The following is a 372,757-nucleotide window of genomic DNA, read 5'->3' as shown; positions in this document are numbered from 1 at the left end:
CGGTTAGGCGTCAAGCTTAAATTTAGTTTTATTTTAAATAAATTTGGATGACTAGGTTTATTTTCTATTTATCAATAACTTAAGGTCAACACTAAACCTCAATATTAGCATTTAATGGTGGGTTACGCTGCGCTAACCATACCCTACGCCATTATTCTTCTTATAACTTGCCCATCTTCTCAAAGAAGTCTTTATAAGCGGCTATCTTTTTATCCAAAGCTAACGGATAAGCGCGCGAGGTAGAAGGCAATCTATATAAAGTCAACTGGTTGACTTGCCTATCTGATGATTCTGCTTTATCGCTTTGCCACTCATACGGATAATCGATACTTTGATTGGTCTTAGGGTACTTTGACTTTATCGGCGGTTCTGCTAACAAGTTAAGCAATACCTCTGTCGCCTTACCACCAGTAGTAAATAGCGCTGCTACTTTTGGCACTTGCGGTAATATCAAATCTAAGTCCACAGGCGTCACTACGGTTAGGTTTTTGTCCGAGGCATTGCCAGTCTCGCGAATGGCCTGCTTAACGGTAGGGCATGAAGCAATTCCGCGCTCAAATAAAAAGCTCCGAATGCGCTCCGGATCAAAGCGCTTCTCTTCCCCTACTCTAAAATGATTGACATCATCAAAGAACACGCCGCCATAAATGCGCCACATATCATTATAGAAGTTAGGATAATGAAAGCTCATTGCCCACTTGTCGGAAGTTGGCGGAAAAGTGCCCATCATCATCACGGTGGCATCAGGAGGTAGTACGGGTGCAAAGGGGTGAGTTTCTATTTCTGCGGCAGTCATCTATTTATTGTCCTTCTTTAAGTTATCTAATTTTTTAACGGCTCTATTATTATTTTTAGTCGTAAAAGTTGCATCGGTCATAACATTGTACATAAGAAAAGCGCTTTTTTTGTTATCATAGTGCACCAGTAAAAAGCTAAAATCAAAACGCAGGCTAATAGCCAAATTCAAAAATGTTCAAAAGATAAGAGAGACCTTATGAGCGACTTAAACAACGATTTAAGTATCAACGTCATCGATCATCCATTAGTCCGTCATAAACTTAGTCTAATGCGTGAAAAAAATTGTAGTACCTATAAGTTTCGCACTTTAACTAAAGAGCTTGCGCGCTTGATGGCATATGAGGCCAGTCATGACTTTGAGATTGAAACCTTTCCTATGGACGGTTGGTGCGGTGAGATAACCGGTGAGCAAATTATCGGCAAGACGGCGACAGTAGTGCCTATCTTGCGCGCCGGTCTCGGTATGTTAGACGGTGTACTCGATCTTATTCCAACGGCAAAAATCTCGGTAGTCGGTCTGCAGCGTGATGAAGAGACTTTGCAGCCAGTGCCGTTCTTTGAAAAATTCGTCAGCCACATGGATAAACGCCCAGCGCTAATCGTCGATCCAATGCTTGCTACGGGCGGCTCGATGGTCGCTACTATTGATATGCTCAAGCGTCATGGTTGTAAAAATATCAAGGCTTTAGTATTAGTCGCCGCGCCAGAAGGCGTACGCTTGGTCAATGAAGCACATCCTGATGTCACTATCTATACCGCCGCGCTTGATAGTCATTTGGATGAGCACGGTTATATTATTCCGGGGCTTGGTGATGCTGGTGATAAGATATTTGGCAAGCAATTAGGTCAATAACAGTTTTACTTTCGATTGACTATAATTAGGATATAGTTATGATTGTTTTAATTACTGGTGCTAGTGCAGGATTTGGTAAAGCATTGGCTGAGAAATTAGTCGCTAAAGGTCACCGCGTGATTGGCTGTGCTCGGCGCTTAGAGAAGCTTGAAACCATGGCAAACGAGTTAGGCGAGTTGTTTTTGCCGGTGCAGATGGATGTCAGTGAGACGGCCTCGCTACCAAAGATAATCGCTGACTTGCCTGCTAACTTTGCGCAAATCGATGTGTTAGTAAATAACGCCGGACTCGCTCTCGGTACGGAACCTGCTTTTGACGCTAGTCTTGCCGATTGGCTACAAATGGTCGACACCAATATCAAAGGTACTATAGCCTTAACGCATACCATCTTACCTGAAATGGTAAAACGCAATAGCGGCTATATCATTAACGTTGGCTCTATCGCTGGCACTTGGCCTTATTATGGCGGCAATGTCTACGGTGCGACCAAAGCTTTTGTGAAGCAGTTTAGTCTTAACTTGCGTGCCGATTTATTGGGCACACAAGTGCGCGTGACCAATCTTGAGCCGGGCAATGTAGCGGGTACTGAATTTTCAAACGTGCGCTATCATGGCGATGATGAAAAGGCTGCCAAGGTTTATGATGGCTTCAAAACAATGAGCGGTGAAGATATCGGCGATATTTTGTTGTGGCTCATTGAGTCTCCTGCTCACATTAATGTCAATCGCATGGAGATCATGCCAGTGGCGCAAACTTTCAATGGTTTAACGATTGCTAAAGAAGATAGCTAAACTATCAAATCGAACTAATAGCTATCAACGTAATTCGTAAGAGCGAAGCAGTATCATCTCAGCTATAAGGCTTCGCTCTACACCTTTATTATCAATAAGCTCTTCATTTACTAAGCGTAACTCTTTAAAACTCATTATCAGTACCTCGTTACGAATGCGCTCGCTAGTGCGTTTGTTATGACGCAGCGGAAACGCTAGTACCTCATTGCCTTTTATCTTAATCTGATTAATTAGTAACTGCTGATTATTACTTGGTGTGACTTTGTGCGCGTTTTGCTTAAGCTTTTGTGCGCCTAATATGGCGGTTGCAGGATTTAGAGTCGTAGTAAAAAGCTTCTCACGGCGAGCGTTCTTCGGCATCTCTGCTGCTACAAACAATACTTGTTCTAATGGTAAGTATTGAGCATGACGCAGCAATTCATTGCGATACAGTGCTGGTATATCCATATTAAAGCTGTCTTCGGTTTGGCTATAAAGCGCCTCAAAACTACGCTGAATATAGCGCCCAAATATCGAAGTATTAATCCATTCTTGATAACTAGCATTGGCCTGTAACTGCTTAGTAAAAGCATAAGCATCAGGCTCAATCGTCCCTTCCAACATAGCTTTTAAAAGCGCTTGCGGACTATCATAAAGGCGTTGTTGCCATAGTTGCGGATAAAGGCTGTTATCAAGTTCTGGTAGCGTTGCATTACTCATAGCGCTTTATCCTTTTTAAAAAACTGCTCACATTTTTAAAAGAGACTTATAAAGATATATTTCATACTATGAATAAATTCATAGCTTTTTAACAAAGCCAGTTTTACTATAACAGCCTCACACCGATAATATAAGGAATTTTTGTGGCGAATACAGCACTGATATTGACGTTAGAGTGGTTTTTGAACCCTGATCATCTACCCTTTATTGCAGGGATTTATACCGGCGCTTATCAAGACGCTGGACTTGATATTACTATGATAGAACCAACTGAGCATTATGATGGTTTTGCTGCGTTGCAGACTGGTGAAATTGATTTGCACGTCAATGAGCCAATTCATCTGTTTGAACATCATTTTGAGGATCTAAAAGCGCTCGGCTGTTTTTTTGTCACTGATGGCGGAGTCATGATGAAGCAAAGCAGTATGGATAAGCTGCATCAAAATCAGCCGATTCGCATTACCACCCCATCAGCGAATGCTATTACTAATAAAATCGGTTTTGAGATACTACGTCGTTATGCGGCGCAAAAAGACTTGGTTTTAGAACACGATAAAGTTGAGTTTGTAGAGACTGATTTTCAGCATTTACATCATTTACAACACGGTGATGCACATGGAGACTTTGATGGCGCGTGGCTGTGTTTTTATAACTTTGAGGGCATTGAAGCCAATCATCTTGGGCTTAGTTATACGTTTATCGATCAAAACTTATCGCCTTATCCTAATTTTTCGGCTTTAGAGCTGATGACGACGCATAGCACTTTTGCCAAAAAACAAGAGGCTATACAGCAGTTTGTCAAAGTTAGCGAAAAGATGACGCAGCTTTGTGTTGATGACGCTGTAAGGGCGCGTGAGATTTATTATGGTTATACTAATGAGACGCCATCGGCACTGATGGATAATATTATTAATGATACTTTAAAACGTCTAATAGCAGCCATTGAGCCAAATAACGAGCGTTGGTCAGCGCTACGCGAGATGCTAACTGAATTAGATATCGCGGCTATTAGTGACGCCCATTATGAGAAATTATGGCAGTGATAGACGTAAGTTTAGCTCGTTAAAGCTTTAATCAACTCAAAGCGCGGTATCTGCTTACCGTCGCGAGTGATTGTCTCGCTAAACATAGCTAAAGGCCGTACCCAAACGCCATACTCACCATAAAGACAGCGATAAACCACTAGTGGCTCTTCGGTTTCGGAATGACGTGCAGTGTGCAAAACTTGGTAAAGATTGCCTTTATAGTGGCGGTAGATGCCTTGGGGGATGGTTTGAGAATCTGAGTTATTTTTCGTCATGAGCTTGGCCTAATAAAACGGTAATGATGAAAACATTCTGATAAAAATAAGGCCAACTATAATTGTCGGCCTTACGCATATTCATTTTAAAAAATATCTAAGCCACCGTCACTTTCGCATAAGCCTTTTTACCCGCTTGAATAACAACGGTTTGGCCTGAGGTTAAGCTAAAACCAGCATCGACCACTTCGCCATCGACTTTTACCGCGCCGCGCTTGACCATATCTTTGGCCGCTGAGTTGTTTTTGGCAAGCTCAGCTTGATTGAGGATTTGGGTGATAAATAATGCGTCCTGACCATCCAAATCTAAAGTGACTTCTGGCAAATCAACAGGCAACTCGCCATCGGCTAAAACGTTACCAGCAGATTTATGCGCATTGGCAGCTGCGTCGCTATCATGAAAACGTTCAATGAGCTCTTCGGCAAGGATACGTTTGATCTCTTGGGGATTGCGGCCTTTTTCCATCTCTACCATCAAGTCATCAATCTCTTCCATTGGCTTAAAGCTCAAAAACTCAAAGTAGCGACGGATCAGTGTGTCCGGCATAGAAAGGATTTTTTGGTACATGGTGCCCGGCGCATCATAAATACCGACGTAATTGTTCAAGGATTTAGACATTTTATTAACGCCGTCTAAACCTTCCAAAATTGGCACAGTAATGCACACTTGTGGCTCTTGCCCATAACGACCTTGCAAGGTGCGACCCATCAAAATATTAAAAGTCTGATCGGTACCGCCAAGCTCGACATCCGCTTCAAGCGCGATAGAATCGTAACCTTGCACTAGCGGATAGAGAAACTCATGAATGGCAATCGGCGTTTGCGCCGCATAACGTTTAGAGAAATCATCACGCTCAAGCATCCGCGATACTGTCAGCTGGCTTGACAACTGAATCATATCTGCCGCTGACATATCCTTGAACCATTCCGAGTTAAAGACAATCTTAGTTTTCTCTTTGTCCAAAATCTTAAATACTTGCTCGGCGTAAGTCTGCGCATTAACTTTGATTTGCTCATCAGTCAGTGGCGGGCGCGTGCTGTTCTTACCAGAAGGATCACCAATCTTAGCGGTATAATCACCGATCAAGAAGTAAATCTCATGACCTAAATCCTGAAAATGCTTGAGCTTATTGATCAAAACCGTATGACCTAGATGCAAATCCGGTGCAGTGGGATCAAAGCCGGCCTTGATACGTAGCGGACGATTCAGTTTAAGTTTTTTGACTAAATCGTCTTCTGATAAAATCTCTTGCGTACCGCGTTGAATAAGCGCTAATTGCTCTTCTATACTGTAGGAATGATCGGTCATAGTGTTCTCTGAGTTATAAAAATAGTGTCTTTATTAGCGAATAAACCTCTTACAGATTTTAGAATCTTGTAAGAGTCTAAATAATGTTAGAATTTGGCAGATATATTAGCGTTTTTTGAGGAAAATTGCCATGAGTAAGCCTGTCTCTACTTTTAATAGTGATAATAAGAACTTCTCTGAACCTAAAGAGAGCACCCAAGATGACCTAAATTACGCCGCCTTAACTGATGCTCTAGAGCAAACCGTCTTTGAAAACTTCGATGACGGCTTATATATAGGTATGATGTCGGGAACTAGCTTAGATGGTATGGATGTGGTGTTATGTCAGTTCAGTAGCGATAGTGCAGATTCGCAACAGCCTATGCAATTACTAGCCAGCTATAGTGAAGATTTCTCAGCGCGCCTACGTGAGGTATTATTAGCATTATGTGAGCCTAACGGTACCAATAAATTAACCCTACAGTTTGATGAGCCTGCTGAGCTAAATAGCGAGCTCGATTGGTTCGGCTGGGCCAGTACACAATACTCCAAGTTTGCCAGTAAAGTGGTCAATCGCTTATTGCAGCAAGCGGACGTGGATACAGAGTCAATACTAGCTATTGGCTGTCATGGTCAAACTGTTCGCCATCGTCCGCAAGCTGGCTTTAGCTTGCAACTTATCGATGCCAATATCATCGCGGAGCGTACCGGCATTAGTGTCGTTAATGACTTTCGCCGCCGTGATATGGCGGTTGGTGGTCAAGGAGCGCCATTAGTACCCGCTTTTAATCAAGCGTTATTTGCCAAGCCTGAGAGCACGCGAGTATTACTCAATTTAGGCGGTATCGCTAATATTACTGTGCTACCAGTAAACGATAATCCCGTCATCGGCTACGATACGGGCCCGGCCAATTTATTATTGGACGCTTGGGCCAAACAGCATATCGACAAAGACTATGATGCTGGCGGTACTTGGGCGCAATCAGGGCAAGTCGTCGAACCCCTGCTTAATCAGCTATTAGAGCATCCCTTTTTTGCTCAGCCTTATCCCAAAAGTACCGGCCGTGAGGACTTCAATTTAGACTGGCTACAGACCGAGCTACAAAAATTCGATCAAGCCTCTACGGCCATTCGCTATTCGGCGGCTGATGTGCAAGCTACCTTGACTGAGCTGACAGCGATTAGTGCCTGCGATCAGATCAATAGCTTTATTAAAGATGAGGATAATAGCAGCGTTTATGTTTGCGGCGGCGGCGCGTTAAATGGCTATCTGATGCAGCGCTTGCAAGCGCATCTGCCTCATTGCTCAGTAGCGACTACTGCTGATTTGGGACTTGAGCCGACTTGGGTAGAGGCGGTAGCTTTTGCTTGGTTAGCCCGTCAGACATTAATGGGAGAAACCGGTAACCTGCCAGCGGTAACGGGCGCTAATAAAGGCGTGGTATTAGGGCAAGTTTGTTTTGCGTGACCCATCAATCTAAGTTTACAAACGTACACTTATATGTTTTATAATGGCTGCTAAAATAATATTATTTTAGCATTTATAGTATAGGAAACAGGGTATGAGCCAACAGAAAAACTCTCGTCAAAAGCCGCCACATCATGAGCGCTCAGATGATAGCCGCGTCGTAGTCACCGGCCTGGGTGCTATTACTCCCTTGGGTTTGGACGTTGAGAGCACCTGGATGCGTCTATTGGCAGGCGAGAGTGGCATCACCCCTATTGAGCATTTTGACGCCAGCGAATATCGTACTCAATTTGCAGCCACCGTCAAAGACTTTGATGCCAAAAATTATATGAATGCTAAAGATGCGCGGCGTTATGATGAATTTATCCATTACGGTATCGCAGCATCGAACATGGCGCTAAAAGACGCGGGATTTATCGACGAAGTAAGTGCTGATGATGCTCCGGTGAATAATGTCGACCAACAGCGTTTTGGTATTATACTAGGATCAGGGATCGGCGGTATCCAAACTATCGAAAACAGCCGTGACACCTTGCGAGACAAAGGTGCCAAAAAAGTCTCGCCCTTTATCATTCCAGGCTCTATCGTCAATATGGCAGCAGGCTTAGTCGCCATTAAGCATAATCTGCAAGGGCCAAACTTAGCAACTTCGACAGCTTGTACCACCGCGACCCATGCTATTGGTCTAGCGGCGCGCCTGATCGCTTATGGTGATGCTGATGTTATGCTAGCCGGTGGTAGCGAAAAAGGCTCAAGTCCACTTGGTATCTCAGGCTTTGGTGCTATGCACGCGCTCTCTACGCGCAATGACGAACCGGCTAAAGCGTCACGACCCTTTGACAAAGATCGTGATGGTTTTGTGCTAGGTGATGGTTCAGGCGTGATAGTGTTAGAGAGCTTAGCTCACGCCAAAGCGCGCGGTGCAACTATTCTTGCCGAGCTAGTCGGCTTTGGTATGAGCGATGATGCCAGTCATATTACCGCGCCGCCTGAAGATGGTAGCGGTGCAGCGCGCGCCATGCAAAACGCTATTGATGATGCGGGTATTGATCCTGCATTGGTCGGTTATGTCAACGCTCATGGTACTAGTACGCCAGCAGGCGACGTTGCTGAATCACTCGCGATTGAGAGCGTATTTTCAGCGGTAAAAGATAGTATTTTGGTAAGCTCAACCAAGTCTATGACAGGGCACCTATTGGGCGCAGCAGGTGGCATTGAGGCTATCTTTGCTATTCTTGCATTGCAACATCAGCAAGTGCCGCCGACGATCAACTTAGAAAATGTCGAGGACAATTGTAATTTGGACTATGTGGCTAATAAAGCTAGAAAAGTCGATGATCTTAACTATGCTGTCTCTAATAGTTTTGGCTTCGGTGGTACTAACGGTTCGTTAATTTTTGCCCGTTGGTCTTAGCTTAATTATACTTAATTATTTTCACTACTTTTAACGCTATCCGTATTAGTGCAAGATTTATATGCTTTTTGCTACGTTTGTCCCCTTGCAGCCCCTTATTGTACTTGCGTATGATAAGGGGTAATTTTTAGCACTTTAGGAAAGTAATTATGTCGAGCTATTCTTTTTCTCCTCAGTTTTATCAGCATTGGACTAGTGCACCCCAAGCCGTACGTGCCGCTATCGTGCAAGAATTGACAGATATTACTACGCTACTGCAGACCGATACGCCATTTGAGGATTTCGTCTTTAGCAATCACGATCTCGACGCTCATCTCGATGATTTGTATAGCGCTCATGACAAGCAGCAGGCAGTAGCAAGAGAGCTTGCTGATAAAGAGGCGGCGCAAAAAGCTGAGGCCGAACAGCAACGCTTAGCAGAAGAGAGCTTGGAAAAAGAGCGTTTAGAGCAACAACGCTTGCAAGAAGAAAAGCTACAAGCTAAAAAAAATGCCCTTGAAGAAAAAGCATTAGCCGAAGCTGAGCAACAAGCATCACAAGAAACGCAAGTTGAGCAGCCGGCTGATAAAGAAGATTCGGTAACAGAGGTCACTAAGGTTGCAGAGAAAGCGGTTACAGACACAGTAAAAAATGAGATCGATAAAGACTCTAATAAGTCGCTCGCTGAGACAAAACCAAACCTTGCCAATGTCAACAATATCAATGCGGTTGGCGATACAGCCCATGCTCATTCAGCTATCGACTTATCTTTACAAGATACTGAGCTTAATGCCGCTCATCAACAGATGATTCAAGAACTAGAAGCTAATATCGATGATTATCTGACTGAGCAGATGATGCAGATGTCTGAAAACCTAAAGTCTTGGTTGCGAGCGGAGGTCACGCGTCAATTGAGCGAAAAGTAATAAGAGCTAATAATAAAGATCAGAAAAGAGCTTCATTCAATTCTGATAAATAAAGCGCCTAACGAATAATTCGTTAGGCGCTTTTATTTTAAACGACTATTTATCTTTGAGAAAGCATTTTATATCGCTTGGGTGCGCTCAGTCAACCAGTCAAGCGCGGCGCCATCGACACGATCTTTTAGCTCAGCATAGACTTGGCTATGGTAGTCGTTTAGCCAGTTTAGCTCTATGCTATCTAATAATGTCTTGTCAATTAGACGAGTATCAATAGGACAGTAAGTCACCGTCTCAAAGTGTAAAAACTTACCAAATTCGGTTTCATTAGGATTAGCCACCGCTCTATTGACGACTAAGTTTTCAATACGAATGCCCCATTTGCCTTCGCGATACAAACCTGGCTCATTGCTAGAGATCATATTTACTTTCATTGCGCGCTCTTTAGGCGTACTGGCGCTATAAGCGATGACTTGTGGCCCTTCGTGCACATTTAAGAAATAACCTACACCATGACCGGTGCCATGACCATAGTCCATTTGTGCTCGCCATAATGGCGCACGGCAAATCGCATCAATCAAAGGTGAGGCGATGCCATCAGGGAAATGCGCGCGAGCCAGCGCGATATGGGCTTTGAGTACGGTAGTAAAGTCGCGTTTATGCTCGTCTGTCACTTGACCAATACCGACAACTCGGGTGATATCGGTTGTGCCGTTTTGGTATTGAGCGCCTGAATCAATTAGCAATAAGCCACCCTCGCCCTCGCTTACGTCCAAATAATTGAATTTTTCTGGCGTTGCACGGTAATGCGGCAGTGCGCCATTTTCATTAAAACCAGCAATGGTAGGAAAGCTTGGCGACACGTAGTGCGGCTGCTGACTACGCACTTCAATCAGCATACTATCAACGTCCAGCTCACTAAGACGCTCACCAGCTGCTAAGCGCTGCTCAAAGGCGCTAAAAAACTCGCATAGCGCGGCGCCATCTTGACGCATGGCCTCGCGTACATGATCGACATCGGCATCTGATTTGACCGATTTTAGCTTAGTGCTAGGAGCCATTTGCTCGATAAAACCGACATTATCGACTATCTGTGACAAAGTACCGACCGCGACTTTACTAGGATCTAATAGTAATAAATCCTCAGGGGTAAGCTTGCCTAGCGCTGATTGTACTGCCTCGTAATCTGCCAACTCGATACCGCTCTCTTGTAGACTTTGCTTGATATCGCTACTGACTTTATTATTATCCACAAATAGCGTTGCCGTCTGCTCATCGATCAACATATGCGCTAAAAATACAGGGTTATAATCGACATCGCTACCGCGCAAGTTGGTCAGCCAAGCGATATCATCAAGGCTTGATAACAGATGATGCGTCGCTCCTGCCTCGCTCATACCCGCACGTACCGCATCAAGTTTTGAGCTAGCAGACTGCGCCACAAACTGCTCATCATGCTGATATAACTTAGCAGTCGGTAATGCCGGACGATCGCTCCAAATATCAGCCAACACGTCACGATCGGTAATCAAGGTAATGTCTTTGGCTTCAAAAGCGTCCAGTAAACGATCTTGTTCAGCAATAGATAAGACATCGCCATCGACTGCCACGCTATCGCCTTCAGCTAACTGCTCGCTTAACCAATCAATGTGATTAGGCTGACCGGGTGCGAGTTTCTCTAGAGTAATACCAGTGCCGCTTAACTCATGGGCAGCATGTACCCAGTAACGACTATCGGTCCATAGCCCAGCAAAATCAGCGGTGACTACCAACGTACCTACTGAACCGGTAAACCCTGTAAGCCATCGACGGCTTTGCCAATATTCAGGCAGGTACTCAGATAAATGCGGATCGGCTGTCGGCACGATAATAGCGGTTAAGTCCTGCTTAGTTAAAACGTCACGCAAACTATCGATACGGTCGTGAATGGCTTGTTTACTCATTGAATGTTCCTTGTGGATTCTGATTTTTTGATCATTTGGTATAGCTAGCGATTATCAATAATCGTCTCGTTGTGATAATAGTATTGAGGTTGAATAACCATAGTATTAGAGGTCTGGGCAGATGGCGCGCTTTCAATAGCTGGCATAAAATATCTTTTTGCTCAAAGTAAGCACGTGTCACCCACTAGGGTAACACGTCTATAAATTTACTACGCGCTTAGAGCTAGCTGAGCTGATCGGCCTGCTCGCTCTTTTTGAGCATGTTATTAATAGGTTTAGCCAGTAGTAATAAAATCACCGCTGTCACTACTAAAAACACTGTCATAGTCGTAAACAAGGTAGGCAGACTCTCGATTTTATCAGCAGAAACAAAGCCGCCAAAAAAGGCCGCTACCAAATTACCCATCGCAACAGAGGCAAAGAACAGCCCCATCATCTGGCCTTGCATCCCTTTTGGCGCAAGCTTAGTCATCGATGACAAGCCTACCGGACTGAGCGCTAGCTCGCCTAAAGTCAATAATAACAGACTGCCTACTAACCATAATGGCGAAGCAAGTCCGCCCTCATTAGTCAAAATGCTCTTAGACGCCAAAATCATCAAACCAAAACCAGCGGCGGCTAGTAACATTCCTAAAGCAAACTTTGCCATGCTACTAGGCTCACGACCTCTATTGCCAAGCTTGACCCAAATAATACTAACAATAGGCGCTAGCATTAAAATAAATAACGGGTTGAGCGACTGAAACCAAATACTAGGAATACTAAAGCCCATGACCTCCAAATCGGTGTAGCGATCGGCAAATAAGTTGAACGAGGTCGGTTGCTGCTCAAAGCTTGACCAAAAAAGAGTGGAGCCGATAATCAAAATAAAACAGGTCAATAAGCGCAGCTTATCGGTTTTATCGAGCCTTGGTGATACAAACATGACGGCAAAATATAACAGCACCACGCCAGCAATAATATAAGTCATATACTGCGCCACTAGCTGGGCATTAAAGGGCAAAATACCACTAGCTACTAAGACGACGATGGCGGCGAGCACTGCCAATAAGCCGCCGACCCACGCACCTATATTATGGTAGCGATCATTGGCTATCTCCCAATCCGCTTTGATGCCTTTTGCTTGCGCGAAACGTTTTAGCGTTTTTTGAGCAGAGAATCGATAGACCAGTAGTGATACCAGCATTCCTAAACCGCCAACGCCAAAACCTATATGCCATAGACCTTTTTCTTTAAAAACACCAACAATAAGAGCGGCTAATAATGCGCCAATATTGATACCCATATAAAACAGCGTAAAACCGCCATCGCGGCGGCTATCGCCTTTGGCATATAAAGCGCCTACCATCACTGAAATACAAGTCTTGAATAACCCAGACCCTAAAACGATGCAGATTAGCCCAACAAAAAATAGTGTCATACCAAAGAGGGCGGACAAGGCAATGGATAAGTGACCCAAAGCAATAATAATACTACCCCACCATAAGGCTCGCTCTTGTCCTAGCCAGTTATCGGCTAGCCAGCCACCCGGAACCGCGGCTAAATATAGTGAACCGGCAAAAATACCATAAATAGCTGACGCGGTAGTTTCATCAAAGCCAAAACCTCCACTACCAACGCTTGCAACCATAAACAGGACTAATAACGGCCGAATACTGTAGTAAGAAAAACGCTCCCACATTTCAGTGAAAAATAGCGGACGTAACGGTCTTGGATGTCCCATAAAGCCGTTTTCTAGCGCTGCTAATTCAGCGGCATCCCCTTCTTTTTTTAAAACTTTGCTCATACTTTTATTCCTTCAAAAAGTACTTTATTTACGATGAAGTATAGAGTTATTACGACTAAGGGTCGTATAAGCGCGATATTGTTTCACTTGCATAAAATCAAGTAAAGAAGCAAATGCTCAATAATTACACAAATACCCACAAAAAAACCCACTCTCAGCTAGTGAAAGTGGGTATTAAATAAGTATCAGACTTTTTGTTTTTAGCTAATAAAGCTATCAATAACAGCTAGTAAACCGCAATAATCAAAGCCGCAGCAAAGCATCACAATTAGATAAACAGTCGCAAAAACGACATCTCTTATCAAAGACTAGCAGTTATTAAGCCGTTACTGAGCCGCTTCTTCAGTAGTAGCGTCAGCGTCACCATCGGCTTGTTCAGCGGTCAAATCAGCATCAGCTACTGCCGCTTGATCAACGGTACCATCAGCCGTAGCGGTAGCTGAACCGGTAGCAACCACGGCATCACCACTACTAGGAGCAGGCGTCACTGTGGCATCGGCAGGCGTGGCAGTATCTGCAGCCGCGCTGTCCGTCTCAATAGCGGTATCGGCAGTTGCAGTGCCAGTCGTATCCACAACCTCTTCTGCCGCGATAGCTTCTGCTTCTTCAGCCGCTACTGATGCTTCGGTGGGTTCAGCGGTGATATGCTCACCCGCTGGGCGCAAAAATGCAGAAATACCAATAAGTAATACGAGACCTAAAAATAAGACAATGCCGCCTAGAGCAAATATCAGCTCTTTTTTTGGATTGTTTTCAACGATATCTGACATACTTTATCCACCTTGCACAAAAATATTTAGAGATTTACGCTATTATATCGTAATTTATAGCAATTTGTTAAAACCCTTAACTATTTAAAGGAATTATTATTAACCCGTCTGCTTATTTGCCTAATCGAGCCCTTTTGGTTGAGCGTTTGCTAAGGTAACTTAAGCCTAATAATAGCGCTATGATAAACAAAATAGGATAATGACCCATAATCATAAACGGCGTATTACCTACTCGCGCCTGTACATTACCACGCAGCACCGTACGCTCAAACTGCGGCGCACGTTTTATGATGCGGCCCTTATGATCAATAATAGCAGTGACGCCAGTATTAGTAGCGCGCATGAACCAGCGACCATTCTCAAGCGAGCGCATTTGTACCATTTGCAAATGTTGTAACGGACCTGCTGAGGTTCCAAACCACGCATCGTTGGAGATAGTCACCAAAAAGTCAGTATCAATAGCATTACGGCGAGTGGTATCCGGATAAGCGACCTCGTAGCAGACCGCTGAACCTAGATTATGTCCACGAACCTGTAGAGGCGATTGATTTTTGCCGCCGCGGCTATAGCTCAAAATATCTTGACTACCGGCTAGATTGGGTAATATATCAAGCATTCCTTGAAAAGGGATATACTCGCCAAAAGGCACTAAACGCTGCTTTTTGTACAACCCTTTTGCCTCAGCTCCTAGGGCAATCACGCTATTATAAAAGGGCGGATACTTATCAGTCGCCGGATCAAAATCGGCCTCATCTTTGTAAGGAATACCCGTGACCCAAGTGGTATTATTCTCCTTCGCCATTTTGGTCATTTCACTGATAAAGCCTATGGCTTCGGTCTGAAACATCGGAATAGAGGATTCAGGCCAAATGATTAGATCCCGCTGCCATTCCGTACGCGTCAAGTTGGCGTATATCTTTAACGTTTCCACTTGAAATTCAGTGAGCCATTTTAGATCTTGCGGAATATTGCCTTGGATCAACGATACCGATAAATCTGGCGTACCTTTGGGCTTTGTCCACTGCGGATCAAGCAGCCACAAACTAACACTTATCAACACCAATACGGCTGACACTACCAGATAGCCTGCGCGGCGACGCAGTAGCTCAACTAAACTTGCCCCCAGTAATACGGCAACAAAGGACACTGCAAACACCCCAGCGACAGGAGCTAAGGAGGATAGCCAGTACTGCTCAGTAAAAGCATAACCGACAAATAGCCAAGGAAAACCGGTAAATAACCAAGTTTTTAGCCACTCTTGTAAGATCCAAAGCGCAGCAAAAGAAAAAGGCTGGCGACCGAGCAAACGGTTAAAAATCAGGGCTAAAAAGCCATGAAATAGCCCCATGCCTAAGCCCATTAAACCAATCAAAATCAGCGCAAGCCAAGTTGGGGTATCACTATAATCATTGATTGAGGTAAATAACCAAAACGCTCCGACACACCATAGCCCCGTTCCGTAAGCCTCACCGATCATAAAAGCGCGCTTACCGCTCATCTTTGGCAATAATAAAGCATATAAAATAGCTGGCGATACAATCGCTACCGGCCAAAAGCCATAAGGCGCGAGCGCAAATATAAATATTGCTCCGGCTAATAGCGCTATCAACAAAGTAAGCCCAAAAGGTAGCTGCCTATTCTTTTTGGGATTTAGGTGCTTTTGTAAATCATCGGTAGACAAACGCATAGCAAATTATCCAAGTTTTAAATCTTTTAGTCTATTAGTAAAACTATCTTTAGTAGCGAAAAATTAAATCCGCCTATAATAACAGTCTGTTGCGGCAAAGGGGATAAATTGCGTAGCGTTCTCGCTGGAACTATCCTCTCACATAAACTCTTTATCTAGGGTTGTTAGCAATAACGGCGTTTTTAGAATACTGTATTTTTAGCAATTAGAAACAATAAAAACACGATCGCAATCGTGTTTTTATTAACCTTAAAGCGAGCTTGTCTAGCGCTATTAGTGACTGCCTATCAACAGATGACTACCGGCACCGGTCTTAGTCAGCTCCAAATTATTAATCGAGCGCCCCTCAACATCAGTGATAGTGATTTGCCAATCATCTATTATCACACTCTCACCCTCTAAATCACTGACGTAGCCAAGAGCTTGCATCACCAGGCCGCCCATGGTATCGACATCCGTATCATCAAAGTGACTCCCAAGCTCGTCATTACAGTCCTCTATCACTGTAGAGGCTTGTACGCGCCAAGTATTAGGTTTTTCGGGGTGTGCCACGATATTATTGATGTCGCTGTCTTCATCAAAATCGTCATGCTCATCGACGATATCACCGACGATCTCCTCAAGCAGATCCTCCATAGTGACTACGCCTGCAAAGTTACCAAACTCATCAACCACGATTGCCATATGTACTTGCGTACGCTGCAATGAGCGCAGCAAAGTATCAGAGCGTGACGTCTCGCTAATGTAGAGCGGCTGACGTACCAAATCTTTTAGGCGTTTGCTATCGATTTTATCCTCTTCATCGCGCACCATATGCACAAGGATAGGGATCAAATCTTTGGCTAATAAAATGCCGATAACGGCGTCATCATCTTGACTATCAAACACCGGATAACGCGAATGAGTGGTCTCAAGAATAATATCCATAACCTCTTTGAGGCTAGTGCTTTCGTGCAAGCCAACCACTTGCGGACGCGGGGTCATAATTTCGCGTACTTGTGTCGCCGGTAGATCTAATACGCCCTCTAACATATCAACGGTATCAGGCTCTAAAAACTGACGCGACTGCTGTACTAAGCTAATCAGTTCATCACGGGTTTCGGGGGCAGTCGATAGCCAGCGTTTTAAGCCACGCATCGACCAACTACTCGGACTGGGAGCATCATCAGACATAGTGATGTGAGTTAACCTCTTAAGTTTATTAATATATAAATAACCGCTATAAATCTTTTACTAAACTGAATTTTATAAACCTCAAACTACATGGGGTTAAAATAGCAAATAAAAACCGCTATTCAACAATAGCCCAAATTTACACCTTATTTAGCTTCACTTTATCCCAAGGCAAAGCGACATTCAACGAAAAATTTATTCAAATTGTACTGTCAGTGTGTTAGAAACTTTGCTATGGTCAAACTATTCATTTACGTAATTTACGCCTATGTCACGTCGCTCATTTTTATCCAAGCTATTGTCGCCTCGTAGCCACGCCCATGCTAGCTCTCACCCTGAAACAAAAGACCATCAGCCCCAGCGCTTACTCTATAAGCTAGTGCGTTTTTTTATTCTCATAGCGCTACTGCTATCGGCGCTTTGGTTAGTATTAGCGCTTTGGTATCAGTTCGGCGCGCTCAGTCCTATCACTTGGCTCGCTACTGTGTTGATTGCTGGTTTACTAGTCTCAATAACGCTGCTGCAATATGCACCAAAACTTGTCAATAAGATAACTCATGAGAGTCTTAAAACCAAAAAGCTAAGCAAATTTTTGACGGTTTTATATAGTGGGCTTTGGCTAATAGGCGTTGGCTGGTTTTTTTCTATTGAAGCTAAAGCACAGCGCGATTGGCAGCCGGAGGTCAGCGAAGTATTGTCCTATAGCCGCGACGCTAATAACCCCAATCTGATTACCTTTACTAACGTGCGTAACTTTGATTGGTACCTTGCTGAACAAACAGATAGCGCGGCTGAGGAGCCTTTAAAGATCCTAGCCAATGAGCGCTGGCAGACACGCACTGTTGATATGTCCAAATTGTCAGGCATTGATGTGACTAACTCTTATTGGATGGGGCCGCTGATTGCTCATACGCTAGTGAGTTTTCGCTTTGAGGACGATAGACCGCTAGCCTTTTCCTTTGAGATTCGTAAAGAGCAGCATGAGTCTTTCTCCGCCTTTGCTGGGTTTTTTCGGCGCTTTGAGCTTAGCCTTATTGCAGCAGAGGAGCGCGATATTCTCTACACTCGTAGCAATGCGCGCGGTGAGCAGGTTTACTTATTTCCAGTCAGTCATTTGCAAAAGCATGAGGTGACTGCCTTATTTGAGTCGTATCTACAAGCCGCTGATGAGCTGGTCGCTGCGCCTGCTTGGTACAATACTTTCACTAGCAACTGTACTAATATTATTTTTTATATGGCGCGCATTGTCAGCGGTGATAGGCTACCGTGGGATTACCGGATTTGGGTTTCGGGCTGGTTGCCTAATTATATGTTTGATATTGGCATGTTAGATGCTAATCCCACCGAGCAAGGGCAGCCATGGTCGATGGATAAGTGGTATGAGCGTACCCATATCAATCGCAAAGTTCGCGGCTTTGATAATCAATTTGACAAAAACAGCTCTGATGCGCAGCTTATTGATAATAGTCAAAAATTCTCCGAGCAAATTCGTCAAGGGTTACCGATACCGCCATTGGATGATTCGCAGTTAGAGGCGGAAGTACAAGCTAAATCAGCTGCTATCGTCTCAAATTAAACTTAAACAATGATCAGTTAAGGCGTGACCCAATTGACCACCCGCTCTTCCATCTCTTCATCTGCCATGCCAATCTCAGAGATACAGCGCCCTGCTACGCCAATATTGGCCGCGCGCATTTGCTGCTGAGTCGCTACGGCATCTTTTGTCAATAATAAATGCCAACTGGGTAGCGCTTGTCCTTTATACAGACGCTTATAGGCGCAGTGCGCTGGCAGCCACATCATAGTCGGCAGCTTATCAATAGTCAGTTGAATACAGTCGGGGACATACTGTTGGCGGGTATCGTAATGCTGGCAGTAGCCGGTCTCGCAGTTCATCAGCTGGCAGGCCACATCGGTATACTCCACCAATTGCTCATCTACATTGCCGTCTTCATCTTCATCAATATATTTGATCAAGCAGCAGCAGCCACAGCCATCACACAGCGCTTCCCATTCGCTATGATTCAGCTCATCAAGGTTATAGTTGGACCAAAACTGCGGACGCAAAGTGTCGGTAGACTCAATTTTATCTTCTGAGTCTACAGCTAGATTGGCTTGATATTCTGCTTTGGGTAGAGACAACAAATTTAACCTCATAGAGTAGCCATAGTTTCAGATCTTTGGGTTAGCAAGAACCATTTTGATAAACAGCGTTACAGTATTATAGCTGTTTTTATCCGTTATGGGCGTTAAGGTGGTTGAGTAATAAAGAGGCGGTGCTATAAGCTCTTCTATAAATAGAAATATAATACAAAAACTCATCACTTAAAAAGGACAATATTATGTCAATTAAGACGTTAGAATTAATAAGTACAACCGAAAATGGCGTTGAGCTAATCAGCTATATGGCCTTGCCAGAAAACGCTTCAGACGATAAGCCAGTAGCCGGTATCTTGGTGGCTCCAGAATGGTGGGGCGTGGTTGATTATCCCAAATCTGTCGTTGAGCGTCTAGCTAAAGCCGGCTACGCGGCGGTAGCGATGGATGTCTACGGCGAGGGCAAGCTCACTACCGATGCGGCTATGGCCAATATGTGGATGGAGCAAGTGCTAGCGGATCAAGACATGCTAATGGATCGCTGCCGCTTAATTCTCAATGATTTTGCCGATCAAATGGGCGTTAATGGCGACAACTTAGGCGCGATTGGTTATTGCTTCGGTGGCAAAATCGTCTTAGATATGGCGCGTGAAGGTATGCCGCTCAAAGCTGTCGCCACTTTCCATGGTAACTTATCTGCTAAGCAGCCAGCCGATGACAAGTTCAAAGCCAAAGTATTGGTCGCGCATGGCGGTGAGGATAGTATGGTGTCTATGGATGCGGTCGATGACTTCAAACAAGAGATGGATAAAGTCGGCGCTGATTATACCGTCGATGTCTATGAAGGCGCTAAACACGGCTTTAGTAATCCGCATGCTGATGAGCGCGCTGCCAATAACGATGTGGATCTGGGTTATAACGAAAAAGCCGCTAAAGACAGCTGGGATAAAATGATGGACTTAATGAAAACTAACTTAGGCTCATAAGCTGGTTTTAATCAATGAGTTCAAGCGCTTTATTTATCTACAACAGAGTATGCTAGTCATACTCTGTTTTTTTATGGGTTAAAAGTAAATTATAAACTCATATTTAAAAAACCTTAACCATAAACTCTGTTGTAATAAACACAAAATAGCGTCATCATCGCTTTATTATAAGATGAGTTGAGTGATAGCAATGCTAGGTTGGACAAGCTTTATTGTATTACTGATCATTGTTTTGGTGCTGCACAATAAGTTAAATAATCAGCTTATCGAGCTACGCAATGAAGTTTTACGCCTGCAAGATAAACTAGACAAACATCATAGCGATGATACATTAGCGTCTACTTCTGATACTGATTTTTATACTGAAGCTAGTATTAATACTGAAATCAAAAGCTATGATTTAGAGCGTGAAACTGGAATGACGCTACCGCCACCCTTACCTGCCTCATCCTCTAATAAAATACAACTAGCAAACACTACTAATGGTTTAAATACCGCTGCCTCTGAAACCTCAGCTAGCAATGCTACATCAACAGTAACAGCTTCCCCGCCTTCGACTATAGAACCCGACGAGCAATCCCTACCTATCGTCACCTCGATTTTTTATTCGCTCAAAAACTGGTTTTTTGGTGGTAATCTCGTGGTGCGCGTGGGCGTTATCGTGTTACTGGTCGGCGTAGTATTATTGCTACGTTTGCTCAGCGACTATATCGAGATGTCGATTACCTCTAAGCTAATAGCGATAGGCATTATTGGTTTAGCCTTAGCAGCATTGGGACTTAAACTCGCCAAAAAGCGCTTTGCCTATGGCATCACGCTACAAGGCGCAGGCCTAGCCATAGCTTACTTGACCACCTTTTTTGCCTATAGCGTCTATGAGGTGCTGCCAAGCCTGCCAAGCTTTATCGGTTTAGGAGTATTATCGGCCCTTACTATCGGCTTAGCGGTACGGCAAAACGCTTTTCCTTTAGCATTGTTAGCTTTATCTGGAGGGTTTTTTGCGCCGATATTGACCGCTGACGATACTGGCAGCTTGAGCGCATTATTTAGCTATTATCTACTGCTCAACGTCACTATCGCTATCATCGCCCATTATCGCACTTGGAAAGTGCTCAATTTATTCGGGGCGCTAGTGACCTTTATACTCGCTTACTATTGGGGTCTCAGCGAAAACCTAACCGCAGTCATCGAATCGCAGCGTTGGACCTTAGTAGGATTAGTGGCGCTACATTTGGCACTCTATCTGTTCGTGGTCATTCGTTATGCGCAGCAAATCATTGCTTATAATCAGCTTAGCGACAGGGATAGCGAAGCGGCTGCTAAGTTAATAAACGCTCAAACGCTCAAGACCTCTAAATCAGCAAATGGCTTGTATTTATTTCCTATCGATAGCGGCTTGCTGTTCTCCGTACCGCTACTCGCTTTTGGCTTATTTTCAGCGCTATTAAACGATATCCCTAACGCTTTGACGGTTACTAGCGCGATTTTGGCAGCGATTTATTTAGGGCTTGGCTTAGTATTTGTTAAGCGTAGTAAAAACTATGCCTTGATAACCGAAGGTATGCTAGCACTAGGCTTTGGCTTTTTGGCCTTAGTGATACCATTAGCTTTGGACGCTGAATGGATCGCTTTTGGCTGGTCGGTGCAGGGGCTGGCGTTAGTGTGGTTCGGTCGTCGCTCCTTGCGCGCTTGGTCGGTGCTATTTGGCTTATTGCTACAATTGGTTAGTATCGTTATGCTCATGATAACGCTATTTTTCTCTTATGATAATTATCCGACTTTAGCGATAAGTGTGTCTGCCATAGCGTTGTTGGCTGCCCTGTTTATTTTGCGAGCCAATAACTCGCCTACTATGCATCGTTTAGTAAAGTCTAACCCTACTGCGCAAAAAACCAGTACGGAGCAGCAGACCCGCGACTCTGTTACCCCTTATGCCAAAGATTTAGGCATTAGCGAGCAAGCGGCTCATCAGTGGTTGAGCAGTATCGATAAAGAAGGTAGCGCTTTTACTATTGTTTGGCGTAGTCCACTACTCATAAGCTTTTTGACTTTTATGGCTGTCGTTTGGGCATTGTATGTCGGAGTGGCGAGCTTTGAGCAGTGGTTAGACTCTCAGCGCGTAGCAACTACCAGTTTGATAGCTTTATCTTCGCTACTCAGTGTAAGTCTCTACTGGCTGGTCAATCGTTATCGCTCATGGCAAGAGATCAGACCTCTTAGCCAAGGCTTATTAGTGCTATTTTATGCCGCGCTTATTTTGCAATTGCCCCAAAAGTTTGAGTTTAACTATCAGTGGAACAGCGTCAACTGGACACTATTTTCCGTCTTTATAATCGCTTGGTTAGTCATTGCTCAATTATGGCAAAAAACTTGGTATCAAAACAACCAGCTAGCGCGTTTTGATAATGCCAGTTGGCTAGCTACTGGCGTTTTGGTACTAGCGGCAGCGGTGCATTATGGCTTGCCTGCCTCAAAAGGGGTGATGGCTATCCTTATTACTGTAGCGCTGATGCTCGCAGGGTTATATCTTAGCTATCGTTATAGTCAGTTTGCGACATCTTATGATATTAATTCTCAAAAACCGAAAGGATTAGTTTACTGGTTTGACTGGCAAGCCGCGCTGATTGACTGTGCCAAGCTATTCGTGCCTATTACCTTACTTTGGGTGGTCGTAACCAACTGGTCTTATGATGGCGTGATTTGGGATTTGCCATACTTTGCGCTGCTTAATCTCTATGATATTAGCTTATGGCTGGTGGTTATTTATGGACTAAGTGCGTTTTATCTTAGCTATAAAAACGAGGTAAATTCGCATGATTTAGCAAATAACAAGGACAATAAAAAAGCCTTTAATCCTAAGCCTATGCTGATCATTTTAGGATTAGTTAGCTTTTGGGTCGTCTCTAGTATGCTCGTTAGGACGTTACATGCCTTTATCAGCACACCGCTTTGGGAAGCAGGTGCTTGGCATAGCGAACAAGTACAGACAGGCCTAACCATTCTTTGGACGCTGATTGCCCTAGTTGCGACTATTATTGCTAGTCGTCAATTAAAGCGTACACCTTGGTTTATGGGTATCGGACTACTCGGCGTGGTGGTGCTCAAGCTGGTGCTAGTCGATCTGTCACAGACCGAAGCGATTTGGCGAGTGCTGTCTTTCTTAGTAGCAGGTAGCTTGATTTTACTTATCGGTTATCTAGCGCCACTGCCGCCTGAGGAAGCTGAGAAAATTGACGAGGCATAAGCGCTTCTGTAGTAAACTGATGCTAATGATATAAAATATTAATAGCACCCTTTATAAAAAAGGCCCCTACAAAATAAGGCAATAAAGTAATGGTTAAAGAGACGATTCAGTGGTTCCCCGGACACATGAATAAAGCCCGCAATGAAGTTAAAGAGATCATGCCAGAGATGGATATCGTCATCGAAGTCATCGATGCGCGTATTCCTTATAGCAGCGAAAACCCAATGGTCGCTGCCCTGCGCGGGCAAAAACCGGTCATTAAGATTCTTAATAAAGCCGACCTTGCCGATCCTGAGCGTACGCAAATATGGCTTGATCACCTAGAAGCACAAAACGGCGTCAAAGCACTAGCTTTCGATGATAATAAGGCCGATGACGTCCATAAAATTGTAGAGCTGTGCAAGCGTATTATGCCCAATAAAGCAGAGTCCGGTCGTCAGATTAAAGCGATGATTATGGGTATTCCCAACGTTGGCAAATCCACCTTAATCAATACTTTAGCCGGTCGCTCGGTGGCAAAGACGGGCAATGAGCCTGCGGTCACTAAATCGCAGCAGCTGATCAAACTTGAGGGCGGTATCATGCTCTATGACACGCCCGGTATGCTCTGGCCAAAAGTTGAGAACGAGCATTCAGGCTACCGATTGGCAGCGACGGGTGGCATCCGTGATACCGCTTTTGACTTTGCTGATGTGGCAGGCTATACCGCTGAGTATTTAATCAAAGACTATCCTAAATTGCTGAAAGAGCGCTATAAGATTGAGGATCTACCGCAGACCGATTGGGAGTTCTTTGAAGTAGCTGGACGCAATCGCGGGCTGCTAAAAAAAGGCGGTATCGTCGATACTTATCGGATGTCGGAGATTCTCATTAATGAGCTACGTAGTGGTACGCTTGGTCGTATTACTATGGAGACGCCTGAGATGATGGCGGCGGAAGAAGAAGTAGTCGCTCAGCAAAGAATAGCGGCTGAGGCCAAAAAAGAAGCCAAACTTGAAGAAAAAAGACTGCGGAAGAAACGGGCTCGGAAGAATCGGAAGTAGGATTGCAGTTTAAAGGTATTCGTTAATTAAAGAAGACAATGAGCGCCTTGATTAAACAGTACAAATACATTACATTGGATGTACATGCGTAATTTATAGGTGAGAAAATGCCGACGACTAACTATAACATTAGGCTTGATCGAGAATTAAAAGACAAGGCTTTTTCAGTATTTAAAAGCTATGGTTTAACGCCTTCTCAAGCTATAAAGTTGTTCCTCAATCAAGTAGCAGATACCAATACTGTACCCCTATCCTTTGATTATCAACCAGCACCTAGCAACAGTACGCTACAAGCGTTAGCAGAGCTTGAAAACGGCCACTATACCGAAAGCTCTTTAGATGAGATGCTGGAGCTAAAGCCACATGCGCAAAGTTAGACGAACACGTTCATTCGATAAGGATTTTAAAAAAGCAGAGTTATCAGAGGGCTTGATTGAAGTACTTTATTGTTTAGTAAAGAACAAGCCTTTGCCACCCAAGTATCGTGATCATGCGCTAACTGGCAATCTGAAGGGATTTCGTGATTGCCATGTGAAGCCAGATTTAGTTCTGATCTATCGTATTGAAGATGAGGTTGTAGAGCTTATTCGACTTAATAGCCATTCTGAAGTATTTCGCTGATATGTATGGTGATTCTTTATAAACTCGCGTAGGGTGCGCCTAGCGCACCTAAAAACTGTAAAACTGTAAAAACTAAGCATAATCTTTCAACAAAGAACTACTACGATGATTATTTGCGACCTCCTAATCGGTGCGCGCGGCGCATCCTACCTGCCAAGACCAAATCTATGACGCAAACAAACGCTAGCTCAAAAATTAATAATTCAGAAGAAAACCTCCCTCACTCTACCCAATCGCTCAACACCTTCGCACCGCGTCTTCTCGACTGGTTCGAAACCGACGGTCGCCATGATTTGCCTTGGCAGCAGCACCAAACCGACACGCCCAATCCTTATATCGTTTGGCTGTCTGAAGTTATGCTGCAACAAACGCAGGTCAAGACCGTGCTCCCTTACTTTGCCCGTTTTATGGAGTCTTTCCCAACGGTGCAGGATTTGGCGGCAGCGGATTGGGAGGTAATCGCTGAGCATTGGGCAGGTATGGGCTACTATGCACGCGCGCGTAATTTGCATAAAGGCGCGAAACAATTGGTAGAGGTCATAAATCAGACAAGTAACTTTCCGCAGACTTTAGCAGGTTGGGAGGCGATAGCAGGCGTGGGACCTTCCACCGCTGGCGCGATTATGGCGATGGGTTTACACAAATACGGCGTCATTTGTGATGGTAATGTCAAACGCGTCCTGACGCGCTGGGCAGCTATCGATGGCGATATCACCAAATCTGCGACCACAAAAGAGCTATGGGCGTTAGCAGTACGCTTAACGCCTACAGAGCATTCAGGACTCTTTGCACAAGCGATGATGGATATGGGTGCGACGCTTTGTGTGCGTCGTAATCCGAGCTGTCAGTTATGTCCGTTAAAAGCCGATTGTATCGCTCATGCTGAAGGGCGCGAGATGGACTATCCGGTTAAGGCAAAAAAGCAGCCCAAACCAAGTAAATTTAGCAATGCGCTTATCATCAAAAATGCTGAGGGTAAGACATTATGGCTGCAACGTCCGGATACTGGAATTTGGGGCGGTTTATGGAGTTTACCATTGCAGTTTGTCGAAAAGGTTGAGGCTAGTGAATTAACAAAACCCTCAGAATCTCAATCACAAAAACTAGCAGTACGTAGCAATGACAAAGTATATGAAGCCGAATTTACCGTTGCTGAGCAAATTATTAATGAGTGGCTGGCAGAGAATAAACTGGTAGCGGAATCCATTAGCGACACTTTATTAGACGACGCCCCTATCAAGCACTCGCTAACGCATTTTCATTGGTATTTGCAGCCGCAGAAGTTAGTTGTTGACGATGAAAAAATTGCCCAATTGGGTGAGAAACTTGCAGCAGCGGATATCGCTTTTAAATGGTTGGATAAACAAAAAGCGTGCGATAGTCTCGGACTGCCGCGCGCTATGATTAAGATTATTCAGGTTTAGGCCAAACTATTTACCAATAACGCTGGGCTAAAGCCGCAGCCGACACGACATCACCTATGTTTGTTATACCTTAAAATTAATTGGTATATTATCGGTTATTGCAAAAAATATTTTCTGCTAACAAGCTAAGTTATACCGTAGGCTGGCGCTTTAGCCCAGCATCTTAAACTTAAGAAATTAGCGTCGAATATTTCAATATTTTTTAGAATCCACACTACTAACCCACAACCACTGATATTAAGTCAATAGCTAGTAATTAAAACACATTTTACAAAGCTATTTTAGATTAAGACTTCGGCACTCTGAGGCGCATCAGACCTTCTTGTTGTACAGTAGCCACTAGATTACCATCTTGCCAAAACTGACCGTGATTGAGACCTTTTGAGCTTGAGGTGGTATCACTCCACATATCATAGAGCAGCCAATCATTGAGATCGAACGGACGGTGAAAATGCATTGAGTGATCGATACTCGCCGCTTGCAAACCGCTAGTCATAAAGCTGATACCATGCGACATCAAGCCTGTACCGACTAGATAAAAATCGGATGAAAAAGCCAATAGCGCCTGCTGGATTGCCACAGGCTGAATACCTAATTGATGAATACGCAGCCAATTAGCCTGCTTTGGTTTCATGGGAATGGGGTTAATAGGGTCACGCGGTTTGACCGGTTTTATCTCCACATGACGACGACGCATAAAACGTGCTTTTAGGGCATCTGGCACCTTACCGACATGCTCATCTTTTAGCTCTTGCTCTGAGGCCAAATCCTCTGGCGGCGGATAAGCCGGCATACTCTCTTGATACTCAAGCCCCTCTTCTATCGGCGAGAAGGAAGCAATCATCGAAAATATCACTTGCTCGATAGGCTCTTTGCCGCGCGCCTGCTTATATTGAATAGCGGTAACTTCACGAGCTGAGAGGCTGCGCCCATCACGCAATCGGCGTACTTGATAAATCACTGGCTGATTGATATCGCCACCACGCAAAAAATAACCGTGCAGCGAGTGACAAGGCTTGTCGTCATTTAGGGTGTGGGCGGCAGCCATAATGGCTTGCGCCAGTACTTGCCCGCCAAAGATACGTGAGCCGACATAATCGTGACTCTTCCCTTCAAATACATCAGGGCTGACTTCGATCAGCGTTACTGTCGCTAGTAGATCATCAATGAGTTGCAAGTTATCAGACATATCAGGCATGACGTTAAGTTTCCTTATGTTTTAACCACCTTTGCCAAGGAGTATTATTGTCATTTTGATGACTTTATAATGCTTTAAAGATTGAATATATTACTCAATATATACCTATTTGACCAGTTAGGTAATACTTGTCAGCTAGGATTATGCTGACTGTTTGGACAGAGTGCTATTATTTTTTAATTAATAACAAAAAATGCTAAGTCATTTTTATCTTCCTCTCATAAAAAAAGGCGCTGTTTAGCACCTCTTTTGTATTACCTCTACTGTTAGGGTTTTACCGCGACTAATATACGTATAGAGTCTGGCACTAGCGATAAGTTTGCTAGCGCTTGCTTACCTTGTGCTTGCAGCTGCTCTAAGCGCTCAATCTCCTCTAAGCGCACGTTAGGATTAATCGTTTGCAGATGCTTGAGACGCTTAATCTCACGCGACCACTGCTGACTAAAACGCTCACTTGCTTGCACGCCAATCTGTGTTAGCTGACTGCGAGCAATCTCTTCGGCTTCATAATAGCGCTGCTCAATGATATCGCCGCGCGCTTTAATCACTTGCCTTGCACGATTATTATCTAAGCGCTCAATATGCGGCATAATCATCTCTGAGCTAATACGGCTTGATAGATCGCTACCTTGCTCGCTCATAAACACGCGAATATTTTGCGTGGGTAGAGTCGCTGGTAGATTAAGCAATTTTGGCGCGATAGTCTCGACCCGAAAGTTAATCTCAAGCAGCACTGTGCCTTGTGGCATAGCGGCGCTTTTGAGCATACCAACCGTGGTATTACCAAAGGTGCTGGTACTCGCCAGCTCATAGATTGCGCGCATCAGCGGATGCTCATGGGTGATAAAGTCAATCTCTTCGCGCTGCAAAGCCAGCTTGCGCTCAAAGGTCAAAGTCATGCCATCTTCACCAAGAGGCAAGCTCTCGATATACTCGCTAATCTCAGTACTATCAATCGGGGTTATGACCCATGAGCCATCACGCTGTACGCTATGATCAATGTTAGCGGAGGCCAAAAAACGCTCAACGAACTTTGGCAGCAGGTTATGTTTGTCAAAATCTTGCATAGCGTCTTTGATGCGTCCGGCGACGCGCGGACGGCAAGAGTTGTACTCAAGCAGACGATCGCGTCCCGCTTGCAGCTGTGCCTCTAACCCTAAACGCGTTTGCTTAGCTTCAGCGATGACCGCTTGTAGCGCTTGCTGATTGTCCGCTGTATCAGCGCCTTCTAGCAGCGGCTTTAAGGTTTGGATATATTCTTCTTGCACGCTTTGAGCGGTTGGCGAGATTTGATTAAACATATTTAGCGCGCTGTTATACCAGTGGTATAGACGCTCCTGCGCTGTGCCTTCAACATAGGGCACGTGCAAGGTGATTTGCTGAGTCTGGCCAATACGATCTAGGCGACCAATACGCTGCTCTAAAGTATCAGGATTGGCTGGCAAGTCCCAAAGAATAAGCTGGCTTGCAAACTGAAAGTTACGACCCTCTGAACCAATCTCCGAGCATAGTAGTATCTGCGCGCCCTCCAAATCGGCAAAGAACGCTGAGGCTTGGTCGCGCTCAAGCAGCGTCATCTGCTCAGTAAAGATAGCGGTCTTAATACCAGCATGTAGACGCAGTACCGCCTCTAAGCTCTCAACGGTTGCGCCACTACGAGCGATAAGCAGTACCTTTTCGTGCTTGAGCTCGCCTTTTAGAATATCGATCAGCCAAGGTACGCGCGGGTCGTCCTCAAGCCAGCCGCCATCGGGCTGATTTTCCTCGCCCCATAGCTGCTCACGCAGTTTGCCATTGGTTTGATAGCTGTCGATCCAAGCTTCTGGCAGCGGCAGTGGGTGTGCTCGGCTTGTGCGACCATAGAAGCCTTTGACACTTTCGCGCGTATTACGGAATAATACGCGCCCAGTACCGTGACGATCTAGCAGCTCATTTAACGCATAAGTCCGCAGTTTGTCATCTTCATTGATAGCGGCAAGCTCATCAATACTGATATCGAGCAGATGACTCAAAGCGCCGATTTGACCCGTGCTTAGTGGCTTATCTTCTATTAGAATACTAGCGACAGCCGCCGTCTCAGCAAAAGCGTCTTGACTGTTAATAAATTCATCCAAATCATCGAAACGATCAGGATCAAGTAGACGCAAGCGGGCAAAGTGACTTTGCGCCCCTAATTGCTCAGGAGTGGCGGTCAATAGCATCACCCCTGGAGTCTCATTAGCAAAATCCGCTATTAGCTCATATTTATCATTACCGCCTTGCGCTTCATCCCAATGCAGATGATGGGCTTCATCAACCACTAATAGATCAAAGCCTGCTTCTATCGCTTGCTCATAAAGATCGTGATGATCGAGTAATAAATCCATACCAGCGATAATACACTGCTCAGTGGCAAAGACGTTTTGTTCAGGATCGTGCTCTTTTATCGCAGCGGTACGCACTAGATCAAATAAGGCAAAGTTCAGGTTAAAACGGCGGCGCAGCTCAATCATCCACTGATACTGCAAGCTATCAGGCACTAGTATCAATACGCGCTCCGCTTTACCTGTTAATAGCTGCTGATGGATAATCAAGCCAGCCTCAATGGTTTTGCCAAGGCCGACTTCATCAGCAAGCAAGACGCGCGGAGCGATACGCTTACCGACTTCGTGAGCAATATAAAGCTGATGTTCAATAATATCGACACGCGCGCCCATGAGACCTTTGAGCGGATGACCGGCTAGCGCTGATTGCATACGCAAAATATCTTGGCGCAAATCATACCAATCACTGCGCTCAATGCGGCCTGCTAGTAGACGCTCAAGAGGTTTAGCCAAAGTAATATTAGCCGCCAAGCGCGTTTCCATAATAGGTTTGACTTCGACGCCTTTTTCATCGTCCTCAACACTATATTTGAGCACGCCCATCACCTCAGTGACATCTGTGACAGTATAGCTCTGACCTTGTTGATCAGAGATACTATCACCCACTTTGAACACTACTCTTGATAGTGGCGCGGAGTTTTTGGCGTAAACGCGCGTCTCTTCACTTTGCGGAAACAAGATGTGCACACAGCGATCATCGACATCGACGACCACCCCCAAGCCCAATTCGGACTCCGTATCGGATAAAAAACGTTGACCAACAGCGAATTCGCTACTGAGTAATGAGGCGGTAGAAATAGTCATAGGGCGGTATCTTTTGACCTTAAATGATAAGAAAATAGAATGTGATAAAGGGGGTTATAAAATAATTACTACTATTTAGCTATCAAGCTTTTCATTAGCAAAGCCCCATAACTGAAATTGGCACTATTATATAACGTTAGCGGTTAGATGAGTGCGCTAAATGAGTTTTTCAAGAGCTTATTATCAAGCCATCGCTTAGCTTATTTATGTTCAGAGATTTGGTGTTTATATCTCAAAGGTCATGATACATTAGGGACTAATTAACAATAGATGCGTTTAATAGAGATTTAATAAAAGGGACTTACTATGAAAGCAGTATTTTTGGATATGGCGACTTTTTCTGATGATATTGAGCTACCAGCACCAAAGGGTATCAGCGATTATGTGACTTATGACGATACGCCGCAAGAAGACGCGCTTATTATTGAGCGCTGCCAAGATGCTGATATTATCTTTGTTAATAAAGTACAAATCAGCGCCGCCGTTATCGCAAAGCTGCCTAAGCTAAAACTCATTCAACTGACCGCTACTGGTATCAATAATGTCGATAAGCAGGCTTGCGATGAGCATAACGTCACTTTGTATAACGTGGCAGGCTACGCGGTAAAAAGTGTGCCAGAACACACCTTTATGCTGATGCTAAATGCAATGCGCGCGGGTATTTATTATCATCAAAAAGTCGTTGATGGCACATGGCGTGATGATGGCAGTTTTTGTCTATTAGATGTGTCGCTAATAGATTTGGAAGATAAAACGCTTGGTATTATCGGTGTCGGTACTATCGGTAAGCGCGTGACTGACATTGCTCGCGCTTTTGGTATGACTGTATTATGGGCGGAGCATCAAGGCAAAGAGCCCCGTAATAGTGACTATAGCGCTTTTGATGAGGTGCTTGCCAGCTGCGATGTTATCAGTCTACATTGTCCATTAAATGAGCAAACTCAGCACTTAATTAATAAAGAGACTCTAGCCAAAATGAATAAGCAGCCGTTACTAGTCAATGTCGCACGCGGCGGTATTGTCGATAGCCAAGCGCTTACTGAGGCGGTGAATAGCGAGCAAATTATCGGCTATGCTAGTGACGTTTTTGAAGTAGAGCCGATTACTAGTGATGATCCATTGCTCACTTTAAAAGATCATCCGCGCGTGATTTTTAGTCCGCATAACGCTTGGGGCAGTAAGAGCGCGCAGATAAAGCTGTGGCAAATACTGAGCAAACAAGTTAGCGAATTTGTAGCTATAGCCAGTTGAAAATAAAGCGGTTATATGAATTTAAAAGAGGTTAGCGTTTAAAGCGCAGCCACTTATCATCAATTTTGCGATATTTGAGCATAAGGCGATCTGTTAGATAGTTATTCATTACCTGCCATGGATAACGGTCGCCTTGCTTAGGTAGCACCTCTTTAGCCCGATAAACATATCCTGAGCTTAATGCGCCCATAACGGTATCCGCTTGGATTTGTACTGTCTCGTTACTGGTTTGCGCTTTTGGGATAGCGACCTGATAACCCTGCTTATTCATATAGCCGATAAGCCGTAGTAGATACTGACAAGCTAAATCTATCTTTAGCGTCCACGAAGCATTGGTATAACCGAACAGCACTGCCATATTCGGTACGCCCTCTATCAATACCGCCTTGTATGTCATGCGTTTGCCTATATCGACCTTTTGTCCATCGACAATCAGCTCAGCACCGCCCAATACTTGTAAATTAAGACCGGTTGCCGTGACGATAATATCCGCCTCAAGCGCTTTACCTGATTTTAATAAAACACCCGTCGGTGTAAATCGCTCTATCTCGTCAGTAACGACTTCTGCGCGACCGCTTTGTAGCGCCTTAAAAAAATCACTATCTGGCACCGCACAAACGCGCTGATCCCACGGATTATAATCAGGCGAGAAGTGTTTTATATCGATATCACTGCCTTTAAGCTCTTTTTTTACCCCTTGTTTCATAAGCGCTTTCATAATCTTTGGCGCATAAAGCGAAGCTCGATAAGTCGCTTGCTGCATTAGCACGTTACGAGCACGTACTAGCTTGTAGGCTTGCTGCTTTGATAAAGGCGAGCGCTTACCGGATAGTTTTTCCATAGCATAATCATCAGCTGGCACACTTGCGACATAAGTGGGCGAGCGCTGCAGCATAGTGACATGACTTGCCTGCTGCGAGGCACTGTCATCAACGAGAGCTGGTAGCAATGTCATTGCCGTGGCTCCGCTACCGATGATGAGCAGCTTTTTATTATCATAATCGATATCCTGCCATTGCTGCGGATGAACGATTTGACCCTTAAAATCTTTTTCAGCAGTGAAATGCGGTTTGTAGCCTTGCTCAAAGTTATAATAACCCGTAGCGCCGACGATAAAATTGGCGGTTAAAGTGAGCGTGTCATCCGTTGCCAGATTAGTAATAGTCGCTGTCCATTGTTTATCCTCACTTGACCATGACAACTGCTTTGCTTCATGACGATAGCGGATATGACGGGCGACATCGAATTCAGCAGCGGTATCGGCAATATAGCTTTTTATAGCTTTGCCATTGACGAGCATTTTGTGATCAAGCCAAGGCCGAAAGCTATAGCCAAAAGTCAGCGCATCAGAGTCAGAGCGAATACCTGGGTAGTTAAATAAATCCCAAGTACCGCCCAAGTCCGCACGCTTCTCTAATAGTATAAAACGCTCTGTAGCCTTCGCTTGGCTGTTGGCTGCGCTATCGGTTTTTTTATTATCAGCTTTGTCCTTAAATAGCGCTTTATTGTCATACTGTTGTAGACGGCTCGCCATACCAATACCAGCGATACCGGCCCCAATGATTAACAGCTCACAGTCTACCGCTTGAGGCTGGCTTGTAGTAGTACTGTGGTCAGCTGTAGACTTATTATGCGTAAGACGATCTTTGAGACTATCTTTAATGCTGCTCTTAGCTTTAGCAATGTTAATCATGAGACAATCCTTGTAAAAATACCTATAATTTAAAAAGGAGTGGGACTTTCCCAATCCATCCAAGCTTCTAATACCGGATGTTTCAGCCGTAATTGCTGAGCATGTAAGTTAAGACGCGGTACAATCGTTAGCGCCTCCCCTTCAGCATAAATCGGATCGCCAATGATTACATGAGCGATATGTACCATGTGCACGCGTAACTGATGGCTACGTCCGGTAATAGGCTTGAGCGCGACACGAGTGACGATTTGTGCCTGCTGGTCGTTTTTGTCCTCTAAGCTTTTTTTATCTGTGCTTTCATTTTTCTTTCTTTGATTGCTAAGGGTTTCGTGTGCCAATACTTCATAATGAGTCAAGGCGTTTTTTGGCCAATCAGGATCGACGATATGGCGCGGCTTTAGGCTTGGCTCATAACGCACTGGCGCTGATATCTTGCCAATCGCGCCAACATCTTGCCACTTGCCAAACACTCTAGCTTGATACATTTTTTGTGGTAAGCGCGCGATAAACTGTTTACTAATATGAGTTTGCGCAGCAGCGTTTTTGCCAAAAATAAGCAATCCTGAGGTATCCATATCTAAGCGATGAATCAACTTGACCGCTGGATTGACGCGCTCAAGCCGTGATAATAAGCTCACTTTTAGCGTTCTGCCATCGACACTAAGCAGGCCTGCCGGCTTATCAACTACCCAAATATCATCGTCCTCAAAGACAGTAATCGACTCAGCAAAGTGCTGAAAAAACTCAACAGGACGGTTCTTTTCTTCTTCATTAAGCGCTAAGGTTTCATCTTCGGTAAAGAGCATAAATAATCTAACTTATATAATTTATAGTGGAATAGGAGTAAGAGGGCTGGTCTGTATCCTTGTGTTTCGATTGATTGTATTAATATTAATAGTTAAACATTTTAACCGCCTAGGCTCTGTCAAGGGTCAGCAAATATGTTACTATGTCGGCATAAATTCATTCGCGCTTACTTATCTATAGCCTTTAATATAACAGCAATAAGCTTTGTTATTAAGCGCTATAAAGCTAATAAAAAGAGAGAAAAACTATGTCAGATTTAATCGTTAATACTACTGATACCGATTTTGATAAAGACGTTCTACAAGCCGATATGCCTGTATTAGTAGACTTTTGGGCAACGTGGTGTGGTCCTTGCAAATCTATCGCTCCTATCTTAGAAGATTTAGCCGCTGATTATGAGGGGAAAGTAAAAATCGTCAAAGTAGATGTCGATAATAACCCACAAGCCGCTAGCCGTTTTGGTATTCGTAACATCCCAACCTTATTTGTCTTTAAAGACGGCGAAAAAGTAGATTCGGTAATGGGTCTACAGCCAAAAGCAGAATTGGCGAAAGTATTAGATAAGCATCTATAACATTAAATAGCTAATCTTATTAAGACTAATAGGTGATAGCTATTAATCAAAAAGTCATTATTGATAACCAATAATGGCTTTTTGCTTCCTTTTTGAGCAAAAAAACTATTTTGCTGTGTTTTTGAACAAAAATAATTGACAACGACCTGTCGATAACCGTATAGTCTGCTCACAAGATAAATACAATTGTTTTATAAGCGTCTTGTCGCTAGTCTCCTCGTGTTTTTTAATGCAAAAAACAACTATCGTTATTGAACACAATTACCAAATACAATTACTGATACTGAGCTCTTAACCAAGACTCTTATGTCACCTTCTTTATACTCATTCTTAGCAACGCTGTTGTAAATCGCTATAATTAGTGCTGAGCTGATATAAAAAATCAAGGCAACATAAACTCAACTCTGTGCACACATCCTATCCTTATATTGTTTTAATCAATGTCTTAGGTTGTGCTGCTTACGGCCTCTCTCGCCTGATAACCTGCTAATGACTTTCCTATGAATTTGACTGAACTAAAGAAAAAATCAATCGCTGAGCTTTTGGCTATCGCCAAAGAAATGGGGCTTGATAATATGGCGCGTAGCCGTAAACAAGACATTATCTTTGCTATCTTAAAAACTCATGCTCGTAACGGCGAAGCTATCTACGGTGATGGCGTATTAGAAGTGCTTCCAGACGGTTTTGGCTTTTTGCGCTCCTCTGAAGGCTCTTACTTGGCAGGTCCTGATGACATCTATGTCAGCCCTAGCCAGATTAGACGTTTTAGCCTAAAAACGGGCGACAGTATCGCGGGTACTATTCGGCCGCCAAAAGATTCTGAGCGTTATTTTGCCCTACTAAAAGTAGGAGAGATTAACTTTGATACGCCAGATCGCTCGCGCCATAAGCTCATCTTTGAAAATTTAACACCGCTATTTCCTACTGAGCAGCTTAAGCTTGAGATTGGTAACGGGACTACCGAGGATTTGACGGGTCGTATTATCGATCTGATTGCGCCTATTGGTAAAGGTCAGCGCTCTATTATTGTAGCGCCGCCAAAAGCCGGTAAAACCATGCTACTACAGACCATCGCCCAGTCTATTACTCGTAACAATCCTGAATGTTATTTGATCGTGTTATTGATTGATGAGCGTCCAGAAGAAGTCACTGAGATGGAGCGTACGGTACGCGGTGAAGTGGTTGCCTCAACCTTCGATGAGCCGCCGCAGCGCCATGTACAAGTGGCTGAGATGGTTATCGAAAAAGCCAAGCGTCTCGTTGAGCATAAGCAAGATGTGGTTATTTTATTAGACTCTATCACTCGCCTTGCCCGCGCTTATAACACCGTGATACCTTCATCTGGCAAAGTATTAACCGGTGGCCTTGATGCCAATGCGCTTGAGCGTCCAAAACGCTTCTTTGGTGCCGCTCGTAATGTCGAAGAAGGGGGTAGCTTGACGATTATCGCTAGTGCCTTGATCGATACGGGTAGTAAAATGGATAGCGTTATCTTTGAAGAGTTCAAAGGTACCGGCAACCAAGAGATTACCCTTGAGCGCGACTTGGCCGAAAAGCGAGTATTCCCTGCTATTAATATCAAAAAATCAGGCACACGCCGTGAAGAGCGTCTACTCGATGAAGACAAACTTCGTAAGGTTTGGATTTTGCGTAAGCTATTACAACCTATGGACGGTGTGCAAGCGACTGAGTTCTTATTAGATCGTCTAAAAGAAGCTAAAACTAACGACGAGTTCTTTGAGCAGATGAAACGCAAATCTATGAATTAGCTTTAACTGTAGTTATTGAATAAAAGATCACTTAGTAGTGGTCTTTTTTTTGCTTTGAGCTAATCTAAGATAATGACAGAATCAATGTCGTCAGCCATTGATTCTGTCTACAAAACCGTTAGCTTATTTTATAGCTTTAAACCAGCAACTTTAGCCAAATAGCGACTAAGGACACAGTTGGGACACATAGCTTACAGAATATTTGCAAATGATAGCTTATTTAATACGACTGAGTTTTTGCAATACGGTTACTATGACTATTAATGCAAGTGGGTTTTTTCTTTATTGATAGCTAGCTGTAATAATAATAACAGTACGGTTGATTATTACAGATGCTCTTATTGGTAGTGAAAAGATCACTGATCAACTTTACAATTTAATAGGTGACGATATGAAATTTGCTAAAACTATTGCAATGACTGCTATTACAAGCTCAGCATTGATAATGACTGGTTGTAACTCTACGGGTGGCTACAATAGCGGTATGAGTAACACTGCTAAAGGCGCTACTGCTGGCGCGGTTGCTGGTGCTTTGATTAGAAGCGGCGGCGATAGTAAAGACATAGCTCGCGGCGCATTAGGCGGTGCTGCTCTAGGCGGCGCTGGTGGTTATATTTATGACAAAACTAAAGACTAACACTTATTAATGATAAGTTAATAAAAACCTACAATATAAATTGTAGGTTTTTTTATGGATTGATATTTATTTGAAATCGGGTTTATCTAAATCAACACTCTATCTATCACTTTTAGCCTATCTAACCTTTAGCCTATCTAACAAAACCACTCTATTACTACTATAACTACAATGCCCCGCTAAAAGTATCGCAAGCCTGTACCTTGCCGCTTTCTAACCCGCGGGTGAACCAGTTAATTCGTTGTTGACTCGTACCATGGGTAAAGCTATCTGGGGTTACTGTACGGCCACTTGCTTGAGCGAGACGATCATCGCCAATTTGTCCGGCCGCATTGATAGCTTCATCAATATCTCCAGCCTCCAAAAACTGAACTCGTTGTTGATTACGGTTAGCCCATACTCCAGCAAAGCAGTCTGCTTGTAGCTCTTGTAATACCGATAACTGGTTAGCTTGTGCTTGACTGACTTGACGACGAGCTTGATTGACCTGTTGGCTTATTCCTAATAGCGTTTGCACATGATGACCGACCTCATGAGCGATAACGTAAGCTTGCGCAAAATCGCCTGCCTTACCTTGGTTCTCTTGCTCACCTGAGCCTTGCTGATCGCCACTTATTCCCAAATTTTGGCGCATTTCTCGAAAAAAACTAGTATCAAGGTAAATAGTCTGATCGCCTGGACAATAAAAAGGACCACTTGCTGCAGTAGCACTACCACAAGCTGAGTTAATTTGACCACTGAAAAGTATAAGCTCTGGCTCCTTATATGTTTCGCCTCCTTCGCTAAAGATCTGTCCCCATACCTCTTCGGTATCTGCCAATACCACTTGCACAAACTGAGTATCGCGATCACTGCTAGTGGCGACTTCGGTAGAGTTACTACTACTGCCTTGTGTTACCATTTGCCCCGTTTGTAAGGCCGTCATTGGATTGACGCCAAACACTAGCCACAAAATACCCGCTATAATAATGCCACCAATACCGCCACCGATCATTTTACCACCGCCGCTGCTAGTACGTACGTTGGTGCTGCCTCTTCTACCTCGCCATTTCATAAGCTGTATCCTCTAACTGAAGCTATTTAGTTTTTATATCTATTAATACCAAAAACCTTAGCACGACTCAATTTACCTCATTGTAAAAATTCAGCACATTTTAATTATATTAGTAAAACTCACTTCGTATCATTATGAGTTACAAAATAGCTGATAGCTCACTGTTATTCTTTCAAAACTTTTGAGGGTATAAACAACTAGTTGATTTTCATTAAAATGTACAAAATCCTAATAATATATAGTATGTAAATATTATTTACATTTTTATTGCTAATTAATCACATAAACTCTTTTCATTATCAAAAAAAGAGTATAGAATGCGTGGAAGCTGAGTAGCTGTGACCATTGACGGTTGAATATCAAGATATTTAAAAATATCTATAATGTTCAGCCTTTTATTGTTGCTACCATACCCTTTCATTTTTTGGAGAAAACCTATGAACATCAAATTACTTGCACTAGCTGGTATCATGACTGCAACTTTCGGCCTAACTGCTTGTGATAGCAACACTGAAAACGCTGCTGAAGATTTATCTGATGCGCAAGAAGAAGTACAAGACGCGCAAGAAGAGCTAAATGAAGCTGCTGCTGACGGCGAAGTTGTAGATGCTGACGCTGCTGCTGCTGCACAAGCTGCTGAAGCTGATATCGCTGAAGCACAAGCTGCTACTGCTACTGACGAGATGGACGCTGAAGTTCCTGTCGACGGTACTACTACTAGCGTAGACGTAGCTAGCGAAACTCCAGCTGTTGACGCTGCTGACGACGTAGTTGTTGTTGAAGAGCCAGCTCAGTAATTTATTACCTAGTAATAAATACTTAACGATAAAAAAGAGAGCCTATGCTCTCTTTTTTTATGCCTGCTATATTTTTATCGCTTAAAAACAACTCAATAGTTCTAATAGTAGTTTTAATTAGCTACTCTTTTGGGTACTAAGCTCATGCATTAAGTTATTTGCCGCTTCAGCACTTAACAGGTATGGATTAAAATCAAGGGTCGTTGAATACTTAAGATAAATAGCAGCATTGGCAGGTGTTGGCGAGGCATAGTTCATCGACCACTTAGCCCAGTCTCTATGCTTTAATTCGCGAGTTTCAATGATTTGCAGATCATGATGACGCGTATCTGCTATCAAACTGTATAACAAGCGGTTAATCTGTGCTCTTGGCCCTTCGATAGTTTGCAAAAAGTAATTTTTATTGAAAATTAGCATCCCTGTAATGCCATTAGCCGCATTATTCTCATTAGCCTGCTGCAAAATCTCATTAAAGTCTTTAGCGGAGACATCTGGGTTTGCACGGCTAGCATAGGTCATACTAACTAAAATGTGCGCATCTGAAAGTGATTGTGCCATATCTCATCTCTTCTATAAATAGGAACGTCTGCCATTAACTGAATGAAAACCAAGATTTCTTTTTTGTAGGTACAGCTAATTCTCTTGTTTGAACCTGTTGTTGTTGCTGTTTTTTTCGCTCTTGTTCTTGCATAGCTGACAGTGAGTCAATAAACATCATGATCTGATTAGTACTCATCAAATATGGATTAAACTCCGTACCCGTTGAATACTTAAGAGCTTGATGCCTATTTTTATCAGTTGGCGTTAAATAATTCATCGACCACTTGTTCCAGCGGCGCGCTTCCACTTCACAGCACTCAACAATTTGTAGTGCAAAGTGACGTCTGTCTTCGACTAACTTTCGCAGTAAGGCATTAATAGTGGGTCTAGCACCTTCAATACTTTGCAAAAAGTAATTGTGATTAAATACCAAAGCGCCAGTGATACCATTACGCTCATTATTTTCTTGTGCTTGACTCAGAATACGGGTGACCTCACCGTTCTCATTATCATTATTATAACGACTAATATAAGTCAAACGCACAATGATATGCTCACCATGACGCATTTTTTGTTCATTTATTGCTGATAGGTCTGCGGCTTGCATTAAATACTCCAATTGACTAGAAAAAAAGGCTATGCTTAACAGTCAGATGATTAAATAAAAGCTCTTAAAGATAGATAGTTATTTTTTTTGAAAAGTCAGCCATACCATCTACTAGGGCACTGTTAGAAGTTTGTTGGATTTGTTGAACTAATGATAATAATTGTGCCGGATCATTGCATTGCTCTAGGCTCAGTAAGTAGCCCCAAGCTTCTTCGGGTAGGGCATTACTTTCGATATATGCAGCTAAATCTGATTTAGTGGACTCATAACTAGCTTGGGCTGTTTTGGAAACTGTTGTATTACCTATCGCACTGATGTCTGACTGTACACTATTAAAAGTTTTGTCAAATTCAGCTTCACTTGTCTCTTTGACAGTTTGAGATCTAAGCTCCATGCTCTCTTTTGTAGTCTGAGATGTATGTTGAGATTCATACTCACTACTCTCTTGACCAATGATTTCTATACAGCCAAGCTCCAAAAGCAGCTCAAACAAAGGAGCAACACCGCCAAATTCTACAAACATTTTGCCATTATCTAATGTGTCTAGGTAGTTTTGATAGGTTCTTTTTCCATCAATCATTATAAGTAACGTTCTAGCCTCGCGAGGCAGAATACCTAGAGTATGATACTTAACCTCTTTTCGACCTAAATCGCTTTTTTTAAAAACATCACTATATTTCATTGTTTTATCCAAAGCTTATATAAACATGATTACTACTATAACAAAGTGTTGATGAAATAAAACACTATACTTTGTTGGAATTAAGAGCGCGACAGTATTTATCTAAAGGTATTAACAACCATCAGATAAATACTATTGGATTTTTAAATTTGGCTAATTATAACTTAAATTTTTTTAAACCCGCTAAATGACTGCACTATAATCCGATAGACAGTCAATATAACATGATAGGCGGTTTTATATATTGAAGTAAAGCCATCTTATGGTTGACTACAACTTTATACTTCATATAAAGCAAAAAAATTCTACCAATCATTAGTAGTAATTTTATTATTACTGACGATTGATAGAATTTTGAAGTTGATAGCTAAATAGTTGTTATCAGCTGTTTTACCACTAATAGCAGATTTACTTAACAAATATGTTATTTATAAAACATTACTCATTAAATAAATGCTGATCCACTTTTTGACGGAATTTTTGTCCGGTTTTGAAAGTAACTACCCGCCTTGCCGTCACTGCAACTGGCTCCCCAGTTTTGGGATTACGGCCAGGACGGCTGCTCTTATCTTTAAGCTCAAAATTGCCAAAACCTGAGAGCTTGACCTCTTTACCGTCAATTAAGCTTTCTGATAGCTCATCAAAAAAATTCTCCACCAAACAGCGTCCTTCTTGGCGAGTTAGGTTCAGCTGATTCATTAGATGTTCGATCATATCAGACTTTGTTAGGGTACTCACAGTACAACTCCTGTTCTCTCTAGCAAAATTTCTTAAGTGCCAATTCTATCTATTTTCTATATATTGAATTAAGCAACAGTCACTGCCATAGGAAAAAATTGATTTATAACCCCTGATATTATAAAGGAATTTATAATAAATTAATGATTTCTTATCATAAAATTCTTTAATAATAACCAGTTAGCCAACATATTTATTTTAGCTATCGCGCAATTGAGCGTTATGCTGTTCATTTAAGGCGCTAACTACTCTATCGGTAGTAGCTTTAACGACTTCATCCGATAAGGTTTGATGCGCATCTTGCCAGACTAGAGCAAAGGCTAATGAGCGCTGACCCTCAGGAACGTTATTGCCTTGATAAACATCAAACAGCCACAAGTCAGTCAATAGCTCGCCTGCGGCGCTACGAATAGTGGCTTGTAGGGTTTGTAGGCTAATCTCACTGTCAACTAAAATGGCGATATCACGGCGTATTTGCGGGAATTTGCTTGGCGTAGTGATTGCCTGCTGAGCGCGAGCCAGCTCTAGTAGCGGCGCTAATGATAGCTGAGCAACCCAAGTCGCCGGCAGATCTAGCTGCTTGGCAGTATTAGGATGCAGCTGACCAAGCCAGCCGGCATACTGATCATCTATATAGAGCTTAGCGCTTTGACCGGGATGCAAAAAGTCAAGCTCACTGCGCTCATAACGTATACGCGCGCCTTCGATTAAGGCGGGTAGCAATTGCTCAACGTCGTGCTTGAGATCATAAAAGTCCATAGCACGGTTTTGATAAGCTTGCTCATCCCAGATATTGCCAACAGCCACCAGCGCAATACTAGGCGTCTGTACCAGCTCGCTAATGCTATGACCGACAAAGCTTAAACCGGTCTCAAAAAAGCGCACGCGCGACTGCTGGCGATTAAGATTGTACTGCACACAAGGCAATAAGCTTGATAGCAGAGTACGGCGCATCACTGCCAGATCACTCGATATTGGATTGGCAAGCGCTAGCACTTCGCCCAATGCTTTATCATTAAGCAAAGCTTCTAACTTAGCATCACTAAAGCTAAAGCTAATCGCTTCCATATAGCCGATATCGACTAAAGCTAGCTTCATCTCGTGCGTCAAATCAGCAGTATCATCATAATCCATGCTCACTTGTAGGTGCGGCAAGGTGCTTGGGATATTGTCATAACCGTAAATACGCGCAATCTCTTCAATCAAATCCTCAGCTATGCTCATATCAAAGCGATAGGACGGCGGCGTACAGCTGAGTACTTCATCTTGCTGCTCTACAAGAAAGCCAAGATCAGTTAAAATACGAGTCATGACCTCAGGCTCAATATCTATACCTATCACCTCGCCAACTTTGGCTATCGGCAGAGCAATCGGCGCACGTGCTGGCAACTGTTGGGCGTTTTCAACAGCAACGATTGCTCCTGCTTTACCGCCGGTAATTTCGGTTATCAGCTTACGCGCTCGTGCTAAAGCAAGAGCGGGTAATTCAAAATCAACGCCGCGCTCAAAACGCTGTGAGGCATCAGTATGTAGACCAAAGCGGCGCGCACGACCCGCGATAGCTAGCGGACTAAAAAAAGCACTCTCCAGCACAATATTAGTCGTGGTTTCAGTGACACTACTGCGTTTACCGCCCATGATACCAGCGAGAGCCAAGACACCTTCATCATCAGCAATAACCAGCTCATCACCAACTAAAGTTAAAGTCTGATCGTTGAGTAAAGTGATATTCTCTTGCGGCTTAGCTAAGCGAACTTGAATATCCCCTTTGATCGTATCGGCATCAAAAGCGTGTAGCGGCTGACCGAGCTCCATCAGCACATAGTTAGTGACATCAACCAAAAAATTATGACTGCGTAATCCTGATTGAATCAATGCATCCACTAGCCATTTTGGTGTATCGATACTACGATCGATAGCACTGATAGCTTGCAATAAATAACGCGGGCACTGCTCTACTGCTGTCACCTTAACGTCAGGCGTGTTAACAGTCTTATCTGTTATAAAGTCTAAATCAATCTTAGGCTCCTGCACTGCAAGCTCATTAATCACCGCTATTTCACGCGCGATACCGCGCACACTAAAGCAGTCGCCGCGATTAGGCGTGATAGAGATATCAAGTATTTTATTATCCAGCCCCAAGTACTCACGGATATCGACACCGATAGGCGCATCCTCTGGCAATTCAAGCAGACCATCAATACTATCGACTAGATCAATCTCGGATGCGCCGCAAAGCATACCGTTAGACTCAATACCGCGTAGCTTGCTTTTTTTGATCTTAAAGCCGGCTCCTTTATCACCAGCGTCCTCGCTTGGCAATACAGCACCAACGGTCGCAACAGGCGCTTTCATACCGACGCAGACATTAGGCGCGCCGCAGACAATTTGTATCGGCTCATCATTGCCAATATTGACTTGCGTGACACGTAGTTTATCGGCGTCAGGATGCGGCTCAACACTGACTACCTCGCCAACTACCACACCAGTAAACGGACGCGCGACCGCAAATTGATCATCAATCTCAAGCCCTGCCATCGTCAGCTGCTCGGCCAATTGTTCACTAGTGTTGGTAGGGTTCACCCATTGACGTAACCATTGTTCGCTAATTTTCATAAATATCTCGGATCTAAATTTTATAATAAAGAGTTTGCAGTAAAAGCGCGTATCAAAAGCTAAAGTCTTAAAAATAAGCGAATGACGGATAGCCCTTTCCCTTAAAGCGGTTTAGCTAAATTGCTGCAAAAAGCGTACGTCGTTTTGAAAAAACAGACGCAAGTCATCGATACCGTAGTACAGCATAGCAAAACGCTCGATACCCATGCCAAAAGCAAAGCCGGTATATTTATCGCTATCAATACCGCAATTGGTTAATACTTGCGGATGTACCATACCGCAGCCCATCACCTCAAGCCACTTGCCATTATCATCCAAGATATCGACTTCGGCTGAGGGCTCGGTGAAAGGGAAAAACGAGGGACGAAAGCGTACGGTTAGCTGTTTGCCAAAAAACGCTTCTAAGAACTCGCTAATCAAGCCTTTTAGCTCAGCAAAGGTGCTAGACTCAGTGACCATTAACCCTTCTAACTGATGAAACATCGGCGAATGGGTCTGATCTGAGTCATTGCGATAAACACGACCTGGACAAATAATACGTATCGGTGGCGCGCTTTGTTCCATGGTGCGAATTTGTACTGGGCTGGTATGGGTACGCAATAGATAGTGCGCATCAAAATAAAAAGTATCATGCATGGCGCGTGCTGGATGGTGCGAGGGAATATTTAGCGCCTCAAAGTTATAATAGTCGCTCTCAACTTCAGGGCCGGTCGCCACGTTGAAACCTGCTTGCACAAAGAACTGCTGCATTCGCTGAGTAATCATGGTGACCGGATGCAAGTGACCTTTTTGCGCGCCGCGAGCCGGCAAAGTGATATCGATACTCTCTTTTGCCAGCTTAGCATTTAATGCGGCAACCTCTAGCTGCTGCTGCTGCTCGGTTAACGCCTCTTGAATGCTGCTACGAACCCCGTGCAACCAGCCGCCATACCTTTTTTTATCATCAGCAGCAAGCTTACCCATTTGCTTCGACCAATTGGTAAGTGCGCTTTTTTTACCAGTGAGCTGTACGCGTAGCTCTTGTAACTGCGCTACGGTAGACACTTGGGCAATTAAGACAGTAGCCGCATTAGTGAAATCATTGAGCTGAGCTTCATTGAGCTCATTTAACTGCGAAGATAGGGTCGGTAGCGCCGACAAATCGGTGGCAACAGGGGTAGTCATAAGACGCATCATTCCTGAGATAAACAAAATATAGAGAGTAAGGGTTTGAACCCTTATACATAAAAGCATGAACAGCCTATAAAAAAAGCCACCGACTAGCGGTAGCTTTTATTTATATCGACCTGATAATGCCTATTAGTTTACTGCTAGCTACTCAATTATTCAGCAGCTAGCGCAAGACTAATACTTAGGCCAATTCAGCTTTCGCTTTTTCGACCAATACACTAAAAGTAGCCGCATCATGCATAGCGATGTCCGCTAGAACGCGGCGATCGATATCGATGTTCGCTTTTTTCATGCCGTTGATAAAGCGGCTGTAGCTCAAACCGTTTAAGCGTGCGCCAGCATTGATACGGGCGATCCACAGACGACGGAAAGAACGTTTTTTGTTACGGCGGTCACGATAAGCGTATTGACCCGCTTTGGTAACTGCCTGTACTGCTACACGATAAACACGTGAACGGGCACCGTAGTAGCCTTTTGCACGTTTTAAGATTTTTTTGTGACGGCGATTTGCCTGTACACCACGTTTTACACGGGCCATAATTTACTCCAAGATTTTTAGATATAGTAAGCGCTATTGAACGGCAAAGATCGATTAGATGTATGGGCACATACGACGAACTGCTGCTTCGTCAGACTTGTCCACCATCTTAAGACCACGCAGTTGGCGAATACGCTTAGCTGATTTCTTGGTCAAAATATGGCTCTTGAAGGCTTGCTTGCGCTTGAAGCCATTCGCGGTTTTTTTGAAGCGTTTTGCGGCGCCGCTTCTGGTTTTCATCTTAACTTTCATGATGACTTGCCTCTTTGTCTTTGATAGAACCTGGTCGTCAGATAATCGTTATCAGCGGTTATTAAAAAACAGCCAATCAATCAACTATTTGCCTCGAGGTGGGAGGCGCTATTTTAGCAGACTCGCTAACCATTTGCCAATCAAAGTTTTAACTTTAATAACAAACCAAGTAATAGGTGCTTATAGAGTTTTTATTTATTCTGCAAATGTTCTAATGGCTAACTGCTTGATAGCTTTTGCTATCCTAGCTTCCTAAATATATTGAAATTAACTTTAGGCTATGATTAACTATATATTCATTTAAATGAATGTACATAGTAATATCGATAGTGTTTTTATAACGTATGTGTCTTAAACACCTTACTTTTTATATCTCATGAGTAGGAGATTATAGTGATGATTTCAACTGATAGAGAATTGAGTTTCGATGATACTGTATTCGTATTTGAGACAGTTATGCGAGTAAGAACTAGTGAGGTTGGCATTGGTAACTACTTATCCTTAGAATGCCTTGCTCAGCTACTTTGTGAGACTCGCGATCGCTTCTTATATGCTAAAGGCATCCAGCGAATTCAGGCCGATCATCAAGGCTTAATAGTAGATGATATACAATTGACGCTTGTCAGCATGGTACGGGCACGTGAAGAGCTCCTATTTGAAGTAGGCGTACAGCAGCTATCTAACTCAGGATGCTATATCGATACCAAAGTCACCCGCCTACATGATGGCTCTTTAGTAGCAAAGTCCCGTCAGCATTTTGTTAATTATGATTATCGTTTAAATAAAATAACTACTTTTAATAAAAGCCTGCAATCAGCTCTTGATCAGAGTAAAAAAACGGGCGCTTGACCCCCACTATCTACCTTTTTTACTCAATTTTTATAGCATTGTGTGTCGCATTCAAGCGACCTGTATAGTATTATCTATTGCTGATTATCAAACCTCTTTATCCTCTTTTTTCTTCTTCTATAAAGTGACAGAGACGCTATGACTGTACCTGCTTGGCTCAGCGCTATAACATTTAATTCAGACGGCCTCATTCCTGCTATTGCGCAAGATCATCAGTCAGGACGTATTTTGATGATGGCATGGATGAATAGTGAGGCGCTACAATTGACAGCGCGAACGCAAACTGCAGTCTATTTTTCGCGCTCCAGAAATAAGCTTTGGCATAAAGGTGAAAGCTCAGGTCATACGCAGCAAGTACACGATATTCGCTTAGATTGCGATGCCGATGTGATCGTTTTGAGCGTCACACAAGTGGGCGGTATCGCTTGTCATACTGGACGTACGTCCTGCTTTTATCAGCGTTTGGATTTATCCGGCGCTGAGCCTAGCTGGCAAGCCGTTGATCCTATCTTAAAAGATCCCGCTGACATTTATAGCTCTAGCCATAAACAACCAGCGTTGCCACCGATGGATAATAAAGTAAGTACTAATACAGTAGATAGCTTTGCGTCTAGTACTTTAGCATCTAGCGCGATAACGGAGCGCTCTATCTTGCAGCAGCTTGATCAAGTATTAATTGAACGCAAAAATGCTGCCGCGGATAGCTCTTACGTAGCTAGCCTGTATACTAAAGGTCTTAATAAAATATTAGAAAAAATAGGCGAAGAAGCCACCGAGAGCATTATTGCGGCCAAAGACTTAGCCAATAGTAATGAGCAATTAAATAAAGCCGCTTATGATGCAGCGCGTAAAGAGCTTATTTATGAGGTAGCGGATGTTTGGTTTCATAGCCTAGTCGGCCTTGCTTGGTTCGATATAGAGTCTGAGGCAGTACTTGATGAGTTAGGTCGGCGTTTTGGTCTGTCGGGTATCGATGAAAAAAATGCTCGTTAACTGACACAAATTAGCGGTTACTACTCATTGCCTATATTTAGTTAGCGCGGCTTATAACTTTAGCCCGCGCTATTGTTTTTACCTTTTAAAATCCCATGCAGGTTATAATAGAGTATTATTATACTTAACATTGTTAGTTGGTTAATGCCTAAGTATACTCACAAAGGCAAAGGCTAATAAACTCAAAATACTAGGTTATAAGGATAACGTTATGGGTAGTTTTTCCATTACGCATTGGCTCATTCTTTTAGTGGTCGTGGTGGTAGTATTTGGTACCTCGAAGCTTAGAAATGCAGGTAAAGATTTAGGCGGCGCTGTCAAAGGCTTTAAAGAAGCGGTCAAAGATGAAGAGGCTGAAAACATCAAAAAGCATCGCGTACTTGATCATGATACTAGCGTCAACAGTGCCAATGCTGCCAGTGATAACCTGACGGGTACCAAAGTTGATGATATCAAAGTCAGCTCTACGGCCGATGATCAACACAAAGTTTAATACTATTAATTGTAAAATCGGTAGCGGCGTAGTGGCGTGCCGTTTATTAGCTACCTTGAGATAGTGATGTTTAACGCTTATGTTTGATATCGGATTTTCTGAATTATTATTGTTTGGCGTGATCGCCTTGATTGTCTTGGGGCCAGAGAAATTGCCACAGGCAGCGCGTACCGCTGGACAATGGTATAGCAAGATTCGCCGTACCGTTGCCACTTTGCAATCAGAGATAGAAGCGGAGCTAGATTTGGCTGAAACTCGCGAGCAGATGCAAAAAGAGCTTGCCAAAATTCGTCAAACTGAAGCCGATATGAAGCGTGAGATGGAGCAGCTGCGCGGTAGTATGCAAGAGTTTGAGTCCTCACAAAATAAAAGCTTGCAAGGACTGGATAAGACTCCTTCTGATACCACTCAATATACTACTGACGATAGTGATGCAGATAGGCAAGCGGTAGAGGACAAATATGCTTATAACAACCGCTTAGCTGCTGACGGTGAGCCTATCAGTGCTCAGTCGACCTCTCAAGATGAGCAAAAAAGTGTGATGATGACACGCCCTTGGGAGAGTATGTGGTTTCGCCTGGGTGCTTATGATAAAAACAGGCGTTTGCCTGCGCCGCCTTATTTGCCTAATTATAAAGCCGATACTTTGTTATACACTCAAGTAGACGAGCTCTCCTCAACCCATAAGGAGAGCGCTAAATGAAGCTACTTAAAAGAAAAAAGAGTCGGCAAGAAAAACTAGCGGTTGATGAATCAGCCGAGGCCTTAGATAATAAAGCTATTAATCAAAATAATAGTGATAAAACTGGGGATAATGAGTCTGAGGATTTACTAGGCTCTTTGGCTGATATGCCTATCACTGAACACCTAATTGAGCTACGCCGCCATTTAATTAAGATATGCGCCGCCATCTTGGTGATATTTTTGGCCTTAGTGGGTTTCTCGCGTGAGCTATATGATTTTTTATCCGATCCGCTAGTCGCCCAGCTGCCAGCTAACTCAACAATGATCGCCACCGACATTACCTCTAACTTTATGGCACCGATTCGGCTAACTATATTTGTCGCCGCCTTCTTTGCGATGCCTTATATTTTGTATCAAATCTGGTCCTTTGTAGCGCCCGGTCTTTATAAAAAAGAGAAAAAAGTCGCTATTCCTGTGCTGTTATCATCGATCGTATTGTTTTATGCCGGGGTAGCTTTTGCCTACTTTGTGGTGCTCAAAGGGGTGCTAAAGTTTTTCATTGTTTTTGCTCCGCAAAATGTGTTACCGATGACCGATATCGACAGTTATCTCAGCTTTGCACTAAAGCTATTTATGGTATTTGGACTCACCTTTGAGATTCCAGTAGTGACTTTGCTCTTGATATTAGTCGGCATCGTCTCGATTAAGAGTCTAGAAGAGAAGCGCCGCTATATTATAGTCGGCTGCTTTGCGATAGCAGCGGTAGTGACTCCGCCAGATGGCGTCTCCATGTTGATGTTAGCTTTTCCGATGTGGTTATTATTTGAGTTAGGCTTATTTCTAGCAAAGATTTTGATTAAAGAAAAGACAGCTGAAGAGCTTGCTGCCAATCCTCTAGAGCGTTAACAAAGCTGAGCGAATAAATCTCTCATAACAATGAGCGCCTCAATCTGCTAAAATTGTTTTTACTATGAATTATCTATTGCTAAAAAAACAACAAGCAAAATAGTCAGTTATTGCGTCCCTCTTCTTCTAATCAGCCATTGTCTACGCAGTGGCTTTTTTTAACCCCGCTGGTTTTACTCTTCATTCTATTTATCCACTTTAGGTAGCTATTTATGTCTGCATCGATGCCCGCTTATATGAGTGACCCGACCGAGGAGCAGCTGAGCGCGCTCAATATGGCGATGGATCACAAATCATTTAAAGTGGTTGCTTATGCTGGTGCGGGTAAGACGACGACGCTAAAACTTATTGGCGAGCGTTTGCGGGGTCGCGGCCTATACTTGGCCTTTAACAAAGCTATCGCTAATGATGCCCGTGCTAAGTTTCCCTCTCATGTCGAATGCCGCACTTTTCACTCGCTCGCCTACCGTCATGTGCCGCGTGACATTACCGCTAAGTTATCGCTACCGAGATTTTCGCCCAAACGCTTAGGAGATGATTTAGGTCTGCAGCCAGTACAAGTGCGCCGGCAGATAGAAGGCTCCAACAAATATATTACTTTGACCCCAGCGCGCTTGTCTCGCTTTGTCAGTGATGCGGTGAGTAACTTTTGTAGCACCCACGCCAGCTATCCTGCCCCGCGTCATATTGAATTCCCTAAATGGCTCGATGAGTCCGATAGCGAGCAGCTGCGTGAAATGCTCTATCCGGCGGTTGAGCAGCGTTGGCTCCAATCGATTGACGCCCGTCATCCTGCCGGTATCGGTCACGATATTTACCTTAAGCTTTGGGCGTTATCCAAACCTAGTATTCCGGCGGACTTTATCTTATTTGATGAAGCGCAAGATGCCGATCCGCTGATGATGGGTATTTTGACCCAACAATCCAAGCAAGTAATCTATGTTGGCGACGCGCATCAGCAGATTTATGAATGGCGCGGCGCGGTCAATGCCATGAAAAAACTACCGCTACCGCAAACCTTGTTAACCCAGTCGTTTCGCTTTGGCGAGCCTATCGCTGAGGTGGCCAATACTTTACTCAAAGCACTGCAAGAAGAGGTGCCACTCAAAGGCAATCCTAATAAACAGTCTTCAACAGTAAAGGGTCTAATCCATAGTAAAAAGGATGCCATTCTTTGCCGTACTAATGCCGCCGCTATGTCGCAATTATTAACGGGTCTAAAACTAGGTCATCGGGTAGCGCTACAAGCCGATACCGAGCGCATGCTAAAGTTTTGCCAAGCCGCTGAAAATCTAAAAAACGGGAAATCTGCTTATGGGGTGCCGGAGCTGGCTTACTTTTATAACTGGTCAGATGTGCAAGAATATTCAGAAACCTCTGAGGGCAGCGACCTTAAGACCTTAGTTAAGCTGGTCGATGATCATGGCACTAGCGTGTTAACCCGCGCAGTCAATAGCTTAACGCGTATCGAGAACGCGGATTATGTGATCTCCACCGCGCATAAAGCCAAAGGGCTTGAATGGGGTAAAGTACAGCTTGATGATGACTTTTATTATGATGTCACTACTAACGGTATTAAGATTAGTCCTGAGGAATTGCGCCTATTATATGTCGCTTGTACGCGCGCGCAAGTGAACTTGGATATTGCTAATATTCAACCGCTGATTTCAGGACTTCAGACGGGTAAGAAGGTTATTTTTGGGAGTTAAGTTTAAATTATCTCATTTCAAGTCTGAGACTCAGTTTTCCTGTTACCTTCCATCCCAATAGCGAATATATCTAAAATAGCAAAACAGTCCGATAATACCTGCAATACACCAACCAAGCTCTGCCCACCACATAAAGGGGTCTTGAATATAACGACTTTCAAAAATTCCCCAGCAAGTACGAGTCAAAAACCCATAGCCACCTGATAAAAGCGCTGAAATAGCAGCAAAAATATATATCAACTTTAGCGCTTGAGATAAAGAGGCTGTATTTTGCTCGTTGCATCCTTGCTTCATATTATCCTGACTTAAAAACTCGGCATGTACCCCGCTATAGCCAATAGCCATCAAAATCCAAGCGAGCTGTCTGCCCGTTGTATATAGATAAGAGGAGTTGCCACCAATACCTTTTGCATAGTTATTGGGGTCTATTATCAGACTGCTACTTGTCCATATGATCAGTAGCATGATAAAACCCATACCTATTTTATTGCCAATTCTACCTCTCCATATTGGTTGATGCTTATTTTTTAGATTATATAAAAAAACAAATAAATAAAGTGCAGCAGCGGGTAGTAGGGGAAGCCATATTTGAATGTTCATTCCTCCTCACCTTCCCAATAGCGAATATGTCTAAAATAAGCAAACAGTCCGATAATACCTGCAATACACCAACCAAGCTCTGCCCACCACATAAAAGGATCTTGAATGTAGCGACTTTCAAAAAGTCCCCAGCAATTACGAGTTATAAAACTATAGCCACCTGATAGTAGAGCTGTAGCACACATCAGTACGAATATAATTTTGTATCCAATCCATTGTAAATCTAGTTCATCTTCTAGCTTAGATTTTTCACAACATATTAAATTTTCTTTTTTCATAAATCTATGATGGATACCTGTATACATTAAAGCTAAAACCCACCAGCCCATTATCCTTGCTGTAGTATACAAATAACTAAAGTTTCCACTTCCTATCCCTCTAGCATAGCTATTAGGATCTAAAATGTGCGCAATACCTGCAAAAAAACCTAATGACAATATAAAAATTATAATAAAGTTATCGAGCACTTTACCTTTCCAAATAGTCCTACGTTTTCTTTTGCGGTTATATCGGAATATAAATAAATAGAATACTATTACAGGAGTTAAGGGTAGCCATATTTCCATCATGTGCTTATTACCTCCTTGTGAATGTAACTATATAAAAATTAAGGGGCTGTAGTAGATAAGGATTAAATATCACACCATTTTCTCAAGGTTTTCAGCTGATTAGATGGTGAGCCATAGTTAAATCTAAACTCGCACTCTTTTAAAAATAAATGGAAGTTCTTCTTATCGATCCCATTATACTTTCTTAGAGTTCGTTTAGACTGGTTCCAAAAGTTCTCAATGCCATTGATGTGATTGTTTTTACCGCAAGTAAACTCTTTAGAATGATTGACTCTGAAATGTTTAAACTCACTCACATCTAATGCGTTGTAACTTCGATAGCTATCCGTATAAACAAAGCTGTCAGGCTTGATTTTACGCTTAATAACAGGCATTAGAGTAGTCTGTTTGGTGTCTGCTACGACAATGGTATAAACCTTACCGTTTCGTTTTAGAATACCAAATACAGCGGTTTTACCAGCAGCCCCGCGACCTCTTTTACCTTTGCGTACACCGCCAAAGTAACTTTCATCTAATTCGACTTCACCATCAAAAAGCTCATCAGCTTCTAATGAGAGATGGTAATCTATCACAAGTCTTATTTTATGATAAAAAAGTGCAGCAGTATTAGGCTGAATATCAAGCAAATCTGCGGCTGTTCTAGCAGTCACTTCAGCTGTGAAAAACTCTAACAGCCTTCGCTGTACTTTTTTACTGAGTTTACAATGGGTTATCTTCATAAAAGTAGTCTAGCATAGTGCTTATCTACTACAGCCCCAAAATTAATAGCCTCTCAACTGAGAAGCTATTAACTTTAATCTACAATGAATACCTTACTCCTGCCAAATAATAGGAACCTCGGTGCTGTCTACTTCGTTAAAGTCTAACTTAAAGGTACGCATGACAGCTTTAGGTTTTGGCATAATTAATAGCTTCCACGTTTTACTGGCTCCTGCTGTTAAGTCAGAGCCTGTATAGCTATCTCCTTCAATACTATCAATATCATCACCTTTTATACGACTATTAACGAATAGATAAGTTATCATACAACACTTTTTACTTACTCTCATAAACACATGCTTCTTTTAAACACTTTATTTAAAACTCCCGTCCGCCTCCTCGCCCCAATGGAAGGCTTAACCGATCCCTTAATGCGGCAAATCTTAACGCAAATTGCTGTCGATTTGGGTCGTCCCTATGATTGGTCCGTTAGCGAATTTATTCGCGTCACTCAAACCGTTTTGCCGGCGCATGTGTTCTATAAATACGTGCCTGAGCTGCATCATGATGCCAAGACTGCCTCAGGGACACCTATTCATATCCAGTTGCTTGGTAGTAATGCGCAGTTGATGGCAGAAAATGCCACTTTTGCTGCTGAGCTTGGCGCGCCTGCTATCGATATTAACTTTGGTTGTCCGGCCAAGACCGTCAACAGTCATCGCGGCGGCTCAGTGCTACTCGAGGAGCCGGAAGTGATGTATCAGATTATCAGCGCGATACGTCAAGCGGTGCCTAGCAACATTCCAGTTTCTGCCAAGATACGTCTCGGCTATACCGACACCAGCCGTATGCAAGATATCAAAGGAGCCATTGCCGACAGCGGGGCCAATTGGCTAACCATTCATGCGCGTACCAAGACCCAAGGCTACAAACCGCCCGCTTATTGGGAGAAGATTCAAAGCTTTAATACGCTAGATATACCGGTGATCGCTAACGGCGAGATTTGGAATAGCCAGCAAGCACAGCAGTGTATGATGCAGTCGGGAACTGAGCATTTGATGCTAGGACGCGGTGCGGTAACGCGTCCTGATCTGATAGCGCAGGTCGATAAAGCAGGTTTAATGGATAATAAAGTATTACAGACCGCAACACTCGCTTGGCAGGACTTGATTACTCATCAGATTAAATTTTTAGAAGGCGCAGCCAAGAATGATGTCGTACTAGTGGGCCGCTACAAGCAGTGGCTTGGTATGCTAAGCAAAGGCTACATTGAGGCAAAAACGCTGTGGAATGATATCAAAAGAGAAAAAAGTAAAGCGGCTATCATCGCCGCTTTGCAAGCTAGTTATCGCTAATTAAATGAGTAATGGCTAGTGCTAAGTACTAATTTTAAGTACTAATACGAATAGCTAAATAAAATAGCATTAAGCTACATACCATGGATAGTACCCAGAGTATTGAGCGAAATATCGGTAGATTAATGATATAGGCCACGCAGTAACCAATGCGAATAACCACATAAAGCCACGCTAAAGTATTGATAATAGACTGCGGTACAAAGAATAGCATCGCGACTATCACCGCTGCCAAAAACACAGGCAAGGTCTCATAACTGTTTTGCTGCGCGGCGTTCGCTCTTGCAGAAGCGCCTGTAGTTTGCTGCAAAAAATCTCGTGGATGAGCATTGTCAGCAAGACTAAAACCACCAAACGCTTTTGCAGTCATCGCCATCGCTAGCGGCAACAAGCTTGCTACTAGCATAGCCCATATTGCCGCAGCGGCGGTATCAGGGATAAAGCCTAAAAGGTAATTCATCGGTATTTTTTCCCCTATCGTTGTCTCTAATAAAATGACTAACGGGCAACTACTTCAAAGTCATGAGTGACATTTACCCCACCTTGCATGAGCATGCGACTGGCTGAACAGTATTTCTCGCTTGAGAGTCTGATTGCGCGCTCTACTTGCTTATCGGCGATATCTTTACCAGTGACTACAAAATGCATGTGAATGTCCGTATAGACGGCAGGCACGGTTTCAGCACGCTGAGCAGTTAGCTCACATTTTACGTCTAACACTTCTTGACGCGATTTTTGTAGTATCGCTACTACGTCATAACTGGCACAGCCGCCAAGTCCGAGCAATATCAGCTCCATGGGACTAGCGCCTTTTTCTTTATCGGCATCGATCTGTACATTATGCCCTGATGGCGAGACGCCCATAAAAGCCTTGTTTTCTTGCCAAGTAACGCTTGCTTTGGTTTCAGCCATTATCAACTATCCTTACTTTGAAAGTATAAGTAACTTTATAATATTCTTTACTGACGATTATGCGCCGTGATTTACTAATGTAGAGCTGTAGTTTAGCACCAGTTTAGCATAGCGTCTGCTAGTAAGAATAAAACGCAAACATAACTTCAGCGTTTTTATTAGATGTTTTTTTAGGATTGAAATGACAACAAAAAATACCATAAATATAGCCATATAACCCTTTGATTTTAAAGCACTAAATCTGTGAAACATTTTATAGCAAAATATCGTTACACATTTTGGCTATTTCTTGCTTTAATGAAGATAATAAAACTCGTTTTGATATAGTAGTGATAACAATCACCTTATAATAATTAGATTTTGTCTAGTGCTGTATCGAGATAAGTTGTTTTTAAAACATTTAAAAGGTTAAGTCATGATAGATGCAGACGGCTTTCGCGCCAATGTCGGCATCATCTTGGCAAATACACAAGGGCAAGTACTGTGGGCAAAACGTATTGGTCACAACGCTTGGCAGTTTCCGCAAGGCGGTATCGACCGCGGGGAGACGCCAATGGATGCGATGTACCGCGAGCTCTGGGAAGAGGTCGGTCTGCATCCGCGTCACGTAGACTTATTGGCAGTCACCCAAGATTGGCTGCGTTATCGCCTGCCAAAACGCTACGTACGTCATGGTCAGTATCCTTTATGTATTGGGCAAAAACAAAAGTGGTTTTTGCTACGCTTAGATGAGCCGAACACGCAACACATCCGCTTTGACGAGGGGAAACCGGAATTTGACCATTGGCAATGGGTCAGCTACTGGTATCCACTTGGACAAGTGATCCACTTTAAACGCGGGGTTTATCGTCGTGCTTTACAAGAATTAGTACGCGAACTCCCTCTTAAACAAGAGCTGATTATTCCAGAACAAAATAACCATTTGTTAATAGAATAAACGCGGATTAAATTAAAAATGCTCGCAGTAATGTCTAGAAAATTAGATATTATAGTGAGCATTTTTTATGTCGATATGTTTTATAAGGTTGAATCTAATATCTTAGCTTTTGTAAGATGCTTCTTAAACACCGTTCACTATGTATGACCTCATCAATATTGTGGGGAATGCGCCCTTCCTAATTTTTAGCGTTATTAGTTTCACGGCTAATAAGCTGCGCTTTTATCTCTGCTGGATATTTACTATCACAACGCAAAGTCAAAATGCTTTGGGTACGCGTGCCATAACTTGGCATCTTTGTCTCAAGATTACTCAAAGCGACAGGCTCTATATACACTGACGATAACGCCTGCTCTATAATTTTCGGTACGCCTGTTTCTGGCAATTGCTCCTCAGTCGCTGGCGTCTTGTCAGACATCACATTTAGCGCAGCGTCTTGCCAATACTCAAGCGCACTATTCTCAGCTATTAGCGGTAGTACTTCTTGCCGCAAACGTCCGCGTAGTTTTTCGGTTTTGAACCAACTCTCCTCCGGCTGACCATTCGAGAAAACATGTAAACCTGAATGCAGCGCGGTTGGCGCATAGCCACGATTATTAACCACTACAGCTTGCCGGCTATCACCAACAATCAGATTAAAGCCAGCATACTCTTGCAAGTTAATCTGCCGCGCAAAAGCCATTGGCGATAAGTCGCTAATCAGAAAATTAGTGACTAACTCACCGCGCGAGCGCTCATCAGGCTTTGCTTGTACACCATCCCGAAAATTCAAAACGGCTGCCCAGCGCCCGTTTTGCTGAGCAGTAGATTGAGTGTTCTGAAAGGACTGTTGATGGATGCCTAACCAAGTGCCACCGCTCTGACTGTCACGACCGGCATAAATAGGCTGGTCTGACCATTGATGCAAAGGCTTAGTGGGGCGCGCTAAAAACTCATCACGATTAGACAATAATACTAATGGCAACTCATCAAATAACTGCCAAGCAATAGCGACAATACACATATCTCTCCTTAATTACTGAGCAGTTCTTTACCCGCAGGATAACTCACTTGCGATATCGACTGCAGCACTTGTGATTGCTGAGGCGCTAAATTAAACTCCCAAGCGACTACCCCTTGATTACTATTCCAATTACGCTCCGTCACAGGGGGCGTATGAGTCACGCTCACTTTTAGATTATCATCGCGGCTAATAGGCTCGCTGCCAAGCACTTGCAAACTAACCGTCTTATTATGCTTATTGGTGAACTGATAAGCCTCGGTTTTGGTCAAAGTCTGGGTGCGATTGAACGCGCCTTTATCGCCTTGCTTATCTTCATCAATCAGTTGTTTGACTAGCATATTAGAATCTATCCCAAAACCGATGCCTTGCTCTTTTAACAGCTGATAGTTATAACGTGTTTGTCCGATATAATTATCGTCGCGGTACAGTTGCAGCGAGCCATCGACCCAAGCCGGTGTCAAGAACGGCGCTGAGGCATACCAGTATCCTGCCAGCTCGCTACTTGGCGTACTGCGAATCCACAGCTTACTATTACCTGATTGCTGATCAATAACCGTACGCACGCGCCTACCATCACTAGGGATACTGACGCGCTGCGGCAGACGATATTCAGTAATGCCGTTTTTGTCTTGTTGGCTAACCGCAAAGCTCGGTAGCGGTGCCATATTTCCCATTGCTTCATCACTAGCATCTGCTGAAACCACGACCACTGGCGCGGCTTCCATCATCGGTTGCGCAAATCTAGCTACTTTTCCTTGTTTATTTTCATCATATAGAGACAGGCGCTGTACATAAGGTAGCTGACCAGTCGCGTTTTGATTAGGATTGACTGAGCTGAGCACAAGAGGAACGTTTAGCCAATTCTCACCTGTTTGCTGGGCGATAATAGCAGAGGCGGTGATACTAAGCTGCTTAGTATCAGTATTGAGTCTGGCTTGATAAGTCGGCTGCCAACTCGCACCGCGCACCTGATAATGCAATTTAAGCGTAGTTGGTGTACGACTAGCTGTGCGGACACTGACTTGGGTTACCGTATTACGGTTGGCGGTGGTACTGCTCCCTACCATCAACTGATTGAGCGCATCTTGAGCACGAGTTTGTCGCTGCTCAAGCTCAAGGATTCTTTTATTAATAATAGCGGCCTGCGATTCTAAATCGCGCGCGTTGCTTGCCAGCGTGCCATCAATAGTGAGCTGGGTGACTTTAGTAGTATTTTGCAAGTAGGCTTTAGCCAAACGCGCCGCTTCCAAGTCCGCTTTAATAGTCGCTAAGTTATCTTGCTGCGTTTGCACTTTGGCGTCGCCTTGGTTTTGACACAACGACGCTTGCTCACCGCTTAGCGTCTGGATACTGACCTCACCAACATTGACTCCTCCAAGCGCTTGTACACTCAAGCTGTCTTGATCGATATAAGGTGACAGGCAAGAGAACACCACAGTCTGCTCACCGCTGCCAGTAATAGGCAAGCTACGAGTGACGCTAGCTAGGCCTTGATAAATAGTGATTTGCTCAATGTTGCTAGCGGCTGCTTGTGCGCTGATTGGCATCAATAGACTCAAGATCGCAGCGCTTGACAGAACCAGCGATAGCCTTTTGTTTGCTAGGAACGCCGGTACAACTGACGTCAATATTATTCTAGTTTTCACAACAAATCCTTTTGATAATTGAGCCGACTAATAAACTTACGCTTTGGTGGCATATTTGCTATCTTAGCTGCTTTTTCATGTCTTTTCTATGTTGAACTTTGCTATCATATATAGCATTTTATTAATAAGTTTGTGTTGCCCTTATGATTATTCATCCTCAGTATGATCCTGTTGCGCTCGCGCTTGGCCCTGTCGAAGTGCATTGGTATGGTCTCATGTATTTGTTGGCATTTGCGGCCGCCTACGCTTTGGCTTGGTATCGGAGCAGCAAACGCGACGCTTGGTCTACCGATATGGTGTCGGACTTAGTATTTTTTGGCGCGCTCGGGGTAATATTGGGCGGACGTATCGGCTACGTGCTGTTTTATCAGTTCGGTGAATTACTACAAAACCCCGCTTATCTGTTCAAAGTTTGGGAAGGCGGCATGTCTTTTCATGGTGGCATGATTGGTGTTGGGCTTGGCATGCTCTATTTTGCTCGTAAATACAAAAAGACGCCGTTTCAAGTACTCGACTTTATCATTCCTTGCGTGCCGACTGGCTTATTGTTCGGGCGTATCGGTAACTACATCAATGGCGAGCTTTGGGGCCGCGTCTCAGAAGGCGGTTACAATTGGCTCACTTATTTCCCGCAAGCAGCAGCCTTCGATGCGCAGTTACTACAGACCAATCCCGCCCTGCAACAAGTAGCTACTGAGGTGGGTGGTCAGTACTTATTACCGCGTCATCCCTCACAGCTCTATCAAGCTTTGACCGAAGGGTTGTTGCTATTCTTGTTATTATGGTGGTACTCATCAAAGCCGCGTCCACGTATGGCGGTGACTGGCGTGTTTATGCTTGGTTATGGCTTTAGCCGCTTTATTGTCGAGTTTTTCCGTCAACCTGATGTCGATCAAGGCTTTATATTATTAGGCTGGGTAACTAAAGGACAGATACTTAGCGCGCCGATGATACTAATTGGTATTTTCTTAATATTTTATGCCTATAAGCGCGACATTTATGACTGGGGCAAACAAGCCGCTTATTAATAGACGGGCTTACCTACTTACACTTATCCAACAAATTTAGTTTTATTGAAGTTGAAGACCATGATTACTACAAAAAACGAGCACGCTTATCTTGATTTACTCCAGTACGTTTTGACTAACGGTACTGAAAAAGGCGATCGCACGGGCACCGGGACTTTAAGTCATTTTGGCGCGCAACTGCGTTTTGATTTGGCCGATGGTTTTCCGTTATTAACCACCAAAAAAGTGCACTTCAAATCTATCGTTTATGAGCTTTTGTGGTTTTTAAGCGGTAGTACCAAGGTTGATTATCTGCAAGCCAATGGCGTAAGAATTTGGAACGAGTGGGCGACCGCCGAGCAAACCGCGCGCTTTAATCGTCCGGCGGGTGATTTGGGCCCTATCTATGGTCATCAGTGGCGCAACTATGGCGCTAGTAAAAACGCTGATGAAAGCAATAACGATGCTTATAACAATGACGGCGTCGATCAGATCACGCAAGTGGTTGAACAAATAAAAACCAATCCCAACTCCAGACGTCTGATCGTCTCAGGTTGGAACCCAAGCGAGGCTGATCAAGTTGCTTTGCCACCTTGTCATACGCTATTTCAGTTCTTTGTCGCCGACAATAAGCTGTCTTGCCAGCTTTATCAGCGCTCAGCGGATTTATTCCTAGGCGTACCGTTTAATATTGCCAGTTACGCGCTGTTGACGCATATGATCGCGCAAGTTTGCGATTTAGAAGTTGGCGAATTTATTTGGACGGGCGGTGATTGTCATATTTATCAGAACCACCGCGAGCAAGCTGAATTACAATTATCGCGCTCGTTAATGACGCTACCTACTCTATCCCTAAACCCCAATGTAAAAGATATCTTTGCTTTTAATTATGAAGATATTAGCGTTGAGGGTTATGAGTCGCATCCGGCTATTAAGGCAAAGGTAGCGGTTTAAACTGAGTACCTTTATTGCTAAATTTTTATAAAAAATAAGGATAAATTATGAGCTATGCTAACACCGAAGTGGCGCAAATAGCGGCGATCAGTAGCAATCGTTGTATCGGTAAAGACAATGAGCTACCGTGGCATATCTCAGAGGATTTGCAACATTTTAAGAGTATGACCACCGCCGCCAATGATAGCGCTATAAAAGGTATTGTCATTATGGGGCGTAAGACTTTTGAGTCGATGGGTAGCAAGCCTCTACCGAAGCGCGTCAGCTTTATCATTACTAGCCAATTAGACTACGCAGAGCAAAAAGGGCTTGTCGGCAAAGACAATGCCCATGTCATGCATAATTTAGATGAGGCATTGACACAAGCGGCGAGCCTCGCGCACGGTGCACATTTAGAGACCATCTGGATCATTGGCGGCGAAAAAGTGTTTAAAGATGCGATGATGTATACCGATCGTATTGAGCTGACCCATGTCGATACTGAGATTAGTGGTGGCGATGCTTTTTTCCCAGAGTTGCCAAGCGACTTTGTGGCGACAGAAACATCCGAGAAGAAACACGATGAAAAAAGTGGCTTAGACTTTGAGTTTGTCAGTTATCGCAGAAAAGGCTAGTTAGCAAAAAAGGCTGTGTTAAAAGCACAGCCTTTAATTATTAAAGTAAACTATTCAGATAGTTATAAGTTTAGAAAAACCTTACTCATGCAAAACCTTATAAATAGTCTTGGCCAGCACTGGCCCAATACCAGTTACCCCTGCCAACTCCTGCTGAGAAGCTCCTAGCAACTGCTGCATACCACCAAAATGATTGAGCAAGTCGCGGCGACGCTTCTCGCCCAGTCCTGGTATCACTTCTAATACCGAGGATGAGCGGCGTTTATCGCGCTTTTTGCGATGGGCAGTAATCGCAAAACGGTGCGCCTCATCACGAATATGCATCAGCAAATGCAAGGCCTTGCTATCCATCGGCAAATCAAGCGGCTCATGATCTAAGAAATGCAGCACCTCTAACCCGGCTTTACGTCCCTCGCCTTTGGCCACGCCAATCAATAACGTATCGTTCAAAATACCCAATTCTGTCAGTACTTCTTTGGCCATACTCATCTGCCCTTTACCGCCATCTATCAGCAATAAATCCGGTAATGGCTGCTTTTTGTAGCGCCGCGTCAGTACTTGCTTCATCGCTGCATAATCGTCACCGCCAACGATATCGTGAATAGCATACTGACGATAGTCGCGCCGGCGCGAACCGCCTTGATCGAAGACCACGCAGCTGCCTATCGTTGCCTCGCCCATTGTGTGCGAGATATCGAAACACTCGATACGATCAATAGTACGATCGGTGACATCCGCCAGCACCTCTTTGAGTGCATTAAAGCGCGCATGTAGCTCAAGATAATCGCCAAGCTTAGTTTTTAACGCATTACTAGCGTTAAGATTGGCCAAGTCCAACCATTCAGCGCGGTGCTCACGCACATTGGTTTTTATAGTGACTTTACTACCGAAATGGGTCGCAAGTGCTTCTGCGACCGCTTGCTGATCTAGTAGCTCGTGACTGAGGATAATCTCACTTGGTAAGTCATCAGTTACTTGAAAATAAAACGACATAATAAAGGCGGAGAGATTATCAGCGATAGGCTCGCTACTATCGACATCAGGAAAGTAGTTCTTGCCGCCAAGCACACGGCCGCCGCGCACCGTGAGCACATTGACCGCACTCATACCCGCTTGACTAGAGATAACGATGACATCAGCTTCACCTTGCACGGTATAAACCGCTTGCCGCGCTTGCACTTCGCGTAACATCGATAACTGATCGCGGTAAAACACTGCTTTTTCAAAATCTAACTCTTCAGCCGCGCTTTCCATCTTATCAATCAAAGCGTTATGAATATCGCCTGAGTCGCCCTTTAAAAAGCGAATGGTATTATTCACGTCTTCATTATACTCTTCGGGTGATACTAGTCCCACGCAGGGCGCACGGCAGCGCTTAATCTGATACTCAAGGCAGGGACGCTTACGCTGCTTAAAAAAGGTATTAGTGCATTGACGCATTTGAAACATTTTTTGCATCAGCACCAAGGTTTCTTTGGCCGCATGCGCTGAGGGAAAAGGCCCAAAAAAGCGCCCTTTTTGATGATTGCCTTTGCCGCGCCCATAAGCCAAACGCGGATAAGGTTTGTCCGCTGAGATAAACACATAAAGATAAGATTTATCATCGCGTAGTAGCACGTTATAAGGCGGACGATATTCTTTGATAAGGTTTTGTTCGAGCAGCAGCGCCTCGGTTTCGCTACGAGTGATAATGGTCTCGATGTTATGGATACGCGCGACTAAGGCTCTTGTTTTTGGATGATCGATAGTCTTGGCAAAGTAGCTATTGACCCGGCTCTTTAATGATTTGGCCTTACCTACATAGAGAATATCGCCGTTTTTGCCAAGCATTTTATAGACCCCTGGCAAATTGGGCAGGCGTTTGATCAGGTGCTTAAGACGAATTTTTCTGTCGTCTTTATCCTCAATCTTATTTTCACTATTATCATTATCGCTCGCTGCTGAAACTTTAACCATAACAACTAAAACTCATAAAGGTAATGGAATACCGTTATTTATGGGGAGATGCTGACAGTATTGCAAGATGAATAACCACAAAAAAGCCAGCTCATGGCTGACTCTACAAGGTCTATATTTTTTATCCAAATTAAGCTACTTTAGCTGCGTCAAAATAGCCACTTCACGAATATAGCTCGCTAAGTCCTGCTCTGACTCCATCATTAGCTCATCGTCTTGAGTATGTTTGGCATATTCGATCCAAAGCAATAACTGATATAAGCTATTATGCTCAGCAGCTTTATATTGCTTTACGAACTGCTTCATCGTGCCTTCGTCATTGATATTGAGTCTACCGCGCCAGCTCTCGATTTTGGAGACTTGCTCTTTAGGGAAAAAGGCCTCAAATAGCGCTTTGACCAACTCGTGACGGTTCTCTTCACTGATCAGCTTACCCACACGTTTGGTTTGACGATTACGCGCATTAGCGCTAGTAATATCTGCCAAAGCCATTAATTCTGCCATAAAGTAATCACTAGCTGGCAGCTTCTTTAACTGTTTTTTGGATAAGTTCGCCAGCGGTATCGATAAAGCTTGCAAGCGCTCATGAGATTTTTTGAGTTCGGTACGCGAGACGCGCATGTCTTGTTCTGACCAATCAATCATAAAAACTCTCTGATAATAGGGATAATAAAATAAATAATAGGGCGACTAATAGAGTAATAATAACTCAAAAGTATTTTTATAAAATGGTAAGTCAGCCGCTATTTTGCACTGCCAGCTGCTAACTACCACCGACTTTTTTCACGGTGTTTAGCTACCACGGTTAAGGCTTCTGGCAAGTGCTCAGTGAGATGCTGTTGCAGTTTTTCAGTAATAAAAACTGAGCGATGCTTGCCACCGGTACAGCCGATACCCACGGTAACCGTATGGCGATTATTATGCAAAAAATCTGGTAACCAGCGCGTCAAAAAGGTAGCAATATCATCGCTCATCTCCCTAACTTCTGGATAATCAGCAAAAAACTCCTCCACCTCGCTATCTAATCCTGTGGCACTACGCAAATCTGCATTCCAATGCGGATTTGGCAGGATTCTGACATCAAATACAAAGTCAGCATCAATAGGACTGCCATACTTAAAGCCAAACGATAATAAATTAATCACAATCTTATTATCAGCTCCTACTTGATCGCGCAAACGCTCTTTTAGCTGGTGAATATTGAGCTTACTAGTATCAATAGTAATATCAGCACAGCTAGCTATAGGCTCTAATAATTCGATTTCTCTTTTTATCGCCGCAGGCAGGTTATATCTAGTGTTATTAATACCTTCAGCGTCTTGAGCCATTAGCGGGTGCACGCGGCGGGTAGCATTAAAGCGGGCAACTAAGGTATCTTCTTGCGCGGTAACATAAATAACCTGTACCTTTAGCTCACCATATCTCTCATGCAACTGTTTTTGAATCGCCGCAAAATTGGATAAGTCAGCACGCGGTGAGCGAATATCAACGCCTAAAGCTACGCGCTTGATATTACTCTCATTGACCAGCTTATGCGCCGCTTCAGGCACTAGCGCCAGCGGCAGATTATCAATCGAATAGTAACCCAAATCCTCTAAGGTATTGAGCACTGAGGTTTTGCCTGAGCCCGAACGTCCAGAAACAATGAGCACACTCAGCTTGTCATCATCTGAGATTAGAGGTTTAGAATTGATATCGACCTTATCTACATCCATGATACTACCCTAATCTATTACCTTATTGATTAAACCGCTTACGCTGCTCTAAATCGCCAAACTCTAACTCTTTATATACTACGCTATTTGTTTAAAACCTATGCTGTTATTTGACTATTACTAATTGATTATCTAATAATCTTGCTTTGCCTAGTTTTGCTGCTACTAAAATAATTAACTCTTTTGACACGCCTTTAGTAGTCTGCGCTGTGTAGTCTATAGGCTGTAGATCAGTGGTCTTTACTGCTAAATAATCTATCTCAAAACCAGCATCAGTAATACGTTGATAAGAGTGCTCTAGTAGTGAGTCCAATGCTAATTTAGTTAGATTATGCTCTTTTAGTTTTTGCGCTAATTGCTCTGCCAAATCCTGCAATACTTGATGTAATACAGGCGCTATTTGTCGTTCATTATCCGTTAGATACTGATTACGCGATGATAAAGCCAAACCATCACTAGCACGGACAATAGGCGCGCCGATAATCTCCACCGGATAGCTTAGATCTCTGACTAATTGTTTGATAATAGCCAATTGCTGATAGTCTTTTTGTCCAAATATAGCGATATTAGGCTGCACAATATTAAATAGTTTGGACACCACAATTCCAACCCCATCAAAATGCGTTGGACGCGATTGACCGCATAATTGCATGGCTATCGCGCCGGCAATGACTTTAGTCGGTGGCGGCAATATGGGATACATCTCATCAACACTAGGTGCAAACACATAATCGGCACCAACGCCCGCTAATTTGGCAACATCGGCATCAAGGGTGCGCGGGTAGCTCTCAAAATCCTCGCCAATGCCGAACTGAGTTGGATTGACAAAGATGCTAACCACAACGATATCGGCATGCTGTTTAGCGATTTTGACTAACTCTAAGTGGCCAGCATGCAGATTACCCATAGTCGGCACTAAGGCAAGACGTTGCTGACTACGCAGTGGATTTAAGTCGTCTTGTAAAGTAGCAATACGATGATGAATACTAGGCATCGAAATCTCTTTTATCTTTATATTAAATAGTATGGAGTAGCCAAATCATGACGCTAATCAAATTGATGCTGCGCCTGAGGAAAGCTGCCCTCACGTACTGACTGCTGATAAAGGGCAAATGCGCCTTCGATACTGTGCTCCTTATTGCGCTCATCAGTTAAGAAGTCATGTACAAACCGCGGGGGGCGGCCATGAACCATACCTAACATGTCATGCATCACTAATACTTGACCGTCCGTATCGGCCCCTGCACCAATGCCAATGACGGGTACTTCAACCGCTTCTGTCACTGCTTTGGCAAGCTCAGCTGGGACACATTCTAATACTAATAATGCTGCGCCCGCCTCGACGACCGCGGTGGCATCAGCCAATAATTTATCCGCCGCTTCATCGCTACGGCCTTGGATTTTATAACCGCCAAAGACGTTGACCGATTGCGGCGTTAGACCTAGATGTACGCAAGTTGGTGTACCGGCTTGCGCTAACATAGTCACTAGCTCACAAAGCTCACTACCGCCTTCTATCTTAATCACATGCGCCCCAGCTTGCATGAGCTGACGACTATTAGCAATCGCTTCAGAAGGTATGGCATAGCTCATAAAGGGCAAGTCAGCGAGAATTAATGCCTGCTTATTACTACGCGCGACATTGGCAGTATGATATGCCATATCATTTACCGTGACAGGTAAAGTCGAATCATGACCTTGTACCACCATGCCTAAGCTGTCGCCAATCAATATAGTATCTATCTGCGCTTTTTCCATCATTCGCGCAAACATAGCATCATAACAAGTCAAACAACTGAACTTGGTGCCGTCTTTTTTGAATTTTTTAAGCGTAGATAAAGTCGTCATATAGCCCTCAATGACTTAGTAAAAGGTATTTTTGTAGGAGTAATTGCAGATAATGAGCACAAGTTTTGATTATTTTAACACTCTAAGACCAGTCCAATCTTCGCTTTGTCGATAAGCGCTAATCGGCTGCGTATTAATTACAATATTAGGTGCCAGCTCTCTTAGTGGCACTAAGACAAAATTACGCTGGGTCAAGCCGACATGCGGCACCGTCAAGGTAGGCTCGTTAATCTGTAACTGACCATATAATAAAATATCGACATCGAGACTGCGCTCACCCCATCGGCGTAACCGCGCGCGCTGCGCCTGCGTCTCTAACTGCTGGCAAACAGCTAGTAACTGTAAAGGCGACAAAATCGTTTCGATAGCCACCACCGCATTAACAAAATCTGGCTGATCTTGCGGCCCCATTGGCGCAGAAGCGTAGTATGACGATACTTGTACTTGGCGAATAGCTTCATGCTGAGTCAAACTAGTAATAGCTTGCTGCAAATGCTCCATAGGCGAGCCAAGCTCATTGGCTAAGTTACTACCTAAACCCAGATAACAAGTGACCCAAACCTCAATATTCATACGGCACCTAACTCAATCAGCGCTAGTGTTAAACGACTACTATTCACCTTGAGCATTGTCCGTGCTAGGCTGACGGCGACGACGTTTGGCAGGTATCGCGCCTTTATTAGCCATAGCATTCGCTAGCTTTGGCGACTTAGTGGCTGTCATCTTAGCAGCGCTATTAGCTTGTGGTGCTACAGATTTTAGTGCTTTTTTCTCATACGTCTCAGACTTAGCCTGACTAACTGGCTTATCTTCGATTAATGGCGCTGTTACTAAAATAGCTGAAGTAGAGCTACTTGGCAGTTTACGACGACGTTTACTAGGAATCGGCTCGTTATTGAGCGTCACCATTTTGGGTGTCTGCGCTACTGAAGTAGTAACTTCTGTCTTAGTCCTCTTTGACTGTTTTGTTGGCTGTTGCACGTTAGTATCAGCACTGTCTTTGTTTTCTGGTTTAGTTGCTGCTTGATTATCAATAGCTGCTTTGTTATTAGCCGAAACCTTACGACCATTTGACTTAGTCACTTTATCAGCAGTCACTTTATTAACAGTCACTTTATCAGCAGTGGTTTTATTAGTAGTAGTTTTATCAATAGTGGCTTGACCAGTATCGCCATCTAGCTGTCTTTTGAGCGGTTGCACTACTTTTTCATGCTCAATAACAAATAAGGGCTTTGGCGCGGCTGGTTTTTTATGCGAGTGCTTAATAGCCGCTAAAGATAACTGCTGTAATTGCTCAAGCTCCTGACTATCCTGTAGCGATTGCTCAGTGCTAGTCGTTTGTTGATGACTAGACGAGCTAGCGGCCTTATCAGAGTTACGACGGCGGCGACGTGAAGGGATATTAGTCGCGTCATTAACCGCTTGATTAGTACTACTTTGACTGACTTTAACTTGGTCAGGTTGACTAGTTTGTTTCTGGTCTTTTGGCTGAGTATTATTAGTCTGGTTTTTTTGACGATTACGACCACGACCGCGCTGACCTTGCTTATAAGCGCCGCGGCGGATATTTTCATCAAAATCCGCTATCGCTTGCTGCTGCTGACTCTCAGATAAAGTCTGATAGGTCTGCCACCATTCGCCCATACCATTGGTTGATTCCGATAATGGATGATCACTATCACCGCATTGCTCGCGCAGTAATAAAAAGTCAAAGCCTGCACGAAAACGCGGATGCTCAGCCAATTGCTCAATCTGCTTATTACGCGGCGCGGATAATTTGGGCTGCAAAATCCAAATATCCCGAATAAACTGCTCGGCAAACTTAGGAATAGCGGTCTTGATACGTTGGCGATCAATCACTTTGCTCGCGGCATGTAACTGCGCCTCAGCAAAAGGCATATTACGATTTTTGGCCTTTTCTAGCTGATGCAGATAGTTCTCCCACAAGAGTGCCGCGTAGAAAAAGGCAGGATTAATACTCTTGCCCGCCGCGATACGCTTATCGGTATTGATAGCCACTTGCTGCACTAAAGGACTAGGCTCAGAAGGGGGATAAATCATTAGACTATCGATAGCGCCAGACTCAAAAAGTAAGGGCAATAGCGGTACTAAATAACCGCCAGTGAACATCTTTTGCGTCTCATCATACAAGCGATGCGGTGATATTTGATCCAGTAGCGCCCAATTATCATCATGAAACTGTTCTGAGAGCTCTGCATCAAACTCAAAGCCAAGCTTAGCTTTAAAGCGCAGGGCTCGCAGCAGACGTACCGGATCTTCTTCGATACGCACAGGCGCATTGCCTAACAGACGAATGGTCTTATTGCGGATGTCCTCCAAAGCGCCACAAAAGTCATGCACTATTCCTTTAAGCGGCTGATAATAAAGGGCATTGATAGAAAAATCACGACGCGCAAAGTCTTGTTTGATATCGCCCCAAACGTTGTCGCGCAGGATCATCCCGTCCTGATTAGTACTGGCATTATTGTTAGGCGGGCCACGAAAAGTAGCGACTTCGATAAGTTCACGACCAGAGTAGACATGCGCCAATTGAAAACGGCGACCGATAATACGGCAGCGCTTACCAAATACATCCTTAATCTCATGCGGCTTGGCATCAGTGACCGCATCGAAGTCTTTGGGCTGCAAACCCAATAAAGTATCACGCACCCCGCCACCAACGATATAGGCATCAAACCCAGCTCGGGATAAGGTGGCAATAACTTCAGTAATGGAATTGGGTAATTCGGATTTATTTAACTCTAACTGCTTGGCGGCACGCTCGGCCATGCATCTACTCCTCGCCGGTATTCTTAACCACCCCTGATAAACACAGCGTTTTTCAGGCGGATGTATCGGCTAGTTTAACAAATTTTGAGCCTGATTGCTGTATTATGACATCTACTTACCTGCTATTTGTTAAAAAACCTATAACCGATAATAAATGTAATAAACAAGCTATTTTAGGTTGAAGTAAAAACTCAATTCCCTACTCGCATTCTTGCTCTATTTTTCTCAATAGTTTTTGCGCCGATACCCTTTACTTTGGCTAACTCATCAACCTCTTTAAAGTCGCCAAACATCTCACGATAAAGAATAATCTCTTGCGCTTTACTACTGCCAATGCCATTTAGTGATACCAGCTCGCCCTCAGTGGCGCGATTGATATTTACCGTGGCCTGCACGCGCGCTTGGGTCTCGGATTTTTCTTGTGCTAATAGGTATTTATAAGCACTTTTTGGATTATCAAAACAAGGCGCGGCTTGCGCGCTGGACGCTATAACGGATATAAAAACAATTAGGCATGATAAAAGCCCTAAGTGTTTCTTAGCAAGTGACCCATTAGCAAGCGACCAATGATAATGATTAATAAAGTTATAAAGAGCGCTCATGCAGTTTGGCGGCCTCCCACAATACGTCCATCTGGGCAATATCACTATCTTCTAATGGCTTGCCAATAGCTTGCAGTTGATCTTCAATATAAGCAAAACGCGATTTGAATTTGTGTACACAAGTTAGCGCTGCTGTTTCGGCATCAAGATTGAGCTTACGCGCGACATTAACTACAGCAAATAAGCAATCGCCAAGCTCTTTTTCAATATCGCTGATATTAGCCTTTATCTCAGCTTTTGATTTATCGACAATCTCAGTTTTTAACTCCTCAATCTCCTCTTCTAACTTCTCAAAAGCGCCTGTTACGCCTTGCCAATCAAAACCTAATTTTGAGGCTTGCTTTTGTACCGACTGCGCTTGCATTAAGGCGCTACCAGCCCTACATGCATCCAAACGACGACGCGGTTTGCCGCGAGCCTCATCGGCTTGACGCTCCTCAGCCTTTATCTCATCCCAGCGCGCTTTTACCGCCGCCTCATCTTTGAGATGTTCAGTTTCAAATACGTGCGGATGGCGACGAATCAGCTTTTGTTGCAACGTAGTTATCACATCGCTTAGATCAAAACGCCCTTGCTCAGCATAGAGCTGACAATGAAAGATCACTTGCAATAATACATCGCCAAGCTCGCCTTTGATATCCTCCTCATCATCCGTCTGTACCGCTTCCGCTAACTCATAAGCTTCTTCGATAGCATAAGGAATCAAGCTATGATTGCTCTGCTTTTGATCCCAAGGACAGTCCGCCCGCAGGCGCGCCATTAGTGCTAATAAATCGCTTAATTCGCCAGTGGCTTTAGGTGTACCTGATACCGGCACAGGTGGCAAAACTTGGGTTCGATCTTGTAAGTTATTATCGTCGGTAGTCATAAAAATAGTTACTCTTATTTTTGCTCATTTAGCGCTAATAGCTGATAGCCGTTTATGAGTTAGTGTATCATTGAATAGTTATTTAATAATAATGCTCTCTACCTTTAAGCTTAGGAATATCCATTTTATGTCTATTGTGAATAATACCAGCTATCAGCCTGCCGATTCGTTCAGCCCTATCACTATAAACTCCTTTAAAGCCTACGATATTCGCGGTGAGCTTGGGGTAAATTTGGATGAAGCCATTGCCTATCGTATCGGTCGCGCCTTTGCTGAGATTCTTTATAAAAGATATCACGCCGCCGCTGACTCTAGCGATTTGAAAAAATTAAAATCGGCTATTGCCATTGGTTGCGACATTCGTCATTCAAGCGAGCAGCTCAAACAAGCGGCGATGGCAGGTATTTTAGATGCTGGCGTTGATGTTATTGATTTGGGCATGACTGGCACCGAAGAGGTATATTTTGCCACTAGCTACTATCAAGTATTAGGCGGTATCGAGGTTACTGCTAGTCATAACCCAATCAACTATAACGGCTTAAAGCTGGTCAAAGAGCACTCAAAGCCGATAAGCGCGGATGACGGTTTGGCTGAGATTCGAGCATTAGCTGAGTCAGGAGACTTCACTAATGCTGAGCAAAAAGGCGAGCTACGATTATTAGCTGATAAGAGCGCTTATATCAACCATATTATCGATTTTATTGATATAAGAAAACTCAAACCTTTAACTATTGTCATTAATTCAGGTAATGGTAGCGCCGGTCCCGTGGTTGATTTACTAATCGATAAACTAGTACAAGCTAACGCGCCCATTGAAGTCATTCGTCTGCATCATGACCCTGATGGTAGCTTTCCTAACGGTATTCCTAATCCAATGATTTTAGCAAACCGGGCGTCAACGCAGCAAGCGGTGCTAGATAATAAGGCTGATTTAGGTATTGCCTTTGATGGTGATTTTGATCGCTGTTTTTTATTTGATGAAACGGGCGAGTTTGTTGATGGCAGTTATATTGTCGGTATGCTCGCGCAAGCTTTTCTTAATAAGTATCCAAGCGAGTCCATTGTCTACGATCCTCGCGTCATCTATAACACCGAAGCGGTCATCAATGAGCATGGTGGCAAAGCGGTTATTAGTAAGTCAGGACACTCTTTTATCAAGCAAGTGATGCGCGAATCAGGCGCAGTTTATGGTGGCGAGATGTCAGCGCATCATTATTTCCGCGATTTCTTTTATTGCGATAGCGGCATGATTCCGTGGCTTTTGACCATTGAATTAGTATCCATTACTGGCAACCGCTTATCAGAGCTAGTTAATGGTTATATTAGCGCTTATCCGAGCTCAGGTGAGCTCAATTTTCGTTTAACTAGCAGTGATGCGCCGACTATCATTAATGATATAGAAAGTAAATTCGCTGACGAACAACCAAGCAAATCTATGCTTGATGGTCTCAGTCTCGATTTTGGCGAGTGGCGATTTAATCTGCGCGCTTCTAATACTGAACCCCTAATTCGACTCAATATTGAGAGTCGCGGAGATAAACAGTTATTACAGAGTAAAACCGTAGAAATTAAAGACTGGCTTGCGACTCAAGGCGCGGTTCCTGCTTAAGCTTAGAAGGTATTACGATTGTCACTCTAACGACTATTTAGCGCGGCCAATCCCTACATAACTTCCGACTAACGCCTTAATTTGAGCACGGGATAACGCATTTTGCGCATCAAAGATAGGCATAGCTTGCTGGTTGAGCTGTGCTATATCCAACTGATGCTGCGGTGATAAACTAATGATAAATAGTGCTTGCGCATCATCAAGCTGCTCATAAGGACTATCGAGCAGTTGTAATAACGGCTGCTCACTATAATGCTTGGCTAGTGAGTTTTTGGCTTTATCGCTATAAACCAGTGTTTTAATATTATAAGACCACAATAACGCTAACAGCGGATGAATAGCAGAACCTGTGGTGCGTCCAGAGCCTGATTTATAACTCCCGCCCCAAATGGTTACCGTTTTATTATCGATAAAGCCATCAAAGTGCTGCCAAAATTTACGGAAGATCAGCTCTTTTTGATCGTTATTGATGTGCAATACCGACTGTAGTAAAGGCATATTGACACTATTTCCTTGCCCAGATTGCTGTAATTTATTCAGCTCGGTCGGTAGGGTATTACCGCCAAACCCCCAACCCGCCTGCAAATAACTACTCCCTACTCTGGCATCAAGTCCCATAATACGGCTGACTTCACCGATATCTACCTGCTGACTATCAGCAAGTCTAGATAGCTCATTCATAAAGCTAACACGCGTGGCCAGCATCGCCATAATACTACTACGCGCAAACTCGATAGTAGCAATATCGGCATGATGATAAGCACGAGCCTGTTGTATTAATGGTTGTAGTACCGCTAAATGATGATTGCTATCAGGGGTTTTTTCGCCCAATAACCACAATGATGGCTTTAGCATTGAGCTATAAGCTTCACCGTCTTGCAAAAACACAAACGGCACGTAATAAACCCAAGCGCGTTGTAAACCCTCTGCTAATTTTGTCACGCGTCCTAGCTTTTCAATCCCGCTCATGACTATTGGAATCGTTTGTTGATGACTGTGATTAAAAGCCACAATCCAATTATCATCCGCCCAAACTGTGTTAATACTATCCAAAAATAGCCAATAACAACTGATATCGACACGCTTATTTTTATTAAGATTTTTATCTTGAGTTTGAGAAAGGCTTGATTCAGCTGTACTCTCGTAATGATTAATTAGCTTATCGGCACTATCTGGTAATGCTGAGCATACTATTTGCTGCTGCTGACAATACATCTGCCATAAAGCCTGCAGGTGATGCTCAAAGCCATATTGCTCAACCTGCTGTTCTAATACCGCTAAATCGGCGTATAGATGCACCGTATGATCTAAGCTTGCTAGCACAACGCTACTAGTGATGGCTTCTATACTGTGACCAATAATGATACAAACCTTAGAGGACTTAGTGCTAAGCGTACTGGTACTGACTGCGGCGTTAGAGCTCATAGCGCTACCTTAATTATAGTTTTATTAAAGACCGTATTATTCAGCTAGCTGCTTGATATGCTCTAGTAGCTGATTGGTAGAAGTATCAAAAGGAGCAGAAGTATTTTGCTGCATAGCTTGATAAACGGTTTCTGCCATTTGCTTACCCATCTCAACGCCCCACTGATCAAAAGGATTCACATCCCAAATGCTTGCCATGACATAGACTTTGTGCTCATATAAAGCAATCAGTTCACCCAAACTATGTGGTGTCAACTCATCGATAAGCAAAGTGGTGGAAGGCTGATTACCGCGATAATGCTTGTATTTATCCGCTTCACAAGCCGTAGCATTTACATCGGCGATAGCAGCATTTCCAAAAGCCAACACTCGGCTCTGTGCTAAGCAGTTCGATAGCGATAACTCATGCTGATGCTGTAATGAAGTGTTTTGTTCATTATCGTCATAATGACGGACGCAAGCGATAAAATCACAAGAAACATGCTGCGTGCCTTGATGCAGTAATTGATAAAAAGCGTGCTGCGCGTTTGAGCCAATCTCGCCCCAAAGTATCGGACAGGTATTGTAATCAATATGGCTACCATCATGAGTCACTGACTTGCCATTACTCTCCATCTCAAGCTGAGTTAGATAACTTGGTAAATAAGCCAAACGTCCATCATAAGGCAATACCGTATGCGCATGTATCTGCAAAAAGGTGCTATTCCACACCGCAAGCAGCCCTAATAGTACGGGTAAATTTTCTTTAAAATCTGCAGTAGCAAAATGCTCATCCATAGCATTTGCACCCGCAAGTAGCTCACGAAACTGTGACATACCAATACGAATAGCGATAGCCAAACCGATAGCTGACCATAAAGAAAAGCGCCCACCAACCCAATCCCAAAGCTGCAATTGATGCTCAGGATGGATACCCCAAGCACTCATTTTGCTTCTATTGGCTGAGATACCGATGAAATGTCGACGCAAGACACTTTTTTGTGAGCCTGAATTAAGCACAGCGGTTTCTAATAACCACGACAAAGCCGTCTTAGCATTCGATAAAGTATCAACAGTACCAAAAGACTTAGAGGAGATAATAAATAACGTAGTCTCAGCATTGAGGCGCTTGAGCAAATTATCCAGCTGCGTGCCATCCATATTGGAGACAAAATGCACTACGATGTCGGTATCCGCCCACTCATCGAGCGCAGCCGTTGCCATCAGCGGCCCTAAATCAGAGCCACCGACGCCGATATTGACCACATCGGTAATGGCTTTTCCTGAAAACCCGCGCCAAGTACCATTACGAATACGAGCCGATAAGCGCTCAACTTGCGTTAGACTATGATGTACATCTTTGACTACATTTTGCTCAGCGACCACTAACGCGGCACTCTCAGGCAAACGAAGAGCGGTATGCAGCGCAGCACGTTGCTCGCTAGTATTGACCATAGCGCCTTGCATCAAATCTTTAATGCGCGCTGATAACTCGCAGCTCTGCGCCAAATTCAATAGCCCCGTTAATACCGTCTCATCGATACACTGCTTGCTATAATCCATATAAATAGCATTGGCTTCTGCATAGAAGCGCTGAGCGCGCTTATCATCGTGAGCGAATAAGTCCACAATCGACCACGGCTGCTCAGCGAGCTGCTGTAACTGCGTCCAATACGAGGATTTGCGAGCACTAGGATAGGGATTATTTGACATAATACGACTCATCGACAGGGGTTTTTATGTGGCGGACTAATTAAATAATTGATTATTCATCAGTAAGCTGTTGCTGAGCGAAATAAATAAAGGCCTGCATATAAGAGCGCATGTCTCCTGCATCATAGCTAGCGCCGCGCATCGTAGTCACATTGACGCCATATTCGCTAATAAGTGCATCAATAGCATCGGTCAACTGAATCTCGCCACCGACTGAGGCGGTAGTATTGGCTAGATAAGCAAATATTTTATTACTAAAAACATAACGTCCTACCACTGCTAAGCGTGAAGGCGCTTGACTGAGCTTAGGTTTTTCAACGAAGCCTGCTACTCTAAAGCTTTGGTTGCCATTAGCGTCTTCTTTATATTCACTATCGTCATCATTGCTTAGCTTCGCGATACCGTATTTATGCACCTCACTATCAGCCACTTGTTCTACCAATATTTGCGAGTGACCCTCCTTAGCAAATGCATTAATCATAAAAGCTAAGTTATCACGCCGCAAATCAGTCTTGAAAGGATCTAATACCACATCCGGTAGCAATACTGCAAAGTCATTGTCACCGATGATAGGGCGCGCGGCTAAAACTGCATGACCTAACCCTAAAGCCTTACCTTGGCGTATCATCGACACGCTAACATCTTCAGGTAGCCAATTTAGGCTATCGGCAAGCTCATCTTTGCCTTTTTGACGAAGCTGATTATCAAGCTCAGCATTAATATCAAAGTAATTCTCAATTGCACTTTTTTGGCTATGGCCTACTAGAACAATGTGCTTGATACCAGCGGCAATTGCTTCTTCGACGACATAATGAATAGCCGGACGATTTCCTAAAGGCAGTAGCTCTTTGGGAACTGACTTCGATAACGGTAGCATGCGCGTACCAAAACCGGCTACGGGGATAACAGCATGGGTTATTTTTTTCATAATAGTTTTAGGCAATAAAAAAGACACCCCATTGTAAGAGTGTCTTAGTGTTTTATCAATATGACTTTAGTAGCTATAAGCTAAACTTATGTTGTTTTTAGCTATAAATTATTCCCAACCCGTGATTTCTTTTAACTTTTCACCAATCTTAGAAGGATCACGGGTATAAGCGATTCCTGCATCTTCAAACGCTTTGAATTTCTCTTCAGCAGTACCTTGACCACCAGAGATAATAGCACCAGCATGACCCATACGCTTACCAGCAGGAGCAGTCACGCCAGCGATATAGCCAACCACTGGCTTGGTGACATGATCTTTGATATAAGCAGCCGCTTCTTCTTCAGCGGTACCACCGATCTCGCCGATCAAGACAATAGCTTCGGTTTGTGGATCGTCTTGGAATAGTTTAAGCGCATCGATCTGATTCATACCAGGGATAGGATCGCCACCGATACCGATACAAGTTGATTGACCAAAGCCAAGTTTAGTGGTTTGGGCGACCGCTTCATAAGTTAGCGTACCAGAGCGTGAGATGATACCTACTTTACCTGGCATATGGATATGACCTGGCATGATACCGATTTTGCACTCGCCTGGAGTGATAACGCCTGGACAGTTAGGGCCAACCATACGTACCCCATCCGCTTCTTCGATATAGCGTTTGGCTTTTAGCATATCGATAGTTGGTACACCTTCGGTGATAACGATGATGAGCTTGACGCCTGCATCTACCGCTTCAACAATGGAGTCTAAAACAAATGGAGCTGGCACATAAATGACAGAAGCGTCAGCATGAGTTTGCGCCATCGCCTCGCTCATCGTATCAAATACTGGCAAGCCTAAATGCGTTTGACCGCCTTTACCTGGCGTTACACCGCCAACGATTTTGGTGCCATAAGCGATAGCTTGTTCAGAATGGAAGGTACCGTTTTTACCGGTGAACCCTTGCACTAATACTTTAGTGTCTTTATCAATTAATACACTCATTATTTTTTCCTACTTATCAGTATTTATTAGTTAACTATACCAGTGGTAATGGCAGAGACGATCTTCTGTGCAGCATCAGCAAGGCCTTGAGCAGGTGTCAATGTTAGACCAGATTCTGCTAATAGTTTTAGACCCAGCTCAGCGTTATTACCCTCTAGGCGTACGACAACTGGTACTTTGACATCAACTTCTTTTACCGCAGCGATGATAGCCTCAGCAATCATGTCACAGCGTACGATACCGCCGAAGATGTTGATTAATACTCCCTCAACACTGCTGTCTTCTAGGATAATTTTGAACGCTTCTACTACGCGATCTTTGGTTGCGCCGCCGCCAACGTCTAGGAAGTTAGCTGGCTTGCCGCCGTAGAGTTTGATGATGTCCATCGTTGCCATAGCTAGGCCGGCACCGTTAACCATACAGCCGATGTTACCTTCTAGAGCGACATAGTTTAGATCAAATTCAGCCGCTTTTAGCTCACGCTCGTTTTCTTGGGTTTTGTCCTGTAGCGCGGCAATTTTTGGCAAACGAAATAAAGCGTTTGAATCGATACCTATTTTGCCATCGACACAGACGATCTCGCCGTTTTCGCGTACTGCTAGTGGGTTTACCTCTAACAGCGCAAAATCATTCTCTACAAATGCTTTATAGGCACCTGACATAATTTTTACAAATTGATTGATTTGCTTGCCTTCCAAGCCTAACTTAAATGCTACATCACGCGCTTGGTAAGGCATAAGTCCTACTAGCGGATCAACGCTGACTTTGAAGATTTTCTCTGGTGTCTCGTTAGCGACCTCTTCAATATCAACGCCGCCTTCGGTTGAGGCCATAAAAGTTACGCGGCGCGTAGAGCGATCAACGACGGCGCCTAGATACAGCTCAGTTTGTACCGGATACATATCTTCTGCCACTAATACGAAGTTTACCGGCTGACCATCAGCATCTGTCTGAAAGGTGACTAGGTTAGTACCGATAAGCTCATCAGCGACTTGTTTAGCTTCTTCGCGAGTCTTAACAAGCTTTACACCGCCTGCTTTACCGCGGCCACCAGCATGAACCTGCGCTTTGATAACGGAGATATCGGTTGGGGTTTTATCAAAAGCGGCGGCCGCTTCAGCACCGCTATGCGCCACGATACCTTCTTGGATAGGTAATCCATAACTTTTTAACAGCTCTTTGGCTTGATACTCATGTAAATTCATTGATTGTATCCTTTATTTTTGTCATTAATAATAATGGTTAACCAGTAATGGTTAATAAGTGGTTATTAATAAATAGTAAGATAGGCACACTATTAACTGTCTGTAGCGTGGTAATAGACTTAGTAGCAGCATTTATTATAATAAACACTGCTATAATTTGAAGTTACCATTTATTGAATGATAGTAGCTGCTATTTAGCTCTGAGTTGCCAAGTTCTTGCGGTAAGTTATGACTGACTAGAGCTAAAGCTATTGCTACTATTTGCGCTTTTTGCGTTGAATGGCATGAATAGCACGGCCATCAGCTGATAACGCCGCTTCATGTACTGCTTCTGAGATAGTTGGATGCGCGAAAGTCATCAACTGTAAATCTTCGATACTAGAGACAAATTCCATGGCGATCATGCCTTGGTGAACGATATCGCCTGCGCCAGCAGAGATAGCATGCATACCTAATAGGCGATCGGTCTTAGCATCGGCAACCACTTTGATTGAACCTTGCGCTTCACTCTGCGCTAGAGCGCGACCGTTAGCGGCTAAGTTAAATGAGCCAGTTTTGACTTCATAGCCTGCATCCGTCGCTTCTTGCTCAGTCAGACCGACCCAAGCGATTTCTGGATGAGTATAAATAACATTGATAATAGTGTCATAATTGACCTGAGCTTTTTCGCCATGAATGCGCTCAACCGCCATCATGCCCTCTTCCATCGCCTTATGCGCAAGCATTGGACCCCGAACCAAATCACCGATAGCATAAACGCCATCAAGATTGGTTTTGCACTGATCATCAACGTCGATAAGACCGCGTTCGGTTAACTGAACACCGCTATCATCACCCAGCAGTTTTTCGGCATAAGCACGGCGACCGACACAAACAATCAGTTTATCAAAGCTCTCATCTGATGCTTCACCTTTACTTTCGCTAGTAACCACCACTTTGCCATCTTTGACTTCAGCGCCCGTCACTTTGGTATCGACACGGATATCAAGGCCCTGTTTTTTGAACATCTTACGCGCTTCTTTGGCGATATCTTTATCAGCCGCCGCTAAAAACTCAGGAAGGGCTTCATAAACGACCACTTCTGCCCCTAGACGACGCCATACTGAACCAAGCTCTAAACCAATAACGCCTGCACCAATAACCCCTAGACGCTTAGGCGTTTGGGTAAAATCAAGCGCGCCAGTAGAATCAACGATATGCTCATGATCCACTTTAGCGACTGGAATATCGATAGGCACTGAACCTGACGCTAAGATAACATTCTTAGCCGTGATAGTCGTTTCCGCTTCGTCTGCTAGCGCCACAAATTTGACTTTTTTGTCACTACCTTTACCATCAACTAGCGTGCCCCAGCCTTGTAACCAGTCAACGCCGTTACCTTTGAGTAACGCCGCAACACCGCCCGTTAACTGCTTAACGATGCCTTCTTTGCGCTCAATCATTTTTTCGACATTGATCTCAACATCACCGGTGCTGATACCATGCTCATCAAGATCATGCTTAGTCGCCTCATAGCGATGTGAAGTATCAAGTAAAGCTTTTGATGGGATACAGCCAACGTTCAAGCAAGTACCGCCAAGAGCCGGCTCGCCTTTATAAACGCGTTTTTCGATACAAGCCACGCTCATACCCAATTGTCCAGCGCGGATAGCCGCTTCGTAGCCACCAGGTCCGCCGCCGATAACGACTAGATCATAATTGTCTTTCATAGTAGTTCCCTATTATAAATGGAGATAATTTTGGTTTAGGTTTCATGCTTAAGTTTTATATTTGACTCTATTCTTAGCTTGTAAGCTTAAGATTTAGATCAAGGCTCAAATAAATCATAACTGATTTCATGATTCACCTAGCGAGTTAACTAGCTACCAAAGAGACAGTCAATACACTATTTTGATAGGTTGATTATAAAAAATTAAACTAGCGAGAGGCTTTTATCATGAGAGTTTATGATTAAGAGAATATGTTGTAATACTGATACTTAGACATGGTAATAAAAATCACAGACTATTTAACCGCGCTTAAGCATAGAAGTAAAAAGCTTGTACCAGCGGTTGCCGATACAAGCTTAAAAGCTTACAGGTCTAGTAGTAACATCGTTGGATCTTCGACGAGATCCTTAAGAGTAACTAAGAACTGTACTGCTTCTTTACCATCAATCATACGGTGATCATATGATAGCGCTAGATACATCATTGGTAGAATCTTGACTTCACCATTGACAGCCATAGGGCGATCATTGATAGCGTGCATACCTAAGATAGCGGTTTGTGGCGGATTTAAGATAGGCGTTGACATGAGTGAGCCAAAAACGCCGCCGTTAGAGATAGTGAAAGTACCACCAGTCATCTCATCTAAACCAAGCTTGCCTTCTTGCGCTTTGCTGCCGTATTCACGAATTTTTGCTTCGACATCCGCCATACTCATCTTATCGGTATCACGTAGTACTGGAACTACTAAGCCGCGATCGGACGATACCGCTACACCGATATCATAAAAACCATGATAAACGATATCATCGCCGTCAAGTGAGGCGTTAACGGCTGGGAAGCGTTTAAGAGCTTCGGTAGCTGCTTTGACAAATAGCGACATAAAGCCCAAACGAGTGCCATGACGCTTTTCAAACTGATCTTTGTACTTAGCGCGCATATCCATCAGCGGCTTCATGTTCACTTCGTTGAACGTTGTGAGCATAGCTGTTTCTTGGGTGGCTGACAATAGACGCTCAGCGACACGCTTACGCAAACGAGTCATAGGTACGCGTTTTTCGCTACGCTCGCCTACCGCTTCGGCTACTGGCGTGCCTTTATCAGTTTTGATACTGCTATCGGCTTTGAGTTTAGGGCTTGCCATATCTGCTTTGGTCACGCGGCCATCACGGCCACTGCCTTCAACGTTTTTAGGATCAACGCCAGACTCTTTTGCCGCTTTACGTACCGCTGGGCTTTGATCTTTATGATCCGCTTCTTTTTTATCGGTCACTTGTACCGGCTCGCCGCCATCAGCTGCTTGCTTTTTCTGTACCGGCGCTGCTGGCTGATTGGGATCTACTGCAGGAGCATCATTAGCACTCTCAGCGCTATCGGTACCGCTAGCACCCGCTTCAAATTCAGCAATCAGGTCATCTGATTCAACCGTATCATCAACTTGTTTGATAATCTTGGTCACTACGCCATCATCAGGCGCGACGACTTCTAATACCACTTTGTCGGTTTCGATCTCTGCCAAAATATCATCACGGTTAACTTGCTGACCTTCGGTAACGTGCCATTCAACAATCGTGCCATCGGCAACCGATTCTGGAAACACGGGGGCTTTAATCTCAGCCATCGATATACTCCTTAGATTTGGATACTGCTATTTATTATTGAATTGCGATAAACCGCTAGAGTGTTTAATAAATAACAAACTAACGGTTATCACCTGATTATTTAATTAATTAAAGCTCATACTTTTTAGATTAATCGCTTATAACATTGAGTTATTTAAGCTGTGAAACCTCAACGCCAAGACCACCTGCGACTAATGCTTGCTGCTGCTGAGCATGTAGTTTGGGTGACCCAGTAGCGGGCGCCGCACTTGCTGGACGCGCAACCGGCTCCATGACTTTGGCTTTAGTGGGATGCGGTACGACAATGCGGAACATATGCGGTGCTAAGTAGTACCAAGCGCCTTGGTTCAATGGCTCCTCCTGCGTCCAAACGATCTCTTTTAGATTACTGTATTTCTCCAGCTCAGCAATCAAGCGCTCCTCAGGTAGAGGATAGAGCTGCTCGATACGCACGATAGCCACATGATCTAAACCAAGGGCACGGCGCTGCTCGAGTAAGTCGTAATAAACCTTACCGCCACAAAGCACTAAACGGGTGATGTTATCAGCGTTTTGCTCATCAATCTCTGGCAATACCGTCTCAAACTTATGACCGGTAGATAACTCTTCTAAATCTGATGTGGCAAGCTTATGGCGTAATAAGCTCTTCGGTGACATTACAATCAACGGCTTACGAATAGGACGTACCGCTTGACGACGCAGCGCATGGAATATCTGAGCTGGAGTCGTTGGCGTAATCACTTGCATATTGTCTTCAGCACATAGCTGCAAGAAGCGCTCAAGACGGGCTGAAGAATGCTCAGGACCTTGACCTTCATAGCCATGCGGTAACAACATAGTCAGACCACAGACGCGCTGCCATTTGGTCTCGCCACTAGCGATAAACTGGTCAATAACCATTTGTGCGCCGTTAACGAAATCACCAAACTGTGCTTCCCAAACGACTAAGGCGTTTGGAACAGTAGTAGCATAACCATATTCAAAAGCTAGCACTGCTTCTTCTGACAACAGTGAGTTGAAGGTCATAAAGCGAGCTTGATCTTCACTGATATGAGCGAGTGGCACATACATGCTGCCATCAGTCATATTATAAATCTCACTATGACGATGCGAGAAAGTACCACGGCCGACATCTTCACCGGTAATACGCACAAGCGTTTTGTCATGATCCACTAAACTTGCATAAGCTAAGGTTTCAGCGGCACCCCAGTTCAAAGGCTCTTTACCGGTTTGCATCTCTAAACGCTGTTCAACCATTTTTTGTACTTGACGCTGTAGCTTATAGCCTTCAGGCATCTCAGCCATGCGCTTGCCATAACCTTTTAGAATGTCGATATCAACACCAGTATCCCAATCATCTTGAAGCTCATGACCTAGATAAGGCGTCCAATCGACAAATAAAGCTTCGTCAGGCTCACTCACTAAAGAGTTGGCAACATACTCACCGCGGTCTAACGACTCACGGTATTCGTCTTCATACTTAGCCGCTTCTTCTTTACTGATAACCCCAGCTTCGATAAGCTTATTGGTATAAATAGTGCGAGTGGTTGGCAGTTTTTTGATCACCGAGTACATCAATGGCTGAGTGGCTGATGGCTCGTCCGCTTCGTTATGACCATTACGGCGATAGCAGAATAGATCGATAACGATATCTTTATCGAATTCGTGACGATAATCTAGTGCCAGCTGGGCTGCAAAGACGACCGACTCAGGATCATCACCGTTTACGTGAATAATCGGTGCATGTACCATTTTTGCAATATCGGTACAGTATTCAGTCGAACGCGCATCTTCTTGGCGACTGGTGGTAAAGCCCACTTGGTTATTAATGACGATATGTACCGTGCCACCTGTACTATAAGCACGAGTTTGTGACATCTGAAAAGTCTCTTGTACTACGCCTTGCGCGGCAAAAGCGGCATCACCATGCACAACGATTGGTAATACTGAATTACCATCCTTGCCATTATCTTTTGGCTGGTCATTACGGCGTACTTGACGGGCACGTACTGAGCCTTGTAATACTGGACCGACGATCTCTAAATGCGAGGGGTTAAAGGCCAAAGCTAAATGCGCCTCTCCGCCTGGAGTCATAACGTTTGAAGAATAACCATTATGATATTTGACATCACCTGAGCCTTTTTCTGGCTGCACTTTACCATCGAACTCATCAAATAAATCAGCTGGGTTTTTACCCAAAATATTGACTAATAAATTTAGGCGTCCACGGTGTGCCATACCGATAACCATCTCTTTGGTGCCATAACCGCCCGCACGTTGGATGATCTCATTAACCGCCGGAATAAAGCTCTCGCCACCTTCTAGACCAAAACGTTTAACACCGGTGTATTTACGAGCTAAATATTTCTCTAGACCTTCAGCCGCGGTTAGGCGCTCAAGGATAGATAGACGCTTTTCTCTATCAAACTCGATATGGCCAAGATTGCTCTCCATATACTGTTCCATCCAGCGCTTTTCAACGCTAGTGGTCACGTGCATATATTCAAGACCAATATAACGGCAATAAACGCGCTCCATGATCTCAATAATCTCACGTAGCGACGCTTCAGACTTGCCGATTTTTAGATCATTAGTTGGAAATACGGTATCCAAATCTGCTTCTGATAAATTGTGATAAGCCAGCGTCAAATCTTCGACTTCATCACGCGGATGTAAGTTCAAGGGATCAAGCTGTGCTCGGCGATGACCGCGACGTCGATAGGCAGATATCAGCTGCTGTACACCCATTTGCTTAGGGTCAGCACAATTAGCTAAATTATCATTGGCAGCGGGTGCGCTACCTTTATTAGCAGTTTGATTGCGCGCTAATAACAAGAATTGATCTTGAATAGCGTTGTGCTTGGCATCGTTTGGCGATTGATATTGCTCAAAATATTGCTGCCAATCTTGATCAACACTATCAGGATCAGTCAAGTATTGCTCATAAAGGGCTTCAATATAATTAGCATTGTCAGCGGCAAGTTCTGTATATCCTACATCGGCTGTTCTTTTGGTTGTACTATTCATAATAATCGTCTATTTCATAGATAAATGAATGGAATTTGCTAGTGATACTTATAATTATTTAGGCAGTTAAATGTTTATCAACTATTTGTGAACGCTCAGTATTATTATCTTAGTCGTTTGATAACAACAATTTATATATACTGACTTTAGCCATAACCACATCCTTGTCATAAAACTAAATTTAATAACAGTAAAAATACTAATAAGTTAATAAATGATGTCAACGAGTGTTACTTTTTGCTCTCAACATGCATTGCTATCTAGGGTAACATGGCAAAATTACTCACCATAGTTTGTTTGTTCAATACTAGGTATTTATGTAATGAATATTCACTATTACTAGCTATGCTACTTTAACGCTTGCAACTTAGCTATTAGTATTAATAACAGCGCTAACTAGGTCAAATACACATATTAAACGACTGCTAATTAATAAAGTGCCTATAATAGCATTTTTGTCAGCAGATTTTTATGGCTAGTTTGTGATTATCTTTCTACTTTGCATCCAATACTAGTAAACGAAAAACACCGCCTTAACCTAAGACGGTGTTTTTTTGTGACTTATAAAAGCTATTGGCTTAGAGTTAACCTGCTTGATCAATCAACATATTACGTAAATGACCGATAGCTTTGGTTGGGTTCAGACCTTTTGGACAAACCGATACGCAGTTCATGATACCGCGGCAACGGAATAAACTAAACGGATCGTCCAAACGCGCCAAACGAGCTTGCGTATCATTATCACGGCTATCGGCTACAAAGCGATAAGCATGTAGTAATGCTGATGGACCTAAGAACTTATCAGGGTTCCACCAAAACGAAGGGCAGCTGGTTGAACAACAAGCACAAAGAATACATTCATACAGACCATTTAGCTGCTCACGCTGCTCAGGAGACTGCAAACGCTCCGTTGGCGGCGCTGGCTGATCATTGATCAGATAAGGATGTACTTTTTCGTACTGCTCGTAGAACTGATTCATATCTACTACTAAATCACGTACCACAGGCAAGCCAGGTAGCGGCCGGATAGTGATTTTTTCGGGTAGCGTATTCATGTTAATGAGACATGCTAAGCCGTTTTTACCATTGATATTCATACCGTCAGAGCCACAAATGCCTTCGCGGCATGAACGGCGGAAAGTGATGGTTTCATCTTCTTTCTTTAAACGTAATAGTAAGTCAAGCAACATACGATCAGACTCTAATAGCTCAATCGTATAAGTTTGCATGCGCGGCGCTGCGTCCTTGTCAGGATCGTAGCGATAGATTTCGATGGTGCGAGTACCTCGGCTCATATTGCTAAACTCCACACTTAGTGATGGCTGGCATACAAGCACTTCATTATCTTAGCGTAAGCCTTGATAGTAACTTGTAGCTGGCAGTAATCGGCATAAAACAACTAAAAATATAATTTTGCGGCACTAACGCTTTTATAGCTATTAGTGCCAGTAAAGTTCAACTAATAACGAATTAGTAAACGCGAACTTTTGGTTCGATATAATCAACCGTCAATGGAACTTTACGTACTGGCTTATAAATAATACGGTTATCATCAGAGTACCAAATGGTATGCTTCATCCAGTCATGGTCATTACGGCCGTTTGGCGCATAATCATCATCTTCAGGACGGTCATAATCCGCTACACTATGAGCACCGCGGCTCTCATGACGAGCAGCTGCTGAGATCATTGTTGCTTTGGCTACTTCGTATAAATTGATTACCTCAAAAGCTTCGATACGAGCAGTGTTAAAGACCTGCGACTTGTCGGCAAGATGAATATTGTCAATCTTCTCACCTAAAGCCAAAAGCTTCTCAACGCCTTCGTCCATCATCGCTTGCGTACGGAACACACTAGCGTGCTTTTGCATAATAGCGCGGATCTCATCAGCCACATCTTGAGCGTTATAACCTTCTGTTGACTGTTGAAGCTTATTCAAACGGCTAACGGTAAAGTCTAAGACGTGAGTATCAAGTGGCTTGTAGTTATGATCGTTATGATGATATTCATCAACGATATGCTTACCAGCAGCGCGGCCAAAGACAACCAAATCCAGTAACGAGTTGGTGCCTAAACGGTTAGCACCGTGGACACTAACGCAAGCACACTCACCGATAGCATACAAACCTTTGACGATGGTTCCTTCGGCATATAAGCCCTCTTCATTAGGACCCGCTTCAAGATTAGGAGTGATGACCTGACCATGAATAGTCGTCGGAATCCCGCCCATCATGTAGTGAATGGTTGGAATAACTGGGATAGGCTCTTTGGTGATATCGACGTTAGCAAAGTTTTTACCGATCTCAAATACCGATGGCAAACGCTTCATAATGGTATCAACACCTAAATGGGTCATATCCATAACGATATAATCGCCATTTGGTCCACAGCCGCGACCTTCTTTGATCTCTTGGTCCATTGAGCGAGAAACCAAATCACGCGGTGCCAAATCTTTAACCGTTGGGGCGTAACGCTCCATAAAGGCTTCGCCATCTTTATTACGCAAGATAGCACCTTCACCGCGGCACCCTTCGGTCAATAGTACGCCAGCTCCGGCGACACCGGTTGGGTGAAATTGCCAAAACTCCATATCTTGTAATGGGACACCTGCACGCACTGCCATACCGATACCGTCACCAGTATTGATATAAGCATTAGTGGAAGCTGCAAAGATACGACCCGCGCCGCCAGTAGCTAGTACTGTAATCGGCGATTGGAAAACAGCTACCGTGCCTGTTTCTTGTTCAAGAGCGACAACACCATTGATATTGCCGTCTTCGTCTTTAATCAAATCTAGCGCAATCCACTCAATAAAGAACTGAGTTCCTTGCTCTAGGTTTTTTTGATATAAAGTATGCAATAACGCGTGACCGGTTCTATCAGCCGCCGCACAAGCACGTTGTACTGCTTTTTCGCCATAGTTTGAAGTATGACCACCAAAAGGACGCTGATAAATAGTACCGTCTTCGTTACGGTCAAAAGGCATACCCATGTGCTCAAGCTCATAAACGACTTTTGGCGCTTCGCGGCACATATATTCAATAGCGTCTTGATCGCCTAACCAGTCTGAGCCTTTTACAGTGTCATAAAAGTGGAAATGCCAGTTATCATTACTCATATTACCAAGGCTTGCACCAATACCGCCCTGAGCGGCAACAGTATGAGAGCGTGTTGGGAATACTTTGGTGATGACCGCAACATTCATACCTGCTTCAGCTAATTGCAAAGAGGCACGCATACCTGAACCACCACCGCCAACGATAACCGCATCGTAATTAAGGGTTTTGATGTTGCTAATAGTATTATCTTGTCTTGTTGCCATTATGATTTTCCTAATGCCGGTTTATGCTCGCGCCTGTTTTATCTATACAGGGTGCCAGCGAAGTAACTACAAGGGCTATCTACTATCTGTTATAAGATTAAAATATAAGTATCCGTGTCAGTTATATGGTTATTAACCTACGGTTTTTAAAGCATTAAATCTGACCAAACGGTTTTTAGAGCGTGGGCGCTGCTGTCATAACTAAGTTATTTAGCAAAGTATCAAAAACCTTAAAACTATCCAGCTGACCCACCACTTTGTCTAAAAGTTGCCCAAAAAATTATACGGCGATAACTCCGAAGCCATTGCCCCAAAATATCATGATGCCCCAAAATACGTAAACCAAAATAGCGGCTACCATCAAGGCTTGTAATAATAAACGCAGTCCGCTTGATTTGACATAGTCGGTCAAAACCGTCCAAATACCTACCCAAGCATGTCCTGCTAGCGCAATAATGGCGACTAAACTGAATAAACGCATAGGTAAGCTAGTAATAAAGGCAGACCATTCCACATAGCCTACACCGCTATGAGTCAAAAAATATCCTAGTAATACTAAGCTATAAGTAGCTAGTACTACGGCACCAAAGCGCTGTACTACCCAATCGCGTGAGCCTGAACCGGTAAGACCAGTAGCGCTTTTTACTCCTGAATTATTTTTTATCATTAGAACATCACCCATACAAATGACGCGACAATTAGAATCGCTGCAATCACAAAGCTAACCACTGCCGCAGTGCGACCTGATTTTAGCTCTTCGTGCATTCCTACATCAGCAAGTAGATGCTTTACACCCATTACGAAGTGATAAGAGATGGCAGCTACAAAGATCCATGCTACAAAACGCACTAACACATTATCAAACACGGTTGCAAAGCTCTCAGGCGAAGCCAAAGAGGTCTGTAATAACCAAAGCATGACAGGGATAAGTAAAAACAGCACAATGCCAGAGATACGATGCATAATCGAAGCAATTGCAATCGGTGACTTAGCATTTATGGTAATCACTTGGCTTAAAGGCAGATCAATAGGTCGGTTGCTTTTCACAGCGGGCATCCTTTTACGGTTATATCTAGTAGCTGCTTATGGTTTGCTAATCGTCTAACAAACGCACTTAACACTACGTAGAACGAATAAAATAAGGAAGAGCTAGCTGACTTTGCTAAATGCACGTTACATTGTGATTGTTAAACATAATAGTCTGATTATGGTTGAGCTGCTCTTACGATTATTTAAAAACGTAAAAAAAGATAACACTTAAGGTCATCTTTATTAAGAACAACTTCACGATCACCATTCTAAAAATAGAATAAATAACAATAACATTCAAGTCTTAAACGCTTTTAAACCTTTAAATTAGCGTCTTAATCGTAACAAAACATTAGTAAACCTTATTACGGATAGCTAATCTCGATAAGCGTGCACCAACATTAACAAAGCTTATGCCAGTTAAATTGTGCCAATTATAAAATGCCTGACGACTAATTACAAATTTATCCCCTAAATAGTGACTATTGTTGTTATTTTCACAAAAACCTAACTCATAGCAATATCATAATGCTTAGATAAATGTCGATACTGAGAGGCTCTGCTCTGTAAAATAAATTTAGCCTTTTAGTCTACCGCTATAGAGGGTATGTTTTTGCCCGTTTATCTATCTTTGTTACGAGGCTCGACAACCTAACTGTTTTATGATGTTACTTATTTCTTAATGGCGTTTTTTTGCAGTTAGTCTGCATTATTCTAGTCTTAGCAAAACGCTAAATTTACCTCAAATTACAGATTGGACATATTTTGATACAACTTATAATCCTTGCAGCTGTCTTAAATGCCTATAAAATGGGCGCTTGCTGATAAAAGTCTTTTCAACTCTTACTAAATTACTGCTAATATAGCTCAAATAATGCAGTAGTTAATTTTAGAAACGTCTTTTTGGTCAACTCGTTTAGACTGAGGGTTTGCTTTGTATTTTTTGCTATGACGGCAAGTTTTTGGTCAGGAACGATTCAAAACGTTATGATGTCATCACTGGCGTCAATTTCACATTAACAAGCTAATACAATGGAGAGGAAATTATGGCTGACAACATTAAGTCAAATAATGAAGCCAAACTAACCGCAAATGGTAAGGAATACCAACTTCCTATTATTCAGGGCACTTTGGGTCGTCCTGTTATAGATATTGCCGAATTACAAGATTCAGGTTTTTGGTCTTATGATCCTGGCTTTAAAGTAACAGCCCCTGTTGAGTCAAAAATTACCTTTATCGATGGTGGTAAAGGCGAGCTACTATACCGCGGCTACCCTATCGATCAGTTAGCCAACAACGCTGAATACTTAGAAGTCGCATACGCGCTTATTCATGGCGAGCTACCAAACAGTGAACAAAAAGCGGATTTCTTTGATAAGATTCGTAAGCATACCGGCGTTCATGATCAGTTACGTAAATTCTTTGAAGGTTTCCGCCGCGACGCGCATCCAATGGCTATTATGGTCGGTGTGGTTGGCGCTTTATCGGCCTTTTATCATGATAAACTAGACGTTAGCGATGAAGATCATCGCGAGATCACCGCTATTCGTCTGATCGCAAAAATGCCAACGCTTGCGGCTATGAGCTATAAGTACTCACAGGGCGAACCGTTCATGTATCCGCGTAACGACTTTAGCTACGCTGAGAACTTCTTATACATGATGTTTGCCACTCCTGCTGATGTCGATTACAAAGTAAACCCAATCCTTGCTGATGCCATGGACAAAATCTTTACTTTGCATGCCGATCACGAACAAAACGCTTCGACCTCTACAGTACGCCTAGCCGGCTCTACTGGCGCAAACCCTTATGCTTGTATCGCTGCTGGTATCGCCGCCCTTTGGGGTCCATCTCATGGCGGCGCTAACGAAGCAGTACTTGAGATGCTAGATGAGATCGGTTCAGTTGAGAATGTTCCAGAGTTCATGGAAAAAGTGAAAAGCCGTGAAGTCAAACTAATGGGCTTTGGTCACCGTGTCTACAAAAACTTCGATCCACGTGCTCAAGTCCTCAAAAAAGCATGCGATGAAGTGTTAGAAGCGCTAGGTATTGATGATCCTAAGCTTGAGCTAGCTATGGAGCTTGAAAGAATCGCTTTAGAAGATCCGTTCTTCATCGAGCGTAATCTGTATCCAAACGTTGATTTTTACTCTGGCATTATCCTAAAAGCTATCGGTATTCCAACCTCAATGTTTACCGTTATCTTCTCATTGGCTCGTACCTCTGGTTGGATCAGTCATTGGATCGAGATGCATAGCGCACCGTTCAAAATCGGTCGCCCACGTCAGTTATACACAGGCCCTACGCATCGCGATTTTGTCAAAGTTGAAGACCGCAAATAAGCAGCAGTCGTTATAAGTTTCAAAAAATCCTGCCAATGTGCAGGATTTTTTATGCTCAAGCATTTATCAAATAAAGCTAATGACTGCTCATTGTTCAAACTCTTTTAGCGTCTGCTCATATTTTGCTATTTGTTCATCATAGTCTTTGATGGTTTCATTAAATTTGGCCATCAAGCTCTCAAATTCTTGCTGCTGAGCGATTTTCATCTCTTGCATATAACTGGCTTGACGCGCTTCGATTTGCTCCCAAATCTGGTGCTGCACAATAAGTCGAGCCAGCGCCGGACTTTTGGCGTTTAATCTATCGGCAAGCTCAGGATGCTCAAACAACTGCGGTATTAGCGCGGCGATATTGATTAAGGTATCCGTCTCTTCACTATTAAGAGGCTTTGAGGCTGGCTGATAAAGAGCGTCAATAGTGCGCTGATAACTATCGATGATTTGCTTTTCTGTCAAGATAGTGGTTTCTCGCGGTTCGGCACTAATACGTCTCAATACCGTCAAATCACGTGCGCCAACTTCTGTGCTAGCAGATAAGTCCGCTTCAGTACTTATGTCATTTAAAGTGCTTTTAGCGTTATCATTATCGACTCCATTATTAGCTTTGCTAGTAGAGTCCGTCTTAGTAAGGTTTGGCTCAGAGCTGCTAATAGCGGTTTTCGACTGATTGGCACCGGTAGTATTGATGGTTTCGGTAGCTTCAGTGCCATTCGTATCGTTAAGTAACAGATCAGTATCGCTAGTGGTCATATCAGCGGCCTGCAAGGACTCATACTCTGCTTGCAATCGGCGTTGTAGCCTTTGCATCTGCTCTACATATACTGGTTGTAGCTGCTTTATATGCGCGGCGGCTGAATCGCTTTTTACCACTGTTTCTGCCTCTTGCGCCAGTTGCTCTTCAGTTTGAGCCGCTTCATTTTCTGCCGAAGATGGGGGTTGACAGCCAGCTAGTAGCGAGGTTGCTAATATTAGAGCTACCGATACATTAAGCGACTGACGATAATAGGCTTTAGAGCGACTCGCCGCCTTGTTGCTTGTATCGCCAATAGAGTGGGTTTGTAATTTATGATTATTATCAGCGTTAGCCTCAAACTTAAAGAGTAATAAATTAAACATCAGAAAATATATCCTTAATTAACAGCGCAAATCTCATAGCTAAGTAGCGTCTAAAACCACTATTTTGCTTTACTAACTTGTTCCTTGTTAGCGCGGAGTGTATTTCTAATTATAAAAGACTTAATCGTCTTAATCATAGCGATTATCAATCGTAAGCTGAAGGCTAAAGCTTGAACGCACTATCGCTGTTGTTGCTGTTGCTATTGTTGTTGGCACTAAAATCTCTAGGAGTAGCCGCCAAAAAAGGAATACAAGCAGCCAAATCTTGACAAGGTTGTCCTAGCTGACGCCGTATAAAGTAATCTTGTACCATTCTTGCTTGTTGCTCGATACCATAATTAAAAAAGGGTTTATCGGCTTTTAAATGATAGCGATAACGGCGATTAAGGACCGCGCCGCGTACTACTTTTAGCCCTTGTTGCCATTGCCAAACATGAGTGAGCTCATGGATCAGCCAGCTTTTTTTGCCTAAAGGCGCTTGGCTAAAATCGCTTATCCAGTTGCTAGGATGAAAATAGATATGACCATTAGGGCTAACGGCATAATTTTTTAGCACCCACCACGCGGTTTTTAGACGTATATCTTGCAAGTGAAGACTATCGCCAAAAACTGAACGTGCCAGCACACATTCGCCCTTAGTCAAAACGCGCGACTGCTGCTCAAAGCGTGGTAAAGTCTGCTTTAATTTAAATAACAACTTAGACCGTTTTTGTTGAGAATAGCGAGACATAAGTATAAAAAGACCTTTGCTGAATTTGAAGCCATTATATTATCGATATTTTGTATCAGTCATTAGGACAGAAAAATTAAAATCAGTCCACTTGTGAATGGTTAATGTGCCCTAATATCTAATATAAACGCTATTTTTGAACCTTCACCTTTCATTTTTATTACTATAACTTTAATACTTACTATAGTAAGCGTTAGGAGTTTTATGTCTGCCTTTCATGCTGATACGCCTCTAGCCCAGCGGATGCGCCCTACTAGTTTAGATGACATCATCGGTCAGGAACATCTATTGGCAAAGGATGCACCGCTACGGCGTTTGGTTGAGCAAAACCATCTGTCCTCTATTATATTGCACGGAGAAGCAGGCATTGGCAAGACCACTATCGCTATGCTACTAGCTGAGGCAGTCGGTCGCCCCTTTCATGCACTCTCAGCGCTAAATACGGGCGTCAAACAGCTACGCGAAGTGTTAGAAACTAATGATTCGTTAAGCTTTGAGTCGCCAGTCGTGTTTATTGATGAGATTCATCGTTTTAATAAGGCGCAGCAAGATGCCTTGCTAGGGGCGGTAGAAGCGGGTGATATTACTTTAATTGGCGCGACTACCGAAAACCCTTCTTTTAGCGTCAATAATGCTTTGCTTTCGCGTTGCCAAGTTTATCGTCTACAGCCGCTTGATAGCGAGCAAATAACCGCAGTCTTGCAGCGGGCGATTAATCAAGATCAGTTACTAAAAACGCTAGATATTGAGATGCAAGCATCAGATTTTATCAGTGAACTTGCGCATGGTGATGCTAGAAAGGCGCTGAATTTATTAGAGCTTGCGGTACAGACCGCTGATCCGAAGCAGTCCCCTATTATCATTGATAATGAGATTGTCGGACGCGTAGCGCAAAGCGCTTTGGTGCGTTACGATAAAGATGGCGCGCAGCACTATGATATCGTCTCAGCGATGATAAAGTCGGTACGCGGCTCTGATCCTGACGCAGCTCTGTACTGGATGGCACGCATGCTCGTTGGCGGTGAGCCTGCTGATTTTATCGCGCGGCGTTTGGTGATTTTGGCGAGCGAAGATATTGGTAATGCCAATCCTAATGCGCTATTGCTCGCTGATGCGGCGCTGCGTAGCGTACAGTCTATCGGTATGCCTGAGGCGCGTATTATTCTAGGGCAGGTGGTGGTTTATTTAGCTACTAGCGCTAAGAGTAATAGCACTTACAAAGCCATCAATGCGGCAATGAGCTTGGCTGAAAAAGACGCCTCTCCTGTGCCGCTCCATCTGCGCAATGGCGTCACCAAGCTGATGCGCAACGAAGGCTACGGCGCAGGCTACGCTTATCCGCATAATTATCCTAATCACTATTACGCGCAAAGTTATTTACCGGATAATTTAGCGGATACTCGCTTTTATGAGTATGCTGATAACCAGCGCGAGCAGCATAGCAAGCAGTTTATGCAGTGGCTCAAGGATCAAGCCGCTAGCAATGATTACTAGTCAGTACAGCACTTATAAGCATCTACTGTTACAATGACGCACAGTATTTTTACCCCTTAATCCAATAAAAAATATAGAGACCTTTATGAGTTTAAATACAATTCCTGAGATTATCGAAGATATTCGCGCTGGCAAAATGGTCATTTTGATGGACGATGAAGATCGCGAAAATGAAGGCGATATTATTATGGCAGCAACCCATGTGCGCCCTGAAGATATCAACTTTATGATCACTCACGCTCGCGGCCTAGTTTGTTTGACTCTCTCGCAAGCGCGCTGCCAACAATTAGCCTTACCGCTGATGTCAGATCGTAATGAAGCCAAATTCAGTACCAACTTTACTGTCTCTATTGAGGCAGCTGAAGGCGTGACTACTGGTATCTCTGCTGCTGATCGTGCGCGCACCATTCAAGCGGCGGTATTCTCCTCAGCCAAACCTGAAGATATCGTTCAGCCTGGGCATATCTTTCCCATTATGGCGCAAAATGGCGGGGTGTTACATCGCGCCGGCCACACTGAAGCGGGCTGTGATTTGGCGCGTTTGGCAGGACTTGAGCCTGCCGCAGTTATCGTTGAGATTATAAACCCGGATGGCACGATGGCGCGCCGCGATGATCTAGAGATTTTTGCCAAAGAGCATAATCTAAAGATTGGTACTATTGCCGACCTTATTAATTATCGTATTGCTAATGAGCAAACGGTTGAAGAGATTGGCTCACAACCTTTCGAGACGGAACATGGCACTTTTACTTTATACCGTTTTCGCGAGTTTGGTGCCGACGAGACTCACTTAGCTTTAGTCAAAGGTGATGTTAGTGCGGGCGTCAGTACCGTACGCGTCCATGGTTTTCACCCTCTACGAGATTTATTTGCTGCTAAGAATGATACGACGGGCCGTAGCGGCTGGAGCATACAATCTGCTCTAGAAGAGATCAGCGCCTCAGAACGCGGAGTCATGGTATGGATTGGTAGTCATCAGCCTGTCGATCTTGGCGATGCTCTAGATAAAGCCGCTAGCAATGAGTCGCTCTCGACTATTACGCAGCAGCCTTATCGCAGTATTGGGGTTGGCGCGCAGATATTGCGTCATTTAGGGGTACGCGATATGCGCTTGCTTTCATCGCCAATGAAGTTTTATGCTTTGTCGGGTTTTGATTTGAACGTGGTCGATTTTGTCAATGCACCAAACAAAGACTAATTGACGCTTTTAAGATCAAATACTCCTTTCTCCCCTTTCTAAAAAAGGCACGCTAATTAAAGTTAGCGTGCCTTTTTAATTCAAGCATTTTTATACTAATCTGCTTTTTTATCTTAGCTATTATTTTTGACGCTGATCCAAAACTTGCGTTGTCAATAGCGGTATAGTGGTTGGCGTATCAGCTAGCAATTGATCTAGCCAAGCGATAACCTCAGTAATATTAGCTGGCGCTTTGGTAGTAGCTAGCTTATCGGTATTACTCAGATCCTGAGCTTTATCTCTTTTTGCTAATTGAGCATTTGAGGTACTATCGGCTTTAGCAGAATTGACAGGGCCTGCTACCGTTTGTAGCTGCATACGAGCTTGGCGCAAGTAGCTTTTTAGTTGATCAGGCTCACGCATATTACTAGCTTGTATGGCCAAATTCAGAGTCATAATGACTTCATGAATAGTAAGCTGCCGTTTAGTCAATGAGACGCTTTTATTAATGCCAGTTAACTTATTGCTCTGATCGTTGTTACTAGCGCTGTTATTGCTATTATTTATACTCTCATGGCTGTCATAACGGTGTAAAAATGCTTGGATATCTTGAATAGCTAAGCTCTGTAATTGCCATTGGCTCGGCTGAGCACTACGCGCTTGCAAGCGTTCAATATCTTCACTCAAGCTTTGTTTTATGACGATAGTTAATGCTGGTGCAATCTCATTACTACTTTGTGAGAGCTGCCACTGTAGACCTTTTAACAAGTCGATAGCCGCACTATAGTTATTGTCTGTCAATAACCTGTCGGCCGCTTGCATTTGAATACGCAATAAATCCAACTGGTTTTGTGCTTGATTGCCGATTGGCGCTACTGGCACAGGGACCGTTTGTTGACTGATGGCAAACAATCGATCGTCCATCTCGTTTAGGCGAGTGACGACTTGCTCGTTATTTTGTAAACGCTCTATGATACGATTTTCAAAGCGCTGCTGACTAATATAAAGCCAAGCTAAAGCTATGGCTAATAATAAAAGAAACAACCACTGCAACCGCAATAATAAGATATTGGCTTGCCGGCGCTGCTGCCCTACCGATAGCGAATCAGAGGATGGGTTGGGTTCAGTTGACATAAGGCTGCACCGTGTGTGATGAGATTAATAATTTTATTATATTAGTTAGTATAGGGCTGAGTGCTGATGGCAGCCGCAATCGTTTCAGGCGATAGATCTTCTACTTGCCAATACTCTAATTGCTGTAAGGCTACCATTTCAGCCAGTCTTACCCCTAATACCACATAACTGAAATCATCTAGTTTAAGGCCAGCGGGCTCAAAGGCGGCTTTATTCTCAATTTGAGCTTGCTGTATCACTGTCATCCAATGCTCAAAAGCCGTGCCGCTACTGATAATAACAATGGGTTTGGGATGCTTATTAGCAGAGCTTGGTTGCTGCAAATAGCTCTTTAACCACTGCTTATAATCGCGAGACGCAGAGTCTGGCATCATGCGCTCATACCAAGCGATACTCTCGATATGTACACCGCGGGCGCGCAGATTATCAACTAATAATCGCCGCCCGCCTAATCCTCGCCAGACCAGCAAGCTATCACCCGCTTTTAGCCGCGATATTTCTGGCATAGCTAACATGCCCTCGTTATTAGCGATCAATGGTTGTAGTACTGGTATATCAGCCGCTTGTAATACCGCAGCCGTCGCATCTCCAACCGCAACGATAGTGCTAGGAGGCTCCTTATAACTGATCTCTACTGCTTCACGTTGCTCTACTGACTGCGACTGTTGCTCACCTATCAACGCTTGCCAGACAGCAAGACCGGACTGGGCGGCGGTAGGGCTGACAACGACTAACGCTTGATAATGACCGGCCAACCATTGACGCATAATATCAATGTCCGCGTCCACCACCTGCCTCATTTGCAAAGTCAACATAGGCAGCTCGGCTACCTCAAAACCGATAGCTTGCAAATGCTTGGTCAATGGCGCGGCGCGCTCGGTAGGACGAGTATTAATGACCAGTGGTAAGTGATTAGACACCGAGTCAAAGGCTAAATTAGACATAAAAATACCACGACATAAAGCTCATTAATATTTTGTAAGCTCATATTTATCACTATAAATCAGCTTGGCTATACCCTAAGCTTGCGGATTATAGATAGCTGCCAAAATAGCACCAGCGCCTTTTTCGAGGAGCAGCTCAGCTACTTCAATGCCTAATTGATTGGCTTGCTGCTCTTTTTCGCCCTGACTGCCAGTGAGCTTCACGCGCTTTTCTGCTTTTAGTAGCTTACTGCCATCCTCTTCGCCGACTCGCCCGCGTAGCCATAAAGTATCACCACTATCATCATTACGGTTACTATTGATATCGGCTGCATCCGCCATTTGTAAAACAGCAAAAGCGGCAATCGGTACTTGACAGCCGCCTTGCAAATGACGGTTAAGCGCGCGTTCAGCAATTAGGCGAATTCGCGCTTTATCGTCATTTAACGGTGCTAACAGGGCTAGTACCTCGTTATCATTTTCACGACATTCAATAGCCAATGCGCCTTGTCCTACCGCTGGCAAGCAAGTATCGATATCAAGCTCACTACGAATACGCTCGTCCAATTCAATACGCTGCAAACCACTAGTCGCCAAAATAATGGCGTCATATTCGCCAGCATCAAGCTTACCCAAACGCGTACCGACGTTACCACGTAGCGTTTTGATCTGTAGGTCTGGACGATAAGCTTTTATCTGACATTGTCGACGCAAGCTTGCCGTCCCTACTATCGCACCTTGAGGCAACTCATCGATATTATTATAGGTATTGGACACAAAAGCATCAGTGGGCGAGGCGCGTTTACAATACACTCCAAGTGTTAAACCCTCAGGTAGCTGCATTGGCACGTCCTTTAACGAATGCACGGCAATATCAGCCTGCTTTTCATAAAGGGCTTGCTCAAGCTCTTTGACAAATAACCCTTTTCCGCCTATTTTTGCTAAAGGGGTGTCCAAAATTTTGTCACCCTTAGTGACAATTTTGAGCAGGTTAATGGTCAAATCAGGATACAAGGCTGATAATCGATCGCGAATATGCTCAGCTTGCCATAAGGCTAAAGGGCTTTGACGAGTAGCAATGTTCAAAGTAGACAAAGGGGATGACTGAGTATTACTCATAGATAGCCTCTAAATGATAGATATAAAAGTAGATACAAATATAAGTTTAATGATAGCGCAAAAAAATACCCCTATTTAAGCATAAATAGGGGTTTGATGATATGGGTGGTTGTTTAGACTATCAAACAGACCCTAAAAATAGTCCTCTCAATATTTGCTTTACATGCTTTGGATTTTTTCACGTAGAGCTGGAAGGTGACGCCGACTAACTGATAACGCCTCATCTGTACCTTTAAAACGTACCTGATAACGGCTACTATCGATGGTCTCTAAGTAATCTAAATAATCTAGATTGATAATGGCATTACGATGCACGCGAAATAGGCGATCATCAAACTCTTCTTCTAGCTCTTTTAGGGTCTCATCAATCAGTACTATGCCGTCTTTGTGACGAACTTTGACGTATTTTTGATCGGCGGTAAAGTAGTAAATATCTTTTATCTTGATAAGCTCAACGCCGCGGTGTGTACGCGCAGCAATATGCTCACGCGCCGGTCTTGCGCTAGGATCTTCAAGCTTACGAATCCCATCAAGCTGCGCGGCATTTAGGTTACTCGCTTTTCCTAAAGCTTCAAGTAGCTCGTTTTTATTGGCGGGTTTTAACAGATAACCGATAGCATTGGCCTTAAAAGCGGCGATAGCATAATGATCGTAAGCGGTTACAAATATAACGGCTGGCGGATGCTCAAGCTCGTTCAATATCTGTGCGCAGCGTACCCCATCCATCTCAGGCATTCGTATATCAAGTAGTATCAGCTCAGGCTGATGAATCTTTACGGCGGTAATAGCTTCAGCGCCAGTAGCGACTTGTGCTACCACTTCATGACCTGATTCCTTAACAATTCTAACCAAACGCTCGCGTGCAAGTGGCTCATCGTCACAAACTACAATCCGCATAAAAACCTCTCTTTCACTTTTTATTCACTCGATTTGCTAGCGTTATTATCTTTTTTATCTATCAATATATTATACAATTAATACAACATTTGCTCAGCAATAGTCGCATAAAACCATTGTAAATAATTTGCTTGCTGCCTATTGATACAAGCCTTAGACTCATAAAAATAGCCACATTCAAGTTCAGCTAAGTAAGCTAATGCTCGGCAGTCAATATAATAAATCTCAGTAGGTGACAAAAATAATAACCCTATACTATGTACATAAGTCTGCAATAACCATGCCATTATAAAAGAATTAAATTTAATGATACTCACTGAGAGGTCAAGGTATAAAGGATAGGGCTAAATAAAGATTTGAGGCTATAAGCTAGCGTCTTGTAGAGGATAATCAATGACCGTCATAATTTGAGTATTGGTGACTGTGCTAACGATAGTAGAGCTTGCGCCAAAGTAGGTTTGTAAACGTTTGGCCTGCACATAAAAATCAACATGCTGACGAAGGTCGTGAATAACCATCAAAGTTTTACTCGGTAATTGCACAGTGACAGTGATAACTACTCGATGATTTTGCCATTTCACCGCTATATCAATATAAATAGTCTCCGTTGTCATCTCCACCACATTGATGAGCATTTTTTCAATGACACTTTGCAGGGTGAGCGCAGTGATAACCATGTCATACATTATATCGTTATCAGGAAGGTGCCAATCGACAACAAGCTTATCGGTTAAGCGGTAAGATTCAATAGCTAAATAATGCTCGCAAAGTGCTACCTCTTCTTCAAAGTTAATCTCACGCGGACCATTGAAGCTGGCACGAAATAAGGCGGAGACGTGCTGCAGTAGTTTAGCAGCATGGGGAGGGTCAGATTCGATAAGCGATAAAAGACTATTAATAGTATTAAAGAAAAAGTGTGGGGCAAGTCGGGCTTTTATTAAGTCATTTTGAGCGGTAAGCTCATGTTCAAAAGAGTTTTTTAGCGCTATAAGCTCACGATGACGACGCATAAAGTAAAGTAAAAACACTAAGGTAAAGCCTGCGCTAAAAACCATCTTAAATAGTAGCTCTAACGCAAAGACTTGTTTGTCATAAACTAGCCAGCCGGCGTTAATCATCACTAACATGACTAAACTCATAGACACAGTAGAAGATAACATAAACATCAAAACGATATAGAAGCTTACTCTTATAGGGTCCATAGTCTTGAAGATAGGACGCAGATAATCTACTAAATATAGCGTTGGCAAAATAGCTAAAGTATAGTGAATACTAGTAATAAAATAGGCTATCAAAAACTGCTGCCAGGTCGCTAACTCATAACGGCCAACAATAGTAATAAATAAAGACCAAATAAGAATATATTGTAGCCATTGCCAAACGCTCATCATCTCCAGCAGTTTTGGCACAAAAAACTCTAAGCGCTCAGCTAGCAAGGCAACCTCATCCTTTGCTATACTTGAGCCCTTATTCTTATTATTAGTCTTATACCGATATGAACGCCAATTCTTCAAACTCTAGTAATCCTATGAAAGATAATTCTAAGCCGATGGCTGATTCTAGCACAAATGTGAGCGAGCAAAGCTCTACTAATAGCAGTCCCGCTCAGCAGATGTGGGGCGGCAGATTTAGTGAAGCTACCGATAACTTTGTCGCCGCTTTTACCGCCTCCGTTGGTTTTGATCAGCGCTTTGCTCGCCACGATATTGAGGGCTCGATTGCTCATGCTACCATGCTTGGCCGCTGTAATATTTTGACTCAAGATGAGGTGGCGACGATCATTGAGGGCCTCCAGCAAGTGTTAAGCGAGATTGAAGCCGGGGAGTTTAACTGGTCAATCGCTCTTGAAGATGTGCATATGAATGTCGAGTCGCGCCTGACCGATATCATCGGCGCGGTTGGTAAAAAGCTGCATACTGGTCGTAGCCGTAACGATCAAGTCGCTACCGACATCCGTCTATGGCTACGCGAAGAGACTGACAATATCATTGAGCTGTTGGTGCGTCTGCAAAGCGGATTACTTAATCTAGCTGAGCAGCATACTGATACGATTATGCCAGGTTTCACTCACCTGCAGACCGCGCAGCCAGTGAGCTTTGGTCATCACGTGATGGCTTGGTTTGAAATGCTCTACCGCGATACCGAGCGCTTAGTTGACGCCCGTCGCCGTATCAATCAGCTGCCACTTGGTAGCGCTGCTCTGGCTGGCACCACCTTCCCCATCGATCGGACTATCACCGCCGAATTGTTGGGGTTTGAGGGTATTTGCCAAAACTCATTGGATGCGGTATCTGATCGTGATTTCGCTATTGAGTTTACCTCATCAGCGTCCATCCTTATGATGCATCTATCACGCATGAGCGAGGAGATTATCCTATGGATGTCAGCGCAGTTTAACTTTGTACAAATCCCTGATCGTTTCTGCACGGGCTCATCCATTATGCCGCAAAAGAAAAACCCGGATGTACCAGAGCTGGTACGCGGTAAAACAGCGCGCGTTTATGGACAACTCATGACCTTGCTTAGCCTCATGAAAAACCAGCCACTGGCCTATAACAAAGACAACCAAGAAGACAAAGAGCCGCTATTTGATTGCGTTGATACTTTGACCGGCTCGCTACTTGCCTTCGCCGATATGCTACCTAATATTATCCCAAATAAAGACGCTATGCGCGAGGCGACGATGAAAGGCTATGCCACTGCCACCGACTTAGCCGATTATCTAGTGCGTCATGGCGTGGCGTTCCGTGATGCTCATGAAGTGGTCGGTAATGCGGTGGCTTTAGGGATTAAAGAGGGCGTGGATTTGAGTGATTTGTCGCTAGCGCAGTTGCAACAATTCAGCGATGCTATCGGCGATGATGTCTTTGACTATCTAACGCTAGAGGGCTCGCTTGCTGCGCGTGATCATCTTGGCGGCACTGCGCCCAATCAAGTCAAACAAGCTGTCGTTAATGGTCGTGCTCGTCTAAAAGCATTTGCTTAATTCATCAATACTAATTCATCAATACTAGGGAGCACTTTATGACTGAGACTTTTAATCCAAAAGCCAATACTGTTTTTTGCCGTAAATATAAGCAAGAGCTGCCAAAAATGCCGCATCCACCTTTTCCTAATAAAAAAGGGCAAGAGCTACAAGACACCGTCTCTGACAAAGCTTGGCAAGAGTGGCTTGAGCAGCAAACCATGCTGATTAACGAGAACCATTTAAGTATGCTCGACCCTGAGGCAAAGAAATTCTTAACTGAGCAGCGTGAGAAGTTTTTGGATAATGAAGACTACGAGCGCGCGCAAGGGTGGACGCCTGAGAAGTAGAGCAAATTTTGAATTTGGCGCTAAGTAAATGGTACAAATAGCTACTTATCCTCATAAAAGTTTGCTAGTATCAAGCTTGCTAGTATAAAACAAGACAACACTGACAGACTCGGGGTGCGGTGTCTTTGGCTCAAACAAGCCGATACATTCGCTGAGAGATCACCCGTTGAACCTGATGCGGTTAGTACCGACGCAGGGAAGTCTTAAGCAAAACCTTTATCTATAAAAGATGTGCAGAAATGCCTTTTTTTTATGCTGACTATAGAGCTATAAGCTTCGCTATAAAAACAGCTATAATTAAAAGCAGCATCTATTTATTGATTATAAGCGCTTCACTACTAGCTTTTAGTAGGCAAAGCGCTTTATCTCAATGAAGTTTATAGCTAAGTCTTTGCTACCTCCGCAGCTTCTGGCGGTGTTGATTTTATCAAACCAACACCCAAGGATAAGTCCATGAGCACTGCCACCGTAGTACCAAAAACCACTACCAAGCCGTCCGACAAAAAAGCTGACGCGCTAAAGACCCCAGCCCACCGCACTCAACAAGACGATCGCTTTGAAGAAGATGCGCGCGACTTACACCGTATCTTGCCTGCTTCCAAAAAAGTCTATATCCAAGGCTCAAGAGCTGACATTCAAGTACCGATGCGCGAAATCAGCCTTGATCCTACCCCTATTCAAGGCGTGCCCGAGAGCGATTGGGAGCACAATCCACCGTTTTATGTTTATGATACCTCTGGGGTCTATACCGACCCTAATGTCGATATCGACTTAACCCGTGGTTTGCCAAAGCTACGTGAAAACTGGATCAATGAGCGCGGAGATACCGAGCAATTAGATAGTCTATCTAGCTCATACGGTCAAGCGCGTGCCCGCGATATCAGTACCGCCAATCTCAGATTTGCCCATATCGATAAGCCGCGCCGCGCCAAAACCGTCAATGGTAAAGCGGGCAATGTCACGCAGATGCACTACGCGCGCCGCGGTATTATTACCCCTGAGATGGAATATATTGCCATTCGTGAGACGCAAAAGCAGCACGAGCTGACCGACACACGCCAGCACGATGGCGAGAGCTTTGGCGCTAATACACCGAAGATTATTACCCCTGAATTTGTGCGCTCTGAGGTCGCCGCTGGTCGCGCTATTATCCCAAGCAATATCAACCACCCTGAGTCTGAGCCGATGATTATCGGCCGCAACTTCCTCGTGAAAATCAATGCCAATATCGGTAACTCAGCGCTTGGCTCCTCGATTGATGAGGAAGTGTCAAAGATGACTTGGGCGACGCGCTGGGGCGCAGATACTATTATGGATCTATCCACGGGCAATCATATCCACGAGACCCGTGAATGGCTGATTCGTAACTCTCCTGTGCCCATCGGTACGGTGCCCATTTATCAAGCGTTAGAAAAAGTCGATGGCGTGGCAGAAGATCTCACTTGGGAGATCTTTCGCGATACGCTGATTGAGCAAGCGGAGCAAGGCGTCGATTACTTCACTATTCACGCAGGCGTACTACTACGTTATGTCCCTCTAACCGCCAAGCGCTTAACCGGTATCGTCTCCCGTGGTGGCTCTATTATGGCGCAGTGGTGCCTTGCTCATCATAAAGAGAGCTTTTTATACACGCATTTTGAAGAGATTTGCGAGATTATGAAGCAGTATGATGTGGCCTTTAGCTTAGGTGATGGCTTGCGTCCTGGCTGCTTGCAAGACGCTAATGATGAGGCGCAATTTGGCGAGCTGCGTACCTTGGGTGAGCTCACCCAAATCGCTTGGCAGCATGATGTACAGGTGATGATCGAGGGGCCAGGACATGTAGCCATGAACCGTATTAAGGAAAACATGGACTTGCAGCTTGAGCTCTGTAACGACGCGCCATTTTATACTTTAGGGCCACTGACGACCGATATCGCCCCTGGTTATGATCATATTACCAGTGCTATCGGTGCGGCGATGATTGGCTGGTTTGGCACCGCGATGCTCTGCTATGTCACGCCAAAAGAGCATTTAGGGCTGCCTAATAAAAAGGATGTCAAAGACGGCATTATCACTTACAAGATTGCCGCCCACGCCGCTGATCTGGCCAAAGGTCATCCGGGCGCGCAAGCCCGTGACAATGCCTTGTCCAAAGCGCGCTTTGAGTTTCGCTGGGATGATCAGTTCAATCTAGCGCTCGATCCGGATACCGCGCGCGAATATCATGACGAAACTTTGCCCAAAGACGCGCATAAGTCTGCGCACTTTTGCTCAATGTGTGGGCCGAAGTTCTGCTCGATGAAAATCACTCAAAACGTGCGCGAATATACTAAAGGCTTGGATGCAAGAGAAGCTAAGAGCTTGACTGATAGTATAACTGAGTCAGACATTGAGCAAGGTATGAAAGAGATGACGGAGAAATATCACCGCGAGGGTCGTCATCTGTATAAAGAGGTATAACGTTTGATTTGACTGGCTAATAGACCAAAAAGCTCGCCGCAAATCAAATTAGCGGCGAGCTTTTATAATATCTGTCAAAGAGTAAAAAAGGTCGAATTAAACCTTTGACGCCTCATAAATCTCTTCAATCGAGGTATTAATGGTATCAGCGAACTCTTTATCGCTTTGCTGCTTGCTCAGTCCTTCAGTAAAAGCACGCGAGAAGCTAGCAATCATCCCCGGGTTTTGTTTAAGTTTCTCGCAAGCCTTATGACGACTATAGCCACCAGACAAAGCCACCACCTTTAGCACCTTAGGATGATCGATAAGCTGTTGGTAAAAGCCGCTTTCTTCTGGCAAGGTCAGCTTGAGCATCACTTGATGACCTTCATCTAGATACTCTAAATGGCGCAGGATATCGGCCTTTAGCAGCAGCTCGCAATCATGTTTCTCAGCGCTATCGATATTGACCTCCGGCTCAACGATAGGCATCAAACCTTTAGAGAGGATCTGCTTGGCAACGTCGAATTGTTGTTGCACGACTAGCTCAATGCCATCGACATTTGGCTCATAAATAACCGAGCGCATCTTAGTGCCGAATACCGGATAGTTCTTGGCTTTATCGAGTAATAAGTCTAGATTTGGTATCGGACGCATCACTTGCACGCCGCTCATCTGCTCCGCTAAACCTTTATCAACCTTCAAAAAAGGCACAATGTTTTTATCTTCCCACAGATAGTTAGCGGTTGGTTTGCCATTGACCTCACGCTCCATGGTATCTTCGAATAAAATAGCGCCTAATACACGCTTATCATCGAAGCAGTCACAAGTCATAATACGCGCGCGCATCTCGTGTACCAGATCGAACATCTCTTCATCATTATTATAATCAGCGTCCGTGACGCCATAATTCTCTAGAGCCTTTGGCGTACTGCCACCGCTTTGATCTAAAGCGGCGATAAAGCCTGAGCCGTTTTTTATTTGCTCTAATTGTTTTTGATAGTCCATTGCAAGGGCATCCTATTGTTTTAATAAAATTATGCGAATTAAGGGGTAAAATCAGTTAATTGGCTTGTTAGTCGCTCATTATCAGTCATCAAAAATAGCGGTTAGATAATAAGCCAAAGCGGTTGCAAATTACCTTAGCATAGCACAAGCGATGTGCCTATTATTGCAATGTAAAACCACTACCAAAACAGCGCTAATAACCTATAGGCTTTTAATAAAAATCAGGCCAAAAACAGCACGGCTACGCAGCTAATAGCTAAGACTATCCCTAGCATATTAATACGATTTAAGTGCTCTTTAAACACCCCAACCCCTATCAACGTCGCCACCGTAATAACCCCAACATTCATGCCAGTGAAAACAATGCTTGGCGACTCCGATAACACTTGATGCGCGCGTACATAGGCATAAATGTTACCCATATTTAGCGCTCCAAGCAACAGCCCGGCTATTAAGGCATTACCCTGCCAGCGTACTCGAGTCATTAGCAAGTAGATGAATAGTAACAATCCTGCTAAGCCAAAACTGACAAATAGCGTCAAAGGAAAAGCCGCGCCTTGCTTAGCTACTTGTTTAAATAGAATATCGATAATACCGTAGCCTGCCCATACGCCAAATAGCCATAGCGGGGTTTTGAATAAGGTTTTCGGATGGTTATTAGTAGTAATCAAAGTAGCGTTAGAATCTTGATTTGCGCTAATAGTTGCCAGCTGCTGGGGACGATAAACTAGTGCCGCTAACGCCAAAAACCCAAGCGCTAAACCGAAGATACGTGTACCCGTTAGCACTTCACCGAATAATAAAAAGGCGGCGATAATCGGAATGATCAGTGATAAGCGCTGGGCGGCATCAGTTGCTACCATACCGACTGCAGCGATGGCTTGGCCTAAAATGACAAACACCAACGGTAATAAAACCCCAAGAGCAATGATAATCGCCCATGCACCGCCTAAGCTATCGATAGCACTGATATCCGGCTGTAATAAAAAATAAGTGAGTAAAAAAGCGACTGGGTAGCCTGCAACAATCGTTTGCCGAATATCGATATTTTTTTGCCGTAGCACCTTTAATAGTACTGAAACGGCGACACTACATAGCACAGCTATCGTTAAATAAATCATTAAACCTACCTTTTAATTTTTATTATTAAGCCACTGGCTTTGCTATGGCTTGGAATTTTAAAATAACCAGTAAATGTAACAATATATTTCTCAACTAGCAATCGCTATTTTTGACTAAGCTTAACGTATAGTAATAGCGTTATTTCCTGCGATAAGCCATCAGGTTCAAATTACAATTAGGCAGCAGGAGATAGAGATAAGTTTTGTTAAAATAAGGCTCATTTTATTCATATCCTCACAGCGTAAGCTAAAAACTTATTATTGTTTTACTGCGTTGCCTTTATTATTGTTATTACTTATGAACGCTCTGTTTCGCTTTTTTGAAAACCGCCTATCCGCCTTTCCTGAGACACCTATGCCACTGCCCTCACCTCGTGATGGGCTAATGAGATTTTTGTGGGCGTGTAGCAAAGGTCTACGCGGCTGGCTGCTGCTATTTATGTTTTTGTCAGCGGGTATCGGCGTTTATGAGGCGATGCTATTTGCTTGGATTGGTAATATCGTTGATTGGCTCGGTATCTACACCCCGCAAACATTGTGGAGCGAAAAAGGCGATGTGCTGCTGCTAATGCTGGCGGTGCTAATTATTAGCCCTTTCTGGATCGCGTTATCGTCCTTTATTCATTTTCAAACGCTGCAAGGGGTGTTTCCCATGCAGATGCGCTGGCGTTTTCATCAGCGGATGCTGGGTCAGTCCATGCAGTTTTATCAAGATGAATTTTCAGGACGCGTCTCTGCCAAAGTGATGCAAACCGCGCTTGCGGTGCGCGATACTATCTTAACCGTCACGGATATGTTCACTTACGTGGCGGTGTATTTTTTAACCACTGGTATTATCTTATTTAATTTAGATAGCTTACTGCTGATCCCTTTTGCCATTTGGCTGGTGCTAGTGGCCGTGACTATTCGCTATTTTATTCCTCGCCTTAAACGTACCGCTATCGTGCAAGCGGATGCTCGCGCTTTGATGGTTGGGCGCATCACTGATGCTTATGCCAATATTATGACGGTCAAATTATTTAGCCATTCTCGCCGAGAGCTGGGCTATGCCAAAAACGCTATGGGACAGTTTTTGGGTACCGTACACGCGCAGATGCGCTGGGTCAGCTATCTTGAAGTCTCAACACATCTCATCAGCGTGATTTTAGTCAGCAGTACCGCAGGTATTGGCTTGTATCTCTGGCAGCAAGGCGCGGTTGGGGTTGGCGCTATTGCCGCTGCGACCGCTATGGCGCTGCGTCTCAATGGCCTGACGCGCTGGATTATGTGGCAAACCGCTAGCTTATTTGAGAGTATCGGTACGGTGCAAGACGGTATGCGCACCTTATCCGCGCCGCAAACCATCGTAGATGTGCCAAACGCCCCGGATCTCAAAGTCACAGACGGCCATATCGTTTTTGATCATGTCGACTTTAGCTATGAGGGTGAAGAAGAAAATATTGAAGGCGAGCGTATTGATGAAGTTGATACGGCAGCCACAGCTTTGACTAAGACTGAGATCAAGCTGCTAGATAATTTTTATTTGGATATCAAAGCTGGCGAAAAAATTGGCTTAGTCGGGCGCTCAGGCGCTGGTAAATCGACGCTAGTTAATCTGCTATTGCGCTTCTTTGATGTTGATAAAGGTCAAATCTGTATTGACGGTCAAGCGATTGATCAAGTCACGCAAGAATCTTTGCGTCAGCAGATTGGGATGGTCACCCAAGATACCTCACTGCTCCATCGTACCGTACGCGAAAACATCGCTTATGGCCGTCCTGATGCTACCGATGAGGAGATCATTACCGCCGCTAAGCAAGCGCAGGCCTGGGACTTTATCAAAGACTTGTACGACGATAAAGGTAATACCGGGCTTGATACCCAAGTCGGTGAGCGCGGGGTCAAGCTCTCTGGCGGACAGCGTCAACGTATTGCTATCTCACGCGTCATGCTCAAAAACGCCCCTATTCTACTGTTAGATGAAGCAACCAGTGCGCTAGATTCTGAGATTGAGTTTGCTATTACCGAGAGCTTGAATGATATTATGCAGGGCAAAACCGTTATCGCTATCGCTCATCGTCTCTCAACTATCGCCGCGCTAGATAGACTGGTAGTGATGGATCAGGGCCATATCATTGAGCAAGGCAGCCACGAAGAGTTATTAGAGCTTGACGGCGTGTATGCAGGACTTTGGCAACGGCAAAGTGGTGGGTTTTTGGGTGAAGAGAGCTAGTTTTAGCCAGCATTACTATTCATTAACTAAGACTATTAATAAAATATATGCAAGGAACTCTGCTCGTCATGGAAGAATTTGCCAAAAGTATTACCCTTGATAACAAGCGAGCGCGCTATTACGATTTGAGCTCATTAAATAAGCCAAATATGAATAAAGCTAAGCGAGTCGCGCACTTTTATGGTGGTAATGGCTTTACCGTTGGCAACTACTTACCTTTGATAGGTGAGCTTGCTAAGGGTTTTGAGATGCACGCCTTAGCGATGCGCGGTTATTGGTTTGATAAGCCCAAAGAGCGCGTACTGACTCGCGAAAAAGACGCTGATATGCTGATTGAGTTTTTGGAGAAGACTCAAGACAAAGCTATCGTTGCTATTGGTCATTCACAAGGCGCGACTGCCACTGCAATGGCAGCGGCTAAGCGGCCCGAGCTATTTGCAGAATTATATCTGATTGAACCGGTTACTTTTACCAAGGCTCAATCTACTTTATATAATCTACTGCCTCGCGCTTTTTTGCAGACTCAGGAGCCTTTTAAAAGCACTTTAGCTAAGCAAAAAACTTGGCCCAGTATTGAGGCTTATTATGAGCACCTGCGTAGCAAAAATGCCTACCGCCGTATCAGCGATGAGCACTTACAACTCTTTGTAGAGCAGAGCCTAGTCGCTAATTCTAATAGTAATGGTGATGGTAGCTATGAGCTGTTATTTGCGCCCAAATACGAGCTGGCCAGCTATTTTGGCACGCCTTATATCGATCCTGCGCTAAAGCAATTACAGCACTCTAAAGTGCCGTATACTTTAATTACTGGTAAGCCGACTATTTTTATTAATGATAAAGTGCGTAAACAATGGCAAACGTTTGTGCCTAACGATCGTCTTATAACGCTGCCCGACTACGGACATTTGTTACCGATAGAAGCGCCTAAAATATGCGCTGATATTATTTTGCAGCACATGAAACAATAAAGCCTATAGCTTATGACTGATTTATTTGCGCCTACTCCTAATGATAACCTGTTACCTTTTGACGGTCAGGTTAATGAATTGGGCATTGTCATTGAAGATAGTCGTGAGCTGTATCAGACGCTACTAAGTGAGTTACCTTGGCAAGCGGATGTGGTGACCTTATTTGGCAAAACTCATATTACCACGCGGCAGATTGTATGGATGGGCGATGATTGTATAAATTATCGTTACTCTGGTCACTTGCGTCAAACCCTACCTTGGTCAGACACAGTGTTTCACGTGAAACAGCTCGTTGAGCAGCAGCTAGCTGATATCGGCATTGAGGTGGAGTTTAATAGCTGCTTGCTAAACTATTATCCCACAGGTAGCGATGGCATGGGCTATCATGCGGATGATGAAAAGGAGCTTGGCCATCAGCCGATTATTGCCGCGCTATCGCTAGGAGCTACGCGCAAATTCGTTTTTAAACACAAAACCATTAGATATCAAGATAAGCCTGTCAAAGTTGAGCGTTATCTAGAATCGGGCCAACTTATCGTTATGCATGGCGAGACCCAAACTTATTGGAAACATGCTATTACCAAGACCAAAACCGTCAATGAGGGACGGATTAGCCTTACCTTTCGGCGTATGCGTAATGATAACTGAGCTTAGTTTCTGACAACCTTATTAGTAATTTATCTCAGTCGATTCAGCTATTTTGACGATCTAAAAAGCGCTGACGATAACACTGATAAGCCGCCTCGCATACGCTTGAGGTATAGTTAGCATTGACGCCGCCAGCAACTACTGCCCCTACCGCTGGAATAATTTGTGCCGCTTTGGTCTTGACTAAATTGCTAGCGACTTTGGTAGCGGTCTGCCTTAATACGCGAGACATCAGCTCTTCATTGATTTGATTAAAGGTCATAGTCTCAGGATCCTTAATTAGCGCAAACGTCTCTGCTATTGCCGCTTGACGCTCATCGCTTGAAGTGGAGGTCGCTATACCCAGTAACGACAGGGCAAAAAGTTGCTCGCCCTCTGTACTCATATCAAAACCATAGTAACTAGCATACTCACTAATAGCGCGTAGATTGGCAGTAATTAGTCCGACAACATCAGCAGGAATACCAGCCCAGCCCGCTATGCCAGTAGTGACCCCTTGCGCGCTGGTTAGTGCTACATATTTGCTTTTGAGTAATTTAACCTGTTCATCAACGATAGCGATAGGGAGCTGCTCGATATCTGCTAATTTTTTTACTGATGACTTAGTAACCTCATCATTTTGATAAGCTTCAATAACGTCTTGAGTATCTAAGCTCCAATTAGCGGCATCGCTCAAAGTGATTATCGTTTTTTGGGTAGCTTGTTTTAGCGTATCGCCAAACTGCGGCGCATTCATTAAGGCCTCGCCAGCTTTTTCTATCGGGGCCGTGAGTACCGCTAAAGTTTTATTCAGCAAATTGCTATTCGGATTTTTCCAGTCTTCAATCTCTTTACGCACTTGAGCTGCATAAGTTTCATTGTCTACTGAGTTCTTGCTAGTGTCGTTGTTAATATCCATATTTATATCTCCAATATCTTATAAATAAAACCGTTACGCCGATAGCAACATGTTCCTATTGCCAGCTGTTTTGGAAATTGTGACGCCGCTATTTTGCGATAAGGTAACGATTCTAAAGTAAATGAGCTATCTTCTTGCTACCTATAAAACTATAACAGCCTACCAAAAGATTATTTGTAAGGAAACTTGAGAGCAGGTAGAGCTTTGGTAAGCAGATTATAAGCCTGAGACAAAAAACCAGATAAAGATTATCTTTATCTGGCCTTTTACAATACGGTAAATAAGCTTGATGATAAGGGTTTAAATTCAGACTTCTAAGACAATTTTACCGAAAGTATCGCCTTTTTGTAGCTCGGTATGAGCAGCAACTACCTCAGATAATGGATAGCTTTTTTGAATATGTAGCTTAAGTTTACCCTCAGCGATTTGCTCCAATACTTGCGCCATATCCTCACCATTAGGCTTGACGGCATAGCCTTCAATAGTCAATTTGTCACTACCAGCGGCTTTGAGCTTATCTACCCAAATTGAGGGCAGTACATAGACTCGGCCATCGGCTTTGAGAGTACTCAGCGCCTTTACTCCAGCGTCATCACCGACTAAATCTAGTAACACATCGGCTTGCAAGTCCGGGAACCTCTCATCTTTAGTGTAGTCAATCCAGCCACTCAGCTTGTCTTTGTCTATGAGCTGCTCAAGCTTGGCATATTTATCTGGCGAACAAATCACTGTGACTTTGACATTATCCTGCGCTACTTTGTCCATTAGTAATTGAATGACCAGCTGACCTACGCCGCCTGCGGGTGCGTTCATCACTACATGCTCGCCGGATTTTATATCAGCAAACTGTACAAACTGTAGCGCCGTCTGCCCCACACACGGCGATGCTCCCGCTTGCTCTAAGCTGACATTACTAGGTACTTTGGCCAGTAGTTTGGCATCGACAGCGACGTGCTGGGCATAGCAGTCACCATCGAAGCTAAGAGCCGCAACCTTATCGCCTACACTAAAATCAGCACTATCAGTCTTGATCACCTCTCCTGCGACATCAAACCCTAAGATAGCAGGCTCACCCTTATCAAATTTGTCTTTACGAATAGCATCAGCGCCCCAACCTTTACCTTGACGAGTCTTATAGTCGACCGGATTGATACCGGCATAAGCGACTTTAATCAAGACTTGTTCGGCCTTTAGCTCAGGAATTGCTACTCCGCTTTGGTAATGCATAAGCTCAGGCGCGCCAAATTCATGGATAATGACGGCGTTTTGACTAGTGGCTAATGGTTGATTAGACATCTGTTTCTTCCTTGTCGTTTTCATTTATATTAATTGTTTTCATACATAATAAATGGCTGCTGCTTTATTTTTAATAGTTATTAGGCAGATAAAGCTTTAGGGCAAACTAAACCTAGCACTAATAGGCAGATGATCAGACAAAGTTGACCATGGTTTGCCCGTATGCACCCAAGCCTCTTTGACTTTGAGATTACGGACATAAATTCTATCTAGGCTCAGCACTGGCATTTTTGCCGGAAAAGTCGGCGACAGTTTACCGTGACAGCGGCGAAAGGCTTCTACCATTCCTAGATCAGAGGCTAATTTATCACAAGACATTCGCTTCCAGTCATTGAAGTCGCCGGCCAAGATAAGCGGTTGATCATCAGCGATCTCATTACGCATATAGTTGCTGATGGCTTCGTACTGTTTGATCCGATCACGCTCAAAAAGATTAAGATGAGCGCATAAGATAACCACTGGCGTCTCCCAACCGATAGGCTGGACTTCACAATGTAGTACTCCACGCTGCTCCAGCTTATTAACAGTGATATTGACATTGTGTTTGGGATCCAAGGGAAAACGGCTTAGCACCGCATTACCATGATGGCCGTTTTCGTACTCTGAATTTTTGCCATAGCTGTTTTGTAGTTGCAAATACTCACCGAACCACTCATGCTGTGATTGATCCGGGTACTCGTTATATTGCATATTACGCTTTAGGTTTTGACCTTGCACTTCTTGCAAGCACAGCACATCAGAGCCGATAGCGTCCAATGCTTGGGCGATACCTTGCATTTTCACTTGTCGATTTAAGGGCGACATGCCTTTGTGAATGTTATAGCTGGTCAGGATAAAAGATTCTGTGGTCATAGAGTTGGTATTCTTGCTCTGTTAAAAGGGCGATATAATGTTAGGACATTCGCTTAGTTGTGATAAATGAGCTTAAGCAAATTAGCCATAAGTCTGATTTAGATAAGCAATGATGTCTTTGGATTCATAAAGCTGCGTATCGGTATTAGGATCAAGCAAAAACGGAAATTGTAATTTTTCGCTCATAACCCCCTTCATTAGGCGCTCACGTTTACCACCTTTGATAGGCTGATAATCACCAATATTGAGGCGAAAACCAAAACCGCCAATGTCTTGGATTTGTTCGCGCGCTACGCTGTGATTGACATAACCGACTTCAAGCTCGCTCAACCTTTCACGTACTAAGCGGCAAAAAGGACTGGCCTCAAAACCATAAAGATGCAAAGGCTGCTCAGGCTTACCACGCGCCTCATTCATCTTGGGATGATCGGCTTTGACGCCACGCATCATTGAGGCCACACTAGCTAGTTTATTACTAATCGAAGCATTATCTCCATCGCTTTCTTTTTGAAACTTGCTTGGTGTTGAGCCTTTTTTGGAATAATGGGCAAAAAGATAATCGATGATCGCTTGTGAGTCCAGAATCTGATCACCCGTATTTTCATCAATCAAAAAAGGTACCTGCGCTTTGCCAGCCAGCTGCTTTAATTCATCACGGTACACATGACCTTTATGCGGGCTAGGACGGCTTTCAAAGTCCAAATTCAGCTGCGTCATCGCCTCACGTACTCGGCGCGAATAAGGGCACGCTTCATGCTCATAGAGGATCAATGATTTTTTAGGCTGCAGTGGCGTTGGTGTACCCATATTACCGCGGCCTGCTCGCAGCAGCATAGAAGTTGCCGCTTGCAGACTCTTTATTTTATAGCCAAAGTCATTGTTTGAATTAAACATTATTAAGCGCCTTATCGATATAAAATTAATTGTTTTAGTTATCCAATATCTTAACTATAAAACTCATCAAGCTTTTCAAAAAAAGAGCACTGATCCGTAGCGAATCAATGCTCCTTTTAAGCTCGTTTTAACTCATCGAATAGTCATAATTACCACTAAAGTAGCTGATAACTATTCAGAGCTTTATTGGCATCGATTTAGTAGCGAGTCACTAAAGCAATAGGTTGATCTTTACCCATAATCTCTTCTGGTAAGAAGATAACCTCGCCGCCATTATGCATGACATGCTCAATGATAACGCCAATAGCATCATCAGTCACTCCTTCGCCAGTAGCGTCCTCTACTACTGTTAAAGACTGCGCTTTTTCGTCAATTTTGGCTGGCTGAATGTACCAGCGGCGCACATATAAAGTCTCGCCTGCTCCTTGAAAAGCACCACGGTAAACTTCTTGCAAGTCGGTACGTAACATACCCGCGCCGCGAGCTTTATCAATCTCAGCCATTGCTTCTTTGTGAAGCGATGTCCGATAGTCCTCTACTGCTTCTTGAACGCTATCGATAATATGCTGAGCACTACCGTCATCTAAATTGGTGACGTTAGAGACAGTAGCTATAATATTGTCTGGACGGTCGCACACTTCTTTATAATAACCAATATTTTTGGCATCACCAACGATGACTAGTGGCAGCTTATGCTCGCCCCATAGCTCTTGTACGCTCTTATCCACTTGGTTAAAGAACTCTTTTAAATGACTACTCTCGTTATTCGCTGAGCGATCAGAGCCGCCATCACCAGTGGTATATAAGCCATTATTATCTATTGGAAAAGCGATGTTTTCCATGTTGTTTTGTTTGTCATCGTCCTTATCAAATTCTACTACCACACGGTCGTTAGAAGCTTCGATCAAGCGCGCCATGTCACGAGTTAATACGACGGTATAGAAATGTACCGCACTGGCCATATCACGCACTAGGTCGCGAGTAGCGAAACTGTCTGAGATGACCACACGCTCGGTAGTATCAATAGGCATACGTAAAAGTTGTACGTCATCTGTACTAGCAAAAATGGCTAAAGTGTCTAGATTATAATTATGATTTAGCTCTTTAGTTTTTGCATGGATTTGGTCTAAGATAGTGGTAGCCGTATGCTTATCATACTCTTTGATAAGACGATCTTCGGCGACTTTAAGCTGGTTTTTTAAAGCAATAGGATCTTGCTCATTAGCAGGATGCTCGCGGTGGGTTTTGACAAAGATACTTACCGCTGGATTGGCTTTGGTTTCGCGTAAACTCTTAAGCGTCGCTTTCATAAATTATGCTCCTTATTTTATTATCATTAAACTTCTAATCGTGAGTATTGCCTAAATAAAGATAGAAGATTAATCCTTTTTACTCCAAAAATTTTATTTCTATCTGGTTAAAGACATTAGCCTCATCTTCTTTTAATTTAATAGCTATTTTTAATTAGCTCTATTTAGAAGTAGTCTACTATCCCAATTATTGGTATAGAGTGATTGATGGGACAACTATGATGCTAACAATTCCACTCTATAAGCTATATGGTTGCTTTGCAAGCAAATGATAAGGCTTTGTAAGCATTACTGCTAAGATGACATTATTTTGGTTAGCAAACTTAGGTCTGCTGGCTCATAGCTTGTAATCTGAGCAGAACATACCCATCTTTTAGGCAACGATTTTTATAACAAGTTTTTATACAATTTTTCATACTAAATATTGGATATTATTATGACTGCTCTTGCCGAACATTTACGCCTCGTTGATTTTGCTGCCGCAGTGCCTGAGAGCTTGCAAGCAGAAGTGACAGCGGCTATCGAACAAGCTAATCTGTTTTTGGATCAACTGAGCGCTGCTGATAGCTCTGCTACGCCGGACTCTAAAACTAATGATTTGGATGCCACTCAAGCTTTAGCAGATATTATGGCTTTTGATCATCTTAATTTGGCACTCGATCGTAGTTGGGGTGTGCTCTCGCATCTTAATAGTGTCATGAGTAATGATGAGATTCGTCAAGTCCATCATGAGCTGCTGCCTATGCTCTCAGCTTATGGCACCCGTGTCGGTCAGCACCAGCCGCTGTTCAATCGCTATCAAGCTATCGTTAATGATCAAAGCTTTTTTACTAAGCTTGAGCCTGCGCGAGCACGCGCAATTGAGCTGTCGCTACAGCGCTTTGAGCTCTCAGGAGTGGCTTTATCTGAAGAAAAACAACAGCAGTTTGCTACTATTCAAAGTAAGCTCTCGACGCTATCGGCGACTTTTTCTGATAATATTTTGGATGCCACTCAAGCTTATGCGCTGCCTCTTAAAGAAGAGCAATTAGCAGGTTTAACCCAAAGTGGTCTTGGCTTATTAGCGGATGCCGGCGAGCAGTATAAAGCTCGCGCATTAGAGCAAGACACGCTTACACAGACTGAGGTTGAGGCGCTACCGACACCTTACTACGTGGCAACGCTCAATATTCCAGTTTATCTGGCTGTCATGACTCACGCGGATGATCGCAAGCTGCGTGAGACTGTTTATAAGGCTTATGTGACTCGTGCTTCAGAGTTTGATAGTCATACCAATGCGAAAGGTGAGTCGCTGAACAATGCCGATATCATGAGCCAGATTCTAAAACTACGCCAACAAAAAGCGCAGCTGTTAGGCTTTAATAATTATGCTGAGGTGTCCCTCTCTACCAAAATGGCCGACAGCGTGGCTGAGGTCGAAGCTTTTTTACGTAATTTAGCGGTACAGGCGACTCCTGCAGCCAAGCAAGATTTAGCGCAGTTACAAGAGTGCGCTAACGATTGTGGTATAACTGATTTACAGCCTTGGGATAGCGCTTATATCGCTGAAAAGGTTAAGCAAAGCAAGTTTAGTCTGTCGCAAGAAGAGATACGCCCTTATTTCCCTTTGCCTAAGGTCGTTGATGGCTTATTTGCTATTGTTGAGCGCCTTTATGGCATAAAAGTAGTAGCGCAGAATCAGAGCGCTGAGGCTAACGAAGACACTGTCACGCTTTGGCACAATGATGTGCATTTCTATCACTTATTTGATAGCGATGACAGCTTGATTGGCGGCTTTTATTTTGATTTATTTGCTCGCAGTGGTAAGCGTGGCGGCGCATGGATGAGCGGCTTTCAAGCTCGCTATAGTCATGAAAAATTAAACTATAAACAGCTGCCAGTATGCTTTATGGTTGGTAACTTTACCCCAGCGCTCGCAGGCAAGCCTAGCCTACTCACTCATGATGAAGTACTAACCTTATTCCATGAGTTTGGTCATGGTCTGCATCATCTGTTAACGCAAGTAAGCGTTGGTGATGTGGCGGGGGTCAATGGCGTTGAGTGGGATGCTGTTGAATTACCTAGCCAGTTTATGGAAAACTGGGCGTGGGATAGCGAAGGTATCGCGCTTATCAGTAGTCATGTCGAAACCGGCGAGCCTTTGCCGCAAGACAAACTTAACGCTTTACTTGCCGCAAAAAACTTCCAAAGTGGTATGCAGACCTTACGACAAGTTGAGTTTGCCCTATTCGATTTGCTGATCCATGCGCAGACGCCAGCTCCTGATTATCAAGGTATTTTGGCTACTTTAGATGCGGTTCGTAATGATGTCGCTATTATGGACACGCCCGACTATAACCGCTTTGCCAACGGCTTTAGTCATATCTTCGCTGGAGGTTATGCCGCTGGTTATTATTCATACAAATGGGCTGAGTTGTTATCCGCCGATGCCTTTAGTAAATTTGAAGAAGAAGGACTGTTTAATCCTGTTACCGGTAAGGCGTTTCGCGATACCATACTATCTGTAGGCGGTAGTTTGCCTGCCAAGATTAATTTTGAGAACTTCCGTGGTCGTAGCGCCAGTATTGACGCCCTACTTCGTCATAGTGGCTTTGAGAATTTAAACAATCCACAGGCCGCTAATACCCAGATAAAAAACGAGGCTAGCTAATGCGTTATCAATCTGAGCGTCCCAAACGTCGATTCTTAGCCGGAGTGCGCTGTCCTAAATGTCAGGCATTAGACGCGGTAGTACAAGTCAATATATTTACGCCAGAAGCGGATGAATATATCGAATGTACTCAGTGCGATCATAGTGAGCGCCGTCCTGATGCTGATGAGATTAGTGCCAAAAACAACCTTGAAGATCAGCTAGCTCGCGATATTGTGACTACGGGCACTAGTGGTACCGTCAAGTTTAAGCCTTAGAGTCTTCTGTCATTGGGGTTATCTCTTATTACCCTAAGCCTATCAATCGATAGGCTTTTTAGGGGTAGTTTGCTATAGTATAGCTACTTTGCATTTAGCAACCACTGGCACTCGTATGACCTCTTTGAACGCAAATAACCGTAAAAAAAGTCTTAAAAAACATAACGCTAATCAATCACCTTACCGAAAGTGGTTGGTGCTTGTATTAGTGTTACCTATTTTTATCCTTGGTTATCTTATTTCATCGCAGCTCTCCTCCGACACCATTGTCACGCCTGTCACTCACTCGCCAGTGTTAGCAGATCAAGTAACTACGTCTGAGACAAGATCTTTAAAAACTGATGCTGACAGTGCCATTGATAATAGTGCCGTTAATGATGGTACTGTTAACCGTAATGAGACTGAGGACGCTGATGAAGCTAGCACGGTAGCTCCAGTCGATACTACGCAAGCGCTCAAAACACCTAGTCCTAAAACTATTCTTAACGCTCCATTACCTGAGACTAATAGCTTAGCTAAAGAGGAGATTGACCGCTTAGAAGATGAGCGTCAGCGCTTAAAAGAACAAGAAGAGAGGGTAGTAGAACAGCTAGCGATGACTAAGAGCTTGACTCAGATGAAAGCGGAACAAATCGACTTGCTTGAGCAGCAAATTGCCGAACTAGAAGCCAAGCAAGTGGCTCAATAACGCTAAAGCAATCTATGTTTTATTGAACCACAAGCGATGTAGTAGCTATCAGTGGTAGATCTGAGATTATAATTGCAGAGTCTAAATCACTATAATACTTTTTAGCGCCTAAGTCTTGCAGCAATGGAAAATCATGATGGCTACTATTCAGCAAACCCATACGCCTATTTTGAACAGTAACGCGCAAGTGCTTATTTTGCCAGTCAATAGCGCGGGTATGCTTTTAGATCCAGTATTGATGCGCTGCAAGAGCCTTTATGCTGATAACTACCAGCGTTATCATCGAGCCTGTCGTGACGGCAGCCTAATGGCCGGCAGCTGTCTGTTACACAAGCGCCAACGCGAGCAAGCAGGTCTTAGCGCATCTCATAACGGTAATCAGCCCGACTATATTGCTAATTTACCCCACTCTCAACTTGAAATAAGCAAATCAAACTGAAGAGGCGGATTACCAAGTTTTTTGTTGAGTACAAAGCACAGATTGTGTGACAGGATTTTACGAATCAATCGATGAGACAAATGCCATAAATCTCTTGCTCGTACCTTTTGTATATTAAATCGTTCTGATAACTGACCAATGACTGTTTCAACGATACGGCGGGCTTTCATTAGCCGCCTTACCACAGGTTTGGGTCTATCTTCTTTCATATTAGCTCTGAGTGGCGTTTGTAAATCTACTCCTTGAGCGTCGTAGTACGATGTCAGACTCGGGCTGATATACCCTTTATCAGCGCCAAGTAGCCCATGAATATGAGTGGTGATTTCTGGGGCAACCGCTCTTTCATCAACATTGGCAGGAGCAAAGGTAAAGCCTTTAATCATGCCCGATAAGTTAACAAGCAAATGGCCTTCAAAGCCATAGTACCTCTCTTGCTTAGCGGCACAGTAGCTAAAAGCTGCTAAGTCTTGATAATTCTTATGCCGATAAGCGCGTCCATAATGACAGACGGGTATCGGAAAGCCATCCATAAAATGAATGTTGTCACGGCCTTCAATTTGACTGACGTTATCTTGTATCTGCTGTTTGACTTGCCACAGATTGGCGCAGTGCTTTGCGAAGTTAGGGTATGAGCCGATGGCTGGAAACCAGTCTTGCCAATGCTGGGTAAAGTATTGCCAAATTTGTTTGTCTTGATCTAGGTGTAAAAATTCACCGACCATCTCCATGCAAATAACCTCAGGATCACTTAGCTTTGGCGCGTAACCTGCACTTCGCAAGGGTTTGGTGACGACTATTTTGTAATATTGCTCTACCATTAAATAGATATTGATGATAAATTCGTCTATGGACATCTCACAACTCCATTGTATTCTTGGTCGAAAACAATAGATTAGTGAGGTGCTCTTCTTTTTTCAATCACTTTCGAAGTTGAGAGTGGGGTTAATTTAGTAGTATCTAATCATCCTTATCACCCCACTCGTAGCCGCTGGCTAAATGCTGCTCTTGCTGATTTACAGCAGCAGCTACTGCCTTTGATTCGCTATCAAGGCGTGCGCAAAGTTGCTTTGTTAGCCCGTCCGCTACTCTTTGAAAACCCGGCTACTTTATCTGCTCCTTCAGCTAATAGTATAGATAATAAAGCTGATTTGACTAATGATAAGCAAGCGACTGCTCTAGTCAACACCCCTAACCTTATTGTTTTAGATTGGCAATCAATAGTCTTACCGCTAATTAGCAGTCATTTGCAACCGCTGCCTAAACTGCGTGTTGATATCCACTTGCCCAAAAGTGTGGCCATTTAGTTTTTGGAGTAATAGTCCTTTAGGGTAGCAATATGATTTTAGATCATCTATCAACACCATAGATTAAACGGCAATATGCAACGCAATTGTTACCGTTTAAGCATTTGCACCCCATCATGTTTTTTTCTGTAGAGGTTCGACAGTAGATTTATATCCACATATTGATTGAGGAATAGTCTTAGTTTAGTATCTTGTTTAAGTGTACTTCATCTTAATATAGTCATTATAAATATTTACTATTAAAACTATTTATTATTTACCAATGAAATAGTTACAACTTAGTCAAGGAAAATAAATTATGTCAAACAATAATACAAAAAATGAAAATAAATCTTCTGATAATAAAGCCGTAACTGGCGTAGAAGTCGTCAAGGACGATACCGTAGTATTTGAAGACGGCGACTTTGAAGAGTACAACGATAAGCACGATTATGAAGAAGCGACAAAAGACAGCTCTACTAAAGAGAGCTCCGATCAGCAGAGCAAATCAGACGAGGATAAGGCCGCTAAAGAGAAGCACCACGACCAATCTAGCAGTGATAAAGACACTGATCAAGAGCAGAAGTCGACCAAAAAAGACAAGTCAGATGAAGGCAATGAAGAAGACAAATCAGACAAAGAAAAGTCAGACAATAAAAAATCAGATAAACAAACTAAGTCCGATAAAAAAGATAAAGCTAGTAAAAAGGACAACGCTGAGCAAGAGGACAAATCTGGCATCACTATGGCAGGTATCTATCAGTGGGCATCAAAGCTAAAAGACGACTTTAAGTCTGACGCTAGTGGCATGACTCAAGAGGTATCTGAAAAGGCTACTGCCATGATGCTAAGCCGCCTTATCGATGCGGTTGATATGGAATTAGCAGCGTTTGACAAGAGCCTAGAAGTAGCAAAAAATCTAGTCGCTACAGCGGAAGAGAAGCGCAAAGAGATCGCTGCTAAAAAACAGAAGTATCAGGGTATGATTGATAAGTTAGACCGAGAGTAATTATTTTAGTTTATATAAAGTGAGCTAGTTTACGTAGCTATTGATCCACTGCTGAGCGTCTAAAATAGGTGTTTGGTAGTGGATTTTTTATTGGCTGAGGTTTTAATTGGCAAAAACGGACCAGCCTGTTTTTTCTACTAGTAGCTGCAAAGCTTTTGTTCCTAGTTTCGAGTTTCCTACTGGGTTGAGCCCTGGTGACCAAACTGCAATTGAGCCTTTGCCTGGCGCTATGGTCAAAATACCGCCGCCCACCCCACTTTTACCAGGCAGGCCAACCTGATAAGCAAACTCACCAGAGCCATCATAGTGACCGCACATCATCATCAAAGAGTTGATCCGCCGCGACTGCTGCGGTTTGATGACCTTTACCCCAGTGGCTTGATTGATACCGTTAGAGACCAAAAACAGACCCGCGCGAGCCAACTGCTCACAGCTCATCGCTACTGAACACTGATGAAAGTAGATATCTAATATCTCATCTACTTCATGCTCTAGGTTGCCAAAGGATTTCATAAAGTGGGCTAGCGCCGCGTTTCGATCTCTATGCTGCATCTCAGACGCTGCAACTTTGTGATCAAAACCGATCGAATCATCGTCTGACACAGAGCGTACAAATTGCAGAATCTCAGTCATTACGGTTTTTGGCTGACGCCCCATCATAATCGCATCGACTACCGCAATCGCTCCAGCATTAATCAGGGGATTACGCGGCCGACCCGCTTCATACTCAAGTATAGTAATAGAATTAAACGGATCGCCTGATGGCTCACGGCCTACATGCGTCCAAAGCTCGCTGCCCAATTTATTAAGGCCAATAGTTAGAGTGAACACTTTAGAGATGCTTTGTATTGAAAATAGTGTACTGGCGTCTCCTGCGGCATAGACTTGCCCATCAGGAGTGGCGACCGCGATACCGAACTGGCTAGGATCGACGTGAGCAAGCTGTGGAATATAATCCGCCACTTTTCCGCGCTTGGTCTCGATAGCCATTTGCTCGGCAATATCATCTAAAATCTGTTGCATCATGGAGGGTATAACCGTCTTCTTATGGAGTTATTAAGTGCTATTGATTTTAACTCAATAAAAAATAGCGTGGAGAAAATTATATTTTGCTTAACAATGAATTGCTAGCTTTTACCATCTCCATCAAAACAAGCGTTGAATTTCCTATATAATATCAGCTACTTTACTATTGATAACCCCTTTACTTTGTACTTTTTTTAATAAACGGTGCTTTATGTTTAACGCCTCCTCAACTCGTCTAAATAAATACATCAGCGAAAGCGGCATTTGCTCTAGACGAGACGCCGATCGCTTTATTGAACAAGGTAATGTCTACGTCAATGGCAAACGTGCGACAGTCGGCGAGCAAGTGGTTGCTGGAGATACCGTAAAAGTTAATGGTCAGCTCATTGAGCCGCGTGAGCCTGATGATTTTGTTTTTATTGCCCTTAATAAGCCAGTAGGTATCGTCAGTACTACTGAAGCTGCAGAGAAAAATAACATCGTCGATTTTGTTAGACACAGCTTACGCATTTTTCCGATTGGCCGTTTAGATAAAGACTCTCAAGGTCTGATTTTTTTGACCAATAATGGCGATTTGGTTAATAAAGTATTACGTGCTGGCAATAACCATGAAAAAGAGTATTTGGTAACGGTAAATAAACCGATCACCGATAGTTTTATTGAAGGTCTAGCCGGCGGCGTACCTATTTTGGGTAAAATGACCAAAAAATGCCCAGTGACTAAGGTCGCGCCTACTGTCTTTACTATTACCTTAGTACAAGGTTTAAACCGTCAAATTCGGCGTATGTGTGAGCACTTCGGCTATGAAGTGGTAAAGCTTGAGCGTACTCGGATTATGAATGTCAATCTTAAAGGCCTTGCTGTTGGCGACTGGCGCGATTTGACTCAAAAAGAGTTATCAGTTTTGCTAAAATCTATCGAGGACTCTTCTTCAAAAGACAGCGCGCCTGCGAAAAAATCTAATAATAGATCAAGAAAAAGCTCTCGCCCGGGCCATGCTGCAAAATCGACGGATGCAGCGAAAGCAAAGGCTAAACACTCCAAAGACGGTACTAGCAAACCAGCAAACTCTAAAGGTAAAAACAGACGTCCTTTTGCTGATGGTAAGAAATCTGGAGGCAAAAGCAGACCTACTACAAATGGTAAGCGTCCATCAAAATCTCGCGGTTCTAAGCGCTAAGCGGCGTCTTAGCTTGAAGTACAGTAGTTTTAGCTCAGAGTAATCGTAGCTTGAAATCGCAAGCTTTATCTAATCAAATTTTTTTGAGCTAGATATGTTTTTCTGCCATTCTGATAGCCAACTTTAACAAATCATCAGAGGACATCTCTCTTAAAGGTTTATCTGTCTCGTTTTTTAGTATCGCTGGTCGCACTGTAGCTTGCTGAGTCGGCGAGTTATGCTTTTTAGAGTTATCGATATACTCTTGCATTAGCTCACGTATAACTAATGACTTTGTATAGCCGTTTTGTTCTACAGCTTTTTTGAATTCGTCTGCTAACTTTTGATCGCAGCGGATATGGATGGAGGCTTGTTTAGCTTTATTCATAAGTATTTAAACTCCCCGTCTAAAACTCAAAGGTTTGAGCATAGTCATTAGCTTTTAGATTACCACTCTCTTTACTGTAGCAGTTGTCGCCCATTTTGCAACACACTATTTATAGGCTTAAATTATTAGTTTTATAGCTGCATAAAAAAACCGCTTTGAGTGCTATTAACAGCTCAAAGCGGTATTTTTGTTTGTACTAAGCGACGAGAACTACAAGGATTTATTCAGCATTGGTCGCCTGCTCAACACCTTTCATAGTTAGCTTAATACGGCCACGGTTATCCACATCTTGTACGAGTACATTGACCGTTTGACCTTCAGATAGATAATCAGAGACATTCTCGACGCGCTCTTCTGCAATTTGTGAGATATGCACTAAGCCATCGGTGTTTGGCAAGACGTTTACAAACGCCCCAAAGTCAACGATACGCGCAACCGTTCCTTCATAAGTTTTGCCCACTTCAACTTCTGCGGTTAGCGCTTCGATTCTGCCGATAGCCGCTTTAGTCGCGGCTTTATTCTCACCAAAGATACGAATAGTGCCCGCGTCATCGATATCGATAACTGCGCCAGTCTCTTCGGTTAGCTGACGGATCATCGCGCCGCCTTTACCGATCACGTCACGGATTTTGTCAGGATTGATCTCGATGACCGCGTAGTTTGGTGCATGAGCGTTGATCTCAGTACGGCTCTCTGGCAATACTTTATTCATTGCGTCCAAGATATGAATACGACCCGCATGAGCTTGCTTGAGCGCTTGCTCCATGATGTCAGGGGTGATACCTTCGATTTTGATATCCATTTGCAGCGCGGTGATACCGTCTTTAGAACCAGCGACTTTAAAGTCCATATCGCCAAGATGATCTTCATCACCTAAGATGTCTGATAGTACCGCAAAGCGTTCGCCTTCTTTAACTAGACCCATGGCAATACCAGCGACTGGCGCTTTTAGCGGGACACCAGCATCCATCAATGCAAGACTTGCACCGCAAACTGAGGCCATAGACGATGAACCGTTTGACTCTGTGATCTCAGAGACCACACGGATAACATATGGGAAACGTTCGCTATCTGGCAGCATGGCTTGTACACCACGGCGTGCAAGACGACCATGACCGATCTCGCGGCGTTTTGGAATGCCTTCACGGCCGGTCTCACCAACTGAGAAATGCGGGAAGTTGTAATGCAGCATGAAATGATCACGAATCGTACCTGCTAAGGAGTCAATCATATTAACATCGCGAGTATTACCTAAAGTGGTAGTGACTAAAGCTTGGGTCTCACCGCGGGTAAATAATGCTGAACCATGAGTGTACGGTAGTACGCCAACTTGTACGTCTAGCGCGCGTACTGTCTCAAGATCACGGCCATCGATACGCGGTTTACCTGATAAAATATTATCACGCACGGTACGGTATTTAAGCTCGTTGTAGATGTCTTTTAGCTCAGAGACTTTACTATGGTAGTCTTCAGCTTCTGTATCACCTGCTAATGCTTCGATAGCGGCGTCTTTGATTTCATCAAGCTTAGTATAACGATCTTGCTTGTCAGTGATAGTATAAGCATCAGCGACTTGCGCGCCGAATTGCTCTTTCATAGCTTTTTCTAGCGACTTGTCTGCTTTTGGCGCTTCGAATTGCTGCTTAGCCGTACCGACTTCCTCAGCAAGAGAGGCGATGTTATCGATGACGATTTGTTGTTGCTCATGACCATAAAGAACGGCACCTAACATCTGATCTTCTGAAAGCTCAGCGGCTTCTGATTCAACCATCAATACCGCAGATTTAGTACCGGCAACTACTAGATCAAGATCGCTGTCTTTGAGCTGCTCAATAGTTGGGTTCAAGACATATTCGCCACTGATAAAACCAACACGCGCCGCTGCCACCGGACCATTAAATGGCGCATCAGAGATAGCTAGCGCGGCTGAGGCACCGATTAGCGCTGCGATATCAGCATGTTGCGTTTTGTCTGAAGAGACTACGGTTGCCGTGATTTGAATCTCGTTAACATAGCCTTCTGGGAATAACGGACGAATAGGACGGTCAATTAGGCGTGACGTTAAGGTTTCAAACTCACTAGCACGGCCTTCACGTTTGCCATAAGCGCCTGGAATCTTACCAGCGGCGTACATTTTTTCTTGATAGTTTACCGTTAATGGAAAGAAGTTCTGACCTTCTTTGGCCTCAGACTTAACAACAGCGGCAACTAGCACAGAAACGCCGCCCATGTGTACCATGATTGAGTTGGCTTGACGAGCGACTCGGCCGGTCTCTAGGACGACTTGCTGATCGCCGTACTGGAACTCGCGGGTAATCGTATTAAACATTGACATATAAGTTTTTCCTAATAATTTTTAATAAATGACGACACCAGTAATCGCTATAACTATAAATATATCTATAAAAAAGTAGCTATAAAATTATCGATTATCGCTCATTAAGATGTTAACTAAATAATTTGGCGTATGAGGCTTCTAACTAGATGATGACAATGATCATCATAGTTTGCCACCCTACTTAAAGTTACTGCTTTGCAAGCTAGTACGCTTACTAAAATGACTTTATTACTTTTGCTTCTATGCAAATTTTATAATGCTAATGACCCCTATAACACTACGATATTTATAGGATTTAAGAGCAACGACGCGTAACCTTCATAGCATTTTTAAACTTAAAACACTGAGTCATTTTACAGGGATTTTTAGCCCTTGACCAATTAAATGCAAAACCTATAACGGCAGCCATAAAAAAAACGGTGTGAAACTATTCCACACCGTTTTTGTACTACCTGACTATTAGCTTATCACGCCTATATAGCATATCGATATAAACTAAATTAACGACGTAGGCCTAACTGGCTGATCAAAGTAGAATAACGACCAAGATCTTTACCTTTTAGGTAATCAAGCAATTTACGACGAGTATTAACCATACGGATTAGACCGCGGCGGCTATGGTGATCGCCTTTGTGCTCTTTGAAATGGTTTTGTAAATCATTGATACGAGCGCTCAATAGAGCAACTTGTACTTCTGGTGAACCAGTGTCATTTTCGCCACGTTGGTATTGAGCGATGATTTGTTCGCGATCGGTATTGGTTAGCATAATTCTCTCCAGCAATGCTAAAAGTAATATAAATTAGGCAATAAAGTTGCTTAACCATAAAACATTAGGATAAATAAAATAGCTTATTAATCATTCAGGGCAACCCTGCATTACTAGAGAGGTCCTATTGATTAATAAACTCAGTTTGTTAGTTCAGTACACGATTCTTATAGTCATAAAATCATAAGTAAACGCCTAGCAAAACTTGGCGCTAGTATAACAAAAAACTGTCCAACTAACAGCAATTATTCGCCGTAATTGGAACAGTTTATCTCTAAAAGTTAGCTTTTAAAGATAGCTATTTATCATTTAGATCTTCATCTTTGACAGTTCCGCCTAAAGCATCATTGTCTAAAGGAGCAGTAGTTGCCTCAGCTAAGCTATCAGGCGTCACATCTTCGCTCGGATTAATATCATTAGCTAGTGCTTCAATCTTTTCTTCTTCTTTGTCCATTTTTTTAGCAGACTTATCCATAAGGTCTCCTTATTAAGAATATTATCTTTAGCGGCTAAATATGTTGCTTATTAGACAAGCATTACTTATCTTTTTTAGCTTCTTTTAAGTTACCAGCGAGACGATCTGCAGCTTGCTCGCTATCTTCAGTATGGTTATCTTCAGTTTGACTTTTTAGAGCCGCTTCTGCCGATTCTGAACGTTGCTGCTCAAGCTTAGTATCATTTGGATTAGGCTGTGTCATAGTATTTTCCTTTTTGTTTTAGTAATTGTTATTTTTAAAATTAATAAATCATTTATCTATTAATTAGATAGTGCTTTGTCAATGGCATCAACAAAATTGTCGATATCATCAGGGTTACGCGAAGTAATTAGGTTGCCATCAACTTGTACTGTCTTGTCCACATAAGTAGCTCCTGCATTTTCTAAATCGGTTTGCAGCGAGTGATAAGCCGTAAGTGTTTTTCCTTTAGCTATGCCAGTATTGATAAGTGCCCAAGGTGCATGGCAAATAACCGCTAATATCTTATCAGCGTCATTGGCAGCTTTGATAATTTTATGTGCATCGGTATTACCACGAATGGTATCGGCATTAACTGTACCACCGGGTAGTACTAGCGCATCATAATCTTCAATATTAGCTTCTTTAGCAAACATATCAGCATTGAAGGTATCGCCTTTATTAACATCTTGCTGCATAGCTTGTACTTGCTTTTCGTCATTGGTGGTTATTAAGACTGTCTTATACCCTTTATCTTCAAGCTTGTTTTTGACTTCTTCGTACTCTGCCTGTTCAAAATTATTGTGTAATAAAAATGCGATAGTTTTCATTGGTACCTCTTATTATCAGTAGATATTTATTTTCGATGATCTAACTTCAAAACAAGTTATTTTATAATTATTGTTTTTATTGTTATTTTAATTATTGATCCTTTATTTCCATTTTCGATTATATTTATTTTTATGAATTATTATTTTTATTATTGAGTCATAATCTTTCTTGACTAATACTTACGTAAGCTTTACTTAGCTCACTCAATTACTGTATAAAAAAAGCAGGCATCGTTATAGTTGATACCTGCAATGAAATGTATGAGTATGTGATTAATGTAATTCGCTGGTAACTGCGTATCAGGACGAAAGTATTATCATTTTTTTGGGTTGCAAGCGTCCATTAAGACTAATCGCCCCTAAACCTATAAAGTTACCTTGCTCATTGACTAGTCTGATATCTACTGGTAGCTCATGATCTGGAGTGGGATCATCGACACTTTTAGATAAGTTATTAGCGATATAGTGTTGCAAAGACTCATCTATTTGCTCTATAACGTTTAAGCGCTGACCTAAACGCAAACGCTCGCATTGTTCAGCCGAAAGCATTAGTTCAGCATCGATATCTATACAAGCATCTACCGCTAATAACTGCTCAAAGCGCTGCTCTAATGACAAACTCTCTAAATGAGCGATATCGATAGCATTATCAATAGTGAACTTACCAACTTGTATACGGCGTAGCGCTGTTAGATGCCCTAACGTATCTAATGCTTTGGCAATATCTTCACCCAATACTCGCACATAGGTGCCTTTACTACAGGTCACGCTCAGCTCAATGGTATCAGTAGCTACTTTACTCAAAGTCAGCGCCTTTATAACTATATCACGGGCTGGACGCTCAATCTCGATACCAGCGCGAGCATATTCATAGAGTTTTTTGCCGTCTTTTTTCAGCGCGGAATACATCGGCGGAATTTGCTTTTGTGCGCCCACAAACTGCTCAGCAATACTGGCTAGGAGGACATTATCAAAATCAGCAATAGGCGCTTGGGCGATAACTTGACCTTCAGCATCACCAGTATCGGTTTGTTGACCAAGGGATATCAGCGCTTGATAAGACTTGTCCGCACCGAGCTGATAATGACTAAACTTCGTCGCTTCCCCAAGACAAATAGGTAGCAAACCAGTGGCCATCGGATCAAGTGTTCCGGTATGACCTGCTTTTTTGCTGTCATGTATAGGCGACTGAAATAAGTACTTTACCTTAGAGACCACTTGCTGCGAGGTCATACCTTGCGGTTTATCAACTAACAGCACACCGGAGACTTTTTGTTTGGTCGCTGCCTTTTTATTAGTCATTTTCTTGGCTTTCAATGTTGTCAATGTTATCAAGATCGTCTTCGTTTTGTTCAGTCTTGGTGACGGCTTGACTGATCAGATCCATCATGTAATTGCCGCGAGCGGTCACTTCATCATAATGAAAGCGCAGGCGCGGGGTGGTACGCGTTTTGAGAATATGGCTTAGCTCAGTGCGCAAAAACCCAGCAGCTTTATTAAGCACTTTGATGCTCTCTTCATGATTGGTCTTGGTCATCGTGTCATTGAGCTCAGGCTCCATGATAGTGACATAGATATCAGCGTAGCCCAAGTCAGAGCTGACTTTGACACTGGAGATAGTGACAAAGCCAGTCAAGCGTGGATCGTTTACTTCGTCACGAATGAGTACCGCAAGCTCACGTTGAATCTGATCGGATAGGCGTTGTAGACGTTGATTCATAATACTTTCCTAATTTTAAATTTTATGGTTATTTTCTATATTTTGATATATCTATCAATAAATGCAGTAAAAAAGGCCTAGCAGGATGAACCTGTTAGGCCTGGTAACTGCTTATGAATGCTCTAACTCAAACAACTTGGACTGTCATTTAAACTAAAGATAGCTAGTAGCTTAGATTGTGCGCTCGAATTCTTGAATCTCGAAGACTTCAATCTTATCGCCTGCTTCTACGTCATAGCCGCGAACCGCAAGGCCACATTCCATACCAGTACGCACTTCATTGACGTCTTCTTTGTAGCGGCGCAGTGATTGCAACTGTCCGGTAAAGATAACTTGGTCGTCACGTAGGACACGGATTGGCTTGTTACGATAAATCGTGCCTTCAACAACCATACAACCAGCAGCAGCACCAAACTTACTAGAGCGGAATACTTCGCGTACCTCAGCAACACCCAAGATCTTCTCACGATGCTCCGGTGCTAATAACCCGCTCATTGCCGCTTTGACATCATCGATCAGGCCATAGATGACACTGTAATAACGAATGTCCATGTTAGCAGCATCCGCTTTACGGCGGGCAGTAGCATCGGCACGGACGTTGAAGCCTAATAATACCGCTTCGCTTGATTCAGCAAGGGTCACATCAGACTCTGAAATTGGACCGACGCCTGAGCTGATCACTCTGACTTTGACTTCATCAGTAGATAAGTCACTTAATGCCGATAACAACGCTTCGAGCGAACCACGAACGTCTGTTTTTAAGACAATGTTTAAGAAGGACACATCGCCCTGTCCCATTTGCTCAAACATGCTCTCTAGACGCATCTTATTCTGACGCTCAAGTTGCTGTTCACGCTCACGGTTTGCTCTAAAGTCAGCGACTTCACGAGCTTTTTTCTCGTCACTTACCACTAAGAACTCGCTACCAGCAGCTGGCGTATCTGGCAGGCCTAAGATCTCAACTGGAATCGATGGACCAGCTGACTTCACGCGCTGACCATTTTCATCAGTGATAGCACGAACTTTACCGTAGTATTCGCCCGCTAGCACTAAGTCGCCTTGTTTTAGCGTGCCTTTTTTGACTAGTACACTAACAACTGGGCCGCGACCTTTTTCAAGCTTCGACTCAATGACTACCCCTTGAGCGGCACCGTCTAATGGCGCTTCTAGCTCCATTAGCTCAGCAGTCAAGCTAATATATTCTAATAGCTCGTCAATACCTTCGCCAGTTTTGGCTGAGATACGTGCCATCGGGGTATCGCCGCCCCACTCTTCTGAAACCACCTCTTTAGTGGTCAACTCATTCAATACTCTATCAGGATCGGCGCTTGGCTTATCCATTTTATTGATAGCAACAATCAAAGGCGTACCAGCAGCGCGAGCATGATCGATAGCTTCTGCAGTTTGCGGCATCATACCATCATCAGCGGCGACAACTAATACCACGATATCAGTCGCTTGCGCGCCACGTGAACGCATGGCACTAAAGGCGGCGTGACCTGGAGTATCAAGGAAAGTAATCACTCCGCGCTCAGTCTTCACATGATAGGCACCGATATGCTGAGTGATACCACCCGCCTCGCCAGTAGCGACTTTGGTTTCGCGAATTTTATCAAGTAATGAGGTCTTACCATGATCGACGTGACCCATGATAGTGACAACCGGTGGACGCGCCTGTACGTTACTACTACGCTCATCAACCGCATCATGTAGATCATCTTCAACTTTAGTATCACTGACTAGCACAGGGTTGTGACCCATCTCTTCAACGATAAGACTAGCGGTTGCTTGATCAATAGTGTCAGACTCTGACGCCATCTCACCCATTTTCATAAGTAACTTGGTCACTTCACGAGCTTTGACCGCCATACGCTGAGCTAAATCGGCTACAGCGATTTGCTCGCCAATCTCGACATCATAAATGATTTTTTCAACAGGCTTTTCAAACTTATGCTGACCGGCCTGTGCTGAGCGTAAACCGTTTTTGCGGTTCTTGATCTCACGCTCTTCTTGGTTTTTGCGGCGACGACCACGAGCGCCAGTACTATTAGCACCGCGTTTGATCTCGCGACGCTCTTTTTCAAACGATTCCTCTAGCGCGTCTCCGACTAGGCCTTCGGCTAATGGCTCATCTTTACGAACTTCAGCGACAGGCTCACGATCGGTATATTTACCTGCCATTTTGCGCATCTGCTCAAGCGTACGTTTCTGCGCTTCTTCTGCTTGCTTACGGCGAGTTTCAGCTTCGATCTCACGTAGACGAGCTTCCTCGATCTCGCGAGCTTCACGAGCTTTACGCTCAGCCGCGCTCTCCACTTTTGGCTTAGTAGCAGCAACTTTCTTTTTCTCTTTTTCTTTGGGCTTAACTTCAACGGCTGCTTTACCGCCTTTTTTGACGACTACTGAGGCTGCTACGTCTTCGTTTTTACCGCTTGAGCTTTTGTTGGAGCCTAAGCTTGCACGCATAGCAGCTAGTGTGGCCGCTTGACGCTCTTCAGCTTTTTTCTTAGCCGCTTCGCGCTCTTCAGCTTCTTTAGCGGCTCGAGCTTGCGCCTCGATCATCGCTTGTTCACGTGCGGCTAACTCTTCGGCCATCTTTTGTGGATCAGGCTTCTCGAATACTTTTTTCTTACGCACTTCAACATTGACGCTCTTAGATTTACCTGAAGAGCCAGTCACGCGAGCAGTACTAGTCGTTTTAGATTTTAAACTAATACGGCGTTTTTCTTGCTGACCATGACTTTGTTTTAAGTATGCCACCAACTTCTCTTGCTCAAGTTCGGTGACTGAGTCATCCTCCCCGCGAGCAGGTAGCCCAGCATCCTGCAATTGCTGCTGTACAGCACTAGCGGTTTTGCCTACCATTTCTGCCAGTTCTTTGACGGTCTTATCTGCCATTGATTATCACCTACTGTCTATTATTTGCTATATGTTCAATTCAGTTGTTGGCTACAAATGATTGCGCTTAGGCTGGTTTTGGTTTTTATATCATAGCCAGCCTTTAATTATCGATAGCATACCACCAAAAGACAGCGATATGCTCCTAATACCTATTCATTGAACCAAGATTCCCGCGCTTTCATAATAAGCTTACCTGCGGTCTCAGCATCTAAACCTTCGATATCCTCTAGTTCAAACACCGCTTGTTCCGCTAGATCATCAAGGGTAATGATGTCTTTTTGCGCCATTTTATAAGCTAAGCTTACCGTCATACCTTCAAGATCTTGTAGTTCTTGACTAGGCTCTTTCATGTTTTGTTGTTTGACCAGCTCTTCTGCGATAACAACTTCTTTCGCTCGCTCTTGAATCATATCAATAGCTTCGTCATCTAAGCCTTCAATATCATAGAAAGTCTCGACTGGCACATAAGCGACTTCCTCAATACTAGTAAAACCAATATCAACTAAGGCTTGTGCTAGATCTTGATCCACCTCTAAACGATCATAAAACAGATCGATAAAGGCTTTGGTCTCATCCTGTTGACGTTTTTGATACTCTTCTTCTAGCATCATATTGAGCTTATAACCGGTCAGCTCTGACGCCAAACGTACGTTTTGGCCTTGTGAGCCAATAGCACGTGCTAGCTGATCATTGGTGCTAAAGACGATATCGGCAGTCTTAGTATCTTCATCTAAGATGATACTGCTCACGTCAGCAGGCTCAAGTGCGCTGATAATAAACTGCGCAGGATCATCCGACCACACTACGACATCAATACGTTCGCCATCAAGCTCTTGCTGCACTGCTTGGATACGCGTACCACGCATACCAATACACGCACCAACCGGATCAATGCGGCTATCGTTAGTCTTTACCGCTATTTTAGCTCTAGTACCTGGCAGACGCGCCACGTTACGGATCTCAATAATCTCTTCGGCAATCTCCGGCACTTCTTTTTGCATCAATGCAGATAGCATCTCAGGGTGCGTACGCGATAATAATAACTGCGCGCCGCGATTATCACGATTGACGTGATATAAAATAGCATTGATACGCGACTTCACCCGTAGCTGCTCACGCGGCAACATCTGATCGCGTGATAAATAGCCTTCAGCGTTGTCACCTAAGTCAATGATAAAGCCGTCACGAGTTTGTTTTTTGACTTCGCCATACATCATCTCGCCAATACGTGGCTCAAAAGCATCGGCTACTAGCGCGCGCTCCGCTTCACGGATCTTTTGGATGATAACTTGCTTAGCTTGCGTGGCTGCAATACGACCAAACTCAATCGATTCAATCTGCTCTTCTTTGATATCGCCGATAGACCACTCATCCGCATCAAGATCAGTAATAGCGAGCTGACAAGCAGGCATCTCATGATCTTCATCAGCAACCACTGTCCAATAGCGATAAGTATCATAATCGCCCGTTTCGCGATTAATAGCTACTCGCACCGCGACTTCAGGCTGCTCGGTGTAGACTTTTTTCTTAGTTGACACCACTAAAGCGTCTTCAATAGCTTCAAAGATATCTTCAGGATTTAAGCCCTTTTCATTACTGACGGTTTCTACTACCGTTAAAATTTCACGACTCATGCTATACCTGTCCTATCATCTTGTAATTGGCTTAAATTTTATTATTGCGCTGTTAATGTCCAGCATTATTCATCTTCATAGATTAAATTGGCTTTGTCGATATTGCTTAGTGCAATCTCAAACTGCTCACCATCAGTGGCGGTCAATTGCAGTGAGCTATCAGTCATACTATCAAGCTTACCAGTGGCTTTACGGCGCTTTTTGTCACCCTGGCCGATAGCTTGTATTAGACGCAGACTAACCGTCTGACCTATATAATCACGCATCTGCTCATCTGAGAAAAAAGCACGATCAAAACCAGGTGACGATACCTCAAGGATATACTCGCCGGCAATAGGGTCGTGTACTTCTAGTACACCGCTGACCTGATGGTTTACTGCCGCGCAATCTTCGATAGTAACCTGTTTATCTTGTGCCTGCTCTTCGGGCAACGACTCAATATAAATCCGCAATAAAGAGCGGTTTCCTTGCGGCGCAAATTCAACGCCCCATAGCGCAACATTACAAGCCGCTACAGCTGGAGCAATGATATTGGTCAATTCTGCAACTTTGGTCGAAAGCTTCATAATTTATTTATAGTTTCCTGTTCACTTATCGATGGTAGCGCTGATAAAAAAGAGCCAAAAAAGCTAATAGTAGAGAAGTATAATATCAAGCTTTACTATCAATCGCTTTTTATAAAGAGACTTACGCTTTAACAATAGTTATTTTTATCAGTACCTAGTGAATCATAATAGGGATTAAATAGTTATCTTCAAGGACAACTTAATAAAGAGTAAAGCAAAAGATAATCTTGCCTACGATTGATGGTAACGTGACAATGAATAATGATTTGTAGCAAGGTATAAGCAGTCATTTAAGCTATCTTTCATAGTTAAACTATTCATTTAACTAAGTAGTTAACTAGCGCTTATTTGACTAAAATGATGAGCAACTACTATAAATAGTTTACTAATCCTAAGCTTTAGGTACAAAAAAACCCACAAACATAATGGTGGGTTAATCGACACTGATATCTCAATACTACAAAAATACTAGTGCAAAAATCAGTATTAAAAAGTGGTAGCGGGGGCTGGATTTGAACCAACGACCTTCGGGTTATGAGCCCGACGAGCTACCAGACTGCTCCACCCCGCAACAATTTAGAATGCATATTATAGGGACTTTTTATCGTCCTGTCAATCTTTATTTAAAACAAACTTTAAATCAAAATTGCTATAACTACATTACTGCCCTAACTTGACTTTAATTATTACTAAAACCAAATAGTATTAACGCTACTCATTATACCTGATAAATAACTAGGATGTAGTTATATATCATTAAAACTTATCGTTAAAAATTGGTGCGATTGGGGGGACTTGAACCCCCACAGCTTGCGCCACCACCCCCTCAAGATGGCGTGTCTACCAATTCCACCACAATCGCTTGTTACTCAACTGTTTAGACCTTTATCTCAGTTAATATCATGCTTGAGGCTGCATCATAAAGATAAGGGTTGTAAAAACAGGCAAGTATTGTAAAACTAACCCTTGCAAATAGCAAGGCCTGCTCATAAAAATAGCTACTGCTGCGGATTATCCGTCAATGGGCGCGGGTTTGCCGGTACAGATAATGATGAGGTATCTAAGCTAATCTGATCTTGAGCTTGTTCACGCGCATGCACCGCTAGTGCCATACTAGTAATAAAGAATATCACAGTTAGGACGGCGGTCGCACGAGTCAAAAAGTTCGCCGTGCCTGCCGCGCCAAATACCGTTCCAGAGGAACCGGCACCAAAAGAGGCGCCTGCATCTGCACCTTTGCCATGCTGTATCAAAATCAGGCCAATCATGGCAATGGCCACGATAATATGCAAGGCTAATATAAAAGTAAACATGCTGTCCTCTTTTGCCGCATAATGACGACTGATAAAATTACAAAGACCATAAACCAAAACTATAAATAAGGCGCATTGTACACGATTACAAGGGCGCTGTTAAACCACTTATAAAACTAAAATACTAAGTTTTTTTGTAAGAGATAACAAAGTGATAGCCGCTATAGAGTCTTTTTTGCTTATCTTATAATCGCTACTACTCTTTAGCTAAAAGCTTTAGCAATGGCTAAAAAGCTCTCAGCTTTTAAAGAAGCACCGCCAACCAAAGCTCCATCTATAACAGGGCTTGCGGCAAAACTATCGGCATTATCGGCATTGACGCTGCCTCCATAAAGCACCGTTATCGCTGGCAGCTTTGATGCAAAGCTTGCTAGCTGCTCTTTGATATGCTTATGAGTGGCGCTGACCTCGCTCACAGTAGGTACTTTGCCCGTACCAATGGCCCAAACCGGCTCATAGGCGATAATGAGCTGCTCAGCTAAGGTATGGTCGAGATCCATAGATTTCGCTATAGGCTGCGCTAGTAGCTGCTTGACCACTTGCAACTGCTCATCGATAACCTTGATAGTGTCTCTCGCATCATACTGAGCTTGAGTTTCACCGATACAAAGAACCGCGCCAAGCTTTTGTTCTAGAGCACAGACTAGCTTTGCAAGCAAAATCTCATTAGATTCTTGATGATATTGACGACGCTCAGAATGGCCTAAGATTGTCCAAGTGGCACCAGCATCTGCTACTTGCTGCGCTGAGCAGTCACCAGTATAAGCACCTACCGTAGCACTATGAGCGCTGATATCTTGCGCTGCGCACAGTATTGAGCTGTCTTGCAAACGGCTACTGACTGCCGATAGATGAATACAACTAGGGGCAAGCATTAATTGGCAAGTCTTTGCTTTATCATGGCTACTATCAGTATTGCTATTATTGACGCTGCGCTCATTGTTAGCCGTTACTATCTCGGTGACTAAAGTCTCAACTTCGCGTTTTGTTGCCGGATTTTGTTTCCAATTGCCAATTACCCAAGCTTGCATAACTCATCTACCTTGTGTCATCTATCATTGCCAGTACGGCTATGGTGCGCGCTAGTATAACAAATATTTGGCAACCGCTATAGTCTCGGTTAGCCGAACCTTAAACTGCACGCTACAGTGCTCGATTGGCTGATAAAAATGACTTTATATGAGTTAGGTGTCTAAACAGTTCTGTCTTTTATAAAGTTTTTGCCTATAATTAGCCATAGCTTTTTTATGACTAATAGCTGATGATAAAAATCATTTATTAATAATGGTTTATCAATATAATATCCCTATAAACAATAAATAGTTTCTTTAAAACTAGTCCAAAAGACAGCTTTTATGAATCGTTAGTTTTAACCGTTATTTAATACTTTAGTTTTGTTTGGCATTACAGTGTCCAGGAGGCTTTATGTCTACCGCTATCAGCAAATTTGGTAGTCTAGCGCAGCAACTAATCAGTGCAGGGTTAGTTAGCGAAGCGAACATGCAAACGGCTCAAGCGGAGTCACAGCAGCAGCAAGTCGGACTGGTCTCTTATTTGGTAGAGCACAAAATGGCCGACGCCTATGAGCTTGCCAAATTGCTATCGCAATCGTTTGGCGACCCTTTATTCGATCTAAATGCGCTAGAAGATGGCATAACTCCTAAAGATCTAGTCGATGAAAACATTGTCCGAAAGTTCAATGCCTTACCCATTTTTAAACGCGGCCAGCAGCTGTTTGTAGCGCTAAGCGATCCCACACGCATCGATGCTATGGATGCCATAGCCTTTAACTCACGGCTCTCTGTCGCCGCTATCATTGTCGAAGAGGATAAGCTCAAAAAACGTATCGACAAAATATATGCCGATACGATGCAAAGCTTTAGTGGTTTTGCTGATGGCGACCTAAATGTTGATTTTGAAGATGATAGTGAAGAGGACGGCGATACTCAACTGAGTACTAGCGTGGATGAAGCGCCAGTGGTCAAGTTTATCAATAAAATGCTAGTCGATGCTATTCGTATGGGAGCCTCTGATCTGCATTTTGAGCCTTATGAAAAAACCTACAGAGTGCGCTTTCGGGTCGATGGTGTGATGCAAAAAATGGCAAATCCGCCTGTACAGTTGGCTAATAAAATAGCAGCTCGACTCAAAGTGATGTCACAAATGGACATCTCTGAGCGCCGTGTACCACAAGATGGACGTATTAAACTTAAAATATCTAAGAATAAAGCTATCGATTTTCGGGTAAACTCCCTGCCAACGCTATTTGGCGAAAAAATCGTCTTGCGTATCTTAGACCCTTCCTCAGCGATGTTAGGGATTGAAGCGCTGGGCTACGAGCCGGATCAAAAAGAGATGTTTTTGGAAGCGCTAAATAAACCGCAGGGCATGTTATTAATCACCGGTCCTACCGGTTCTGGTAAAACAGTCTCACTGTATACTGGAATTAACATTCTTAATACCGGCGAGACCAATATCTCAACCGCTGAAGATCCGGTGGAGATTAACTTAGAGGGCATCAATCAAGTCAACGTTAACCAAAAAGTTGGGCTGACATTTGCTAACGCGCTTAAGTCTTTTTTGCGTCAAGATCCAGATATTGTGATGGTTGGTGAGATTCGAGATTTAGAGACGGCTGAGATTGCGATCAAAGCGGCACAAACCGGCCATTTGGTACTCTCCACACTACATACCAACTCTGCCCCTGAGACCTTGACACGCCTCAAAAATATGGGCGTGGCCTCATTCAATATCGCCACTTCGGTCAATTTAGTTATCGCTCAGCGCTTGGCCCGCCGCTTATGCCAAAACTGCAAAAAACCTATCGATATTCCGCGGCAAAGCTTACTTGAGATCGGCTTTACTAATAGCGATTTGGATAATCCAAACAACCTTATTTATGAGCCTGTCGGCTGCAATGAGTGCCGTGAAGGTTATAAAGGCCGAGTTGGTATTTATGAGGTGATGAAAGTCAATCAAGATATCTCGCGTATCATTATGGAAGATGGTAATGCTATTGATATCAAAGATGCCGCGCTCAAAAATGGCTTTCGTGATTTGCGCCGCTCCGGTATTATGAAAGTGTTGCAAGGAGTGACTTCTATTCAAGAGATGCTGCGAGTTACCTCAGAATAATTCACAATTATCTTGTGGCGATTTAGTCAACGCCTGAGTGTATCTTTAGACATTAGCGAGTTAAAATAAAGCTCACTGTAGCTTGAGCGTTATAAGCTTAGCCCCATTAGATGAGTTTCTAGGAGAGACAAATGGCAAAAGTTAAAACAGATATGCTGCTAGACTTCGTCTATGATGGCGTCAATCGCCGCGGTCAAAAAGTAAAAGGCGAGACTACTAGTCGCAGCTTGGAGTTAGCAAAAGCGACTTTGCGTAAGCAAGGCATCGTGGTCAAAGGCATTAAGAAAAAGCCTAAAGCGTTATTTACTTTCAAAAAAGCCATTAAACCTATTGATATCGCTATATTCTCGCGTCAGCTAGCAACGATGATAAAAGCCGGTATCCCTTTGACCCAGTCCTTTGAGATTGTCGCAGACTCGCTTGATAATCCTAGTATGAAAGAGCTGGTGCTCTCTATAAAAGCGGATATCGAAGCGGGCGGAACTTTTGCAGGCGCTCTGCGTAAGCATCCGCGCTATTTTGACGATTTGTTTTGCTCCTTAGTGGAGTCAGGCGAGCAATCAGGGGCACTTGAAACTATGCTTGAACGGGTTGCCACTTATAAAGAAAAGAGCGAGATACTGAAATCAAAAATAAGAAAAGCGATGAAATATCCGATCGCGGTTATTGTCGTAGCGGTGATTGTAACCATGATTTTGCTCATCAAAGTAGTACCGGTCTTCTCCGATCTGTTTAGCTCTTTTGGCGCAGAACTACCTGCTTTTACGCAGCTGGTAGTCAGTATGTCGGAGTGGATGCAGTCGTGGTGGTTTATTTTGATTATCGTGATTGGTGCCGCTATTGTTTGGTTCTCTGAGGCGAAAAAAAGATCTAAAAAGTTCCGTGATTTTCTAGATCGTCTGACTTTGAAGTTGCCAATATTTGGTAATATCGCTTATCAAGCGATTATTGCTCGCTTCTCTCGTACTCTCTCAACCACTTTTGCCGCTGGGGTACCGCTAATTGATGCTTTGGATTCAACAGCTGGCGCCACCAATAATGTAGTGTTTTATAATGCCACGCAACAAATAAAAAACGATGTCTCAACCGGTCAACAGCTGCAGTTCTCCATGCGTTCAACCAATTTATTTCCTAGTATGGCTATTCAAATGGTCGGTATCGGTGAGGAATCTGGTAGTTTGGAGGAGATGCTCGATAAAGTGGCTACGCATTATGAGAGTGAAGTGGACAACGCTGTCGATGGCTTAACTAGTTTAATGGAGCCGCTGATTATGGCGGTGCTCGGCGTATTAGTGGGTGGCTTAGTCATTGCTATGTACCTGCCGATTTTCCAAATGGGTTCGGTGGTTGGTTAATAGACTATTATTTACTGCTAAACGTTTGATTTCACCATCTACAAGCTATTTGCTAAAGGCAAGCCATTAATGCAATTGATAGAAGTATTACAGAATAATATGAGCGTAGCGCTCGTGGTGTTTGGACTATTAGGTCTATGTGTAGGCAGTTTTTTGAATGTGGTGATCCACCGTGTACCGCTGATGATGTATCATGCTTGGCGGCAAGAATGTAGCGAGTTTATGGCGCAGCAAGCTGATATTAACCCTGAGCAGGCCGACCTTTTGACTCAGACAGTCGCTAAAGATACACCCATTACTTTGAGTCGTCCGGCTTCGCGTTGTCCGCACTGCGCTCATAAGATAAAGTGGTATGAGAATATACCATTAGTGAGCTGGCTGGTACTGCGAGGACGCTGCTCTGATTGCAAAGCGGCTATCGATGTACGTTATCCTATCGTTGAGCTAATCACTGCCTTTCTATCGGCGCTAGTGATTTATCATTTCGGTATCAATGCGCCTGGACTGTCCGCGTTAGTATTGGTCTGGACGCTTATTGCGCTAACCGGCATAGATTTTGATACGCAATTGCTACCTGATAGATTGACTTTTCCATTAGCAGGCCTAGGACTAGCGGTCAATTCGCAAAGCTGGTTTGTCAGCCCTACTGAGTCCATTTGGGGCTTATTACTAGGATTTTTGTCTTTATGGATCGTGGTAAAGGTATTTTATCTTATTACCAAAAAGCAGGGTATGGGTCAGGGCGACTTTAAGCTACTAGCAGTACTTGGCGCTTGGCTTGGGCCGATGATGCTACCGTTAATTATTTTGTTATCGTCATTATTAGGCTCAATCGTTGGTATTATCCTGATGAAAAAACAAGGTGAAAGTAAACCTTTTGCCTTCGGTCCTTATATCGCTATCGCTGGGATTATTGCTTTATTATATGGGACAGATATTGTTAATTGGTATTTGAACATGTATGCCTGATGGTTTTAATTAGCAGATTTTAATTATTAGCTTTTAACTGTTATGGCTTCTTTTATTTTATTGACTAAATAAGTTACTCTTATGACTACAAATAATCGCTCTTCCTCGCAAGCTTATTACTTTGATTCCACCTTACGTCCACAAACTATGAATAATGGCAAAAGTAAAAAGTTAGTGGTAGGTTTGACTGGCGGCATAGGTAGCGGCAAATCGGCCACTAGTGCCTGGTTTGCTGAGCAAGGCATAGACATCATCGATGCCGATGTTATCGCCCATAAAGTGGTTGCTAAAGGTAGCGATACTTTACGCCGTATACAAAGAAAGTTTGGCGATTGGGCTATTAATGAGCAAGGTGAGATGGATCGTGCGGCGATGAGAACGCATGTCTTTGCCAATCCTGAAGCACTTATTGAGCTAGAGGCTATCACTCATCCAGCGATAAGAGAGGCGGCCAAAGAACAGCTAGCGGCTAGCACTTCTGAGTATATTATTCTCTCAGCGCCACTGTTAATAGAGGCGGCAGAAGCGGGCCTAGCTAATCTATGTCAGCGTATTTTGGTGGTCGATGCTAGCGTAGAGACTCAACTTGAGCGAGCCAGCCTGCGTGATGATCAAAGTGCAGTAAAGATTAAGGCGATTATGGCTAATCAGTTAAGCCGTGAAGAACGTAATAGCCATGCTGATGATGTGGTGGTCAATGACAATGATTTAGCGGCGCTGCATCTGCAACTTAAGCCGCTACATCAAAATTATCTTAGTCTTGCTCAGCAGCTAAAGTTCGCTGCCGATTGATCTCATAGAGCGCCATACCGGTAGCTACGCTCACGTTTAGGCTTTGTAGGTTGCCCTGTGCGTTACCTAGCATCGGTATGTAAACGAGCTCATCACAGCTCTCAAGGGTCAATCGGCGCATGCCCTCGCCTTCAGATCCCATGATTAACGCCGTTTTGCCGGTCATATCAGCCTGATGTATTGGCTTTGCGTGAGCCTCTAAAGCGGTGCCAAAAACGAATACTCCTGCACTCTTGATCTGCGCTAACGTCCGCGCTAGATTAGTAACACTAATAATCGGCATCATCTCCGCTGCGCCCACTGAAACCTTAGCTACCGTTGGCGTTAGGCTTGCGGCATGATGCTTAGGACAGACTACTGCATCAACGCCCATCGCTACTGCCGTGCGCAAACAAGCGCCAAAATTATGGGCATCGGTAATCTGATCGAGCACCAACAATAAGCAATTGTCTTGCGCCATGACTTCATCTAGCAGCCCTTCATCAGCAAAAGCTAACGGACGTGCCTGCATAACCACGCCTTGATGGTGCGGACTCCCACACAATTGAGTGAGCTTGTCTTTTTGGGTAGGCTGAATACTGACGCCATTGTCCTTTGCTGTAGCCATAATAGCTTGCACATGGCTATCACTTTCACGGCCCTGCTGCACAAATAAACTTAAAGCCTCTAAAGGACGATGCTCAAGTAAAGCATCAATGGCGTGAATACCATAAAAATAACTGGGTTTTGCCATAAATTGGCCTATTAATTAGCAAATGAATAAGGTCTAAGCAGGCTAACGTCTTAAGCGCTTAGCCTTCTAGATGGCAAATATATTGGACGATCTCTTCAGTACGCAAGTTAAAGCTGCTATTGCCTTCTACCACAAAAGATTGACCTGCGCGGTAGTAGCTAAAATCCTCATCACCATTGATCTTGACTTCACACTCGCCGCTGATAATCTCGATACGCTCAGAGGTGTTGGTACTAAAGTGATATTGTTCTACGCTGCTATCGCAAGGCAGGATAACCCCCAAGGTCTTATGCTGACCGCTTTCAAACATAATAGTGTGGCTCGAACAACGTCCATCATACGATATTGTGGCCTGAGCATTGACGGTCACATTGGTAAACTTTGCCGCTGGCATAGTGGCTTCCTTATCAAATAATTATTGCTAAACTAAAAAATAAGTGCTCCATTTAGAGCTTACTTCGATCTTTAAGAGTTATTACTATTTATTTTTACCTACTAAAACTGCCTATAAACTATTGTCCTAACCTTGCTACTTTTGCTGCATAAAAGCATCTTTTTAGCAAAAGGTAGAGTGACAGAGTTTTGTGATTAGGTGAGATTATGCTACCACATTATATCTGCAAAGTTTGTTAAAGGGCGGATGAAATATTATTATTTGGCGTGAGGCTATCTCAAAGCTAGAGTTCTAGTAAAGGCTTAATTGATGGCTTGGTTAAATGAATTTTTTAGCAGTAAAAGCTAATAATGGCGGCTATAGTGTTGTAAAATAACTAAATTCTGCTAGATAAGTTAATACTGATGATAGTTATCATTTAGTAGTCTTTACTGCTAATTCTTAGCTACAAAACGATATTTATTCCTCTATCCTATCTAATATTCCCCTATAATAATCATTTGATGCTGCTAATTAGCTGGTTTTTTATGCCTTTGCGGTACGCCGCTCGCTATAATTTTTAGTCCCCTATTGTCTGTTATGAGAGGCTTTGATGCTGTTATCATTAACCTTGTACCAATTTGCGCTAATCGCTGAGCATGAACTTAGTGTTGCCGAAGGTTTTAACGTAATCACTGGCGAGACCGGCGCTGGCAAGTCGCTATTGCTCGATGCGCTATCGCTGTGTATAGGTGAGCGCGCTGATAGTGCGATGGTGCGACATGGAGCCGCGCATGCTGATATTTATGCGCAGTTTGATGTCACTGATAATTCAGTCGTTGCTGATTGGTTTGCTAGTAATGAGCGCACTTTGGAGGAGCCTGAAGTGCTTATTCGCCGTCAGCTTAGCAATAGTGGCCGCTCAAAAGCTTGGCTTAATGGCGCGCCGGTCAGCCTAGCGGAGCTCAAAAGCTTGGGCGTGTTGCTGGTTAATATTCATAGCCAACATGCCCAGCAAGCGCTATTAAAACCACAGTTTGTAGTGCAGTGGCTAGATGAGATGGCGCAGATAACGCCTTTAGTCGCCCAAACTGCCACTCACTATCAGCAGTATCAACAGCTCAAGCGCCGCGCTGATGATATCGCTAGCCGCGCCGCTCAGCGCCAAGATCGTATGCAATTATTGCAAAGTCAATTAGCCGACATTGCGCCGCTACTTGCAGTCGACTATAACGAGATAGAAGCCGAGCATGAAGAGCTATCTAACATCGAAGCGCTGATGCAAGAGGCCAGTCACGGTCTACACTTGCTTGATAACGACGGCGATGAGCCGGACGTCATGACTTTGCTTGGGCAAGCAATCAAGCTCTGTGACAATCAACTAGGCGTCAGTCAGACCTTTGAGCAAGCCTCAGAGCAGCTGCATCTAGCGCAGCAACAAATCACCGAAGTTACCGCGATGCTGTCAGATTATGCCGAGCAGCAATTGCCTGATCCTGAGCGCTTGCAGACCCTCGATAACCTCATAAGCTTAGGCCATCGTCTGTCGCGTAAGCATGGCTTGCCTGCTAGTGACTTGGTTACGGAAGCTCATGACTGGCAGCAGCAGCTAGAGCAGCTAGAGAATGAACCGTCTAGCGATGCTTTGGCGGCACAAATCGACGAGGCTTGGCAAGAGTATTTAACTTCTGCAAAAGCGCTGCATAAAGCTCGAACAAAAGCCGCCCCTGCTATTTGTGCACAATTAGTCGCACAATTACAGCCGCTAGCACTACCAAATGCTCGCTGTGAGTTTGTCTTTACCAAAAAACCGACAGAATCCGCTTACAACGCGCAGGGCTGTTATGATATTGAGCTGTTATTTAGCGCTAACGTTGGTATGCCGATGCAGCCTTTGCATAAGATTGCCTCAGGAGGTGAGCTGTCGCGTATGGCATTAGTGATGCAGGTTTTACAAGCGATTAGTAGCGATAATAATGCCGCCAAGCCGATGCTAGTCTTCGATGAAGTCGATGTTGGTATCAGTGGCGGCACCGCGCAAGTGGTCGGTGAGCTACTGCGTACTTTAGGGCAAACTCAGCAGCTACTAGCAATCACCCATCAAGCGCAAGTAGCGGCGCAAGCCCATCAACATATCTTGGTACAAAAGCATCATCATGAGCAAACGCAAAGCGAGCTTGTGATACTGACCGATAGCGCACAAGTCGATGAGCTGGCGAGAATGTCAGGCGGCGTAACGATTACTGAGGTCACGCGTGACCATGCGCGTAGCTTGCTCACCGATGTTAAGTAGCCGTTTACTTGACTAAAAACGCTTGTTGATTTTCGAGCTAAGAGTGCCATATAGTAGTATCTACCTTTTTATGTGGTCTTGGTACCTATGTCTACTGCTAATTTAACTCATCACTTCTTGATTGCCGCGCCAGAGCTGCCAGACCCAAGGTTTGAGCAGGCGCTGATTTATATTTGTCGCCATGATAAGCATGGCGCTTTAGGTCTTATGGTTAATCGCCCGTTAGAGAATGCGCGGGTCGGCAAACTATTGGAGGACTTAAATATTGAGGTCACTGACCCGCAAGTAATGGAAGATCTGGCACTTGAGGGCGGTCCTATGTATCCTGAGGTTGGCTTTGTATTGCATACCGGTCAACCGGAATGGGCATCTTCCTTTGCCATCTCAGAGAATGTCTGCATTACCACTAGTCAAGACGTGCTCAAACGTATCGCTGCAGGCCAAGGCGTTGGCCATTATCAGCTGTGCTTGGGTCATGCTAGCTGGGGTAAAAAACAGCTAGATCGTGAGCTTAGTAATGGCGACTGGCTAGTTTGTCCGGCAGATCTTACTATCTTATTTGATACGCCATTCGATGAGCGTTGGCAGCTTGCCGCTGATAAAATAGGCGTTAATTTTGACTATTTAAGTAGTGATATTGGACATGCTTAATGGCCTAGATTGCGTCATTTAAATAATAGCTTTAACGAATATAGGAAGATGCTTTTTTATGGTAGATAGCACCTTGATTACTGATAATAAAGCGGTAGAGCTGCCTGTTAATGGTGCTGACGATAGTGGTGCGCTGGCAGCACTAGAGGTACAGCCAAAAGACCATCTTATTTTGGGCCTAGATTATGGGGTAAAAAAGATGGGGATGGCACTAGGTAATAGTGTTACCGAAACGGCGCGTGCCTTTGATATTTTGGCAATGAATAATGGTCAGCCTGATTGGGATAACCTAATTGGCATTATAAAAACCTGGGGCGTCACTCAAGTTATCGTGGGTCTGCCACTGAATATGGACGGCAGCCGCTCAATGCTAAGCAGGCGCGCGCATAAGTTCGCTCGCCGCTTAGCGCATAGGCTGATGGAGCAGCACATGCCAGTAGTAGTTAGAATGTGTGATGAGCGACTGACATCAGTAGCAGCACGCGAGATAGCTTGGGACAATGGCTGGATCGACGATGAGCGTGATGCTATCGATGATATCTCGGCCTGTATTTTATTATCAACTTACTTCTCTGATCCCAATAGCGCTATGGCAATTGATACTATCAAAGCGGATTAGCCAACCTTACTTTAATCTCTGTTAATTTTATACGGATAAATGACTGATCTTATGACCACTGCCCCGCACCAAGCAAGCCCTTATGGTATCCCTCCGCTAGCTATCGCCCGTATCAAAGGCGCGCAAAAGGCCAACAAGATCGCCATTTATATGATATTGGCGGCGTTAGTGGCTTTTGTGGTGTTTGGCACTATCGCTAGTATCAAAATCTTTCATGACAATCAGCTACTGTATCGACTATTTTATAATTTGCCTTTTATTCTAATCGCGCTGACGATTCCGATCACTATTTATAATGCGTTCGTGATTTATCGCTATCGTCTCAGTCAGTCATCGATGGTCATTATGACTATTGGGGTCTCAAGCATTATTCTTATCGGCGGGCTGTTATTTGCCGATACCGCTTGGTTAGGATTGGCTTCTTGGCTTGGCGTGGCTTTTTTATTTAAAGTCAGCTTTAAGCGCTTTTTCGATTTTGTTGAGGCAGAGACCGAAAGTGAGACTAACAGCGATGTAGCGACAGTTAACAATGCAAAATATTTTGAACAGACACCTCCTAATGCTTAATTTAAGCAGCTAGTTTTTTTATAACCTTTTAGCCTTTTAACACTCATTTAATGACTATTTATAAAGCTACGACTATGACGACTTCTATAGCAAACACTCTAATCAACCATCATTTGGATACGCAAGGACTGATTTGTCCAGAGCCTGTCATGATGCTGCATCGTACTATTCGCCAAGCGGATAACGGTGAGATCATCGAAATACTGGCGACCGATCCGGCGACGACTCGCGATATTCCTAACTTTTGTCGCCATTTAGGTCATGAATTGGTTCATCAAGAAACCGTCGCTGAAAAGGTAGATCTAGTAGTAGATCCTGATGAGATTACTATTGACAGCGATGCCAATGAACCGTCTAGCGCAACGCTATATCGTTATTTAGTGAAGAAAAAGAGTGCCTGATGTTTAGTGCGTATTGTTTAATATTTAGCGTATTGTAAGGAAAGCCTCATCCATAAAATAAAGGTAGATGATGTGATAGCCATAGAAAAGCAGTATGTGCAGTGGTCTGAGAATAACGATTTACATCATGCTCGCTGGTTATCTGCAAGTGCTCATCTACCGCCTGCGCGTCTGGTGTTAGTCGATGATAAAACTACAGCGGATGAAGCTTATCGGCTGGCCTGCGCCGGTACTTCGATGCTCTATCGTGGCGATTTTCATAATGCGCGGCAACTATTGCAAGCTATTACCCGCCGTATTGAGCGCACAGAACAGCGTTCTGAAAAACGTAGATTAAGCAAAGCCGCCAGTCAGTCCATAGAGAAATCAAAAGATATTCCAAACCTGTTTCATCAGCAGCGCCAAACTACCGCTCAGCGCTCACGCCTGTTAAGCCGTTTGCTACTAGAGCTTGATGCTGATTATATTAGCCAACTGCGCCGTGCTCCTGAGTTTAATAAGGCTTGTATAGCCGCTTTTGGAGCGCTAGATAAAGAAGATAAGACGTGTGTACTGTCGTTTCGTGATTTGCAAGGGGCCTTAGGCGCGGCAGGCTGGCGCGACAAAGGTGTGCCGATTAAGGCTTTAGACTTATCGATATTTCCGCATTATGGTGTCTTTGCGCCCACCCGTCACGAATATGTACAGCTACTGCTTGCTGCGCCTTCGCCTGATGATTGTGCTACCGCTTATGACATCGGCACCGGTACCGGATTGTTGGCAATAGTTTTAGCCCAGCGCGGCATAAAACAAATTATCGCCACAGACTTAAATCCACGCGCACTTACGTGTGCTGAAGATAACTTTGAGCGTTCAAAATTAGATAGTGTGCAGCTGCAGCAAGCCGATCTATTTCCTACTGACGCACCGTTAGCTAATTTGATCGTTTGTAATCCGCCTTGGCTACCTGCCAAACCAACCTCGCCGCTTGAATATTCCGTTTATGATGAACAAAGCAAGATGCTGCGTGGATTATTGCAGGGCGCAACACAACATCTAGCCGAGCAAGGAGAGATTTGGCTGATTTTGTCAGACTTAGCTGAGCATTTGCAGCTGCGTAGCCGTGATGAATTATTAAGCTGGTTTATAGATGCAGATCTGTCCATAAAATACCGTCTTGATACTGAGCCTAAGCACGGTCGTAGTCAAGATAAAACTGATCCGCTATATGCAGCGCGTAGTAACGAGATTACTTCTTTGTGGTGTTTGGTAAGAAAGCCTTAGCTTTCATGGTGTGCGGGGCGCATCCTACCTGCTTCTTTATAGTGTTTAGTGAGTACATTCTATGAGCCGTGATCGCGCCGTACAACAACGTCAACCCAAAGCACTAGCCGTTGATGATGAACCAGCCTATATCACTGAGTTTCGCCAAGCGATGCTAGCCCGCGGACTGGCAACGCGCACTCGCAACGCTTATGTGCGCGATTTGCGCTCATGTGAGCTTACTCAGCATAAAGCACTGACGCAGTGGCAGGCTGCAGAAGTATTACATTGCCTATCCTTACTGACCCAAGAAGGCAAAACGCCGCGCACGCAGGCGCGGATGCTCTCAAGCCTACGCCAATTCTATCTTTGGATGATCGCTAGCAATCTACGCGAAGACAACCCTTGCGAGCGGATCAAAACCCCAAAGCTAGGTCGTCCACTACCCAAAGACTTAAGCGAGGCGGATGTTGATAATTTGCTCGCGGCCCCTGATACCAGCACCGCTTTAGGATTACGTGATAAAGCCATGCTGGAGGTACTCTATGCTTGTGGCCTACGCGTCAGTGAGCTGGTCAATTTATCATTAGAGCAAGTCAATCTAAACTCAGGTTGGCTACAAATCACTGGTAAAGGTAATAAGACGCGGCTCGTGCCATTGGGAGAATATGCAGCAGACGCCTTGGAGGATTATCTGACTCATGGTCGTGGTGATTTAATCGCGCATTTGAAATCAGGCAATTGCCAAGCGGTATTTTTGACGGCGCAAGGCGGTTATATGACCAGGCAGAATTTTTGGTACTTATTAAAAAAATATGCCAAAGTCGCTAGTATCGATAAGGATTTATCGCCGCATACTTTACGTCATGCCTTTGCTACTCACCTGCTCAATCATGGTGCGGATCTGCGTAGCGTACAGTTATTATTAGGTCATAGTGATTTATCAACCACGCAAATTTATACCCACGTGGCGACCGCAAGATTGCAAAAATTGCATGCTGAGCATCATCCGCGTGGCTAGAATTAAATATTTATTAATGGTCGTAAAAGGAATATAAAGTGTCGCAAGCTCAGGCATCTAGCCTGCCTACTCTAACAAACAGTCAAAACTCTGCACTCAAAACTTTAACTATTATGGGTTATTTAGAAGGCACGTCTTTTTTGTTGCTGCTAGGTATTGCTATGCCGCTAAAGTATCTGCTGGATATTCCTGAACCTGTGAGATATATCGGTATGGCGCATGGAGCCTTATTTATCGCTTATATCCTAATACTTATTTATGCTGCGAGTAAAATAAAACTGCCGCTTTGGGCATTACCTGCTGGGGTGCTTGGCTCGTTTTTACCCTTTGGCCCATTTATATTTGATCATCTGCTAAAAAAGCATTTGCGAGGGTAAAATTATAAAAATATCCACTCAAAGCATACTCCACAAAAAAATCCATTCAAATCCTTAACTAAAAACCGACACCGCAGTCGCCACACTATTTATAATAGAGTCTAGGCCGTGTTACTGTTATAGACAAGGAGGTGAGCTATGTTTGGCTTCGATATTGATATGGATTTGATGAAATATCACTTCTTTCAATTAGGTATTGCTTTTATATTATCGCTACCCATTGCCCTTAACCGCGAGATGAAAGATAGCGGCGCAGGCCTTAGAACCTTTCCTTTGGTGTGTATTGCCTCTTGCGCCTTTATGCTAGTCGGCCGCGATATTTATCAAGAAGGCGACGCTGAGGCACGTATTATGTACGCTATCATCACCGGTATGGGCTTTATCGGTGGTGGCGCTATTTTTAAGAGTAGTGGCAGTGTCAAAGGCACGGCTACCGCGGCTGGGCTTTGGAATACTGGCGCTATCGGCATCTCCGTAGCTTACAGTCGTTATGAGATTGCTATAATTTTATCAGTAGTGAGTTTTTTGATATTGCAGTTCTCTGAGCCGTTTAAGACAGATGATAACTCAAAATAACATCACCTTTTGATAATACTTCACGTTTTTGTCATCTCTAGTCCTACAAATCACTTAAATCCATAGCTGCAATACTGGCCTTTTAGGGCTACAATACGCCTTAACTTATAAGCTTATCTCTGCAAGTTTTTAACCTTTTACTCAATAATTATCTGAGAATTTCATGAGCCACTCTACAAATCATCGCCCCCCTGCTGAGCTACTAAAAAACGCTGAACACTGGCGCGAAGATATTCATTTTCGTCAAGAGGTACTCGGCAAGCCTTTTGATTTTGCCACCACTTGGGGTATTTTTTCCCCGCAAAAGCTTGATGACGGTAGCCTGATGCTACTCGATTATATTGACTTTCAACAAGATGATGATTCGATAGATTTGGGCTGTGGTTATGGGGTGCTTGGTATGACGGCAGCGCGCGAGTGCCCGAATGGTCAGCATACTTTAATTGATAAAGACTTTATGGCGGTAGAGTATGCGCGGCGCAATTGCGAAAACAACGGCTTGACTAACGTCGATGTGCATTTATCAAACGGCTTTAATCATGTGGCGGCGGATAAAGACTTTAGTTTAGTGATGTCAAACTTGCCTGCCAAAGTAGGTAAAGAGCAGCATTATTTATATTTTCTTGATGCTTATGCACGTATGCGCCAAGGCGGTCGTTTTTATGTAGTGACTATCAATGGTCTGCGCCAATTTATGAAACGCTCGTTTACTGAAGTGTTTGGCAATAGTGACAAGGTAAAACAAGGCAAGACTTATACTATTACTATGGCGGTTAAAGAGTAGTTTTCGTTAAGATTAAAGAGTAATAAAAAAGCACGCTAAGACTATAAAGTCTTAGCGTGCTTTTTTAACTGTAGCATTTTTAAGCTATACTCAGTTACATTTGCCTTTTTAGCAGATAGCCACCTAATACCGCGCTGATAATAATAGGCAGTAGCACCATTACAAAAGGCGAGAATCCGGTTGCTAAAGATACAAAACCGACCAAATCTTGAATATAGCTGAACAACAAGCCAAATAGCAGCGCAACCACAATACGCAAGCCCAAACTATGGGTACGTAGCGAGCCAAAGACAAACGAGCAAGCGACAATCACTAGCGATAGTATCGATAAAGGCGATAGCAGCTTTTGCCAAAAAGCGAGCTCGTGAGTCAATGAGCGCTTGCCTTGCTGGCGCATAAATTGACGATGCTCATATAACTGCGTCAGTGACAAATCCTCAGCATCGCGGGTCAATAGATAAACCGATTCTGGTGCGAAAGGTAGGCTTAGCGTATCTGATGCAGTGCTATCTTGACTACTACTAGCGCCTTGGCTAATAGTTAGCTTGGTGACATTATTGAGCTGCCAATCATAGCGATATTGCGCGCTGGTATTATCGCTCGTTTGGCTTAGTAGTTGTCGCCTAGTATATTTGCCGCCTTGTGCACGAATAGCGGTTTGTAGATTACCGTTTTTATCTAAACGCCAACGCTTCACTTCACCAATATTACCCTCGACATCCGCGTAGTCGATATACAGAATATCACTACCATTAGGCTCAGCAGCGTTAGCAGTGCTATCAAAGCTTGGCTGCATAGTCCAATAACCGCGAACCGAAGTAATCAAAGCGCTATTATCTTTATTATCGATCTCATTCGCCAACTGATTGGTCGTCGGCAAAATAAACTGATTAATAATCAGCGCTAAGATGACAAATATTAAGGCAGGTTGTAGCACCCAGCCCACGATACGATAGACACTGACGCCGGAGGCGCGCATCACGACCAGCTCGCTTTTATTGGCCAGTAGCCCTAGACCAACCACCGCGCCAAGCAGCGCTCCGGTCGGAATAAACTCCTCCAAAAAGTACGGCGAGCGATAAAAGATATATTTAAGCGCCTCGCTCATAGTATAGCTATCACTCAACGAATCAAGCTCAGACAAATAAGAAAATAATACTTGTAGCGCCCATAAGCCCACTACCGCTGCAACTATCGCTAACAGCGCATTAAGCTTGACGTAACGGCTGAGCACCTTTAGGTTGTTTGGTTTTTTGGCTAATGTCAGCGTCTTATTTTTGGAGGTAGATAACGAGCGCATTATAACGACCCTCCATTTGACTTGTTATTAGCGTCAGTATTAACCTCTTCTTTCGCACTAGAGCGAAAACGCAGACGGTGCTGAATGCGGCTGCCCCAGTTCAGATATAGCGCTAAGGCCATAAAGCCTATGATTAGCCAAGCGTATGAGAAGACACTGACGCTGCCTTTAGCGACGGCGTTTTTCAGAGAAATTATCCCAAGCGCGCAGCTGACAAATAATAAAATCGCCGGAAACAGTCGTAACCAGCGACCTTGGCGTGGTTTGACTTGTGCCAATGGTATCGCTAACATCGGCGCGATAATCATCAGCCAAGGCAGAGCAAAGCGATAACCCAGCTCCCCTTGAGCGGCGCGCCTAGCCTCCATATTAGCGGTGCTACCCGTTGCCGCTTGCCATAAAGGAGCGATCGCTTGCGTCTCGATATTTTCCTCAGTGACCACTTCTTTTGGCGACTCTGTCAAAGTGATACGGTAACGATCGAAGCCTACTTGATTGTATTTTAGACTACCAGCGCCGACCTCATAGCGTCGACCTTGAAACAGGTCCAATTGCGTGACGCCGCTGGCACTATTCTCAACTTGCTTTGCACTTTTGGCCAAGGTGATAGTGTCTTTTGTAATTTGCTGATTGGTATTATCGGTTAACGATTTTGGCAACTTATCAAGCGGTAATTGCTCAGCTAATGCAGCGCTTTCAGTCAGTTGGGCAGTATCCGCTGTGGCATTATTATCTACTGTAGAGGGCTTGATAGCTGGGCCAGATTGGATAAGCACCACGTCTTGTAATTGACTTTTATCATCACTGAGGCTGCCGACATACAAATGATAATTACCACTACTAATAAACTCTTTGGGCCGGATAAGATCAAAAGCGCTAGTCAACGCTTGCTGCTGCCAAACACTCTCAGAGGAGCGTACCCCCCATGGTTTACCGACTATAGATAATGCCGCTTCTGCTACAAACAGCGCTAGGATAAGAGGCGTAATCAAGCGTCCAAGCTTACCTCTTGAGACGCCGCTGGCATTGATGACCGCCATTTCTTGATCGACATAGAGGCGACCAAACACTAACATCAAGGCGATAAAGAACGATAGCGGTAAAATAAGCTCTAAAAAGTAAGGTAAGTTATAGCCGATAATAGTGAACAACAAACTGATATCCAAACGTCCTTCGGCAGCGATGCCAAAGTAACGAATCAGCCGACCACCGAGCATCATCACCACTAAAAACCCCAATACCAAAGCAGTAGTGGAGGCGACTTGACGGGTCATGTAGCGGCGTAATATCACAATAAAGACTCTTAGATAAAGGTTAGGATTGGCGCGGGTCATTGTACCTGTATAACCAGCCTCTTTCTTATTTTTTGGATGAATGTGGATAGGCCAGTATAAGCGGCAAACATAACTGCTAATGCTAGCATGTTTTTATGATAGATGACGGTGAAAAGTGTGCAAAAGTACCGCAAGCTCTTTAGCTAAACAGTCACAAATAACATTATCTAACCCTTGCAGAACAAACGCGCTATCATCGATATGTTAGACTATAATCCAAGCCCAGTAGGTTTATTAGCTAGGTCTATCAGCGAGGTTTATTCAAGCCTTTGACCTCACTAATCTTTTTATCATAATTCTAATAAGGACCGTCATATATGAATATCAAATTAACCGCGCAGCTACCAAAAACGCATACTCAAAAAATACTAAAAAAAGCAGCCAAAGATAAAGACTCTAGCTGTCTAGTCATCTTAGTCGATAATGATAAAAACATTCTTGCCAAAGAAGCACTAGCTGATTACGAACAGCGTATCGAGCAGCTAATCGAAGTGGCGCATTTTAGTGGAAAAGCTTGCGAAACGGTCACTGACTACGCCTTAGCAGGGGACAAAAAAACCAGCAAACAAAACCCATTACAGCTGTTATTAGTAGGCGTAGGCGATACCAATAAGCTTAATCATAGCGTACTACAAAAAGTCGCCAAGACCATCTATCAATCGACTCATAAGCGCGTCTCCTCTATCACCATCGCCGTAGGTAACGCTCTAGAAGAGAATGAATTTGGTCAATTTGCGCTTAATCTATTAGCCGCAACTTATCGTTTTGATAAATATAAGTCTGAGCAAACCACGCCCGTATTGAGTGATATCTACCTATTAGCTGACGATAGTTTACAGTCAGCGCTAGACTTTGCGCAGTCGGTATTTATCGGTCAAAGCTTGACTCGTGATGTGGCTAATGAGCCGGGCAATATCTGCTTTCCAGCGTTTATGGCCGAGCAAGCACAAGAGCTTGGTAAAAAATACTCTGATGTGCTAAAGGTCACTGTATTAGGTGAAGAGGAGATGTCAGCGCTAGGTATGAACTGCTTTTTAGCGGTCTCTAAAGGCTCAGTAAAGGAAGGCAAGCTAGTGATTATGGAATATCAAGGCCAGTCGAAATTTACTGCTAAGGGTGCTAACAGCGCGGCAAAAGTCACTGGCGGTATCAAAGCCATCGCCGATAAGCTCCCTATCAAAGCGGCTAAAAAATCAGCCAAAGTTGCCGATCAATCAAGTGAGTACAGCGCTGATGCGCCTATCGTCTTAGTAGGCAAAGGCGTGACCTTTGACTCAGGCGGTATCTCAATCAAGCCAGGTGCGGCGATGGACGAGATGAAATTTGATATGGGCGGTTCTGCGGCGGTGCTAGGTACTATACAAGCCTTATGTGAAGCGCGTTTGCCTATCAACGTCGTCGGCGCTCTTGCTTGTGCAGAAAATATGCCATCAGGGGAAGCGACGCGTCCGGGTGATATCATCAAAGCGATGAATGGTAAGTCGGTTGAGATTCTAAATACCGATGCCGAAGGCCGTTTGGTATTGTGTGATACGCTGTGCTACGTGCAGCAAAACTATCAGCCAAAAGCGATCATTGATGTGGCTACTTTGACGGGCGCTTGCGTAGTCGCTCTAGGTCACGTGCGCTCAGCGGTGTTTAGTAATGATGAAGATGTGCTGTTTAGCTTAGAAAACGCTAGCAACCAATCCGGCGATCTTATCTGGCATATGCCGCTTGATGACGAGTATCAATCCTTGCTTGACTCGCCTATCGCCGATATGCAAAATATCGGTGGTAAAGGCGCAGGCGCGGTAACCGCCGCTTGCTTCTTATCGCGCTTTATTGAGGAAGGTCAAGCATGGGCGCATTTGGATATTGCTGGTACCGCTTGGCTTTCAGGTAAAGAAAAAGCCGCTACTGGTCGTCCTGTGCCGCTATTTATGCAATATCTAAAAAACTGTGCAGATATGGCATAATAGTTAATTTATAATTAACTTAAAAAACAGGTAAGCAAAAATGCTTAAGTACTTAAAATGTCAAAACTAAAAGTTAGTTTTTATGTGTTAAGCGCGAATAAAGCCCAAGATTTCTTGGGCTTTATTTGTCAGCTGACTCAGACCGCGTTGAACAAGAGCTCGCAGTCGCTTATTATCTTGACTGACAATGAAGAGCGGCTCATTGAGCTTGATGAAGTCCTATGGGCAAATGATGCAGCAAGCTTTATCCCGCATCAGCGGCTCAGCGCTGAAGTTAGTGCCTCAAATGCTAATTCTGTAGCGCCAGTGCTACTGTCTCAGCAATTACCGCCAAATTTCAGTGGTATCGTTATCAATACTACCGCGCGTCCAGTTAATGACTTTATAGCCGCCACTAGTAATGTGTTAGTGAGCCGTATCCTTGAGATTATCCTACCTGATGACACCAGCGTCGCTCAAGGACGCCAAAAATACAAATACTATCAACAGCTTGATTATGAGTTGACTCATTTTAAAGTCTAAAACCAGTGAAGTTTTTATATCTTGCTGTAGTTCAAACTTTTCAATATCTTTAACTACCTCATTTTTATATCTCATCTATTTATTGACAGTTACTGTTATATATCATCAAACGCATAGAGCAGAGTATTAGGCGAATATCATAAAAAATGCTAATATCTGTCGATTATATTATCCTTATGTAACTTTCTTACTGTGGTTTTTATTAGAGGTATAAAGATGCGCTCATTGATAGCGATGTATCAGCGAATAGGCCTAGTGCCACTGATTATTGTAGGTTTAGTTTTAGGAGTATTAATCGGTTGGTTAGCGCCTAGTGCCGGTATTGCTTTGGGCTTGCTTGGCACCTTGTTTGTTGGTGCATTAAAAGCAGTAGCGCCTATCTTAGTTTTTGTATTAGTGATGGCCGCTATCAGTAAACAGCGCAGTGGTAACGAGGTCTACGTCAAGCCTGTGCTTATTATGTATCTCTTTGGCACTTTTTTGGCAGCATTAACAGCCGTTGGAGCAAGCTTTTTGTTCCCAATCGAGATGATTTTGGTCAATGCCGATATCGAACAAGTACCGCCTGCTAATCTCAAAGAAGTATTAACCAATTTATTAATGAGTTTAGTCGCAAACCCTGTCAATGCCGTAGCTAATGCCAATTATATCGGTATCTTAGCTTGGGCGCTGATTATTGGTTTTGCGCTACGTCAAGCCAGTGATACCGCGCGTACTGTCGTAAGCGATTTTGCAGATGCCATCTCACAAGTGGTTAAGTGGGTGATTGCCCTTGCGCCTTTTGGTATTTTAGGTTTGGTCGCCAATACTGTCGCTGAGACAGGTTTTGAGGCTCTAAAAGGCTATGCCAATATTTTGATGGTGCTCGTCGGTTGTATGCTATTTATCGCGCTAGTCGCCAACCCTTTAATCGTATTTGTCAAAACGGGCAAAAACCCTTATCCGCTGGTCTTTACTTGCCTGCGTGAGTCTGGGATTACCGCCTTTTTTACCCGCTCATCTGCGGCCAATATTCCTGTCAATATGAACCTTGCGCGCAAACTTGATCTACACGAAGATACTTATTCGGTGACTATTCCGCTTGGCGCTACTATCAATATGGCGGGCGCGGCGATTACTATTAATGTGTTAACCTTGGCGGCAGCGCATACTTTGGGTATCGAGGTAAGCTTTGCCTCAGCCTTGCTGCTAAGCTTGGTGGCGACCGTTAGTGCAGGCGGTGCCTCAGGTGTACCGGGTGGCTCCTTATTACTGATTCCTTTAGCAGCAAGTTTATTTAGTATTCCAAACGATATCGCTATGCAAGTGGTGGCTGTCGGCTTTATTATCGGTGTCATTCAAGACTCAGCAGAGACCGCACTGAACTCATCAACCGATATATTATTTACAGCGGCGGCAGATCCCAAATACGCGCGTTAATAAATAGCTATCAGACGAAAAAGGGCCCAAATGGGCTCTTTTTTTGGACATTTAGTGACTATTGCCGCTATTGCATTTATTTAAAAGTTTCAATATCGACTTCTATCATCTGAGTATCATTATCCCACTGACGTTTGAATTGACGCAGTTGCTCGACTTCATCTAATAGCTCAAGTATCAAGCCAATAGCTGGTACGCTGGCTTCAAAATCACGGCTAAGACGCGCAGCACGGCGCACTGTCGTCAGCTGATAGCCTGTGAATTGCTTACTCTCAGGGATATCATACTCGATGATATTTTCTTCTATCAAAGCCACAATCCATTGCGGCTCTTGACCACAAGCAGATACTAGCTCATCGAAACTCATAATTATGTCGGTTAATTCAGGCGATTGTTTCATCATTATTATCCTCGTTTATGCTTTATATCATCTCTTTAGTCCTACCAGTTTTTTGGCTGGATTAGCGACTGATATTAGTATTTTTAAGGGCTTGTTTGAGCTGCTCATAAGCTTGCTTAGCCGCCTCAGTAGTCACCTCTGGATTGACAATATTTAGTGTTAAGTACAAATCTCCAGCAGATTTGGCTGGAATACCTTTGCCTTTTAGCCGCAAATTGCTGCCCGATTTACTGTTACTTGGAATAGTAACGCCTAAAGTTCCAGCAGGCGTAGTGACATTGATTTTTTCGCCTAAAGCGGCTTCCCAAGGTGTTATATTTACCGTTTGATAAACATCAGCGCCCTCTAAGCGAATATTGGCGGCATGAGTTATTTTTACTTTTAGGAATAAATCACCGTTTTGACCATCGCCAATGCCAGCTGCTCCCTGTCCTGCCAAACGAATTTGCTTACCATCAGTGATACCTTTAGGAATTTTTATCTTAAGGGTTTTGTTATCGTAGCTGACGCTACCATTAGGCTGACGCACCGGTACGTTCAACTTAATACTATAATCATCGCCGCTGTAGACGGATGCTAGATCGACATTGATCTCGGCGTGCTGATCTTGACCTTTGCTATCGTGCATACCAAAACCACCACCGAATTGATCAAAGCCACTTTGACCGCCAGCCGATTGACTGCCAGCTGAGCCGCGCGCGCCGCGACCAAATGCAGAGAAGATATCATCGAAACGAAAGCCGCCACTACCAAACGCCTCGCCTTCACCAAACTGATCTTTGATATCCTCCCAGCGAAATCCGCCCTGCGCGCCGCCTGATTGTCCGCCAAAACCACCAAAACCACCCGCGCCGGCTTGGCCAGCAAACGGATTATCAAGCATGGCATCGTACTCGCTACGCTTATCTTTATCTCTAAGCGTCTCATAAGCGTTATTAATCTCAGCAATCTTACTATCTGCGTCTGGATCGTCACTGACATCAGGATGGTATTGACGCACTAATTTGCGATATTTTTTTTTGATATCGGCATCTGTGGCGTCTTTTTTCACTCCTAAAATATCATAGTAATTTTTTTCAGCCATTATTTTTCCTTATACTTTTATTTAACGGGTTGTTATTCAAAATCTATAAAGCTGCAATCGTCTGTTTCTATAATAAGACTTTTTTCTATAATTTCAATTTTAGTCTTTAGCTGATACCTAGTTATTATTCAAACTGATTCTTTGTATTTACAGCTAGATTTAAGTTTATCATTTACATTGTATAAAAATCTTTAAGATGATAACTTCGCTTATTTATCAGTAGTTTACAATGTAACTGCAATTTGACTCAGTCGATTTTTTACACATCTGTAAGGCTATAGTAAGCTTTATCTTGTAGACTACCTGCCATGTTTACACTCATAGGGAGCGTAAATAATATAGGCAAGAGTAGCTGTCTATCTTATCAATTACATATAGGTATTGAATGTCTTATTTAATCAAGTCTTTAGTTATCATGTTGTCACTGGCGTTAAGTACTACTGTTTTTGCTGGTAATACTAGCTATTACGGTAGTAAGTTTCACGGTAAGCGTACCGCTAGCGGTAGCATCTTCAATATGAACGCTTTGACGGCGGCACACAAAACCTTACCTTTTGGAACTAAGGTAGAAGTGACTAATAAAAAGACAAAGCAGAGCGTGATAGTGAAAATCACCGATAGAGGCCCTTTTACCAAAGGACGTATTCTTGATTTATCTAAAGCCGCTGCTGGTAAAATAAACTGCCAACTTTGTACCACTAGTATGAAGATATTATCTTACGGTGATGGCAAGTATCGTCGACAGTAAGTCCATAGACTGTCATCTGGTAACCACACCATTGATTGTAATAAAAAAAGGAGAGCCTATGCTCTCCTTTTTTTTGTGTTAAAAACATCTTTATATTTTAGCCAAAATCCGCTTCCATCTCTTCTAAGTGGGTCATCGCTAATAATAAGCTTTCCTCAGCATCACTATGCTGCTGCTGCAATAAGGCCTGCTCATCGAGTAGTTTAAGCAAGTTCGCTTTACGATGCTCTTCGTATAGCTCAGTGTCGGCTAACTGAGTCTCTAAACGAGCAAGCTGTTTATCAAGTAAAGCCAAACGCTTTTCTGTCTCTTCAATCTCGCGGCGAATGGGCGCGGTCAATTTGCGCCGCTCAGCGGCTAGTTTACGCTGCTCTTCTTTGCTCAAACTACTACTTGCAGGACTGGGCATAGCGGCATTTTTATTTGCGCCTTTTTGCTCCTCTTTGCTTTGTTGTTTACTAGCATTAGCAGCGTTAGTAGTAGCGCTTGTTTCACGTGAAACAAACTGCTTAGCTTCTTTTTTACTTTTAGCTTTTTTGTCGCTATTTTTATCTTGCGAATTTTCTTGCTTACGCTTCTCCGCTAGCCACTTACCGTAATCGCTGATATCACCTTTAAATTCATCTATCTGCCCATCGTGCACCAAATATAGCTCATCACAAACGTTAGCGATTAGCTCGCGATCATGCGAGACGAGTACTACCGCGCCTTTAAACCCTTGTAAAGCTAGGGTCAAAGCTTGACGCATCTGTAAGTCTAAATGGTTGGTTGGCTCATCAAGTACCAACACATTAGGACGCTGCCAAACGATAAGCGCTAAAGTCAAACGCGCGCGCTCGCCGCCAGAGAACAGCTCACTGATAGTGTCGATGCGATCGCCGCGAAAGTCAAAGCTGCCCAAAAAAGCGCGTAAAACGGCATCTGAGGTCTTGCCAGCCAGACGGCGTAGCATTTGCATTGGCGTTGCCTCGCTATCCAAAGCATCCATTTGATGCTGATTAAAGTAGCCCAATTTGAGAGTGTCAGAGACTTGGTAGTTGCCTGATAAAATACCAAGCTCGCCTACTAACGCTTTAATTAAAGTCGATTTACCAGCGCCATTCATACCGAGCAGACCTAGACGCGTATCTGGCGTCACTTGCACATTGGCATTATAAAGTAGCGGCGTGTCGCTATAGCCAATATCAGCTTTAGTGAGCTCAATCAGCGGCGAGCTCATGTGCGCCGGTTCATAAAACGAGAAAGAGAAAGGATTATCTGCCATCATCGGTGATAGCTCCGCCATACGCTCTAATTGCTTGATGCGGCTTTGGGCTTGCTTAGCTTTACTGGCTTTGGCACGAAAACGGCGGATAAAATCATCTAAGTGCGCGCGCGTTTCTTGCTGCTTTTCATACGCTTGTTGCTGCTGCGCCATACGCTCATGACGGGTACGAATAAACTGCTGATAATTACCGGTGTACATAGTGATTTTTTGTTGTTCAACGTGCAAGATATGACCAACGGTGGCATCCAAAAAGGTCTGATCGTGCGAGATGACGATGACCAAACCAGTAAAGGCGTTAATCCAAGTCTCAAGCCATAAAATAGCGTCTAAGTCCAAATGGTTGGTGGGCTCATCGAGTAGCATAAGATCAGCGCGGCTCATCAAGGTCTTAGCCAGGTTTAAACGCATGCGCCAACCGCCTGAAAAGCCCTCTACCGGCTGCTCATGCTGACTGGTCTTAAAACCTAGACCCGCCATAATTTGAGCCGCTTTAGTTGGTGTACTATAGCCATCAATCTCGTCGAATTGTTGATAAAGTATAGGAATTTGCTCATCGCTAACGGTGCTTAAATCACTCAACGCTTCATTAAGCTGATACCACTGCTCATCACCGCTGAGCACATAATCGATAGCGGTTTGACTACTAGCGCCCACTTCCTGCGCCATATGTGCTACTTGCCAGCTGTCCGGAATACTGATCTCACCTTTATCGAGCGTCACCTCAGTATCGCCTGTACCCATTTGCGTCAATAATAAAGCAAACAAAGTAGATTTACCGGTGCCGTTATTGCCCGTCAAGCCAATCTTGTGGTTAGGATGCAGCTGAAAACTGGCATCTGCAAATAACACACGGCCATCACGGCGAACACTGACGTCTTTGAATTCGATCATAGGGGTTTTTGTCTCAAGGGTTTAAAGATTTAAATTGGCGGCTATTATTTCAAACGCTTAGCCGATAGGCAAACTATTAAATAACTATCTCATTTTTAACTGTTTTATAAAGACTTAGCGGCTTAGTTTCAATGGTCAATCAAAGCAGATAGCCTTAGCAGTCTTGATAAATTAACAGCCGCCCCAATTATGATATACTGCCAAAATACTACTGACATCAGGCAGTTAAGTATCAGCCAATGAGGTAATTATGACGACATTAACCACTCAATATGATCCCAGCTCAAGTCAGCCTGTCGATCCTACTCTCCTCCATCTTACCGATAACGCCGCAAAAAAAGTACGCCGTCTACGCGAAGAAGAAGGCGATAACGAGCTTATGCTACGCGTTTATGTGACGGGCGGCGGCTGCTCAGGCTTCTCTTATGGTTTTAGATTCGATAGTGAATTGGGGGAAGATGATGCCAACTTCGATAATGGCGATGTCACTTTAGTCATTGACTCACTAAGCTATCAGTATCTGCAAGGCTCAACGGTTGATTATACCGAAGGCTTAGAGGGCGCGCGTTTTGTAGTGACCAATCCTAATGCCACTACTACCTGCGGCTGTGGTTCGTCGTTTTCTATTTAGTATTGGGATAAGCTAATATTTTGCTAGGATAATCGTTATAAAGGCATCTATTTACGCTGTGAATAGATGCTTTTTTGGCTGGATAAAATACCCAAGCTTCTCTAAGCCTGAGCTGTGATATTCACTTACTTTGCATGGCCTGATGCTAAGCCATCATTAAGTATTGAAGGTTACTCAATTTGTAAGCGCCCGTGGTTTTTGGCTTATCTTTGGGCTAAACTGACTGCTCTATCTATGCCAAAATTAGATACTAAAATTAGATGCCAAAATACAGTAGTAAAACAGATAATAAATAACGTACCGAACTAACCCCTATTTTGAGCAAATCCCAGTTGATTATTGCTCTGCCATAATGAATAACAATAGATGAATACTATGAGTAATATTGCAACTAGCGCTGAGAGCTTAAGTCGTGAACCATTAAGTAACTTTGATAGCTTTAAAATACCGGACTGGTTTGATAGCCAATTATTAGTGGGTATGCTACGCGGTATCGAAAAAGAGGGCTTACGGGTTAGAGCGGATGGGTTTTTGGCACAGACGCCGCATCCCTCCAAGCTTGGCTCAAAGCTCACTCACCCGTTCATCACCACCGATTATTCTGAGAGCTTGCTTGAGCTGATCACTGATCCTAGAGGTACGCCAAAAGATACTTTGGCTATGCTGCGTCAATTACACGTACTGGTCTATCAAGCGCTGCCAGAGGGCGAGCTGATGTGGCCGTTATCTATGCCTTGTATGCTATCGAGCAACGATGAAGATATTCCGCTAGCCGATTATGGTAGCTCAAACACCGGTAAGCTCAAAACGCTGTATCGTAGTGGTCTTGGTATTCGCTATGGACGCCGTATGCAAACCATCGCCGGTTTGCATTATAACTTATCCTTTGGTGATGGCTTGTTTGCGCATTGGCAAACTAAGCTGCCTGCTGCAAAATCTCAAAGCCTGATAGAGTTTAAAAACGATAAGTATTTGGGACTGATTCGCAACTTTAAGCGCTTGACGAGCTTAGTGCTTTATTTATTAGGCGCCAGTCCAAGCGTCTGTCCTTGTTTTATTGCTGGCCGCGAGCACGATCTTGAGCTGATGAACGACTCGACTTATTATAAGCCGACCGCTACTAGTCTACGCATGGGCAAGCTTGGCTATACCAATAGCGTGCAAGAGCACTTAGATATCCGTTATAACAATTTACCCGAATATATCGCAGGCCTGCGCCGAGCGATACAAACGCCGCACGCTAGTTTTAGCGCACTTGGTCTAAATGACGATAATGGCAATCCTATTCAGATCAACGATCATATCTTGCAGATTGAGAACGAATACTATAGCCCTATCCGCCCCAAACAAATCGCTCTTCGCGGGGAAACACCAACTGAAGCCTTAGAGCGCCGCGGTATCGCTTATGTTGAGTTTCGAGCGATAGATTTAGACCCTTATAGTGATGTCGGTATTCGCCTCTCTAGCGCCTGCTTTTTGGAAGTCATGGCGCTGTATTGTCTACTTAGTGAGTCGCCAGATTTGATGCCTGAGGAAGAAGAGGAGCTTGCGATCAATCTTGAGCGCGTGGTCAATGAGGGACGCCTTGATAATTTGCATATTCTTAATAACGGTACTGAGCAGTCGCTACAGGACTGGATGCTTGCGCACCTAAATAGTATGCAGCCACTAGCGGCGTTGCTTGACGCTCATCATGGCGGCAATGACTACCGCGCTGCTGTTGCGCTCATGCAAGGTAAAGCTGGCAACTCTGAGTCTACTATCTCAGCACAGGTCAATGCAGATAGCAAACGTTTAGGCAGCCTTTGGCAGCTAGGCTTTACTTTGGCCAATCAGCATCGTGATGCCATACTACAGCATACTTTGAGCCCAAATATCCAAGCTAAATACGAGGTGGTCGCTGAGAAATCGCTATTGCAGCAAGCAGAGCTTGAAGCCAATGAGACCGAAGACTTTATGGACTTTATTGAGCAGTATCGCTAATACTAATGACTGACTTATTCTAAATGCTGGTTAATGACTTCTTTTAAATGTCAGTTAATGAATTCTTTTATCCAAGAGTATTTATTTCATGCAAAGCCTAACCTCTTATCGTAGTTTGCAAGTATCTCTAGTTTTAGCCGCCGCTATTGGTATGGGCTATGCCTTGTTGTTTTTGCAGCAGCATCTAGGGCTTTCTCCTTGCCCGCTCTGTGTTTTTCAGCGTATTGGTCTGATGATAATGGGCGGTTTTGCGCTAATAGCGGCTTTATTTAATCCTCGATCAAAACTTGTCAAACTAGGCTTGTGGCTAGGGAGTTTACTCGGTATTGGCTGGGCGACTGGGGTTGCTGCGCGCCATGTCTGGCTACAGCACCTACCTGCTGATCAAGTGCCTTCTTGTGGGCCTGGTCTAGATTATTGGCTTGATACCCTGCCTATGAATGAAGTGCTCAATCAAGTGTTTGCCGGTTCTGGCGAATGTGCGGTAGTAGATTGGAGCTTTTTGGGACTGAGTATTCCAGAGCAATCTGTAATATTTTTTAGCTTATTAATCGTTATACACTTATTACTATTATTTCGTATTATGCGTCCTATAACCTAATCATCATTATTGCTAACAAAAAGAGAACATTATAGTAATTCCATTTTGGTATCTTATATTCAAAATTATCTCTTAATCTAGAATAAGCAATGGTCTGTTTATTATAGGCTTATAATTGCTAATTAGCAGTTAGCTAAGACAAAGTCTGTATTTAATCATGACATATTGCAACATTCATCATCCCGAATAAAGTTAAAATAAATAACAACCTTTATTAGTAAAGCTGATATATAAGATTGGCTATTACTTAAATTCTATTTGTTTGCTGTTGGTATGCTCATGATTTATTCTTTTTTTAATTCAGCTACAATAACCGCCAAAAGCCGTTCTAATTCGGCTTTAAAGGTACTGTTGCCCTTATCTTTTGGAGTATTGTTATTAGGCTGTGATAGTCATTCCTCATCTCCTACTCCCGACAAAAAAATGATATCTACACCCATCAATGACAGTAAGCAAAATGCCGATATCAGTGCTAAACCAAATAATGCTAGTGATTTAGAGTCCGATTTGGCCGATAGTATAGAAGGCGAGTCGCTTATTAACGCGGCCAAATCAGATAGAAAATCAGCGACCAACTCGCTTAATGACTCACAGCTAGCCAGTAGTAATAAAATGCAAGCCACCCTTATCGGTGATTACACCGGTATTATGCCCTGCGATTTTTGTGATAGTACGCAGGTGCTGCTAAATTTGTTTGCCGATGGCTCAGTAGTGAAGACTAGTGTCTATAATAATCCGCAAAAACCTACCGCTTCTTTGACTGAAAATGGTATTTATCGCCAAGATAACGATACTATTACTATCGTTTATGACGATCAACGCATTGAGAACTACGTCATTGAGAACAATCATTTGGTGCTATTGGATGAGGATAAGATAGCTGACATTGACTATACTTTGTCACGCAAATAAAGACACTAGCTTGATCTATATAAATGGCTAGTAGATGATTACTCTTTGTTATCCCTATTCCATCATTCGCCTATATTCTAGGCGTTTTTTTACGCGCTTTTATTGGTTATCTATTAGCCTTTACTTTACAATAATGGCCTGATTAAGCCCTCTATTCACTTTATTTGATGCGAAACCTCTATGCATATTCATATTCTTGGTATTTGTGGTACTTTTATGGGCTCGCTAGCCTTATTAGCCCGAGATCTTGGCCATACGGTGACCGGCTCCGATGCCAATGTCTATCCGCCGATGTCTACTCAATTACAAGAAGCTGGCGTGACCATTATGGAAGGTTACCACGCCAAGCATTTGCAGCCAGCCCCTGATTTGGTAGTGGTCGGTAATGCAATGAAACGCGGTATGGAAGTGGTTGAATATATGCTAGATAAAGGGCTGCGCTACACCTCAGGACCGCAGTTTTTGTCCGAAGAAGTTTTGCAATCGCGTCATGTGCTAGCGGTAGCGGGAACTCATGGCAAGACTACCACCACCACTATGCTCGCTTGGATATTGCATTATGCGGGTATCGATGCAGGATTTTTGATAGGCGGCGTGCCTCTAGTTGATACTGAGGATCAGCGCTTGCAGCAAGTATTTGCGCATAGTAGTTACTTAGGAGCAGCCAGCCAACCGTCTCATATAACCGCTACCGATGCTGAGGCTAAAGCGTCAAATACAGGCTATTTTGTCATTGAAGCGGACGAGTACGATTCAGCTTTTTTTGATAAACGCTCAAAGTTCGTTCATTATCGTCCGCGTACTGCTATTTTGAATAATTTAGAATTTGATCATGCCGATATTTTCGCCGATCTAGGCGCTATTCAAACCCAGTTTCATCATATGCTGCGGATGATACCTAGCAGCGGTCAAATCATTATGCCTGCCGATACACAGAGCTTAGAGGAAACGCTAGCCAAAGGCGTATGGACACCGGTATGGCGTACTACTATTGCTAATAATGATAATCAGCACTTACAAAATGCAGCGGCTAATAGCGACTGGCAAGCCAAACTACTCAGTGCTGATGGCAGTCAATTTGAGATCAGCTTTAATGGTTTGGATAAAGAAAATACTGAACCGTTAGCCAATAATGCTACAGGTGTTGTCGATTGGACGATGAATGGCATTCATAACGTTAATAATGCGCTTGTTGCCGTCGCTGCTGCTTATAATGTAGGCGTAAGCATTAAGAGCGCATGTGCCGCCTTATCAGCCTTTGCTGGTATTAAACGGCGCATGGAGCGGATCGGCGAGGTGAATGATATCTTAGTCTTTGATGATTTTGCTCATCATCCGACGGCGATTACCACTACTTTAGATGGCGCCAAGAAGAAACTAGTGGGACGAAAGGTTTGGGCGATTATCGAGCCGCGTAGCAATACGATGAAAATGGGCATTCACCAAAAGAGCCTAGCGCCTTCAGCGGCTTTAGCCGACTATACGCTGTGGTACGAGCCAAGCGGTCTTGAGTGGGGACTCAAAGAAGTCATTGAACAAGCAAAAACTAATGATTTAAGCCTAAACCCTCAGCAAGTGCTCAGTAGTACCGAAGCTATTATTGAGCATATTACTACGCATGCCAATGCTGGCGACGCTATTATTATCATGTCAAACGGTGGTTTTGAAGGTATTCATGAGCGCTTGTTATTGGCATTAACTAACTAATGCAGCGACTTTGTGCTTACTTTTTAACAATGCCTTTACCAATATAGCCCATAGAATAGCAAATCCGCTTTATTTATCACATAGCCTCTACACTAATAACATTTTGCGCTTAGTCTTATTATTAGGAAGCTACTACAATTTAATTATTCATTTAGTAACTAGAATAATTGGTGGTGTTTTAAAAAGTATGCTGGCGATAAAAGTCAATAAGAAATCTATGCTAAGTTCTCTGATTCTATAGGGCTTTCAAGGCTTCAAAAATTGTTCAAATTTTAATCAGCATACTTTTTGACACACCACCGAATAATTAAATTAGGAGAATAAAAATGGGTTTTATATGGATGATTATTGTAGGCTTAGTAGCGGGTCTTTTAGCACGAGCCATCAAACCAGGTAATGATGCGATGGGCTGGATAATGACTATTGTGCTTGGTATCGTTGGTGCGATGCTTGGCGGCTTCTTAGCTAGTTTGATCGGTATTGACGCTGATGGCGGCTTTACTGGTCTGATATTCTCAGTTATCGGCGCTATCATCCTACTCTTCTTGTATGAGATGATTATGAATAGACGCCGGATATAAATAGGCTCATTTAATCATTATTAATCAAAGCACTCATAGCAAAAAGACCTTACTAAGATAAGGTCTTTTTTATTGCTCTACTAAGGGGTTAAATTAACTTGAAGTCATTGATAATCGTTACTTTTGTCCCCATTATACCTTATAATAACGCCCATTCTATTTGCACTACTGAGGTGAGCCGCTATGGCAGTACTCCCTATTCTTAGCTATCCTGATCCGCGTTTGCGTACTATTGCTACGCCTGTCAAAGAAGTCGATGCTGAGATCAAAACGCTGATCAGCGATATGATTGAAACGATGTATGACGCTGAAGGTATCGGTTTAGCCGCGTCGCAAGTTGATCGCCATATTCAGCTTATTGTGATGGATTTGTCCGAAAACAAAGATAAGCCTATGGTATTTATCAATCCTAAGGTCACGCCTTTAGTCGAAGAAAAACAGCCCTACGAAGAAGGCTGTCTCTCCGTTCCTGAGGTTTATGACAAAGTTGAGCGTCCTACTAAAGTACGCATTGAAGCTTTGGATGCTGAGGGTAACGCTATTGATGAGATAGCAGAGGGCTTATTAGCGGTCTGTATTCAGCACGAAATGGATCATCTAAACGGGGTGATATTCGTCGATTACTTATCGCGCCTAAAACAAACGCGCGCGCGTGATAAAGTCAAAAAAGTGTTAAAGATTCGCGAAAAACAAAACGATACGGCTAGTAAGCAGTCACAAGCTATTAACGTCTAATGGGCTATTAATGAAGTGTAAACGAAGATTTATCGTCTTCGTCTGCACTTTTTTTTTGCGCAGAGTTTGTTAGCTATTACCTATTTTGTAATTTTTATCTTCAATAAAGGTTCACTATTATGACCATGATTAAAATTAATCAGTATTTTGACCAGCCTGCTTGGGGCAAATTTACCAAAGCGGCTGAGGGTCGCGAAACCCCGTTTTTGGTCGTAGACCTTAGCCGTATTAAGACAAAATATGAGGAGATGGTCGGCCATTTTCCCAAGGCAAAAATCCATTATGCGATGAAAGCTAGCCCTGCGGTAGAGGTGATTAAGCTACTCGCCGATTTGGGCTCAAACTTTGACTGTGCCTCTATTTATGAGCTAGATCGAGTGCTTGATTGCGGCGTAGAGCCTGAGCGTATCTCTTACGGTAATACCATCAAAAAAGCCGAGCATGTTAAATACGCTTTTGAGAAAGGTGTGACTTTATATTCAACAGATTCTGAGGCTGATCTAAAGAATATTGCTAAGTATGCACCCGGCTCAAAAGTGTTTGTACGCATCTTAGTACAAGGTTCTGAGACGGCAGAGTGGCCGTTGTCACGTAAGTTTGGCTGTCACCCTGATATGGCGATTGACTTATTGGTTCAGGCCAGAGAGCTTGGCCTAAACCCTTATGGTATCTCTTTCCATGTCGGCTCTCAACAAAAAGACGTCGCCGCTTGGGACGATGCTATTGCTAAGGTCAAATATATGTTTGACTGGATGAAAAACGAGGAAGATATTAAGCTACAAATGATCAATCTAGGCGGCGGCTTCCCTACTAATTATCTAAGCGAGGTCAACCCGCTACAAGTCTATGCCACTGAGATTAAGCGCTACTTGTCAGAGGATTTCAGTGAAGAGGATATGCCGGAGATTATCCTAGAGCCAGGCCGCTCATTGGTCGGTGGCTCTGGGGTTTTGGTCAGTGATGTGGTGCTGATATCACGTAAGTCCCATACTGATTTAACGCGCTGGGTCTATACTGATGTGGGACTGTTCCAAGGTTTGATTGAGACGCTAGGTGAAGCGATTAAATATCCGGTCTATACGCCAAAGATGGAAACCTCAACGAGCGAGGGTACAGTAGTATTAGCGGGGCCGACTTGTGATTCGACTGATATTATGTATGAAGAAGCGGGTTATCAGCTGCCAGAGGAGCTTGAGATTGGCGATAAGATTTATTGGCTCACTACGGGCGCTTATACCAACTCTTACTCCTCGGTTGAGTTCAACGGTTTTCCGCCGTTAGAAGTGGTTTATATTGATTAATAGCTAGTAGATTAGCCCATAATTTAAGAAATGAAAGCGCGCTACCGTAACTTGCAGTAGCGCGTTTTTTTATGTCTGTTAGCTTTGCTATGAGTTACCACTACTGTACCAATAGCTGAATAGGCGCACTGGTGTTAGTGACGTTACTGCGATTGCCGCTATAGCTTGAGCTTTTATTTTGGCTATTTTGTGTCACTTGTCCGATAGTGACCCACTGCCTGCGCGGCACAATAATGGTGCTATTAAGTCTTTGAGATTGGATAGCGCTGTTTTGATTATAGCGAGAGTTAGATCGCACTAGCTTTTCTTCTGCTTGCACGAGCTGTACCTCAACTTGCCCATTCGGTAGTAATCTTGGCGTGACGGCAATACCTCTCGTCGTTGGCAATAGCACTTGCTGCTGAATAATAATTTGCGCGGATGGCCTATGGTAAGAAGGATAATGATAGGGATAAGTGGTTGCTTGATAGTTTTGCGTCAATGAATAGAGGGTGTTGGTACTGATACTTGCCGCGCTACCGGATAAGGTTTGCACTTGATATAAGCTACTATTTTGCTGCTGACTGTTGCCTTGATTAATTATCGCTGCGCCTTGGATACCGCGATTGCTAATAATGACTTGGCCTTGGTTGATATTACTTTGGGTATTAGCGCTATTACCTACTCGCACTGCGACTGTTAGCGCTTGCGGCTGACGATCAATCTGTTTTAATAACTGTTGTACCGCTTGATAATTAGCAGCTGTGGTCTGTAGGACGATTTTGTCTTGATAGGTAGTCGCGGTGCCGCCATCACGGCTATTATTCAGCTGTTGGCGTACGGCAGGAAGTAGAGCATCACCGCCATAAGTATGGATGACGTAGGTTTGCTTAGTGGCGGCTTGGGTAGTAGAGCATAAGACAAGGCTTGTCGCTATTACCTGTATAGCCAAGATAACCCGGCTTCTACTAAAAGTCATCATTTGCTCCTTATTAGCGGCTGCCGCGATTACTACACCCTAGTCATTCAACCCAAGTACATCCTGCATATTATATTGACCAGCTTTTTGCTCAATAATCCAAGTGGCGGCGCGCACCGCTCCTGCGGCAAAGGTCATTCTCGCTCTGGCGCGATGAGTAATCTCCACCACTTCGCCATCAGCGATAAACATCACCGTATGATCACCGATGATCTCGCCGCCGCGTATCGCATGAATACCGATTTCGCCTTGCGTGCGCGCGCCGGTCTGTCCTTCGCGTCCATACACGGCAACCTCTTTTAGATCTTGTCCGCGTGCTTGAGCCACTGCTTCTGCCATCATGTAAGCAGTGCCTGAGGGCGCATCAATCTTATGCTTATGATGCGCCTCAATCACCTCGACATCGGCTTCATCACCAAAAGCTTTCGCTGCCATTGCTAGTAGCTTGAGCGATAAATTAACGCCAGTAGAGTAGTTGCCCGCATAAACGATAGGGATATGCTTGCTTGCCTCCGTCAGTACTTGCTCTTGCTGCTCATTGAATCCTGTGGTGCCGATGACCATGGCTACTTTATGCTCAGCACAAATCTGCATGTTTTGCTCAGTGGCATCGGGCAAGCTAAAGTCTATGAGTACATCGATATCATCAATCACCGCGACCAAATCATCGACGATTTTGATGTTTAAGCGCTCAATAGAGGCGACTTCGCCAGCGTCGGCACCTACAAGGCTGGAACCCTCACGTTCGATGGCGGCGCTTAGGGTGGTTTGCGGATTATCCTGTACCGCTTCGATTAGCATACGTCCCATGCGTCCGCCTGCACCGATAATTCCAATATTTATCATCTGATCGGCTGTTTTTTTATTACTTTTTTTTGACATTTTTTATCCTACTATTTGATAATCAGAAAGTGACTCTATTAGCTATATGCTGAATATCATAGCATGAATTTATTTGGCTGCTGCTAGCAAACAGATAATAACCTGCTAACAAAAAAGCCTAACAGTTTCACGTGAAACTGTTAGGCTTAGAAGGTAAGCTAAAAAGTATTACTTTTAAACGAAACTTAGCTAAATGTTATCGATAATAGCCAATTCTAAAAGGCTATTAATAAAGGTTTTTAGTCAAATAAGTCGCCAATCTTTTTGAAGAAAGATTTTTTATGCGGAGACTGCTTATGATTACTATCACCATCTAAAGTATCTTGGAACTGGCGTAATAAGTCTTTTTGCTCGCGGGTTAGATTGACTGGGGTTTCGATAATCACCCGGCAAATCAGATCGCCTTTCATGGTGGTACGTACCGGTGTCACCCCTTTACCGCGTACCCTTAGCAACTTGCCGCTTTGTGTGCCCTCAGCAATTTTAATATTGACTTTACCATCTAACGTTGGGATCTCAACCTCTTTACCAAGCGCAGCATCGGTAATACTCACGGGTACATCCATATACAGATCGGCACCTTGACGAGTGAATACTTCATGCGGTTTGACGCGCACCTCGACATATAAATCGCCGTTTTGTACGCCAGCGCCGCCCGCTTCGCCCTCTCCTGCTAAGCGCACGCGATCACCATCATCGACGCCAGCTGGGATAGAAACCTCTAGATTGCGTGATTTGTCTTTGACGCCATTGCCATGACAGTCCGGGCATGGGTTTTTGATTTGTTTACCACTACCGCCGCACTGTGGACAGGTTTGCTGCACGGCAAAGAAGCCTTGCTGCACACGTACTTGCCCTTGACCATGACAAGTCTGACAGGTAACAATATCTGAGGCGTCTTTGGCGCCCTTACCATCACAAGTATTACAAGGAGCCGGAGCGGTAAAGCTAATCTCTTTTTTGCAGCCACGTACCGCTTCCTCAAGAGTCAGCTCGATGACGTAACGCAGATCTGAGCCACGACGGGTACGACCACCGCCGCCACCACGCGCTTGACCGAAGATATCGCCAAAGTTGCCAAAGATATCACCAAAGATGTCTTGGAAATTACCGCCGCCGCCGAAGCCGCCAGCGCCGCCCATGCCGTTTTCAAAGGCAGCATGACCCATACGGTCATAGGCGGAGCGCTTGTCTTCATCGCTCAATACTTCATAAGCCATCGAAGCTTCTTTGAATTTTTCCTCACTATCAGGATCATCAGAATTGCGATCTGGATGGTATTTCATGGCCAGCTTGCGATAAGCCCTCTTGATCTCTTTGCTATCGGCAGTTTTGCTGACCCCTAATACTTCATAAAAATCGCGCTTACTCATGGGTTCTCCTATCGTCATTACAGTCGCCAAAGCTAGCTGTTACGCTACTCATACCGCCAATCATCCAAAAGAGTTTCACGTGAAACGTCGCAATAGATAGGATAAATAATTAGCGATAGCCTAGTCATAATAAAAAAGCACAGGACTGTTTTAACCAAATCAATTAATAAATAAAGACATAAAGATGTAAAAGTTTGGCCTGTTAATGGAGATGACTAGCGGATTTATCAAGCTCTATGCTGATGAAATTACTGTCTATAGGGTTTTATAGTCAGCTGAAAGTAAAACTGTCATAGATTTAAGCGCGCTACTGGTATAAATTTTGCTGGCGTGCTGCTTGCATTCGAGCCTGCACAAAATTCATCCCAGCAGCGCTATGTCATTTTTAAAGTGTATCGACTATATAGTCCATTCGAAATAAAATCGGTAGGTTTATTTTGCCCGGCTACTGGTACGTATTTTGTTTGCTTGCTGTGCGCTTCGCACTGCTCGCTGCGGCACAACTCAGGTTTAAAATAAGTATCCCAGTAGCATTGTAACGGTTTTAGAGTGAATCAATTATATTAGCTATAAACCTACTTAATAAAAACAGCCTAGCTCATAAAACGCTAGCTTTGCTATGGTGATATTTTCCATAACATCAAAAGCTCAAGTCGTGCTAGTATTTAGCGCCCCATAAGCGGGCGTTGATATTTTAACTTTGGTGTAAGAGAGCACTTTTTATGAAAAAGCTAATGGCCTTTGTCTTATTAATCGTGGTTATTGCAGTCGTCATCTATGCCGGCTCGCCTTACTATAGTGCTTATCAACTCAAAAACGCTTATGATGATAAAGACGGCGCGACTATCGCGGCCGCTATCGATTATGAACAGGTGCGCCCAAGTATTTATAAACAATTGGCGGATAAATTTGCGCTAACGATGACTAACTATCCGCTGGTCGCTGAGCTTGGCGGCGCGCCACTAGAGCAAGCGGCCGACAACTTTATTAGTCAAGCAGTCGAAGGGGCGATCACCCCTGACAATATCGAAACCCTTATCAACACCCAAGGTCAAGCTAATACTGCTACCAAAGAGCTAGCCGCCGCTTGGGCTATCGCGAGCAATCAGGTCGATCTCAAAAACCTCATTCAGGACTTAATCATTCAGCGCGGCGATATCAATGCGGTAGTCAAAAATCAGATGCAGCTAGTAATACAAAAACAAGCAAGCGAGCTTGAGCAGCAAGCTACGCAAGGAGTAGACAGCGACAAGCCAGAGCTTCGCTACTGCGGTATCAACTGCTTTACTATTAGCGGGCAAGTCAAAGGCTATCCCTTAACGATTGAGATGCAGCGTCAAGGATTTATCAATTGGCAAATCGTCGATGTGGTGTTGCCCTAATTAAAGGTTTATTTACCTAAAATGCATCTATTTATCTAAAATTCAAAGTCCAAAAAAGCGCGCTATAAAGAGATGATTTATAGCGCGCCCTACCATAATTTAGTCTTAAATTATGAAGCTTTTTATTGGCTCAATATTTCAAAAATAGCGAACTACTGCACTCCCAAAAACTGCAAAAATTCAGGGCTCTCAAAGCTTGCTTGATAAAGCACCCCATCATCACGATAAATCGCTGGCGTCGCTATCACTGCTAACCCTGCCGCTTTTTTGCGATTGGGGGTAATGTAGTCGCTCGTGCAGCTAGCCGGCGCTGGCGTCATCCGGCCTTGTAGCATGGCTTTGTCTAGCGCACTACGGCGACTGGCCTCATCCTTTTGACACCAAATACCGCGCATCTGCTCAGGCGACTGCTCGTAGATCGGATAGCCAATGGTTTTTACCGTAACGCCTTTTTTATTCAGACTCGCCATTTGCTTATGCAGCTGACGACAATAAGGGCAGTTGACATCGGTGGCGACATAAATGACGGCTCTCTCGCTAGTCGTGGCAGGATAAGTAATCAGCTGCGAGGCATCTAATGAGGCAAACACCGCCTTATTTTTATTGGCCTCAAAAGTCTCATCGAGTCCCGTAAACTGAGCATTCTCAATAACGGATATCTCGCCATCAGTAATGTACTGGCCATCATCTGACAATAAGAACGGCACACCCTCGAGAGTAGCGCCCCAAATCACGCCAGGCACCGCCGTATAAAAGAAAGGGGTTTTGGCGCTGATATTCTTTAATGCTGACATATTGGCTAGCAGCGAAGATTTGAGTTCAGTACTCACATAAGAGCCTGCTTGCGCGCTGGTAGCGCGTTTTGGATTTTGCTTCACGGCTTGCGGGCTTGGGTTTTTTTGGAGCTCGCCTTGAATAACGTATTTGCCGTCGGCTGTGATATGCAGCGGCGGCTGCCCTACTAGATTGACCTGAAACATATTGGGTAGATTGGATTTTTCAATAGACACTATTTGTGCCTTGATGCCGACATCAAGCAATACTTGGCGTAAGTGCCTGTCTGTATTACTCGCTATATCACTTGTAAGAGCTTTGTTTACGGATTGGGTATGGGTAGCTTCGCTCATATTAGGGGCTGATACTGGCTCAGCACAAGCGCTTGTCGCTAACAATAAAGCAGTAATGATACTAGCAGACTTACATAAAGTTGGTTTCACAGCAAACATCCTAGCAAATAGCCTCTATTAACTAAGCGCATATTAGCCGCGCATAGATAATCAGCATTTAGTTAAAAATACTATCTAAAAAAGTAGATTAAAAAGGTATCAGCACTTTAGCATAGGGTTAGCGTAGGGACTAATTTCAGGAAGGACTTGCGGTTGGTTTTTGCAAATCTGCTACTTGAGCTTAAGGGAGGCGCAATAGAGGCTAAGAAAATAAGGTAAAAACATTGCATGGTTGTAGGGTATGGTTAGCGAAGCGTAACTCACCATTTGGATTAGGTCATTATTAAAAGGTGGGTTACGTTTTATTGAAACTCTTTGCGAGAATTTGATAAAACCAACCTCACCCTACGCAAAATTAATTACATGACTTCTAAAACTTCTCGACTTCCTCACTTGTCAAAAAGCGACTATCGCCCTTCTCTAATCCTTCTAGAGTGATATGACCGATACTGGCGCGATGCAGCTCAACGACTTTATTACCGAAGTAGCCCATCATACGTTTGACTTGATGGTATTTGCCTTGCTCAAGCGTTAGACGCGCATGGGTCTCATCGATAAACTCAAGGGTTGCAGGTTTAGTCGGCTCATAATCACCGTCTAATAAAATCCCTTCGCCCACCTTTTTGATCGCATGGGCTTGCTCGTCCGCGTCCATAGGATCGGCTAAGGTTAGCTCATAAACTTTGGCGTGCTCGTGCTTAGGACTAGTCACGCGGTGCAGCCAGCCGCCATCATCGCTGATGAGCAGTGCGCCAGTAGTATCGACATCTAAGCGTCCGGCAATACGTAGGCTACCTAATTCTGGCACCGCGATCAGTTCGGTAACGATAGGGTACTCTTTGGCCTTGAGGGTACACTCAAAGCCTTCAGGCTTATGCAAAAGAATATAGCGGCTGCCGGTAGCGACCGATAGAGGCTCACCTGCCCATAGTACTTCGTCATTGACGATATCGACATGCAGGCCTGGATCTTTGACCACTTCGTCATTGACCGTGACCTCGCTGGCATGGAGGATCTTTTTGGACTCTTTACGCGACAGCTCAGTGGCTTTACTAATAAATTTATCGAGACGCATACTTTTTACTACCTTTGCTATTATAGGGTTTTGTTATAGTGGTGCCAGTTTAACATATCCTATCCAAACCTAAGCGTATCATCACTACATTATGAGTTATCAAACCCTAAAAAAGCCCGTTACGGCGCGGCTCGAGATTAAGAAGTCTGAGTTTATCGCTTATGCTTATCCGGTTCATTCGCGTGAGCAAGCGATGTTTCATGTGGAACATTTGCGCGATAAATACCCCGACGCGCGTCACTGGTGCTGGGCGTATATCATTGGCGATCCTGATAATACCACTAGCGCTGGCTTCGATGATGATGGCGAGCCGAGTGGCACCGCAGGACGACCGATATTAAATGTATTGCAGCACAAGTCTATCGGCAATGTCATTATCATAGTGGTGCGCTACTTTGGCGGGATCAAGCTTGGCGCTGGCGGATTGACTCGCGCCTATGCTGGCTCAGCCCAAGCGGCTGTCGATCAGATGATATTGCAGCCCTATGTGCCAATGACACAAGTACAGATACTGGCTGACTTCGCTCACGAGTCACAGTGCCGTTATGTGGTTGAAAGTATGGACGGGACTATCGATGAGGTGACTTATAGCAAGCAAGTAACCTTGAGCGTGACTATCGCTGAGGCTGATATTGAGACGTTAAAGACTGAGCTGGCGATGGCTGGTAAAGTGCTAGCGGCTGATACATAAACTTGATAAATCAAGGTCAGCTTAGCTCAAGTAACCGTTAAAGTAACCATTAAAGTAATTGTTAAAATCGCGAACAGTAATCATCTGTTCACTAAGGCGTTCACTAAAAGATATTGGAACGTCCGCCATCGCTTAGTATGATGATCAATCGATAAATACCCTAGCGTAAATCTGAAAACTGTACTTAAACGATTCAAAGTTATAAAACATTACTATGTTTCACGTGAAACTAATTATTTTACCTTATCTATTAGACCCTATTCTATGAGCAATTTTACTTATAATGAATTCAAACCGCCTTTTTGGTTGACCAATCCGCATCTACAAAGCATTTTACCAAAGTTTTTTGCGCCCAAGTCCCCTGAGTATAGACGCGTGGTGCGCAAAGACTCTTTGGGTGAAAGTGATATTGCCTATGACTTTTATGATGCACATCCTATAGAAAATTCAGAAAATGGTGAACTTGAGCAGACGCCATTGATTGTGCTCTTTCATGGTATGGAAGGCAGTAGCGATAGCCATTATGCTCGCGCTTTGGCTTATCAGATGCACGCGCAGGGCTGGCACTTTGTCGTCGCTCATTTCAGAAGTTGCGGCGGTATTCCTGCTAGCGGACGGGTATTTTATAACGCCGGCGATACCGGCGAGTTGCACTACATGCTACAAAACTTGCGTGAGCGCTATGACAATATCTATGCCGTTGGCGTCTCACTAGGCGGTAATGCTCTAGCCAAATACATGGGCGAATACGGCGACGAAGCCTTATGCAAGGGCGCAGCGGTCATCTCCGCCCCTGTCGATATGTCATCAGCGGCGCTGAGCATGCATAGCTTTTTGAGTCATCGTATTTATACCCCTTATCTGCTCAATCCGATTATCAAAAAAGCGCTAGCCAACGATATTAGTAAAGAGGAGATCGACTCCATCAAAGCGGTCAATCGCATCAGCGACTTCGATGATATCTTTACCGCGCCGCGTCATGGCTATCGCTCTAATAACGACTACTATCACAGCGCCTCAGCCCTCCCCTACCTGCGTGATGTCACCAAGCCGTTATTACTGATTAGTGCTGAGGACGATCCCTTTTTGGGCTTTACCGCTACCGCTAACGATGTCTCCGACTGCGTCACCATTATCGATACCAAGCATGGCGGGCACGTCGGCTATATCCGCTATCGCTCGGATAGCAAGCAAGCTCAAGGCCATGATAAGACCTCAAAGTTCGATATCAATTGGCTACCCGAAACTGTCAGCGCTTATTTTAACTTTATCGGTGTAGCCTCCAATAAATAACCGAATGAGCTTAGCCACTCAATAAATTAAACCTTTATTTACCTTTTGAGATCCCTTTTATGTATCCTTTTATTCGTTATGCCAGCACTATCGTCAAAGCTGCTGTACAAGTCAAAAAAGGTAATACTCTGAGCTTTAAAGACACTAGCGAGATTACTTTATATTGCCGCCTCTCTGATATCGATAATTTCCTTGAGATGAATAATGGCCGAGTTCTGACGCTATACGATATGGGACGCACAGACTTTGCGGTTCGTAGTGGCTTAGGTCGGCAGCTGCTCAAACAGCGCTGGGGATTGGTAGTTGCTGGCAGCACTATCCAATATCGCAAACGCATCCGCGCTTTTGATAAAGTGACGATGAAAACACATATTGCTGGGTTTGACGCGCGCTGGATATATATCGAACAATCGATGTGGGTTAAAGGAAAACCCTGCTCTTCTGCACTACTACGCACGGGTGTCACTGAAAAAGGCAAGGTCATTGAGACGGCAAGAGTACTAGAAGCATTGGGGCAAGCAGATTGGCAACTGCCGCCGACCGGTTATGTTGCAGAATGGATTGAGAGCGACGATGATCGTCCGTGGCCGCCAAAGCTTTAGTTTAGCATTTGGCTTAATGAACGCCTCACCACCAAGTAACCTTATAGCTACTATTTGATAACAATACATTATATAAATAAATATAGTAAATGTTAGAGTAGTAAAGATAGTTCGAGAAAATATGAATTCAAAAAAAATATCTTTTATAAGGAAAATAATATGGCTAATAAAACAGATTACGTAGGCACTCTATTCGATAATGCGGACTCCAACCCCAGTAAAATCACCTTAGCGTTTACCATGGGAGGCGTGGCACTTGACCAAGGTCATTCGGCATCAATTATTTTAATGGTCGATGCGGTACATTTGGGCGTACCCAATGCTTTAGACAAGGTCGATATCGGCGCACCTTTTAAACCTGCTAAAGAGTTGCTAGAAGCCTTTATCGAGAAAGGTGGTAACGTGTTGGTGTGCGGCGCGTGTATGGAGCATAACGGTATCAAAGACTCTGTTATCGATAAACGCTTCACCAAAATCAGTGGCGATGATGTGGTTGAGCTGTTGATGGCGGCGAAGGGTTCTTTGCAGTTGAATTAAGCGTTTTTAATAGTTCTAACACTGAGCTAGTTCTTTTAACTGTCTTTTGATGGTTTGGAGAACTGGCTCTTTTTTGTCTTAAAGACTTGATTTTAAACGGTTGTATAGTTAAATAAATTAAAATCTTGAGTAGGGTGCGCTACGCGCACCGATTGTTTACATTATGTTAATTAGGCATATTGTCAAATTAGGTCTAAGCTATTGTAACTAATGATCATGTTCAAAAATCTTATTGATACTTGCTTTCTGCATTAAAATTATATAAAGGTTGGAACAGTATCGGTAAGTTTTTCATTGATGTTATAACGGCCTAAAAACTTATCAAAACTGAAGTTTATTTGACTAAGTGCCTCTTTAATACCAATCTCGACAATAGGATGGCTATAAACATAACCGTCAGTTAAATTAGAGTTTTGGAAGAAACGACCTAATGGGTCTATCATTATATATGAATCCATCATCTCATTGTTGTCTTCTGATGCTATGATGTCCTCAAACTCCGAATGCTTATCTAAAAACACTCTAAACATTGTGTCTGTAATTGTTGAAGTATAGCCCTGACTGGGCAATACCTTAAATACCTTCCATTTAGAAGGATTAACATTCTTAATAAAGCTCGATAAATCTTCATCAAAATTATTGCTATTAACTACCGTATTGATTTTAATATCTATCTCAGAGTTTAACTTTCGCAAAGCATGGATATCGCTACGAACTTTGTTAGTATTCATTACCTTGTTCTTCTCAGATCTTCCGATAATTAAATTAGTTTTATGATTTGTAGAATCCACACTAAATCCTATATAGTCTAGATTTTCAGCTATTAATGAGATTAGTTCATTGTCAACACGACTGCCATTTGTAATAGCGGACACATGAAAGCCATAACTTTTAGCACGCCTTATGATATGAATAGCTTTAGCTTTGTATAAAAATATCTCACCACCAACTAAGTTTAATCTAACACCATCGAATTTAATATTTTGTTCGTCTTCCAGTATAGTCTTCAACTCAAAAATTTCGTTTAACAGCTTATCTGTCAAGTGTTCGTCATGAAACAGCTCTTTTCTGCCTTGTTTATCCCACTTTGCAAAACAAAAATCACAAGCGTAGTTGCAAGCTTCGGTAAAATGCCAGTTTATAACGAGCTCAAATGTATTGTGCATATTCATATCTCTATTAGTATGATTTATATTGATGATGGCTATCCGTATTGTAGGTAGTCACCAAGTTGTTTCCACAAACCACTACCGTTACCCCTCCTTTATTCATCATCTTGAGGACCAAACTCCTGAGTTGTACCAGCCTAGTGATTGCTTTAGCCATAATATTTGAAGCTCTAAAGTGCTCATATTTCTTATAAATTGAACGAAAACTTACTAATTTAGTGTCTAAATCGTTTAAATAGTCATTCAAACATCGACGGTCAGTTATATATCTGTCTCCCTTAATAACGCCTATTTCTAGAGTCAAATCGACCATACTTTGGACAATGCCACGATTATTCATCCGCTGTGCCATATGGGTTGTAACTCTCATAAATACCTCCTATCTATAGAACATTGTTATATCGAGAATTAAATAATACTACAATAGTAGGAGAAATAAAGTAGAATATAGATATGGTTTATCCCATTTTCATCTATTTTAAAATTTATAAGATACAATATAGATACGATTATTATTTTAATAACAAATAATAGTATCTATATTGTAAAAATATAGTAAATTTATATCTCAATACTGACACAATATATTTATAAGCATATTCAATATAGAAATATCTTACAAACAGTATCGCTAACTAATTAAAAGCCAGACTATACTTAGGAAATCCTGAATGAACTCAAGTTACAAAAAAGACGATGAAAAGCTAATCAATTTAAATCTGGAAATACTAGGAGTACGAGATAAGGATATAGATAGTATTGTCAAAGAGACCCAAAACGTTACTAAGATGGTGTTTGAGCAGGTATTTTTAGTGATGCTATACACAAGACAGCTTATATTACACCCTGAAAGTGGCGCAAATGTTAAAGCTAGATTGAAGCTTATTGATATCGTGTTTAGCGTGGAGGATTCATCTAACGGGAGTGAGATTTCAAAGATTAGAAGTGAAATATTACAAATGATGGAGGCTAATAAAGGTAGTAATGACGTTGTCCTAAAATTATTGCTTTTAAAGGATAAAATTAAAGCTGATGCTATTGATGAAATACTATCATCTATACAAGATACACAAATTGCCTTTGCTCCTCTTGATAATATTCATGGTATAGAGCCAGATCTAAAAGATAGTAAGAAACAATATACATATTACGAGATGTATGCCTCGCTCAAATATACAATGACTATTTTTCAAAAATTTCTTAACAGCACTGTATATGATAAAAGCATAATTAAGACAGCCTTGTTTGAAAAAATAAAGTTAGAATCGAATGCAGAGGGTTTTAAAGATGATCATGGGCGATGGATTAGTGAATATAGTCTATCGGATGAGAAGAAAAAAATGTTAAATCTTCTTAAGAAAGAGCATTATGCCGAGGTGATTAAAGAAGGTGGGTTATTAGAAAAGAAGACATTAATACAAGGTGTTAGAGCAGATATAGCGATTAAACTAGGTGCTTGGGCAAACGATGTATTTCGTTATATTTATGACGACAATTATTCATCAAACATGTTATATGGTACAAAGGAAACGAATTTTTTTAACATAGCTAATGATGGAAACAATAGTCACGTAACTATAACGGTTGATAGAGCACCTTTAGAGGATATCTATAAGCTTAATCAACTACAACAGTTAATGGACAATATTAAAATTGCGTTAAAGGCTAGTTTTGAGTCTAAAGAGCGTACCGCAAACGAAAATGTTGGAATATTAGCAATACCTTATGTAGAAAAGAAACATGAAACAAAGCTCAATAATGAGAATGCATTAACTATATTAAGCGAATGGTATACAGAGAACTCTATCGGATTATTTAGAAAGATAGATCAAATACCAAAAGCTATTGTTTCTATTATTGACTTTGATCTTTACAACTCATTATCCGAAGTTAGTAGGTGTTTAGATGATGCTCGTAGGGTACAAGACGCATATAACTATAGTCGCCAAACTAAAACTCAAAGCAAAAACATATCGAAAAAAAGTCCAATAAAAGATCGTAATGAGCTAATTACCTGCATTGTTTCGTTATATTTATGTTTGGGTACATATAACTATGAAAATTTTAGTCGAGCTAGAACAATTGTTTCTAATATTGAGAATAATGAGCGTATAAACTCAAATAACTATGAGGTTTTAAAAAATACAATGATGTTTTCATGGTCGGTTTTCGAACCTATCGGACAACCAGAATGGCAACATAACAGGTTATATTGGAAACTTGATACAAACTTTGATGAAGACGAACAAAACAAGATGATGTATCGCTTTAAGAAGATACCAATATCTATCCGCAATAGTGAGGGTCGTAGAGTAAGGATATTGTCTGAAGGCACTACTGAAGACGTTTTAGAAACTTTAGTCAATTTTGTTAGCAATCAGCCTAGCACAAAACCTTATCCTTACAACTCTTCATTCCCGCTACCTCTAAGAATTCGAAAAAAATAATAGACGGAGTAGTAATATTGATAATAACTACTTAACTACAAAACCGTAGTCAAATATTTTAACTACAAATCTGTAGTTAACTCCATCAAAAGCAGTAGAGGTGGACTTAGGAAGCTTTTTAGCCTGAGCACCGTCAAAAAATTGCACTACAATTTTAGGTGGATTTGGGGTGCGGTTTAGCCTCGATTGCAGCGGATATACTTAGTAAAGCACAGGGTTACGGGCGCTTAGCAAGGGGCGGTATCGAGGCAACAGGAACGACCCTTGCTATTAGCGCCCGTCCCTGTACTAGCTAAGATAGTAGCGTAAAGCGGGAATAGCTACTCCTTCATCCCCTCACGAAACACCTTATAATCCTCCGCCGTTTGATCGACTGCCTCGACCATCGGCACATGACCAATATCTTTCATCATAATAATCTGCGATTGCGGAATGATTTGCTTAATCACATCGACCGTTTCAGGCTTAATCACTTGGTCTTTATCGCCCCAGACGACCAGCGTCGGAATCTTATGCTCAGCAATAATTTTGGCGCGCTCCTCCACGTTATCTGTGACGATCTGCTCAAGGATTTTGGCATCTAACGCTTTATTATTGATGCGCTCTTGCGCGAATACCGCTTTGACAGACTTTGGTAGATAAGGCGGCTTATACATCACAAAATCGTACATCTTATAAAAATCCTCCTTACTCTTAATCAGCAGTGGATTGTTGTCCAAAGTTGCGCCCTCAAGTGATTTAGGACGACCCGCTGACCAAAATCCTGCGCTATCGACGAGCCAGAGGCTCTTCACCTCTTTAAGGTACTTTGCCGCATAGGCCACACTGATCGCGCCGCCCATCGAATTACCACCGACATGGATATTTTTTGCCACACCCTTAGCCTGCAATAGCTCATGCAAACGGGTGGCCTGCGCCTCATAATCATAATTGGCGCTCAAGGGCTTACTCGACTCGCCAAATCCTAAGAGGTCTGGAATAATCAGATGATAGTCCTCTAACTGATCAGCGATACGGGTGAAGTTGTCTTTATTACCGCCGAAGCCATGAATGAGCAATAACGGCTCGCCCGCCAAACTATTATTTTCGGCATAAACTATCTTATCGCCCGAAGCTAGCGTTAATGATTTGACTTGTAGATCAGATTTATTGCGCTCATATTGGATAAGCTTTTGAGTAGTATTGACCGCAAGCGTATTGGGCGCAGTAGTACAGCCGACTACCGACAGACTAAATAGCGCAGCGAGCGCTAGGCGTTTGAGTAGCATTGAGACATCCTTGTGATAGTTGATAGATAACAACCTAGTAGATAAATAAAAGATAATGGCTAAAAAAGCATAGTCTTAGCATGCGCTCATATCAAGCATAAACCATGACTACCATTGTAGATTATGCCAGTGCTTTGTTTGCTTACGGTTCTAATAAAGAGCTTACGCGCATTGTCCTCTATAATAAGCCCATTTAGTCCATTAGTCCTTATGCCATCACCCCTAATTGAGTTATCTAGCATCTTTGATAGGACATTTTTTATCATCAACCAAAGCCCATTGAAGGGGCACAAAAGGATGCACCTTGAGCGACATAAGTTCTCCCACGAGTAAATCGCGTGACCTTACCGAAGGGTCAATCGCCAAAACCATGCTGCTGTTTGCCCTGCCAACTCTTGGCTCCTCGGCGCTACAATCCCTAAATGGCTCAATCAACGCCGTTTGGGTCGGACGGTTTTTGGGAGAAGAGGCGCTGGCCGCGACGGCGAACGGCAATATTTTGATGTTTATTATGATCTCCTTCGTCTTCGGGTTTGGCATGGCGGCGACTATCTTTATCGGTCAGGCGATGGGCGAGCGCGATGATATCAAAGTGAAGCGTACCGTGGGTACGGCGCTGGGTAGCATTATTCCGATCAGTATAGTGCTGTCGGCGATAGGCTGGATATTTGCGCCGACTTTGCTGGAGCTATTAGGGACTCCGCCCACTGCTTTTGAGCTGGCGCTGACTTATCTGCGCATAATCTTTGTGGCGATGCCTGTCACGCTCACCTTTACGCTAATGATGATGGCATTACGTGGCACCGGCGACTCTACCACGCCGCTTTGGTTTATCGCTATGTCGGTCGCTATCGACTTGGTGTTGACGCCGACGCTGATTTTGGGTCTAGGTCCCTTCCCTGAATGGGGCATCTTTGGCTCAGCGGTTGCCACTGCCGTTGCCAATACCTTAGCGCTTGTCGGTATGGTGAGCACTATGTACTGGCGCGGCTCGGTACTGACGCTAAGTATGCCTGAGCTAAGATTTTTAAAGGCAGATCTAAGTATCTTGAAGTCGATATTCTCAAAGGGCTTACCAATGGGCTTGCAGATGATCGTCATCTCTACCGCCGCGCTCACTATGCTATCGCTGATTAACCGCGAGGGCGTACAGACAACCGCCGCTTATAGCGCCACTCAGCAGCTTTGGACTTACGTGCAGATGCCAGCGATGGCGCTAAGTGCTGCCGCTAGTGCGATGGTGGCACAAAATATCGGGGCGGGTCAATGGAGCCGCGTGGCAGGGATTACCCGTTGGGGACTGATCTTTAACGTGGTATTGACCGGCACCATGATTGGGGTGCTAACTATCTTTGATAAGACTATTTTGGGCTTCTTTTTGGGCAGTGATAGCCCAGCAGTACCTATTGGACGCCATATTCAGATCATGGCAACGTGGGGCTTTATGTTCTTTGGCATAGCGCAAGTATTCTTTGGTACGATGCGCGCCAACGGCTACGTGATTTGGCCACTGATGGTGATGGTGGTGTCGATGTATCCGGTGCGCTTGGGCTTCGCTTTTGGACTATACCCTATGCTTGGTAGCGATGCGCTTTGGTTGTCGTTTCCAGCAGGCATGGTAGCAACCGCGGTGATGGGCGGAGGACTATATCTATATGGCGGCTGGCGTAAAGGTAAAAACCTATCCGAAGAAGAAGCGGCGCAAGGATGCGAGGGCTATCGCGCGCACGCTGGCACCTCAGCAACCTGTCGTGATCTAGCACCAACCACGTCTTGGAAGCGCTTGCCACTACGGGGTGTTGCAAGCTTGCAGCGCCGATTGCAGGGTAGCGATTAATATCAAAGCTATTAACATTAAAATTATCAAAATCAAAGCTACGATAGCCAATATAGTAGATTCTACTTAAAAGCTTTGTGACAGTGGCGCGGTTGGATATACAATTAGGGGCTGTAGTAGATAAGGATTAAATATCACACCATTTTCTCAAGGTTTTCAGCTGATTAGATGGTGAGCCATAGTTAAATCTAAACTCGCACTCTTTTAAAAATAAATGGAAGTTCTTCTTATCGATCCCATTATACTTTCTTAGAGTTCGTTTAGACTGGTTCCAAAAGTTCTCAATGCCATTGATGTGATTGTTTTTACCGCAAGTAAACTCTTTAGAATGATTGACTCTGAAATGTTTAAACTCACTCACATCTAATGCGTTGTAACTTCGATAGCTATCCGTATAAACAAAGCTGTCAGGCTTGATTTTACGCTTAATAACAGGCATTAGAGTAGTCTGTTTGGTGTCTGCTACGACAATGGTATAAACCTTACCGTTTCGTTTTAGAATACCAAATACAGCGGTTTTACCAGCAGCCCCGCGACCTCTTTTACCTTTGCGTACACCGCCAAAGTAACTTTCATCTAATTCGACTTCACCATCAAAAAGCTCATCAGCTTCTAATGAGAGATGGTAATCTATCACAAGTCTTATTTTATGATAAAAAAGTGCAGCAGTATTAGGCTGAATATCAAGCAAATCTGCGGCTGTTCTAGCAGTCACTTCAGCTGTGAAAAACTCTAACAGCCTTCGCTGTACTTTTTTACTGAGTTTACAATGGGTTATCTTCATAAAAGTAGTCTAGCATAGTGCTTATCTACTACAGCCCCTACAATTATTTTAACTGACGATAGCGCTTCTGAGTATTTATGATTTATCAAACAATAGAGTATTAATAAAAATTATGGCAAAATTTCCTACCATTAGAATACGTACCCGCCGCAAATATTATCGGCTTATCTTCACCTGCCTTATGGCATTGATGATGTCGCTTATTATTTCAACCGCTCTTATATTAGTCAAAGCTGGTTATAGCGATCATTTCTTTGCGGATTTATTTAATTCATGGTGGCTAGCGTTTCTCTTTGCTTGGCCCAGTGCTTATTTGTGTGCTTATCTAATTCAAGAGCATGTGCTGAGCCGGATAGAGTTTTATTGAGCTGTCTCAACCTTATTTTTTAGACAAGCTACGCGGTGCTCTAAAGTACCTTCTAACACAGGCTCAATCTGTGCGCATTCTGCATCAGCTAAGGGACAACGGGTCCGAAACACGCAGCCTGAGGGCGGATTAATAGGACTGGGCAGATCGCCCTCTAACAGCTGAATGGTCTTGTTACGCTCAGCAATAGGATCAGGGAGCGGCACTGCCGACATCAGCGCCTGCGTATAAGGATGAGTGGGATTGCCATATACCGCTTTGTCCACTCCGAGCTCAACCGCGTGACCCAAATACATCACCAGCACCCGATCAGCAATGTGCTTGACCACTGACAAATCATGAGCAATAAAGATAAGCGCTAGACCCATCTCCTGTTGCACCTCTTGTAATAAGTTGATCACCTGCGCCTGAATAGAGACGTCAAGAGCCGAGACCGGTTCATCACAGATGATAATCTTTGGCTTTAAAATAAGGGCGCGCGCAATACCGATACGCTGACACTGACCGCCTGAGAACTCATGCGGATAGCGGTTGATTTGATTGGATAATAATCCAACTTTTTTCATAATAGCGCGCACTTCATCTTGCACTTCAGTTTTTTTCATTTTTGGATAATAAGTGCGTAGCGGTTCGGCGATAATGTCGCCAACAGTCATCCTTGGATTGAGCGATGCTAGTGGATCTTGAAAGATCATTTGAATGTCTTTACGCGTCATTCTCATGGTCTTTTTGGAAGCACCGACCATCTCTTTATCACAAAATTTAATACTGCCAGAATTGGCCTGTATTAAGCCAATAATAGTACGAGCCAGCGTCGACTTACCGCAGCCTGACTCCCCAACCACTCCTAGAGTCTCCCCTGCAAATAGCTCAAAAGAGACCCCGTTAACCGCTTTTAAAGTCGCGGGCGCTTGCCAAAAAAACGACCCTTTTTGTTTGATATTAAAGGTAGTGTGTACGTCTTGCACTTGCAACAAAGGGATTTGCTGATTGCTACTGATACTATGTGAATTTTGAGTATTCATAGTGCTACTCTACCCCTCTACCTTTGACTTATGATTAGTGGTACTAGCCGAAGTATTATCGATTTGTATATCAGGTTGCCAGTGACAAGCGCGCTGACGTTCGTGCGGTAAAAACTCTAATGGCGGCGGAGTATCGCGGCAGATAGCCATAGCATGATTACAGCGCTCATAAAATGGACAGCCGGCAGGTAAGTTTAATAAGTTTGGCGGACTACCCGGAATGGTTTCAAGCTTGCCGCCTTTATCATCCAAACGCGGAATGGCTTTTAGCAGTCCAATAGTATAAGGATGGGTTGGCGTATAAAAAATCTCATCGGTCTGACCATAAGCCATGGTTCGGCCTGCATACATCACTAGCACCCGATCACAAATACCCGCGACCACCCCTAAATCATGAGTAATCATAATAATAGTAGTGCCAAAGTCGCGTTTTAGCTCGTTGAGTAACACCATAATCTGCGCTTGTACGGTGACATCGAGCGCAGTCGTTGGCTCATCAGCGACCAATAGTTTCGGCCGACACAGTAGCGCCATCGCAATCATCACCCGCTGACGCATGCCCCCTGAAAACTCATGCGGATACATACTAATGCGCTTTTTGGCCTCTGGAATCTTGACCGCATCTAGCATACGCACCGACTCCGCCCACGCCTGTTTTTTACTCATACCTTTATGTAGGATTAACACCTCCGCTAGCTGATCCCCTATTCTCATATAAGGGTTTAGTGAGGTCATCGGATCTTGGAAGATCATGGCGATTTGTTCAGCGCGGATTTTATTCAATGCTTTTTGTGATAGTCCTAGCAGCTCCTTACCTTCAAAGCGTACCGAACCTTTGGCATATCCGTTATTAGCCAGCAATCCCATAATAGCAAACGCAGTCTGCGACTTACCGGAGCCGGACTCGCCAACGATGCCTAAAGTCTCGCCTTCATGTAGGTTAAAATTCAAACCATTGACCGCCGTCACTAGACCATCTTCGGTAGTGAACTGTACTGATAAATCTTCAACCGCTAGTAATGTATTAGCGCTCTGCGGCTGAGTGTTAATAGCTGAATGATCATCTTTACCCATAATAGTAGAGTCTATCTTTACTGGCGTGCGGTTAGGGTTGTAAGTAGCTAATTTGTCAGCTGCTTTTGCTAAGCTCTTTTTTTCTAAGCTTTCGTTTTTCATGATAGCGCGCTCCTAACGGTCTTTAGGGTCAAACGCATCACGCAGCCCATCGCCAATAAAGTTAAAGCAAAATAAAGTAATAACCAAAAACACCGAGGGAATCAAAATCTGCCAAGGCGCAACCTGCATCGTCTTTGAGCCTTCTTGTAGCAAAGCGCCCCAACTGGTCATAGGCTCTTGCACCCCTAAACCTAAAAAGCTCAAAAATGACTCAAACAAGATCATCGTTGGTACCAGTAGCGAGGCATAAACTACCACGACCCCAAGGACATTGGGCACAATATGCCGCAAAATAATGTTATATCCTGATACTCCGCCAACGTGCGCCGCTTCGATAAACTCTTTACTCTTAAGACTAAGGGTTTGTCCACGCACGATACGAGCGACATCCAACCACGATACCAATCCGATGGCGACAAAGATTAAAATAAGGTTACGACCGAATATAGTGACTAATAAAATCACAAAAAACATAAAAGGAAAGGCGCTTAGAATCTCTAACACGCGCATCATGACCGTATCAACTTTGCCGCCGAGATAGCCTGAGGTTGCGCCGTATATCGTACCGAAGATGACCGCTACCGTAGCGCCAGCGACGCCAACCATTAACGAGATACGACCACCGACTGCGGTTCGCACCAAAAGATCGCGGCCTAGAGAATCGGTACCAAAGTAATGCTTGTTTTCGATGGAGGGAGCAGCTTGCATAAAGCTCCAATCGGTCTCAGCATAACCAAAAGGCGCTAGCATCGGTACAAATATCACAAAAGCGCCAATAAGCAACAAGATAAACAAGCTTGCTACCGCAGCTTTATTGCGATAAAAGCGGCGCTTAGCATCTTGTAGTAAGCTGCGGCCTTTTATTTCTTCAGCAGTAGTTGCTACTAAGTTGGTGGGCTGATCGGCGGTAAGGCTCATAGTCGTCCTTTAAATAATCTATTTAACATCATAATAAATAACACTTATAACAAACTAAGCCGTTAATTCGTTAGCTTTACTGAGCGTCCAATGAGGTCCGCTTAATACTGAATCTTTGGATCAATCACGGCGTATAAAATATCGACGATAGCATTAAAAGTAATGGTCAATACACCGACTAAAATAGTCAAACTGAGCACGACCCCATAATCACGATTCAAGGCGCCATTGACGAATAGCTGACCGATACCTGGCAGACCAAAGATAGTTTCAATCACGATTGAACCTGTGATAATCCCGACAAAAGCGGGGCCTAAATAAGAGATTACCGGTAGTAGCGCTGGACGAAGCGCGTGTTTCATGACGATTTGGCGCATTGGCAGCCCTTTGGATCTAGCCGTGCGAATGTATTGACTATTCATCACCTCAATCATTGAGCCGCGCATGATACGCGCGATACTAGCGACGTAAGCGAGCGCCAAAGCGGTAACGGGTAAAACGAGATTTTGTAGCGCCCCATCATTCCAGCCACCTGCAGGCAACCACTGTAATAAAATGGCGAAGATAAGCACTAATAGTGGCGCTTTAACAAAGCTTGGAATCACCACCCCTGTCATCGCAAAAGCCATTAACACATAGTCTAGCCATGAGTTTTGCTTGAGAGCGGCGATTACCCCTAAGATGAGACCAAGCACTAATGCCAATATAAAAGCATACAAACCCAGCTCCATCGATACTGGAAATGACTGCGATAACAGCTCATTAACCGTATAATCCTTATATTTAAAAGATGGCCCAAAGTCGCCTACTGCCAACTGCTTTAGGTAATTGACATATTGCAGCCACATCGGATCATTAAGATGATACTTCGCTTCGATATTAGCTAACACCGCTGGCGGCAAACTACGCTCACCAGTGAAAGGACTACCTGGTGCTAAGCGCATCATAAAAAAGGAGACCGTTATCAATACAAATAAGGTTGGAATAGATTCCAAGATACGCCGAAAAATCAGTTTTAGCATAATGCCTCTTTTATAATAGTGCTCATTTTTAAGCTTAACTACGCGTAAATAAATACAATAAAGCTAAAGCTCGGGGTTGATAAAATCTCAAGCTTTAGGCACTGGTTTTACTCAGTTTGCTTATAATCAATAGATCATAAATAACAAAAGTTTCATCTACCACGCCTCATATAGACGGCAATGAAAAATGAAACTCATGCTAATCATAAAATATTAAAAATTATCGAGATATCAATGTTTGGCGATTGATAGGTTTTTTGCTTGCCAGTTATCCAAGATATCTTTGGTTGGGAAGCCGATAACGTAGGGCTTCACTAAGCGCGGGCTAACATAATGATAAATATTAAGCAGACCCATATCTTGGTCAAGCTGCGCTTCAGCTTGCTTATATAAGTTGGCACGCTGCTCAGGACTAACCCCAGCTTTTAGCGTCTGCGCCATCAGGCTATCGAAGTTAGCGCTGTTGTATTTACCATAGTTACCACTGTTGTCAGATTTGGCAATATTTAAAAAAGCTGACGCTTCATTATAGTCGCCACACCAGCCTGCACGCGCGATTTGATAATTACCATTACGGCGAGTATCTAGATAGGTTTTCCACTCTTTGTTAGTCAGCGTCACATCAACAAAACCAAGCGCTTGCTTCCATAGTGAAGTAGCGGCTACGGCGGTCTTTTTATGATTGTCGTTGGTATTGTATAGCAGCTCAAAACTCAGCGGATTACTATCGCTATAGCCGGCTTCATTGAGTAATTTTTTGGCCTCGGCAACTCGTTTTTCTTGATCCCAAGTCGACCACTCTGGCGTATTTTTGACATCACCATTGGTAGCAGGCGGCGTCAATTGATAAGCTGCGGTTTGCCCTTGACCGATCACTTTATCAGTAATAGTGTCACGATCTAAGGCTAGAGCTAAGGCGCGGCGAACTTTAGGATCATCAAAAGGCGGTTTGACGGTGTTAAATTCATAATAATAGGTGCAAAGGTAAGGCGATACGCTTAGCTGATCGCCGACTTGCTCTTTAAGCGAAGCAAACTGCTCAGTCGGTATCTCATTATAAGTAATATCAATCTCGCCAGCTTGGTAGCGCGCTACATCGGTTGTGCTAGAAGGGATAGGCAAAAAGGTAACAGTATCAATGGTAGTATTTGCATCATCATAATATGAAGGGTTACGCTTCAATACCATCTTATCATTTACTTGCCACTCGCTGACGGTGTACGGGCCATTGACCACAATATTCTCAGGAGAGGTCCACTTATCACCGAACGCTTCAACCGTCTTTTGATGCACAGGTTTGACAGAGTTATGAATTAGCATATCAGGGAAATAAGGCACAGGCTCCGTTAACGTCACTTGCAAGGTCTTATCATCGACAGCTTTCACTCCAAGGGTCTCGATACCGGCATTGCCTTCGACGATTTGATCGGCACCTACTACTTTGGCATCGACCAAATAGCTCGAATAAGGAGAGGCCGTATTAGGATCCACCAGCCGGCGCATACTATAGACAAAATCCTCTGCCGTTACCGGGTCGCCATTTGACCATTTGGCATCGCGTAGCTTAAAGGTCCATACTTTGTTATCTTCACTCTCCCAACTGGTCGCCATAGCTGGAATCGTTTTGCCCTCGCTATCAGTATTGGTTAAGCCTTCGAGTATTTGGCGACCAAGAGTAGCCTCAGGTACGCCCGATACTTTGTGAGGATCAAGCGACTCAGGCTCAGCGGCATTATTTACCACTAGCTCTTGGCTATCTGCCAAGACATTAGGATCAATCTCGGCCGCTTGATTGTTGGTCGTAGACTTATCGCCGCTACAGCCAGCCATTAGTATAGCGAGCATCAAGGTAGTAGGAACCAATACAGTCTTTAAAACAGGAGTAGAATTTTGCATCATAGTTTGCATCACATAGCAGTTGGCTGGGGAGGAGTATGATAAGTCGACTAATTTTTAGTAAATCAAATGCATAGTATAGAGTAAACACAGATAATACCATCCTAAAAGACGCTTTGAGCAGTCCTATTAGGTTTATACTTTCAGTACTGTACTCTCAAATCTATAGAATCTATTAAGCCAAACTCATATTTATAAACCATTTATCAATGGTAAATAACCGTTTATCCAAGATTAATACTTTATAAAGAATAGATTCAAAATCATAACCTATTTTTTGTTACTAGCATAAATATAGTTAAGCTTGCGTAACATTAATAATTAAAAAAGCCATATTTGTCAACTATTTTTGTTCTTTATTATCAAAGTATTTTAATCAAACGATTATTGACTTAGTGATATCAGCGCTAACTAAAAACCGCTAAGATAAGCTAAACATTCTGTTAATAAGAGAGCGCTATGAGCACATCAAGGCGTATTATTGAGCAATTAGTCAGCCAAGGTCGATTGCCAATTGAGCATGCAGAGGCTGCTGCCAAACACCTAGAAGTCTATCCCAGCAAAAGCACATGGCTTAGCTTCTTCGATAAAGCCTTGCTGATTATCGGTGCGCTGGCATTGGTGTTATCACTGGTGTTTTTTATTGCTTATAATTGGCAAAATTTGGGCAAGCTAGGCAAATTCGCTTTGGTCGAAGGCGCTCTGGTCATCACTATTGCGCTCTACGTGGCTCTCTCTTTTCGGCGCAGGTTTCATTTTATTTGTCAGCTATTATTGCTGGTCGCTAGTATCATTACGGGCAGTTTGCTGGCGCTATTTGGGCAGGTGTATCAGACCGGCGCAGATACTTGGCAGCTGTTTTTTGCGTGGGCAGTGCTGATAACTCCTTGGGTCATTATTGCCCGCTTTCCGGCACTGTGGCTATTGTGGCTTGGTCTCGTTAATACCTCCTTAGTGCTATATCTCGATGTCATAGACCTGTCTTTGTTTGAGGATAGTTATCAAAGCACGGTACAAATCATAATCTTTGCGTTAGTTAATTTCATAGCGCTAAATCTTTGGCTTGTTTTTGTTGATAACAAACGCGCCATCTCTAATACCCATCATTTCCATCATCCCAATCATTCTCACCAAACCATCGCACACCCTCAGACCAGCTTGCATTGGAGCAGTTATGTGGTTGCGCTAGTGAGTACTATCGCTAGTACTTTGGTGGCTCTCACCGCTGTTTTTGAAAATAGCGAAGTTTGGGTTATGCTGCTGTCTTTATCGTTATGGGCAGGCTGGTGCGCCTTTATTTATTGGCGTTTTTATCAGCATGATACGGATTTACTTATGCTGACTTATCTTTGTTTTTCTAGCATAGTCGTCATTATATCTCTGGTAAATAGGTTTTTATTGGCGAGCAGTTGGGAGGCCGGGGGCTTTTTACTTTTGGCACTATTACTGATTGGCATGAGTTCAGCTGCGGTGGTTTGGTTACGTAAGGTCGCTGATGAAAGCCGCCGCGACTCTGAGAGTACCGCTAGCAGTGGGGGCACTGATTATGAGTGAAACTATCCATAAAAACGCCCCTAATCAAACTCTAACTCAGCTAAAAAACTTAGGCTTGATTGATGATACTGTTATAGATGCAAGCGATAACACTGAGCAAAGCGCCCCTTGGTTTATCAGTATATTTTTTGGTTTTAGCGGTATTTTGGCTAGCCTATTTCTTATAGGGTTTTTAACGCTGTTATTAAACAAGAGTGATATTCTTGAGAGTTTTGTCGGGCTCTTTGTCACGGGTATTATATTGAGCGCTATTGGCGCGTTTTTGTTTTATAACGCCCATATACGCCTTAGCTCTTTTTGGAATAGTTTAGCTTTTGCTATCACTTTGGCCGGTCAAGGCTATATAACTTTCGCCATATTATTTGAAGGATTTGAGCAGCCATTTAGTGTAGTGCTATTATTATGTGTGCAGCTAGTCATGACTACACTCATCCCCAACTTTGTTTATCGACTGTTAAGCGCTACAGCAGCACTATGCTGCCTCGTCTATTTATGCAGCTACTATCATATTGCCGAAATAAGCTTGGGGCTATTAGCCTTAATCGCTATCGTTAGTAATCTGCAGCGCTATTCGCTCCTACAACACCTGCCTGATGAGTGGCAGCCAGCCTTTTTGGCGATGATTAGTGCTGTTGCTTACGCTAGCGCCTTTGTGTTATTAAGCGTTTCTATCTACTTTATCGCCGCTGAATATGGTCACTATTTTGGCCGTTATAATGAGGCTTTTAGTTACAACTATTCTCTAGCACAAGAGCTACTAACGCTTGCTAGCCTATACGCCGCGTTTATTATCCTAAAACGCTACTCGCTCAAAACACCTTTCACCTTAGGACTACTCACCGTTATTGCTATCGCTGTACTTGGCATGATGTCGATCTATGTCTCAGGATTACTAGCAGCTAGTCTGATCATTGTCATCGCTGTGGCCAACTCCCAGCGCGTACTACTAGCTTTTGGCATTATTGCTTTAGTCAGTTATATCTTTTGGTATTATTATCAGCTCGATACCTCACTCCTTCTCAAGTCCGCCTCCATGCTGATCATCGGAATGGGTTTATTATTGATACGTTTATTACTAGTCAAATATTACTTTGCAGACGGGACAGCACTAACAACGGCTGATGATAAGGAGCGACTATTATGAGTAATAATTTGATAAGTAAATCGTCGCTACCTTGGCTTCAAAAACGGCCAGTTAAAATAACTATTGCCTTGCTTGGTTTGATCATTATTTTGCTGATAATGACTATCAATGTCGCCAAATATGAAACGCATTTAGCGACTGGTGATACAGTGCTATTAGAGCTGGCACCTGTCGATCCACGCGGTTTTATGCAGGGCGATTATATGACGCTCAGATACGCTATAGAGGATCAGGTGCTTTATGCTATTGGTCAAGATATTACGGATGCTAAGCCAAGTGAAGGTTATATCATTGTAACAATCGATAATAACAACGTTGGCCGCTTTGATCGTTTAGCCGATAGTAATTCTCGCAACGCTCTAGCTGCGGATGAAATGGCGCTTTATTATCGGCTTCGTAACGGTGTGCTTAAGCTTGCGACCAATGCTTTTTTCTTTCAAGAAGGTCATAGCGAGGCCTTTGAAACGGCAGAATATGGCTTATTTCGGGTCAATGATAAAGGCGAGCCGTTACTAACGAATATGGTCGATAAAGACTTTGAGGTGATTAAAAGCATAAATAATGACAGCATAGCAGAATTAGAAAATCCAGATAGTTTAGAAAACCCAGTTAGCTTAGAAAATAGAGGTCGCCAAGGCAGCGGTATGTAATATCAAAGGCTTTATATGAAAAACGTCATTATAAGAAAAGGTTATTAACCAAAATAATATTGCACTAACTGGGCGTAGCTTGTTACTGTGATTCACCTCTTATCTCAACTCACCACTTAATCACTCACTAATAAATAAAGGAATATAATATGCGCAGCGCAACTTATAACGAATTTGGCAAACCCACCGAAGTATTGAGCCTAGGCGATAGCCCTATCCCAGAACCTAAGCCCACCGAGGTGCGTGTAAAAACCGTGCTCGCCTCTATCCACAACCATGATCTGTTAACCATTCGCGGTAAATATGGTTTTAAGCCAGAGATGCCCGCTATTGCAGGCTCCGAGGCGGTCGGCGTCGTCGATGCTGTCGGCAGTGAGGTCAAAAACTTGAAAGTCGGTCAACGGGTCGCCGCCGCTAGTGTACAGGCGACTTGGGCGGAGTATTTTGTCGCTGACGAGGATATGGTATTCGCCATCCCTGAGAGCTTGGATGATGAGATGGCCGCGCAATTAATCGCCATGCCGCTTAGCGCGCTTATGCTGCTTGAGTTCTTAGAAGCCAAGAGCGGACAATGGATTATCCATAACGCGGCGAACGGCGCAGTCGGTAAATCGCTTGCGATGCTAGCAGCGGCGCGCGGCGTCAACACTATCAATGTGGTCCGTAGCAGCGATGCCATAAAAGAGCTAGAAGCAATCGGCGCAGAAAATAACGTCAGCACTGATAATGAGGACTGGAAAGAGCAAGTCAAAGCCATCCTTGGCGAGGATAAAATCAGCGCAGCGGTCGATTCAGTCGGCGGTGAAAACAGTGGTGATCTATTATCGCTACTCGGTCATGGCGGAGTGTTTGCGGTATTTGGCGCGATGTCAGGTAAGCCCATGGTACTTAACCCGACGCATATGATCTTTAAACAAGCGACGCTAAAAGGCTTCTGGGGTAGCAAACTCAGTCAAGAGATGAGTGTGGAGAATAAACAGCGCTTAATCGACGAGCTTATTGAGCGCGCCGTCGAAGGCAAGTTGAAATTGCCCGTTGAAGCGACTTTTGATCTAGCAGATATCATAAAGGCCGTCGATGGCAAATTACAATCTGGCAAAAATGGTAAGGTGCTCATTAAGCCTTAAGGTATCGCCGTAAAGTTTATTTACCAAAAAAGGAATAATATTATGTCCAATCAAAAAAACTCTGATAATAAAACCTTTAAAGCCTTAGTGGTCGAAGAAACCAGCGACGGTAAATTCGAAAAAAGCATTCAACAGCGCAACCTCAGCGACCTGCCTGACAATGATCTATTGATTGAAGTACATTACTCCTCGCTCAACTATAAAGATGCCATGTCGGCCTCGGGTAATAAGAGCATCACCAAAAACTATCCGCACACCCCTGGTATTGACGCGGCAGGCGTGGTGGTCAGCGACAAGTCTGGCACTTTTAGCGAAGGTCAAGAAGTCGTGGTATTCGGCTATGATTTAGGTATGAACACCGCAGGCGGACTCGGACAAATGATTGCCATCCCTGCCGACTGGGCATTGCCTTGCCCTGAAGCGCTGAGCCTAAAAGAAGCGATGATCTATGGTACAGGCGGCCTAACGGCGGCGCTAAGCATCCAAAAGCTGGAAAAAATGGGCGCAAAACCAAGCGATGGCCCCGTTGCCGTATCAGGCGCGACAGGCGGTGTGGGCACTATCAGTATTGCTATCCTCTCGCAGCTGGGCTACGAGTCTATCGCCTTCTCTGGTAAGCCTGAGCAAAGCGAACACTTGAAAGAGTTGGGCGCCACCGAAGTGCGCCATCGTGATACCATCAATGAAGTCGGCAATCGCCCTGTTGGCCGTCCGCTATGGGCCAATGCCATCGATACCGTCGGCGGTGACTATCTTGCCAACCTACTCAAGCAAACCAAACCAGGTGGCGCAGTGACGACCTGTGGCCTTGCAGCATCAGCGTCATTTTCGATGACCGTATTGCCGTTTATCACGCGTGCGGTATCGCTACTGGGTATCGACTCGGTATTTATCCCACTTGAGGACAAAAAAGCGATTTGGCAGCGCGTGGCAACGGACATGAAACTACCCAATCTGGAGCAATACGCAGAAGAAATCACCCTTGAACAAACCCCTGAATACCTAGAGCGCTTTATTGATGGTAAAGCAGTGGGACGTTATGTGGTGAATGTGCGGGGTTAGGGTTAACGTTATCTAGAACTGTTCAGAAGGCGATAGTAGTGTTCTACACTGTTAGAACACTACTATTTTTTTATTTTCAAGTACTATATTTACTTGTGATAAACTCATAATCACATATACATATAAGAATAAAGAGATAGTCTAAATGCAATGGATATCCGCTTACAGTCATTTATTTAACATATTGAATAAAGCTGAAACTCCAGCCTACCATAGTGGCTCTGAGTTTATTAAAGTAGTACAAAACTTTGATCGCGGATTGCCCGATTACTCACTATATATTGAAGAACGTAGGCGCTTGAATAAAAGTACAAGTAGAAAGGACTTCTACTGGGATATATTAAAAGAACTAGAAGAACCTGTTCGCTTTGAAGTTTTTCGTGCATTTATAGATATTGTAGAGCCACATTTCCCAAATGAGGCCCAGGATTTAAGAGCATATCTATTTGGTAATGTTCAACCAGTCCCAAAAGCAAAAATACCCAATCAGCAATGGAGCTCTGACAAGCTTAACTCAATGCTGTCAAAAATTGATAATGCAATTGATATTTCAAATTATGATTATGCGATGACATTATCATATACATGTTTAGAAGGACTTTATAAATCTTATATTCATAAACACGTACCAACAAGCATAAACGTGACAGACTTAATACCTTTATCAAAAATTGTTCGTGACGATATAAACTCTAAATTATCGAATAAAGGCAATTATCCCGTTCTAATGGTTACAAGTATTTCTACACTAACAAGCGCTATCGCAAACTCTCGTAATTCGTTTAGCGACTCTCATTTTGATAAAGAAGCGAATAAGTGGTTAGCAACCTATAGTCGCGACTTGGTCAACTCTATAGGCCGTTTACTATTACATTTTCTGTAGATTAGATTTTTTAGTTAGAAAAATTAACCATAAAAAAAACACCCAACTAAGTTGAGTGTTTTAACTAAAGAGAAGTGCCGCTAAATCAAATTATTTTTTCTTCTTTTTCTCAGCACGTTTTTTCTCAATCAGGGTTTGAGCGGTAGTATTTTCTTCCCACCAATCGCCCATATCTTGCCAGTAGAGATAAGCCTGCTCTTTACCACCAATTTCGATACCATAACTATTGATACCCATACCGCGTGGTCTAGGATGACGCTTTTTAAGAATTTCATGCGCCACTTCAGGCAAGTTATCTTTTGCGATATCCCACTCTTTTTCAGCCTTATCTAATTTATCTTGATAACAGTAAGCCAGCACCTTACCGAAAGCGATATTTGCAAGCATATCCTCTGGATAGTTGTCGCAAATTCGAATTATTTTCTGATACTCTTCGGTAAACATGTACCATTCTATCAGCGCTTCACGCATACCTAGGTTGTCATTAGGGCAAACTTGTAGCAGCCTTTCTCCCTGCTCGCAGGCTTCATCAAAGCTCATATTGTCAGCATAGACATTTGCCAGCTGAAACAGCGCTCGCAAAAAGGGACGGTTCTCCATGATGCCCCATGGCAGCTTACTTTTTTGCCAATTAAAGTTTTTGGGGAAATACTCTAAGTATAGGCGCATACATTCGCGGCTACTCAATAGTGCTAAAAAGCTGTCATCATGCTGCTCACACAAAAATGCTAAGTTAAAGTAAGCATCAGGGTCATTCATATTCTCTAATACTAAAAACTGAGCAATATCACGAGCCACTTCATAACCTTCTTTCTCCAGCGTCATCTGTATCACTTGGAATGAGGTTGGCGGCTGCTCATCAAAGTCTTGCACAATTTCATGCTGAAATTTGGTCATGACTTCATTCATAATATCGTTGATATCACGACCTCTTTTTACCTCGGCATCTACAAAGGCTTTTATTTTAAGATTAAGCGCTCTACCAGCGCCAAGCGCATTTGATCTATTGTCAGCCGACTTATCGCTAACGTCATCTTCAAACATCCACTCGTTTTGTCCCACATGAACCAGTTTCATAGTCCATCACTCCTTTGCGTTGATATTACAATCATAGCATATGAATAATTATTCCCACTCAATCGTCGCCGGCGGCTTACTCGACACATCATACGTCACGCGTGAGACATCAGCGATTTCATTCATGATACGATTCGATACGGTCTCGATCAAATCATATGGCAGATGCGCAAAGCGAGCCGTCATAAAGTCCACGGTCTCGACGGCACGTAGCGCAATGACCCACGCATAGCGGCGGCCATCACCGACCACGCCGACCGATTTGATCGGTTGGAATACCGCAAAGGCTTGCGCGGTTTTGTCATACCAGCCAGAGCGCTCCAGCTCCTGCATAAAAATCGCATCGGCAAGACGCAGGATATCAGCATATTCTTTTTTGACTTCACCAAGGATTCGCACGCCTAGACCTGGTCCTGGGAACGGATGACGATAGATCATTTTCTCTGGTAGACCTAAAGTAATACCCAATTTACGTACTTCATCTTTAAATAAATCACGCAGTGGCTCAATGAGTTTAAAGGCCAAATCATCAGGCAGTCCGCCGACATTATGATGGCTCTTGATGACGTGCGCTTTGCCTTGATGCGACTTGGCAGATTCAATAACATCAGGATAAATCGTGCCTTGCGCTAAGAACTCAATCTCTTTGCCATCGCTTTGCTCGCTAACTTTACGCGCGCTATCGGCGAAGACATCGATAAAGGTTTTACCAATGATTTTACGTTTGGCTTCCGGATCTGACTCGCCTGCTAAGGCATTTAAGAACAGATCTTCAGCATCGACGCGAATCACTTTGACGCCCATATTTTCCGCGAACACTTGCATCACCTGATCGCCTTCGTGCAGACGCAGCAGACCGTTATCGACAAATACACAAGTGAGCTGATCGCCAATCGCTTTATGCAACAATGCGGCCACCACTGAACTATCGACGCCACCTGAGAGACCTAGCAAGACTTGCTTGTCACCGATTTGCTCTTTGAGCTGCGCCACACGCATATCGACGATATTATCTGGCGTCCACTCCCCTGCACAGTCGCAGATTTGATGCACAAAACGACCGAGCAGCGCCTGACCTTGTAGGGTATGGGTGACTTCAGGATGAAACTGCAGACCATAATAGTGCTTATCATCATCGGCCATAATCGCAATCGGACAGCTGGGCGTACTAGCGATAATATCAAAACCTTGCGGCGCTTCAATGACCTTATCGCCATGACTCATCCAGACATTTAGATTGGCCGTGCTGTTTTCCGTAGTGCTGTCTTCTATGCCATCAGTAAGCTTTGAATGACCATTGACATTAATGGTCGCTGCGCCGAACTCGTGAATATCGCTGGCATGTACCTTACCGCCGAAACGATCTGCCATCGCCTGCATGCCGTAGCAAATACCTAGGACGGGTACGCCCAAATCAAATACCGCGTCATTGATACGCGGGCTATTGTCCGCATGCACACTCTCAGGACCGCCTGACAAGATCACCCCTTTAGCTCCAAAATCTTTGATACGGTCGCTGTCGATATCATAAGGGAACATCTCACAAAACACGCCTGAATCACGCACCCGGCGGGCGATTAGCTGGCTGTATTGTGAGCCAAAATCTAGGATTAAGATGCGGTCTTCTTTGATCGCAGGAATGCTGGCAGCAGGCGTAGTGGCGGTTGTCATAACTAGAGGTCCATCAATAGGTAAAATTGGTGGCCTATTTTAACAAGTTTAGCGCAGCTATTGGTTATAAAAATCGCTTATTCTAGTAATGATCGCTGTTTGAAGCGTTATATAGGGTGGTTTATTATGCGGCATCGATAATAAGAGCAAAATTTGTTATAAGTAATAAAGCATCTATCACTGTTATGCCCTACAACCGCTCTTATTTATGCTATAAATTTTGAAACTTGCAACAGGAGAGTTAGATGAGTAATGATTCGCGTCAAAAACCTGATAAATCCAGTTTAGACTCTCTTGGATTGTCCAAAGAGTATTTGCCCGATTATGTCAAAGCTCGATCCAAATATCATAAGCCGCCGCATTTAGGGACTTTTGATGTCGGTATGTCTATTCCGCAGTGGCGACCCGACCATGTCCCCGACACCCGTATCGACAAGTTTACTTTTGGCATGGTGCTAGTTATTTTACTTAGTATCGCTGTGCCTTTGATCTTGTTTCCTGAACAAGGCAAAAACTGGGTAGGTATAGCGCGCGCTTTTGTCAGCGATAACTTTGGTTTTGCCTATTTATTGTTCGGCGTGCTGGCGATGATGTTTGTGATTTATATCATCTTCTCTGATATCGGCAAAATAAAGTTAGGCCGACCAGAAGAGATGCCAGAGTTTAAGGACAGCTCATGGGCGGCAATGCTGTTTTGTGGCGGTATTGGCGCAAGTATCTTATATTGGGGACTCATCGAGTGGGCTTATTATTATCAAAGTCCGCCTTTTGGTATAGCAGGCGCAACGCCGGACGCTATTCGCTGGGCGACCACTTACGGTATGTTTCACTGGGGACCGGTGGCCTGGGCGATCTACTTAGTGCCTGCCATTCCTATTGCCTACTTCTATTACGTGCGGCAAACGCCAGTACTCAAAGTCAGCCAAACCTTGATGCCTTTATTAGGCGAAAAGGGGGCGGGTAGCAATTGGGCCAAAATGCTCGATGTGCTGTTTGTCTTTGGTATGGTAGGTGGCGGGGCAACCACTTTGGGTCTCGCCTCACCGCTTATTAATGAAGGTTTGTATAATTTATTTGGCCTGCCGCGCAACATCACCATGCAAATTGTGGTGCTACTCATCACCACCATGATCTTTGCTTATAGTGCTTATCAAGGACTCAAAGGCGGTATTCAAAAGCTCTCTAATATTAACTTTTATCTAGCGGTGGTATTTTTATTATTTGTGTTGGTAGTTGGACCGACGGTGTTTATTTTGAACACTGGTATGGAAGCCATTGGCCGTATGATTACGCAGATGCCGCGGATGATGACTTATATTGAGCCCTTTAAAGACTTTCAACAGTTTGGTTTTAAGCCTATTACTTTTCCGCAAGATTGGACGGTGTTTTATTGGGCATGGTGGCTAGTATTTGCGCCAACTATTGGGCTATTTATCGCCAAGATATCTAGAGGGCGTACCATTCGTAATATGGTGGTCGGCTCGATGTTTTATGGCTCGCTTGGCTGCGCGATGTTTATGATTATCTTAGGGAACTATGGTTTATATTTGCAGATGACGGGGATAGTCGATGTGGTCGGCATCTTAAATAACGAATCGCCGACTGCCGCTATCTTCTCTATCTTAAATAGCTTACCGATGTCTTATCTAGTGGTGGCGGTCTTTACCTTTTTGGCCACTATTTTTACTGCGACTACTTTTGATTCGATCTCTTATATTCTAGCTTCGGTGGTACAAAAAGAGGTCGATGATGAGCCGCATCGCTGGAACCGGCTATTTTGGGCCTTTACCTTATGTTTATTGCCCGCTATTTTGATGTTTTTGGGTGATTTGCAAACCTTGCAGACCGCTTCTATTATCGCTGGGGCACCGCTTATTATCATTCTAACGATGATGATGGTTTCGGTCATTAAGGCGGCGCGTTATGACTTGGCTTATCAGCCTGATTATTATATAAAAACCATCCATATCGAAGAGCTCCCAGATAATTCGCCATGGGAAGAAGGGCTGACATCGGAGGCGCCAGAGGGCTCGGTATTGGCTCAGCAGGATGAGTGGGAACAACTACGCGATGACGCTGAAAACGGTAGTTAAAACAAGCGTCTATTTTTAATTATTTGATAAAAGCTGAGCTGCTATGGTAGCTCAGCTTCTTTGTATTTAATGGCTAATAAACCTTTCATTGTGCCCCTTTTTTAATGCTGCTATCGAGTCATAAAATATAAACAATAGTTATTTACATTGTGATAATCTAAAAGAATTAGTATTGAACCTTTAATTTAAAATAAAGCCAATTCAAAATCCAGTGATTATAATTTGACAGGTACGTCTCTATGAGCAAAATCAAATCCCTTCTCCGCAAAAGCCCTAAAGCCGATAACGCTGTGCCTCTCGCAATCACCTCTGATAGCAAAAATACCGACAATACAAGTCAGGATACTGATATAAAAAGAGCTGTCTCTCAGACCAGCAATTCTCTTAATACGCCTATCGAGCAAACGCGCTGGAATGGCTGGGGTAATGTTAATATTAATAAAAAAGTCTCGCCGCACGGCGCAAAGCTGATCAAATCACATATCGGTAAAACTAAAAAGCTCAAATCGGTTAGCCTGCAACAAGTCATTAAAACGGTGCCTAAACCACGCTTGCCTGCTGAGCTTACCGATCTCGATATAGTATCGACCGATCAAGAAACCAGACTCAGACACGCCCGCGGGCAAAGCTTCCCCGATTGGATCGCTATGCACAGCGGCGACTTTGAGGTCTTCCCTGATGGCGTGGCTTTCCCCGAATCTACCGCTGATGTCGAGCAACTACTTAAGCTCGCCCAAGAGCACGATCTGATTGTTATTCCTTTCGGCGGTGGTACTTCTGTAGTCGGTCATATCAATCCACAACAGGGCGCGCGGCCTGTTTTGACAATCGCTATGAGTAAAATGGATCGGCTGATGGATTTGGATACCGAGAGTCAAATTGCTACTTTTGGTGCCGGTACGCAAGGACCAGCGGTCGAGGCGCAATTGGACGAGCATGGTTATCGCTTGGGACATTATCCGCAGTCGTGGGAGCTATCGACACTTGGTGGTTGGATTGCCGCGCGCTCTAGTGGTCAGCAATCCTTGGGCTATGGACGTATCGAGCAGATGTTTGCAGGCGGTACTTTAGTGACCCCGCAAGGCGTGCTAGAGATTGCTGATATTCCTGCATCCTCAGCAGGGCCAGATCTGCGTGAGATGATGATGGGGTCTGAGGGCCGCGCGGGTATCTTTACGACAGTGAAAGTGCGCGTGCAGTCGCAACCTGAGGAAGAGCTATTTAAAGTGGCGTTTTTGCCCAATTGGCAAGCAGGAAAAGCAGTACTCAAACAAGCGGTGCAACAAGATATCCGCCTGTCCATGCTACGTCTGAGTAATGCGGTTGAGACTGACGCACATTTGCATTTAGGCACTACGCCGAGTCAGTTTTTAGCGATTAGCACCTATCTAAAAGCGCGTGGTCTTAGCTCAGATAAAGTGATGCTGACTTATGGCTTCTCAGGCGATAAAGCACAGAATAAACTAGCTATTACTCAGCTCAATAAGCTGTTAAAGCAAAATGGTAGTGTCACGGGTAAAATCACTAATATTATGGGTAGTGTGTGGGCGCATGGACGCTTTAAATTCCCGTATCTACGCGGCACTTTGTGGGACAAAGGCATTATGGTCGATACCTTTGAGACTGCTACCAACTGGAGCCGTATTGACGAGCAGATGGCGCAGATGCAAGAGGCGGTAAAAACCTCGCTCGCTGATGAAGGCGAGGAAGTGATGGCCTTTACTCATATCTCACATGTCTATAAGCAAGGCGCAAGTCTATACACGACTTATTTCTTCCGCGCCGCCAAAGATCACGCCACTACTCTACAGCGCTGGCAGAAAATCAAACATGCCGCTAGTACTAGTTTAGCGAATGGCAAGGCCACCATCTCGCATCAGCATGGCGTCGGTCGTGATCATGCCCCATATTTAGTAGCTGAAAAAGGCGAGCTAGGGATTCAAGTGACTCGTAATATGCTCAAAAGCTTAGATCCTGAGCAGCGTATGAATCCGGGTGTATTACTCGAAGAATAGTTTTAATTAAGAGCTTTGTTTATAGCCAGTTTGATGGAAGAACGTTGCAGCACGGCTGGTCTTAATTTTGCCCAGCCTCTGGAGTGACGAAGTCGCACAGCAAGCAAGTAAAATTAATACCAGTCGCGCGCCGTAACAAAACTTATCTATCAACTTAGCAGCGACTATAGCTTGAATAAATTATTATTTAAGAAGAAGAATCTATGAACCAAAGCAAACAACGCCAGCAAGCCCTAGCGACCTTATTAAAACGCTCCTCTCACACTGCACCTTGGGATATGCTCATTATCGGCGGCGGTATTACTGGTGCGGGCATTGCACGTGAAGCGGCAAGGCGCGGGCTAAGTGTCTTACTTATCGAGCAAAAAGACTTTGCTTGGGGCACCTCCAGCCGCTCAAGCAAAATGGTACACGGCGGTCTGCGTTACATAGCTTCGGGCGATTATAAAACCACTTTACTTAGTGTGCGCGAGCGCGAGCGTATGCTCACTGAAGCTAGCGGTTTGGTTAACGAGATGCATTACGTCATGCCGCACTATAAAGGCAAGTTTCCACCGCCCTGGATATTTAATACCTTATTAAGAGTCTATGACAGAATAGCGGGCAAACGTTATTTTAAATACTTCAAAAAAGACGCTTTTTTACGTCTCAATCCTAATATCAAGCAGGATAAATTTTTGGGTGCCAGCCAGTTTAGCGATGCGGTCACCGATGACTCGCGCCTTGTAATGCGTGTACTTGACGAAGCCATCCATGACGGCGCGCAAGCTATTAATTATCTAAAAGCCGAGTCGCTTATCATTAATGAACAAGGCTTAGTGGTAGGCGCAAATCTTAAAGATACTGCTTCTAAAGAGAGCGATAAGACATTCGAGGTTCACGCCAAAGTGGTGGTCAGTGCCACAGGTGCGTGGGCCGATACCTTACGTATGCAAGCCAGTAATGAAACTGAGCAAAGCTTCAACAAGCAAATACGTCCCTCACGCGGTAGTCATTTAGTGGTCAGTCAAGAGCGCTTGCCTACCTCGCAAGCTTATACCTTCTTGCATCCTACTGATAAAAGAGCGGTGTTCGTCTTTCCGTGGGAGAACCGCACTGTGCTAGGGACTACCGATTTGGATCACCCGCCACTTAATGACGAAGAAGTCGGTATCACTAGCGCAGAGGTCGATTATCTACTAGCAGCGACTAACTCATTATTTGATGATACCGATCTCAATCGAGAAGATGTCATCAGCTCATGGGCAGGCGTGCGTCCGCTGATATCCGATAGTGGCGATGGCAAACGCGTCAGCCCTAGTAAAGAAAAGCGCGATCATAGCGTTTGGCTCGATAACAATCTCGTGACCGTCAGCGGCGGCAAGCTCACGACCTTTCGCCTAATTGCCCTTGATGTGCTTAAAAAGTGTCAACAAGTACTGCAACTTGATGATGCCACTATCGAACAAAATGCCTCGCATAACGACCAAGTCTTTAGCAATCCCACGCCGACCCATCCCAAATTTACGACTTTACCTTCTGATCTACAACAGCGTTTGCAAGGATTTTATGGTCTGCAGCTCGATAAATTACTAGAGCTAGCGCACGAGGATGATCTAGCGTATGTCACCGATAGTAATACCATTTGGGCCGAAATTCGCTTTGCCGCGCGCTTTGAGCAAGTCATACATTTAGATGACTTGTTATTAAGACGCACGCGCTTAGGTTTGATCCTGCCGCACGGCGCGATGACACCTCTGATTAGCGCAAGATTAAAGCAAATTTGCCAACAAGAGCTGGGTTGGGATGAGCAAAAGTGGCAGCAAGAAGTCGCTCGCTATACCGAGTTATGGCAGCGTTATTATCATTTGCCTGCGGCTTAGTGCTTTTTATACCCACATTTAAGACACTTTAAGAGTTATGCTGTGCGGCTGGTATAAATTTTCCTTGCTTGCTGTGCGACTTCGTCACTCCAGAGGCTGCGCAAAATTCATCCCAGCAGCACATAGCAAATGTGTAGCAGTTTTAACTAGAACTGAGTATAGTTAAGGAAGACTATGACCGATAATTCTGCAAACCCGATTTATTTCTTAGCTATCGACAACGGCACCCAAAGCGTCCGCGCGCTGATATTTGATCAATTCGGCAGCGAGATTGCCAAAGCCCGCGTGCCTATCGAGCCGTATTTCTCCGAGCAGCCCAATTATGCTGAGCAGCACGCCGACTACTATTGGCAAAAGCTATGTGAGGCTTGCCAAAAGCTGTGGCAAAGCTGCGAGATTAAACCTGAACAAATCGCTGGCGTCAGTCTCGCCACCCAGCGCTATACCATGATTTGCCTCGATAAAGACATGCAGCCGCTACGCCCCGCTATCGTTTGGATGGATTTGCGCCGCGCTGAGACTAGTGATATCGGCTTTCTTGGCCCACTCACCAAAGTCATCGGCATGGGCGAATTAGTCAAGGACGCCCAGCAGAAAGCTCGCTGTAATTGGCTCGCGCAAAACAAACCTGAGATGTGGGCAAAAACCGCGCACTACGTCAACCTCTCCGCCTACCTCACTTATCAGCTCACAGGCGAATTAGCTGACTCAACGGGTCACTGTGTCGGCTATCTACCTTATGATTATAAAGCGCAAAAGTGGCTAAAGCCGAAAGATCTTAAATGGCGACTCTTTAGCTGTACCTCTGAGCAAATGCCTAAAATAGTCCCACCTGGACAAAAACTAGGGGAAATTACGGCGACAGCTGCTAAAGCTACAGGACTTGTTGCAGGCACACCAATGATAGCCGCTGCCAGTGATAAAGCCTGCGAAGCCCTAGGCGCAGCGGGGCTTGCCGCCGATACCGCCTGCCTCAGCTTTGGCACCACCGCCACTATCAATACCATCTCCCCCGATTACGTCGAAATCCTCAAACACATGCCCGCCTACACCGCCGCCGCCCCGCACTACTACAACCACGAGTACATGATTTATCGCGGCTTTTGGATGGTCAGCTGGTTCAAAGAACAATTCGCCCACTACGAACAGCAACTTGCCAAAACCCAAGGCATCGACACCGAAAAACTCCTCGATGCCGCCGTAAAAGACATTCCAGCCGGCTGTATGGGACTCATCATGCAGCCGTATTGGTCGCCAGGCGTGCGTCATCCGGGGCTTGAAGGCAAAGGCGCGCTCATTGGTTTTGGCGATGTGCACACGCGGGCGCACGTGTATCGCGCTATCTTAGAAGGGCTGGCCTACGAGCTCAAACTCGGCTTTGATACTATCGAAAAACGTACGGGCAAACCCATCAAACACCTGCGGGTCTCAGGCGGCGGCTCCCAAAGCGACGCCGCCATGCAGCTCACCGCCGACATCTTCGCCATGCCCGCCTACCGCCCGCACACCTATGAAGCCACTGGCCTTGGCGCGGCCATCAACTGCGCGGTGGGTCTCGGCGTCTATCCCGACCACTCTACCGCAAGCGATGCCATGACCCATTTAGGTGATGAATTTGTGCCCATCAAAGCCAACGTGCAACTCTACAAGCGCCTGTATAACGAGGTCTATCTCAAGATGTACGAGCGCCTAAAACCCTTATACCAAAGCATTCAAGACATCACAGGATATCCTGCGAAGTAGTCTGCGCAAGTTTAAGGTGTCGGCGTATTGGGAGTGGTTAGAAGGTGGGATGATTTTGGTTGAGAGATTATAGGAGCTAATCGCGCCTTTTGCTTGTATCTGTACCCTTAAGCGTGGCGGGCACTAACGGCTGATGGCATTCCTGTATTCTCGATACTACCCTCAGCCAAGTGCCCGCAACTCGCTTAGTCGCATAGGATACCGCGTCAGTCACGGCTAAAAAGCGCCTTGAGGCGACCATTTTTTAATTGCAAAGTTTAGCTTATTGCAAGCGACTCATTATCACTTTGTTCAGATGACAACGCTTTAATAGCTTCAATCAACTTAGCTTCATTCTGAGTAATAGCCGTTTTAAACGCTTGATAACTAGCGACCTGTTGCGGTATCGCTAATTTAAATTTATGAGTACTGCCACCAAAGCCGTTCAATGAGCCCATATTCAAAGCCAAATTATTATCAATTGTAGGCGCAATGTAGCCACCTATATTGGCTTGATATAGAAACAAATACGACAGCACTTGATTGAGGTCATCGCGGTTGATGTGATTGCCTTTCATACGTTTATATTTCGCGTCCAAAATAATGCGGTCATCTTTTACAAAGTCAGGATAACGGCGCACGTTATTACCCGACAACTTCTGAGCATATACGTTAATACCGCCTTGTCTATTATTATTGGTCGGATGTTTATAGCCAATAGTGCGCAGAAGCGTATTTAAATACTCTTCCCATAACCAAGCCCCATCGAATAAGATGCCATAAGCTTTGTCATCATTATTGGCATATTTTAGACCATCATGACGGAGGATTTGTAGGCAGATCTTTTGCAGACCTCGATATTCTGTAAAATAAGGATGGACGAAAGGTTTGCGGTTGGCATTAATGACAGTGTGCCGATTACGTACATGATAGGACGATGTATGTTGGACTATCAGATTAACAAAATCTAGAGTCTCGCTATCGCTATGTAGCACATCTCGCAAATTTGGTTTTTGCTTGATTAGCTCGATAGTATGGCGAATCAGCTGAGTGAGCGGATTATCAAAGCTGTGCTCACGCACGCGGTAAGCAACGCTACCTTGGAAGGGCAAGTTTCGTTGCAAGTGAGCTTTAATATCGATAGTGCCTTTAAGGTTGCTATCATTGTAGGCCTTCTTCTGATACTCCTTATACAAGCCTTGCGATAGGGCTTTTTTGAGGAAATAAGGAAACAGGTACACTAAAAAATCAAACACCTTGGTTTGGTTATGGCTGTGCTTTAAATCAAATAAATTGAAGCATAGTACCTTTTGTAGCATGTAGTGTAAAAAATAATCCTCAAGACTGGCTACTTGATTATTTGCTAAAGTATCAACGTCACTAGCATCATCGACAACACTCTGAGCAAAACGCGATTGGATTTTTAGTTGGGTATTTTTTACGCCAATAAAACCCATAATATTACCCGTCGTCAGTACGGTTTTGGCATCTGTTAGAGCCAGCTCAAGGATTGGATCGCACGCAATATCGTCTTCGTTATCATTAAGACGATCAGGAAATATCAACAATTCAGGATTGGCTTTTACCAGCTCTCCAATACTTTTATTAGCGATCAGACTCAGATTATCCTTATCTCGCTGCTGCGCTTCTGTCAGCTCTAACGCTGTATTATCAGTCGTAACTAGCATCAGCATTAACCGATTCATGGGCATCATCATAAGTATTGTCATAGGCGCTTTTTAAACTAGCAAGCTGCTCATCGGCATCAGGGTAGCCACGCAAATATTCAAACAGTAGCGACTGTAAGTGATACGTCCAAAGCTTATCAAAATCACCATCATAGTTAACCAGTTTTAGGAAATAAGCCGGGCCGACATGGTAGGCATCGCTTAAGCCTTGTACAGTTTCGATAGCACTATTCAAGGCAGTTAGACGCCGCCTAGCTTCGTCTGCCCACTCTTCTATTTGCCCTTCCCACATTGAAAGTCTGTCCTCTGCTCTAATATCCTTCCAAGCAAAACGTCTGCGCATCGCAAAATCAAATGATTCGACACTGCGATCGATATCGTTCATGGTACCGATAATATAGACGTTGTCTGGGATGTAAAAACCGTTCTTAAACACATCTTCTTCGGTTTGCAAATTAGCGTATTGAGTCGTGACTCTACCACTCTCACCACGATAGCCGGGGTCAATAGAGAAGAAAAGCTCTCCTAAGACTTTGGAGATTTCGGCACGGTTTATTTCATCGAGTATGAGGATGAATTTTTTACCCTTATCTTCAGTATTCGCCATTCTAAGATCATAATTTTTCTCAATATAATCGCATACTGGAATTAGGTAAGGCTTCCAGTTCAGCGCTTTACCTGTCTCGAAATAGGTTTGGATTAAAGATTTAGTTAAGGTGATCTCTCTCTGTGTTTCGCTTGAAAGCATAGCGGTAATGTTATCGAGTGAATTCACAATAACGCTAAATGGACTTTCTTGGCTAGGCGTTGCTAACTCAACAGCACTTTCTGATACATCATCAATAAACTTTTGATAGACTTCGTTAAAGTTGCTTAACTGCTGATTATTCTGGTATTTTAGTGCTTCTTTACAGAACTTTTTAAAGCTTCCATCTCGCAGCTCAAAGCCAACTTCTCCATCTTCGCCTTGGATAGGTCTTAGGCCTTCGACAAAATCGGTGTAGTCATAAGAAGGGTGAAACTGAATAAGTTTGTGCTCTGCACTCCAAACATTCGCTAGCCTTTTAGCTAAATAAGTTTTACCCGTTCCTGGTGCTCCTGTTAATATTAAGTTTTTATTGGCTAGCAGTAACTCGCTTATTTCTTGCAGTAAAGGATTTGTGATAGGTTGCTGAGTATTTTTTGTACTTTGTTGTTTAGTCATATTCAACTCATTGGCTAGCTTAAAAACTTTTTTATAAGCTTCAAATAAACCACCTTTCAGATCATTGATGATACTGTAGTAGTCGATTAAGGAAAGCTGTTGTTCATTGTCTAACGCTATAATTCGACCAAATAAGTAATGCTCATCCTCTACAGGATTTTGGAAGTCTTCTTCATCCATATTTAAGGTAAAGCCTTTTCCGACAAGCTTCGCTATCTCATCACTATCTTTCAGTGCGGTAAAAGCATCCATAAAGGGTTTAATATATTCTATAGGCGATTTATCATCTTTAAATCTGACATAGAGCGTATTAAATCCTAAGCCATAGCCAATTTTATTGTCTGACAAATATATGTGAAACTGAACTTCGGTACCTGCACCTTCGTTAATCGCCCATTCTCTATCTTCGCTATCATATTTGAACAACAACTTTGAGTTAGTAATTCTTTGATTACCCGATAGCTCTTTTCTAGCAATGAGAAAGTCTTTTTTAAGACCACCAACGTCTTGGTTTATAAGACTGACTAAATGACCGATGCTATCGACTTTTATAGCGCAAGCATTGATGTAATCTAATTCTTGTATAGCCTCAACTAGCTCATCGCGTAACTGCCATTCAAATAAGTTCCCTGCTACCTTTTTACCAAGCATAGTAATTAGCCAATAAGTTTTAGCACCCTCTTCATTAGTTATTTCAAACCTATTCAAACGCTCTTGAACCCCTCTACTAAAACCAGTAATAAAGCCACTGAGTGAGAAAGGAGAAGTATTGTATTTTTCAGCTACATACTTACAAGTCGCTTTATGATTAGGCTCTAAGAAGAAGATACTTAATGCGTATTTATAGTTATTAGTCATGAAATTATCATCAGACAATATCTCTAGCCAGTCTTGCTTCGTGACTTGTGGCGGACTGTTATAGTCATTATTCTTTACGATAATTTGTTGCACTGGAGCACCTTTTTTAATGAAGATTTAGCTATAAGTTTGGCTAATTATAAAGCGAGTAGATATTTAGTAGGCGATTTAAAATAATTATTTTCTCAATAGTAATTCAGGTCAAACCTCACCCCTAAAAGCCGCATAAACCCGATCTAACCCCTCACACAGCAGCGCCTCAGGACACGCCACATTGATACGCATTTTTAGATGTCCCTCGCTGCCGTATTTAATACCCGAGTTTAGCTCAACTTTAGCGGCTCGTAGTTTGTCATAAAGCGCCTGATTGTCCTCACCGTATGCCGAGCAGTCCAGCCAAATCAAATACGACGCCTCAGGGCGCATCACCTTGATATCTGGCAGATGCCCTGCCAAGAAATCTATCGTAATCTCGATATTGTTTTCGATATAGGCCAGCACCTGCTCAAGCCACTCTCCGCCCTGTTCATAAGCGCTTTGCATCACGGTATAGGCAAATAAATTCAGCTCATACTCGTCATTTAACTGCTGCTGCTGGCTGATTTTTTTCAGTAATGTCTCATCTTTAGCAAAGATCATCGAGCCTTTGATACCGGCTACGTTAAAGGTTTTGGTCATCGAGGTCAGGCTGACGACGTTATGCTTGTAACCTGCTGCTTCTGCTAGCTTTAACAAAGGCGTAAACGTATGACCATTTAACGTTAAATCTTGATGAATCTCATCACTGACAATCGCGACATTGTACTTTTTACACAGTGCAAGTAGTGCCTTTAACTCTTCCCTCATCCACACGCGCCCGCCCGGATTATGCGGGTTGCATAGCAAATATAGCTTTACTTGATGCTTGATAATTTTAGCTTCGATATCTTTTAGATCTAGCTGATATTTTCCGTCGACTTCCTTTAGCGCTGACATCACAAGCGCGCGACCATTTTGCTCAACCTTAGTCATAAACGGCGTATAAATAGGATCATTGACCAGTATCGCATCGCCTGCCTCAGTAAAGATGTGCATCATTAGCGCGAGGCTTGGCACCACGCCCGGCGAGAATAGGATGTTTTCTTTATCTAGCTGCAAATTATAGCGACTGCCGTGCCAATTAATAATCGCCTCATACAAAGCCGCAGTTGGTTTGGTATAACCCAAGATACCGTGTTCCACCACCCGCTGTACGCTAGCCAAGATAGGCTGCGCCGCTTTAAAGTCCATATCGGCGACCCATAGCGGGATAGTGCCATCACTATAATGCCATTTGATCGAACCTGTACCGCGTCTATCGATGATTTCATCAAAGTGGTATTGCACTGTTAGTCTCCTTGATTATGGCTTTGGCAGAATTTGGTTTTTATTATAGGTATTTGGAGTTTTGGCACTATTTAGCGTATAGCATCAATAGAAAGATTGCTAGTCGCTTAAAAGTCATCTCACTACTTTGGGTCGTTACGCTCTAAAACCCAACCGTCATCTGCCAATAGATCAGCACTGCACTCATACTAAAGAACGAGCCGATGGTTGAGATAATCACCACCGCAGACATACGCTGCACTAAGCCATAATGCTGACCGATGATCGCGATGGTTGAGAACACGGGCGCTGAAGCGAATAGCAGAGCTACATATTTGCCTTGTATGGTAGCGCCCGGAACCAGAGTGAAAGCGAGCAAGATCAGTAGCGGATGTAGCAGCAATTTACCTAAGCCGATAGTCGTGATTTTGGCTAGATCGCCTTTTAGCTCTAGACCGTATAGGCTCATACCGATCACAAACAGCGCTACAGGAGCCGCCGCGCCGGTGAGGATCTTCGCCGTTTGGGCGGCCACTTGCGGTATAGGAATACTGGAAATAGAGAAAGTGACGCTGACGACTAAAGCGATAATAAGCGGGTTACGAGTGAGGTTTTTACCGATACCGAATAGAATACTAGCGACAGACTTATTAGAATTAGGGTTCATCTCAGCGATGATAAATAGTAGCGGTAAGATCAGCAGGTTCTCTATAATCACACCCATGGATAAGTAGGCGGCGGCTTTGCTAGAGCCGATGACCATAGATACCACCGCATAGCCGATAAAAGCGCTATTAGAGAATGACAGGGCGGTGGAATTTAGCGCGGCTGAAATATTATCTTGTCGCCAGATCGCTTTGGTTAGCACGATACCTACGATAAAGGCCATGATTGAACCCAGACCATAGGTAAATAGATAATGCGGTATGATAACTTGTTGAAAAGGCGTGCCAGCGATGGCGTTAAACATGAGTGCGGGCAGCGCAATATTTAGCACCAAACTACCCATACCTTTAGCGTGCTTAGGATTAATGGCTTTGAGACGTACAGATAAATAGCCAAGCGCAATAATAATAAAGATAGGGGCGGTAATGTTAAGGATGTCTAACATGGTACAGATCGCCCCTTATAGGCCTTAATATAAAGAGGCAATTATAGTCAATTAATCTGGTCATGAATACCAATGCAAACCTTTAACGTCCCTTAAACTCAGCGGCGCGGCGCTCCACCATCGCCATTGCGCCCTCCTTTGCATCTTCTGAATGGAACAAATGCGGTAGATAGCCGTGAATATTAGCTAATGCGACTTTTGCGCCATTACGACTAGCATCTTGTGCTGAGGATAGTAGCCCTTTTACTCCAAGCGGTGCAGCGCTACAAATCTCTTTGGCGATAGTCATTGCGCGCTCGTACTCCTCGCCATTGGCAACCACTTCACTAACGATACCGAGCTTATCCGCGGTTTTTGCATCGAAGTTTTTGCCTGTTAATAAGTACGGCATGGCTTTTTGCCAACCTGCTGCGGCGACAAACCTGACCGTTGCGCCGCCAAACGGCATGATACCGCGCTGCACTTCCATCTGCGCAAAGTTGCAGTTATCGCTAGCTATCACCACATCACTATTAAGCATCAGCTCAATACCGGCGGTAAAGCAAGTGCCTTGTATCGCCACCACCACAGGTTTAGTGCGCAGCTTACCGCCGATACCCCACGGATCGATCTCGTCATCGTTAAATTCAAACGCGCCTTTATCCCATTTATCTTGTAGCTCCATAAGATCAAGGCCTGCGGTAAAATGCTCACCATGAGCAAAGATTAACGCACAGCGCAGATTATCATCGTTTTCATAGCGTGTTAATGCTTCGGATAACTGCTTAATCATAAGGCTATCAAAGGCATTGCGTTTATCAGCACGGTTAAGGCCAATAAGGCAGATAGTGCCGTCGGTCTCAAAGGTGATGCGGTTGTCTGTACTGTTATCTTTAGTGGTCATGGCTTGATCCTTTATACTTAGTTTTGTAAGGTGTGGTTAGCGCAGCGTAACCCACCGTTTAATGTCGTGAAACTATAAAATGGTGGGTTACGTTTTATCTTCGTTCTTTGTGAAAACTTAATAAAACTAACCGCACCCTACGGCAAGATTGTGTGATTTAATTTCTTTTAGGGTAATACTACTGACTTTTAATATAGACATACCCACGCTATTACACAAGGCGAAAAATAAAAGCTTAGACCAGTTGATCACGTTTGTAATAACTGCCACTATTGTGCGATTTGCCTAAAACTAATGGTTTAGCGAGTATTTAACATGGAATTTTGGCACGGATTTTTGCTTATCAGTAGTGTACATTTATTAGCAGCGGCCTCGCCTGGCCCTGACTTTGTTCTTGTTTCACGTGAAACTTTGACCAAGGGTCGGCGCACTGGTTTGCTTTGCAGCTTAGGCATTACTTTAGGGTTATCGGTTCATATCATCTATTCTGTGCTGGGACTAGCGACTGTTATCGCGCATTCGCAGCCACTACTGACAGCTATCAAATGGTTAGGCGGCGCGTATTTGCTTTATCTTGGCTGGCAAGGAATTAATGCCAAATCCAAAGCGGTCGCTGACTCAGCTAGTCCTATGCCAACTGCTATACATACTCAAACCGCTAATGCCAAAAAATCGGCCTTATCTAGTCATGAATCGACTATCGCGACCCTACGCCGAGGTTTTTTTTGTAACGTGTTTAATCCCAAGGCGCCTGTTTATTTTGTGGCGATATTTACGCTCGTGTTGTCGCCTGATATTCCGCTTTGGCAACTAACGATTTATGGCGTATGGATGATGATATTACAGATGACATGGTTTAGCACCGTTGTTATGCTGCTCTCTATTCCGGCAATCCTCAAACGTTTTCGGCGTTTTGAGCACTGGATAGACCGCGTATTGGGTAGCGCAATGATTATATTAGGCTTAAATCTAATTTTGCGCAGCCGATAAGCACTTTGCCCTCAATGAAATCTGCTAAACTAGTCGGCTATCTTCAGACTTTATAGCCCACTATTATGAGCAAACCCACATCTAGTAATTACTCTCCTAAGCCTAACAGTCAGCATCGAAACCGCTCGCCTGCCACCGCAAAAAAATTAGGACAATTACATCCGCGCAATCCGCATCAGGGCCGCTATGACTTTGCGGTATTGACCCGCGCTTTACCTGAGCTTGCCAAGCATACCATTACTAATCCTAAGGGCGAGCCGACCATCAATTTCTCTGATGCTGTAGCAGTGCGGACGCTAAATCAAGCGCTACTCGCGCATTATTATGGTGTGAAGTTTTGGGATATTCCGGAAGGCTATCTGTGTCCACCGATACCGGGACGCGCGGATTATATTCACTATATTGCAGATTTGTTAGCTCAAACCACTCATGCCCATAAAGATAATACGCCGCCCACGGGCAAAGATATTCATGCGCTTGATATCGGCACGGGTGCGAGTGCTATCTACCCTATTATCGGTAGTCAAAGCTACGGTTGGCGCTTTACCGCTAGCGACATTGACCCAGTATCCGTCAATACGGCAAGCGTGATTAGTCAAGCCAACCCGAAGCTTAAAGGCGCGATCAAAGTTAAGCTACAACCTGAACCAAAATTTATTTTCAAAAATATCATTGGTCGTCAAGATTATTTTGATGTAGTGGTTTGTAATCCGCCTTTTCATGCTTCGCTTGAAGAAGCTATGCAGGCCAATAGCCGTAAGCAGCATAACCTGCAACGACATCGCGGCAAAAATGACAGCCCGCAAATCAGTCGTCATTCCACCAAATCCGGCAATGCCGCGCAAAACCTAAACTTTGGTGGTCAGCATAAAGAGCTGTGGAGCGATGGCGGCGAGATTGCTTTTTTGACAAAGATGATCAAAGAGAGCAAAGACTTTGCTGAGCACGTGGGCTGGTTTACATCGTTAGTATCTAAGTCAGAAAACGTTAAACCTTTACAGCTATTGTTGAAGCAACTAGATGTGGCGCAGATGCGCATTATCGAGATGAGCCAAGGCCAAAAAAATACCCGCGTCTTGGCATGGCGTTTTACTATGGATGAAGCTGAATAGTTTTAATAAATTATTTATTATGTTTCACATGAAACCTAGCGAATATAAAAAACTTCTAACTTAAGTTTCACGTGAAACAAAAGGACTGCTCTAATTATATATAGTGTGGTCTTTTTTTAGCGGTAAAAAGTAATTTGGCTTAATTAACTAAAGAACATTACTTTTAGGCCTATAGTGATAAGTACTATACCGCCTAAAGCTTCGGCTTTGTCCTCAAGCCAAGTTCCTGAACGGTTACCAAGATAGACTCCTAACCAGCTAAAAGCGGCTGTAATAAGTGCAATAAGTAAACAGGCTAACCAAGCATTCATAGATAGTAAATTAAGCGTAAAGCCTGCTGCCATCGCATCAATACTAGTAGCTATCGCTAGCGTAAACATAGTTTTATGGTTAATAGTTTTATACGAGTCAAACACTTGAGCGCTTGTTTGCGCATCTGCTCGCATAGTGTTTTCGTTGTCGTCTGCCCTGCCTTTATTATCGATTAAAAACACTTCATAAAGCATTTTTCCGCCTAATATGATAAGAATACTGCCGCCGATCCAAGGCGCAGCTGTAGCGAGCCAACCTAACAATACCGCTCCTAATAAGTAGCCAAAAAGTGGCATTCCCCCCTGCGCTACCCCAAAGTATAATGCGCTATATATTGCTAAATGACGTAGGTTTTTTCGCCCTTCATCTTGCAACCTGTTTACTGATTTAGCTCCTAGCCCTATCGATACTGCAAACGCATCCATAGCTAAAGCGATAGCTAGTAATATAACTTCGATCATTTATTCTCTGCTTATTTTTACTTTGTTTCACGTGAAACATTAATCTTTGTCCAGTACTTGACCATGGCATTGATAGTGATTGTTGGTAAACGGTTAACAGATTTTAAGCTCATTTAGTCCTCTATCCGCTCCCAAAAGCTATATTTTTTACCATGTTTTTGCATGAGTTCCGCTGTGTATTGTTGATGGCTCGCCAATCCATTGTAACCTGCTTGACCTCTACTAATGGTAAAGTCCATTGGTAATAGCTTTTTATAGTAGCGAGCCGCGTGTCCATAAGCTTTACTACGCCCATTATCTAAGATATCACTAAGTAGGCTACGGTAGATGATCACTCGTATAAGGTAGGTATCATCAGGTAGCTCTTTGAGCAAGCGGGTAAGCGTTTCATAATGAATATCGACAAACTCAAGATGACGCGTCACCGCAACTTGATTGGCAAGCTTAGTCTCCCCTATCTCTAATAATAATGTTACGGCCAAGATAATATCTGACTGTTGTTCTACTAGCTGGTAAGCCAATTTACGTAGTTTTGCCTGCTCAGCGGGACTGGCAATAGCCATTATTGACTTTAGTCTTTGTGGCGACGCATGCAGCTCAAACGCTTCTTTAAGTGTTTGTATTTGTGCTTGAGTCTCCCCTTTTAAGCGCTGAATCTCGCTTAGCCAGTCCAAGCGTTGTAATTGCTCGCGCTTATTACGACTCTGCCAGACTTCACTCAGATATTGCTCTGCTATCTCATAAGCTTGGTTATCGACCATGAACGTTAATAGCTCATTTAACTGCGCTAAGGCCATAGAGTCTTTAGGATAAATCCGTAAATATACTTTCTCAAATATAGCGACATTACTTAATGCTTTGACTAAACCTACAAGCGTCACTTCTGTTTTACGTTTTTCTTGATGATTGGCTCTATTATGACTATGTGATGACCTCAACGATTGAGCCTCTTTATCTGCTGATAAATCTGGTTCAAACAAGCTTTCATAATACTGCTTATAGTCATTAATAAGCTCTGATATTTCAGACTCTGATAACAGCTCATTGATGCCCTCGATTAACGCTTCTTTAGTACCATAGATATGACCAAACCCGTAGTCATTGTCATCAATGAGTGTCTTAACTCTCGACTGCCAAGCTTGACTTAAGATGTCTTGTTCATCGACTGGCACAGTTGTTTTTTCTTGGCTATAGCAACTACTTGCGACCATTAGCCAAGACTGTGCAGCACTTCTATAAACCCTAGCGACCTCACTACTGTCTTCGCAGCGCTGCAAGCTACTATTACTCGACTCTATAAATAACTCAAGCAAGTTTAGACAAGACTCTACCTGTTCAGGATATAGCGTCATAATATCATCAGATAAATACTGCAATTCTGTGACAAACTCACTAACTTTCCAATATTCGACGAATGCATGGCGACGACGTAGACCTTTTAAGTTAGAAGTCAGCTTTTTTATTAGCTTTGGCGTATCAGATTGTAGCAGCAGCCGTTCTATCTTTTTATCCAATAGCTTATCTACGCCTTGTACTTCAGCAACAAAATTAACTAACGTGGCTTTCGGCAATTTGGCCAAAGCTTGCTTTTGTTCTGCATCTAGCATAAATATATCCTTACTATCGATTAAGGTTTCACATGAAACAAAAAAAACCACCTTGCTAGCAAGATGACTTTTATTATAAACCTATATTTTAAAGAGTTAGATATCTAAGTTAGAAACTGTCAAGGCATTCTCTTCAATAAAGATACGGCGTGGTTCGACATGATCACCCATTAGGCAAGTAAACATATGATCGGCAGCAATAGCGTCTTCGATAGTGACACGTAGCATGCGGCGGTTCTCAGGATCCATCGTCGTATCCCAAAGCTGATCGGCGTTCATCTCACCTAGCCCTTTATAGCGCTGAATAGCTAGACCACGACGCGCATCAAGCATCATTTGTTGCCATAAATGATCGAAATCGCGCACTGGAATGTCTTTGCTAGTGCCAGCTGTCGCTTCACGACGAATAAAAGCACTATCCTCAAGAAGCGTATTCCACTCACTTGCTAAACGCAGTAACTTACTGTACTCGCCTGAATTAATAAAGCTAGCATCTAATAGGTAATTATGCGCTAATTGATGCACATAGACAGTAATCCGTGGCAGCCACTGCGGTTTTTTCGACTGCACTTCACTACTAGCAACTGTTTCGCCAGTAAGACTAGACTCAGCATTTAAGCTTTCAGGCTGTACTTGCGGCTTCATGCCTAGCAAGTCAGCGGTAACCGCATCAGTAGCGGCGGTCACTGGCGCATGTATATTGACCAGTTCAATCTCAGGGCTCAAATCACTACCAAAAATATCAAGTTGTGTTTGCAGCTGCGCTTGCCACTCTTCCATGACTGACTTATCAAAAGTCATATCAGTGCTGAGTTTTGGCGTATGCGTCAACGCATCTAATAGTGTCGCTGGAAAACGAATCTGCAAACGGGCTTTTATCAGCTGCGTTTGGTTATAATCATTGAGCAAAGTCTCCAGCGCTTGACCGGTAATAGCTGGCGCATCAGCGCTAACATGCAGCTTGGTATTATCAATGGTTGATGATAATAGATAAGCTTTAAGCGCCTCATCGTCCTTTAGATAAAGCTCTTGGCGACCTTTTTTGACTTTATAAAGCGGCGGCTGCGCAATATAGATATAACCACGTTCAATCAGCTCTGGCGTTTGACGGAAGAAAAAAGTCAACAGCAAAGTCCGAATGTGCGAGCCATCAACGTCCGCATCGGTCATGATGATGATTTTGTGATAGCGAACTTTATCCGGATTATACTCATCAGGGCCAATACCACAGCCTAGCGCGGTAATTAAATTACCGACTTCAGCTGACGATAGCATCTTATCAAAACGCGCGCGCTCAACGTTCAAGATTTTACCTTTTAGCGGTAGAATCGCTTGCGTTTTACGGCTACGGCCTTGCTTAGCAGAGCCGCCTGCAGAATCACCCTCCACTATGTATAGCTCTGATAATGCCGGATCTTTTTCTTGGCAATCCGCTAATTTACCAGGCAAACCAGCAATGTCTAAAGTGGTCTTACGACGAGTCATCTCACGCGCTTTACGCGCCGCATCACGGGCACGAGCGGCATCGATAATCTTACCGGCGATGGCTTTACCAGCGCTTGGGTTTTCGAGTAAGTAATCGTTAAACTTATCGTGCATCGCTGATTCGACCGCAGACTTTACTTCGCTAGAGACTAGCTTGTCTTTAGTTTGACTAGAGAACTTAGGATCTGGCACTTTTACCGATACAATAGCGGTTAAGCCTTCACGTGCATCATCGCCCGTAGCCACGACCTTCTCTTTTTTAAATAAATTCTCACGATCCATATAACTGTTTAGCACACGCGTCAATGCGGAGCGAAAACCTGATAAATGGGTGCCACCATCGCGCTGCGAGATGTTATTGGTGAAACACAGCACTTTTTCGTTATAAGTATCGGTCCACTGCAAAGCCACTTCGACAGCGATACCATCATCTTGTTCGCTAGTGAAATGGAACACTTCATTGATACCGTCTTTACCAGCATTAATGTAGCTGACAAATTCAGACAAACCGCCTTTATGTTCAAACTCATGACGCTTATCAATACGCTCATCAGTTAGAACGATACGCACCCCAGAGTTCAAAAATGATAGCTCACGCAGACGCTTAGCTAACACATCGTACTCAAAAATAGTGCCAGTAAATACATCGCTGCTAGGATAAAAACGGATTTGGGTTCCCGTTTGTTCAGTGGCCTCTAACTGCTGAATTTCACTATCAGGGACGCCATCCGTATAGGTCTGCTGATAATGATAGCCTTCGCGCCAGATGTTCATCTCAAGCGTTTTAGATAACGCATTGACCACCGATACCCCAACCCCATGCAAGCCGCCTGATACTTTATAGCTGTTATCATCGAACTTACCACCCGCATGCAGTACCGTCATAATCACCTGAGCCGCTGATACGCCTTCTTCAGGGTGAATATCGACCGGAACACCGCGGCCATTATCCATAACACTGACAGACTCGTCTTCATGAATAATAATATCAATCTGATCACAGTGACCAGCAAGTGCTTCATCGATAGAGTTATCAACGACTTCAAACACCATATGGTGCAGGCCTGTGCCGTCATCGGTATCGCCGATATACATCCCCGGACGCACACGTACCGCCTCTAACCCGCGCAATACCCGGATATCTTTGGAGCTATAATCAGAAGGCAATTTTTCAACAATAGGGTCGACCGCTACAGTTTCAGAGTTGCTTTCTGCGACTAATTCTGTGTCCAATAGTTCGGTATCCAACTGCTCGTTATCGATAGGTAATGAGTCACTCATGTGCATTCCTTAATCAAGCCGTAATCAGCTAATAGCAGTACGCTTACGGTTAAATATCGTACTGTAACGTTGTCCCACACTCCACTTAGCACTAATAACTAACAGTGCTAATTAGCGCTATTAATATTTTATATCGACAGTATTTTGACCAACTATAGATTACTTGATAGTTGCAAAAACACTACAGAGAAGAACGTCAGATAATCGCTGAAAATAGGGTAAAAATAAAGGATTATTTTAACATTTTTTTGGCTCTAAGTCACTGTTTACTGGTGATTTATAGCTTAATGACTGTAAAGTATCGCGAATGTCAGATGCTAATCGATAATAAAGCTAATAGCCTAAAATAAAGCGTTGAATAGAGGGATAAATAGAGTAGAAATGAGGATTATTGATAAAATATCTGAGTCAATTTCAATAATATTAACTAATAAGTATATGATAAATTAATAAACAATTATTTATCTAAAAGTATAAGTTTAATTAGCGCTATCAAAATTTGTTATTTCACCTTGTTTCATGTGAAACGTATTATAATTTGACCAGTATTTTTGGACTATCGGTAGTACATCAGCGGTTAAGCTGGTCATAAATACTTGGCAAGGCAACTGTGCTAAAGTTGCTAACAAAATCTTTATCGCTCTATCATCAAGCTCAGCGGTGATATCGTCTAATAACACTACTGGCGTGATATTAGACTCAGCTATTGTAGATTGCTCAGACAAGCTTTCGGTTGATTTACTATGTAGTAATAGCGGCAGCTGCGATAAACGCAAAGCAGTAATTAATAGCTTTTTTTCACCCCGAGATAACACATTGGCCGCTTGCTCCTTTAAGGAGGCCCTTTTGTTAGCGATATCATCATCATTATGACTCTCAGAGCGCCAATGCACATGAATATCTGCGCGATGACTGCCAATACGAGTATAGCCTAGCTGTAGATCTTGACTCAGACGCTCCTGCAGCTGTTTATCTAAAGGTATGGTAGTATCGTAACCAGCGTTATAACTCAAGCTGATTTGTTCAGCATAAGCGGGTAATAACTGCGTCATACTTTGTTCAAAATATGGCTGCCAAGCAAGAAAGACTTGCTCACGATAATGATGGATAAGAGCGGCATTATTGGCTATGCCTTGATCCCAAGATTTTAGTTCAGCAAGCTGTACTGAGGTCAAGCTATTGGTTTGCTTAAGTAAGGCGTTACGCTGTTTTAGCAAACGCTGATAAGCTACCCATTGCGGATGAAATCCTGGTTTCATGTGAAACACTAGCCAGTCTAATAACTGACGACGGCTAGCACTACCCTGCTCTAGCATATCCATTGAGGAGGGGTCTATTAGTAAAGTGGGCAACTGCTCAGTAAGAATACTTTGATTATAAACCGTAGTTTGATTGAGACGTAAAATAGTCGTCGCATCAATCTGCTTTTGAATGGCCAAGGTGCGTCCATCACTCAAAAGTGCATGGACGGTAGTCGATGGCTGATGATGCTGAATATAGCGTTTAGGTTGGCTATGACGAAAGCTCTTGCCGCGTGATAATAAAAATATAGCTTCTAATAAGGAGGTTTTACCGCTGCCATTTTGTCCAATGATAACGTTACAAGCAGCGGCTTGTAGCCTAACCTTGCTTAGATTGCGTAGGTCTGTTGCCTGCAAACGTTCAATCATGATAATTATACTAGCCTTGTTCAGCTTGCTATTATATGCGCATTGGCATAATAACGTATTGATGAAAGTCATCATTTAACTGATTGACCAAAACTGAAGCATTGGACTGACTCATGTGCATCTGCACCTCGCCTTGAATGACGCCCAATACATCTTGCAGATAGGCGGCATTAAAGGATAGCTCCATCGGCTCACCTTGATACTTTGCCTGAATCATCTCTACCGCTTCATCTTGCTCAGCGTTATTGGCTCGAATCTCAACCATGCCATCGCTAGCAAAGTTAAATACTACACCGCGAGACTTTTCGTTACTTAAAATAGCGACTCGGCGTAACACATCAGTCATTTTTTCTTGACTAAATAAAGCTAGCTTATCAGTATTACTGGGCATAACTCGGCGATAGTCTGGAAATTTACCGTCAATAAGACGGGCGGTAAAGGTTACCATCAAGTCTGTGCTCACCTGCCCTGTGCTATCAACATCGCCAAACGGCAAACTGACTTGTAAGAACTCTCTGCCGAAACTTAAAGTTACGACATTATCTTTATCACCTAGCATCTTGCCTAGCTCAGTCGCCAAACGTTCTAGCTCAATCACCGCTTTACGGGGCAATATAGCTTGCATGTTTAAATCACTATCAATATCAATCACACTACGCGCCAAAGCTAATCTGTGACCATCGGTAGCCACCGTAGTCAGCTGCTGCTGTGACACATCAAAGAGCATACCAGTCAAATAATAGCGGACATCTTGAATCGCCATGGCAAACTGTGTTTTATGAATCAGATCTATCAAGCGGCTACGGCTGATAGTCAAAGCCGTTATGTTTTCAGGATTGCCTAAATTTGGATAATCACTGCTTGGCAAAGTCCCTAAGGTAAAGCGGCTCTTGCCACTAGTCAATAAGCAGCGCTCATTTTCTTGAGTGGTTAGCGTGATTTGTGCTTGAGCCGGCAATGATCGACAAATATCTTTGAGTTTCATCGCAGGTAGAGTCGTTGTCCCGGCTGCTACGCAAGCGCCTGCAGGTAATTTAAGGGTAGAGGTCAGCTCAACCTCTAAATCAGAAGCGGTCAATACTAGCTCTGATTCAGATAATTGCAACTTTATATTGCCCAAAATCACCATATTATGACGCTTGTCAGCAGCCTTGGCGATTAAGTTAATAGCTTTTAACAACGACTCACGATTAATCGATAATTGCATGCTAGGTACTCTTATTTTTAAAGAAATCTGTTTGTAGAGGTAGTTATATTTTTATAAGTTTGAATCATTATAAACTATATTTAGCCGCTAAAATACCGCGTAACTATTCGCTACTATCCAGCCTGTAACATCATAGCTAAAGCTTTATAGTCTTTGTCTACCGTAGGATCTTCCGCGCGCAATTGAGCGACTTTTTCACAGCCATGCATAACGGTCGTGTGGTCGCGGCCTCCAAATGACTGACCAATATCAGGATAGCTGTCCCCAGTCAGCTCCCGCGATAGTGCCATGGCTATCTGCCGTGGTCTGGCAATACTACGAGTACGCTTACGTCCCATCAAGTCCTTAACGCTTATATCATAGTATTCAGCGACAACTTTACGAATATTATCCATATTAACCGCTTGTACACGCATAGCGACTATGTCTTTTAGCGCATACTGCACCATCTCAAGCGTCACCGGTGCACCTGTCAGATTCGCATTGGCAAACACTTGATTCAAAGCGCCTTCCAATCTTCTGACATTAGAGACGACATTTTGTGCAATAAATAAAGCGCACTCTTTGGGTAGTATCATGCCAAAGGAGGCGGCTTTTCTTTGTAATATCTGCACTCGCGTATCAATCTCAGGTGGCTCAACGGCCACTGTTAAACCCCAAGAAAACCGTGAGCGAAATCTCTCATCAAACTCAGTCATTTGTGAAGGATGACGATCTGAGGCCAAAATAAGCTGTTTATCACCACTAGTAAAATCGGCAAATAAGGTCAAAAATTCATTACTACTTTTAGTCTTTCCTGCTAACACATGAATATCATCGACAATCAATAAATCAACTTTTTTAATTTTCTTTTTAAAATCTTCTATTTTATTATTTCTTAAAGAATAAACTAATTGGTTAATAAATTTCTCAGAAGTGAAATAATAAAAACTTCTATTATTTTTTAAATAGCGCTGAGCAACAGAATGCATTAAATGAGTTTTTCCTAATCCTGAAGGACCATATATAAATAATGGATTATGTCTATTTTTTGATTGGCGCTTACTGAGCTCATAACAAGCCTTGTAAGCAAGGTTGTTTGACTTGCCAGTAACAAAGGTTTCAAAGGTAAAATCAGGGTTTAGGTAACTGAGTGATTTGGCATCAGCAGAGTCAATGAGAGCCGCATACTGATGATTAGTACCAGCATCAGCTCTAGCGGCTAGCGTTAAACTCTCGTTATTATTTTGCGCTGATTTATTTTGTGGTAAGAGGGTAGGGGAGGAGCCCCCATTATCATTAGTAAATAAAGAATTATTCGCTTGAGCATTGCTACTAGTAGGGTTGCTAGCAATAGTATCTTGCTCACTACTCTGATCAGACTGAGCAATGTTATCAACCCGAACAACTACGTCATCAATGTTGTCTTGGCTATGCTTAGCGACTAATTGACGAATATCGTCCAAATGATTTTTTTTGATGTAAGAAACAAAATAATCATTGGGCGCTCTAATCACTAAGGTTTGCGCTTCTTGATGCGCTGATAAAGGTCTCAACCACATAGTAAAGACATTATCTTTGACATGATAACGCAGGTCATCCAAGCATTTATCCCAAAGTGTAGCGGTATCTATCATGAAAAACTAACCTTATTATTCAATAGTAAATGCGATGTATTAGCGCTTAGAGCTAGGCATTTAACTGCGTACTTGATCTTAAATTTAATCCAAAAAAATAGTAATAAATTACAGTATTAATAGGGGCATAATCTACCACAAATAGCCTGTGGATAACATCCTGTTTTTTGGGGATAACCCTGTGGATAGTTTTGGGGATAACTTTAGTACCTGAGTTACCCCCATTCCATCCACAGGTTATCCACAGGGTTACCCATACTCTAATACTTTGATAAGTAACGATTATATTGACTTATCCGCAGAAATATAGGGCCCCAATAACAACAATACTTATATATATTAATAGTTAATTATTATAGAGAACGACAAAATCTGTGGATAACTTCCTAAAAGCGTTAGCAAAAGTGACAGTAAGATTAGTAATAAAACTGAACAAACAGCTTAGTAGATTACAAATTATACTGAGTTAAAATATAAAAGAGGACTAAAGAACAGCAGCAATGGCGTACTAGGAGCAATTGGCATATTAAGAGTAATTACTAGCAAAACAATCAATTAGTTTATTGACCTAAATTTAGTAAAATGATATAATCCCGCATTATTTGAATTTAGTCCATTATTTTGATAGGTGAGTTATGAAACGTACATTCCAACCAAGCGTGATCAAGCGTAAACGTACTCACGGTTTCCGTGCACGTATGGCAACGAAGAAAGGCCGTCAAGTATTGGCACGTCGCCGCGCTAAAGGACGTCATCGTCTTACTGTGTAAATAGTATTGGTTATGATTGATAACTAAGACATATATTAAAAGCGCCCTCGTAGGCGCTTTTTTTGTCTCTATAATTTGTACTAAGTACTTAATATTTCATATATCACATCAAATGCTTAAATAGTTATTTAACCAATAACTATGGTATAGCTCTTATTTTAGGCCGCACTATGTCCCATTCGTCTTTAGCTACCCCTACCTTCCGCTTCACTAAAGAGCAGCGTCTACTCACTCCAGCAGCTTTTCGTGAGGTGTTTGATGCTCCTGAGCGTAAATTGCATCAGAGCCATTTAATGGCATTTATACGTAGCAATACGCTTGATCAGCCGCGCGTCGGTATGGCTATTACTAAACGCAAAGTTCCTAACGCTGTCAGCCGCAATTTGGTCAAACGTTTAATTAGAGAGAACTTTCGTAATCAAGCTTTTAATTTAGAAAATAAAGATATTGTATTTATAGTAAAAAATTCTATAAAAGATATTAGTAATAAAGATATAAAAAAACAAATTAATAATATTTTTAAAAAAATAGAAAAAAAATAAAATGTATAGTTATAAAAATAATATTAATCATTTTATAAATAAAATATTTATTGGATGTATTAATTTTTATCAAAAGATAATAAGTCCAATAATACCGGCTCGTTGTCGTTATTATCCAACTTGTTCAAATTATGGTAAACAAGCTATTGCTTGGCATGGGGTTCGATCAGGAGGTTGGTTACTCGTTAAACGCCTTGGTCGTTGTCAACCTTGGGGTGGACATGGTATCGATTTTGTCCCGCTTCCTTTAAACCGCTATCACTACCGCCCTGCTGTTAGTAATGAGAGTTTGAGTGTTTATCTTGATAACACCAGCTATGTAGCACGTTTAAACAATCTTCTAAGCCAAAAATAGATTTGCATAGGATAGATTGTGGATAACTAATGATAATTATCTAGTAGTTCTCCTTATTTTAGTAAGTTATCCCCAATTTATTAGAGTTATCCACAGCCTATCCACACTGTTGGTATCATTTAGGCTAGATTTTTAGTAAAATAATGCACATTTTATGTAAATGATTACTGATTATATTAGAGCTGCTAGCGACATGAGCAGTTTTGTCCCAGTAATTATGATGCATGCCCTCATGTTTGGTTCCCTAATTTTTTAATCTAGGACAGGTTTATGCAAAAGATATTACGGGTAATGATCATCATTGCGATGCTAATTACCGCTTATCTGCTGATTTTGGCATGGCGAGATGATTATGCTGATGCGCCAGCTGTAGAAGCTACGCCAAAATCAGCAACTTCAGTAGGCGCAGATATTCCCTCTACTACTGGTACCGCTGGTGATATTCCAGCACAGACATTACCTATTGATAATAGTATAGCGACTACTGCTCCGACTAAAGATAATGGACTTATCTCTGTCACTACTAACCGTTATGACATTAAGATTGATCCTGAAGGTGGTGATATTGTTTATGCCGCGCTCAAGCAATATGACGCGACACTTGATAGCGACGAGCCTTTTGTGCTGCTTGAAAATAATAGCAACCGTGTTTATATCGCTCAGTCAGGTCTTATAGGTCAAGACGGTATCGATACTGCAGAGGGCCGTGCTAGTTATAGCTATACTGCTGATAATTACGTTATGGAAGAGGGGCAGCAGACCTTATCAGTACCACTAACTTATCAAAAAGATGGCGTGACTATCACTAAGACTTACACCTTTACTAATGATAAGTATCCTATTGATGTCAGCTATCAGATTCAAAACCGAACCGCGCAGCCATGGCAAGGTCAGTTATTTGCGCAGTTAAAGCGCGATGATAGTAAAGATCCGGGCATGTCTGATAAAGGCGCGCTGAGTATGGCAACCTACTTAGGCGGCGCATGGGGTACTCCTGAAGATCCTTATAATAAGCTTAAGTTTGGCAAATTTGGCAATAATGAGATTAATGTAAGCAGCGACAAAGGCTGGGTCGGTATCGTGCAGCATTATTTTGTCTCCGCTTGGACGCCAGAGAACTTCACGGGTCAATTTTTTAGCCGCGAAACTGGTAGTGATTACTTTATTGGTTTTAATAGCCAACCTATAAATATTGCGGCTAATAAACAATTGACTCTAGACGCCACTTTATATGCTGGCCCTAAGGTACAATCAGAGCTAAAAGATGTCGCAGTAGGCCTCAATCAAACCGTTGATTATGGCTTATTATGGCCCATATCGAAGATACTTTTTGCTATTCTTGATGGCATCCATAAAGTATTAGGGAACTGGGGTTGGTCAATCATTGTGCTAACTATCTTGGTCAAGATCTCCTTGATGTGGTTCTCAAATAAGAGCTACTACTCAATGGCGAAAATGCGCTCTTTAGCGCCTAAGCTTGCCGCGCTCAAAGAAGAGCATGGCGATGATCGGATGAAGATGTCGCAAGAGATGATGGCTATCTATAAAGAAGAAAAAGTCAATCCAATGGCGGGTTGTTTACCTATCTTGATGCAGATGCCGATCTTCTTAGCACTATACTGGGTATTAGTTGAGAGTGTTGAGCTACGTCATGCCCCTTGGATATTGTGGATTCAAGATCTATCTGCAATGGATCCTTGGTTCATCTTGCCGCTATTAATGGGGGTGTCGATGTTCATTCAGCAGCAGCTCAATCCGCAGCCTGCTGATCCTATGCAAGCTAAGGTTATGAAGTTTTTGCCGATTATCTTTACCGCCTTTATGTTGTTCTTCCCAGCAGGTTTGGTACTGTACTGGACGGTGAATAACTTATTCAGTATGACGCAGCAATACATCGTCAATAAAAAAGTTGAAGAAGAGCAAAAGCGCCGTACTGTCAAAGTGCTTGGCTAAAATAATCTTTTGATAGGTTATCCTTCTAAAACCATCGCTTAGGCGGTGGTTTTTTTATAATAAAAATATCAAACTCCGCTATTTAAAGTTTACTTTGTCAGTATTAGCCTAGCCGTCTATAATAGGGTTTTGATTAATTGAGAGTAGTTGTGAATTCTACTGAGACACTAGCGACTAAAACCTCTGGATTGCCGACGATTGCTGCTATCGCTACGCCATTGGGGCGCGGAGGTGTTGGGATTATCCGCTTATCTGGAACCAAAGCTTATGATATTGCTTGTCAATTAACAGGCAAGACTCGCTTTACTCCGCGCTTAGCCAGTTTTTGCCGCTTTTATCAGGCTGACGGTAAAGTGATTGATGAAGGCTTAGTACTTTATTTCAAAGCGCCTTTTTCCTTCACCGGTGAAGACGTGATTGAGCTGCAAGGCCATGGCGGCGTGATATTACAAAACCTGCTGTTAGCGCGCGTGTTTGAGCTAGGCGCTAAGCAAGCCACTGCTGGTGAATTCTCTTATCGCGCTTTTGATAATGACAAGCTTGATCTGGTGCAAGCAGAAGCCATCGCTGATGCTATCGATGCGACTAGCGTAGCGGCGGCCAGTAGTGCTATTCGCTCATTAACTGGGGAATTCTCAGAAAAGATCAATCAGCTGCTAGAACAGCTGATTCACCTGCGTTTGCATGTCGAGGCAGCGATAGATTTCCCTGATGAAGAGGATGTTGATTTTTTATCCGATGGCGTGATTCAAGAAAAGCTTGAACAAGTACAGGCACAAGTACAGCAAGTATTAGCTACTGCTAAGCAAGGCCAGCTACTGCGCGATGGAATTCATGTGGTATTAGCCGGTCGGCCTAATGCTGGCAAATCAAGTTTACTCAATCGGCTAGCTGGGCAAGAGCGAGCTATTGTTACTGAAGTGGCTGGAACCACTCGCGATACGCTAAATGAGACGGTAGTGCTTAATGGTTTAACCTTGCATCTAACCGATACCGCAGGTCTACGTGATACCGAAGATACCGTTGAGCGTATCGGTATTGAGCGCGCTCGCACTGCTATCACTCAAGCCGATATCTTGCTACTAGTCTATGATGTCACCCGTGATATAGCAGGCGAGAGTACGCCTTTAGAGTTGGCAGAACAACTATTTGGTAAGCTACCAGAAGCTAAGCGTCTACTGATTATCGCTAATAAGAGTGATTTGTTAAATGATGAAAATAGTGTTGATAGCAAAAATGACGTCAACTCTTCATTGCAGCTTGAAATGACAGAGCAAGGCTATCAACAAGTTAATGTTTCATGTGAAACAGGGGCAGGCATTGAAGAATTGATACAGGCGCTATGTGATAAAGTAGGCTTTCATCCGCCAGAAAACAGCCTGATTGCACGTACTCGGCACATAGATGCCCTAAGGCGAACGGCCGACGCTCTAGCAGAAGCTCATGAGCAGCTAATAGTTTTTAAGGCAGGAGAGCTAGTCGCTGAGAGCCTAAGACAAGCCCAGCATAGCTTAGGTGAAATTACAGGCGAGTTTAGCGCTGATGACTTACTAGGCAAGATATTTGGTAGTTTCTGCATTGGAAAATAAATTTAGGTTAAGGAAAAACTATGCATTGTCCTTACTGTAATGCCTCAGAGACTAAAGTTATCGATTCACGGTTAGCGGCAGAAGGCGCACAAGTTCGTCGTCGCCGGTCGTGTAGCAGCTGTCAAGAGCGCTTTACCACTTTTGAGATGGTAGAAGTAGTGATGCCACGTATTATCAAGTCTAGTGGCAAAATTGAGCCTTATGACAACGAGAAACTACGTCGCTCTATTCTATTACCGCTACAAAAGCGCCCTATCACTATTGATGAACAAGAGGCGATGATCAGCCGAGTAGAAAAACGCGTCAGGCAAATGGGGGAGCGTGAGATTAGTAGTAAAGTGCTAGGTGAGATCATCATGAGCGAGCTAAAAGAGCTAGACGACGTCGCTTATGTGCGTTTTGCTAGTGTTTATCGCGATTTTCAAGATATTGATGCGTTTCATCAAGAGCTTGCTAATATCCGTCCTGTTGATAAAAATGAATAGTTAATTGTTCTTTTTGGATCTGATTTTATAGTTAGTCTTTAATATTTTATTCACGTGAAACCTTTTTATTCAGCTCATTTTATTAAGCCATTTATATGTCAACATTACCGCAGGCGCAAAACGCTGAAGATAATTACTTTATGATGCTAGCTGTTGAACAAGCTAAGCAAGGGCTGTATACCACTAGACCGAATCCAGCAGTAGGCTGCGTCATAGTACAATCAGCGAAGATTATTGGCCAAGGCTTTCATCCAAAAGCTGGACAACCTCACGCCGAAGTTTTTGCTCTAAAAGAAGCAGGCGCAAGCGCAAAAGGTGCAACCGCTTATGTTACCTTGGAGCCCTGTAGTCATACCGGACGGACGCCGCCTTGTGCGCTTGCATTAATAAAAGCTGGTATCAAAAGGGTGGTTATAGCAGGGCTTGACCCCAATCCGCAAGTGGCGGGCCGCGGGGTAGCTTTGTTAGAGCAGGCGGGTATAACGGTCACTATTGGCGTATTAGAACAACAAGCCGCTGCTTTAAATAAAGGTTTTTTAAAAGCAATGCGCACGCAGCTGCCTTATGTACGCCTTAAGATTGCGACTAGTCTTGATGGTCGTACCGCCATGGCAAACGGTGAGTCAAAATGGATAACAGGGGTAGCGGCTCGCGAGGATGTACAAAAGCTAAGAGCGCGAAGTGGCGCTATTATCACAGGTAGCCAGACTGTGATAGCGGATAACCCAAAGCTCAATGTGCGCTCATCGCAATTGGGCGTCGATATCAAGCAAGTCCCTCAGCCGTTAGTGGTTGTGCTCGATAGACGACAGCGCTTAGCTTATGAGGCAGAGTCCGACTATCAGTTATGTCGTAATGAGCAAACCCAATATTGGCGCAATGATAATCTGCTCAGTTTGCTTAAAAACTTAGTTAGTGAGCATCAGTGCTATGAGGTATTAGTAGAAGCAGGAGCGAGCGTGGCAGCGAGCTTTCTCAGTCAACAATTAGTCGATGAGTTAATCGTTTATCAAGCGCCTTGTCTGTTAGGTACACAGGCGCGAGCTATGGTGGATTTTAATCCTTTATCTTTAGCGCAGCAGTTACGTTTCCAATATCATAAGCAGGAACAGATAGGCAATGATTTAAAGATTACCTTGTTACCTATTTAGCCGTTAGTACAAGCTCTATTTCTAGGCGATATGTTAGGTAGAGTGTGGATAATTAAGGTGATTTTAATGATGTTCCACATGAAACTATAAGCGGTTGTGGATAACTTAATTTATTATAGTTTCACATGAAACAAATACATAACTAAATTAACTAGTAAGACTTATAATATTTGTAATAATATCAATAACTTATAATTTTTTAATCTAATTAAAACTTTCAGTAGAAAAAATAGCAATGGTTGTGGATAACTTCGAAATATTCACTATTTTACAAATTAGTTAGGACTATATTGCTATAGTTATCCACAACTTATCCCCTTTAGCCTAGATACTAGCTTAATAACTTTATATAAACCCATAGTCAAAAGAGGTAGACATGTTTACAGGAATTATCGAAAGCGTTGGCCATGTCAAATCCATGCAACCAGTGGATGGCGATATTCGTTTGACGATAGAGTCTGACGATTTAGACTTTAGCGATGTTAAGTTAGGCGATTCTATTGCCTCAAATGGTATTTGTTTGACCGTAGTGGCTATGGGTAGTAATTATTATTCGGTTGATGTTTCACGTGAAACTATCGCTCGTACGGCATTAGAAGCGCTAAAACCCGGTCATATCGTTAATTTAGAAAAAGCTATGCTACCGACTACTCGCTTTGGGGGTCATATTGTCGCCGGTCATGTCGATGGGGTTGGGGTAGTGAGTAAGCTGCAAAAAGATGCGCGCTCTATCTATATAGAGATTGAAATTCCAAAGGAGCTGGCCCACTATACCGCTACTAAAGGTTCTATTACCGTAGATGGTATTAGTTTGACCACAAATTTGGTGCGCGATAATATTGTCAGCTTAAATATCATTCCGCATACTGCGCAAGTGACTAATATCGCTAAGCACTGGCTATTAGGCGATAAGGTAAATATCGAGGTTGATATTGTGTCGCGTTATTTGGAGCGTTTACTCAATAAGGGCCAAAGCTCATCAGCTACTGATGCCAATTCTCATAGCAACCCACAAAGTAACATTACAGAGGCTTTTTTGGCGGATAATGGCTTTATGAAATAAATAAGCTATGAGTTTAAGGATTAAGAAACAGCTTTAGCACCTTCTCTAACTTATTTTTTTGAATAGGTTTGGTCAAGAACTCATCCATTCCTGCTTGCTGACAAATAAGCTTATCCTCAGCACTATCGTTAGCAGTCAAAGCAATAATAACAATATCATCACCTGAGTCTCTAATGGCTCGGGTAGCGGCTAAACCGTCCATAACAGGCATTCTACAATCCATCAAAATAAGAGCAAGCTGCTGGCGATGTACTTTTAATACTTTAAGGGCTTGCTCGCCATTTTTTGCCACGATGCTCTCATAACCTAGCTTAGATAAAAGCTTACAGGTGATTTTTTGGTTGGTTGTATTATCTTCAACGACTAGTATTAGCGGCGGCTGTGATGACTCCGATTGTTTTTTAGACGCCTCACTTATCACCGTATTATCAATAGACGGGTTAGCATCAAAGCCAGCATTGTCTATATCTAGCGGATTACTAGCTATAAGCTCGTCTTTCGCTGCTATTGGCGCTAGAGAGGATAGCGGTGCTTTAGGTTGATGTTTAGCTAAGCGTATCAGCTCAGAGATCATTAACGTGATGTCTATAGGTTTGTTCAAAAAGCCGTCAAATCCTTCAAGAATATCAGAAGGTATACTACGCTCTGGTTTTCGACTAAGCACTATCTTTGCTACTTTCGTGTTATTAATCAGTTCTTGCAAAGTATTATTTGCTGGGCTAGCAGTGTTTAGTGAGCTATTTTTTAAGCCATTGCTGTTATCTATATTCTCTATATTTAAGGCTTCAGACTGAGCCTTTAGCTTATCGTTATAAGCTTGGAAGTAGTCATAATCTAACATCAAAATAGGGGTCATTGCTGATGACGGCTGAGTAAGCTGCTGCGCTAATCGCGCTATCGCTACAGGGTTTAGCTCACTATAAATACTGACAGTCATAAATAGATAGTCGCCTATGCGCTGCAAATAAGTCTCACTTAAGGCTTGATCAACAACCGCAATAAGATGAATATGTAATAAGTCACTGTGAAAATGATAAACCGGTTGATAAATAGGGCTGCGACAAGGAATATAGAGATTAAAGGTGCTCCCACAGTCTATCTCACTGTCTAATTGGATAAAGCCGCCAAGTAGCTGCGCAAAGCTATTGGAGATGGCTAAACCTAGTCCCGTACCGCCAAATTTTTGACTAATTTGCGGATTGGCTTGGTTAAAGTATGAAAATAATTTATGTTGCTCACTAGCTGCAATACCGATACCGCTGTCTTTGACACTAAAGCGAATCCACTGATATTCAGGGTTACTGTCAGTACTATCTTTAGCCTGCGTAACAATATCAGAACCAGAACCAGAATCAGCATCAGAAGAAGTCGTCTGATTTAGTGGGGGCTGAGTGACTCCTTCTATAATGAGAGCTACATAACCTGAATGAGTAAACTTAACCGCATTACCCATAAGATTTAGGAGTATCTGGCACAGACGGCTACCATCTGTACTGATATAACGAGGGCAAGCCGGATCAAAATAGTACAGTAGATCTATATTTTGACGTCGAGTAGCGCTTATCATCAGATCACTGACGTGCTGGCCTAATTTAAAGATATCACAGGATTCGCTGAAGATATCGACGCGCCCAGCCTCTATCTTTGCCATATCTAGCATATCATTTAGCATAGTAAGCATAGCTTGACTCGACTGGGTTAGAGTTGCGAGGATCTCTTGTTGCTCTTTATTTAGAGTCTGCTTCTCTATCATATTAAGCGTACTGATAATAGCATTCAGCGGCGTACGCAGCTCATGACCGATCACTGATCTAAGCTCAGTAAAGGATTTGACCTTCGCTTCTAAGTTTTGATTGCTTTTTTGCAAAGTTTCAGTTTTTTCAATAAAAGCGCTTACGTTATTTAGTAAAGCGCTAAAGCCGCGCACTTGACCATGCTCACCGAACCACGGGGTAATGTGTAGCTGATAAGGCTGATTATTCTCTAGACCATAGACTAGTAGCGTACGCGTCACCCGCTGTGTACTAAGGTCTAACAGTAATTGCTGAGTGGCTTTGTCACTGCCAGTAAAAAAATCAATCAGCTTATAACGAATATCGCTTTGATAAGAAGTGGCAAAAACTTGCTCAAAACGCCGATTAAAAAAGCTAATATCACCCTTACGCATTATCATCAGCATAGGTAAAGGAGCGTAATCAACTAAGCGCTCTAAGCGATGCTGTAAAGTTTGAATGCGGCGATGATTACTATGCAATTGATATTTGATACGGCTAAGCGCATATCCTAAGCGTAAAAATTCTGAAGAGCTCTTGTTAGTAATAAAAGGTATTGAGCTATAAGCTTCTTTGGCATCTTCGCTCAAATTATCAGTATAAAGTAGCATTTGTTGCCAGTTAGCTTGGCGTCTGAGGGTATAAATCAGCGCTATCATAAGAAGTATTAGGGCCGCTATCAAAGGTAACCAGTAGCGATATAAGGTCCAGCGAATCTCAGGACTTTTATGACGCAGCACAAGATAGAATTTACAACCGTTTTCAAGGGTTATACTAGCTCTGAGAACGTTATTATCTAGCTGATAAGAGACTTTAGTATTAACCGCGGAGGCGGGAAAACTGATGGGTATTAGCTCTTTTTCATTGGGGCGAGTATGAGTATAGATATAGGTTTGCCCAGATGGCAGCATAAAAATAAGCTGATAACTGATATCTGCAAAATAGTTTTTTTCTAATATAGCCTCTACATCAGAGTTTGTAGCGACACCGTGTTCTATAATTTCATGCTGTAAATTATCAAAAATAGCCATGCTATTTTGCTTGCTGTATTCCTTTAGGCCAATATAAAGCGCGACATAATACAAAGACACCATGATAAGTAGTGTAAAAGCATAAAATAGCAATAAGCGTATTAGTGATTGAAACTGTGGCATGAGGGTATAATCAATCCTATGCTTAAGTAAGGATGCAAGTAACTAGGATAACTACTTTTAAGATAACTACTTTTATGATAATTCCTTTGCGTAAAGGGTTAAAAGCTATTATCTGCTCTCTAAATACTATGGTTATTAAATACTATGGTTATATAGTTACTATCATCACAAAGCTTTATCCCCTTCATGATAGCAATAATATTATGAGAGTCGTTAGCTGAATAATCACGGCAATGCTTAGTAAAATGAGTTGGCGTCTAACAAGCATGGCACGCAGCCTTAAACTCACCTATAATGTCAGCATAAATACAAAATACTATGACGCTTGCCAGTGCTTTATGCCATCTAGTATAAGTAGGTTTATGAATAATAATAAGGAAAATAATGACTGCTGCTGACTCTATTTCAATGGATAATTCCAATACTACCACTGCGCCGCTAGAGACTGGTTTACCCATACCAAGCCAGAGCCGCCGAGTAGTATTTGCCGGTACTCCTGAATTTGCAGCAGTTAGCTTAGAGGCATTAATTGCACAGCAAGAGGCGCTGAATATAGAAATAGTAGCGGTCTATACTCAGCCGGATCGCAAAGCAGGCCGCGGTCAAAAACTCAGTATCTCAGCAGTTAAGCAGGTTGCTATCGAGCATGGCATTGTCATCGAGCAACCGGCTGTTTTTAAAAAATCAAGCGTAGAGGGCATGGCGGCTAGAGAGACTTTGCGCTCTTATCAGCCAGATATCATGATTGTCGCCGCTTATGGGCTTATTTTGCCCGTTGGTGTACTCACTATTCCAACCTTTGGCTGTCTTAATATTCATGCCTCGCTTTTGCCCCGTTGGCGCGGCGCGGCGCCCATCCACCGGGCGCTATTGGGTGGTGATAGCGAGACTGGCATTACCATTATGCAGATGGATAAAGGCTTAGATACTGGCGATATGCTCTATAAAACTAGCACGGATATCAGTAATGAGGATAGTGCTGCTAGCCTGCACGATAAGCTTGCAGAGTTAGGGGCTCAGGCTATTAGCACAGTACTAAAAGATTTAGAGAACTATCAAGCTAAAGCTGTCAAGCAAAATGATAGCGAGGCTAATTATGCCGAAAAGCTAGTCAAATCTGAGGGCGAGATTGATTGGACACAGCCTGCCGCTACTATTGAGCGGCAAATACGCGGCTTAACGCCGTGGCCGGGTGCTTATACTTTTATAGATGGCAAACGCGTCAAAGTATTGGCTAGCCTGCCAGTTAATGATACCCAGCAAACCACAGCGTCAGCGGGTACGGTTATAAGTGTTGGACGTAAGGCTATTCTTGTAGCTTGCGGCAAAGATACCGCAAGTGATGCTCAAGCGAGTACCTTGCGTATCACTCAATTGCAGTTTGCAGGTGGCAAGCCGATAAACGCTGAGCAAATTTGTCACGGTAATCAGCTCGATGATGGTGATCAATTCACACGCGACCCCAATCAGCATTAAACTCACATAAAATAAGCCACACTCTATTCAAATAAGGCGCCATTTATCAGGCGTCAAGGAAATAACACTTAATGAGACAACCGTCAACAGCGTCTAATCATAATAGTAAAAAGCTCAAACCCTCAAGCAATCTAAAAATGACAGGTAGTGTACGCGTCCGCGTTATTCGTACTTTGCTAGCCATTCAAAATGGGCAATCGCTTGCTAGCGTGCTTGATCCGCTATTAAACAGCTTACATGAAGGCGATAAAGGTTTTGCTCATGCGCTGCTTTTGACTACTTTGCGTCAGTGGTTTGCTTTAGAGCGCCTGCTTGATAGCCTAGCGGATAATCCTATTGACGAGATAGAAGTGCGTACCACTATTATAGTGGGACTGACGCAGCTGCTTTATCTGGAAGTTGCCGATCATGCCGCTATCCATGAAACGGTTGAATCGGTAAAAGAAATCGATTTTGCCCACGCAAGCGGCCTAGTTAACGCCATCTTACGTAAAGTAAATAAGAACCCTAGTAAGTTCCGTAAAAAATGCGATAAAAAACACAGCTTACCAAACTGGCTAGCCTATCAGCTCAAGCAAGACTGGAGCGAGCACTATGATGAGCTGACCCAAGGTTTGCGTCAGCCAGCGCCGATGTTTTTGCGGGTAAATACTGCCACTAATACTGGGGTTACTTCAGTAAGCGACTATCAGCAAACTTTAGAGCAAGCCGATATTAGCGCGGAGTTAGTTGAGCTAAAAAGTAGTTTATTATTCTCACAGCCTACTGAAAGTAACGACACAGTGGCTACGATAATAAATCACCAAGCTCTGCGTCTAAACCAAAGCATGGCAGTCAATGGTTTGCCTACTTTCGCTGAAGGTGGTCTTAGTATTCAAGATTTATACGCACAACTGGCAGCGCCTTTATTGCATCAAGCGCTGATTCAAAAACAAGCTGCTGATAAAGCAAAAGCTGATAAAGAACAGGGTAGCAACGTCTCAGAATTAAAAATATTAGACGCTTGCGCCGCGCCTGGTGGCAAGCTGGCTCATTTATTAGAGCTATTAAATACTAAAAGTGATAGTTTGTTTCATGTGAAACAGTCTGATAATGAGGTGCTATCAGATAATAAAGCAACTATCGAAGTGACAGCTATCGACAATGAAGCGCCGCGTATTGAGCGCATTCATGATAACCTGCAACGTTTAAACTTAGAGCAAGCTAATAACCCTATTAAATTAGATATTGTCTGTGCTGATGCCACGCGTTGGCAATTAGCTAAAAAAGGCTCTGAAGCGTTAGCGCTCTTTGACGCTATTTTATTAGACGCGCCTTGTACCGCCACTGGCGTTATCCGCCGTCATCCTGATATTAGCCTTTTGCGTACCGAGGAAGATATCGAGCAAACCGCAGGCTTGCAGGCAGATATTTTGCATAATCTTTGGCCTCAACTCAAAATAGGCGGTTATCTGCTGTATGTCACGTGCTCTATTCTAAAGCAAGAAAACGTCGAGCAGATGCAGGACTTTTTGAGTAAAAATAACAATGCCAAAGCTATTGAGATTACTGATGACAGTAATTGGGGTATCGCCCAAGAGGTCGGTCGTCAGTGTTTGCCAATAGATAGCGAGAGCGGCGATGGATTTTATTATGCGCTATTGCAAAAGACAGCTTGATAAGTATATTTAAGACTTATTTTTGACCTTTGTAAATTTAAGCTTTAATACGTTATTGATGTATAAAATGCACCCTACGAATTGGAAGAAAATTGTAGATAGTTTATTTTAAGTGGTGTAGGTTGCCTTATGAATAAGTTTATTAAATTTACGTAGGCTGGTGCTTTAGTCCAGCTTCTATATTTTGCAAGGTTACTGTGCTGGGCTAAAGTGCCAGCCTACAATCATATATACCTATTTGAAATTTATATTTGAATAAAGCAATTATTTATAGGACAAAACATGAAATATATCAGTACCCGTGGTCAGACTCAGCCGATGGATTTTAGTGATGTGCTCCTTATGGGGCTTGCTCCTGATGGTGGTCTTATGCTGCCAGAGCATTATCCGCAGATTGATGATGCCACGCTTAATGACTGGCGTCATCTTAGCTATCCAAAGCTAGCGTTAGCGATTATGCAGCGTTTTGCTACTGATATTCCGCATGCCGATCTTAAAGATATTATTGAGCGCACATATACTAGCGAAGTGTTTGGTAGCGAAGATATTGTGCCGGTACGCAAGCTTGAAGAGGATTTATACATTTTAGGCTTATCCAATGGCCCAACTTTAGCGTTCAAAGATGTGGCGATGCAGTTCTTAGGTAATGCTTTTGAGTACGTGCTTAAACGCCAAAACGCCCGTATTACTATCATTGGTGCAACCAGTGGCGATACCGGTAGTGCCGCTGAATATGCGTTACGTGGTAAAGACAACATCGAAGTGTTTATGCTGTCGCCGTATGGCAAAATGAGCGAATTTCAGCGCGCGCAGATGTATAGCTTAACCGACGACAATATTCATAATATCGCTATCGATGGCATGTTTGATGATTGCCAAGATATTGTCAAAGCTTTACAGCAAGATGCAGAGTTCAAAGCCTCCTATAATTTAGGAACGGTAAACTCGATTAACTGGGGCCGCATTCTTGCGCAGATTGTTTATTATTTCAAAGCCTACTTTGCGGTGACTAGTAGTAATGAAGAAACCATTAGCTTTTGTGTGCCCTCAGGTAATTTTGGTAATATTTGTGCCGGTCACATCGCTCGCGAGATGGGGCTACCTATTGGACGCTTGATTGTCGCAACCAATGAGAATGACGTCTTAAATGATTTCTTTAATCAGGGTACTTATCAGCCGCGCGCTACGGACAAGACTTATGTCACCTCCAGCCCGTCAATGGATATCTCTAAAGCCTCAAATTTTGAGCGTTTTGTTTATTTATTGCTAGATAAGGACAGTGCTCGGGTGAATGAGCTGTTTGAAGGGGTGAAGTCAGGGCAGGGCTTTGATTTATCTAAGCTGATGCAAGTGGTCAATAATCGCTATGGTTTTGCCGCTGGTAAGTCTACTCATACCGATCGATTGAATACTATTAGGACTTTGTATGAGCAATACGACGAATTGGTTGATCCACATACCGCTGATGGTATCAAGGTTGCCAAACAGTTGCAGCAAGAAGGCGAGGTCATCGTTTGCGCTGAAACCGCGTTGCCAGTGAAGTTTGCCGAAACGATTTTTGAGGCTGTCGGACCGATTGAGATTAGGCGTCCAAAGCATACCGAAGGGTTAGAAGACCTAGAGCAGCATGTGGTGGTTTTGGATAATAAGGCTGAGCTAGTTGCTGAACAAATTCGTCAGCAAGTAAAACCAAATCTACTATAAGTAGTCGTTTGATTTCTTGTTTCACGTGAAACTATATAATATAAAGAAGCCCTCGCATCTAAGAGTTAGATAGCGAGGGCTTTTTAGTGAGCGTTTTATTAGCAATTGATGATACAGAGTATTCAGCTTTGCTTCTTGAAAGGCTCAGGTAACGGTGTGTTCTCATTAGATGGCGGCAGTATAGGGTATTGAATCTTAGGTTGATCGCCAGTTAATGTTTTTAGGAAAGCCACTACATCAGCGGTCTCCTCAGGAGTATAGTCGCGGTTTAGTTGGATTTTACCCATGATATTGACCGCCTCGCTTAAGGAGTTGACTTGACCATCATGGAAGTAAGGATAGGTCAGCTCGATATTACGCAGTGTCGGTACTTTGAACCAATGCTTGTCCTCTTCCTTACCGGTTACTGCGTAGCGTCCCTCTGATAAGTTCTGAGTAGTATACTCTGCAAAAACCCCAAATTTTTGATAAGAGCTACCGCCTAAAGCGACGCCATTATGACAAGCGATGCAGCCACTTTCTTTGAATATCTTATAGCCGTTTAGCTCTTGCGCGCTAAGAGCGGCATCATCTCCTTGTAACCATTTATCAAAGCGGGCGTTAGGAGTGACTAAGGTGTCTTCAAACTGGGCAATAGCGCTAGTAATTTGTTCTATGATGATATCGCCTTTTTGCGCAAAGGCCTTATGGAATAAATCTTGATATTCAGGGATAGAATTTAGGACTTTGACCACGTGCTCATGAGTCGATGCCATCTCCAGAGGATTCTCAATAGGGCCACCCGCTTGCTCTATCAAATCTTTAGCACGTCCATCCCAGAACTGTGCCAAGGAGTAGCGACTGTTTAACACCGTAGGGGAGTTGATAGGGCCTTCTGCCCAGCCGTGACCAATCGAGGTTGGCATATTATCAGTGCCACCTTTGGCTAGATCGTGACAGCTGTTACAAGATAAGGCTCCGGACTTTGATAAGCGAGTATCAAACCATAGCATACGACCTAGATCGACTTGTTTGGGATTAGATACCGCCGCAACTTTGATAGCCTCAATAGGCTCATCACGAGTGTTAGCTGCTTGCGCGGCTACTTGCTCTGCTTGAGAGGTATTGACATTAGCCGCGTCATCAGTTGCATTTTGTGCGGTAGCCGTTGAAGGGGTTTTATCATCAGTCGTATTCTCTGTTGCCACATCCTGCTGATTTGAGCAGCCTATTAATGCCAAAAAACTACTACCAATGGCAATAGCTAACAGTCGCTTTTGATATGATTTTTGTTTGCCCATAGTTCAGATTCTCCATACAAACCCTAGGTAGATACTAGGTATTAGACAAATTAGCTAAGTAATAAGTATAAAACCATAATAACATTATGGATATTATTTGTATATAAAACCTTACTGAAAGTATGCTATTAACAATAAGACTTAACTATTTATTTCACAAAATAGAATTTTATTTTAAGTTTGAATAATTATGTGATATAGGTTAGTTTTATGTAAAAGTGCGTCTTGATTTATGCTATTGTGCAGTTGACTGTAACCAAAGCTAATTTATGACTGGGTGAAGTGAGCGAAGCAGTAATTTAGTTTAGTTTTTATCGCTGGTTTATCTCATTTCAAACAAATCTTTGTTGACCATGTCACTCAGAATTTTTGGATATAATAATGAAAATAAGCTTTAATTCTTTAACAAAAGCGTTATTGATGACCGTTATTAGTAGTACGTTATTGATGACTACGGCACAAGCTAATAATCCTGCTCCCACTATCAAGGCTGATGCTCCCAACCGCTATATCGTCAAAAAAGGCGATACTTTGTGGGATATCTCAGGTCGTTATTTGGATAGTCCATGGCGCTGGAAAGAGATTTGGGCGACTAACAAGCAAATCAAAAACCCCAACCTTATCTATCCTGATGACATTCTTATTTTATGTGTCATTCAAGGGCAAACCCTCGTCGGTATCGATACGGGTGAAGGCTGTGCTGGCGTCGAGAAACAGTTAACAGGTCAAGTAGTGAGCGCCGTTACTGTGACTTCAGTGACCAATAGTATCCCTGCTATTCCTTTGACTGCTATCAAGCATTGGTTAGATCGCTCAGTTATCGTGCGTCCAGAGGATTTTAGTAGCACCCCTTATATTTTGGCCTCCAAAAACCGCAACTTAATTACCGCGAGTGGCGATAAAGTTTATGCCAAAGGCGTTCCACTGATTGTCGGTCAGCGCTATGGCGTGTATCGTGAAGGCGAGAAGTATGTCGATCCCAAAACTCAAAGAATAATTGGTCTTGAAGTCACCCAAGTTGCTAGTGCTATGGTCACGAGTGTTGCTGAGAATGGAGTAAGCAGCCTACAGCTGACGCAGTCTTATGGCAAAGAAGTACGTGAAGGCGATAGAGTGTTCTTAGAGCTAGGTAACTCTATTCCGCCAGTATTTTATCCAGCTCCTGCTGAGGTCAGCCGTGGCGGGATGATCGTACGGGTGATGGATTCTATCAGCTCAGCGGCTCGCGGTAGCGTTGTGGCTATCAATTTAGGAACGGCTCAAGGAGCTAAGCCTGGTGATGTCTTGACCGTTTATCAAAAAGGGCCATTGGTACGCGATACCATTGATAATGATAATTCGGTACGCCTGCCTAGCGAAGAGAGTGGTATGGTCATGGTGTTTAATAGCTTTGACGATATCAGCTATGCTTATGTACTGAGCTCAGAGCTACCCCTAAATGTCGGCGATCAATTACTACCACCGCCGTATCTTTAGAGGGTTTTTTGCTCATAGCTTAACTATAGCTAAATTTAGATAAATGCCTTTGCGCTGTTATAGTAGTGCTATACCCATACTAATGATGAGCTAACTGACTATGACCTCCCTTTCGTCCTCTTTAAGCTCTGAGCAACGCGCTATTTTGGCCTTGTGGTATGAGATAAATGCTTCATTATCTGCCTATCATAAGCTGATTAGCGCTTTTGGTAGTGCAGAGCAGGCTTGGTCAGCTAGTTTTAGCGCTTGGAAGGAGTTGGGTGTGCATCGTGCTCACTTACAGCGCCATGAGCAGCCGGAGCAAACGCTGGCTAGCATCGACAAAATAGAGCAGGCGCTTATCGCTAAGCAGTATCAGCTGGTTTTTGCTGATCAGTCTGAGTTTCCACTGCAGCTGTTACAGATTTATGATCCACCGCCGTTACTGTTCTATCGAGGCAATATTAACCGCCTGCAACAAGCGCAAATCGCTATGGTTGGTAGCCGCAAACCTACCGCTCATGCACAAAAAACTACTTTTGATATCGCTCAATATTTAGCGCAGACCGGTTACGTCATCACTAGCGGCTTAGCTATGGGTGTCGATAAATGTGCTCATCTTGGCGCACTAGCGCAGGCTGATAGTGACTATCAAGGGCGCACGGTAGGCGTCATGGGTACGGGAATCGATGTCTATTATCCCAATCACCATGACAAGCTATTTGCGCAAATTATTGAGCAAGGTGGCTGCATTATTAGTGAATTACTGCCGCATACTCAGCCGCACAAACATACTTTTCCGCGCCGCAATCGTTTGGTAGCAGGTTTGAGCTTAGCGACGATTGTCACCGAAGCGACTATCAAAAGTGGCTCACTGATTACCGCTAGACTCACCTCCGAGCAAGGCAAGCAAGTCTTTGCTATTCCCAGTCATATCGATAATAAAAACGCCGAAGGCTGCCATCATCTGATACGTGAAGGCGCAACCTTGATTTATCATCCAGAGCAAGTGCTAAGCGATGTCAATGCTCAGCTCAATTTTCCACAAAAAAAGCCTACACCAGCTAAGTCCACTAACTTAGATAAAGAGGATAACTTGCATCAATCAGCAGTCGCTGATCGTCTACCTTTAACCAATAGTCTATCCACTCGCCTGCCCTTGACAATAAAAGTGCCCGAGCATTTAAGCTGCATTTATGAGTTACTAGATTGGCAAGGGCAGGATTTAGATGCATTGCTAATGTCCTCTAAACTAGCAGCACCGCAACTGATTGGTCAGCTGATGGAGTTAGAACTATTGGGCGCAATCGAGGTACAAGGCGGTCGCTATTTACGGTTATAATAGCTATTTTTAATATCATTAGAGCTATCAGCCTATGCCTTCCTCCTCGCCATTAATCACCCATTCAGTCGCCAAAGCAGCGCAGTGGCTAAACGCCGGAAAGCTTTTGGCTTATCCCACCGAAAGCGTTTGGGGTATCGGCTGTGATCCTTTTGACAAAAGCGCGGTACAACAGCTACTAGACATTAAGCAGCGACCTATCTCAAAAGGCATGATTGTGGTCACGGATAAAGTACAGCGTATTGAGCCACTATTAGCTCTTTTGAGTGATGAGCAGCGGCAAACTGTACTCGATAGCTGGTCTCAGTACCATCAAAAACAAGCTTTTACCTGGTTGTTGCCATTAGGTGATCCGCTGGAGCTGACAGTACCTATTCCTTCTTGGATAACTGGCGCTCATCAAAGCGTAGCGGTACGCGTCATCGCCCATCCTTTGATTCAACAGCTTTGCGCGTGTCTAGTGTCAGCCGCCAACCCTTATGGATTTTTGGTTTCCACCAGCTGCAATCCCTCCGAGCAACCGCCTGCGGTATCGTTGACACAGGCACAAGCTTATTTTGTAAATAATGATCTTGCCGCTCAAGTAGGTTATCTACAAGGCGATACTTTAGGTTATATCTTGCCCAGCCAAATCCACGACGCTCTAACGGGAACCATCATTCGCTAACACTGTCCATTAGAATTAAAACACCAGTTATAAGTGATTGTTTTATCTTACATAAGTGATTATCTATGAGTGATTATCTTGGTTAGTATTAGGATTAAAGCAGCTATTCAATACTCTTACCAAAACTCTGTAAAATCCGTTTTGACAATACCTACAAAAAAGAACACGATATTTATAAAGGGTTAGAGTTATCTAAAGGGCTTATTTAGATAATTTATTTAAATAATAATCAAAAAAGGATAACAAGATGAATATTTTAATCAGCGGTGGTTCAGGATTTTTGGGTAGTGCCTTTAGTGAAGAGTTGACAAAACGCTATCAGCAGGCAGGTAAGAAGCTAAGTATCACTTGGCTGACCCGTGATACTAGCCAAACGCATCCTACTGATATCAGCATGATGAGCTATGATGAGCTTGCAAAGACTGACCAAAGTTTCGAGGTGATACTCAATCTAGCAGGAGCTGGGATAGCAGACTCGCGCTGGAGTGATGAGCGTAAAGAGACTCTATTAGCCAGCCGCATAAAACCAACAGAGTCTTTATTAGAGTACATTGCCCGTATTAGTGTAAAACCTAAGCTTATGGTGAGCGGCTCAGCTATCGGCTGGTATGGCACTCAAGGTGTTAAACCTTTGACTGAGAGCAGTGACTATGAGACGGATTTTTCGCATAAGTTATGTGAGGAGTGGGAGCAGTTGGCGCTCAAAGCTACCGATTATAGAGTACCTGTAGCTATCGTGCGCACCGGCGTAGTCATGCATCCAAGCGGCGGTATGGTGGCCAAATTACTATTACCGTTTAAGATGGGCGTTGGTGGTCAGTTAGCAGATGGTAAGCAAATTATGAGCTGGATAAGCCGTGAGGATTGGGTAGGAGCGGCAATATTTATTATGGAACATCATCTCGATAGTCAGACTAATCTGCACCATAGCGCAGTTGAAAATACTTTGCAGACAGGAAACGACACGCCCGCATTAGTCTATAATTTGACCGCGCCTAATCCAGTAACTAATCATCAATTTACCAAAGCGATGGGTGCTTGGTTACATCGTCCGACTATTTTTACTTTGCCAGAGTTTTTACTTAAGCTGATGTTCGGTGAGATGTCGACTTTGCTTATTGATGGTCAAAAAGTATTACCAAAAGCTTTGTTGGAGGCCGGCTATAACTTTAAGCATACTGATATTCGACAAGCTTTAGAGCAGCAAAGCTAAGCTATAACGCAGATTATAGACAACAAAACAACTAACTATATCACTACCTAGATATAGAATGTTTCACATGAAACAATGGATATAAAATTAGGCAAATGATAAACCCATGGTCAAAGATAATGCTAGGAGCTAGCAAATGACTAAAGTAACGAGCTTTAACGATTGTGCTCAAGATCGCTCTTCTATCACTATGTACTACGATGACAGTTGTGTGCTTTGTCGCACTGAGGCGCACAATATGCAGGCGCGTAATCCTAATAATATAACCCTAATACCAGTCGATCAAGGGCTAGAGACGTTAGCCGCGGCAGGTTTTAGCCGTACAGATGCGATGACTTATCTATGTATACAAGACTGGTATGGTACTTGGCATACGCGCATGGACGCGGTGCGCTTGCTTTATAGAACCGCTGGAGTCAAAGGCTCCGCGCTATTGTATTTACCAGTAATACAAAAAATGGGTAATCTGGCTTATCCCTTTATCGCCCGTAATCGTTATCGAATCCCTAATTGGCTCACCCAATTAATATACGGCAAAGCTGTGGTTGAGGCTTGCGATAAGGATAGCTGCAAAACTGCGCCCACTGAGCGCTAGCTTATAGGCCTTATGCTGTAGCGTCGCAGTAAGCTCTAAAACCTCTATTTCAATCTAAGTAGAGATTTTTTAGAATAGGACTGTTAAGCGGCAGTCTTATGCTTTCTAGTGCAATTAGCAAGCCTATTTAGGATTATTCATGCGTTACGCGTTTTTTGTCATTATTATTGCTTTGTTACAAGCCTTTAGCTTGGGCGCGGTACTAAGCTTGCAGTGGTGGCTACAGCCTTGGCTGACCTCAAGTCTAAACATAGCGGTTTGGGCATTAATCTTTTTAATGACTAATGCTCTGCTACTAATCACCTTTAGCAAACGCTTTGACAATAGCTATCGCTGGATGAGCGCTTGGCTGCTAGTCATGCATTTTATGATGCTTACGGCACTAGTAACTAGTTTATGCTACGCCGCTTATGAGCTATTGATAGTATCGTCAGCGACTCATAGCTCAGAGACAGTGCGTATCGGCCTGCGAGGGCTGGCGTTGGTTGTTTTTATCGCGCTATTTGTTTATAGCTTATACTGCGCTTACGCTCCAGTGGTGCGCCGATTATCTATCGTCATTGATAAACCGCTAAAAAGCTCCTTACGTATCGCTATGGCGAGCGACTTACATTTAGGCAAGCTATTTGGCAATAAAGCTATCGATAAGCTGCATCAGCTAATTACTGCTAATAAAGCGGATATGCTAATGATGCCAGGCGATATCATGGATGATAATATAAAAGCCTATAGCGCTTATAATATGTCTAGCAGACTAAAATCATTATGTAGCAGCTTGCCGTATGGCGTCTATGCTACTCTAGGCAATCATGATCTATATGGCCATGAGCAGCCGATTAGTAATGCCTTGCGTAGCGCTGGCGTGCACTTATTAAATGATGAGGTATTAAGCTTAGAGTATGAAGGCGAGAGTATTTGGTTAGTTGGGCGTTTTGATAACCACAAGCGCCAAAGAGTAGCAACCACTGAGCTATTAGCACAAGTCGATAGCACTCAGCCGGTGATATTATTGGATCATAGGCCAAGCGATATTGTACAGCACAGTAAGCTACCGATTGATCTACAAGTTTCAGGCCATACCCATGACGGACAGATATTCCCTGCTAATTTTATTGTTAGAGCGATTAATCGCTTGGGCTATGGCTATGAAGCTATCAACCAAGGACACTTTGTAGTCTCCTCAGGTTATGGCTTTTGGGGTATTCCCTTTCGATTAGGCTCGCGCGCTGAGATTTGGATAATCGATGTAACTGGTAAATAGCTAGAGTAAAATAAAGCCCTGTACAACTAAATCGCTCTTAGGCTACCAGTATGGATTCAGCCGATATAATCTCCTTAACAAAGCGCGCAAAGTCTTTGATAATAAAGCGAGTCTCACGCTCAAGCCCTTTATGAATACTCATCAAATGCATAAAACCATGCGGCGCACCGATCACGGTATAAGTTTCAACAGCTATGCCAGCTACCCTTAATTGCTCAGCGTAAGCAAACGCTTCATCGCGTAATACATCAAGCTCAGAGGCGACTATATAAGTCGGACACACTTGACTATTATCACCAATCATCGGCGAGATTAGTGCATGCTCTCGAGCAAGTGGACTATTATGCATAAACGCTTGATCGAATACCGCCACATCAGCATGATCTAGTAGCAAACCTTCGCCGTACAGCTCCCAACTTGGATAATCAGTCTCAATATCGGTCACAGGATACAGCGGCATTTGCGCAAGTGGTCTTGGTAGAGTCTTAAGCCGTTTGTACATCTGCTGACCTGCCGCGCCCAAGTCCGCCCAAGCTTTTTCGTTTGGAGAGGTTAGCTGCTGCGCTAATAAAGTTGATAAGCCGCCACCAGCACTATCACCTGCCAATACTATACGCGAAGGCGATGCGCCAAGGGTGGGACTATTAGCTGCCAGCCAAGCATAAGCACTAATAGCATCTAATAGAGCGGTAGGCGCGGCGTATTCTGGCGCTAAGCGATAATCAACGCTGACTACTGCCCACCCAGTTTGCGCGCAAACGCTGTGACAAAATTCGTGATGGGTGTCAAGATCGCCAATACAAAACCCGCCACCATGAAAAAAAAGCATAACCATCTCATCTGGATTAGGGTTTTTCTTCGAGTACTTACCCGCTTGATAGCAGCGTATCGCCATGTCCTCATTATCAGCATTGGCAATGGTTTTATCCTGCCAATTAACATCAGCATCGCCGTTATTATTAGTCAGCTTCAAACTGATTAGCTTACGGCTATCGGCTTGTTGCCAAACTTGCGGATCTTGCATCGCTACTGCGTCAGCAGCAAATCGTTGACGCAGCTCTTGCATTTTTGCAAGATGAAGCGGAGTTTTTAGGCGACCATTAACCGCAATAATAAAACGCAAATGCGCATTAGCACTTAAATACTGTTTGGATGTCGGCCCTTTTAGATAACGGATTAAGCTCTCTAACATAGTATCTGGTAGATACCCTAAACCCTTTAACACATAATGGAGCGCATGCTGCTGATAGTCAGTACTAGGCATAAAGCTGGCAAGTTTTTCACCGAGATATCTGTAATGCTCATTGAGCTTATTATCATTATTTATCTCAGCTTGCAGCTCTTCATCTTGCTGCTGCTTATAGCTCTCCACACCTGCTAGGGGAGCTAGTTTTAACTTACTGTTTAGGTTCATCGCTTTATTTAGCAAAGTGTTGAGCGATGTTATAGGAGAGCTTGGCATAACATTCCTCATATAGTTGTAATCGGTATTTGCTAGCTTAAAAGCTAGACATTTAACCACTATCTAATCATCATTGCAGTCATCATAAAACAATGAAAAGTAAAGTTAAGTATGATTTGGTGATGGTTTGAGTGCCAACCGTAAACTATTTAGAATGATTAAATTAAAAAATTCATAAGCCTTAGGCTTGAAATATGCCTTCATCACCTTTATCAAGCAGCTATTGAACCTGGTTTCAGCCAAATGGCTAAATGCCTTCTTAACCAGTTAGCTCTAACCATTAAAGGTACTAATAATTGCACTAAAAATAGTACGAATTATCATTAAATAATAAGGAGTTATCATGAGTGAGCAAAACCCAAATCAACCCACAAATGATCATGCTATCAACGAAGATAATACAAAAGCGGTGCATACCAATCTTGAGCGCAGCGAAAGCGTACTACAAGAAACGCTAGATGAATTTGATCCCAAAAATAACTCAGGCGACGAAGCTACCATTGATAATGAGATCGATATCAGTGTTTATGAAGCGCGTATTGCTGAGCTTGAAGAGGAAGTCAAAAAAGCCAAAGAGACTACCGCTCGCGCCAATGCTGAGACTTATAATGCACAAAAACGCATGGAGCAAGAAGCGGATAAAAGTAAGCGATTTGCATTACAAAAATTTGCTAAAGAGTTATTAGAAGTCGTCGATAACTTAGAGCGTGCCATTGAAAGTGCTCATTCAGATGATCCAGTGACCGAAGGGGTAAAACTGACACATAAAGCACTATTAGATGTGTTAAATAAAAATGGCGTAGAAGTCGTCGAGCCTCAAGGTGAAAAATTCAATGCAGAACTGCACGAAGCAGTAGGTATCGATCCAGAAGCTGAGCCTGACATGGTAGGCACTGTGCTACAAAAAGGCTATAGCTTAAATGGTCGTCTGCTACGCCCAGCGATGGTAAATGTCGGTCAATAAGCGCAGCTAATAACTTAACTTAGCCAATAGTGATAGATAATAAACCCTGCTAAAAGTAGGGTTATTCACAAATATTCACACAAAAGCGAATTATTGCGCTGATATTGACTTGAAAAAATAGCGACGTAAACCGATATAAAGCAACAAGTGACCATACATGGTCTGTTAGTTTTCATTTTTAGCTTAAGTTTTTGATAGTTTTAATAACCTGAAACTTTAAGCTACCCCAATAGAAATTTAATAACATTTGGAGCAATTAATTATGGGTAAAGTAATAGGTATTGACTTAGGAACCACTAACTCGTGTGTTGCGGTAATGGAAGGCGACAGCGTAAAAATTATCGAAAACGCTGAAGGTACGCGTACCACCCCTTCAATCGTTGCCTATAAAGATGACGAGATTTTGGTCGGTCAATCCGCCAAACGTCAGGCAGTGACTAACCCCAACAAAACCTTGTTCGCTATCAAGCGCCTAATTGGTCGTCGCTTTGATGATAAAGTGGTGCAAAAAGATATCGGCATGGTCCCTTACAAAATCGCCAAAGCAGACAATGGTGATGCTTGGGTTGAGATCAATGGTAAAAAACTAGCACCGCCACAAGTTTCAGCTGAAATCTTGAAAAAAATGAAAAAAACAGCTGAAGATTATTTGGGCGAAAGCGTTTCTGAGGCGGTTATTACCGTTCCTGCTTATTTTAATGACTCACAGCGTCAAGCCACTAAAGATGCTGGTAAAATCGCAGGTTTAGATGTTAAGCGTATTATCAACGAACCAACCGCAGCGGCACTAGCTTACGGCATGGACAAAAAGCAAGGCGATAGCACTGTCGCGGTTTATGACTTAGGTGGTGGTACTTTTGACGTCTCCATCATTGAGATTGCAGATGTCGATGGTGAGCAGCAGTTTGAAGTATTAGCTACTAACGGCGATACCTTTTTAGGTGGTGAAGATTTTGACTCAGCGCTAATCGACTATTTGGTTGATGAGTTCAAAAAAGATCAAGACTTCAACCTAAAAGGCGACTCTCTAGCGATGCAGCGTCTAAAAGAAGCGGCAGAAAAAGCGAAGATTGAGCTATCAAGCGCGCAAAGTACGGAAGTCAACTTGCCTTATATCACCGCTGATAGCAGTGGTCCTAAGCATTTAGTGATTACCATTAGCCGCTCAAAATTAGAGAGCCTAACGGAAGATTTAGTCAAGCGTACTATGGGTCCTTGTAAAATTGCTCTAGAAGATGCTGGCCTAAAAATTAGTGATATCGATGATGTCATCTTGGTTGGTGGTCAGACTCGTATGCCACTAGTGCAAAAGCAAGTACAAGAGTTCTTTGGCCAAGAGCCACGCAAAGACGTTAACCCTGATGAAGCAGTAGCAGCGGGTGCGGCGATTCAAGGCGCGGTATTGTCTGGCGACAAAACAGACGTACTATTGCTTGATGTCACGCCATTGACCCTAGGTATCGAAACCATGGGCGGGGTGATGACGCCTGTTATTGAGAAAAACACCATGATTCCGACTAAGAAATCACAAGTGTTCTCAACAGCAGAAGACAATCAGCCAGCAGTGACCATTCAGGTTTATCAAGGTGAGCGTAAAATCGCTAATCAAAATAAACTATTAGGCCGTTTTGATTTGACCGATATTCCACCAGCGCCACGTGGTCTACCACAAATCGAAGTGACTTTCGATATCAACGCTGATGGTATCATGAACATCTCAGCGACTGATAAAGGTACGGGTAAAGCGCAAAGCATCCAGATCAAAGCAGATTCTGGCTTGACGGATGAAGAAGTTGAACAAATGGTTCGCGATGCTGAAGCAAACGCTGCTGAAGATGAAAAATTTGCTAATCTTGCGCAAGTTCGTAACGAAGCAGATGGCCGTATCCATGCGGTACAAAAAGCGCTTAAAGAAGCGGCTGATAAAGTATCTGATGAAGAAAAATCTTCAGTCGAAACCGCTATCTCTGAGCTTGAAGCAGCAGCAAAAGAAGACGATCATGACGAGATCAAAGCTAAGCTTGAAGCACTAGACAACGCTTTTTTACCAGTGAGCCAAAAGATTTACGCTGATAGCGGTGCTGGCGGCGAAGGTATGGACCCAGGTCAGTTCCAGCAAAGTACTGAGTCTGCAGATGCTAGCCAAGCAGATGACGATGTTGTTGATGCTGAGTTTACTGAAGTCGACGAAGATAAAAAATAATAGTCTAAAACTTAGTTAGTATTTTTAAGTTTATAAAAAAAGACGCATCTTTCGAGATGCGTTTTTTTGGTTCATAGAACCTTATAAACTACTTTTGTGAGACACAGATTTTTATAAAAATCTACTAATGTAACAAAAGATTTCATATTTCAGCCTTTGTTACCTAGCTGCTGATAATTGCTTGCAAATCTTAACCCTCATACCCTCAAACGTAGACACAGTATACGATAGGATTTGTTACTATATATTCATCGTTAGCAAACAGGACGATAAGGTTTAAAGGCCAATATAAATAACTTGTTTGTCAAAATTTATCAGTATTTAATTTAAAAGGTAGGAGATAAAGATGAAAACTTTACAAAAAACTTTACTTGCGTTAGCTGTCGGTTCTTTATTCAGTGTAGGCGCACAGGCTGCTGTTACTTATGGTAATGGTTATACCGGACAGCCATACGTGGGTGTTAAAGTCGGTCAGTTTGACTTAGATGTCAGCGGTGCAGACAAGCCAACAGCATATGGTGTTTACGGTGGTTACAATTTTGATCCTAATTTTGGTATCGAAGCTGAGTATGTTGGTTCAAACGATGCCGATTACTACAATGGCGAGATAGATGCTAAGTCTTACGGTTTGTACGGTACTTATCGTTATGCTTTTGATAACACCCCACTTTATGCTAAAGGTAAAATCGGTGTTGCTAGAACGAAAGTAGATGGTGATTACATGAATACTCCAATCACTAGAGTCAGTTATTCTGATAGTGATACTAGTTTAGCTGGTGGTATTGGTCTTGGTTATGCCGTTAACTCTGACTTTGGTATCGAAGCTGAATACGACCTATTAGGTAGTGATACAGATCTTTGGACAGTTGGTGCACATCTTAAATTCTAATTTAATTTATTAAAAGAATTAAGATAAAAAAATCAATAGCTTAAATTAAAATTAAGTACATTAAAAACGATCACTATGGTGGTCGTTTTTTTTGGTTTAACTTTTAGTATAAACTATAGTCATAACTTTTATATGGTCTAATCCGTTAAGTTATAAATAACAGTATGGTATTGATTTTTAAGATAATATTAATAAACCAGATGTGCTACATTAAAGGATAGAGTGATAAAAGGAGGCGCCGCAATGATTGAGACTATGTTGATGATTGAACCTTGGCATTGGTTAGTATTAGGCTTTTTGTTGATGATTGCCGAGATATTTATTCCAACCTTTGCTAGTCTTTGGTTTGGTGCCGCTGCTGTCATTGTAGCTGCTCTAGCCTGGGTATTGCCGATCTCTTTGACAGTACAAGTGCTCGTTTGGCTCGGACTATCGGTGTTATTTATGTTTGCTTGGATCAAATACATCAAGCCTTTATCGATAGATCGTAACAGAGCCGCACAAAGTAATAGCGCTATCATAGGCGAGACGGGGATGATTGTGGTCAAACCGCACAAAGATATCGTCGGTGTGATACGGTTTAATGTGCCAATATTTGGCGCTGATGAGTGGACTTGTCGTACGCAAGGCAATAAGACGGTAGAGGTTGGCGATAGAGTAGTCGTAAAGGATATTATCGAAAATGATTTGATAGTAGCGCCCACTCAGCGTATAGCGGCTCCTATTAAGACCGTTCAACCTAATATCATGCCTAATGTAGAGACTCAGCCTGTCAAAGAGAAAACAAAAAGCAGTCGATTAAACCTTAATAAACCTGACTTGGACAGGGTTCGTCTAAAAAACAAATTTACCAATAAATAGCGTCTAGTAATTGAGAGCTGCGCTATTATTGCTTATCAACAATTACTGTAGCAATAAATAGTAAGTAGCAATGAGATAGCGGATATAAAATAGTAAGTATAAAGCCAGGAATCAGGAAGTTGAGATAAATACGACGTATTGTCGCCGCATTTATGACAAGCGTACAAGGAGAGCGTTATGAACAGTATTATGGGTATTTTAGGTGGCGGTGGTATCGTCATGTTGGTATTGATTGCTCTAATCATCTTTACCGTTTTTAAAGGGGTAAGGATCGTTCCTCAAGGCTATAAATGGGTGGTTCAGCGTTTGGGTAAATTCAATCAGACGCTTGAGCCAGGTTTGACGCTCATTATTCCTTTTATCGATAGAGTGGCTTATAAAGTCACCACCAAAGACATCGTTTTAGACATTCCTTCACAAGAGGTCATCACTCGCGATAACGTGGTAATCATTGCCAATGCGGTCGCTTATATCAATATCGTCCGTCCGGACAAAGCGGTATATGGTATTGAGGATTATGAATATGGTATCCGTAATCTAGTACAGACCTCGCTGCGTTCTATCATCGGTGAGATGGATTTGGATAACGCCTTATCTAGTCGTGATGAGATCAAAGCGCTACTCAAAAACGCCATCTCAGAGGATATTGCTGATTGGGGTATTACGCTTAAGACCGTTGAGATTCAAGATATTAACCCTTCCCAAACCATGCAAGCCTCGATGGAAGAGCAGGCAGCAGCAGAGCGTTTACGCCGTGCAACGGTTACTCGAGCTGATGGTCAAAAACAAGCGGCTATCTTAGAGGCAGATGGTCGTTTGGAAGCCTCACGCCGTGATGCAGAAGCGCAAGTGGTACTGGCTAAAGGTTCTGAGGAGTCTATTCGTCTGATTACCGCAGCAATGGGTGATGAAGAGATGCCTATTGTTTATTTGCTTGGTGAGCAATACATCAAGTCGATTCGCCAACTTGCAGAGTCTGATAACTCAAAAATGGTGGTTTTGCCTGCTGATATTTTAAGCACTGTCAAAGGTATGGTTGGTGATAAGCTAAAAGTATAAACAGCGAAGGATCTAAATTTTGTCCAAAAAAAGACCTCAATTCAATATTGAGGTTTTTTTAGTTAGCATAAGCTAGGTTTTAAGCGAAAACACGGACTAGATGACTTTAGAAAAACGATTTTTATGTTTTTTCTCAAGATATTCATCAAATACCATCGCCACATTACGACCTAAAAACCGACCTTTGGGTAGAATACGAATGCCCGCGGCGTCCATATCGATAAGCTTATCGGCTTGCATCTCGCCAAGCTGCTTAATCTCATCAATAAAATAGGTAATAGCATCGATACCAAACTTTCTATTGACGTCTTTAAAGTCAATATAATCATGACATAACAGGTTCATAATCACGTATTCGCGCAGACGATCTTTGATAGAGGTTTTAATCACCTTCACCGCTGGCATGATAGTAGGGTTATTAGCCGCTGCATTGATAGTATCTTGATAAACCTGCAAATCTGTATGGTTTTGCAAGATATAGCGGTTATTGCTATTGGCAATCTGACTGATTGAGGAGACGCCAAAGCCCAACAAATCACAGTCGCCCATGATGGTATAGCCTTGAAAGTTACGATGTAAATGACCTTCGCGCTGGGCGATAGCTAGCTCATCATCAGGCAGCGCAAAATGATCAATACCGATGTATTGATAACCGGCCTCAGTTAGTGTATTGACTGTATCGCCTAACATGGTTAGCTTGCTCGCGGCACTGGGCAGATCTTGGTCTTTGATTTGTCTTTGCGCTTTGAAGCGCTCAGGCAAATGCGCGTAGTTAAACACCGATAAGCGATCGGGTGCCATCTCAATAATACGTAAGACGGTTTTATGCAGAGTCTCAGGCGTTTGATGGGGCAGACCATAAATCAGGTCAATATTGATCGAATGAAAGCCAAGCTCGCGAGCTTCATTTAATACATTCTCAATCAGTTCTGCTGAATGCACTCGATTGACAGCGATTTGTACTTTTTCATCTAGATCCTGTACGCCTAAGCTCACTCGATTAAAACCAAGCTCACGCAAAGTTTTTAAGGTATTATCGCTGAGCTCACGCGGATCGATCTCAATAGAGTAATCGCCTTGATCTTCTGGCAAAAAATCAAACTGGGTTTGTAAGAACTCCCACAGCTGTACCATCTCTTCATCACGAAGGAATGTTGGTGTACCGCCGCCTAAATGTAGTTGTTTAACGACTGGGTTTTTACCTTCTTCGGTCGCTAGTAAGCGGCGCTTGAGCTTTATCTCAGCGATTAAATACTGTAGATAATCACCGGAGTCGCTGTTCTTTTTGGTGATAATCTTATTACAAGCGCAGTAGTAGCAAAGATGACGACAAAAAGGAATATGAAAGTATAGCGATAAGGGCGCGCGTGCTTCACGGTTTTGTAAAATTTTAGTCTCTAATCCTTCAGGGATTTCTGCGAATTCTAAAGCAGTAGGATAAGAGGTATAGCGGGGCCCTGAACGATTGTATTTATGAATCAGCGCTTCATCAAAGCTTGGTAGCTGTTTATTGCCACTAGTACCACGCAGACTAGCGTAAGGGTTTTGGACTTCAACGACAGGACGGGCGGTGCTCGGCTGCTCATCAGCGTTATTGTAGGGCTGCTGAGGTTGGTTATGGGTAGTGTTAATATTAGAATGTTCTGTCATGCGGCGCTCCTGTTACATTAGCAGCGAGCTATATAGTCGGCTAACGATAGATAGGTTATTTAGAACTTTTTGCTAAAAAAATGGCTGAATCAATAGCTTGTATTATAGCAAATCCATACCTTGATTAGGGTGGTTGGTGAGTGCTGTTAATTCAATAAACGAGCTTATTTATACCAATAAAAACCCCAGAATTTATCTGAGGTCTCTTACAGTGCTAAGAATACTAGTTAATAGGTTTGAGAGTTTAGAAAAGCTATTCTCTTAGCTGGATTTTATTGCCTACCGCTTGGCTAGATATCTCGGCTGCACTAAAAGGCAGACGTATCCAGTCTTTAGCAGAGTAGCGACGCGTTTGATCGCGATGGAAAGGGCGCGTCGCATCCGCTGACTGTGAATAAGCTAACAACGCCTCCACTACTGGACCTTGACTATCAAAAGTCACCGTCTGCATATAGGTTGGACCATTGGTAATTGGACCATAACTGCCGTCGCTATTTTGACTTGAGCTTGCGACATTAAAGACACCTTCATTACCAAATCCACCATGCATAGGAATTTTCTCATCGTTTTTGCTAGCATCAATGACAAACTGTAAGCTGCCTAGCGGTGCATCTAGGGCAATATTTTTATCATTGTAATAAGCAATTGAGTCGCCTAAAGCAGTACGGGTCTCGGTGTTGATAATTAAGCCACTTGGTGTATTGATAGGATCAGTCTTATCAAAAGCAACCCTAAATCCTGCATAACCATCAAAATCTAGATTGGTCCAGAACTTTCTGAAGACATGAGCACCTTTACTATCTAGATTATTGCGACGATCCCAATCACCTAGAACATCACAAGCTTGAGTTGCATCAACAGTACCTCCGGCAGTTAAAGGCAATTCAACGCTACTTAAAGCTGTGCCAGCATTGTCTTTACAAATCTCATCTAATATGTCATCAAGGACTAACTCAGCGACATAACTGCGGTTGCTGTAGACAACTTGTTGTAGGTTATTAAGATTAAAGGTATCACCACCCAAACCATCTTTATTACTTAATCGATCAAATATTTGGGTAAAAGCCATACGAGTACGTGGCGATAACGGTGCAGCATCTTCAGGCAAAGGTAATAACCTACGTCTTAATAATGGTGAAAAACCTGTTAAAGGCTGCTCTGCGTTACTAAGCCAATATGAGTCATTTGAATTAAGAACATAATCATCACGAGTCAATGAAGGTAAGTTTGAGCCGCCAAAGATACCCGCTTGCGGTGAGTCCATATCACTACCCCACTCACAAGCAGCGCTGGCTCCGTTTAATGCTGGCAAGCCTACTGCAATCAAGCCCGTGAGCACAGGACCGACATTAGCGCTACAAGCGGCTAACTTATCTTTAGTCACATGAGGTACGGTTGAGATGTCAGCGTAGAGTGCCTTGCCATTACGATCAGTGGCTATAGTATTAACAAAACCAAGGCCAAGTATGCTCTTCATTCTAGTTTCTAGATCGGCGACACTAGTGGCCTTATTCATACTGCGCCATTGATTCAACGCTCGTGGATTTTCTGAGGCCGCATCGCGAATGGTATAAGCGAGACCACTTTCTCCCCAAGTAGGTAGTTTAACTTTATCATCGAGTAAATCAACCTCTAGCATAGGACCAAAATGCGATAGATACAGAGGCCGAGTGACGGCTGGTAGATTGCCAGGCAATTTGACCGTAACGTCCACTTTTTCGATATCACGCTGCTCAAAGACGCCTTCGCTATTTTGATAGTTATACTTCATCGGATTGCCCTTGACTAAGCTGAGCTGATAGAACGTAAAGCGCTTCGCCGTCGATACCGTATGACTCCAAGCCACATCTTTATTGAAACCAATATTAATAAAAGGCTGGCCTTGCTGCGCGGAGCCCATAACATCAATCTCGCCGGGTATGGTTAGATGAAACTCATAAAAACGCTGTACACCGTTCCACGGCTCATGGGGGTTACCATACATAATGCCTTCATCTTGACCTGTCACATCCCTTCCAAAGGCGTAAGCATTACTACCACCATCTAATACATTAATAGTGGTCATATCGAACTTAGGAGCGGCTTTAGCTAATGGATCTAAGCTTACGCTACGCATTCTTGAACTGCCCATAGTCGAGCCTTCGGGAGGCTTGGCTAATACCATAGCGCCTACAAAGTTTGAGAGACCGCCGCGTAGGTTCGCTTTACCGTAGAGGGCTAACATATCATCAATAGTAATCTCACGCACCCATGCTGCATTAGCACAAGTAGGATCGATATTGGCGACACCTGTATCACGCAAATAGCGGCTATAACCAGCCGCGTAACCGGTTACTGCATCGATTACCTCTGGGTCTTGAGCCGCTAAAAAACTAGCTCTTCGCTCTGGAGAGTTATACCAAGTATAAAAAACATCGCTGACAACTGCAGCATCTATGGCATCTTTTGTACCATCGGTTAAATAAAGCGCGCTTTGACCTTTTGCAACGACAATCTCATGTGCCAGCGAACAGATATTATCTTCGGCGAAGGCATAACCTACACCATAACCTAAACCTTTATAGTCTCTAGCAGTGATATGAGGTATGCCAAATTCAGTGCGTTGAATGTCTGCCGCATATTCTGAAGGAGGTGTTATGACTTGCTCAGTGAAGGTATTATCACTATCTAACAGCTGATCAGTCCCATAGAAACTGCCACTGTCAATAATGCCAATTTCGGCGTGCGCCGATTGAGTGTTATGCTTTTCATAAGCTTTACCGTCCATAGTTAAGAGTTGCTACTCAAAATAAAAACCGCTTTTGAGTCATCAATAAAATCCCTTTATTGTTGCTAGTGCACCACTGCACACTATTAATATAGCAATTTTTAGAACTTTTACTAGTTAATTAATTTACTCATCTCGTCTGTTTTAAACATATGTTTTTAATAAAATATTATTCTAACAATCAGTTAGTTAAAATAATAAACAATTATTCGTTTTTTATAAATGCTTTAGCTCTATATCTAGTAATCGTCCTTATTCTTTTATAAGAGCGCTATAAAACTGAACTCAATCATAAAAATTAAGTTTCATAAATTAAAAAAAAGACAACATTTGCACGCTGATAGTGAATCCTCTATTATTAATACTCCCTTTACTAGGAAGTACTTATGTCATTTGCGCAAGTTTATACCCGTTCCGTTGTTGGTTTACATGCGCCAAAGGTGATTATTGAAGTGCATTTATCACAAGGACTGCCAGCACTTACCATTGTCGGTTTACCAGAGGCTACAGTACGAGAGAGTAAAGATCGGGTACGCTCTGCTATCTTAAATTCTGGCTTTCAGTTTCCTAATCGGCGCTTAACTATCAATCTAGCTCCAGCCGATCTGCCAAAAGATGGCGCAAGGCTTGATTTGCCTATTGCTATTGGTATTTTGGCCGCTAGTGATCAGCTTGATCCTCAAGTGCTAGCAGGGTTTGAGTTTATAGGAGAGCTAGCATTAAATGGCGATTTGCGCCAGATAACCGGAGGCCTTGCAGTAGCACGTGCGATAAAGGCAGAAGCGCTAGCTGTTAACACAGCAGTGTCATCAAAAGATGTCGATCACACCAAAAAAGATATGCTTGAAAGCGCTGTCGCTGTTCAGACGCCGCAACTGGTTTTGCCTCTCGTCAACGGCGCTGAAGCCAGCCGAGTCGAGGGAGTAGAGATATTAGGCGCAGAAAGCCTAAAAGCGGTCTGTGATCACCTGCAAGCTTTGACTAATCCTAATGCTAGCTATGAGAGGTTAGCTACCGTAGAGCCCGCGCCTGCGCAGCAGCATACCGGTTATCAAGTCGATCTTGCCGATGTCAAAGGTCAGCATCATGCGCGTCGTGCGCTTGAGATCGCCGCAGCTGGCGGGCATTCATTGTTACTTACCGGGCCGCCCGGTTCTGGTAAAACCTTAATGGCAGCGCGGTTGCCGACTATACTGCCAGATTTGAGCGCTGAAGATGCTCTAGAGGTTGCTAGTACTTATTCGGTTGCCGATAGCGATTATGACTATGGCACCAGACCCTTCAGACAAGTTCATCATACTATATCAGCTGTAGCTTTGGTTGGTGGTGGCTCACGACCCAAACCTGGCGAGATTACGCTTGCAAATCGTGGAGTTTTATTTTTGGATGAGTTGCCTGAGTTTGAGCGTAGTGTATTAGAGGTGTTGCGCCAGCCATTAGAGGCTAAGCAAATCACTATTAGCCGCGCTAACTCACAAATGACCTTTCCGGCAAACTTTCAATTGGTGGCGGCGATGAATCCTTGTCCTTGTGGTTATGACGGTGACCCCTCAGGCAGATGTCGCTGTCGTCCCGAACAGATTAAACGCTATCAAGATAAGCTCTCAGGGCCGCTACTCGATCGTATTGATTTGCATATCACTGTACCGGCACTGCCGATTGCCGATTTACAAAACGCGCAAGCAGGTGAGAGCTCAGAACAAGTACGCAATCGCGTGTCAGCCGCGCATAAACGGCAATTGACCAGGCAAAATAAGGTTAACAATGAGCTTAGCCCAAGTGAGCTTGATAGTTACGTAACGTTAGGCGAAAGCGAACAGCAATTATTACAGATGGCGCAGCAGCGCCTTAATCTATCGGCGCGCGGCTATCACCGTGTGTTACGAGTTGCCCGTACTATTGCTGATTTAGCTGATAGTGAAGGCATTACTAGTGTCCACGTTTCAGAAGCGCTTAGTTATCGTGGTAAATAATGTCTGTTAAATATTTGAGCTTCACTGACAGCGACTTAAAACAGACCAGTAATATTGCCTTCAATATCGACATCGATACGCTCCGCCGATGGTATTTTGGGTAATCCCGGCATTTTCATGATAGGACCACAAATGACGATAATAAATCCAGCACCGGAGGAGATACTAATATCACGTACATGAATATCAAAGCCTGTTGGTCGCCCTAACAATTTGGCATCATCGCTGAGAGAATACTGAGTTTTGGCAATACAGATCGGCATTTTATCCAAACCCAACGCTTCTAACTGGCGGATTTTTGCCTGAGCTAGGCTGCTAATCTCGATATTATCGGCACCATAAATACGCTGCGCTATAGTACGGATTTTATAGGCGATACTATTATCGCTATCGTAAGCTAATTTAAAAGTATTAGGCTGGTTTTTGCGCTCTTCTAGTAAGCTTAGTAAGGTATGGGCTAACTCCTCACCACCAGCGCCGCCTTGCTCCCAGACTTTAGTGATAGCAACTTCCACGCCCTTTTCTTTACAAGCCCGCCTAACTAGTTCTACCTCAGCGTCAGTATCGCTAACGAAATGATTTATGGAGACCACGACCGGTAGTCCATAAACCTCGCGCATATTTTCGATATGCTTGAATAAATTAGGCAAACCTTGTTCGAGTGCTACTAAGTTCTCGGTAGTAAGCTCATCTTTTTTGATGCCGCCATTGTATTTAAGCGCGCGAATGGTAGCGACAATGACCGCCGCATCTGGCGTTAGTCCTGACAGGCGACATTTAATATCACAGAATTTTTGCGCGCCAAGATCAGCGCCAAAGCCTGCCTCGGTCAGGGTATAATCGGCTAAATGCTGCGCGGTACGAGTGGCGATGACAGAATTGCAGCCGTGAGCGATATTGGCAAATGGACCGCCATGGACGATAGCTGGCGTGCCCTCAATGGTTTGTACTAAATTTGGCTTAATCGCTTCTTTAAGTAGCGCGGTCATTGCGCCTTGCGCCTTGAGATCTTTGGCATAGATAGGCTGTTTGTCTTTATTATAGGCGACTAAGATATTACCCAAACGCTGTTTAAGATCGCTCAAATCAGTCGCTAAGCAAAAGATAGCCATCACCTCAGAGGCAACGGTAATATCAAAACCATCTTCGCGAATCACCCCATCGGTGCGCTTACCTAGGCCGCTGACGATATTACGCAATTGCCGATCATTCATATCTACCGCGCGCCGCCAAACCACTTGCTTAGGGTCGATATTTAGCTCGTTGCCTTGATAAATATGATTATCCAGTAGCGCCGCAAGTAAGTTATTCGCCGCACCAATCGCATGAAAGTCGCCAGTAAAATGTAGATTAATATCTTCCATCGGTAGCACTTGCGCGTAACCGCCTCCAGCCGCGCCGCCTTTGATGCCAAACACTGGCCCTAAAGATGGCTCACGTAGGGCAACGGTAGTCAATTTACCATTATTTTGTTGTTTATGAATACGGTTAAGGGCATCCGCTAAGCCAATAGTAACCGTGGTTTTGCCTTCACCAGCCGGCGTTGGGTTGATAGCGGTGACGAGTATAAGCTTGCTGTCTTTGTTTTTGGCAGGTCTGGCGAAGACTGCGTTTGGGTTTATCTTAGCCTTATAATGACCATAAGGCTCTATATTTTCCATCACTAGACCAAGCTTTTTGACGATATTTTCGATAGGTTGTAGCGTCGCGTTTTGGGCAATAGCAATATCGCTTGGAACGGTCATATAAAGACTCTCTGTCAGGGTATTATTAGTATTGTTAATGATAATGAAATAAAGGTTTAGCTCAGCAGAAAATCAAGCAAGTCGGCAAAGTTATCAAAGGCGTGAGTGGGGCGACTATCGCGGATATCTTGACCATAATTGTAGCCGTAAGCTAAGCCAATAGTATCGATACCGGCGCGCTGACCGGCATAGATGTCATTGATAGAATCGCCAATCATCAGCGCTTGCTGTGGAGTAAAGTTAAGGGTTTCACAGGTATGCAGTAATGGAAGAGGGTCCGGCTTTTTTACCGCTAAACTATCGCCGCCTAATACTAGCGCGAAAAGTGGCGTCCAGCCTAGACTATCGAGTATTTTTGGCACAAAGCGAATAGGCTTATTAGTGACTAAAGCTAAGGTAAAACCAGCATCATGTAGTTGTCTTAAACCTTTATCGACATCAGGATAAGCCGCGGTTTTGCTATCGCTGATATTTTTATAAGCCTCAAAAAACAACTGCTCAGCATGGTCGGCTTCTTCTGCATCTAATTCATCATCTACTATCAAAGTCTTGCCTAGCAAGGCTCTCTCTATCAATAATCGTGAGCCATTACCGACCCACTCTTTAATAGTCGCTAGCGAATAAGTCGGCTTACCAAGCTGCATAAGCATAGTATTAGTGGCATCCGCCAAATCCGGTACGCTATCAATCAAAGTACCATCAAAATCAAAAATTAGCAGTTGCTTATCTTGCATAAGGGTTTACTCATTATTATTGTTAGTAGTTTGAAGAATTGGCATATCCAAAAGGTTGTTTTTGAGCTATTACCTTAGCATAGCTGATATTAAGGCAACAGCTTAAGCTAAGTTATATTGATTTTAGAGTCAAACTATTTGGAGCCTAATTATAAAGTAAATTATTATTCAGCTTCTTTATAACGCGCGCGGTGTTCTTTTTTCATCCGAAGATAGTCTTCATTCTCGCGGCACTTATCCCATTTAGCTTTAAAGATACGCGCGGATTCGGCTTTAATAGGATCTTCCTCTTGCCGTGGCAGCTCTTCGCGGCCATGCGCGCCGCTTTGACCTTTTTTATCATCGGGCACCGGGCCTTTATATTTTTTGCCGCCTTTATGATTGGCGTAGCGTCTAGCACGAGTATAGCCCATTTGGATAAACTTACGCGCCATATCCGCACCAACAAAATCATCGTCTGCCAAATAATCCAAAAACATCTGATAAATAGTCTCGCTACTCTCAAGAGCAATATCAGGGGTGGCAAAGCGCCAGTGCGGCAAAATCTCTGACTTATAAGGCTCAACCAATAACACCCCTTGCTCGCCGCGACCGACCCGATACAACTCAGGATGCGCGCGCAGATCTAGATTTTTATAATCTAAGTCATAGTCAAACTCTCTCATCATCTACCCCTTTTATTACGTTTGCTAATTAGTATAATCAGCGAGTAGAGGCTATAAACAGCGTAATAGTGTTATCTAATAGTGAGGTTTTGCATATTAATACATTAACAAGCAGGCATAAAAAAACCCCAAACATTGCTGTTCAGGGTTTTCGAATCTAGTTAACGAAATGGTGGCTCGAGGCAGGATCGAACTGCCGACACACGGATTTTCAATCCGTTGCTCTACCTACTGAGCTATCGAGCCGTCTTCGTTAAGGTCGCTATTAAACTAAATATCAGCCTTGCTGTCAAGCTGTTTTTGCTTTTTTATGCTAAATAAGCCAATTTAATTTATAAATCAGCTTTTCACTCGTAATAGCTCGTACTCGCTCATAATCTGATGAATATCTTGATCGACAGGGACGAATTGTCTTACGCCTTTTTTGACTTCCGCATCGTAGACCAGTTTTATAAATTTGGCATCGATAGCACGGCCGCGATTTTGTTCGTGCACGGTTAGATATTGCAAGCGCTTAGCATCTGTTTGCCCGTCATCAAAGCAGCACACGGCGGCGATAGGCTTATCGTTAAACATACCCACATATAGATATTGCCCACGCTTAAACCCTTGCTCAATAAGTCCTAACACTTCCTCGCCACTAGGCTGATTATCATCACTATCATAAAGCGCATGCAATCGCTCGGCAAGCTCATTCTCGCGAGCAGGTTTTTTGATTAAAGGCGCGTTTAAGTCATTAATAGCTATGGCTTCTAAAGGCATAATGAGGTCCAAGTTTTATAAAGTGTCATAGTAAGGGGTTGATTGGAAATACTAATCTCACTATTTTAGCAGAATAAGGCGAATATGTGCGTGCTTTACCGTCCTGCCATAGCCGTTATAGCCGCGTTTTGCTATGATATCAGTAATCCAAAACCCTCTGATACAGACACCCTTTATTTATTGAGAGTAGCTATGAGTACTGATTCAAAATTGAACCCTGATCTAAATTTATATGGTCGTCCAGTTCGTACCGCCACTGTCGAGCGTAACACCGCTGAGACCCAAGTCACTTGCAGCGTCAACCTAGATGGCACCGGTCAAGGCACAGTCGATACAGGCGTACCATTTTTGGATCATATGATCGATCAAATCAAGCGTCACGGCCTGTTTGACTTAGATATCAAATGCACGGGCGACACCTTTATTGACGATCACCATAGCGTTGAAGATACCGGTATTACTTTGGGACAGGCTTTCCATAAAGCCCTCGGTGATAAAAAAGGCATTCGTCGTTACGGACATTTTTATGCGCCACTTGATGAGTCGCTCACTCGCGCGGTGGTTGACTTATCAGGCCGTCCAGGGCTGCATATGGACATTCCTTTTACCCGCTCGCATGTCGGTACTTTCGATGTGGATTTATTTAGCGAGTTCTTTTACGGTTTTGTCAATCACTCATGGATGACGGTACATTTGGATAATCTAAAAGGCAAAAACAGCCATCATCAAATCGAATCAACCTTCAAAGCCTTTGCTCGCGCCCTACGTATGGCTTGTGAATATGATGAGCGCGCGCTGAATACCTTGCCGTCGACCAAAGAGGCGTTTTAGATGAGTCGAACTACCAAAATTGCTCTATTAGATTATGGTATGGGCAACTTGCATTCCGTCAGCAAAGCTTTATCGCTAGTCGGTAGCGAGGTAGCCATTACTAACGATCCAAAAGTTGTCGCTGCTGCCGATAAAATCGTCTTCCCCGGTGTTGGTGCTATGCGCGATTGTATGATGGGTATGCATGATGCCGGAATTGATGACGTCGTACGCGCTGCTATCTTTAATAAGCCAGTTATGGCGATTTGTGTCGGTATGCAGGCGCTATTTGAGCGCTCTGCTGAGAATGGTGGTACACAATGTTTAGCTATCTTAGACGGCAGCGTAGAGGCTTTTGATCCGACGTGGATTGATGAGCAAGGCGCAACAATTAAAGTGCCGCACATGGGCTGGAATACTATTAGCGATATGGATTTAGTACATCCGTTATGGACAGGTATTGAAGATAAGGCGCATTTTTATTTTGTGCATAGTTATTATTGCGCGCCTACGGATCACTCCCAAGTCGCTGCTATTTGTGATTATGGTCAGCCGTTTTGCGCAAGCATCATTAAAGATAACTTATTTGCTACCCAGTTCCATCCAGAAAAGAGCCATACTGCTGGCTTGCAGCTGTTAAAGAACTTTGTAGAATGGGAAGTGTAATCAGCTAAGCGCTACTGGGATAAATTTTGTACAGCCTCTGGAGTGCGAAGCGCACAGCAAGCAAGGAAAATTTGTACCAGTAGCACGACACTATAAACGTATTGACAAACGTATCGACTTTATTTCGATTTGACTATAATGTGAAGCGCTAGGGTAAGTGGGCGAAAGCGTTGCTTACCCTTTTATTATTTGTTATGAGCTATTTTTAGCTCTCCTATGCGGAAAAACCAGTGGACTTCTCAACCTTCAAAATGAACATCATTGAGACAACCGGTCTTGCCAAGGACGCTTTGCATATCTACGTTGGTGTTAGTGTTTACTTGCTTTGTTTATTTATCCTACGCCCCATTATCAAAAAACAAGGTATCCGCTCAACCCTTGCTTTGCTAATCGTCATCGGCATCGCTTTACTAGGCGAGTATTTTGATAATCGCCATATTATAGTGCCAAAAGGTCTAATGGCTTTAGAGGGCTCTGATATAAAAGCCAGCATTCATGATCTGATTAATACGTGCCTGCTACCTTTGGTGCTCTACGCTTTAGCTATGTGGACAGCAATTTTTCAACCTACCGCATCCTCTAATAAGCTGTTAAAAAAACGAATCTAGCTTCTTTAACCGCTTTAATATTTTTCAGATATTTATTCTGCACTTACAAAGCTTACGAAATATAAAAACTCTCCTCTATTTAACGCTCCCTCGTTTTGTTACTTTATTCTCAGACAATAGCCAAATCGATATAGCTATTAGATTAATCGATTGATCTATTTATAACTATAAATAATAAAAAACCTATCAAAAAGGAGACGTTATGAACATGCAAGATCTTTTAGACAAAGCCAAAAATACTGTAGATAAGGCTAAAGACACCTTGGGCTTAGAGCCACAAGAAGTGGAGGCAGGGATCTATATTCCCTCAAAGTCCTCACTAAAAATAGCCGCGCCAAGCAAAACCAACTACGACAATACCGAGTACGATACGCCTTATAAAGGCAATAAAAAAATCATGATGGTCTGTACCGAGCAGCAGTACATGACTATGGAGAATGGTAATAAATTCGATACCGGTAATCATCCGGTAGAGATGATGGTGCCATTATTACATTTCAAAAAAGCAGGCTTTGAAGTCGATGTATTCACGCCGACAGGTGAGCCGGTAAAGGTCGAGCAATGGGCGATGCCAGAGGATGATAAAGACGTCAAGGCAATCTATAGTGAGTACGAGTCTAAGCTAAATAACCCAAAAAGTATCGCAGGCTTTGTCGCTAATGATATGGCTGATAGTGACGGCAATAACGAATATGCGGCTATCTTTATTCCCGGTGGTCACGGTGCGATGCTGGGTTTGCCTGAAGATAACAACCTCGGCGAATTGCTACGCTGGGGTCACGACAAAGATTTATTTGTCTTAGCGATTTGTCATGGGCCAGCAGCTTTATTAGCCGCTAATTTAGAAAGTCCTGATAGCTCAAATGCAGACGATAACACTAAGCGCGACTTTATTTTCAAGGGTTATAAAATGGTTGCCTTCCCAACCAGTATGGATAAGCAAATGCCAAAAATTGGTTATTTGCCAGGACCTATGCCATGGTACTTTGCAGAAAAGTTAGAAGATTTGGGCGTCACGATTAGCAATAAGCTTGCCTCAGGTCAGACGCATCAAGACAGAAAGCTGATCTCAGGTGATGGGCCATTAGCGGCTAATGACTTTGGTAAAATGAGTGCTAAGGCTTTGTTGAAAGAGCTGGGCTAGATCGTTTTCATAAGGTAATAGCATAAAAAACGGACTATTAAATAGTCCGTTTTTTGATTTTTATAATGAGCTGATATAGTTTCACTTTTTTTTGTTTCTATACAGATAATCTGACAAGTAAAAGCGGCTCAATATTGTCAGTGTTACAAACAGGCACTCTACCAATCATACCTATCAATTTATTTCTTAATACCTCTATCTCTTTTGGGTCAGTAGTCGACTTTAAGACAATTAACATTTGATAGTCCAAGTCACCGTGGTGACCATCTTTACGGCAGTAACGTTCTAAAATAGCGATAGAACCCATCCATTTGTTTTTGAATTCAGCAATCACCTCTGCCCAAATTCTACGCTGTACTATTTTGCTGGCTTTTTTTGGACTTGCACTTAATATCTGTGCAAAACTTGCACTGTCTTCTGATAGTATTGATTCAGCAATAATACAGTCTCTAATATCCTCAGTTAAATCCGTCAACTCTATAATTTGTACTTTATTAGCTATTTTATCGATTAAAAAGTAATCGGCTTGGCTCATCTGACCTTCTTTAAAACCAAGATAATTCCTTAAACCGCTGCTCTCATCAATTTTATAGCCGTAAAAGTCACAACATTCACCATCGCTATGCTGCATCAGCTGTTTAAATGGTTCTAAGTCGATACTGTCACTCACAGTAAATAACCTCGAATCATTAGGTTCTCGTAAGTCTCTAGCAGTTTTTTTCGAGCCTGCTCAATAGGGGATAAGTCTTCATCATCCATTGCTAATAATGTACCATCGGTCTGAAAATAATAAGTTGATAGCTCATCACTTACCTTTTGCTCTTGAGTGCTAATCTCAAACGCTTTTAGCATATCGCTACTGTGAGTTGTGACAATAACGTAAACACCGTTTTTGGCAAGCTCTACTAAGACATTAGCTAAAATAGCCTGCCATTCAGGGTGTAAGTTAGATTCAGGCTCGTCAATAAACACAAATGAGCCTTTATTAATGATGTTCTTGCTTAGCACTGCTTGAAAAATACCAAGATTGGTCATACCAAATGAAACTAGGCTTTTTGAGATGCTTTGACCTTTACTATTCTCAAAGGTTAAGTCACTATTTGCGGCTTTAAACTTACCTTGTAACTTGCTTTCTAGCTCATCAGCACATTTGATTATAAAGTCAGGGCGCTCTCCATCTTTGAAGTTAGCAAATAAGAGTTCTTTTAGGTCGAGGAAGTGTTTAGGAACACCTGTCAAGCGTTCGTTACTAATTAAATTAGAAACATATTTTTTAACATTGTCTTTGTTATCGATAATCGGTAATAATTTCCAATAAACAGGAGATTCAAAAAATATAACACGATTGACTTTATTATTATTTAACAGCTTTTCTTCGTGAAAAGAAGCCTTCACAGAGTTATCTTTTGAAATATTAATCTTAATTATATTTTTTATATTAAAAATAGCTTCTTTTGAATCCTTTTTCACTAACATACTTATTTCTGATACTTGAAAGTTACTTTTCAACTCATTTTCAATATTATCTTCTATAATTTTTATAAAGTAGTGTTTAGGCTCTTCTATAGCGAATAGTAACATATCAAGATTATTAGATAAGATTCTAGTAGTATATTTCAGTATTAAATTATCAAAATCTTTATTATTTTTGTCTTTACCTAGCTCTTCTAATGAGTTTACAACGTCAGAAAAAGCATCTTTAAAGAGTTTTATAGAATTTTTTGTACTCTCAAAGGTTTCTGAATCTACGTATATCAAACGGTATTTATTGTTACTCTTTAATTCATGCAGTAATTCCTCTACATGTTCTTTCAGATTGCTTATTACATCTAGCTTACGTACATTAAACCCTCTAGAGCCTATAAAATCGATAATTCTAGAAATATTATTATTAATGTCTAAATGTAATAAGTTCAACTCATTAAAAAAAACATCTAAGATAGTTACATTCAGTATTGAATACAAAAACTTAGTCACGAAGCTCTTCCCTGTACCATTCTCACCTGCAAGAATAGTTAAAGGCGTGATAGTAATATCAGCCTTTTCAATAGCTCCTAAGTTTTCAATGTGTATGTCATAATTCATCGTAGCTTTCCTAAATTTGGTAAAGCGTATTATTTAGCGAAGGTTTAGAATTTATTATCTGTTACCTTATTCTACCTTACGTAAGTATTAAAATCAGTAGAACCTACTCACCATAATATAACTCACGAACCACCTCACCAATCACCGCAATACCTTTAGTCAACGTGTCTTCATCGGCGGCAATACTCATACGAATACACTCATGCGCGTGCTTATAATCGCTAATATCGACACCAGGGAAGAAGTACTCACTCGGCACGATAAGCGTGCCTTTTTCTTTTAAAGTCTCATACAACTCAGAGGTGCTAATCGGCAAATCCTTAAACCACAACCACAAAAATATCGCACCCTCTGGCTTATGAATCACTAGCGGATAATCGCCCAATTCCTTTTTAAGTAGGGTAACTGCTGTCTTAGCTTGCTGCTGATAAAAAGGCTTAATCACGTCATCAGAGAGTTGCTTGATTCGGTCATCGGCTACCAGTGGCGTCGCAATCGCTGCACCAAAACGTGTTGGCGCTAAATTCACTACTGCATTCATGGCGCTGACCGCTTCTATCACCTCGCTATCGGCGACGATAATACCCGTACGCATTCCGGGCAGACCAATCTTAGATAAGCTAAAGCAAAGAATGGTATTGTGATCCCAGTTCAGATGCGCGTCTGAATAAATAATATTCGGGAAGGGCATACCATAGGCATTATCGATAATCAGCGGTATCTCATAGCGCTTGGCAATCTCAGCTAACCGCGCCATTTCCTCATCGGTCAGCACGTTACCCGTCGGATTGGTCGGACGCGAACAGCAAATCGCGCCAATACGGCCTTCTTTAAGCGCTGGCAAGTTCTCTAACGCCTCAAAATCCACTCGATATTTAAAAAATCCGTCCTCGCCTTCATGCGTGACCTCATCGATATGTGGCAATACCGCGGCAAAATGCTGACCTTCGACATGCACATCGCTATAGCCAATATATTCAGGCGTTAGCGGTAGTAGGATAGATTTGTCTATAGATTCGCTCTGTTCGTCAGCGAAAGCACCACCAAACAAGTTAAATAAATAGAAAAAAGCATTCTGCGAGCCATTGGTCAAAGCGATATTTTCTGCGCTCAAATTCCAATCATAATGACGATTGAAGAAGCTGACCAAAGCCTCGATAAAGGCGGCATCACCCTGTGGATTAGAATAATTCGCCATGCTGATGATTGAGGTGCTATTCGCTTCGCCTGTATCATTATCATTGCCAAGCTCTCGATAAGTCTGCAAAAACAGCTCATTCACCGCCTCAATCTTGGCAGGATTACCGCCGCCTAGCATGTTGACTGGCTGATCGCTTTTTAGCGCATCGCCCAAGTCGTCCATCAATTGCGAGATACCAGTGGGCTGGGTAAATTTCTGACCGAACTTTGAGAATTTCATAAGGGTACCGTGGGGCTGATGAGGGGTAGGAGTTATTTGCGTGCAAAGTGGCGCTATTATAGCAAATGCAAGGTACGGGTATAAGCGTAATAAAAAAACGCCCGCTAAATCAATAGCGAGCGTTCTGGGTTTGCTGTTTTAGGGTATTTGGGTTTTGGAGCTGATCTCGCCATCCGCTACTATCTTATATGCCCACTGGCGCGGTGACTAAAGGCTGATAGTGTTCCTGTTACCTCGATAACCCTCTCAGCCAAGTCCCCGCAGGCCAGCGGTCATATAAGTATACCCGCTATTGTCGAGGCTAAACCGCGCTTCAAGGCGACTATTGATAACTGGATGAAGAATGAGTAGGTATAATTTTTGGATTAAGTTGACCTATGGCTGCTTCACATCAAATTTATTAGTTTAAGTCGCATATAATATCTGTTGACAAAAGTTCTTTTTAGAAGTATGTTTTACTAACTGATTTAGTAAATAAGTTACTAAGTCAGTTAGTAAAATAAAATATATCTCTCATGAATATTAAGGGTCTAAATATGGATATACCTACTCATCTAAATCACAAACCAATTATAAAGCTAGAGAATTATTCAAGAATTGATGGTGCATATAGAAATGCTACAGATGTCCAAGGTTTATCGCTTGGAGTGTCGCAGTGGAGTGATGAAGATTTATCAGTAAAGGTTTGGCGTCATTCAGGTAAAAAGTGGTCTCGTATGTCTGAAGAATTGCCACTACATCGCGTTCTAGATTTAGCTAGCTTAGTTTGTTCAGCTTTGTCTTATGCTCAAAGAGACGTTTTATTAAGCGATGATAAATTCAGTATTACGACAAGTAATGATGCAGAATTAATAAATACTTTAAAACAAAAACTAAATACTGAATATGTAAAAAATAATCTAAACGAACCTCTTACACGCTTGTCACGTTTGTTAAATAACCTAGGTTATTAGTTAATTAGTAGTAATCGCGGGTTCAAATCAGTTATAAAAAAGGATAGATTAACGATATGAAAGATAAGTTTAAAAGCTTCTACCAGTTGAGTGATGAAGAGCTGAAAGCTATATGGTCTGATGAAAATACTATTTTTATATTCGATACTAGGGCGTGTTGAACATTGGCGACAAATTAATGGCAAAAAAAATAGCGAACGGTTAATCTTTAAGTTCTCACACAAAAAAGATATCGTTCGCTATGCCTCGCACTATGCTCAAAGATGAACACTGGACAAGACTGAAACCTATATTACTAGAACTTAATATCTATGACAAAGGAAATCTTAGACAAACGGTTGAAGGCGTGCTTTATCGCATGCGTGTTGGCTGTCCTTGGCGCGACTTACCCGAGTGTTTTGGCAAGCCTAATACCATCTATAAAGCTTACCAGCGCTGGTTTCGCAGTAATAAGCTGATGGCATTATTTACGTTACTGATCAAAGACGCAGACCTTGAGTGGGTCTTTATCGATGGCACTCATATTAAAGCGCATCAGCACAGCAGTAGTGGCAATGAGAATCTACAATCCATTAGTAAAAGTGTGGCAGGCCGCGCGACCAAGATTCACTTGGCAGTTGATGCGCATGGCAATCCGATCACCTTTATCTTGTCAGATGGCACAACCCACGATGTCAAAGTCGCACCTGATTTAATAGACAAGGTTGACTTGAGTAATACAGATGTTTTATGTGCCGATAAAGGCTATGATTCTGATGCACTACGAGCGCATATTGAACAATCAGGGACGCATGATAACATCCCTCGAAAAAGAAACACTCAGTCTTCTAACGACCATATGGACTGGGACTTATATAAAGCCAGGCATCTAGTAGAAAACGCTTTCGCTAAGCTAAAACAGTATAGGGCGGTTGCCACTAGATTTGATAAGCTCAAGCAGAGTTATGAAAATACGGTCGCTCTTGCTTGTGCTTATATCTGGCTCAAATTATGAATGTTCAACACGCCCTAATATTTTGTTAAATTTATACCAGTACTCTCAAGAAACTAGAGACGAGTTTTTCAAGGTACTGGAGGCGATTGAAAGCAGAGTTTGGATACCTTTCCATGTTGCCTTAGAATATCAAAGAAGAAGACTAGATATAATTAAGGATGAAAAGTCAGTATTTACTAAAATCAATAAAAAACTTGAAAATATAATAGGAATTGTAGAGAAGGATTTTTCTGATTTTAATCTAAAAGATAGAAACCCAGTTCTATTTGAAATGAAAGAGAAATTTAGAAAAGATATTTGTGGCTTAGTAGAGGGTTTCCAGCAAGATGTAAATATGCAGGATGATGCTCAGCCTTCTGTAAGGAGTGAAGACGAGGTAAGAGTCAAGCTAGATGAGTTGTTTATGAATAAAGTTGGAGAAGAGCCAAATGAGGAGTTCTTAAGAAAAACCTATGAAGGAGGTGAAACTAGATACAAGAAGAAAATTCCACCTGGCTATAAAGACAGTAATAAAGAGAAAAACCCTGAAGAAGCCAACTTTTTATTTAATGGTATTGAGTATCAACGTAAATTTGGAGATTTAATAATCTGGAAACAAATAGTTTCTTATTCTAAAGATTCTGATACATTAAAAAATGTAATATTTGTTACAGATGATTCAAAAGAAGATTGGTGGGAGATTATTGATTCTCGTGGTGAAAAAGTAATTGGTGCTCGACCTGAGCTTAAAAATGAAATTTATAAGGAAGCTGAAATAGAAAGTTTTAAAATGTATCACACCAATGATTTTCTTACCGATGCTGAAAAGTATTATGATATTTCCATTGATGAAACTGCTATTGATGAGGCGAAAGAGCATTTAAACTATTCCAAATATTTTGAATTAGATTTAATAGATGATTTGAATTCTGGTCAGAATATTGTAGATACGAGTAGTGCTGCTCAGAAACTTTGGAGTACTTTAAATGCTAGTCGAAATACTATAGATACTCGTAGTGAAATGCAGAAAATTTTAGATGATTTAGAAGCTAGTAAAAATATGCTAGATGGTCGTAGTGCTGCACACAAACTTTTTGATACTTTGAATACCAGTCAAACTGTTGTAGATACTCATAGCGCTGCACACAAACTTTTTGATACTTTGAACGCTAGTCAAACTGTTATAGATACTCGTAGCGTTGCTCAGAAACTTTCAGATGCCTTGAACGCTAGTCAAAATGCTATAGATACCCGTAGCAATATCCAGAAAATTTTAGATAATCTAGATACTAATCAAAATACTATAGATAAAAAAAGAAATGATGAAGATGATTAATTATAAATTGAAGGGTGTTCTGAAAAGTATGCTGTCGATAAAAATTAAGTAGGAATTCATAATTAATTTTCTGATTCTACAAGGCTTTCAAAGCTCCAAGAGTTGTTCAAGTTTTAATTGGTATGCTTTTCGATACACCACCATGGATTTAACTAATTAAAAATAGCTCTACAATATGAGAGTAATCAAAAAATTGCTTGAATTACTCTCATATCAATTTTTAAAATTGATTCAATCGTTGAGCATTTAACCTATCTATAGTCGATCCACTATAAAACAGACACAGTGCTACTGGGATGAATTTTGCGCAGCCTCTGGGGACGCAGCACGCAAGGAAAATTTATACCAGTAGCACGCTGGCATAGCTGTATTCTTTTTATTTAGGATTAACTATAGAAAGCTTTTCATTGACTATTACAACATTGTAAAAGTCTTAGCTCAACCACTAAACCATAGCCCGAACCCGAGCCATAATCCCACGTCCAATCACCAATCTCACATAAATAATAGCGATAGCAAACAGTAGCGCGATTAATAATGCGCCGCCAATGCCTAAGTTTACCCATGGCACACTAAAGCGTAGATTAAACCATTGGGTAATGGCAAACCATGCGCCAACACTAGCGATAGTCATCGCAAACACTGCCGCGCTAACGCCAAGTACCCCAATCTCCAAGATATTCAGCTTATATAAATCAGACTTCTGCATCCCTAATAATCGGAATGAGGCGCTCTCTTGCATGCGATCTTGTGAAGTCGAGAGTAGCGAGCTGATCAGCACCATAATTCCCGTCAATAGTGCGAGTAAGGTGAACACATAGACCAAGCGGCTCATCTGCGTGACTAAGTCTTGGATTTGCTCAGCGATAGCCGTACCATCGATAGTGGTTACCGCAGGGAACTGGCGTACTAGCTGACCTTGTAGCTCTGGAATACTGGCCTCTGGCACATGGGCAGTAGCAAACTGGATTTGCGGTGCAGCGGACAAGATATCTGGCTCAAACAAGAAATAGAAGAACGGACTTGGGCCACGCTCAAACCTTGAGCGAATACTAGTGATTTGTCCGGTCAGCTCGATACCTTGAATATTAAAGACAATCTGATCGCCCATACCGACGTTTAGCATATCGGCGGCGGTATCTAAAATAGATAATGGCTGAACTTGCTGTAGCTTTGAGGTTTGCGGATCTTGACCTTCGATAGTCGTATAAAGTTCATCTTTAGTCTCGGTATCCCTAATGAACTCAGTATCCATCACGCTATCGGCGTAGCTCAAGTTAAACACTCGCGTCGGATCATCTTGGTTATCAGGAGCTTCGATATCGGCAGCAGCGACGCCATTGGCTGTGACCACGCGCGCGCGGATAACAGGATAATAGCTGACAGGAGCACCAATGATATTATTAATCTCATCGTGCTGCTCAGTCTGCACATCGAGTAAAAATATATTCGGCGCGTCCTCTGGATAAGCATCGACGAACTGGGCGTTAATACTGTGATTGAGAGTAGTAATCAGCGTTAGTACTGCCACCGATAGCGCTAGGGTGACGAAGAATAGCGCTGATTGATTGCCTTTACGCGCCAGATTATGAATAGCAATGCGCTGCATCCAACTGACTTTACGACGCTTGGCAATGCTAGCTAGTAACCCTAACCAACCACGTGCCAATAACCAAAATACCGCCACAAAAGCAATCAGACCAATCAGTAATTGCGCTGAGAATAGCCAAGAGCCTACCTCAAAAGTAAAGAATAAATACAGGCCTACCAGCATCACGCTATACCAAACTAGCGGCAGACGTTGATACCAAGATTGAGTTGTTGAAGCTTGGCTAGCGCCTTGATTGAGTAGGGTAGCGGGTTTAGTAGTACTTAGCTCACTGAGACCGCGCTGGGTAATTACTATGGTGAGTAGGATAGCGATAATAAGCGTTTTGATAATACTAATAGGATTGATAGCCAAGCCAACATCGGCAGGCAAGATAGCCGCAAGATAGGGCTGACCGATTTGTATTAGTCCTAGACTAAGCACAACTGCAGCTATACTAGCGATAATTGACGTGGTTAATAATAGCCGATAGTAGCTGGCCTTGATTTGCTTAACCGGTTCACCCATCGCCATCCGAATAGCGTTATTGGCTTGCTGCTTAGTGACAAAAGCGGTGATAACCCCATACATAGCGACCGCTGATAATAGTAGTACCGCGATGACCAGTAATTTTAAAAACATCAATACATTATCAGAGATACGCGAAACGGCAGTCTCCTCAGAGTCGATATCAGAGAGCCGAATATCAGGATAGCTGGTTAAGGTTTGCTCTAGTTGCTCATCTAATGTGGCTATGGTTTCTTCATTTCCTGCCATCTCAATACGATAACGCACTCGGCTACGCTGACCGAGCAGGTTAGTCGCCGCTAAGCCGTCCTCTTGCATCAGCACATGACCACCGATATCAAAGGCGCTTAGCGGACGATCCGGCTCTTTGGTCAATACATCACTGATAGTAAACTGGCCATCGCCAATACTAATAGTATCGCCGACGCTAGCTTTAAGACCTTGCATGACTTCTGGCGCAACCACTACCGTGTTAGGTTTGAGCTGTTGCCATAACGGTTTGCCAGAGGCGGTTTGCGCTTCACCGTAGAGAGGATAAGCAGGGGTGACGCCTTTGATACGCACCAGCAAAGTCTGCTCGTCAGTCACTGCCATCGAGCTAAACTGATGATCAAAAACGATTTGGTCATCGGGCAAGGTTTTGACTTGCTCGAGGATATCGCTTGGCCACTCTTGGTTACTCTCCAGCACTAAGTCGCCACCAACCAGCGCGCGCTGATTATCGGTGATGTATTTATCGACAGATTGCTGAATAGAATCGAGTGTCAAATAAGTCGCGAGCGATAAGGTCAGGGTAATCAGGAATAACACCGGATAAACCCAGCGTCGCCACCAACTGCGGCTCAGCGCTTTGGTGCCTAAGGTAGTATTAAAAATAGCCGCTATATTAGAGATTACAGTAGTCACAAAATTTTGATTTGATTTATCGCTAGATAATTTGGTCTTATCATTATTAGCAGCATTATCCATTAACTTTTGATCCATCTATCATCCCATCGTGCATGGTAATCACCCGATCTGCCATTTCAGCAAGAGCCGCGTCATGGGTGACCACTACTAGCGCCGATCCCGTTTGTTGACGTAGATCTAATAATAGCTGCATCACTTGGTCCGCGTTTTGCTCATCCAAGTTGCCAGTGGGTTCATCGGCAAAGACAATTTTAGGTCGGGAGACCAAGGCACGCGCGACAGCGGTACGTTGCTGCTCGCCACCTGATAATTGACTCGGCAAGCTATCGCGGCGATGACCTAATCCGACCGCCTCAATCAGTTCATCAACGCGAGCCGCATCGGGACGACGGGCAATATCAAGTGGAAAGGCAATGTTTTCCGCTACGGTTAAAGTCGGCAATAAATGAAAGGATTGAAAAACAAACCCCATATCGCGTTGACGAATAGCGGCAAGCTTATCTTCATCAAGGCTGCTTAAAGTCTGACTCCCTAATTCAACCGAGCCGCTATTAGGGTAATCAAGCGCCGCAAGCAAACCTAACAAAGTTGATTTACCTGAGCCGGACTTGCCCATGATCACCACGAACTCGCCTGCGTTGACATAGATATCGACGTCTTTGATAATCATCAGCGAACGCTCGCCTACCGAGACGGTTTTGGTTAAGCCCGTGGCGCGCAGCAGCACTTCTTGGCTGTAGGCAGGATTTATATTATTAGCTTTTGTTAGGCTCATTGCTCAGTCTCAGTGGTAGACGTTTCTACAGGGGTCAGCGAGTTTGCTTGCATTGAGACGAGCATTCTATCGACCTCAGGCTTGAGCACAGGCAAGATATTATTATTGACGATAATGGTATAGCCCTCACGAGTCGGATGAATAGCATCGGCCTGATTAAGCTCGCTAATACCGCCCACGCCTTCTAAGAAGAACGGGATCATCTTTAGATTCATATCTTCAGCGATACGCGGATAAATAGCGGAGAAGGATTTGACATAATCATTACCGAGATTGTCATAAATCTGCATCCCTCCCAAGATGACCTCGCTACCGTTATCTTGCAGATGCTTGACTGCAGTGCGAATGTTGGCTTCTATCGTCTCTAATTCTAAACCGCGCATAGCATCATTCGCGCCGATGGTGAGGATAGTAATATCAGGTTTGGTTTGTGTCACCCAATCGAGACGATTGACCAGGCCCGTGCTAGTCTCGCCGCTTAATCCTGAATTGACGACTTCGACATTTTTATAGCCCATCTGTTTAAGCTGAGTTTCTAATTGCGCCGGATAGTTGTCATCTGGATCGACCCCTAAGCCTTCGGTCAGCGAATCGCCAAGCGCTAAAATAGTCAGCGGCTGTGATAGCGCCACCTCATTAATAGTGTCGGTATTAGCGTTGGTATCAGCCGTTTCGTTGACGGCTACAGGAGCCGTAACGGTTGTTGTTTCCGTGGTCTCTGGTTGGTTATTAGTCTCTGCTTCAGGCTTTTTTTGACAACCACTAAGCGTTAGCCCTGTGCTCACTATAGCGATAGCCATACCGTAAACAGGACTTTTGAAGCGGCTAAGATTTTTGTTTTTCATAACAGTCATGTCCTTTAATCAATCGAACCAGTTTAGCAAAATAAGCCGATAATCAATATTAGCTTAAAGTTAAGGCTGTTGGGTTTATTCTATCTTAAGCTTTTTTACCATCGACCATAATCGGACGGCTGACCAACCAAGCAATACCAACATTTATGATCATCAAAATCAGCGTAATAAATAGCGGTAGATCCCAATTGTCAGTGACTTCGTGCAGCCAGCCTGTTCCTAGTGGCCCAAAAAAGGCAAGTAGGTAACCGACGAACTGCGCCATCCCTGACAGCTCGCTGGCCTGATTGGTGGTATAAGTACGCATGGAAAATAGCATCATACTCAAAGTAAAGATCGCTGAGCAGCCTGCGCCCATCAGCCCCGACCATAGCCAAGCCAAATCGGTAGATGCATAACTTAAGCCAGCAATACCAATGACATTAAGCGTTGCTGCCAATACCGCTAGCGCTTGAATAGGACGACCACGATTGACCAGCCAAGTTAAGCTCAAAATAGATAGCGGCGCCATAAACTGAAACACCGACCCCATCTGCCCGGCGCTCACAGCGCTCATGCCTTTACTGATTAAAATCGAGGGTAAAAAACTAGCAACCGTATAATACAGTAGCGACTGAATACCCAAAAATATCCCTATCTGCCAAGCAAAGCCAGTACGCCAAATAGAGATGTTTGACGAGCCTTGCTCGGCGATAGGAACCGCTTGATCACTAGAGGAGCCTAAACGGATACGCAAAAATATCCAAATGATGATTGCAAAGACACCTAAGATTGACCAGCCGCCTAGCGCCCATTGCCAGCCCACCCACTCAGATAGAGGTAATACTACTCCGGCCACGATGCCCGCCATCACTGTCATCGTTAAACTAAATAAACCAGTAATCAGTGGAATGTTTTTTGGGGTGCGCTGTTTGATCACCGGCGCCGCCAGTGTATTAGCAAAACCAATCGCTAGAGTCAGCATAACCGTCCCGCTCAAAAACCCAAGCCAAGTCGGAATAGCAGTACGTATAACCATGCCTGCTGTTAATAGTACAATCATCGCAATTAAGGTATTCTCAATGCCAAAGCGCTTACCAATAGAGGGCGAAATCAATGCCCCCAAGGCAAAAGTCAACATAGGAACCGCGCCAAGCCAGCCTATCTGCGTCTCAGAGATATTGAGCGCTTCTTGTACCACCGGAGCGATAGAGCCGAGCGCTACAATAGGCGCCCGCATATTAGTGGCAAGCAAAATCATCGCACACAGCACTAGCCAAAAGGTGAATTTTGAAGAAGGCGGGTTGATAATGCTCGGTTTATTAGCATCTGACTTAGGAGGTAGATGAGCAGAGGTAGACATAGCAGCACTGTATATATTAGAAAAACGACACGTCATCAAAGAGTAGCGGCGCACCGTCACCCTTTAACAACACCAGAAAACTTTCACCGATAAGGTGGTAAAGTAGCACTAAAAATAAGCTTGCAGAATGCAAGATATAGATTTATTCATTCAGCGAGTATGACGATACAAATAGCAAATGATAAGTATCGCTATAAATTGAATCGTTTTATAAAAAGATAGCCTTAAGCTTATTAACTAAGCTTAAGGCTATTATAAGAGCAGTTTGAGTGGGCTACTACCAGCGTATGGTAACTAAAGCCAAGCTCAAAACAATTTTGTGTTCAGCTAACGATAGCGACTCTAAACTGATTTGCCTAACTGTGCTGCTTTTAACGCGGTTTGTTGCTGCTCAGCGATTACCGAATCGCATTTATTAGGATCATCACCGCAAAACGAGCACTTCTCATCACCCATCAGATTAGCTACACCGCCACAAGAGCCTTTAAGCGGCTGTTTTTTGAATAGATAACCGATACCCATAAATAAAAAGAACAACACAAAAACGGTAAAGGTAATGGCAAGTATGGGAAGGAGTTGACTAAGCATGGGGTAACCTCGGCTTATTTTATTTAGCCTAGCTTACAAGGCAGGCTATAAATGAATAGTTTATTCTATCATAAATAGCCTGTCGAAATAACTATAATAATCAGTCAGATAGCGCGGCAACTGTTTATAGCTTCGGCGCTAAAAGGCTGAGACTAGATGACATGAATAATAATGTAAGCCGCAGCTCCAGCCAAGTACCCTATAAGTGCTAGACCACTGATATGCTTGAGATACCACATAAAGGAGATCTTCTCCATGCCCATAGCCGCCACGCCTGCCGCTGAGCCGATAATTAAGCAGCTACCACCGACGCCGGCGCAGTATGCCAAAAAGTGCCAAAATGCGCCATCTTGTAAAAACTGGCTTTGGCGAGCCAGCTCTCCGCCGCTCAGTCTAGCCATAGCAGAGTCGGCAAGTAATGGGTACATCTTCATCGCACCCGCTACTAAAGGCACGTTATCCACTAATGATGATAACAGACCAATCAGGACGTTAATGACATATAAGTTGCCAAAAGTATTATCTAGCCAAGTGGCCATATCTAATAAGTGACCTGCAGTGGCTAGTGCTGATACTGCCAATAATATCCCCAAGAAAAACAAGATACTCGACATATCGACCCGAGTCAGTACGCCTACAACCGTCATACGCTGCTTGATATGCCAGTTATCATGACGATGCACCAGCTCAGTAAACACCCAAAGTACTCCGACTCCAAATAAAACCCCCATATAAGGCGGCAGTTGTGTCAAAGTCTTAAATACAGGCACGAAGGCTAAAGCCCCTAAACCTAATGCCAAAATACTTATGCGCATTCTACTAGTGACGCTATCAAGTGCGGCGGCATCTTCATCTTCTTCAGTCATCGCTACGGTAGCGGTAGAAGAGGGAAGACTGCTAAAGTTATTCTCTGCTAATCCTTGCTGAGTCATGACAGTTGCCTGAATCTCGCCGCTGTAGCTACCTAGATAGTTTATATTCGACGACTTGATGGGAGCTTTGGCAGGCTCTGGTCTATACACCTTTTGACCTTTAAACATAACGGTCAATATTAGTAGCGGTACCATAGCGGCAATCAAGCTTGGCACAATCAAATCCACAATGATATTACTGGCGGTAATTTGATTACCGATCCATAGCATAGTCGTAGTCACGTCACCAATCGGTGACCAAGCGCCGCCGGCATTAGCGCAGACTACCACGATACCTACAAACCACAAGCGTAGCTGCTTATCAGCCACTAATTTGCGTAATAATGACACCATAACGATAGTGGTCGTTAAGTTATCTAGCAGCGCGGAGAAGAAAAAGGTGAGCGCGCCAATTGTCCATAACAAGGTGACGGCATTAGTAGTGTGAATGCGATTGGTTATAGCAGCAAAGCCATCATGCGCATCAACCAACTCAACGATAACCATAGCTCCCATCAAAAAAAACAAAATCTCAGCAATCTCTGCTAAGTGATGTCGAAGTTCAGTATTGAGTATGGTAGTGGCATTCAGACCATCGGTGAGTTGATTGGCGAGCAAAGTATCTGCGCCAATCACTAATAGTGTCCAGACGATAACCGCCGTTAGCAGAGCTGAAGCGGCTTTATCTACATTGAGGTTATGCTCTAAAGCGATAGCAATATAGCCGAATACAAAAAATAGCGCCATCAAGGTATAAACCATCTCATATCCTTAGTACAAGTACATTTTGATAACATTCTCTTTGAAGCCTTCATTGTAGGCCTTTTACTAAGTTAAAACAGACAGTAAGATGACTGTAAGATTCAACGCCAGATATAAGAGAGCTACCAAAAAATATAAGGTAGAATATAAAAAAACAGCCGATCTATTAATCGACTGTTTGTGGTTTTTTTATGCTTAAAAATCAACTGGCTACTGGCTACTGGCTACTGGCTCAGTATTAACTGGCCTTATCCGCCCGTAGTTTTTTCATAGCTAGGTTTTCTACGATTTGCCAGTCCTCTAAAGTATCGGCTTTAGTATTATCTTGCTTTATCAAAATGACAAACATCGCTGCTATATTTTGCGCCTCTGCAGTAGCCAAAGCTTGCTGATAAGGCATAGCGGTCAGCGCAGTGGCCCAAGCATCAGCTAGTGCTACTGACTCTGCTGCAACCGTTACTGATGGCGCGCCTGCTACAATGGGCTCCCCGGTAGTAGGGTCTATGGTATGGCTGTAGCGTTTACCATCGAAGATAACAGAGTTGCGATAGTTTCCTGAAGTTGCTAAATGCATTTTATTGCTATTATTTAAAGGCTGGCGAATAGCGGCAATCGTTTGACGCTCAGTGACCGTGCTACCTTCAATAGGAGCGTCGATAGCGATTTGCCAAGGCTGCTGTTGACTATTAACCCCTGAGGAGGCGACTTCACCGCCAATCTCTACCATATAATTACCAATCTGATAATTGTCTTTGAGCACCTCAGCAATGACATCGACGCCATAGCCTTTAGCCACAGCAGAGAAGTCTAAGCCTACGCCGTCTTTGGTTTTATATAGACTATCACCCTCTTGTACCACGCTTTTGAAGTCAACCAAAGCTTTGGCTTGCGCAATCTCAGCTGGGCTTGGCGGACTTTGCAAACGCTCCACCGTCATCGTACTGCCAAAACCCCAAATCTCAATCAATGGCATAACGGTCGGATCAAAAGCACCGGCTGACTGCTGGTAAACTTGTCTAGAGACTTCTAGCACATGACTAAAATCGGCATCGATAGTAATGGGCGTGTCTGCTGCCAATCGATTAAATTTAGAGATAGTAGAGTCATCTTGATAAGTAGACATGCTGTCATTGATTTGCTCAAGGCGCTCATCAATTGCTGCTTGAATATCAGCTTCGTTAGCATCTTTGGGCAACTGATAGCTAATATGATAGCTAGTACCCATGGTCTCACCACTAAGAGTAGTGTAGTCCGATATAGGTTGCTGGCAAGCACTTAGACTTAGGAGCGCCGCGGTACTGACAGTAGCCAGTAGGATTTTATTAGCGCTTATAACAGAGGGACGGAGCGATAAATTTGTCATAGGAATAATAGTAATCAGCATAAATAAGGTTAGGAATATAAATTAGTGCTGCCTATCTTACACCCCTAAACCCTATTAATCATCATTATGGCAAAAAGCTAGCGGCTTTTAGACAAAGCTTATAGCACAATCACTGTAAATAAAGCTATCGAACCTGCGACTTACGAATCAGCTTATAAAGCTTAGGCGGTGATAAGCGATTGACTCTAGTTGCCATTCTCTCTTGTCTGCCGCCGACAATGATGTACTCTTCACCTTTACTTAGGGCCTTGACCACTTGTTTGGCAAAATCAGTTGCTGTCAGCCCTTTGCTGGTCGCTTCATCCATAGTGCCTTGAGCGCTGCCATCTCCTGTCAAAGCGTTGATTGAAACGTTAGTTTGGATAAAGCCTGGGAATATCGTTGCCACTTCAATACCTTGATCATAGAGCTCGGCGCGTAGACTATTGGCCCAAAGGTGAATAGCGGCTTTGGCCGCACTATAGGCGCCGCGATATTGGGTGCCGATTAGACCAGCAATACTAGACATCATCACAATTTTACCGCTGCCTTGAGCGAGCATCTCTGGCAGCACTAAGCGAGTTAGACGCGTTTGCGCAAAGTAGTCTAGCTCCATAATCTGACGCTCAACCGTCTCGCTAGTATCCATAATCAGCGAGCGCTGAGAGACCCCAGCATTATTAATAAGCCAGTCAACTTTGCCGGCTTTATTTATCGCACTCTGGTAAGCCGCTTTACTTTGTGCGCTATCACTAATATCAAAGGCAACTATATGATGATTTTTTGACTTTTTACATTGCTTTTTGACTTGCTCTAATTTGTCTTCGTTGCGACCGCTCAAGATAATAGTCGCGCCTTTTTTGGCAAAGGCAATCGATAAAGCCTCTCCCAAACCACTCGAAGCGCCAGTGATCCAGATAGTTAAGTCCTTAAAATCGGTTTTCATAATCTTCCTTGTATATCATTTGCGATAATAAATACTATATAACACTACCGCAAGATTACTAGTAAAATTTGTAGAGATAGTTTTTATGACAAATAATAGCCATAAAAAAAGAGCCTCAATGGAGACTCTTAATTTGCAACAGTGTAATTATATTAGCTTAACTATTGGATCTAACCACCTGATCTAACCACCAAAGTCATCAAGCATAATGTTTTCATCTTCTACGCCCATGCTATGCAGCATATCGATGACAGCAGCGTTCATCATCGGTGGCCCACACATATAATACTCACAGTCTTCTGGGTTTGGATGATCTTTGAGATATTCTTCTAGTAACACGTTATGAATAAAGCCCGTATAACCATTCCAATTATCTTCTGGTAAAGGATCTGACAAGGCCACATGCCACTCAAAATTATCGAACTCTTCTGCTAGCTGATCGTAGTCTTCAACATAGAACATCTCACGAATAGAACGAGCACCGTACCAAAAGCTGATTTTGCGATCAGTTTTTAGACGTTTGAGCTGATCAAAGATATGCGAGCGCATAGGAGCCATACCTGCACCGCCACCAACGAAGATCATCTCCGCATCGGTGTCTTTAGCAAAGAATTCACCGTAAGGGCCAGATACTGTTACTTTATCACCAGGTTTTAAGCTAAATGTCCAAGAAGACATTTTACCTGGCGGTATACCTGCAGGGCCACGTGGCGGAGGGCTGGCGATACGAATATTAAACTTGATGAGGCCTTTTTCTTCTGGATAATTCGCCATTGAATAAGCACGAATCACTGGCTCATCGACTTTTGAGACGTAATCGAAGATACCAAATTTTTCCCAATCCTCTCTATACTCTTCTGCGATATCAAAGTCTTTATAATGGACTTCATGCGGCGGCGCTTCTAACTGCACATAACCGCCTGCCCGGAAGTTTACCTCTTCGCCCTCTGGAATTTTTAGTACCAATTCTTTGATAAAGGTAGCAACGTTATCGTTAGAGATAACTTCACATTCCCACTTTTGTACATCAAAAAATTCAGGGTCAATCTCAATTTTCATATCTTGCTTGACCGCGACCTGACAAGCAAGACGCATGTGGTTGCGAATCTCACCTTGGGTAAAATAACCCTCTTCGGTCGGCAAAATAGAGCCGCCGCCTTCGATGACACGGCAGCGACATTGTGCGCAAGTACCACCGCCGCCACAAGCTGAAGATAAAAATATACCTTCACTAGCTAAGGTTTGTAGTAATTTACCACCGGCAGGGGTCACAACATCATTATCGGGATTATCATTAATATGGATAGTGACATCGCCTGAGCTGACCAATTTAGAGCGCGCCGCTAAAATAATAGCGACTAGCCCCATAATGATCACAGTGAACATAGCAACGCCACCAATTGCCGTAGCATAATCCATGGTAGGTATCCTTAATCTATGGAGTAGGGGCTTGCAGCAATACTGCTTTTTGTCTGCAAGCCTCTACCTAATAAATGAGTTAAATAGCTCATATAGCTAGTATGATCTACCGCTTAAATTGACATACCGCCGAATGACATAAAGCCAAGCGACATCAGTCCAACGGTGATAAAGGTGATGCCTAAGCCTTGCAAAGGACCTGGAATGTCCGAGTACTTAAGCTTTTCACGAATACCAGCTAGGGCGACAATAGCGATTGCCCAACCAAAACCTGCACCGACACCGTAAACGACAGACTCACTAAAGTTATAATCACGCTCTACCATAAATAGTACGCCGCCCAAAATAGCACAGTTAACGGTGATTAGTGGTAAAAACACCCCTAAAGCGTTATAAAGTGAGGGCACAAACTTATCTAAGAACATCTCTAAAATCTGTACAGTAGCGGCAATAAGACCGATATAACTGAGTAGTCCTAAGAAGCTTAAGTTAATATCAGGGAAGCCGGCCCAAGCTAGCGCTCCGCTTTTTAGGATGAACTGAAACAGTAAGTTATTTAGCGGTACGGTAATGGCCATTACTACAATAACAGCAACCCCAAGACCAATAGCGGTTGAGACCTTTTTAGAAACTGCCAAAAAGGTACACATGCCTAAAAAATAGGCTAGTGCCATATTTTCAATAAAGACTGAGGTTATAAATAAACTAACATAATGTCCCATTAGTGACCGCCTCCTTGTGCCATGCCTTTAGACTGCGGCTTCATCACAAAATCAGCTTCTTCGATTTGCTCTGGTTTCCAGATACGCACAATCGCAATAAATAAGCCGATGATGAAGAAGGCTGAAGGTGGCAATAATAATAGACCGTTTGGTAAATACCAACCGCCATCGGTAACCGGCTGCAAAATAGTGATACCAAACCAAGTACCCGCGCCCAGCAGCTCACGAATAGTGGCAACGAATAACAGTACCGCAGAGTAGCCTAGACCGTTACCAATACCATCCAAAAAGCTCGGTATCGGTGGATTGCTCATAGCAAACGCTTCGGCACGGCCCATAACGATACAGTTGGTAATAATCAAGCCAACGAATACCGATAGCCCTTTACTAACATCATAAGCGACCGCTTTTAGTACCTGATCGACCAAGATAACTAAGGAAGCGATAATGGTCATCTGCACAATAATACGGATACTAGAGGGGATTTGTTTACGAATAATCGAGATAAAAAAGCTCGAAAATGCGGTTACTAGAGTCAGCGCCACACACATAACCATAGCATTGGACATGCTAGTGGTTACCGCTAGTGCCGAACAAATACCTAATATTTGCAAACCGATAGGGTTATTATCAAAAATAGGCGTGGTTAAAATGCTTTTTACATCAGCCATGTTATGCCTCCTTGCCGTTTGCTACTGGTAGTTTTGCTGCCAGCTCGGTTGTCGGTTGCGCTTGATCAGTGTTTAAATTATTAGAAGCTTTAGCCGCTTGAGTATCCGCGTTATCGATGCTCTCGCCGCTTTCTTGACGTAGCGCATCTAGATAAGGCTTATAGCCTTGATCGCCAAGCCAAAACTGAATCATATTACTGACGCCGCGGCCTGTTAGAGTCGCACCACTGATACCATCAACCCAGTTCTCTTTTGGGTTACCCGCTTTGGTGACGCCGGTTGCGACCGCGCCGCTTTCATCGTAAGAGTGAATACCGCTCCACTTAGCGCGCCATTCAGGCTCTTCGATACGAGCGCCTAGGCCTGGGGTTTCTTTATGCTCATAAAAGCTGATACCTTTGATGGTATTCATATCACTCTCAAGCGTTAAGAAGCCATAGATTGTGCCCCATAGACCGTAGCCTTGGATGGGCAGTACTACCATTTCAGGCTGTCCGGCCTCATCATTTTTGACATAAACTTTGGCGTACTTAGGTACACGGCCAATACCCGCTGGATCATTAGCGCCTAAATCATTGCTTAGTGCCTGGTTTTTGGTGGCTTGGCTAGCATCATATTCATTGCGATCGGCAATACCAACATCTATGAGTTGATTGTCATCTAAGTAGTTACCAGCACTTAAGTCAACGATTTCGACATCAAAGTCTTTAAAACGTTCGGCAACATCAGTGGCAGTATCTTTTTCGGCGTCATACATGCCAGCAGCGACTAAGATGTTTTTATTACGATCTAAGCGAGCGTTTTCAACTTGCGCCGGTTTTAGGCCTACCGCTACGGCGGAGACCAATACTGAGCAAACTAAGCATAACGTTAATGCTACGCTGATGGTTTTTGCATTATTACTTTTGGGCTTGGACATAACGAACCCTCCGTGCGGTTTGGCGCTTAATATTGGCTTGCGTGACAAAGTAGTCAAACAATGGCGCAAATAAGTTAGCAAATAAAATGGCAAGCATGATGCCCTCTGGGAAGGCAGGGTTGACGACACGGATAAGAACGGTCATAAAACCAATCAAGATCCCATAAGCCCAGCGGCCTTTATTAGTATGAGCAGCCGAAACAGGATCAGTCGCCATAAAGACGGCACCAAAGGCGAAGCCGCCGATCACTAGATGCCAATAAAAAGGCATCTCCATCATTAAGTTATCCTCTGAGCCAATCATATTGAAGACCAGTGAAGTGGCAATCAAGCCAAGGACACAACCGGCCATAATGCGCCATGAAGCAATACGCGTCCATAATAAGAACACCGCACCGATCAAAATAGCTAAAGTCGACACTTCGCCGACACTACCTTGGATGTTGCCAAAAAAAGCATCACTCCAAGTAATCGCGCGGCCATAGACATCAACGAACTGATCTGGACTAACCCCTAAAGCAGCTAGGCCAAGTGGCGTCGCGCCTGAGAAACCGTCTACTGCTGTCCATACCGAATCGCCTGACATATACGCAGGATAAGCAAAGTACAAGAACGCTCGTCCTGATAAGGCAGGGTTCAAGAAGTTTTTACCCGTACCACCGAATACTTCTTTGGCGACAACGACACCGAAGATAATTCCCAAGGCCACTTGCCATAAAGGAATATCGGGCGGCATGATTAGCGCGTAGAGTACCGAGGTCACAAAGAAACCTTCGTTGACTTCATGACCACGAGTGACCGCAAAGATAATCTCACAAGTGATACCGACTGCAAAGGTGACAATGTATATCGGTAAAAACTGCATCGCCCCGTAGACGAAACTGGCCCAAATGCTATTGGGGTCATAGCCTGCCATACCGGTGATAATCGTGCGCCAGCCATCAGGCTCTAGACCCAACTGCGAGATAGCGGTGAGCGCTTGATGACCAACGTTATACATCCCAAAAAACATCGCTGGAAAAGTACATAACCAAACGGTGATCATAATACGTTTTAGATCGATACCGTCACGCACATGCGAGGAGGTAAAAGTGGTTGAGCTTGGTTGACGCAAAAACGTATCGAACATCTCAAAGATGGCATAATACTTCTCGTGTTTGCCACCCTTAGTGAAGGACGGCTCCATACGATCGAACATATTGTGTAAAAATTTCATCGTGGTTAGCCCTCCAGCTCAATGCGCGTTAAATTATCACGCAAAATATCGCTGTATTCATATTTACCGGGAGAGACAAAGGTGCACAAGGCCAAATCTTCTTCGTCTAATTCAAGTACGCCCAAATCAACAGCCGTCAACATATCTTCAATAATCAGCGCGCGTAATAGCTGCGTTGGCAGATAGTCTTGTGGCATGATCTCTTCGTAGATACCGATTGGCACCATTGCTCGCGGTGAGCCATTAGTAGTAGTGGTAAAGTTGTATTTTTTCTTAAAAAATTGCGAGATGTAGATTGGCAATTTTGAAAAGCGGTTTTTACCCGGACTAAAGAAGTGAAAAGCGGGTCGCTCATAACCTTCTGCAAGCACACTCACCTGATCATGGAAACGGCCAAGATAGGAGACATTGGCAAACAATTTACGACCAGAGAGCACTGAGCCTGAGATAATACGATTATCGCCATCGATTAGCTGACCTTTAGTCAAGGCTAATAGATCAGCGCCGCGCTCGGTAGCCACTAAGTGTGGATTTTTGACCGCAGGGCCTGCCAAACTCACCAAACGGCGAGTGTATAAACGGCCAGTAGTGAATAGTTTACCAAGCGCTATCACATCTTGATAACCGATGGTCCAAACACTAACGCCGCGACTAAGCGGATGCAAAAAGTGAATATGCGTACCCGCTAGGCCTGCTGGATGCTTACCGGCAAAGCTATGATACTCAGTGACGTTATCTTTGGCTGTCTTAGCAACCTTTGGCAAATTAGCGTCGGCATGATGACAGACAAAGGTCTTTGGACTCAAAGTCGACAGTACCGCTAAGCCGTCATTGAAAGCTTGCAGCTGCTCATTGATCAAGAGCATAGGATCAAAAGCTAATGGATTGGTATCCATTGCCGTGACAAAGATAGCGTGAGGACGAGCACCAAGCTCAGGCGCACGGCTATAAGGACGCGTACGAAAAGCGGTCCATTCACCTGAGGCGAACAGCTGCTTTTCAACGATTTCAGAGTCTAGGTCAGCGAGTTGCTGGGAGTTATAGCTGTCAAACTCTATTTCTTCACCATTGGGGTCAACGGCAATCACTAGACTCTCAAACACCCGACGTTCACCGCGTTTGATAGCGATGACTTTACCAGCAGCAGGGGCAGTGTAGATCACGCCAACCCGTTTTTTGTCTTCAAAAACGGGTTGACCTTTAGCTACTATGTCGCCTTCTTTGACATTCATAGTGGGTTTCATACCCACGTAGTCGTAGCCAATTAAAGCTACTTGTGCAGGTCGGTGTTCAGTTATCTCGCGAGAGGGTTCACCAGTGATGGGCAAATCCAAACCTTTTTTGATGGTAATCATAAGCGAAAACTTAGTCCATAGTCTAAAACGATACCAGACGTCCTGTATGGCATAACGGCAGCATGAGTAACAGCATCACCAATAAAAGCGCTCATCTTAACTACTTAGCAGTTAGTAGAGGGCAGGCTTTTTGTGGTTAATGCTAAATCATGACTACTATAAAGAGTATCAACGCTGACCTTAGACTCCTTAACAACACGTTAATATCTTATTCGAATGACCAAAGTGGCGACCGGCTACCAGGGTGCATGCTAAGACTACTAAGTCAAAATCACTTTTTATAACAAACTGCCATAAAAAAGACTTTCAACCTTAATAGGCTTATCATACGTTTTGTTAAAATCTTGAAAAAGTAGAGCCAGTTCTTTGTTATTCAATGATAGCTTGACGATAATCCATTAACTAAACCACTGACTCAGTAAACAGGTCGTCGACTAAGTTGGCAGGTCACACATAGATTTATAGATAGCAAGCTATTTTCGAATAGAAACAAATACAAATATACCTAGGATTATACGCTAAATTGACCTAAAATTACCAGTTAGTAATAAGATTTACTTAATATTGTGGTTGATTTGATATCATAAAACTTCTAGTTATCAATTACTTGCTGATAATTTAGTTTTTTTATCCTCAAATAAGCTCCCCACTCTTTTATCTATTGTGTTCTTTAACTTATTAAACGCTACACTTGTAAGCTAGATTTTGAATCTTTGTTTCATTTTATATCACCTTCATTAGGAGTGTTTTATGTGTGCTGCGCCTGTAATTATCCCAGCTATTGACCTAAAAGATGGCAAATGTGTGCGTCTAAAACAAGGCCGTATGGAAGATGATACGGTCTTCTCTGATGACCCTGTCGCTATGGCAGCGCGTTGGGTCAATGAAGGGGCTCGCCGCTTGCATTTAGTCGATTTAAACGGTGCTTTTGACGGCGTACCTGTGCACAAAAAAGTCGTTGAAGATATTGCCAAAGCTTATCCTAAGCTGCCCATTCAATTGGGCGGTGGTGTACGCACTATGAACACTATCGAGCAGTATATTAGTGCGGGTCTGACTTATATCATCATCGGCACAAAAGCGGTGGAAGATCCTAGTTTTGTCACCGAAGCTTGCCGCGAGTTTGCCGGACATATCATCGTTGGTATCGATGCCAAAGACGGCCTGGTTGCCACTCATGGCTGGGCTAATGTTACCGATACCAAAGCGACAGAGCTTGCCAAGCGCTTCGCTGATGTAGGCGTGTCTTCTATTGTCTATACCGACATTGCGCGTGATGGCATGATGCAAGGCGTCAACGTCGAGCAAACCGTCAACCTTGCTCGCGAGGGCGGCATTCCGGTTATCGCTTCAGGCGGCGTCACTGACATGAAAGATATCGAGCTACTAAAGCCTTATGGTGATTGCTTAGAAGGCATCATTACGGGCCGCGCTATTTACGAGGGTTCCTTAGACTTTGCTGAGGCTCAGCGCTACTTGGACCGCAAATAGTCGTTCAGGCTTTTTAATACAAAACTATAGGCTGCTTATGGCTGCTCCTTTTGATGACTTACTACTTTTAAGACCGCTGTTGCATGAACCAAAGCGGTTTGTGCGACTATTAATAGCTAGTCAAGTGCTGCTGCTAGCTCTCTTCATCACCGTGCCTGCATTTGCCGCTAGTGAGGCTACTAGTAACACCTCTGAAAAAGTCTTAGCAGATACAGCAAGCGCATTAGGTTTGCCAGAAGATGCTCTAACCACCAATGCTAAACAAGACGCTAGCGTAGAAGGCAGTAATACTGACAGCAAAGTAACAGAGTCCGCACCAAGTGAGAGCGTCAAACCGCCTCCAGTTATCAGTGGTGAGAGTACTAATAATGCCCAAATAGAAACCACGCCAACGCCGCAAAAAGATAATGAGATTCGCGAGCGGATTAGTGGGATTTTTTCTGAAATCGATGGTTTGCAAGCGATTAACGTCAGTGTCAATAAAGGGGTCGTTAGCCTAACGGGCGAGACGCCAAACGAGAAAAAAGCGCAACAAGCGATCAACCTAACTAACCGTATCACGGACGTGGTGACGGTGGAGGATAAGATAGAGCGCACCCTTGATGTCCAAGACAATGTCAGTACCGTTTATCAAGGGCTAAAAAATCAGCTAAGAACGCTGATTAAAGCGCTACCTTTACTCATTGTAGGTATTGTTATTTTTGGCTTTGTCGCTTGGTTTGGTAGCTGGTTATCCAAACGCCAAAGCATGTGGAAACGCCTGACTCCCAATCCTTTTGTCGCAGAGCTACTATCACAAACGGTAAAGGTTATTTTTATCGTTATTGGTTTGATATTGGCTTTGAGCTTAATAGGCGCTGAGACGGTACTAGGAACGCTGCTTGGCGGCGCTGGCGTCATCGGTATCGCCGTTGGTTTTGCGGTAAAAGATAGTATCGAGAATTATATTGCCTCATTGCTGCTGAGTATTCGTCAGCCTTTTCGCGCGCGTGACCAGATTGCTATTAATGGTCAAGAAGGCATCGTAGTTCGGCTGACCTCAAGAGCGACTATTTTGATGACGTTAGATGGTAATCAGCTACGTATCCCCAATGCCGAAGTGTTCAAAGGCACTATCTTAAATTACACCAAAAACCCAGAGCGGCGCTTTACCTTTGAGCTAGGTGTAGATGCCAACGATGATCCTTTGGCTGCCATAAAAGTAGGTCTAGACGCTATCTGTCAGCTCAAGTTTGTATTGGATGAACCAAAAGCTATTGCGGTTATCAATAATGTTGGCGATTCTAACATCATTCTTGAGTTTCAGGTCTGGGTCAATCAGTCGCAGACAGATTTTGCCAAAGCTCGTAGTATCGCCATTCGTGAGACCAAACATGCGCTAGAGAATGAAGGCTTTAGCCTACCTGAGCCTATCTATCGTCTGCGTTTCAATGACAAGCTAGAGCAAGCGCTTGAATATATACCAGAAACCAAAGCCAAAAAAGCAGAGGAACAGGCCGCTGATTTGACCATTACTCCGACTACGGTTGAAGAACCAAACCAAGCCATTGGTGTAGATAGTAGTGAATCGAGTAATATCGATGATGAAGAAAAAAGGCGAGCCAAAGCGCGAGCCAAATATATCCTACAAGGGCGTAATGCCGATGAAGTGCTTGACGCTAGACCTGATGCCAAGCTGATGGAAAAGGTCGAACAAGAAATTGCTGAAAATTCTGATGAAACGGATTTATTAAATAATAATAGTCCACAAGAGTAGCTAGCTAAAATGGCAATAGCATTTAGTAAGCATAGCTTTTAGATGAAGTTGAGAGTAATAGAATATTATTGAGAGAACAACTATGCAAAGAAAACACCTAATTGCCTTTACTATGGCGACTATCTTTTTATTGCTCGGATTCAATGTCATTAATGGTCAAAAGCATGAGCAAAATAGAGCGGCTTCAGTGCAGAGTACAGCGCCGATAGCGTCAGAAACTAGCGCTACTGTTGGCAGTGATAAAAGCGTAACTGATACTAGCATTGCCAATAAGCCGCTAGGCGAACAACCTAAAGCAATTATTGATAATGTTGCCGCTGATATCGAGCAAGCGCAGCAAATGGATAAGGATCGACTTGAGACAAGCTTAAATGAGGCTCAATAATACCATTCACTCTCCCTAAATTAACGACATAAAAAAAGGCTAACTTTGCGTTAGCCTTTTTATTTACATCTAGGTTTATCGATTCTCAAAGTAGATTAGCTTTTTTTGCTATTACCTCTACTACGACTATTGCCTTTTTTGGTAGCACTCTTTTTGGCAGAGTCCTTTTTAGTTTGATTCATCTGACTAGCTTTTAGCTTTTCTATCAAATCAAAATCAATCTGCAGTAAGTCCATATTGACGCCAGCGACTTTTACTTTGACCAAATCACCAAGACCAAATAGCGTACCTTTATCCTTACCAATAAGCTGCTGCTGCTTTTCATCGTAGACAAAGAAGTCATCGCCAACATTGGAGATATGCACTAAGCCGTCGATATAAAGATCGGTCAGCGTGACAAATAGGCCAAAGTTAGTGACACTAGTCACTACGCCTTCAAAATCCTCACCGATATGATCTTTCATATAGTGACACTTGAGCCAAGATTCGACATAACGCGATGCTTTTTCAGCACGGCGCTCCGTATCAGAGGTTTGTGTGCCAGCTTCGTCTAAAGAAAAATCCATAGCTGGCTGCTGAGTCTTGGTGACTTTTGCTTTAATAGCGCGATGCAACATCAAATCAGGATAGCGACGAATCGGCGAGGTGAAGTGACTGTATTCATCATAAGCTAAGCCAAAATGACCGATATTGTCAGGGGCATAATTGGCCTGCATCATCGAGCGCAGTAACATACTATGAATACTAATGGCATCTGGACGATCTTTAGTCGCTTCAATAATACGCTGATAATCGGCCTGAGTTGGACTCTCTTCTGGGAAAGGCAGCCCAAAGTTTTTGGCATATTCATGAATGCGCATTGACTTTTCGCTATCCGGCTTATCATGGTTACGATAGAGTACCGGTAGCTCGTGTTTTAAAGCAAAGTTTGCCGCACAAGTATTGGCTAGCAGCATACACTCTTCAATCAGTTTGTGCGCGTCGCCGCGAGTACGGGGAACAATAGCTTTGATGCCGCCCTGCTCATTGAACTGAATATAAGTCTCAACGGTTTCAAACTCCATGGCATGACGCTCTTCACGCTTTTTGACTAATAAATCATAGAGCTGGTGCAAAGTATCGACTGATTTTCTGACCTCTTTATTACCCGTTAATGACTTAGGAATACTGTCATCTTTTGGATTAGCAAAATAGTCGTTGACTTGATTATAAGTGAGACGTGCTTGCGAGTTCATCACCGCTGGATAAAACTCATAGCCTGTAACATTGCCGGCACGTGATACCTTAATATCAGCAACCATACATAAGCGGTCAACATTAGGGTTCAGTGAACAAAGCCCGTTTGACAGCACCTCTGGTAACATAGGCACCACTCGATGCGGGAAGTACACCGATGTGCCGCGCTCATAAGCATCCTTATCGAGCGGCGAATTTGGTGTTACGTAATGGCTAACATCAGCGATAGCCACTAATACTCGGTAGTTACCACCAGAGCGCTTTTCAGCAAATACCGCATCATCAAAATCGCGTGCATCTTCGCCATCGATAGTGATAAGAGGAATATCACGCAGATCAGTGCGGCCTTTGGTGTCTTTTTCTGTTGGCTCTTCATAATCATTGGCTTGCTTGAGCGCTGCATCGCTAAACTCCGATGGAATATCGTAGTTCAGTAAAGTGGTCTCAATAATAAGCTCACGATCATTGTCATCATTGAGTACGGCGGTTACCTTGCCAGTCGCAAATTCGTGCTGATTGGGCCAATCGATGATATCAACTTTGACCGGATCACCGACTTTAGCGGCAAGTGAGCTGACATTATCATCAGTAACGGTAATAGGCTGATGATTATTCGGACTACCCAGCTCAACACAATAGCCTTCTTCGTCTTTAGCTAAAGTACCGATAAATTGGTTTTGTTGACGGGAGGTGACATCAACGATACGTCCTTCAGTACGACCACGATTGTCAATCGAAGTACCGACAGCCTTAACAGTATCGCCATTAAAGACCCAGCGCATTTGCTTTTCGTGCAAAAACAGATCTGGCATATCGGAGAGTACCACAAAGCCAAAGCCTTTTGCATGAGCAGCAACGACACCGCTTACGATATCTTGTTTGGTTACGGTACGAAAGCGTGAAGGGCGTCCCTCACGGGTGATCTGTCCATCGCGCACCATAGCTTTTAGACGATTCGCTAGCGCTTCAATCTGATCGTCATCATCAATATTAAAGGCATTTGCCAATTTTTGGTGTGTCGTTTCGCCTAGCTCATTAATCGTGTTGATGATTAGTTCACGACTAGGGATAGGATTGACGTATCTTTTTGCCTCACTCGAGGCGTTTGGATCATTCCAACTCATAAATTACCATTTCTGTTTTTAAAATTATTAGTAAGGGCTATCTTAACACGAACACGCAGGTAATATCTTGTGTCAATTGTTCGCTATAGGTTTGATAGTAAATAGAAATACGCCCGATGGACGAGCGTATTAGAGATTTTAGGATTTATTGTGTTAAATTATCATGCGCAGTCTAGAGTCAAATATCGATACCAGATTTATCCGTTATCCTTTTGCTATCTAACTCTTTTGATACCTCTAACACAGTGGTTTGATTAGATTTATCAAGATATTTTTGTGCTTTATCGACTTCTGTAGTCAAAGTATTGACAGTTTGCTTCATATTCTCAAGCGCTTCAACTTTGTAATTACTGATCATATCCATGGTCTCATAGACATTATTGAAGGCGTTTTGCAATTTATCAAGCTCAATAGTGCTACTCGTCGCTTGCTGATGAATCTCGCCCGATTGACGTTTGAGCATCTCAGAGGTCGACTCAATAAGGCTACTGGTAGTTTTATTCAGCGCAGTGATTTGATCAAGCACTAACTTTTGATTGGTCATCGCTTGAGCAACAACCACCGCGGTACGTAGTGCTGAAACGGTAGTAGTAGTAGCGCGATCCACGCCTTTTATTAGCTCTAAGTTATTTTTACGAATAGTGTCGAGAGCTAGATAACCTTGAACGTTGACCGCTAATTGAGTCAAGAAGTCAGTATTTTTTTGCCGCACATAAAACAACATCTCTTCTTTAATAATGCGCGCTTTTTCAGGATCTGTCGCTTCAATAGCATAAATTTTTTCCTCAAGTTGTTCATCGATCTTTTTGCCAACGTAGATATACTGACGAATAGACTGCATCAGCTCCCACATATTGACCTTTTCTTGTTCGATAGTGGCATTGTCTTTTAAGAGCTCATCTTTACCGTTATAAAGGCTAGTGACCACCGCATTGATATGCGACTGCGCCGACTCATACTGACGAAAATAATCTTGTACTTTATTGCCAAAAGGGATAAGCCCAAATAGTTTACGCGAACTGGTTAATTGCTTTTTGCTCGGATCCAAGTCCTCAACAATGCCGCGTAGCTCAGTCAGTGACTTTGCAATCGGTGAGTTATCAAACAAGCCATCATTAAGACTTTTGGCTGGCAGCTCTAGCATGCGGTTAGAAACCTGCGCCGATTCGCGAATCTCTTTAGAGCCTAAGTTGTGAATGGATTGTATATTTTGTTTAAATTCATCACTATGGACAGAATTGGTCAAAACATGATCGACAAAAGCATCAACCTTAGCATCAAGCTCTGGAATTTGGCTTTTATCAAGCTTGACCATTTGATCGGCTTCGCTTTTTTGCACTTCTCTGACAGGCTCAGGAGCGCTCAAAGAGATACTGGGCGTATTAGCGTTTTCAGGTGGCGTTAGTTCTTGCATAAAAAATCCTATAATTTTTGATAAGAATATTATTTTTGCGACTATATGAGTTATTTTGTCTAAGATTCATCTTACACTTAGCTTTTATTATTTGCTTAGCATTTGAGTTGTTATTTTATAAAGGCGCTAAGTATAAAAATAAAAAACCACCAATACACGTCCGTATATTGATGGTTAGAAATACAAAAACGTTATTCGAGGCATTGGATATAAGCCAATAACCTTAAATTATTGGAGCCACCCTATAGACTTATTTTTTTCTAGTAGGGCCTAATAACATACCCATTTGTCGACCTTCCATCTTTGGATGCTGCTCGACATTAGAGATCTCAGCAGTATCTTCGATGATACGCTCAAGCTGTTTACGACCAAGCTCTTGATGCGCCATCTCACGACCACGGAAACGAATACTGACTTTAACTTTGTCCTGATCTTCTAAGAAGCTGACAATCTTACGCAGTTTAACCTGGTAATCGGCTTCATCGGTACTAGGACGCAGTTTCATCTCTTTGAGCTGAGTCTGCTTTTGGTTCTTTTTAGCCTCTTTCGCCTTTTGTTTTTGATCATACAGATAATGTTTATAATCCATAATCTTACAAACTGGCGGTTTGGCATCTGGCACCAATTCGACTAAGTCTAAGTTGTCTTCGCGCGCCGCACTTAATGCGGTCTCGATATCAACCACACCCATTTGCTCGCCATCTTCTTTGACCAGACGGACTTCTTTAGCACTGATATCTTCGTTAATATTTAAACGGTTGGACTGTTTAATAGGTATTACTCCTCATCTGTTTTTGGGAGCTGTCGGCCTTTTCTGCTAACAGCGGTCTGTACTAATGTTATAAATTCGGCAACACTCATTACGCCTAGGTTTTCACCTTCGCGGGTTCGGACATTAACACTGCCCGATTCAACCTCTTTGTCCCCTAATACTAGCATATAGGGAATGCGTTCTAATGTTTTCTCTCGTATCTTAAAACCAATCTTTTCGTTACGCAAGTCGCTAATTGCTCTTAGACCGACATTTTTTAGCTCTTTTACTACATTATCACAAGCATCAGCTTGTTTATCGGTGATATTCATCACGACAACTTGCTGCGGGGCCAGCCAAACAGGCATCCAACCAGCATAGTTCTCAATCAAAATACCAATAAAACGCTCAAATGATCCCAATATCGCACGGTGTAGCATAATGGGAGTTTCACGCTCACCTTCTACGTTGACAAATTCAGCATCAAGGCGCTCAGGCATATTGGGATCAACTTGAATGGTACCGCACTGCCAAACTCGGCCCAAGCTATCTTTTAGACTAAATTCAATCTTTGGACCATAAAACGCACCTTCACCGGGCAGATATTCCCAATCAAGTCCTGAGCTATCTAAAGCATCCGCCAAAGCTTTTTCGGCAAAGTCCCAAGACTCGTCACTACCGACACGTTTCTCTGGACGGGTTGAGAGCTTCATAATGATGTTATCAAAGCCAAAGTCTTCGTAGACAGCAAGCGTAAGCTTGATAAAATCTGCGACCTCCGCCTGAATTTGCGCCTGCGTACAGAAAATATGCGCGTCATCTTGAGTAAAGCCGCGTACGCGCATCAAACCATGCAGTGAGCCTGAAGGTTCGTTACGATGACATGAGCCAAATTCTGCCATTCGTAATGGTAATTCACGATAAGATTTTAGACCTTGGTTAAACACTTGTACGTGGCAGGGACAGTTCATCGGTTTTACCGCATAATCACGGTTTTCGCTAGAGGTGGTAAACATATTAGTGGCATAATTGCCCCAATGTCCGGAGCGTTCCCACAAGCTACGATCGACGATTTGCGGCGTCCTGATTTCTTCATAACCGTTATCAAGCTGTACTTTACGCATATATTGCTCAAGCACTTGATAAATAGTCCAGCCGTTGGCATGCCAAAACACCATACCCGGCGCTTGCTCTTGCATATGAAATAGGTTTAGCGCTTTACCGATTTTACGATGATCACGTTTCTCCGCTTCTTCAATACGTTGAATATAGGCTTTAAGATCTTTTTTATCCGCCCAAGCTGTACCATAAATACGCTGCAACTGCTCATTCTTGGCATCGCCGCGCCAATAAGCGCCTGACATCTTAGTCAGCTTAAACACTTTTAAGAAGCGAGTATTAGGTACGTGCGGACCACGGCACATATCAACATACTCTTGATGATGATATAGACCAAACGCTTCTTCACCCGGCATATCATTGATCAATTTGAGCTTATAATCTTCGCCGCGCTCTTCGAATATTTTGATCACTTCATCACGTGGCGTTATCTTCTTTATGACGTCGTAGTCCTGCTTTATCAACTGCATCATGCGCTTTTCTATCGCCTCCATATGCTCAGGCGTGAAAGGCGTCTCGCTAAAGATGTCATAATAAAAGCCATCTTCGATGACAGGACCGATGACCATCTTTACCTCAGGATAAAGCTGCTTGACGGCATGGCCAAGTAAATGGGCGCAGGAGTGACGAATGATATCAACGCCATCAGCATCTTTTGGGGTAACGATTTCAACCGCCGCATCATGCGTAATAGGATCAGAGGCGTCTACCAAATGTCCGTCTACGCGTCCGGCAACGGTGGCTTTGGCAAGACCGGCACCAATACTTTGCGCCACTTCCATAACTGAGGTGTTGCCCTCAAACTCTTTTACGCTACCATCGGGTAAAGTAATCGCTACCATAATCTATTCACCTTGTTGCGTCCTTTAGCAGTGATGATTGCAACCATCAATCATATGACCTTAAGACTGCTCAATTTGTATTCACGTATTGTGACGTGTCGTTGTTTATTCATTAGCTATGCTGTTATTTAATACGCTTACTGATTTAGCTTGCTTCCTATATAGCTATAGCTATTATAAGTAGCACTATTATAGAAACAATAAAAAGCCGCTGCCTAATAAGCGTTGCAAACTCCACTTCAAATACGGTTAAAGAATAGAGTAAGCGTACAATGCTATAAAAGCGCCTACTATAGCAAAAAGCAGTTATAAACACTAGATAGTAAGGGTTGTAGCACTGACATTTACCGATAGTAGAGCTTAAATGAGATACTTCAACTATATAGTAATGACTTCTATGGATAGAGGATAAAAGCTTATAGAGATAGCATAATTAATGCCAAACAAAGCTAATAGAACAAAATATCTTTCTAAAGGAGCTATTATTGTGGCAGGAAAAGTTAACTCTATTGCTAAGCCACTGATAACTAAGCAATAGAATTAGTCACTCAAATTTATTTAAAATAAACTTAAAACAAAGCTTGACGCCTAACGGAAAGCGCGTATAATGCCACCCAGTCGAGAGGGAAGGCGGATTGGAAAAGTGGTTTACCACTTACTATTTAATAGCATAGCTATTATCCAACCAGCCGTTAGCGAGAAGTTCAAATCTATATTAGATAAAAACTTTCAAACTAAATAAAAATACTTCTTGACAAGTTATTTAAAGCGTCTATAATACGCACCTCATTAAGGGACAGGACGAGACAAACTACCAAATAAGGTAGTCAAATCAAATTCTTAACTTAAGATACAAATTATAAAGATTTAAAATAAAAGCTTGACAGACACATCGAATATGATATGATAGTCAGCTCGCTAGATAGAACGACCTATAAGGGTTTAGGACTATTTAGAGACACAGAATTAAGAATAACTTACATACTGGACGACAGATGTAGGACACTATTTAAAAGCATAACTAAAGAACAACTTGTGTGGATTTTTGCTGAGCAAGAGTGCTAAAAATAAAGTTGGTTTGAACTTCTTTTCGGAGTTTATTCTAACTATAAAAATTATCATTTAAGACAGCAGAAAAACTCAAAGTTAATTCATTACGAACATAATTTTAAAGCGATTTTGCCAGATTAGATGAGCCAAGATTCGTAATCCATCTTACTATTTATAGTGAAGGGTTACATGCAGATTAAACTGAAGAGTTTGATCATGGCTCAGATTGAACGCTGGCGGCAGGCTTAACACATGCAAGTCGAGCGGTAACATTGGGAGCTTGCTCCCAGATGACGAGCGGCGGACGGGTGAGTAATACTTAGGAATCTACCTAGTAGTGGGGGATAGCACGGGGAAACTCGTATTAATACCGCATACGACCTACGGGAGAAAGGGGGCAACTTGTTGCTCTCGCTATTAGATGAGCCTAAGTCGGATTAGCTAGATGGTGGGGTAAAGGCCTACCATGGCGACGATCTGTAGCTGGTCTGAGAGGATGATCAGCCACACCGGGACTGAGACACGGCCCGGACTCCTACGGGAGGCAGCAGTGGGGAATATTGGACAATGGGGGCAACCCTGATCCAGCCATGCCGCGTGTGTGAAGAAGGCCTTTTGGTTGTAAAGCACTTTAAGCAGTGAAGAAGACTCCGTGGTTAATACCCACGGACGATGACATTAGCTGCAGAATAAGCACCGGCTAACTCTGTGCCAGCAGCCGCGGTAATACAGAGGGTGCAAGCGTTAATCGGAATTACTGGGCGTAAAGCGAGCGTAGGTGGCTTGATAAGTCAGATGTGAAATCCCCGGGCTTAACCTGGGAACTGCATCTGATACTGTCAGGCTAGAATAGGTGAGAGGAAGGTAGAATTCCAGGTGTAGCGGTGAAATGCGTAGAGATCTGGAGGAATACCGATGGCGAAGGCAGCCTTCTGGCATCATATTGACACTGAGGTTCGAAAGCGTGGGTAGCAAACAGGATTAGATACCCTGGTAGTCCACGCCGTAAACGATGTCTACTAGTCGTTGGGTCCCTTGAGGACTTAGTGACGCAGCTAACGCAATAAGTAGACCGCCTGGGGAGTACGGCCGCAAGGTTAAAACTCAAATGAATTGACGGGGGCCCGCACAAGCGGTGGAGCATGTGGTTTAATTCGATGCAACGCGAAGAACCTTACCTGGTCTTGACATATCTAGAATCCTGCAGAGATGCGGGAGTGCCTTCGGGAATTAGAATACAGGTGCTGCATGGCTGTCGTCAGCTCGTGTCGTGAGATGTTGGGTTAAGTCCCGCAACGAGCGCAACCCTTGTCCTTAGTTACCAGCGGGTTAAGCCGGGAACTCTAAGGATACTGCCAGTGACAAACTGGAGGAAGGCGGGGACGACGTCAAGTCATCATGGCCCTTACGACCAGGGCTACACACGTGCTACAATGGTAGGTACAGAGGGCAGCTACACAGCGATGTGATGCGAATCTCTTAAAGCCTATCGTAGTCCAGATTGGAGTCTGCAACTCGACTCCATGAAGTAGGAATCGCTAGTAATCGCGGATCAGAATGCCGCGGTGAATACGTTCCCGGGCCTTGTACACACCGCCCGTCACACCATGGGAGTTGATTGCACCAGAAGTGGATAGCCGAACCTTTTAGGACGGCGTTCACCACGGTGTGGTTGATGACTGGGGTGAAGTCGTAACAAGGTAGCCGTAGGGGAACCTGCGGCTGGATCACCTCCTTATAGACGGCATTCACTTGGCAAGAATTCACAACAAGTTGTTCTTTAGTTTAAGCTAGTTTATTAGCTAGAGGTATATGCCTCGTACAGGCCTGTAGCTCAGCTGGTTAGAGCACCGTGTTGATAACGCGGGGGTCGGCAGTTCAAGTCTGCCCAGGCCTACCATTATTTAGGGGCCATAGCTCAGTTGGTAGAGCGCCTGCCTTGCACGCAGGAGGTCAACGGTTCGACTCCGTTTGGCTCCACCATTAATAAACAAGCGCGATTAAATAGAATATTTAGAATAGCATAAACAGAAACAAGTGATTATCAAATGATTACTTCTTTCTGTTTTATACAGAACCTAATACCTGACGAAGGATTAGGAACTATTTAAAAACATAGATATGAGTCTGGGTTAAGAAGAGCGTGTTCACGCGCACTTCTTAACCTTAATAATCAGCTCTTTAACGACATTGTTTGTTATCCCAAGAGTTGGTTATTAAAAAAGTAAAGAGAACTGAATCAAGCGTAAACATAGGTGATATCGTTATAATTGCGAAACTAATAGACCCTTTGGGGTTGTATGGTCAAGTAATTAAGCGCACATGGTGGATGCCTTGGCAGTCAGAGGCGATGAAAGACGTGACAGCCTGCGATAAGCTTCGGGGAGGCGGCAATATCCTGTGATCCGGAGATTTCTGAATGGGGAAACCCACTTAGCATAAGCTAGGTATCTTGTACTTGTACAAGAGGCGAACGAGGGGAAGTGAAACATCTCAGTACCCTTAGGAAAAGACATCAAATGAGATTCCCCAAGTAGCGGCGAGCGAACGGGGAGAAGCCGATTGATATTAGAATAGAAGAACAGCGTGGGAAAGCTGACCGTAGTAGGTGATAGTCCTGTATTTTAAATTCTAGTATCAACATATTAAGTAGAGCGGGACACGAGAAATCCTGTTTGAAGATGGGGGGACCATCCTCCAAGGCTAAATACTCCTGACTGACCGATAGTGAACCAGTACCGTGAGGGAAAGGCGAAAAGAACCCCTGTGAGGGGAGTGAAATAGAACCTGAAACCGTGTGCGTACAAGCAGTGGGAGCCACCTTGCGTGGTGACCGCGTACCTTTTGTATAATGGGTCAGCGACTTATATTCTGTAGCAAGGTTAACCGTTAGGGGAGCCGTAGGGAAACCGAGTCTTAATAGGGCGTCTAGTTGCAGGGTATAGACCCGAAACCGAGTGATCTATCCATGAGCAGGTTGAAAGTGCCGTAACAGGCACCGGAGGACCGAACCCACTGTCGTTGAAAAGCCAGGGGATGACTTGTGGATAGGGGTGAAAGGCTAATCAAACTCGGTGATAGCTGGTTCTCCCCGAAAGCTATTTAGGTAGCGCCTCGGACGAACACCATTGGGGGTAGAGCACTGTTTCGGCTAGGGGGTCATACCGACTTACCAAACCGATGCAAACTCCGAATACCGATGAGTGATATCCGGGAGACACACAGTGGGTGCTAACGTCCATTGTGGAGAGGGAAACAACCCAGACCGCCAGCTAAGGCCCCAAATTCCTAGTTAAGTGGGAAACGAGGTGGGAAGGCATAGACAGCTAGGAGGTTGGCTTAGAAGCAGCCATCCTTTAAAGAAAGCGTAATAGCTCACTAGTCGAGTCGGCCCGCGCGGAAGATGTAACGGGGCTCAAACTAGGAGCCGAAGCTGCGGATTTGAATTTGTTTTCAAGTGGTAGGGGAGCGTTGTGTAAGCCTGTGAAGGTGCATTGTAAAGTGTGCTGGAGGTATCACAAGAGCGAATGCTGACGTGAGTAACGATAATGCGAGTGAAAAGCTCGCACGCCGGAAGATCAAGGGTTCCAGTCCAACGTTAATCGGGGCTGGGTGAGTCGACCCCTAAGGCGAGGCCGAAAGGCGTAGTCGATGGGAAATCGGTTAATATTCCGATACTTGTTTATGATGCGATGGAGGGACGGAGAAGGTTATGTCAGCCTGGCGTTGGTTGTCCAGGTGAAAGGATGTAGGCTTGCAGCTTAGGTAAATCCGGGCTGCTATATGGTCGAGATCTGATAGCAAGCCCTACTTGTAGGGTGAAGTGGCAAATACCATGCTTCCAGGAAAAGCTTCTAAGCGATAGTCATAAACGAATCGTACCCTAAACCGACACAGGTGATCAGGTAGAGAATACCAAGGCGCTTGAGAGAACTCTGCTGAAGGAACTAGGCAAAATGGTACCGTAACTTCGGGAGAAGGTACGCTGTTGATGGTGATAGGACTTGCTCCTTGAGCTGTTGGCAGTCGCAGATACCAGGCTGCTGCAACTGTTTATTAAAAACACAGCACTCTGCAAACACGAAAGTGGACGTATAGGGTGTGATGTCTGCCCGGTGCTGGAAGGTTAATTGATGGGGTTAGCGTATGCGAAGCTCTTGATCGAAGCCCCAGTAAACGGCGGCCGTAACTATAACGGTCCTAAGGTAGCGAAATTCCTTGTCGGGTAAGTTCCGACCTGCACGAATGACATAATGATGGCAGCGCTGTCTCCAGCAGAGACTCAGTGAAATCGAAATCGCAGTGAAGATGCTGTGTACCCGCGGCTAGACGGAAAGACCCCGTGAACCTTTACTACAGCTTTACATTGAACTTTGACCTGACTTGTGCAGGATAGGTGGGAGGCTTTGAAGCCGAGACGCTAGTCTTGGTGGAGCCAATCTTGAAATACCACCCTGGTCATGTTGGGGTTCTAACTCAGGTATAACAATACCGAGGACAATGTATGGTGGGTAGTTTGACTGGGGCGGTCTCCTCCTAAAGAGTAACGGAGGAGTACGAAGGTGCGCTCAGACCGGTCGGAAATCGGTCGTAGAGTATAAAGGCAAAAGCGCGCTTAACTGCGAGACCCACAAGTCGAGCAGGTACGAAAGTAGGTCTTAGTGATCCGGTGGTTCTGTATGGAAGGGCCATCGCTCAACGGATAAAAGGTACTCTGGGGATAACAGGCTGATACCGCCCAAGAGTTCATATCGACGGCGGTGTTTGGCACCTCGATGTCGGCTCATCTCATCCTAGGGCTGAAGCAGGTCCTAAGGGTATGGCTGTTCGCCATTTAAAGAGGTACGCGAGCTGGGTTTAGAACGTCGTGAGACAGTTCGGTCCCTATCTACCGTGGGCGTTGGAAATTTGAGAGGAGCTGCTCCTAGTACGAGAGGACCAGAGTGGACGAACCACTGGTGTTCGGGTTGTCATGCCAATGGCATTGCCCGGTAGCTACGTTCGGATGGGATAACCGCTGAAAGCATCTAAGCGGGAAGCCCACCTCAAGATAAGATTTCCCTAAAGAGCCGTTCAAGACTAGGACGTTGATAGGCAGGGTGTGGAAGCGCAGCGATGCGTGTAGCTAACCTGTACTAATTGCTCGTTTGGCTTGACCATACAACACCCAAGTGGTTTGTAATTGTCTATAGAGAACTCAGTTGTGCGTCTGTCACGTACCTTCAATTACTTGAAGGTCCCTTGACAGACAAAATGCGCAATGGTTATTTATAGAACGTTAAGCATTATATCGATATCACCTTTATCCTTGATTCAGTTAGGATAAGTGGTACTTAAGTCATTAAGTAAAACATCAGACTCATATCTAACCCCCTTTGCTGACGACAATAGCACGATGGTACCACCTGATCCCTTCCCGAACTCAGAAGTGAAACATCGTTGCGCCAATGGTAGTGTGGCTCCGGCCATGTGAGAGTAGGTCATCGTCAGCTCTCTATTCCTGAAAAGCCCCAACATACTTTAGTATGTTGGGGCTTTTCTTTGTCTTCTATTCTTATGTACAAAAAAGCCCTCATTCATAAGAATGAGGGCTTTTGCTGTTGTACTCTAAGCTATCTTTGCGAATAATTACTTATTAGCTGACTTATTAAACACTTCTTTCAAGCTAGTAGGTTCTTTACGCTTAGCTTCATTATGCTCATGACGGGCTTTAGAGGAAGCTTGGTAAGCGCGCAAACGAGAATGCTGCAAGTTACCAATAGGACGATTTTCTTCTAGACAGCGAAAAGTGGTAAAGCTCAAATCTTCTATCGCCGCTACGTTACCATCGTCTGGAATATCTTGGCAAGGTATGGTCAAAGTCGCTACCGTGACGAAGGGCGCATCAGACTCTCTCCACTCTTTAGTCAGCTGTTCGATAGGCTGCTTCTTAATGTTTTGGCAAAGCTGAACTTGCACTTCGAATTGATAGTCGTGCTCTCTGATCTCATCGATGATAGCAGGACGAATCGCTTCGTCTTCGGTAAACAGATGAATATTAGTACGCTTAATTTTCTTCATTGAATCTTCGGTAGGCGTCACTCTAATCTTAGCCATGTAGTCACCATGACGAAACGCGCCTTGGGAGAAGTAGTCGTATAACCAAGCGTTCTTGGGAGGAGTAGTAGCTAGTTTTCTAAAAGCATTCAATGTGCGTAAACCTTCAGCGTCAGGGAACTCTTTGCCGTATTTGGTCAACCAATGAAAGACGAATTTACCTTTGCCTATTAGCCCGTCGCCTAGATAACCGTTTATGCCAAAATTTAATTTTGACAGATAAGCATAGTCTTTTAAGTTGTTAGTAAAAAAGATAGGGCTATTCACTAACGCATAATCAAAGGTGGTGCTGTCTTCTTCGCCTGGCGCTAGCTTTTTGCCGGGCACATCGAATATCTTGATAGCTAGTCCCTGTCCTAACCCCAATCTTCTATCTGGGCTAACGGCAGCAGCGGCATTAGAGAAGCGGATGATAGCGTCATGAATGCCCGCTTTGGCATATAGACCTTGAGCATATTCTTTGGGTATGTTGTCCAATATCTCAAACTTAGCTTTTAGACCACAATAGCTTTTGGCATGGACAGCACGGGTATGATGATCGATATCGTTTAACTCTTTGCTTTTTTTGACATAGAGACGGATGTCTTCGGTGATGGTGTCGATGACTTTGTTATCTTCATCGCTTAAGGTGATATATTTAGGGTCGTACTTTACGTATTTAGGTTTGAATAGTTTCTTTAGCATCATCAGCCCTCTTTTATTAATGGTCTAATATTTAAATTCTCAACTAGTTTATAAAAGTTTGGCTAAAGTTATTTATGATAAATATTGGTAATGTGTAAAGGAAGATTAATCTGTTTTTAGCTGTAGTATTAGCGTAGTTGCATCATCAACTCTCTTATCAAACGTCTAATTAAATACGGTATCTGTGATTGTAGTGTGCCTTTGATCATGTCGGAAGCCTTGCCTAAAACAGCTCTCCAGTCTCAGCTACCGGTTCAAAATCAAAGCCCAATTGTTCCTCTTTACGCTGCCGCAGCTGCTCAATACGCTGCTTACGCCCCACGATTAACCTTAATACCTCACGGCGCTGTTCAGTGCTCATACTTAACCACAGTTGCCGCTCGGTACGACTCCGCAGACAGCCGAAGCAATAGCCTTTTTTATTACTGGTACAAACCCCAATGCAAGGATTATCGATGTCAAAAAGTTCAATCTGCCCACTCATGACTTCTCCTTGTCTTATTTTTTCGGTTCCAATAGATATTTTGAGATAGCCTTTACACGGATTTAATTTGACTATAGATTGGCATTTTTAGCACTACTATCGCTATAAAAGGGGTATTATGCTCACACTTTATTAGTTTTTGTACCTATCAGTTTTATAGTATACCGAATGTCGAAGATGAGATTGCATATGAATATTGTGTACGTCCATGGCTTAGATAGCGATGCTAACTCTATGAAAGGGCTTTTATTAGCAGAGTATTGTGAGAAGCATTATCCTAGTATTACAGTGCATCGCCCAGATCTAAACCAAGCACCTGAGCAGGTCTTTAGCTATTTGACTAGTTTAGTTACTAAGTTGAGTCAAGAAGCCAAGACCGTATTGATTGGTAGTTCGTTAGGTGGGTATTTTTCAACCTTAGTGAGTAATCATACCGGCTGCAGCGCATTATTATTGAATCCTAGCACCCAGCCGCATCTCACTTTACAGCGTTTTTCTGACGAGGAGAGTTTAGATGATACCGCTACTGATGATGAGCTAGCAAAACAACAAGTGCTCTATACGACTACTGGTGGCTGGGCGATAACGATAGCAGATTTGCGCTGGTTCGCTAAGCATCAACTATCTTCAATAACTTATCCAAATAAACTAGCCGCGCTCATCAAAGAGGGCGATGAATTACTTGATGCTAGTCTTTCGGCGCAGTTTTATAGCGAGCAAGGCGCTAGGGTTATTTTGCAAAAAGAGGGCGATCACCGCTTTAGTGACTTTGCGGAGCATTTACCAAGAGTGATGGAGTTAGTGCAACAGCTTGCCTCATAAAATAATGAAAAATAGCCTTGCTTGCTTAGATTGAATCAGCAGAACTAAACGACAGTATCTGACGTAAGGCTTGTAACTATCGGCCTTTAGCGCACTATTTTTGGTTATAATAGGAATATAGAAAATAATGTATGAATAATAAAGGATGCATTTGTGAGTCAATATAATGCGCAATCGTTAGAAGTTTTAGAAGGATTAGAACCCGTACGTCGGCGTCCGGGTATGTACACCGATACCACTCGTCCCAATCATTTGGCGCAGGAAGTCATTGATAACTCCGTTGATGAAGCATTGGCGGGTTTTGCCAAAATTATCAAAGTGCAGCTGCATGAAGACGGCTCATTATCCGTAGAAGATGACGGGCGCGGTATGCCGACCGATATTCATCCGGAATTTGGCCAGACAGGTATTGAGCTGATATTAACGCGTTTGCATGCTGGGGGTAAATTCTCCACTTCCAACTATCAAGTCTCGGGCGGTCTGCATGGTGTCGGTATCTCGGTGGTCAATGCGCTATCAACCCGCGTTGAGGTCACCGTCTGGCGTGATGGCACTCAGTTCGATATGGCGCTAGAAAACGGCGCGCCAGTGACGCCGCTTACTGAATCGGTCAGCTCTAACAAACGTAAACGTGGTACTCGCGTACGTTTTTGGGTAGATGGCAGCTTCTTTGATACGCCAAAATTCAACGTCAAACAGCTCAAACATAATCTAAAAGCCAAAGCGGTATTGGCGGCGGGACTGACTATCGAGTTTACTGATAGTATCAATGATGAAAAAGTCGTTTGGCAGTTTACTGATGGCGTTGTTGAATATCTGTCCGAGCAGCTAGACGGTTTAGAGACGCTACCGCCAGCGCCTTTTTATTATAATCATGAGGCTACCGATGGCGAGCGTGCGGGGATTACTTTTGCCTTATCTTGGCTGCCGGAGGGCGGAAACCCTATTCAAGAAAGTTATGTCAATCTTATTCCAACGGCGCAAGGCGGCACGCATGTTAATGGTCTGCGTACGGGTATCCTAGAAGCATTACGTGAGTTTTGTGAGATTCATAATCTATTGCCGCGTAACGTCAAGCTAACGGGCGAGGATGTTTGGGACGGTATTAACTATATTTTATCACTAAAATTCTCAGAGCCGCAGTTCTCAGGTCAGACCAAAGAGCGTCTCTCGAGCCGTGAAGCGGCAGGAGCCGTGCAAGCATTAGCCAAAGACGCCTTTAGCTTATGGCTCAATCAGCATGCTGATCTAGGCGCGCAGATTGCTGAATTGGCGATCAATAAAGCGGGCAGCCGTCTTAAGTCGGCTAAAAAAGTGGCGCGCAAAAAAATTACCCAAGGCCCAGCGCTGCCTGGTAAGTTAGCGGATTGCCGCGGTGATTTGCGTGATGGCGCGGAGCTGTTTTTGGTCGAGGGGGACTCTGCTGGCGGCTCAGCCAAGCAAGCGCGTGACCGTCATTATCAGGCGATATTGCCGCTACGTGGTAAGATCTTAAATACTTGGGAAGTATCGTCTGATACGGTGCTCTCGAGCCAAGAGATTCATGATATCGCCATTGCTATTGGGGTAGATCCGGCATCTGATGATCTCTCTGAGCTACGCTATGACAAAATCTGTATCTTAGCCGATGCTGACTCTGATGGGCTGCATATTGCCACGCTGATTTGCGCGTTATTCGTTAAACACTTCCCAGCGCTAGTGGATGCTGGTCATCTGTTCGTGGCGATGCCGCCTTTATATCGAGTCGATATCGGTCGCGAGGTGCATTACGCGCTGGATGAGAGCGAGCTTGAGCATATATTAGCCAATGTGCCTGGCAATAAAAAAGCCCAGATTACTCGCTTTAAGGGTTTGGGTGAGATGAGTGCAGAGCAGCTACGTGAGACGACCATGAACCGTGACACCCGCCGCTTAGTCCAGCTAGACATGGACGACATGGTATTAACCAATAGTGTGATGGATATGCTGCTCGCTAAGAAACGCTCTGCTGATCGTAAGACTTGGCTTGAGGACAAAGGTAACTTGGCTGATATCTCATAAACTATAGTAACAACGAGCATTAGGTAGGCTGATGCTCGCTGTAGGGTTGAGTAAGAGACAGCACGATAAAAGATTATAAAAGGCAATTTAGTGGCATAAGGTTAATGTTATTATGTAGCTATCTTTTATTATCTGGTGCCGTTATGACATCGAAGTTTAGCCGTCGTTCTAAGCCTATTGCCGCTAGTTCTACACGCTCTAAAATATTACCGAAGCTTAGCCGAAAGGATTTGGGTGACTTAATTCCCAGACGTGGCGGTGCTATTACGCCAGTTATCGGTGCGCGTTTGTTAAAAGTATTAGGCTGGCGTACTGTTGGCGATATTCCAAATGTGTCGCAAGCAGTGGTATTGGCTTTGCCGCACACTTCTTATTTGGATGGCCTCTATGCATTGCCCGGTTTGTTTGCTATTGATTTAAAAGTTAGCATTATGGGTAAGCACACATTATTCAAAGTACCAGTACTGTCACAGATATTACTATGGTTGGGTATTATTCCCATCGATCGTGGCAATAAGGGCTCAGTGCTACAAGCAAGTATTGCTAAGTTTAAGACTGGTGAGCCGCTGTTTTTGGGGCTATCTCCAGAAGGCACTCGCGATTATAGAAAAGAGTGGAAAACCGGTTTTTATTATTTAGCCTTGGGCGCTGATGTTCCTATTTTGCCAGTGGCATTGGATTATAAAACCAAAGAAATACGTTTTTTGACCGCTGTCTATCCTACTGGAGATATCGAGGCTGACTTGCCAAAAATCTATGCTCAATATAAAGGCGTATTACCAAAATATCCTGAGCGCTTGTCGCAGCCACTACAGGATGTTAATCAATCAGCCGATTAGATATGTCTTGCGAATATGAGTATTTAAGCCTCTTAGGGATGGCTAGCAAAATACTCATATTCAATTACAAAGAGAGCAATAGCTAAAACTGAGGCTGACCGTTAGAAGCACTAACCCCGCCGTCCACCGCAAGATTGACGCCAGTAATCATCGACGCATCGTCACTTGCCAAAAAAGTAATGGCAGCGGCAATGTCCTCTGGCGTGGCCAAACGACCAAGTGGACAACGATCTAAGAATTTATCGGTCTTGGCATCATTATCTTGAATGGCGCTGGTCATATTTGTCTTAGTCGCGCTTGGATTAACCGCGTTGACACGTACCCCATCAGGACCATGATCTAAAGCCAGCGTCCGTGTTAGATTGCTAACGCCAGCTTTGGCGGCATTGTAAGCTGCCATATTCCAATCACCGCCGACCCCTGACAATGATGAGACATTGACGATATTACCTTTGGTTGCTATCAAGTGCGGCATGGCTGCCTGACAGACATAAAAAGTTCCATTTAAGTTAACATCAATTGCTAACTTCCAGTCTTCAGCCGTTAGCTCCGTAATTTTACCTTGGATGGCCTTACCTGCGTTATTCACCAAAACATCAATCTTTTCAAATTGAGCGATGGCTCTTTTAATCATTTCTTGCACTTGACTCTGCACACTAATGTCGCAAGTGATGGTCATATAATTATCGGTATGAATCCAAGTGCGATCTTGCGGAAACTCTTTGGCAGTTTCTGTCAAAGTGTCGGCAGTCCGTCCTACTAAAACGACGCTAGCGCCTTCTTGAGCAAAACGAATGGCAGTTGCGCGACCGATACCTGAGCCGGCCCCTGTGACGATGACGGTTTTTTCTTTAAAACGTTTCATGATGTTCAGTCCTTGTTATCATATGCAGATAATAGTCACTACATAAAAAATGAGTAAGCAAACCCTAAGTGGTGGGTGAGTTATAAATCGATGCATCAGCTTTGCTGCTTTTATGTCATCATAACAAGTCATTGCTTTGAAAGCGATATGAGCCCAAGTAAAACTACCGTTTATAGATAGAGATTTTATTACTTTTTTATTTATTTTCAATTTATAACACGAGGTAAGCGCTGTGCCTGAACTGTTACCAACCGACTCCGATATTAGCAAAAAAATAGATGAGTTAGCTTGCTATGAGCAGATCGACGCGGAGCCTATTGCTGTTTTGGCAATGAGCAATTTAGAGGATAACTGCCAGCTGCAACAGTCCAGCTATTTATTGCCATCAGGAACGTTACGTTTATTAAACGGTACCTTGCATTTGCCTGCCGCGGCTAGTAAGGGCGCTATCGAAGGCGCACGCCAAGCCGTCATCAAGTCCGCACTAGCTTGGCAAAAGCGCTGTGTGCAAAAGGATGAACAAGATGAGCAGTCCTATTGCGTGCTCATCATCGATATCAGGCTCGATGATGCCATGCCGAATAAGTTTTGATTAGTAGAAGATTTTTTATTGGTGATTATGTATTTAAGGCGCTGATACCACCGTCGATAGGCAAATTAACTCCCGTTATCATCGCAGCATCATTACTCGCCAAAAACACGATAGCTTCAGCAACATCAACAGGTGTGGCTGTTCTTCCTAGCGGACAATGAGCAATAAAAGCGTTGGGACTAGTATCTGTAGTGACCAATCCTGCAGCCACAGCGTTAATACGTACGCCATGAGAAGCGTTTTTTAATGCTAATGTTTTGGTAATAGCAGAAAAACGCTCTTTTTCAGTATGATAAGCCTCAATGTCCCACCCACTTGGCATGTCTGTCAGCGTAGTAACATTGACGATATTACCTTTGGTTTTTATCAGCTCTGGGATGACGGATTGATGAATACCAACCTCGGTATCAATATTTACCATCACATCTATATGTTGATATTTTTCAAGCACAAAATTTATCATCTCTTCAATTTGTGTGGGATCATTGACATCACAAGTTACGGTAAGATGATTACCTGTATTTATCCAAGTATGATCCTGTGGCAGCTCCTTATAGATATATTCTAAAAGCTCACTATTGATGCCAACTAGCACACAATTCGCTTCTTCTTTGGCGAATTTGAGCGCAGTAGTCCGGCCAATATCTGAGTCTGCACCGGTAATAATGACGACTTTATCATTAAAGCGTTTCATGGTATTCAATCCTTGTTATTATATAAGTTAAGCAGTCTAATAGTAATTAGCTAAACTAGCGTTATCATTTTTTATTGCTAACAATTAATGCGTGTAAAAGGGTATAAATAATAAACCTACCATAGCGTTAACCATTGCTCATAACAAGTAGCGATTATAAAAATGCTGCTAAATTGGCTATTAATATCAGTGATTAGTAGGCGGTTTAGCAGCACTACCTTACGCCGGATAGTGAATAATAAAAGGCTTTTATTTTGACAAAATCTACTCAGCAGCTCTTTGATATATCACAGCCAGAAGCTTGGCTAAATACTTATCTGCTAGAGGACGAATCATCAGACAATGAGCGTATTAACTCATACCGTTATCATTTACCTTTGGGTCAACTTAATGTGCTCAAAATAAATGCTATTCTTGCTTCAAGCGATAGCAATACTGATATAGAAGCTACGCGTTTAGCCGCTATAAAATTTTCTTTACGCTGGCAAAAAAAGTTAATAGAACAGCATAGTAATAAGCAAGCAAGCGTTTATGTACTGGCATTAAACATAAGACTTTTAGTAAATAGCGAAAACTTAACAAATACTAAGAGTAATGACTTACCTTTACAGCATAGCTTTGGTGCTCAGTACGCGATAGATCATTTGGCGAGTAGTAATGATAAAAATGCTGATAAATCCAGCTCAATACTATCAGTCTTTAGCTGGCAAGACTGGCAGAGCGTATTAGCTACGGTTTTGACTCCTGGCGAGCTTTGGCGATTATTGCAATATCATAAGGCCGCTTTGCAGCAGTCCTTTATCAGTGGTCAAGCTGGCTTTGATTCTGAGCAACAACTAGTAAATAAGTTTATGAATAGCGCGGATCTGTATACTCAAGCGATTCGTATCGATAACGCGCTGATCAAGTACGCTATCCAAGATGAGCCTAACCGCTCATTAGTCACTATGAGCTTGGCTCAAAAGCATGGCGCGGTCGAGACTGAGAGTTATCATCAGCAAATGCAGCAAGCCGCTATGTTATGGGCGCAGATTAGCGGGCAGATGCTCTTAGAGTCGCAGTCCACCGCTCAGCTAAGCCTTTGGCAGCGCCAGTTGCTAGATGAATCCTTATTCTCACGTCATCAGCTTATTCATACTTTATATCAGCACCCTAGTCGTCCTAGTGAAGAGCAGCAGACAGGTTATGTCATTCATCAGCACTCTTATGAGAGCTTAGGTCGGCATTACGTGTTGATATTTTATGGTCAGCAGCGACAAGGTAAGCATAGCCGAATGGCTATAGCGCCAAACCTAGAAACTATCGCCAAAGATGTGGCTACGCGCCTACCTATAGCAGAGCTGCACCACATCATTGTATTAGGAATCGAGTTTATCGTAGAAGGGTCTGAGACCTTTATTGACATCGATCTTTTTATTCAGCCAGTAACCGCTATGAGCGAAAAAGAGCGTCAACTAACTAGGCAGCTACAGCGCTTAAATCAGCAAAATAATGGTAAATTAAAAGATAATAATAGCGTTAAGAAGCAACAGTCAAAGAGTCGAAAAACTGATTTGCCTAGCGTACAGTTAAGCCTAACCATTGCAGCTAATAAAAGTGAATCATAAAATAAACTTTAAGCTACGCTAATTATATCTATGCTTTTATATCCATAAAAATATACCCATAAAAAAAGACAGCCTAGGCTGTCTTTTTCATCATAGAAACAGTGGAGCTATTAGCGCTTATTTATCAGTGTCGTCTAGCGGATCACTACTGGGTAATAAGTCGTTATTAGCGGTATTGTTGATATCGACAGTATTAGTATTAAGATCGCTAGTATCTACTGTGTCCGTACGCAAATCAGCAGCAGGCTTGATCGAGGTCGTAGTAGCGCTACCAGTAGCGGTAGGCGTATTTTCACGAACAGACTCTCGCACTTTTTCTTGCGTAGATTTACTAGGCTGTATAGCTGATTTTGCTTTTGCTTCGTCTTGTTCTTTATCCATCTTATCTTGCATCTTGCGTAAGAAGCGAGCGGCAGCTTCTTGACCACCAAGACCGAAAGATAAAGCAAAGGCTACTGCTACTGCACCTAGAGTTAGACCAAAGGCTAAATTCACAATAGAGTCAGCAATACCCATGGCTTTTAGACCCATCGCTAACACTAAGCCCATAATCAATACACGAACGATATTAGCTAAGAATTGTGAGCCTTTTTCGGAGCGCTCAACCACGCCAGCGATAATATTAGCCAGCCAAAAGCCGATAAATAATATGATTGCACCCAAGATGATATTAGCACCAAAGGCGATGAACATAGTAATGATCGCTGAGATAGGCTCAAAACCTAGTAGATCAGCGGCGGCAACGGCAGCAAATAGCATAGCAAAGAAAACGATAGCGTAACCGACAACATCAGAAACGCGCTTATCACCCATAGTCTCTTGTAGACCCACTTTAGCAGGCAACTGGTTGATCTCAGTGTTCTCTAACAAGCCTTTGATGATATTAGCGACCATGCGTACCACGTAATAAGTAACGATCAAGATAGCTGCTGCCATAAAGATATTTGGCAAAGCTTCCATGATTTTGTTAAGCATATTAGTCGCAGGACGCGCAATCACTTCGATTTTTAGCGCGTTTAAAGCTGCAATAATCGTAGGAATAATAACCACTAAGAAAGCTAGAGTACCAGCAATATTAGGTAAGCTGTTTTTTTCACTCAAACCAGCTTTAGAAGCTAATTCTTGTACATTAAAGGTAGACACCAGATTAGTGACAATACCGCGTACGATTTTAGCAATGATATAACCTACTACAAAGACTACGCCAGCAATAAGGATGTTCGGAATAAAGCTAAAGATTTTATCAACCATATTGGTTAGAGGCGCAAATAAGCCATCAAGCTCTAATTGTCCTAATACGATAGTCAATACAATCAGTAAAATGAACCAATAAACCATATCAGCGATAGTGCTGCTCATAGGTTTTACGCCAGCTTGCGCGCTTAAACGCTCATCCATAGTGGTCTTAGATAACGCCGTATTAATAGCGGTACGAGCCACAGTAGCGATAACCCAACCGATAATACCGATAGCGATAGCAGCGATAAGGTTAGGAATGAATGACAGCACTTGACCGACCATATTGGCAAAGGGTGCTGAGATAGAGTTCAGGTTTAGAGTATTTAGCGCCGCTGAGATGGCTATAATAAAGATGAACCAAAAAACAATTTTGGAGATAATACCTTCCAAATCGTAAGATTTGCCCGTAGAAGAGTTCATGCGTTGATTTAAATTAACTTTAGCGAGCACATTACGTACCAATGCTGCGATACCTAAAGCGACTAGCCAGCCAATAATAAAAATTAGAATAGCACCAATGATAGAGCCAATCGGCCCACCAAGATAACCGTTAAAAGATGTATACATTGGATTCATCTTGTCCTCCCTTAATAGCTATGCCTCAACAGCGAGGTAAAATCGTTACCCTCTTTGAGCATGACATAAGCATCCATAAATAGTGTTTCATTAAATTATTTAATTATAAAATAGAGCCAACCATTATAAGCATGACAATCCATTGCACTATAAAAGGTGTTTTATTAGACATCCCTTTCAATTAACGTTTTGTTTTATCATTTATAAATTAATTAAAAACCCATCGAAGGTTATAATCAGTCATTAAAATAAATAATTAGCACTCTAAGAATATAGTTATCTAAAGTATTATTCATCAATGACAAAAAGTGACGTCTAGTTACTCATTTTCTAATCTGCTTAAGCTTAGCTGATATGATGTTGGGTTTAAAGATGTAAAGCTTTACCTAACGGCATCATTGTGTGATAACTTGTTATTTTAATGATAATTATTAACAAAAAATGTACATCTGAGCGTTAAATCTTGTCTTAAATTTAGTAGTAAACATGGTTACTAAAAGCAAGATTTGTTATGATGGCGCACCGGTTATTTATTACCACTTTCCCTATATTCTGAGAGTATTCTATGAAGAAAATCACTACCTTAACGATTGGTGCTTTAACGAGTGCTATGTTATTAGCAACAGGTTGCAGCACTAACAATGGCAACCAAGAAACGGCCGCCGCAAGTGTAGCGGTTACTGAACAAAGCCCGCAAACTGCAAAGGTCGGTTATAGCTTGGGTTATATGATGGCAGAGGGTAATAAAGACGCTATTGTAGATCTAGACTTAGATACTTTTGAGCAGGGTTTCCGTGATGGCTATCAAGGTAAAGATTCAGCCTTAACTCAAGAGCAGATGGAAGAGGTGTTAGTCGCGTATCAAAAAGAGCAAGAAGAGAAGTTTGTCAGTGATATGCAGACTAAAGCTGCTGAAAATACTGCCAAAGGTGAAGCTTATCTAGCAGAAAACGCTAAGAAAGAAGGGGTAAAAACTACCGCTTCTGGCTTGCAGTATAAAGTGCTAACCGCAGGTACTGGCAAATCACCAAAAGCGACGGACGTCGTTGAAGTGAACTATGAAGGTAAATTGATCGATGGTACCGTCTTTGATAGCTCTTATGAGCGTGGTGAGCCAATTGAATTCCCACTTAATCAAGTGATTGCTGGCTGGACAGAAGGCTTACAACTAATGAAAGAGGGCGGGAAATACGAGTTTTATATCCCAGCTGATTTAGCTTATGGCGAAGCGGGTAATCAAGGTATTGAGCCTAACAGCACTTTGATCTTTACGGTTGAGCTACTATCGGTAAAATAAGTTTTACTAGCGTCTTATAAATAAAAGCCTGAAAAAGAAGCCCTTATAACCTAGTTATAAGGGCTTTTCTTATGCAACGTAGCTATCTATTCTGTTATCTATAAGGTTTTTTGAAACACTTTAGAGTTGCGGCCGTTATGGTACTTCTCAAGACGGTCTTTGGGTAATTCACTGCTCTCTACTTCAGCAAAGCCTTGCTCCACAAACCAGTGCGCCGTGCGAGTCGTCAAAACAAATAATTTATGCAGACCATGACTACGCGCTTGCTGCTCCAAAAAAGCTAGTAAATCAGCGCCGCGGCTACCATTGCGATAGTCAGGATGTATCGCTACACAAGCCACTTCTGCTGCGCTTTCATCTAGTGGAATTAACGCTGCACAGCCCAAAATCATTCCATCACGCTCAATAACGCTATAGTTGTCAATTTCTTGCTCGATACGCTCACGCGAACGCGCCACCAAGATGCCTTGCTCCTCAAGCGGCGTTAATAACTCAATAAGACCGACGACATCATCGATATCAGCGCGGCGAATCTCTTCGTACGGATCGTGGCTAATCAAAGTTCCTGAGCCGTCGCGGGTAAATAATTCTTCTAACAAAGCACCGTCTTTGGCATAAGAGATAATATGGGTGCGATGAACCCCTTGGCGACAAGCACTACTGGCGCAGTGTAAGAAATAGTTTATTTCTTGGTTGATATCACGCTCGCGCAAGAAGCGATCGACTTCGTTGGGAATCATCTCATGTAACGGGCGACCTTTATCATTGATATCAGCCTCTTCTCCTAAAAAGATCAGCTTATCAGCGCCCAGCGCGACAGCAGCACTAAGCGCTACATCTTCTGCTAGCAAATTGAAAACCTCACCCGTTGCCGAATAGCCCATTGAACCCAAAATTACAATATGGTTGTGCAGTAAGTTATTTTTGATGGCATCGACATCTATCGAGCGTACCTCTCCTGTCATCTGATAATCCACCCCATCACGAATACCATAAGGACGGGCGGTGACAAAGTTGCCAGAGACGGCATCAATACGCGAGCCATACATCGGCGAATTAGCCAAGCCCATCGACAGCTGTGCTTCAATCTGCAAACGAATAGCGCCGACCGCTTGTAGGATACTAGGCATAGCAGCGCGCGGTGTCACGCGGATATCTTTATGCAAAGGAGAGGCGATGCCTACCTCTTTTAGGTTAGCTTCAATTTGCGGTCGTGCGCCGTGGACTAGCACCAGCTTGATCCCTAGACTGTGCAGCAGCGCAAAGTCATGGATTAAGGTGCTAAAATTAGGATGCTTTACCGCTTCACCGCCAAACATAATCACGAACGTCTTGCCGCGATGAGTATTGATATAAGGGGCGGAGTTACGGAACCAATGGACGTATTCAGGATTTATCTGTGGCATGGCGCTAGTAGTCATAGTAGGAACAGTAATAGTCGGTATAGTCGAATTAACAAACACCGCTACAAACCACCTTAGCAATAGTGAGGCAACTATAGATAAATATAATAGCTGACACTGAGCTAATGATTAGCAGTATGGCGTTAATAGACCATATAATAAAAGTGAATGATACGTTGACATTAATACTAAAAAACCTAGATAAAAAATTTATCAAAGGTTCAATATTTACCATAGCAAAAAACACCGTTATGAGCTATCTTTTTATTCAAGTAAACTTTAAGGTTTTATGATATACATAACCTAAACACGGGGCTGATGTGAGCATAATAGCTTTTTGTTATGCTAAGCACTGTTTGAGCATTTAATTAGCCAAGCCAAAAAGGCTTTTGCTCTAGCCTGATACAGAATGAGATTGGGCCATTATCCTTTATTAAATTAATATTTTATTGTGGTATCAACTAGGAAAGATAAACATTATGAAAAAAAGCAATCATTTCGCCAATCCGTTTGCTGCTTGGGGCGGTCATCGTTTATTTCATGTCGTGGCTGGAACGCTCGTTGGTGCAATGGTCGTCACCCAAGCTTCTGCTATGTTGCCAACGCCAGAGCCTGCACTCAATAGCAGTCCTGCCGCTTTGCAAACGGCCTCTAATACCAATAATTCAGGCTCCAATGCTCAAGCGGTCAATACTAAGATTACCGCCTCGCTTATCAGCGTCGATGCTAATGGCAACGAAGTTTTAGTACCAGTCACAGCTGACACTCGCCTACAATCTGGTAATATCTTGGAGTATCAAGGCTTTTTTACCAATACCAATGCCGATCGCGTCCGCAAAATGACGGTAACGATGAGCATTCCTGAGCAAGTCGAGCTGCTTGGCGGCGTTATGCCAGATTTTCCTTTTGCTAGCGTCGATGGTAGCGCTTTCTCCCGTATGCCGCTCAGAGGCAATATTAACGGTCAAAACCAAGAGATTCCGCTATCGTATTACAAAGCAGTACGCTGGGATATCGAAGGCGTGGGCCTCAATGATACGGTCATGGTGCAGTATCGTGCGAAGGTAAAATAAAGCTAAGCCTTAAATAAATGGAATTAGGTAGAACGCCTATACCAGATTATGTGGCGTCTTTTATTTGCTATCTGGCGGGTCCGGGTTCGGATTATATGACAGGGTAAGTGCTCATTATGGATGGTGAGCTTGTTTAGCGTTTATGAAGGTAATTTGTCAGGGCTACGTTACCGCTGAGTAGTTAATCTCCAAATTAGGAGAACAGATCAAAGTTTATCTAAATTATGTAGTGATATTTGTAATCTACTTTTAGTCCTTTTAAAGGAGTAGTTTTATGAGCAACGATGACCAAGACGCAATTATTATCGGATCGGGACATAATAGCTTGGTTTGTGCGCTTTACCTGTTAAGAGCGGGCTGGTCCGTTCGTGTTTTAGAGCGCGCTCCGACGCCCGGCGGCGCAGTTAAGACGCAAGAATTGACCGAACCGGGGTTTAGGCATGACTGGGCCGCGATGAATATATCGAACTTCAAGAATTCAGCATTCTACGCAGATTTCGGCGCGGCTTTGGAACGTCAAGGCGCAGAGTTTGTGACTGCAAAAAACTGCTTTGCTTCGGTATATGACGATGGAACCTGGTTTGGTGTCGGCACCGATACCGCAGCCAACGTCTCTCGCATCGCGGAATTTTCTGAACGAGATGCCAAAACGTGGCAATCTCTAACCGACAGCTTTGCATCACGCGCGCCAATCATTGGCGGCTTGATGTCCAGTCCGATGAAATGGACTGCGCTGAGCGGCCTTGGGTTCAAAGCGCTGCGCCAGCAAGGCTTGGACGGCACGTTCGATTTGATCCGCTTTATGCTGTCCTCGCCGCGCGACTGGCTGGGCCGTACGTTTGAGAGCGAAAAGATCCGCGCCGCACTGGCACCTTGGGGCATGCATGTAGATTATGCGCCCGACGTTGCAAGCGGCGCGATCTTTCCCTATCTCGAAGCGTTCGGCGATCAGGCCGGCGGTTTGTCGCTGGGTAAGGGCGGGGCAGATACCATCATCCGCGCCATGGTTGCCGAGATCGAGGCGCAAGGCGGGTCGGTGGAGTGTGACACTGAAGTGACGCGCATCTTTCATGAGAATGGCAAGGCCCAGGCTGTCGAAACCGCTGATGGGAAGCAGATTAGTGCAAACAAGGCCATCATCGCCAATGTTGCGCCAAAGGCGCTGGCACGTCTGACTGGCACTACCGGCAACGCCGACTACGATTCCGGACTTGACACCTTTAGGCACGCGCCCGGCACGGTGATGATCCACCTGGCTATGTCCGATCTGCCCGACTGGCGCGCCGGGTCGGAGCTGCGTGATTATGCCTATGTCACCATCGCCCCAACGCTCGATGCCATGGCGCTGGCCTATCAACAACCATTGGCTGGGCTTTTGCCGACAGAACCGATGATCGTCGTGGGTCAGCCCACAGCGATTGACCCAAGTCGCGCCCCTGCAGGCAAACACACGCTTTGGCTGCAAGTGCGGATGGTACCCGGCGAGATTAAAGGCGACGGCGCCGGAAAGATCAACGCAACCGATTGGGACACAGCACTGGCTCCCTTTGCCGAGCGTGTGCTGGATATCGTCGAACGTCACGCGCCTGGCCTGCGCGACCAGATTCTTGGCATGCGCTGTGTGTCCCCGCGTGATCTGGAGGCCGACAATCCAAACCTAGTGGGTGGTGATCAGGTCTGCGGCAGTCATCACCTGTCACAAAACGCGATTTTCCGCCCGGTTCTGGGCTACTCTGATGGCACGACGCCGATCGAAGGGTTGTACCATACAGGCGCAGCTGTTTGGCCAGGCGCAAGCACAGGTGCAGGTCCAGGTACATTGCTGGGCCGCATGCTGACATAAGGTAGAAGTCGTTCGTTAATTGTGAGCGCGGCATTAAAAAAGGGTCAGGCGCTGCCGCTAAGTATAAAGAACACTGGCATTACGCATGCTAGTGTTCTTTATACTTAGACTTTCTATCACTATTTTCAACAAATGCTAAGAGATAAATACAACAGAAACCAATCACTTTGCCCAACGACCTTGCCTAGCTACTCTGAATAGAGGCTCTGAGTTTTGTCGGCGATCAGTTGCTTGATAGCTAACATTTGCTCATTAGCTGCTTGCTCGCCAGCAGCTATTAGGGCTCGGCGTTGACTACTATCTAATGAGCTTAAGTGATCAACCTCTGGGATAATAACGATATCGGCACGATCACGCTCTAAGCGCATTTTAGCGCTACGGTTATTGGCTAAGTTGTTAGTGCTCGCATTAGCGTTGGCTATAAAGCTGTTTTCTAGTAAACCCCAAAAACTACTCAATGAGCTAATATTGGTTAAGGCGCTATTAAAGTTATCTGCGTTTTTATCTTTACTGCTAGGAGCGGTGACATCGACTGCGATGACAATATCCGCGCCCAAATCGCGAGCACTATCGACAGGAACTAAGCTTACCACACCGCCATCGATGTATTTTTTACCGACCTTTTCAGGAATACGCGGCGCGATAAAAATATTAGGCACACTGCTAGAGGCTTGTACCGCAAGGCCAGCGTCACCATTCGTAAAAACTTTTTTGGTTAAGCTATTTTTTTCAGCGGCGATAGCAGCAAAGCGCATAGGAAAATCTTCTATCGGCTGCTGCATCACTTGGGTATTAATAAAGTTTCTCAGCTTGAGGCCGGCTACAAAACCTTGATTGGATAAGGTAAAGTCCATCAATTCACTATCTGCGGTAGTTAAGGCCAGTTGCTCAAGGCGCGCCGCCGTATAGCCACTAGCATAGACACTGCCGATGATACTGCCCACGCTGGTACCGACGACCAAGCTTGGGGTAATACCATTATTCTCTAACGCTTTGATAACGCCGACATGCGCAAAGCCTTTGGCACCGCCGCCGCCCAACACTAAAGCTACGCGAGGAGTCGCAGGTGTTGATAGCTCCAAAGGCGGTACTGGCGTAAGACTATTGCAGGCACTAGCGAGTAAGCTTATAGTAGTGAATAAGCTTATTTTTATGAATGATGTAAATAGCTTGGAGCGATAAACCTTTAGGACATGGAGCATGGCAATCTCGGCAATAACAGTATCAAATAGCTTAGCATAATAAGCGAGCTTGTCAGCTATAATACTAAGGCTGTTGGTTTTATTGAAAATGATAATACGCGCTAAAATAAACGATTTATGACACTAAAGATACTAAGTTAGGATATTTGATGCCTCTCTCTGCGACCCCATCGATAATGCCCCCTGTCAATAGCGAGTCGACATCAGCGCTAGATATGCCGGTCTCGGCCTTAGCAGGCGTTGGCTCAAAAGTGGCGGAGCAATTGGCGCTGCTAGGTATCGTGCGCATTTTTGATTTGTTATTGCATCTGCCTAGAGATTACGAAGATCGTAGCCGGCAGGTCGCTATCAGCGATATAGTGCATGGACAATCAGCGCTCATTAGCGGTCGGGTAGTGCATATTGATAATAAGCGCGGCGGTATGACCGTCGTCATTGATGACGGCACTGGCACAGTAGGTTTGCGTTTTTTCAAGGTCTATCGGGGTCTTGCGCAAACGATGAGCTTAGGGACCCGGTTGCAGCTGTTCGGTGAGGTCAAGGTCAGCCGTTATGGTAAGCAGATTCATCATCCCGAATATCAGATTGTTAATGAAGGAGCGCCAGTTACTGATATCGGTTTGCAGCCTATTTATCCTACGGTAAAAGGCTTACATCAAAACAAACTGCGTACGCTAATTAAGCTGGCCTTGCAAACGGTCCGTAGCCAAGGCTTACCGATGACACTGTTTACGCCCGCTGATTTTGCGATGGTCGCCGACTTGCCTTTAGTACCGTTTGAGCCGTCTCGAAGTATTGAAATGGATGCAGAGATTGACAATGAGGATATTTTCTCCACGCTCGCTCGCAGTGTGCCTGATAATGAGGTGCTTAATAGTAGTGGGGTTAGTAAAACTGACCCTGCTCATTATCAACCTCAAGTTAATGCCATAGCATCTGGTCATACTGACCTTTATCAAAATCATAATGTCTATAATTTGTCGATATTTGAAGCACTGGTATTACTGCATACGCCGCCTACTTATACCGACGCTGGCCAGCAGTACAAGCTACTGACTCAGCTTACTGCGCGTACTCATGCTGCTTGTCAGCGCTTGATTATCGAAGAGCTAACCGCGCATCAGCTCAGTCTATTATATCGGCGTCAGCAATTGCATCAGTTTAAAGCGCCAAAGTGTAGTATTGAAAGCCCGCTTAGCGATAAGCTTTTTGGGAGTTTACCGTTTGAATTAACCGGTGCACAACAAAGAGTGATGAAAGATATCGTCAGTGATATGGCGACTTCTATCCCTATGTTAAGGCTAGTACAAGGCGATGTGGGCGCGGGTAAAACTTTAGTGGCAGCAGGAGCAGCGGGTTACGCGCTGACCAGTGGCTGGCAAGTAGCAGTGATGGCGCCGACTGAGATTTTAGCTGAGCAGCATTTGCTTAATTTCAAACAGTGGTTTGAGCCATTAGGTATCGGAGTCGGTTGGCTGGCTGGTAAACAAACGGCTAAGCAGCGCCGCGAGGCATTGGAGGCGGTAGCAGAAAACAACGTACAAATCGTCGTCGGTACTCATGCCCTGTTTCAAGAGAGCGTTGAGTTTGCTAAGTTAGGCTTGGTGATTATCGATGAGCAGCACCGTTTTGGCGTTGAGCAGCGCATGGCATTGACTAATAAAGGCGTCGCTGGCAGCACACCGCATCAGCTGATTATGACCGCCACTCCGATTCCACGAACGCTAGCGATGAGTGTCTACGGCGATATGGATACTTCCATTATCGATGAATTGCCACCCGGGCGCACGCCGATTACTACCGTCACTATTGACCGCAATCGCCGTGATGAGGTGATTGAGCGCATTGCTATCAATTGTGAGGCTGGGCGACAGGCCTATTGGGTGTGCTCATTAGTGGAAGAATCGAGCGTACTCGATGCGCAAGCCGCTGAAGCGACCTTTGAAGATTTGAGTGAGCGTCTAAATATTCGCATTGGCTTAGTACATGGCAAGATGAAAGGCGCGGATAAACAAGCGATCATGAAGCAGTTCAAGGAAGGAGCGCTTGATCTATTAATCGCTACTACCGTCATCGAAGTCGGCGTTGATGTGCCAAACGCCTCATTGATGGTCATCGAAAACGCTGAGCGTTTAGGACTATCGCAATTGCACCAGCTGCGCGGACGAGTAGGAAGAGGCTCGACCAAAAGTTTTTGTGTACTGCTCTATCAAAAGCCTTTATCAGAGACGGGCACTGAGCGCTTAAAGGTACTACGAGATAGTACTGATGGCTTTGTCATCGCGCAAAAAGATTTGGAGCTGCGAGGTCCGGGTGAGTTATTGGGTAAGCGGCAAACTGGTAATATCGGCTACTATCTCGCGGATTTAATCCGTGATGAAGAGCTTTTTACGATTGCTCAGCGCTTGGCTAAACATCTGATCCAAGACCCTACTCGCAAAGCTGATGTCAGTCAATTGATTCATCGCTGGATGCCTGAAGCTAGTCGTTATACCAATGCTTAATAAAAAGTTAAATAAAAAAGGATAGCCATTGCTATCCTTTTTGATCTTTAAATACTTAAGTGGACGAAAAACTTATTTATCTTTCTTGTCTTTTTTGTCTTTCTTTTCACTCTTATCTTTCTTCTCAGACTTCTCTTTTTTCGCCTTCTTTACCTCTTTTTTGAGATCTTTGAGCTTCTTTTTTTGCTTCTCAATCTTCGCTTCTGTATCTTTGATATCTTTTTTAAGATCTTTTACTTTCTCTTTATTAGCCATGAGTAACTCCTTGGTTTATGATTAAGACGATTGATTATCAACAGTCTTAGTATCATTACAAAATCAAAGTAGCCTAAAAATAAACTTCGCTACTCACTGATTAAAAAACCATGATGTTGTAATGGGTTTGTAATACCCTTATTGATAGTAGCAGATTGTCACAATAACTCAAGACCATGCTGTAGCTAGTGTGTAAGTTTTGTTAAATATAGCTTATAGTTAACATTACTATCAACTCTTTAAGATAATTAGGATAGGACTGCTATATAAAAATAAGGATATATAAAAACAAGGACGAGGCTATGAGAATCGATAAGCAAAGCAGTTTTGAAGACAAATCTTTTTGGTTACGTAGCTATGGACAATACTTAGCTAACCCAGTTCTTAGCGCTAATATTAAAGCGGACGTTTGTATCATCGGTGGCGGCTTTACGGGTCTGAGCACAGCCTATGAGTTTAAAAAAATAAACCCAAATGCGACAGTCGTTGTTATTGAGGCAGCAGTTATTGGCTACGGAGCTAGTGGACGAAACGGCGGCTTTAGTATGAAACTATTCGGCCTTGAGCCTGAGGTCACGGTCACGCGCTGGGGCAAGCAAAAGACCATTGAAGCACACCAGTATATGACTAAAGCGGTCGCGCATGTGCAGCAGTTGGTAGCTGAGCACGATTTTGATTCAGATTATAATCATACAGGTATGCTGCGAGTGGCTTATAGCGATAGGCAGCGCAAACGGCTTGATAACAGCTATGAGCTGTTCCAAAAGCTTGGCATCGCAAGCGATATGTCTTGGCTTGATAAAGAATCGCTAGCTGCTGAGTTTAAAACCGATAAATTCTTGAGCGCTACTTATGAGACTGAAACGGGTCTGCTAAATCCTGCTAAGCAAGTCAGGGAGCTTAAAAGAATTTGTCTAGAATTAGGGGTACAGCTCTATGAGAGGACGCCTGCTATAGATATTCAACAATCTCGTACAATCAAAGTTATAACGCCAAAAGGGAGTATTACTAGTGACAAATTAGTCATTGCTACTAATGGTTATTCTCATACTTTATCCGGTCTCAATCTTAAACGCCAGCAGCTACCGGTCTGGACTTATCAAATTATCACTGAGCCTTTGAGCAATGAGCAATGGCAATCGATTGGATGGCAAAAAAGACAAGCTTTTGAGGATAATAGGCATTTGGTACATTATTTTCGGCCGACAGTGGAGGGTCGTATCGCGATGGGCGGCGGCAGTATTGATGTCAGCTACGGCGATAATATGGACAAAGATAGTAATGCAAAGGCTTGGCAGCACTGCGAGGATCATCTCAAATGGCTGTATCCGCAATTACAAAACCTAAAGATAGCTTACCGGTGGGGCGGGCCTACCTCTGTTAATTTGGATATGACGCCAGAGATTGGTTATCTAAACTCAAACAAGATCATTTATAGCTGCGGCTGTATCGGTCATGGAGTGTCATTAACCCATCTTAATGGCAAGCTTATCGCCCAGCTATTAAGTGATCAAAGTAGCGACTTGACCGACTTTTGGATAGTTAATAGAAAGGCTATTCGGCTACCGGGGGATATTATCAGCTGGTGCAGCGCTAAAGTGCTTAGTCAAGGATTGAGCTTGGCCGACAAGTTTGATGAGCGTCATCTTTGATAGCGATTGATATTATTTCAATTAGATTCAGTAGCTTACTCAAAGATTTTTGACACTGAATATAGACGCGCAAGATATCTGTATTTATTGACGCGCTGATGAGATAAGCTACAATGTCAAAAATCTATCCGTATTTTTAATTTATTTTTTAGCCTAGTATTAGCTGTTTTTTAATAGTGAAAAGATGAGTAGTCGCCAGATATTCGTTATTGCGCTTATTTATAGAGACCGTTTATGAGTGACCTTCAAGATCCCAATGACAAGCCAGTAGTCGATGCTAAGCCAATCAATCAAGCTGAGCTACCGCCGTATCGTCAGCCGCAGATCGCAAGCACTAAGGACAAAATGCCAGCTTGGCTCATACCGGTATTAATAGCTATGCTAGTCATTGGTGTGCTTTTAGGTCGGTATTGGGGAGATGAAAAAGAGGCGAGTGTGGAGCCAGCAGTCGCTACTGAAACCTCGACGGCAAAGGCCGCTGATAGCGAAAATAGTGAGCAAGCGGTGCTATCTGTAGAAACTGTGATGCCAAGTCAGGATACTATCGGCAATACTTTGCGCGCGGAAGGTACTATTAGCCCTAAAGATACCGCCAATGTCAGCGCTAAGGTCAACGGCGTGGCTATTGAGCAAGTGCTAGTAGAAGAGGGTGAAAGTGTCAAAGCCGGTCAAGTATTGGCAATATTTGATACCGATGCCGCAGAGCAGCAAATACTACAAGCCGAAGCGGATGTCGCTGAAGCTGAGGCTACGCTAGCCAATGCTAGTGCTGATGCGGCGCGTGTGCTGCCACTTATCGATATTGATGCTATCAGTCGTCAAGAAGCCGATCGTTATCGCACCTCAGAGCTACGTGCTAGAGCTTCGCTACAAGCAGCAAAAGCTCGCCTTAGTAATCAAAAACTGAACTTAAACAACGCGCAAGTGCTAGCGCCAGTTAGCGGAGTGATTAGCAAAAAAATGGCCGAGGTCGGCATGGTGTCGGCAGGCGAGCCACTATTCACTATTATCAAAAATGGGGTCCTTGAATGGCAAGCCGATATCGATCCTAAACTCATTGGTGAGGTGAGCGTTGGCACCCCAGTCAAAGTAAGCTTACCCAATAATCAATCGGTCATGGGACAGGTCAGCCGCATCGCCCCAACCGCTGATAATAATCGCCAAATCACTATCTATGCTAGCTTAAATAAAAACTCAGCGGCGCGCTCTGGTATGTATCAAACTGGCGAATTCTTATTAGGTAGCGCGAGTGTACAAACGGTGCCTAATGCTGCCATCGTCAGTAATGACGGTTATGATTATGTGATGCTAGTCACTGATATTAAGACAGAGGATGGTAAAACTATCGGCCGTATCAAGCAGCAGCGCGTAAGTTTAGGCGAACGTCTTGGCGATAGCGTAGCGTTGACTGAACCGCTCCCTGTAGAGAGTCGCTTGGTCAAGCAAGGCGGCAGTTTTCTCAATGATGGTGACCTGGTGCGGGTGGTGGATGAAGAAAATAGCACCGCTAAGCCAGCAGCTACCGCTTCGCAGGCGCGCTCATGAATCTAAATGTCTCCTCCTATTCGATTAAAAACCCATTAGTCGCTATCTTGCTGTTTATCCTGCTTACCTTGGGCGGTATTTATGGCTTTATGAATATGAAAGTCCAGCAGTTTCCGGACATTGACTTGCCAGCGGTGGTTGTCACAGTGACTTTGCCGGGTGCTGCACCTTCACAATTAGAAAACGATATTGCCAAAAAGATTGAGAATAGAATCACCAGTATTGAAGGTATCAAACACATTCGTACCACTCTACAGACAGGGGCGGCGACTATTGCCTCTGAATTCGTGCTAGAAAAAGACATTCAAGAAGCGGTCGATGATGTGCGCTCAGCGGTAGGCGAAGTACAAGGCGATCTACCCGCCGCCGCAAACGACCCCATCATCACCAAAGTATCGACGGCTGGATTTCCAGTGATTACTTATTCGGTCGCCGCCGACAATATGAGCGTTGAGGACTTATCTTGGTTCGTTGATGACACCATTACCAAAAGGCTCTCAGATATTCCGGGCGTCAGCTCAGTCGGTCGTATCGGTGGTTTAGAGCGCGAGATTACCGTCGCTGCCGATCCGATAGCGCTCAGTGGTTTGCAGTTCTCCATCGTGCAATTATCGCAGCAAATAGCCGGTATTCAGCAAGATAGCTCAGGCGGTGAAGCAGAAGTTGGCAAGACCACGCAAACTATACGGGTGTTAGGCGCAGTAGAGCGAGCTGATGAGCTAAATGATTTGCAAATTACCGTACCGACGACAGGTACGACGCAAGCGCTTGGACGCTTAGCACAGATCACCGACGGCGCAGCTGATCCTACCTCTATCGCTAAGCTTGATGGCAAGACGGTAGTGGCCTTCGATATCACTCGCTCTCGCGGCGCTAGTGAAGTGGAGGTGATGCAGCTAGTCGATGCGGAATTAGCTAAGCTCAATGCTGAGATGAGCAACATCAGTGTCGAAAAGGTCTACGATAGAGCCACGCCAGTCGCTGAAGATTATCAAGCTTCGCTCAAGATGCTCATCGAAGGCGGTATCTTAGCGGTCATCGTGGTGTTCCTATTCCTGCGTAATGTACGCGCTACTTTTGTTGCTGCTGTTGCTTTGCCTTTATCGGTCATTCCGACTTTTTTGGCGATGTATCTGTTTGACTTTAGTCTTAATATTATTTCCTTATTGGCGCTATCTTTAGTCATCGGCGTATTAGTTGATGATGCTATCGTTGAGGTAGAAAATATCATTCGTCACTTGCGCATGGGTAAGACGCCCTATGAGGCGGCGATGGAGGCGGCCGATGAGATTGGCCTTGCGGTAGTGGCTACTACCTTTACCTTGATAGCGGTATTTTTGCCAACGGCGTTTATGGGCGGGGTGGTCGGTCAGTTTTTTCGGCAGTTTGGTTGGACCGCGGCGATAGCTATTTTTGCTTCCTTATTGGTGGCGCGGCTCATTACGCCAATGATGGCGGCTTATATCCTGCGACCAGAAAAGCATCGGGTCGAAAAACAAAGCAAGACCATGGACTGGTACCTCAAAGTCGTATCGTGGACGCTGCAGCATCGTTGGCTGACTATGGGCGCCACTTTGATACTGTTTATTGCCTCACTAACGCTAGTCAAATTATTACCGACGGCCTTTATTCCAGATAATGATATCGATCAGACGCGGGTGGCGATTGAGCTGACGCCGGATGTGGCGCTTGAGGATACTGAGCGCGTAGCCGCTATGGCAAGCGCGCGTATTTTAGCTATACCAGGGGTCACTAATATTTTTACCTCGGTAGGTGAAGCGCAGGCGGCGATGGATCCTAATTCTACCGGCGGCAAGTCGGATAATATCGGCAGCTTAGACATCGTCTTAGCGCCGCGCGCTGAGCGTCAGTCTAAGCAAGAAATTGAGCGCGAAATCAGCAGACTATTAGCAGAAGTTCCGAGTGCACGCTTTACCGTCGGGCTATCAAGCGGCGGCGAGACTGGTTATAACTTTTCATTGACCAGTACCAATCCTGAGGTGCTTGAGCAAACCGCCCAGCAAATCATGGCCGATATCCGCAAATTACCAATGGCAGGTGATGTCACTAGCGATCGTAGCTTACCGCGTCAAGAGCTAACCGTTACTCCAGATCGGCTAGCGATGGCAGATTTGGGCGTGACGACCCAAGATATCGCCACCACTTTGCGCATCGCCACCGTTGGAGATTACGAGCAGCAGCTCTCAAAGCTCAATCTCGATACGCGCCAGATTCCTATCGTGGTGCGTTTGCCTGATGTCGCCAAAGAAAACGTCAATCAGCTAGAGGGCTTATATGTACCTAGCAATAATCCAGCAGCTCAAGGCGTGCGAGTAAGCGAGGTGGCAAGCTTAGACTTCGGTACGGGGCCGGCGCAAATCAAGCGCTTGGATCGTGAGCGTGCTATTAGCATTACTGTACAGCCCGGTGATGGTGAACTCGGCGAGCTAGTACAAGCGGTCAAAAATACCACAACTATGCAAAACATACCGTCCTCGATTACTATTATCGATCAAGGGCAGGCGGAGAATATGGCAGAGCTATTTAGCGGCTTTGTCATCGCTATGTCAGTAGGTATTATCTGTATTTTGGGCGTTTTAATCTTGCTGTTCGGCAAGCTATTGCAGCCTTTTACTATTTTGATGGCGCTGCCGTTATCGATAGGTGGCGCGTTTGTGGGCTTGGTGATTACCAATAGCAGCTTGTCGATGCCGTCGATGATTGGCTTTATTATGCTAATGGGTATCGCTACTAAGAACTCTATTCTACTAGTGGATTATGCGATTATCGCGCAAAATCGCGGCCTGGCGCGCTTTGATGCCATTATCGACTCTTGCCGCAAGCGTGCACGGCCGATTATTATGACTACCATTGCGATGGGAGCGGGTATGCTGCCACTAGTCTTTGGTTGGGGCGATGCTGATCCGACTTTTCGTCGGCCAATGGCAGCGGCGGTATTAGGCGGTTTGGTGACCTCAACGCTATTGAGCTTAGTCGTTATTCCGGTAGTTTATACGCTAATGGATGATGTCTCGGCTTGGTTTAGTAAGTGGCTGGTACCGCATGGTAAATAGTAACCATTCGTTATAGATTCGGTAATAATAATGAAAGGGGTTAGTAGGATGTTTGAATTACTAATTTCCAATATTAAATATCAATTGTCTATTTTAGGTAATGATTGTTTTAACTTGCTACAAAATAAATAGATCATAAATTTGCTATAGTTAACATTTACTTATAAAAGCTTAGCAGATAGTAAGTATTATTTTATTTAATAAAAATAAATAGTGTATTTTTTTGAAATTAATTGAAACAACTCGAAAAAAGTATTGAATTCATTATGATATTACTTTAAGGTAGCGGTATAAACTTTACCCAATGTGACAACACTTTTACATTACAGAAGTTTGTATTGACATGCTGTAGGGGGTTTGATACCCTTTCAGCTAAAGTGGGAACTACCAGTCGTAGTAACTACAAAACATACTGTATCTTTATATACAAGTCGTTTTTACATCTAATTGAGGAAATCAAGATGAAACAGAAGTATCTAGCTCTAGCCCTAAGCGGCATTTTGGCGTCAATGGCTCTAACTGCTTGTGGTAGTGACAGCGACGAAAACTACATCCCACCTAACCCTAATGTTCCAGAGACTCCTGAAACTCCAGAGACTCCTGAAACTCCTGAAACTCCAGAGACTCCAGAAGTACCAGGCGGTAACAACCCTACTGATAACCCAGGTGATGCAGCAGAAGACGGTAACCGTGCTGAAAAATCTTCAGTAGTTGGTCAGCAGTACGTCCGTGGTAATGAATCTAACTTTGATAGAACTGCGGCTACTAATGGCGCGGCTGGTAATGATGCTAACAACACTGTTGTAGGTTTCCAAACTCTACAGAACAAAAAGATGACTAACATTGTTGTTGCTCAGTTCCCTGATGTTACTAACGTAACTAATGGCGTAGCCAACAATGTCAAGTACATCTTAGGTGCTGAGCCAGTATCAGTAGCTGATACTGATGTAAATAATACCAATTCTATTCAAAATGAAAATGATGTTGATTTTGGTGGCGCTAATGATGGTGAATTGAGTGCTATCATTCAAGTTCAGCAAACTTCAGCTGGTTCTGCAGCTCCTACTTATCAAGTAACGGGTCAAGAATCTTTCGTTAATGGTGTTAACAATCGTGTAACGCAAACCCCAACTGGTGGTTTTGATACAGATGGTGTAACTCCAAGTGGCGTTGTAGCTGGTGGTAATGATGTAAGAGTGTTTGGTAAACTTGCTACTACTGCTGATGAGACTGCTACTGGTTACTTCAATAGCCTTCAGTATCGTACCAAAACTGCTGCTGGTGCTGATGTAGCTATTTTCCGTACTGATGCTAACGATGCTACTAGTACAGCTATTACCGCTTTTGATCAAAGACAGCTTAAACTTAATAACGTCCAGTATGGTCGTGTTACTGGAGATCTAGATAATCTACAGCAAACTGATCTAGAAGGTCAGAACTATGTACAAGCTGATTTTGCTAATAAAGACTTCAATAGCAGTGTAGCTGGTAATACTAGCGATACTACTGATGTCTATTTCTATCGCGGTGTAGGCGAGACTACTCTTGCACAAATGGCTGCCTTAAGTGAAGGTACTTATCAGTACGCTGGTCATGCTCTAATGTATGGTATCGATAACAGCTATAGCGGTGGTCCTAGCGATGGCGGTAACTCGAATGCTCCAGCATTTGGTGTAAGCGGTAACGCAATCGGTAATTTCGTACAAGCCAATTATAACTCTGGTACTCAAAAGGTAACTGGTAGTATCTACAACGTTTGGGATAAAGGCGCTGCTAACGGTGCTTTAGAAGCGGTAGATTTAGTTACATTTAACGGTGATGTTATCGGTAACTCTGTAAAAGGTGAGTCACAACTTACTTATGGTCAGGTTCAAGATAGCAAGGGTTCATTCAAAGGTAGCTTCTTTGGTAATGGTGCTCAAGAGTTAGGCGGCGCATTGAACTCTGTTAATTCAGCTACAGGTTACGGCGATTCTAAGTGGGGCGGTGTATTCGGCGCTCAGCAGATTAGCCCTGTAGTTCCACCAATTGTTGGTGTACCACCAATCAACGGCGTTGAGTAATTCTTATTACTTAATTGATAAATTTATATAATAAAAACGACTACCGCTAGGTGGTCGTTTTTGTATCTAATGATTGACAACTTACCGATGGGAACGGTTATGCAATATTTGCGTTATTCTAGTGTGTATGGATCTTTAGCTGTAATTATAGGATGTACGAGCATGATAGCTCATGCCGCAAATCCACCATTAGCACCGCAAGACAGATCAGCAGAGACTTATGCCAAAGTTGCTGATGAATTAGTACGTCCAATTGAAGATAAGGAGCTGCTCTCAACGGAGTTGCCGTCAGAAGATTCTGGCACAACGATGACTAAGGAAGAAAGCATCGCTTATCTCAAAGATAATCCTGCTGAGTTCGAGAGGCTATTAGGTAATTTCCTTAGACAAGGAAATGCTGATGCATTAAAAGATTTATTACCCGTTTATGAACAAGTCCCAAATTACGATCCTTCTGTAGTCGACTGGGGTAACGCTATTATTGCCGCTAAGTCTGGCAATCTAGATGAAGCAGTGCGTAGGTATCGTGAGATCAATGCCAAACTACCAGAAGTGCAGATTTTGCGTTTTCAGCTAGCAATGGCGCTGTTTTATAATCGTCAGTTTGTCGCGGCAGAGTCTGAGTTTGAGCGTTTGCGTGCCGAAGCAAAAACTGAAGCTGATGTTAAGGTTATTAATAATTATATTGACGCTATCAATAAGCAAGGCAGTTGGGACTTTAATGGTTCAGTGTCTTATATGGATGACAGCAATATCACTAATGCTCCAGAGCAAGGTACTCGATTAGATCTGGGCAATGGTTCAGCACTTACTTATAATTCGCCAAGAGAGTCTGGTAAAGGCTTGAACTTTAGCTTTTATGGCGATAAGAAGTGGCTTAATGATAATAAAATATTTACCGCTGTGCATCTGAACACTTATGGTAAATATTACTGGGACAATAAAGCTTATAATGACATTACCGCTGGTATAGGTGCGGGTGTCGGCTATCAAAACGCTATTACCGAGGTAGAGTTAGTCCCTTTTTATAATAAGCGCTGGTATGCCCAAGGGGCAAACGGTGACGGCGATCTAAAGAGCTATACCGATACGACAGGTGTAAGAGTAGTTCTAAGTCAGTTCCTTTCGCCTAAGCTGCGTTACCAGGGTCTAGCGAGTTACTCAAAGTCAGATTATATAGATCGTTATGCTTTCAATGATGGCAATGATCTATTATTTTCTAACACAGCCGTTTATTTTCCTAATGGTCAGCAGTTTTTGACCTTTGGTTTAGATTACGCTACTAAAAGCTCAGATGACGAATCTCAAGCTTTTGATCGCCCAGGTATACGTGTCGGTTGGGGTCAGACTTGGCCGAAAGGTTATACTACTCAGTTAAACCTAGGCTATGCTGAGCGTAACTATGATGGCGAGGATTTCTTCGGTATCGAGCGTGAAAATAAAGAATATACCGCAGGTATAAGAGCTTGGAACCGAGCATTCTCGGTGCTTGGCTTGACCCCTAAAGTCAGCTGGAACTATAGTAAAGTCACTAGTAACTCTCCTTTTGAAGAGTACGACAAAAACGACGTTTCTTTTGAATTGACTAAAGCTTTTTAATTTTCTATTTTGTAAACTACAAAATTATCGTTGAGATAAGAGATAGTACCTATGCGCCGCCCTCTACCTTTGTTTATTGGATTGCGGTTCACCCGCTCGAAGAACGCGAATAAGTTTTTATCTTTTATCTCAGTAGTTTCTATGGCTGGTCTAATACTGGGCGTGGCGGCATTGATCGTTGTCACCTCAGTATTGAATGGTTTTGAACAAGCTCTGTCTAGTCGTATCTTAGGCATGGTGCCTCAAGTCTCCATTTATAGCTCTCAGCCTTTACAGGACTGGAAGCCCTATGCTCAGCAAATACAAGATAATGATAGTAATGTCATAGGCGCTGCCCCCTTCGTACAGGCACGCGGGATGTTATCTATAGCTGGTGAAGTCAATAGCACTATACTAAATGGCATAGAACCCAGATACGATCCAGCTGTTTCTATTCTTAAAGAAAACATGATAGCTGGCGACTTAGATAGCTTAGCGACAGCTAGCGGTAATATAATTTTGGGCAAATATACTGTAGATAAGTTTGGCTTAGAGCTAGGAGATGAGGTAAGTATCATCATCTCAAAGCCTTCTGATTCCTCTATCGGTATGACGCCCACCTTTCATACTTATACTCTTACTGGGATTTTCCATGTCAGTCAAGAGCTAGACAAGTGGATGAGCTACATCGCCATGGATGATGCCTCTGACGTCTTAAACCTATCTCATGGCGCGGTAGCTATTCGTCTAAATCTACAAGACGTATTCGTCTCCAAGCAATCAGCGGATAAAGCCTTAGCTAACGCTACTAATACCTTACAAACGCTATCTAATCCTCCTACTGGATTGAATTTTACCGCAGGAGACTGGACGCAAACGCATGGTAGTCTATACAGCGCTATCCGTGTACAAAAGACTATTATGTCCCTATTACTATTCTTAATTATCCTAGTAGCCGCCTTTAATGTGGTTTCTACTTTGGTTATGAGTGTCACTGATAAAAGATCCGATGTTGCAATATTAAAAACCTTTGGCGCCTCTTCACAGCTTATTTCACGTATATTTATGATTCAAGGTGCAGTATTAGGAGCTTTTGGCATAATTATGGGATTATTGCTTGGCTTGTTTTTATCTTTAAGCATTCCAAGTGTTTCCGCTTGGATCAATAGCACTTTTAGTTTGGGACTATTCGATAACTATTTTGTTGAAGAATTACCTTCTGATATACAATTGCTAGATGTAGTAGTGATTTTGGTGTCATCTTTAGCTATGGTATTACTCTCTACTATTTATCCTTCGCGCAGTGCAGCTAGGATTGAGCCTGTAAAAGCATTAAAAGGGGAGTAAAGTTATTTTACCTACTAAGTAAATCACCAAGGAATGTATTATGTATCCTCTATCCTTCAAACGGTTTATCGCTAGCTCTCGTCAGCCGATAGCAACATTATCCACGCTATCTATCGTATTTATCTCTATGGCGCTGCTAGGTACTATCAGCAGTCAGGCGGCGACTTATCTGCTTGTTCCTGATAACTCTAACGTTCGTTTTGAGATTGATCATTTCAATACCTCGACCAACTCAGGTGGCTTTTATAATTTGACGGGGCAAGTGGAGTACGATGCTCAAGCCAAATTAGGTAAAGTCTCTATAGTTATTCCGATTAATAGTCTTAATACCGGTAATATTGCCTTTGATAACGTGTTAAAAGGTGCTGATTTTTTTGAAGTTGAGAAGTATCCTTTAGCCACCTTTGACTCTACCAAGTGGTATTTTGCTGATGATAAGTCAGAGTCGCCAGTGACGAAAGTCGAGGGTAATTTGACTATGCATGGTCAAACTCATCCCATTACCTTGAGCGCTACTAAGTTCAACTGTTATTTTAGTTTTATCGCCAAAAGCTCGGTCTGTGGTGGCGATTTTACTACTACTATTGATCGTCGAAAATGGGATATGGGCAAATATAGCTTGTTAGGAATTACTGAAAAAGTAGTGTTAAAAGTACAAATCGAAGCGGCTAAACAGTAGTTTTATCTAAATCGTAGTGACATTAACGGCTGTTAAAGGATGCTTAATACTCATACAAGGCCAAGATTTAATGATGAGTCTTGGCCTTTTGATTTACTGCTATCATAGGCCATGAATAAACTTCACTAGCTAGTTTTATGGCTTTATTTTTATACTAAGTTTGTGACTAAACTCGTTAATAAGATTAGCTTTATGGATAAGCAATGAGTCAGATGTCTAAACAGCCGATAGCGCGTAAGCCCAGTACTTGGCTCACTGCTTTAGCTTGTCTAATAGTGGGCGGAGGACTATTGGGAATCTCCACTAACTTGGCAAAGTATGCGGTGGAGATTGGCCTGACGCCGTTAGCTTTTTTATTTTGGTCTATTAGTGGTGCCGCCATTATTCTATCGATAGTGGCTTATACGCGAGGTGAGCTTCTAGCGCCCAGCACACGTAGTTTTGAGTATTATATAGTCGCCGCGTTAGTCAGTGTAGCGGGCTCTAACTTGATATTTTTCTCAGCCATTCCTCATGTTGGCGCAAGTTTTGTGGCGCTCATTATCTCTTTGCCGCCATTATTGACTTATCTAGCAGCACTAGCTATACGCCTTGAGCGTTTTAGTATGCTGCGCGCTGTCGGTGTTTTCGCTGCCTTGGCTGGGGCAGGAGTATTGGCAGCTCGCAAGTTTTCAGCGCCAGAAGCCAGTGTGTTTTGGATTTTACTAGCGCTTTGTGGGCCGGTGTTACTGGCTATTGGCAATATTTATCGTAGCTTACGCTGGCCTGATAATGCTTCACCCATCGCGCTTGCTCCTGGTATGCTGATAGCTGCGGCTATTATGCTAGGATTAGTTGGACTGCTGCCTTCTTTTACTTTAGCTATTCCTACTATCACGGTGCTACCTGTTGGTTTGATTGTGCTGCAAGCCTGTATTTTTGCGGGTCAGTTTTTATTACTATTTGTATTACAAATCACCGGCGGGCCCGTTTTATTAAGCTTACTTGGCGCGGTTGGCGCGGTAGTGGGAGTGCCTGTGGCTATCTTTTTGCAAGGTGAGTCGCCCCCAGAAGGACTATTACTAGGCGGAGTATTGATTGCACTAGGAGTTGCGTTAGTGACTTTAGGCGGCATGAAAATGATGAAGACCGTTGAGAGTTAATTTAACGATAATAAATCTTAGCCGCCTCATTATTAAAAGTCTGTACACCATTTTTAAAGCCTGCCAAGGCTTGCGCATTAGTGCGAATCGCTTCTATGGCATTTTGGGCTTCTATGACTCCAAAGTAGCGTTAGCTCCTACCCTAATTTCGGTATTAAGTTTCAGTAATTTGGCTGCGTTGCTAGTAATCATATCGAACGCCGCTGCTAGCTGTTTATCGCTTGATAGCTGAGCAATATTGGCATACATATTGGCCATACGAAGCAGTGAAGCATCACCATAAGGGGTAAAAGCATTGAGAATATTATTGCTTGAGAGAGTAGTATTTACGCCAAGCTCATAGAACGGATTGGCATTGACGGTGCCTCTTGGAATTAAGCATTCATAGTCACTACCATTGATATAAATATCGGTGGCAGGCAGTACGATTAGAGAGATATCAGCCATTTTTAATAGACCTGCCATCTCGCCACGCTTCATCTTATCCATGGCAGATAACTTAGTCACATGACCAATAGAGACACGGCCTTGATAGCCTCTTTTCATAGTTTCTTCAAACAGTTTAGGAATACTCGAACCTTCTGGATCTAGATCAAAATCTAGATGGAAATCGACGTCAACGTCAAACTGCTCAGCCAAAGCAAAAATCATCTCGATATGCTGCTCAGGATTCTCATCTTTATACGGGCAACCGCCTATTAGGTTAGCGCCTTGTGCTAAAGCTTGCTGTAGTAGCTCATAGGTTTTGGGCTTAGTAGTTAAGCCGGACTGCGCAAAGGCGCAAATCTCTATATCGACAGCAAAAGCGTATTTTTGCTGCGCTCTCTTGATCGCCTGAAAGCTACGCAGCTGTGTTTTTTCATCGGTTTCGACAAAGGTGCGTAGACCAACCGTACCTTTTTTGATAGCCATCTCAATCACCTTTGAGGCGCGCTCAAAGACATCCGCTTCGGTAAAACCTTCTTTGGCTTTGCCGGTCTCATCAACCGCTTCTTGCAAAGTGCCTTTTTCGACCTTGCAGCGATCGAGAATACAGGCTTTATCCAAATGGATATGACTTTCATAAAACCCAGAACAAACGAAGTGACCTTTAGCATCATAGTTAGCCTCATTATAAGTTTTTAAAGCGTTCGATTGAGGGTTTTGATCCGTGGCGATAGCGTGATTAATCTTATCAATATTCGTAATCTTAGCGTCCTTTATACGGATATCGAATAAGTTATCGTGTGTTGCTAGGCGGGCGTTTTTGATTATGAAATCAGTCATTATTGTTTATTCCAATACGGTGTAATTAATAAACACGGAGAGAATTATGGTGAATAGTTGAGATATTAGGGCAATGATTAAGGCTCTACTATAGGCGATTATTATTTTTCGGTGGTTATTATGTAGAAGTAGCTAAAAAGTAATGACTATTTAAAGTAGCTTTAGATAATTTGTAGTAGTTTTTCAATTCACTTATATTTACAATCAATACATACAATTGGTTTAAAAGGTATCAAAAGTTATACCATTCAATACTATTAATAGCATAATTATCAACCGCTTAATCGGAGAGCAATCATGGATAGATTACAAGATATTAGCGTGCTGTTGGGTAGGGTGCTTTTATCGCTGATTTTTATATTTTCAGGCTTTAGTAAGATAATGGATTATCCTGGAACGGAAGCTTATATGGAGTCTATGGGTGTGCCGGGATCTATGTTAGCGCTGGTAATCATTGGGGAGTTACTAGGGGGTCTAGCTATCCTTGTTGGTTTTAAAACTCGTTTATTTGCTTTATTATTGATTGGTTTTAATATTATATCAGCGCTTATTTTTCATAGTGATTTTGGCGATCAAACACAGATGACTATGTTTATGAAAAATATAGCTATCGCTGGCGGGTTTTTATTATTATTTGCTCAAGGCGCTGGCTCATACTCGATTGATAATCATAAGTATTATTAGTTTTATTAATGACGCTAAGCCTCGCTATCATTACAGTAACGGGGTTTTTGTGATTAGGAATATTTAAGATTATATTTTGATTAGCCACACAATGAATAAGTCTGACATTATTACCTTATCTAGGTACTACAAATCTGCTAAGCTGAATAAAATTCATCTTATCCTAAAATAGTATCGTTTTTATTCATCTAATAGTTTGGGTATCATTCCTTCATACACAAATTTAGTTCGATATCAGCTAATGATATTGAACCACCCTATTAGATAAATAAGGCAGTATATTATCATGAGCACTCAATTTCATTGTTCTATTAAAAGTATTCCTTTTGATGAAAATTATAGCCCTGCGGACAGTACGCGTCTGACGACCAATTTTGCCAATTTAGCGCGCGGCGAGCAGCGTCAGGAAAACTTACGCAAAACGCTAAATATGATCAATAATCGTTTTAATGCTTTGGCGCACTGGGATAACCCAACCGCAGATCGTTATTCTGTGGAAGTAGAGATTATCTCTGTCGATATGGATATTGAAGGCAACGGCAATGCTTTTCCTGTGATTGAGACGCTAAAAACTACTATTGTCGATCATAAAGACAATACTCGTATCGATGGCATGATTGGTAATAGCTTCTCCTCTTATGTGCGCGATTATGACTTTAGCGTGGTACTCCCTGAGCTTCTTAATAAAAATTCAGCAGCGCCGACGCCCTCTTCTATACCAAAACATTTCGGTGTTTTGCATGGTAAGCTTTTTCAATATTTGTTGAATTCAGAGGTTTATAAAGCGCACTTTGATAAGCAGCCAGTGATTTGCCTGAGTGTTTCGACTAGCAAGACTTATCAGCGTACGGGTAATAAGCATCCAGTATTAGGAGTGGAATATAGACAAGATGAGTATTCACTAACGGATGATTATTTTCATAAGATGGGGCTAACGGTACGCTACTTTATGCCTGAAGGTAGCGCCGCGCCATTAGCCTTTTATTTCGCCGGTGACTTGCTAGGTGACTATACCGATCTTGAGCTCATCAGCGCGATTGCGACGATGGAAACCTTTCAAAAAATCTACCGTCCTGAGATTTATAATGCCAACTCGACAGCAGCGCAAGTATATCAGCCGAGCCTCAATTACCAAGATTATTCACTAACGCAAGTGGTCTATGATCGCGAAGAGCGTAGTCAGATGGCGGTCACGCAAGGCAAATTTACCGAAGAGCAGTTTATCAAACCTTATCAAGATATTTTAGAGCAGTGGGCGGCAAGTTATAAGACTGCCAGTCCAACGGTTAGAAAACGCGCTGCTTGATAGCCAAAACATAAAAAACCAAAATATAAAAGACAAACCACTATGACCACAACATTACCAAAATTACTATTACCAACCTCAACCGCAGGCAGCTTACCCAAACCGTCTTGGCTTGCTGAACCTGAAAAAATCTGGTCGCCTTGGGCACTAGATGGCGAGCAATTGGTCGAGGCCAAACGCGATGCGCTGCGAGTGTCGCTGCAAGAGCAGCTGCATGCTGGTATCGATATCGTCAGTGATGGCGAGCAGACCCGTCAGCATTTTGTTACTACTTTTATTGAGCATTTGGACGGCGTCGACTTTGCGCAGCGCGAAACAGTCAAAATCCGCGATCGTTATGAAGCCAGCGTACCGACCGTGGTAGGCGCGGTGAGTCGCCCCAAAGCAGTGTTTGTCGATGATGCCAAGTTTTTGCGGGCACAGACTGATAAGCCAATCAAATGGGCGCTACCTGGCCCGATGACTATGATCGATACGCTATATGATAATCATTATAAAAGCCGCGAAAAGCTCGCGTGGGAGTTTGCCAAAATCCTTAATGAGGAAGCGCGCGAATTAGAAGCGGCGGGCGTGGATATCATTCAATTCGATGAGCCGGCCTTTAACGTGTTCTTCGATGATGTCAACGATTGGGGCGTGGCAACGCTTGAGCGCGCGATCGAGGGCCTCAAGTGCGAAACGGCAGTACACATCTGCTATGGCTATGGTATCAAAGCCAATAATGATTGGAAAAAAACCCTCGGCTCAGAGTGGCGTCAATACGAGCAAGCCTTTCCCAAATTGCAACAGTCAAGCATTGATATTATCTCGCTTGAGTGTCAAAACTCGCACGTACCGATGGAGCTGATTGAGCTTATTCGCGGTAAAAAGGTGATGATTGGTGCGATCGACGTCGCGAGCAACGAGATAGAAATGGCTGAGCAAGTCGCCGATACCCTGCGTAAAGCCTTACAATTCGTCGATGCCGATAAGATCTATCCTTCAACCAACTGCGGTATGGCGCCTTTATCACGTGATGTAGCACGTGGTAAGCTTGCGGCATTGAGCGCGGGTGCGGCAATTGTGCGTCAAGAGCTGAGTGCTTAGCAAATCTTAACAGCTCCTAGCTTGTTTAAGCGTAGCGGTGGCCTCAGTTATAAGGGTACTTATACCTTTAAAATTTAATTATCGCAGGCTGCGTGCGTTTGATAGATAAGCTGTGATGAATTTGAGAGTGAAATTATGATTGAAGCTACCAATTTTAGAGAGGCTATGTCGCTATTGACGACAGCGGTCAATGTGATTACGACCAAGGGCGCATCTGGCGCACATGGGTTTACTGCCTCAGCAGTGTGCAGTGTCACTGACAGCCCGCCAACGTTACTGGTGTGTATGAATCAGTCGGCGCGCTCGCATGCTCATTTTGTGGATAATAAGACCTTAAGCGTTAACGTGTTAAGCGCACAGCACGAGCATATCTCCAATACTTTTGCCTCTAAACTCAGCTCGGCTGAGCGCTTTGAGCAAGGCTCTTGGACTGAGCTTGTCACAGGTGCGCCTATCTTAGAAGATGCGCTAGTAAGCTTTGACTGCGCCATCGACGATATTCAGCAAGTCGGCACCCATAGTGTGTTTATGTGCCGAGTGGTCGCTATCAAGCACTCTGAAACGCCAGATGAGGCTAATGAAAGTTTGGTCTATTTTAATCGCACTTATCATCAGCTAGGCCAGCCGCAGTTTGCTTAGAGCAGGGTATAATTTTATTATCTAACTATTCATCCTTAAACTAAATCTAACTAAGAAGCCTCAATCCCGTGGAACTAATCACTTTTTTAATCATCGGCGCTCTAGCAGGATTTGCCGCCGGGCTCTTTGGCGTGGGCGGTGGTACTATCATCGTACCACTGCTATTTATTGTCTTTACCCAGATGGGCTATAGCCCTGATAATGTCATGCATCTAGCATTAGGGACGTCCCTTGCGACCATTATTGTCACCTCGATCAGCTCGCTGATGGCGCATAATAAAAAAGGCTCTGTTATGTGGCCGGTGTTCAAAAACCTAGCGCCAGGCTTAGCACTTGGTTGTTTTTTTGGGGCGGGGATAGCAGGACTCCTTTCAGGCGTGCATCTTCAGCTGATCGTTGGCGTGTTTTTATTATGGGTCGCTTATAAGATGTTTTTTGGCGGTAAAAAGCAGGTAGGTAATAATTTTAATGATCCTAATAGTAACCTTGTATCATTACCATCCAAGCCTAAGCAATTAGCAGCAGGCGGGGTCATCGGCATAGCTTCTGCCATCTTTGGGATTGGCGGCGGTAGCTTAACAGTACCTTATCTCACCCGTTACAACGTGGTGATGCAAAAGGCGGTGGGTACTTCAGCGGCATGTGGCCTACCTATTGCCATTGCTGGCGCATTAGGCTTTATGTTCTTTGGCATGCAGCAAGACGTAAATGTACCTAATACCATTGGCTTTGTACATATCTATGCGTTTTTAGGCATTGCGAGCATGAGCTTTTTTACCGCAAAAGTTGGCGCAAAAGTCGCCCATATGCTCTCACCAGAGCTATTAAAAAAATGCTTTTCGGTGTTGTTATTTGCGGTGGGGCTTTATTTTCTTTATAAGGGGTTGGTTTAGGGGCGGCTTAAGAGTTTTATTATTGTTTGAGGAAAGGCTTAATTGACTATATAATATAGACTATAATCTATATTGTGGTTGTAATATGTGGACAGTCATCACAACAGAGCTATTTAATGAATGGCTGGAACAACAAGAGGACTCTATGCAAGAGAAGGTGCTAGCGGCTTTGGTTGTTCTAGAGCAACAAGGGCCAAGCTTAGGTCGTCCTTTAGTTGATACCGTGTATGACTCAAAGTTTACTAATATGAAAGAACTAAGGGTTCAGCATCGAGGTAAACCACTCCGAGCTTTTTTTGCATTTGACCCATTACGTCAGGCTATTGTGCTTTGTATTGGTGATAAAGGTGGTAAAAAGAGGTTCTATACAGAGATGCTAGCTATCGCAGACCAACAGTATGAGCTTCATCTCTTAACATTAGGAGAATCATCTAATGACTAAAACTCTACAAGAGCTATTAGCTAAGCGCTCTCAAGAGAGCCAAACTCGTATTCAAGAAATGGCTGATGAGTTGCTTTTAGAAAGTCAGCTTTATCGTATTCGTGAAGAGCTGAATATTTCGCAAAAAGAGCTTGCTGAAACCCTTGGTATCAAGCAACCGTCTCTTTCAGCCATAGAAAGTCGCGGTAGTGATTTGAAGATTTCAACAATGAAAAAATACGTTGAAGGAATGGGCGGGAAGCTGCGTATCGATGTTGAGCTGCCGACAGGCAAGCATATAGGTTTTAATGTTTAAAATATCAAAACTTGATGGTATTAAATAAATTTTCATACTCTTAGTCTACAACCAAAGCTTCAAGTCCTCACTAGAGACCTGAAACCTCAGCACTCCCCACCCAACCAAACGCTTCTAAAATACGCAGCCACTGCTCATCTAATCCTGCTTCTATGAGCAAAGGTTCACCGCTAACCGGATGACTAAGCGCTAACGTCCGGGCGTGCAACAGCATTCGCGTGCAACCATATTGACTGCGAAAAAATCGATTATGGCGTCCGTCACCATGACTAGTATCACCGACGATAGGATGAAACAGATGTTTCATGTGCCGCCGCAGTTGATGCTTGCGCCCTGTCTCAGGCGTCAAACGCACGAGACTATAACGGCTGGTGTTATGCTTTGTGGACACGGCAACCGGTAGCTCAATTTGTGCCAAAGACTGCCAATGGGTTACCGCCTCCTGCGCAGGTTTATCTAAGCTTGCAAATTTATCGGCGATAGCATCAGGCTTAAAGCTTAAGGCATGATCAATAGTTCCTTGCTCTGGCATATAGCCGCGTACTACCGCTAAATAGTTTTTAGCCACTTGCTGCGCAGTAAAAGCCTCACCAAGGCGACGCGCCACCTCTGAGCTTTTGGCAAAGAGCAACACGCCTGAGGTTGGCTTATCTAACCTATGCACCGGAAACACATGACACCCTACCGCATCACGGGTGAGCTGCATGGCAAAGCGCGTCTCGCCTTTATCTAGCCAACTGCGGTGCACGAGTAAGCCCGCCTCTTTATTAATCGCTACCAAAAATTCATCTTCGTAGAGGATTTCTATTGGGCTTTCGGTGCTACTATCTGTATTCATGTTTTTAGCTCAAAGCTTTTTTGTAGCAAAGTTCACGCTTATAGCAGCTCTTTACGTAGCTGAGCTGGCGACTTCGGCGATAGTAAAGCAGGCGCGACATCGAGTACCGTTTTTGCCCCAGTCTCACCTGCCTGGCTCATTTTATAAGTAGCGCGCGCATAAGCGACGAGTACGCTAGCGGTAAATTCAGGGTTACTACCAAGCTTAAGCGCGAACTCTAATACTTGCTCGTTTTGCTCATTATCCGTGCCGCTGACACCGCTACGAATGACAAAACCACCGTGCGGCATCTTATTGTGCTGGGAGGCTAGCGTTTGCTCATCGATAAAGTGCACGGTAGTATCGTAATCGGCAAAGTAGTCCGGCATAGTTACAATAGCGTCGCGCACCGTATCGGCATCCGCGCCGTCTGCTAACACTACATAACATTCGCGGGTATGCTTGTCGCGGGTGCTAAGCGTAGGGCGCTCGCCATTGCGGACTTTTGCTATCGCTGATTCTGAGGGCAGAGTATATTGTACGCCGGCCTTAACGCCGTCGACACGGCGCACCGCGTCTGAGTGTCCTTGGCTCAACCCCTTACCCCAAAAGCTGTAGGTTTCGCCAACAGGTAAAATCGCTTCGCCGTATAAGCGGTTGATAGAAAACAGGCCAGGATCCCAGCCCACTGATAGCATAGCGATTTTGTTAGCTTTTTTGGCAGGAGCATCAAGTGCAGCAAAATATTCAGGAATCTTGGCATGGGTATCAAAGCTATCAACGATATTAAATAAACTAGCGAGCGCAGGACCTTGCTCCGGCAAGTCAGACTTTGAGCCACCGCATAAGATCAGCACGTCTATCTCGTCTTTATACTGCTCGATATCATCCATAGCATAGACGGGTACGCTATCGTCAATTAAGGTAACGCTAGCAGGGTCTCGGCGGCTGAAAACACCGACTAGTGACATATCTGGGCTTTGCTGAATAGCGGCCTCGGCACCGCGGCCAAGATTGCCGTAACCGGCGATGGCGACTTTAATGGTTGTGGTCATGGTATTAGCCTTATTATTCGATATAAATTTTTATCACACGTCTACAAAATTATTTTTTTAAAATTAGGGCGTGTCTTCAATTCATCTTACAATGAACGATAGTACACGCCAGATAAAGCATTGACTTAAAATTACGCGCTAACTTCTCATAGCGAGTGGCGATACTACGAAAGTGTTTAAGCCTTGCAAACATATTTTCAACAAGATGACGCAGCTTGTACAAATAGCTATCAAACTCTGGATTAGGCTGTTTGGCATTCTTCCTTTTAGGAACGACAGGTATCATATTATGGCTGCGAGCTTTGTCTCTGATACACTCTGAGTCATAGCCTTTATCAGCGATAAAGTAATCTGCCTGTCCAATCATCTCAATCAATTCACCTGCAATTTGACTGTCGTGGACGTCACCCCCAGTGATTTTAAAATGGAGCGGATATCCATCGGCATCACAGGATAGGTGTATCTTTGTAGTTGCTCCGCCACGGCTTTGTCCAATTGCTCGCTCTTCACCACGCCGAGCTCCACTTGCATGCTGATGACAGCGAACATAGCTTCCGTCTGTGAATACCCATTCCGTATCAACTTCTGCTCAAAGGCTAAAAAAAAATCCGCCCATAAGCCAGTTTTCGACCAGCGGTTGAAACGACTATAGGCTGTTTTCCACGAACATAATTCTTCAGGTATGTCTCGCCAAGGCGCCCCTGTGCGTAGTTTCCACAGTATGGCTTCCATGATCTCTCGGCTGTTTTGAGTTTGATAGCAGCCGTACTTTATCATCGTTAATTGCAATTGATCCCAAAGCGTATCTGTTAATGCTTTTCTTGCCATAACTTGTATTTCTCGCATCGACTCAATAGATGCGGTATTGTAACTATTATTTAGGGCTTATCCAATTGAAGACACGCACTAGAACCTACTCAACGGTAACACTTTTTGCAAGATTTCTAGGCTGATCGACATCGGTACCGAGCATCACCGCCACATGATAGGACAATAGCTGTACTGGTACGCTATAAACGATAGGCGCTAATACTTCATGGACATCAGGCACATAAACTACGTGCAGACGATCCTCGCTGACCATCTTGCTTGATTCACCAGCAAAGACAAATAGCTCACCGTGACGTGCGTGCACTTCTTGCATATTGGCTTTGAGCTTATCAAACATACTATCTTTTGGTGCAAGCACGACGATAGGCATATCTTTATCAACTAGCGCTAGCGGGCCATGTTTTAGCTCGCCTGCCGCGTAGCCTTCAGCGTGGATATAAGAGATCTCTTTGAGCTTGAGAGCACCCTCTAAAGCAATCGGGAACTGCAAACCGCGACCTAAAAACAGACAGCTCTTTTTGTCTTCGAAGTTCTCACTCATCTTTTTTATTGCGGCATCAAGATGTAAGCTGGCATAGATCTGACCAGGAAGTTTATGTAGCTCAGCCAATAAACTAGTGAGACGCTCATTATCAAGACGTGCTTGCGTGACGCCAATTTTTAAAATCAATAACATTAACGCGACTAACTGAGTGGTAAAGGCTTTGGTTGAGGCGACTCCAATCTCAGGACCCGCTAGCGTTGGCAGAAAAATATCAGTCTCGCGTACCAAGGATGAAGTCGGCACATTACATAATGCCAAGCTGACCAGCCCCGTTGGTGCCTGCTTTTGGGTATCGCGTAGCGCTGAGAGCGTATCGGCGGTCTCCCCTGATTGTGAGATGCAAATTACTAATGAGTGCTCATTGATGACCGGATTGCGATAGCGAAACTCACTGGCCACTTCAACCGAGCAGGGCAAGCGCGTTAAGTTCTCGAACCAATACTTAGCGACCATACCGGCGTGATAACTGGTACCACAAGCGATCACTTGAATATGACGAATGCTAGCCAATTGCGTCTCGTGACGCTGCAAGAAGTCGGCTTTGAGCTGATAGACATGAGAGTCATCGTCAGCTTTACTCTCTAGCGCCATCTCCAGTGTGCGCGATACCGCATCAGGCTGCTCGTAGATCTCTTTGAGCATATAATGCTTGAACTCGCCTTTATCGGCGTTATGCTGCTGCGCGTCAATCTCATTAATTTTGCGACTGACCTCAACGCCCTCGGCATAAACTTTGATACTATCACGCGTAATCTTGGCGATATCGCCTTCTTCTAGATACATAAAGCGATTGGTCACGGGCAATAGCGCTAATTGATCAGAGGCAATAAAGTTCTCACCGATACCGACACCGATGACCAATGGTGAACCGAGGCGCACTGCGATTAGCTCATCTGGACAATCGACATGAACAATACCTAAAGCAAAAGCGCCGTGCAGCATAGGAATCACCGCGCGTACCGCCGCTAGTAGATCATTGCTTTGGCTATATAAATCATTGATGAGGTGCGCGACGACTTCGGTATCGGTCTGCGAGGTAAACGCATAGCCTTTAGTGATCAGCTCCTCTTTGAGCTCGCTATAATTCTCGACAATACCATTATGCACAACTGCAATTTTACCCGAGATATGCGGATGGGCGTTACGCTGTGCCGGCTCGCCATGAGTCGCCCAGCGCGTGTGCGCAATACCAATATGACCATCAAAGAACTCAGGATTAAGGGCTACAGCGTTAACTAATTCTTGCACTTTACCTACTTGACGCTCGCGGTGCAGCTCACCCTCTCGAATCACTGTCAGACCCGCAGAGTCATAGCCTCGATATTCTAGACGCTTAAGCCCTTCGAGTAAGATATTAGCGATATTACGCTCAGCGACCGCGCCTACGATTCCGCACATAGTGATTCCTTAGTTTTAATGTTTTAAAAATACTTTTATTAATTTAGTTAGGTTACTGTAGGCTGCGGCTTTAGCCCAGCATTTAGATACACGTTAAAATAAAAAAGAGCTGGGCTAAAGCCACAGCTTACGATAATTTTTTTCAGTATTATCGATTAACGCTAAAAATTATTAAGCAGCACCACAAAATTTGCCGTACTGCTTGTTTTAACTTGAGTTTTAAAGGCTTTTATTTATAAAGCTGACTTTATAGCTATTTTTTAATGGGGCGTTGAAAATTCTCTTTTTGCACTTGACGTCCGCGGCCTAAAGCTAGCGCATTAGCATCGACGTCTTTGGTGATGACGGAACCAGCCGCTACTGTCGCAGTATGACCAATGGTCACCGGCGCCACTAAACTAGAATTAGAGCCGATAAAGGCGTTATCCTCAATGATAGTCTGCGACTTGTTGGCGCCATCATAATTACAAGTGATAGTGCCAGCACCGACATTGACCTCGGTGCCGATAGTAGTATCGCCAATATAGCTTAAGTGGTTTACTTTACTGCCTTGACCTACGGTAGACTTTTTAATCTCGACAAAATTACCGATCTTGGTATTGTTCGATAATACGGTCTGTGGACGCAGATGGGCAAACGGCCCAATATCGACGCCCGCGCCAATTTGCGCTTGATCGATCACACAGTTGGGCTTTATGTGACAAGCATTACCGATTTTTGCGTTTTTAATCACGTTGCCCGCTTCGATATAGACATTGTCACCAAGCTCGCAGTCGCCTTCAAACACCACGTTGACATCGACGAACACATCTTGTCCTGCGCTAAGGCTACCGCGAATATCGACGCGGCTTGGATCAGCAAATTGTACGCCAGCCACTTGCAGATCATGTACAAGCTTGCCTTGCCATGAGCGCTCTAGGCTTGCCAACTGCTGACGGTTATTGACCCCTTCGATCTCAAAGGCGTGCTCAGGCTCGATAGCGGCAATAGAGATACCATCGGCTACCGCCATTTTGACAATATCGGTAAGATAATACTCATTTTGCGCATTATCGTTCGATAGCTTGGGCAGATATTTGTGTAGCAGTGCGTTATCGACACAATAGATACCGCTATTGATCTCAGTGATCTGTTGCTCATCGTCGCTAGCGTCTTTTTGCTCAACGATAGCTTCAATATCGCCGTTGCTATTACGCTTGATACGGCCTAGCCCAAACGGGTTATCAACGGTGAGAGTCAACATCGATAGACCCTCATTATTGGCCGTTTGTAATGCTGATAGCGTCTGAGAGCTCACTAGCGGCACATCACCATAAAGAATGAGACTCTGGCCTTCTTTTGGCAGCTTATCTAAAGCCACTTTGACCGCGTGACCTGTCCCTAACTGCTCAGTCTGCTCTACCCAAGTCAAGTCATAAGCGCCCATCGCCTCCTTAACTTGCTCGCCGCCAAAGCCATAAACCACAATGGTCTCATCAACCGTCAGATGATGGCACGTGTCTAATACATGACTGAGCAAAGGTTTGCCAGCTAAGGTTTGGAGCACTTTTGGCTTAGCCGATTGCATACGTGTGCCTTTGCCAGCCGCTAAGATAATTACCGATAAGGAAGAAGTCATAGTCGCTCAATAGTTGTAACAAAATATATTATTAGATTATAGCCTAAAGCTTAGCAAAAATCACATAGGCTTTGCAGCCGTTGTGGCTTTGAATGTACATAAAGCGGCGTGTTAGGAGAGGCTATAGCATTATTCCTGCCATAACAATAAGCCAGACGATAGCGGCCATAATACCTGCGATGATATCATCAAGCATAATACCCAGCCCGCCAGCCACCTTTTTATCTGCCCAACCAATAGGCGGCGGCTTGATAATATCAAAAAAACGAAACAGAACAAAAGCAATAATCAGCCCAAAAATAGCGATAGGCTGGCTAATGTCTTGCCAAAAGCTTGTGGTGCTAACGCCTAAATAAGAAAAGGGTAGCAGGGTAATCCATATACCCGCCCACTCATCCCAAACGATATGCGGATCATCATGCACGCCCATTAGATTTGAGGCATGACCACAAATTTTATTACCGACAAGACAGGCAACAATAGTAATAATAGCAAAAGGTACAAACCCTAAGCTCAATAAAGGTATAGCGACGATAAGGCCGCCAAGCGTTCCCCAAGTACCCGGTGCGCGTTTTGGCAGACCGCTACCTAAACCAAGTGCCAACCAATAAATGATTTTATCAAGCAAACTTGCCCCTGCTGGCAGCGGTGGGCAGTCATTGGCTTTGCTAATGTCAGGTTTATGATGGTGAGAGTTGGGAGAGTCATCAGTCATGGGCTAACCTATAAAATGTTGGTAACCCGTAAGCTTGGGTAAACTAGTAAAAGGGGCGGGGTGCTTGGCGCTGAGTGCTTGATGATTATAAAATAAATGTGGCGGCTTACCGTTGCTAGTATCTTTGTCATTAGCCACAACCTCACCAATACAAGTCACTTGCGTATTAGTTAAAGTAGTAGCAGGCGGTTCGATATCAGCAGGTAAAGTAAAGGCTAGCTCGTAATCATCGCCACCTGTCAATTGACATAACAAGCGCTCAGCTTCATCAACAGCGGCTAAAGGCTCGCTAGTCGGTAGCTTATCTATATCAAGGCGCATACTCACACCGCTCTGTGTGCAGATATGACTTAAGTCTTGATACAGACCATCTGATATATCTATCATCGAGGTTGCGCCAATTTTGGCTAGCGCAGCTCCTAAGGCGATACGCGGCGTTGGCATATGCAAGCGGTGCGCTAGCTGTTGTCCGGTGGTGTTATCAGCACACTTTAACGCATAAGCGGCATCACCAAGCGTGCCTGAGACATAAACCTTATCACCGACTTTCGCGCCTGAGCGATAGATGGCTTTTGTACCTGACGCTAAAAAACCTTGCGCGCTGACGCTTAATACTAAACTATCACTGCGCGTAGTATCGCCGCCAATTAGTGTTACCCCAAAGAGCTGGCAGGCGTGAAATAGACCTTTGGCAAAGTCGCTAAGCCATGTCTCATTCGCTAGGCGCTCAGGTAAGGCTAGCGCTAATAAAATACTATGCGGCGCTGCGCCCATAGCGGCGATGTCTGAGACATTAACCGCGACCGCTTTATAACCAATATGAAAGGCCAGCTCGCCAACCTGCTGCCAATTGGCGCTAAAATGCCGACCTTGTACCAAAGTATCTATGCAACTGACCAAGCGCGCGCCCGCTGGCAAAGATAGCACCGCGGCATCATCGCCGATGGCTTTTTCGATGCCTGTCGCCGCGCCGTTAAGCTTAGATTGCTCGGCTTGTAGCTTTAAGAATATGCGCTCAATCAGCTCAAATTCGTTCATAGTTAGTCTTTAGTTTCAGCAGTGTCTTTAACTGCCTTTTCTACTACCTTTTCAGCTACAGTCGCTTGTTCAGCTGCCGCTTTTTTAGTCGCTTGTTTGGTAGCGGTTGCAGAGGGTTTATTACGTTTGACCCCAGTCTTATTAGCACTAATACGCGGCTTGTTAGAAGCGGTTGGCTTATCGGTAGTATTAGTAGTACTAGCTGTTTCAGCGATATTTGGCTTTTCAGTAGCTTGGTTTTTGCTAGGGGTCTTTTGTGAGGTGCGTTTATTGGCTTTGGTATCAGCATCAACCTCAAGCGCACGTAGCTCAATGGCGAGTCTATCGAGCACCGCATTAATCAATTTGTGCGCGTCAGTAGCACCAAAGTGATTATTGAGCTTCATCGCCTCATCGAGCACTACCTTATAAGGAATCTCAAGGCGGTTTTGTAGCTCATAAGCGCCAATCAGTAGAATCGCGTGCTCAACGGTATCGAGCTTGTCAACCGTGCGATCAAGGTGCTGCTCAATCAAGGTATCGAGCGCTTCAATTTGCTCGGGGATATCGCGCATCATCTCATGATAGTAGCCAATGTGTACGGTATGCATCGCATTAGTGGCGCGGGTACGCGCAGCGATGTCATGCGGAGCGTTATCCTTCCAGCCAAGCTTGCCGGTGGTATCAAAACGGCGATCCGTCACTAGCCACTCATAGAGGCCTTGCATAGCAAAGCGGCGAGCTTTTCGTACGGCGGTATGGCTAGTCTTATAAGTCGACTCGCTCATATCGAAGTGCTGCTCGTCGCTGCTACCTAATGGCTCATTAGGGTTGGCATTGTGTTGTGCCGTTTTTGCATCATTAATGGCGCGTTTGAGTTGGTCAGTCATAAGAGGGTAGTACCTAATTTTTAAATAAGGGAATTAAACAATCAATAAAACATCGAGTAAGCTGTTAAATAGTAGTCGATTGGCAAGTTGCCAATCCGTGGTAAAGCTTGAGCGCCATAATAGTCAATTACAGCGCTATTTAAAGATTAAAAATTACTGCTAGCTACCTTTAAAGCCTTTTATTCATCATTTGACAAAATGACATTTAATTTATTTAGAATTAAGCGTCATCACTATCGTCATAGTCGTCATCGATATCTAACTGTGACAATACCGCTAGCATCTCAAGCACTACCATCGCCGCCTCAGCGCCTTTATTACCGGCTTTGGTGCCAGCGCGTTCAATCGCTTGCTCGATGCTGTCAGTGGTCAAGACGCCGTTTGCAACTGGGATATTATAATCGGTGGCAACCGCGCTCAAACCTTTGGCGGATTCGCTAGCGACAAAATCAAAATGCGGCGTGCTACCACGAATAACCGCGCCTAGTGCGATAATAGCGTCAAAACGATCGGACTCAGCGGCACGCTGCGCCACTAAAGGTAGCTCATAGGCTCCCGGTACGCGAACTACAGTAATATTGCTGCCTAACACGCCATGACGCAGTAGCGCATCGATAGCGCCATCGACTAAAGACTCCACCACAAAGGCATTAAAACGTCCGACCACGATACCGATACGCGCGTCCTCATTTTGATGCAAGTTGCCGTCGATATGAGTAATATCATTGCGCTGCTGTTGTAAATTTGACATAGAGCTATCCTTTGATTTTATTAATTGTTGGTTGCTGATTAAATATAGTCCGTTTGGAAGAAAATCGATACGCTAATATTACCGTGCAGTTGGTACAAATTTTCCTTACGTGCTGTGTCTACGCCGACAGAGGCTGCGCAACCTATATTTAGGAAAGTATCCCAACCGCACTATAGCGGTTTTAGAATGACTCAACTATAGTAAAACGAGCTAAAATAAGTCGTTGACTATGATAGCATTTTTTCGTGATGAATTTTTACTTTAGCAGTATTTTATAAGCGCATCTCAATGCCGCGCGTGGCCATATACTCTTTGGCTTCTTGTACCGTATATTCGCCGAAGTGAAAAATACTAGCGGCGAGTACCGCATCGACGCCACCTTCTATCACACCATCGACTAAATGCTGCAGATTACCCACACCGCCTGAGGCGATCACCGGAATATTGACTTGGCTGGTAATCTGCTGCATCAGCGCTAAATCATAGCCCTTTTTGGTGCCATCACCATCCATTGAGGTCACCAGTAGCTCACCTGCGCCAAGATCGCTCATTTTACGCGCCCAAGCCACCGCATCGATGCCCGTTGGCTTACGACCGCCATGGGTGAAAATCTCCCAGCGCGGCATAAGGATGCCATTGACCTCTACATCAGCAACGCGCTTGGCATCGATAGCGACTACAATGCATTGATTACCAAATTTCTGCGCGGCATCGAAGACGAATTCTGGGGTAAAAACCGCGGCCGAGTTAATCGCTACTTTATCCGCGCCAGCATTGAGCAAATTACGAATGTCAGCGATTTTACGTACACCGCCGCCAACCGTTAGCGGTACAAACACTGTTTCTGCCATACGCTCAACGGTATGATAAGTGGTATCGCGCGCATCGCTAGTGGCGGTAATGTCCAAAAAGGTAATCTCATCTGCGCCTTGCTCATTATAGCGCTTGGCGACTTCGACAGGATCGCCAGCATCTTTGATATCGACGAATTGCACGCCCTTGACCACCCGGCCGTTATCGACATCTAAGCAGGGAATGATACGCTTTGCTAACATAGGGTCTTTCACCTTATAATCAATTCATTCAAGGCGCTAGTCTAGCAAAATCACCGCTGTATCAGGCAGATTTTCGTCAAATTTATACGCTTTTCGTCAAAGTTTGCTCAGACATCGTATAATTAGCGCCATAACTATCAAACCAGCTACTATATTTACCTTATTTCTTTATTTTATCTATTGCCACAAGTGAGATGTCATGTCTGTCTATACCCAGTTAACCGATGATCAATTTGCCGCCTTTTGCTCAAGTTTTGGCGTGTCCTTTATCCGCGCCATTCCTATTACCCAAGGCATCAAAAACTCGAACTGGTTTATTCAGACCACTGAAGATAGCGAGGGTGACTACTCTTACGTCTTTACTTTATTTGAAGAGCGTCCACCGGAGGACATCGAAAAAATGGCGGTTATTCTTAATCAACTAGATGGCAGATTACCTGTCGCCGCCCCATTAGCTTTAGTTGAAAACGATGATGATAGTAAAGAGCAGAAACGCTATGTCATCCGCTATGAAGATAAAGCCATTACTATCGTACCTTGCTTGAGCGGCGAGCATCCTAAGCAAACCACGCCGGCGATGTGTCATGAGATTGGCGCGGCGCTCGCGATGTTGCATGAGACCTTACAAGGGTTGCAACCGGCGCAGGATTATGGCGTACCGCTATATCCATGGAGCGATGTGCGCGATCGTGAAATGCAGTTTATGCCAAGCGATGAGGCCAAATTGATGAGTGATATTTGGCGCGCGTATACAGATTTGCCTTTGACTAAGTTACCTAAAGGCTTATGCCATCTCGATATGTTCGCTGATAATACCTTGTGGGATTTGACTAAAGACAATGAGAAATTAACCGGTTTACTCGACTTTACTGAGGTCAGCGTTGAGCATTACGTGATGGATATCGCCATTACTATTAATGACTTTTGTACTACTTGGGGCGATGCGGAGCAAGGCGAGTCGGTTGAGTTTGATCGGCAAAAAATGAGCGCTTTTTTGCAAGGTTATGAGTCCAAACGCGCGCTGACTAGTGATGAAAAAAGCGCAATGTCAGTGATGCTAGCCAAAGCGGCGGTGATATTTTGGCTACTGCGCCTAAACGTCATTTATTACAATCGTTCTGAGGGGCGTACCGGCGACAATATTATGGTCAAAAACCCTGATCTTATGAAGCGCCTGGCCGCCTATCATTGGGCGCAAGTCGAAAAAGCGCAAGATAGCGTCTTTGTGTTAGAGCATACGCGTTTTGATGACGATAATAGCGATAACGAGATCGAAGACTTTAAACTCATCGGCGTGTTTGTAAGTCTAGAGCAAGCACAAGCAGCGATTGCGCAATTAAAATCTCAGCCGGGCTTTAAAGACTATCCTAACGGCTTTCATATCGATGAATATCCATTAGGACACATTAACTGGTTCTCAGGGTTTGTGGTTTATTAAATGAGCTATCGAGTTTTTGGTCTAAAAAAACCTATTACTCTGTAAAAGCTATACACTAAGCTATCAGCTGCTATTTTTAGCCTCACTACTACAAATCACTATGATGTATCACCACTATAAGGGCATACAAACAGTGACATTACTAGTTATCAAAACCTTGGTTGCAAGGGGCAAAAGCTCTTTAATTAATGAGCTGCCATGGACTAGCCGTGCGCTGGATAAAAACTCAATACTTAGCCCTCCAACTCTTCACGCTACACCCTCTAAGGATGACCCTATGACTGAGCAAGTCGACAACTGGCACAAACTGGCGCGCTATGATACCAATATGCAAGGCGAGTTACATGCCAATCTGCTGCGCAATAACGGTATCACCGTGTCATTGCAACCGCTAAGCGCTATTCCTGGCATGAATTCAGGCGTAGTATTGTGGGTAGAAACAAGCGACTTAGCGCAAGCCCAGCGTATCTTAAGTGGTGTTAAAAACGATGGCGAGGCGTTACTTAGCACTATGAGCGATGCAGAATTGGGTATCGTTCCAGATACGACAGCTAATAATGCCAATCCAGATAATCAAGGCGGTAATCGATAAATGTGTCAGCTTTTAGGAATGAACTGTAATACCCCAACCGATATCGGTTTTAGTTTCGCAGGTTTTCGTAAGCGCGGCGGCATGACCGACAGTCACGAAGATGGCTTTGGCATTGCTTTTTTTGAGCGTAGTGAGTGCGACTTGCAAAATGACTCTACGGGCTTGCGTC

General features: G+C 43.5%; 318 protein-coding genes, 5 tRNA genes, 3 rRNA genes and 1 riboswitch (1 of these 327 running past the window's edge). Of the genes, 157 read left to right on the top strand and 169 right to left on the bottom strand.

The genetic code is table 11. The features are described from left to right. Positions 1-160: 160 nt before the first annotated feature. Entirely contained in the window at positions 161-796 is a 636-nt protein-coding gene (locus M0N77_RS12680) for a DNA glycosylase (RefSeq protein WP_353105527.1), read from the bottom strand. A 198-nt stretch (positions 797-994) separates the two neighbouring features. Here M0N77_RS12680 and upp point away from each other — a divergent pair, with 198 nt between their 5' ends. Together upp and M0N77_RS12670 are read left to right on the top strand one after the other, a co-directional pair. Further along, entirely contained in the window at positions 995-1,651 is a 657-nt protein-coding gene (upp, locus tag M0N77_RS12675) for a uracil phosphoribosyltransferase (RefSeq protein WP_353105526.1), read from the top strand. A gap of 38 nt (positions 1,652-1,689) precedes the next feature. Beyond that, positions 1,690-2,442 carry an SDR family NAD(P)-dependent oxidoreductase gene (locus M0N77_RS12670; RefSeq protein ID WP_353105525.1) on the top strand — a complete coding sequence of 251 codons (753 nt, stop codon included), beginning with the start codon at positions 1,690-1,692 and terminating at the stop codon, positions 2,440-2,442. 24 nt (positions 2,443-2,466) lie between these two features. Here the strand turns inward: M0N77_RS12670 and M0N77_RS12665 are convergent, their stop codons facing one another. Next, positions 2,467-3,141 carry a hypothetical protein gene (locus tag M0N77_RS12665; RefSeq protein ID WP_353105524.1) on the bottom strand — a complete coding sequence of 225 codons (675 nt, stop codon included), beginning with the start codon at positions 3,139-3,141 and terminating at the stop codon, positions 2,467-2,469. 143 nt (positions 3,142-3,284) lie between these two features. On the opposite strand from M0N77_RS12665, the gene M0N77_RS12660 reads away from it, so the two are divergent. Then, positions 3,285-4,184 (top strand): ABC transporter substrate-binding protein, encoded by a 900-nt coding sequence (locus tag M0N77_RS12660; RefSeq protein ID WP_353105523.1) that lies wholly within the window; start codon positions 3,285-3,287, stop codon positions 4,182-4,184. A gap of 11 nt (positions 4,185-4,195) precedes the next feature. On the opposite strand, the gene M0N77_RS12655 is transcribed toward M0N77_RS12660, so the two are convergent. Together M0N77_RS12655 and tyrS are read right to left on the bottom strand one after the other, a co-directional pair. Then, positions 4,196-4,441, bottom strand: coding sequence for a DUF1653 domain-containing protein (locus M0N77_RS12655; RefSeq protein ID WP_353105522.1), 246 nt, complete (start codon positions 4,439-4,441; stop codon positions 4,196-4,198). Between the two features lie 97 nt (positions 4,442-4,538). After that, positions 4,539-5,750 carry a tyrosine--tRNA ligase gene (gene tyrS / locus M0N77_RS12650; RefSeq protein WP_353105521.1) on the bottom strand — a complete coding sequence of 404 codons (1,212 nt, stop codon included), beginning with the start codon at positions 5,748-5,750 and terminating at the stop codon, positions 4,539-4,541. Positions 5,751-5,880: 130 nt separating this feature from the next. Between tyrS and M0N77_RS12645 the strand changes: the two genes are divergently transcribed. The 3 genes from M0N77_RS12645 (at position 5,881) to M0N77_RS12635 (ending at position 9,516) form a co-directional block, all read left to right on the top strand. Further along, the gene (locus M0N77_RS12645; protein WP_353105520.1) at positions 5,881-7,197 is read left to right on the top strand and encodes an anhydro-N-acetylmuramic acid kinase; all 1,317 of its coding nucleotides are present in this window, start codon (positions 5,881-5,883) and stop codon (positions 7,195-7,197) included. Positions 7,198-7,291: 94 nt separating this feature from the next. Further along, on the top strand, positions 7,292-8,611 hold the full coding sequence (gene fabF / locus M0N77_RS12640; RefSeq protein WP_353105519.1) for a beta-ketoacyl-ACP synthase II: 1,320 nt from the start codon (positions 7,292-7,294) through the stop codon (positions 8,609-8,611). 149 nt (positions 8,612-8,760) lie between these two features. Then, positions 8,761-9,516 carry a hypothetical protein gene (locus tag M0N77_RS12635; RefSeq protein ID WP_353105518.1) on the top strand — a complete coding sequence of 252 codons (756 nt, stop codon included), beginning with the start codon at positions 8,761-8,763 and terminating at the stop codon, positions 9,514-9,516. 119 nt (positions 9,517-9,635) lie between these two features. Here M0N77_RS12635 and M0N77_RS12630 read toward each other — a convergent pair whose 3' ends face one another. The 5 genes from M0N77_RS12630 to M0N77_RS12610 form a co-directional block, all read right to left on the bottom strand. Next, on the bottom strand, positions 9,636-11,453 hold the full coding sequence (locus M0N77_RS12630) for an aminopeptidase P family protein (protein WP_353105517.1): 1,818 nt from the start codon (positions 11,451-11,453) through the stop codon (positions 9,636-9,638). A 223-nt stretch (positions 11,454-11,676) separates the two neighbouring features. Then, positions 11,677-13,239, bottom strand: coding sequence for a peptide MFS transporter (locus M0N77_RS12625; protein ID WP_353105516.1), 1,563 nt, complete (start codon positions 13,237-13,239; stop codon positions 11,677-11,679). A gap of 326 nt (positions 13,240-13,565) precedes the next feature. Further along, positions 13,566-14,009, bottom strand: a complete 444-nt coding sequence (locus tag M0N77_RS12620; protein ID WP_353105515.1) for a hypothetical protein — start codon at positions 14,007-14,009, stop codon at positions 13,566-13,568. Positions 14,010-14,121: 112 nt separating this feature from the next. Further along, positions 14,122-15,696 carry an apolipoprotein N-acyltransferase gene (gene lnt, locus M0N77_RS12615; RefSeq protein ID WP_353105514.1) on the bottom strand — a complete coding sequence of 525 codons (1,575 nt, stop codon included), beginning with the start codon at positions 15,694-15,696 and terminating at the stop codon, positions 14,122-14,124. A gap of 273 nt (positions 15,697-15,969) precedes the next feature. Then, positions 15,970-16,869, bottom strand: a complete 900-nt coding sequence (locus M0N77_RS12610) for a CBS domain-containing protein (RefSeq protein WP_353105513.1) — start codon at positions 16,867-16,869, stop codon at positions 15,970-15,972. 268 nt (positions 16,870-17,137) lie between these two features. On the opposite strand from M0N77_RS12610, the gene M0N77_RS12605 reads away from it, so the two are divergent. Continuing rightward, positions 17,138-18,445, top strand: coding sequence for a DUF4105 domain-containing protein (locus M0N77_RS12605; RefSeq protein ID WP_353105512.1), 1,308 nt, complete (start codon positions 17,138-17,140; stop codon positions 18,443-18,445). A 17-nt stretch (positions 18,446-18,462) separates the two neighbouring features. Here M0N77_RS12605 and M0N77_RS12600 read toward each other — a convergent pair whose 3' ends face one another. Then, positions 18,463-19,026: a YcgN family cysteine cluster protein gene (locus M0N77_RS12600; RefSeq protein WP_353105511.1), complete on the bottom strand. Its 564-nt coding sequence runs from the start codon at positions 19,024-19,026 to the stop codon at positions 18,463-18,465. Between the two features lie 185 nt (positions 19,027-19,211). On the opposite strand from M0N77_RS12600, the gene M0N77_RS12595 reads away from it, so the two are divergent. The 6 genes from M0N77_RS12595 to mutY all read left to right on the top strand — a co-directional run bounded on the left by M0N77_RS12595 (position 19,212) and on the right by mutY (position 26,284). Next, positions 19,212-19,952 (top strand): dienelactone hydrolase family protein, encoded by a 741-nt coding sequence (locus M0N77_RS12595; RefSeq protein ID WP_353105510.1) that lies wholly within the window; start codon positions 19,212-19,214, stop codon positions 19,950-19,952. Between the two features lie 190 nt (positions 19,953-20,142). After that, a complete protein-coding gene (locus M0N77_RS12590; RefSeq protein WP_353105645.1) occupies positions 20,143-23,196 on the top strand; it encodes a DUF2339 domain-containing protein in 3,054 nt (1,017 codons plus the stop codon). 89 nt (positions 23,197-23,285) lie between these two features. Then, positions 23,286-24,239, top strand: coding sequence for a ribosome biogenesis GTPase YlqF (ylqF, locus tag M0N77_RS12585; protein WP_353105509.1), 954 nt, complete (start codon positions 23,286-23,288; stop codon positions 24,237-24,239). A gap of 107 nt (positions 24,240-24,346) precedes the next feature. Continuing rightward, complete coding sequence (locus M0N77_RS12580) at positions 24,347-24,616, top strand: type II toxin-antitoxin system RelB/DinJ family antitoxin (RefSeq protein ID WP_353105508.1); 270 nt, start codon at positions 24,347-24,349, stop codon at positions 24,614-24,616. Beyond that, positions 24,603-24,860 carry a type II toxin-antitoxin system YafQ family toxin gene (locus tag M0N77_RS12575; protein WP_353105507.1) on the top strand — a complete coding sequence of 86 codons (258 nt, stop codon included), beginning with the start codon at positions 24,603-24,605 and terminating at the stop codon, positions 24,858-24,860. Before M0N77_RS12580 ends, M0N77_RS12575 begins: the two co-directional genes overlap by 14 nt. Before the next feature lie 167 nt (positions 24,861-25,027). Next, a complete protein-coding gene (gene mutY / locus M0N77_RS12570) occupies positions 25,028-26,284 on the top strand; it encodes an A/G-specific adenine glycosylase (RefSeq protein WP_353105506.1) in 1,257 nt (418 codons plus the stop codon). 286 nt (positions 26,285-26,570) lie between these two features. On the opposite strand, the gene M0N77_RS12565 is transcribed toward mutY, so the two are convergent. Both M0N77_RS12565 and rapA read right to left on the bottom strand, forming a co-directional pair. Next, the gene (locus M0N77_RS12565; protein ID WP_353105644.1) at positions 26,571-27,473 is read right to left on the bottom strand and encodes an acyl-CoA thioesterase II; all 903 of its coding nucleotides are present in this window, start codon (positions 27,471-27,473) and stop codon (positions 26,571-26,573) included. 275 nt (positions 27,474-27,748) lie between these two features. Beyond that, positions 27,749-30,649 (bottom strand): RNA polymerase-associated protein RapA, encoded by a 2,901-nt coding sequence (gene rapA, locus M0N77_RS12560; protein WP_353105505.1) that lies wholly within the window; start codon positions 30,647-30,649, stop codon positions 27,749-27,751. A gap of 306 nt (positions 30,650-30,955) precedes the next feature. On the opposite strand from rapA, the gene M0N77_RS12555 reads away from it, so the two are divergent. Beyond that, the gene (locus tag M0N77_RS12555) at positions 30,956-31,900 is read left to right on the top strand and encodes a D-2-hydroxyacid dehydrogenase (protein ID WP_353105504.1); all 945 of its coding nucleotides are present in this window, start codon (positions 30,956-30,958) and stop codon (positions 31,898-31,900) included. 31 nt (positions 31,901-31,931) lie between these two features. Here M0N77_RS12555 and M0N77_RS12550 read toward each other — a convergent pair whose 3' ends face one another. Both M0N77_RS12550 and M0N77_RS12545 read right to left on the bottom strand, forming a co-directional pair. After that, the gene (locus tag M0N77_RS12550) at positions 31,932-33,593 is read right to left on the bottom strand and encodes an NAD(P)/FAD-dependent oxidoreductase (protein ID WP_353105503.1); all 1,662 of its coding nucleotides are present in this window, start codon (positions 33,591-33,593) and stop codon (positions 31,932-31,934) included. Positions 33,594-33,622: 29 nt separating this feature from the next. Beyond that, positions 33,623-34,399: an RluA family pseudouridine synthase gene (locus tag M0N77_RS12545; protein WP_353105502.1), complete on the bottom strand. Its 777-nt coding sequence runs from the start codon at positions 34,397-34,399 to the stop codon at positions 33,623-33,625. A 248-nt stretch (positions 34,400-34,647) separates the two neighbouring features. Between M0N77_RS12545 and trxA the strand changes: the two genes are divergently transcribed. From trxA to M0N77_RS12530, 3 genes are all read left to right on the top strand, one after another. Beyond that, positions 34,648-34,974: a thioredoxin gene (gene trxA, locus M0N77_RS12540; RefSeq protein WP_353105501.1), complete on the top strand. Its 327-nt coding sequence runs from the start codon at positions 34,648-34,650 to the stop codon at positions 34,972-34,974. A 500-nt stretch (positions 34,975-35,474) separates the two neighbouring features. Then, positions 35,475-36,743, top strand: coding sequence for a transcription termination factor Rho (gene rho, locus M0N77_RS12535; RefSeq protein ID WP_353105500.1), 1,269 nt, complete (start codon positions 35,475-35,477; stop codon positions 36,741-36,743). A gap of 391 nt (positions 36,744-37,134) precedes the next feature. Beyond that, positions 37,135-37,380 (top strand): hypothetical protein, encoded by a 246-nt coding sequence (locus M0N77_RS12530; RefSeq protein WP_353105499.1) that lies wholly within the window; start codon positions 37,135-37,137, stop codon positions 37,378-37,380. A 166-nt stretch (positions 37,381-37,546) separates the two neighbouring features. Here M0N77_RS12530 and M0N77_RS12525 read toward each other — a convergent pair whose 3' ends face one another. Beyond that, a complete protein-coding gene (locus M0N77_RS12525; RefSeq protein WP_353105498.1) occupies positions 37,547-38,434 on the bottom strand; it encodes a neutral zinc metallopeptidase in 888 nt (295 codons plus the stop codon). A gap of 437 nt (positions 38,435-38,871) precedes the next feature. On the opposite strand from M0N77_RS12525, the gene M0N77_RS12520 reads away from it, so the two are divergent. Beyond that, positions 38,872-39,231 carry a hypothetical protein gene (locus M0N77_RS12520; protein ID WP_353105497.1) on the top strand — a complete coding sequence of 120 codons (360 nt, stop codon included), beginning with the start codon at positions 38,872-38,874 and terminating at the stop codon, positions 39,229-39,231. A 117-nt stretch (positions 39,232-39,348) separates the two neighbouring features. Here M0N77_RS12520 and M0N77_RS12515 read toward each other — a convergent pair whose 3' ends face one another. The 8 genes from M0N77_RS12515 to rpmI form a co-directional block, all read right to left on the bottom strand. Further along, positions 39,349-39,789 (bottom strand): BLUF domain-containing protein, encoded by a 441-nt coding sequence (locus M0N77_RS12515; RefSeq protein WP_353105496.1) that lies wholly within the window; start codon positions 39,787-39,789, stop codon positions 39,349-39,351. 34 nt (positions 39,790-39,823) lie between these two features. Continuing rightward, positions 39,824-40,378, bottom strand: coding sequence for a BLUF domain-containing protein (locus M0N77_RS12510; RefSeq protein ID WP_353105495.1), 555 nt, complete (start codon positions 40,376-40,378; stop codon positions 39,824-39,826). 64 nt (positions 40,379-40,442) lie between these two features. Continuing rightward, positions 40,443-41,060: a hypothetical protein gene (locus M0N77_RS12505; RefSeq protein ID WP_353105494.1), complete on the bottom strand. Its 618-nt coding sequence runs from the start codon at positions 41,058-41,060 to the stop codon at positions 40,443-40,445. A gap of 438 nt (positions 41,061-41,498) precedes the next feature. After that, positions 41,499-41,798 (bottom strand): integration host factor subunit alpha, encoded by a 300-nt coding sequence (locus M0N77_RS12500; protein ID WP_353105493.1) that lies wholly within the window; start codon positions 41,796-41,798, stop codon positions 41,499-41,501. Positions 41,799-41,996: 198 nt separating this feature from the next. Further along, the gene (gene pheT, locus M0N77_RS12495) at positions 41,997-44,414 is read right to left on the bottom strand and encodes a phenylalanine--tRNA ligase subunit beta (protein WP_353105492.1); all 2,418 of its coding nucleotides are present in this window, start codon (positions 44,412-44,414) and stop codon (positions 41,997-41,999) included. A gap of 111 nt (positions 44,415-44,525) precedes the next feature. Next, positions 44,526-45,578 (bottom strand): phenylalanine--tRNA ligase subunit alpha, encoded by a 1,053-nt coding sequence (pheS, locus tag M0N77_RS12490; protein ID WP_353105491.1) that lies wholly within the window; start codon positions 45,576-45,578, stop codon positions 44,526-44,528. A gap of 187 nt (positions 45,579-45,765) precedes the next feature. Next, positions 45,766-46,122, bottom strand: a complete 357-nt coding sequence (gene rplT / locus M0N77_RS12485) for a 50S ribosomal protein L20 (protein WP_025646048.1) — start codon at positions 46,120-46,122, stop codon at positions 45,766-45,768. A gap of 54 nt (positions 46,123-46,176) precedes the next feature. After that, complete coding sequence (rpmI, locus tag M0N77_RS12480) at positions 46,177-46,374, bottom strand: 50S ribosomal protein L35 (protein WP_011281253.1); 198 nt, start codon at positions 46,372-46,374, stop codon at positions 46,177-46,179. Between the two features lie 396 nt (positions 46,375-46,770). Here rpmI and M0N77_RS12475 point away from each other — a divergent pair, with 396 nt between their 5' ends. The 6 genes from M0N77_RS12475 to M0N77_RS12450 all read left to right on the top strand — a co-directional run bounded on the left by M0N77_RS12475 (position 46,771) and on the right by M0N77_RS12450 (position 52,008). Then, a complete protein-coding gene (locus tag M0N77_RS12475) occupies positions 46,771-47,223 on the top strand; it encodes a thioesterase family protein (RefSeq protein ID WP_353105643.1) in 453 nt (150 codons plus the stop codon). Positions 47,224-47,361: 138 nt separating this feature from the next. Beyond that, positions 47,362-48,216, top strand: coding sequence for a phosphoribosyl-AMP cyclohydrolase (gene hisI, locus M0N77_RS12470; protein WP_353105490.1), 855 nt, complete (start codon positions 47,362-47,364; stop codon positions 48,214-48,216). Between the two features lie 211 nt (positions 48,217-48,427). Then, complete coding sequence (gene tatA / locus M0N77_RS12465; RefSeq protein ID WP_353105489.1) at positions 48,428-48,709, top strand: Sec-independent protein translocase subunit TatA; 282 nt, start codon at positions 48,428-48,430, stop codon at positions 48,707-48,709. 79 nt (positions 48,710-48,788) lie between these two features. Beyond that, the gene (tatB, locus tag M0N77_RS12460) at positions 48,789-49,412 is read left to right on the top strand and encodes a Sec-independent protein translocase protein TatB (protein WP_353105488.1); all 624 of its coding nucleotides are present in this window, start codon (positions 48,789-48,791) and stop codon (positions 49,410-49,412) included. Next, on the top strand, positions 49,409-50,299 hold the full coding sequence (gene tatC, locus M0N77_RS12455; protein ID WP_353105487.1) for a twin-arginine translocase subunit TatC: 891 nt from the start codon (positions 49,409-49,411) through the stop codon (positions 50,297-50,299). The genes tatB and tatC overlap by 4 nt, the downstream gene beginning before the upstream one ends. 212 nt (positions 50,300-50,511) lie before the next feature. Further along, positions 50,512-52,008, top strand: a complete 1,497-nt coding sequence (locus tag M0N77_RS12450) for a UvrD-helicase domain-containing protein (protein ID WP_353105486.1) — start codon at positions 50,512-50,514, stop codon at positions 52,006-52,008. 42 nt (positions 52,009-52,050) lie between these two features. On the opposite strand, the gene M0N77_RS12445 is transcribed toward M0N77_RS12450, so the two are convergent. The 4 genes from M0N77_RS12445 to M0N77_RS12430 form a co-directional block, all read right to left on the bottom strand. Then, complete coding sequence (locus tag M0N77_RS12445; RefSeq protein ID WP_353105485.1) at positions 52,051-52,608, bottom strand: hypothetical protein; 558 nt, start codon at positions 52,606-52,608, stop codon at positions 52,051-52,053. Then, a complete protein-coding gene (locus M0N77_RS12440) occupies positions 52,605-53,177 on the bottom strand; it encodes a hypothetical protein (protein WP_353105484.1) in 573 nt (190 codons plus the stop codon). The genes M0N77_RS12445 and M0N77_RS12440 overlap by 4 nt, the downstream gene beginning before the upstream one ends. Positions 53,178-53,239: 62 nt before the next feature. Continuing rightward, complete coding sequence (locus M0N77_RS12435) at positions 53,240-53,896, bottom strand: IS1595 family transposase (RefSeq protein ID WP_353103013.1); 657 nt, start codon at positions 53,894-53,896, stop codon at positions 53,240-53,242. 93 nt (positions 53,897-53,989) lie between these two features. Then, a complete protein-coding gene (locus tag M0N77_RS12430; RefSeq protein WP_353105483.1) occupies positions 53,990-54,202 on the bottom strand; it encodes a hypothetical protein in 213 nt (70 codons plus the stop codon). Positions 54,203-54,232: 30 nt separating this feature from the next. Between M0N77_RS12430 and M0N77_RS12425 the strand changes: the two genes are divergently transcribed. After that, positions 54,233-55,231, top strand: a complete 999-nt coding sequence (locus tag M0N77_RS12425) for a tRNA-dihydrouridine synthase (protein ID WP_353105482.1) — start codon at positions 54,233-54,235, stop codon at positions 55,229-55,231. 34 nt (positions 55,232-55,265) lie between these two features. Here the strand turns inward: M0N77_RS12425 and M0N77_RS12420 are convergent, their stop codons facing one another. Further along, complete coding sequence (locus M0N77_RS12420) at positions 55,266-55,691, bottom strand: MAPEG family protein (RefSeq protein ID WP_353105481.1); 426 nt, start codon at positions 55,689-55,691, stop codon at positions 55,266-55,268. 38 nt (positions 55,692-55,729) lie between these two features. Next, complete coding sequence (locus M0N77_RS12415; protein WP_353105480.1) at positions 55,730-56,143, bottom strand: OsmC family protein; 414 nt, start codon at positions 56,141-56,143, stop codon at positions 55,730-55,732. Between the two features lie 415 nt (positions 56,144-56,558). On the opposite strand from M0N77_RS12415, the gene M0N77_RS12410 reads away from it, so the two are divergent. After that, the gene (locus M0N77_RS12410) at positions 56,559-57,080 is read left to right on the top strand and encodes an RNA pyrophosphohydrolase (RefSeq protein WP_353105479.1); all 522 of its coding nucleotides are present in this window, start codon (positions 56,559-56,561) and stop codon (positions 57,078-57,080) included. Between the two features lie 178 nt (positions 57,081-57,258). On the opposite strand, the gene M0N77_RS12405 is transcribed toward M0N77_RS12410, so the two are convergent. Next, complete coding sequence (locus M0N77_RS12405) at positions 57,259-58,083, bottom strand: NRDE family protein (RefSeq protein WP_353105478.1); 825 nt, start codon at positions 58,081-58,083, stop codon at positions 57,259-57,261. Between the two features lie 8 nt (positions 58,084-58,091). Next, the gene (locus tag M0N77_RS12400) at positions 58,092-59,729 is read right to left on the bottom strand and encodes a DUF4139 domain-containing protein (RefSeq protein WP_353105477.1); all 1,638 of its coding nucleotides are present in this window, start codon (positions 59,727-59,729) and stop codon (positions 58,092-58,094) included. A 143-nt stretch (positions 59,730-59,872) separates the two neighbouring features. Here M0N77_RS12400 and lgt point away from each other — a divergent pair, with 143 nt between their 5' ends. The 3 genes from lgt to M0N77_RS12385 are packed head-to-tail and all read left to right on the top strand — an operon-like array spanning position 59,873 to position 62,304. Next, positions 59,873-60,757 carry a prolipoprotein diacylglyceryl transferase gene (gene lgt / locus M0N77_RS12395; RefSeq protein ID WP_353105476.1) on the top strand — a complete coding sequence of 295 codons (885 nt, stop codon included), beginning with the start codon at positions 59,873-59,875 and terminating at the stop codon, positions 60,755-60,757. 60 nt (positions 60,758-60,817) lie between these two features. Then, positions 60,818-61,690: a thymidylate synthase gene (locus M0N77_RS12390; protein ID WP_353105475.1), complete on the top strand. Its 873-nt coding sequence runs from the start codon at positions 60,818-60,820 to the stop codon at positions 61,688-61,690. Between the two features lie 47 nt (positions 61,691-61,737). After that, positions 61,738-62,304: a dihydrofolate reductase gene (locus M0N77_RS12385; RefSeq protein WP_353105474.1), complete on the top strand. Its 567-nt coding sequence runs from the start codon at positions 61,738-61,740 to the stop codon at positions 62,302-62,304. Between the two features lie 81 nt (positions 62,305-62,385). Here M0N77_RS12385 and uvrC read toward each other — a convergent pair whose 3' ends face one another. From uvrC to mazG, 9 genes are all read right to left on the bottom strand, one after another. Further along, positions 62,386-64,260 (bottom strand): excinuclease ABC subunit UvrC, encoded by a 1,875-nt coding sequence (gene uvrC, locus M0N77_RS12380; protein ID WP_353105473.1) that lies wholly within the window; start codon positions 64,258-64,260, stop codon positions 62,386-62,388. Positions 64,261-64,395: 135 nt separating this feature from the next. Further along, positions 64,396-64,905, bottom strand: coding sequence for a ribosome biogenesis factor YjgA (gene yjgA, locus M0N77_RS12375; protein ID WP_353105472.1), 510 nt, complete (start codon positions 64,903-64,905; stop codon positions 64,396-64,398). A 122-nt stretch (positions 64,906-65,027) separates the two neighbouring features. Next, on the bottom strand, positions 65,028-65,975 hold the full coding sequence (gene rapZ / locus M0N77_RS12370) for an RNase adapter RapZ (protein WP_353105471.1): 948 nt from the start codon (positions 65,973-65,975) through the stop codon (positions 65,028-65,030). Between the two features lie 106 nt (positions 65,976-66,081). Then, positions 66,082-66,969, bottom strand: a complete 888-nt coding sequence (gene panC / locus M0N77_RS12365) for a pantoate--beta-alanine ligase (RefSeq protein WP_353105470.1) — start codon at positions 66,967-66,969, stop codon at positions 66,082-66,084. 53 nt (positions 66,970-67,022) lie between these two features. Further along, on the bottom strand, positions 67,023-67,823 hold the full coding sequence (gene panB / locus M0N77_RS12360; protein ID WP_353105469.1) for a 3-methyl-2-oxobutanoate hydroxymethyltransferase: 801 nt from the start codon (positions 67,821-67,823) through the stop codon (positions 67,023-67,025). Between the two features lie 69 nt (positions 67,824-67,892). Further along, positions 67,893-68,396, bottom strand: coding sequence for a 2-amino-4-hydroxy-6-hydroxymethyldihydropteridine diphosphokinase (folK, locus tag M0N77_RS12355; RefSeq protein ID WP_353105468.1), 504 nt, complete (start codon positions 68,394-68,396; stop codon positions 67,893-67,895). A gap of 39 nt (positions 68,397-68,435) precedes the next feature. Beyond that, the gene (gene pcnB / locus M0N77_RS12350; protein ID WP_353105467.1) at positions 68,436-70,613 is read right to left on the bottom strand and encodes a polynucleotide adenylyltransferase PcnB; all 2,178 of its coding nucleotides are present in this window, start codon (positions 70,611-70,613) and stop codon (positions 68,436-68,438) included. A gap of 191 nt (positions 70,614-70,804) precedes the next feature. Continuing rightward, positions 70,805-71,215, bottom strand: a complete 411-nt coding sequence (locus M0N77_RS12345) for a ComEA family DNA-binding protein (protein ID WP_353105466.1) — start codon at positions 71,213-71,215, stop codon at positions 70,805-70,807. Further along, on the bottom strand, positions 71,199-72,083 hold the full coding sequence (gene mazG / locus M0N77_RS12340; RefSeq protein ID WP_353105465.1) for a nucleoside triphosphate pyrophosphohydrolase: 885 nt from the start codon (positions 72,081-72,083) through the stop codon (positions 71,199-71,201). The genes M0N77_RS12345 and mazG overlap by 17 nt, the downstream gene beginning before the upstream one ends. Positions 72,084-72,210: 127 nt before the next feature. On the opposite strand from mazG, the gene M0N77_RS12335 reads away from it, so the two are divergent. Continuing rightward, positions 72,211-73,692 carry a phosphomannomutase CpsG gene (locus M0N77_RS12335; RefSeq protein WP_353105464.1) on the top strand — a complete coding sequence of 494 codons (1,482 nt, stop codon included), beginning with the start codon at positions 72,211-72,213 and terminating at the stop codon, positions 73,690-73,692. 33 nt (positions 73,693-73,725) lie between these two features. Here the strand turns inward: M0N77_RS12335 and M0N77_RS12330 are convergent, their stop codons facing one another. The 12 genes from M0N77_RS12330 to sdhC form a co-directional block, all read right to left on the bottom strand. Then, positions 73,726-75,117 carry a UDP-glucose/GDP-mannose dehydrogenase family protein gene (locus M0N77_RS12330; protein ID WP_353105463.1) on the bottom strand — a complete coding sequence of 464 codons (1,392 nt, stop codon included), beginning with the start codon at positions 75,115-75,117 and terminating at the stop codon, positions 73,726-73,728. Between the two features lie 36 nt (positions 75,118-75,153). Next, positions 75,154-76,809, bottom strand: coding sequence for a glucose-6-phosphate isomerase (gene pgi / locus M0N77_RS12325; protein WP_353105462.1), 1,656 nt, complete (start codon positions 76,807-76,809; stop codon positions 75,154-75,156). Between the two features lie 52 nt (positions 76,810-76,861). Next, on the bottom strand, positions 76,862-77,737 hold the full coding sequence (locus M0N77_RS12320) for a UTP--glucose-1-phosphate uridylyltransferase (RefSeq protein WP_353105461.1): 876 nt from the start codon (positions 77,735-77,737) through the stop codon (positions 76,862-76,864). Between the two features lie 108 nt (positions 77,738-77,845). Continuing rightward, positions 77,846-78,724 (bottom strand): succinate--CoA ligase subunit alpha, encoded by an 879-nt coding sequence (gene sucD, locus M0N77_RS12315; RefSeq protein ID WP_353105460.1) that lies wholly within the window; start codon positions 78,722-78,724, stop codon positions 77,846-77,848. A gap of 26 nt (positions 78,725-78,750) precedes the next feature. Then, on the bottom strand, positions 78,751-79,929 hold the full coding sequence (gene sucC / locus M0N77_RS12310; RefSeq protein ID WP_353105459.1) for an ADP-forming succinate--CoA ligase subunit beta: 1,179 nt from the start codon (positions 79,927-79,929) through the stop codon (positions 78,751-78,753). 257 nt (positions 79,930-80,186) lie between these two features. Then, the gene (gene lpdA, locus M0N77_RS12305) at positions 80,187-81,638 is read right to left on the bottom strand and encodes a dihydrolipoyl dehydrogenase (protein ID WP_353105458.1); all 1,452 of its coding nucleotides are present in this window, start codon (positions 81,636-81,638) and stop codon (positions 80,187-80,189) included. A 364-nt stretch (positions 81,639-82,002) separates the two neighbouring features. Further along, positions 82,003-83,256: a 2-oxoglutarate dehydrogenase complex dihydrolipoyllysine-residue succinyltransferase gene (gene odhB, locus M0N77_RS12300; RefSeq protein ID WP_353105457.1), complete on the bottom strand. Its 1,254-nt coding sequence runs from the start codon at positions 83,254-83,256 to the stop codon at positions 82,003-82,005. A 151-nt stretch (positions 83,257-83,407) separates the two neighbouring features. After that, on the bottom strand, positions 83,408-86,284 hold the full coding sequence (locus M0N77_RS12295; RefSeq protein WP_353105456.1) for a 2-oxoglutarate dehydrogenase E1 component: 2,877 nt from the start codon (positions 86,282-86,284) through the stop codon (positions 83,408-83,410). Between the two features lie 584 nt (positions 86,285-86,868). After that, complete coding sequence (locus M0N77_RS12290; protein ID WP_353105455.1) at positions 86,869-87,579, bottom strand: succinate dehydrogenase iron-sulfur subunit; 711 nt, start codon at positions 87,577-87,579, stop codon at positions 86,869-86,871. Positions 87,580-87,754: 175 nt separating this feature from the next. Further along, positions 87,755-89,605, bottom strand: coding sequence for a succinate dehydrogenase flavoprotein subunit (gene sdhA / locus M0N77_RS12285; RefSeq protein WP_353105454.1), 1,851 nt, complete (start codon positions 89,603-89,605; stop codon positions 87,755-87,757). Positions 89,606-89,885: 280 nt separating this feature from the next. After that, on the bottom strand, positions 89,886-90,269 hold the full coding sequence (sdhD, locus tag M0N77_RS12280; RefSeq protein ID WP_353105642.1) for a succinate dehydrogenase, hydrophobic membrane anchor protein: 384 nt from the start codon (positions 90,267-90,269) through the stop codon (positions 89,886-89,888). Between the two features lie 2 nt (positions 90,270-90,271). Beyond that, complete coding sequence (gene sdhC, locus M0N77_RS12275; protein ID WP_353105453.1) at positions 90,272-90,661, bottom strand: succinate dehydrogenase, cytochrome b556 subunit; 390 nt, start codon at positions 90,659-90,661, stop codon at positions 90,272-90,274. A gap of 1,019 nt (positions 90,662-91,680) precedes the next feature. Here sdhC and gltA point away from each other — a divergent pair. Beyond that, a complete protein-coding gene (gltA, locus tag M0N77_RS12270; protein WP_353105452.1) occupies positions 91,681-92,976 on the top strand; it encodes a citrate synthase in 1,296 nt (431 codons plus the stop codon). Positions 92,977-93,063: 87 nt separating this feature from the next. Here the strand turns inward: gltA and M0N77_RS12265 are convergent, their stop codons facing one another. Together M0N77_RS12265 and M0N77_RS12260 are read right to left on the bottom strand one after the other, a co-directional pair. Continuing rightward, on the bottom strand, positions 93,064-94,092 hold the full coding sequence (locus tag M0N77_RS12265) for a hypothetical protein (RefSeq protein ID WP_353105451.1): 1,029 nt from the start codon (positions 94,090-94,092) through the stop codon (positions 93,064-93,066). A 163-nt stretch (positions 94,093-94,255) separates the two neighbouring features. Beyond that, on the bottom strand, positions 94,256-94,822 hold the full coding sequence (locus M0N77_RS12260) for a type IV secretion protein Rhs (protein WP_353105450.1): 567 nt from the start codon (positions 94,820-94,822) through the stop codon (positions 94,256-94,258). 204 nt (positions 94,823-95,026) lie between these two features. On the opposite strand from M0N77_RS12260, the gene M0N77_RS12255 reads away from it, so the two are divergent. Together M0N77_RS12255 and ribBA are read left to right on the top strand one after the other, a co-directional pair. Beyond that, positions 95,027-96,316: a replication-associated recombination protein A gene (locus M0N77_RS12255; protein WP_353105449.1), complete on the top strand. Its 1,290-nt coding sequence runs from the start codon at positions 95,027-95,029 to the stop codon at positions 96,314-96,316. 85 nt (positions 96,317-96,401) lie between these two features. Then, on the top strand, positions 96,402-97,514 hold the full coding sequence (ribBA, locus tag M0N77_RS12250; protein ID WP_353105448.1) for a bifunctional 3,4-dihydroxy-2-butanone-4-phosphate synthase/GTP cyclohydrolase II: 1,113 nt from the start codon (positions 96,402-96,404) through the stop codon (positions 97,512-97,514). Positions 97,515-97,634: 120 nt separating this feature from the next. Here the strand turns inward: ribBA and M0N77_RS12245 are convergent, their stop codons facing one another. The 6 genes from M0N77_RS12245 to M0N77_RS12220 form a co-directional block, all read right to left on the bottom strand. Next, on the bottom strand, positions 97,635-98,627 hold the full coding sequence (locus M0N77_RS12245) for a hypothetical protein (RefSeq protein ID WP_353105447.1): 993 nt from the start codon (positions 98,625-98,627) through the stop codon (positions 97,635-97,637). 41 nt (positions 98,628-98,668) lie between these two features. Then, positions 98,669-99,571 (bottom strand): uroporphyrinogen-III synthase, encoded by a 903-nt coding sequence (locus M0N77_RS12240; protein ID WP_353105446.1) that lies wholly within the window; start codon positions 99,569-99,571, stop codon positions 98,669-98,671. Positions 99,572-99,646: 75 nt separating this feature from the next. Then, positions 99,647-100,645, bottom strand: a complete 999-nt coding sequence (gene hemC, locus M0N77_RS12235; RefSeq protein WP_353105641.1) for a hydroxymethylbilane synthase — start codon at positions 100,643-100,645, stop codon at positions 99,647-99,649. Positions 100,646-100,828: 183 nt separating this feature from the next. Beyond that, entirely contained in the window at positions 100,829-101,566 is a 738-nt protein-coding gene (locus M0N77_RS12230) for a LytTR family DNA-binding domain-containing protein (RefSeq protein WP_353105445.1), read from the bottom strand. Between the two features lie 77 nt (positions 101,567-101,643). Further along, the gene (locus M0N77_RS12225) at positions 101,644-101,853 is read right to left on the bottom strand and encodes a hypothetical protein (RefSeq protein ID WP_353105444.1); all 210 of its coding nucleotides are present in this window, start codon (positions 101,851-101,853) and stop codon (positions 101,644-101,646) included. Positions 101,854-101,928: 75 nt separating this feature from the next. Further along, the gene (locus M0N77_RS12220) at positions 101,929-103,080 is read right to left on the bottom strand and encodes a histidine kinase (protein WP_353105443.1); all 1,152 of its coding nucleotides are present in this window, start codon (positions 103,078-103,080) and stop codon (positions 101,929-101,931) included. A 98-nt stretch (positions 103,081-103,178) separates the two neighbouring features. On the opposite strand from M0N77_RS12220, the gene argH reads away from it, so the two are divergent. The 3 genes from argH (at position 103,179) to thiC (ending at position 107,323) form a co-directional block, all read left to right on the top strand. After that, on the top strand, positions 103,179-104,552 hold the full coding sequence (argH, locus tag M0N77_RS12215) for an argininosuccinate lyase (RefSeq protein WP_371834232.1): 1,374 nt from the start codon (positions 103,179-103,181) through the stop codon (positions 104,550-104,552). Between the two features lie 38 nt (positions 104,553-104,590). Then, a complete protein-coding gene (locus M0N77_RS12210) occupies positions 104,591-104,881 on the top strand; it encodes an oxidative damage protection protein (RefSeq protein WP_353105442.1) in 291 nt (96 codons plus the stop codon). Between the two features lie 100 nt (positions 104,882-104,981). Continuing rightward, positions 104,982-105,097: riboswitch (TPP riboswitch) on the top strand. Between the two features lie 237 nt (positions 105,098-105,334). Then, positions 105,335-107,323, top strand: coding sequence for a phosphomethylpyrimidine synthase ThiC (gene thiC / locus M0N77_RS12205; RefSeq protein WP_353105441.1), 1,989 nt, complete (start codon positions 105,335-105,337; stop codon positions 107,321-107,323). A 96-nt stretch (positions 107,324-107,419) separates the two neighbouring features. Here thiC and M0N77_RS12200 read toward each other — a convergent pair whose 3' ends face one another. Together M0N77_RS12200 and M0N77_RS12195 are read right to left on the bottom strand one after the other, a co-directional pair. Further along, the gene (locus M0N77_RS12200) at positions 107,420-108,310 is read right to left on the bottom strand and encodes a fructose bisphosphate aldolase (protein ID WP_353105440.1); all 891 of its coding nucleotides are present in this window, start codon (positions 108,308-108,310) and stop codon (positions 107,420-107,422) included. 221 nt (positions 108,311-108,531) lie between these two features. Further along, positions 108,532-109,431, bottom strand: coding sequence for an EamA/RhaT family transporter (locus M0N77_RS12195; RefSeq protein ID WP_353105439.1), 900 nt, complete (start codon positions 109,429-109,431; stop codon positions 108,532-108,534). Between the two features lie 298 nt (positions 109,432-109,729). Here M0N77_RS12195 and M0N77_RS12190 point away from each other — a divergent pair, with 298 nt between their 5' ends. The 3 genes from M0N77_RS12190 (at position 109,730) to M0N77_RS12180 (ending at position 113,259) form a co-directional block, all read left to right on the top strand. After that, positions 109,730-111,643, top strand: coding sequence for an ABC transporter ATP-binding protein (locus M0N77_RS12190; RefSeq protein WP_353105438.1), 1,914 nt, complete (start codon positions 109,730-109,732; stop codon positions 111,641-111,643). 68 nt (positions 111,644-111,711) lie between these two features. Further along, a complete protein-coding gene (locus tag M0N77_RS12185) occupies positions 111,712-112,611 on the top strand; it encodes an alpha/beta hydrolase (protein ID WP_353105437.1) in 900 nt (299 codons plus the stop codon). A gap of 12 nt (positions 112,612-112,623) precedes the next feature. Next, on the top strand, positions 112,624-113,259 hold the full coding sequence (locus tag M0N77_RS12180) for an alpha-ketoglutarate-dependent dioxygenase AlkB (RefSeq protein WP_353105436.1): 636 nt from the start codon (positions 112,624-112,626) through the stop codon (positions 113,257-113,259). 43 nt (positions 113,260-113,302) lie between these two features. Here M0N77_RS12180 and M0N77_RS12175 read toward each other — a convergent pair whose 3' ends face one another. The 5 genes from M0N77_RS12175 to M0N77_RS12155 form a co-directional block, all read right to left on the bottom strand. Next, positions 113,303-114,157: an EcsC family protein gene (locus tag M0N77_RS12175; RefSeq protein ID WP_353105435.1), complete on the bottom strand. Its 855-nt coding sequence runs from the start codon at positions 114,155-114,157 to the stop codon at positions 113,303-113,305. Positions 114,158-114,463: 306 nt separating this feature from the next. After that, complete coding sequence (locus tag M0N77_RS12170) at positions 114,464-115,453, bottom strand: NADP-dependent oxidoreductase (protein ID WP_353105434.1); 990 nt, start codon at positions 115,451-115,453, stop codon at positions 114,464-114,466. 96 nt (positions 115,454-115,549) lie between these two features. Further along, complete coding sequence (locus M0N77_RS12165) at positions 115,550-116,305, bottom strand: endonuclease/exonuclease/phosphatase family protein (protein WP_353105433.1); 756 nt, start codon at positions 116,303-116,305, stop codon at positions 115,550-115,552. 81 nt (positions 116,306-116,386) lie between these two features. Then, positions 116,387-117,199 carry a glutathione S-transferase N-terminal domain-containing protein gene (locus tag M0N77_RS12160; RefSeq protein ID WP_353105432.1) on the bottom strand — a complete coding sequence of 271 codons (813 nt, stop codon included), beginning with the start codon at positions 117,197-117,199 and terminating at the stop codon, positions 116,387-116,389. Between the two features lie 197 nt (positions 117,200-117,396). Continuing rightward, entirely contained in the window at positions 117,397-118,509 is a 1,113-nt protein-coding gene (locus M0N77_RS12155; RefSeq protein ID WP_353105431.1) for a hypothetical protein, read from the bottom strand. Positions 118,510-118,945: 436 nt separating this feature from the next. Between M0N77_RS12155 and M0N77_RS12150 the strand changes: the two genes are divergently transcribed. From M0N77_RS12150 to M0N77_RS12135, 4 genes are all read left to right on the top strand, one after another. Beyond that, complete coding sequence (locus M0N77_RS12150) at positions 118,946-121,159, top strand: M3 family metallopeptidase (RefSeq protein ID WP_353105430.1); 2,214 nt, start codon at positions 118,946-118,948, stop codon at positions 121,157-121,159. Continuing rightward, the gene (locus tag M0N77_RS12145) at positions 121,159-121,416 is read left to right on the top strand and encodes a YheV family putative metal-binding protein (RefSeq protein WP_353105429.1); all 258 of its coding nucleotides are present in this window, start codon (positions 121,159-121,161) and stop codon (positions 121,414-121,416) included. Before M0N77_RS12150 ends, M0N77_RS12145 begins: the two co-directional genes overlap by 1 nt. A gap of 115 nt (positions 121,417-121,531) precedes the next feature. Then, positions 121,532-122,104, top strand: coding sequence for a hypothetical protein (locus M0N77_RS12140; protein WP_353105428.1), 573 nt, complete (start codon positions 121,532-121,534; stop codon positions 122,102-122,104). Between the two features lie 133 nt (positions 122,105-122,237). After that, positions 122,238-122,543 (top strand): hypothetical protein, encoded by a 306-nt coding sequence (locus M0N77_RS12135; protein WP_353105427.1) that lies wholly within the window; start codon positions 122,238-122,240, stop codon positions 122,541-122,543. On the opposite strand, the gene M0N77_RS12130 is transcribed toward M0N77_RS12135, so the two are convergent. Then, positions 122,516-123,397, bottom strand: a complete 882-nt coding sequence (locus tag M0N77_RS12130) for an IS982 family transposase (RefSeq protein WP_353103404.1) — start codon at positions 123,395-123,397, stop codon at positions 122,516-122,518. The genes M0N77_RS12135 and M0N77_RS12130 overlap by 28 nt on opposite strands. Before the next feature lie 180 nt (positions 123,398-123,577). Between M0N77_RS12130 and M0N77_RS12125 the strand changes: the two genes are divergently transcribed. After that, positions 123,578-123,847: a hypothetical protein gene (locus tag M0N77_RS12125; RefSeq protein ID WP_353105426.1), complete on the top strand. Its 270-nt coding sequence runs from the start codon at positions 123,578-123,580 to the stop codon at positions 123,845-123,847. Positions 123,848-124,145: 298 nt separating this feature from the next. Next, a complete protein-coding gene (locus M0N77_RS12120) occupies positions 124,146-124,835 on the top strand; it encodes a hypothetical protein (RefSeq protein WP_353105425.1) in 690 nt (229 codons plus the stop codon). A 102-nt stretch (positions 124,836-124,937) separates the two neighbouring features. Here the strand turns inward: M0N77_RS12120 and M0N77_RS12115 are convergent, their stop codons facing one another. Further along, complete coding sequence (locus M0N77_RS12115) at positions 124,938-125,861, bottom strand: glutaminase (RefSeq protein WP_353105424.1); 924 nt, start codon at positions 125,859-125,861, stop codon at positions 124,938-124,940. A gap of 211 nt (positions 125,862-126,072) precedes the next feature. On the opposite strand from M0N77_RS12115, the gene rluF reads away from it, so the two are divergent. Next, positions 126,073-127,041 carry a 23S rRNA pseudouridine(2604) synthase RluF gene (gene rluF / locus M0N77_RS12110; RefSeq protein ID WP_353105423.1) on the top strand — a complete coding sequence of 323 codons (969 nt, stop codon included), beginning with the start codon at positions 126,073-126,075 and terminating at the stop codon, positions 127,039-127,041. 88 nt (positions 127,042-127,129) lie between these two features. On the opposite strand, the gene M0N77_RS12105 is transcribed toward rluF, so the two are convergent. The 15 genes from M0N77_RS12105 to tpiA form a co-directional block, all read right to left on the bottom strand. Next, positions 127,130-127,408, bottom strand: coding sequence for a hypothetical protein (locus tag M0N77_RS12105; RefSeq protein WP_353105422.1), 279 nt, complete (start codon positions 127,406-127,408; stop codon positions 127,130-127,132). 220 nt (positions 127,409-127,628) lie between these two features. Then, on the bottom strand, positions 127,629-129,743 hold the full coding sequence (gene pnp, locus M0N77_RS12100; RefSeq protein WP_353105421.1) for a polyribonucleotide nucleotidyltransferase: 2,115 nt from the start codon (positions 129,741-129,743) through the stop codon (positions 127,629-127,631). 503 nt (positions 129,744-130,246) lie between these two features. After that, positions 130,247-130,513, bottom strand: a complete 267-nt coding sequence (rpsO, locus tag M0N77_RS12095; RefSeq protein WP_371834205.1) for a 30S ribosomal protein S15 — start codon at positions 130,511-130,513, stop codon at positions 130,247-130,249. A gap of 298 nt (positions 130,514-130,811) precedes the next feature. Next, complete coding sequence (locus M0N77_RS12090; RefSeq protein ID WP_353105420.1) at positions 130,812-130,988, bottom strand: hypothetical protein; 177 nt, start codon at positions 130,986-130,988, stop codon at positions 130,812-130,814. Positions 130,989-131,049: 61 nt separating this feature from the next. Continuing rightward, a complete protein-coding gene (locus tag M0N77_RS12085; protein WP_353105419.1) occupies positions 131,050-131,211 on the bottom strand; it encodes a hypothetical protein in 162 nt (53 codons plus the stop codon). Positions 131,212-131,270: 59 nt separating this feature from the next. Beyond that, a complete protein-coding gene (locus tag M0N77_RS12080) occupies positions 131,271-131,798 on the bottom strand; it encodes a type 1 glutamine amidotransferase domain-containing protein (protein WP_353105418.1) in 528 nt (175 codons plus the stop codon). A gap of 300 nt (positions 131,799-132,098) precedes the next feature. Continuing rightward, positions 132,099-133,100 carry a tRNA pseudouridine(55) synthase TruB gene (gene truB, locus M0N77_RS12075; protein WP_371834204.1) on the bottom strand — a complete coding sequence of 334 codons (1,002 nt, stop codon included), beginning with the start codon at positions 133,098-133,100 and terminating at the stop codon, positions 132,099-132,101. Next, positions 133,093-133,518: a ribosome-binding factor A gene (locus tag M0N77_RS12070; protein ID WP_353105417.1), complete on the bottom strand. Its 426-nt coding sequence runs from the start codon at positions 133,516-133,518 to the stop codon at positions 133,093-133,095. The genes truB and M0N77_RS12070 overlap by 8 nt, the downstream gene beginning before the upstream one ends. Before the next feature lie 171 nt (positions 133,519-133,689). Beyond that, positions 133,690-136,416: a translation initiation factor IF-2 gene (gene infB / locus M0N77_RS12065; RefSeq protein WP_353105416.1), complete on the bottom strand. Its 2,727-nt coding sequence runs from the start codon at positions 136,414-136,416 to the stop codon at positions 133,690-133,692. Between the two features lie 152 nt (positions 136,417-136,568). Then, positions 136,569-138,053: a transcription termination factor NusA gene (gene nusA, locus M0N77_RS12060; protein ID WP_353105415.1), complete on the bottom strand. Its 1,485-nt coding sequence runs from the start codon at positions 138,051-138,053 to the stop codon at positions 136,569-136,571. A 65-nt stretch (positions 138,054-138,118) separates the two neighbouring features. After that, positions 138,119-138,619, bottom strand: coding sequence for a ribosome maturation factor RimP (rimP, locus tag M0N77_RS12055; RefSeq protein WP_353105414.1), 501 nt, complete (start codon positions 138,617-138,619; stop codon positions 138,119-138,121). Between the two features lie 494 nt (positions 138,620-139,113). Beyond that, positions 139,114-139,190, bottom strand: a tRNA-Met gene (locus M0N77_RS12050). A 206-nt stretch (positions 139,191-139,396) separates the two neighbouring features. Continuing rightward, positions 139,397-139,481 (bottom strand) — tRNA-Leu (locus tag M0N77_RS12045). Positions 139,482-139,617: 136 nt separating this feature from the next. After that, positions 139,618-139,932 carry a preprotein translocase subunit SecG gene (secG, locus tag M0N77_RS12040; protein ID WP_353105413.1) on the bottom strand — a complete coding sequence of 105 codons (315 nt, stop codon included), beginning with the start codon at positions 139,930-139,932 and terminating at the stop codon, positions 139,618-139,620. Positions 139,933-140,135: 203 nt separating this feature from the next. After that, entirely contained in the window at positions 140,136-140,963 is an 828-nt protein-coding gene (gene tpiA, locus M0N77_RS12035; protein WP_353105412.1) for a triose-phosphate isomerase, read from the bottom strand. Between the two features lie 394 nt (positions 140,964-141,357). On the opposite strand from tpiA, the gene pilB reads away from it, so the two are divergent. The 4 genes from pilB (at position 141,358) to coaE (ending at position 146,183) form a co-directional block, all read left to right on the top strand. After that, entirely contained in the window at positions 141,358-143,067 is a 1,710-nt protein-coding gene (gene pilB, locus M0N77_RS12030; RefSeq protein ID WP_353105411.1) for a type IV-A pilus assembly ATPase PilB, read from the top strand. Positions 143,068-143,198: 131 nt separating this feature from the next. After that, positions 143,199-144,422, top strand: coding sequence for a type II secretion system F family protein (locus M0N77_RS12025; protein ID WP_353105410.1), 1,224 nt, complete (start codon positions 143,199-143,201; stop codon positions 144,420-144,422). A gap of 69 nt (positions 144,423-144,491) precedes the next feature. After that, positions 144,492-145,391 carry an A24 family peptidase gene (locus M0N77_RS12020; protein ID WP_353105409.1) on the top strand — a complete coding sequence of 300 codons (900 nt, stop codon included), beginning with the start codon at positions 144,492-144,494 and terminating at the stop codon, positions 145,389-145,391. Between the two features lie 81 nt (positions 145,392-145,472). Next, on the top strand, positions 145,473-146,183 hold the full coding sequence (coaE, locus tag M0N77_RS12015; RefSeq protein WP_353105408.1) for a dephospho-CoA kinase: 711 nt from the start codon (positions 145,473-145,475) through the stop codon (positions 146,181-146,183). Here coaE and rlmB read toward each other — a convergent pair. Together rlmB and M0N77_RS12005 are read right to left on the bottom strand one after the other, a co-directional pair. Then, a complete protein-coding gene (gene rlmB / locus M0N77_RS12010; protein WP_353105407.1) occupies positions 146,146-146,916 on the bottom strand; it encodes a 23S rRNA (guanosine(2251)-2'-O)-methyltransferase RlmB in 771 nt (256 codons plus the stop codon). The genes coaE and rlmB overlap by 38 nt on opposite strands. Positions 146,917-146,974: 58 nt before the next feature. Beyond that, positions 146,975-147,310, bottom strand: a complete 336-nt coding sequence (locus M0N77_RS12005) for a pyrimidine/purine nucleoside phosphorylase (RefSeq protein ID WP_353105406.1) — start codon at positions 147,308-147,310, stop codon at positions 146,975-146,977. Positions 147,311-147,902: 592 nt separating this feature from the next. On the opposite strand from M0N77_RS12005, the gene recN reads away from it, so the two are divergent. The 10 genes from recN (at position 147,903) to M0N77_RS11955 (ending at position 155,820) form a co-directional block, all read left to right on the top strand. Beyond that, positions 147,903-149,582 (top strand): DNA repair protein RecN, encoded by a 1,680-nt coding sequence (gene recN / locus M0N77_RS12000; protein ID WP_353105405.1) that lies wholly within the window; start codon positions 147,903-147,905, stop codon positions 149,580-149,582. An 87-nt stretch (positions 149,583-149,669) separates the two neighbouring features. Next, positions 149,670-150,233: a YqgE/AlgH family protein gene (locus M0N77_RS11995; protein WP_353105404.1), complete on the top strand. Its 564-nt coding sequence runs from the start codon at positions 149,670-149,672 to the stop codon at positions 150,231-150,233. A gap of 58 nt (positions 150,234-150,291) precedes the next feature. Then, positions 150,292-150,852 carry a Holliday junction resolvase RuvX gene (gene ruvX, locus M0N77_RS11990; RefSeq protein WP_353105403.1) on the top strand — a complete coding sequence of 187 codons (561 nt, stop codon included), beginning with the start codon at positions 150,292-150,294 and terminating at the stop codon, positions 150,850-150,852. Positions 150,853-150,903: 51 nt separating this feature from the next. Further along, complete coding sequence (locus M0N77_RS11985) at positions 150,904-151,419, top strand: hypothetical protein (protein WP_353105402.1); 516 nt, start codon at positions 150,904-150,906, stop codon at positions 151,417-151,419. 74 nt (positions 151,420-151,493) lie between these two features. Beyond that, on the top strand, positions 151,494-151,820 hold the full coding sequence (tusA, locus tag M0N77_RS11980) for a sulfurtransferase TusA (protein WP_353105401.1): 327 nt from the start codon (positions 151,494-151,496) through the stop codon (positions 151,818-151,820). 72 nt (positions 151,821-151,892) lie between these two features. Next, complete coding sequence (locus M0N77_RS11975; protein WP_353105400.1) at positions 151,893-153,083, top strand: class I SAM-dependent methyltransferase; 1,191 nt, start codon at positions 151,893-151,895, stop codon at positions 153,081-153,083. Positions 153,084-153,144: 61 nt separating this feature from the next. Then, positions 153,145-154,083 (top strand): site-specific tyrosine recombinase XerD, encoded by a 939-nt coding sequence (gene xerD, locus M0N77_RS11970; protein ID WP_353105399.1) that lies wholly within the window; start codon positions 153,145-153,147, stop codon positions 154,081-154,083. Positions 154,084-154,121: 38 nt separating this feature from the next. Continuing rightward, entirely contained in the window at positions 154,122-154,460 is a 339-nt protein-coding gene (locus tag M0N77_RS11965; RefSeq protein WP_353105398.1) for a DUF3817 domain-containing protein, read from the top strand. 138 nt (positions 154,461-154,598) lie between these two features. Further along, positions 154,599-155,036, top strand: coding sequence for an MgtC/SapB family protein (locus M0N77_RS11960; RefSeq protein WP_353105397.1), 438 nt, complete (start codon positions 154,599-154,601; stop codon positions 155,034-155,036). A 163-nt stretch (positions 155,037-155,199) separates the two neighbouring features. Next, complete coding sequence (locus M0N77_RS11955) at positions 155,200-155,820, top strand: methyltransferase (RefSeq protein ID WP_353105396.1); 621 nt, start codon at positions 155,200-155,202, stop codon at positions 155,818-155,820. A gap of 94 nt (positions 155,821-155,914) precedes the next feature. Here M0N77_RS11955 and lptG read toward each other — a convergent pair whose 3' ends face one another. Together lptG and lptF are read right to left on the bottom strand one after the other, a co-directional pair. After that, entirely contained in the window at positions 155,915-157,120 is a 1,206-nt protein-coding gene (lptG, locus tag M0N77_RS11950; protein ID WP_353105395.1) for an LPS export ABC transporter permease LptG, read from the bottom strand. Continuing rightward, positions 157,120-158,454, bottom strand: coding sequence for an LPS export ABC transporter permease LptF (lptF, locus tag M0N77_RS11945; protein WP_353105394.1), 1,335 nt, complete (start codon positions 158,452-158,454; stop codon positions 157,120-157,122). The genes lptG and lptF overlap by 1 nt, the downstream gene beginning before the upstream one ends. 317 nt (positions 158,455-158,771) lie before the next feature. Here lptF and M0N77_RS11940 point away from each other — a divergent pair, with 317 nt between their 5' ends. From M0N77_RS11940 to sstT, 3 genes are all read left to right on the top strand, one after another. Beyond that, positions 158,772-160,412, top strand: a complete 1,641-nt coding sequence (locus M0N77_RS11940; protein WP_353105393.1) for a leucyl aminopeptidase — start codon at positions 158,772-158,774, stop codon at positions 160,410-160,412. Between the two features lie 57 nt (positions 160,413-160,469). Continuing rightward, positions 160,470-160,934, top strand: a complete 465-nt coding sequence (locus M0N77_RS11935) for a DNA polymerase III subunit chi (protein WP_353105392.1) — start codon at positions 160,470-160,472, stop codon at positions 160,932-160,934. Between the two features lie 216 nt (positions 160,935-161,150). Beyond that, on the top strand, positions 161,151-162,353 hold the full coding sequence (sstT, locus tag M0N77_RS11930; protein WP_353105391.1) for a serine/threonine transporter SstT: 1,203 nt from the start codon (positions 161,151-161,153) through the stop codon (positions 162,351-162,353). Positions 162,354-162,429: 76 nt separating this feature from the next. On the opposite strand, the gene M0N77_RS11925 is transcribed toward sstT, so the two are convergent. Continuing rightward, the gene (locus M0N77_RS11925) at positions 162,430-162,753 is read right to left on the bottom strand and encodes a chaperone modulator CbpM (RefSeq protein ID WP_353105637.1); all 324 of its coding nucleotides are present in this window, start codon (positions 162,751-162,753) and stop codon (positions 162,430-162,432) included. Positions 162,754-162,814: 61 nt separating this feature from the next. Beyond that, entirely contained in the window at positions 162,815-163,837 is a 1,023-nt protein-coding gene (locus M0N77_RS11920) for a DnaJ C-terminal domain-containing protein (RefSeq protein WP_353105390.1), read from the bottom strand. A 385-nt stretch (positions 163,838-164,222) separates the two neighbouring features. On the opposite strand from M0N77_RS11920, the gene M0N77_RS11915 reads away from it, so the two are divergent. Then, positions 164,223-164,585 (top strand): septal ring lytic transglycosylase RlpA family protein, encoded by a 363-nt coding sequence (locus M0N77_RS11915; protein ID WP_353105389.1) that lies wholly within the window; start codon positions 164,223-164,225, stop codon positions 164,583-164,585. Between the two features lie 97 nt (positions 164,586-164,682). On the opposite strand, the gene M0N77_RS11910 is transcribed toward M0N77_RS11915, so the two are convergent. Further along, on the bottom strand, positions 164,683-166,743 hold the full coding sequence (locus M0N77_RS11910) for an ATP-binding cassette domain-containing protein (RefSeq protein WP_353105388.1): 2,061 nt from the start codon (positions 166,741-166,743) through the stop codon (positions 164,683-164,685). Between the two features lie 250 nt (positions 166,744-166,993). On the opposite strand from M0N77_RS11910, the gene erpA reads away from it, so the two are divergent. The 8 genes from erpA to M0N77_RS11870 all read left to right on the top strand — a co-directional run bounded on the left by erpA (position 166,994) and on the right by M0N77_RS11870 (position 175,194). Continuing rightward, positions 166,994-167,374: an iron-sulfur cluster insertion protein ErpA gene (gene erpA, locus M0N77_RS11905; RefSeq protein WP_353105387.1), complete on the top strand. Its 381-nt coding sequence runs from the start codon at positions 166,994-166,996 to the stop codon at positions 167,372-167,374. Between the two features lie 375 nt (positions 167,375-167,749). Continuing rightward, positions 167,750-169,357, top strand: coding sequence for a glutamate--cysteine ligase (gshA, locus tag M0N77_RS11900; protein ID WP_353105386.1), 1,608 nt, complete (start codon positions 167,750-167,752; stop codon positions 169,355-169,357). A gap of 88 nt (positions 169,358-169,445) precedes the next feature. Further along, positions 169,446-169,958: a disulfide bond formation protein B gene (locus tag M0N77_RS11895; protein WP_353105385.1), complete on the top strand. Its 513-nt coding sequence runs from the start codon at positions 169,446-169,448 to the stop codon at positions 169,956-169,958. 279 nt (positions 169,959-170,237) lie between these two features. Continuing rightward, positions 170,238-170,870 carry a copper resistance protein NlpE N-terminal domain-containing protein gene (locus tag M0N77_RS11890; protein ID WP_353105384.1) on the top strand — a complete coding sequence of 211 codons (633 nt, stop codon included), beginning with the start codon at positions 170,238-170,240 and terminating at the stop codon, positions 170,868-170,870. A gap of 180 nt (positions 170,871-171,050) precedes the next feature. Continuing rightward, positions 171,051-172,577 carry a UDP-N-acetylmuramate:L-alanyl-gamma-D-glutamyl-meso-diaminopimelate ligase gene (gene mpl, locus M0N77_RS11885; RefSeq protein ID WP_353105383.1) on the top strand — a complete coding sequence of 509 codons (1,527 nt, stop codon included), beginning with the start codon at positions 171,051-171,053 and terminating at the stop codon, positions 172,575-172,577. A 326-nt stretch (positions 172,578-172,903) separates the two neighbouring features. Then, entirely contained in the window at positions 172,904-173,158 is a 255-nt protein-coding gene (locus M0N77_RS11880; protein ID WP_353105382.1) for a GlsB/YeaQ/YmgE family stress response membrane protein, read from the top strand. Between the two features lie 183 nt (positions 173,159-173,341). Continuing rightward, entirely contained in the window at positions 173,342-173,893 is a 552-nt protein-coding gene (gene def, locus M0N77_RS11875) for a peptide deformylase (protein WP_353105381.1), read from the top strand. 125 nt (positions 173,894-174,018) lie between these two features. After that, positions 174,019-175,194, top strand: a complete 1,176-nt coding sequence (locus M0N77_RS11870; RefSeq protein ID WP_353105636.1) for a type III PLP-dependent enzyme — start codon at positions 174,019-174,021, stop codon at positions 175,192-175,194. Between the two features lie 100 nt (positions 175,195-175,294). Here M0N77_RS11870 and M0N77_RS11865 read toward each other — a convergent pair whose 3' ends face one another. From M0N77_RS11865 to dnaJ, 3 genes are all read right to left on the bottom strand, one after another. After that, positions 175,295-176,152, bottom strand: coding sequence for a hypothetical protein (locus tag M0N77_RS11865; protein WP_353105380.1), 858 nt, complete (start codon positions 176,150-176,152; stop codon positions 175,295-175,297). A gap of 39 nt (positions 176,153-176,191) precedes the next feature. Further along, positions 176,192-177,034, bottom strand: a complete 843-nt coding sequence (gene dapB / locus M0N77_RS11860) for a 4-hydroxy-tetrahydrodipicolinate reductase (RefSeq protein ID WP_353105379.1) — start codon at positions 177,032-177,034, stop codon at positions 176,192-176,194. Positions 177,035-177,273: 239 nt separating this feature from the next. Beyond that, a complete protein-coding gene (gene dnaJ, locus M0N77_RS11855; RefSeq protein WP_353105378.1) occupies positions 177,274-178,407 on the bottom strand; it encodes a molecular chaperone DnaJ in 1,134 nt (377 codons plus the stop codon). A 722-nt stretch (positions 178,408-179,129) separates the two neighbouring features. Here dnaJ and M0N77_RS11850 point away from each other — a divergent pair. Further along, positions 179,130-179,789, top strand: coding sequence for a DUF2939 domain-containing protein (locus M0N77_RS11850; RefSeq protein WP_353105377.1), 660 nt, complete (start codon positions 179,130-179,132; stop codon positions 179,787-179,789). A 152-nt stretch (positions 179,790-179,941) separates the two neighbouring features. Here M0N77_RS11850 and M0N77_RS11845 read toward each other — a convergent pair whose 3' ends face one another. Continuing rightward, positions 179,942-181,015: a thioredoxin fold domain-containing protein gene (locus M0N77_RS11845; RefSeq protein WP_353105376.1), complete on the bottom strand. Its 1,074-nt coding sequence runs from the start codon at positions 181,013-181,015 to the stop codon at positions 179,942-179,944. A 370-nt stretch (positions 181,016-181,385) separates the two neighbouring features. Continuing rightward, positions 181,386-182,090 carry a 16S rRNA pseudouridine(516) synthase gene (locus M0N77_RS11840; protein ID WP_353105375.1) on the bottom strand — a complete coding sequence of 235 codons (705 nt, stop codon included), beginning with the start codon at positions 182,088-182,090 and terminating at the stop codon, positions 181,386-181,388. A 91-nt stretch (positions 182,091-182,181) separates the two neighbouring features. Between M0N77_RS11840 and M0N77_RS11835 the strand changes: the two genes are divergently transcribed. The 4 genes from M0N77_RS11835 (at position 182,182) to M0N77_RS11820 (ending at position 185,213) form a co-directional block, all read left to right on the top strand. Further along, positions 182,182-182,781, top strand: a complete 600-nt coding sequence (locus tag M0N77_RS11835; protein ID WP_353105374.1) for a YigZ family protein — start codon at positions 182,182-182,184, stop codon at positions 182,779-182,781. Between the two features lie 264 nt (positions 182,782-183,045). Further along, on the top strand, positions 183,046-184,074 hold the full coding sequence (locus M0N77_RS11830) for an alpha/beta fold hydrolase (RefSeq protein ID WP_353105373.1): 1,029 nt from the start codon (positions 183,046-183,048) through the stop codon (positions 184,072-184,074). A gap of 59 nt (positions 184,075-184,133) precedes the next feature. Further along, positions 184,134-184,676, top strand: coding sequence for an acyl-CoA thioesterase (locus tag M0N77_RS11825; protein WP_353105372.1), 543 nt, complete (start codon positions 184,134-184,136; stop codon positions 184,674-184,676). A 159-nt stretch (positions 184,677-184,835) separates the two neighbouring features. Next, positions 184,836-185,213 carry a DsrE family protein gene (locus M0N77_RS11820; protein WP_353105371.1) on the top strand — a complete coding sequence of 126 codons (378 nt, stop codon included), beginning with the start codon at positions 184,836-184,838 and terminating at the stop codon, positions 185,211-185,213. Between the two features lie 257 nt (positions 185,214-185,470). On the opposite strand, the gene M0N77_RS11815 is transcribed toward M0N77_RS11820, so the two are convergent. Together M0N77_RS11815 and M0N77_RS11810 are read right to left on the bottom strand one after the other, a co-directional pair. Continuing rightward, a complete protein-coding gene (locus M0N77_RS11815; RefSeq protein ID WP_353105370.1) occupies positions 185,471-186,379 on the bottom strand; it encodes a viperin family antiviral radical SAM protein in 909 nt (302 codons plus the stop codon). A 13-nt stretch (positions 186,380-186,392) separates the two neighbouring features. Continuing rightward, positions 186,393-186,752, bottom strand: a complete 360-nt coding sequence (locus M0N77_RS11810) for a hypothetical protein (RefSeq protein ID WP_353105369.1) — start codon at positions 186,750-186,752, stop codon at positions 186,393-186,395. Between the two features lie 301 nt (positions 186,753-187,053). Between M0N77_RS11810 and M0N77_RS11805 the strand changes: the two genes are divergently transcribed. Continuing rightward, a complete protein-coding gene (locus tag M0N77_RS11805; protein WP_353105368.1) occupies positions 187,054-188,829 on the top strand; it encodes a hypothetical protein in 1,776 nt (591 codons plus the stop codon). Positions 188,830-189,149: 320 nt separating this feature from the next. On the opposite strand, the gene M0N77_RS11800 is transcribed toward M0N77_RS11805, so the two are convergent. Further along, the gene (locus M0N77_RS11800) at positions 189,150-190,097 is read right to left on the bottom strand and encodes an alpha/beta hydrolase (RefSeq protein ID WP_353105367.1); all 948 of its coding nucleotides are present in this window, start codon (positions 190,095-190,097) and stop codon (positions 189,150-189,152) included. Positions 190,098-190,401: 304 nt separating this feature from the next. On the opposite strand from M0N77_RS11800, the gene M0N77_RS11795 reads away from it, so the two are divergent. Beyond that, entirely contained in the window at positions 190,402-191,934 is a 1,533-nt protein-coding gene (locus M0N77_RS11795) for an MATE family efflux transporter (RefSeq protein WP_353105366.1), read from the top strand. A 127-nt stretch (positions 191,935-192,061) separates the two neighbouring features. On the opposite strand, the gene M0N77_RS11790 is transcribed toward M0N77_RS11795, so the two are convergent. Continuing rightward, positions 192,062-192,718 carry an IS1595 family transposase gene (locus M0N77_RS11790; RefSeq protein ID WP_353103013.1) on the bottom strand — a complete coding sequence of 219 codons (657 nt, stop codon included), beginning with the start codon at positions 192,716-192,718 and terminating at the stop codon, positions 192,062-192,064. 112 nt (positions 192,719-192,830) lie between these two features. On the opposite strand from M0N77_RS11790, the gene M0N77_RS11785 reads away from it, so the two are divergent. Next, positions 192,831-193,085: a DUF2798 domain-containing protein gene (locus M0N77_RS11785; RefSeq protein WP_353105365.1), complete on the top strand. Its 255-nt coding sequence runs from the start codon at positions 192,831-192,833 to the stop codon at positions 193,083-193,085. Here the strand turns inward: M0N77_RS11785 and oppF are convergent. The 5 genes from oppF to M0N77_RS11760 form a co-directional block, all read right to left on the bottom strand. After that, the gene (oppF, locus tag M0N77_RS11780; RefSeq protein ID WP_353105364.1) at positions 193,079-194,110 is read right to left on the bottom strand and encodes a murein tripeptide/oligopeptide ABC transporter ATP binding protein OppF; all 1,032 of its coding nucleotides are present in this window, start codon (positions 194,108-194,110) and stop codon (positions 193,079-193,081) included. The two genes, M0N77_RS11785 and oppF, sit on opposite strands and share 7 nt — an antisense overlap. 9 nt (positions 194,111-194,119) lie before the next feature. Further along, positions 194,120-195,184: an oligopeptide ABC transporter ATP-binding protein OppD gene (oppD, locus tag M0N77_RS11775; RefSeq protein WP_371834231.1), complete on the bottom strand. Its 1,065-nt coding sequence runs from the start codon at positions 195,182-195,184 to the stop codon at positions 194,120-194,122. Between the two features lie 114 nt (positions 195,185-195,298). Next, positions 195,299-196,204 (bottom strand): oligopeptide ABC transporter permease OppC, encoded by a 906-nt coding sequence (gene oppC / locus M0N77_RS11770; RefSeq protein ID WP_353105362.1) that lies wholly within the window; start codon positions 196,202-196,204, stop codon positions 195,299-195,301. Between the two features lie 101 nt (positions 196,205-196,305). Further along, complete coding sequence (gene oppB, locus M0N77_RS11765; protein ID WP_353105361.1) at positions 196,306-197,226, bottom strand: oligopeptide ABC transporter permease OppB; 921 nt, start codon at positions 197,224-197,226, stop codon at positions 196,306-196,308. Positions 197,227-197,457: 231 nt separating this feature from the next. After that, complete coding sequence (locus M0N77_RS11760) at positions 197,458-199,125, bottom strand: ABC transporter substrate-binding protein (protein ID WP_371834203.1); 1,668 nt, start codon at positions 199,123-199,125, stop codon at positions 197,458-197,460. Positions 199,126-199,581: 456 nt separating this feature from the next. Here M0N77_RS11760 and M0N77_RS11755 point away from each other — a divergent pair, with 456 nt between their 5' ends. The 6 genes from M0N77_RS11755 to M0N77_RS11730 all read left to right on the top strand — a co-directional run bounded on the left by M0N77_RS11755 (position 199,582) and on the right by M0N77_RS11730 (position 205,542). Continuing rightward, positions 199,582-200,676 carry a DUF2157 domain-containing protein gene (locus tag M0N77_RS11755; protein ID WP_353105360.1) on the top strand — a complete coding sequence of 365 codons (1,095 nt, stop codon included), beginning with the start codon at positions 199,582-199,584 and terminating at the stop codon, positions 200,674-200,676. Further along, complete coding sequence (locus M0N77_RS11750; RefSeq protein ID WP_353105359.1) at positions 200,669-201,820, top strand: DUF4401 domain-containing protein; 1,152 nt, start codon at positions 200,669-200,671, stop codon at positions 201,818-201,820. Before M0N77_RS11755 ends, M0N77_RS11750 begins: the two co-directional genes overlap by 8 nt. Beyond that, the gene (locus tag M0N77_RS11745; RefSeq protein WP_353105358.1) at positions 201,817-202,470 is read left to right on the top strand and encodes a GDYXXLXY domain-containing protein; all 654 of its coding nucleotides are present in this window, start codon (positions 201,817-201,819) and stop codon (positions 202,468-202,470) included. Before M0N77_RS11750 ends, M0N77_RS11745 begins: the two co-directional genes overlap by 4 nt. 149 nt (positions 202,471-202,619) lie before the next feature. Then, on the top strand, positions 202,620-203,597 hold the full coding sequence (locus M0N77_RS11740; RefSeq protein ID WP_353105357.1) for a zinc-binding dehydrogenase: 978 nt from the start codon (positions 202,620-202,622) through the stop codon (positions 203,595-203,597). A gap of 42 nt (positions 203,598-203,639) precedes the next feature. Continuing rightward, positions 203,640-204,659 (top strand): oxidoreductase, encoded by a 1,020-nt coding sequence (locus tag M0N77_RS11735; RefSeq protein ID WP_353105356.1) that lies wholly within the window; start codon positions 203,640-203,642, stop codon positions 204,657-204,659. 145 nt (positions 204,660-204,804) lie between these two features. Then, positions 204,805-205,542, top strand: coding sequence for a hypothetical protein (locus M0N77_RS11730; RefSeq protein ID WP_353105355.1), 738 nt, complete (start codon positions 204,805-204,807; stop codon positions 205,540-205,542). Between the two features lie 90 nt (positions 205,543-205,632). Here M0N77_RS11730 and M0N77_RS11725 read toward each other — a convergent pair whose 3' ends face one another. Then, positions 205,633-206,619, bottom strand: a complete 987-nt coding sequence (locus M0N77_RS11725) for a lipopolysaccharide assembly protein LapB (RefSeq protein ID WP_102076599.1) — start codon at positions 206,617-206,619, stop codon at positions 205,633-205,635. A gap of 48 nt (positions 206,620-206,667) precedes the next feature. After that, on the bottom strand, positions 206,668-208,290 hold the full coding sequence (gene guaA, locus M0N77_RS11720; RefSeq protein WP_353105354.1) for a glutamine-hydrolyzing GMP synthase: 1,623 nt from the start codon (positions 208,288-208,290) through the stop codon (positions 206,668-206,670). Between the two features lie 245 nt (positions 208,291-208,535). On the opposite strand from guaA, the gene M0N77_RS11715 reads away from it, so the two are divergent. From M0N77_RS11715 to M0N77_RS11700, 4 genes are all read left to right on the top strand, one after another. Then, on the top strand, positions 208,536-210,383 hold the full coding sequence (locus M0N77_RS11715; protein ID WP_353105353.1) for a BCCT family transporter: 1,848 nt from the start codon (positions 208,536-208,538) through the stop codon (positions 210,381-210,383). Between the two features lie 239 nt (positions 210,384-210,622). Next, entirely contained in the window at positions 210,623-212,398 is a 1,776-nt protein-coding gene (locus M0N77_RS11710) for an FAD-binding oxidoreductase (RefSeq protein WP_353105352.1), read from the top strand. Between the two features lie 203 nt (positions 212,399-212,601). Beyond that, the gene (locus M0N77_RS11705; protein ID WP_353105351.1) at positions 212,602-214,260 is read left to right on the top strand and encodes a glycerol-3-phosphate dehydrogenase/oxidase; all 1,659 of its coding nucleotides are present in this window, start codon (positions 212,602-212,604) and stop codon (positions 214,258-214,260) included. Positions 214,261-214,434: 174 nt separating this feature from the next. Beyond that, positions 214,435-216,003 carry an FGGY-family carbohydrate kinase gene (locus M0N77_RS11700; protein WP_353105350.1) on the top strand — a complete coding sequence of 523 codons (1,569 nt, stop codon included), beginning with the start codon at positions 214,435-214,437 and terminating at the stop codon, positions 216,001-216,003. 76 nt (positions 216,004-216,079) lie between these two features. On the opposite strand, the gene M0N77_RS11695 is transcribed toward M0N77_RS11700, so the two are convergent. The 6 genes from M0N77_RS11695 to M0N77_RS11670 all read right to left on the bottom strand — a co-directional run bounded on the left by M0N77_RS11695 (position 216,080) and on the right by M0N77_RS11670 (position 223,070). Next, positions 216,080-216,217 carry a hypothetical protein gene (locus M0N77_RS11695; protein ID WP_353105349.1) on the bottom strand — a complete coding sequence of 46 codons (138 nt, stop codon included), beginning with the start codon at positions 216,215-216,217 and terminating at the stop codon, positions 216,080-216,082. A gap of 43 nt (positions 216,218-216,260) precedes the next feature. Beyond that, on the bottom strand, positions 216,261-217,688 hold the full coding sequence (locus M0N77_RS11690) for a hypothetical protein (RefSeq protein ID WP_353105348.1): 1,428 nt from the start codon (positions 217,686-217,688) through the stop codon (positions 216,261-216,263). Next, positions 217,654-219,582 (bottom strand): AAA family ATPase, encoded by a 1,929-nt coding sequence (locus tag M0N77_RS11685; protein WP_353105347.1) that lies wholly within the window; start codon positions 219,580-219,582, stop codon positions 217,654-217,656. Before M0N77_RS11685 ends, M0N77_RS11690 begins: the two co-directional genes overlap by 35 nt. 351 nt (positions 219,583-219,933) lie before the next feature. Continuing rightward, positions 219,934-221,097, bottom strand: a complete 1,164-nt coding sequence (locus tag M0N77_RS11680) for a MalY/PatB family protein (RefSeq protein ID WP_353105346.1) — start codon at positions 221,095-221,097, stop codon at positions 219,934-219,936. A gap of 142 nt (positions 221,098-221,239) precedes the next feature. Further along, on the bottom strand, positions 221,240-222,187 hold the full coding sequence (locus M0N77_RS11675) for an AEC family transporter (RefSeq protein ID WP_353105345.1): 948 nt from the start codon (positions 222,185-222,187) through the stop codon (positions 221,240-221,242). Between the two features lie 82 nt (positions 222,188-222,269). Continuing rightward, entirely contained in the window at positions 222,270-223,070 is an 801-nt protein-coding gene (locus tag M0N77_RS11670) for a crotonase/enoyl-CoA hydratase family protein (RefSeq protein ID WP_353105344.1), read from the bottom strand. A gap of 315 nt (positions 223,071-223,385) precedes the next feature. Here M0N77_RS11670 and M0N77_RS11665 point away from each other — a divergent pair, with 315 nt between their 5' ends. Beyond that, complete coding sequence (locus tag M0N77_RS11665; RefSeq protein WP_353105343.1) at positions 223,386-224,060, top strand: LysE family transporter; 675 nt, start codon at positions 223,386-223,388, stop codon at positions 224,058-224,060. Between the two features lie 65 nt (positions 224,061-224,125). Continuing rightward, positions 224,126-225,172, top strand: a complete 1,047-nt coding sequence (gene rlmF, locus M0N77_RS11660) for a 23S rRNA (adenine(1618)-N(6))-methyltransferase RlmF (RefSeq protein ID WP_353105342.1) — start codon at positions 224,126-224,128, stop codon at positions 225,170-225,172. A 143-nt stretch (positions 225,173-225,315) separates the two neighbouring features. On the opposite strand, the gene M0N77_RS11655 is transcribed toward rlmF, so the two are convergent. From M0N77_RS11655 to dnaA, 6 genes are all read right to left on the bottom strand, one after another. Continuing rightward, positions 225,316-225,945: a manganese efflux pump MntP family protein gene (locus tag M0N77_RS11655; protein WP_353105341.1), complete on the bottom strand. Its 630-nt coding sequence runs from the start codon at positions 225,943-225,945 to the stop codon at positions 225,316-225,318. Positions 225,946-226,058: 113 nt separating this feature from the next. Then, positions 226,059-227,552 (bottom strand): DUF6880 family protein, encoded by a 1,494-nt coding sequence (locus M0N77_RS11650; RefSeq protein WP_353105340.1) that lies wholly within the window; start codon positions 227,550-227,552, stop codon positions 226,059-226,061. Positions 227,553-227,648: 96 nt separating this feature from the next. After that, positions 227,649-230,318: a DNA topoisomerase (ATP-hydrolyzing) subunit B gene (gene gyrB / locus M0N77_RS11645; RefSeq protein ID WP_353105339.1), complete on the bottom strand. Its 2,670-nt coding sequence runs from the start codon at positions 230,316-230,318 to the stop codon at positions 227,649-227,651. A 479-nt stretch (positions 230,319-230,797) separates the two neighbouring features. Then, positions 230,798-231,988, bottom strand: a complete 1,191-nt coding sequence (locus tag M0N77_RS11640; protein WP_353105338.1) for a DNA replication and repair protein RecF — start codon at positions 231,986-231,988, stop codon at positions 230,798-230,800. 31 nt (positions 231,989-232,019) lie between these two features. Next, positions 232,020-233,195 (bottom strand): DNA polymerase III subunit beta, encoded by a 1,176-nt coding sequence (gene dnaN, locus M0N77_RS11635; protein ID WP_353105337.1) that lies wholly within the window; start codon positions 233,193-233,195, stop codon positions 232,020-232,022. A gap of 113 nt (positions 233,196-233,308) precedes the next feature. Beyond that, positions 233,309-234,811, bottom strand: coding sequence for a chromosomal replication initiator protein DnaA (dnaA, locus tag M0N77_RS11630; protein ID WP_353105336.1), 1,503 nt, complete (start codon positions 234,809-234,811; stop codon positions 233,309-233,311). Positions 234,812-235,446: 635 nt separating this feature from the next. Between dnaA and rpmH the strand changes: the two genes are divergently transcribed. From rpmH to M0N77_RS11590, 8 genes are all read left to right on the top strand, one after another. Beyond that, complete coding sequence (gene rpmH / locus M0N77_RS11625; protein WP_007394757.1) at positions 235,447-235,581, top strand: 50S ribosomal protein L34; 135 nt, start codon at positions 235,447-235,449, stop codon at positions 235,579-235,581. A gap of 170 nt (positions 235,582-235,751) precedes the next feature. After that, the gene (gene rnpA / locus M0N77_RS11620; protein WP_353105335.1) at positions 235,752-236,123 is read left to right on the top strand and encodes a ribonuclease P protein component; all 372 of its coding nucleotides are present in this window, start codon (positions 235,752-235,754) and stop codon (positions 236,121-236,123) included. A 1-nt stretch (position 236,124) separates the two neighbouring features. Continuing rightward, on the top strand, positions 236,125-236,478 hold the full coding sequence (yidD, locus tag M0N77_RS11615) for a membrane protein insertion efficiency factor YidD (RefSeq protein ID WP_353105334.1): 354 nt from the start codon (positions 236,125-236,127) through the stop codon (positions 236,476-236,478). 270 nt (positions 236,479-236,748) lie between these two features. Further along, positions 236,749-238,431 (top strand): membrane protein insertase YidC, encoded by a 1,683-nt coding sequence (yidC, locus tag M0N77_RS11610; protein ID WP_353105333.1) that lies wholly within the window; start codon positions 236,749-236,751, stop codon positions 238,429-238,431. Between the two features lie 149 nt (positions 238,432-238,580). Next, a complete protein-coding gene (gene mnmE, locus M0N77_RS11605; protein ID WP_353105332.1) occupies positions 238,581-240,020 on the top strand; it encodes a tRNA uridine-5-carboxymethylaminomethyl(34) synthesis GTPase MnmE in 1,440 nt (479 codons plus the stop codon). 20 nt (positions 240,021-240,040) lie between these two features. Beyond that, a complete protein-coding gene (gene nrdR, locus M0N77_RS11600; RefSeq protein ID WP_353105331.1) occupies positions 240,041-240,505 on the top strand; it encodes a transcriptional regulator NrdR in 465 nt (154 codons plus the stop codon). Positions 240,506-240,600: 95 nt separating this feature from the next. After that, positions 240,601-241,656, top strand: coding sequence for a bifunctional diaminohydroxyphosphoribosylaminopyrimidine deaminase/5-amino-6-(5-phosphoribosylamino)uracil reductase RibD (gene ribD / locus M0N77_RS11595; RefSeq protein WP_353105330.1), 1,056 nt, complete (start codon positions 240,601-240,603; stop codon positions 241,654-241,656). A gap of 376 nt (positions 241,657-242,032) precedes the next feature. Further along, positions 242,033-242,719 (top strand): riboflavin synthase, encoded by a 687-nt coding sequence (locus M0N77_RS11590; RefSeq protein WP_353105329.1) that lies wholly within the window; start codon positions 242,033-242,035, stop codon positions 242,717-242,719. A gap of 13 nt (positions 242,720-242,732) precedes the next feature. On the opposite strand, the gene M0N77_RS11585 is transcribed toward M0N77_RS11590, so the two are convergent. Beyond that, the gene (locus tag M0N77_RS11585) at positions 242,733-245,645 is read right to left on the bottom strand and encodes a response regulator (RefSeq protein ID WP_353105328.1); all 2,913 of its coding nucleotides are present in this window, start codon (positions 245,643-245,645) and stop codon (positions 242,733-242,735) included. Between the two features lie 384 nt (positions 245,646-246,029). On the opposite strand from M0N77_RS11585, the gene fmt reads away from it, so the two are divergent. The 3 genes from fmt to thrC all read left to right on the top strand — a co-directional run bounded on the left by fmt (position 246,030) and on the right by thrC (position 250,483). Continuing rightward, a complete protein-coding gene (fmt, locus tag M0N77_RS11580; RefSeq protein WP_353105327.1) occupies positions 246,030-247,121 on the top strand; it encodes a methionyl-tRNA formyltransferase in 1,092 nt (363 codons plus the stop codon). Between the two features lie 71 nt (positions 247,122-247,192). After that, positions 247,193-248,779 (top strand): transcription antitermination factor NusB, encoded by a 1,587-nt coding sequence (locus M0N77_RS11575; RefSeq protein WP_353105326.1) that lies wholly within the window; start codon positions 247,193-247,195, stop codon positions 248,777-248,779. Between the two features lie 282 nt (positions 248,780-249,061). Continuing rightward, positions 249,062-250,483, top strand: a complete 1,422-nt coding sequence (gene thrC / locus M0N77_RS11570; RefSeq protein WP_353105325.1) for a threonine synthase — start codon at positions 249,062-249,064, stop codon at positions 250,481-250,483. Positions 250,484-250,605: 122 nt separating this feature from the next. Here thrC and M0N77_RS11565 read toward each other — a convergent pair whose 3' ends face one another. Further along, positions 250,606-251,763 (bottom strand): cytochrome-c peroxidase, encoded by a 1,158-nt coding sequence (locus M0N77_RS11565; protein WP_353105324.1) that lies wholly within the window; start codon positions 251,761-251,763, stop codon positions 250,606-250,608. Positions 251,764-252,144: 381 nt separating this feature from the next. On the opposite strand from M0N77_RS11565, the gene M0N77_RS11560 reads away from it, so the two are divergent. From M0N77_RS11560 to M0N77_RS11535, 6 genes are all read left to right on the top strand, one after another. Next, on the top strand, positions 252,145-253,239 hold the full coding sequence (locus tag M0N77_RS11560; RefSeq protein ID WP_353105323.1) for a LysM peptidoglycan-binding domain-containing protein: 1,095 nt from the start codon (positions 252,145-252,147) through the stop codon (positions 253,237-253,239). Between the two features lie 100 nt (positions 253,240-253,339). Next, entirely contained in the window at positions 253,340-254,560 is a 1,221-nt protein-coding gene (gene dprA / locus M0N77_RS11555; protein ID WP_353105322.1) for a DNA-processing protein DprA, read from the top strand. A gap of 34 nt (positions 254,561-254,594) precedes the next feature. Beyond that, entirely contained in the window at positions 254,595-255,227 is a 633-nt protein-coding gene (locus tag M0N77_RS11550; protein WP_353105321.1) for a Sua5/YciO/YrdC/YwlC family protein, read from the top strand. A 247-nt stretch (positions 255,228-255,474) separates the two neighbouring features. Then, complete coding sequence (locus M0N77_RS11545; protein ID WP_353105320.1) at positions 255,475-256,440, top strand: TIGR01777 family oxidoreductase; 966 nt, start codon at positions 255,475-255,477, stop codon at positions 256,438-256,440. 136 nt (positions 256,441-256,576) lie between these two features. Beyond that, positions 256,577-257,035, top strand: a complete 459-nt coding sequence (locus tag M0N77_RS11540) for a DUF393 domain-containing protein (protein ID WP_353105319.1) — start codon at positions 256,577-256,579, stop codon at positions 257,033-257,035. Between the two features lie 139 nt (positions 257,036-257,174). Further along, positions 257,175-258,296 carry a metallophosphoesterase gene (locus M0N77_RS11535; protein WP_353105318.1) on the top strand — a complete coding sequence of 374 codons (1,122 nt, stop codon included), beginning with the start codon at positions 257,175-257,177 and terminating at the stop codon, positions 258,294-258,296. Positions 258,297-258,333: 37 nt separating this feature from the next. Here M0N77_RS11535 and M0N77_RS11530 read toward each other — a convergent pair whose 3' ends face one another. Further along, positions 258,334-259,758, bottom strand: a complete 1,425-nt coding sequence (locus M0N77_RS11530; protein ID WP_353105317.1) for an alpha/beta hydrolase — start codon at positions 259,756-259,758, stop codon at positions 258,334-258,336. 343 nt (positions 259,759-260,101) lie between these two features. On the opposite strand from M0N77_RS11530, the gene grpE reads away from it, so the two are divergent. The 5 genes from grpE (at position 260,102) to M0N77_RS11505 (ending at position 265,734) form a co-directional block, all read left to right on the top strand. Then, positions 260,102-260,722, top strand: a complete 621-nt coding sequence (grpE, locus tag M0N77_RS11525) for a nucleotide exchange factor GrpE (RefSeq protein ID WP_353105316.1) — start codon at positions 260,102-260,104, stop codon at positions 260,720-260,722. Positions 260,723-260,984: 262 nt separating this feature from the next. After that, positions 260,985-262,925 carry a molecular chaperone DnaK gene (gene dnaK, locus M0N77_RS11520; protein ID WP_353105315.1) on the top strand — a complete coding sequence of 647 codons (1,941 nt, stop codon included), beginning with the start codon at positions 260,985-260,987 and terminating at the stop codon, positions 262,923-262,925. 346 nt (positions 262,926-263,271) lie between these two features. Continuing rightward, positions 263,272-263,814: a porin family protein gene (locus M0N77_RS11515; protein ID WP_353105314.1), complete on the top strand. Its 543-nt coding sequence runs from the start codon at positions 263,272-263,274 to the stop codon at positions 263,812-263,814. A gap of 243 nt (positions 263,815-264,057) precedes the next feature. Continuing rightward, a complete protein-coding gene (locus tag M0N77_RS11510; RefSeq protein ID WP_353105313.1) occupies positions 264,058-264,675 on the top strand; it encodes an NfeD family protein in 618 nt (205 codons plus the stop codon). A gap of 177 nt (positions 264,676-264,852) precedes the next feature. Beyond that, on the top strand, positions 264,853-265,734 hold the full coding sequence (locus M0N77_RS11505; protein ID WP_353105312.1) for an SPFH domain-containing protein: 882 nt from the start codon (positions 264,853-264,855) through the stop codon (positions 265,732-265,734). A 96-nt stretch (positions 265,735-265,830) separates the two neighbouring features. Here M0N77_RS11505 and hemN read toward each other — a convergent pair whose 3' ends face one another. Both hemN and M0N77_RS11495 read right to left on the bottom strand, forming a co-directional pair. After that, the gene (gene hemN / locus M0N77_RS11500) at positions 265,831-267,384 is read right to left on the bottom strand and encodes an oxygen-independent coproporphyrinogen III oxidase (protein ID WP_353105311.1); all 1,554 of its coding nucleotides are present in this window, start codon (positions 267,382-267,384) and stop codon (positions 265,831-265,833) included. Positions 267,385-267,637: 253 nt separating this feature from the next. Then, positions 267,638-270,151 (bottom strand): penicillin acylase family protein, encoded by a 2,514-nt coding sequence (locus M0N77_RS11495; RefSeq protein ID WP_353105310.1) that lies wholly within the window; start codon positions 270,149-270,151, stop codon positions 267,638-267,640. Between the two features lie 386 nt (positions 270,152-270,537). Here M0N77_RS11495 and M0N77_RS11490 point away from each other — a divergent pair, with 386 nt between their 5' ends. Next, on the top strand, positions 270,538-272,124 hold the full coding sequence (locus M0N77_RS11490; RefSeq protein WP_353105309.1) for a YifB family Mg chelatase-like AAA ATPase: 1,587 nt from the start codon (positions 270,538-270,540) through the stop codon (positions 272,122-272,124). A gap of 35 nt (positions 272,125-272,159) precedes the next feature. Here the strand turns inward: M0N77_RS11490 and M0N77_RS11485 are convergent, their stop codons facing one another. The 5 genes from M0N77_RS11485 to M0N77_RS11465 form a co-directional block, all read right to left on the bottom strand. Beyond that, positions 272,160-273,869: a formate--tetrahydrofolate ligase gene (locus tag M0N77_RS11485; RefSeq protein ID WP_353105308.1), complete on the bottom strand. Its 1,710-nt coding sequence runs from the start codon at positions 273,867-273,869 to the stop codon at positions 272,160-272,162. Positions 273,870-273,925: 56 nt separating this feature from the next. After that, on the bottom strand, positions 273,926-274,603 hold the full coding sequence (locus M0N77_RS11480) for a phosphoglycolate phosphatase (protein ID WP_353105307.1): 678 nt from the start codon (positions 274,601-274,603) through the stop codon (positions 273,926-273,928). A gap of 164 nt (positions 274,604-274,767) precedes the next feature. Next, positions 274,768-275,268 (bottom strand): DUF4385 domain-containing protein, encoded by a 501-nt coding sequence (locus M0N77_RS11475; RefSeq protein ID WP_353105306.1) that lies wholly within the window; start codon positions 275,266-275,268, stop codon positions 274,768-274,770. A 170-nt stretch (positions 275,269-275,438) separates the two neighbouring features. Further along, positions 275,439-275,514: transfer RNA gene (locus M0N77_RS11470), tRNA-Phe, on the bottom strand. Positions 275,515-275,607: 93 nt separating this feature from the next. Further along, complete coding sequence (locus M0N77_RS11465; protein WP_353105305.1) at positions 275,608-276,030, bottom strand: hypothetical protein; 423 nt, start codon at positions 276,028-276,030, stop codon at positions 275,608-275,610. A 192-nt stretch (positions 276,031-276,222) separates the two neighbouring features. Here M0N77_RS11465 and hisB point away from each other — a divergent pair, with 192 nt between their 5' ends. From hisB to M0N77_RS11445, 4 genes are all read left to right on the top strand, one after another. After that, positions 276,223-276,861: an imidazoleglycerol-phosphate dehydratase HisB gene (gene hisB, locus M0N77_RS11460; RefSeq protein ID WP_353105634.1), complete on the top strand. Its 639-nt coding sequence runs from the start codon at positions 276,223-276,225 to the stop codon at positions 276,859-276,861. Then, complete coding sequence (gene hisH / locus M0N77_RS11455) at positions 276,862-277,506, top strand: imidazole glycerol phosphate synthase subunit HisH (RefSeq protein ID WP_353105304.1); 645 nt, start codon at positions 276,862-276,864, stop codon at positions 277,504-277,506. Positions 277,507-277,736: 230 nt separating this feature from the next. Then, positions 277,737-278,114, top strand: a complete 378-nt coding sequence (locus M0N77_RS11450) for a hypothetical protein (protein ID WP_353105303.1) — start codon at positions 277,737-277,739, stop codon at positions 278,112-278,114. Between the two features lie 202 nt (positions 278,115-278,316). Continuing rightward, on the top strand, positions 278,317-279,258 hold the full coding sequence (locus M0N77_RS11445) for a DJ-1/PfpI family protein (RefSeq protein WP_353105302.1): 942 nt from the start codon (positions 278,317-278,319) through the stop codon (positions 279,256-279,258). Between the two features lie 97 nt (positions 279,259-279,355). Here the strand turns inward: M0N77_RS11445 and M0N77_RS11440 are convergent, their stop codons facing one another. From M0N77_RS11440 to M0N77_RS11430, 3 genes are all read right to left on the bottom strand, one after another. Next, positions 279,356-279,928, bottom strand: coding sequence for a hypothetical protein (locus M0N77_RS11440; RefSeq protein WP_353105301.1), 573 nt, complete (start codon positions 279,926-279,928; stop codon positions 279,356-279,358). Continuing rightward, positions 279,925-281,343, bottom strand: a complete 1,419-nt coding sequence (locus M0N77_RS11435) for an AAA family ATPase (RefSeq protein WP_353105300.1) — start codon at positions 281,341-281,343, stop codon at positions 279,925-279,927. The genes M0N77_RS11440 and M0N77_RS11435 overlap by 4 nt, the downstream gene beginning before the upstream one ends. Before the next feature lie 103 nt (positions 281,344-281,446). Next, positions 281,447-282,763: a valine--pyruvate transaminase gene (locus tag M0N77_RS11430; RefSeq protein WP_353105299.1), complete on the bottom strand. Its 1,317-nt coding sequence runs from the start codon at positions 282,761-282,763 to the stop codon at positions 281,447-281,449. 536 nt (positions 282,764-283,299) lie between these two features. Between M0N77_RS11430 and M0N77_RS11425 the strand changes: the two genes are divergently transcribed. From M0N77_RS11425 to M0N77_RS11415, 3 genes are all read left to right on the top strand, one after another. After that, positions 283,300-283,716, top strand: a complete 417-nt coding sequence (locus tag M0N77_RS11425) for a DUF6530 family protein (protein ID WP_353105298.1) — start codon at positions 283,300-283,302, stop codon at positions 283,714-283,716. A gap of 241 nt (positions 283,717-283,957) precedes the next feature. After that, the gene (locus M0N77_RS11420) at positions 283,958-284,710 is read left to right on the top strand and encodes an IS5 family transposase (RefSeq protein WP_353103125.1); all 753 of its coding nucleotides are present in this window, start codon (positions 283,958-283,960) and stop codon (positions 284,708-284,710) included. Continuing rightward, positions 284,661-286,025, top strand: a complete 1,365-nt coding sequence (locus M0N77_RS11415; protein ID WP_353105297.1) for a PIN-like domain-containing protein — start codon at positions 284,661-284,663, stop codon at positions 286,023-286,025. Before M0N77_RS11420 ends, M0N77_RS11415 begins: the two co-directional genes overlap by 50 nt. 445 nt (positions 286,026-286,470) lie before the next feature. Here M0N77_RS11415 and M0N77_RS11410 read toward each other — a convergent pair whose 3' ends face one another. The 14 genes from M0N77_RS11410 to M0N77_RS11345 all read right to left on the bottom strand — a co-directional run bounded on the left by M0N77_RS11410 (position 286,471) and on the right by M0N77_RS11345 (position 302,893). After that, entirely contained in the window at positions 286,471-289,125 is a 2,655-nt protein-coding gene (locus tag M0N77_RS11410) for an FtsX-like permease family protein (protein ID WP_353105296.1), read from the bottom strand. After that, positions 289,103-289,825, bottom strand: a complete 723-nt coding sequence (locus M0N77_RS11405; RefSeq protein WP_353105295.1) for an ABC transporter ATP-binding protein — start codon at positions 289,823-289,825, stop codon at positions 289,103-289,105. Before M0N77_RS11405 ends, M0N77_RS11410 begins: the two co-directional genes overlap by 23 nt. Next, positions 289,822-290,670 (bottom strand): arylesterase, encoded by an 849-nt coding sequence (locus M0N77_RS11400; RefSeq protein WP_353105294.1) that lies wholly within the window; start codon positions 290,668-290,670, stop codon positions 289,822-289,824. Before M0N77_RS11400 ends, M0N77_RS11405 begins: the two co-directional genes overlap by 4 nt. Before the next feature lie 94 nt (positions 290,671-290,764). Then, the gene (locus M0N77_RS11395; RefSeq protein WP_353105293.1) at positions 290,765-292,021 is read right to left on the bottom strand and encodes an MFS transporter; all 1,257 of its coding nucleotides are present in this window, start codon (positions 292,019-292,021) and stop codon (positions 290,765-290,767) included. 342 nt (positions 292,022-292,363) lie between these two features. Beyond that, the gene (nqrM, locus tag M0N77_RS11390; RefSeq protein WP_353105292.1) at positions 292,364-292,609 is read right to left on the bottom strand and encodes a (Na+)-NQR maturation NqrM; all 246 of its coding nucleotides are present in this window, start codon (positions 292,607-292,609) and stop codon (positions 292,364-292,366) included. A 152-nt stretch (positions 292,610-292,761) separates the two neighbouring features. Beyond that, positions 292,762-294,282, bottom strand: coding sequence for a sodium:proton antiporter NhaD (nhaD, locus tag M0N77_RS11385; protein WP_353105291.1), 1,521 nt, complete (start codon positions 294,280-294,282; stop codon positions 292,762-292,764). Between the two features lie 238 nt (positions 294,283-294,520). Further along, the gene (locus M0N77_RS11380; protein ID WP_353105290.1) at positions 294,521-295,645 is read right to left on the bottom strand and encodes an FAD:protein FMN transferase; all 1,125 of its coding nucleotides are present in this window, start codon (positions 295,643-295,645) and stop codon (positions 294,521-294,523) included. A 145-nt stretch (positions 295,646-295,790) separates the two neighbouring features. Beyond that, positions 295,791-296,591, bottom strand: coding sequence for an SDR family NAD(P)-dependent oxidoreductase (locus M0N77_RS11375; protein WP_353105289.1), 801 nt, complete (start codon positions 296,589-296,591; stop codon positions 295,791-295,793). A 183-nt stretch (positions 296,592-296,774) separates the two neighbouring features. Continuing rightward, complete coding sequence (gene nqrF / locus M0N77_RS11370; RefSeq protein ID WP_353105288.1) at positions 296,775-298,010, bottom strand: NADH:ubiquinone reductase (Na(+)-transporting) subunit F; 1,236 nt, start codon at positions 298,008-298,010, stop codon at positions 296,775-296,777. A gap of 113 nt (positions 298,011-298,123) precedes the next feature. Continuing rightward, positions 298,124-298,732 (bottom strand): NADH:ubiquinone reductase (Na(+)-transporting) subunit E, encoded by a 609-nt coding sequence (nqrE, locus tag M0N77_RS11365; protein ID WP_353105287.1) that lies wholly within the window; start codon positions 298,730-298,732, stop codon positions 298,124-298,126. After that, positions 298,732-299,403, bottom strand: a complete 672-nt coding sequence (locus M0N77_RS11360; protein ID WP_353105286.1) for an NADH:ubiquinone reductase (Na(+)-transporting) subunit D — start codon at positions 299,401-299,403, stop codon at positions 298,732-298,734. Before M0N77_RS11360 ends, nqrE begins: the two co-directional genes overlap by 1 nt. Position 299,404: 1 nt before the next feature. Continuing rightward, positions 299,405-300,322, bottom strand: a complete 918-nt coding sequence (locus M0N77_RS11355) for a Na(+)-translocating NADH-quinone reductase subunit C (protein ID WP_353105285.1) — start codon at positions 300,320-300,322, stop codon at positions 299,405-299,407. After that, positions 300,303-301,538: an NADH:ubiquinone reductase (Na(+)-transporting) subunit B gene (locus M0N77_RS11350; protein WP_353105284.1), complete on the bottom strand. Its 1,236-nt coding sequence runs from the start codon at positions 301,536-301,538 to the stop codon at positions 300,303-300,305. Before M0N77_RS11350 ends, M0N77_RS11355 begins: the two co-directional genes overlap by 20 nt. A gap of 5 nt (positions 301,539-301,543) precedes the next feature. Beyond that, entirely contained in the window at positions 301,544-302,893 is a 1,350-nt protein-coding gene (locus M0N77_RS11345) for a Na(+)-translocating NADH-quinone reductase subunit A (RefSeq protein WP_353105283.1), read from the bottom strand. A gap of 750 nt (positions 302,894-303,643) precedes the next feature. Between M0N77_RS11345 and hisA the strand changes: the two genes are divergently transcribed. The 3 genes from hisA (at position 303,644) to M0N77_RS11330 (ending at position 306,525) form a co-directional block, all read left to right on the top strand. Next, entirely contained in the window at positions 303,644-304,384 is a 741-nt protein-coding gene (hisA, locus tag M0N77_RS11340) for a 1-(5-phosphoribosyl)-5-[(5-phosphoribosylamino)methylideneamino]imidazole-4-carboxamide isomerase (RefSeq protein WP_353105282.1), read from the top strand. 37 nt (positions 304,385-304,421) lie between these two features. Next, positions 304,422-306,140 carry a mechanosensitive ion channel domain-containing protein gene (locus M0N77_RS11335; RefSeq protein ID WP_353105281.1) on the top strand — a complete coding sequence of 573 codons (1,719 nt, stop codon included), beginning with the start codon at positions 304,422-304,424 and terminating at the stop codon, positions 306,138-306,140. Positions 306,141-306,222: 82 nt separating this feature from the next. Next, the gene (locus M0N77_RS11330) at positions 306,223-306,525 is read left to right on the top strand and encodes a hypothetical protein (protein ID WP_353105280.1); all 303 of its coding nucleotides are present in this window, start codon (positions 306,223-306,225) and stop codon (positions 306,523-306,525) included. 95 nt (positions 306,526-306,620) lie between these two features. Here M0N77_RS11330 and rnr read toward each other — a convergent pair whose 3' ends face one another. From rnr to thrS, 4 genes are all read right to left on the bottom strand, one after another. Further along, positions 306,621-308,885 (bottom strand): ribonuclease R, encoded by a 2,265-nt coding sequence (gene rnr / locus M0N77_RS11325; protein ID WP_353105279.1) that lies wholly within the window; start codon positions 308,883-308,885, stop codon positions 306,621-306,623. Between the two features lie 178 nt (positions 308,886-309,063). Further along, the gene (locus M0N77_RS11320) at positions 309,064-310,299 is read right to left on the bottom strand and encodes a toxic anion resistance protein (RefSeq protein WP_353105278.1); all 1,236 of its coding nucleotides are present in this window, start codon (positions 310,297-310,299) and stop codon (positions 309,064-309,066) included. A gap of 250 nt (positions 310,300-310,549) precedes the next feature. Next, positions 310,550-311,077 (bottom strand): translation initiation factor IF-3, encoded by a 528-nt coding sequence (gene infC, locus M0N77_RS11315; RefSeq protein ID WP_353105633.1) that lies wholly within the window; start codon positions 311,075-311,077, stop codon positions 310,550-310,552. Beyond that, on the bottom strand, positions 311,077-313,011 hold the full coding sequence (gene thrS, locus M0N77_RS11310) for a threonine--tRNA ligase (RefSeq protein WP_353105277.1): 1,935 nt from the start codon (positions 313,009-313,011) through the stop codon (positions 311,077-311,079). Before thrS ends, infC begins: the two co-directional genes overlap by 1 nt. A gap of 1,248 nt (positions 313,012-314,259) precedes the next feature. Here thrS and M0N77_RS11305 point away from each other — a divergent pair. The 5 genes from M0N77_RS11305 (at position 314,260) to rrf (ending at position 319,553) form a co-directional block, all read left to right on the top strand. Next, a 16S ribosomal RNA gene (locus tag M0N77_RS11305) occupies positions 314,260-315,799 on the top strand. 85 nt (positions 315,800-315,884) lie between these two features. Next, positions 315,885-315,961 (top strand) — tRNA-Ile (locus tag M0N77_RS11300). A 7-nt stretch (positions 315,962-315,968) separates the two neighbouring features. Further along, a tRNA-Ala gene (locus M0N77_RS11295) sits at positions 315,969-316,044 on the top strand. A gap of 319 nt (positions 316,045-316,363) precedes the next feature. Further along, positions 316,364-319,221: ribosomal RNA gene (locus M0N77_RS11290) — 23S ribosomal RNA — on the top strand. Between the two features lie 217 nt (positions 319,222-319,438). Next, a 5S ribosomal RNA gene (gene rrf / locus M0N77_RS11285) occupies positions 319,439-319,553 on the top strand. The 16S, 23S and 5S rRNA genes sit together here with 2 tRNA genes alongside, the layout of an rRNA operon. A 136-nt stretch (positions 319,554-319,689) precedes the next feature. On the opposite strand, the gene M0N77_RS11280 is transcribed toward rrf, so the two are convergent. Together M0N77_RS11280 and M0N77_RS11275 are read right to left on the bottom strand one after the other, a co-directional pair. After that, positions 319,690-320,844, bottom strand: a complete 1,155-nt coding sequence (locus M0N77_RS11280; RefSeq protein ID WP_353105276.1) for a catalase family protein — start codon at positions 320,842-320,844, stop codon at positions 319,690-319,692. Positions 320,845-321,064: 220 nt separating this feature from the next. Further along, positions 321,065-321,325, bottom strand: a complete 261-nt coding sequence (locus tag M0N77_RS11275; protein WP_353105275.1) for a DUF1289 domain-containing protein — start codon at positions 321,323-321,325, stop codon at positions 321,065-321,067. Positions 321,326-321,514: 189 nt separating this feature from the next. Between M0N77_RS11275 and M0N77_RS11270 the strand changes: the two genes are divergently transcribed. From M0N77_RS11270 to M0N77_RS11260, 3 genes are all read left to right on the top strand, one after another. Next, on the top strand, positions 321,515-322,147 hold the full coding sequence (locus M0N77_RS11270; RefSeq protein ID WP_353105274.1) for a YqiA/YcfP family alpha/beta fold hydrolase: 633 nt from the start codon (positions 321,515-321,517) through the stop codon (positions 322,145-322,147). Positions 322,148-322,300: 153 nt separating this feature from the next. Then, positions 322,301-324,187, top strand: a complete 1,887-nt coding sequence (gene parE / locus M0N77_RS11265; protein WP_353105273.1) for a DNA topoisomerase IV subunit B — start codon at positions 322,301-322,303, stop codon at positions 324,185-324,187. Positions 324,188-324,330: 143 nt separating this feature from the next. Next, positions 324,331-325,026 (top strand): lysophospholipid acyltransferase family protein, encoded by a 696-nt coding sequence (locus M0N77_RS11260; protein ID WP_353105272.1) that lies wholly within the window; start codon positions 324,331-324,333, stop codon positions 325,024-325,026. A gap of 82 nt (positions 325,027-325,108) precedes the next feature. Here M0N77_RS11260 and M0N77_RS11255 read toward each other — a convergent pair whose 3' ends face one another. Further along, complete coding sequence (locus M0N77_RS11255; protein WP_353105271.1) at positions 325,109-325,891, bottom strand: SDR family oxidoreductase; 783 nt, start codon at positions 325,889-325,891, stop codon at positions 325,109-325,111. Between the two features lie 232 nt (positions 325,892-326,123). Here M0N77_RS11255 and M0N77_RS11250 point away from each other — a divergent pair, with 232 nt between their 5' ends. Further along, the gene (locus tag M0N77_RS11250; protein ID WP_353105270.1) at positions 326,124-326,483 is read left to right on the top strand and encodes a hypothetical protein; all 360 of its coding nucleotides are present in this window, start codon (positions 326,124-326,126) and stop codon (positions 326,481-326,483) included. A 25-nt stretch (positions 326,484-326,508) separates the two neighbouring features. Here M0N77_RS11250 and M0N77_RS11245 read toward each other — a convergent pair whose 3' ends face one another. Further along, entirely contained in the window at positions 326,509-327,177 is a 669-nt protein-coding gene (locus M0N77_RS11245) for an SDR family oxidoreductase (RefSeq protein WP_353105269.1), read from the bottom strand. 254 nt (positions 327,178-327,431) lie between these two features. Here M0N77_RS11245 and M0N77_RS11240 point away from each other — a divergent pair, with 254 nt between their 5' ends. Then, positions 327,432-328,784, top strand: a complete 1,353-nt coding sequence (locus tag M0N77_RS11240; RefSeq protein ID WP_353105268.1) for a hypothetical protein — start codon at positions 327,432-327,434, stop codon at positions 328,782-328,784. Positions 328,785-328,901: 117 nt separating this feature from the next. Here the strand turns inward: M0N77_RS11240 and M0N77_RS11235 are convergent, their stop codons facing one another. Beyond that, positions 328,902-330,599, bottom strand: a complete 1,698-nt coding sequence (locus tag M0N77_RS11235; RefSeq protein WP_353105267.1) for a mechanosensitive ion channel — start codon at positions 330,597-330,599, stop codon at positions 328,902-328,904. A 565-nt stretch (positions 330,600-331,164) separates the two neighbouring features. On the opposite strand from M0N77_RS11235, the gene M0N77_RS11230 reads away from it, so the two are divergent. Next, positions 331,165-331,896 carry an FKBP-type peptidyl-prolyl cis-trans isomerase gene (locus M0N77_RS11230; protein WP_353105266.1) on the top strand — a complete coding sequence of 244 codons (732 nt, stop codon included), beginning with the start codon at positions 331,165-331,167 and terminating at the stop codon, positions 331,894-331,896. Between the two features lie 98 nt (positions 331,897-331,994). On the opposite strand, the gene argA is transcribed toward M0N77_RS11230, so the two are convergent. Then, a complete protein-coding gene (gene argA, locus M0N77_RS11225) occupies positions 331,995-333,317 on the bottom strand; it encodes an amino-acid N-acetyltransferase (RefSeq protein WP_353105632.1) in 1,323 nt (440 codons plus the stop codon). 461 nt (positions 333,318-333,778) lie between these two features. Between argA and M0N77_RS11220 the strand changes: the two genes are divergently transcribed. Both M0N77_RS11220 and M0N77_RS11215 read left to right on the top strand, forming a co-directional pair. Next, on the top strand, positions 333,779-334,372 hold the full coding sequence (locus M0N77_RS11220; RefSeq protein ID WP_353105265.1) for a hypothetical protein: 594 nt from the start codon (positions 333,779-333,781) through the stop codon (positions 334,370-334,372). Between the two features lie 274 nt (positions 334,373-334,646). Continuing rightward, complete coding sequence (locus M0N77_RS11215; protein WP_353105264.1) at positions 334,647-336,215, top strand: NAD(P)/FAD-dependent oxidoreductase; 1,569 nt, start codon at positions 334,647-334,649, stop codon at positions 336,213-336,215. A gap of 188 nt (positions 336,216-336,403) precedes the next feature. Here the strand turns inward: M0N77_RS11215 and M0N77_RS11210 are convergent, their stop codons facing one another. Next, positions 336,404-337,417: a patatin-like phospholipase family protein gene (locus M0N77_RS11210; RefSeq protein WP_353105263.1), complete on the bottom strand. Its 1,014-nt coding sequence runs from the start codon at positions 337,415-337,417 to the stop codon at positions 336,404-336,406. A gap of 149 nt (positions 337,418-337,566) precedes the next feature. Here M0N77_RS11210 and recG point away from each other — a divergent pair, with 149 nt between their 5' ends. Continuing rightward, positions 337,567-339,921, top strand: coding sequence for an ATP-dependent DNA helicase RecG (gene recG / locus M0N77_RS11205; RefSeq protein ID WP_353105262.1), 2,355 nt, complete (start codon positions 337,567-337,569; stop codon positions 339,919-339,921). Positions 339,922-339,993: 72 nt separating this feature from the next. Here recG and M0N77_RS11200 read toward each other — a convergent pair whose 3' ends face one another. Beyond that, on the bottom strand, positions 339,994-340,176 hold the full coding sequence (locus M0N77_RS11200) for a hypothetical protein (RefSeq protein ID WP_353105261.1): 183 nt from the start codon (positions 340,174-340,176) through the stop codon (positions 339,994-339,996). Positions 340,177-340,478: 302 nt separating this feature from the next. Here M0N77_RS11200 and M0N77_RS11195 point away from each other — a divergent pair, with 302 nt between their 5' ends. From M0N77_RS11195 to M0N77_RS11160, 8 genes are all read left to right on the top strand, one after another. Beyond that, on the top strand, positions 340,479-341,828 hold the full coding sequence (locus tag M0N77_RS11195; protein ID WP_353105260.1) for an FAD-dependent oxidoreductase: 1,350 nt from the start codon (positions 340,479-340,481) through the stop codon (positions 341,826-341,828). A gap of 234 nt (positions 341,829-342,062) precedes the next feature. Continuing rightward, positions 342,063-343,373 carry an efflux RND transporter periplasmic adaptor subunit gene (locus M0N77_RS11190; RefSeq protein WP_353105259.1) on the top strand — a complete coding sequence of 437 codons (1,311 nt, stop codon included), beginning with the start codon at positions 342,063-342,065 and terminating at the stop codon, positions 343,371-343,373. After that, positions 343,370-346,447, top strand: coding sequence for an efflux RND transporter permease subunit (locus tag M0N77_RS11185; RefSeq protein WP_353105258.1), 3,078 nt, complete (start codon positions 343,370-343,372; stop codon positions 346,445-346,447). Before M0N77_RS11190 ends, M0N77_RS11185 begins: the two co-directional genes overlap by 4 nt. A 461-nt stretch (positions 346,448-346,908) precedes the next feature. Next, positions 346,909-348,510: a transferrin-binding protein-like solute binding protein gene (locus tag M0N77_RS11180; protein WP_353105257.1), complete on the top strand. Its 1,602-nt coding sequence runs from the start codon at positions 346,909-346,911 to the stop codon at positions 348,508-348,510. A gap of 162 nt (positions 348,511-348,672) precedes the next feature. Beyond that, the gene (locus M0N77_RS11175; RefSeq protein WP_353105256.1) at positions 348,673-350,109 is read left to right on the top strand and encodes a porin family protein; all 1,437 of its coding nucleotides are present in this window, start codon (positions 348,673-348,675) and stop codon (positions 350,107-350,109) included. 51 nt (positions 350,110-350,160) lie between these two features. Continuing rightward, positions 350,161-351,435: a lipoprotein-releasing ABC transporter permease subunit gene (locus tag M0N77_RS11170; RefSeq protein ID WP_353105255.1), complete on the top strand. Its 1,275-nt coding sequence runs from the start codon at positions 350,161-350,163 to the stop codon at positions 351,433-351,435. 40 nt (positions 351,436-351,475) lie between these two features. Then, positions 351,476-352,114 carry a YceI family protein gene (locus M0N77_RS11165; protein WP_353105254.1) on the top strand — a complete coding sequence of 213 codons (639 nt, stop codon included), beginning with the start codon at positions 351,476-351,478 and terminating at the stop codon, positions 352,112-352,114. Between the two features lie 203 nt (positions 352,115-352,317). Beyond that, positions 352,318-353,256: a DMT family transporter gene (locus M0N77_RS11160; protein WP_353105253.1), complete on the top strand. Its 939-nt coding sequence runs from the start codon at positions 352,318-352,320 to the stop codon at positions 353,254-353,256. Between the two features lie 111 nt (positions 353,257-353,367). On the opposite strand, the gene M0N77_RS11155 is transcribed toward M0N77_RS11160, so the two are convergent. Beyond that, entirely contained in the window at positions 353,368-354,522 is a 1,155-nt protein-coding gene (locus M0N77_RS11155; RefSeq protein ID WP_353105252.1) for an amidohydrolase family protein, read from the bottom strand. A gap of 297 nt (positions 354,523-354,819) precedes the next feature. On the opposite strand from M0N77_RS11155, the gene M0N77_RS11150 reads away from it, so the two are divergent. From M0N77_RS11150 to M0N77_RS11120, 7 genes are all read left to right on the top strand, one after another. Further along, on the top strand, positions 354,820-355,206 hold the full coding sequence (locus M0N77_RS11150) for a DoxX family protein (RefSeq protein ID WP_353105251.1): 387 nt from the start codon (positions 354,820-354,822) through the stop codon (positions 355,204-355,206). A 286-nt stretch (positions 355,207-355,492) separates the two neighbouring features. After that, positions 355,493-356,512, top strand: a complete 1,020-nt coding sequence (locus tag M0N77_RS11145) for a DUF1852 domain-containing protein (RefSeq protein WP_353105250.1) — start codon at positions 355,493-355,495, stop codon at positions 356,510-356,512. Positions 356,513-356,554: 42 nt separating this feature from the next. Next, positions 356,555-357,598 (top strand): methionine synthase, encoded by a 1,044-nt coding sequence (locus M0N77_RS11140; RefSeq protein ID WP_353105249.1) that lies wholly within the window; start codon positions 356,555-356,557, stop codon positions 357,596-357,598. A 135-nt stretch (positions 357,599-357,733) separates the two neighbouring features. Continuing rightward, a complete protein-coding gene (locus M0N77_RS11135) occupies positions 357,734-358,237 on the top strand; it encodes a flavin reductase (RefSeq protein WP_353105248.1) in 504 nt (167 codons plus the stop codon). A gap of 68 nt (positions 358,238-358,305) precedes the next feature. Beyond that, positions 358,306-359,130 carry a sulfite exporter TauE/SafE family protein gene (locus tag M0N77_RS11130; protein WP_353105247.1) on the top strand — a complete coding sequence of 275 codons (825 nt, stop codon included), beginning with the start codon at positions 358,306-358,308 and terminating at the stop codon, positions 359,128-359,130. Positions 359,131-359,215: 85 nt separating this feature from the next. Continuing rightward, positions 359,216-359,572 carry a type II toxin-antitoxin system RelE/ParE family toxin gene (locus tag M0N77_RS11125; RefSeq protein WP_353105246.1) on the top strand — a complete coding sequence of 119 codons (357 nt, stop codon included), beginning with the start codon at positions 359,216-359,218 and terminating at the stop codon, positions 359,570-359,572. Beyond that, complete coding sequence (locus M0N77_RS11120) at positions 359,565-359,867, top strand: helix-turn-helix domain-containing protein (protein ID WP_353105245.1); 303 nt, start codon at positions 359,565-359,567, stop codon at positions 359,865-359,867. The genes M0N77_RS11125 and M0N77_RS11120 overlap by 8 nt, the downstream gene beginning before the upstream one ends. A gap of 70 nt (positions 359,868-359,937) precedes the next feature. Here the strand turns inward: M0N77_RS11120 and truC are convergent, their stop codons facing one another. The 10 genes from truC to hisF form a co-directional block, all read right to left on the bottom strand. After that, the gene (truC, locus tag M0N77_RS11115) at positions 359,938-360,705 is read right to left on the bottom strand and encodes a tRNA pseudouridine(65) synthase TruC (RefSeq protein ID WP_353105244.1); all 768 of its coding nucleotides are present in this window, start codon (positions 360,703-360,705) and stop codon (positions 359,938-359,940) included. A 38-nt stretch (positions 360,706-360,743) separates the two neighbouring features. After that, positions 360,744-361,739 (bottom strand): diaminopimelate dehydrogenase, encoded by a 996-nt coding sequence (locus M0N77_RS11110; protein WP_353105243.1) that lies wholly within the window; start codon positions 361,737-361,739, stop codon positions 360,744-360,746. Between the two features lie 76 nt (positions 361,740-361,815). Beyond that, positions 361,816-362,567 (bottom strand): IS5 family transposase gene (locus M0N77_RS11105; protein ID WP_371834202.1). Its coding sequence is split into 2 segments (ribosomal slippage): positions 361,816-362,327 and positions 362,327-362,567, totalling 753 coding nucleotides; the frame shifts between segments, so codons are not numbered across the junction. 85 nt (positions 362,568-362,652) lie between these two features. After that, positions 362,653-364,512 carry a glutamine--fructose-6-phosphate transaminase (isomerizing) gene (gene glmS / locus M0N77_RS11100; protein ID WP_353105242.1) on the bottom strand — a complete coding sequence of 620 codons (1,860 nt, stop codon included), beginning with the start codon at positions 364,510-364,512 and terminating at the stop codon, positions 362,653-362,655. Between the two features lie 253 nt (positions 364,513-364,765). Then, positions 364,766-366,130 carry a bifunctional UDP-N-acetylglucosamine diphosphorylase/glucosamine-1-phosphate N-acetyltransferase GlmU gene (glmU, locus tag M0N77_RS11095; RefSeq protein WP_353105241.1) on the bottom strand — a complete coding sequence of 455 codons (1,365 nt, stop codon included), beginning with the start codon at positions 366,128-366,130 and terminating at the stop codon, positions 364,766-364,768. Between the two features lie 121 nt (positions 366,131-366,251). Further along, positions 366,252-366,845, bottom strand: a complete 594-nt coding sequence (locus M0N77_RS11090; RefSeq protein WP_353105240.1) for a phosphatidylglycerophosphatase A — start codon at positions 366,843-366,845, stop codon at positions 366,252-366,254. Positions 366,846-366,848: 3 nt separating this feature from the next. After that, positions 366,849-367,883 (bottom strand): thiamine-phosphate kinase, encoded by a 1,035-nt coding sequence (gene thiL / locus M0N77_RS11085; protein ID WP_353105239.1) that lies wholly within the window; start codon positions 367,881-367,883, stop codon positions 366,849-366,851. 2 nt (positions 367,884-367,885) lie between these two features. After that, positions 367,886-368,752 carry a transcription antitermination factor NusB gene (gene nusB / locus M0N77_RS11080; RefSeq protein WP_353105238.1) on the bottom strand — a complete coding sequence of 289 codons (867 nt, stop codon included), beginning with the start codon at positions 368,750-368,752 and terminating at the stop codon, positions 367,886-367,888. 220 nt (positions 368,753-368,972) lie between these two features. Continuing rightward, on the bottom strand, positions 368,973-369,503 hold the full coding sequence (gene ribE / locus M0N77_RS11075; RefSeq protein WP_353105237.1) for a 6,7-dimethyl-8-ribityllumazine synthase: 531 nt from the start codon (positions 369,501-369,503) through the stop codon (positions 368,973-368,975). A 272-nt stretch (positions 369,504-369,775) separates the two neighbouring features. Then, entirely contained in the window at positions 369,776-370,558 is a 783-nt protein-coding gene (gene hisF, locus M0N77_RS11070) for an imidazole glycerol phosphate synthase subunit HisF (protein WP_353105236.1), read from the bottom strand. A gap of 199 nt (positions 370,559-370,757) precedes the next feature. Here hisF and M0N77_RS11065 point away from each other — a divergent pair, with 199 nt between their 5' ends. From M0N77_RS11065 to M0N77_RS11055, 3 genes are all read left to right on the top strand, one after another. Next, the gene (locus M0N77_RS11065; RefSeq protein ID WP_353105235.1) at positions 370,758-371,996 is read left to right on the top strand and encodes a homoserine kinase; all 1,239 of its coding nucleotides are present in this window, start codon (positions 370,758-370,760) and stop codon (positions 371,994-371,996) included. 277 nt (positions 371,997-372,273) lie between these two features. Beyond that, positions 372,274-372,588, top strand: coding sequence for a hypothetical protein (locus M0N77_RS11060; protein WP_353105234.1), 315 nt, complete (start codon positions 372,274-372,276; stop codon positions 372,586-372,588). Then, on the top strand, positions 372,589-372,757 hold the 5' end (the start) of the coding sequence (locus tag M0N77_RS11055) for a class II glutamine amidotransferase (protein WP_353105233.1). Its footprint extends 728 nt past the window's final position; 169 of the gene's 897 nt are visible here — the first part of the coding sequence; the start codon lies at positions 372,589-372,591; its stop codon lies beyond the right edge, outside the window.

Source organism: Psychrobacter sp. AH5, from assembly GCF_040371085.1.
GTDB lineage: Bacteria > Pseudomonadota > Gammaproteobacteria > Pseudomonadales > Moraxellaceae > Psychrobacter.
The sequence above is the reverse complement of the archived record's forward strand: the minus strand, read 5'-3'. Positions and strand labels throughout refer to the sequence as shown.

Coding starts and splice junctions, on each gene's coding strand:
- gshA (WP_353105386.1), top strand. CDS start 167,750: ATGAGTAATATTGCAACTAGCGCTGAGAGCTTAAGTCGTGAACCATTA.
- hisI (WP_353105490.1), top strand. CDS start 47,362: ATGACTGTACCTGCTTGGCTCAGCGCTATAACATTTAATTCAGACGGC.
- M0N77_RS12130 (WP_353103404.1), bottom strand. CDS start 123,397: ATGTCCATAGACGAATTTATCATCAATATCTATTTAATGGTAGAGCAA.
- lptG (WP_353105395.1), bottom strand. CDS start 157,120: ATGCGCTCGTTATCTACCTCCAAAAATAAGACGCTGACATTAGCCAAA.
- rlmB (WP_353105407.1), bottom strand. CDS start 146,916: ATGGCAAAACCCAGTTATTTTTATGGTATTCACGCCATTGATGCTTTA.
- mpl (WP_353105383.1), top strand. CDS start 171,051: ATGCATATTCATATTCTTGGTATTTGTGGTACTTTTATGGGCTCGCTA.
- M0N77_RS11655 (WP_353105341.1), bottom strand. CDS start 225,945: ATGATCGAAGTTATATTACTAGCTATCGCTTTAGCTATGGATGCGTTT.
- M0N77_RS11700 (WP_353105350.1), top strand. CDS start 214,435: ATGACCGATAATTCTGCAAACCCGATTTATTTCTTAGCTATCGACAAC.
- M0N77_RS11060 (WP_353105234.1), top strand. CDS start 372,274: ATGACTGAGCAAGTCGACAACTGGCACAAACTGGCGCGCTATGATACC.
- sucD (WP_353105460.1), bottom strand. CDS start 78,724: ATGAGTGTATTAATTGATAAAGACACTAAAGTATTAGTGCAAGGGTTC.
- M0N77_RS11150 (WP_353105251.1), top strand. CDS start 354,820: ATGGATAGATTACAAGATATTAGCGTGCTGTTGGGTAGGGTGCTTTTA.
- M0N77_RS12410 (WP_353105479.1), top strand. CDS start 56,559: ATGATAGATGCAGACGGCTTTCGCGCCAATGTCGGCATCATCTTGGCA.
- M0N77_RS11420 (WP_353103125.1), top strand. CDS start 283,958: ATGCCTCGCACTATGCTCAAAGATGAACACTGGACAAGACTGAAACCT.
- ribBA (WP_353105448.1), top strand. CDS start 96,402: ATGAGTTTAAATACAATTCCTGAGATTATCGAAGATATTCGCGCTGGC.
- rnr (WP_353105279.1), bottom strand. CDS start 308,885: ATGAGTTGGAATGATCCAAACGCCTCGAGTGAGGCAAAAAGATACGTC.
- hisH (WP_353105304.1), top strand. CDS start 276,862: ATGAGTCGAACTACCAAAATTGCTCTATTAGATTATGGTATGGGCAAC.
- M0N77_RS11065 (WP_353105235.1), top strand. CDS start 370,758: ATGTCTGTCTATACCCAGTTAACCGATGATCAATTTGCCGCCTTTTGC.
- truB (WP_371834204.1), bottom strand. CDS start 133,100: ATGACTAATAAAAAGGCAGCGACCAAACAAAAAGTCTCCGGTGTGCTG.
- M0N77_RS12085 (WP_353105419.1), bottom strand. CDS start 131,211: ATGACACAGCCTAATCCAAATGATACTAAGCTTGAGCAGCAACGTTCA.
- M0N77_RS11825 (WP_353105372.1), top strand. CDS start 184,134: ATGTATCCTTTTATTCGTTATGCCAGCACTATCGTCAAAGCTGCTGTA.
- M0N77_RS12210 (WP_353105442.1), top strand. CDS start 104,591: ATGACTGAGACTTTTAATCCAAAAGCCAATACTGTTTTTTGCCGTAAA.
- lpdA (WP_353105458.1), bottom strand. CDS start 81,638: ATGAAAGACAATTATGATCTAGTCGTTATCGGCGGCGGACCTGGTGGC.
- M0N77_RS11925 (WP_353105637.1), bottom strand. CDS start 162,753: ATGAAACAATCGCCTGAATTAACCGACATAATTATGAGTTTCGATGAG.
- M0N77_RS12475 (WP_353105643.1), top strand. CDS start 46,771: ATGATTTCAACTGATAGAGAATTGAGTTTCGATGATACTGTATTCGTA.
- tusA (WP_353105401.1), top strand. CDS start 151,494: ATGACGACTTCTATAGCAAACACTCTAATCAACCATCATTTGGATACG.
- truC (WP_353105244.1), bottom strand. CDS start 360,705: ATGAATACAGATAGTAGCACCGAAAGCCCAATAGAAATCCTCTACGAA.
- M0N77_RS12265 (WP_353105451.1), bottom strand. CDS start 94,092: ATGTTTAATTTATTACTCTTTAAGTTTGAGGCTAACGCTGATAATAAT.
- M0N77_RS11475 (WP_353105306.1), bottom strand. CDS start 275,268: ATGAGAGAGTTTGACTATGACTTAGATTATAAAAATCTAGATCTGCGC.
- oppD (WP_371834231.1), bottom strand. CDS start 195,184: ATGGGTAAAGATGATCATTCAGCTATTAACACTCAGCCGCAGAGCGCT.
- M0N77_RS11675 (WP_353105345.1), bottom strand. CDS start 222,187: ATGTTAGACATCCTTAACATTACCGCCCCTATCTTTATTATTATTGCG.
- M0N77_RS11235 (WP_353105267.1), bottom strand. CDS start 330,599: ATGAATCCAATGTATACATCTTTTAACGGTTATCTTGGTGGGCCGATT.
- thrC (WP_353105325.1), top strand. CDS start 249,062: ATGAAATATATCAGTACCCGTGGTCAGACTCAGCCGATGGATTTTAGT.
- M0N77_RS11490 (WP_353105309.1), top strand. CDS start 270,538: ATGTCATTTGCGCAAGTTTATACCCGTTCCGTTGTTGGTTTACATGCG.
- M0N77_RS11760 (WP_371834203.1), bottom strand. CDS start 199,125: ATGATGCAAAATTCTACTCCTGTTTTAAAGACTGTATTGGTTCCTACT.
- argA (WP_353105632.1), bottom strand. CDS start 333,317: ATGACTACTAGCGCCATGCCACAGATAAATCCTGAATACGTCCATTGG.
- sdhC (WP_353105453.1), bottom strand. CDS start 90,661: ATGCCCGCTGTGAAAAGCAACCGACCTATTGATCTGCCTTTAAGCCAA.
- M0N77_RS11880 (WP_353105382.1), top strand. CDS start 172,904: ATGGGTTTTATATGGATGATTATTGTAGGCTTAGTAGCGGGTCTTTTA.
- M0N77_RS12440 (WP_353105484.1), bottom strand. CDS start 53,177: ATGATGGAAATATGGCTACCCTTAACTCCTGTAATAGTATTCTATTTA.
- M0N77_RS12655 (WP_353105522.1), bottom strand. CDS start 4,441: ATGACGAAAAATAACTCAGATTCTCAAACCATCCCCCAAGGCATCTAC.
- M0N77_RS12070 (WP_353105417.1), bottom strand. CDS start 133,518: ATGAATCAACGTCTACAACGCCTATCCGATCAGATTCAACGTGAGCTT.
- dnaJ (WP_353105378.1), bottom strand. CDS start 178,407: ATGAGTAAGCGCGATTTTTATGAAGTATTAGGGGTCAGCAAAACTGCC.
- M0N77_RS11985 (WP_353105402.1), top strand. CDS start 150,904: ATGACCACTGCCCCGCACCAAGCAAGCCCTTATGGTATCCCTCCGCTA.
- M0N77_RS11245 (WP_353105269.1), bottom strand. CDS start 327,177: ATGAAACGCTTTAATGATAAAGTCGTCATTATTACCGGTGCAGACTCA.
- ylqF (WP_353105509.1), top strand. CDS start 23,286: ATGGTTAAAGAGACGATTCAGTGGTTCCCCGGACACATGAATAAAGCC.
- M0N77_RS11090 (WP_353105240.1), bottom strand. CDS start 366,845: ATGACTGATGACTCTCCCAACTCTCACCATCATAAACCTGACATTAGC.
- grpE (WP_353105316.1), top strand. CDS start 260,102: ATGAGTGAGCAAAACCCAAATCAACCCACAAATGATCATGCTATCAAC.
- M0N77_RS11535 (WP_353105318.1), top strand. CDS start 257,175: ATGCGTTACGCGTTTTTTGTCATTATTATTGCTTTGTTACAAGCCTTT.
- hisB (WP_353105634.1), top strand. CDS start 276,223: ATGAGTACTGATTCAAAATTGAACCCTGATCTAAATTTATATGGTCGT.
- M0N77_RS11110 (WP_353105243.1), bottom strand. CDS start 361,739: ATGACCACAACCATTAAAGTCGCCATCGCCGGTTACGGCAATCTTGGC.
- oppC (WP_353105362.1), bottom strand. CDS start 196,204: ATGAGCCTTACCGCCGATCAGCCCACCAACTTAGTAGCAACTACTGCT.
- M0N77_RS11665 (WP_353105343.1), top strand. CDS start 223,386: ATGGAATTTTGGCACGGATTTTTGCTTATCAGTAGTGTACATTTATTA.
- thiC (WP_353105441.1), top strand. CDS start 105,335: ATGAGCACTGCCACCGTAGTACCAAAAACCACTACCAAGCCGTCCGAC.
- M0N77_RS11210 (WP_353105263.1), bottom strand. CDS start 337,417: ATGCTCCATGTCCTAAAGGTTTATCGCTCCAAGCTATTTACATCATTC.
- glmU (WP_353105241.1), bottom strand. CDS start 366,130: ATGACTTCTTCCTTATCGGTAATTATCTTAGCGGCTGGCAAAGGCACA.
- M0N77_RS11495 (WP_353105310.1), bottom strand. CDS start 270,151: ATGGACGGTAAAGCTTATGAAAAGCATAACACTCAATCGGCGCACGCC.
- rpsO (WP_371834205.1), bottom strand. CDS start 130,513: ATGCTAACCAATACCGATCGCGAACAAATCATCGCTCAATACCAACGT.
- M0N77_RS11360 (WP_353105286.1), bottom strand. CDS start 299,403: ATGGCTGATGTAAAAAGCATTTTAACCACGCCTATTTTTGATAATAAC.
- M0N77_RS12620 (WP_353105515.1), bottom strand. CDS start 14,009: ATGTCAGATATCGTTGAAAACAATCCAAAAAAAGAGCTGATATTTGCT.
- dnaN (WP_353105337.1), bottom strand. CDS start 233,195: ATGCAATTATCGATTAATCGTGAGTCGTTGTTAAAAGCTATTAACTTA.
- M0N77_RS11480 (WP_353105307.1), bottom strand. CDS start 274,603: ATGCAAGATAAGCAACTGCTAATTTTTGATTTTGATGGTACTTTGATT.
- M0N77_RS11715 (WP_353105353.1), top strand. CDS start 208,536: ATGAGTAATGATTCGCGTCAAAAACCTGATAAATCCAGTTTAGACTCT.
- tatA (WP_353105489.1), top strand. CDS start 48,428: ATGGGTAGTTTTTCCATTACGCATTGGCTCATTCTTTTAGTGGTCGTG.
- M0N77_RS11755 (WP_353105360.1), top strand. CDS start 199,582: ATGAGCACATCAAGGCGTATTATTGAGCAATTAGTCAGCCAAGGTCGA.
- M0N77_RS12530 (WP_353105499.1), top strand. CDS start 37,135: ATGAAATTTGCTAAAACTATTGCAATGACTGCTATTACAAGCTCAGCA.
- M0N77_RS12425 (WP_353105482.1), top strand. CDS start 54,233: ATGCTTCTTTTAAACACTTTATTTAAAACTCCCGTCCGCCTCCTCGCC.
- M0N77_RS12445 (WP_353105485.1), bottom strand. CDS start 52,608: ATGAACATTCAAATATGGCTTCCCCTACTACCCGCTGCTGCACTTTAT.
- M0N77_RS11845 (WP_353105376.1), bottom strand. CDS start 181,015: ATGTTTGCTGTGAAACCAACTTTATGTAAGTCTGCTAGTATCATTACT.
- M0N77_RS12190 (WP_353105438.1), top strand. CDS start 109,730: ATGAACGCTCTGTTTCGCTTTTTTGAAAACCGCCTATCCGCCTTTCCT.
- panC (WP_353105470.1), bottom strand. CDS start 66,969: ATGCCTAGTATTCATCATCGTATTGCTACTTTACAAGACGACTTAAAT.
- nusA (WP_353105415.1), bottom strand. CDS start 138,053: ATGAGTCGTGAAATTTTAACGGTAGTAGAAACCGTCAGTAATGAAAAG.
- M0N77_RS12510 (WP_353105495.1), bottom strand. CDS start 40,378: ATGCAAGCCGCAGACCTATCAGCAATAAATGAACAAAAAATGCGTCAT.
- secG (WP_353105413.1), bottom strand. CDS start 139,932: ATGTTTACTTTTATATTAGCCTTGCATATTATCGTGGCCATTGCCATG.
- M0N77_RS12385 (WP_353105474.1), top strand. CDS start 61,738: ATGAGCTATGCTAACACCGAAGTGGCGCAAATAGCGGCGATCAGTAGC.
- M0N77_RS11565 (WP_353105324.1), bottom strand. CDS start 251,763: ATGGGCAAACAAAAATCATATCAAAAGCGACTGTTAGCTATTGCCATT.
- M0N77_RS12150 (WP_353105430.1), top strand. CDS start 118,946: ATGACTGCTCTTGCCGAACATTTACGCCTCGTTGATTTTGCTGCCGCA.
- M0N77_RS11405 (WP_353105295.1), bottom strand. CDS start 289,825: ATGAGCCTAACAAAAGCTAATAATATAAATCCTGCCTACAGCCAAGAA.
- pgi (WP_353105462.1), bottom strand. CDS start 76,809: ATGTCAAATAATCCCTATCCTAGTGCTCGCAAATCCTCGTATTGGACG.
- gltA (WP_353105452.1), top strand. CDS start 91,681: ATGGCTGACAACATTAAGTCAAATAATGAAGCCAAACTAACCGCAAAT.
- guaA (WP_353105354.1), bottom strand. CDS start 208,290: ATGACAACCGCCACTACGCCTGCTGCCAGCATTCCTGCGATCAAAGAA.
- M0N77_RS12670 (WP_353105525.1), top strand. CDS start 1,690: ATGATTGTTTTAATTACTGGTGCTAGTGCAGGATTTGGTAAAGCATTG.
- M0N77_RS12680 (WP_353105527.1), bottom strand. CDS start 796: ATGACTGCCGCAGAAATAGAAACTCACCCCTTTGCACCCGTACTACCT.
- pheS (WP_353105491.1), bottom strand. CDS start 45,578: ATGACTACCCCTGTTGCCACCGATTTGTCGGCGCTACCGACCCTATCT.
- M0N77_RS11750 (WP_353105359.1), top strand. CDS start 200,669: ATGAGTGAAACTATCCATAAAAACGCCCCTAATCAAACTCTAACTCAG.
- M0N77_RS12565 (WP_353105644.1), bottom strand. CDS start 27,473: ATGTCTGATAACTTGCAACTCATTGATGATCTACTAGCGACAGTAACG.
- nusB (WP_353105238.1), bottom strand. CDS start 368,752: ATGACTGACCAACTCAAACGCGCCATTAATGATGCAAAAACGGCACAA.
- M0N77_RS11330 (WP_353105280.1), top strand. CDS start 306,223: ATGCAAAGAAAACACCTAATTGCCTTTACTATGGCGACTATCTTTTTA.
- odhB (WP_353105457.1), bottom strand. CDS start 83,256: ATGGCTGAGATTAAAGCCCCCGTGTTTCCAGAATCGGTTGCCGATGGC.
- sstT (WP_353105391.1), top strand. CDS start 161,151: ATGCGCTCATTGATAGCGATGTATCAGCGAATAGGCCTAGTGCCACTG.
- rimP (WP_353105414.1), bottom strand. CDS start 138,619: ATGAAGCTTTCGACCAAAGTTGCAGAATTGACCAATATCATTGCTCCA.
- M0N77_RS12200 (WP_353105440.1), bottom strand. CDS start 108,310: ATGGACTATCAAAAACAATTAGAGCAAATAAAAAACGGCTCAGGCTTT.
- hisF (WP_353105236.1), bottom strand. CDS start 370,558: ATGTTAGCAAAGCGTATCATTCCCTGCTTAGATGTCGATAACGGCCGG.
- M0N77_RS11840 (WP_353105375.1), bottom strand. CDS start 182,090: ATGCGTCTCGATAAATTTATTAGTAAAGCCACTGAGCTGTCGCGTAAA.
- M0N77_RS11670 (WP_353105344.1), bottom strand. CDS start 223,070: ATGACCACTAAAGATAACAGTACAGACAACCGCATCACCTTTGAGACC.
- rnpA (WP_353105335.1), top strand. CDS start 235,752: ATGTCCCATTCGTCTTTAGCTACCCCTACCTTCCGCTTCACTAAAGAG.
- M0N77_RS12665 (WP_353105524.1), bottom strand. CDS start 3,141: ATGAGTAATGCAACGCTACCAGAACTTGATAACAGCCTTTATCCGCAA.
- M0N77_RS11735 (WP_353105356.1), top strand. CDS start 203,640: ATGTCCAATCAAAAAAACTCTGATAATAAAACCTTTAAAGCCTTAGTG.
- M0N77_RS11190 (WP_353105259.1), top strand. CDS start 342,063: ATGAGTGACCTTCAAGATCCCAATGACAAGCCAGTAGTCGATGCTAAG.
- M0N77_RS11910 (WP_353105388.1), bottom strand. CDS start 166,743: ATGATCGAATTCAAAGACGTCAGTGTTCGCCGTGATGGCCGTGTGTTA.
- recG (WP_353105262.1), top strand. CDS start 337,567: ATGCCTCTCTCTGCGACCCCATCGATAATGCCCCCTGTCAATAGCGAG.
- M0N77_RS12160 (WP_353105432.1), bottom strand. CDS start 117,199: ATGTTTAATTCAAACAATGACTTTGGCTATAAAATAAAGAGTCTGCAA.
- M0N77_RS11380 (WP_353105290.1), bottom strand. CDS start 295,645: ATGACAAATTTATCGCTCCGTCCCTCTGTTATAAGCGCTAATAAAATC.
- M0N77_RS12025 (WP_353105410.1), top strand. CDS start 143,199: ATGGCAAAAGTTAAAACAGATATGCTGCTAGACTTCGTCTATGATGGC.
- M0N77_RS11790 (WP_353103013.1), bottom strand. CDS start 192,718: ATGAAGATAACCCATTGTAAACTCAGTAAAAAAGTACAGCGAAGGCTG.
- M0N77_RS12335 (WP_353105464.1), top strand. CDS start 72,211: ATGTCTATTGTGAATAATACCAGCTATCAGCCTGCCGATTCGTTCAGC.
- pilB (WP_353105411.1), top strand. CDS start 141,358: ATGTCTACCGCTATCAGCAAATTTGGTAGTCTAGCGCAGCAACTAATC.
- argH (WP_371834232.1), top strand. CDS start 103,179: ATGTGGGGCGGCAGATTTAGTGAAGCTACCGATAACTTTGTCGCCGCT.
- M0N77_RS11435 (WP_353105300.1), bottom strand. CDS start 281,343: ATGAATTATGACATACACATTGAAAACTTAGGAGCTATTGAAAAGGCT.
- M0N77_RS11165 (WP_353105254.1), top strand. CDS start 351,476: ATGTATCCTCTATCCTTCAAACGGTTTATCGCTAGCTCTCGTCAGCCG.
- ruvX (WP_353105403.1), top strand. CDS start 150,292: ATGGTAGATAGCACCTTGATTACTGATAATAAAGCGGTAGAGCTGCCT.
- M0N77_RS12580 (WP_353105508.1), top strand. CDS start 24,347: ATGCCGACGACTAACTATAACATTAGGCTTGATCGAGAATTAAAAGAC.
- M0N77_RS12195 (WP_353105439.1), bottom strand. CDS start 109,431: ATGATTTATTTAACGATAGCTGTGCTATGTAGTGTCGCCGTTTCAGTA.
- M0N77_RS11915 (WP_353105389.1), top strand. CDS start 164,223: ATGTCTTATTTAATCAAGTCTTTAGTTATCATGTTGTCACTGGCGTTA.
- pnp (WP_353105421.1), bottom strand. CDS start 129,743: ATGTCAATGTTTAATACGATTACCCGCGAGTTCCAGTACGGCGATCAG.
- M0N77_RS11690 (WP_353105348.1), bottom strand. CDS start 217,688: ATGAATCGGTTAATGCTGATGCTAGTTACGACTGATAATACAGCGTTA.
- M0N77_RS12105 (WP_353105422.1), bottom strand. CDS start 127,408: ATGAATAAAGCTAAACAAGCCTCCATCCATATCCGCTGCGATCAAAAG.
- M0N77_RS12505 (WP_353105494.1), bottom strand. CDS start 41,060: ATGAAATATAGTGATGTTTTTAAAAAAAGCGATTTAGGTCGAAAAGAG.
- rho (WP_353105500.1), top strand. CDS start 35,475: ATGAATTTGACTGAACTAAAGAAAAAATCAATCGCTGAGCTTTTGGCT.
- M0N77_RS11960 (WP_353105397.1), top strand. CDS start 154,599: ATGTTTGGCTTCGATATTGATATGGATTTGATGAAATATCACTTCTTT.
- M0N77_RS12430 (WP_353105483.1), bottom strand. CDS start 54,202: ATGATAACTTATCTATTCGTTAATAGTCGTATAAAAGGTGATGATATT.
- M0N77_RS12080 (WP_353105418.1), bottom strand. CDS start 131,798: ATGAAAACTATCGCATTTTTATTACACAATAATTTTGAACAGGCAGAG.
- M0N77_RS12450 (WP_353105486.1), top strand. CDS start 50,512: ATGTCTGCATCGATGCCCGCTTATATGAGTGACCCGACCGAGGAGCAG.
- M0N77_RS11850 (WP_353105377.1), top strand. CDS start 179,130: ATGAAAAAGCTAATGGCCTTTGTCTTATTAATCGTGGTTATTGCAGTC.
- M0N77_RS11375 (WP_353105289.1), bottom strand. CDS start 296,591: ATGAAAACCGATTTTAAGGACTTAACTATCTGGATCACTGGCGCTTCG.
- rplT (WP_025646048.1), bottom strand. CDS start 46,122: ATGGCCCGTGTAAAACGTGGTGTACAGGCAAATCGCCGTCACAAAAAA.
- M0N77_RS11650 (WP_353105340.1), bottom strand. CDS start 227,552: ATGCTAGATGCAGAACAAAAGCAAGCTTTGGCCAAATTGCCGAAAGCC.
- M0N77_RS11120 (WP_353105245.1), top strand. CDS start 359,565: ATGACTAAAACTCTACAAGAGCTATTAGCTAAGCGCTCTCAAGAGAGC.
- M0N77_RS11395 (WP_353105293.1), bottom strand. CDS start 292,021: ATGTCTACCTCTGCTCATCTACCTCCTAAGTCAGATGCTAATAAACCG.
- M0N77_RS11865 (WP_353105380.1), bottom strand. CDS start 176,152: ATGACTTTTAGTAGAAGCCGGGTTATCTTGGCTATACAGGTAATAGCG.
- M0N77_RS11575 (WP_353105326.1), top strand. CDS start 247,193: ATGAGACAACCGTCAACAGCGTCTAATCATAATAGTAAAAAGCTCAAA.
- tpiA (WP_353105412.1), bottom strand. CDS start 140,963: ATGCAAGCTTGGGTAATTGGCAATTGGAAACAAAATCCGGCAACAAAA.
- M0N77_RS12005 (WP_353105406.1), bottom strand. CDS start 147,310: ATGCCAGCGGCAAAGTTTACCAATGTGACCGTCAATGCTCAGGCCACA.
- fmt (WP_353105327.1), top strand. CDS start 246,030: ATGACTGCTGCTGACTCTATTTCAATGGATAATTCCAATACTACCACT.
- M0N77_RS11415 (WP_353105297.1), top strand. CDS start 284,661: ATGAAAATACGGTCGCTCTTGCTTGTGCTTATATCTGGCTCAAATTAT.
- M0N77_RS11815 (WP_353105370.1), bottom strand. CDS start 186,379: ATGCACAATACATTTGAGCTCGTTATAAACTGGCATTTTACCGAAGCT.
- M0N77_RS11195 (WP_353105260.1), top strand. CDS start 340,479: ATGAGAATCGATAAGCAAAGCAGTTTTGAAGACAAATCTTTTTGGTTA.
- M0N77_RS12240 (WP_353105446.1), bottom strand. CDS start 99,571: ATGTCTAATTTAGCCTTTGACTCGGTGTCTAATCACTTACCACTGGTC.
- upp (WP_353105526.1), top strand. CDS start 995: ATGAGCGACTTAAACAACGATTTAAGTATCAACGTCATCGATCATCCA.
- M0N77_RS12435 (WP_353103013.1), bottom strand. CDS start 53,896: ATGAAGATAACCCATTGTAAACTCAGTAAAAAAGTACAGCGAAGGCTG.
- M0N77_RS11995 (WP_353105404.1), top strand. CDS start 149,670: ATGTCTACTGCTAATTTAACTCATCACTTCTTGATTGCCGCGCCAGAG.
- M0N77_RS12225 (WP_353105444.1), bottom strand. CDS start 101,853: ATGGCATGGTTATTGCAGACTTATGTACATAGTATAGGGTTATTATTT.
- yjgA (WP_353105472.1), bottom strand. CDS start 64,905: ATGATTGATTGGTCAGAACAAGACATGCGCGTCTCGCGTACCGAACTC.
- M0N77_RS12420 (WP_353105481.1), bottom strand. CDS start 55,691: ATGAATTACCTTTTAGGCTTTATCCCTGATACCGCCGCTGCGGCAATA.
- mazG (WP_353105465.1), bottom strand. CDS start 72,083: ATGACTACCGACGATAATAACTTACAAGATCGAACCCAAGTTTTGCCA.
- ribD (WP_353105330.1), top strand. CDS start 240,601: ATGTCAACATTACCGCAGGCGCAAAACGCTGAAGATAATTACTTTATG.
- M0N77_RS11465 (WP_353105305.1), bottom strand. CDS start 276,030: ATGCCTTTAGAAGCCATAGCTATTAATGACTTAAACGCGCCTTTAATC.
- lptF (WP_353105394.1), bottom strand. CDS start 158,454: ATGACCCGCGCCAATCCTAACCTTTATCTAAGAGTCTTTATTGTGATA.
- M0N77_RS12140 (WP_353105428.1), top strand. CDS start 121,532: ATGACCTCTTTGAACGCAAATAACCGTAAAAAAAGTCTTAAAAAACAT.
- M0N77_RS11135 (WP_353105248.1), top strand. CDS start 357,734: ATGATTGAAGCTACCAATTTTAGAGAGGCTATGTCGCTATTGACGACA.
- erpA (WP_353105387.1), top strand. CDS start 166,994: ATGACGACATTAACCACTCAATATGATCCCAGCTCAAGTCAGCCTGTC.
- M0N77_RS12120 (WP_353105425.1), top strand. CDS start 124,146: ATGTCAAACAATAATACAAAAAATGAAAATAAATCTTCTGATAATAAA.
- M0N77_RS11280 (WP_353105276.1), bottom strand. CDS start 320,844: ATGATGCTAAAGAAACTATTCAAACCTAAATACGTAAAGTACGACCCT.
- M0N77_RS11410 (WP_353105296.1), bottom strand. CDS start 289,125: ATGGATCAAAAGTTAATGGATAATGCTGCTAATAATGATAAGACCAAA.
- tatB (WP_353105488.1), top strand. CDS start 48,789: ATGTTTGATATCGGATTTTCTGAATTATTATTGTTTGGCGTGATCGCC.
- M0N77_RS11800 (WP_353105367.1), bottom strand. CDS start 190,097: ATGCTACTCAAACGCCTAGCGCTCGCTGCGCTATTTAGTCTGTCGGTA.
- M0N77_RS11180 (WP_353105257.1), top strand. CDS start 346,909: ATGAAACAGAAGTATCTAGCTCTAGCCCTAAGCGGCATTTTGGCGTCA.
- M0N77_RS12115 (WP_353105424.1), bottom strand. CDS start 125,861: ATGATGCAACAGATTTTAGATGATATTGCCGAGCAAATGGCTATCGAG.
- rluF (WP_353105423.1), top strand. CDS start 126,073: ATGTTTAACGCCTCCTCAACTCGTCTAAATAAATACATCAGCGAAAGC.
- M0N77_RS11350 (WP_353105284.1), bottom strand. CDS start 301,538: ATGAAATTTTTACACAATATGTTCGATCGTATGGAGCCGTCCTTCACT.
- M0N77_RS11805 (WP_353105368.1), top strand. CDS start 187,054: ATGAACTCAAGTTACAAAAAAGACGATGAAAAGCTAATCAATTTAAAT.
- M0N77_RS11955 (WP_353105396.1), top strand. CDS start 155,200: ATGAGCCACTCTACAAATCATCGCCCCCCTGCTGAGCTACTAAAAAAC.
- tatC (WP_353105487.1), top strand. CDS start 49,409: ATGAAGCTACTTAAAAGAAAAAAGAGTCGGCAAGAAAAACTAGCGGTT.
- coaE (WP_353105408.1), top strand. CDS start 145,473: ATGACTACAAATAATCGCTCTTCCTCGCAAGCTTATTACTTTGATTCC.
- lnt (WP_353105514.1), bottom strand. CDS start 15,696: ATGCGTTTGTCTACCGATGATTTACAAAAGCACCTAAATCCCAAAAAG.
- M0N77_RS12610 (WP_353105513.1), bottom strand. CDS start 16,869: ATGTCTGATGATGCTCCCAGTCCGAGTAGTTGGTCGATGCGTGGCTTA.
- M0N77_RS12625 (WP_353105516.1), bottom strand. CDS start 13,239: ATGAGCAAAGTTTTAAAAAAAGAAGGGGATGCCGCTGAATTAGCAGCG.
- M0N77_RS11785 (WP_353105365.1), top strand. CDS start 192,831: ATGGCAAAATTTCCTACCATTAGAATACGTACCCGCCGCAAATATTAT.
- uvrC (WP_353105473.1), bottom strand. CDS start 64,260: ATGGTTAAAGTTTCAGCAGCGAGCGATAATGATAATAGTGAAAATAAG.
- fabF (WP_353105519.1), top strand. CDS start 7,292: ATGAGCCAACAGAAAAACTCTCGTCAAAAGCCGCCACATCATGAGCGC.
- def (WP_353105381.1), top strand. CDS start 173,342: ATGGCAGTACTCCCTATTCTTAGCTATCCTGATCCGCGTTTGCGTACT.
- thrS (WP_353105277.1), bottom strand. CDS start 313,011: ATGGTAGCGATTACTTTACCCGATGGTAGCGTAAAAGAGTTTGAGGGC.
- M0N77_RS12390 (WP_353105475.1), top strand. CDS start 60,818: ATGATTACTACAAAAAACGAGCACGCTTATCTTGATTTACTCCAGTAC.
- dnaA (WP_353105336.1), bottom strand. CDS start 234,811: ATGATAGATACCGCTACACTTTGGGATAAATGCTTGGATGACCTGCGT.
- rpmH (WP_007394757.1), top strand. CDS start 235,447: ATGAAACGTACATTCCAACCAAGCGTGATCAAGCGTAAACGTACTCAC.
- nqrF (WP_353105288.1), bottom strand. CDS start 298,010: ATGGATTATGCTACGGCAATTGGTGGCGTTGCTATGTTCACTGTGATC.
- M0N77_RS12645 (WP_353105520.1), top strand. CDS start 5,881: ATGAGTAAGCCTGTCTCTACTTTTAATAGTGATAATAAGAACTTCTCT.
- M0N77_RS12135 (WP_353105427.1), top strand. CDS start 122,238: ATGATGGCTACTATTCAGCAAACCCATACGCCTATTTTGAACAGTAAC.
- nrdR (WP_353105331.1), top strand. CDS start 240,041: ATGCATTGTCCTTACTGTAATGCCTCAGAGACTAAAGTTATCGATTCA.
- M0N77_RS12550 (WP_353105503.1), bottom strand. CDS start 33,593: ATGATTAACATTGCTAAAGCTAAGAGCAGCATTAAAGATAGTCTCAAA.
- M0N77_RS12590 (WP_353105645.1), top strand. CDS start 20,143: ATGCTAGGTTGGACAAGCTTTATTGTATTACTGATCATTGTTTTGGTG.
- lgt (WP_353105476.1), top strand. CDS start 59,873: ATGATTATTCATCCTCAGTATGATCCTGTTGCGCTCGCGCTTGGCCCT.
- yidD (WP_353105334.1), top strand. CDS start 236,125: ATGTATAGTTATAAAAATAATATTAATCATTTTATAAATAAAATATTT.
- pheT (WP_353105492.1), bottom strand. CDS start 44,414: ATGAAAATTAGCGAACAATGGTTACGTCAATGGGTGAACCCTACCAAC.
- M0N77_RS11140 (WP_353105249.1), top strand. CDS start 356,555: ATGACCACAACATTACCAAAATTACTATTACCAACCTCAACCGCAGGC.
- M0N77_RS11870 (WP_353105636.1), top strand. CDS start 174,019: ATGATTAAAATTAATCAGTATTTTGACCAGCCTGCTTGGGGCAAATTT.
- M0N77_RS12180 (WP_353105436.1), top strand. CDS start 112,624: ATGACTGATTTATTTGCGCCTACTCCTAATGATAACCTGTTACCTTTT.
- M0N77_RS11830 (WP_353105373.1), top strand. CDS start 183,046: ATGAGCAATTTTACTTATAATGAATTCAAACCGCCTTTTTGGTTGACC.
- M0N77_RS12020 (WP_353105409.1), top strand. CDS start 144,492: ATGCAATTGATAGAAGTATTACAGAATAATATGAGCGTAGCGCTCGTG.
- M0N77_RS11125 (WP_353105246.1), top strand. CDS start 359,216: ATGTGGACAGTCATCACAACAGAGCTATTTAATGAATGGCTGGAACAA.
- M0N77_RS12175 (WP_353105435.1), bottom strand. CDS start 114,157: ATGGATATTAACAACGACACTAGCAAGAACTCAGTAGACAATGAAACT.
- M0N77_RS11215 (WP_353105264.1), top strand. CDS start 334,647: ATGAGCAACGATGACCAAGACGCAATTATTATCGGATCGGGACATAAT.
- M0N77_RS11730 (WP_353105355.1), top strand. CDS start 204,805: ATGCAATGGATATCCGCTTACAGTCATTTATTTAACATATTGAATAAA.
- mutY (WP_353105506.1), top strand. CDS start 25,028: ATGACGCAAACAAACGCTAGCTCAAAAATTAATAATTCAGAAGAAAAC.
- oppF (WP_353105364.1), bottom strand. CDS start 194,110: ATGAATACTCAAAATTCACATAGTATCAGTAGCAATCAGCAAATCCCT.
- M0N77_RS11155 (WP_353105252.1), bottom strand. CDS start 354,522: ATGACTGATTTCATAATCAAAAACGCCCGCCTAGCAACACACGATAAC.
- pcnB (WP_353105467.1), bottom strand. CDS start 70,613: ATGGCCGAGCGTGCCGCCAAGCAGTTAGAGTTAAATAAATCCGAATTA.
- M0N77_RS11445 (WP_353105302.1), top strand. CDS start 278,317: ATGAACATGCAAGATCTTTTAGACAAAGCCAAAAATACTGTAGATAAG.
- dnaK (WP_353105315.1), top strand. CDS start 260,985: ATGGGTAAAGTAATAGGTATTGACTTAGGAACCACTAACTCGTGTGTT.
- M0N77_RS11920 (WP_353105390.1), bottom strand. CDS start 163,837: ATGGCTGAAAAAAATTACTATGATATTTTAGGAGTGAAAAAAGACGCC.
- M0N77_RS12170 (WP_353105434.1), bottom strand. CDS start 115,453: ATGTCTAATCAACCATTAGCCACTAGTCAAAACGCCGTCATTATCCAT.
- gyrB (WP_353105339.1), bottom strand. CDS start 230,318: ATGAGTGACTCATTACCTATCGATAACGAGCAGTTGGATACCGAACTA.
- M0N77_RS11275 (WP_353105275.1), bottom strand. CDS start 321,325: ATGAGTGGGCAGATTGAACTTTTTGACATCGATAATCCTTGCATTGGG.
- M0N77_RS12595 (WP_353105510.1), top strand. CDS start 19,212: ATGTCAATTAAGACGTTAGAATTAATAAGTACAACCGAAAATGGCGTT.
- M0N77_RS11170 (WP_353105255.1), top strand. CDS start 350,161: ATGCGCCGCCCTCTACCTTTGTTTATTGGATTGCGGTTCACCCGCTCG.
- M0N77_RS12545 (WP_353105502.1), bottom strand. CDS start 34,399: ATGCTCTTTACCGAAGATGAAACCTTAGCGCTTAATGAAGAAGAAAAG.
- rapZ (WP_353105471.1), bottom strand. CDS start 65,975: ATGGATGTAGATAAGGTCGATATCAATTCTAAACCTCTAATCTCAGAT.
- M0N77_RS11320 (WP_353105278.1), bottom strand. CDS start 310,299: ATGCAAGAACTAACGCCACCTGAAAACGCTAATACGCCCAGTATCTCT.
- M0N77_RS12405 (WP_353105478.1), bottom strand. CDS start 58,083: ATGTGTATTGTCGCTATTGCTTGGCAGTTATTTGATGAGTTGCCATTA.
- M0N77_RS11270 (WP_353105274.1), top strand. CDS start 321,515: ATGAATATTGTGTACGTCCATGGCTTAGATAGCGATGCTAACTCTATG.
- M0N77_RS11425 (WP_353105298.1), top strand. CDS start 283,300: ATGGATATACCTACTCATCTAAATCACAAACCAATTATAAAGCTAGAG.
- ribE (WP_353105237.1), bottom strand. CDS start 369,503: ATGTCAAATTTACAACAGCAGCGCAATGATATTACTCATATCGACGGC.
- rapA (WP_353105505.1), bottom strand. CDS start 30,649: ATGACTATTTCTACCGCCTCATTACTCAGTAGCGAATTCGCTGTTGGT.
- M0N77_RS12290 (WP_353105455.1), bottom strand. CDS start 87,579: ATGAGCCGAGGTACTCGCACCATCGAAATCTATCGCTACGATCCTGAC.
- M0N77_RS11220 (WP_353105265.1), top strand. CDS start 333,779: ATGAAAAAAAGCAATCATTTCGCCAATCCGTTTGCTGCTTGGGGCGGT.
- tyrS (WP_353105521.1), bottom strand. CDS start 5,750: ATGACCGATCATTCCTACAGTATAGAAGAGCAATTAGCGCTTATTCAA.
- dprA (WP_353105322.1), top strand. CDS start 253,340: ATGACCTCCCTTTCGTCCTCTTTAAGCTCTGAGCAACGCGCTATTTTG.
- glmS (WP_353105242.1), bottom strand. CDS start 364,512: ATGTGCGGAATCGTAGGCGCGGTCGCTGAGCGTAATATCGCTAATATC.
- M0N77_RS11485 (WP_353105308.1), bottom strand. CDS start 273,869: ATGACCGTTCCAAGCGATATTGCTATTGCCCAAAACGCGACGCTACAA.
- M0N77_RS12165 (WP_353105433.1), bottom strand. CDS start 116,305: ATGACCACAGAATCTTTTATCCTGACCAGCTATAACATTCACAAAGGC.
- hisA (WP_353105282.1), top strand. CDS start 303,644: ATGTGTGCTGCGCCTGTAATTATCCCAGCTATTGACCTAAAAGATGGC.
- thiL (WP_353105239.1), bottom strand. CDS start 367,883: ATGAACGAATTTGAGCTGATTGAGCGCATATTCTTAAAGCTACAAGCC.
- M0N77_RS11175 (WP_353105256.1), top strand. CDS start 348,673: ATGATAGCTCATGCCGCAAATCCACCATTAGCACCGCAAGACAGATCA.
- M0N77_RS11550 (WP_353105321.1), top strand. CDS start 254,595: ATGCCTTCCTCCTCGCCATTAATCACCCATTCAGTCGCCAAAGCAGCG.
- M0N77_RS12630 (WP_353105517.1), bottom strand. CDS start 11,453: ATGAGTAAACAAGCCATTCACGACCGTATCGATAGTTTGCGTGACGTT.
- M0N77_RS11740 (WP_353105357.1), top strand. CDS start 202,620: ATGCGCAGCGCAACTTATAACGAATTTGGCAAACCCACCGAAGTATTG.
- M0N77_RS12555 (WP_353105504.1), top strand. CDS start 30,956: ATGAAAGCAGTATTTTTGGATATGGCGACTTTTTCTGATGATATTGAG.
- folK (WP_353105468.1), bottom strand. CDS start 68,396: ATGAATATTGAGGTTTGGGTCACTTGTTATCTGGGTTTAGGTAGTAAC.
- M0N77_RS12605 (WP_353105512.1), top strand. CDS start 17,138: ATGTCACGTCGCTCATTTTTATCCAAGCTATTGTCGCCTCGTAGCCAC.
- M0N77_RS11895 (WP_353105385.1), top strand. CDS start 169,446: ATGCAAAGCCTAACCTCTTATCGTAGTTTGCAAGTATCTCTAGTTTTA.
- M0N77_RS12090 (WP_353105420.1), bottom strand. CDS start 130,988: ATGGATAAGTCTGCTAAAAAAATGGACAAAGAAGAAGAAAAGATTGAA.
- M0N77_RS11640 (WP_353105338.1), bottom strand. CDS start 231,988: ATGATTGAACGTTTGCAGGCAACAGACCTACGCAATCTAAGCAAGGTT.
- M0N77_RS11185 (WP_353105258.1), top strand. CDS start 343,370: ATGAATCTAAATGTCTCCTCCTATTCGATTAAAAACCCATTAGTCGCT.
- nhaD (WP_353105291.1), bottom strand. CDS start 294,282: ATGGTTTATACCTTGATGGCGCTATTTTTTGTATTCGGCTATATTGCT.
- M0N77_RS11260 (WP_353105272.1), top strand. CDS start 324,331: ATGACATCGAAGTTTAGCCGTCGTTCTAAGCCTATTGCCGCTAGTTCT.
- M0N77_RS12575 (WP_353105507.1), top strand. CDS start 24,603: ATGCGCAAAGTTAGACGAACACGTTCATTCGATAAGGATTTTAAAAAA.
- hemN (WP_353105311.1), bottom strand. CDS start 267,384: ATGACAGAACATTCTAATATTAACACTACCCATAACCAACCTCAGCAG.
- sucC (WP_353105459.1), bottom strand. CDS start 79,929: ATGAATTTACATGAGTATCAAGCCAAAGAGCTGTTAAAAAGTTATGGA.
- M0N77_RS11745 (WP_353105358.1), top strand. CDS start 201,817: ATGAGTAATAATTTGATAAGTAAATCGTCGCTACCTTGGCTTCAAAAA.
- M0N77_RS11255 (WP_353105271.1), bottom strand. CDS start 325,891: ATGAAACGTTTTAAAGAAAAAACCGTCATCGTCACAGGGGCCGGCTCA.
- infB (WP_353105416.1), bottom strand. CDS start 136,416: ATGGCAGATAAGACCGTCAAAGAACTGGCAGAAATGGTAGGCAAAACC.
- M0N77_RS11160 (WP_353105253.1), top strand. CDS start 352,318: ATGAGTCAGATGTCTAAACAGCCGATAGCGCGTAAGCCCAGTACTTGG.
- M0N77_RS11705 (WP_353105351.1), top strand. CDS start 212,602: ATGAACCAAAGCAAACAACGCCAGCAAGCCCTAGCGACCTTATTAAAA.
- nqrE (WP_353105287.1), bottom strand. CDS start 298,732: ATGGGACATTATGTTAGTTTATTTATAACCTCAGTCTTTATTGAAAAT.
- M0N77_RS12230 (WP_353105445.1), bottom strand. CDS start 101,566: ATGCGGATTGTAGTTTGTGACGATGAGCCACTTGCACGCGAGCGTTTG.
- M0N77_RS11810 (WP_353105369.1), bottom strand. CDS start 186,752: ATGAGAGTTACAACCCATATGGCACAGCGGATGAATAATCGTGGCATT.
- yidC (WP_353105333.1), top strand. CDS start 236,749: ATGCAAAAGATATTACGGGTAATGATCATCATTGCGATGCTAATTACC.
- M0N77_RS11530 (WP_353105317.1), bottom strand. CDS start 259,758: ATGCCAAGCTCTCCTATAACATCGCTCAACACTTTGCTAAATAAAGCG.
- M0N77_RS11400 (WP_353105294.1), bottom strand. CDS start 290,670: ATGAAAAACAAAAATCTTAGCCGCTTCAAAAGTCCTGTTTACGGTATG.
- M0N77_RS12155 (WP_353105431.1), bottom strand. CDS start 118,509: ATGAAAGCGACGCTTAAGAGTTTACGCGAAACCAAAGCCAATCCAGCG.
- M0N77_RS11510 (WP_353105313.1), top strand. CDS start 264,058: ATGATTGAGACTATGTTGATGATTGAACCTTGGCATTGGTTAGTATTA.
- dapB (WP_353105379.1), bottom strand. CDS start 177,034: ATGTCAAAAAAAAGTAATAAAAAAACAGCCGATCAGATGATAAATATT.
- M0N77_RS11940 (WP_353105393.1), top strand. CDS start 158,772: ATGAATATCAAATTAACCGCGCAGCTACCAAAAACGCATACTCAAAAA.
- M0N77_RS12255 (WP_353105449.1), top strand. CDS start 95,027: ATGTCTGCCTTTCATGCTGATACGCCTCTAGCCCAGCGGATGCGCCCT.
- nqrM (WP_353105292.1), bottom strand. CDS start 292,609: ATGCTTAGTCAACTCCTTCCCATACTTGCCATTACCTTTACCGTTTTT.
- M0N77_RS12345 (WP_353105466.1), bottom strand. CDS start 71,215: ATGAGCGCTCTTTATAACTTTATTAATCATTATCATTGGTCGCTTGCT.
- M0N77_RS11335 (WP_353105281.1), top strand. CDS start 304,422: ATGGCTGCTCCTTTTGATGACTTACTACTTTTAAGACCGCTGTTGCAT.
- M0N77_RS12185 (WP_353105437.1), top strand. CDS start 111,712: ATGGAAGAATTTGCCAAAAGTATTACCCTTGATAACAAGCGAGCGCGC.
- M0N77_RS12525 (WP_353105498.1), bottom strand. CDS start 38,434: ATGAAATGGCGAGGTAGAAGAGGCAGCACCAACGTACGTACTAGCAGC.
- M0N77_RS12245 (WP_353105447.1), bottom strand. CDS start 98,627: ATGTCAACTGAACCCAACCCATCCTCTGATTCGCTATCGGTAGGGCAG.
- M0N77_RS12600 (WP_353105511.1), bottom strand. CDS start 19,026: ATGAGGTTAAATTTGTTGTCTCTACCCAAAGCAGAATATCAAGCCAAT.
- rlmF (WP_353105342.1), top strand. CDS start 224,126: ATGAGCAAACCCACATCTAGTAATTACTCTCCTAAGCCTAACAGTCAG.
- M0N77_RS11560 (WP_353105323.1), top strand. CDS start 252,145: ATGAAAATAAGCTTTAATTCTTTAACAAAAGCGTTATTGATGACCGTT.
- M0N77_RS11345 (WP_353105283.1), bottom strand. CDS start 302,893: ATGATTACCATCAAAAAAGGTTTGGATTTGCCCATCACTGGTGAACCC.
- M0N77_RS12260 (WP_353105450.1), bottom strand. CDS start 94,822: ATGTCTCGCTATTCTCAACAAAAACGGTCTAAGTTGTTATTTAAATTA.
- M0N77_RS11540 (WP_353105319.1), top strand. CDS start 256,577: ATGACTAAAGTAACGAGCTTTAACGATTGTGCTCAAGATCGCTCTTCT.
- sdhA (WP_353105454.1), bottom strand. CDS start 89,605: ATGGCAACAAGACAAGATAATACTATTAGCAACATCAAAACCCTTAAT.
- M0N77_RS11890 (WP_353105384.1), top strand. CDS start 170,238: ATGATTTATTCTTTTTTTAATTCAGCTACAATAACCGCCAAAAGCCGT.
- trxA (WP_353105501.1), top strand. CDS start 34,648: ATGTCAGATTTAATCGTTAATACTACTGATACCGATTTTGATAAAGAC.
- M0N77_RS11230 (WP_353105266.1), top strand. CDS start 331,165: ATGAAGAAAATCACTACCTTAACGATTGGTGCTTTAACGAGTGCTATG.
- M0N77_RS12515 (WP_353105496.1), bottom strand. CDS start 39,789: ATGGCACAATCACTTTCAGATGCGCACATTTTAGTTAGTATGACCTAT.
- M0N77_RS11430 (WP_353105299.1), bottom strand. CDS start 282,763: ATGAAATTCTCAAAGTTCGGTCAGAAATTTACCCAGCCCACTGGTATC.
- M0N77_RS11725 (WP_102076599.1), bottom strand. CDS start 206,619: ATGAAACTGGTTCATGTGGGACAAAACGAGTGGATGTTTGAAGATGAC.
- xerD (WP_353105399.1), top strand. CDS start 153,145: ATGAGCCGTGATCGCGCCGTACAACAACGTCAACCCAAAGCACTAGCC.
- M0N77_RS11515 (WP_353105314.1), top strand. CDS start 263,272: ATGAAAACTTTACAAAAAACTTTACTTGCGTTAGCTGTCGGTTCTTTA.
- M0N77_RS11820 (WP_353105371.1), top strand. CDS start 184,836: ATGGCTAATAAAACAGATTACGTAGGCACTCTATTCGATAATGCGGAC.
- M0N77_RS11590 (WP_353105329.1), top strand. CDS start 242,033: ATGTTTACAGGAATTATCGAAAGCGTTGGCCATGTCAAATCCATGCAA.
- M0N77_RS11355 (WP_353105285.1), bottom strand. CDS start 300,322: ATGTCCAAGCCCAAAAGTAATAATGCAAAAACCATCAGCGTAGCATTA.
- panB (WP_353105469.1), bottom strand. CDS start 67,823: ATGACGACTTTATCTACGCTTAAAAAATTCAAAAAAGACGGCACCAAG.
- oppB (WP_353105361.1), bottom strand. CDS start 197,226: ATGCTAAAACTGATTTTTCGGCGTATCTTGGAATCTATTCCAACCTTA.
- M0N77_RS12320 (WP_353105461.1), bottom strand. CDS start 77,737: ATGAAAAAAATAACCCATGCTGTTATCCCCGTAGCCGGTTTTGGTACG.
- M0N77_RS11145 (WP_353105250.1), top strand. CDS start 355,493: ATGAGCACTCAATTTCATTGTTCTATTAAAAGTATTCCTTTTGATGAA.
- M0N77_RS11710 (WP_353105352.1), top strand. CDS start 210,623: ATGAGCAAAATCAAATCCCTTCTCCGCAAAAGCCCTAAAGCCGATAAC.
- M0N77_RS11545 (WP_353105320.1), top strand. CDS start 255,475: ATGAATATTTTAATCAGCGGTGGTTCAGGATTTTTGGGTAGTGCCTTT.
- rpmI (WP_011281253.1), bottom strand. CDS start 46,374: ATGAAAGTTAAGATGAAAACCAGAAGCGGCGCCGCAAAACGCTTCAAA.
- M0N77_RS11505 (WP_353105312.1), top strand. CDS start 264,853: ATGAACAGTATTATGGGTATTTTAGGTGGCGGTGGTATCGTCATGTTG.
- M0N77_RS11585 (WP_353105328.1), bottom strand. CDS start 245,645: ATGCCACAGTTTCAATCACTAATACGCTTATTGCTATTTTATGCTTTT.
- recN (WP_353105405.1), top strand. CDS start 147,903: ATGCTGTTATCATTAACCTTGTACCAATTTGCGCTAATCGCTGAGCAT.
- M0N77_RS11935 (WP_353105392.1), top strand. CDS start 160,470: ATGTCAAAACTAAAAGTTAGTTTTTATGTGTTAAGCGCGAATAAAGCC.
- M0N77_RS12415 (WP_353105480.1), bottom strand. CDS start 56,143: ATGGCTGAAACCAAAGCAAGCGTTACTTGGCAAGAAAACAAGGCTTTT.
- M0N77_RS11835 (WP_353105374.1), top strand. CDS start 182,182: ATGAGTTATCAAACCCTAAAAAAGCCCGTTACGGCGCGGCTCGAGATT.
- M0N77_RS12330 (WP_353105463.1), bottom strand. CDS start 75,117: ATGAGCTCTAACGCCGCAGTCAGTACCAGTACGCTTAGCACTAAGTCC.
- M0N77_RS12520 (WP_353105497.1), top strand. CDS start 38,872: ATGAACATCAAATTACTTGCACTAGCTGGTATCATGACTGCAACTTTC.
- M0N77_RS12295 (WP_353105456.1), bottom strand. CDS start 86,284: ATGAATAGTACAACCAAAAGAACAGCCGATGTAGGATATACAGAACTT.
- M0N77_RS12145 (WP_353105429.1), top strand. CDS start 121,159: ATGCGTTATCAATCTGAGCGTCCCAAACGTCGATTCTTAGCCGGAGTG.
- M0N77_RS11200 (WP_353105261.1), bottom strand. CDS start 340,176: ATGGCTAATAAAGAGAAAGTAAAAGATCTTAAAAAAGATATCAAAGAT.
- M0N77_RS12635 (WP_353105518.1), top strand. CDS start 8,761: ATGTCGAGCTATTCTTTTTCTCCTCAGTTTTATCAGCATTGGACTAGT.